At 60.0% G+C, this 449,982-nt stretch carries 429 protein-coding genes, 6 tRNA genes, 6 pseudogenes and 1 riboswitch; of the genes and pseudogenes, 166 read left to right on the forward strand and 275 right to left on the reverse strand.

Annotated features, from left to right (window positions below; genetic code table 11):
* The 6 genes from ACP7D9_RS02970 to ACP7D9_RS02995 all read right to left on the reverse strand — a co-directional run.
* The coding region (locus ACP7D9_RS02970) for a DUF6531 domain-containing protein (RefSeq protein ID WP_426155607.1) at positions 1–1,721 on the reverse strand (1,721 nt) is incomplete at its 3' end.
* A 239-nt stretch (positions 1,722–1,960) separates the two neighbouring features.
* Positions 1,961–2,368 (reverse strand): sel1 repeat family protein, encoded by a 408-nt coding sequence (locus ACP7D9_RS02975; RefSeq protein WP_101158732.1) that lies wholly within the window; start codon positions 2,366–2,368, stop codon positions 1,961–1,963.
* Entirely contained in the window at positions 2,369–2,740 is a 372-nt protein-coding gene (locus ACP7D9_RS02980; protein ID WP_007898892.1) for a hypothetical protein, read from the reverse strand. It abuts the gene before it with no gap.
* Positions 2,737–3,078 carry a helix-turn-helix domain-containing protein gene (locus tag ACP7D9_RS02985; RefSeq protein ID WP_101158731.1) on the reverse strand — a complete coding sequence of 114 codons (342 nt, stop codon included), beginning with the start codon at positions 3,076–3,078 and terminating at the stop codon, positions 2,737–2,739. The genes ACP7D9_RS02980 and ACP7D9_RS02985 overlap by 4 nt, the downstream gene beginning before the upstream one ends.
* Before the next feature lie 112 nt (positions 3,079–3,190).
* Positions 3,191–3,646 carry a YkvA family protein gene (locus tag ACP7D9_RS02990; protein WP_016773733.1) on the reverse strand — a complete coding sequence of 152 codons (456 nt, stop codon included), beginning with the start codon at positions 3,644–3,646 and terminating at the stop codon, positions 3,191–3,193.
* A gap of 292 nt (positions 3,647–3,938) precedes the next feature.
* Positions 3,939–4,655 (reverse strand): FKBP-type peptidyl-prolyl cis-trans isomerase, encoded by a 717-nt coding sequence (locus tag ACP7D9_RS02995; protein WP_426155610.1) that lies wholly within the window; start codon positions 4,653–4,655, stop codon positions 3,939–3,941.
* Between the two features lie 269 nt (positions 4,656–4,924).
* Here ACP7D9_RS02995 and ACP7D9_RS03000 point away from each other — a divergent pair, with 269 nt between their 5' ends.
* A complete protein-coding gene (locus ACP7D9_RS03000; RefSeq protein WP_426155612.1) occupies positions 4,925–6,736 on the forward strand; it encodes a di-heme-cytochrome C peroxidase in 1,812 nt (603 codons plus the stop codon).
* Positions 6,733–7,902, forward strand: a complete 1,170-nt coding sequence (locus ACP7D9_RS03005; protein ID WP_426155614.1) for a catalase family protein — start codon at positions 6,733–6,735, stop codon at positions 7,900–7,902. The genes ACP7D9_RS03000 and ACP7D9_RS03005 overlap by 4 nt, the downstream gene beginning before the upstream one ends.
* A gap of 89 nt (positions 7,903–7,991) precedes the next feature.
* On the opposite strand, the gene ACP7D9_RS03010 is transcribed toward ACP7D9_RS03005, so the two are convergent.
* The 4 genes from ACP7D9_RS03010 to ACP7D9_RS03025 all read right to left on the reverse strand — a co-directional run bounded on the left by ACP7D9_RS03010 (position 7,992) and on the right by ACP7D9_RS03025 (position 8,526).
* Positions 7,992–8,068: transfer RNA gene (locus ACP7D9_RS03010), tRNA-Asp, on the reverse strand.
* Positions 8,069–8,088: 20 nt separating this feature from the next.
* Positions 8,089–8,164 (reverse strand) — tRNA-Val (locus tag ACP7D9_RS03015).
* A gap of 190 nt (positions 8,165–8,354) precedes the next feature.
* Positions 8,355–8,431 (reverse strand) — tRNA-Asp (locus ACP7D9_RS03020).
* A gap of 19 nt (positions 8,432–8,450) precedes the next feature.
* Positions 8,451–8,526: transfer RNA gene (locus ACP7D9_RS03025), tRNA-Val, on the reverse strand.
* A 159-nt stretch (positions 8,527–8,685) separates the two neighbouring features.
* Between ACP7D9_RS03025 and rdgC the strand changes: the two genes are divergently transcribed.
* The 3 genes from rdgC (at position 8,686) to sugE (ending at position 11,156) form a co-directional block, all read left to right on the forward strand.
* The gene (gene rdgC, locus ACP7D9_RS03030) at positions 8,686–9,606 is read left to right on the forward strand and encodes a recombination-associated protein RdgC (RefSeq protein WP_024012190.1); all 921 of its coding nucleotides are present in this window, start codon (positions 8,686–8,688) and stop codon (positions 9,604–9,606) included.
* A 150-nt stretch (positions 9,607–9,756) separates the two neighbouring features.
* Positions 9,757–10,722: a bile acid:sodium symporter family protein gene (locus ACP7D9_RS03035; protein ID WP_041479525.1), complete on the forward strand. Its 966-nt coding sequence runs from the start codon at positions 9,757–9,759 to the stop codon at positions 10,720–10,722.
* A gap of 119 nt (positions 10,723–10,841) precedes the next feature.
* The gene (gene sugE, locus ACP7D9_RS03040; RefSeq protein WP_024012188.1) at positions 10,842–11,156 is read left to right on the forward strand and encodes a quaternary ammonium compound efflux SMR transporter SugE; all 315 of its coding nucleotides are present in this window, start codon (positions 10,842–10,844) and stop codon (positions 11,154–11,156) included.
* Between the two features lie 114 nt (positions 11,157–11,270).
* Here sugE and ACP7D9_RS03045 read toward each other — a convergent pair whose 3' ends face one another.
* The 4 genes from ACP7D9_RS03045 to ACP7D9_RS03060 form a co-directional block, all read right to left on the reverse strand.
* Complete coding sequence (locus ACP7D9_RS03045) at positions 11,271–13,142, reverse strand: MFS transporter (protein ID WP_101158726.1); 1,872 nt, start codon at positions 13,140–13,142, stop codon at positions 11,271–11,273.
* Between the two features lie 97 nt (positions 13,143–13,239).
* Complete coding sequence (locus ACP7D9_RS03050; RefSeq protein ID WP_426155617.1) at positions 13,240–14,391, reverse strand: TDT family transporter; 1,152 nt, start codon at positions 14,389–14,391, stop codon at positions 13,240–13,242.
* Between the two features lie 105 nt (positions 14,392–14,496).
* Positions 14,497–14,808 carry a cupin gene (locus ACP7D9_RS03055; RefSeq protein WP_313006003.1) on the reverse strand — a complete coding sequence of 104 codons (312 nt, stop codon included), beginning with the start codon at positions 14,806–14,808 and terminating at the stop codon, positions 14,497–14,499.
* A 49-nt stretch (positions 14,809–14,857) separates the two neighbouring features.
* Positions 14,858–16,045 carry an MFS transporter gene (locus ACP7D9_RS03060; RefSeq protein WP_426156170.1) on the reverse strand — a complete coding sequence of 396 codons (1,188 nt, stop codon included), beginning with the start codon at positions 16,043–16,045 and terminating at the stop codon, positions 14,858–14,860.
* A gap of 103 nt (positions 16,046–16,148) precedes the next feature.
* Here ACP7D9_RS03060 and ACP7D9_RS03065 point away from each other — a divergent pair, with 103 nt between their 5' ends.
* Both ACP7D9_RS03065 and ACP7D9_RS03070 read left to right on the forward strand, forming a co-directional pair.
* Positions 16,149–16,691, forward strand: a complete 543-nt coding sequence (locus ACP7D9_RS03065) for a TetR family transcriptional regulator (RefSeq protein ID WP_426155620.1) — start codon at positions 16,149–16,151, stop codon at positions 16,689–16,691.
* A 256-nt stretch (positions 16,692–16,947) separates the two neighbouring features.
* On the forward strand, positions 16,948–20,418 hold the full coding sequence (locus ACP7D9_RS03070) for a hybrid sensor histidine kinase/response regulator (RefSeq protein ID WP_426155622.1): 3,471 nt from the start codon (positions 16,948–16,950) through the stop codon (positions 20,416–20,418).
* 443 nt (positions 20,419–20,861) lie between these two features.
* On the opposite strand, the gene rmuC is transcribed toward ACP7D9_RS03070, so the two are convergent.
* Together rmuC and ACP7D9_RS03080 are read right to left on the reverse strand one after the other, a co-directional pair.
* The gene (rmuC, locus tag ACP7D9_RS03075) at positions 20,862–22,226 is read right to left on the reverse strand and encodes a DNA recombination protein RmuC (protein WP_426156173.1); all 1,365 of its coding nucleotides are present in this window, start codon (positions 22,224–22,226) and stop codon (positions 20,862–20,864) included.
* A gap of 175 nt (positions 22,227–22,401) precedes the next feature.
* A complete protein-coding gene (locus ACP7D9_RS03080; protein ID WP_101158721.1) occupies positions 22,402–22,725 on the reverse strand; it encodes a hypothetical protein in 324 nt (107 codons plus the stop codon).
* Between the two features lie 908 nt (positions 22,726–23,633).
* Here ACP7D9_RS03080 and ACP7D9_RS03085 point away from each other — a divergent pair.
* The 3 genes from ACP7D9_RS03085 to ACP7D9_RS03095 all read left to right on the forward strand — a co-directional run bounded on the left by ACP7D9_RS03085 (position 23,634) and on the right by ACP7D9_RS03095 (position 26,031).
* On the forward strand, positions 23,634–23,858 hold the full coding sequence (locus ACP7D9_RS03085; protein WP_016773719.1) for a hypothetical protein: 225 nt from the start codon (positions 23,634–23,636) through the stop codon (positions 23,856–23,858).
* 272 nt (positions 23,859–24,130) lie between these two features.
* On the forward strand, positions 24,131–24,613 hold the full coding sequence (locus tag ACP7D9_RS03090) for a hypothetical protein (RefSeq protein WP_024012180.1): 483 nt from the start codon (positions 24,131–24,133) through the stop codon (positions 24,611–24,613).
* 146 nt (positions 24,614–24,759) lie between these two features.
* A complete protein-coding gene (locus ACP7D9_RS03095) occupies positions 24,760–26,031 on the forward strand; it encodes an OmpP1/FadL family transporter (protein ID WP_101158720.1) in 1,272 nt (423 codons plus the stop codon).
* Between the two features lie 111 nt (positions 26,032–26,142).
* Here ACP7D9_RS03095 and ACP7D9_RS03100 read toward each other — a convergent pair whose 3' ends face one another.
* From ACP7D9_RS03100 to cobO, 14 genes are all read right to left on the reverse strand, one after another.
* Positions 26,143–26,703, reverse strand: coding sequence for a glutathione peroxidase (locus tag ACP7D9_RS03100; RefSeq protein WP_426155625.1), 561 nt, complete (start codon positions 26,701–26,703; stop codon positions 26,143–26,145).
* A 54-nt stretch (positions 26,704–26,757) separates the two neighbouring features.
* Positions 26,758–26,880, reverse strand: a complete 123-nt coding sequence (locus ACP7D9_RS03105; protein WP_256589799.1) for a hypothetical protein — start codon at positions 26,878–26,880, stop codon at positions 26,758–26,760.
* Complete coding sequence (locus ACP7D9_RS03110; RefSeq protein ID WP_426155627.1) at positions 26,877–28,085, reverse strand: MFS transporter; 1,209 nt, start codon at positions 28,083–28,085, stop codon at positions 26,877–26,879. The genes ACP7D9_RS03105 and ACP7D9_RS03110 overlap by 4 nt, the downstream gene beginning before the upstream one ends.
* Positions 28,086–28,137: 52 nt before the next feature.
* Positions 28,138–28,542 (reverse strand): MarR family winged helix-turn-helix transcriptional regulator, encoded by a 405-nt coding sequence (locus ACP7D9_RS03115; protein ID WP_101158717.1) that lies wholly within the window; start codon positions 28,540–28,542, stop codon positions 28,138–28,140.
* 108 nt (positions 28,543–28,650) lie between these two features.
* Positions 28,651–29,373, reverse strand: a complete 723-nt coding sequence (locus ACP7D9_RS03120; protein WP_426155630.1) for an adenosylcobinamide-GDP ribazoletransferase — start codon at positions 29,371–29,373, stop codon at positions 28,651–28,653.
* Position 29,374: 1 nt separating this feature from the next.
* The gene (gene cobC, locus ACP7D9_RS03125; protein WP_426155632.1) at positions 29,375–29,950 is read right to left on the reverse strand and encodes an alpha-ribazole phosphatase family protein; all 576 of its coding nucleotides are present in this window, start codon (positions 29,948–29,950) and stop codon (positions 29,375–29,377) included.
* Positions 29,947–31,002, reverse strand: coding sequence for a nicotinate-nucleotide--dimethylbenzimidazole phosphoribosyltransferase (gene cobT / locus ACP7D9_RS03130; RefSeq protein WP_426155634.1), 1,056 nt, complete (start codon positions 31,000–31,002; stop codon positions 29,947–29,949). The genes cobC and cobT overlap by 4 nt, the downstream gene beginning before the upstream one ends.
* Positions 30,999–31,520: a bifunctional adenosylcobinamide kinase/adenosylcobinamide-phosphate guanylyltransferase gene (gene cobU / locus ACP7D9_RS03135; RefSeq protein WP_101158713.1), complete on the reverse strand. Its 522-nt coding sequence runs from the start codon at positions 31,518–31,520 to the stop codon at positions 30,999–31,001. Before cobU ends, cobT begins: the two co-directional genes overlap by 4 nt.
* A gap of 120 nt (positions 31,521–31,640) precedes the next feature.
* Complete coding sequence (locus ACP7D9_RS03140; protein WP_426155636.1) at positions 31,641–33,092, reverse strand: cobyric acid synthase; 1,452 nt, start codon at positions 33,090–33,092, stop codon at positions 31,641–31,643.
* Complete coding sequence (cobD, locus tag ACP7D9_RS03145; protein ID WP_313005970.1) at positions 33,089–34,081, reverse strand: threonine-phosphate decarboxylase CobD; 993 nt, start codon at positions 34,079–34,081, stop codon at positions 33,089–33,091. The genes ACP7D9_RS03140 and cobD overlap by 4 nt, the downstream gene beginning before the upstream one ends.
* Positions 34,074–34,982: an adenosylcobinamide-phosphate synthase CbiB gene (gene cbiB, locus ACP7D9_RS03150; RefSeq protein ID WP_426155638.1), complete on the reverse strand. Its 909-nt coding sequence runs from the start codon at positions 34,980–34,982 to the stop codon at positions 34,074–34,076. The genes cobD and cbiB overlap by 8 nt, the downstream gene beginning before the upstream one ends.
* Positions 34,979–35,629, reverse strand: a complete 651-nt coding sequence (bluB, locus tag ACP7D9_RS03155) for a 5,6-dimethylbenzimidazole synthase (protein ID WP_101158709.1) — start codon at positions 35,627–35,629, stop codon at positions 34,979–34,981. The genes cbiB and bluB overlap by 4 nt, the downstream gene beginning before the upstream one ends.
* Entirely contained in the window at positions 35,626–37,026 is a 1,401-nt protein-coding gene (locus ACP7D9_RS03160) for a cobyrinate a,c-diamide synthase (protein WP_426155641.1), read from the reverse strand. Before ACP7D9_RS03160 ends, bluB begins: the two co-directional genes overlap by 4 nt.
* Entirely contained in the window at positions 37,023–37,634 is a 612-nt protein-coding gene (cobO, locus tag ACP7D9_RS03165; RefSeq protein WP_101158707.1) for a cob(I)yrinic acid a,c-diamide adenosyltransferase, read from the reverse strand. Before cobO ends, ACP7D9_RS03160 begins: the two co-directional genes overlap by 4 nt.
* 82 nt (positions 37,635–37,716) lie before the next feature.
* Positions 37,717–37,946: riboswitch (cobalamin riboswitch) on the reverse strand.
* 162 nt (positions 37,947–38,108) lie between these two features.
* Between cobO and ACP7D9_RS03170 the strand changes: the two genes are divergently transcribed.
* On the forward strand, positions 38,109–38,693 hold the full coding sequence (locus tag ACP7D9_RS03170) for a hypothetical protein (RefSeq protein ID WP_101158706.1): 585 nt from the start codon (positions 38,109–38,111) through the stop codon (positions 38,691–38,693).
* 66 nt (positions 38,694–38,759) lie between these two features.
* Positions 38,760–40,073, forward strand: coding sequence for a PQQ-dependent sugar dehydrogenase (locus tag ACP7D9_RS03175; protein ID WP_426155643.1), 1,314 nt, complete (start codon positions 38,760–38,762; stop codon positions 40,071–40,073).
* A gap of 130 nt (positions 40,074–40,203) precedes the next feature.
* Here the strand turns inward: ACP7D9_RS03175 and ACP7D9_RS03180 are convergent, their stop codons facing one another.
* The 5 genes from ACP7D9_RS03180 to ACP7D9_RS03200 all read right to left on the reverse strand — a co-directional run bounded on the left by ACP7D9_RS03180 (position 40,204) and on the right by ACP7D9_RS03200 (position 44,831).
* Positions 40,204–40,740, reverse strand: coding sequence for a C40 family peptidase (locus tag ACP7D9_RS03180; protein WP_101158749.1), 537 nt, complete (start codon positions 40,738–40,740; stop codon positions 40,204–40,206).
* Positions 40,741–40,955: 215 nt separating this feature from the next.
* On the reverse strand, positions 40,956–41,573 hold the full coding sequence (locus tag ACP7D9_RS03185; RefSeq protein ID WP_016773699.1) for a C40 family peptidase: 618 nt from the start codon (positions 41,571–41,573) through the stop codon (positions 40,956–40,958).
* Between the two features lie 180 nt (positions 41,574–41,753).
* Entirely contained in the window at positions 41,754–42,458 is a 705-nt protein-coding gene (hda, locus tag ACP7D9_RS03190) for a DnaA regulatory inactivator Hda (RefSeq protein WP_101158704.1), read from the reverse strand.
* A gap of 206 nt (positions 42,459–42,664) precedes the next feature.
* Positions 42,665–43,738, reverse strand: a complete 1,074-nt coding sequence (locus ACP7D9_RS03195; protein WP_101158703.1) for an AI-2E family transporter — start codon at positions 43,736–43,738, stop codon at positions 42,665–42,667.
* A gap of 34 nt (positions 43,739–43,772) precedes the next feature.
* Positions 43,773–44,831: a DUF2066 domain-containing protein gene (locus ACP7D9_RS03200; protein WP_101158702.1), complete on the reverse strand. Its 1,059-nt coding sequence runs from the start codon at positions 44,829–44,831 to the stop codon at positions 43,773–43,775.
* Positions 44,832–45,204: 373 nt separating this feature from the next.
* On the opposite strand from ACP7D9_RS03200, the gene purM reads away from it, so the two are divergent.
* From purM to ACP7D9_RS03215, 3 genes are read left to right on the forward strand one after another with little or no spacing between them, the layout of a single operon-like run.
* Positions 45,205–46,263 (forward strand): phosphoribosylformylglycinamidine cyclo-ligase, encoded by a 1,059-nt coding sequence (gene purM / locus ACP7D9_RS03205; protein ID WP_101158701.1) that lies wholly within the window; start codon positions 45,205–45,207, stop codon positions 46,261–46,263.
* On the forward strand, positions 46,263–46,913 hold the full coding sequence (gene purN, locus ACP7D9_RS03210) for a phosphoribosylglycinamide formyltransferase (protein ID WP_101158700.1): 651 nt from the start codon (positions 46,263–46,265) through the stop codon (positions 46,911–46,913). The genes purM and purN overlap by 1 nt, the downstream gene beginning before the upstream one ends.
* Before the next feature lie 8 nt (positions 46,914–46,921).
* Positions 46,922–47,635, forward strand: coding sequence for a DUF3108 domain-containing protein (locus tag ACP7D9_RS03215; RefSeq protein ID WP_101158699.1), 714 nt, complete (start codon positions 46,922–46,924; stop codon positions 47,633–47,635).
* A gap of 163 nt (positions 47,636–47,798) precedes the next feature.
* Here ACP7D9_RS03215 and ACP7D9_RS03220 read toward each other — a convergent pair whose 3' ends face one another.
* The 3 genes and pseudogenes from ACP7D9_RS03220 to ACP7D9_RS03230 form a co-directional block, all read right to left on the reverse strand.
* Positions 47,799–48,662 carry a methyl-accepting chemotaxis protein gene (locus tag ACP7D9_RS03220; protein ID WP_371918380.1) on the reverse strand — a complete coding sequence of 288 codons (864 nt, stop codon included), beginning with the start codon at positions 48,660–48,662 and terminating at the stop codon, positions 47,799–47,801.
* Positions 48,654–49,424 (reverse strand): annotated as a pseudogene (locus ACP7D9_RS03225) (MCP four helix bundle domain-containing protein); the annotation flags it as partial. The pseudogene ACP7D9_RS03225 and the gene ACP7D9_RS03220, both read right to left, overlap by 9 nt.
* Positions 49,425–49,562: 138 nt before the next feature.
* Positions 49,563–50,609: an amidohydrolase family protein gene (locus ACP7D9_RS03230; protein WP_426155648.1), complete on the reverse strand. Its 1,047-nt coding sequence runs from the start codon at positions 50,607–50,609 to the stop codon at positions 49,563–49,565.
* Between the two features lie 129 nt (positions 50,610–50,738).
* Between ACP7D9_RS03230 and ACP7D9_RS03235 the strand changes: the two genes are divergently transcribed.
* Positions 50,739–51,155 carry an OsmC family protein gene (locus tag ACP7D9_RS03235; protein WP_101158696.1) on the forward strand — a complete coding sequence of 139 codons (417 nt, stop codon included), beginning with the start codon at positions 50,739–50,741 and terminating at the stop codon, positions 51,153–51,155.
* 61 nt (positions 51,156–51,216) lie between these two features.
* The gene (locus ACP7D9_RS03240) at positions 51,217–52,080 is read left to right on the forward strand and encodes a pirin family protein (protein ID WP_101158695.1); all 864 of its coding nucleotides are present in this window, start codon (positions 51,217–51,219) and stop codon (positions 52,078–52,080) included.
* A 143-nt stretch (positions 52,081–52,223) separates the two neighbouring features.
* On the opposite strand, the gene ACP7D9_RS03245 is transcribed toward ACP7D9_RS03240, so the two are convergent.
* The 4 genes from ACP7D9_RS03245 to ACP7D9_RS03260 form a co-directional block, all read right to left on the reverse strand.
* The gene (locus ACP7D9_RS03245; protein WP_101158694.1) at positions 52,224–52,952 is read right to left on the reverse strand and encodes a dienelactone hydrolase family protein; all 729 of its coding nucleotides are present in this window, start codon (positions 52,950–52,952) and stop codon (positions 52,224–52,226) included.
* Positions 52,953–53,021: 69 nt separating this feature from the next.
* A complete protein-coding gene (htpG, locus tag ACP7D9_RS03250; RefSeq protein ID WP_426155651.1) occupies positions 53,022–54,926 on the reverse strand; it encodes a molecular chaperone HtpG in 1,905 nt (634 codons plus the stop codon).
* Positions 54,927–55,007: 81 nt separating this feature from the next.
* Positions 55,008–55,460 carry a PaaI family thioesterase gene (locus ACP7D9_RS03255; RefSeq protein WP_426155653.1) on the reverse strand — a complete coding sequence of 151 codons (453 nt, stop codon included), beginning with the start codon at positions 55,458–55,460 and terminating at the stop codon, positions 55,008–55,010.
* A complete protein-coding gene (locus ACP7D9_RS03260) occupies positions 55,457–55,933 on the reverse strand; it encodes a PaaI family thioesterase (protein ID WP_397479688.1) in 477 nt (158 codons plus the stop codon). Before ACP7D9_RS03260 ends, ACP7D9_RS03255 begins: the two co-directional genes overlap by 4 nt.
* 158 nt (positions 55,934–56,091) lie before the next feature.
* Here ACP7D9_RS03260 and ACP7D9_RS03265 point away from each other — a divergent pair, with 158 nt between their 5' ends.
* Positions 56,092–56,328 carry a hypothetical protein gene (locus ACP7D9_RS03265; RefSeq protein WP_007959016.1) on the forward strand — a complete coding sequence of 79 codons (237 nt, stop codon included), beginning with the start codon at positions 56,092–56,094 and terminating at the stop codon, positions 56,326–56,328.
* A gap of 63 nt (positions 56,329–56,391) precedes the next feature.
* Here the strand turns inward: ACP7D9_RS03265 and ACP7D9_RS03270 are convergent, their stop codons facing one another.
* The 12 genes from ACP7D9_RS03270 to sdhC form a co-directional block, all read right to left on the reverse strand.
* On the reverse strand, positions 56,392–56,793 hold the full coding sequence (locus ACP7D9_RS03270; protein ID WP_426155656.1) for an MAPEG family protein: 402 nt from the start codon (positions 56,791–56,793) through the stop codon (positions 56,392–56,394).
* On the reverse strand, positions 56,793–57,530 hold the full coding sequence (locus tag ACP7D9_RS03275) for a DUF599 domain-containing protein (RefSeq protein WP_253500477.1): 738 nt from the start codon (positions 57,528–57,530) through the stop codon (positions 56,793–56,795). The genes ACP7D9_RS03270 and ACP7D9_RS03275 overlap by 1 nt, the downstream gene beginning before the upstream one ends.
* 205 nt (positions 57,531–57,735) lie before the next feature.
* A complete protein-coding gene (gene brnQ, locus ACP7D9_RS03280; protein WP_101158690.1) occupies positions 57,736–59,049 on the reverse strand; it encodes a branched-chain amino acid transport system II carrier protein in 1,314 nt (437 codons plus the stop codon).
* A 361-nt stretch (positions 59,050–59,410) separates the two neighbouring features.
* Positions 59,411–60,295: a succinate--CoA ligase subunit alpha gene (gene sucD / locus ACP7D9_RS03285; protein ID WP_016773680.1), complete on the reverse strand. Its 885-nt coding sequence runs from the start codon at positions 60,293–60,295 to the stop codon at positions 59,411–59,413.
* Positions 60,295–61,461, reverse strand: a complete 1,167-nt coding sequence (gene sucC, locus ACP7D9_RS03290) for an ADP-forming succinate--CoA ligase subunit beta (RefSeq protein ID WP_016773679.1) — start codon at positions 61,459–61,461, stop codon at positions 60,295–60,297. Before sucC ends, sucD begins: the two co-directional genes overlap by 1 nt.
* A 182-nt stretch (positions 61,462–61,643) precedes the next feature.
* A complete protein-coding gene (gene lpdA / locus ACP7D9_RS03295; protein WP_101158689.1) occupies positions 61,644–63,080 on the reverse strand; it encodes a dihydrolipoyl dehydrogenase in 1,437 nt (478 codons plus the stop codon).
* A 99-nt stretch (positions 63,081–63,179) separates the two neighbouring features.
* Positions 63,180–64,406 (reverse strand): 2-oxoglutarate dehydrogenase complex dihydrolipoyllysine-residue succinyltransferase, encoded by a 1,227-nt coding sequence (odhB, locus tag ACP7D9_RS03300; protein ID WP_426155659.1) that lies wholly within the window; start codon positions 64,404–64,406, stop codon positions 63,180–63,182.
* Positions 64,407–64,450: 44 nt separating this feature from the next.
* Positions 64,451–67,282 carry a 2-oxoglutarate dehydrogenase E1 component gene (locus tag ACP7D9_RS03305; protein ID WP_101158687.1) on the reverse strand — a complete coding sequence of 944 codons (2,832 nt, stop codon included), beginning with the start codon at positions 67,280–67,282 and terminating at the stop codon, positions 64,451–64,453.
* Between the two features lie 251 nt (positions 67,283–67,533).
* A complete protein-coding gene (locus tag ACP7D9_RS03310) occupies positions 67,534–68,238 on the reverse strand; it encodes a succinate dehydrogenase iron-sulfur subunit (protein ID WP_016773675.1) in 705 nt (234 codons plus the stop codon).
* Positions 68,239–68,250: 12 nt separating this feature from the next.
* On the reverse strand, positions 68,251–70,023 hold the full coding sequence (gene sdhA / locus ACP7D9_RS03315) for a succinate dehydrogenase flavoprotein subunit (RefSeq protein WP_042607585.1): 1,773 nt from the start codon (positions 70,021–70,023) through the stop codon (positions 68,251–68,253).
* A gap of 3 nt (positions 70,024–70,026) precedes the next feature.
* A complete protein-coding gene (gene sdhD, locus ACP7D9_RS03320) occupies positions 70,027–70,395 on the reverse strand; it encodes a succinate dehydrogenase, hydrophobic membrane anchor protein (protein ID WP_008049683.1) in 369 nt (122 codons plus the stop codon).
* Positions 70,389–70,763 (reverse strand): succinate dehydrogenase, cytochrome b556 subunit, encoded by a 375-nt coding sequence (gene sdhC, locus ACP7D9_RS03325; RefSeq protein WP_016773673.1) that lies wholly within the window; start codon positions 70,761–70,763, stop codon positions 70,389–70,391. Before sdhC ends, sdhD begins: the two co-directional genes overlap by 7 nt.
* Before the next feature lie 363 nt (positions 70,764–71,126).
* Between sdhC and gltA the strand changes: the two genes are divergently transcribed.
* The gene (gltA, locus tag ACP7D9_RS03330) at positions 71,127–72,416 is read left to right on the forward strand and encodes a citrate synthase (RefSeq protein WP_101158686.1); all 1,290 of its coding nucleotides are present in this window, start codon (positions 71,127–71,129) and stop codon (positions 72,414–72,416) included.
* Positions 72,417–73,281: 865 nt separating this feature from the next.
* Here the strand turns inward: gltA and ACP7D9_RS03335 are convergent.
* The 3 genes from ACP7D9_RS03335 to ACP7D9_RS03345 form a co-directional block, all read right to left on the reverse strand.
* On the reverse strand, positions 73,282–74,940 hold the full coding sequence (locus ACP7D9_RS03335) for a cation acetate symporter (protein WP_397480187.1): 1,659 nt from the start codon (positions 74,938–74,940) through the stop codon (positions 73,282–73,284).
* Positions 74,937–75,248: a DUF485 domain-containing protein gene (locus ACP7D9_RS03340; protein WP_042607582.1), complete on the reverse strand. Its 312-nt coding sequence runs from the start codon at positions 75,246–75,248 to the stop codon at positions 74,937–74,939. The genes ACP7D9_RS03335 and ACP7D9_RS03340 overlap by 4 nt, the downstream gene beginning before the upstream one ends.
* A 240-nt stretch (positions 75,249–75,488) precedes the next feature.
* Complete coding sequence (locus ACP7D9_RS03345) at positions 75,489–76,340, reverse strand: glycine betaine ABC transporter substrate-binding protein (RefSeq protein ID WP_426155664.1); 852 nt, start codon at positions 76,338–76,340, stop codon at positions 75,489–75,491.
* A 297-nt stretch (positions 76,341–76,637) separates the two neighbouring features.
* Between ACP7D9_RS03345 and ACP7D9_RS03350 the strand changes: the two genes are divergently transcribed.
* On the forward strand, positions 76,638–78,233 hold the full coding sequence (locus tag ACP7D9_RS03350) for a beta (1-6) glucans synthase (protein ID WP_426155666.1): 1,596 nt from the start codon (positions 76,638–76,640) through the stop codon (positions 78,231–78,233).
* 93 nt (positions 78,234–78,326) lie between these two features.
* On the opposite strand, the gene ACP7D9_RS03355 is transcribed toward ACP7D9_RS03350, so the two are convergent.
* Entirely contained in the window at positions 78,327–78,695 is a 369-nt protein-coding gene (locus ACP7D9_RS03355; RefSeq protein ID WP_426155668.1) for a hypothetical protein, read from the reverse strand.
* A 224-nt stretch (positions 78,696–78,919) separates the two neighbouring features.
* Here ACP7D9_RS03355 and ACP7D9_RS03360 point away from each other — a divergent pair, with 224 nt between their 5' ends.
* Positions 78,920–80,218 carry a serine/threonine protein kinase gene (locus ACP7D9_RS03360; RefSeq protein WP_101158681.1) on the forward strand — a complete coding sequence of 433 codons (1,299 nt, stop codon included), beginning with the start codon at positions 78,920–78,922 and terminating at the stop codon, positions 80,216–80,218.
* Positions 80,211–80,999: an MlaA family lipoprotein gene (locus ACP7D9_RS03365; protein ID WP_101158680.1), complete on the forward strand. Its 789-nt coding sequence runs from the start codon at positions 80,211–80,213 to the stop codon at positions 80,997–80,999. The genes ACP7D9_RS03360 and ACP7D9_RS03365 overlap by 8 nt, the downstream gene beginning before the upstream one ends.
* 173 nt (positions 81,000–81,172) lie before the next feature.
* Here the strand turns inward: ACP7D9_RS03365 and ACP7D9_RS03370 are convergent, their stop codons facing one another.
* Positions 81,173–82,087 (reverse strand): DUF808 domain-containing protein, encoded by a 915-nt coding sequence (locus ACP7D9_RS03370; protein WP_426155671.1) that lies wholly within the window; start codon positions 82,085–82,087, stop codon positions 81,173–81,175.
* A 135-nt stretch (positions 82,088–82,222) separates the two neighbouring features.
* On the opposite strand from ACP7D9_RS03370, the gene ACP7D9_RS03375 reads away from it, so the two are divergent.
* Complete coding sequence (locus ACP7D9_RS03375) at positions 82,223–82,828, forward strand: TetR/AcrR family transcriptional regulator (RefSeq protein ID WP_101158678.1); 606 nt, start codon at positions 82,223–82,225, stop codon at positions 82,826–82,828.
* 163 nt (positions 82,829–82,991) lie between these two features.
* Here the strand turns inward: ACP7D9_RS03375 and ACP7D9_RS03380 are convergent, their stop codons facing one another.
* Positions 82,992–84,062 (reverse strand): alpha/beta hydrolase, encoded by a 1,071-nt coding sequence (locus ACP7D9_RS03380; protein ID WP_426155673.1) that lies wholly within the window; start codon positions 84,060–84,062, stop codon positions 82,992–82,994.
* Between the two features lie 98 nt (positions 84,063–84,160).
* Positions 84,161–84,601 carry a GlcG/HbpS family heme-binding protein gene (locus tag ACP7D9_RS03385; RefSeq protein ID WP_101158676.1) on the reverse strand — a complete coding sequence of 147 codons (441 nt, stop codon included), beginning with the start codon at positions 84,599–84,601 and terminating at the stop codon, positions 84,161–84,163.
* Between the two features lie 268 nt (positions 84,602–84,869).
* Here ACP7D9_RS03385 and gcl point away from each other — a divergent pair, with 268 nt between their 5' ends.
* The 9 genes from gcl (at position 84,870) to ACP7D9_RS03430 (ending at position 95,817) form a co-directional block, all read left to right on the forward strand.
* Entirely contained in the window at positions 84,870–86,645 is a 1,776-nt protein-coding gene (gene gcl / locus ACP7D9_RS03390; RefSeq protein ID WP_042607573.1) for a glyoxylate carboligase, read from the forward strand.
* Between the two features lie 139 nt (positions 86,646–86,784).
* Positions 86,785–87,567: a hydroxypyruvate isomerase gene (hyi, locus tag ACP7D9_RS03395; protein WP_122691603.1), complete on the forward strand. Its 783-nt coding sequence runs from the start codon at positions 86,785–86,787 to the stop codon at positions 87,565–87,567.
* 153 nt (positions 87,568–87,720) lie between these two features.
* Positions 87,721–88,614 (forward strand): 2-hydroxy-3-oxopropionate reductase, encoded by an 894-nt coding sequence (locus tag ACP7D9_RS03400; RefSeq protein WP_426155676.1) that lies wholly within the window; start codon positions 87,721–87,723, stop codon positions 88,612–88,614.
* 162 nt (positions 88,615–88,776) lie between these two features.
* Positions 88,777–90,051: a glycerate kinase type-2 family protein gene (locus ACP7D9_RS03405; protein WP_426155678.1), complete on the forward strand. Its 1,275-nt coding sequence runs from the start codon at positions 88,777–88,779 to the stop codon at positions 90,049–90,051.
* Entirely contained in the window at positions 90,048–91,463 is a 1,416-nt protein-coding gene (gene pyk, locus ACP7D9_RS03410; protein ID WP_426155680.1) for a pyruvate kinase, read from the forward strand. Before ACP7D9_RS03405 ends, pyk begins: the two co-directional genes overlap by 4 nt.
* A gap of 136 nt (positions 91,464–91,599) precedes the next feature.
* Complete coding sequence (locus tag ACP7D9_RS03415) at positions 91,600–92,514, forward strand: urea transporter (protein WP_426155682.1); 915 nt, start codon at positions 91,600–91,602, stop codon at positions 92,512–92,514.
* Positions 92,515–92,535: 21 nt separating this feature from the next.
* A complete protein-coding gene (locus tag ACP7D9_RS03420) occupies positions 92,536–93,360 on the forward strand; it encodes an ion transporter (protein ID WP_041479613.1) in 825 nt (274 codons plus the stop codon).
* Positions 93,361–93,464: 104 nt separating this feature from the next.
* On the forward strand, positions 93,465–94,463 hold the full coding sequence (locus ACP7D9_RS03425) for a sulfate ABC transporter substrate-binding protein (protein ID WP_095126517.1): 999 nt from the start codon (positions 93,465–93,467) through the stop codon (positions 94,461–94,463).
* Between the two features lie 166 nt (positions 94,464–94,629).
* Complete coding sequence (locus ACP7D9_RS03430) at positions 94,630–95,817, forward strand: MFS transporter (RefSeq protein WP_426155685.1); 1,188 nt, start codon at positions 94,630–94,632, stop codon at positions 95,815–95,817.
* 129 nt (positions 95,818–95,946) lie between these two features.
* Here ACP7D9_RS03430 and ACP7D9_RS03435 read toward each other — a convergent pair whose 3' ends face one another.
* The 12 genes from ACP7D9_RS03435 to ccmA all read right to left on the reverse strand — a co-directional run bounded on the left by ACP7D9_RS03435 (position 95,947) and on the right by ccmA (position 105,383).
* Positions 95,947–96,543, reverse strand: coding sequence for a hypothetical protein (locus ACP7D9_RS03435; RefSeq protein ID WP_426155687.1), 597 nt, complete (start codon positions 96,541–96,543; stop codon positions 95,947–95,949).
* Positions 96,540–97,826 (reverse strand): AAA family ATPase, encoded by a 1,287-nt coding sequence (locus ACP7D9_RS03440; protein WP_426155688.1) that lies wholly within the window; start codon positions 97,824–97,826, stop codon positions 96,540–96,542. Before ACP7D9_RS03440 ends, ACP7D9_RS03435 begins: the two co-directional genes overlap by 4 nt.
* 163 nt (positions 97,827–97,989) lie before the next feature.
* Positions 97,990–98,391 carry a hypothetical protein gene (locus tag ACP7D9_RS03445; protein ID WP_329515978.1) on the reverse strand — a complete coding sequence of 134 codons (402 nt, stop codon included), beginning with the start codon at positions 98,389–98,391 and terminating at the stop codon, positions 97,990–97,992.
* Between the two features lie 25 nt (positions 98,392–98,416).
* Positions 98,417–99,616, reverse strand: coding sequence for a c-type cytochrome biogenesis protein CcmI (gene ccmI, locus ACP7D9_RS03450; protein WP_426155691.1), 1,200 nt, complete (start codon positions 99,614–99,616; stop codon positions 98,417–98,419).
* Positions 99,613–100,083: a cytochrome c-type biogenesis protein gene (locus ACP7D9_RS03455; protein ID WP_101158663.1), complete on the reverse strand. Its 471-nt coding sequence runs from the start codon at positions 100,081–100,083 to the stop codon at positions 99,613–99,615. Before ACP7D9_RS03455 ends, ccmI begins: the two co-directional genes overlap by 4 nt.
* Positions 100,080–100,616, reverse strand: a complete 537-nt coding sequence (locus tag ACP7D9_RS03460) for a DsbE family thiol:disulfide interchange protein (protein WP_426155693.1) — start codon at positions 100,614–100,616, stop codon at positions 100,080–100,082. The genes ACP7D9_RS03455 and ACP7D9_RS03460 overlap by 4 nt, the downstream gene beginning before the upstream one ends.
* Positions 100,613–102,601, reverse strand: a complete 1,989-nt coding sequence (locus ACP7D9_RS03465; protein ID WP_426155695.1) for a heme lyase CcmF/NrfE family subunit — start codon at positions 102,599–102,601, stop codon at positions 100,613–100,615. Before ACP7D9_RS03465 ends, ACP7D9_RS03460 begins: the two co-directional genes overlap by 4 nt.
* A gap of 3 nt (positions 102,602–102,604) precedes the next feature.
* Entirely contained in the window at positions 102,605–103,060 is a 456-nt protein-coding gene (ccmE, locus tag ACP7D9_RS03470; RefSeq protein WP_016771044.1) for a cytochrome c maturation protein CcmE, read from the reverse strand.
* The gene (gene ccmD, locus ACP7D9_RS03475; protein ID WP_426155697.1) at positions 103,057–103,233 is read right to left on the reverse strand and encodes a heme exporter protein CcmD; all 177 of its coding nucleotides are present in this window, start codon (positions 103,231–103,233) and stop codon (positions 103,057–103,059) included. Before ccmD ends, ccmE begins: the two co-directional genes overlap by 4 nt.
* A complete protein-coding gene (locus ACP7D9_RS03480; protein ID WP_426155699.1) occupies positions 103,230–103,985 on the reverse strand; it encodes a heme ABC transporter permease in 756 nt (251 codons plus the stop codon). Before ACP7D9_RS03480 ends, ccmD begins: the two co-directional genes overlap by 4 nt.
* 97 nt (positions 103,986–104,082) lie before the next feature.
* The gene (gene ccmB / locus ACP7D9_RS03485; protein WP_039763615.1) at positions 104,083–104,751 is read right to left on the reverse strand and encodes a heme exporter protein CcmB; all 669 of its coding nucleotides are present in this window, start codon (positions 104,749–104,751) and stop codon (positions 104,083–104,085) included.
* The gene (gene ccmA, locus ACP7D9_RS03490; RefSeq protein WP_426155701.1) at positions 104,748–105,383 is read right to left on the reverse strand and encodes a cytochrome c biogenesis heme-transporting ATPase CcmA; all 636 of its coding nucleotides are present in this window, start codon (positions 105,381–105,383) and stop codon (positions 104,748–104,750) included. Before ccmA ends, ccmB begins: the two co-directional genes overlap by 4 nt.
* A 197-nt stretch (positions 105,384–105,580) precedes the next feature.
* Between ccmA and ACP7D9_RS03495 the strand changes: the two genes are divergently transcribed.
* Together ACP7D9_RS03495 and ACP7D9_RS03500 are read left to right on the forward strand one after the other, a co-directional pair.
* A complete protein-coding gene (locus ACP7D9_RS03495; RefSeq protein WP_312996840.1) occupies positions 105,581–107,155 on the forward strand; it encodes a flagellar hook-length control protein FliK in 1,575 nt (524 codons plus the stop codon).
* Positions 107,152–107,481 (forward strand): EscU/YscU/HrcU family type III secretion system export apparatus switch protein, encoded by a 330-nt coding sequence (locus tag ACP7D9_RS03500; RefSeq protein ID WP_101158659.1) that lies wholly within the window; start codon positions 107,152–107,154, stop codon positions 107,479–107,481. The genes ACP7D9_RS03495 and ACP7D9_RS03500 overlap by 4 nt, the downstream gene beginning before the upstream one ends.
* Positions 107,482–107,587: 106 nt before the next feature.
* Here ACP7D9_RS03500 and ACP7D9_RS03505 read toward each other — a convergent pair whose 3' ends face one another.
* From ACP7D9_RS03505 to flhA, 14 genes are all read right to left on the reverse strand, one after another.
* Positions 107,588–107,983, reverse strand: a complete 396-nt coding sequence (locus ACP7D9_RS03505; RefSeq protein ID WP_101158658.1) for a DUF2802 domain-containing protein — start codon at positions 107,981–107,983, stop codon at positions 107,588–107,590.
* Between the two features lies 1 nt (position 107,984).
* Positions 107,985–108,470 (reverse strand): chemotaxis protein CheW, encoded by a 486-nt coding sequence (locus tag ACP7D9_RS03510; RefSeq protein ID WP_016771050.1) that lies wholly within the window; start codon positions 108,468–108,470, stop codon positions 107,985–107,987.
* A gap of 90 nt (positions 108,471–108,560) precedes the next feature.
* Entirely contained in the window at positions 108,561–109,514 is a 954-nt protein-coding gene (locus ACP7D9_RS03515) for a CheW domain-containing protein (protein ID WP_426155704.1), read from the reverse strand.
* Between the two features lie 118 nt (positions 109,515–109,632).
* Complete coding sequence (locus tag ACP7D9_RS03520; RefSeq protein ID WP_312996822.1) at positions 109,633–110,421, reverse strand: ParA family protein; 789 nt, start codon at positions 110,419–110,421, stop codon at positions 109,633–109,635.
* A 43-nt stretch (positions 110,422–110,464) separates the two neighbouring features.
* Entirely contained in the window at positions 110,465–111,355 is an 891-nt protein-coding gene (gene motD / locus ACP7D9_RS03525; protein WP_101158655.1) for a flagellar motor protein MotD, read from the reverse strand.
* 15 nt (positions 111,356–111,370) lie between these two features.
* Complete coding sequence (locus ACP7D9_RS03530) at positions 111,371–112,111, reverse strand: flagellar motor protein (protein ID WP_039763601.1); 741 nt, start codon at positions 112,109–112,111, stop codon at positions 111,371–111,373.
* Complete coding sequence (locus ACP7D9_RS03535) at positions 112,111–113,247, reverse strand: protein-glutamate methylesterase/protein-glutamine glutaminase (RefSeq protein WP_426155707.1); 1,137 nt, start codon at positions 113,245–113,247, stop codon at positions 112,111–112,113. The genes ACP7D9_RS03530 and ACP7D9_RS03535 overlap by 1 nt, the downstream gene beginning before the upstream one ends.
* A gap of 49 nt (positions 113,248–113,296) precedes the next feature.
* Positions 113,297–115,567 carry a chemotaxis protein CheA gene (locus ACP7D9_RS03540; RefSeq protein WP_426155709.1) on the reverse strand — a complete coding sequence of 757 codons (2,271 nt, stop codon included), beginning with the start codon at positions 115,565–115,567 and terminating at the stop codon, positions 113,297–113,299.
* Positions 115,568–115,604: 37 nt separating this feature from the next.
* Positions 115,605–116,393, reverse strand: a complete 789-nt coding sequence (locus tag ACP7D9_RS03545; protein WP_016771058.1) for a protein phosphatase CheZ — start codon at positions 116,391–116,393, stop codon at positions 115,605–115,607.
* An 18-nt stretch (positions 116,394–116,411) separates the two neighbouring features.
* Positions 116,412–116,783 (reverse strand): chemotaxis response regulator CheY, encoded by a 372-nt coding sequence (locus ACP7D9_RS03550; protein WP_024012118.1) that lies wholly within the window; start codon positions 116,781–116,783, stop codon positions 116,412–116,414.
* A 167-nt stretch (positions 116,784–116,950) separates the two neighbouring features.
* Entirely contained in the window at positions 116,951–117,691 is a 741-nt protein-coding gene (gene fliA / locus ACP7D9_RS03555) for an RNA polymerase sigma factor FliA (protein WP_016771059.1), read from the reverse strand.
* Positions 117,688–118,518 carry a flagellar synthesis regulator FleN gene (fleN, locus tag ACP7D9_RS03560; RefSeq protein ID WP_016771060.1) on the reverse strand — a complete coding sequence of 277 codons (831 nt, stop codon included), beginning with the start codon at positions 118,516–118,518 and terminating at the stop codon, positions 117,688–117,690. The genes fliA and fleN overlap by 4 nt, the downstream gene beginning before the upstream one ends.
* A 116-nt stretch (positions 118,519–118,634) precedes the next feature.
* Positions 118,635–119,975 carry a flagellar biosynthesis protein FlhF gene (flhF, locus tag ACP7D9_RS03565; protein WP_101158652.1) on the reverse strand — a complete coding sequence of 447 codons (1,341 nt, stop codon included), beginning with the start codon at positions 119,973–119,975 and terminating at the stop codon, positions 118,635–118,637.
* An 11-nt stretch (positions 119,976–119,986) separates the two neighbouring features.
* Complete coding sequence (gene flhA, locus ACP7D9_RS03570) at positions 119,987–122,116, reverse strand: flagellar biosynthesis protein FlhA (protein WP_397504596.1); 2,130 nt, start codon at positions 122,114–122,116, stop codon at positions 119,987–119,989.
* A 494-nt stretch (positions 122,117–122,610) separates the two neighbouring features.
* On the opposite strand from flhA, the gene ACP7D9_RS03575 reads away from it, so the two are divergent.
* Complete coding sequence (locus ACP7D9_RS03575) at positions 122,611–122,970, forward strand: DUF6124 family protein (RefSeq protein ID WP_426155713.1); 360 nt, start codon at positions 122,611–122,613, stop codon at positions 122,968–122,970.
* A gap of 103 nt (positions 122,971–123,073) precedes the next feature.
* On the opposite strand, the gene flhB is transcribed toward ACP7D9_RS03575, so the two are convergent.
* The 39 genes from flhB to ACP7D9_RS03770 form a co-directional block, all read right to left on the reverse strand.
* Positions 123,074–124,213: a flagellar biosynthesis protein FlhB gene (flhB, locus tag ACP7D9_RS03580; RefSeq protein WP_426155715.1), complete on the reverse strand. Its 1,140-nt coding sequence runs from the start codon at positions 124,211–124,213 to the stop codon at positions 123,074–123,076.
* A gap of 3 nt (positions 124,214–124,216) precedes the next feature.
* Positions 124,217–125,002: a flagellar biosynthetic protein FliR gene (fliR, locus tag ACP7D9_RS03585; protein WP_101158648.1), complete on the reverse strand. Its 786-nt coding sequence runs from the start codon at positions 125,000–125,002 to the stop codon at positions 124,217–124,219.
* Between the two features lie 3 nt (positions 125,003–125,005).
* Positions 125,006–125,275: a flagellar biosynthesis protein FliQ gene (fliQ, locus tag ACP7D9_RS03590; protein ID WP_101158647.1), complete on the reverse strand. Its 270-nt coding sequence runs from the start codon at positions 125,273–125,275 to the stop codon at positions 125,006–125,008.
* Positions 125,272–126,030: a flagellar type III secretion system pore protein FliP gene (gene fliP, locus ACP7D9_RS03595; RefSeq protein ID WP_101158646.1), complete on the reverse strand. Its 759-nt coding sequence runs from the start codon at positions 126,028–126,030 to the stop codon at positions 125,272–125,274. Before fliP ends, fliQ begins: the two co-directional genes overlap by 4 nt.
* Positions 126,030–126,482: a flagellar biosynthetic protein FliO gene (gene fliO, locus ACP7D9_RS03600; RefSeq protein ID WP_101158645.1), complete on the reverse strand. Its 453-nt coding sequence runs from the start codon at positions 126,480–126,482 to the stop codon at positions 126,030–126,032. The genes fliP and fliO overlap by 1 nt, the downstream gene beginning before the upstream one ends.
* A complete protein-coding gene (gene fliN, locus ACP7D9_RS03605) occupies positions 126,483–126,941 on the reverse strand; it encodes a flagellar motor switch protein FliN (protein WP_016771070.1) in 459 nt (152 codons plus the stop codon). It lies immediately after the preceding gene.
* 55 nt (positions 126,942–126,996) lie between these two features.
* On the reverse strand, positions 126,997–127,965 hold the full coding sequence (gene fliM / locus ACP7D9_RS03610; RefSeq protein WP_003222890.1) for a flagellar motor switch protein FliM: 969 nt from the start codon (positions 127,963–127,965) through the stop codon (positions 126,997–126,999).
* Positions 127,966–127,974: 9 nt separating this feature from the next.
* The gene (gene fliL, locus ACP7D9_RS03615) at positions 127,975–128,478 is read right to left on the reverse strand and encodes a flagellar basal body-associated protein FliL (RefSeq protein WP_101158644.1); all 504 of its coding nucleotides are present in this window, start codon (positions 128,476–128,478) and stop codon (positions 127,975–127,977) included.
* Positions 128,479–128,691: 213 nt separating this feature from the next.
* Complete coding sequence (locus tag ACP7D9_RS03620; protein ID WP_426155719.1) at positions 128,692–130,056, reverse strand: flagellar hook-length control protein FliK; 1,365 nt, start codon at positions 130,054–130,056, stop codon at positions 128,692–128,694.
* A 105-nt stretch (positions 130,057–130,161) separates the two neighbouring features.
* The gene (locus tag ACP7D9_RS03625; RefSeq protein WP_101158642.1) at positions 130,162–130,509 is read right to left on the reverse strand and encodes an Hpt domain-containing protein; all 348 of its coding nucleotides are present in this window, start codon (positions 130,507–130,509) and stop codon (positions 130,162–130,164) included.
* Positions 130,510–130,539: 30 nt separating this feature from the next.
* Positions 130,540–132,243, reverse strand: coding sequence for an ATP-binding SpoIIE family protein phosphatase (locus tag ACP7D9_RS03630; RefSeq protein WP_426155721.1), 1,704 nt, complete (start codon positions 132,241–132,243; stop codon positions 130,540–130,542).
* 5 nt (positions 132,244–132,248) lie between these two features.
* Positions 132,249–132,554, reverse strand: coding sequence for an STAS domain-containing protein (locus tag ACP7D9_RS03635; RefSeq protein ID WP_101158640.1), 306 nt, complete (start codon positions 132,552–132,554; stop codon positions 132,249–132,251).
* Between the two features lie 189 nt (positions 132,555–132,743).
* Positions 132,744–133,193: a flagellar export protein FliJ gene (gene fliJ / locus ACP7D9_RS03640; protein WP_101158639.1), complete on the reverse strand. Its 450-nt coding sequence runs from the start codon at positions 133,191–133,193 to the stop codon at positions 132,744–132,746.
* Positions 133,194–133,199: 6 nt separating this feature from the next.
* A complete protein-coding gene (fliI, locus tag ACP7D9_RS03645; protein WP_016771077.1) occupies positions 133,200–134,558 on the reverse strand; it encodes a flagellar protein export ATPase FliI in 1,359 nt (452 codons plus the stop codon).
* A complete protein-coding gene (gene fliH / locus ACP7D9_RS03650; protein ID WP_397480030.1) occupies positions 134,548–135,354 on the reverse strand; it encodes a flagellar assembly protein FliH in 807 nt (268 codons plus the stop codon). Before fliH ends, fliI begins: the two co-directional genes overlap by 11 nt.
* Before the next feature lie 4 nt (positions 135,355–135,358).
* Complete coding sequence (gene fliG / locus ACP7D9_RS03655; RefSeq protein WP_016771079.1) at positions 135,359–136,378, reverse strand: flagellar motor switch protein FliG; 1,020 nt, start codon at positions 136,376–136,378, stop codon at positions 135,359–135,361.
* Entirely contained in the window at positions 136,371–138,158 is a 1,788-nt protein-coding gene (gene fliF, locus ACP7D9_RS03660; protein ID WP_426155725.1) for a flagellar basal-body MS-ring/collar protein FliF, read from the reverse strand. Before fliF ends, fliG begins: the two co-directional genes overlap by 8 nt.
* 14 nt (positions 138,159–138,172) lie before the next feature.
* Positions 138,173–138,502, reverse strand: coding sequence for a flagellar hook-basal body complex protein FliE (gene fliE, locus ACP7D9_RS03665; RefSeq protein WP_016771081.1), 330 nt, complete (start codon positions 138,500–138,502; stop codon positions 138,173–138,175).
* 128 nt (positions 138,503–138,630) lie between these two features.
* A complete protein-coding gene (locus ACP7D9_RS03670) occupies positions 138,631–140,013 on the reverse strand; it encodes a sigma-54-dependent transcriptional regulator (RefSeq protein ID WP_426155727.1) in 1,383 nt (460 codons plus the stop codon).
* A gap of 5 nt (positions 140,014–140,018) precedes the next feature.
* Positions 140,019–141,230, reverse strand: a complete 1,212-nt coding sequence (locus tag ACP7D9_RS03675; RefSeq protein WP_426155729.1) for a sensor histidine kinase — start codon at positions 141,228–141,230, stop codon at positions 140,019–140,021.
* Positions 141,231–141,340: 110 nt separating this feature from the next.
* Complete coding sequence (locus ACP7D9_RS03680) at positions 141,341–142,816, reverse strand: sigma-54 dependent transcriptional regulator (protein WP_426155731.1); 1,476 nt, start codon at positions 142,814–142,816, stop codon at positions 141,341–141,343.
* A 170-nt stretch (positions 142,817–142,986) separates the two neighbouring features.
* On the reverse strand, positions 142,987–143,283 hold the full coding sequence (locus tag ACP7D9_RS03685) for a flagellar protein FliT (RefSeq protein WP_101158634.1): 297 nt from the start codon (positions 143,281–143,283) through the stop codon (positions 142,987–142,989).
* Between the two features lie 9 nt (positions 143,284–143,292).
* Positions 143,293–143,688, reverse strand: coding sequence for a flagellar export chaperone FliS (gene fliS, locus ACP7D9_RS03690; RefSeq protein WP_101158633.1), 396 nt, complete (start codon positions 143,686–143,688; stop codon positions 143,293–143,295).
* A gap of 128 nt (positions 143,689–143,816) precedes the next feature.
* On the reverse strand, positions 143,817–145,223 hold the full coding sequence (fliD, locus tag ACP7D9_RS03695; protein WP_426155734.1) for a flagellar filament capping protein FliD: 1,407 nt from the start codon (positions 145,221–145,223) through the stop codon (positions 143,817–143,819).
* A gap of 73 nt (positions 145,224–145,296) precedes the next feature.
* Entirely contained in the window at positions 145,297–145,662 is a 366-nt protein-coding gene (locus ACP7D9_RS03700; protein WP_101158631.1) for a flagellar protein FlaG, read from the reverse strand.
* A 72-nt stretch (positions 145,663–145,734) separates the two neighbouring features.
* Positions 145,735–146,586, reverse strand: a complete 852-nt coding sequence (locus tag ACP7D9_RS03705) for a flagellin domain-containing protein (RefSeq protein WP_426155736.1) — start codon at positions 146,584–146,586, stop codon at positions 145,735–145,737.
* A gap of 349 nt (positions 146,587–146,935) precedes the next feature.
* Positions 146,936–147,868, reverse strand: coding sequence for a ketoacyl-ACP synthase III (locus tag ACP7D9_RS03710; protein WP_426156175.1), 933 nt, complete (start codon positions 147,866–147,868; stop codon positions 146,936–146,938).
* 352 nt (positions 147,869–148,220) lie between these two features.
* Positions 148,221–148,982 carry a class I SAM-dependent methyltransferase gene (locus ACP7D9_RS03715; RefSeq protein ID WP_426155738.1) on the reverse strand — a complete coding sequence of 254 codons (762 nt, stop codon included), beginning with the start codon at positions 148,980–148,982 and terminating at the stop codon, positions 148,221–148,223.
* Positions 148,983–149,030: 48 nt separating this feature from the next.
* Positions 149,031–150,413: a class I SAM-dependent methyltransferase gene (locus tag ACP7D9_RS03720; protein ID WP_157830881.1), complete on the reverse strand. Its 1,383-nt coding sequence runs from the start codon at positions 150,411–150,413 to the stop codon at positions 149,031–149,033.
* Between the two features lie 142 nt (positions 150,414–150,555).
* Positions 150,556–153,285 (reverse strand): glycosyltransferase, encoded by a 2,730-nt coding sequence (locus ACP7D9_RS03725; protein WP_426155740.1) that lies wholly within the window; start codon positions 153,283–153,285, stop codon positions 150,556–150,558.
* Between the two features lie 55 nt (positions 153,286–153,340).
* A complete protein-coding gene (locus tag ACP7D9_RS03730; protein WP_426155742.1) occupies positions 153,341–156,901 on the reverse strand; it encodes a glycosyltransferase in 3,561 nt (1,186 codons plus the stop codon).
* A 69-nt stretch (positions 156,902–156,970) separates the two neighbouring features.
* Positions 156,971–158,518 (reverse strand): flagellar hook-associated protein 3, encoded by a 1,548-nt coding sequence (locus tag ACP7D9_RS03735; RefSeq protein ID WP_101158624.1) that lies wholly within the window; start codon positions 158,516–158,518, stop codon positions 156,971–156,973.
* Between the two features lie 13 nt (positions 158,519–158,531).
* Positions 158,532–160,592, reverse strand: coding sequence for a flagellar hook-associated protein FlgK (flgK, locus tag ACP7D9_RS03740; protein WP_101158623.1), 2,061 nt, complete (start codon positions 160,590–160,592; stop codon positions 158,532–158,534).
* Positions 160,593–160,616: 24 nt separating this feature from the next.
* A complete protein-coding gene (gene flgJ / locus ACP7D9_RS03745; RefSeq protein ID WP_426155744.1) occupies positions 160,617–161,933 on the reverse strand; it encodes a flagellar assembly peptidoglycan hydrolase FlgJ in 1,317 nt (438 codons plus the stop codon).
* An 11-nt stretch (positions 161,934–161,944) separates the two neighbouring features.
* Complete coding sequence (locus ACP7D9_RS03750; protein ID WP_256589804.1) at positions 161,945–163,033, reverse strand: flagellar basal body P-ring protein FlgI; 1,089 nt, start codon at positions 163,031–163,033, stop codon at positions 161,945–161,947.
* A 27-nt stretch (positions 163,034–163,060) separates the two neighbouring features.
* Positions 163,061–163,756, reverse strand: a complete 696-nt coding sequence (gene flgH, locus ACP7D9_RS03755) for a flagellar basal body L-ring protein FlgH (RefSeq protein WP_042558188.1) — start codon at positions 163,754–163,756, stop codon at positions 163,061–163,063.
* Positions 163,757–163,807: 51 nt separating this feature from the next.
* Positions 163,808–164,593, reverse strand: a complete 786-nt coding sequence (gene flgG / locus ACP7D9_RS03760) for a flagellar basal-body rod protein FlgG (RefSeq protein ID WP_016771111.1) — start codon at positions 164,591–164,593, stop codon at positions 163,808–163,810.
* Between the two features lie 45 nt (positions 164,594–164,638).
* Positions 164,639–165,379, reverse strand: a complete 741-nt coding sequence (locus ACP7D9_RS03765; RefSeq protein WP_039761110.1) for a flagellar basal body rod protein FlgF — start codon at positions 165,377–165,379, stop codon at positions 164,639–164,641.
* Between the two features lie 272 nt (positions 165,380–165,651).
* Positions 165,652–167,214, reverse strand: a complete 1,563-nt coding sequence (locus tag ACP7D9_RS03770) for a sigma-54-dependent transcriptional regulator (RefSeq protein ID WP_426155747.1) — start codon at positions 167,212–167,214, stop codon at positions 165,652–165,654.
* A gap of 407 nt (positions 167,215–167,621) precedes the next feature.
* Between ACP7D9_RS03770 and phhA the strand changes: the two genes are divergently transcribed.
* From phhA to ACP7D9_RS03800, 6 genes are all read left to right on the forward strand, one after another.
* Positions 167,622–168,413 carry a phenylalanine 4-monooxygenase gene (gene phhA / locus ACP7D9_RS03775; RefSeq protein ID WP_016771114.1) on the forward strand — a complete coding sequence of 264 codons (792 nt, stop codon included), beginning with the start codon at positions 167,622–167,624 and terminating at the stop codon, positions 168,411–168,413.
* Positions 168,414–168,528: 115 nt separating this feature from the next.
* Positions 168,529–168,885 carry a 4a-hydroxytetrahydrobiopterin dehydratase gene (locus ACP7D9_RS03780; protein ID WP_101158619.1) on the forward strand — a complete coding sequence of 119 codons (357 nt, stop codon included), beginning with the start codon at positions 168,529–168,531 and terminating at the stop codon, positions 168,883–168,885.
* Complete coding sequence (locus tag ACP7D9_RS03785; RefSeq protein WP_426155750.1) at positions 168,885–170,078, forward strand: amino acid aminotransferase; 1,194 nt, start codon at positions 168,885–168,887, stop codon at positions 170,076–170,078. The genes ACP7D9_RS03780 and ACP7D9_RS03785 overlap by 1 nt, the downstream gene beginning before the upstream one ends.
* A gap of 205 nt (positions 170,079–170,283) precedes the next feature.
* On the forward strand, positions 170,284–170,415 hold the full coding sequence (locus ACP7D9_RS03790; protein WP_256589790.1) for a hypothetical protein: 132 nt from the start codon (positions 170,284–170,286) through the stop codon (positions 170,413–170,415).
* A 70-nt stretch (positions 170,416–170,485) separates the two neighbouring features.
* Entirely contained in the window at positions 170,486–170,668 is a 183-nt protein-coding gene (locus ACP7D9_RS03795) for a hypothetical protein (protein ID WP_101158746.1), read from the forward strand.
* A gap of 103 nt (positions 170,669–170,771) precedes the next feature.
* Positions 170,772–171,971 carry an MFS transporter gene (locus ACP7D9_RS03800; RefSeq protein ID WP_101158618.1) on the forward strand — a complete coding sequence of 400 codons (1,200 nt, stop codon included), beginning with the start codon at positions 170,772–170,774 and terminating at the stop codon, positions 171,969–171,971.
* On the opposite strand, the gene arfB is transcribed toward ACP7D9_RS03800, so the two are convergent.
* Complete coding sequence (arfB, locus tag ACP7D9_RS03805; protein WP_016771119.1) at positions 171,968–172,381, reverse strand: alternative ribosome rescue aminoacyl-tRNA hydrolase ArfB; 414 nt, start codon at positions 172,379–172,381, stop codon at positions 171,968–171,970. The two genes, ACP7D9_RS03800 and arfB, sit on opposite strands and share 4 nt — an antisense overlap.
* 203 nt (positions 172,382–172,584) lie before the next feature.
* Between arfB and ACP7D9_RS03810 the strand changes: the two genes are divergently transcribed.
* Both ACP7D9_RS03810 and ACP7D9_RS03815 read left to right on the forward strand, forming a co-directional pair.
* Positions 172,585–173,070 (forward strand): Hcp family type VI secretion system effector, encoded by a 486-nt coding sequence (locus tag ACP7D9_RS03810; protein ID WP_101158617.1) that lies wholly within the window; start codon positions 172,585–172,587, stop codon positions 173,068–173,070.
* Positions 173,067–173,801 carry a DUF4225 domain-containing protein gene (locus tag ACP7D9_RS03815; protein ID WP_426155753.1) on the forward strand — a complete coding sequence of 245 codons (735 nt, stop codon included), beginning with the start codon at positions 173,067–173,069 and terminating at the stop codon, positions 173,799–173,801. The genes ACP7D9_RS03810 and ACP7D9_RS03815 overlap by 4 nt, the downstream gene beginning before the upstream one ends.
* A gap of 519 nt (positions 173,802–174,320) precedes the next feature.
* Here ACP7D9_RS03815 and ACP7D9_RS03820 read toward each other — a convergent pair.
* The 7 genes from ACP7D9_RS03820 to ACP7D9_RS03850 all read right to left on the reverse strand — a co-directional run bounded on the left by ACP7D9_RS03820 (position 174,321) and on the right by ACP7D9_RS03850 (position 181,534).
* The gene (locus ACP7D9_RS03820; protein ID WP_101158615.1) at positions 174,321–175,742 is read right to left on the reverse strand and encodes an amino acid permease; all 1,422 of its coding nucleotides are present in this window, start codon (positions 175,740–175,742) and stop codon (positions 174,321–174,323) included.
* Positions 175,743–176,561: 819 nt separating this feature from the next.
* Positions 176,562–177,782 (reverse strand): 23S rRNA pseudouridine(2605) synthase RluB, encoded by a 1,221-nt coding sequence (gene rluB, locus ACP7D9_RS03825; RefSeq protein WP_312996657.1) that lies wholly within the window; start codon positions 177,780–177,782, stop codon positions 176,562–176,564.
* Positions 177,783–177,924: 142 nt separating this feature from the next.
* Entirely contained in the window at positions 177,925–178,116 is a 192-nt protein-coding gene (locus ACP7D9_RS03830; RefSeq protein ID WP_101158614.1) for a DUF1289 domain-containing protein, read from the reverse strand.
* A 124-nt stretch (positions 178,117–178,240) separates the two neighbouring features.
* Positions 178,241–179,194, reverse strand: coding sequence for an SMC-Scp complex subunit ScpB (gene scpB / locus ACP7D9_RS03835; RefSeq protein WP_426155756.1), 954 nt, complete (start codon positions 179,192–179,194; stop codon positions 178,241–178,243).
* A gap of 11 nt (positions 179,195–179,205) precedes the next feature.
* On the reverse strand, positions 179,206–179,904 hold the full coding sequence (locus ACP7D9_RS03840) for a segregation and condensation protein A (RefSeq protein WP_172828192.1): 699 nt from the start codon (positions 179,902–179,904) through the stop codon (positions 179,206–179,208).
* 123 nt (positions 179,905–180,027) lie between these two features.
* Complete coding sequence (locus ACP7D9_RS03845; protein ID WP_016771124.1) at positions 180,028–180,657, reverse strand: L-threonylcarbamoyladenylate synthase; 630 nt, start codon at positions 180,655–180,657, stop codon at positions 180,028–180,030.
* A gap of 13 nt (positions 180,658–180,670) precedes the next feature.
* Positions 180,671–181,534: a PHP domain-containing protein gene (locus ACP7D9_RS03850; RefSeq protein WP_312996649.1), complete on the reverse strand. Its 864-nt coding sequence runs from the start codon at positions 181,532–181,534 to the stop codon at positions 180,671–180,673.
* A gap of 87 nt (positions 181,535–181,621) precedes the next feature.
* Here ACP7D9_RS03850 and ACP7D9_RS03855 point away from each other — a divergent pair, with 87 nt between their 5' ends.
* The 4 genes from ACP7D9_RS03855 (at position 181,622) to ACP7D9_RS03870 (ending at position 183,723) form a co-directional block, all read left to right on the forward strand.
* The gene (locus tag ACP7D9_RS03855; protein ID WP_101158611.1) at positions 181,622–182,218 is read left to right on the forward strand and encodes a septation protein A; all 597 of its coding nucleotides are present in this window, start codon (positions 181,622–181,624) and stop codon (positions 182,216–182,218) included.
* A gap of 1 nt (position 182,219) precedes the next feature.
* On the forward strand, positions 182,220–182,519 hold the full coding sequence (locus tag ACP7D9_RS03860; protein WP_016771127.1) for a YciI family protein: 300 nt from the start codon (positions 182,220–182,222) through the stop codon (positions 182,517–182,519).
* Positions 182,520–182,627: 108 nt separating this feature from the next.
* Positions 182,628–183,038 carry a translation initiation factor 2 gene (locus ACP7D9_RS03865; protein ID WP_426155759.1) on the forward strand — a complete coding sequence of 137 codons (411 nt, stop codon included), beginning with the start codon at positions 182,628–182,630 and terminating at the stop codon, positions 183,036–183,038.
* A 7-nt stretch (positions 183,039–183,045) separates the two neighbouring features.
* Complete coding sequence (locus ACP7D9_RS03870; protein ID WP_101158609.1) at positions 183,046–183,723, forward strand: response regulator transcription factor; 678 nt, start codon at positions 183,046–183,048, stop codon at positions 183,721–183,723.
* Positions 183,724–183,829: 106 nt separating this feature from the next.
* Here ACP7D9_RS03870 and ACP7D9_RS03875 read toward each other — a convergent pair whose 3' ends face one another.
* A complete protein-coding gene (locus ACP7D9_RS03875; protein ID WP_426155761.1) occupies positions 183,830–184,303 on the reverse strand; it encodes a hypothetical protein in 474 nt (157 codons plus the stop codon).
* Positions 184,304–184,568: 265 nt separating this feature from the next.
* Here ACP7D9_RS03875 and ACP7D9_RS03880 point away from each other — a divergent pair, with 265 nt between their 5' ends.
* Both ACP7D9_RS03880 and ACP7D9_RS03885 read left to right on the forward strand, forming a co-directional pair.
* On the forward strand, positions 184,569–185,021 hold the full coding sequence (locus ACP7D9_RS03880) for a Spy/CpxP family protein refolding chaperone (RefSeq protein WP_101158607.1): 453 nt from the start codon (positions 184,569–184,571) through the stop codon (positions 185,019–185,021).
* Positions 185,022–185,197: 176 nt separating this feature from the next.
* Positions 185,198–186,538, forward strand: coding sequence for an ATP-binding protein (locus tag ACP7D9_RS03885; RefSeq protein WP_426155763.1), 1,341 nt, complete (start codon positions 185,198–185,200; stop codon positions 186,536–186,538).
* 111 nt (positions 186,539–186,649) lie between these two features.
* Here ACP7D9_RS03885 and ACP7D9_RS03890 read toward each other — a convergent pair whose 3' ends face one another.
* The gene (locus ACP7D9_RS03890) at positions 186,650–187,216 is read right to left on the reverse strand and encodes a nitroreductase family protein (protein ID WP_101158605.1); all 567 of its coding nucleotides are present in this window, start codon (positions 187,214–187,216) and stop codon (positions 186,650–186,652) included.
* A gap of 121 nt (positions 187,217–187,337) precedes the next feature.
* On the opposite strand from ACP7D9_RS03890, the gene ACP7D9_RS03895 reads away from it, so the two are divergent.
* Complete coding sequence (locus tag ACP7D9_RS03895; protein ID WP_101158604.1) at positions 187,338–188,792, forward strand: TrkH family potassium uptake protein; 1,455 nt, start codon at positions 187,338–187,340, stop codon at positions 188,790–188,792.
* Here ACP7D9_RS03895 and ACP7D9_RS03900 read toward each other — a convergent pair.
* On the reverse strand, positions 188,749–189,810 hold the full coding sequence (locus tag ACP7D9_RS03900; RefSeq protein WP_426155766.1) for an AraC family transcriptional regulator: 1,062 nt from the start codon (positions 189,808–189,810) through the stop codon (positions 188,749–188,751). The two genes, ACP7D9_RS03895 and ACP7D9_RS03900, sit on opposite strands and share 44 nt — an antisense overlap.
* Positions 189,811–189,975: 165 nt before the next feature.
* Between ACP7D9_RS03900 and ACP7D9_RS03905 the strand changes: the two genes are divergently transcribed.
* Positions 189,976–190,287 carry a DUF962 domain-containing protein gene (locus tag ACP7D9_RS03905; protein WP_101158602.1) on the forward strand — a complete coding sequence of 104 codons (312 nt, stop codon included), beginning with the start codon at positions 189,976–189,978 and terminating at the stop codon, positions 190,285–190,287.
* A gap of 14 nt (positions 190,288–190,301) precedes the next feature.
* Positions 190,302–190,892, forward strand: a complete 591-nt coding sequence (locus ACP7D9_RS03910) for an HD domain-containing protein (RefSeq protein WP_312996614.1) — start codon at positions 190,302–190,304, stop codon at positions 190,890–190,892.
* Positions 190,893–191,016: 124 nt separating this feature from the next.
* Here the strand turns inward: ACP7D9_RS03910 and ACP7D9_RS03915 are convergent, their stop codons facing one another.
* Complete coding sequence (locus ACP7D9_RS03915; RefSeq protein ID WP_426155767.1) at positions 191,017–191,832, reverse strand: UDP-2,3-diacylglucosamine diphosphatase; 816 nt, start codon at positions 191,830–191,832, stop codon at positions 191,017–191,019.
* A gap of 135 nt (positions 191,833–191,967) precedes the next feature.
* On the opposite strand from ACP7D9_RS03915, the gene ACP7D9_RS03920 reads away from it, so the two are divergent.
* On the forward strand, positions 191,968–192,732 hold the full coding sequence (locus ACP7D9_RS03920) for a helix-turn-helix domain-containing protein (protein WP_426155769.1): 765 nt from the start codon (positions 191,968–191,970) through the stop codon (positions 192,730–192,732).
* Between the two features lie 73 nt (positions 192,733–192,805).
* The gene (locus ACP7D9_RS03925) at positions 192,806–193,699 is read left to right on the forward strand and encodes a DMT family transporter (protein WP_426155771.1); all 894 of its coding nucleotides are present in this window, start codon (positions 192,806–192,808) and stop codon (positions 193,697–193,699) included.
* Here the strand turns inward: ACP7D9_RS03925 and ACP7D9_RS03930 are convergent.
* Positions 193,693–193,980 carry a SelT/SelW/SelH family protein gene (locus ACP7D9_RS03930; protein WP_312996602.1) on the reverse strand — a complete coding sequence of 96 codons (288 nt, stop codon included), beginning with the start codon at positions 193,978–193,980 and terminating at the stop codon, positions 193,693–193,695. The genes ACP7D9_RS03925 and ACP7D9_RS03930 overlap by 7 nt on opposite strands.
* Before the next feature lie 71 nt (positions 193,981–194,051).
* Between ACP7D9_RS03930 and ACP7D9_RS03935 the strand changes: the two genes are divergently transcribed.
* The gene (locus ACP7D9_RS03935; protein WP_426155773.1) at positions 194,052–196,241 is read left to right on the forward strand and encodes a patatin-like phospholipase family protein; all 2,190 of its coding nucleotides are present in this window, start codon (positions 194,052–194,054) and stop codon (positions 196,239–196,241) included.
* A 103-nt stretch (positions 196,242–196,344) separates the two neighbouring features.
* Here the strand turns inward: ACP7D9_RS03935 and ACP7D9_RS03940 are convergent, their stop codons facing one another.
* The 3 genes from ACP7D9_RS03940 to recQ form a co-directional block, all read right to left on the reverse strand.
* Entirely contained in the window at positions 196,345–198,147 is a 1,803-nt protein-coding gene (locus ACP7D9_RS03940; RefSeq protein ID WP_426155775.1) for a FimV/HubP family polar landmark protein, read from the reverse strand.
* A gap of 127 nt (positions 198,148–198,274) precedes the next feature.
* Positions 198,275–198,709 carry a MarR family transcriptional regulator gene (locus ACP7D9_RS03945; RefSeq protein WP_016771142.1) on the reverse strand — a complete coding sequence of 145 codons (435 nt, stop codon included), beginning with the start codon at positions 198,707–198,709 and terminating at the stop codon, positions 198,275–198,277.
* Between the two features lie 132 nt (positions 198,710–198,841).
* Complete coding sequence (gene recQ / locus ACP7D9_RS03950; RefSeq protein WP_101158595.1) at positions 198,842–200,971, reverse strand: DNA helicase RecQ; 2,130 nt, start codon at positions 200,969–200,971, stop codon at positions 198,842–198,844.
* A 405-nt stretch (positions 200,972–201,376) separates the two neighbouring features.
* On the opposite strand from recQ, the gene ACP7D9_RS03955 reads away from it, so the two are divergent.
* Both ACP7D9_RS03955 and ACP7D9_RS03960 read left to right on the forward strand, forming a co-directional pair.
* Positions 201,377–201,964, forward strand: coding sequence for a YecA family protein (locus ACP7D9_RS03955; protein ID WP_101158594.1), 588 nt, complete (start codon positions 201,377–201,379; stop codon positions 201,962–201,964).
* Between the two features lie 10 nt (positions 201,965–201,974).
* Entirely contained in the window at positions 201,975–202,370 is a 396-nt protein-coding gene (locus tag ACP7D9_RS03960; protein ID WP_101158593.1) for a YbaN family protein, read from the forward strand.
* 296 nt (positions 202,371–202,666) lie between these two features.
* On the opposite strand, the gene ACP7D9_RS03965 is transcribed toward ACP7D9_RS03960, so the two are convergent.
* On the reverse strand, positions 202,667–211,258 hold the full coding sequence (locus ACP7D9_RS03965; RefSeq protein WP_426155779.1) for a retention module-containing protein: 8,592 nt from the start codon (positions 211,256–211,258) through the stop codon (positions 202,667–202,669).
* A 530-nt stretch (positions 211,259–211,788) separates the two neighbouring features.
* Between ACP7D9_RS03965 and ACP7D9_RS03970 the strand changes: the two genes are divergently transcribed.
* The 3 genes from ACP7D9_RS03970 (at position 211,789) to ACP7D9_RS03980 (ending at position 216,840) form a co-directional block, all read left to right on the forward strand.
* Positions 211,789–213,147, forward strand: coding sequence for a TolC family outer membrane protein (locus ACP7D9_RS03970; protein WP_039761048.1), 1,359 nt, complete (start codon positions 211,789–211,791; stop codon positions 213,145–213,147).
* A 161-nt stretch (positions 213,148–213,308) separates the two neighbouring features.
* Positions 213,309–215,468, forward strand: coding sequence for a type I secretion system permease/ATPase (locus ACP7D9_RS03975; RefSeq protein ID WP_397478387.1), 2,160 nt, complete (start codon positions 213,309–213,311; stop codon positions 215,466–215,468).
* 10 nt (positions 215,469–215,478) lie between these two features.
* Positions 215,479–216,840, forward strand: coding sequence for an HlyD family type I secretion periplasmic adaptor subunit (locus ACP7D9_RS03980; protein WP_101158589.1), 1,362 nt, complete (start codon positions 215,479–215,481; stop codon positions 216,838–216,840).
* Positions 216,841–216,961: 121 nt separating this feature from the next.
* Here ACP7D9_RS03980 and ACP7D9_RS03985 read toward each other — a convergent pair whose 3' ends face one another.
* Both ACP7D9_RS03985 and ACP7D9_RS03990 read right to left on the reverse strand, forming a co-directional pair.
* Positions 216,962–217,558, reverse strand: a complete 597-nt coding sequence (locus ACP7D9_RS03985) for a tRNA-uridine aminocarboxypropyltransferase (protein ID WP_101158588.1) — start codon at positions 217,556–217,558, stop codon at positions 216,962–216,964.
* 6 nt (positions 217,559–217,564) lie between these two features.
* Entirely contained in the window at positions 217,565–218,458 is an 894-nt protein-coding gene (locus ACP7D9_RS03990) for a LysR family transcriptional regulator (RefSeq protein WP_007956593.1), read from the reverse strand.
* Positions 218,459–218,760: 302 nt separating this feature from the next.
* Here ACP7D9_RS03990 and speB point away from each other — a divergent pair, with 302 nt between their 5' ends.
* The 4 genes from speB to ACP7D9_RS04010 all read left to right on the forward strand — a co-directional run bounded on the left by speB (position 218,761) and on the right by ACP7D9_RS04010 (position 223,231).
* A complete protein-coding gene (speB, locus tag ACP7D9_RS03995; RefSeq protein WP_003222717.1) occupies positions 218,761–219,711 on the forward strand; it encodes an agmatinase in 951 nt (316 codons plus the stop codon).
* A gap of 10 nt (positions 219,712–219,721) precedes the next feature.
* Positions 219,722–220,144: a YybH family protein gene (locus tag ACP7D9_RS04000; RefSeq protein ID WP_101158586.1), complete on the forward strand. Its 423-nt coding sequence runs from the start codon at positions 219,722–219,724 to the stop codon at positions 220,142–220,144.
* A 51-nt stretch (positions 220,145–220,195) separates the two neighbouring features.
* Positions 220,196–221,698: a purine-cytosine permease family protein gene (locus ACP7D9_RS04005; protein ID WP_426155783.1), complete on the forward strand. Its 1,503-nt coding sequence runs from the start codon at positions 220,196–220,198 to the stop codon at positions 221,696–221,698.
* Positions 221,699–221,851: 153 nt separating this feature from the next.
* Positions 221,852–223,231, forward strand: coding sequence for a sodium:solute symporter (locus tag ACP7D9_RS04010; RefSeq protein ID WP_426155785.1), 1,380 nt, complete (start codon positions 221,852–221,854; stop codon positions 223,229–223,231).
* Between the two features lie 162 nt (positions 223,232–223,393).
* On the opposite strand, the gene ACP7D9_RS04015 is transcribed toward ACP7D9_RS04010, so the two are convergent.
* Positions 223,394–223,522 carry a PA1414 family protein gene (locus ACP7D9_RS04015; protein WP_003198971.1) on the reverse strand — a complete coding sequence of 43 codons (129 nt, stop codon included), beginning with the start codon at positions 223,520–223,522 and terminating at the stop codon, positions 223,394–223,396.
* A gap of 142 nt (positions 223,523–223,664) precedes the next feature.
* Positions 223,665–224,558: a putrescine utilization regulator PtrR gene (ptrR, locus tag ACP7D9_RS04020; protein WP_426155787.1), complete on the reverse strand. Its 894-nt coding sequence runs from the start codon at positions 224,556–224,558 to the stop codon at positions 223,665–223,667.
* 104 nt (positions 224,559–224,662) lie between these two features.
* Between ptrR and ACP7D9_RS04025 the strand changes: the two genes are divergently transcribed.
* Positions 224,663–225,844 (forward strand): MFS transporter, encoded by a 1,182-nt coding sequence (locus ACP7D9_RS04025; RefSeq protein ID WP_426155789.1) that lies wholly within the window; start codon positions 224,663–224,665, stop codon positions 225,842–225,844.
* On the opposite strand, the gene ACP7D9_RS04030 is transcribed toward ACP7D9_RS04025, so the two are convergent.
* From ACP7D9_RS04030 to ACP7D9_RS04040, 3 genes are all read right to left on the reverse strand, one after another.
* Positions 225,792–226,721 (reverse strand): DMT family transporter, encoded by a 930-nt coding sequence (locus ACP7D9_RS04030; protein ID WP_101158581.1) that lies wholly within the window; start codon positions 226,719–226,721, stop codon positions 225,792–225,794. The two genes, ACP7D9_RS04025 and ACP7D9_RS04030, sit on opposite strands and share 53 nt — an antisense overlap.
* Positions 226,722–227,003: 282 nt before the next feature.
* Positions 227,004–227,396: a DUF2177 family protein gene (locus ACP7D9_RS04035; protein ID WP_426155791.1), complete on the reverse strand. Its 393-nt coding sequence runs from the start codon at positions 227,394–227,396 to the stop codon at positions 227,004–227,006.
* 61 nt (positions 227,397–227,457) lie between these two features.
* Complete coding sequence (locus tag ACP7D9_RS04040; protein ID WP_016771157.1) at positions 227,458–228,294, reverse strand: CvfB family protein; 837 nt, start codon at positions 228,292–228,294, stop codon at positions 227,458–227,460.
* A gap of 340 nt (positions 228,295–228,634) precedes the next feature.
* Here ACP7D9_RS04040 and ACP7D9_RS04045 point away from each other — a divergent pair, with 340 nt between their 5' ends.
* The 3 genes from ACP7D9_RS04045 to ACP7D9_RS04055 all read left to right on the forward strand — a co-directional run bounded on the left by ACP7D9_RS04045 (position 228,635) and on the right by ACP7D9_RS04055 (position 230,689).
* Entirely contained in the window at positions 228,635–228,823 is a 189-nt protein-coding gene (locus tag ACP7D9_RS04045; RefSeq protein WP_016985943.1) for a hypothetical protein, read from the forward strand.
* Between the two features lie 202 nt (positions 228,824–229,025).
* Positions 229,026–229,742: a TorF family putative porin gene (locus ACP7D9_RS04050; RefSeq protein WP_101158579.1), complete on the forward strand. Its 717-nt coding sequence runs from the start codon at positions 229,026–229,028 to the stop codon at positions 229,740–229,742.
* Positions 229,743–229,819: 77 nt separating this feature from the next.
* Positions 229,820–230,689 (forward strand): DUF6279 family lipoprotein, encoded by an 870-nt coding sequence (locus tag ACP7D9_RS04055; RefSeq protein ID WP_426155794.1) that lies wholly within the window; start codon positions 229,820–229,822, stop codon positions 230,687–230,689.
* Between the two features lie 134 nt (positions 230,690–230,823).
* Here the strand turns inward: ACP7D9_RS04055 and ACP7D9_RS04060 are convergent, their stop codons facing one another.
* The gene (locus tag ACP7D9_RS04060; RefSeq protein WP_101158577.1) at positions 230,824–231,216 is read right to left on the reverse strand and encodes a transcriptional regulator; all 393 of its coding nucleotides are present in this window, start codon (positions 231,214–231,216) and stop codon (positions 230,824–230,826) included.
* Positions 231,217–231,389: 173 nt separating this feature from the next.
* Here ACP7D9_RS04060 and ACP7D9_RS04065 point away from each other — a divergent pair, with 173 nt between their 5' ends.
* A complete protein-coding gene (locus tag ACP7D9_RS04065; RefSeq protein WP_101158576.1) occupies positions 231,390–232,139 on the forward strand; it encodes a DUF899 domain-containing protein in 750 nt (249 codons plus the stop codon).
* Positions 232,140–232,215: 76 nt separating this feature from the next.
* Positions 232,216–232,491: a hypothetical protein gene (locus ACP7D9_RS04070; RefSeq protein ID WP_039761007.1), complete on the forward strand. Its 276-nt coding sequence runs from the start codon at positions 232,216–232,218 to the stop codon at positions 232,489–232,491.
* A 51-nt stretch (positions 232,492–232,542) separates the two neighbouring features.
* On the opposite strand, the gene ACP7D9_RS04075 is transcribed toward ACP7D9_RS04070, so the two are convergent.
* Positions 232,543–233,883 carry a DEAD/DEAH box helicase gene (locus ACP7D9_RS04075; protein ID WP_039761006.1) on the reverse strand — a complete coding sequence of 447 codons (1,341 nt, stop codon included), beginning with the start codon at positions 233,881–233,883 and terminating at the stop codon, positions 232,543–232,545.
* A 190-nt stretch (positions 233,884–234,073) separates the two neighbouring features.
* On the opposite strand from ACP7D9_RS04075, the gene ACP7D9_RS04080 reads away from it, so the two are divergent.
* Complete coding sequence (locus ACP7D9_RS04080) at positions 234,074–235,372, forward strand: mechanosensitive ion channel family protein (protein ID WP_426155797.1); 1,299 nt, start codon at positions 234,074–234,076, stop codon at positions 235,370–235,372.
* Between the two features lie 129 nt (positions 235,373–235,501).
* Here the strand turns inward: ACP7D9_RS04080 and ACP7D9_RS04085 are convergent, their stop codons facing one another.
* The 4 genes from ACP7D9_RS04085 to ACP7D9_RS04100 form a co-directional block, all read right to left on the reverse strand.
* Positions 235,502–236,368: a carboxylate/amino acid/amine transporter gene (locus ACP7D9_RS04085; protein WP_426155799.1), complete on the reverse strand. Its 867-nt coding sequence runs from the start codon at positions 236,366–236,368 to the stop codon at positions 235,502–235,504.
* A 118-nt stretch (positions 236,369–236,486) separates the two neighbouring features.
* The gene (locus ACP7D9_RS04090; RefSeq protein ID WP_426155801.1) at positions 236,487–236,909 is read right to left on the reverse strand and encodes a hypothetical protein; all 423 of its coding nucleotides are present in this window, start codon (positions 236,907–236,909) and stop codon (positions 236,487–236,489) included.
* A gap of 314 nt (positions 236,910–237,223) precedes the next feature.
* Entirely contained in the window at positions 237,224–237,823 is a 600-nt protein-coding gene (locus tag ACP7D9_RS04095; RefSeq protein ID WP_101158572.1) for an FMN-dependent NADH-azoreductase, read from the reverse strand.
* Positions 237,824–238,076: 253 nt separating this feature from the next.
* Entirely contained in the window at positions 238,077–238,391 is a 315-nt protein-coding gene (locus ACP7D9_RS04100; protein ID WP_101158571.1) for a 3-phosphoglycerate kinase, read from the reverse strand.
* Positions 238,392–238,440: 49 nt separating this feature from the next.
* Between ACP7D9_RS04100 and ACP7D9_RS04105 the strand changes: the two genes are divergently transcribed.
* The 4 genes from ACP7D9_RS04105 (at position 238,441) to ACP7D9_RS04120 (ending at position 242,670) form a co-directional block, all read left to right on the forward strand.
* The gene (locus ACP7D9_RS04105; protein ID WP_016771199.1) at positions 238,441–239,364 is read left to right on the forward strand and encodes a LysR family transcriptional regulator; all 924 of its coding nucleotides are present in this window, start codon (positions 238,441–238,443) and stop codon (positions 239,362–239,364) included.
* Between the two features lie 14 nt (positions 239,365–239,378).
* Positions 239,379–240,182, forward strand: a complete 804-nt coding sequence (locus ACP7D9_RS04110; protein WP_426155804.1) for an alpha/beta fold hydrolase — start codon at positions 239,379–239,381, stop codon at positions 240,180–240,182.
* A gap of 3 nt (positions 240,183–240,185) precedes the next feature.
* Positions 240,186–240,749 (forward strand): peptidylprolyl isomerase, encoded by a 564-nt coding sequence (locus ACP7D9_RS04115; RefSeq protein ID WP_123442891.1) that lies wholly within the window; start codon positions 240,186–240,188, stop codon positions 240,747–240,749.
* A gap of 88 nt (positions 240,750–240,837) precedes the next feature.
* A complete protein-coding gene (locus ACP7D9_RS04120; RefSeq protein WP_426155806.1) occupies positions 240,838–242,670 on the forward strand; it encodes an ABC transporter ATP-binding protein in 1,833 nt (610 codons plus the stop codon).
* Between the two features lie 84 nt (positions 242,671–242,754).
* Here ACP7D9_RS04120 and ACP7D9_RS04125 read toward each other — a convergent pair whose 3' ends face one another.
* Positions 242,755–243,879: a GNAT family N-acetyltransferase gene (locus tag ACP7D9_RS04125; protein WP_426155808.1), complete on the reverse strand. Its 1,125-nt coding sequence runs from the start codon at positions 243,877–243,879 to the stop codon at positions 242,755–242,757.
* A gap of 281 nt (positions 243,880–244,160) precedes the next feature.
* Here ACP7D9_RS04125 and ACP7D9_RS04130 point away from each other — a divergent pair, with 281 nt between their 5' ends.
* Positions 244,161–245,483, forward strand: coding sequence for a putative porin (locus tag ACP7D9_RS04130; protein ID WP_101158566.1), 1,323 nt, complete (start codon positions 244,161–244,163; stop codon positions 245,481–245,483).
* A gap of 176 nt (positions 245,484–245,659) precedes the next feature.
* On the opposite strand, the gene ACP7D9_RS04135 is transcribed toward ACP7D9_RS04130, so the two are convergent.
* The 5 genes from ACP7D9_RS04135 to aceK all read right to left on the reverse strand — a co-directional run bounded on the left by ACP7D9_RS04135 (position 245,660) and on the right by aceK (position 253,884).
* The gene (locus tag ACP7D9_RS04135; RefSeq protein ID WP_426155811.1) at positions 245,660–245,899 is read right to left on the reverse strand and encodes an anti-sigma factor family protein; all 240 of its coding nucleotides are present in this window, start codon (positions 245,897–245,899) and stop codon (positions 245,660–245,662) included.
* Positions 245,893–246,504 (reverse strand): RNA polymerase sigma factor, encoded by a 612-nt coding sequence (locus ACP7D9_RS04140; protein WP_101158564.1) that lies wholly within the window; start codon positions 246,502–246,504, stop codon positions 245,893–245,895. The genes ACP7D9_RS04135 and ACP7D9_RS04140 overlap by 7 nt, the downstream gene beginning before the upstream one ends.
* 135 nt (positions 246,505–246,639) lie before the next feature.
* Positions 246,640–247,761 (reverse strand): beta-ketoacyl-ACP synthase III, encoded by a 1,122-nt coding sequence (locus ACP7D9_RS04145; RefSeq protein WP_101158563.1) that lies wholly within the window; start codon positions 247,759–247,761, stop codon positions 246,640–246,642.
* Between the two features lie 321 nt (positions 247,762–248,082).
* Complete coding sequence (hrpA, locus tag ACP7D9_RS04150) at positions 248,083–251,994, reverse strand: ATP-dependent RNA helicase HrpA (protein WP_426155813.1); 3,912 nt, start codon at positions 251,992–251,994, stop codon at positions 248,083–248,085.
* A gap of 168 nt (positions 251,995–252,162) precedes the next feature.
* Positions 252,163–253,884, reverse strand: a complete 1,722-nt coding sequence (gene aceK, locus ACP7D9_RS04155; RefSeq protein ID WP_426155815.1) for a bifunctional isocitrate dehydrogenase kinase/phosphatase — start codon at positions 253,882–253,884, stop codon at positions 252,163–252,165.
* Between the two features lie 214 nt (positions 253,885–254,098).
* Between aceK and ACP7D9_RS04160 the strand changes: the two genes are divergently transcribed.
* Positions 254,099–255,007, forward strand: coding sequence for a DMT family transporter (locus ACP7D9_RS04160; protein ID WP_312996341.1), 909 nt, complete (start codon positions 254,099–254,101; stop codon positions 255,005–255,007).
* A gap of 118 nt (positions 255,008–255,125) precedes the next feature.
* Here ACP7D9_RS04160 and ACP7D9_RS04165 read toward each other — a convergent pair whose 3' ends face one another.
* The gene (locus tag ACP7D9_RS04165; RefSeq protein ID WP_426155818.1) at positions 255,126–255,989 is read right to left on the reverse strand and encodes a DMT family transporter; all 864 of its coding nucleotides are present in this window, start codon (positions 255,987–255,989) and stop codon (positions 255,126–255,128) included.
* 441 nt (positions 255,990–256,430) lie between these two features.
* Here ACP7D9_RS04165 and ACP7D9_RS04170 point away from each other — a divergent pair, with 441 nt between their 5' ends.
* Entirely contained in the window at positions 256,431–256,691 is a 261-nt protein-coding gene (locus tag ACP7D9_RS04170) for a hypothetical protein (RefSeq protein WP_426155820.1), read from the forward strand.
* A gap of 195 nt (positions 256,692–256,886) precedes the next feature.
* On the opposite strand, the gene ACP7D9_RS04175 is transcribed toward ACP7D9_RS04170, so the two are convergent.
* Positions 256,887–257,825, reverse strand: coding sequence for an aspartyl/asparaginyl beta-hydroxylase domain-containing protein (locus ACP7D9_RS04175; protein WP_312996332.1), 939 nt, complete (start codon positions 257,823–257,825; stop codon positions 256,887–256,889).
* A gap of 183 nt (positions 257,826–258,008) precedes the next feature.
* The gene (gene cysK / locus ACP7D9_RS04180; RefSeq protein WP_101158556.1) at positions 258,009–258,983 is read right to left on the reverse strand and encodes a cysteine synthase A; all 975 of its coding nucleotides are present in this window, start codon (positions 258,981–258,983) and stop codon (positions 258,009–258,011) included.
* Positions 258,984–259,137: 154 nt separating this feature from the next.
* Here cysK and ACP7D9_RS04185 point away from each other — a divergent pair, with 154 nt between their 5' ends.
* The 3 genes from ACP7D9_RS04185 to ACP7D9_RS04195 all read left to right on the forward strand — a co-directional run bounded on the left by ACP7D9_RS04185 (position 259,138) and on the right by ACP7D9_RS04195 (position 262,391).
* Entirely contained in the window at positions 259,138–260,214 is a 1,077-nt protein-coding gene (locus ACP7D9_RS04185; protein ID WP_101158555.1) for a DUF748 domain-containing protein, read from the forward strand.
* Positions 260,215–260,354: 140 nt separating this feature from the next.
* A complete protein-coding gene (locus ACP7D9_RS04190) occupies positions 260,355–261,200 on the forward strand; it encodes an AAA family ATPase (RefSeq protein ID WP_076566454.1) in 846 nt (281 codons plus the stop codon).
* Positions 261,201–261,212: 12 nt separating this feature from the next.
* Positions 261,213–262,391 (forward strand): vWA domain-containing protein, encoded by a 1,179-nt coding sequence (locus ACP7D9_RS04195; RefSeq protein WP_426155823.1) that lies wholly within the window; start codon positions 261,213–261,215, stop codon positions 262,389–262,391.
* 53 nt (positions 262,392–262,444) lie between these two features.
* Here the strand turns inward: ACP7D9_RS04195 and ACP7D9_RS04200 are convergent, their stop codons facing one another.
* The 5 genes from ACP7D9_RS04200 to ACP7D9_RS04220 all read right to left on the reverse strand — a co-directional run bounded on the left by ACP7D9_RS04200 (position 262,445) and on the right by ACP7D9_RS04220 (position 266,822).
* Positions 262,445–262,987 (reverse strand): hypothetical protein, encoded by a 543-nt coding sequence (locus tag ACP7D9_RS04200; protein WP_426155825.1) that lies wholly within the window; start codon positions 262,985–262,987, stop codon positions 262,445–262,447.
* Positions 262,988–263,105: 118 nt separating this feature from the next.
* Positions 263,106–264,023, reverse strand: a complete 918-nt coding sequence (locus tag ACP7D9_RS04205; RefSeq protein WP_101158553.1) for a biotin-dependent carboxyltransferase family protein — start codon at positions 264,021–264,023, stop codon at positions 263,106–263,108.
* Entirely contained in the window at positions 264,020–264,724 is a 705-nt protein-coding gene (locus ACP7D9_RS04210; RefSeq protein WP_426155827.1) for a 5-oxoprolinase subunit B family protein, read from the reverse strand. The genes ACP7D9_RS04205 and ACP7D9_RS04210 overlap by 4 nt, the downstream gene beginning before the upstream one ends.
* A complete protein-coding gene (locus ACP7D9_RS04215; RefSeq protein WP_312996312.1) occupies positions 264,721–265,473 on the reverse strand; it encodes a 5-oxoprolinase subunit PxpA in 753 nt (250 codons plus the stop codon). Before ACP7D9_RS04215 ends, ACP7D9_RS04210 begins: the two co-directional genes overlap by 4 nt.
* A 62-nt stretch (positions 265,474–265,535) precedes the next feature.
* Positions 265,536–266,822 (reverse strand): MFS transporter, encoded by a 1,287-nt coding sequence (locus tag ACP7D9_RS04220; RefSeq protein ID WP_312996309.1) that lies wholly within the window; start codon positions 266,820–266,822, stop codon positions 265,536–265,538.
* Between the two features lie 159 nt (positions 266,823–266,981).
* Here ACP7D9_RS04220 and ACP7D9_RS04225 point away from each other — a divergent pair, with 159 nt between their 5' ends.
* Positions 266,982–267,896, forward strand: coding sequence for a LysR family transcriptional regulator (locus tag ACP7D9_RS04225; RefSeq protein ID WP_426155830.1), 915 nt, complete (start codon positions 266,982–266,984; stop codon positions 267,894–267,896).
* Between the two features lie 82 nt (positions 267,897–267,978).
* Here ACP7D9_RS04225 and ACP7D9_RS04230 read toward each other — a convergent pair whose 3' ends face one another.
* From ACP7D9_RS04230 to ACP7D9_RS04240, 3 genes are read right to left on the reverse strand one after another with little or no spacing between them, the layout of a single operon-like run.
* The gene (locus tag ACP7D9_RS04230) at positions 267,979–268,521 is read right to left on the reverse strand and encodes a DUF2937 family protein (RefSeq protein WP_016771223.1); all 543 of its coding nucleotides are present in this window, start codon (positions 268,519–268,521) and stop codon (positions 267,979–267,981) included.
* Between the two features lie 12 nt (positions 268,522–268,533).
* A complete protein-coding gene (locus ACP7D9_RS04235) occupies positions 268,534–269,310 on the reverse strand; it encodes a class II glutamine amidotransferase (protein WP_101158548.1) in 777 nt (258 codons plus the stop codon).
* Positions 269,311–269,325: 15 nt separating this feature from the next.
* Positions 269,326–269,823: an MFS transporter gene (locus ACP7D9_RS04240; RefSeq protein ID WP_312996303.1), complete on the reverse strand. Its 498-nt coding sequence runs from the start codon at positions 269,821–269,823 to the stop codon at positions 269,326–269,328.
* Between the two features lie 234 nt (positions 269,824–270,057).
* Here ACP7D9_RS04240 and ACP7D9_RS04245 point away from each other — a divergent pair, with 234 nt between their 5' ends.
* Together ACP7D9_RS04245 and ACP7D9_RS04250 are read left to right on the forward strand one after the other, a co-directional pair.
* Positions 270,058–272,112 (forward strand): S9 family peptidase, encoded by a 2,055-nt coding sequence (locus tag ACP7D9_RS04245; RefSeq protein ID WP_426155833.1) that lies wholly within the window; start codon positions 270,058–270,060, stop codon positions 272,110–272,112.
* A 195-nt stretch (positions 272,113–272,307) separates the two neighbouring features.
* Positions 272,308–272,781, forward strand: coding sequence for a cyclic nucleotide-binding domain-containing protein (locus ACP7D9_RS04250; RefSeq protein ID WP_101158545.1), 474 nt, complete (start codon positions 272,308–272,310; stop codon positions 272,779–272,781).
* Here the strand turns inward: ACP7D9_RS04250 and ACP7D9_RS04255 are convergent.
* Positions 272,778–273,062 (reverse strand): hypothetical protein, encoded by a 285-nt coding sequence (locus ACP7D9_RS04255; protein WP_016771228.1) that lies wholly within the window; start codon positions 273,060–273,062, stop codon positions 272,778–272,780. The genes ACP7D9_RS04250 and ACP7D9_RS04255 overlap by 4 nt on opposite strands.
* A gap of 80 nt (positions 273,063–273,142) precedes the next feature.
* Here ACP7D9_RS04255 and ACP7D9_RS04260 point away from each other — a divergent pair, with 80 nt between their 5' ends.
* The 4 genes from ACP7D9_RS04260 (at position 273,143) to ACP7D9_RS04275 (ending at position 275,311) form a co-directional block, all read left to right on the forward strand.
* Positions 273,143–273,829 carry a spermidine synthase gene (locus ACP7D9_RS04260; protein ID WP_426155835.1) on the forward strand — a complete coding sequence of 229 codons (687 nt, stop codon included), beginning with the start codon at positions 273,143–273,145 and terminating at the stop codon, positions 273,827–273,829.
* A gap of 49 nt (positions 273,830–273,878) precedes the next feature.
* Entirely contained in the window at positions 273,879–274,250 is a 372-nt protein-coding gene (locus ACP7D9_RS04265) for a YajD family HNH nuclease (protein WP_003222612.1), read from the forward strand.
* A gap of 131 nt (positions 274,251–274,381) precedes the next feature.
* Positions 274,382–274,852: an RNA methyltransferase gene (locus ACP7D9_RS04270; protein WP_007911337.1), complete on the forward strand. Its 471-nt coding sequence runs from the start codon at positions 274,382–274,384 to the stop codon at positions 274,850–274,852.
* 81 nt (positions 274,853–274,933) lie between these two features.
* The gene (locus ACP7D9_RS04275) at positions 274,934–275,311 is read left to right on the forward strand and encodes a YgaP family membrane protein (protein WP_101158542.1); all 378 of its coding nucleotides are present in this window, start codon (positions 274,934–274,936) and stop codon (positions 275,309–275,311) included.
* A gap of 121 nt (positions 275,312–275,432) precedes the next feature.
* Here the strand turns inward: ACP7D9_RS04275 and ACP7D9_RS04280 are convergent, their stop codons facing one another.
* A complete protein-coding gene (locus ACP7D9_RS04280; RefSeq protein WP_101158541.1) occupies positions 275,433–275,882 on the reverse strand; it encodes a YcgN family cysteine cluster protein in 450 nt (149 codons plus the stop codon).
* A gap of 165 nt (positions 275,883–276,047) precedes the next feature.
* Here ACP7D9_RS04280 and ACP7D9_RS04285 point away from each other — a divergent pair, with 165 nt between their 5' ends.
* Positions 276,048–276,641 carry a nitroreductase family protein gene (locus tag ACP7D9_RS04285; protein WP_101158540.1) on the forward strand — a complete coding sequence of 198 codons (594 nt, stop codon included), beginning with the start codon at positions 276,048–276,050 and terminating at the stop codon, positions 276,639–276,641.
* A gap of 123 nt (positions 276,642–276,764) precedes the next feature.
* Here ACP7D9_RS04285 and ACP7D9_RS04290 read toward each other — a convergent pair whose 3' ends face one another.
* The 4 genes from ACP7D9_RS04290 to ACP7D9_RS04305 all read right to left on the reverse strand — a co-directional run bounded on the left by ACP7D9_RS04290 (position 276,765) and on the right by ACP7D9_RS04305 (position 281,039).
* The gene (locus ACP7D9_RS04290) at positions 276,765–277,697 is read right to left on the reverse strand and encodes a D-2-hydroxyacid dehydrogenase (RefSeq protein WP_397478405.1); all 933 of its coding nucleotides are present in this window, start codon (positions 277,695–277,697) and stop codon (positions 276,765–276,767) included.
* 105 nt (positions 277,698–277,802) lie between these two features.
* Entirely contained in the window at positions 277,803–278,096 is a 294-nt protein-coding gene (locus tag ACP7D9_RS04295; RefSeq protein ID WP_101158538.1) for a YcgL domain-containing protein, read from the reverse strand.
* The gene (rnd, locus tag ACP7D9_RS04300; RefSeq protein ID WP_426155839.1) at positions 278,093–279,226 is read right to left on the reverse strand and encodes a ribonuclease D; all 1,134 of its coding nucleotides are present in this window, start codon (positions 279,224–279,226) and stop codon (positions 278,093–278,095) included. Before rnd ends, ACP7D9_RS04295 begins: the two co-directional genes overlap by 4 nt.
* Positions 279,227–279,389: 163 nt before the next feature.
* The gene (locus tag ACP7D9_RS04305; protein ID WP_426155840.1) at positions 279,390–281,039 is read right to left on the reverse strand and encodes a phosphoethanolamine transferase; all 1,650 of its coding nucleotides are present in this window, start codon (positions 281,037–281,039) and stop codon (positions 279,390–279,392) included.
* Between the two features lie 319 nt (positions 281,040–281,358).
* On the opposite strand from ACP7D9_RS04305, the pseudogene ACP7D9_RS04310 reads away from it, so the two are divergent.
* Positions 281,359–282,015, forward strand: a pseudogene (locus ACP7D9_RS04310) (MFS transporter); the annotation flags it as partial.
* A 189-nt stretch (positions 282,016–282,204) separates the two neighbouring features.
* Complete coding sequence (locus ACP7D9_RS04315) at positions 282,205–283,140, forward strand: LysR family transcriptional regulator (protein WP_101158535.1); 936 nt, start codon at positions 282,205–282,207, stop codon at positions 283,138–283,140.
* 3 nt (positions 283,141–283,143) lie between these two features.
* Here the strand turns inward: ACP7D9_RS04315 and ACP7D9_RS04320 are convergent, their stop codons facing one another.
* Positions 283,144–283,509 carry a 5-carboxymethyl-2-hydroxymuconate Delta-isomerase gene (locus ACP7D9_RS04320; RefSeq protein ID WP_101158534.1) on the reverse strand — a complete coding sequence of 122 codons (366 nt, stop codon included), beginning with the start codon at positions 283,507–283,509 and terminating at the stop codon, positions 283,144–283,146.
* A gap of 167 nt (positions 283,510–283,676) precedes the next feature.
* Positions 283,677–284,606, reverse strand: coding sequence for a LysR substrate-binding domain-containing protein (locus ACP7D9_RS04325; RefSeq protein ID WP_426155843.1), 930 nt, complete (start codon positions 284,604–284,606; stop codon positions 283,677–283,679).
* Positions 284,607–284,808: 202 nt separating this feature from the next.
* Here ACP7D9_RS04325 and ACP7D9_RS04330 point away from each other — a divergent pair, with 202 nt between their 5' ends.
* The 3 genes from ACP7D9_RS04330 (at position 284,809) to ACP7D9_RS04340 (ending at position 285,939) form a co-directional block, all read left to right on the forward strand.
* Complete coding sequence (locus ACP7D9_RS04330; RefSeq protein WP_101158532.1) at positions 284,809–285,000, forward strand: YegP family protein; 192 nt, start codon at positions 284,809–284,811, stop codon at positions 284,998–285,000.
* A gap of 145 nt (positions 285,001–285,145) precedes the next feature.
* Positions 285,146–285,370 (forward strand): hypothetical protein, encoded by a 225-nt coding sequence (locus ACP7D9_RS04335; RefSeq protein WP_312996267.1) that lies wholly within the window; start codon positions 285,146–285,148, stop codon positions 285,368–285,370.
* Between the two features lie 50 nt (positions 285,371–285,420).
* Positions 285,421–285,939: a DUF4142 domain-containing protein gene (locus ACP7D9_RS04340; RefSeq protein ID WP_101158530.1), complete on the forward strand. Its 519-nt coding sequence runs from the start codon at positions 285,421–285,423 to the stop codon at positions 285,937–285,939.
* A 16-nt stretch (positions 285,940–285,955) separates the two neighbouring features.
* On the opposite strand, the gene ACP7D9_RS04345 is transcribed toward ACP7D9_RS04340, so the two are convergent.
* The 3 genes from ACP7D9_RS04345 to ACP7D9_RS04355 form a co-directional block, all read right to left on the reverse strand.
* Positions 285,956–286,933: an SDR family oxidoreductase gene (locus ACP7D9_RS04345; protein WP_426155846.1), complete on the reverse strand. Its 978-nt coding sequence runs from the start codon at positions 286,931–286,933 to the stop codon at positions 285,956–285,958.
* 20 nt (positions 286,934–286,953) lie between these two features.
* Entirely contained in the window at positions 286,954–287,184 is a 231-nt protein-coding gene (locus tag ACP7D9_RS04350; protein ID WP_101158528.1) for a hypothetical protein, read from the reverse strand.
* Positions 287,185–287,275: 91 nt separating this feature from the next.
* Positions 287,276–288,853 carry a histidine kinase famiy protein gene (locus ACP7D9_RS04355; protein WP_426155848.1) on the reverse strand — a complete coding sequence of 526 codons (1,578 nt, stop codon included), beginning with the start codon at positions 288,851–288,853 and terminating at the stop codon, positions 287,276–287,278.
* 219 nt (positions 288,854–289,072) lie between these two features.
* Here ACP7D9_RS04355 and ACP7D9_RS04360 point away from each other — a divergent pair, with 219 nt between their 5' ends.
* Entirely contained in the window at positions 289,073–290,062 is a 990-nt protein-coding gene (locus ACP7D9_RS04360; protein ID WP_426155850.1) for a ribonuclease Z, read from the forward strand.
* 48 nt (positions 290,063–290,110) lie between these two features.
* On the opposite strand, the gene ACP7D9_RS04365 is transcribed toward ACP7D9_RS04360, so the two are convergent.
* The 8 genes from ACP7D9_RS04365 to dapA all read right to left on the reverse strand — a co-directional run bounded on the left by ACP7D9_RS04365 (position 290,111) and on the right by dapA (position 296,994).
* Entirely contained in the window at positions 290,111–290,620 is a 510-nt protein-coding gene (locus tag ACP7D9_RS04365; RefSeq protein ID WP_101158525.1) for a ferritin-like domain-containing protein, read from the reverse strand.
* A gap of 77 nt (positions 290,621–290,697) precedes the next feature.
* Positions 290,698–291,582, reverse strand: a complete 885-nt coding sequence (locus ACP7D9_RS04370; protein WP_101158524.1) for a manganese catalase family protein — start codon at positions 291,580–291,582, stop codon at positions 290,698–290,700.
* A 240-nt stretch (positions 291,583–291,822) separates the two neighbouring features.
* Positions 291,823–293,178 (reverse strand): chromate efflux transporter, encoded by a 1,356-nt coding sequence (gene chrA, locus ACP7D9_RS04375; RefSeq protein ID WP_426155853.1) that lies wholly within the window; start codon positions 293,176–293,178, stop codon positions 291,823–291,825.
* A 120-nt stretch (positions 293,179–293,298) separates the two neighbouring features.
* Positions 293,299–293,388 (reverse strand) — tRNA-Ser (locus ACP7D9_RS04380).
* 84 nt (positions 293,389–293,472) lie between these two features.
* Positions 293,473–294,186, reverse strand: coding sequence for a phosphoribosylaminoimidazolesuccinocarboxamide synthase (gene purC / locus ACP7D9_RS04385; protein ID WP_426155855.1), 714 nt, complete (start codon positions 294,184–294,186; stop codon positions 293,473–293,475).
* A gap of 28 nt (positions 294,187–294,214) precedes the next feature.
* Positions 294,215–294,976 carry an MBL fold metallo-hydrolase gene (locus ACP7D9_RS04390; RefSeq protein ID WP_101158483.1) on the reverse strand — a complete coding sequence of 254 codons (762 nt, stop codon included), beginning with the start codon at positions 294,974–294,976 and terminating at the stop codon, positions 294,215–294,217.
* A gap of 6 nt (positions 294,977–294,982) precedes the next feature.
* On the reverse strand, positions 294,983–296,098 hold the full coding sequence (gene bamC, locus ACP7D9_RS04395; RefSeq protein ID WP_101158482.1) for an outer membrane protein assembly factor BamC: 1,116 nt from the start codon (positions 296,096–296,098) through the stop codon (positions 294,983–294,985).
* Positions 296,099–296,115: 17 nt separating this feature from the next.
* On the reverse strand, positions 296,116–296,994 hold the full coding sequence (dapA, locus tag ACP7D9_RS04400) for a 4-hydroxy-tetrahydrodipicolinate synthase (protein ID WP_101158481.1): 879 nt from the start codon (positions 296,992–296,994) through the stop codon (positions 296,116–296,118).
* A 328-nt stretch (positions 296,995–297,322) separates the two neighbouring features.
* Between dapA and ACP7D9_RS04405 the strand changes: the two genes are divergently transcribed.
* Together ACP7D9_RS04405 and ACP7D9_RS04410 are read left to right on the forward strand one after the other, a co-directional pair.
* Positions 297,323–297,883, forward strand: coding sequence for a glycine cleavage system protein R (locus ACP7D9_RS04405; RefSeq protein WP_101158479.1), 561 nt, complete (start codon positions 297,323–297,325; stop codon positions 297,881–297,883).
* A gap of 10 nt (positions 297,884–297,893) precedes the next feature.
* Positions 297,894–298,367, forward strand: coding sequence for a peroxiredoxin (locus ACP7D9_RS04410; protein ID WP_101158478.1), 474 nt, complete (start codon positions 297,894–297,896; stop codon positions 298,365–298,367).
* A 50-nt stretch (positions 298,368–298,417) separates the two neighbouring features.
* On the opposite strand, the gene ACP7D9_RS04415 is transcribed toward ACP7D9_RS04410, so the two are convergent.
* Complete coding sequence (locus ACP7D9_RS04415) at positions 298,418–299,488, reverse strand: AI-2E family transporter (protein WP_426155858.1); 1,071 nt, start codon at positions 299,486–299,488, stop codon at positions 298,418–298,420.
* Between the two features lie 31 nt (positions 299,489–299,519).
* Entirely contained in the window at positions 299,520–299,759 is a 240-nt protein-coding gene (locus tag ACP7D9_RS04420; RefSeq protein ID WP_016771269.1) for a sulfurtransferase TusA family protein, read from the reverse strand.
* Between the two features lie 98 nt (positions 299,760–299,857).
* Between ACP7D9_RS04420 and ACP7D9_RS04425 the strand changes: the two genes are divergently transcribed.
* Positions 299,858–301,291 carry a M48 family metalloprotease gene (locus ACP7D9_RS04425; RefSeq protein WP_024011999.1) on the forward strand — a complete coding sequence of 478 codons (1,434 nt, stop codon included), beginning with the start codon at positions 299,858–299,860 and terminating at the stop codon, positions 301,289–301,291.
* Positions 301,292–301,367: 76 nt separating this feature from the next.
* Here ACP7D9_RS04425 and ACP7D9_RS04430 read toward each other — a convergent pair whose 3' ends face one another.
* The 4 genes from ACP7D9_RS04430 to rpoE all read right to left on the reverse strand — a co-directional run bounded on the left by ACP7D9_RS04430 (position 301,368) and on the right by rpoE (position 305,183).
* A complete protein-coding gene (locus ACP7D9_RS04430) occupies positions 301,368–302,801 on the reverse strand; it encodes a DegQ family serine endoprotease (RefSeq protein ID WP_426155861.1) in 1,434 nt (477 codons plus the stop codon).
* A gap of 208 nt (positions 302,802–303,009) precedes the next feature.
* Positions 303,010–303,975 (reverse strand): MucB/RseB C-terminal domain-containing protein, encoded by a 966-nt coding sequence (locus ACP7D9_RS04435; RefSeq protein ID WP_426155863.1) that lies wholly within the window; start codon positions 303,973–303,975, stop codon positions 303,010–303,012.
* Positions 303,976–303,983: 8 nt separating this feature from the next.
* Complete coding sequence (locus ACP7D9_RS04440; RefSeq protein WP_008077804.1) at positions 303,984–304,571, reverse strand: sigma-E factor negative regulatory protein; 588 nt, start codon at positions 304,569–304,571, stop codon at positions 303,984–303,986.
* 30 nt (positions 304,572–304,601) lie between these two features.
* The gene (gene rpoE, locus ACP7D9_RS04445) at positions 304,602–305,183 is read right to left on the reverse strand and encodes an RNA polymerase sigma factor RpoE (protein WP_003172477.1); all 582 of its coding nucleotides are present in this window, start codon (positions 305,181–305,183) and stop codon (positions 304,602–304,604) included.
* 556 nt (positions 305,184–305,739) lie between these two features.
* Between rpoE and nadB the strand changes: the two genes are divergently transcribed.
* Complete coding sequence (nadB, locus tag ACP7D9_RS04450) at positions 305,740–307,347, forward strand: L-aspartate oxidase (protein ID WP_426155865.1); 1,608 nt, start codon at positions 305,740–305,742, stop codon at positions 307,345–307,347.
* Positions 307,348–307,951: 604 nt separating this feature from the next.
* Here nadB and ACP7D9_RS04455 read toward each other — a convergent pair.
* From ACP7D9_RS04455 to ACP7D9_RS04480, 6 genes and pseudogenes are all read right to left on the reverse strand, one after another.
* Positions 307,952–308,425, reverse strand: a complete 474-nt coding sequence (locus ACP7D9_RS04455; protein ID WP_142579915.1) for a Rha family transcriptional regulator — start codon at positions 308,423–308,425, stop codon at positions 307,952–307,954.
* A 250-nt stretch (positions 308,426–308,675) separates the two neighbouring features.
* Positions 308,676–309,677, reverse strand: a complete 1,002-nt coding sequence (locus tag ACP7D9_RS04460; RefSeq protein ID WP_142579914.1) for a hypothetical protein — start codon at positions 309,675–309,677, stop codon at positions 308,676–308,678.
* A gap of 56 nt (positions 309,678–309,733) precedes the next feature.
* On the reverse strand, positions 309,734–310,129 hold the full coding sequence (locus ACP7D9_RS04465; protein ID WP_142579913.1) for a hypothetical protein: 396 nt from the start codon (positions 310,127–310,129) through the stop codon (positions 309,734–309,736).
* A 752-nt stretch (positions 310,130–310,881) separates the two neighbouring features.
* A complete protein-coding gene (locus ACP7D9_RS04470) occupies positions 310,882–311,508 on the reverse strand; it encodes a hypothetical protein (RefSeq protein WP_426155868.1) in 627 nt (208 codons plus the stop codon).
* A 174-nt stretch (positions 311,509–311,682) separates the two neighbouring features.
* Positions 311,683–311,850: pseudogene (locus tag ACP7D9_RS04475) on the reverse strand (BRO family protein); the annotation flags it as partial.
* Between the two features lie 643 nt (positions 311,851–312,493).
* Positions 312,494–313,951, reverse strand: a complete 1,458-nt coding sequence (locus ACP7D9_RS04480) for a tyrosine-type recombinase/integrase (protein ID WP_426155870.1) — start codon at positions 313,949–313,951, stop codon at positions 312,494–312,496.
* A gap of 43 nt (positions 313,952–313,994) precedes the next feature.
* Between ACP7D9_RS04480 and ACP7D9_RS04485 the strand changes: the two are divergent.
* Positions 313,995–314,186 (forward strand): annotated as a pseudogene (locus ACP7D9_RS04485) (L-aspartate oxidase); the annotation flags it as partial.
* On the opposite strand, the gene ACP7D9_RS04490 reads toward ACP7D9_RS04485, so the two are convergent.
* Complete coding sequence (locus ACP7D9_RS04490) at positions 314,155–314,613, reverse strand: protein YgfX (RefSeq protein WP_426155872.1); 459 nt, start codon at positions 314,611–314,613, stop codon at positions 314,155–314,157. The pseudogene ACP7D9_RS04485 and the gene ACP7D9_RS04490 overlap by 32 nt on opposite strands.
* Positions 314,597–314,851, reverse strand: a complete 255-nt coding sequence (locus ACP7D9_RS04495) for a succinate dehydrogenase assembly factor 2 (RefSeq protein ID WP_101158472.1) — start codon at positions 314,849–314,851, stop codon at positions 314,597–314,599. The genes ACP7D9_RS04490 and ACP7D9_RS04495 overlap by 17 nt, the downstream gene beginning before the upstream one ends.
* 150 nt (positions 314,852–315,001) lie before the next feature.
* Between ACP7D9_RS04495 and ACP7D9_RS04500 the strand changes: the two genes are divergently transcribed.
* Positions 315,002–315,943, forward strand: a complete 942-nt coding sequence (locus tag ACP7D9_RS04500; RefSeq protein WP_426155875.1) for a YgfZ/GcvT domain-containing protein — start codon at positions 315,002–315,004, stop codon at positions 315,941–315,943.
* Positions 315,944–315,977: 34 nt separating this feature from the next.
* Positions 315,978–316,799 (forward strand): HDOD domain-containing protein, encoded by an 822-nt coding sequence (locus tag ACP7D9_RS04505; protein WP_101158470.1) that lies wholly within the window; start codon positions 315,978–315,980, stop codon positions 316,797–316,799.
* A gap of 9 nt (positions 316,800–316,808) precedes the next feature.
* Here ACP7D9_RS04505 and ACP7D9_RS04510 read toward each other — a convergent pair whose 3' ends face one another.
* Together ACP7D9_RS04510 and ACP7D9_RS04515 are read right to left on the reverse strand one after the other, a co-directional pair.
* Entirely contained in the window at positions 316,809–318,194 is a 1,386-nt protein-coding gene (locus ACP7D9_RS04510) for a sensor histidine kinase (RefSeq protein ID WP_101158469.1), read from the reverse strand.
* Complete coding sequence (locus ACP7D9_RS04515; RefSeq protein ID WP_034153139.1) at positions 318,187–318,858, reverse strand: response regulator; 672 nt, start codon at positions 318,856–318,858, stop codon at positions 318,187–318,189. The genes ACP7D9_RS04510 and ACP7D9_RS04515 overlap by 8 nt, the downstream gene beginning before the upstream one ends.
* 449 nt (positions 318,859–319,307) lie before the next feature.
* Between ACP7D9_RS04515 and ACP7D9_RS04520 the strand changes: the two genes are divergently transcribed.
* From ACP7D9_RS04520 to ACP7D9_RS04535, 4 genes are read left to right on the forward strand one after another with little or no spacing between them, the layout of a single operon-like run.
* Positions 319,308–320,285 carry a Bug family tripartite tricarboxylate transporter substrate binding protein gene (locus tag ACP7D9_RS04520; protein WP_101158467.1) on the forward strand — a complete coding sequence of 326 codons (978 nt, stop codon included), beginning with the start codon at positions 319,308–319,310 and terminating at the stop codon, positions 320,283–320,285.
* 55 nt (positions 320,286–320,340) lie between these two features.
* The gene (locus ACP7D9_RS04525) at positions 320,341–320,799 is read left to right on the forward strand and encodes a tripartite tricarboxylate transporter TctB family protein (protein WP_397478415.1); all 459 of its coding nucleotides are present in this window, start codon (positions 320,341–320,343) and stop codon (positions 320,797–320,799) included.
* Position 320,800: 1 nt separating this feature from the next.
* The gene (locus ACP7D9_RS04530) at positions 320,801–322,315 is read left to right on the forward strand and encodes a tripartite tricarboxylate transporter permease (RefSeq protein ID WP_426155879.1); all 1,515 of its coding nucleotides are present in this window, start codon (positions 320,801–320,803) and stop codon (positions 322,313–322,315) included.
* Positions 322,308–323,345 carry an AbrB family transcriptional regulator gene (locus ACP7D9_RS04535; RefSeq protein WP_426155881.1) on the forward strand — a complete coding sequence of 346 codons (1,038 nt, stop codon included), beginning with the start codon at positions 322,308–322,310 and terminating at the stop codon, positions 323,343–323,345. Before ACP7D9_RS04530 ends, ACP7D9_RS04535 begins: the two co-directional genes overlap by 8 nt.
* A gap of 124 nt (positions 323,346–323,469) precedes the next feature.
* Here ACP7D9_RS04535 and ung read toward each other — a convergent pair whose 3' ends face one another.
* Positions 323,470–324,165 carry a uracil-DNA glycosylase gene (gene ung, locus ACP7D9_RS04540; RefSeq protein ID WP_426155883.1) on the reverse strand — a complete coding sequence of 232 codons (696 nt, stop codon included), beginning with the start codon at positions 324,163–324,165 and terminating at the stop codon, positions 323,470–323,472.
* A gap of 132 nt (positions 324,166–324,297) precedes the next feature.
* On the opposite strand from ung, the gene ACP7D9_RS04545 reads away from it, so the two are divergent.
* Positions 324,298–325,410 (forward strand): enoyl-CoA hydratase/isomerase family protein, encoded by a 1,113-nt coding sequence (locus ACP7D9_RS04545; protein ID WP_101158462.1) that lies wholly within the window; start codon positions 324,298–324,300, stop codon positions 325,408–325,410.
* A 67-nt stretch (positions 325,411–325,477) separates the two neighbouring features.
* On the opposite strand, the gene ACP7D9_RS04550 is transcribed toward ACP7D9_RS04545, so the two are convergent.
* The 5 genes from ACP7D9_RS04550 to ACP7D9_RS04570 form a co-directional block, all read right to left on the reverse strand.
* Complete coding sequence (locus ACP7D9_RS04550; RefSeq protein WP_426155885.1) at positions 325,478–325,939, reverse strand: hypothetical protein; 462 nt, start codon at positions 325,937–325,939, stop codon at positions 325,478–325,480.
* A 1-nt stretch (position 325,940) separates the two neighbouring features.
* On the reverse strand, positions 325,941–326,975 hold the full coding sequence (locus ACP7D9_RS04555; RefSeq protein ID WP_426155887.1) for a hypothetical protein: 1,035 nt from the start codon (positions 326,973–326,975) through the stop codon (positions 325,941–325,943).
* Between the two features lie 2 nt (positions 326,976–326,977).
* Positions 326,978–327,832 carry a hypothetical protein gene (locus ACP7D9_RS04560; protein ID WP_426155889.1) on the reverse strand — a complete coding sequence of 285 codons (855 nt, stop codon included), beginning with the start codon at positions 327,830–327,832 and terminating at the stop codon, positions 326,978–326,980.
* 1 nt (position 327,833) lies between these two features.
* Positions 327,834–329,126 carry a glycosyltransferase family 4 protein gene (locus tag ACP7D9_RS04565; protein ID WP_426155891.1) on the reverse strand — a complete coding sequence of 431 codons (1,293 nt, stop codon included), beginning with the start codon at positions 329,124–329,126 and terminating at the stop codon, positions 327,834–327,836.
* A gap of 147 nt (positions 329,127–329,273) precedes the next feature.
* Entirely contained in the window at positions 329,274–329,678 is a 405-nt protein-coding gene (locus ACP7D9_RS04570; protein WP_101158459.1) for a hypothetical protein, read from the reverse strand.
* Positions 329,679–330,022: 344 nt separating this feature from the next.
* Here ACP7D9_RS04570 and ACP7D9_RS04575 point away from each other — a divergent pair, with 344 nt between their 5' ends.
* The 8 genes and pseudogenes from ACP7D9_RS04575 to ACP7D9_RS04610 all read left to right on the forward strand — a co-directional run.
* Complete coding sequence (locus ACP7D9_RS04575) at positions 330,023–331,510, forward strand: sensor domain-containing diguanylate cyclase (protein ID WP_426155893.1); 1,488 nt, start codon at positions 330,023–330,025, stop codon at positions 331,508–331,510.
* Positions 331,503–331,733, forward strand: a complete 231-nt coding sequence (locus ACP7D9_RS04580) for a cysteine-rich CWC family protein (RefSeq protein ID WP_101158457.1) — start codon at positions 331,503–331,505, stop codon at positions 331,731–331,733. The genes ACP7D9_RS04575 and ACP7D9_RS04580 overlap by 8 nt, the downstream gene beginning before the upstream one ends.
* Before the next feature lie 33 nt (positions 331,734–331,766).
* The gene (locus tag ACP7D9_RS04585) at positions 331,767–332,459 is read left to right on the forward strand and encodes a pseudouridine synthase (RefSeq protein ID WP_426155896.1); all 693 of its coding nucleotides are present in this window, start codon (positions 331,767–331,769) and stop codon (positions 332,457–332,459) included.
* A 316-nt stretch (positions 332,460–332,775) separates the two neighbouring features.
* Positions 332,776–333,660: an alpha/beta fold hydrolase gene (locus ACP7D9_RS04590; RefSeq protein ID WP_426155898.1), complete on the forward strand. Its 885-nt coding sequence runs from the start codon at positions 332,776–332,778 to the stop codon at positions 333,658–333,660.
* A 158-nt stretch (positions 333,661–333,818) separates the two neighbouring features.
* A tRNA-Gly gene (locus tag ACP7D9_RS04595) sits at positions 333,819–333,892 on the forward strand.
* Positions 333,893–334,318: 426 nt separating this feature from the next.
* Positions 334,319–334,497: pseudogene (locus ACP7D9_RS04600) on the forward strand (type II toxin-antitoxin system HicA family toxin).
* A gap of 35 nt (positions 334,498–334,532) precedes the next feature.
* Complete coding sequence (locus ACP7D9_RS04605; protein ID WP_101158454.1) at positions 334,533–334,940, forward strand: type II toxin-antitoxin system HicB family antitoxin; 408 nt, start codon at positions 334,533–334,535, stop codon at positions 334,938–334,940.
* A gap of 59 nt (positions 334,941–334,999) precedes the next feature.
* Positions 335,000–335,251 (forward strand): annotated as a pseudogene (locus ACP7D9_RS04610) (helix-turn-helix domain-containing protein); the annotation flags it as partial.
* A 65-nt stretch (positions 335,252–335,316) separates the two neighbouring features.
* Here the strand turns inward: ACP7D9_RS04610 and ACP7D9_RS04615 are convergent.
* Both ACP7D9_RS04615 and tam read right to left on the reverse strand, forming a co-directional pair.
* On the reverse strand, positions 335,317–335,676 hold the full coding sequence (locus ACP7D9_RS04615) for a DUF6124 family protein (RefSeq protein WP_426155900.1): 360 nt from the start codon (positions 335,674–335,676) through the stop codon (positions 335,317–335,319).
* 490 nt (positions 335,677–336,166) lie between these two features.
* A complete protein-coding gene (tam, locus tag ACP7D9_RS04620) occupies positions 336,167–336,937 on the reverse strand; it encodes a trans-aconitate 2-methyltransferase (protein WP_426155902.1) in 771 nt (256 codons plus the stop codon).
* Between the two features lie 161 nt (positions 336,938–337,098).
* On the opposite strand from tam, the gene ACP7D9_RS04625 reads away from it, so the two are divergent.
* Complete coding sequence (locus tag ACP7D9_RS04625) at positions 337,099–337,509, forward strand: low affinity iron permease family protein (protein ID WP_101158451.1); 411 nt, start codon at positions 337,099–337,101, stop codon at positions 337,507–337,509.
* A 64-nt stretch (positions 337,510–337,573) separates the two neighbouring features.
* Here ACP7D9_RS04625 and ACP7D9_RS04630 read toward each other — a convergent pair whose 3' ends face one another.
* The 10 genes from ACP7D9_RS04630 to yiaY all read right to left on the reverse strand — a co-directional run bounded on the left by ACP7D9_RS04630 (position 337,574) and on the right by yiaY (position 346,985).
* Positions 337,574–338,077 (reverse strand): DUF4142 domain-containing protein, encoded by a 504-nt coding sequence (locus ACP7D9_RS04630; protein WP_101158450.1) that lies wholly within the window; start codon positions 338,075–338,077, stop codon positions 337,574–337,576.
* A 156-nt stretch (positions 338,078–338,233) separates the two neighbouring features.
* Positions 338,234–338,872 carry a LysE family translocator gene (locus tag ACP7D9_RS04635; RefSeq protein WP_426155904.1) on the reverse strand — a complete coding sequence of 213 codons (639 nt, stop codon included), beginning with the start codon at positions 338,870–338,872 and terminating at the stop codon, positions 338,234–338,236.
* Positions 338,873–338,932: 60 nt separating this feature from the next.
* A complete protein-coding gene (fos, locus tag ACP7D9_RS04640; protein WP_426155906.1) occupies positions 338,933–339,349 on the reverse strand; it encodes a fosfomycin resistance glutathione transferase in 417 nt (138 codons plus the stop codon).
* Positions 339,350–339,353: 4 nt separating this feature from the next.
* On the reverse strand, positions 339,354–340,073 hold the full coding sequence (locus ACP7D9_RS04645; RefSeq protein ID WP_101158447.1) for a hypothetical protein: 720 nt from the start codon (positions 340,071–340,073) through the stop codon (positions 339,354–339,356).
* A 36-nt stretch (positions 340,074–340,109) separates the two neighbouring features.
* Complete coding sequence (locus ACP7D9_RS04650) at positions 340,110–340,844, reverse strand: hypothetical protein (RefSeq protein ID WP_426155908.1); 735 nt, start codon at positions 340,842–340,844, stop codon at positions 340,110–340,112.
* Between the two features lie 133 nt (positions 340,845–340,977).
* Positions 340,978–342,309 carry an MFS transporter gene (locus ACP7D9_RS04655; RefSeq protein WP_426155910.1) on the reverse strand — a complete coding sequence of 444 codons (1,332 nt, stop codon included), beginning with the start codon at positions 342,307–342,309 and terminating at the stop codon, positions 340,978–340,980.
* 181 nt (positions 342,310–342,490) lie between these two features.
* The gene (locus ACP7D9_RS04660; RefSeq protein WP_426155912.1) at positions 342,491–343,417 is read right to left on the reverse strand and encodes a hydroxymethylglutaryl-CoA lyase; all 927 of its coding nucleotides are present in this window, start codon (positions 343,415–343,417) and stop codon (positions 342,491–342,493) included.
* Complete coding sequence (locus tag ACP7D9_RS04665; RefSeq protein ID WP_426155914.1) at positions 343,414–344,607, reverse strand: CaiB/BaiF CoA transferase family protein; 1,194 nt, start codon at positions 344,605–344,607, stop codon at positions 343,414–343,416. Before ACP7D9_RS04665 ends, ACP7D9_RS04660 begins: the two co-directional genes overlap by 4 nt.
* A 249-nt stretch (positions 344,608–344,856) precedes the next feature.
* The gene (locus ACP7D9_RS04670) at positions 344,857–345,768 is read right to left on the reverse strand and encodes a LysR substrate-binding domain-containing protein (protein WP_426155916.1); all 912 of its coding nucleotides are present in this window, start codon (positions 345,766–345,768) and stop codon (positions 344,857–344,859) included.
* A 68-nt stretch (positions 345,769–345,836) separates the two neighbouring features.
* Positions 345,837–346,985: an L-threonine dehydrogenase gene (yiaY, locus tag ACP7D9_RS04675; RefSeq protein ID WP_101158441.1), complete on the reverse strand. Its 1,149-nt coding sequence runs from the start codon at positions 346,983–346,985 to the stop codon at positions 345,837–345,839.
* A 153-nt stretch (positions 346,986–347,138) separates the two neighbouring features.
* Here yiaY and ACP7D9_RS04680 point away from each other — a divergent pair, with 153 nt between their 5' ends.
* Entirely contained in the window at positions 347,139–348,158 is a 1,020-nt protein-coding gene (locus ACP7D9_RS04680) for a DUF4917 family protein (protein ID WP_101158440.1), read from the forward strand.
* A gap of 123 nt (positions 348,159–348,281) precedes the next feature.
* Here ACP7D9_RS04680 and ACP7D9_RS04685 read toward each other — a convergent pair whose 3' ends face one another.
* From ACP7D9_RS04685 to ACP7D9_RS04720, 8 genes are all read right to left on the reverse strand, one after another.
* Positions 348,282–348,803 (reverse strand): hypothetical protein, encoded by a 522-nt coding sequence (locus ACP7D9_RS04685; protein WP_101158439.1) that lies wholly within the window; start codon positions 348,801–348,803, stop codon positions 348,282–348,284.
* Positions 348,803–349,444: a hypothetical protein gene (locus tag ACP7D9_RS04690; RefSeq protein ID WP_101158736.1), complete on the reverse strand. Its 642-nt coding sequence runs from the start codon at positions 349,442–349,444 to the stop codon at positions 348,803–348,805. Before ACP7D9_RS04690 ends, ACP7D9_RS04685 begins: the two co-directional genes overlap by 1 nt.
* Before the next feature lie 156 nt (positions 349,445–349,600).
* Positions 349,601–349,945, reverse strand: a complete 345-nt coding sequence (locus ACP7D9_RS04695; protein WP_101158438.1) for a YegP family protein — start codon at positions 349,943–349,945, stop codon at positions 349,601–349,603.
* Positions 349,946–350,020: 75 nt separating this feature from the next.
* Positions 350,021–350,602 (reverse strand): DJ-1/PfpI family protein, encoded by a 582-nt coding sequence (locus ACP7D9_RS04700; protein WP_426155919.1) that lies wholly within the window; start codon positions 350,600–350,602, stop codon positions 350,021–350,023.
* 233 nt (positions 350,603–350,835) lie between these two features.
* Positions 350,836–352,062 (reverse strand): class I SAM-dependent methyltransferase, encoded by a 1,227-nt coding sequence (locus ACP7D9_RS04705; RefSeq protein ID WP_426155921.1) that lies wholly within the window; start codon positions 352,060–352,062, stop codon positions 350,836–350,838.
* A 101-nt stretch (positions 352,063–352,163) separates the two neighbouring features.
* The gene (locus ACP7D9_RS04710; RefSeq protein ID WP_426155923.1) at positions 352,164–352,781 is read right to left on the reverse strand and encodes a TPM domain-containing protein; all 618 of its coding nucleotides are present in this window, start codon (positions 352,779–352,781) and stop codon (positions 352,164–352,166) included.
* Positions 352,782–352,814: 33 nt separating this feature from the next.
* Positions 352,815–353,567 carry a TPM domain-containing protein gene (locus tag ACP7D9_RS04715; RefSeq protein WP_016771316.1) on the reverse strand — a complete coding sequence of 251 codons (753 nt, stop codon included), beginning with the start codon at positions 353,565–353,567 and terminating at the stop codon, positions 352,815–352,817.
* 13 nt (positions 353,568–353,580) lie between these two features.
* On the reverse strand, positions 353,581–354,189 hold the full coding sequence (locus tag ACP7D9_RS04720; protein ID WP_024011957.1) for a LemA family protein: 609 nt from the start codon (positions 354,187–354,189) through the stop codon (positions 353,581–353,583).
* A 257-nt stretch (positions 354,190–354,446) separates the two neighbouring features.
* On the opposite strand from ACP7D9_RS04720, the gene bglX reads away from it, so the two are divergent.
* A complete protein-coding gene (gene bglX, locus ACP7D9_RS04725; protein WP_426155925.1) occupies positions 354,447–356,738 on the forward strand; it encodes a beta-glucosidase BglX in 2,292 nt (763 codons plus the stop codon).
* A 98-nt stretch (positions 356,739–356,836) separates the two neighbouring features.
* Here the strand turns inward: bglX and ACP7D9_RS04730 are convergent, their stop codons facing one another.
* The 5 genes from ACP7D9_RS04730 to ACP7D9_RS04750 form a co-directional block, all read right to left on the reverse strand.
* Positions 356,837–357,994: a phospholipase D-like domain-containing protein gene (locus tag ACP7D9_RS04730; RefSeq protein WP_426155927.1), complete on the reverse strand. Its 1,158-nt coding sequence runs from the start codon at positions 357,992–357,994 to the stop codon at positions 356,837–356,839.
* A 1-nt stretch (position 357,995) separates the two neighbouring features.
* Positions 357,996–358,586: a YceI family protein gene (locus ACP7D9_RS04735; RefSeq protein ID WP_312996015.1), complete on the reverse strand. Its 591-nt coding sequence runs from the start codon at positions 358,584–358,586 to the stop codon at positions 357,996–357,998.
* A 239-nt stretch (positions 358,587–358,825) separates the two neighbouring features.
* Entirely contained in the window at positions 358,826–359,122 is a 297-nt protein-coding gene (locus tag ACP7D9_RS04740; protein WP_426155929.1) for an amidase, read from the reverse strand.
* Positions 359,119–360,198 (reverse strand): serine hydrolase domain-containing protein, encoded by a 1,080-nt coding sequence (locus ACP7D9_RS04745; protein WP_426155931.1) that lies wholly within the window; start codon positions 360,196–360,198, stop codon positions 359,119–359,121. Before ACP7D9_RS04745 ends, ACP7D9_RS04740 begins: the two co-directional genes overlap by 4 nt.
* 166 nt (positions 360,199–360,364) lie before the next feature.
* A complete protein-coding gene (locus ACP7D9_RS04750; RefSeq protein WP_426155933.1) occupies positions 360,365–361,243 on the reverse strand; it encodes an acyl-CoA dehydrogenase in 879 nt (292 codons plus the stop codon).
* A gap of 153 nt (positions 361,244–361,396) precedes the next feature.
* Between ACP7D9_RS04750 and olsB the strand changes: the two genes are divergently transcribed.
* Complete coding sequence (gene olsB / locus ACP7D9_RS04755; RefSeq protein ID WP_101158428.1) at positions 361,397–362,152, forward strand: L-ornithine N(alpha)-acyltransferase; 756 nt, start codon at positions 361,397–361,399, stop codon at positions 362,150–362,152.
* The gene (locus ACP7D9_RS04760) at positions 362,152–362,943 is read left to right on the forward strand and encodes a lysophospholipid acyltransferase family protein (protein WP_426155935.1); all 792 of its coding nucleotides are present in this window, start codon (positions 362,152–362,154) and stop codon (positions 362,941–362,943) included. Before olsB ends, ACP7D9_RS04760 begins: the two co-directional genes overlap by 1 nt.
* Positions 362,944–363,045: 102 nt before the next feature.
* Here the strand turns inward: ACP7D9_RS04760 and ACP7D9_RS04765 are convergent, their stop codons facing one another.
* Positions 363,046–363,630 carry an ACP phosphodiesterase gene (locus ACP7D9_RS04765; RefSeq protein ID WP_426155937.1) on the reverse strand — a complete coding sequence of 195 codons (585 nt, stop codon included), beginning with the start codon at positions 363,628–363,630 and terminating at the stop codon, positions 363,046–363,048.
* A gap of 168 nt (positions 363,631–363,798) precedes the next feature.
* On the opposite strand from ACP7D9_RS04765, the gene ACP7D9_RS04770 reads away from it, so the two are divergent.
* From ACP7D9_RS04770 to ACP7D9_RS04780, 3 genes are read left to right on the forward strand one after another with little or no spacing between them, the layout of a single operon-like run.
* Positions 363,799–364,101, forward strand: a complete 303-nt coding sequence (locus ACP7D9_RS04770) for an ArsR/SmtB family transcription factor (RefSeq protein ID WP_016771327.1) — start codon at positions 363,799–363,801, stop codon at positions 364,099–364,101.
* A 34-nt stretch (positions 364,102–364,135) separates the two neighbouring features.
* A complete protein-coding gene (locus ACP7D9_RS04775) occupies positions 364,136–365,302 on the forward strand; it encodes an MFS transporter (RefSeq protein WP_312995992.1) in 1,167 nt (388 codons plus the stop codon).
* A gap of 32 nt (positions 365,303–365,334) precedes the next feature.
* Positions 365,335–366,384 (forward strand): alkene reductase, encoded by a 1,050-nt coding sequence (locus ACP7D9_RS04780; RefSeq protein ID WP_101158423.1) that lies wholly within the window; start codon positions 365,335–365,337, stop codon positions 366,382–366,384.
* A 207-nt stretch (positions 366,385–366,591) separates the two neighbouring features.
* Here ACP7D9_RS04780 and emhR read toward each other — a convergent pair whose 3' ends face one another.
* On the reverse strand, positions 366,592–367,224 hold the full coding sequence (emhR, locus tag ACP7D9_RS04785; RefSeq protein WP_016771330.1) for an efflux system transcriptional repressor EmhR: 633 nt from the start codon (positions 367,222–367,224) through the stop codon (positions 366,592–366,594).
* Between the two features lie 266 nt (positions 367,225–367,490).
* On the opposite strand from emhR, the gene emhA reads away from it, so the two are divergent.
* The 4 genes from emhA (at position 367,491) to ACP7D9_RS04805 (ending at position 374,867) form a co-directional block, all read left to right on the forward strand.
* Positions 367,491–368,648 (forward strand): efflux RND transporter periplasmic adaptor subunit EmhA, encoded by a 1,158-nt coding sequence (emhA, locus tag ACP7D9_RS04790; protein WP_024011947.1) that lies wholly within the window; start codon positions 367,491–367,493, stop codon positions 368,646–368,648.
* A gap of 3 nt (positions 368,649–368,651) precedes the next feature.
* Positions 368,652–371,816 (forward strand): efflux RND transporter permease subunit EmhB, encoded by a 3,165-nt coding sequence (gene emhB / locus ACP7D9_RS04795; protein ID WP_426155941.1) that lies wholly within the window; start codon positions 368,652–368,654, stop codon positions 371,814–371,816.
* Entirely contained in the window at positions 371,813–373,273 is a 1,461-nt protein-coding gene (gene emhC, locus ACP7D9_RS04800; RefSeq protein WP_312995981.1) for an efflux RND transporter outer membrane subunit EmhC, read from the forward strand. The genes emhB and emhC overlap by 4 nt, the downstream gene beginning before the upstream one ends.
* A gap of 334 nt (positions 373,274–373,607) precedes the next feature.
* Positions 373,608–374,867 (forward strand): OprD family porin, encoded by a 1,260-nt coding sequence (locus ACP7D9_RS04805; RefSeq protein WP_426155943.1) that lies wholly within the window; start codon positions 373,608–373,610, stop codon positions 374,865–374,867.
* 157 nt (positions 374,868–375,024) lie between these two features.
* Here the strand turns inward: ACP7D9_RS04805 and pcaC are convergent, their stop codons facing one another.
* The 11 genes from pcaC to pcaR all read right to left on the reverse strand — a co-directional run bounded on the left by pcaC (position 375,025) and on the right by pcaR (position 385,956).
* Positions 375,025–375,417 (reverse strand): 4-carboxymuconolactone decarboxylase, encoded by a 393-nt coding sequence (gene pcaC / locus ACP7D9_RS04810; RefSeq protein WP_007917093.1) that lies wholly within the window; start codon positions 375,415–375,417, stop codon positions 375,025–375,027.
* Between the two features lie 13 nt (positions 375,418–375,430).
* Positions 375,431–376,219, reverse strand: a complete 789-nt coding sequence (gene pcaD / locus ACP7D9_RS04815; protein WP_426155945.1) for a 3-oxoadipate enol-lactonase — start codon at positions 376,217–376,219, stop codon at positions 375,431–375,433.
* Positions 376,220–376,230: 11 nt separating this feature from the next.
* A complete protein-coding gene (locus ACP7D9_RS04820; RefSeq protein WP_426155947.1) occupies positions 376,231–377,595 on the reverse strand; it encodes a 3-carboxy-cis,cis-muconate cycloisomerase in 1,365 nt (454 codons plus the stop codon).
* 45 nt (positions 377,596–377,640) lie between these two features.
* Positions 377,641–378,936: an MFS family transporter gene (locus ACP7D9_RS04825; protein ID WP_426155949.1), complete on the reverse strand. Its 1,296-nt coding sequence runs from the start codon at positions 378,934–378,936 to the stop codon at positions 377,641–377,643.
* A gap of 192 nt (positions 378,937–379,128) precedes the next feature.
* Positions 379,129–379,695 carry a protocatechuate 3,4-dioxygenase subunit alpha gene (pcaG, locus tag ACP7D9_RS04830; RefSeq protein ID WP_426155951.1) on the reverse strand — a complete coding sequence of 189 codons (567 nt, stop codon included), beginning with the start codon at positions 379,693–379,695 and terminating at the stop codon, positions 379,129–379,131.
* A gap of 1 nt (position 379,696) precedes the next feature.
* Positions 379,697–380,401, reverse strand: coding sequence for a protocatechuate 3,4-dioxygenase subunit beta (pcaH, locus tag ACP7D9_RS04835; protein WP_426155953.1), 705 nt, complete (start codon positions 380,399–380,401; stop codon positions 379,697–379,699).
* A gap of 36 nt (positions 380,402–380,437) precedes the next feature.
* A complete protein-coding gene (gene pcaF / locus ACP7D9_RS04840; RefSeq protein ID WP_426155955.1) occupies positions 380,438–381,643 on the reverse strand; it encodes a 3-oxoadipyl-CoA thiolase in 1,206 nt (401 codons plus the stop codon).
* Positions 381,640–382,419: a CoA-transferase subunit beta gene (locus tag ACP7D9_RS04845; protein ID WP_426155957.1), complete on the reverse strand. Its 780-nt coding sequence runs from the start codon at positions 382,417–382,419 to the stop codon at positions 381,640–381,642. Before ACP7D9_RS04845 ends, pcaF begins: the two co-directional genes overlap by 4 nt.
* Complete coding sequence (locus ACP7D9_RS04850; protein WP_024011937.1) at positions 382,419–383,276, reverse strand: CoA transferase subunit A; 858 nt, start codon at positions 383,274–383,276, stop codon at positions 382,419–382,421. The genes ACP7D9_RS04845 and ACP7D9_RS04850 overlap by 1 nt, the downstream gene beginning before the upstream one ends.
* A 197-nt stretch (positions 383,277–383,473) precedes the next feature.
* Positions 383,474–384,820, reverse strand: coding sequence for an MFS transporter (locus ACP7D9_RS04855; protein WP_101158411.1), 1,347 nt, complete (start codon positions 384,818–384,820; stop codon positions 383,474–383,476).
* A 293-nt stretch (positions 384,821–385,113) separates the two neighbouring features.
* On the reverse strand, positions 385,114–385,956 hold the full coding sequence (gene pcaR / locus ACP7D9_RS04860) for a pca regulon transcriptional regulator PcaR (RefSeq protein WP_016771343.1): 843 nt from the start codon (positions 385,954–385,956) through the stop codon (positions 385,114–385,116).
* Positions 385,957–386,588: 632 nt separating this feature from the next.
* Here pcaR and ACP7D9_RS04865 point away from each other — a divergent pair.
* Both ACP7D9_RS04865 and ACP7D9_RS04870 read left to right on the forward strand, forming a co-directional pair.
* Entirely contained in the window at positions 386,589–386,789 is a 201-nt protein-coding gene (locus ACP7D9_RS04865) for a hypothetical protein (protein WP_008080067.1), read from the forward strand.
* A gap of 370 nt (positions 386,790–387,159) precedes the next feature.
* Positions 387,160–388,635: an inorganic phosphate transporter gene (locus tag ACP7D9_RS04870; RefSeq protein WP_101158410.1), complete on the forward strand. Its 1,476-nt coding sequence runs from the start codon at positions 387,160–387,162 to the stop codon at positions 388,633–388,635.
* Between the two features lie 759 nt (positions 388,636–389,394).
* Here the strand turns inward: ACP7D9_RS04870 and ccoM are convergent.
* The 3 genes from ccoM to ACP7D9_RS04885 all read right to left on the reverse strand — a co-directional run bounded on the left by ccoM (position 389,395) and on the right by ACP7D9_RS04885 (position 390,250).
* Positions 389,395–389,508, reverse strand: coding sequence for a cytochrome c oxidase subunit CcoM (gene ccoM / locus ACP7D9_RS04875; RefSeq protein WP_016771346.1), 114 nt, complete (start codon positions 389,506–389,508; stop codon positions 389,395–389,397).
* Positions 389,509–389,652: 144 nt separating this feature from the next.
* A complete protein-coding gene (locus tag ACP7D9_RS04880) occupies positions 389,653–389,814 on the reverse strand; it encodes a hypothetical protein (RefSeq protein ID WP_178081175.1) in 162 nt (53 codons plus the stop codon).
* 94 nt (positions 389,815–389,908) lie between these two features.
* A complete protein-coding gene (locus ACP7D9_RS04885; RefSeq protein ID WP_024011931.1) occupies positions 389,909–390,250 on the reverse strand; it encodes a hypothetical protein in 342 nt (113 codons plus the stop codon).
* A gap of 252 nt (positions 390,251–390,502) precedes the next feature.
* Here ACP7D9_RS04885 and rapA point away from each other — a divergent pair, with 252 nt between their 5' ends.
* Positions 390,503–393,349, forward strand: a complete 2,847-nt coding sequence (gene rapA / locus ACP7D9_RS04890; protein WP_426155961.1) for an RNA polymerase-associated protein RapA — start codon at positions 390,503–390,505, stop codon at positions 393,347–393,349.
* 172 nt (positions 393,350–393,521) lie between these two features.
* Here rapA and ACP7D9_RS04895 read toward each other — a convergent pair whose 3' ends face one another.
* Entirely contained in the window at positions 393,522–394,871 is a 1,350-nt protein-coding gene (locus tag ACP7D9_RS04895) for a spinster family MFS transporter (protein WP_312995922.1), read from the reverse strand.
* Between the two features lie 300 nt (positions 394,872–395,171).
* Between ACP7D9_RS04895 and ACP7D9_RS04900 the strand changes: the two genes are divergently transcribed.
* A complete protein-coding gene (locus ACP7D9_RS04900) occupies positions 395,172–395,540 on the forward strand; it encodes a YkgJ family cysteine cluster protein (protein ID WP_397478443.1) in 369 nt (122 codons plus the stop codon).
* 150 nt (positions 395,541–395,690) lie between these two features.
* Positions 395,691–397,973: a putative bifunctional diguanylate cyclase/phosphodiesterase gene (locus tag ACP7D9_RS04905; RefSeq protein WP_397478444.1), complete on the forward strand. Its 2,283-nt coding sequence runs from the start codon at positions 395,691–395,693 to the stop codon at positions 397,971–397,973.
* Here the strand turns inward: ACP7D9_RS04905 and ACP7D9_RS04910 are convergent.
* Entirely contained in the window at positions 397,864–398,760 is an 897-nt protein-coding gene (locus ACP7D9_RS04910; protein WP_178081174.1) for an NAD(P)-dependent oxidoreductase, read from the reverse strand. The two genes, ACP7D9_RS04905 and ACP7D9_RS04910, sit on opposite strands and share 110 nt — an antisense overlap.
* 191 nt (positions 398,761–398,951) lie before the next feature.
* Between ACP7D9_RS04910 and ACP7D9_RS04915 the strand changes: the two genes are divergently transcribed.
* Positions 398,952–401,150, forward strand: a complete 2,199-nt coding sequence (locus ACP7D9_RS04915; protein ID WP_426155964.1) for a hypothetical protein — start codon at positions 398,952–398,954, stop codon at positions 401,148–401,150.
* A 282-nt stretch (positions 401,151–401,432) separates the two neighbouring features.
* Here the strand turns inward: ACP7D9_RS04915 and ACP7D9_RS04920 are convergent, their stop codons facing one another.
* Positions 401,433–401,738 (reverse strand): DUF2288 domain-containing protein, encoded by a 306-nt coding sequence (locus ACP7D9_RS04920; RefSeq protein ID WP_101158404.1) that lies wholly within the window; start codon positions 401,736–401,738, stop codon positions 401,433–401,435.
* Positions 401,739–402,090: 352 nt separating this feature from the next.
* Between ACP7D9_RS04920 and ACP7D9_RS04925 the strand changes: the two genes are divergently transcribed.
* The 9 genes from ACP7D9_RS04925 to ACP7D9_RS04965 all read left to right on the forward strand — a co-directional run bounded on the left by ACP7D9_RS04925 (position 402,091) and on the right by ACP7D9_RS04965 (position 409,834).
* Complete coding sequence (locus ACP7D9_RS04925) at positions 402,091–403,218, forward strand: branched-chain amino acid ABC transporter substrate-binding protein (protein WP_101158403.1); 1,128 nt, start codon at positions 402,091–402,093, stop codon at positions 403,216–403,218.
* 229 nt (positions 403,219–403,447) lie between these two features.
* Entirely contained in the window at positions 403,448–404,371 is a 924-nt protein-coding gene (gene livH / locus ACP7D9_RS04930) for a high-affinity branched-chain amino acid ABC transporter permease LivH (RefSeq protein WP_312995902.1), read from the forward strand.
* Positions 404,368–405,624: a high-affinity branched-chain amino acid ABC transporter permease LivM gene (locus ACP7D9_RS04935; protein ID WP_101158401.1), complete on the forward strand. Its 1,257-nt coding sequence runs from the start codon at positions 404,368–404,370 to the stop codon at positions 405,622–405,624. The genes livH and ACP7D9_RS04935 overlap by 4 nt, the downstream gene beginning before the upstream one ends.
* Positions 405,621–406,388, forward strand: a complete 768-nt coding sequence (gene livG / locus ACP7D9_RS04940; protein WP_101158400.1) for a high-affinity branched-chain amino acid ABC transporter ATP-binding protein LivG — start codon at positions 405,621–405,623, stop codon at positions 406,386–406,388. The genes ACP7D9_RS04935 and livG overlap by 4 nt, the downstream gene beginning before the upstream one ends.
* A complete protein-coding gene (locus ACP7D9_RS04945; RefSeq protein WP_003222380.1) occupies positions 406,389–407,090 on the forward strand; it encodes an ABC transporter ATP-binding protein in 702 nt (233 codons plus the stop codon). It begins immediately after the preceding gene.
* A 297-nt stretch (positions 407,091–407,387) separates the two neighbouring features.
* The gene (locus tag ACP7D9_RS04950) at positions 407,388–407,693 is read left to right on the forward strand and encodes a BufA1 family periplasmic bufferin-type metallophore (protein WP_101158398.1); all 306 of its coding nucleotides are present in this window, start codon (positions 407,388–407,390) and stop codon (positions 407,691–407,693) included.
* A 25-nt stretch (positions 407,694–407,718) separates the two neighbouring features.
* Positions 407,719–408,606 (forward strand): DUF692 domain-containing protein, encoded by an 888-nt coding sequence (locus ACP7D9_RS04955; protein ID WP_101158397.1) that lies wholly within the window; start codon positions 407,719–407,721, stop codon positions 408,604–408,606.
* Positions 408,603–409,361 (forward strand): putative DNA-binding domain-containing protein, encoded by a 759-nt coding sequence (locus ACP7D9_RS04960; RefSeq protein WP_426155969.1) that lies wholly within the window; start codon positions 408,603–408,605, stop codon positions 409,359–409,361. Before ACP7D9_RS04955 ends, ACP7D9_RS04960 begins: the two co-directional genes overlap by 4 nt.
* Complete coding sequence (locus ACP7D9_RS04965) at positions 409,358–409,834, forward strand: DoxX family protein (protein WP_426155971.1); 477 nt, start codon at positions 409,358–409,360, stop codon at positions 409,832–409,834. Before ACP7D9_RS04960 ends, ACP7D9_RS04965 begins: the two co-directional genes overlap by 4 nt.
* Before the next feature lie 98 nt (positions 409,835–409,932).
* Here ACP7D9_RS04965 and ACP7D9_RS04970 read toward each other — a convergent pair whose 3' ends face one another.
* Entirely contained in the window at positions 409,933–410,847 is a 915-nt protein-coding gene (locus ACP7D9_RS04970; protein ID WP_426155973.1) for a LysR family transcriptional regulator, read from the reverse strand.
* Positions 410,848–410,950: 103 nt separating this feature from the next.
* On the opposite strand from ACP7D9_RS04970, the gene ACP7D9_RS04975 reads away from it, so the two are divergent.
* Positions 410,951–411,550: a short chain dehydrogenase gene (locus ACP7D9_RS04975; RefSeq protein WP_101158734.1), complete on the forward strand. Its 600-nt coding sequence runs from the start codon at positions 410,951–410,953 to the stop codon at positions 411,548–411,550.
* A gap of 5 nt (positions 411,551–411,555) precedes the next feature.
* On the opposite strand, the gene ACP7D9_RS04980 is transcribed toward ACP7D9_RS04975, so the two are convergent.
* On the reverse strand, positions 411,556–411,903 hold the full coding sequence (locus ACP7D9_RS04980; protein ID WP_426155975.1) for a hypothetical protein: 348 nt from the start codon (positions 411,901–411,903) through the stop codon (positions 411,556–411,558).
* A gap of 137 nt (positions 411,904–412,040) precedes the next feature.
* On the opposite strand from ACP7D9_RS04980, the gene ACP7D9_RS04985 reads away from it, so the two are divergent.
* Complete coding sequence (locus ACP7D9_RS04985; RefSeq protein WP_426155977.1) at positions 412,041–412,694, forward strand: COG3650 family protein; 654 nt, start codon at positions 412,041–412,043, stop codon at positions 412,692–412,694.
* A 95-nt stretch (positions 412,695–412,789) separates the two neighbouring features.
* A complete protein-coding gene (locus ACP7D9_RS04990) occupies positions 412,790–414,403 on the forward strand; it encodes an NAD(P)/FAD-dependent oxidoreductase (RefSeq protein WP_426155979.1) in 1,614 nt (537 codons plus the stop codon).
* A 134-nt stretch (positions 414,404–414,537) separates the two neighbouring features.
* Here the strand turns inward: ACP7D9_RS04990 and ACP7D9_RS04995 are convergent, their stop codons facing one another.
* Positions 414,538–415,632 carry a PLP-dependent cysteine synthase family protein gene (locus tag ACP7D9_RS04995; protein WP_426155981.1) on the reverse strand — a complete coding sequence of 365 codons (1,095 nt, stop codon included), beginning with the start codon at positions 415,630–415,632 and terminating at the stop codon, positions 414,538–414,540.
* 249 nt (positions 415,633–415,881) lie between these two features.
* Between ACP7D9_RS04995 and nhaA the strand changes: the two genes are divergently transcribed.
* From nhaA to ACP7D9_RS05020, 5 genes are all read left to right on the forward strand, one after another.
* Positions 415,882–417,072 (forward strand): Na+/H+ antiporter NhaA, encoded by a 1,191-nt coding sequence (nhaA, locus tag ACP7D9_RS05000; RefSeq protein WP_426155983.1) that lies wholly within the window; start codon positions 415,882–415,884, stop codon positions 417,070–417,072.
* A gap of 163 nt (positions 417,073–417,235) precedes the next feature.
* On the forward strand, positions 417,236–418,450 hold the full coding sequence (locus ACP7D9_RS05005; protein ID WP_426155985.1) for an S-type pyocin domain-containing protein: 1,215 nt from the start codon (positions 417,236–417,238) through the stop codon (positions 418,448–418,450).
* A gap of 7 nt (positions 418,451–418,457) precedes the next feature.
* Positions 418,458–418,709, forward strand: coding sequence for a colicin E3-like toxin immunity protein (locus ACP7D9_RS05010; RefSeq protein ID WP_101158387.1), 252 nt, complete (start codon positions 418,458–418,460; stop codon positions 418,707–418,709).
* 23 nt (positions 418,710–418,732) lie between these two features.
* Positions 418,733–418,927 (forward strand): colicin E3-like toxin immunity protein, encoded by a 195-nt coding sequence (locus tag ACP7D9_RS05015; RefSeq protein WP_101158733.1) that lies wholly within the window; start codon positions 418,733–418,735, stop codon positions 418,925–418,927.
* 44 nt (positions 418,928–418,971) lie between these two features.
* Complete coding sequence (locus ACP7D9_RS05020) at positions 418,972–419,223, forward strand: pyocin S6 family toxin immunity protein (RefSeq protein ID WP_426155987.1); 252 nt, start codon at positions 418,972–418,974, stop codon at positions 419,221–419,223.
* A 73-nt stretch (positions 419,224–419,296) separates the two neighbouring features.
* On the opposite strand, the gene ACP7D9_RS05025 is transcribed toward ACP7D9_RS05020, so the two are convergent.
* From ACP7D9_RS05025 to dinG, 6 genes are all read right to left on the reverse strand, one after another.
* Positions 419,297–419,761, reverse strand: coding sequence for a glycine zipper 2TM domain-containing protein (locus tag ACP7D9_RS05025; protein WP_016771369.1), 465 nt, complete (start codon positions 419,759–419,761; stop codon positions 419,297–419,299).
* A gap of 180 nt (positions 419,762–419,941) precedes the next feature.
* Positions 419,942–420,589 (reverse strand): pyridoxamine 5'-phosphate oxidase, encoded by a 648-nt coding sequence (gene pdxH, locus ACP7D9_RS05030; protein WP_101158385.1) that lies wholly within the window; start codon positions 420,587–420,589, stop codon positions 419,942–419,944.
* Positions 420,590–420,613: 24 nt separating this feature from the next.
* Entirely contained in the window at positions 420,614–421,717 is a 1,104-nt protein-coding gene (locus ACP7D9_RS05035) for an OmpA family protein (protein ID WP_426155990.1), read from the reverse strand.
* Between the two features lie 113 nt (positions 421,718–421,830).
* Positions 421,831–422,976: a serine hydrolase domain-containing protein gene (locus ACP7D9_RS05040; RefSeq protein WP_101158383.1), complete on the reverse strand. Its 1,146-nt coding sequence runs from the start codon at positions 422,974–422,976 to the stop codon at positions 421,831–421,833.
* 187 nt (positions 422,977–423,163) lie between these two features.
* Entirely contained in the window at positions 423,164–425,632 is a 2,469-nt protein-coding gene (locus ACP7D9_RS05045) for a beta-galactosidase (RefSeq protein WP_426155993.1), read from the reverse strand.
* A 95-nt stretch (positions 425,633–425,727) separates the two neighbouring features.
* The gene (dinG, locus tag ACP7D9_RS05050) at positions 425,728–427,872 is read right to left on the reverse strand and encodes an ATP-dependent DNA helicase DinG (RefSeq protein ID WP_101158381.1); all 2,145 of its coding nucleotides are present in this window, start codon (positions 427,870–427,872) and stop codon (positions 425,728–425,730) included.
* A 97-nt stretch (positions 427,873–427,969) separates the two neighbouring features.
* Between dinG and ACP7D9_RS05055 the strand changes: the two genes are divergently transcribed.
* A complete protein-coding gene (locus ACP7D9_RS05055) occupies positions 427,970–428,428 on the forward strand; it encodes a CopD family protein (protein WP_076566254.1) in 459 nt (152 codons plus the stop codon).
* 42 nt (positions 428,429–428,470) lie between these two features.
* Here ACP7D9_RS05055 and ACP7D9_RS05060 read toward each other — a convergent pair whose 3' ends face one another.
* The 4 genes from ACP7D9_RS05060 to ACP7D9_RS05075 all read right to left on the reverse strand — a co-directional run bounded on the left by ACP7D9_RS05060 (position 428,471) and on the right by ACP7D9_RS05075 (position 431,172).
* Entirely contained in the window at positions 428,471–429,229 is a 759-nt protein-coding gene (locus tag ACP7D9_RS05060) for a collagen-like triple helix repeat-containing protein (protein ID WP_312995845.1), read from the reverse strand.
* Positions 429,222–429,503 carry a DUF1145 domain-containing protein gene (locus ACP7D9_RS05065; RefSeq protein ID WP_042608223.1) on the reverse strand — a complete coding sequence of 94 codons (282 nt, stop codon included), beginning with the start codon at positions 429,501–429,503 and terminating at the stop codon, positions 429,222–429,224. The genes ACP7D9_RS05060 and ACP7D9_RS05065 overlap by 8 nt, the downstream gene beginning before the upstream one ends.
* A gap of 160 nt (positions 429,504–429,663) precedes the next feature.
* Positions 429,664–430,386 (reverse strand): OmpA family protein, encoded by a 723-nt coding sequence (locus ACP7D9_RS05070; protein WP_101158378.1) that lies wholly within the window; start codon positions 430,384–430,386, stop codon positions 429,664–429,666.
* Positions 430,387–430,476: 90 nt separating this feature from the next.
* Positions 430,477–431,172 (reverse strand): OmpA family protein, encoded by a 696-nt coding sequence (locus ACP7D9_RS05075; RefSeq protein WP_312995840.1) that lies wholly within the window; start codon positions 431,170–431,172, stop codon positions 430,477–430,479.
* Between the two features lie 199 nt (positions 431,173–431,371).
* Between ACP7D9_RS05075 and ACP7D9_RS05080 the strand changes: the two genes are divergently transcribed.
* The 4 genes from ACP7D9_RS05080 to ACP7D9_RS05095 all read left to right on the forward strand — a co-directional run bounded on the left by ACP7D9_RS05080 (position 431,372) and on the right by ACP7D9_RS05095 (position 433,167).
* Positions 431,372–431,869: a DUF6231 family protein gene (locus ACP7D9_RS05080; RefSeq protein ID WP_101158376.1), complete on the forward strand. Its 498-nt coding sequence runs from the start codon at positions 431,372–431,374 to the stop codon at positions 431,867–431,869.
* A 4-nt stretch (positions 431,870–431,873) separates the two neighbouring features.
* Positions 431,874–432,350 carry a YchJ family protein gene (locus ACP7D9_RS05085; protein WP_426155996.1) on the forward strand — a complete coding sequence of 159 codons (477 nt, stop codon included), beginning with the start codon at positions 431,874–431,876 and terminating at the stop codon, positions 432,348–432,350.
* A 122-nt stretch (positions 432,351–432,472) separates the two neighbouring features.
* Positions 432,473–432,958 (forward strand): LEA type 2 family protein, encoded by a 486-nt coding sequence (locus tag ACP7D9_RS05090; RefSeq protein WP_101158374.1) that lies wholly within the window; start codon positions 432,473–432,475, stop codon positions 432,956–432,958.
* A gap of 5 nt (positions 432,959–432,963) precedes the next feature.
* Positions 432,964–433,167 carry an SEC-C metal-binding domain-containing protein gene (locus ACP7D9_RS05095; protein ID WP_003198420.1) on the forward strand — a complete coding sequence of 68 codons (204 nt, stop codon included), beginning with the start codon at positions 432,964–432,966 and terminating at the stop codon, positions 433,165–433,167.
* Between the two features lie 147 nt (positions 433,168–433,314).
* On the opposite strand, the gene ACP7D9_RS05100 is transcribed toward ACP7D9_RS05095, so the two are convergent.
* The gene (locus ACP7D9_RS05100; RefSeq protein WP_397478455.1) at positions 433,315–433,872 is read right to left on the reverse strand and encodes a cysteine hydrolase family protein; all 558 of its coding nucleotides are present in this window, start codon (positions 433,870–433,872) and stop codon (positions 433,315–433,317) included.
* A gap of 201 nt (positions 433,873–434,073) precedes the next feature.
* Between ACP7D9_RS05100 and ACP7D9_RS05105 the strand changes: the two genes are divergently transcribed.
* The 10 genes from ACP7D9_RS05105 (at position 434,074) to pdeM (ending at position 447,281) form a co-directional block, all read left to right on the forward strand.
* Complete coding sequence (locus ACP7D9_RS05105) at positions 434,074–436,524, forward strand: penicillin acylase family protein (protein WP_426155999.1); 2,451 nt, start codon at positions 434,074–434,076, stop codon at positions 436,522–436,524.
* Positions 436,525–436,712: 188 nt separating this feature from the next.
* A complete protein-coding gene (locus tag ACP7D9_RS05110) occupies positions 436,713–437,747 on the forward strand; it encodes a ligase-associated DNA damage response exonuclease (protein ID WP_426156001.1) in 1,035 nt (344 codons plus the stop codon).
* Entirely contained in the window at positions 437,744–439,432 is a 1,689-nt protein-coding gene (locus ACP7D9_RS05115) for an ATP-dependent DNA ligase (RefSeq protein ID WP_426156003.1), read from the forward strand. The genes ACP7D9_RS05110 and ACP7D9_RS05115 overlap by 4 nt, the downstream gene beginning before the upstream one ends.
* A 328-nt stretch (positions 439,433–439,760) precedes the next feature.
* A complete protein-coding gene (locus ACP7D9_RS05120) occupies positions 439,761–440,543 on the forward strand; it encodes a transporter substrate-binding domain-containing protein (RefSeq protein WP_042608231.1) in 783 nt (260 codons plus the stop codon).
* 56 nt (positions 440,544–440,599) lie between these two features.
* Positions 440,600–441,328: an ABC transporter permease gene (locus ACP7D9_RS05125; RefSeq protein WP_312995814.1), complete on the forward strand. Its 729-nt coding sequence runs from the start codon at positions 440,600–440,602 to the stop codon at positions 441,326–441,328.
* Entirely contained in the window at positions 441,325–442,035 is a 711-nt protein-coding gene (locus ACP7D9_RS05130) for an ABC transporter permease (protein ID WP_039762607.1), read from the forward strand. Before ACP7D9_RS05125 ends, ACP7D9_RS05130 begins: the two co-directional genes overlap by 4 nt.
* Positions 442,036–442,063: 28 nt before the next feature.
* A complete protein-coding gene (locus ACP7D9_RS05135) occupies positions 442,064–443,182 on the forward strand; it encodes a succinylglutamate desuccinylase/aspartoacylase family protein (RefSeq protein ID WP_101158368.1) in 1,119 nt (372 codons plus the stop codon).
* A gap of 12 nt (positions 443,183–443,194) precedes the next feature.
* The gene (locus ACP7D9_RS05140) at positions 443,195–443,959 is read left to right on the forward strand and encodes an ABC transporter ATP-binding protein (RefSeq protein ID WP_041478066.1); all 765 of its coding nucleotides are present in this window, start codon (positions 443,195–443,197) and stop codon (positions 443,957–443,959) included.
* Between the two features lie 182 nt (positions 443,960–444,141).
* Positions 444,142–446,631: a ligase-associated DNA damage response DEXH box helicase gene (locus ACP7D9_RS05145; protein WP_426156008.1), complete on the forward strand. Its 2,490-nt coding sequence runs from the start codon at positions 444,142–444,144 to the stop codon at positions 446,629–446,631.
* Positions 446,628–447,281, forward strand: a complete 654-nt coding sequence (gene pdeM / locus ACP7D9_RS05150) for a ligase-associated DNA damage response endonuclease PdeM (RefSeq protein ID WP_371918378.1) — start codon at positions 446,628–446,630, stop codon at positions 447,279–447,281. The genes ACP7D9_RS05145 and pdeM overlap by 4 nt, the downstream gene beginning before the upstream one ends.
* A gap of 44 nt (positions 447,282–447,325) precedes the next feature.
* Here pdeM and ACP7D9_RS05155 read toward each other — a convergent pair whose 3' ends face one another.
* Positions 447,326–447,535 (reverse strand): hypothetical protein, encoded by a 210-nt coding sequence (locus ACP7D9_RS05155; protein WP_016771389.1) that lies wholly within the window; start codon positions 447,533–447,535, stop codon positions 447,326–447,328.
* A gap of 108 nt (positions 447,536–447,643) precedes the next feature.
* Entirely contained in the window at positions 447,644–448,210 is a 567-nt protein-coding gene (gene dcd, locus ACP7D9_RS05160; RefSeq protein WP_007940589.1) for a dCTP deaminase, read from the reverse strand.
* Positions 448,211–448,565: 355 nt separating this feature from the next.
* On the opposite strand from dcd, the gene ACP7D9_RS05165 reads away from it, so the two are divergent.
* Positions 448,566–448,775 (forward strand): cold-shock protein, encoded by a 210-nt coding sequence (locus tag ACP7D9_RS05165; protein WP_002554837.1) that lies wholly within the window; start codon positions 448,566–448,568, stop codon positions 448,773–448,775.
* Between the two features lie 167 nt (positions 448,776–448,942).
* Here the strand turns inward: ACP7D9_RS05165 and ACP7D9_RS05170 are convergent, their stop codons facing one another.
* Positions 448,943–449,950 (reverse strand): DUF481 domain-containing protein, encoded by a 1,008-nt coding sequence (locus ACP7D9_RS05170; protein ID WP_101158365.1) that lies wholly within the window; start codon positions 449,948–449,950, stop codon positions 448,943–448,945.
* Between the last annotated feature and the right edge of the window lie 32 nt (positions 449,951–449,982).

Consider the following 449,982-nt stretch of genomic DNA (forward strand, 5'->3'; position numbering starts at 1 on the left):
CACTCGCCCCGGACGAAGACCTGGTAATCGACCGCCACCAGTTGCGCACGGTCATAACGCAACAGCAGCGCGCGCCCGGCGCCGTTGTCCAGACGCTGAATGCGGTCGGAGCGATCGCGCTGCAGTGTCAGACGATTGCCGTAGACGTCGCTGATCGCCGTCAGCCGGCCGGCGCGAAAGTGATAGAACCGCGCATTTTCCCCGGCCAGCGCGAGAATCAGTTCTTCCGGCTCATCGCCGAGAAAAATCGCCGCCCGCGACAGGCTGTTGTGGATCGCCGGACGCGCGACATTGGGCAGGGGAAAACGCGTGCGGCGGTTCTCGTGGTCGATCCAGATCACGCCATCGCCGTCGAAGGCGAGCCGATGCGCCAGCGTATGGCTCCAGCCGAAACCCAGGCCGATGTCGATTTCGACGGCACTGCTGCGATACAAGCGGGTGAACTCAAAGGGCAACACGCCGTCGAGCACCGCATCGGTGAGCGTCAGCAGTTCTTCGCCGGTGACCATCGACACCGGACAGCCGTTTTTGCAAGTTTTGGGTACGCAGTCGGCGGGGTCGCCGTTGGGGTTTTTTGACTGGTCGGGGACGTCGTCGTGGGGCTCATCTTTCTTCAACAAAGCGTTGCGCTTAGCGCTCCAACGCAATTGCATCCGGCCGTTTTTCACCCCGGCGGCGATGCCCCGCGCGGCAACGGCTTTGTAGTGGTCGACGTATTCAATAAATGTGCTGACGATGCCAAACAGCGCCTTGACCAGACGCTTGGCGACGTTAAACAACTGCGCTGCTCGGTCAGCCAGACGCAGCGTCAGATAAGCGATCCCCGCACCCGCTCCGACAAAGGTCAGCACCACGCTGATCAGCACATCGATGATCAATTGCACGATCATCATCGACGCCACTTCAGCGGACCTGCCGGCAATCTCGCTGGGCGGCAGCATGTCCAGCCACAGGCTCGCCGACCGTAGCAGCAAACACATCGCCGCCTCGTCACTGACCAGCAACTGCAGCTTTTCCATGAGATCCGGCGCGATCTGTGCCAGCTCCATCAGGTCAGCTGCGCCGCTGCCCAGACGCTGGGCAAATTTGCCAGGGTCCTGGAGAATTTCCGACAGCAGACCGAGGCTGTCCCATACCCCCTCGATGGCTGCCCAACTGCCGGCGAGCATGCCGTTGCTGGCCGCAGTGGCCACCGACTGTGACCACTGCGGCTTAAAGTCCTGCCATTCGCTACGCAGCCAGCCTTCCAGTTTGCCGGTCAAACCGTCGTAGGATTGGAACAGCTTCTCGACTTGATTGGGGGTGACAGCGCTGTGCACCAGAACGCGGTAGAACTTGCCCTCTTCGCCTCTGAATTCACCCCTGCCCTGCTGATCAAGGGTGACCGGGCTGGTCTTGCCGCTATCCACGTCGACCACATCGACGGAAATGTTGCCCAGCGGAATATCGTAGACAGACTCGAATTTGCTCTCGATCTGCATCAGCCCGCCCTGCTGGCACTGCACGACGCTGGAGGAAAATTCTTCGTCGCTGCTGCTGACCGCCGTACTGCGGTCGCCGAAGCGGATGATCCGCTCCATGCCCACCAGCGACGACAGGTCCGCCGCGTCGCTGACCTGGTCGGCTGCGCGACTGATCCAGTGATCGAGCTGTTTGCGGTAGAGATTGAGTGTTTGCGGAAAGCTGTCGAGCTCCTGCTCGATGCGAGCGATGGCTTCCATCAACACACGCGGGCAGACAAGATGAGCTGAAAAACGGGCTGAAACATGAGCGGTCCCTCGCGCAAGAAATGAGTCGCGGGAACTGTGCGGGGGATCAAATAAGAAAGAAGTCAGGCGAGTAGGCAAAGGATGTAGGAATAATCTGCAACCCAACATCCGCCGAAAAAAATACAGACAGAAACGCAAACGCGGCGTGAGGAAACCTCACGCCGCGTTTAATTTAAAAGCCATACATGCAATTAATGCGTTGAATCACCAGCCTTCAGCTGTTGCAGCTTCAGCTCGGCCAACGGGTGACCGGCCTTGGCAGCCATGCTCCACCAACGAGCGGCTTCAGCGGTATCCGGCGCTTTGCTCGGCGTACCGGCGAGGCTGATCACGCCGACTTGATAGGCCGCTTTACCGTCGCCGGCCAACGCGGCCAGACGCAGTAAACGCACGCCTTCTTCACGTGCGCCCAGCCCAACGCCACGAAAGGCCAGGATGTGTCCATAAAAGCTTTGCGCACCGACATCGCCGAGGTTGGCCATGCGCGCAAACTGGCCTTCGAGCCAGCGCCAACCACGCGGCTGGCGGACGAACCACGACCAATGAAACAACCTGCGGGCCAGCCAGTAGCCGGCCCGCGCCTTGAGGCGCAGAAACACTCAGGCCTCCGCCGATTCCGGGTACTCGTACTCGAAGACGCGCACCACTTCCGACGCATGCCAGGACGCCGCCGCGACGCCATCCGACGGCCCGGAAAAGCGCCCCAGGCGCTCGACACATTCAAAAAAACCGGTACGCGGCAAACGGCTGGCGCCCTGACTGATGACCAGCGAACTGCGCAACGGCTGCTCGGCTCTCGCATCCAGTGCGGCCAGATGCTCAAGCGCAGCCGTCAGCGTCTGCATCGCCGGCGTCGGCAGCTGCAAACGCTCAAGCAAGGCTCGATAGGTCAGAAGATGGCGCTGACGGCGCGCCTGGTCCAGTTCCCCCAGCAATCCATCCCAATGTTGACGGCTGATGCGTACGCTCACGATTCGTCCCTCCAACCTGGCACCGTCAGTTCCCAGGCCAGGCTGCGGCGAATCGCGGCGTCGGGCTGACGCTCACCACTTTCGATCATGGCCAGATAAGACGGGCTGATGCCTACCGTGCGGGCGAGCGCCTCGATGGCGATGCCCTTCCCTTCGCGCAAACTGCGTAATTGATCCAGACCCGGAAGAATCGGCTCCGGTGCGGCGGCGAGCGGCGCTGCAGGCTGCTGCGCCGGTGTTGCGTTGATCCCTGCTGCTTTCAGTAGAGCCTGATATTGAGCCCACGGCAGAACCGCGTATTCGGGTTCGCCATCGCGTGCAATTATCTGAATATCCATGACTACCCCGTAGGACAACAACACTTAGCGAGTCGGCACTTTTCCCTAGAAGTGTAATCCTAACAGCGGCCAAGGTCGCGGGGGGTATCTATCTACAGGCAGTCTTTATCGGTCAAGGCTTTTTCGGGCCCTGCAGTTGCAGCTGCTCGGGGGTATCGGGCAGGCGTTCGACCACCGCCAGCTTCTCCGGTTGCTGGCGCTTGCGCCACAGGCGGAAGGCGTTGAGCTCGTCGTCGAGGGTTTTCATCAGCCAGGCGAGGACCGCGATGTCATCGAGCATGCCGAACATCGGGATGAAGTCAGGAATCGCATCCACAGGGCTGAGGAAATACATCAGCCCGGCCACCACCGAGATCAGCGACTTGGCACTGATCGCCCGGTATTCGCCGCGCCAGTAGGCCAGGCACAGCGACTGCAGCAAGCGCAAATCATCTTTGAGTTTGCCGAGACGATTGCCTTGCGCGGCGCCTTTGCTGGCCACGGCAAACAGCAAAGTAGGCAGCCGTCCACGGGCCAGAAGGCGACCGGCCAAGGGCAGGAATCGAGCGAAATTCCACGGAGCTTTCATCTATTCTTCCCGTTGAAATGTTATCCACACAAATTGTGGATAACCTTGTGAACAGAGCTGCATTTCAGCGCTGAGAGCCCCGTTTCATAAGGGCTGCGCTCAGATCGGGCGTTTTTTACTCACATAAAAAAGCCCAATATTTCATTGACTTGGCGGCTCAGGGCGTCTAGCGCGGGCGGCCTCAAAGCTATGACTGTGTTGAACGGCGTCAGTTCGCTCTGTTTACCCTTGCCAACCTCCAGATGCAACAACGCCCCGCATAAGCGAGGCGTTGTTTTCGAGCCGCTGCGTGTTACTTGGCTGCGGCGTCTTCTTTGGCTGGATCCTTGATGGCCAGCAGCTCCAGGTCAAAAACCAGAACCGAATTGGCCGGGATCGCCGGGCTTGGCGACTGAGCGCCGTACGCCAAATCGCTAGGGATGTACAGTTTGTACTTCTCACCAACGTGCATCAGTTGCAGACCTTCAACCCAACCCGGAATCACGCCGCTGACGGGCAGATCGATCGGGCTGCCGCGCTCCACGGAGCTGTCGAATACGGTGCCGTTAGTCAGCTTGCCGGTGTAGTGAACAGTAACGACGTCGGTCGGCTTGGGCTGGGCGCCATCGGCCTTCTTCACTACTTCGTACTGCAGGCCGGACGCGGTAGTGGTTACTCCCGCCTTCTTGCCTTTTTCTTCGAGGAATTTCTTGCCAGCGGCTGCCGACTCTTCACTCATCTTGGCCATGCGCTCTTCAGCACGCTTTTGCAGCGAGGCGAAGGCTTCGACCAGCTCTTCATCTTTCAGCTTCTGTTCTTTCTTGCCAACGGCATCTTCGATGCCCTGGGCTACCGCTTTGGAGTCCAGATCATCCATGCCTTCCTGGGCAAGGCTTTTGCCCATGTTCAGGCCGATGCCGTAGGAAGCTTTTTGCGCCGGGGTTTTCAGCTCTACGCTGGTCTGCGAGTCACAACCCGCGAGTACCAGGCTAACCAGGGCTACCGCCGCCGCCAACCGATGCTGTTTCATGCTATTTCCTTGTTCATGCGCCGAATGGGCAATCGAGTAAAGCCGCGAGCTTATCAGGCCGCCACGACCAATGGCTACCGGCATGAGAGCAGGAATCTTCCGATAAGTTCAGGGATTAAAACGCATTTAGGCAACGGCTGGATGAAGCTTCTGTCATCCATGGACGACAAGCATCATTGGCGCTTGCCCCAGCGCCTGGCGTAATGGCCACTTGCCCAGCCAGCGCCGCTCAGGCATAACAGCGCAACAATTCGACAAGGATGTTTAACTTGCGCCTCTTATCCCGCGTTATCAGTCTGGTGATCGTGCTGGCGGTCATCGCCGTTGCGGTGATCGTCTATTACGTCGCCAATCCTAAGTTGCCCTTCTACACGCCGCCCCAACAGGTGCTTTACCTAAATCAGTGGAGCGAGCAGCAACGGCAGACCTACTATTTCACGCCGCAAGGTACGCAAGTCAAAGGCCTGCGTTACGAGTGGTTCCAGGCCTTGGAATTGCCTTTCTCCGAGCAGCGCTTCGCCTCACCTGAGTACCTCGCCCGTTTCGGCTTCCTGGTCGATCCGCTACAGCAAGCCAGCGCGAACAACCCCGGCAATCTCCCGGTAGGTTTTGCCCGCCACCAGAATCCAGGCAACGCCTCCGAGCACTTTCTGGATATCACCTGCGCCGCTTGCCACACCGGCGAATTGCGTTTTAAAGGTCAGGCCGTGCGCATCGATGGCGGCACCGCGCAACATGTATTGCCGTCCAGCGTTCCGACATTGCGCGGAGGCAGTTTCGGACAGGCCTTGGTCGCCAGTTTGGTATCGACTTATTACAACCCTTGGAAATTCGAGCGCTTCGCCCGTCGAGTTCTCGCCGACGAGTACGACGCGCGCCACGCACAACTGCGCAAAGACTTCAAAACCTCGCTGAACACTTTCGTCAAAGTCGCCTGGAACGACACCCATCGCGGCCTCTATCCGACCGAGGAAGGCCCGGGACGCACCGATGCGTTCGGCCGAATTGCCAACGCCACCTTCGGTGACGCGATTTCCCCTGCCAACTACCGCGTGGCCGATGCCCCGGTGGATTATCCGCAGCTATGGGACATGTGGACGTTCGAATGGGTGCAGTGGAATGGCTCGGCACAGCAGCCGATGGCGCGCAATATCGGCGAAGCGCTGGGCGTCGGTGCCACGCTGAATTTCTTCGACGGCAACGGTCAGCCGCTGCAAGGCGCCGAGCGCTACCCTTCCAGCGTGCGCGTGCGCGATCTGCACACCATTGAACAAATCTTGCAACAGCTCAAGCCACCAACATGGCCGGAAAATCTGCTCGGTGCGATCGACAAGCCGTTGGCCGCCAAGGGCCGCGCGCTGTTCGTCGAAAACTGCGCCGGCTGCCACGTCCCGCGCCAATCCTGGGAGGGTGAACGCTGGGTGCAGCACTTGCACATGCTGCCCGTGGACGTGATCGGCACCGATCCGAACGCGGCCAACAACATCGCCAGCCACCGTTTCGACCTGAGCGCGCTGCAATGGGATGTCAAAGAGCTGGAGAAGATGGACGTCAAGCTGCATCCCGAATCCGAAGTGCCGCTCGATTTGAGCCAACTGTCGGTGGCCAAGGGCTTGGCTTACGTCACTGCGTTCGTGGAAAACCGTGCCTATCGCCAAGCGCAGATCACGCCAGAAGAAAAACCGCGCATGGACGGGTTCGGCCTGCCGATCGGCGTACGCGAAAAAGTCGCTTACAAGGCTCGACCGCTGGCTGGTGTGTGGGCGACTGCGCCGTTTCTGCACAACGGCTCGGTGCCGAGCATCTATCAGTTGCTGTCACCGCAGGATGAACGCGCGACGACCTTCTATAAAGGCACGGTCGAATACGACCCCCGGCACCTCGGATATCGCACCGAACCTTTCACTAACGGTTTTCTGTTCGACACGCACATCAGCGGCAACCACAACAGCGGCCACGAATTTCGCGCCGGCGCACGCGGCAACGGAGTGATCGGCCGCCTCCTGCAACCCGAGGAGCGCTGGGCGCTGCTCGAATACCTGAAAGTATTGGGCGGACCACTGGAGGCGCAGTTGCCATGATCATGCCGACTTTCAGGAAGGAACTGCCGCCATTGACGCGCTTTTGGCTGTGGCTGGGGCGTTTGCTCGGCAAGACGCTGCTGACGCTGCTAATCATCGGCCTGCTCGGGTGGGCCGTCGCCGCCGCGTGGTTCGCCTGGCAGCATCGGGGGCCGGTGTCGGCGCAGGAACAGACGCCAGCAGGCGAAACGGCGATGACCCAGGACATCATTCAAACCGCAGTGCGTATCGTCGACCAGCACCGTGAACCCACGCGTTATCTGCGAGATGCCCACGCCAAGGCGCATGGCTGCGTGAAGGCGCAAGTGCAAGTGTTACCGGAACTGGCGCAGTCGCTGCGACAAGGTGTGTTCAGCGAGCCGGGCAAGACCTGGCAAGCGCTGATCCGGTTGTCCAACGGCAATGCCTATCCACAATTCGACAGCATTCGCGACGCGCGCGGGATGGCGATCAAGCTTCTTGACGTGCCGGGAACGCAATTGCTCCGTGACAGCGGTGACCGGCGTGAACAGGACTTCGTGATGTTCAGCCATCCGAACTTCTTTGTAAGTGATGTCGCCGAGTACCGTCAGAATGTGGCGGCGCAGGCTGACGGCAAGAAGGTCATGGCGTTTTTTCCCACCTGGGATCCGCGCACCTGGCAGGTACGCCATCTGTTTATCGCCTTGGCCACTCTGTCTCCACCGCCGGACAGCCCGACCGAGACCACGTACTTTTCGGTATCGCCTTACAAATTCGGTGAGGCCAATGCGAAGTTCCGCGTTGTGCCGGATACGGGTCGTTGCCCGGCTTACACCTTGCCAAAACAGAATCACGACCTGCCGAATTTCCTGCGCAGTGCACTGAATCAGCAGTTATCGACGGATCGGATGCCAGCGTGTTTCGTCTTGCAGATCCAGCGCCAGGATGCGAACAAGTACATGCCGATCGAAGACACCAGCATTGAGTGGAGCGAGCAGGATGCGCCGTTTTTAACGGTGGCGCGGATCACTTTGCCGGCTCAGGACTTCGACACGCCAGCGCTGAATCTGCAATGCGACAACCTGTCGTTCAATCCGTGGTTCGGCATCGAGGCGCATCGGCCAATTGGCGGGATCAATCGCTTGCGCAAAGCGGTGTACGAGGCGGTGAGCGATTATCGGCATGCCCGTAATGCGGCGCAGTAGCGCGGAGATTTTATAAATCGCAGACAGCAAAAAGCCCGCACAAGGCGGGCTTTGCGTGGTGTCTGGTGTTCAGTTCCAGATACCGAAGATGGCGCAGCGGACGGGACTCGAACCCGCGACCCCCGGCGTGACAGGCCGGTATTCTAACCGACTGAACTACCGCTGCGCGAAACGCTTGAAAACGAATGGTGGGTGATGACGGGATCGAACCGCCGACATTCTGCTTGTAAGGCAGACGCTCTCCCAGCTGAGCTAATCACCCTTCGCTTCGTTACGGGACGCATTATGCCACAAGTTTTCATAAGATGTTGATTTAATTGAATATTTTTCAAAAAAATCTGAAACCGATGAAACCATTACGTCCCGCGGGTACAACTTTGAGGCAGAAAAAAACCCGCTTCAGCGGGTTTTTCCGTGGCGACCTGGCGTTCAGTGGTCCAGGTTACCGAATATGGCGCAGCGGACGGGACTCGAACCCGCGACCCCCGGCGTGACAGGCCGGTATTCTAACCGACTGAACTACCGCTGCGCTAAACACTTGAAACGAATGGTGGGTGATGACGGGATCGAACCGCCGACATTCTGCTTGTAAGGCAGACGCTCTCCCAGCTGAGCTAATCACCCTTCGCTTCGGTGTGGCGCGCATTCTACGGAGCACCCCAACCTCTGGCAAGCACTTTTTTAAATAATTTTCCGAGGCCTTCCAAAGGCTTAGAGAAGGGTTGGCCTATGCCCCGGCGAAGACAATAATGCCCCCCTTTGTATATAGGAGTGACTCACCCCATGTGGTTCAAGAACCTGCTGATCTATCGCCTGACCCAAGACCTGCCTGTCGATGCCGAGGCGCTGGAGACTGCACTGGCCACCAAACTGGCGCGTCCATGTGCAAGCCAGGAGTTGACCACTTACGGTTTCGTCGCACCCTTCGGTAAGGGCGAAGATGCGCCGCTTGTACACGTCAGTGGCGATTTCCTGCTGATCTCTGCGCGCAAAGAAGAACGCATTCTGCCTGGCAGCGTAGTGCGTGACGCGGTCAAGGAAAAGGTCGAAGAGATCGAAGCCGAGCAGATGCGCAAGGTCTATAAGAAGGAACGCGATCAGATCAAGGATGAAATCATCCAGGCCTTCCTGCCGCGCGCGTTCATTCGTCGCTCGTCGACCTTTGCTGCCATCGCGCCGAAACAGGGCCTGATCCTGGTCAACTCGGCCAGCCCGAAGCGCGCCGAGGACTTGCTCTCGACCCTGCGCGAAGTGATCGGCACCCTGCCCGTGCGTCCATTGACTGTGAAAATGGCACCGACCGCCGTGATGACCGAGTGGGTCACCACGCAGAAAGCCGCCGACGATTTCTATGTACTGGACGAGTGCGAACTGCGCGACACCCACGAAGACGGCGGCATCGTCCGTTGCAAGCGTCAGGACCTGACCAGTGAGGAAATCCAGCTGCATCTGAGCACCGGCAAAGTCGTCACGCAGTTGTCGCTGGCCTGGCAGGACAAGTTGTCGTTCATGCTCGACGACAAGATGACCGTCAAGCGCCTGAAGTTCGAGGATCTGCTGCAAGATCAGGCCGAACAGGACGGTGGCGATGAAGCGTTGGGTCAGCTGGATGCCAGTTTCACCCTGATGATGCTGACCTTCGGCGACTTCCTGCCGGCACTGGTGGAAGCGCTGGGTGGGGAAGAGATGCCGCAGGGGATCTGATCCGTTTTCGTGTGAAAGCTTAAAAGATCGCAGCCTTCGGCAGCTCCTGCATGAGACGAGTTTTCCTGTAGGCGCTGCCGAAGGCTGCGATCTTTTTGTTGGCGACGTATGCTTAGCTTCCTAACGCTTTCACATAACAAGGATCAAGACATGCGCGCTCTGGCTGCACTCAGCCGCTTTGTCGGCAATACCTTCGCTTACTGGGTTCTGATATTTGCCGTCGTGGCTTTCCTGCAACCGGCATGGTTCATCGGCCTGAAAAGCGCGATCGTGCCGCTGCTGGGCCTGGTGATGTTCGGCATGGGGCTTACCCTCAAGCTCGACGACTTCGCTGCCGTCGCTCGCCATCCCTGGCGAGTGGCGCTGGGGGTGGTTGCGCATTTCGTGATCATGCCCGGTGTGGCGTGGTTGCTCTGCCAGGTATTCCATCTGCCGCCGGAGATCGCCGTCGGCGTGATTCTGGTCGGCTGTTGCCCAAGTGGCACTTCATCGAACGTAATGACCTGGTTGGCGCGCGGTGATCTGGCGCTTTCCGTGGCGATTGCCGCAGTTACTACCCTCCTCGCTCCGCTGCTGACCCCGGCGCTCATCTGGCTGCTGGCCTCGGCGTGGTTGCCGGTATCGTTCATGGAGCTGTTCTGGTCGATCCTGCAGGTGGTATTGCTGCCGATCGTTCTGGGCGTGGTCGCGCAGCGCCTGCTCGGCGACAAGGTGCGGCATGCGGTAGATGTATTGCCGTTGGTGTCAGTGGTCAGCATCGTGATCATCGTCACCGCCGTCGTGGCCGCGAGTCAGGCGAAAATCGCCGAGTCCGGCCTGCTGATCATGGCCGTGGTCATGCTGCACAACAGCTTCGGCTATCTGCTTGGCTACTTTACCGGGCGCCTGTTCGGCCTGCCGCTGGCTCAGCGCAAGTCGCTGGCACTGGAAGTCGGCATGCAGAATTCGGGACTGGGCGCCGCACTCGCCAGTGCACATTTCTCGCCGCTGGCGGCGGTGCCGAGCGCACTGTTCAGCGTCTGGCACAACATTTCCGGGGCGCTGCTGTCGACGTACTTCCGCCGCATGAGCGAAAAGGAAGACCGCGACAACCTCGCGCAACGGGCAGCAGACTGAGCTGGAAACTTGATCCCCGGGTTAATGCTCGTCAGTATATTGCGCAACGCGGGGACGACCCTGCGGCTCGATCGAGTCATTAATCTGGGGACGACCCCGTCAATCGATGGAGGTTATGCATGTCCTGGATCATTCTGTTTTGCGCCGGCCTGTTCGAAGTCGGCTGGGCCGTCGGCCTGAAATACACAGACGGCTTCACCCGCCCGCTCCCCACCGCCCTGACCGTTGCCGCCATGGCCATCAGCCTGGGTTTGCTGGGCCTGGCGATGAAGGAGTTGCCATTGGGCACGGCGTATGCGATCTGGACCGGTGTCGGTGCGGTCGGAACGGTGATCGCCGGGATCATTCTGTTTGGCGAGTCGATGGCATTGATTCGGCTGGTCAGTGTGGCGTTGATCGTTACAGGGTTGATCGGGCTCAAGGTCAGCGCTTAAGCCACTACCGTCTTCGCGAGCAGGCCCGCTCCCACATTCATCCGCGCTCCGTCACTGGAATACGGTCAACTGTGGGAGCGGGCCTGCTCGCGAAGAGGCCCTTGAAATCGCCGCTTATCTAACGCACCCGCGCAATTCCCCCACCAACCCCTGCAACTTCGCCGGCTCCGTCCCTTCGGTCACAGCCGGCCCGGCCACCAGCGTTACCCGCGACCACAAGCGGTGGAACAAGCCCTTGTTCGGATCGCGACTGAAGAAACTCCCCCACAGCCCCTGCAACGCCAGCGGAATCACCGGCACCGGCGTCTCCTCCAGAATCCGTGTCACGCCGCCGCGAAACTCATTGATCTCGCCATCGGCGGTCAATTTGCCTTCCGGGAAGATGCACACCAATTCGCCGTCCTTCAGATATTGGGCAATGCGCGTGAAGGCTTTTTCGTAGATCTGGATATCTTCCTGGCGTCCGGCGATAGGAATCGCGCCGGCCGTGCGGAAGATAAAGTTCAGCACCGGCAGGTTGTAGATCTTGTAGTACATGACAAAGCGAATCGGCCTACGCACCGCGCCGCCGATCAGCAAGGCGTCAACGAACGACACGTGGTTGCACACCAGCAGCGCAGCGCCCTCTTCCGGAATTGCTTCGAGGTTGCGATGCTCGACGCGGTACATGGAATGGCTGAGCAGCCAGATCATGAAGCGCATGCTGAATTCCGGAACGATTTTGAAGATGTAGGCATTGACGCCAATGTTCAGCAGCGAAACCACCAGGAACAATTGCGGGATCGACAGTTTGGCGACGCTCAACAAAACGATCGAAACGATCGCCGACACCACCATAAACAGCGCGTTGAGAATGTTATTGGCGGCAATCACCCGCGCCCGTTCGTTTTCAGCCGTGCGCGACTGGATCAGCGCGTACAGCGGCACAATATAAAAGCCGCCGAAAATGCCCAGGCCAAGAATGTCGATCAATACCGCCCAGGTGTGAACGAAGCCCAACACGGCGGTCCAGCTATGGCCGGTGACGCTGTCCGGGATCCCCCCGGAATGCCACCACAGCAACAGGCCAAACACGGTCAGGCCGAACGAGCCGAACGGCACCAGACCGATCTCGACTTTGCGCCCCGAGAGCTTCTCGCAGAGCATCGAACCCAAGGCGATGCCTACCGAGAACACCGTCAGAATCAGCGTGACCACGGTTTCGTCGCCGTGCATCCATTCCTTGGCGTAAGCCGGAATCTGCGTCAGATAAATCGCCCCGACGAACCAGAACCATGAGTTGCCGACAATCGAGCGCGACACCGCAGGCGTCTGGCCCAGACCGAGTTTCAGCGTCGCCCACGATTGGCTGAATATATTCCAGTTCAGGCGCATTTGCGGCGACGAGGCCGCCGCGCGCGGAATGCTGCGGCTGGCCAGATAACCCAGCACGGCAATGCCGACAATTGCTGCAGAGACTACCGGCGCGTAGTGCTCGGACGACATCATGACCCCGGCGCCGATGGTCCCGGCGAGAATCGCCAGAAACGTGCCCATTTCCACCAGTCCGTTACCGCCGACCAGTTCGTCATCGCGCAAAGCCTGCGGCAGGATTGAGTACTTCACCGGACCGAACAGCGCCGAATGGGTGCCCATGGCGAACAGCGCCACCAGCATCAGCGACAAATGATCGAAGAGAAATCCGACGGCTCCTACGGCCATGATGGCAATTTCTGCGAGTTTGATCAGACGGATCAGCGCGTCCTTGGCGAATTTTTCCCCGAACTGCCCGGCCAGCGCCGAGAACAGAAAGAACGGCAGGATAAACAGCAATGCGCAGAGGTTGACCCAGATCGAACGGTCGCCTTCGATGGTCAGCCGATAGAGAATCGCGAGGATCAACGACTGCTTGAACACGTTGTCATTAAACGCGCCGAGCGACTGGGTAATAAAGAAGGGCAAAAAGCGCCGGGTGCGCAACAGGTTGAACTGTGAGGGGTGACTCATCTTCCGTGTTTCCTGATGTTGAGTAGTGAGGCCTGGGGTGCTTGTTATTGGAGTTGCGCACCACGATCCAGGCCACACCTTACCTAAACTTTGCGGTTTATTTCTTCAAACCTGCAATACACGGCGAGACAAACAGCTCCCCCCGCCACGCACCTTGCACGGTGCGCTTGCCGACGATCATCCACATCGCCGCCAACAGAAACACCAGCGCCGTACCGAACACACTGAAAAATGTCAGGTTGAGGATACTTGCCAGTTTCAGCGTCGCCAGCGAATACACGCCCAATGGGAAGGTGAAGCCCCACCAGCCGAGGTTGAACGGAATGCCGTCGCGTAGATAACGTACGGTGATCAACAGTGCCATCAACATCCACCACAGACCAAAACCCCACAGCGTGATCCCAGCGACCAGACCCAGGCCCGAAGCGATTTCACCGACGCCGGGCAGGCCATTCGCGGCAAAAATCGCTGGTGCCTCACCGCCCAACAGCAACATGCCCAACGCGCCGGTGCCGATCGGACCCAGCGCCAGCCAGCTCGACGCCGCCATGTTTTCGTGGGGCAGCTTGTGCAACGCCATGCGCAACAACAGGATGGTCAGAATGCTGAACGCCACCGGCAGGGAAAAGGCCCAGAGCACGTAGCTGGTGGTCAGCACGATGAGTTGCGCATGGGCGTCATTCAGGTGAGGGGCGAGCAAAGCGCCGCTGGCCGCTGCCACTTCCGCCGCGACTACCGGCAGCAACCAGACTGCGGTCATCTGATCGATGCTGTGTTCCTGGCGGGTAAACATCATGTACGGAATCAGCACGCCACAGGCCAGCGACATCGCCACATCGATCCACCACAACACTTCTACGAGCTCAATGACACCGTCGCCCCAGCGCGGCAGCCCAAACAGCAGAAAGCCGTTGATGATCGTCGCCAGGCCCATGGGAATGGTGCCGAAGAACATCGACACGGTGGAATGGCCGAAAATCCGCCGCGCTTCCTCGAAAAACAAAATCCAGCGCGAGGCGTAGGCAGCAGTAAACAGTGTGAACAGAAGAATGTTGAACAGCCACAGCCCTTCGGCCACGGCGTGGAGTCCGGGAATGGCCAGCGGCAATTGCGCCAGCGCCAATGCCAGCACACCGGTGCCCATGGTTGCGGCAAACCAGTTCGGCGTGAACTGACGAATCACTTCACGCGGATGCTGAAGATGGCTGAAAGGTTTGTAGCCGGGGGTAACGCTATTGGGGCAGATCATCATGAACTCCTGTCCTCTGGAGAGGTTGAGTCCATGGTAGATCCGAATCGAATATCGATATAACGGGTAATATCTCTAACTGTTATCTGCTTTGTAGATAAGCACCTACACGCTGCCGACCGACTCGATCACTAAAATCCGCGCGACGCCTTGTGGATGGGCGACATGCTCGGTGCCGACCGACGCGTAAAAAATGTCCCCGACGTTCAGCAGCGCTTGTTTCACCTCGCCCTCCTCACGGAAATGCATCTGCACTTGGCCATCGAGCACCACGAACACTTCCTCGCCGTCGTTGACGTGCCACTTGTACGGTTGATCCGTCCAGTGCAAGCGCGTGGTGATGCCGTTCATGTTGGCAATGTTCAGTGCCCCCCAGGCACGCTCGGCGGTGAACGATCTGCTGCGGATAATCTTCATGAGTCGATCCGTGAAAGAAGTCGGCCAAGGCTAACCGAAACAGCGGCGTTTAAGGAGCGCGACACACGTTACACACCTGTGGACGCAGACTGAGCAGCAGCGCGGCCACGGCCAGCACGATCAGCACCGCCCCGTAACCGTCGGTGGTCGCCAGCAACCCGAAGCTGCGCGCAATGTGTCCGGCAAGCAACGCCGGCAGACAGAACGCCAGATAACTGAGCACGTAATAAGCCGACATCAACCCGGCCCGTTCATGCGGCAAAGCCAATGGCACCAAGCTGCGTACCGCACCGAGGAAGCCCGAACCGAAGCCACAACCGGCGATCAGCGTGCCGAAGAAAAACAGCGACAGACTGGCGCCATGCACGCCGAGCAGAATCAGAATCAGCCCGACCGGCAGCAAACCTGCACCCAAGCGCAACGCCTGATTGGCCGGACGCTTGCGCATCGTGAAGATCATCAGCGCCCCGGTCACGGTCAGCGTCGCGACGGTCGCGCCACCGATCAGATTGGATGTCGAGCCAGTGGCCGTGCGGACCAACGAAGGCGCCAGCGAGGCGTAAAAACCACCGAGCGCCCAGGTTGCAGTGTTCAATGGCAACACCCGCCACAAGGTTGAACGCGCTTGCACTGGCACATGCAAGGTCGGTCGCAACGACGCCCACGCCCCGCGCTGGCGCGAGACGCTTTCCGGTAAACACCAGACATACAGGCCCTGCAACACGAACAAGGCCAACAGCAACCAATAGGTCAATTGCAACGGTGCGGGCGCGTATTCTGCGAGCAAGCCACAGCCCAAACCGCCCAGAGCCATACCCAGTAAAGGCGCGACACTGTTGATAAGCGGCCCCTGCTGGCGGTCGGTATCGAGCAATGTTGCGCTCAGAACAGCCGTGGCCATGCCGGTCGCGAAACCTTGCAACACCCGCGCGCTGATCAACAACGCCACGCTATCGGCGTAGATGAACAGCAACATGGCCAATGCATTGAGCAATACGGCGGTGAAGATCACCGGTCTGCGGCCCAAGTGGTCGGAAAGCGAACCCACCGTCAGCAACGCCGCCAATAGACTCAAGGCATACACAGCGAAAATCAGCGTCAGCATCGCCGCCGAGAAGTGCAACTCAATCTGATACAGGTGATACAACGGCGTCGGCGCGGTGGAAGCGGCGAGAAAACTGAGTAAGGTGATCGCCAGAAACCACAGGCTGGAACGGTGGGAAGCGATGTTATTCAAGGCGCTGGTCATGGGCACACTCCGCAAAAGCTAATTTTTCGCTTTTGCGGAGTGTGCTACCGCCCAGCGCTTAAAGCAAATTCTTTGTGTTAAGGTCTGCCGCATGGCTATTAAAGAAGGTTTACGCCCCGGTGGTCGCAGTGCCCGGGTGCAAGAGTCGATTCATTCGGCGGTCAACGCTTTGCTGCAAGAGCAGGAACGCTCCACCGTGACCGTCCCGCAAATCGCCGCCCGCGCGGGGGTCACGCCGTCGACGATCTATCGGCGCTGGGGCGATCTGGCGGCATTACTCGCCGACGTCGCCCTCGCCCGCATGCGCCCCGACAGCGAACCGGCAGAGACGGGCAGCCTGCGCGGCGACATCCGCGCCTGGGCCGAGCAGTATCTCGACGAGATGAGTTCAGAGGTCGGGCGCAACATGATGCGCGACGTACAGGCGAGCGCGACGCCTGGCTATTGCGTGACGATCATCGGTGCGCAGTTGCAGACCATTGTCGATCGCTATCCGCACGAGAAAACGCCGAGTGTTGATCGCTTGATCAATCTGGTGGTGGCGCCGGTGGTGTTCCGGATTCTGTTTTCGGCGGCGGCGCTGGAAGTTGATGAGTTGCATCGTCTGGTCGATATTGCGCTGCGTCTGGACTGACGCAAGCTTTGATGCAGGAGCTGACGAGTGCAACGAGGCTGCGTTCCTTTGATCTTCACATCAACATCAAAAGATCGCAGCGTGCCGCAGCTCCTACACGATTGCGCGCCGGGCAGTGTCAACGCACAAACGCAACGATCCATGCCTGCGACACCCCGCCACGCCACGACCTTGGTCGACACTGACTAACCGCCTCTCGCATGCGAGACTGTCCGCCCGGGCAGGAGTGCCCGGCGTCTTTTGTCGGGAGTGCTGCATGTCGTTGTCCACCGGGCTGATCGCCGTCGTTGCCCTGGCCTACATGGCCATCATGTTCGCTATCGCCTTCTACGGCGACCGTCGCAGCACACCGTTGCCGCCGCGCGTGCGTGCCTGGGTATACAGCCTGTCACTGGCCGTTTACTGCACCAGTTGGACATTCTTCGGCGCGGTCGGTCAGGCGGCGGAACAACTGTGGTCATTCCTGCCGATCTACCTCGGGCCGATCCTGCTGCTGGTCGGCGCGCCGTGGGTCCTGCAGAAAATGGTGATGATCAGCAAACAGGAGAACATCACCTCCATCGCCGACTTCATCGCCGCGCGCTACGGCAAATCGCAATCGCTGGCGGTGGTCGTGGCGCTGATCTGCCTGGTTGGCGTGTTGCCTTATATTGCCTTGCAGCTCAAAGGCATCGTCCTCGGCGTGAACCTGTTGATCGGCGCCGGCGCCGATGCCATGGGCACTCGCGCTCAGGACACCGCGCTGATCGTGTCGCTGGTGCTGGCGTTGTTCACCATCGTTTTCGGCACGCGCAACCTCGACGCCACCGAACACCACCGAGGCATGGTGCTGGCGATCGCTTTCGAATCGCTGGTCAAGCTGTTCGCCTTTCTCGCCGTCGGCGCCTTCGTCACGTACGGCCTGTATGACGGTTTCGACGACCTGTTCAATCAGGCGATGCTCGCCCCGCGCCTTGAAGCCTATTGGAAAGAAACCATCAACTGGCCGTCGATGGTGGTGCAGACCGGCGTGGCGATGATGGCGATCATCTGCCTGCCTCGGCAATTTCACGTCACCGTGGTGGAGAACATTGATCCGCAGGATCTGCGCTTGGCGAAATGGGTGTTCCCGGCCTACCTGGCTCTGGCCGCACTGTTTGTCGTCCCGATCGCTCTCGCCGGTCAGATGATGCTGCCCAGCCACGTGCTACCCGACTCGTTCGTGATCAGCCTGCCGCTGGCCCAGGCCCATCCGGCGCTGGCGATGCTGGCGTTTATCGGTGGCGCATCGGCAGCGACCGGCATGGTGATTGTCGCCAGCGTTGCGCTGTCGACCATGGTTTCCAACGACATGCTGTTGCCGTGGCTGCTGCGTCGTAATAACGCCGAGCGCCCGTTCGAAGTGTTCCGCCAGTGGATGCTCTCGGTGCGCCGGGTGAGCATCGTGGTGATCCTGCTGCTGGCCTACGTCAGTTATCGCTTGCTTGGCTCGACCGCGAGCCTGGCGACCATTGGCCAGATTGCCTTCGCGGCGGTGACGCAACTGGCACCGGCGATGCTCGGCGCGTTGTACTGGAAACAGGCAAATCGCCGTGGCGTGTTCGCCGGTCTGGCCACTGGCACTTTCCTCTGGTTCTACACGCTGGTGTTGCCGATTGCCGCGCACAGTCTCGGTTGGTCGCTGACGAGTTTCCCGGGGTTGGCGTGGCTGCACAGCAATCCGCTGAACCTGCCGATCACACCGTTGACCCAAGGCGTGGTGTTGTCCCTGGCTGGTAATTTCACGTTATTTGCCTGGGTCTCGGTGCTGTCGCGCACGCGGGTTTCGGAACATTGGCAGGCCGGGCGCTTTATCGGCCAGGAAATCAGCGAGCGGCCTAATGCTCGTTCGATGCTGGCAGTGCAGATCGACGATCTGCTGCAACTGGCGGCACGTTTTGTCGGCGAAGAACGTGCGCGGCAAAGCTTCATTCGTTTCGCTTACCGCCAGGGCAAAGGCTTCAACCCCAACCAGAACGCCGACAGCGAATGGATTGCCCACACCGAACGCTTGCTCGCCGGTGTTCTTGGCGCTTCTTCGACGCGCGCCGTAGTAAAGGCCGCCATCGAAGGCCGGGAAATGCAGCTGGAGGACGTAGTCCGAATCGCTGACGAAGCCTCGGAAGTGCTGCAATTCAACCGCGCACTGCTGCAAGGCGCGATCGAAAACATCACGCAAGGCATCAGCGTGGTCGACCAATCGCTGAAACTGGTGGCGTGGAACCGGCGTTATCTGGAGCTGTTCAACTACCCCGACGGCCTGATCAGCGTCGGAAGGCCGATTGCCGACATCATTCGCTACAACGCCGAACGCGGTTTGTGCGGCCCCGGCGAAGCGGAAGTGCACGTTGCCCGGCGTCTGCACTGGATGCGTCAGGGCCGTGCGCACACTTCCGAACGGCTGTTCCCCAATGGTCGAGTGATCGAACTGATCGGCAACCCGATGCCCGGCGGCGGTTTCGTCATGAGTTTCACCGACATTACCGCGTTCCGCGAAGCCGAACAGGCGCTGACCGAGGCCAACGAAGGGCTGGAACAACGGGTCAGCGAGCGCACCCAGGAACTGTCGCAACTCAACGTCGCACTCACCGAAGCCAAGGGCAACGCCGAGGCGGCCAACCAGTCGAAAACCCGCTTCCTCGCCGCCGTCAGCCATGACTTGATGCAGCCGCTGAACGCCGCGCGTCTGTTCTCCGCCGCCCTCTCCCATCAAAACGAAGGCTTGAGCGCAGAGGCGCAGCAGTTGGTGCAACACCTCGACAGCTCACTGCGTTCGGCGGAAGACCTGATCAGCGATCTGCTGGACATCTCGCGCCTGGAAAACGGCAAGATCAACCCTGATCGCAAAGCGTTCGCCGTCAATGAGCTATTTGACACCCTCGGTGCCGAGTTCAAAGCGCTGGCGCAGGAGCAGAAACTGACGTTCCGCGTGCGGGGTAGCCAATTGCGCATCGACAGCGACATCAAGCTGCTGCGGCGGATTTTGCAGAACTTTCTCACCAACGCGTTCCGCTACGCCAAAGGCCCGGTGCTGCTGGGCGTGCGCCGGCGTGGCGACGAATTGTGTCTGGAAGTCTGGGATCGCGGCCCGGGTATTCCGGAAGACAAGCAGCAGGTGATTTTCGAAGAATTCAAACGCCTCGACAGCCACCAGACCCGCGCCGAGAAGGGCCTGGGCCTGGGGCTGGCGATCGCCGACGGCTTGTGCCGCGTGCTCGGGCATACCTTGCGCGTTCGCTCATGGCCGGGACGCGGCAGTGTGTTCAGCGTGACGGTGCCCATTGCCCGTACGCAAACGCCTCCGGCAAGTGCCACCGTGGAACTAAACGGAAAACTGCTCAGCGGCGCGCAGGTGCTGTGCATCGATAACGAAGACAGCATTCTGATCGGCATGAACAGCCTGTTGAGTCGCTGGGGCTGCCAGGTGTGGACGGCGCGCAACCGCGAAGAATGCGCGGCGATACTGGCTGAAGGCGTGCGGCCGCAACTGGCGCTGGTCGACTATCACCTCGACCACGGCGACACCGGCACAGATCTGATGGCGTGGTTGCGCACGCGCCTGGGCGAACCGGTGCCCGGCGTGGTCATCAGCGCAGATGGGCGCCCGGAGACCGTGGCCCAGGTGCACGCGGCGGGACTGGATTATCTGGCCAAACCGGTGAAGCCGGCGGCGTTGCGGGCACTGTTGAGTCGGTATTTGCCGCTGTAGAGGGTGCTCTTGCAGACGCCTTCGCGAGCAGGCTCGCTCCCACAGAAAAGCAAAAGCAAAAGATCGCAGCCTTCGGCAGCTCCTACACAATGAGCGCAAGCTCGAGTGCTTTTGATCTTGATTCACCGGCGACGTCGGAAGGCTGAGTAGAGGGATTGATCCGGGCGTGGGAGCGCAGCGACCGTCTGGCGCAGCCAGACACAGCGCAAGGAGGTGCAGCGAAGCAAACCGTAGCCGCTGCGCCCGGATCGATCTCGGAGCGAAGGAACCCGAGCCTGCGAGGGCCGAACGCAGGAGCTAGCGTTTTTTGCTTATTTTTTTTCTGGGCCGGCATTCCGGGCGCTTGTAAAAAAGTAACTCGCCGTCAGGCGAAACCGCCAGCGGCCACGACCGCAGCAACGGATATGCCCCCAATCAGCCAGAAAAAAACGAGCCTGTGAATTTTACTCAGGCAACTCAACCAACCCATCAACGTCCGTCATCGCCCGCTCCAGCAGATCCGCCGGCAAGCTCTTGCTCGCCCGCGCACCGAGCAACTTCAATTGCTCACTACGACTGACCAGATTGCCGCGCCCTTCTGTGAGCTTGTTACGCGCTGAGCTGTAAGCCTTGTCCAGTTGCTGCAGACGATTGCCCACTTCGTCCAGATCCTGAATAAACAACACGAACTTGTCGTACAGCCAGCCCGCGCGCTCGGCGATTTCCCGGGCGTTCTGGCTCTGCCGCTCCTGCTTCCACAGACTGTCGATCACCCGCAGCGTGGCCAGCAACGTGGTCGGGCTGACAATCACGATGTTGCGGTCAAAAGCTTCCTGAAACAGCGACGGTTCAGCCTGTAACGCCGCGGAAAATGCTGCCTCAATCGGTACGAACAGCAAAACGAAATCGAGGCTGTGCAAGCCTTCCAGACGTTTGTAATCCTTACCGGCCAGGCCTTTGACGTGATTGCGCAGCGACAGCACGTGCTGTTTGATTGCGATCTGCCCGAGGGTGTCGTCATCTGCCGCAACATATTGTTGATAAGCGGTGAGGCTGACCTTCGAATCGACCACCACCTGCTTGTCGCCGGGCAGGTAAATGATCACATCGGGCTGGAAGCGCTCGCCATCCGGGCCTTTGAGATTGACCTGTGTTTGGTACTCGCGACCCTTTTCCAGACCAGCGTGCTCAAGAACGCGCTCGAGGATAAGTTCGCCCCAATTGCCCTGGGTTTTCTGGCCTTTGAGCGCGCGGGTCAGATTGGTCGCTTCGTCGCTCAAACGCAGATTCAACGCCTGCAAACGCTCCAGCTCCTTGGCCAGCGAGAAACGCTCGCGGGCTTCAGCCTGATAGCTTTCTTCCACGCGTTTTTCAAAGGACTGGATGCGCTCTTTCAACGGATCGAGCAACTGTCCGAGCCGTTGTTGGCTGGTTTCGGCAAAGCGCTGCTCGCGTTCATCGAAGATCTTGCCGGCCAGTTCGGCGAACTGTGCACGCAACTCATCGCGCGAGCCTTGCAGGTCGTTCAGGCGTTGTTGATGGCTATCCTGTTGCTCACGCAGTTCGGCGCTGAGTGATGCAGCGTGAGCGTCAAGACGGCGCAACTCAGCGTCCTTGTTGGCGCGTTCGAGGTTCCACGCGTGGGAAGCATCGCGGGCGTCATCACGCTCGATCTGCAGCAATTCGACTTCGCGCCGCAGGGCGGCAAGGTCTGCCTGCTTGGCAGCGTTGGCCTGGCCGAGGTCGGCAATTTCATCGCGGCTCGCTTCAAGCTGCGCGGTGAGGCCGTCCTGGGCCAGTTGCGCCATGGCCAGGCGCTCTTCGAGCAAGGCCAGATCGGCCTGGCCGCTGCTGGCCCGGCGTTGCAGTTGCCAGGCCAGCGCCAGCAGCGGCAACCCTGCTGCCGCAAGACCAAGCAATGCGCTGGTCAAGTCCATAGCCATAGCGACTCCTGCCAATCGGATAAAGCCTGAAGGTTAACCAAGGTGTCAGGCCTTGGACAGCTCAGTCTTCGATCAGACCGAGTTCCTGCTGCGCGCGTCGGTCACCGGCGCGCGCCGCCTGACGCAACAACTCCTGACCGATACGGCGGTCACGGGCGTTACCGCATTCACGACAAATCAACTGGCCGAGGCGGCTTTGCGCGGCGACAACGCCTTCCCGGGCCGGTTGTTTAAGCAGGCGCCCGGCAAGATGCTTGGCGCTCGGGCTGTCGCTCAGGCGCGGCGCATCGAGCAGCCATTCAGCCACGCGCACGGAAAAACGCTTGGGGGCGGTAACGGAGGACGGGTTGGAGGTGACAGAGTCTGATACTGAGCGAAACTTCATAAAGCACTGCGGGACAGATCGGAAGGCGCGCCACTTTACTCTCTTTTTCTTACAGGTAAAGTCGAAAAAAACCCGGCACGCCCGTCCTAGAGCAAGCGCTAGGGACAATCCACAGAAGCTGTGGATAAGTCAGTGGACAACCGCCTTCCAATCCTCGCAAAGCCTTATGGAATGGGGCTCGCAGTCAAACTGACGATTTTTTCACCAACAAAAAAAGGCGATATTTTTCATTGACTTAAACTTTTCATACAGGCAGCGGCTGGAGTCAGGATCGATGTGACAGTTGCGTTACGCTCCGCGCACCCAATGTGCACAAGTACCTGCGAGCCGGTTATATGCATGCGCTTTTTCGGGTCGTTTTGCTCGCTTATCAATGGTCAAGAGCGCTTATCAAAATACGGGCGCCGACGGATGGTCAGACCCGACCACGCCCATTCGTCCTTTTTTTAAGCTGGAGTTTGCTTCGCCAGAAAGGATCCGTTACTATCCGCGGCGTTAGTACCAAGCTGAAAGTCAATTCCGGTCGAACATCTCCCACGGTCAACTTCCAACAGGAAGCCAGTGACGAAAAAAGCGAGAACGACCCCTCGATGGTTTCCAGGTAAATCTTGCGACAACGCTGCCTTTGAATGAAAGCAAAGGGCGTTGCGAAGACCACTTACTCTGACCGAACCAACCTGCAAATTGATCAGGATCTTCACCCCGGGCCCAGAACCTTTGCCCTCGCTGTGATGCCTGTCCTCCTAAGTACCTACCTGCCAGCCCAAGCGCGCTCATTTATCAGCGCTTCAAACTGGCTGCTTTGTTCCAGTCGGGTTCTTCGTTTGATCAATGGTGATCAACGTTACTGGAACGTTTTAACGTTGCACGGTTCTTATCCGTGTCATTTGTAGGAACACCTAATAACTATGTCTACTCAAATCCAGACTCAGGATGCCATTCGCACCCTAACCAACGCTTTTGCTCCAATGAACTGCCTGATCATGGCCGCTCGCAAAGGCTGCTTCAGCTTCACCGTGGTCAATGAACACGGCATTGCTCGTCACAGCGAGCGTTTGTACCCCGATCAATACTCCAGCGCCGAACCGCTGCAGGCCGTGATCGAGCGTACACGTCAGGCACTGGTTGCCTGAAAGCCGAACAGGCTGCAAAAGCAAAGCCCTGCTGCAAAGCGGGGCTTTTTATTGCCTGATATTTCACTGTTAGCGCTGCGCTTCTAAGCATGTTCCGATCTAACGCCAGGAAAGCAATGGCACAAATATTTTAAAAACAAACCTTTACACGCTGAATATGACACTACACTTCAACTCAAGCGGCGTGACCCGCTTGCGGCGAGCCTGAGTCGATCCACTGCTGCCAAAGCCCCCTTCAGGACTCGCCCCCAACAACAAGAACCGAGGGTGTTATGGGTATCGCTGCCAGCGAACTGTGCCGCTATGTGATCCGTCCCACATTGATCTATCTGGGACGCCACTGCGCAACCGCCGAATCCCTGCTGCTGGGTATCGCTGCCAGCCAATCCGCCCTAGGCTCTGCCCTGCATGACCGCCGTGGCCACGGCCTCTACCGAATCGCCGAGCATCGCCACCAGGCGCTTTGGGATGATTACCTGGCGCTCGATCCGGAGCGCGCCAGCCTGGTGCGCGGCCTCGCCAGCCAGCATGCGTTTCTCAGCGGCCCGCATCTGGAACTGACCGTCAACCTGCGTTACGCCACTGCCATCGCCTGGCTGCTGGTGGAAGAACAGAACCCCACCCTCCCCGCGCCGACCGACCTGCTCGGCATGGCGCGCATCTGGCGCCAGACCTTCCAGCCGCAAGGCCGTTTGCGCGACTTCACCTATGCCTGGCAAACCTGTGTTTCACCGCTGAATCAGGTCGCTTGCTGACCGGGCGGTTTCACAAGTTCTCGCATCAGGCCGGCATTTTGGTCGGATTGTCCTACAAAACCGCTCTAACTCAAGGCATTCAGGCTATAGCGCTGCGACGAAAATGTTGGTAATTTTCGCCCCGGTGATCACCAGGAGTTCTAATAATGAAAAAAGTCATGCTCAAAACCACCCTTAGCCTCGCCGTTACCCTTGCCTCCACACACATCTTCGCGGCAGGTTTTGCCCTCAACGAACAAAGCATCAGTGGGATGGGGACTGGTTTTGCCGGGCGATCTTCTTCTGCCGACGACGCAAGCACTGTTTATGGCAACCCGGCCGGCATGGCGCGCATCAAGCGCGAACAGGTCACCGGCGGCGTCGCCCTGGTCGACGCGCATACCGATATCAGCGATACCAGCTCCAGCCCTAATGGCGGCAGCAACAAGGGCGACATGGTGCCCCTCACCGCCGTACCGATGGGCTTTTATGTAAAACCGATCGATGATCACTGGGCATTCGGTCTCGGCGTGTATGTACCGTTCGGCCTGATCACGGATTATGAAAACGGCTTCGCCGGCCGTTACTTCGGCAGCAAATCCGAAGTGCAGGTCATCACCTTCCAGCCGACCGTCAGCTACGCCTTCAACGACAAGGTATCGATCGGTTTCGGCCCCACCATCAACCGCATCGACGGCTCGCTGGAATCCAACCTGTCGATTACCCAGGCACTGCCGGATGGCAAGGTCAAGATCAAGGGTGACGACACCGCGCTGGGCTATAACGTCGGCTTGCTGGTCCAGGCCACCGACACCACGCGTGTGGGCCTGACTTATCACTCCAAAGTCGACTACAAGCTCGAAGGCAACACCAAGGTCAATTACAACGCGCTGGCGCTCGTGGGCGTTGGCGCAAGTCAGAAGTACGACGCTTCGCTGAAGATCACCACGCCGGAATCCGTGGACCTGTCGGTCACTCAGGCGATCAACGATCGCTGGAATGTCTACGCCGGTACCACCTGGACCCGCTGGAGCCAGCTGGACAAGATCACCGTGAAGAACTCCGGTGTGCAGCCTCTGCTTGCCAGTCAGTTCGGTACGATCAATGAAGACCAGAACTGGCATGACTCGTGGGCCTACGCCGTGGGTACCTCGTATCAGCTGAACAAGGAATGGGTACTGCGTACCGGCCTGACCTTCGACCAGTCGCCAACCAATAACGAAGACCGCTCGCCGCGCATCCCGACTGGCGACCGCACCATCTTCAGTATCGGTGCCGGCTGGAGCCCGACCGACGACCTGACCATCGACGTCGCGTACTCGTACCTGAAAGAAGAGTCGGTCAACATTCGCAACGAAAACAACCGTGGCCAGACCTACGATGCCAAGTATGAAAACTCGGCTAACGGCTTCGGTGTCGGCGCGACTTACCGCTTCTGATGCACCTTGGCGAGGTTAACCCCTCGCCCCCGAAAAAGCCCCGCTCTCTTCGCAGAGGCGGGGCTTTTTCATGTCTGAAATCCGTACAACGTGCAGGATCATCACAAGGCGTCAGGGCTTCAGCGGTTTCGACGCGATTGCCTTCTCGATCGCGGCGATAAACTCGGGGTCATCCGGTTTGGTCAAACTGGAAAAACTCGCCACCACCTTGCCCTGCCGGTCGACCACGTACTTGTAGAAATTCCACTTCGGCGCATTGCTTTGCGCGGCCAGCACCTGGAACAGATGGGTGGCGTCGTCGCCGCGAACTTTCTGCGGCTCGGTCATGTTGAAGGTCACGCCGTAGTTGGCGTAGCAGACCTTGGCCGTTTCCGCGCTATCCTTGGACTCCTGCTTGAAGTCATTTGACGGCACGCCAAGCATTTCCAGCCCTTGCGCCTTGTAGCGTTTGTTCAGCGCTTCAAGTCCTTCGAACTGCGGGGCGAAACCGCAGAAGCTGGCGGTATTGACTACCACCAGTGGCTTGTCGGCGTACTGCTTGCACAGATCGATGGATTCCTTGGCGCGCAACTTCGGCAGCGAGCCTTGCAGCAGCTCCGGACATTCGCCAGCCTGAGCCAGACCAGTCAAGGCCATCAGCAACGCGGGAACAGCACACCAGCGCATCAACATGTCGAAATCCTTAGGCAGTCATCAAGGTTTCGACGTTACTCGCCACGCTGCCATCTAGCAAATGCTCATGCCCAACTGCATCAGCGCCAGACCGCCGCGCTGCCAGCCCCACCACACCAGCGCCAGCAGCGCCGCCGCCAGTGCGGCAATGGCGAACCGCGTGCCGATCCGGCTCATGCTGCGCTCGCCGCAGCTTGCAGCCGCGCCACCGGACGCTCGCGCACCGGCCAGTTCAGCGCTGCCGCCAGCAGGCTCAAGACAACCGCTACTTGCCAGATCAATTCATAACTCCCGGTCCGGTCGTACACAACCCCGCCCAGCCAGCCCCCCAGGAACGAGCCGAGCTGATGGAAAAGAAAGACGATGCCACCGAGCATGGACAAATTGCGCACGCCGAACAAGGTTGCCACCGTACCGTTGGTCAGCGGCACCGTCGAGAGCCACAGGAACCCCATGGCCATGCCGAACAGATACGCCGACGTGGTCGTCACCGGCAACCACAGGAACAGCACGATCACCACTGCGCGCAACAGATACAAGGCAGTCAGCAGGCGCGGTTTGGACATGCGCCCGCCGAGCCAGCCGGCGGTATAAGTACCGAAGATGTTGAACAACCCGATCAACGCCAGCACTGTGGTGCCAACGGTCGCTGGCAAATGCTGATCAACCAGATACGCCGGCAGATGCACGCCAATGAACACGACTTGAAAGCCGCAGACAAAAAAGCCGAACGCCAGCAGCCAGAAACCGGAGTGCGAGCAAGCTTCGCGCAGCGCTTCGGAAAGAGTCTGTTCATGGCCAAGCACCGGCAGCGGTTTGTCCTTGAGCATGCTCACCAGCGGCACGATCATCGCCACCAGCAGGCCCAACACCAACAGCGCCGCCGACCAGCCGAGCCAGCCGATCAACCCGAGAGTACCCGGCAACATGGCGAACTGGCCGAACGAACCGGCGGCGCTGGCGATACCCATGCCCATGCTGCGTTTGTCGGCCGGTACGGCGCGACCGACGACGCCGAGGATCACCGAGAACGAAGTGCCGGACAAACCGATGCCGATCAACAGGCCGGCGCTCAATGACAGGCTCAGCGGCGAATCGGCCAGACCCATGCAGACCAGGCCCAGCGCATACAGCACACCGCCAATCAGCACCACTTTCGCCGCACCGAAGCGGTCGGCCAGCGCGCCGGTAAACGGTTGCGCCAGGCCCCAGATCAGGTTTTGCAGGGCGATGGCAAAGGCAAATACTTCGCGCCCCCAGCCGAATTGCGCGCTCATTGGCGACAGGAACAGACCAAATCCATGGCGCACACCCAATGACAACGCCAGGATCAGCGCACTCCCCAGCAACACCCAACCGCACGTACGCCACATCGTTGTCATTATTGTTCTCCAGTCGCGGGTATATACCCGCTTGGGCTCGAGCAAACTGGCGTCAGGCCAGTTCGTCGAGCAGTTTGAGCAAGGTTTCGCGCTTCTCGACACCGAGACGGTCGATCAGCCGCTGTTGCGCCGCTTCCCACGCCGGCAATGCCGCCGCCAGGCGCTGCACACCGGTTTCGGTGAGACGCACGATGCGGTTGCGCATGTCCTCGCCTTCGGCCAGCGCCACCAGACCTTCGCCCTCGAGCACGCGCAAATTGCGCCCGAGCGTGCTGCGATCCAGGCCCATGGCCTCGGCGAGTTCGGAAATGCTCGGCTGCTCCAGGCGCTGCAGATTGCACAGCAGAGAATACTGGGCAACGTTGATCCCGAAGCCGTCGAGAGCGCCGTCGTAATGCCTGCTGACGCCACGCGCGGCGCGACGCAGATTGGTGCACAAACACTGAGAAGGAAGCATGATGCGTGTATATACCCGCGACTGTGTTAAATCAAGTTACAGATGACCACACCCATAACATTTGTGGTGCCTGCTCGCGAAGAGGCCAGCATCATCAGCGCAAATCTTTCAGACCAAAGCGAGGCCGACCAACACCCCCATCTCCAGCAATTCCAGCAATGCCCCCGCCGTGTCCCCGGTAGCCCCGCCCAACCGCCGCATCATCATCCGCCGCAGCCAGACAAACACACCCAGCGAAATCAGCACCGCGCCGAAGCCGGCGATCAGCGCGCATCCCAAGGCACTCAACCCCAGCATCCACCACCCCGCTTTACGCGGCAGATGATCGGCCAGCGCCTGCCCCAAACCACCCGCACGCACATACGGCGTAGTCAGAAACAACCCCAACAGCCCCGCTCGCCCAAGCACCGGCACGATGATGAGCGCCAAGGTATGCCCTTGTTCGATCAGCGCCAGCAGTGCGGCGAATTTCAACAACAACACCAGCACCAGCGTGACCACCGCAATCGGCCCGCTGCGTGGATCCTTCATGATCGTCAGCGTGCGCTCGCGATCACCGAAGCCGCCGAGCCAGGCATCGGCGCTATCCGCCAGGCCATCGAGATGCAATGCGCCGCTGAGCCATACCCACACAGTCAATAACAGTGCCGCATGCAGCAACAACGGAGCGCCGGATAACAACAGATGCATCGCATAGAGGACCAGCCCGAACAACAACCCCACCAGCGGATAAAACAGCAACGACCGCCCCAGCTGTTGCGGTTCGGGCATGCCCGGCAGGCGAATCGGCAGGCTGCTGAGAAACTGCAAGGCGATCCACAGCGGCAACATGTCAGTAACCTTCCTTGAGCATGCCGTCAGCCGCGACGGTCAGTGCGAACAGTGCGCCGTGGCCGACTTCTACATTGAGCAACTGCTCGCGCGGCAGCCCTCGCGCCTGCGTGAGCAACAAGCGCATCACGCCGCCGTGGCTGACCAGCAGAATCCGCTCACCGGAGTAGGCCGCGTGCAGACGCGACACCGCCGCCAGAACCCGCGCGGAAAACTCGCTGACCGGCTCACCCTGCGGTGGCGTAAATCCATAGGGATCAGCCCAGAACAGCCCCAGCGCTTCGGCATCCGTTTCCATCAACGCCGCCGCGCTCTGCCCTTCCCACGCGCCGAAATGCAGCTCTTGCAGATCCTTGTCCAGATGCACCGACAGGTTCAATTGCTCACCGAGTTCGGCGGCGAAGCGCGCGCAACGCTGCAATGGCGAGCTGACAATGCGATCCCACGGCCCGCCTTCAACCACCGCTGCACGCATCTGCGCCCAGCCGTTTTCGGTCAGCGCGTCGTCGAGGCTGCCGCGCAGGCCGCCGCCCAGTTCCGTTTCACCGTGGCGCAGCAGATCCAGGCGCAGGCTCATGCCGGGCGATCCGCTACGGCCGCTTCAGCGAACGTCGCCATCTGCCCGTGCAGGTCACAAGCCAGGCGCAACAACGGCACTGCCAACGCCGCGCCACTGCCCTCGCCCAAGCGCAGGCCGAGCTCCAGCAACGGTTCAGCGCTGAGCGTTTCCAGCACATGGCGATGGCCCGGCTCGGCGCCGCGATGGCCGAACAACAGCCACTGGCGACAGGCCGGATTCAGGCGCACCGCGACCAGCGCCGCGACCGTGCAGATGAAACCGTCGACCAGTACCGCAATGCCTTCCTGCGCGCAGGCCAGATAAGCGCCGACCAACGCGGCAATCTCGAAACCGCCGAGGTTGAACAGCGTCTGCAAGGCATCGCCACGCTGCGCACCATGCAACGCCAGCGCGCGTTCGATCACTTGCGCCTTGCGACTGACGCCAGCGGCATTCAGCCCAGTGCCCGGACCGGTGAGGTGCGCCACCGGGCAATCGAGCAACGCGCAGGCCAGCGCGCTGGCGGCGGTAGTGTTGCCGATGCCCATTTCGCCGCCGATGAACAACTGCGCACCGGCAGCCTTGGCGCGTAACACGCTGTCGCGGCCCGCCTGCAAGGCCAATTCGCCCTGGGCCGGATTCATCGCTGAGCCCTGAACGAAATTCGCCGTTCCCGGGCCAATGTTCATGTGCCGCACGCCGGGCAGATTCAGCGCTGGATTCACTGTGCCCAGATCGACCACTTCCAGTTGCGCGCCGAGTTGACGCGCCAGCACGCTGATCGCCGCGCCGCCGCTGACGAAATTGAGCAGCATCTGTCCGGTGACTTCCTGCGGATAAGCCGAAACCCCCTCCGACACCACGCCGTGATCGCCAGCGAAAATCGCGATCCAGATGTGCTCCAGCGTTGGCTTGGGCTGACCTTGCAAGCCGGCCAGTTGCACTGCCACCGATTCAAGGCGTCCCAGCGAACCGGCCGGTTTGGTCAATTGCTGCTGGCGCTCGGTCGCTTGCGCAACGATATCGGCATTCACGGATTTGCATGGGTTCAGCCACCAGGTCGGGCTCATAACGCAGGTCCTTTCAAAGTCAGGGGCAGGCCGGCGACGGTCAGCACAACTCGCTGACAGCGCTCGGCCAGAGCTTGGTGCAGCCAACCGGCTTCATCGACATAACGACGAGTCAGTTCGCCCAGCGGCACGACCCCCATTCCGGTCTCGTTGCTGACGAAAATGATCTCGCCTGGCAGCGCGGCCAGGCAGTCAATCAAGGCTTCACGCTCGGCGGCGAGACGTTCGGCGTCGTCGAGCATCAGCAGATTGGTCAGCCACAGCGTCAGGCAATCGACCAGCACGCAGCACTCGGCGCCAGCGGACTCGCGCAGCACGCGGGCCAGTTCCAGTGGCTCTTCAATCAATGCCCAGTCGGCCGGGCGGCGTGCGCGGTGATGGGCGACGCGTTGGTTCATTTCGCCGTCGAGCGGTTGGCTGGTGGCGATGTAGGTGACCGCCAGATGGCTGTCACTGGCGAGTTTTTCCGCCAGACGACTCTTGCCGGAGCGGGCGCCGCCGAGGATCAGTTGGAGCATGGGTTCATCCAAAAATGTGTGGTGAGGCAACCGGCCCCTTCGCGGGCAAGCCCGCTCCCACAGTTGATCGCATTTTCCTGTGGGAGCGAGCCTGCTCGCGAAAGGGCCAGCCCAGACAACTCAAATCCCGCAGAGCTGACGCAACAGCCCGGTATCCAGATGCTTCTCCACCAGATCCGCCAGCCGCTCGATATCGCGCTCGCGCAAGCCGTGGTAATCGACCTCCTGCACGTCGCTCAACCCGGCCCAGCGCAACAACGCCGCACTCGCCTCGGGGGATTCGAACAAACCATGCAGATAGGTGCCGAACACCTGGCCATCAGCACTCTGCGCGCCATCGCAACGTCCGTCGTCCAGTTGCACGGCCGCGTTTTCCAGCGCCAGTCCGGTGGTCACCCCGGCATGAATTTCATAACCGCTGACTGCGGCGTTTTCCAACACCAGCCGCCCGTGCACGTTGCGCAGTTGCTTCTCGGCTTCGAGTTGCGTTTCGAACGCCAGCAGACCCAGACCGGCGCTGGAGCCTGCAGCGCCTTCGAGGCCGAGCGGATCATGCACGTGCTCACCAAGCATCTGCAGACCGCCGCAAATCCCCAGCACCTTGCCGCCGTAACGCAGATGCCGATTGATTGCCGCGTCCCAGCCATTGGTGCGCAGATAAGCCAGATCACTGCGCACGCTTTTCGAGCCCGGCAGGATGATCAGATCGGCGGCAGGAATCGCCTGCCCCGGGCCGACGAATTGCAGATCGACCTGCGGATGCAGACGCAGCGGATCGAAGTCGGTGTGATTGCTGATGCGCGGCAGCACCGGCACCACCACTTTCAACACTCGCTCGGCCTTGTCGGTCTGGCGTTGGTCGATGCCGTCCTCGGCCTCAAGGTGCAGATCCATCACGTAGGGCAACACGCCCACCACCGGTTTGCCGGTGCGCTGTTCCAGCCAGTCGAGGCCCGGTTGCAGCAAAGCGATATCGCCGCGAAAACGGTTGATGATGAAGCCTTTGACCCGCGCCTGTTCGCTCGGTGAAAGCAGTTCCAGCGTGCCGACCAAATGGGCAAACACCCCACCGCGATTGATGTCAGCGATCAGTAGCACCGGGCAATCGACCGCCTCGGCAAAGCCCATGTTGGCAATGTCGCCGGCGCGCAGATTGATCTCCGCCGGCGAACCGGCGCCTTCGACTATCACCAGCGGATACGCCGCGCTGAGCCGCGCATGGGAAGCGAGCACCGCTTGCATCGCGATGGCCTTGTAATCGTGATAAGCGACGGCATTCATCGTCGTCACCGCGCGGCCATGAATGATCACTTGCGCGCCGGTGTCACTGTTGGGCTTTAGCAGCACCGGGTTCATGTCAGTGTGCGGTTCAAGGCCGGCCGCTTGCGCCTGCACCGCTTGAGCGCGACCGATCTCGCCGCCGTCAGCGGTCACTGCGCTGTTGAGCGCCATGTTCTGCGGTTTGAACGGCACCACCGCCACGCCTTGGCGAGTGGCCCAGCGGCACAACGCCGTGACCAGCGTGCTCTTGCCGGCATCGGACGTGGTGCCTTGCACCATCAGAGTGGTCATGAATTGTCCTTGGCGAACGCTTGCAACGCCTGTTCGAGGCGCAGCTCTTGCGTGGCATCGGCAGGCAGGCCGAAACGCACACTGCTGTTGTGAATGAAGAGGCGCAGGAGGATGCCGCGCCGGGCGAGGAACTCGTGCAGCGCTTCGGCGCGCTCGGTGATCAGCCACTGAAACAGCGCGCAGCCACCCTGCGGGGCGAAGCCGCAACGGGTCAGCAGCGCCGCCAGCCGTTCGCTCGCTTCATCGCTGCGAATCCGCTGACGGGTATGACCCTCGGTGTCTTGCAGGCACGCCGTACCGAGCACCCGCGTCGGCCCGCTCACGGCCCACGGCCCGACCTGTTCGGCGAGCAGTTTGAGCAACTTGCGCTCGGCCAGCACAAAGCCGAGGCGCACCCCGGCCAGACCGAAAAACTTGCCGAACGAACGCAACACCACCAACCCGACCTGATGCGCATAGGGCGCCAAACTCAGTTGCGGCGTGTTGTCCATGAACGCTTCGTCGACCACCAGCCAGCCACCGCGTTGCGCCAACCGCGCATGCCAGTCGAGCAGGCGCGCCGGGGTCAGGCTCAGGCCGGTCGGATTGTTCGGGTTGACCACCACCAGCACATCGAGGCTGTCGAGAAAGAACTCGACTTCCTGCTCGAGCACTTCCCGGACGATATAACCGCTGCGCCGCCAGGCTTCGGCGTGCTCAGCATAGCACGGCGACAATACGCCGACCTTGCCGGCCCGGCGCAGGCGCGGCAGCAGCTGGATGGCCATTTGCGAGCCGGCCACCGGCAACACCTGCGCCGCGCCGTAGTAGTCGCAGGCAGCCTGCTCCAGTCCGTCGTCGGTTTCCGGCAGGCGTGCCCAGGCGCGCAGCGGGATCTCGGGGATCGGGAACGGCCACGGCGCGAGGCCGCTGGACAGGTCGAGCCAGTCGGCTTCGGCAATCCCGTAATCGAGTGCAGCCTTGCGCAACCGGCCACCGTGCTCAAGCATAAAATTGCGCCCCCAGGCAAAGCATCAGCAGCCACAACCATACGCCGCGCTGGACCAATTGCCAGCCACGGTCGATGGAATCGGCATCGGCCGGCGCACCTTCGCCCAGTTGCGGGCGCTCGTGCAGTTCGCCGTGATAGATCGCCGGGCCTCCCAGCTCGACGCCCAGCGCGCCGGCACCCGCCGCCATCACTGGGCCGGCGTTGGGGCTGTCCCATTTTGGCGCCTGGGTACGCCAGCACCTCAGTGCGAGTCGGGTTTTGCCCAGTAGCGCGTAGGTCAACGCCACCAGACGCGCAGGAATGTAATTGAGCACGTCGTCGATTTTCGCTGCCGCCCAGCCGAAACGTTCGAAGCGTTCGTTGCGATAACCCCACATCGCATCGAGGGTATTGCTCAGTCGATAGAGCACCACGCCCGGTGCTCCGGCGACGACAAACCAGAACAGCGTGGCGAACACCGCATCGCTGCCGTTCTCCAGCACCGACTCCGTGGCGGCGCGGGCAACGGCGTTGCTGTCGAGTTCATCGGTCTGGCGGCTGACCAGGTATCCGACGCGCTTGCGCGCCTCGTCCAGATCATTGGCGCGCAACGCCGCTGCGACCGGCGCGACATGTTCGCCGAGGCTGCGCATGCCGAGGGCGCAGTACAGCGCGAGAATTTCGACAATCCAGCCCACGTAAGGCGCCCAGGAAAATGCCGTGGCGAGCAAGGTCAGGGGGAGCACCGCGAGTACCCACGCCGTCACGCCATGGCTGCGCCAGCCACGACCGCCGGCGTTGAAGCGTTGCTCGATGCGCCCGGCGAAATTGCCGAACGCCACCAGCGGATGCCAGCGTTTCGGTTCACCGAGCAGCGCATCCAGCGCTACCGCGGCGACACTCAGCAACGCCACACTCATTGACTCACTCCCCAATAATTTTCGTACAGCAACTCGTTCAGCGGCCGCGCCTGCGCCCAGCCTTCAAGCACCAGCATCGGCGCCGGATAGAATTCCTTGACCGGGCCCAGACACAACACCGCCAGCGGCTTGGCACCGGCCGGCAACTTGAGCAAATCCGCCAAGGCTTGCGGTTCGAACAGCGAGACCCAGCCCATGCCCAGGCCTTCGGCACGGGAGGCCAGCCATAGATTCTGAATCGCGCAGGACAACGAGGCCATGTCCATTTCCGGCAACGTGCGCCGGCCGAAGATGTGCTTTTCGCGGTCGTCCATCAGCGCCGCGACCAGTACTTCAGCGCAATCGTTGATGCCTTCGACCTTGAGTTGCATGAACTCATCGCTGCGCTCGCCGAGAGCTTCGGCGGTGCGCACGCGTTCTTCTTCGACCAGATCGCGGATCTGCCCGCGCAAGCTGCGGTCGCTGATGCGGATGAAGCGCCAGGGCTGCATCAGGCCGACGCTTGGAGCTTGATGAGCGGCTTCCAATAAACGTCGCAGCAGCTGCGGTTCAACGCTGCCACCGGTGAAGTGGCGCATGTCGCGGCGTTCGGCGATGGCCTTGTAGACCGCTGCGCGTTCAGCTTCGGAGAATGTGTTGTCGGTCATGGCCTCTTCGCGAGCAGGCTCGCTCCCACAGGGGATCTCATTTCTTCAGGAAGCTCACCATTCAATGTAGGAGCGAGCTGGCTCGCGAAGACGGCCTCACGGTCTGGCGCAAACAACGCAGCAATCGCGGTCGGATTCGACGGGAAATAGAAGTGCACATAAGAAGCCGTCATCCGCCCCTCACGATAAACCGCCTCAGCGCCACGCCCGCCATTGGGGCTCAAGCCCCGGGCAATCGGCGCCAGCTCAGTGGTGGTGAGCGAATGATGATAGGTATGCCCTCGCAAAGAACCTTCCGGCAACTCGACCGCCTGCAACGCCAGCGCCGCAAGACGCTTCTGCATCACCGCATCGCCCTTGAGCAAACCAACCAGTTCAGCACGGGTGCCTTCGACATCAGTCAACGAATCGAGCAGATAAAGCATTCCGCCACATTCGGCGAGCAACGGCTTGCCCGCCGCATGGTGCGCGCGGATCGCTGCAAGCATCGAGGTGTTTTGCGCCAGCGCGATGTGATGCAGCTCCGGATAACCGCCCGGCAGATAGAGGCTGTCTGCGTCGGGCAATTGCGTGTCGCGGATTGGCGAGAAGAAATGCAGCTCGGCGCCCATCGCCCGCAGCAGATCGAGGCTCGCGCCATAGGTAAAGGCAAACGCTTCATCACGAGCCACGGCGATGCGCACACCCCTTAATAGAGGCTCGGCGGCGATGACGTCAGGCGCAGCGAATTCCACGGCCGGTGGCAGCGCGACCTGGCAGCTGCTGGCCAGCGCATCGGCGGCCGCATCGAGGCGTACATCAAGGTCATTCAATTCGCTGGCCTGGACCAGGCCGAGGTGGCGGCTCGGCAACTCGATGCCAGTCTCGCGAGACAGCGCGCCGTACCAGCGCAGTCCTTCGGTGAGGCTGCCTTCAAGCAATTGCGCGTGGCGCAAGGTGCCGACGCGGTTGGCCAGCACGCCAGCGAACGGCAAGTCCGGCTGATACTTCGCCAGGCCCAGCGCCAAGGCGCCGAAGGTCTGCGCCATCGCAGTGCCGTCGATCACCCCGAGCACCGGCACACCGAAATGACGCGCCAGGTCAGCGCTGGACGGCGTGCCGTCGAACAAGCCCATCACGCCCTCGATCAGAATCAGGTCGGCCTCGGCCGCGGCTTCCCACAACAACCGGCGACTTTCCTGCTCGCCGACCATCCACATGTCCAATTGATATACCGGCGCACCGCTGGCGCGCTCGAGAATCATCGGGTCGAGAAAGTCCGGGCCGCATTTGAACACGCGGACCTTGCGTCCCTGATTGCGATGCAAACGAGCGAGCGCGGCGGTGACGGTGGTCTTGCCCTGACCGGAGGCCGGCGCGGCGATCAGCACCGCCGGGCAGTGACGTGGTTGCTTCAAAGTTCGACGCCTTTCTGCGCTTTGATGCCGGCCTGGAAGGCGTGTTTGAGCATACCCATCTCGGTGACCGTGTCGCCCATCTCGATCATTTCCGGCTTGGCGCCGCGACCGGTGACGACCACATGCTGCATCGGCGGACGTGCCTGCAGATCACTGAGCACCTGATCCAGATCGAGGTAGCCATGCTTGAGCGCGATGTTCAACTCATCGAGCACCACCAGACCGATCGCCGGGTCGCGCAACAATTCGCGGGAGACTTCCCAAGCCGCGGTCGCAGCGGCGATGTCGCGCTGACGATCCTGGGTTTCCCAGGTGAAGCCTTCGCCCATGACGTGGAAACGCACCTGCTCGGGGAAGCGGCGGAAGAACAATTCTTCGCCGGTGCTGTTGCGGCCCTTGATGAACTGCACCACACCGCATTGCATGCCGTGGCCCATGGCGCGGGCGAGCATGCCGAACGCCGAGCTGCTTTTGCCTTTGCCATTGCCGGTCAGCACCAGTACCAAGCCACATTCGTCGGGCGAATTGGCGATGCGTTCGTCGATCACGGCTTTCTTGCGCTGCATGCGCGCCAGATGGCGTTCGTCGCGCTCGGGGGAATCGTTCATTGGGGAGCTCTCCGTTGAGGCTGGATAACGGCGGGCAGGCACAAGAATAGACGGCAAGAAGCCTGGCATCGCCCACCGTGATGCCGCTGAGATGGATCAGGCCGGTCTCCGGGCTCATGAGCGGCGTTTCGCCGGGCTGCGCGCCTTCCCGCTTCTTTCGAGGCAGTGGCTCAAGGCGCAGTTTTCACTCATTTACCGTTGCGGGGGCAGCGCCGGGATCGTCGTGGCTTCGCTTGAAGACCATCCTCACCGGCTTCCCTGTTTCACTCTGTCGACGCGGGGCCACAGAGCACCTGAAACAAGCGGCGAAGGTTAGAGGGTTGGGGGTGGAGCGTCAATTGAAGAGGTGCTTTGCGAGCGAATAACCGCCGCTGATCAATTGTGCAGCGGCAATCTTGTGCCAGACTGTGACAAATGATATCAAAGAGCCATGCTTTTCTCAAAAAGCCCATCACAATAATAAGGATGACGACGATGCAAGGCATGATCATCAGCAACCCGCGCCTGGAATTTCTGCGCCCGGTGCTGGAACGCTGGTTTGACTGTATCGATCGCTACAACAGCGTGCGCGGCGACAACGACACGCCGTACTGGCACGACGAAAAAGCCAACCTCGGTTTGCTCTCGGCAGCAGCATGGCTGGCCGAAATGGTGACCCTGAGCGACACGGCCACGCGCAAACAGAACGAAGAAGGCGAGCGTAATGCACGCGCTGACCTGCTTATAGCCGGCGCCGAAGATCGCGCGTTCATTCAGGCCACGCAACGCTGGCCACGGGTCAACAACCTCAACCTGACCCAGGCCCTGCTCGACATCACCGTTGATGCCAAGCGCATCAGCTACGCCAGTGATCTCAAGCTCGGCTGCCTGTTCGTTGCCCCGCAAAAAGCCCAGCACAGCGCCAGCCCCGAAGAACTGCAGGACATGGTCGACGACCTGCAAAAAGAGCACACCTGCGCGGTGGCCTGGTATTTCCCCTATGCCTATCGCAAATTGCACAACGACGCAGGCAACTATCACCCCGGCATCGCCGTGTTGCTCAAAGAAGCCCGCGGTTGAGCAGTTGAACCATCGGGCCTGCGCCCTCCTCTATGATTAGGAATGCATTCATAGGGAAGATCAGCAATGCGCAAGGCCCAACTCGCTCTTATCATCGCCGTCGCTGGCGGGCTCGCCGCCTGCGGTGAAACCTCCAGCCTGCAAGTCTCCGACGGCACCGGCCCGTCACCGAAGCTGCCCGAACCGAACAAGACGCTGATCCCGACAGTGAACATCGCCCCCGCAGTGGGCTGGCCGGAGGGTGCAAAACCGACTGCTGTGGCCGGCACCCAGGTCGCCGCATTTGCCGAAGGCCTCGATCACCCGCGCTGGCTCTACGTGCTGCCCAACGGCGATGTGCTGGTGGCGGAAACCAACGCGCCGCCCAAGCCCGATGACAGCAAAGGCATTCGCGGCTGGGTGATGAAAAAAGTCATGGGCAAGGCCGGCGCTGGCGTGCCGAGCCCGAACCGCATCACCCTGTTGCGTGATGCCGACCACGATGGCGTCGCAGAAACCCGCACGGTGTTCCTGCAGAATCTCAATTCGCCATTTGGCATGACACTGGTCGGCAACGACTTGTACGTGGCCGACACCGATCGCCTGCTGCGCTTCAACTACGAGCCGGGCGCCACCGAGATCAAGACCCAACCGATCAAAGTCGTCGACCTGCCCGGCGGCACGTTGAATCACCACTGGACCAAGAACGTCATCGCCAGCAAGGACGGCAGCAAGCTCTACGTCACTGTCGGCTCGAACAGTAACGTCGGCGAAAACGGTCTGGATCAGGAAGAAGGCCGCGCAGCGATCTGGGAAGTCGATCGCGCCACCGGCAATCACCGGATCTTCGCCTCAGGCATCCGCAACCCCAACGGCCTCGCCTGGGAGCCGACCAGCGGCGCGCTGTGGACGGCAGTCAACGAGCGTGACGAAATCGGCAGCGACCTGGTGCCGGATTACATCACTTCAGTTAAGGACGGCGGTTTCTATGGCTGGCCGTTCAGCTATTACGGGCAACACGTCGACGTGCGGGTCAAACCGCAAAACCTCGACCTGGTGGCCAAGGCCATCGCTCCAGACTACGCCGTCGGCCCGCACACGGCTTCGCTGGGCCTGACCTTCGCCGAAGGCAACCGCTTGCCGGCGCAATTCAAGGAAGGCGCGTTCATTGGTCAGCACGGCTCCTGGAACCGCAAACCGCACAGTGGCTACAAGGTAATTTTCGTGCCGTTCAGTGGTGGCAAACCGACTGGTCAACCGGTGGATGTGCTGACCGGTTTCCTCGACAAGGACGAGAACGCGCTGGGCCGCCCGGTGGGCGTGGTGATCGATCAGCAAGGTGGCTTGCTGGTGGCAGATGATGTCGGGAACAAAGTGTGGCGAGTGACGGCCAGCAAATAACTGCGACCTTTACCTGATCCAAAAATGTGGGAGCGGGGTTGCTCGCGAAAGCGGCAGATCAGTCAATATTTTATTGAATGACACACTGCATTCGCGAGCAGCCCGCACACTTTGGTTTCTCAGGTTTGATTTACGGGTTATGCGCCAACTGCCCCGGCTGCAACACCCGCTTGGCGCTCAGATACGCCTTCTGCCAGTAAGCCTTCGACAGGCTGTCGAGTTTGACCGTACCGCCCGTTGCCGGTGCGTGCACGAAACGCCCCTCACCCACGTAAATCCCTGCATGACTGACTTGCGAGCCGCCGTTTGTGGCGAAGAAGATCAGGTCGCCGGTCTGCAAGCCTTCCTTGCCGACATTCGGCGCCTGCATGACGATCATTTCGCGGGTCGAACGTGGCAGGGAGATCCCTGCCGCATCGCGGTAGACGAAACCGATCAGGCCGCTGCAATCGAAGCCGGAATCCGGCGTATTGCCGCCCCAGCGATACGGCGTACCGACCAGGCCAAGGGCGCGGAACAACACGTCTTCAGCAACAGGGGAAAAATTTTGGGAGGGAGCGAACACGATCGGTGCGCGAACCACGGGGGCTGGCGGCGGCGTGCGACTGGCGCAGGCGCTGAGCAGCGCGGCGCAAAGGATCAAGGTGAGGCGGGCCGACATCGTCATAAGCAGAACATCCTGATCTGGCTGCGGCTTTTTCTGCCGAATGGACAGAAACAAAACCGCCTGCGTCATCACGCAGGCGGTTTGCCATCAATATAGATTCAGGATTCTAGCGGCTACGCGGCAAACTTCAAGTAAGACTTTAACTTCACCTTGTAAAGTTTAGGTCTACTCCGTTGCCGTGCCGTTTTGTCGCCGCGAACGCAGCGACATCGGGATTACTTGCGAGCGGTGACCACGGTCGGCGCCATGGCGAGTGCACGCTTGGCTTCGATGAAGGTCTTGCTCCAGTAACTATCACCCAGGCTGTCGATGCGAACACCGCCGCTGCGACGACTGCTGGAGTGAATGAACTGGTTGTCACCCAGATAGATCCCGGCGTGGCTTACACGACCGCGACGACCGTTGGTGGCGAAGAACAGCAGATCGCCCGGCTCAAGGTTACTGCGCGAAACCAGCGGCGCATCAACGTTTATCATTTCGCGGGTGGAGCGCGGCAGGTTCATGCCCGCCTCTTCGCGGAAGAGGTAACCGATGAAACCGCTGCAATCGAAACCGGCCTCAGAGGTACCGCCGAAACGGTAACGGGTGCCGATCAGGGACATGCCGCGCTCGAGGATGCTGTCAGCCAGGACAGGAAGCTGATAAGGCTTGCTGCCGTTGAACTGGTTGAGTTCTTTTTCGGTGTCCAGCTCTTCCTGGTAAATAACGGAAGACTGGGCAGTAGCAGAATTCTTGACCTGTTGCGGCGGCTCTTGAACCGGAGAATGAGCAGCACAACCGAATAACAGGGTAACGAGTGCGAGAGGCACGAGGGGTGCGAAGCGCTTTAGCATGGGCACGACCGTGGCTGGTAGTTGTAAAGAAGCCGAGACTATGCCCGCTATCGAACCCATTTGCAAATTCAATCGAACTTTATGTGACTTCCCGGTTTCGCGTTTACATCTAAGTGCGTCACCCGGATCACACTGCTCAAGTGGATTTTCTGACGCCTGAAAGCTGGCAAAAGCCCACCATTACCAGCCCAGCGTCTCTTTGAGGAAAGGAATGGTCAGTTTGCGTTGCGCCTGCAACGAAGCCTGATCGAGCTGTTCCAGCAAATCGAACAGCGCACTCATGCTGCGCGTACCGCGAGTGAGAATGAAGTGCCCGACCTCATCGGTCAGGTGCAGACCGCGACGCGAGGCGCGCAATTGCAGCGCACGCAATTTATCTTCATCGGAAAGCGGGCGCATCTGGAAGATCAGCGCCAGAGTCAGACGTGATTTCAGGTCAGCCAGTTTCACCGGCAATTCGCGCGGCGAAGTGGAGGCGGCGATCAGCAGGCGCCGGCCGCTGTCACGCAGACGATTGAACAGGTGAAACATCGCCTCTTCCCAATCCGCCTTGCCGGCAATCACCTGCAAGTCGTCGAGACAGACCAGTTCGTATTGTTCGAGGTTGTCGAGGATGTCGACGCCGCGGTCCATCAACTCGGCCAGCGGCAAATACACCGCCGGCTCGCCCATCTGCTCGAAGCGCAGGCACGCTGCCTGCAACAGATGCGTGCGCCCGACGCCGTGTTTGCCCCACAGGTAGATCAGGCTTTCTGTCCACCCGGCGTCGGCTTCGCACAGACGCTCGACATAGCCGAGTGCAGCGGCATTGGCGCCTGGGTAGTAGTTGATGAAGGTAGCGTCGTCACGCAGACGCACACCTAGGGGCAGCTGAATCGGTTTCATGCTGACTGAACAGTTCTCAAAGGAACCGTTAGTGGCCTCTGTGTAAAGTTGGCGAAGTTTATACCCGCGAGGCTGAGCGCACAATGCGACAGACTCCAAGCAAAATCAAAGGTTTGCGTTAACGCACTACTTTTGTGACAGTTTCTCTGGCGCCCTCGTTAGCACGATACGGGCCTGCCTGGCCAAGCGCCGGGCCGCCCGTACCATCACAGCTCGGGTTCGTCGACGCCGCTGTAGATCCCGGAATCCTTGTACAGATCATGCACATGGCGCACCAACACCATGATCACCGCCGCCACTGGCAACGCCAGCAGCACGCCGGTAAATCCGAACAGTTCACCGCCAGCCAGAATTGCGAAAATCACCGCCACCGGGTGCAGGCCGATACGGTCACCAACCAGCAACGGCGTCAGCACCATGCCTTCCAGCGCCTGTCCGACCATGAATACCGCGACAATCCCGACCATCGGATACAGATCGCCACCGAACTGGAACAACCCGGCGATCAGCGCCGCGCCAATTCCGATGACAAAACCCATGTACGGGACGATGGCCGCGAGACCGGCAATCAGGCCGATCAACAACCCCAGCTCCAGGCCGACGAGCATCAGACCGGCGGCGTAGATGACGCCCAGCGCAACCATCACCAGCAACTGGCCACGGACGAATGCGCCGAGTACTTCGTGACACTCACCCGCCAGCGACACCACGCGCTCTTCGCGATCGCGCGGCAGCAGGCTGCGGATCTTGCCCATCATCACATCCCAGTCACGCAGCAGATAAAAGCTCACCACCGGAATCAACACCAGGTTCGCCAGCCAGCCGATCAGCGCCAGACTCGATGCCGTTGCCTGGCTCAGCACCACGCCGACGATGTCGGTGGTCTGGCCCATGTGCTCGCTGATCGCAGCCTTGACCTTGTCGAACTTCCAGAAACCGTCCGACAGCCCCAGCTTCGCTTGCGCCCACGGCACTGCGGTGTGCTGCAACCAGTCGAGCATTTGCGGCGCCAGCTCGTACAGGCGCAGCAACTGCTTGGCGAGCATCGGTACCAGGACCAGCATCAGAGCGGTGACGATCAACGTGAACAAGGCAAACACGGCGATCACACCCCAGGTTCGCGACAGACCGAGCCGTTCCAGACGATCGACCAGCGGATCGAACAGATAAGCCAGCAACAACGCGACCAGAAACGGCGTGAGGATCGGGTGCAGCAACCATACAAATGCGCAAAGCAGGACCACCCCACCGAGCCAGAACCAACGCCGCGTATCGGCCATTTACCACTCCTGATGCTTCTATATAAAGAAAGACTTACCAGCGAAACCGCAACGACGGCGCCGCTGCTGCAGGGGTAGGCGCAGCAACCGCCGGCGCACCCTCCACTGTTGGCTGCGCAGGCGCCACTGGAGCCGGCGCTTCGGCCGGCAGTTCCTGCAACTTCGCCAGCGACAATTGCGCGCGCAACTGATCGGCACTGCCATTGACCCGATAGACGATGCGATCGCCCTGCACGCTTTGCAGACGCACGCCGAACGGTTCGAGTAACCGCAGCAGCGCCGCGTAATGTTCCAGATTCATGCCCTGCACTTCCAGGGTCTGCTGACCCGACACGCCGGGCTTGGCGACAAATCGCGGCGCCAGACGCTCGGCCACCGCCAGCATCACTGCATCGGCAACGGCGGCCTGATCGGCGCCCTGCACGCTGCCGGCCTCTTTCTGATCACCGAGCCACAAGCGCCACTTCGCCTGCCATTGCCCGCCTTCTTCGCGGGCATGCACCGCCAGCAGGGCGTCCGCGTTGTAGCGATCCGAAGCACTGCGCAGGGGCGCGGGGTCAGCGCTCTCCAGCGCCGGCGCGGTGGCCACCAGTTGCTCGCTGAGATCCGCCAGGGGCAAACGCAGCGGCAAACCGCGATGCTGCGCCGCCGTGCGCAATGTTGCGCCTGCGGCCTGGCCGTCGCCGACCAGACTCGCGCCTTCGGTCGAGTCGTTCAGCCACCAGCCGAGGATCGACGGTCGGCTGGCGCCCCACATCGGCAGTCCGGCCCGGCGCAAGGCCTGCTCGGTGGTCGCCGGATCAAAATCGACTTTCAACACTTCCGGTGGCCCGGCGTCAAAACCGAACTGGCTGATGATCTGCTGCGGATCCTTGCGAATCGGCGCCAGCCCCGGGTTCTGCGCGGCTTTCGGATCGCCGGTCAGGCGCAGCACCAAGGTGTCGAGCGCCGCCTGCGTGGCGCGATCACGCTCTTGCGGCGCCTGGCCGCTGACCGGTTGACGCACCTGATAGAGGCCTTTGAGGTTTTCGGCATGACTCGCCAGGCTGACCAGTGTCAGGCAGCCTACAAATAACAATTTACAAAAACGCATGGAAAATTCCCGTCGACAGGAGCGGCTGGAACACGCCGCGTGAACCGTTTGAGCAAGGCTGTGACCCTCACCTCTGGCAAAACATTCACGCGGTGGCGGTAAGTTTTTGCACAGTCCTAACGATAGACGGTTAATCGCCACACCTTATACAGGCAGTCATACCCTGCGATTGCAAAAAATTTCCATCGATATGGCTCTGCCCGTCGGTGCGAGGATGGCCGCTGCCCCTCAAGCCTGATAAAATCGCGCGCCTTCGCAGACCGGCAACAGCCGGGCCCCTCGAAACTCGCGTGAGGCGATCGCCCATCGAGTTCGACGTTCCCGCTGAACTCGGTCGTTACCCCCTGAATCCCCTCCCCTAAAGGCCTGGATCATGAGCAAGCAACCCTCCCTGAGCTACAAGGACGCCGGTGTAGACATCGACGCCGGTGAAGCATTGGTCGAACGCATCAAGAGCGTCGCCAAGCGCACTGCGCGCCCGGAAGTCATGGGCGGCCTGGGCGGTTTCGGCGCCCTCTGCGAAATCCCGGCCGGCTACAAGCAGCCAGTGCTGGTCTCCGGCACCGACGGCGTCGGCACCAAGCTGCGTCTGGCGCTGAACCTGAACAAGCACGACAGCATCGGCATCGACCTGGTCGCCATGTGCGTCAACGATCTGGTGGTGTGCGGCGCCGAGCCGCTGTTCTTCCTCGACTACTACGCCACCGGCAAACTGAACGTTGACACCGCCGCCCAGGTTGTTACCGGCATCGGCGCTGGCTGCGAACTGTCGGGTTGCTCGCTGGTCGGCGGCGAAACCGCTGAAATGCCAGGCATGTACGAAGGCGAAGACTACGACCTGGCCGGCTTCTGCGTCGGCGTCGTGGAAAAGTCGGAGATCATCGACGGCTCGAAAGTCGCCACCGGCGACGCGCTGATCGCCCTGCCATCGTCGGGCCCGCACTCCAATGGCTACTCGCTGATCCGCAAGATCATCGAAGTCTCCGGTGCCGACATCGAAAACACTCAGCTCGACGGCAAGCCGCTGGCCGACCTGCTGATGGCCCCGACCCGCATCTACGTCAAGCCACTGCTCAAGCTGATCAAGGACACTGGCGCGGTCAAGGCCATGGCCCACATCACCGGTGGCGGCCTGCTCGACAACATCCCGCGCGTACTGCCAAAAGGCGCACAGGCTGTTGTTGACGTGGCCAGCTGGACTCGCCCGGCCGTGTTCGACTGGCTGCAAGAGAAAGGCAACGTTGACGAAACCGAAATGCACCGCGTGCTCAACTGCGGCGTGGGCATGGTCATCTGTGTGGCTCAGGAGCACGTCGAAATCGCCCTGAACACCCTGCGTGACGCTGGCGAGCAGCCTTGGGTCATCGGTCAGATCGCCGTAGCCGCCGAAGGCGCTGCGCAGGTCGAGCTGAAGAACCTCAAGGCCCACTGATGCCAAAGCCCTGTGATGTCGTGGTGCTGTTGTCCGGCACCGGCAGTAACTTGCAGGCTCTGATCGACAGCACGCGGACCGGCGACAGCCCGGTCCGCATCGCTGCGGTGATTTCCAACCGCGCCGACGCCTACGGCCTGCAACGCGCCCGCGATGCGGGCATTGCTACCCGCTCGCTGGATCACCAGGCATTCGAGGGCCGCGAGGCCTTCGATGCCGCGCTGATCGAACTGATCGACCAATTCAACCCCAAGCTCGTGGTACTGGCCGGCTTCATGCGCATTCTCAGTGCTGATTTCGTTCGCCACTATCAGGGTCGCCTGCTCAACATCCATCCGTCACTGCTGCCCAAATACAAAGGGTTACACACTCATCAGCGTGCGTTGGAGGCCGGCGACACGGAACATGGCTGCTCCGTGCACTTCGTCACCGAGGAACTCGATGGCGGACCACTGGTCGTACAAGCAGTATTACCGGTAGAGTTGCACGACACGCCGCAGAGTCTGGCGCAACGAGTCCACGTTCAGGAACACCTGATTTATCCGATGGCGGTACGCTGGTTTGCCGAAGGCAGGCTGACACTCGGTGAACAGGGTGCTTTACTCGACGGCCAGCTGCTCGCCGCCAGCGGCCACTTGATTCGACACTAGGAGATATTATGCGTCGCGCCCTGCTCTTCGCTTGCGCTCTGCTCGCCCTGCCCTTCGCGCAGGCAGCGGACCTTCAACCGTTCTCCGCCAGCTACACCGCCGACTGGAAGCAGCTGCCCATGAGCGGCACCGCCGAACGCAGCCTGACCAAGGAAGCCAACGGTGTCTGGAAACTCAGCTTCAAGGCGTCGATGATGATCGCCAGCCTGACCGAAGAAAGCACCCTGAAGCTGGACAAGGACACCCTGCTGCCACAGTCCTACCACTTCGAACGCGGCGGTCTGGGCAAAGCGAAAAAGGCTGATCTGGACTTCGACTGGGCCAACAAACTGGTGACCGGTACTGACCGTGGCGATGCGGTGAAGATCCCGCTGAATCGCGGCATGGTCGATAAATCGACCTATCAACTGGCGCTGCAGCACGACGTCGCCGCCGGCAAGAAAAGCATGAGCTATCAGGTCGTCGACGACGGCGAAGTCGATACCTACGACTTCCGTGTGCTGGGCTCGGAAAAGGTCGACACCAAGGCCGGCCAGATCGACGCGATCAAGGTCGAACGCGTGCGCGACCCGACACAAAGCAAGCGCATCACCGTGCTCTGGTTCGCCAAGGATTGGGATTACCTGCTGGTGCGTCTGCAACAGGTCGAGACTGACGGCAAGGAGTACAACATCATGCTCCAGGACGGCACGGTCAACGGCAAGGCTGTCAAAGGCAGCTGATCCTGCTGCTGGACCGAAAGAGCCCCGCGAATGCGGGGCTTTTTATTTGCCCTGTAGGAGCTGACGAGTGAAACGGGGCTGCGATCTTTTGACCTTGATCTTGAATCAACATCAAAAGATCGCAGCGTGCCGCAGCTCCTACGGGGTCGCGCCGCCTGTTCACTCAGACAGAAAACCGCGCCACCATCCCATTCAGATCCACCGCCAGGCGCGACAGATCCTGACTCGCTGCACTGGTCTGATTAGCTCCCGCAGACGTCTGCATGGCCAGATCGCGGATGTTCATCAGATTGCGATCCACCTCGCGCGCCACCGCTGCCTGCTCTTCCGAGGCACTGGCGATGACCAGATTGCGCTCGTTGATCAAGGTAAACGCCGAAGCGATTTCCTCCAGCGCCGAACCTGCGCCCTTGGCCAGCTCCAGGGTCGAACGTGCCCGTGCGTTGCTTTGCTGCATCGAGTTGACTGCCGAATCGGTGCCCTGCTGAATCCCGCCGATCATCTGCTCGATTTCCTGAGTCGACTGCTGGGTGCGATGAGCCAGCGCCCGCACTTCATCAGCCACCACCGCAAAGCCACGCCCGGCATCGCCGGCGCGCGCCGCTTCGATCGCGGCATTGAGGGCGAGCAGATTGGTCTGTTCGGCGATCGAGCGAATCACGTCCAGCACTTTGCTGATGCCATGAACCTTTTGCGCCAGCGCCTCGACCTGCGCGGCATTATTGGTGACATCGCCGGCGAGAAACTCGATCGACGTCACCGTCTGCTGCACTTGCTCGCGCCCTTGTCGGGCGATGCGGTCGGACTCACGGGAGGCTTCGGAGGTCGCTACTGCGTTGTTCGCCACTTCTTCCACCGCCGCTGTCATCTGGTTGACCGCAGTGGCGGCCTGTTCGATTTCCTGACTCTGCTGGTGCAGACCCCGCGTAGCGTCTTCGGTGACGCTGCTGAGTTCTTCGGCTGCCGAGGCCAATTGCGTGGACGACTCAGAAATGCGGCGGATGGTATCGCGCAGATTGTGCTGCATGCTTTTCAGCGCCTGCAGCAGGCGCGCCGGCTCGTCTGCGCCAGCGATGTGAATGTCGCCAGTCAAATCGCCGCTGGCGACGACCTCGGCCACGCTGAGCGATTGCGATAATGGCACGACAATGCTGCGCGTCAGCAGCACTGCCAGCCCAACGGTAATCAGCGCGGCCATGGCGATCATCACCCCGACCCACACCCGCGACTGGCTGAAGACCGCCCGTGCAGCCTCGGTGGCCAGATTGGCATTGTGTTTATTCATCTCGACCAGATCGCGCAGAGTCACGGCAATCTCATCGGCCAGCGGGCTCATCTGATCATTGAGGATCGCCGAAGCCTCAGCGACCCGATTCTGCGCCGACAGCTGTAGGACTTGCGCCTGCAGCTCCAGATATTTGTGCTCGGCAACCTTGAAGCGATCGAACAGCGCGCGCTCCTCAGGCAACGCGATCAGAACGTCGTAGCGCTGCTGCGCCTCAGCCAAGCCGCTGCGCAGCTCGTTGAGCTTGGTGACGTTCTGCTCCAGAGCCTTGGCATCGCGGTTGAGCAACAGGCGCATGGTCAACGCGCGCAGACGCAGCATGTCCTGACTCATCTCCCCGACCGCCATCACACTCGGCAGCCAGTTGTTGTCGACTTCATCGGACTGCGCACGCATGTTCGACATTTGCAGCAAGGCGAACGCCCCAAGGGCAAACACCATCAAGGCCAGCAGGCCGAAACCGAGACCGGCGCGCGGGGCAATATTGAGACTACGGATATTCATCACTCTGGCTCCTTCCAAAAGCGCTGCATCAGCCTGCAGCGGGTTGCTTTAGAAGGTATCGGCATTGCCTGGAAATTACGTAAGACGAAAAGGCGATAGGCAGACGAGCGGCGAGTTCGAACCCGTGGCGTTGACGATTCAGCGCTGCTCAGAGGGTTTGGCTGTTTCGCGCGGCAATATCGCCAGGAAATTATCCCGCGCGACTTTGCGCGCTACCCCTTCCGGCAGCGCATCAAGGAAAGGCTTGTAGCTGTGCATTTCCTGACCGAGTTTGTTGAATCGTCCTACTACGTCAGAGCCAAGCATGAAGCGCTCGGGATATTTCTCCACCAGCGCCAGCCATTGCGCGCGCGGCTTGCCCTGCTCGTCCAGCAGATACGGCGTGAGCATGCTCCACGACAGATCAATAAACAGATTCGGATAGGCTTCAAGCATGCGCGTCAGAGTGGGTAACAAGAAAGGCAATTGCGTCTGATGCCGATGAATCTCGGCGCTGGTGCCGGCGTGCGCCCAGATGAACCGCGTGTGCGGATGATTGCGCAGCGGCTCTTCGACTTCCTGCAGATACAGCGGGTTTTTCTCACGCTTTGAAGTGATGTTGGAGTGCAGCATCACCGGCAGATCGTTTTCAGCGGCGAGGTGATAGATTTTGGTCATTGCCTCGTTGTTGGCTCTAGGTGTGTCGCCGGAGGTCAGCGCGGTCAGATCGTCGTGCCGGGTAAACACCTCGCCGATGCCTTGCCACAACCCTGGATACAGGTCGAGCATGCGCTGAATGTGCGCAGCGGAATTCTTGTCGTTGGGATTGAAGCCGGACAGGAATGGATGAAAGTACGGACGCTGCTCTGGCGCGAGTTTTTGCACCGCGTCGGCAATGATCACATCCGTGGCGCTGTACCAATAGGCATCGGCGTCATCGCCGGCGTAATAGCGCGGGCGCTTGGGTTCGTCTTCATGCCATTTCTTCGCCACGGGAATGCCGGAAATCATCACGTGTTCGATGGCATTTTCCTTCATGGCCGTAAGCAATTTCTGCATACCGGCGCTTTCCTGAAAGAAATCCACATAGTGCAGGTGCGCATCGCTGTAGGTGTATTCGCGGGCGCCTACACTGCCGGCGAATAGCAGCAGGCAGGCAAGACTCAAACGAGACAAGGACACAAGTAATCTCCGGCAGATGGGCATAGCCTAGACCGCGCCCGAACGATAAGGGTTCATCCCTGCCGAAAAGCGGAACGCCCACTGTCGGGAATGCTCTATAACTGCAAGGTCTGTTTTGATCGAACGCTTTTTCCTGCCGCCCGTGAGGTTTCCATGACTGTCACCGTCAATACCGTATCTGCCGAAGGTTTTCGTCATACCGTCCAGATCGATGACCACGAATTCTTTGCCGACGTACCGAAAACCGCCGGTGGTGAAGGCACCGCGCCAGAGCCACACGACTACTTCGACGCCGCCCTCGGCGCCTGCAAAGCGCTGACGCTGAAGATGTACGCAAAGAAAAAAGACATCCCGCTGACCGGCGTGGGCGTCGAAGTGAAGCGCGACAACAGCGAAGAGCACAAAGGCAAATACGCCCTGCATGTGACCCTGACGCTCAAAGGGGTACTCACTGACGCCCAGCGCGAGGAACTGTTGCGAGTCGCTGATCGCTGCCCGATTCACAAGCTGATGACCACCAGCGAAGTCAGCATTGAAACCCACGCCCCACAAGGCTTCGACAGCCAATAGCCCTCCCGATGCCAGCGGCGGGTTATGCTTCTGGCATCTCCCGCTCAGCCTGGAATGCACCATGGACACGCCACTCCTGATCATCCGCCCGCGCGCCGAAGACGTTGAAGGCCAGCCGATCCTGCGACCGCTGCCGTCAGCCAAATGCCGCAACGTCGGGCCTTTCGTGTTTTTCGACCACATGCTGGAAACGATTTATCCGACGGGCAAAGGCATGGACATCCGCCAGCATCCGCACATCGGTCTGTCGACGCTTACCTATCTGTTCGAAGGGCAATTGCAGCACAAGGACAGTCTGGGCTCCGACCAGGTTGTCAGCGCCGGCGATGTCAGCTGGATGACCGCCGGCAGCGCCATCGCCCACGTCGAGCGCACGCCTGCGCCACTGCTCGCCGAGACCTTCACCCTGCACGGCCTGCAGGTGTGGCTGGCCTCCCCCAAGAAACACGAGCAGGGCCCGGGCCATTACAGCCATCACCCGGCAGTGACGCTGCCGGTCAGCGATCACCTCGGTGTGCAGATTCGCATGATTGCCGGGTCAGGCTTTTGCCTGCAATCACCGGTTCCGGTGCTTTCTCCTACGCTGTATGCCGAACTGAAGATGCAGACTGCGACGACGCTGCTGATTCCGGCCGAACACGAAGAACGCGCGGTGTATGTGTTGAGCGGTGATGCGCAGTTGAATGGCGAGGCGATCGAGCCGCATGCACTGGTCGTGCTGCCCGCAGGCGAAGAAATGAGCCTGTTTGCTGAAAGCGATGTGCACGCCGTGGTGTTCGGCGGCGCGCCGCTGGATGGCCCGAGGCGAATCAACTGGAATTTTGTTGCCAGTGATCCGGCCGCGATAGATGAGGCCCGGCGCAAATGGGCGGCCGGGGATTGGCCGACGGTGCCGGGGGAAGTCGAGCGGATCGAACTACCTTGAATTCTGTGTCGCCTGTAAGTCAGCCTTCGCGAGCAAGCCCGCTCCCACAGTGATGGAGGGTGTTTTCAGAATCCCATTAACACCACACATCTCCTGTGGGAGCGGGCTTGCTCGCGAAGAGACCAGTTCAGACGCTGAAAAAATCAGCCCTTGAACACCTCATCCAGCAAATCATGCATCGACTTGAACGCGCGCTTGGCGGTCTTTTCGTCGTACATCATCTTGCCCGGCACGTTAGCGTGCGGATCGGTAAACGAGTGCACCGCGCCGCCGTAGCTGAGCAGTTGCCAGTCGACCTTCGCCGCGTTCATTTCATCTTCGAACGCCGGCAGTTGCTCCTTCGGTACCAACGGATCGGACGCGCCATGCAGCACCAGCACCGAGCCCTTGATGTTCTGCGCATCCGCCGGATTCGGCGAATCCAGCGTGCCGTGGAACGACACCGCCGCTTTTACCGGCGCGCCGGTGCGGGCCAGGTCCAGCGCACAGCAGCCACCGAAGCAGAAACCGAACACCGCCAGTTTCGACGTATCAACCGCCGCTTCGCCCTGGCTTTGCAATTGCTCGAAGGCCACTTGCAGACGCTTGCGCAACAGCGCGCGGTCGTCCTTGAGCGGCATCATCGCTGCCAGCGCCTGATCAGCATTCTGCGGACGCACGGTCTGGCCGTAGACATCCGCAATCAATACCACGTAGCCCTTGGCGGCAACCGCTTTGGCGATGTCCTCGGCACCGGCGCTGACGCCCATCCAGTTCGGCGCCATCAGCAAACCCGGACGCGCAGCCTTGTGCTCGGCGTCGAATGCCAGGCGACCTTCATAGGCCTGGCCGTCAATCTGATAGACCACGGAACGTACAGTGACTTGGCTCATTTCTGACTCCTGATTGCGTAAACACCAGAACGAAAAAACCCGCCGAAGCGGGTTTTTCCTACAACGTGATCAAACCGACAGTTCAACCAGCAGCTTGTTCAGACGGCGCACGTAAGCGGCCGGATCCTTCAAGCTGTCGCCCGCCGCGAGCGCGGCCTGATCGAAGAGGATGTGCGACAGGTCGCCAAAACGCTCCTCGCTCTGCTCGCCATCGAGTTTCTCGATCAGCGGGTGGCTTGGGTTGAATTCGAAGATCGGCTTCGAATCCGGGACTTTCTGCCCGCTGGCTTCGAGGATCTGGCGCATTTGCAAGCCCAGGTCCTGATCGCCGATGGCCAGAATGGCCGGCGAATCGGTCAGACGATGGGACACGCGGACTTCAGCCACGGAATCGCCCAGCGCGGTTTTCAGACGCTCGACCAGGCCTTCCTTGGACTTGGCGACTTCTTCTGCGGCTTTCTTGTCCTCTTCAGAGTCCAGATTGCCGAGATCAAGATCACCACGCGCCACGTCAACGAAGGTCTTGCCGTCAAATTCGCTGAGGTAGCTCATCAGCCACTCGTCGATGCGATCGGTCAGCAGCAGCACTTCGATGCCTTTCTTGCGGAAGACTTCCAGGTGCGGGCTGTTCTTGACCTGCGCATAGGTTTCGCCGGTGAGGTAGTAGATCTTGTCCTGACCTTCCTTGGCGCGGGCCAGGTAGTCGGCCAGACCGACGCTCTGCTCGCCGTCGTCACCTTGAGTCGATGCGAAACGCAGCAGACCGGCGATTTTCTCTTTGTTGGCGAAATCTTCTGCCGGGCCTTCTTTCATGACCTGACCGAAGTTTTTCCAGAAGCCCTTGTATTGCTCAGGCTCGTTCTTCGCCAGTTTTTCCAGCATGTCGAGCACGCGCTTGGTCAGCGCGGTCTTCATCGAATCGATGATCGGGTCTTTCTGCAGGATTTCACGCGACACGTTCAGCGACAGGTCGTTGGAGTCGACCACACCTTTGATGAAGCGCAGGTACAGCGGCAGGAACGACTCGGCCTGATCCATTACAAACACGCGTTGCACGTACAGCTTCAGGCCTTTCGGCGCTTCACGCTGGTACAGGTCGAACGGCGCGCGAGCCGGCACGTACAGCAGCGAGCTGTACTCGAGCTTGCCTTCAACCTTGTTGTGGCTCCACGACAGCGGATTTTCAAAGTCGTGAGCAATGTGTTTGTAGAACTCCTGATATTCCTCGTCTTTGACTTCAGTGCGCGGACGGGTCCACAGGGCGCTGGCGCGGTTGACGGTTTCCCATTCAGCGGCTGGAGCCTCTTCGCCTTCGGCCGGAGTGACTTCTTTCGGCAGTTCGATCGGCAAAGCGATGTGGTCGGAGTACTTCTTGATGATGTTGCGCAAACGCCAGCCATCAGCAAATTCGTCTTCACCGGACTTCAGGTGCAGGACGATGCGGGTGCCGCGCTCTGGCTTGTCGATCGTAGCGACTTCGAACTCGCCTTCGCCTTTGGACGACCAGTGCACGCCTTCGCTGGCGTCGGTGCCAGCGCGACGGCTGTAAACGTCAACCTTGTCGGCGACAATGAAGGCCGAGTAGAACCCCACACCGAACTGGCCGATCAGGTGCGAATCTTTCTTCTGATCACCGGACAGGTTTTTCATGAAATCGGCGGTGCCGGATTTAGCGATGGTCCCCAGGTGGGTGATCACATCGTCACGGTTCATACCGATACCGTTGTCTTCGAGGGTAACGGTCTTGGCGTCCTTGTCGAAGCTCACACGGATTTTCAGCTCAGCGCCACCTTCGAGCAACTCAGGCTTGGCCAGGGCTTCGAAGCGCAGCTTGTCGACAGCGTCAGAGGCGTTCGAGATCAATTCGCGAAGGAAAATTTCCTTATTCGAATACAGCGAATGGATCATGAGGTGCAGCAGCTGCTTTACCTCGGTCTGGAAGCCCAGGGTTTCCTTTTGAGTTTCCACACTCATGGTCATCAAACTCCAATCAGATGGCAGTGGCCGCGACCCGAGTGGTCGGCGGCGGGTTGTCATCTGAGTTTGGGGCGCTGTTCAGGATTTCAAGGGTTCGTCGATTTTGAAATGCGCACGGGCGGTGGCGATCGGTTCGCCCTCGGTACTCTGCCACGCCGTGACCGCGACGTTGGCCACGCGCCGGCCCTGACGACAGACCTGACACCTGGCCCAAGTGTCGCGAAATTGCCCGGCGCGCAGGTAATCGAGAGAAAAATCGATGATCTTCGGCACACCCGGCGTGCCGGTGAAGATCAGCAAATGCAGGGCCGCGGCCAGCTCCATGAAACCGGCAATCACTCCGCCGTGAATCGCCGGCAATAAAGAGTTACCAATGTTGTCCTTGTTCGCCGGCAGCTTGAACAGCAGCTCATCGCCGACTCGCGAGCACTCAATACCGATCAGCCCGGCATAAGGGATCAATGCCAGCAGCGGCGCGTAATCGCCCTGCGCATGGGCTTGTTGCAACTGCTCCCTGAGATCGTTGCTCATTGGCTGGCTCCCTTGATCGCGCCGGCGAAGCCCTTACTGCCCTTCAGACCAACGCCCATGCGCATGAAGGTGCCGACGACATGAGCGATTGGCTGCTCGGGATCGTCCTGGTAGGCAAAGCCTCGGGCGAAGATCACGTCGGTGGTGACGCGGTAGCACTGGGCAAAGCCGTACACGGCTTTGTGCGGTTCGGCGGCGTGCATGTAGTCGATGCGCAGATCGAGGGTCGGACAGACTTCGAACTCCGGCAGCACGCACAAGGTCGACATACCGCACGCGGTGTCCATCAGCGAAGTGATGGCGCCACCGTGGATGACTCCGGTTTCGGGATTGCCGACGATTTTTTCGCTGTAGGGCAGGATCACCGTCAGACCTGCGCTCGAGGCGCTGTGCACCTGCAGACCCAAGACCTGACAGTGACGCAATGCCGATAAAAAGCGCGTCGCGCGCTCAAAAACGGGGTTTACGGCCATGTGATAATTACTCGCGTTTGGGCCTTGTGCCAGTAGTGAGAAAAGCGGCAAAAGTTCCGTGATAAAACAAACTTATATATCTGAAACAAATGAGGAACTTAACCCGTAGCGCCGAGTTCTTAAGGCCAGTAGTTATTTTCCATAAGGAGATACACCCCATGCGTAAGACTTTAGCTATTGCCTTGATGTTGACCGCTTCCCTCGGTCTCGCTGCCTGCGATAAAAAATCCGAGGACAAAGCTCAAGATGCCAACCAACATGCTGAGCAAGCTCAGCAAGACATGAACAAAGCTCAGGATAAAGTGAACGACGCAGCAAAAGAAAACGCCGAAGCTGCCAAAGCTCAGGCTGAATCGAACGCCGCTGCTCAAGAAGAAGCCGCCAAAAAGCAATAAGCTTTCTGGTGTGAAAAGAAAACCCGCCAAGTGCGGGTTTTCTTTTGTCTGCGATTTACCGGTTTATAGCAACACGGTTCTAAAAGTCGGACTAATCATCAACAACAACGAACAGACAAAGCCAACTAGCCACATCAGGCTGCGCAACTTCGGCAGGTCGGCCAGATAGAACCACAGATACAAGATCCGCGAGATCACGAAGATGATCACCAGCGCATCGATCAGCCAGCCTGCGGTTTGCGTGGTGTGCGCCATCAGCACACCGACGGCGAACAAAATAAACGCTTCGATGGTGTTCTGATGGGCCGCCAGCGCCCTCGCACCGAACCCGGTCAACTGCGCCTGTTGCTGCCGCGGCAAATGATTGTCATACCCTCCCTGTTCCTTCATGGCCTTGGCCACCGGCATGCGCGCCACGTAGATCAATAAAGCACTGATAAACACACACCAGAACGGAATACTCATCAAACAGCCTCTTTGTTTGCCTCAGGGACGGGCGCCTCTGTAGGGGTATAGACCATGACATCGAGAACGTCGGAATGAAACTCACGGCGATACAACACCACCACAACTCCCGCGCTCATGATCATGAACAACCACGGGCTGACGAACCACGCCAGCATGCTCATGCCGAAGTAGTAAGAACGCAGGCCGAAGTTGAACTGGTTGGCCGCCATCGAAATCACCCGCGCCGCACGCGAAGCGAAGGCCTTGCGTTCCTGCTCGGTCACTTGACGCTCACCGATCATTGGCGCTGAACCGACCAGAATCGCCGCAAAGTTGTATTGGCGCATGCACCAGCTGAACGTGAAGAACGCATAGACGAACACCAGGGCCAGACACAGTAATTTGATCTCCGACATGCCCTGCGAAGCCTGCTGCACCATCGGAATATCTGCCAGCAACGATACCGCCCGCTCCGACGCCCCGAGTACGGTGAGAATACCGGCGAGGATGATCAGCGTGCTGGAAGCGAAGAACGAGGCGTTACGTTCCAGATTGCCGATCACGCTGGCGTCGGCGATCCGGTTGTCACGCAGCAACATGCGGCGCATCCAGTCTTCGCGGTACAGGTGCAACACGCTGGCAAGACACGCCGTATCGCGTGCCTTCCAGGTGGCGTAACGTGTGTAGCCGCCCCAGCAGATGACAAACCAGACGGCGGCGAGCAGGTGGATGAGATTGGCTTGGATGAACGACATGCAATTCCTTGTGATGAGGCGCGGTACATCGGAAAAACCTGTGGGAGTGATCAAGCTCGCTCCCAGATGCAGACCAGGCAACTCTTTCGACGTTAGCTCAGCAGAAAAGACACTGCCTCACGCGCATAAAAAATGCCCCGTATCGATTGATACGGGGCATTTCTGTTTAACCGTGCCGGACCCACTTGTGGCGGGTCAAACCACGTCAGGCAGTGGCTTCGCTGCGCTTGCCGAGCAGGCGGTCGCAAACCACGGCCACCACCAGAGTCATCACGCACGGCACCAGCCACGCCAGACCCTGCTCGCTCAGCGGCAGGTGGGTCAACTGAGCCGGCATCCGCTCGGCCAGACCGGCGCCCTTCAACGCGTCGATGGTGCCAAACACGAATGACACCAGCATCACCGGGCCTAGAATACGCCCGTGCTCATGCCAGAAATCCTTGCAGAAGCTCAGCGCGACCAGAACGATGCACGGCGGATAGATCGCCGTGAGCACCGGAATCGAAAAGGCGATGAGCTTGGTCAGGCCGAGGTTGGAGACCAGCAGCGAGAACGCTGCGAGGATGATCACCAGAGTCTTGTAGGACAGAGGCAGCACACGGCTGAAATATTCAGCGCAAGCACAGGTCAGGCCGACCGCCGTGACCAGACACGCCAACGAGATCAGCACCGCAAGGAAACCGCTGCCCAGCGAACCGAAGGTGTGCTGCACGTAAGCATGCAGCACCGCCGCGCCATTGGTGGCACCGACCGCGACTTCGTGGCTGCCGGAACCGAGGCGGAACAGGCTGACGTAGACCAGTGCCAGACCCACGCCGGCGATGAGCCCGGCGATGATCGCGTATCGGGTGATCAGTGCCGGCGACTCGACGCCACGGGAGCGAATCGCGTTGACGATGACAATACCGAATACCAGCGCGCCCAGGGTATCCATGGTCAGGTAGCCATTGATGAAGCCCTGGGAGAACGGTGCAGCGACGTATTCCGGTGTGCCGTGACCGATGTCACCCGCCGGCAAGGCGAACGCGGCGATACCCAGTACTGCCAGCGCAATGATTTTCAGCGGCGCGAGGAAGCGGCCCACCGTATCCAGCAAACGCCCAGGGTAGAGCGAAATGAAGAATACCAGCAGGAAGTACACCGAGCTGTAGAGGAACAGCGCCAGCGGACTCTCGCCGGTCAACGGCGCCAGACCCACTTCGAAGGAAACGGTCGCGGTACGCGGAGTGGCGAACAGCGGGCCGACAGCCAGATAGCACGCCGCCGCGAGGATGCCGCCAGCGATTTTGCCGATCGGGCTGCTCAACGCATCCATCGCGCCGCCAACTTTGGCCAGCGCCACTACAGTGACCACCGGCAAACCTACAGCGGTGATCAGAAAGCCCAGCGCAGCCATCCACACGTGGGGGCCGGCCTGCAAGCCGACGATCGGCGGGAAGATGATGTTACCGGCCCCGACAAACAGGGCAAACGTCATAAAACCAAGCGCCAGGATGTCCTGACCTTTCAAAACTTTCATTAAGGTAATACCACACTACTGAAATCGGAATTTAGAGGGGGATTGCCCTGTTGGATTAGGGAAATGCTGTCGATCCGTATGGGACTGACCCTTAAAGCGCGTAGCTGCCTTGTGGGCGGCGGACGCAAAAATGGCTGCTAGCCTAACGAATCTGGCTTGCAAACGCACTGTTGGAGGGCGAACTATCCGATACGCGACGTTTCAGTGTCGCGTTTACATAAGAAAAGTAGCCGCAAGCTACAAGTTTTCAGCTGCAAGCTTCCATCTTGCAGCTAGCAGCTTGAGGCTTGCCGCTGCTCTGAAACGACAAAGGCCACCCGAAGGTGGCCTTTGTTGATGGAGCTAAAAAGTCAGCCGAAGCTTACTTCTTCACTTCCCAGCCAGTCAGCTCGGCCAGGGCCTTGCCGATGTCTGCCAGCGAACGCACGGTTTTTACGCCTGCGTCTTGCAGCGCAGCGAATTTCTCGTCTGCAGTGCCTTTGCCGCCAGAGATGATTGCGCCAGCATGGCCCATGCGCTTGCCCGGAGGAGCAGTCACACCAGCGATGTAGGAAACAACCGGCTTGGTCACGTTAGCCTTGATGTAGGCAGCCGCTTCTTCTTCTGCCGAACCGCCTATCTCGCCGATCATCACGATCGCTTCGGTCTTCGGGTCTTCCTGGAACAGCTTCAGGATGTCGATGAAGTTCGAACCCGGGATCGGGTCACCGCCGATGCCGACGCAAGTCGACTGACCGAAACCGGCGTCAGTGGTCTGCTTCACAGCTTCGTAGGTCAGGGTGCCGGAACGCGAAACGATACCGACCTTGCCTGGCAAGTGAATGTGACCTGGCATGATGCCGATCTTGCATTCGCCTGGGGTGATCACGCCTGGGCAGTTAGGGCCGATCAGGACTACGCCCAGCTCGTCGCACTTAACTTTAGCGTCCAGCATGTCCAGGGTAGGAATGCCTTCGGTGATGCAAACGATCAGCTTGATGCCGCCGAATGCCGCTTCCAGGATCGAGTCCTTGCAGAACGGAGCCGGAACGTAGATCACGCTGGCGGTAGCGCCGGTGGCAGCTACTGCATCTTTAACGGTGTTGAACACTGGCAGACCCAGGTGCTCGGTGCCGCCTTTGCCCGGAGTTACGCCGCCAACCATCTTGGTGCCGTATTCGATGGCTTGCTGGGTGTGGAAACTACCTTGCGAACCGGTAATACCCTGGCAGATAACTTTGGTGTCTTTATTGATCAGGACGCTCATTATTTGCCCTCCGCAGCTTTGACAACTTGTTGAGCAGCGTCGGTCAGGCTGGTAGCAGCGATGATGTTCAAACCGCTTTCTGCCAGTACTTTAGCGCCCAGCTCAGCGTTGTTGCCTTCAAGGCGAACAACAACCGGGATTTTCACGCCGACTTCTTTCACGGCGCCGATGATGCCTTCGGCAATCATGTCGCAGCGAACGATGCCGCCGAAGATGTTGACCAGTACTGCCGCGACGTTCTGGTCGGACAGGATGATCTTGAACGCTTCAGTAACGCGTTCCTTGGTAGCGCCACCACCTACGTCGAGGAAGTTGGCTGGCTTGCCGCCATGCAGGTTGACGATGTCCATGGTACCCATGGCCAGACCGGCACCGTTGACCATGCAGCCGATATTCCCTTCCAGAGCTACGTAGTTCAGTTCGAACTTGGCAGCGTGCGCTTCGCGCGGATCGTCCTGCGACGGATCGTGGAAAGCCTTCAGCTTAGGCTGACGGTACATGGCGTTGGCGTCGATGTTGATCTTCGCGTCGAGGCAGTGCAGATCGCCGTCAGCCTTGATCACCAGCGGGTTCACTTCCAGCAGAGCCAGGTCGTGGTCTTTGAACAGCTTGGCCAGACCTACGAAGATCTTGGCGAACTGAGTGACCTGCTTGCCTTCCAGACCCAGCTGGAATGCCAGCTCGCGACCCTGGGATGGCTGAGCGCCAACCAGTGGATCGATAGTGGCTTTCAGAATTTTTTCTGGAGTGTCGTGAGCGATTTTCTCGATGTCCACGCCACCTTCGGTGGAAGCCATGAACACGATGCGACGGCTCGAACGGTCAACGACAGCGCCCAGGTACAGCTCTTTAGCGATATCAGTGCACGATTCAACCAGGATCTTGGTGACTGGCTGGCCGTTGGCGTCAGTCTGGTAAGTCACCAGACGCTTGCCCAGCCACTGCTGTGCGAAGGCTTTGGCGTCTTCTTTGCTGCGAACCAGCTTGACGCCGCCCGCTTTACCGCGACCACCGGCGTGAACCTGGGCTTTGACGACCCACTCGTTGCCGCCGATCTTGTCGCAAGCTTCTGCTGCTGCTTCCGGGGTGTCTACTGCGTAACCAGTGGAAACTGGCAGGCCGTATTCAGCGAACAGCTGCTTACCCTGATACTCGTGAAGATTCATGCTTTTTACCGTCTTCGTTAGGTACTGCGCATTCGGCGCTGCGCTCGTTTGAGTGCCGCGCCACCTGTGACTGCTGCTTGCGTAGCTGAGCTACGCAAGACTGCGTCCGGCGGACATTCCGCGGTGAGTCTTGCTCGCAAGGCTCACGACGGGCCGCTACCGCCGTGGTTTCTTATTATGTCTTAACGCTTCTTGCGGTTGGCAATGTGAATAGCGCCGCCATTCACTGCCAGAGCAGCTTCGTGCAAGGCTTCGGACAGGGTCGGATGGGAGAAAACCATCATGCCCAGGTCTTCAGCGCTGGTGCCGAATTCCATACCGATCGCGCCCTGCTGAACCAGTTCCGCAGCGCTCGGGCCAATCACGTGCACGCCCAATACGCGGTCGGTCTTGGCATCGGCGATGACCTTGACGAAACCACCGGTATCGTTGGCAGCCATGGCACGGCCGGAAGCGGCGAACGGGAAGGTGCCGACGTTGACTTCAACGCCTTCGGCCTTCAGCGCCTGCTCGGTTTTGCCAACCCACGCGATTTCCGGGTGAGTATAAATAACCGAAGGGATCAAATCATAGTTCATCTGAGCCTTGTGGCCCTTGATGCGCTCAACAACCATGATGCCTTCTTCCGAAGCCTTGTGGGCCAGCATCATGCCGCGAACCACGTCGCCAATGGCGAAGACGCCCGGTACGGCGGTGACGCAATGGTCATCAACCGCGATGAAACCGCGCTCGTCGATTTCCACGCCACAGTCGGCAGACAGCAGATCAGTGGTCACCGGACGGCGACCAACGGCTACGATCAGCTTGTCGAACGTGATGGTCTGTTCGCCGTTGGCATCGGTGTAGTTGACGACGACTTCTTCGCCGTTGACTTTCGAACCGGTAACGCGAGCGCCCAGCTTGATGTCCAGGCCCTGTTTGGTCAGGGTTTTCAGCGCTTCCTTGGAAACAGCGGTGTCCGCTGCCATCAGGAAAGTGTCCAGCGCTTCGAGAACAGTCACTTCGGCACCCAGACGCGACCATACCGAACCCAGCTCCAGGCCGATCACGCCAGCGCCGATCACGCCCAGACGTTTAGGTACGGACTGGAATTCCAGAGCACCCGTCGAATCGACAATGACGTTCTGGTCAACCGGGGCCGGTGGAATGTCGATCGGACGCGAACCTGGCGCGAGAATGACGTTTTCCGCTTCGATGACTTCAACCGAGCCGTCCGGCTTGGTGACTTCGACTTTCTTGCCGGCCAGCAGCTTGCCGTGGCCCTGGATCGAAGTAACGCCGTTGGCCTTGAACAGGGTGGCAACACCGCCGGTCAGGTTCTTGACGATGCCAGCCTTGCGGCCAACCATCGCAGCGACGTCCATTTTGACTTCGCCGGTCGAGATACCGTGAACGTTGAAGCTTTCCTTGGCTTCCTTGTATTTCCACGAGCTGTCGAGCAGCGCCTTGGACGGAATGCAACCCACGTTCAGGCAGGTACCGCCCAGGGCTTGCTTGCCCTCTGCGTCGGTGTACTTCTCGATGCAGGCAGTGGTCAGGCCCAACTGAGCAGCCTTGATGGCGGCTACATAGCCACCAGGGCCGGCACCGATCACTACTACGTCAAATTTCTGCGACATTCAAAAAATCCTCTTTTTTGCAGCAAGCGTGAAGCCGCAAGCCTCAAGCCAAACTGCGTTTACCTGCAGTTCGCAGCCTGAGACTTGCAGCTGCTTCTATCAAATATCCAGCAACAGACGAGCCGGATCTTCCAGCAGGTTCTTGATGGTCACCAGGAAGGTCACAGCTTCTTTGCCATCGATCAGACGGTGATCGTAGGACAGTGCCAGGTACATCATCGGACGGATCACGACCTGGCCGTTGATGGCCATCGGACGCTGGATGATGTTGTGCATGCCCAGAATCGCTGCCTGCGGCGGGTTGACGATCGGCGTCGACATCATCGAACCGAAGGTACCACCGTTGGTGATGGTGAAGGTACCACCGGTCATCTCGTCCATCGACAGTTTGCCGTCACGGGCCTTCTTGCCGAAGGTGGCGATGCCGCCTTCGATTTCAGCCAGGCTCATCAGCTCAGCGTTACGCAGAACCGGTACGACCAGGCCACGATCGCTGGAAACGGCAACGCCGATGTCCGCATAGCCGTGGTAAACGATGTCGCCGCCGTCGATCGACGCGTTGACAGCCGGGAAGCGCTTCAGCGCTTCGGTGGCCGCTTTGACGAAGAACGACATGAAGCCCAGGCGTACGCCGTTGTGGGACTTCTCGAACAGGTCCTTGTACTTCGAACGCAGGGCCATGACTTCGGTCATGTCGACTTCGTTGAACGTGGTCAGCATCGCCATGTTCGACTGGGCTTCAACCAGACGCTTGGCCACGGTGGCACGCACGCGGGTCATCGGTACGCGCTTCTCGATGCGGTCGCCAGCAGCGAATACAGGCGCAGCTGCCGAAGGAGCAGCAGCCTTGGCAGGCGCGGCAGCCGGAGCGGCTTTCTTCGCAGCAACAGCTGCTACCACGTCTTCCTTGGTCACACGACCGCCCTTGCCGGTACCGGCAACGGAGGCGATGTTGATGCCGTTTTCCTCAGCCAGCTTGCGTGCAGCCGGAGCGGCGATCGGGTCGTCTTCGCCATCGGCAGCAGCCGGAGCAGCAGTGGCAGCAGCGGCCGGAGCAGCAGCGGCAGCTGGAGCAGCGGCAGCAGCGCTGCCCTCTTCGATCGAGCCCAGGACCTGGTTCGACAGAACGGTAGCGCCTTCTTCGGCGATGATTGCGCCCAGCACGCCGTCGGCTTCGGCCAATACTTCCAGCACGACCTTGTCAGTCTCGATGTCGACGATCAGGTCGTCACGCTTGACGGCCTCGCCTGGTTTCTTGTGCCAAGTGGCAACGGTGCCATCGGCAACCGATTCCGGGAATGACGGGGCTTTGATTTCGATAGCCATTATCTGTGGGTCCTTAAAATTCGGTTTCAGTCAGCGCGAAGGCGTTAAACAGTGAAAGCGTCTTGCAGCAGTTTTTCCTGCTGCTCGGCGTGCATCGATGCATAACCACAAGCTGGCGCAGCCGAAGCCTCACGGCCCGCGTACTCAAGTACGAGAGTCTTGTCGAGGTTGGCAATGCTGCGACGCAAGTGATGCTGGCTGCAGTACCAGGCACCCTGGTTCATCGGCTCTTCCTGACACCAAACGGCATGCTTGACGTTGGTGTACGGAGCCAGGACTTCCTTCAAGTCGTCCTCAGGGAACGGATACAGCTGCTCGATACGCACGATGGCGATATCTTCGCGGCCTTCGGCACGGCGTTTTTCCAGCAGGTCGTAGTAGACCTTGCCGCTGCACAGAACCACGCGCTCGACCTTTTTCGGGTCCAGTGCGTCGATTTCCGGGATCACGGTCTGGAACGAACCTTCGGCCAGATCTTCCAGCGTCGAGATGGCCAGCTTGTGGCGCAGCAGCGACTTCGGCGTCAGCACGACCAGCGGCTTGCGCAGCGGACGGATTACCTGACGACGCAGCAAGTGGTAGATCTGTGCTGGCGTGGTCGGCATGCACACCTGAATGTTGTGCTCGGCGCACAGCTGCAGGTAACGCTCAAGACGTGCCGAGCTATGCTCAGGGCCCTGACCTTCGTAACCGTGTGGCAGCAACATGGTCAGACCGCAGAGACGGCCCCACTTGTGCTCACCGCTGGTGATGAACTGGTCGATAACGACCTGCGCACCGTTGGCGAAGTCGCCGAACTGGGCTTCCCAGATCACCAGCGCGTTTGGCGTGGTGGTCGAGTAACCGTATTCGAACGCCAGTACCGCTTCTTCCGAGAGGAACGAGTCGTACAGGTCGAAACGTGGCTGACCGTCGTACAGGTTCTGCAGCGGAATGTAGGTGCCCGCGTCTTTCTGGTTGTGCAGCACAGCGTGACGGTGCGAGAACGTACCGCGGCCGATGTCCTGACCAGTCATGCGAATCGGGTGACCTTCGAACGCCAGGGTCGCGTATGCCATGGTTTCGGCATAACCCCAGTTGATCGGCAGGCCGCCGGCTTGCATCTTCTGACGGTCTTCGTAGATCTTCGCGACCTGACGCTGGACCACGAAGCCTTCCGGAATTTCCAGCAGCTTGGCGGACAGTTCTTGCAGGGTCTTCAGATCGAAGCGCGTGTCATGACGCGCAGTCCAGGCGTGGCCCAGGTACGGACGCCAGTCGACGAACAGCTCTTTGTTCGGCTCTTTGACCAGCGATTTCACCACGTGCAGACCGTTGTCCAGCGCGTTGCGGTATTCGTCGACCTTGGCCTGAACTCGTTCAGCGTCGAGCACACCGGCCTGGGTCAGGCGATCAGCGTACAGCTCACGGGTGGTGCGCTGCTTGGTGATCTGCTGATACATCAGAGGCTGGGTGCCGCTTGGCTCGTCGGCCTCGTTGTGGCCGCGACGACGGTAGCAGACCAGATCGATCACCACGTCACGCTTGAACTGCATGCGGTAGTCAATGGCCAGTTGGGTCACGAACAGCACGGCTTCCGGATCATCACCATTCACATGGAGGATCGGCGCCTGTATCATCTTGGCAACGTCGGTGGCGTACTCGGTGGAGCGCGAGTCCAGCGGGTTGCTGATGGTGAAACCAACCTGGTTGTTGATCACGATGTGCACGGTACCGCCGGTCTTGAAACCGCGGGTCTGCGACATCTGGAAGGTTTCCATGACCACGCCCTGACCGGCAAATGCCGCGTCACCGTGGATGGAGATCGGCAGAACTTTCTCACCGGTCAGGTCGTTGCGACGGTCCTGACGGGCGCGCACCGAACCTTCGACCACCGGAGAAACGATTTCCAGGTGGGACGGGTTGAACGCCATGGCGAGGTGAACTTCACCGCCGGTGGTCATCACGTTGGACGAGAAGCCCTGGTGATATTTGACGTCACCGGAACCGAGCTCGACCTTCTTCTTGCCTTCGAACTCGTCGAACAGCTCGCGCGGATTCTTGCCGAAGGTGTTGACCAGCACGTTCAGACGGCCACGGTGGGCCATGCCGATGACGACTTCCTTGGTGCCGTACGAGCCGGAACGCTGGATCAGTTCGTCGAGCATCGGAATCAGGCTTTCGCCGCCTTCCAGACCGAAACGCTTGGTGCCCGGGTATTTGGTGCCCAGGTATTTTTCCAGGCCTTCACCGGCAGTCACGCGCTCAAGCAGGTGACTCTTGATGTCGGCGGAGTACGTCGGACGCCCACGCACGCTTTCCAGACGCTGCTGGAACCACTGGCGCTGCTCGGAATCGGTGATGTGCGTAAATTCAGCGCCGATGGTGCGGCAATATGTCTGCTGCAACGCTTCGTGAATTTCGCGTAGGCTCGCTTCCTCTTTGCCGATGAACAGGTCGCCGGCACGGAAGGTCGTATCAAGATCGGCATTGGTCAAGCCGTAATGATTGATCGACAGGTCTGCAGGTGCAGGACGCTGCCACAGTCCCAGCGGGTCAAGCTGGGCTGCCTGGTGGCCACGCATACGGTAGGCCTGGATCAATCGCAGCACTTCAACTTGCTTCTTCTCGTGCTCACTGCTCACGCTGCCGGCGGAAACCGGTTGTGCGCGGCGCTGGTTCTTTGCCAGCAGCACGAAATGATCGCGAATTGTCGAGTGCGAAACATCAGTGGCAGAGCTGCCGTCGGCTGGCAACTTCTGAAAGTAGGTGCGCCACTCTTCTGGCACAGCGTTAGGGTCGTGCAGGTAGAGCTCATAAAGCTCTTCCACATAGGCAGCGTTTCCACCTGAAAGGTAGGCGCTGTTCCACATGCGCTGCATCACGCTTTCTTGCATGCTTGGTCACCCTCGGTTAGGGGAACACCATCGGTGTCGACACCGAGCAAACTTGCAGAAGTCCGAATGCAGCGACTAAAACAAGCCACCTAGGATCACACTGATAGTCCGGGTACCAGCCCGGATGCCCCTGCTTGTCTCATTTCTTCAAAATAAGAGCGGCAGCTTGTGGCTACTGCTCTGGTTATAGCCATGACGCGGGTTGAAGCCCGCGCCACAGCCTCTACGGTGCAACGGTTACAGCAGCTGAATCACACGCCGCTCGAGAGCAGCATGTTACGGATGTGACCGATGGCCTTAGTCGGGTTCAGGCCTTTCGGACATACGTTGACGCAGTTCATGATGCCCCGGCAGCGGAAAACGCTGAACGGGTCGTCAAGTGAAGCCAGACGCTCGCTGGTCTTGGTGTCACGGCTGTCAGCCAGGAAGCGGTAGGCTTGCAGCAGCGCAGCAGGACCGAGGAATTTGTCCGGGTTCCACCAGAAGGACGGGCAAGAGGTCGAGCAGCAGGCGCACAGGATGCACTCGTACAGACCGTCGAGCTTTTCGCGCTCTTCTGGCGACTGCAGACGCTCGATGGCCGGAGCCGGCGTGTCGTTCTGCAGGTAAGGCTTCACCTTCTCGTATTGCTTGTAGAAGATGCTCATATCGACGACCAGGTCACGGATAACCGGCAGACCTGGCAGCGGGCGAACGATCAGCTTGTTGCCTTTTACAACGGCGGACAGCGGCGTGATGCACGCCAGACCGTTCTTGCCGTTGATGTTCATGCCGTCGGAGCCGCAGACGCCTTCACGGCAGGAGCGACGATAGGAGAAACCCTCGTCCTGCTCTTTGATCAGGGCCAGCACGTCCAGCACCATCAGGTCTTTACCACCGGTATCGACCTGGAAATCCTGCATGAACGGCGCAGCGTCCTGATCAGGGTTGTAGCGATAAACACTGACTTGCAACATGGCGGTCACCCCTTAATAAGTCCGGACTTTAGGTTCGAAAGTCGGAACAGTCTTCGGCGAGAAGTTGACGGCACGCTTGGTGACGCGCTTGTCACCCGGGAAGTACAGGGTGTGGCATAGCCAGTTTTCGTCGTCACGGTCTTCGAAGTCTTCACGGGCGTGCGCGCCGCGGGACTCTTTACGTACTTCGGCCGCGATGGCGGTAGCTTCAGCCACTTCCAGCAGGTTTTGCAGCTCCAGCGCTTCGATTCGTGCAGTGTTGAACGCCTGCGACTTGTCGTTGATTTTCACGTTGGCGATGCGGGCACGCAGGTCAGCAAGCTGAGCGATGCCTTTCTGCATGTATTCGCCGGTACGGAATACGCCAAAGTAGTTCTGCATGCAGCTTTGCAGCTCGCGACGCAGAGTGGCAACGTCTTCACCGTCGGTACGGTTGTTCAGTGCATTCAGGCGCGACAGTGCAGCTTCGATGTCGGACTCGGTAGCGTCGTCGTATTCGATGCCGTCGGTCAACGCCTTTTCCAGGTGCAGACCGGCAGCGCGACCGAATACCACCAGGTCGAGCAGCGAGTTGCCGCCCAGACGGTTGGCACCGTGGACCGATACGCAAGCCACTTCGCCTACCGCGAACAGGCCAGGGATGATCTGGTCCTGACCTTCGGCGTTCTGGGTGATCGCCTGGCCATGAATGTTGGTGGCAACGCCGCCCATCATGTAGTGGCAGGTCGGAACAACCGGAACCGGCGCAACCACCGGGTCAACGTGGGCGAAAGTCTTCGACAGTTCGCAGATGCCTGGCAGACGGCTGTGCAGCACTTCCTCGCCCAGGTGGTCGAGTTTGAGCATCACGTGGTCGCCATTCGGGCCGCAACCGTTGCCGGCGATGATTTCCTTAACCATCGAACGGGCAACCACGTCACGACCGGCAAGGTCTTTCGCGTTCGGAGCATAACGCTCCATGAAACGCTCGCCGTGCTTGTTGATCAGGTAACCACCTTCACCACGGCAACCTTCGGTAACCAGTACACCAGCGCCGGCGATGCCAGTCGGGTGGAACTGCCACATTTCGATGTCTTGCACCGGCACGCCGGCACGCAGAGCCATGCCAACACCGTCACCGGTGTTGATCAGGGCGTTGGTGGTGGAGGCGTAGATACGGCCTGCACCGCCAGTCGCCAGAACGGTGGCCTTGGCACGAATGTAGGAGGTTTCACCGGTTTCGATGCAGATCGCGATCACACCAACGAATTCGCCTTCCTGGTTTTTCACCAGATCAACAGCGTAGTACTCGTTGAGGAATGTGGTGCCGGCTTTCAGGTTGCCCTGATAAAGGGTGTGCAGCAGCGCATGACCGGTACGGTCGGAAGCGGCGCAAGTACGCGCAGCCTGACCGCCCTTGCCGTAGTCCTTGGACTGGCCACCGAACGGACGCTGATAGATGCGGCCTTGCTCGGTACGCGAGAACGGCAGACCCATGTGGTCCAGCTCGAACACGGCAGCCGGGCCTTCCTGACACATGTATTCGATAGCGTCCTGGTCACCGATGTAGTCGGAACCCTTGACGGTATCGTACATGTGCCAGCGCCAGTCATCGTTCGGGTCGGCGGAGGCGATAGCGCAAGTGATGCCGCCCTGTGCGGACACAGTGTGCGAACGGGTCGGGAAAACCTTGGTGATCACCGCAGTCTTGTGGCCGCCCTGGGCCAGCTGTAGCGCAGCGCGCATGCCGGCACCGCCACCACCGATAATGATGGCGTCGAAAGAAATCGTTGGAATGTTAGCCATGAATCAGATACCCCAGAGAATCTGCACACCCCAGACGAAGTAAGCGAACATCGCAACGCCGCATACTGCCTGGAAAAGGAAACGTATCGCCGTTGCGGACTTGCCGAACGCCATTGGCGTCAGGTAGTCGGTCGCGATGGTCCACATGCCGACCCAGGCGTGAGCGCCCAAAGCAACAAGGGCCAGCAGGCTGAAAATACGCATTCCGTTGTGGGCGAACAGTTCATGCCACTGGGCATACTCGAGGCCAGGGTTGGCGACGATGTATCCGATCAGGAAAATGAAGTAAGCCGCGAGAACGACCGCAGACACACGTTGCGCCATCCAGTCATAGAGGCCCGAACGCGACAGGTTAGTGACGTTAGTTACCATATCCAGACTCCTGCCAGAACGATTACCACCACGGAAACGGCGATAACGATTTTCGAGCCCAGTTTGCCGCCTTCCAGCGTCTCACCGATGCCCATGTCCATGATCAAGTGGCGCACACCGGCTACCAGGTGATACAGCAGAGCGGACAGGATGCCCCAAATCACTAGCTTGGCTAGCGGACTGGTCAGACACGCTTTCACCTGACCGAAGCCTTCCTCGGAGCTCAGCGACTTGTCCAATGCGTAAAGCATGATGGCAAGGCACACGAAGAGGATGACACCGGAGATACGGTGAAGAATGGACGTGTAAGCAGTGACTGGGAGTTTGATGGTCCTTAGGTCTAGGTTTACAGGTCGTTGGCTTTTCACGGCTTTTTTTTCACACTGAAGAGCCCCTAACAATCAGGGCAAAGTTGTTGGGGAGTGCACTGGTCAGGTAACCACCACCCAGGGATGCGACCCCCAATGAAAGCAAGCCCAAAAGCCCTTGGCGGTCGGTGGCCGAGTATAGACAGTTAGGCTACTAATGACAACGCGTTCACCTACCCCCAATAGCGGATTGCACAAGTTGAATAAAAGGCGTAAATGGCAGGCAATTTCGAGGAAAAAGTCGGCTTAAAGCCCTCTGGAGCAAGACTTTAGGCAAATTGACATTCGAATTTATCTCACTATAGTGGTGCGGGCCCTGCGTGGGGGGTCTGTCTGATGGTTCAAGCATAAATAGGAGGCCACATGGCTGACAAAAAAGCGCAGTTGATCATCGAGGGCGCAGCCCCCGTCGAGCTGCCCATTTTAACCGGCACCGTTGGTCCCGATGTAATTGATGTTCGGGGCCTGACGGCCACGGGCCGCTTCACTTTCGACCCGGGCTTCATGTCGACCGCTTCGTGCGAATCGAAAATCACCTATATCGACGGCGACAACGGCATTTTGTTGCACCGCGGCTACCCGATCGAACAGCTGGCTGAAAAGTCGGACTACCTGGAAACCTGCTACCTGTTGCTCAACGGCGAGTTGCCGACCGCAGAACAGAAGGCCCAGTTCGTCAGCACCGTGAAAAACCACACCATGGTTCACGAGCAGCTGAAAACCTTCTTCAACGGCTTCCGTCGCGACGCCCACCCGATGGCCGTCATGTGCGGTGTAGTCGGCGCCCTCTCGGCCTTCTACCACGACTCCCTGGACATCAATAACCCGCAGCATCGCGAAATCTCCGCGATCCGTCTGGTTGCGAAGATGCCGACCCTGGCAGCAATGGTTTACAAGTACTCCATGGGCCAACCCATGATGTACCCGCGCAACGACCTCACGTACGCGGAAAACTTCCTGCACATGATGTTCAACACCCCGTGCGAGATCAAACCGATCAGCCCGGTACTCGCCAAGGCCATGGACCGGATCTTCATCCTCCACGCCGACCACGAGCAGAATGCTTCGACCTCCACCGTGCGTCTGGCCGGCTCTTCGGGTGCCAACCCGTTCGCCTGTATCGCTGCGGGTATCGCCGCGCTGTGGGGCCCTGCTCACGGCGGTGCGAACGAAGCCGTGCTGACCATGCTCGACGAGATTGGCGATGTATCGAACATCGACAAGTTCATCGCCAAGGCCAAGGACAAGAACGATCCGTTCAAGTTGATGGGCTTCGGTCACCGCGTCTACAAGAACCGCGACCCTCGCGCGACTGTAATGAAGCAGACCTGCGACGAAGTACTGAAGGAGCTGGGCATCAACAACGATCCGCAACTCGAACTGGCCATGCGCCTGGAAGAGATCGCGCTGACCGACCCGTACTTCATCGAGCGCTCGCTGTACCCGAACGTCGACTTCTACTCGGGGATCATCCTCAAGGCGATCGGCATTCCGACCAGCATGTTCACGGTGATTTTCGCTCTGGCACGTACTGTGGGCTGGATTTCGCACTGGAAGGAAATGCTCTCGAGCCCGTACAAGATTGGCCGTCCACGCCAGCTGTACACGGGTTATGAGTCGCGTGACATTACTTCGCTGGAAGATCGCAAATAAGGTTTTTTCTTTTTGTGATGGTTTAGTGGTGTGTCAGGAACGGCCTCTTATATAGAGGCCGTTTTTGTTTCTGTTGTGTTCATTGGATTGGGGGCATATCCGTTGCTGCGGTAACGGCTTCTTATGGTTTCGCTCTTACAGCGAGTCCCTTTTTCAAACGCCGGAGTGCCGGCCCAGCAAAAAGGAACCAAAAGGCTTTGCCCCGGCGTACGGCCCGCTCGCTAAAGCTCGGGGTTCCTTCGTTACGGAACCGATCCCATAACGAAGCCTGCCGAAGGGGCAAAAGATCAAAAGCAAAAGCCAGATCAAAAGATCGCAGCCTTCGGCAGCTCCTACAGTCGGATCGCGTGCTACAAGACCAGGTCGGCTGTCAGGCCGCCTTCGCGAGCAGGCTCGCTCCCACAAAACGCAAAAAGCAAGGCAGCGCAGCTGCCCGCGGCGAAGCCGCCCCACTCAACAATGAGCGCAAGCTCGAGTGCTTTTGATCTTGATCCACCGGCGACGTCGGAAGGCTGAGTGGAGGGATTGATCCGGGCGTGGGAGCGCAGCGACCGTTCGACGAAGTCGAACACAGCGGAAGGAGGTGCAGCGAAGCAAACCGTAGCCGCTGCGCCTGGATCGATCCCGCAGCGAAGGAACCCGAGCCTGCGAGGGCCGAACGTAGGAGCAAGCCTTTTGGGTTACCTTTTTGGCGTCTGAAAAAGGTGACTCGCCGTAAGAGCGAAACCCTAAGCCGCCGTTACCGCAGCAACGGATATAAACCCAAAACCACCCGATAACCGCCCACAAAAAAACGCCCCAATCTCTCAACCAGGGCGTTTTCTTCAAGCTTGCAGCTTGAAGCTAGAAGCTTACATCTGATCTCTTAGTGCGAAACCGCCCCACTCGCCCCCAACCCGGTCTGCGAACGCACAAACTGCGGGAAGAACAGCGCCCGCTCATTGTCCGCTGCCGCCGACTTGTCGGTAATCGAGAAGAACCAGATCCCGATAAAGGCAATGATCATCGAGAACAGCGCTGGATACTCGTAAGGGAAGATCGCCTTCTCATGATGCAGAATCTGCACCCAGATGGTCGGGCCAAGGATCATCAGGCCCACGGCACTGATCAGACCCAGCCAGCCGCCAATCATTGCGCCGCGAGTGGTCAGCTTCTTCCAGTACATCGAAAGCAGCAGTACCGGGAAGTTGCAGCTCGCCGCGATCGAGAACGCCAGGCCAACCATGAACGCAATGTTCTGACTTTCGAACAGAATGCCCAGACCAATCGCCAGCACCGCCAGGGCGATGGTGGTGATCTTCGACACGCGAATCTCATCCTTCTCGTTGGCCTTGCCCTTCTTGATCACACTGGCATACAGGTCATGGGACACCGCCGAAGCACCGGCCAGGGTCAGGCCAGCCACCACCGCGAGAATGGTCGCGAACGCTACCGCCGAGATGAAGCCGAGGAAAATGCTGCCACCTACCGCGTTGGCCAGATGCACCGCCGCCATGTTGTTGCCGCCGAGCAACGCGCCCGCAGCATCTTTGAAGGCCGGGTTGGTGCTGACCAGCAGGATCGCGCCGAAGCCGATAATGAAAGTCAGGATGTAGAAGTAACCAATGAAACCGGTAGCGTACAGCACGCTTTTGCGCGCTTCTTTTGCGTCACTCACGGTGAAGAAGCGCATCAGAATGTGTGGCAGGCCAGCGGTACCGAACATCAGCGCCAGACCCAGCGAGAACGCCGAGATCGGATCCTTGACCAGACCACCCGGGCTCATGATCGCTTCGCCCTTGGCGTGCACCTTGATCGCTTCGGAGAACAGCGTGTTGAAGTCGAAGCCGACGTGCTTCATTACCATCAGCGCCATGAATGAGGCGCCGGAAAGAAGCAAGACTGCTTTGATAATCTGCACCCACGTGGTCGCGAGCATGCCGCCGAACAGCACGTACATGCACATCAGCACGCCGACCAGAATCACCGCAACGTGGTAATCGAGACCGAACAGCAGCTGGATCAGCTTGCCGGCACCGACCATTTGCGCGATCAGATAGAACGCCACCACCACCAGCGAGCCGCAGGCCGACAGGGTGCGAATCTGGGTTTGCCCGAGGCGGTAGGACGCCACGTCGGCAAAGGTGTATTTGCCCAGGTTGCGCAGGCGTTCGGCGATCAGGAACAGAATGATCGGCCAGCCCACCAGGAAGCCGATCGAGTAGATCAGGCCATCGTAGCCGGAGGTGAACACCAGCGCGGAAATGCCCAGAAAGGACGCCGCCGACATGTAGTCACCGGCAATTGCCAGGCCGTTCTGGAAACCGGTGATCTTGCCGCCTGCCGCATAATAATCGGCAGCCGAATTGTTTTTCTTCGACGCCCAGTAGGTGATGTACAGCGTCGCGCCGACGAAGGCCACGAACATCAGGATCGCCGGGATGTTCAGCGGCTGTTTGGCCACCTCCCCAGTCAACGCATCAGCCGCCCAGACACTTGGTGCGAAAGCCGCAACACTCAATACAGCAAGTAGACGCCGGATCATTGCTGAGCCTCCTTGAGAATCGCATTGTTCAGGTCGTCGAACTCGCCATTGGCGCGGCGCACGTAGATGCCGGTCAGGACGAAAGCCGAAAGGATCAGGCCAACACCGATCGGGATGCCCCAGGTGATCGAAGATTCAGGACTGAGTTTCGCACCGAGAACATGCGGCCCGTAGGCGATCAGCAGGATGAATGCGGAGTACAGCCCAAGCATGATTGCCGAGAGAATCCAGGCGAATCGTTCCCTTTTCTGAACCAGCTCCTTGAATCGGGGACTGTTTTGAATCGAGAGGTAAATGCTGTCGTTCATTGTTTTTATCCTCGCAGCACAGATTATTGTTGGAACGTAGCTAATGTATGCGGCTGCGAGAGAGGTTCCAGACGACCTTAGTAGTAGATGGCCATGATGTTTTTGCCATTTACCGGACACCCAAAAACAACTGTGGGAGCGAGCTTGCTCGCGAAGGCGCCGTATCAGTCAACACATCAGTCAACTGACAGACCGCTTTCGCGAGCAAGCCCGCTCCCACAGAGTTAGGCGGTGAAGCTGTTATTTGGTCCAGTCAGCCACGCGATCCGGGTGTTTGGCCACCCAATCCTTGGCCGCTGCATCAGGCTTGGCACCATCCTGAATCGCCAGCATGACTTCGCCGATTTCGTCTTTCGACGCCCACTGGAAGTTTTTCAGGAACTTGGCCACTTCCGGCGCCTTGGCTTCCAGGCCTTTGCTGCCGATGCTGTTCACCGTTTCAGCCTGGCCATACACGCCTTTCGGGTCGTCGAGGAAGCGCAGTTTCCATTTGGCGAACATCCAGTGCGGCACCCAACCGGTGACGGCGATGGATTCGTTTTTCTTCTCGGCGCGGGTCAGCTCGGCAATCATGCCGGCGCCGGAACTGGCCTTGAGGCTGTACTTGTCCAGGCCGTAATCCTTGATCGCCTGATCGGTCTTGAGCATCACGCCTGAACCGGCGTCGATGCCGACAATACGGTTTTTGAAGGTGTCGTCAGTCTTCAGGTCTTCGATCGATTTGGCTTTGACATACTCGGGTACGATCAGGCCGATCTTCGCGTCCTTGAAGTTCGGGCCGTAATCGACGACCTGATCCTTGTTTTTCGTCCAATAGTCACCGTGGGTCACGGGCAGCCAGGCCGAGAGCATGGCATCGAGTTTGCCGGTGGCCACGCCCTGCCACATGATCCCGGTGGCGACGGCCTGCAGCTTCACGTCATAACCGAGTTTCTGTTTGATCACTTCGGCCGCCACGTGAGTGGTCGCGACGCTGTCGGACCAGCCGTCAACGTAACCGATGTTCAGGGTCTGTTTTTCAGCGTTGGCGAAAGTGGCACTCATCGCAAGCGCCAGAGCGGCACCTGCGCCTAAAAGTCGTCGCATCTTCATCGTTTACTTCCCCGAAATGCTGCGCCCGACGGATGCCGGGCATCGTCAACGTATTGTTATGGTGCACAGCGCCCCCATCACGCCGGACCTCACACACCGAACATCAGCCGATTTTTCAAAAAGGGTACTGATAGTTTGATCATCAACCTCAAGCGGCCGGCGACCTGCTCTGTCAGCGACCTCAAGGCAGCGAGAAACGACATCAGAAAGCCATTAATCAAGCGAGATTAATTGACGCCAGACAATCCGCCCGAACTTTGCATGTATAACGCCTGCAGGCCACCTGCCTTTCTATAAATGCAGGTAACATGCGTCGCTTTGCAGCCACTCGGCCTGATCATGTCCGCGACGTACCGATTTCCTTTTGTGCCTTATCTGTTCGCCTGTCTGCTCGGGCTCCTGGCCCTTGGCGGTTTCTGGTATGGCCTCGGCCAACCGGTGATCCTGCCGGACGCCGCGACGCCGACGCACAAGCTGCAATGCGCCTCGTACACGCCGTTCGACAAGGATCAGTCGCCGTTCGACGTGCCGTTCAAGTTGCGCCCTGAGCGCATGGATGCCGACCTTGCGCTACTGGCAACGCGCTTTGAATGTATCCGCACCTATTCGATGACCGGCCTCGACGCCCTGCCCGATCTTGCGCGCAAACACGGTCTGAAGTTGATGATCGGCGCCTGGGTCAACAGCAACCCCGTGGATACCGAGCAGGAAGTCGAGCTGCTGATCAAATCCGCCAACGCCAACCCCGACGTGGTCACGGCAGTCATCGTCGGCAACGAGGCGCTGCTGCGCAAAGAGGTTACCGGCGCACAACTGGCCCGGCTGATCGACAAGGTCAAAAGCCAGGTCAAGCAACCGGTAACTTACGCCGATGTCTGGGAATTCTGGCTCAAGCACCCGGAAATTGCCCCGGCCGTGGATTTCCTCACTATCCATTTGCTGCCGTACTGGGAAGACGATCCCTCGAACATCGACGTCGCGCTGCGGCATGTGGCGGATGTGCGCCAGGTGTTCGGCAACAAATTCGCCCCCAAAGACGTGGTGATCGGCGAAACCGGCTGGCCGAGCGAAGGCCGTCAGCGCGAAACCGCCGTGCCGAGCCGGGTCAACGAGGCGAAATTCATTCGTGGGTTTGTGACGATGGCCGAGCAGGAAGGCTGGCGTTACAACCTCATCGAAGCCTTCGATCAGCCATGGAAGCGCGGCAGTGAAGGCGCCGTCGGCGGTTATTGGGGGCTGTTCGATGCCGATCGGCAGGACAAAGGCGTGCTTGCCGGGCCGGTGAGCAACGTGCCGTACTGGAAAGAATGGCTGGCGGTTGGCGCTGTGATTTTCCTCGGTACGTTGATTCTAGGTGGACGCGTTCGCACCGTGCGCTCGGCACTGCTGCTGCCATTGCTCGGTGCCGTCGCTGCTTGTTCAATTGGCGCCTGGGCTGATCTGGCGCGGCTGACCACGCGATTTGCTGGCGAATGGCTGTGGGTCGGCTTGCTGACCGGGCTGAATCTGTTGGTGCTCGCGCATGCCGCGCTGACGTTGAGTGCACGTATCGGTTGGCGCGCGCGAGCATTCGATTTTCTCGAGCGTCGCGCCGGCTGGCTGGTCGCGGCGGCCGGTTTTGCCGCTGCGGTGATGGTGCTGGAGATGGTGTTCGATCCGCGCTATCGCAGTTTCGCCAGCATGGCGTTCGTGCTGCCGGCGCTGGTGTACCTGTGCCGGCCGGTGAGCGTGCCGCGTCGGGAGATCGCCTTGCTGGCGTTTATCGTCGGTGCCGGGATTGCGCCGCAGTTGTATCAGGAAGGGTTGCTGAATCAGCAGGCCTGGGGTTGGGCGCTGGTCAGTGGCTTGGTGGTGGTGGCGTTGTGGCGCTGTCTGCGGGTTCGCAAGGGCTGACCAGAGCAAGATCAAAAGATCGCAGCCTTCGGCAGCGCCTACAGATGCAGGGTGTGCCATTGTAGGTGCTGCCGAAGGCTGCGATCTCTCAAATCACGCACCGCGTGAGGATCTGACCAGGCGCAACCCGGCAATTACCACCGCAAACACCGCCAAGGTGGTGTTGTACAACGCCAATGCCGGCATCCCGAACACCAGCGCCAGTACCGCCAGCCACCATCCTCCCCGCCCCGGCACGACAAAACCGATCAGCGCCATGCCCACCGCTGCCCAGCCCAGCACCTTGAAATGGATCATCAATCCGAGGTTCGAGCGCACCACGCACTCCCAACGGCTGGCCTCCTCGACGCAGATGCCCACCCACTGCCCGTCTTCCATAAAGCCATAGCGCGCGGCATAACTGGCGGCCAGCCACAGCGGCAACAAAACGAGCAGCACAATCACAGGCAAGCGGCGGGACATGAAGCACTCCAATCTACGGAAATCGGCCGCCAGCTTAATCTGCCGCCCTGCATACGCAAGCGCTAACAACACTTAACTGTTCATTCAGGCCGTGCAAAGTGTATCGTCCAGCTACTATTACTCCGAATTCCGCCTGTTTGGTGCCGCAGCATGGCACTTTGGCGCACGGCCGGAGGTCATAGCCTGCGAACTTCAATCGGCACCTTCCTCTAAGGGATCTAGTCATGCTCCGTTCCTTGCGCTTCGCCGCGCTGTTCAGCGGCCTTATCTTGAGTGCGTCCGCGCTGGCGGTGGATATCGACGCCGCCAGCTATGGCTACCCGCTGACCAACCCGTTCGAGGCGACGATCGCCACGACACCACCGGATCTGCGTCCGGAGCTGCCGCTGGACGACGACATCAATCAAACGGACCGCAGCCTCACCCTGCGCCCGGAGCGCGAGTTCCAGCTGCCGGACAATTTCTGGGCAGTCAAAAAACTCACCTATCGCATCGCCACGCAGGACAAACCGGCGCCGCTGATCTTTCTGATCGCCGGCACTGGCGCGCGCTTTGACAGCACGCTCAACGAATACCTGAAAAAGCTTTATTACAAGGCCGGCTACCACGTCGTGCAGCTGTCTTCGCCGACCAGCTTCGACTTCATCAGCGCCGCCTCGCGTTTCGCCACCCCGGGCGTGACCAAGGAAGACGCCGAAGACATGTACCGGGTGATGCAGGCGGTCCGCGCGCAAAACCCGAAACTGCCGGTGACCGAGTACTACCTGACCGGTTACAGCCTCGGCGCTCTCGATGCCGCGTTCGTCGCGCATCTGGACGAGACCCGCCGCAGCTTCAACTTCAAGAAAGTCCTGCTGCTCAACCCGCCGGTCAATCTCTATACCTCGGTGACCAACCTCGACAAGCTGGTGCAGACCGAGGTCAAGGGCATCAACAGCAGCACCACGTTCTACGAACTGGTGCTGACCAAGCTGACCCGCTACTTCCAGCAGAAAGGTTACATCGATCTCAACGATGCGCTGCTGTATGACTTCCAGCAGTCCAAGCAGCACCTGACCAACGAACAGATGGCCATGCTCATCGGCACGTCGTTCCGCTTCTCGGCGGCCGATATTGCCTACACCTCGGACCTGGTCAACCGTCGTGGCCTGATCACCCCGCCGAAATTCCCTATCACCGAAGGCACCAGCCTCACGCCGTTCCTCAAGCGTGCGCTGCAATGCGACTTCGACTGCTACATCACCGAACAGGTTATTCCGATGTGGCGTGCGCGAACCGACGGCGGCAGCCTGCTGCAACTGATCGATCAGGTCAGCCTGTATGCACTCAAGGATTATCTGCACGACAGCCCGAAAATCGCCGTGATGCACAACGCCGACGACGTCATCCTCGGCCCTGGCGATTTGGGCTTTTTGCGTAAAACCTTCGGTGATCGCCTGACCGTTTACCCACTGGGCGGCCACTGCGGCAACCTTAACTACCGCGTCAACAGCGACGCCATGCTGGAGTTCTTCCGTGGCTAAATATCTCCTGCTGATTGCAGCGCTCCTCTGTGCAGGCGTGGCCCAGGCCGACAACAGCAAAGCCGATGCACCGGTGGTGGTCGACAGCGACGGCTTCAAGGAGCCGCTGACCAAACTCAAATTCAACCCGGGCCTGGACCAGCGCGAGTTCGAGCGCTCGACGCTCAACGCGCTGAACGTTTATGACCCGCTGGAATCGTGGAACCGCCGGGTTTACCACTTCAATTACCGCTTCGACCAATGGGTGTTCCTGCCGGTGGTCGATGGCTATCGCTATATCACGCCAAGCTTTGTGCGCACCGGGGTGAGCAACTTCTTCAACAACATTGGCGACGTACCGAATCTGGTCAACAGCCTGCTGCAGTTCAAGGGTCAGCGCTCGATGGAAACCACTGCGCGCCTGTTGCTCAACACCACGATCGGCATCGCCGGCCTGTGGGACCCGGCCACCGCCATGGGCCTGCCACGCCAGAACGAAGACTTCGGTCAGACCCTGGGTTTCTACGGCGTACCGGGCGGCGCCTACTTCGTACTGCCGATCTTCGGCCCGTCGAACATCCGCGACACCGCGGGTCTGGCCGTGGACTACACCGCCGACACCGCGATCAACTTCCTCAATGTCGCGGAAGTCAGCTCCAACCATCCGGAAGTCTGGGCCTTGCGTGCAATCGACAAGCGCTACCAGACCAGTTTCCGTTACGGCCAGATGAACTCGCCGTTCGAGTACGAGAAAGTGCGGTACGTCTACACCGAGGCGCGCAAGCTGCAGATCGCCGAGTAATCTCGGCGGGTACAAAAAGGGCCATTCGATGCACGTCGAATGGCCCTTTTTTGTGGCTCAACACAAATCAGAATGTGGGAGCGGGCTTGCTCACGAATACGGTGGATCAGTCAATATCCATGTCGACTGGCGTTCCGCATTCGCGAGCAAGCCCGCTCCCACAGGTTTCATGTTCAGCTTCTGATTGCGCGCCAGAGCTTGCCCACGACAGTCACCACCGCCAACACCACCGCACCGGCAATGATCCCCGCAACACCGTTGAGCAGCATCGGCACGGCGAACCCGGCACTGCCCGCCGCTGCGCCGACGCCTTCGATCCAGTGATGCAGCACCGGCACGCCATGGGTAAGGATGCCGCCGCCAACCAGGAACATCGCCGCCGTACCGACCACCGACAGGGTTTTCATCATGTACGGCGCGGCGCTGAGAATGCCGCCGCCAATCTTTTTCGCCATCTGCCCGGGCTTCTGCGTCAGCCACAGACCCAGATCGTCGAGTTTGACAATGCCCGCCACCAAACCGTAAACGCCCACGGTCATGACGATGGCGATGCCGGACATGACCACCACCTGCTGGGTCAGCGAGGCGTCGGCCACGGTGCCGAGGGTGATGGCGATGATTTCCGCCGAGAGGATGAAGTCGGTGCGGATCGCGCCTTTGATCTTGTCCTTTTCATACGCCACCAGATCGGTGGCCGGATCGGCGACGGCTTCGGTCAACTGCGCATGCCCGGCTGCGTCTTCCTCTTTGCTGTGCAAGAACTTGTGCGCAAGCTTCTCGAAACCTTCGAAGCACAAATACGCACCGCCGACCATCAACAGCGGCGTTACCAGCCATGGCACGAAGGCGCTGATCGCCAGCGCCGACGGCACGAGGATCAGTTTGTTGACGAACGAGCCCTTGGCCACCGCCCAGACCACGGGAATTTCCCGCTCGGCGCGCACGCCCGAAACCTGCTGGGCATTGAGCGCAAGATCATCACCCAGCACCCCGGCAGTCTTCTTCGCGGCCATTTTCGTCATCAATGCAACGTCATCCAGAACGGTGGCGATGTCATCGATCAGCACCAGCAAACTGCTTCCTGCCATGAATCCTGTTTCCTTCTGTGTATGAATGTTGCCAAGCATAGCGCGACCGCCAGCCACAGGCTGCATTGTTGAGCGCCGCTCAAGGCCGGTGCTACCATGCGCCACCGCCAGAACAGGCAAGGAACCACCGGGTTTATGAGCACAATCCGCGAGCGAAACAAAGAACTGATCCTGCGCGCCGCCAGCGAAGAGTTTGCCGACAAGGGCTTTGCGGCGACCAAAACCAGCGACATCGCCGCCAAGGCGGGATTGCCCAAGCCCAACGTCTACTACTACTTCAAATCCAAGGAAAACCTCTATCGCGAGGTGCTGGAAAGCATCATCGAGCCGATTCTTCAGGCCTCGACCCCGTTCAACCCGGACGGCGTGCCGAGCGAGGTGCTGAGTGGCTACATCCGCTCGAAGATCCGCATCTCCCGCGACCTGCCCTACGCCTCCAAGGTGTTTGCCAGCGAGATCATGCACGGCGCCCCGCATCTGAGCGCCGACCTGGTCGAGCAGCTCAACAGCCAGGCCAAGCACAACATCGCCTGCATCCAGAGCTGGATCGACCGCGGCCAGATCGCCCCGATCGACCCCAACCACCTGATGTTCAGCATTTGGGCCGCCACCCAGACTTACGCCGACTTCGACTGGCAGATTTCTGCAGTGACCGGGAAAGACAAGCTCGATGAAGCCGATTATGAAGCGGCAGCGCAGACGATCATCCGGTTGGTGTTGAAGGGGTGTGAGCCGGACTGAACAGACTTACCGCTATCGCTGGCAAGCCAGCTCCCACAGGGCTTTGTATTGGTTACAACATCTCAATACGACAGAGAATCCTGCGGGAGCTGCCAGCGATGGCTTTCGATCAGGCGCCAATGATCAGAAGGATATCCTGCTCATTCGCAGTGACCCTTGGCGCTCAAGCCTCCTCCCCCATCAACCAGCGCAGTGCCTGTGGCAGCGAAGTGCTCCAGTCGGCGGGGAAGGTGTGTCCAGCCTCATGGACACGGGATTTGACCTCGTTGCCTTCGCTGAACAATTGACGGAAATCGGCGCTCATCTGCTGATTACGTGGCCCTTCCTCTTTGCCGTTGATGACAAATACACGCTTGCCGCGCGCTTTGCTTTCGGTGGGCGTCGGTTGCATGCCGCCGGGTGACAGCAGCAGCGCGCCGGCGTATTGGTCCGGGTGCTGCGCCAACAGAGCGCCGGCGTGTTGCGAGCCCTGCGAAAAGCCCATGAGGAACACGCGTTTACGGTCGATGCATTGCTGGGCTTCCAACGCTTTGAGCCCGTTCTGCACGGCTTGATGGGTGCCTTCGAAGCCGGGGCCGATCCAACGGAAGCTGTCGACCGCGTTGATCATTTCTGTGCCATTGATCCCCATAATCACTGCGCCGGTGTCGGCCAGCGGTTGGTAATCTTCATCGAGCTCGCCGTTGACGCCATAACCGTGGAGCCAGACCACCACCGGCCGACAGGCTTTGGGGACGGGGATGCTGGCCGACGGATCAAGCACGGAGATCGCGCCAACCTTGCCGACGGCCATTTTGCTGTAGCGCTCCTGAGCGTTGGCCAGGACGCTTTTATAGGTGCCAGATTCGCGCAGATCGGCGAAGTCTTCATCGCCGGCCATCAACGGGCCGAACCACAGGCCGCGGTCATCGGCTTCACGTAGAAAGCGTTCGGCCAATTTGTCATCGCCACGCCGAGCAAACAGCGCCGCGACCTGATAAGGCGCCTGCAATTGTTTGGGGTCTTCACGGGTGGCGGCCAGATACACCGCAATGGCCTGCAACGTATCGGATGATTCGAGCTTTTCGGCACGATCCATCAGTTCCTGGGCATCGTCTGCATTGATCAATGCAGAGACCACCGGGCTGAGCGCATTGAACGCGATTTCGTCGGCGTCAGGTGCTTGCGCCGCATGCAGGGCGGGAGTACAGAGGGTCATGGCCGTGGCCAGAGAGAGGGCAAATAGCGTCTTCACGCGAATCTTCCTTGATACATAAACGAGAGGGGCGGCAGTCTATAGACCCCGCCCCGCTTCGTCATCATTACCACATCAGTCGTGGTGAATTATCTCACTCAGGCCGCTACCCCCGCATCCGCGCGTAACTTCAGCGCCTCCACCGCACTGATCGCGACTTGCTCATCCACATCCGACAAATCCCCACTGATCCCGATCGCGCCCAGCACTTCACCCGCCTGATTGCGAATCAACACACCACCCGGCGCCGGCACAACGCTGCCCTGCCCCATGCTGTTCAACGAAGAAAAAAAGGCCGGGCGTTGCTGGGCGTCCTGGGCGAGCAGGCGTGAGCCTTTGCCCAATGCGATGGCGCCCCAGGCTTTGCCGATGGCGATGTCGGGGCGCAACAGGCTGGCGCCGTCTTCGCGTTGCAGGGCAATCAGGTGCCCGCCGGTGTCGAGCACCGCGATGGTCAGCGGTGCGGCGTTGATGCCGCGCCCTGCATTGATGGCTTCGCTGACCAGGTTGACTGCGACTTTCAAGGTTAAAGCGCTCATGGTGCCGTCCTCATTTTGTTATAGGGAAAGTCGTGGGACTGCGCGTCTGTGCCGCAGTCCGATGCCACAAATAGAACACAATGAGTTATTTTTTTGTATACAATAATTCTCGAAAGGCGCCACATGCGACGAAAAGCCACAGCACAACGGGCTTGCGACGAATGAAACAGGCGCTTGAGAAAATGGATTGACCTGCGCCGTCCGCCGTGAATACACTCTGCGCAAAGCCACTTGTATACAATTATAAAACGTAAAGAGGCACAAAACCATGAGCAAAATGAGAGCAATCGAAGCCGCCGTTCTGGTGATGCGCCGTGAAGGGGTCGATACCGCTTTTGGCATCCCGGGCGCAGCGATCAACCCGCTGTACTCCGCCTTGCAGAAGGTCGGTGGCATCGATCACGTCCTTGCTCGCCACGTTGAAGGCGCCTCGCACATGGCCGAGGGCTACACCCGCACCAAGGCCGGCAATATCGGCGTGTGCATCGGTACATCCGGCCCGGCCGGTACTGACATGGTCACCGGGCTCTACAGCGCCTCGGCCGACTCGATTCCAATCCTCTGCATTACCGGCCAGGCACCCCGGGCCCGTATGCACAAGGAAGACTTCCAGGCTGTCGACATCACCAGCATCGTCAAGCCAGTAACCAAGTGGGCGACCACGGTTCTGGAACCGGGCCAGGTGCCTTACGCGTTCCAGAAAGCTTTTTACGAAATGCGTTCCGGCCGTCCAGGCCCGGTGCTGATCGATCTGCCATTCGACGTGCAGATGGCCGAGATCGAATTCGACATCGACGCCTACCAGCCGCTGCCACTGGCCAAACCGACTGCGACCCGCGTGCAGGTCGAGAAGGCTCTGGCGCTGCTGGATCAGGCCGAGCGTCCGTTGCTGGTCGCCGGTGGCGGCATCATCAACGCCGATGCCAGCGATCTGCTGGTCGAGTTCGCCGAACTGACCGGCATCCCGGTCATCCCGACCCTGATGGGCTGGGGCACTATCCCGGACGATCACCCGCTGATGGTCGGCATGGTCGGTCTGCAGACGTCGCACCGTTACGGCAACGCGACGATGCTCAAATCCGACGTGGTGCTGGGCATCGGTAACCGTTGGGCCAACCGCCACACCGGTTCGGTTGACGTGTACACCGAAGGCCGCAAGTTCATTCACGTCGACATCGAAGGCACGCAGATCGGCCGTGTGTTCACGCCGGATCTGGGCATCGTTTCCGACGCTGCGGCAGCGCTGACCGTGTTCATCGAAGTGGCCCGTGAATGGCAAGCCGCTGGCAAGCTGAAAAACCGCAGCGCCTGGCTGCAGGATTGCCAGCAGCGCAAGGCCAGCCTGCATCGCAAGACGCACTTCGACAACGTGCCGGTCAAGCCGCAGCGCGTTTACGAAGAAATGAACCAGGTGTTCGGCAAGGACACCTGCTACGTCAGCACCATTGGTCTGTCGCAGATTGCCGGCGCGCAGTTCCTGCACGTGTACAAGCCGCGTCACTGGATCAACTGCGGCCAGGCCGGCCCGTTGGGCTGGACCATTCCGGCGGCGCTGGGCGTGGTGAAGGCCGATCCGAATCGCAAAGTCGTGGCCCTGTCGGGGGACTATGATTTCCAGTTCATGATCGAGGAACTGGCGGTCGGCGCTCAGTTCAAACTGCCGTACATCCACGTTGTGGTGAACAACTCGTACCTGGGCCTGATCCGTCAGGCCCAGCGCGGGTTCGAAATGGACTACTGCGTGCAGCTGTCCTTCGATAACCTCAACGCGCCGGAACTCAACGGTTACGGGGTTGACCACATCGCAGTCGCCGAAGGCCTCGGCTGTAAAGCGCTGCGTGTGTTCGAACCATCAGAAATCGCCCCTGCCCTGCGCAAGGCCGAGCAGATGATCGAAGAGTTCAAGGTGCCGGTGATCGTCGAGATCATTCTGGAGCGTGTGACCAACATCTCCATGGGTACCGAGATCAACGCGGTCAACGAGTTCGAAGACCTGGCTCTGGTCGGCAATGACGCGCCGACGGCGATTTCGTTGCTTGACTAACTGCTGACCGCTCTCCCTGTGGGAGCGGGCTTGCTCGCGAAGGCGATATCACCTCCGACATCAATGTCGACTGCCCCACCGCTTTCGCGAGCAAGCCCGCTCTCACAGGGGATCCTCACAAGATTTACGGGAGACCACCATGCCGCGTTTCGCAGCCAACCTGTCCATGCTGTTCACCGAACAGGATTTCCTTGCCCGTTTCGACGCCGCCGCCAAGGCCGGTTTCAGTGGCGTGGAATACCTGTTCCCGTACGACTTCAGCTCGGCTGAAATCAAGGCAAAACTTGAGGCCAACGGGCTGACCCAAGTGCTGTTCAACCTGCCGGCCGGTGACTGGGCCAAGGGCGAGCGCGGTATCGCCTGCCTGCCGGATCGGGTCGAAGAGTTCCGCGCCGGGGTTGATCTGGCGATCGCCTATGCACAAGTACTGGGCAACACCCAGGTCAACTGCCTGGCCGGTATCCGCCCGCAAGGCGTTGACGATGCCACCGTGGAAAAGACCTTCGTCGCCAACCTCAAATATGCCGCCGACAAGCTGCAAGCGGTGGGCATCAAACTGGTGATGGAAGCGATCAACACCCGCGACATTCCCGGTTTCTACCTGAACAACACGGCGCAGGCCCTGTCAATTCGCGAACAGGTCGGCAGCGCCAATCTGTTCCTGCAATACGACATCTATCACATGCAAATCATGGAAGGCGATCTGGCCCGCACCCTGCAATCGCACCTGGGCGAGATCAACCATGTGCAGCTCGCGGACAACCCCGGGCGCAACGAACCGGGCACTGGCGAGATCAACTACCGCTTCCTGTTCGAACACCTCGACCGCATCGGTTATCAGGGCTGGGTCGGCTGCGAATACAAGCCGCTGACCACCACCGAGGCGGGCCTCGGCTGGCTGAAAACTCATAACGCAATTTGATGCAGATCCCCTGTGGGAGCGGGCTTGCTCGCGAATGCGGTGGTTCAGTCAACACGGAGATTGAATGTTCCACCGCATTCGCGAGCAAGCCCGCTCCCACAAAAAGCAGTTCCCCAATTTGCTTGAGCACGACAAAAACAAGAGGATTTTCTCATGGCTAAAATCGGATTCATCGGCACCGGCATCATGGGCCACCCAATGGCGGCGAACCTGCAGAAAGCCGGTCACAGCCTGTTCCTGTCGCAGCACCACGACGCAGCTCCGGCCGATCTGGTCGCCGCTGGCGCCGTCGCGTTGGCCAACCCGCGCGAAGTCGCGCAGGAAGCTGAATTCATCATTGTCATGGTCCCGGACACCCCGCAGGTCGATGACGTGCTGTTCCGTGCCGACGGCGTCGCGGCCGGTGTCGGCAAAGGCAAAGTGGTCATCGACATGAGCTCGATTTCGCCGACCGCCACCAAGGCCTTCGCCGCGAAAATCAACGAAAAAGGCGCGCAATACCTCGACGCGCCAGTGTCCGGCGGCGAAGTCGGCGCCAAAGCCGCGACCCTGAGCATCATGGTCGGCGGCGACGCCGATGCCTTCGAACGCGCCCTGCCGCTGTTCCAGGCCATGGGCAAGAACATCACCCTGGTCGGCGGCAATGGCGACGGCCAGACCGCCAAAGTGGCGAACCAGATCATCGTCGCGCTGAACATTCAGGCTGTCGCTGAAGCCCTGCTGTTCGCTTCGAAAAACGGCGCCGATCCGGCCAAGGTGCGTGAAGCGCTGATGGGCGGTTTTGCTTCTTCGAAGATTCTTGAAGTGCACGGCGATCGCATGATCAAAGGCACCTTCGACCCGGGCTTCCGCATCAGCCTGCACCAGAAGGACCTGAACCTGGCCCTGCAAGGCGCCAAGGAGTTGAACATCAACCTGCCGAACACCGCCAACGCTCAGCAAGTGTTCAGCACCTGCGCGGCCATCGGTGGCAGCAACTGGGACCACTCGGCGCTGATCAAGGGCCTTGAGCACATGGCCAATTTCTCGATTCGCGACGAAAAATAAAGCCTGCCCCGTCGCTCGTTCCCACGCTCCGCGTGGGAATGCAGCCCGGGACGCTCCGCGTCCCTGCCGAAGCGGACGCAGAGCGTCCATTGAGGCATTCCCACGCAGAGCGTGGGAACGATCATCAGCATTAACCAAGAACAATAAGATTGGGAGCCCGCCATGTCGGTCGATCCGCAACAACTGCTGCGCGAGCTGTTTGCCACAGCCATCGACGCGGCGCATCCGAACCAAGTCCTTGAAGCCCATCTGCCCGCCGACCGCAGCGGTCGCGTCATCGTCATCGGTGCCGGCAAAGCCGCTGCCGCCATGGCGCAAGTGGTCGAGCGCTGCTGGGAAGGCGAAGTCACGGGCCTGGTCGTCACCCGCTACGGACACGGCGCCCCGTGCGAGAAAATCGAAGTGGTCGAAGCCGCGCATCCGGTGCCGGACGCCGCCGGTCTGGCTGTGGCCAAACGCGTGCTGGAACTGGTCAGCAACCTGACCGAAGACGACCGCGTGATCTTTCTGCTCTCCGGCGGCGGCTCTGCCCTGCTCGCCTTGCCGGCCGAAGGCATCACCCTGGCTGACAAGCAATCGATCAACAAGGCCCTGCTCAAATCCGGCGCGACCATCGGCGAGATGAACTGCGTGCGCAAGCACCTCTCGGCGATCAAGGGCGGCCGCCTCGGCAAGGCCTGCTGGCCGGCGACGGTTTACACCTACGCGATTTCCGATGTGCCCGGCGACCTCGCCACGGTCATCGCCTCCGGCCCGACCGTGGCCGACCCTAGCACCAGCGCCGAAGCCCTGGCGATCATCAAACGCTACGGCATCGACATTCCGGCCTCGGTGCGCAACTGGCTGCAAAGCCCCGAGTCGGAAACCGTCAAACCCGGCGACCCGAGTCTGGCTCGCAGCCACTTCCAGTTGATTGCCCGCCCGCAACAATCGCTGGATGCCGCGGCGGTGAAATGCCGTCAGGCCGGTTTCAGCACCTTGATTCTCGGCGATCTGGAAGGCGAATCCCGTGAAGTGGCGAAAGTCCACGCCGGCATCGCCCGGCAGATCATCAACCACGGCCAGCCATTGGCGGCGCCGTGCGTGATTCTCTCCGGCGGCGAAACCACCGTGACCGTGCGCGGCAATGGTCGTGGCGGGCGTAACGCCGAATTCCTCTTGAGCCTCACCGACAGCCTCAAGGGCCAGCCCGGCGTCTACGCGCTGGCCGGCGACACCGATGGCATCGACGGCTCGGAAGACAACGCCGGCGCAATCATGACCCCGGACAGCTACGCCCGCGCCGCCGCCCTGGGCTTAAGCGCCAGCGATGAGCTGGATAACAACAACGGCTACGGCTACTTCCAGGCGCTCGATGCGCTGATCGTCACCGAGCCGACCCGCACCAACGTCAACGACTTCCGCGCCATCCTGATCCTTGAGAACTGCAAATCATGACGCCTGATAAAAAGGTCAAAATCCTCGCCACCCTCGGCCCTGCGGTCGACGGCATCGACGACATCCGTGAACTGGTCGAGGCCGGGGTCAACATCTTCCGCCTGAACTTCAGCCACGGCGATCACGCCGACCACGCCAAGCGCTATCAGTGGATCCGCGAAGTCGAGCGCCAGCTCAACTATCCGCTGGGCATTCTCATGGACTTGCAGGGGCCGAAACTGCGCGTCGGCAAGTTCGCCGAAGGCAAGGTGCAACTGCATCGCGGTCAGGCGTTCCGCCTCGATCTCGACGCGACACCGGGCGACGAGCGTCGGGTGAACCTGCCGCATCCCGAGATCATCGCCGCACTGGAAGCCGGCATGGATTTGCTGCTCGACGACGGCAAGCTGCGTCTGCGCGTGGTTACCAAGTACGCCGATGCGATCGACACCACCGTGCTCAACGGCGGCGAACTGTCCGACCGCAAAGGTGTGAACGTGCCGCAAGCGGTGCTCGACCTCAGCCCGTTGACCGCCAAGGATCGTCGCGACCTGAGCTTCGGTCTGGAGCTGGGTGTGGACTGGGTCGCGCTGTCGTTCGTGCAGCGCCCTCAGGACATTGTTGAAGCCCGCGCATTGATCGGCGACAAAGCCTTTCTGATGGCGAAAATCGAGAAGCCTTCAGCGGTCGAGCAACTGCGTGAGATTGCTGGTTTGAGCGACGCAATCATGGTCGCTCGCGGCGATCTGGGTGTTGAAGTGCCGGCAGAAAGCGTGCCGCAGATTCAGAAAAACATCATCACCACTTGCCGCGAACTCGGCAAACCGGTGGTCGTGGCGACGCAGATGCTCGAGTCGATGCGCTTCTCCCCGGCCCCGACCCGCGCCGAAGTCACCGACGTCGCCAACGCCGTGGCCGAAGGCGCCAATGCGGTGATGCTGTCGGCGGAAACCGCCTCGGGAGAGTATCCGCTCGAAGCCGTGCAGATGATGAGCAAGATCATTCGTCAGGTGGAAAACGGCCCGGATTATCAGACTCAGCTCGACGTCAGCCGGCCGAAAGCCGAGGCGACGGTTTCCGATGCGATCAGTTGCGCGATCCGCCGGATCAGCAACGTGCTGCCGGTGGCGGTGCTGGTCAATTACAGCGAGTCGGGCGCTTCGACGCTGCGCGCATCGCGCGAGCGGCCGAAAGCGCCAATCCTCAATCTGACGCCGAACCTGCAAACGGCGCGGCGCTTGAGCGTGGCGTGGGGGATTCATTCGGTGGTCAATGATCGCCTGCGCCAGGTCGACGAGGTCTGCTCGACTGCGCTGGAAATCGCCCAGGCACAAGGCATGGCCGAGCGTGGCGACACGCTGCTGATCACTGCCGGCGTGCCGTTTGGCCAGCCGGGTTCGACCAACTCCCTGCGCATCGAGACGTTGATCTAGCCCCCCACCATGATCGTTCCCACGCTCTGCGTGGGAATGCGGCCCGGGATGCTCTGCGTCCCAAGAGCAGACGCAGAGCGTCCTTTGAGGCATTCCTTTGCGGCGCGTGGGAACGATCAGCACCGAATGAACTGCCATGCCTGCCAATCACTTCAACACCCACTGCCCCGACTGGGCCGAGGCTTTGCTCAACGGTTTCAGTCAGATTTTCTTCCAGCGCCATCCGCTGTGCGGCCTGCTGTGTCTGTTGGCGATTCTGCTGACAGCGCCGGTGCTGTTTGCCGGGGCGCTGCTTGGTGGCGTTGCCGGTCTGCTCACCGCGCAGCGGCGCAACTACGCCAAAGCCGATCGCCAGGCCGGGTTGTTCAGCTACAACGGCGTGCTGCTCGGCCTGCTGCTGAGCCTGTATTTCCCTTGGTCGCCGTTGCTGCCACCGCTGATTCTCGCGGCAGGCGGGTTGAGCGCGATGCTCACTCAGCAATGGCTCAAACACGTGTACCGCAGTCGCGCTATACCGGCGTATACCTCGCCGTTCGTGGCGATCAGTTGGGTGCTGCTGGTGTTCGCCGAACCCTCCGCGCCAATGGCATCGGTCGACCTGAACACGACAAATCTGCTGGCTGCTGAACTGCGCGGATTTGGGCAAGTGATGTTTCTCGACCATCCCTTGGCCGGGGCGTTGATCGCCAGCGGTTTGCTGCTCGCCGATCGCCGGGCGTTCTGCTGGGCGCTGCTGGCGTCGGCGATCGGCCTCGGCTCCAGTCTGCTGCATCACGAAACGTCCGCCGCACTGCTCGGGCTCGGTGGCTACAACGCCGTACTCGCCGCCCTCGCCTTCAGCGCGCAACGGCAAAATCCGTGGTTGCCGCTGCTCGCAATTGTCCTGGCCTTGCTGGTGACGCCGCTGTTTGCCGCCCTCGGGCTGGCGACGCTGACTGCGCCATTCATCCTTGCCTGCTGGTTGATCCGCGCCGGCATTCAGATGCTTGGCAAAGCGTCGCTTGCGCATGAGTCTTGCGCTCACGAGGAGAATCACCCTAGGCTGCGCTGATCTTCGATTCAGGCGTTATCCATGGACAGCAGCAACAATTGGCGTGAACGGCTTTACGTCATGATTTTCCAGAGCGACACCCCGGCCGGGCGTCGCTTCGACGGCATTCTGCTGTTGATCATCCTCGCCAGTCTGGTGATTGTGATGCTCGACAGTATCGACAGTATCCATCGCAACTACGCCGACGTGCTGGCCTACATCGAGTGGGGTTTCACGGCGATTTTTCTCGGCGAATACATCCTGCGTCTGTACTGCTCGCCCAAGCCGCTGCGCTATGCCTTCAGCTTTTACGGGCTGGTGGATCTGCTGGCGATCGTGCCCGGTATCCTCGCGCTTTATTACAGCGATGCTCAGTACCTGCTGATCATCCGCATCATTCGGATGCTGCGGATTTTCCGCGTGCTCAAGCTCAGTCCGTACCTCAAGCAGGCCAACTACCTGATGTCGGCGCTGCGTGGCAGCAAGCAGAAAATCGTCGTGTTTCTGGTCAGCGTGTGCACGCTGGTCACGGTGTTCGGCACGCTGATGTACGTGATCGAAGGTCCAGAGCACGGCTTTACCAGCATTCCGAAGGGCATCTACTGGGCGATCGTCACCTTGACCACTGTGGGCTTCGGCGACATCGTGCCAAAGACACCTCTGGGCCAGGTGATTTCCTCGCTGGTGATGATCACCGGTTACTCGATCATCGCCGTGCCCACGGGGATTTTTACCGCAGAACTGGCCAATGCCATGCGCGGCGAACAGCTGCAACATGACTGCCCGGGATGTCAGAAAAAGAGCCACGAGCAAAGCGCGGCGTTTTGTTCGCGTTGCGGCAGTCAACTGTTCAAGAAAGTGGAATAAGCACAGAGCTTTTTAATCTTTAAGCGACTATCGCGCGCCCGTTATAGTCGCTGGCAAATCGCCTCACCTTTGACTCAACACCCCCACAGAACAAGGAATGCGCAGTGAAAAAACTCTTTGGCGCCTCACTTCTCGCCGCTGGCCTGGCCTTGGCCAACATCGCTCAGGCAGCACCGACGCTGCTTAACGTTTCCTACGACGTGATGCGCGATTTCTACAAGGACTACAACACTGCGTTCCAGAAACACTGGCAGGCCGAGCACAACGAGAACATCACCGTGCAGATGTCTTTCGGTGGTTCGAGCAAGCAGGCGCGTTCGGTGATCGACGGCCTGCCGGCCGATGTCATCACCATGAACATGGCCACCGACATCAACGCCCTCGCCGACAACGGCAAACTGGTGCCGGAGAACTGGGTCACGCGCCTGCCGAACAACAGCGCGCCGTTTACCTCGGCGACGGTGTTTATCGTCCGCAAGGGCAACCCGAAAGCTCTGAAAGACTGGCCGGACCTGCTCAAGGATGGCGTGCAAGTGATCGTGCCCAACCCGAAAACTTCCGGCAACGGCCGCTACACCTATCTGTCGGCCTGGGGCTATGTGCTGAAAAACGGCGGCGACGAGAACAAAGCCAAGGACTTCGTTGGCAAACTGTTCAAGCAAGCGCCAGTGCTCGATACCGGTGGCCGCGCCGCCACCACCACGTTCATGACCAACCAGATCGGCGACGTGCTGGTGACCTTCGAAAACGAAGCGGAAATGATCGCTCGCGAATTTGGTCGTGATCAGTTTGAAGTGGTCTACCCAAGCGTCTCCGCCGAAGCCGAGCCGCCAGTGTCGGTAGTCGATAAAGTCGTCGACAAAAAAGGTTCGCGCGCGGCAGCTGATGAATATCTGAAGTACCTGTGGTCGCCGCAAGGTCAGGAGATTGCTGCGGCCAACTACCTGCGCCCGCGCGACCCGGCAGTGCTGGCGAAGTACACCGACCGTTTCCCTAAAGTGGATTTCCTTTCGGTGGAGAAGACGTTTGGTGACTGGCGCACCGTGCAGAAAACCCACTTCAACGATGGTGGGGTGTTCGATCAGATTTATAGCGGCCAGTAAAGTTTGACCTCAACAAAAAGGCGACCCACTCGGTCGCCTTTTTTGTCGAGCGCAGATACCGGTCATTACACAACGTAATAACCGTTATCATCCGAAACTGTCTTCTGCCAACCCGCGTTGTCCATTAGCCTTCACCGCTTTCCCTGTGCCCGACCCGAGTAATCCCATGACCACCACTCCTCACGCAATGACCCGAGGCATGGTTCTGCTGTTCGCATTCTGCTGCGGCGCCATCGTTGCCAATATCTATTACGCACAACCGATCATTGGCCTGATCGCGCCAGACATCGGCCTCTCCGACACCATGGCGAGTTTCATCGTCTCGCTGACCCAGATCGGTTATGCACTGGGCCTGTTCTTTCTGGTGCCGCTGGCCGATCTGCTGGAAAACCGGCGGTTGATGATCATCACTACCGTAGTGGCAATTGCCAGCCTGCTGGCGGCGGCGTTTACCGATCAGCCGAATGTGTTCTTGCTGATTTCGTTGCTGGTGGGGTTCAGCTCGGTGTCGGTGCAAGTCCTGATTCCGCTCGCTGCGCACCTGGCGCCGGAAGAATCCCGTGGCCGGGTGGTCGGAGGGATCATGGGCGGTTTGCTGCTGGGTATTCTGCTGGCGCGACCGGTGTCGAGCGTGGTCGCCGATCACCTCGGCTGGCGCGCCATGTTCATGATCGCTGCGGCCTTGATGGCGGCGATCAGCATAGTGCTGGCGCTGACCGTGCCCAAGCGCCAGTCCGATCACAGCGCCACGTATGGCCAACTGATCGGCTCGCTGTGGACTTTGCTGCGCCAGCAACCGGTGCTGCGTCAGCGGGCGTTTTATCAGGGCTGCATGTTCGCCACGTTCAGCCTGTTCTGGACCGCCGTGCCGCTGGAACTGGCGCGCAACCATGGCCTGTCGCAAAGCGAAATCGCGATCTTCGCCCTGGTCGGCGCCATCGGTGCCATCGCCGCGCCAATCAGCGGCCGCCTCGCCGATGCCGGCCACACCCGCATCGCCTCGCTGCTGGCCATGCTCTTCGCCAGCCTGAGCTTCCTTCCCGCCTTCATCCACCCCGCCTACAGCGTCATCGGCCTGGCTGTAACCGGCGTGGTGCTCGACTTCTGCGTACAAATGAACATGGTCCTCGGCCAACGCGCGGTGTACTCGCTGGACGCCAAAAGCCGTGGTCGACTGAACGCCTTGTACATGACCAGCATCTTCATCGGCGGCGCCTTCGGCTCGTCGGTGGCCAGCGCTGTGTATGAACATGGCGGCTGGTTGTGGATCGTGATTGTTGGGAGTGTGTTTCCGCTGTTGGCGTTGTTACGGTTTTTGAGTGCTTCGCAGGGACGCTCACTGGCGACGGTTTGAACCTCAAATCGAACGATTCAAAGATGTCCCAGCAGGCCAGCGGCACGGGGGAGCCGGAATGAAAGAGTGGACGCTAGCGGATAAGGATATGTGGGTGGCGTTTCTGACGGGGCGGACGTCGATCAAGAGTCAAAGAAGACCTTGTCGGTTGGCTTCTGCCCATATGAAGGGCGACATCATTTTTAGATAGTCTTGAGGCAAATTGTATTGAATGTACTCTTGAAAACGCCTGGCACGCATTTCACGACATGTGGCGTCATCGAGCCCAAGTCTTTCAATAGTCTGTTCAATCACCCGTGTCGGGGCCGCCGCCAGCCCTGGTTTAGGGTAAATATGGCCACTCGACAATTGAAGACGAAAAAGATCACTGGCCAGGTAACAAGGATCCAGTACCGTACTGTAATCGCGCTTTCTGCTATTGAGTGTTGAACAAGCGAGGCGATAGTTATCCCACTCGTAAATACCCTGGGCATTGGTAGATTTGGCGATGTAATGGTCGACGCTTAATCCACTCACACGCTCAAAGTAGATTCCCAGATAAGCGCATACACCGCCATAGGCGGCATGTAAATCATCGAGGCTTTCTCTCCAATAAGACGGCGGCTCTGTGCCAGAAGGAAGTCCGAGATGCAAAGCGAATCCGTTTTTCTTCAGATATGCCAGTCCACGGACCCGAACCCTGGCATCAAAAGTCGCTGGCTCAGGTTTCAACTGTACTGGAATCATTTCAACCAGCCCTGCTTCATACCGATGTATCGCCATCGAATCCAGAAAGGATCGGTATCTCCAAGAAGTGTCCGTAATTTCGAATCAAGGCAAATCGCCAACCGCTCATCAATGACTTCTTCCGACAAGATTCTGGAAGCTTCCTCCAGCGCTTTCTCAGCCTCAATAGATCGAGCGCTACCCAAATCAAACGCATCACTGGTCAGCCATCGAGATACTTCGCCCAGACGAACAAATTGACGTTGTTTGAACTGAACTTCGGTTTCTCCGGTTTCCAGATTTTTTGAGAGGTCAAGATCGAACCATGCATCTTGCGAATCATCGAAACGAGGTTCGACGGATGCCATGACCAGTGGAGAATGAGTCACCAGCAGAATCTGCACCTGCGCGTTCGGGGACAACGCCGTCACCACGTCAAGAAGTGCTCCGACGACCGACCGCTGCCACCGGGGGTGAAGATGGGACTCCACTTCATCAATCAGAAAAGTGAGACGAGGAGTTGTCTCCTGCCCGAGCAATGCGGAAGCCTTGACATGCTCCTGCCAACTCCAGACCAACAGATAGGCAATGGCAAGCACGCGCTTCATGCCCGAGGACGCATGCACAACAGGAACGTCCTGACCATAAGGCATTTTCAAAGTCGGAATATCCCGAGGATCATCCAGACTGATACGAGTCAGAGGTCCGAGGACAAGACTTTCGCCTTCCTCAGGAGACAATTTGGCAAGTGCTGCACACAAATGGTCATAGGACTCACCTTTCTCCTTGTACCAGCTAGCCCAATCCGCAATCAGTCCGTTGCATAGCAGACCGCGTTCACTGTCGACCAACCCATCCCAGATTTCCCTGGCGCTGAAAACATAACCTGGGACTCGGTCCTGCACATCGAGATTGCCTTTTTTTAGCCAATAGTTTCTTGCAGGATCCCAGGCAGCGAAACTTCCATCGGCCATTGCATAGAGCACCAGTCCCGGATTAATCGGGCGCCCGGCCTTGCCTGTCCATGCTTGATCCAATGGCGAGAAAGACGTCTTGTAGGAAACATCTCTTGTTTTCGCGGACACGGAAAATTCGATGCTGGCCTTGGCGGGATCAGTGGGGCGAACCATTCCCGCCCCCGTCAACGCACGGTTTAAATCACCAGGCCATTTTCGCGTCAAGGCCCACCATGCGATATCGAGTAGAAAGCTTTTACCTAGCCCATTGTCACCAGTGATCAAGTTCAACCGACTGGAGAACTTCACATCCAATTCAGGAAGAGGTCCAACGTGGCTCAGTTTCAAGCTCTTTAACACAATCCATTCCCCACTTTTCATCCTGCGGATTTAACGCACAGGATAATAGACTCACATCGCGCCACTGTTGCAGCGCTTCACTTAAAACTCAAGCGGGACCGTCAAAGATTCACGGCAAGTGACGCCGCGAGCGCAGATTGCTTTCCCGATGTCACTGAAACTTCTTGCCCAACCCCGGCGGGACGCCGTGGATGTTGGTGTCTTCCCACGGGCCGTTGGGGCTGACCGAGCGGCTCCAGCCGTTATTCCAGCGGTAGTAGGTGCGCTGGCGGTAGAAGGTGTTGGTCTGGTCGTCGAGGACGTAGACGCCGAGTTTCTGATCCCAGTGGCTGTTGCCGCCCGGTGGTGGGGCGAAACTGGCTGAGGTGCGCGGGACGGGTTTTGCCGGTTTCGCCGGGATGCTTTTGCCCGGTGTCGGCGAGGTCGACGGGGTCGGGCTCGGTTGCGACGGCGGGATCGGCGGCAGGCTGGTGGTCGGTTCCGGGCGTTGCACCGCACATGCACTCAAGCCCAGGGCCAGTGTGAGGACTGTGATTCGGGCGATGGTGTGCATGGCGGTGCTTTCCTTGTTTGCCCGATTATTTGTCCGGGCTGTCGATGGTCAGTGTTTGTGGCGCGGTGATGCTGCTGGCCAGTGGGCCGCTGCGACCGATCCACTCACCGGCAGTCGGTTGACCGGCTCGTGAGATGCGCGCAACCAGTTGGACTTCAGGGAAGTTCGACAGTTTCAACTGCGGCATCATTGCATCGGCATCACCCAGTTCGACGGTCACTGGCAGATCCGCCACGGTCAGGCGTTTAGCCGCCAGCGGCGCAGGTGGGCCTGAAGTGGCGCGGGCGAAGATGAACACGCTGTCGCCCGGTTGCACCTTGCCTTTGAGTTCGCTGGCCAGATCGACGCTGACTGTCAGCAACGCAGCTTTCGGCGCCGGAGCCTTGGCAACCTTGCCACCGCTGGCTGTCAGGCGTTCGGCGGCACGCTCGATGCCGCCTTGCAGCGCCGCGCGAGAGTTGTCATCCGGCGGCAGTTGCGCGAGCAGGCGATTCCAGTAATCGATCGCTTCTTGATAACGCTCGCCTTCGAACGCGGCGATGCCGAGAAGACCGAGGCTGGTGACTTCTTTCGGATCGGCCTTCAGCGCTTCGTCGGTCAGTTTCTGAATCTTTTCCGACCACTTTTTACCGTCAGCAAAATACTGCGCCTGCGCCCACTGGCCGAGCAGCTCCGGCTGGCGACCGGCGAGGTTGGCGGCGCGTTCGAACATCTTCGCCGCGTCTGCCGGGCGGTCCTGAGCCATGTAGGTACGGCCGAGGAAATACAGACCTTCAGCAGAATCCGGCTGAGCGGCAACCGCACGCTCCAGACGCTGGGTCATCTCCTCCATCGACTGCGGTGCCTGGGCAAACTCGCGGGTCAGTTCCACCTTGTCGGCGGCACCGAAATGCAGGTACAGACCAAGGCCCAGCAGCGGCACCAACACCGCGGCCAGCAACGGCAACGGTTTGCCCAGGCGCGAGACACGCGGCGCGGCGGCGCCTTCGGTATCGGCCAGCAATTCACGCGCAGCTTCCGCGCGACCGCTGTCCAGTTGCGCCGCGTCGAGCACGCCTTCGGCCTGCTGCGCCTGCAGCTCGGCAACCCGTTCCTGATACAGCGCGACGTTCAGCGCGGTACGGTCTTCTTCCCGCTGGGCACGACGTTCACGCAGCACCGGGATCAGCAGAAAACTCAGGGCGACCAGAAGCAACAGCCCTGCGGCGAGCCAGAAATCAATCATTCTTGGTTTTTATCCAACAGTTGGTCGAGGCGCTGACGTTCTTCGGCAGACAGCGATGTGGGCGTTTCGGCACGTTGCCCGCGACGCCTGCGCACGATCAGCGCGATCACCACAAAACCACCGAGCAACAGCCCGGCCGGGCCGAACCAGAGCAGCGCGGTCTTCGAATTGAGCGCCGGTTTGTAGCGGACGAAATCACCGTAGCGATCGACCATGAAGTCGATGATCTGCTGATTGTCCTTGCCCTCGCCGAGCATGCGAAAAATCTCTTTGCGCAGGTCGGCGGCGATCGGTGCGTTGGAGTCGGCGATGTCCTGGTTCTGGCATTTCGGGCAGCGCAGTTCCTTGGTCAGTTCGCGGAAACGCTCACGGTCGCCCTCTTTGGCAAATTCGTAGGTGTCGATGGCCGCGTGGGCGACACCAGCCAGGCTCAAGCCCAACACCACTGCTGCGAGAAAACGCTTCATGGCTTGGCCTCATCGACCAGCGCCTGATACTTGGCCGCGAGTTTTTCGCGCCAGACCTGCTCGTCGATCACCCCGACGAACTTGTCGCGAATGATGCCTTTGGCGTCGATGAAGAAGGTTTCCGGCGCGCCGTAGACACCGAGGTTGAGGCCCAGTGAGCCTTCGTCGTCACGGATATCCAGCGCATACGGATTGTGGAACTCGGCCAGCCATTTCAACGCGTCGGCGTTGGTGTCCTTGTAGTTGATGCCATAGATCACCACGCCGCGCTCGGCGAGTTTATTCAGCACCGGGTGCTCGACCCGGCAGGAGATGCACCAGGTGCCCCAGACATTGACCAGCGCCGGTTTGCCGAGAATGTCGGCCTTGGTCAAGGTCTTGTCGCCCTGCACGTTCGGCAGGGAAAACTCCGGAAACGGCTTGTCGATCATCGCCGACGGCAGCTCCGCCGGATCCAGATACAAGCCGCGATACAGAAACACCGCCACCAGCAGGAAAATCGCCAGCGGCAACAACATCAACCAACGCCTCATGCCGCCGCTCCTGTCATGCCCAGTGCTTCGCGCACTTTGCTTTTCACCTTGACCCGATAACGTCGATCCAGCGCCGCCAGCAAACCGCCAAACCCGGTGAGCAAGCCACCGAACCAGATCCAGCGCACGAACGGTTTGACGTGTACGCGCACGGCCCAGGCGCCGTTATCCAGTGGCTCGCCGAGGGCGACGTAGAGATCGCGGGTGAAACCGGCATCGATGCCGGCTTCGGTCATCACCGAGTTCTGCACGGTGTACAGACGTTTTTCCGGGTGCAGCACGCTGATTTCCTTGCCATCACGGATGACGCGGACGGTGCCTTTGTCCGAGGTAAAGTTTGGCCCTTCGAAATGCTTGGCACCTTCGAAGACGAACTGATAGCCCGCCAGATCCATCGACTCGCCCGGCGCCAGACGCAGGTCGCGCTCGGCACTGTTCTGGCTCGACAACACCACGCCCAGCGCGCACACGGCGATGCCGAGGTGGGCGATCTGCATGCCCCAATAGCTGCGGGTGAGCGTCGGCAAACCTTTGATCAAGCCCTTGTGGCGGGTCTTGTCGAACAGATCGCGCAGGCCTGCGAGCAACACCCACGCGGCGAGCAGGAATGTCGCAATCACCGCCCAGTTGAAATCGCCATACGCCACGCCGGCCACCACGGCCAGCGCGACGCTGCCGAGCAGCACGGGCGTGAGCATGCTTGCCAGCCATTTCACTGGCGTGTCCTTCCAGCGCACGATCACGCCGACTGCCATCACCAGCATCAACAACGCCATCAACGGAATGAACAGCGCATTGAAGTACGGCGGGCCGACCGACAGTTTGGCGCCACTGATGGCATCGAGAATCAGCGGATACAACGTCCCGAGCAAAATCATCGATGCAGCGACGACCAGCACCAGGTTGTTGCCCAGCAGCAAGGTTTCACGCGACCACAGATTGAAACCGACCTGACTTTTCACCACTGGCGCGCGCAGTGCGAACAGCGTCAGCGAACCGCCCACCACAAACAGCAGGAAGATCAGGATGAAGACGCCCCGCTCGGGATCCGAGGCAAACGCGTGCACCGAGGTCAGCACGCCCGAGCGTACAAGGAAAGTGCCGAGCAGGCTCAACGAGAATGCGGCAATCGCCAGCAACACCGTCCAGCTCTTGAACACGCCGCGTTTTTCGGTGACGGCCAGCGAGTGAATCAGCGCGGTGCCGACCAGCCATGGCATGAACGAGGCGTTTTCCACCGGGTCCCAGAACCACCAGCCGCCCCAGCCGAGTTCGTAATACGCCCACCACGAACCGAGGGTGATGCCGATGCCGAGGAAGGCCCAGGCGACGATGGTCCATGGCCGCGACCACCGCGCCCACGCTGCATCGAGACGTCCGCCGAGCAGTGCTGCGATGGCAAATGCGAATGCCACGGAAAAACCGACATAGCCCATGTACAGCATCGGCGGATGCACGATCAGGCCGATGTCTTGCAGCAACGGATTAAGGTCGCGACCGTCGGCGGGAATTTGCGGCAGGATCCGCGAGAACGGGTTCGACGTCAGAATCAGGAACAGCAGGAAACCGGTGCTGATCATGCCCATCACCGCCAGCACGCGGGCGAGCATGACTTGCGGCAACTGCCGGGAGAACACCGACACCGCGAAGGTCCAGCCACCAAGGATCAACGCCCACAGCAACAGCGAACCTTCGTGGGCGCCCCACACCGCGCTGAATTTGTAGTACCACGGCAGCGCGCTGTTGGAGTTCATCGCCACATAGCCGACGGAAAAATCGTCAGTCATGAACGCATAAGTCAGGCAGCCAAAGGCAAACAGCAGAAAGGCAAATTGCCCCCACGCCGCCGGTTGCGCCAGGCTCATCCACAAGCGGTCGCCGCGCCACGCGCCGAGCATCGGCACCACCGCTTGTACCAGGGCGAAACACAGTGCGAGGATCATGGCCAAATGGCCCAGCTCGGGAATAAACAGTGCGGCGGCCATCGATCAACCCTCCTTCACAGGCGTCGGCGCGGATTGACCGCTGTCTTTCAGCGCTTTGGTCACTTCCGGCGGCATGTACTTCTCGTCGTGCTTGGCCAGCACTTCATCGGCGACCACCACGCCATCAGCGTTGAGCTTGCCGAGGGCGACGATGCCCTGCCCTTCGCGGAACAGATCCGGGAGGATGCCGCGATAGGCGATGGTCACGGATTTGTTGAAATCGGTGACGACGAATTTGACGTCCAGCGAATCCTTTGACCGTTGCAGCGAACCGGCCTCGACCATGCCGCCGGCGCGGATGCGTGTGTCCTGCGGCGCTTCACCGTTGGCGATCTGCGTCGGCGTGTAAAACAGATTGATGTTTTCCTGCAACGCACTCAGGGCCAGGCCGACAGCAGCACCGACCCCGACCAGGATGGCCAGAATGATGATCAGACGTTTTTTGCGCAGCGCGTTCACTGGCCGTTCTCCCGGCGCAGACGACGCGCCTCTTGTTGCAGATAACGCTTGCGCGCCGCAATCGGCGCTACCACGTTGAGGGCCAGCACCGTCAGGCAGATGCCGTAGGCCGACCAGACATACAGGCCGTGATGGCCCATGGCGAGAAAATCGCCGAATGAAGCAAAACTCATCGCGCCGCCTCCAGACTCTGCTGCACTTCAGTCTTCACCCAACTGGCGCGGGCCTCGCGCTTGAGCACTTCAAGACGCATGCGCAGCAACAGCACGGCGCCGAAGAAGCAGTAGAAACCCAGCACCGTCAGCAACAGCGGCAGCCACATTTCCGCCGGCATCGCCGGTTTTTCCGTAAGGGTGAAGGTCGCGCCCTGATGAAGGGTGTTCCACCACTCCACCGAGTATTTGATGATCGGAATGTTGATCACGCCAACGATGGCCAGCACCGCGCAGGCCTTGGCGGCACTGTCACGATTGCTGATGGCGTTGCCCAGCGCGATCACGCCGAAATACAGAAACAGCAGAATCAACATCGAGGTCAGGCGCGCGTCCCACACCCACCACGAGCCCCAGGTCGGCTTGCCCCAGATGGCCCCGGTGACCAGCGCCACGGCGGTCATCCACGCACCGATCGGTGCAGCGCATTGCAGGGCGACGTCGGCCAGTTTCATTTTCCACACCAGCCCGACCACGCCGCACACCGCGAGCATCACGTAGATCGACTGGGCGAGCATCGCCGCTGGCACATGGATATAGATGATGCGAAAGCTGTTGCCTTGCTGGTAATCCGGCGGCGCGAACGCCAGCCCCCAGACCACGCCAACACCGATCAGCAGCAACGCTGCGATGCTCAACCACGGCAGAAACCTGCCGCTGATACCGTAGAACCACTTGGGTGAGCCGAGCTTGTGAAACCAGGTCCAGTTCATACTGTTTCCATCACGGTTGCCGCTCATCATCGCGAGCTGGCAGAGGGTCATGCCTTTCTTCTGTCAGAAGTGGTCAATTTTTGACCAGGCCTCATTATTATTCGCCGACGCTGATCTTCAGGCCAGCGGCTATTGCAAAGGGTGTCAGGGTGATCGCCAGCGCTGTCAGGCTGGCCATCCACAACAGGTAACCGGTCGCCGGCATGCCTTGCAATGCCGCTTGCAACGCGCCGCTGCCAAGGATCAACACCGGGATGTACAGTGGCAGAATCAGCAACGCCAGTAACAGACCGCCGCGCTTCAGACCGACCGTCAGCGCCGCGCCGACTGCACCGAGCAGGCTCAACACCGGCGTGCCCAACAGCAACGACAGCAGCAGTACCGGCAGACATGCGGCCGGCAAACCGAGCATCAACGCCAGCAGCGGCGACAGCAGCACCAGCGCCAGACCGGAGAACAGCCAGTGTGCCAGCACCTTGGCCAGGACCAGAAGCGGCAGCGGGTGCGACGAAAGGACCCACTGTTCCAGCGAGCCGTCTTCGAAGTCACTGCGAAACAATCCGTCCAGCGAAAGCAGGACCGACAACAATGCGGCCACCCAGACTAACCCCGGGGACAGGTTTTGCAAGACTTGAGTTTCCGGGCCGACGGCCAGCGGGAAAAGTGCGATGACGATGGCGAAGAAAATCAGCGGATTGGCCAGCTCCGCCGGGCGGCGGAACAGCAGTCGCGATTCGCGGGCAAGCAGCAGGCCGAAGACACTCATACCGCCCATTTCCCCAGATCGATGTCGCGATAACCGGCCGGCATGCGGCTCAGGGTGTGGTGCGTGGTCAGCACCACCAACCCACCGCGCTCGCAGTGGCCGGCCAGGTGTACTTCCAGTTGCGCGACGCCCTGCTTGTCCAGCGCGGTGAAAGGTTCGTCGAGAATCCACAGCGGCGGGCTGTCCAGATACAACCGCGCCAGCGCAACGCGGCGCTGTTGGCCGGCGGAAAGACTGTGGCAGGGAACGTCTTCGAAGCCGCGCAATCCTACTGCTGCCAGCGCCTGCCAGATCGCCTCGCGTTCAGCGGGATGATGCAGGGCGCAGAGCCAGGAGAGGTTTTCTTCGGGCGTGAGCAGATCCTTGATCCCGGCAGCGTGGCCGATCCACAACAGATTGCGTGCCAGTTCGTTGCGTTGCCCGGTCAGCGGCTGACCATTGAGCAGAACCTGACCGTCGGTGGGTTGCATCAAACCGGCCAGCAGACGTAAAAGACTGGTCTTGCCGCTGCCGTTGGGGCCGCTGATCTGCACCATGTCGCCACTGGCCAGGCGCAATTCGAGGTTTTCGAAAAGCAGCCGCAGGTCGCGTTCACACGCCAGGGCAACGGTTTGCAGGACAGGACTGGTCAAGGGATCACGGGCCTTATACGGTTCAAGTCGGCTCTAGAGTGGCCGTTAAAGAGATGCAGCATAGATGCTTTGATTGCTCGATCTGGCGAGCTGGATCAAACAAATGCCAGGTTTTTTGAACGAAGCGCACGACGCGCGGCATTATACATGCCGTGCCTTACTCCCAAGAGTGCAATTTCCTCAGGTTGTGTCCGCGTATGACAGGCGAAATGAACATCCTCCCGCTGCCGCCCACCGTGCCGGCGAGCGCTCGCCCGCAGATGGGTGAACTGCTCAAGTTGCTGACGCCGGTCGAGGGCTTGATCGGCGCGGGGCAAAGCGCCAAGGCCGAGGTGTTGTCGCTCAAGCAGGCCGATCAGACCTTCGAATTGCTGTTGAAAGTGACCCTCGACAGCGGTCGCCAGACCACCGTGCAGGCCAGCAGCAACCTGCCGTTGCCGCAGGGCACCAACCTGGCGATCACTCAGCCGTCGGCCGGCAATCTGGCGATCACCGTGCAGCAAGCGATTGCCAGCAGCGTCGCCACCCTCACCCGCATCGATACCGCGCAATTGCCCGCCGGCACCTTGCTGCAAGGCAAAGTCGTGACCTCGCAGGCATTGCCACAGACACCGGGACAAGCGGCAGTGTTTCGCTCGATGGTGACCCTGCTTAACACCGCGTTGAGCGGCAGCACCTTGACCGTCGACAGCCCGCAGCCACTGCGTATCGGCACCTTGTTGTCGGCGCAGGTGCAGGATGCGCAGACCCTCAGATTCGTGCCGCTGAGCAGCCGTCAGGAGCAACTGGCGGTCAGCCAGCAATTGCTCGGTCAGCAAAGTCGCCAGGGCTCGCTCGACGGGTTGCTGAAGCTGTTGCAGAACCTGCCGCCCTCCAGCGATCGGACTTCGGCTGATCTGCGCGCGGTGGTCGACAAGTTGCTCGCCAGCCTGCCCGACGTGCAGCAAATGAGTACCGCCAAAGGCGTGGCGCTGGCCTTGGCCAACAGCGGCGCGTTCCTCGAAGCGAAGTTGCTCGGTGGACAAAACCCGACCCTCGCCCCGGACATGAAGGCCGACCTGCTCAAGCTGATCGCGCAACTGACCCCGGGCCTGCCGAGCAACACCAATTTCAACGCGATCATCGCCGCCAACACCTTGGCGCAAGCGCTGCCGAGTTTCGTCCGGAACGCCCTCGGCACCCTTGGCCAGGTCAGCGCCAAACCGGTGCCGAGCAGCTTCCCGTTGCCCGAACGATTGCTGGCGAAGCTGGAAGGCGAAGGTGATCTCGAACAACTGCTGCGCCTCGCTGCTGCAGCAGTGTCGCGTCTGCAGAGCCATCAGCTGTCGAGCCTGGAACAGACCGGCGTCACCGACGATGGCCGCCTGCTGAGCACTTGGCAGCTGGAAATACCCATGCGCAACCTGCAGGACATCGTGCCGTTGCAGGTCAAGTTCCAGCGTGAAGAGGCGCCGGAGCGCGAACCGCAACCGCACGAACGTCGCGATGAGCGCGAAGCCAAACAGCAACTGTGGCGCGTCGATCTGGCCTTCGATCTGGAGCCGCTCGGGCCGCTGCAGATTCAAGCGCAACTGATCGCCGGCAGCCTCTCCAGTCAGCTCTGGGCCGAGCGGCCGCACACCGCCGACCTGATCGAAAACAATCTATTTGCCCTGCGCCAGCGCTTGCTCGATTCCGGGCTCAACGTCGGCGACCTCGACTGCCACCACGGCACCCCGCCGCAAGGCAACCAAACCCGCCTCGAACATCGCTGGGTCGACGAAACCGCATGAACGATTCCACTGCCCCACGCCAGGCCATTGCCCTCAAATACGACGGCAACCACGCCCCGACCCTCACCGCCAAGGGCGACGACGAACTGGCCGAAGAAATCCTGCGCATCGCCCGCGATTACGAAGTGCCGATCTACGAGAACGCCGAACTGGTGCGCCTGCTCGCGCGAATGGAACTGGGCGACAGCATCCCGGAAGAGCTCTATCGCACCATCGCCGAAATCATTGCGTTTGCGTGGAATCTGAAAGGCAAATTCCCTGAGGGACAAGACCCGGACGCGCCGATGGTCGAGAAGGACATCACCGCACGTGGGGATGATTATTGAACCCTTAAAGCAAAAGATCGCAGCGTTCGGCAGCTCCTACAGGGAAACGCGAATCCCGATGTAGGAGCTGCCGAAGGCTGCGATCTTTTGCTCTTGCTTGAAGCTCCTAGCTGCCCTTGTGCAACTTGCGCATCAATTGCGCCTCAGCCTGGGTCAACCCGCACGACTGAGTCAGCTCATCGACGCTGGCGCCCATGCCCACCAGTTTCGCCGCCTGGGCGAATGACAGGCTCGACGGGTCGCGCTGCTCCAGCGCAACGATCTTGTCCGGCAACGGACTCACCACCGCGCGCAACTCGTGCAGGGCTTCGCCCATGCGCACGTTGCCGTTCTGGTAATCGTCGACACGTTTGGCCAGGTCCTTGATGCGCTGATCACGCAGCGCATCGCCCTGGGCCTGCTGCGCAGCGATTACCCGCTGCGCCTTGATGTATGAGACGAACATCGCCAGCGTGCCGGCCCAGAACAGGAACAGAACAATTACCGCAACCTCGAGAATCAAATCAGATGCTCTCCAGTTCCGACCATTCTTCTTCGCTCATCATCTTGTCCAGCTCGACCAGAATCAGCAGCTCGTTGTTCTTGTTGCACACGCCTTGAATGAACTTGGCCGATTCTTCATTACCAACGTTCGGTGCAGTTTCGATTTCCGACTGACGCAGGTAAACCACTTCGGCGACGCTGTCGACCATGATGCCAACGACTTGCTTGTCGGCTTCGATGATGACGATACGGGTGTTGTCGCTGATCTCGCCGCTGTGCAGGCCGAAGCGCTGACGGGTGTCGATCACGGTGACCACGTTGCCGCGCAGGTTGATGATACCCAGCACGTAGCTCGGCGCACCCGGCACCGGCGCGATCTCGGTGTAGCGCAGCACTTCCTGTACGCGCATCACGTTGATGCCGTAGGTTTCGTTATCCAGTTTGAAGGTCACCCATTGCAGGATCGGATCTTCAGAACCTTTTGCATTCGACGCCTGACTACTCATACCCTGACCCCTCGAAAAAACCGCCCTGGGCGGTGTGTGTTCTGTGTGGTGGCATTGAACAATGCCATCGCCTGATAGTTATGTCGGCTGCTAAGTCGGTTTATGTAGCGGCTTGTTGCCGCTCATGTGCTTCGCCCCGCCGCTGGCGATCAACTCGGCCAGCGCGGATACATCAAGCAATGCACACATGTGCTCGATCACGGTGCCGGCAAGCCATGGCCGCTGACCCCGGTGACTTCTCCATTTGATTTCATTCGGGTCCAGGCGCAACGAGCGGCTGACCTGATGCACCGCCAGCCCCCACTCGTAACCTTGTACCGAAATCACGTATTGCAGGCCCTGACGGAAGTCATCGCGGTAGCGATCCGGCATGACCCAGCGGGCGGTGTCCAAAACTTTCAAATTGCCGGCCTGACTCGGCAGAATCCCGAGGAACCACTCCGGCTGACCAAACAGCGGCGTCAGCTCGTGCCCGGCCAGCGAATAAATCGAGCCCAGGCACACCAGCGGCACAGCGAGCGTCAGCCCGGCCACATCGAACAGCAAGCATTCGAAGGCTTCGGCGGCCCAGGCCGGACGCCCATCGGGTTCGATCGGTGGCGGCGGGTTGTTGGGTGGCAGATGCACCTCGACCAGCGGCGGGATAAGCACCTGCGGCTGCGCAACTGGCGGCTCGGGTTCTGGCTCCGGCTCGGGTTCCGGCACGGTCAATAATTGTGTTTGCAGCAGCGGCGCCAGCGTCGACAGCGGCGCGCGCGGTTCATCGATCAGCGCGGCCGGTGCTTTGGCCACTGACGCAGCAGCGGGCGCGGCAATCGGAGTGAAGGATTTCTGCGCGTCACGGGCCTGCTCTTCGAGCACGGCGGCCTGGAATTCGTCCATGGCTTCGGTGCTTTGCACCGCTTCAGGCTGCGCCTGCTCCGCGACTGGCGGCAGCGCTTCGACCGGCGCAGGCAAGTCCTCGGGCAGGTCGAGCAGCAGGTCTTCCAGATAGGACTGCAAGGCCTGTTGCGGACGTGACGTGAGTTTCACTGGGCGGTTCATGCGCGACTCCCTGAAGGAGCTGCCGAAGGCTGCGATCTTTTGATCTTTTCAGGAGCACTGACAGGCCAGATCAAAAGATCGCAGCCTTCGGCAACTCCTACACGAATAAGGATCATGCTCAAGCCACCTGCGGAACAAGTTGCTGCGCGAGCAGGTGCTTGAGCAGCGCTCGATAGGCCAGCACGCCACGGCTCTTGCCGTCGAACTGCGAAGGCGTGACGCCGGCTCGGCTGGCGTCGCGCAGACGGGTGTCGACCGGGATATAGCCGTGCCAGATATCGTCAGGGAATTTGTCGCGCAGCACACGCAAAGTGTGCATCGAGGCTTGCGTGCGGCGGTCGAACAGCGTCGGCACGATGCTGAATGGCAGTGGCTGTTTGCGCGAGCGGTTGATCATCGCCAGCGTGTTGACCATGCGCTCCAGACCTTTCACGGCCAGGTGCTCGGTCTGCACCGGGATCACCAGTTGCTGGCTCGCCGCGAGGGCGTTGACCATCAGCACGCCGAGCAACGGCGGGCTGTCGATGATGGCGTAATCGAAGTCCTGCCACAGCTGCGCCAGACTCTTGGCGATCACCAGGCCCAGACCACTTTGCCCCGGCGACTGGCGCTCGAGGGTGGCCAGTGCGGTGCTCGACGGCAACAGCGAAATGCGTTCGTCGCTGGTCGACAACAGCAATTGCCCCGGCAAGCCTTGCGGCACGCTGCCCTTGTGCAGAAACAGGTCGTAGTTGCTGTGTTCCAGACTGTCGGGATCGTAGCCGAAATAGCTGGTCATCGAGCCGTGCGGGTCAAGATCGACCACAACCACGCGCTTGCCCGCCTCGGCCAGCAACCCGGCTAGAGCGATGGAGGATGTGGTTTTACCGACACCACCCTTTTGATTGGCGACTGCCCAGACTCTCATTCAGTTCGTTCCTCCCGGCCAGATTGGCTGGCCGAGACATGCTTCAGCGTGTTAATGCGGGCGACGGAGAATTGACGGCACTCTCGCGTCCCGGCGTCTTGACCGGGGTCGGTGCAGTTTGTGTGCCAGCGCGCTTCAACGCCGCATCCGGTTGCGCATTGGCGGTACCGGTGCCGGTGAGGCTGCGGCGCACATCAAGATTGCGCGACACCACCAGCACCACGCGACGGTTCTTCGCCCGGCCTTCGACCGTGGCATTGTTGGCCACAGGCTGGAACTCGCCATAGCCCACCGACGCCAGTCGGCCAGGGTTTACGCCCTGCATGGCAAGCATGCGCACGATGCTCGCCGAACGCGCCGAGGACAGCTCCCAGTTGGTCGGGTACTGCGCGGTGCGGATCGGCTGATCATCAGTGAAGCCTTCGACGTGGATCGGGTTGTCGAACGGTTTCAGGATCGCCGCGACCTTGTCGATGATGTTGAACGCGATGTCGCTCGGCATCGCGTCGCCGCTGCCGAACAACAGGCTGGAATTGAGTTCGATCTCCACCCACAGTTCGTTGCCGCGCACGGTCATCTGATTGGAGCTGATCAAGTCACCGAACGCGGCGCTGATGTCATCGGCGATGCTTTTCAGCGGATCACTGGCGCCTGCGATACCGGCGTCGACCTGCTCGGCATCCTTGACCAGCGGCTTGGCCGGGGTCACGGTTTTCGGCCGCTCGTCGCCGATCTGGATCGGTTTGAGCGCGCGGTCGGAGTCTTTGAAGACGCCGACCAGCGCTTCGGAAATTTCTTTGTACTTGCCTTCGTTGATCGACGAGATCGAGTACATCACCACGAAGAACGCGAACAGCAATGTGATGAAGTCGGCGTACGACACGAGCCAGCGCTCGTGGTTAACGTGTTCTTCCTGGTGCCTGCGACGAGCCATGGTCCATTTCCCCCATCAATCCATGAAGCCCTGAAGCTTCAGCTCGATAGAGCGCGGGTTTTCACCTTCGGCGATCGACAGGATTCCTTCCAGCAACATTTCGCGATAACGCGACTGCCGCAACGCGATGGACTTGAGCTTGGCCGCGACCGGCAAGAGGATCAGGTTGGCACTGGCCACGCCGTAGATGGTCGCAACGAACGCCACAGCGATGCCGTTACCCAGTTGCGACGGATCGGCGAGGTTGCCCATCACGTGAATCAGGCCCATCACTGCACCGATGATGCCGATGGTTGGCGCGTACCCGCCCATGCTTTCAAAGACTTTGGCCGCTTCGATATCACGGGATTCCTGAGTGTAGAAATCCACTTCGAGAATGCTGCGAATCGCTTCCGGCTCGGCGCCGTCGACCAGCAGTTGCAGGCCCTTGCGCGAGTAGCTGTCGGGTTCGGCGTCGGCCACGCCTTCAAGACCGAGCAGGCCTTCCTTGCGTGCCGTCAGGCTCCAATTGACCACACGGTCGATGCCGCCGGCGAGGTCGACACGCGGCGGGAAGAAGATCCACGCCAGAATCTGCATGGCGCGCTTGAACGCGCTCATCGGCGATTGCAGCAGCGCAGCACCGACCGTGCCGCCCAGCACGATCAACGCCGCCGGGCCGTTGGCCAGTGCGCCGAGGTGGCCACCTTCAAGGTAGTTGCCGCCGATGATGGCGACGAACGCCATGATGAGTCCGATAAGGCTGAGAACATCCATCAGATACACGCCTCGACGATATGCTTGCCGATATCGTCCAGACCGTACACCGCGTCAGCCAGATCGGCTTTGACGATGGCCATCGGCATACCGTAGATCACGCAACTGGCCTCGTCCTGCGCCCACACCGAACTGCCGCCCTGCTTGAGCAGACGCGCACCTTCGCGACCGTCGGCGCCCATGCCGGTGAGAACCACTGCCAGCACTTTGTCGCCGTAGGATTTCGCCGCCGAGCCAAACGTGATGTCAACGCACGGCTTGTAATTCAGACGCTCGTCACCCGGCAAAATCTTCACCGCGCCACGGCCGTCGATCATCATCTGCTTGCCACCCGGCGCCAGCAGCGCCAGGCCTGGACGCAGGATGTCGCCATCCTCGGCTTCCTTGACGCTGATGCGGCAGAGCTTGTCGAGGCGCTCGGCAAACGCTTTGGTGAACGCCGCCGGCATGTGCTGAATGAGCACGATCGGCGCCGGGAAGTTCGCCGGCAATTGGGTCAGTACACGCTGCAGCGCAACCGGGCCGCCCGTCGAAGTACCGATGGCAACCAGTTTGTAGGCTTTGCGTTTCGGGGCTGACGACGAAGCGCTGGCAGCCGATGCGCGAGCAGGTGCTGGCGCAGGCGCCGGACGCGCCGGGACAGAGCTGCTCTGGCTACCGTAGCTCGACGCTGCCGGGGCAGGCGTCGGTGCTGGCGCGGCGGCAGGCGCCGGCGCGCTGTAGGCGCTGAAACGACGATTGCTGCGCGAGATGCTGTGGACTTTCTCGCACAGCAGTTGCTTGACCTTCTCGGGGTTGCGCGAGATGTCTTCGAAATTCTTCGGCAGGAAATCCACCGCGCCGGCGTCCAGCGCATCGAGGGTCACCCGCGCGCCTTCGTGCGTCAGCGAGGAGAACATCAACACCGGGGTCGGGCAGCGCTGCATGATGTGCCGCACTGCCGTGATGCCGTCCATCATTGGCATCTCGTAGTCCATGGTGATCACGTCAGGCTTGAGGGCCATGGCCTGATCGATCGCCTCTTTACCGTTGGTGGCCGTGCCGACCACCTGGATGCTCGGATCCGCCGAAAGAATTTCCGAGACGCGGCGGCGGAAAAAACCCGAATCGTCCACCACCAGGACTTTGACTGCCATAAACACTCCATTAGGTGCAGCGGCGCGTCATCGCGCCGCCGTCCCGGATTCAAATACGCTTTGTGGCGTAACGCTTGAGCATGCTTGGAACATCGAGAATCAGCGCAATGCGGCCGTCACCAGTGATGGTGGCGCCGGACATGCCCGGAGTGCCCTGGAGCATTTTGCCCAATGGCTTGATGACCACTTCTTCCTGGCCCACCAGTTGATCGACGACAAAGCCGATCCGCTGAGTGCCCACCGAAAGAATCACCACATGGCCTTCGCGCTGCTCTTCGTGAGCGGCGGAGCTGACCAGCCAGCGCTTGAGGTAGAACAATGGCAGCGCCTTGTCGCGCACGATCACCACTTCCTGACCGTCGACGACATTGGTGGTCGACAGGTCGAGGTGGAAGATTTCGTTGACGTTGACCAGCGGGAACGCGAACGCCTGATTGCCGAGCATGACCATCAGCGTCGGCATGATCGCCAGCGTCAACGGCACCTTGATGACAATCTTCGAGCCCTGGCCCTTGGTCGAGTAGATGTTGATCGAACCGTTGAGCTGGGAAATCTTGGTCTTCACCACGTCCATGCCGACACCACGGCCGGACACGTCGGAGATCTCGGTCTTGGTCGAGAAACCCGGAGCGAAAATCAGGTTATAGCACTCGGTATCGCTCAGGCGATCGGCCGCGTCCTTGTCCATCACACCGCGTTTTACCGCGATCGAACGCAGGACATTCGGGTCCATGCCTTTGCCGTCATCGGAGATCGACAGCAGGATATGGTCACCTTCCTGCTCGGCCGCCAGCACCACGCGACCGCCACGGGCCTTGCCCGACGCTTCGCGTTCTTCCGGCGATTCGATGCCGTGGTCGACGGCGTTGCGCACCAAGTGGACCAGCGGGTCGGCCAGGGCCTCGACAAGGTTTTTGTCGAGGTCGGTTTCTTCACCCACCAGTTCCAGGTTGATCTCTTTCTTGAGCTGCCGCGCGAGGTCGCGAACCAGACGCGGGAAGCGCCCGAAGACCTTCTTGATCGGCTGCATCCGCGTTTTCATCACGGCGGTCTGCAAGTCAGCGGTGACCACGTCGAGGTTCGACACGGCTTTGGACATGGCTTCGTCGCCGCTGTTGAGGCCCAGGCGCACCAGACGGTTACGCACCAGCACCAGCTCGCCGACCATGTTCATGATCTCGTCGAGCCGCGCGGTGTCGACACGTACCGTGGTTTCAGCTTCGCTGGCCGGTTTTTCTGCCGGGGCGGCAGCTGGCGCACGGGCCGGCGCCGGTGCAGCAGCGGCGGCCGGTTTCGGCGTCTCGGCTTTCGGCTCAGGCTTGGCCGCAGGTTTCGGCGCAGCAGCGGCCGCCGGAGCTTTTGCCGCTGGCGTGGCGACGCTCGACGCAGAGCCTGCAGTCGCAGCGCTGGCGTCAAACTTGCCTTTGCCGTGCAATTCGTCGAGCAGCGATTCGAATTCGTGATCGCTGATCAGGTCGCTACCGGCGGCAGCGGCTGCCGGTGCAGCAGGTGCTGCCGGTGCCGAAGCGATGGCCGACTCCAGCGCGTCAACGGCGAAGTTGCCCTTGCCGTGCAGCTGATCGAGCAAGGCTTCGAATTCGTCGTCGGTGATGTCCGAGCTGTCGCCTGCAGCAGGCGCGGCCGGCGCTGCTGGTGCCGCCGCAGCGACCGCATCCACCGCAAACTGGCCCTTGCCGTGCAGTTGATCGAGCAGCGATTCAAATTCGGCGTCGGTGATTTCATCGCTGGCCGCCGTGTCGGCAACCGGCGCGGGCGCCACAGCAGCAGCCGGGGCTTCGGCCTGGGCCTTCACGGCATTGAGCGAGTCCAGCAGTTGTTCGAATTCGTTATCGGTGATGTCGTCCGACGCGCTTTCGGCGACCGGCTCTTCGACCACTTCCACCGGTGCGGCCACGGCCTCGTCAGTCGATTGCGGCTCGGCCAGACGCGCCAGCGCGGCCAGCAGCTCCGGCGTGGCGGCAGTGATCGGTGCACGTTCGCGGACTTCGCTGAACATGCTGTTCACCGCGTCCAGCGCTTCGAGCACAACGTCCATCAGTTCTGCATCAACGCGACGCTCACCCTTGCGCAGGATGTCGAACACGTTTTCGGCGATGTGACAGCACTCCACCAGCTCATTGAGCTGAAGGAAGCCGGCGCCCCCTTTTACAGTGTGGAAACCGCGAAAAATTGCATTGAGCAGATCTGCATCATCCGGGCGGCTTTCCAGCTCGACCAGTTGTTCGGACAGTTGCTCAAGAATCTCGCCGGCCTCAACCAGGAAATCCTGAAGGATCTCTTCATCGGCGCCGAAGCTCATTAATGGGGTGCTCCTAACAGGTCTAAAAACCTAAACTTCAAAATCCAAGGCTGGATAGCAAATCGTCCACATCGTCCTGACCGGACACAACGTCTTCTCGTTTATCGGCATGAATCTGCGGACCTTCACCCTGCGAGAGATGTTTTTGTGGATCTTTTTCAGCAAGCATTGCGGCGCGGTCATGTTCGATGCCCGCAAAGCGGTCGACCTGACTGGCCATGAGCACGAGTTTGAGCAGATTGCTTTCGACTTCGGTGACCAGTTGGGTCACGCGCTTGATCACTTGACCTGTGAGGTCCTGATAATCCTGAGCCAGCAGGATGTCGTTGAGGTTGCTCGACACCGCACGGTTGTCCGTGCTGCTGCGTGACAGAAAACCGTCGACCCGGCGCGCCAGTTCGCGGAACTCTTCAGCCCCGACCTCGCGACGCATGAAGCGGCCCCAATCGGCGCTCAAGGTCTGCGCTTCATCAGCCAGACTGTTGACCACCGGCGTGGCGCTTTCCACCAGATCCATGGTGCGGTTGGCCGCGGCTTCCGTCAGCTTGACCACATAGCCCAGGCGTTCGGTGGCGTCGGTGATTTGCGACACCTCCTCGGCTTGCGGCATGTGCGGATCGATCTGGAAATTGACGATCGCACTGTGCAGTTCACGTGTCAGCTTGCCCACTTCCTGATACAGGCCGCGGTCACGGGTCTGATTGAGCTCATGGATCAGTTGCACCGCGTCGCCGAACTTGCCTTTTTCAAGGCTCTCGACCAGTTCGACCGCGTGTTTTTTCAGGGTCGATTCAAAATCGCCCTGGGATGATTCGTTATGCTCCATAGCTCCCCCGCGCATTCATCAGCCGATGCGTTCGAAAATCTTCTCGATTTTGTCTTTCAACGCTTGAGCCGTGAAAGGTTTGACCACGTAACCGTTCACGCCGGCCTGAGCGGCCTCGATGATCTGCTCGCGCTTGGCTTCAGCAGTCACCATCAACACCGGGAGGTGCTTGAGTTTTTCATCGGCGCGCACGTGACGCAGCAGGTCGATACCGGTCATGCCCGGCATGTTCCAGTCCGTTACCAGAAAGTCGATGCTGCCGCTGTTGAGCACCGGAATGGCAGTGGTGCCATCGTCGGCCTCGACGGTGTTGGTGAACCCAAGATCGCGCAGCAGGTTCTTGATGATCCGCCGCATCGTTGAGAAGTCATCAACGATGAGGATTTTCATGTCTTTGTTCAATTCGACCTCCAAGCAGTCTTAAACGCGCCCAGCACCTGGACACGCCACTTCAATCAATCGGCATAGCACTCGAAGTTTGTCTGGAGCACAACGGATCGAGACCGGCGCCGTTCATCACCGCACCAGCCTCGTTTCGCAGTGTCCCCACACTGCCTTCAGCGCGCTCGCCACTCCCCCAAACGCCCCCGCAAACGGGCCGCGCACTGGCTGTGTAACTGGCTGACCCGCGATTCACTGACGCCAAGGACTTCACCGATTTCCTTGAGGTTCAGCTCTTCGTCGTAGTACAGCGCCAACACCAGTCGCTCACGCTCCGGCAAATTGGCAATCGCGTCCGCCAGCGCCGCCTGGAAGCGTTCATCTTCCAGATCGCGTGACGGCTCCATATGAGCACTGGCGCCATCCTCGTGCAGCCCTTCGTGTTCGCCGTCCTGCAACAGGTCGTCGAAACTGAACAAGCGACTGCCCAGGGTGTCATTCAGAATCCCGTAGTAATCGTCGAGACTCAATTGGAGTTCGGCCGCAACCTCGTGATCTTTAGCGTCACGACCGGTTTTAGCTTCAATCGAGCGAATCGCGTCGCTGACCATCCTGGTATTACGGTGAACCGAGCGTGGCGCCCAGTCCCCTTTGCGCACTTCGTCGAGCATCGCGCCGCGGATTCGAATGCCCGCGTACGTTTCGAAACTGGCGCCTTTGCTGGCGTCGTATTTGGTCGAGACTTCGAGCAGACCGATCATCCCGGCCTGGATCAGGTCTTCGACCTGCACACTGGCCGGCAGGCGTGCCAGCAAGTGATAGGCAATGCGCTTGACCAGTGGCGCGTAACGCTCGATCAATTCGTATTGCGCGTCACGCGCCGACTTTTTGTAAAGATTCATGCCACTGGCGGTCATATCACAGGCCCTGCGGTTTGCTGCACGAGACGCTCGACGAAAAATTCCAGATGACCGCGCGGGTTCGCCGGCAGCGGCCAGGTGTCGACCTTCTGGGCGATAGCCTTGAAGGCCAGCGCGCACTTGGAACGGGGAAAGGCTTCGTAGACGGCGCGCTGCTTCTGCACCGCTTTGCGCACGCTTTCGTCGTATGGCACGGCGCCGACGTATTGTAGAGCGACGTCGAGAAAACGATCCGTGACCTTGGTCAACTTGGCGAACAGGTTGCGCCCTTCCTGCGGGCTCTGTGCCATGTTGGCCAGCACGCGGAAGCGGTTCATGCCGTAGTCGCGGTTGAGCAACTTGATCAGCGCGTAAGCGTCGGTGATCGAAGTTGGCTCGTCGCAGACCACCAGCAACACCTCCTGCGCTGCGCGCACGAAACTGACTACCGAGTCACCAATACCCGCAGCGGTGTCGATCACCAGCACGTCGAGATTGTCGCCGATGTCACTGAACGCCTGGATCAGGCCGGCGTGTTGCGCCGGGCTCAGGTGCACCATGCTCTGCGTGCCGGAGGCCGCCGGCACGATGCGAATCCCGCCCGGGCCCTGCAACAGCACGTCGCGCAGTTCGCAGCGGCCTTCGATCACGTCGGCCAGCGTGCGTTTGGGGGTCAGCCCCAGCAGAACGTCGACGTTCGCCAGACCGAGGTCGGCGTCCAGCAGCATGACCCGACGGCCAAGCTCTGCCAGCGCCAGCGACAAGTTCACTGACACGTTAGTCTTGCCGACGCCACCTTTGCCGCCGGTCACCGCGATCACCTGTACGGGATGCATGCTGCCCATGTTATTTCTTTACCTTGTCTTGCATAGACGGAGGCCACATTACTGGCTGCGCGTTCCCGATGGGAACAATGCGTGGCAGACCATCGATGTAGGTACAAAAACTGTTCATGAATACCTCAGCCAACCTGCTTGGTCGGGCTGTGATAGATATCAGCGAACATGTCAGCCATGGCTTCTTCGCTGGGTTCTTCCTGCATTTGCACGCTGACGGCGCGGCTGACCAGTTGATGACGGCGCGGCAGATGCAGATCATCCGGAATCCGTGGGCCATCGGTCAGGTACGCGACCGGCAATTCATGACTGATCGCCAGGCTCAACACTTCGCCGAGACTGGCCGTCTCATCCAGTTTAGTCAGGATGCAGCCGGCTAGCCCGCAACGCTTGTAACTATGATAAGCGGCGGTTAGAACCTGTTTCTGGCTGGTGGTTGCCAGGACCAGATAATTTTTCGAGCGGATGCCACGCCCGGCCAGGCTCTCAAGCTGCATGCGCAACGCCGGATCACTGGCCTGCAGCCCGGCAGTATCGATCAAAACCACGCGCTTGCGTAGCAGTGGATCCAATGCCTGTACCAGCGACTGACCCGGATCGACGTGCGTGACTGGCACGTTGAGGATGCGACCGAGGGTTTTCAGTTGTTCCTGCGCGCCGATGCGGAAGCTGTCCATGCTCACCAGCGCGACGTTCTGCGCGCCGTACTTGAGCACGTAACGCGCGGCAAGCTTGGCCAGCGTCGTGGTCTTGCCCATGCCGGCCGGGCCGACCATGGCAATCACACCGCCCTCTTCCAGCGGCTCGACTTCCGGCACGGCAATCATCCGCGCCAGGTGAGCGAGCAGCATGCGCCAGGCCTGACGCGGCTCTTCGATATCGGTGACCAGTGCCAACAGATCGCGCGACAGCGGGCCGGACAGGCCGATGCGCTGCAGACGGCGATAGAGATTGGCTTGGGCTGGGCGGCTGCCTTGCAACTGATTCCAGGCCAGTGTGCCGAGCTGCACTTCCATCAGCTCGCGCAGGCTGTTCAATTCAAAACGCATCGAGTCCAGCGCACGCGGATCGACACCGGCGGAGGCTTGTGCAGGGGCTGCGGCCGGACGCGCCGGCGCCGCGTGGGTCGGCTCGCTCAACGGCTCGGCAGCGGTCAGCGGCAGGCCTGCGGTCAATGGCAGCCCGGCGAACAACTGCTGATTGGTGTTGCCGTCGGCTTCGCCACGCAGGCTCAGCTCGGCCTGGGCAGTGACGATGCGCGACTGGGTCTTGCGCAGCTCGTCTTCGAGCTCCATGTTCGGAACCCGTGGCGCCAGCGCCGACAATTTGTAATCCAGTGCCGCCGTCAACTCGACGCCGCCGGCGATGCGGCGGTTGCCGATGATGGCGGCATCAGCGCCCAGCTCATCGCGAACCAGCTTCATGGCCTGACGCATATCGGCGGCGAAAAAACGCTTAACTTGCATAAACCACTACCTCAGCCGTTGGGCCCTACTGTCGCAACGATGGTCACTTGCTTGTTGTCCGGTACTTCCTGGTAGGCCAGCACATGCAGCCCTGGGACTGCGAGGCGACCAAAGCGCGAGAGCATCGCGCGAATCGGGCCTGCGACCAGCAGGATCACCGGTTGGCCTTGCATTTCCTGACGCTGGGCCGCTTCGATCAACGAACGTTGCAGCTTCTCGGCCATGCTCGGCTCCAGCAGAACGCCTTCTTCCGAGCCTTGTCCTGCCTTCTGCAGACTATTGAGCAATATCTGTTCCAACCTTGGTTCCAATGTGATTACAGGCAGCTCGGACTCAGTGCCTACAATGCTTTGGACGATGGCGCGCGATACGCCGACCCGCACAGCAGCGACCAGAGCGGCGGTATCTTGACTCTTGGCAGCGTTGTTCGCGATCGCTTCGGCGATGCTGCGAATGTCGCGCACCGGCACGTGTTCGGCGAGCAGCGCTTGCAGAACCTTGAGCAACTGCGACAGCGAAACCACGCCCGGCACCAGCTCTTCGGCCAGTTTCGGCGAGCTCTTGGCCAGCAATTGCATGAGTTGCTGCACTTCCTCGTGGCCGATCAGCTCACTGGAGTGCTTGTACAGAATCTGGTTCAAGTGCGTGGCGACCACGGTGCTGGCGTCAACCACGGTGTAGCCCAGCGATTGCGCCTGGGCACGCTGGCTGATTTCGATCCACACCGCCTCCAGGCCGAAAGCCGGATCTTTGGCGTTGATACCGTTGAGCGAGCCGTAGACCTGACCGGGGTTGATCGCCAGTTCGCGGTCCGGATAGATCTCGGCCTCTGCCAGAATCACGCCCATCAGCGTCAGGCGATAAGCGCTCGGCGCCAGATCGAGGTTGTCGCGGATGTGCACAGTCGGCATCAGGAAGCCCAGATCCTGCGAGAGCTTCTTGCGCACGCCCTTGATCCGCGCCAGCAATTGCCCGCCCTGATTGCGATCCACCAGCGGAATCAGGCGATAGCCGACTTCCAGGCCGATCATGTCAATCGGGGTCACGTCGTCCCAGCCCAGTTCTTTGGTTTCCATGGCGCGAGCCGGTGACGGCAGCAGTTCCTGCTGACGCTTGACCTCTTCCAGCGCCACGACCTTGGCGACGTTCTGCTTCTTCCAGAACAGGTACGCGCCGCCCGCAGCCAGCGCCGCCATGCTCAGGAAGGAGAAGTGCGGCATGCCCGGCACCAGGCCCATCACCGCCATCAAACCAGCGGCTACGGCCAGCGCTTTGGGCGAGGCAAACATCTGGCGGTTGATCTGCTTGCCCATGTCTTCCGAACCGGAAGCACGGGTCACCATGATCGCCGCCGCTGTCGATAACAACAGTGATGGCAATTGCGCCACCAAACCGTCACCGATGGTCAACAAGGCGTAAACCCTGCCAGCATCGCCGAAGCTCATGCCGTGCTGGAAGATACCCACGGCCATGCCGCCGATGAGGTTGATGAACAGAATCAGCAGGCCAGCGATGGCGTCACCACGGACGAACTTGCTGGCACCGTCCATCGAACCGTAGAACTCCGCCTCCTGGGCAACTTCCTGACGGCGCGACTTGGCCTGGTTCTGGTCGATCAGGCCGGCGTTGAGGTCGGCGTCGATGGCCATTTGTTTGCCGGGCATGGCATCGAGGGTGAAGCGCGCGCTCACCTCGGAAATCCGCCCGGCACCCTTGGTCACTACGACGAAGTTGATGATCATCAGAATCGCGAACACCACGATACCGACCACGTAGTTACCGCCGATCACCACCTCACCGAAGGCCTGGATCACCTTGCCGGCGGCTTCGTGGCCGTCCTGACCATTGAGCATTACCACCCGTGTGGAGGCCACGTTCAAGGCCAGGCGCAGGAGCGTCGCCACCAGCAGAATGGTCGGGAACACGGCAAAATCCAGCGGCCGCAGCGCATACACGCAGACCAGCAGGACGACGATGGACAGGGCAATGTTGAACGTAAAAAAGACGTCGAGCAGGAACGGCGGCACCGGCAACATCATCATGGCCAGCATGACCAGCAGCAACAACGGCACGCCCAGATTGCCTCGACTGAGGTCGGCAACGTTTGTGCGAGCAGTGTTGAGTAACTGAGAGCGATCCACCGGTTTTCCCCGTTCCTTTAAAGCAAACTTTTGACGCCCCGAGCGGGCGCAGGGCGGCTATTGCAAGAAGCTTTCCAACTTTTGCCCAAGCAGAAAAGATCGCAGCCTTCGGCAGCTCCTACATGGATTTACGTCTCCTGTAGGAGCTGCCGAAGGCTGCGCTCTTGTTTTAAACGACGAGTTTAAAAGACACCTGCAGACACGGTCTCAAGGCTACAAATCCTTGCGCCATTGCCTACAGCCAAGCCAGAATCCGCCGGCTTGTGCGCTTTGGGGTCGGGTTCTATTGTGGTCCAGTCGCTGACGAATCAGCGATCGGGTCTCGCAGCCCGTCGATCTCTGGACGCACAACATCCGCTACTTATGGCGGCTGTACGTGGGAGACCTTCGGGTCTGCCGGTTCTAGAGTCCCGGTCTGCGACCCGCGTATAGCTGCCACCCATATTCGTCTCGCAGCGAACGTTGGCGGCTCCAATGACTCCAGGAGCTTCACCATGATCAAACCAACACCCAACCCACCCGAATCCGCCCCCACCTCCCCCTACGAATCCCTGGATTCAAAAAAACTCCACCAAGCCGCCGACCGCGCCCTCGACCACTACCTCTGCTCACCCGGCTCCACCCCACCGCCGTTCAGCCCTCGCGCCATGTACGCCGTCACCGCCTACACCAAAAACGAAGACCTGCTGGCCAACGCCTGCGAAACCCTCGCCTCAGCGAAAACCATCGCCCAGGAATTTGCCGGACTGGTGAAACCATCCCAGCGCCGAACCCTGATGGGGATTGCGCAGCTGATCATGCTCGGGGAATTGGCGGTGAATCGGGTGCTGGATAATCTGGAGTTGCCGCACTAGGCCGGCCTAACGCTGATCGCTCCCGCGCTCTGCGTGGGAACGATCACAAAAAAACCGCCACCCCATTCAATCGGGACGGCGGTTTTTGCGTCACATGGGAAGGTCAGGAATCCCGACGCAAATCCGGTGGAATCGGCAAATCATCCTTCAACGGATCCGGACGCTTGCCCTTGCCTGCCTGGTGTTGGCGGATCTGGTAGACGTAAGCCAACACCTGGGCCACCGCCAGATACAGGCCGCCGGGGATTTCCTGCTCAAGCTCGGTGGAGTAGTAAATCGAGCGCGCCAGCGCCGGGGATTCCAGCAGCATGACGTTGTTGGCCACGGCGATCTCGCGGATTTTCAGGGCGATGAAGTCGCTACCCTTGGCCAGCAGCACCGGTGCGCCGCCCTTCTCCGAGTCGTACTTGAGCGCGACGGCGTAGTGGGTCGGGTTGGTGATGACCACGTCGGCTTCAGGAATCGCCGCCATCATGCGCCGCTGCGACATTTCACGCTGGGTCTGACGGATGCGCTGCTTGACCTCCGGTCGGCCTTCCTGATCCTTGTGTTCGTCGCGCACTTCCTGCTTGGTCATCAGCAGTTTCTTGTGCGCTTCCCACAGCTGCACCGGCACGTCGACGGCGGCGATGATGATCAGACCGCAGGCCAGCCACAGCGTGCTCCAGCCGACCAGCAGCACGCTGTGGATAATCGCCTGATCCAGCGGCTCATGAGCGATGCGCAACAAGTCATCGACGTCGGCCGACAGCACCAGCAGCGCCACGCCGAGAGTGATCAGGAACTTGGCCAGTGCCTTGAGCAGTTCGACCACGGCCTTGAACGAGAACATCCGTTTCAGGCCGGCCGCTGGATTCATCCGGCTGAACTTGGGCGCCAGCGAGCCGGCCGCGAACAGCCAGCCGCCCAGAGAGATCGGCCCGATGATCGCGGCAAGCAACAGGGTGATCATTACCGGCTGGATGGCCAGCAAGGCAATCAGCCCCGACTCCAGCAAAAACCGGCCCATGGCGCTCTGATCCATCACCACTTCGCGGGACAGGGTGAAATTCAGGCGCATCACGTCCAGCAGTTCCTGCGCGAGCATGCCACCGAAAATCAGCAGCGCAGCGGCACCGGCCATCATCACGGCGAGAGTATTGAGCTCTTTCGAACGGGCGATTTCACCCTTCTCACGGGAGTCCTTTTTGCGTTTCTCCGTGGGGTCTTCTGTTTTGTCCTGACCGCTCTCGCTTTCTGCCATGACTCAGCGCGCCCGTGCCAGTTCGCGTAGCAACTGCAAGGCCTCGCTGGCCAGCGGTTGATACTGGTTGAGAATGTCCGCCAGCCCCACCCAGATGATGAACAGGCCGAGCACCAGGGTCAGCGGAAAACCGATCGAGAAGATATTCAGTTGCGGTGCGGCGCGGGTCATCACACCGAAGGCGATGTTGACCACCAGCAATGCGGTGATCGCCGGCAAGACCAGCAGCAACGCCGCGCCGAGCACCCAGCCGAGCTTGCCGGCCAGCTCCCAGTAATGCTCAACCATCAGGCCGCCGCCGACCGGCAACGTGGTGAAGCTTTCGGTCAGGACTTCGAACACCACCAGGTGGCCATTCATGGAGAGGAACAGCAGGGTCACCAGCATGGTGAAGAACTGACCGATCACCGCCACCGAAACGCCGTTGGTAGGGTCGACCATCGAGGCGAAGCCCATGCCCATCTGCACCGCGACGATCTGCCCGGCGACAGCAAAGGCCTGGAAGAACAGTTGCAGGGAAAAGCCGAGCACCGCGCCGACCAGAATCTGCTCGCCAATCATCAGCAGGCCACTGAGGTCGAGGGGACTGACGGCAGGCATCGGCGGCAGCGCCGGGGTGATGACCACGGTGATCGCCACAGCGAAATACAGGCGCACGCGACGCGGGATCAGGGTGGTGCCGAAAATCGGCATGACCATCAGCATCGACGCTACGCGAAACAGCGGCAACATGAACGATGCCACCCAGGTACTGATCTGGGTGTCGGTCAGCTGAAGCAGCGATTGCATGGCTTAGCCGATGACCATCGGAATGTTCTTGTACAGCTGGATGATGTACTCCATGAACGTCTGCACGATCCACGGACCGCCGATGATCAGGGTTACCAGCATCACCAGAAGACGCGGCAGGAAGCTCAGCGTCTGTTCGTTGATCTGCGTGGCGGCCTGGAACATCGACACCAGCAGGCCGACCAGCAGGCTCGGCACCACCAGAATGGCGACCATCACGGTGGTCAGCCAAAGGGCTTCACGAAAGATATCGACCGCGACTTCCGGCGTCATGGCGAGACACCTCCAAAACTGCTCGCGAGGGTGCCGATGATCAGCGCCCAGCCATCGACCAGCACGAACAGCATGATCTTGAATGGCAGCGAAATGATCAGCGGCGAGAGCATCATCATACCCATGGCCATCAACACGCTCGCAACAACAAGGTCGATGATCAGGAACGGAATGAAGATCATGAAGCCGATCTGGAAGGCGGTTTTAAGTTCCGAGGTAACGAACGCCGGGACCAGAATGGTCAGCGGTGCTTGATCCGGTGTGGCTATGTCGGTGCGCTTGGACAGGCGCATGAACAACTCAAGATCGCTGGTCCGGGTCTGGGCGAGCATGAAGTCCTTGATCGGCACCTGCGCTTTTTCCACCGCTTGCTGCGCGGTCAGGGTTTCAGCCAGATACGGTTGCAGCGCGTCGTTGTTCACCCGGTCGAACACCGGCGCCATGATGAACAGCGTCAGGAACAGCGCCATGCCGGTCAGGATCTGGTTCGACGGCGTCTGTTGCAGGCCGAGGGCCTGACGCAGGATCGAGAAGACGATGATGATGCGCGTGAAACTGGTCATCAGGATGACCGCCGCCGGAATGAAACTCAGCGCGGTCATGATCAGCAGGATCTGCAGACTGACCGAATATTCCTGCGCGCCGTCGGCATTGGTGCCCAGCGTGATTGCCGGAATCGACAACGGATCGGCGGCGAACGCCAGCGGCGCGGCCAGCAACAGGACCAGCGTCAAGACGATGCGGAGCGCACCCATTACTTCGTATCCTTTTGGTCCTTGCCGAGAATTTTCAGCAGATGCTGGGCAAATTCCGGCGTCGCTTTTTCGCTGGCCGTGGGGACTTCGACCGGCTCTTTGAGCACATGCAGCGCAGTGATGGTGCCAGGGCTGAGGCCGAGGAGAATCTGCTCATTGCCGACCTGCACCAGCATCAACCGATCACGCGGGCCGAGCGCACGCGAACCGATCAACTCGATCACCTGCCCCTTGCCCGCCGGCCCCGCCTGCTGCACGCGGCGCAACAGCCAGGCGAGCAAGAAGATCAGGCCCAGCACCAACAGCAAGCCGAACACCAGTTGGGTCAACTGACCGGCCACGCCGCTGCTGACCATCGGCGCGGTGGCAGCAGGCGCAGCGGTGTTCGCGTTCGGCTCGGCGGCGAGGACGCTCAGCGGCAGTACCAGCAGAGCCCAGAGAAACCTTTTCACTCAGCGCAGCTTCTTGATGCGTTCGCTTGGGCTGATCACGTCGGTCAGGCGGATGCCGAACTTCTCGTTGACCACCACTACTTCGCCGTGGGCGATCAGGGTGCCGTTGACCAGCACGTCCAGCGGTTCGCCGGCCAGACGATCAAGCTCGATCACCGAACCCTGGTTGAGTTGCAGCAGGTTGCGAATGTTGATGTCGGTGCTGCCGACTTCCATGGAAATCGACACCGGAATATCGAGGATCACGTCCAGGTTCGGACCGTCGAGGGTCACTGGGTCGTTGTTCTTCGGCACGCTGCCAAACTCTTCCATTGGCAGACGGTTGGAGCTGGAAGTACCAGCGTCGGCAGCCAGCAGTGCATCGATGTCAGCCTGGCCGGCGTCACCGGTTTCTTCCAGGGCCGCAGCCCATTCATCGGCCAGTGCCTGATCGTCCTGCGCGTTCATATCGTCGTTCATCATGTGTCCTCGGCGGGCAACAATTCAGTTAAATGCGGGGGTGGAAAGCATCGCCTCAGCGACGCTCGATCGGCTCGATCACTTGCAACGCGAGGTTGCCTTTGTGCGAGCCCATCTTGACCTTGAAGGCCGGCACGCCGTTGGCGCGCATGATCATGTCTTCCGGCATCTCGACCGGGATCACATCGCCCGGTTGCATGTGCAGGATGTCGCGCAGCTTCAACTGGCGACGGGCCACGGTGGCACCGATCGGCACGTCGACATCGAGCACGTCCTGGCGCAGGGCGTTGACCCAGCGCTCGTCCTGATCGTCGAGGTCGGACTGGAAACCGGCGTCGAGCATCTCGCGCACCGGCTCGATCATCGAGTACGGCATGGTCACGTGCAGATCGCCGCCACCGCCATCGAGTTCGATGTGGAAGGTGGAGACCACGATCGCTTCGCTCGGGCCGACGATGTTGGCCATGGCCGGGTTCACTTCCGAGTTGATGTACTCGAAGTTGACTTCCATGATCGCCTGCCAGGCTTCCTTCAGATCGACGAAGGCCTGCTCGAGCACCATGCGCACCACGCGCAGTTCGGTCGGGGTGAATTCACGCCCTTCGATCTTCGCGTGACGGCCGTCGCCGCCGAAAAAGTTGTCCACCAGCTTGAACACCAGTTTGGCGTCGAGGATGAACAGCGCGGTGCCGCGCAACGGCTTGATCTTGACCAGGTTGAGGCTGGTCGGCACGTACAGCGAGTGCACGTATTCGCCAAACTTCATCACCTGCACGCCACCGACGGCAACGTCCGCCGAGCGACGCAACATGTTGAACATGCTGATGCGGGTGTAGCGGGCGAAACGCTCGTTGATCATTTCCAGCGTCGGCATGCGTCCACGGACGATGCGATCCTGGCTGGTCAGGTCGTAGCTTTTGACACTGCCGGGTTCGGCAGCATTATCGGTCTGTACCAGACCATCATCGACGCCATGCAGCAGCGCATCGATTTCATCCTGGGACAGCAGATCCTGCACGGCCATGTCGTGTTCCTACTGCAGTACGAAATTAGTGAAAAGCAACTGTTCGATGACCACTTTGCCCAGCTCTTTCTGTGCCACTTCCTGGACGCTGGCGGTGGCCTTCTGGCGCAACATCTCCTGGCCGACCGGGGTCGCCAGTGTGGCGAAATCCTGACCGGAGAAGAGCATCACCAGGTTGTTGCGGATGACCGGCATGTGCACTTTGAGCGCGTCCAGATCGGCTTGATTGCGCCCCAGCATGGTGATGCTCACCTGCATGTAGCGCTGACGGCCGTTCTGGTTGTAGTTGGCAACGAAGGCCGGCGCCATCGGCTCGAAAATCGCTGGCTGCTTGCCGACGGGCGCTGCGTCGGCGGCCTCGGCAGGCTTGCTCTGCGCGCCATGCATGAAGAACCAGGTCGCCCCGACGGATGCACCAATGGCCACCAGCAACGCCAGCACGATCACGATGATCAGCTTGAGTTTGCCTTTGGTTGCGGGGTCTTTTACTGCTGCAGCTTCGCTCTTCGCCATGCCAATAATCCGTCACTAATCGGGGGTTTCACAGTCGCACGGCAAGGCAAGAGCAAGTGTTATGCCAGAAGTGTCCGGAGGATATTGGATGGCACCGCAAAACAACTGTGGGAGCGGGCTTGCTCGCGAATGCGGTGTGACAGACAACCTCAATGTTGAATGTGACACCGCGTTCGCGAGCAAGCCCGCTCCCACACTGGGTTCTGCGTTACATCAGGCGTAATAGTCGACTGCGCTGGTGCCAATCACGCTTGTTGTTTGAGCGGCGACGTCGGCAATAGCAGCGGGTGCCAATTCTTCATCCGCCGCATCCAGACGCCCGCCCGCGGCGCTGGTGCGACCGCTCTGGCCCTGCTGCGCCTGCTCCTGCCCTTGCCCCTGCCAGCCACGGTTCTGGTCGGCGACGTTGACGTCGACCTGGCCCATGCCCTGCTGGTTGAACATGTCGCGCAGGCGATGCATCTGGCTGTCGAGCGCTTCACGCACGCTCGGGTGCGCGCTCATGAAGGTCACCTGGGTTTGCTGATCAGGGACCATGTTCACGCGGATATCCAGGCGCCCAAGCTCCGCCGGTTGCAACTGAATGTCGGCGGCTTTCAGGTTGGCGCTGGACAGGTACATGACGCGGTTGACCACTTCTTCGGTCCAGCCGCTCTGATGCATGGCGATCGGCTGATTCACCGGCAGCGCATTGGCGGTCTTTGGCGTGGCGGCTTGGGTCAGTGCTGCCAGTCGGTTGGCGAAGTCGTCGACGCGGGTGTCGCTGGTAGCCGATTTCAGATCCTTCAGGCCATCATCGATCAGCCCGCTAAAGGCCTTTTCGCCGCCCTGGCTGGTGCTGTCCTTGTCTGCCTGCACGTCCAGCATGCTGGCCATGCCGGCAGCGAAGTTCTGCGCCGCGGTGAGTTCGCCGTCGGCCTGAGCTTGCGCGGGAGCAGCCTTGGGCTGAGCCTGGCTGGCGGCGGAAATATGCCCGCCCTGCTCCATCGCCATGCGAACGGCTGGCAGCGAGTCAAGCGGGTCAGCCGAAGGATCGAAATCGCTGTCGGTTGCCGCCGGATCCTTGACCATGCCCGGCACCGCGGCCAAGGCAGGTGTTTCGGTTTGCGGCTGGGCTGGCGTTGCGACTACGGGGGCTGGCACAACAGGCGCTGCCACCAGTGGCTGGACGACTTGAGTCAGGGCTGGGTCCAGCGCCGGGTCTGCCGGCGCGGCATCGGCCACAGGGGTTTGTACTGTTTCAGTGGCGTCATCGTCTGCGGCATTCGCGTCTTCGCTCGCCGCCGGTTTTTCGGCAGGCAACGCTTTGCCGCTATCGGCAACCGCTGGCTCAGGCGCGGCAGACTGATCTTTGCCGACGTCCTTTTTGTTGCTGCCGTCTGCGACCTTGTCGCGTGCCGGTTTGACTGAATTGTCAGCACTCACGGCAGGCTTGGCCGGCGCCTGATCGGCGAACACTTTGGCGAAGCTGGAAGCCTTGTCCCCGGCATCTGCGGCCATTGCCGACGATTTGGCAGAGGCTGCTTGAGCCTTGGCCTGAGCGGCGGTCTGAAGAAGAATGTTGGGGGTCGCAGGCATGACACGGTCTCCGCTGCACTGGGATCGTAGGTACAGTTGAGCAAAATGACTGCAAGTGCCGGGCCAGTTTGGCCAGACACCTGCGAAAAGCGCCGGACGACGGATTCAGTGGGTGTGGACGTGGTGCTTTTCGTTTTCGTACACCGGGCGTACGTCGACGAATTCAGAATGGATGTCGGCAACCAGTTGCGCGAGCGCTTCCGGACTTTTGTCCTTGGCGTTCGACTCCAGATCCTGGCACAACGCTGCCAGCCGGATGGCGCCCATGTTGCTGGCGCTGCCCTTGAAGCTGTGGGCGACATCAGACAACGCTTTGGCGCTGGTGCTGTCCTGCAATTCGTGCAGGCGGCTTTCCGAATCTGCCAGAAAAGTCTCCAGCAATTCCGGATAGCCGTCCTCCATCACCTCGCGCAAGGTGTCGAGGACATCGCGATCTACATGTGGGTCAGTCACTTGCTCACTCCTTGATCAAGAATGGGCGGATTATGCCCCAATCTCCCAGAAAAACTCCACGCTGGCACTACGACCTTGGTCCGACCAACTGGCATTGCGCCCTAACTGCCGGACCAGACTGATGCCACGGCCCGACAAGCGGACGTTATCCACGGGCCGCTCCATGACCCGCGCGACATCGAAGCCCTCGCCACTGTCCTCGACCCGGATGACCAGGCGTCCACCCTCACTTTGCGGTTTCACCTGTAGATGCACGCGCACGAAGCCGTCCTGCAGCGCCTCCAGCCGCGCCGCGCGCATTTCATAATAACGGGCAAACCCAGTGGCATCGCGCTTGAGGCTGGAATCCAGCCCGAGTACGCCATGCTCCAGCGCGTTGGAATACAACTCGGCGAGCACGCTATAAAGCGCCCCGCTTTGCGCGCGCAGGCCGTGTACCTCAAGCAGCAACTGCAACAGGAACGGCATCGGATTGAATCGCCTGAGCGTGGCACCGCGAAACTCAAAACTGGCCGACCAGTCAAGCGGGCACGACTGGCCGCTGTCGGAGTACACCGGCGCCGCGCCGTGCGCCTGCGCCGACTCCAGCAGGCTGACCTCGACCATGCTCACGTCATCCCGGGCCTGTCCGCGAAAATCGCGCAACGCCTGCTCGATATCCTCGAACAGCCGATCCGGCTCGCGGTTCGCCGCAAAGACCTGCTGCAGGCGCTCGACGCCGAACAATTGGTCATTGGCATCGCAGGTATCGATGACCCCGTCGGACAGCAGAAACACCCGATCATCAACAGCCATCGGGTACACATCCGTACGGTCATCGAAGGCCTGCGCACCGAGAATCCCCAGCGGCAGATGTCGCGCCGGCAAAGGCACCCGCTCGCCGCTGGCCATGCGGTGCAAGTATCCGTCGGGCATGCCGCCGTTCCACACTTCTACCGAGCGGCTCTGGACACTCAAACAGAGCAACGTGGCGCAGCAGAACATGTCCACCGGCAGGATGCGCTTGAGCTTGGCGTTCATCTCGCGCAGGGTTTCCGCCAACCCGTAACCTTTGGCGGTCATGCCGTAGAACACTTCGGCCAGCGGCATGGCACCCACCGCCGCTGGCAAACCGTGGCCGGTGAAATCGCCGAGCATGACGTGCATGTCACCGGCCGGCGTGTACGCCGCGAGCAACAAGTCGCCGTTGAACAGTGCGTACGGCGATTGCAGGTAACGGATATTCGGCGCACTCAGGCAGCCCGAATGCGCAACCTTGTCGAACACCGCTTTGGCCACGCGTTGTTCGTTGAGCAGATAGTCGTGATGCCTGGCGATCAGGTCGCGCTGTTGCAGTACCGTCGCCTGCAGACGCCGCAAACGATCCATCGCCTTGATTTTGGCGGCGAGGATCACCTGGTTGTAAGGCTTCGCCAGAAAATCGTCGCCACCGGCCTCCAGACAACGGGCCAGCGCTTCGCTTTCGGTCAGCGAGGTGAGGAAGATGATCGGCACCAGCGCTTCACCTGCCAGCGCCTTGATCTGCCGCGCCGCCTCAAAGCCGTCCATCACCGGCATCAACGCATCCATCAGCACCAGATCGGGTTGCTGTTTTTTGAAGGTATCGACCGCTTCGGCACCGTTGGCCGCCGTCAGAACCTGATGGCCCTGACGACGGACGATGGTCGACAGCAGCAGCCGGTCGGCGGCGCTGTCTTCGGCAATAAGAACGGTGAGCGGCTCTTGCGCCTGCATGGGCGTCAACTGATGTCGAAGAGTTTGTCGAAGTTGGAAATCGCGAGGATTTTCTTCACATCGGAACTGCTGTTGACGACGCGGATATCCGACTCGTCGCCGCCGGCATGGTCACGCAGCAAGAGCAGCATGCCCAGCGCCGAGCTGTCGAGGTAAGTGGCCTCTTTGAGATCGACCACGATGGATTCGGGTTTGCGCGGGAGCCGCTCATACGACTCACGGAATTCTTGATGGCGGCCGAAATCGAACCGGCCTTTGACCGCGATGGTCAGCTTGTGACCATCCGGTGAAACTTCTGTAACGACTGACATTGACTGGCTTCCTTGTCATTGACGAACCTGTACAAGGTTTAGCAGCTGGATAGGGTTGGGGCAAGGCGCAACGGTGGAACAAGTGTGGGAGCGGGCTTGCTCGCGAATGCGGCGTGTCAGTCAATATCGCATCAACTGGTCGAATGCATTCGCGAGCAAGCCCGCTCCCACAGGGATTAGCGCTGAGGGTTAGAAGGCATCACGTCGCGGCAAGCGCTGCGACAACTCATCCAGCAGCTTCTGCTCGCGCTTGTCCTCAAGGCGCTGCGCCTCGTCGCGATAGCGCTGCACCAGTTTGCGCAAACCCTCGACGCGGGCAAACGCCTGTTGCCACTCCTCACGCGCCTTGTCGAGCTTGTTCTGGTGCCAGACCAGGCTTTGCCGTTGCTGGTCGACGGCGGTGTCGAGTTGCGCCAGAAAGCCCTGAAAGCCCAGCAGCCATTGCCCGGTGACGCCGGTGCTGCCGCGCACGATCCATTGCTGCGAGTAATCCAGACGAAAGGCATTGAGGTCGGCCAGTTTGCTTTCCGCGACTTTTACCTGACCCTGGAAATAACCAAGCCGTTGCACGGCGGCTTTCTCGGCCTGTTCGGCCATTTCCACCACCGGGGCAAGGCGCGCGGCGCGACTGACGGCCATGGCCGGTTACCCGCCCGCCGCAGGGGCGAACAGGGTTTCCAGATAGGCCTGGCTCTCACCCAGATTGATTTTGTCGTTGAGGCCCTGGCGCTGATACCTGACCAACTGCGGCTGCAGGGAAATCGCCAGGTCGGTCTCGCGATCGCCGCCGGCGACGTAGGCGCCGACGCTGATCAGATCGCGGCTCTGCTGATAGCGCGACCAAAGCTGCTTGAAATACTGCGCACGCTGCATGTGATCTGGCGAAACCACCGCCGGCATCACCCGGCTGATCGACGCTTCGATGTCGATCGCCGGATAGTGGCCTTCCTCGGCCAGGCGCCGCGACAGGACGATGTGGCCATCGAGTACACCGCGCGCCGAGTCGGCGATCGGGTCCTGCTGGTCATCGCCTTCGGACAGTACGGTGTAGAACGCCGTGATCGAACCACCGCCCTTCTCCGCGTTACCCGCGCGCTCAACCAGTTTCGGCAGTTTGGCGAACACCGAGGGCGGATAGCCCTTGGTTGCTGGCGGCTCGCCGATGGCCAAAGCGATTTCCCGCTGGGCCTGGGCGAAACGAGTCAGCGAATCCATCAGCAACAGAACGTTCTTGCCCTTGTCGCGGAAATACTCGGCGATGCGCGTGCAATACATCGCCGCGCGCATACGCATCAGCGGTGCATCGTCCGCCGGCGAGGCGACCACCACCGAGCGCTTGAGGCCCTCTTCACCGAGGATGTGCTCGATGAATTCTTTAACTTCGCGACCACGTTCACCGATCAGACCAACGACGATAATGTCGGCCTCGGTGAAGCGGGTCATCATGCCCAACAGCACCGATTTACCGACACCGGTACCGGCGAACAGACCCAGACGCTGGCCACGGCCGACCGTCAGCAAACCGTTGATGCAACGGATGCCGACATCCAGCGGCACGCTGATCGGATCACGGTTGAGCGGGTTGATTGTCGGGCCGTCCATCGGCACCCAGTCTTCGGCTTTCATCCCGCCCTTGCCGTCCAGCGCACGCCCCGCGCCGTCGAGAACACGGCCGAGCATGCTCATGCCCATCGGCAAACGACCGGTGTCGGCCAACGGCACCACGCGGGCGCCCGGGGCGATACCGGCGACACTGCCGACCGGCATCAGAAAGACTTTGCTGCCGGAAAAGCCCATGACTTCTGCTTCCACCTGAGACGGGTGATAGCTGTCGTCGTTGATCACCATGCAACGGGTGCCCATGGCGGCGCGCAGGCCTTCGGCTTCGAGTGTCAGGCCGACCATGCGCAGCAGCCGACCTTCAAGGATCGGCGCGCCGGCAATCTCGGTGGCCTCGGCGTAGGTGCTCAGGCGCTTGGCGAAGCTGGTGCGTTCAAGGCGCATCGCTGGCGTCCGCGCGCGGCTCGTCAGAGTCGACAACCGCTGGGGTGTCTTCGGGAATCTCCAGACTCAAGTCCGGCGCTGCCGGGTGCAGGGCCTGCTCATGCAGCTGGTCGAACAGCTTGGCCATGACCTGGGTCACCCGCGACTCCACACTGGCGTCGATGCGGCTGTGCTCGGTTTCAACCCGGCAGCCGCCCGGCAACAGCGACTCGTCTTCGACGATGCGCCAGGTTTCTTCGTGGCGCTCGCGCAGGGCTTTGACCTGGGCGAAATCCTGCGGATTGACGTACAGGCGCACGTTTTCCACACCCAGCGGCAACAGCTTGAGGGCGTCGCGCATGACGTGTTCGATCTGGCTCGAATCGATGGCCAGTTCGCGCTTGATCACCTGTTTGGCAATGTGTTGCACGAGGTCGACCAGCGACTTTTCAATCTGTGTGTCTTGCTCGGCGATCGGTTCGAAGAGGTTGGCCATCAACAGCTCAAGGCTGGCGACTTTCGCCGCCAGTGCTGTTTCAGCTTCCTGACGCACCTTCAGCGTGGTGCTGTGAAACCCTTCCTTTTCGCCAATGGCGAAGCCCTCGTTGTAAGCCTCCTGACGGATGCTTTCGAGTTCTTCCAGAGTCAGTGGCTGGACTTCTTCCAGCGGCACTTCTTCCATTTCCGGCGGCTCGGGCTCCGGTTCCGGCTCAGGCTCAGGCTTGGGCGGGTCGAAGCTGGGCAGCGCCCAGGATTCGAAACCACGAACATCGCGGGCGCGGATCAGATCCGTCACAGACTCGTCAGGCTTGTCCATGGGCTTAGATCATTTCCTCGCCGCCCTTGCCACCGAGCACGATCTCGCCGGCTTCGGCCATACGACGGGCAATGGTGAGGATTTCCTTCTGCGCGGTCTCGACGTCGCTGACGCGCACCGGGCCTTTCGCCTCGAGGTCGTCGCGCAACAGTTCGGCAGCACGCTTGGACATGTTCTTGAAGATCTTTTCCTTGACGCCTTCGTCCGAGCCCTTGAGCGCCAGTACCAGCACGTCGGACGACACTTCGCGCAACAGCGCCTGAATGCCACGGTCGTCAACATCGGCGAGGTTATTGAACACGAACATGAGGTCTTCGATCTGACCGGACAGGTCTTCGTCGACTTCGCGGATCGAGTCCATGAGCTGGCCTTCGATCGAGCTGTCGAGGAAGTTCATGATGTCGGCCGCACGCTTGATACCACCGAGTGTGGTGCGCGAGGCGTTCGAGTTGCCGGAGAACTGCTTCTCGAGAATCTGGTTGAGTTCTTTCAAGGCTGCCGGCTGCACGGTGTTCAACGACGAGACGCGCAGGATGATGTCCAGACGCACCTTGTGGTCGAAGTTGCCGAGCACTTCACCGGCCTGATCCGGGTCGAGGTACGCGACCACGATCGCCTGGATCTGCGGGTGTTCGTAACGGATGACGTCGGCGACCGCGCGCGGCTCCATCCATTTCAAGCTGTCGAGACCGCTGGTGTTGCCACCGAGCAGGATGCGATCGATCAGGCCGTTGGCCTTGTCTTCGCCCAGGGCCTGAGTAAGCATTTTGCGCACGTAGTCGTCGGAACCGACGCCGAGGCTGGTCTGATCGCCGACGATGTCGACGAACTCGCTCATCACCTGCTCGACCTGTTCGCGATGGACGTTGCCCATCTGCGCCATGGCCACGCCGACGCGCTGAACCTCTTTGGGGCCCATGTGGCGCAGCACTTGCGCAGCATCGGTCGAACCGAGGGACAGCAGCAGAATTGCGGCTTTGTCGACCTTGGTCAGTTTGACGGTGGCGGCTCGGTTATCACTCATCTGCGTTAATCCACTCTTTCACGACCTGAGCCACGCGACCCGGGTCTTCAGCTACCAGACTCTTGATTGCATTCAGTTGCGCGTCATAACCCTCGCTCGGGCTCGGCAACAGAATGCTCTGCGGACCACCGAGGCTCACGCGGTCGTTGGCCAGTTCGCCGTCCAGGCCGCCCATGCCACCGAGTTCCACGTCGCTGCCCAGACCGGCCAGCTCCTTGCCTTTGCCACCGCCGGTGATGTTGTTGAGCACCGGACGCAGCACACCAAACACCAGCACGAGGATGAACAGCACACCCAGCACTTGTTTGACGATGTCCCAGAACCATGGCTGGGAGTAGAACGGAATATCGGCAATCACTTCGCCGCGCTCGGCGGAGAACGGCATGTTGATCACGCTGACGCTGTCGCCACGGCTGGCGTCGAAACCGACGGCGTCCTGCACCAGTCGCGTGAAGCGCGCCAATTCGTCGGCGCTCCACGGCGCGCGGCTGGTTTCACCGTTGGCCGGGTTGATCTTGACCTGATCATCGACCACCACCGACACCGAAAGGCGATTGAGACGGCCCTGCTGCTGCTTGGTGTGGCTGATCGAACGGTCGAGCTCAAAGTTCTTGGTGGATTGTTGACGCTTGTCGGCCGGGTACGGCGCGAGCATTGGCTGGCCGGTGGCAGGGTCCATGATCTGCTGACCGTTGGCGTCAACCAGTGGCTGACCCGGCTGGATCATGCCGGCCGCTGCAGCGGTGCCGCCGGTGGTCTGCGGCGCCGAGGCCGGCGACGGTGGCTGGTTGCTCAGGGCACCCGGCACACCTTGCGGGCCATTGCTGGCGGTGCGCTGTTCATTGACCGATTGTTCGCTGCGCAACGCCGGCTGATCGGGGTTGAACTGCTCGGCGGTCGATTCGACGGCGCTGAAATCGACGTCGGCCGAAACTTCAGCCTTGTAGCGATCGTTGCCCAGTACCGGTTGCAGAATGTTGTGCACGCGCTGGGTGAGCATGCTTTCCATGCGGCGGCTGTAATCGAACTGCTTGCCGGCCATGGTCATCTCGGAGTTCTCCGCCTGATCGGAAAGCAGGTTGCCCTTCTGATCGACGACGGTGATCTGCGATTTGCTCAATTCCGGAACGGAGGTCGCCACCAGATTGATGATCGCGACCACCTGCCCCGGCTCCAGCGAACGCCCGCTGTACAGCTCGACCAGTACCGAAGCGCTTGGCTTGCGCTCGTCACGGACGAACACCGAACTCTTCGGAATCGCCAGGTGCACGCGAGCACCCTTGACGTTGTTCAGGCTGGAGATGGTCCGCGCGAGTTCGCCTTCGAGGCCGCGACGATAACGGGTCGCTTCCATGAACTGGCTGGTGCCCAGACCCTGTTCCTTGTCGAGGATTTCGAAACCGATATTGCCATCGCTGGGAGTGACACCAGCGGCAGCGAGTTTCATCCGCGCACGGGACAGGTCGTCGGCCTTGACCAGCAAGGCGCCGGAATTGGGTTCTACGTTGTAAGGAATGTCAGCGGCGGCCAGGGTTTCCATGACCTGCTTGGCGTCCATGCCGGCAAGGCTGCCGTACAGTGGACGGTAATCCGGCTGCTGCGACCACAGCACCACGGCAAAGCCAATCGCCACGCTTGCAGCCAGACCGACCAACAGGCCGACCTGACGCAGCACGGTCATCTGGGAAAGATTATCCAGAAAGGACAGGCCGAACAGCGGCGGTTTGCCGTCGATCGGGGTGGCCTTGGCCGGAACGTTATCAGCGACTGCATCTGCCATGACTTAATTCGCCCTTAAACCGGCATCTGCATGATGTCTTGGTAAGCCTGGACCAGCTTGTTGCGCACCTGGGTCAGAGCCTGGAACGACACGCTGGCTTTCTGCGACGCGATCATCACGTCGGTCAGGTCGACACCGCTCTTGCCGATCTCGAAAGCATTGGCCAGTTGAGTCGACGCCTGTTGGGTATCGCTGACTTTATTGATCGCCTGACCGAGCATGTCGGAAAAGCTGCTGCCGGCAATTTCAGGGACAGCGGCAGTCGATTTACGCGCAGACATGGCATCCACTTTCATGGCCTGCATGTCCATCATCAACCGATTAAATTCAATACCTTGGCTCATGGTCTACTCTCTTGGGCGGCCCGCAATTTTTTGACACTTCACTCGGCGGGTACACAGGTATTAGCAACAAGGGTGCCAGCTAATGGGCACCCCTTTGAGAAAAGCAGTTTGATTGTTCTCGCGATCAGTCAGGTAGCGAACAGATAGCCTTCGACGTCCATCCCGGCATCGCGCATCTGCGCCAGCTTGTAGCGCAAAGTGCGCGGGCTGATGCCAAGCTTTTCGGCGGCTTCCTTGCGCCGGCCACGCTCGGCGCGCAGGGTGTCGATGATCATCTGAAACTCCCGGCGGCGCAGGTCCTCGCCCAGTGCGCCAGAGGAATCCGCCTCGATTTCCACGTCGCGGATTATTGGCGCCGCGACGGGCAATGGTGCAAAAGTCACTGCACCGGTCAGGCAGAAATCCTGCGGCTGGATCAAGCCGCCCTGCTGCAGGATCAGCGCGCGCTGAATGGCGTTGTCCAGCTCTCGCACATTACCCGGCCACGGATACGCGGTCAGGCACGCTTGCGCTTGCGGCGACAGCTGCGCCGCGGTGTGCTTCATTTTATTGACGTGTTTGGCCAACAATTTTTCTGCCAGCGGCAGGATATCGGCAGTGCGCTCGCGAAGTGGACGCCAAGCCAGAGGAAAAACCGACAAGCGGTAAAACAGATCCTCACGGAAGCGCCCCGCTGCAACCTCGCCAGCCAGATCGCGGTTGGTCGTGGCGACCACGCGGATATCCAGGCTGATCGGCTTGCGCGCACCCACGCGCTCGACCTCACGCTCCTGCAGTACGCGTAACAGTTTGGCCTGCAAGCCCATCGGCATTTCGGAAATTTCATCAAGCAGAATGGTGCCACCGTCCGCCTGTTCGAACTTGCCGGCCTGCGAGGCGATGGCGCCAGTGAAAGAGCCCTTCTCATGACCGAACAGTGTCGCTTCGAGCATGTTGTCCGGGATCGCCGCGCAATTGATTGCAATGAATGGCTGACTGGCTCGCGGCGATTGCTGGTGAATGTAGCGCGCCAGCACTTCTTTTCCGGTGCCGGACTCGCCAGAGATCAACACAGTGGAGTCACTGCGCGCCACCCGTGCCGCCAGCTCAAGCAACTGCGCACTGGCCGGTTCAACGGCGACAGGGCCGTCCCCTTCGCCTGAGTCGATGCTGCCCAGCGCATGCCGCGCAACCAGATCAAGCAGCGCTTTGGGTTCGAACGGCTTGACCAGATAATCCGCGGCGCCCTGGCGCATCGCATCGACCGCACGCTCGACCGCGCCATGGGCGGTCATCAGCAGCACCGGCAATTGCGGTTGACGCGCGCGCAGCAAGGCGAGCAATTGATGCCCGTCCATGCCCGGCATGTTGACGTCGCTGACCACCAGGCTGAAGGCATGCTGCGCGACCGCCGTCAGCGCCTCTTCGGCGCTGCCGACGGCGTGATAGTCGTGGCCGGCGAGCAGCAGCGTATCGGCCAGCGCTTCGCGCAACGAACGATCATCCTCGACCAGCAACACCTTGATGCCCATGACGATTATTCAACTCCCTGTGCAGCGGAAAACAGTGGCAGGCTGACCTGCGCGCAAGTGCCGCGCCCGACTCGCGAACGCAGGGTCAATTCTCCCTGGTGCGCACGGGCCACCGCTTTGACCACGGTCAGGCCAAGGCCGGTGCCGGTGACTTTGGTAGTAAAAAAAGGCTCGCCGAGGCGCGCCAAAACTGTCGGCTCAATGCCGCTGCCGCTGTCGCTCACGCACAGACGCAGGGTGTTGCCTCTGGTGTAGCAATGCACTTTCAGGCGCGCTTCGCCGGCGCTGGCCTGAATGGCGTTTTCAAGCAGATTCAGCAACGCGCCAACCAGCGTGTCGCGGTTGCACAGCAGCTCGCCGGCATGACTGTCGCACTGCCAGCGAATCGGCAGGTCCTGAACATGGGTCAGCGCCGCTGCCTGCAGCGATTGCATCAAGGCATTGGGCGTTACGCGATCGGTCAGCGGCAGCTCGCCACGGGCGAACACCAGCATGTCGCGCACTTGATGTTCCAGTTCGTGCAGGCGCTCCTTGAGCCGCCCGGCAAAACGCTGCTGGGTTTCCAGCGGCAATTGCTGCTCTGTCAAATGACTGGCGTAGAGCAAAGCGGCGGACAGCGGCGTGCGAATCTGATGCGCCAAGGACGCGACCATGCGCCCCAGCGAAGACAAACGTTCATGGCGCGCCAGTTGATCTTGCAGATGACGGGTTTGCGTCAAGTCGTTGAGCAGCACCAATTGCCCCGGCTCGGCGTCCAGCGAGCGGGTGGAAATCGACAGGCGTCGACCGTTTTTCAGGGAAATTTCGTGACCGTCGTCTTCACGCGGGGCGAAGCAGCGTGCGATGACATGGCGCCAGAGCTCGCCTTCGAGTGGCGAGCCGAGCAAGTCGATGGCGGCCGGATTGGCTTCGCGCACCAGACCGTGGCCATCAATGACGATGACGCCGCCAGGCAGCAAGTCGAGGAGGTTTTGCAGGCGATTGGCCAAGCGTTCTTTTTCCGCCAGCTCCTGCATGCGCTGGGCGCTGACGACGGCCAGCTCACCCTTGAGCTCGGTGACCCGCGCTTCGAGCAGGCTGTAGGAGTCGGTCAACTGGCTCGACATCTGGTTGAACAGCTGGAAGGCCTGCTCAAGACCCTGACGACTTGCCTGCTCTACGGACGAGGGATGCCCCACGATATTGGAGGCAGAAGAGATCTGGGCGGCTTGGGGCATTGGGCTCTCTCGCTTGGCTGACCGTCAGTGAAACGGAACGTTGCGAGGGCTATAGCAATACCCGTGCCTAAAAAAAACAGCTTATAAATGAAGCGGTTGGAAAACAGGCGTCAATCATCCGCCTGTTCATCGCCTCCGGCCCGGCTCATTCCGTACTTGCGCATCTTCTCGACAAGCGTGGTGCGACGAATGCGCAGACGCTCAGCGGCACGGGCAACAATGCCATTGGCATCGTCCAGCGCCTGCTGGATCAGGCCCTGCTCAAGACCGCCGAGATAATCCTTGAGATCCAGACCTTCCGGCGGCAACAGCGCATTGGCGCTGAAGTCAGGCGTATGGCCGTTGATGGCCACGCGCTCTTCGAGATCGCTGCGCAGGCTGTCAACCATCTGCTCATCTTCGTCGTCGACGTAGCGGAATTTCTTTGGCAACTCGACCACGCCGATCACCCCGTACGGGTGCATGATCGCCATGCGCTCGACGAGGTTGGCCAGCTCGCGGACGTTGCCCGGCCAGCCGTGGCGGCACAGCGACATGATCGCAGCGGAGTTGAAACGGATCGAACCGCGCTTCTCGTGCTCCATGCGCGAGATCAGTTCGTTCATCAACAGCGGGATATCTTCGACGCGCTCACGCAGTGGCGCCATCTCGATCGGGTACACGTTCAGGCGATAGTAGAGGTCTTCGCGAAACGAACCGATCTCGATCATGCTTTCGAGATTTTTGTGGGTCGCGGCAATGATACGCACGTCGACACTTTGGGTCTTGTTGCTGCCCACGCGCTCGAAGGTACGCTCCTGCAGCACGCGCAGCAGCTTGACCTGCATTGGCAGCGGCATGTCGCCGATTTCATCAAGGAACAGCGTGCCGCCGTTAGCCAGTTCGAAACGCCCGGCACGGCTGGTGATCGCGCCGGTGAAGGCGCCCTTCTCGTGGCCGAACAGTTCGCTTTCCAGCAACTCTGCCGGGATCGCCCCGCAGTTGACCGGCACGAACGGCGCGTCGCGGCGCTTGGAGTGGTAATGCAGGTTGCGCGCGACCACTTCCTTGCCGGTGCCGGACTCGCCGAGGATCAACACGCTGGCATCGGTGTCGGCCACTTGCTGCATCATCTGACGGACGTGCTGAATGGCACGACTGGTGCCGACGAGGCTGCGGAAAAGGTTGGGTTCGCGATGACGGCCGCGTTCGCGGGCCTGGTCGTACATTTCGCGATAGACCTGGGCGCGGTGCAGCGAATCGAGCAATTTGCTGTAGCTGGGCGGCATCTCCAGGGTCGACAGAACCCGGCGACGCTGGTCTTCAGGCAGGTCAACGGAAGAATTATCGCCCATTAACAAAACCGGAAGGAACTCATCCCAGGTTGCGAGTGTCTTTAGCAAGCCCAAAAGCGCGCCAGGAGCATTAACCGTCCCGATCAGTACGCAAATGACTTCACGACTAGACGACAAAGAGCCGACAGCCTGCTGCCAGTCATGGCTGCCGCAGGGTAAATTTTCTTCGCCAAGAAAATTCAGAATCACCGCCAGGTCGCGGCGGCGGACGCTATCGTCATCGATCAGCAGAATTTTGGTTTCACGCCACATGCAATAGCAACTTCCCTAGTCAACTCAATGCCCGAAAAATAAGGCAAGCGAGACGCTTGCAGGACACCATGTGCCTGTAGACGCCCTAAACCTGATAATAGCCACTAGTTAAGTCAAAAAACCGTGCACAGTCAAATTTATGGCGCAGTGGTTTTACTAATCGGCCCGCTTTACGTGAACAAATGGTAGATGTTTGCGGCATTTTTCGCTTGGCGAATCTTTGCCATCTCATCGACTATTGTTTGACGCTCTTCACACGCCACATCAATCAGCTGGCGGTACACGTCGAGCAGATCTTGCAGACTGCTGCGCACACTCTGCTCATTGTCCAACGTTTGCGCAAGCACATCCTCGACGCAAACGCGGCAGCTCAGATCAAGTTCGGTGATGGTTCCCCAATCACGACTCTCCAGCGCCCCGAGCAGTGCGTAACGGGTTTGTTCGATACGTTCGAGCACAGCACTCATGGTGTTCTCCTAGGCGTCGGGAACCTGATCACCAATTGCATCCCACCCCTCTTTCAAGGTAATCAGCAGGCGCGCTACCTCATTGAGGATCTCGGGGTCATTTTTAATGTTGGCTTCGACAAGGCGTTTGCTCATGTAGGCGTAGAGTGAATCGATGTCCGCCAGGGCTTCGGCCTGATTTTCCAGATCGAGCCCTTCACGCAGGCCGCCAACGATACCGATGGCCTTGCCGATCAGGATACCTTTCTGGGCGGCATCATTACGCGCAATGGCGCCCTTGGCCTGCGCGATACGATCCAGGCCACCCTGCATCAGCATCTGTACCAGGCGGTGCGGGCTCGCCTCGGAGGTTTGAGCCACGCCGTTGACTTTCTGGTATTGCCGAAGGGCCAACATAGGATTCATGTTCTACCTCATTACAACGAAAATGTTCATATTGCCTTTATCGTCTGCGCAGCAAAAAACTTTAGCGCACAAACGCGAAAGCCCGGAGCGCCTGTGATGGCTAGCCGGGCTTACAACCTGTCACGCGGTCAGGAATTCTTCTGCTGCGCCTCGATGGAGTTGAACATCGAAACGATGTTCTTGCGTTGCGCCTCAAGCTTGCCGACCAGGGTGTCCATGGCCACGTAGCGCTTGGTCAGCGTCTCGGTCAGCGCGTCGATACGACGACCCAGCGCCAGTTGCTGGTTAGTAAGGTCGGTTTGCAGCTTGTCCAGACCGTTCTTGCGCGTATCGAGAATACCGCCGGTTTGCAGATAGGGTTCGATCGCCTTGTTCATGCGCTCGAAGACACCATTGGTGCCGCTGAAAAGCTGCTGCACATCGGCGCCCAGCTTTTTCTCTTTCATAGCAGTGTCATATTTGACACCGTTGAATTCAAGCGTACCGTCCTTCTGTGTATTGATGCCCAACTGGCTAAGGCTAGTGAGTCGGTCACCGTTGCTCTCCGTGGCAAGCTGCTTGCGCAGATCCGAAAGCAGTGCTCGCGTAGTCGGGTCGTTGGTCAGCGACCCCAGCACCAGATTGCCTTCTTCGTCCTTCGAGGTAGCCGTCAGGTTGTTGGCGGTCTTGACCAGTGTGTTGTACGCATCAACATAGGCCTGAATCGATGTTTTCAAACCCTCGGTGTTTTCACCCACGGTGACCTTGATCGCCTTGCCCGGGTCAGTTCCGGTCTCCTGAAGCAGATCAAGACTGATACCACTGATCGCGCCAGTGACGGTGTTGGTCTTGCTTGAGACCTTGATACCGTCCACATAGATCAGCGCATCCTCGGCCTTCTCGCCGACATAGCCAGCACCGTCACCGACCATTTCCTGTCCAGCAGGGATTTCTAGATCGGCAATGCCTCCAACCGATATATCGGTTTCTTTACCGGTCATCGTGGAACTGAATACCAGGCGCGAACCGTCCGCACCGCTTACGATGTTGGCGCTGATGCCTTTCTCGGCGAGCGATGTATTGATGGAATCACGCACCGATTGCAAGGTCGCACCGGCGCCAATCTTGACAGTGTGGGTCACGCCGTCCTGCGTAATCAGCAAGTCACCCTCAGCGATCGGGGTACTGGACCCCGCTTCGAAGTTCTTGGTGGCGACTTTCGACGAAGTGGCGAGATTTTCGACACGAACCATGTAGCTACCCGGCACCGCCGTGTTATCCGACGTGGCTTTGACCGTAGTGTCACTGCTGGACGTTGCCGTGTATGCGCTAAACGAAGGGGCTGCGGTGTCGTTGAGTTTTTTCATCGCCGCCTGATACACGGACAGCGCACTCTTGAGCGACGCCACACCTGAAAGCATGGCGGTGTTATTGGCGGTCTGGCGTTTGATCTGGTTGGACTTGGGATCGGTCTCGGCCGCAACCAGTGTTTTCACAATGGCGTTGATATCAACGCCGGAACCCAGACCCGTGCCTGGTAAAATCGTACTCGCCATTGCTATTCCCTCTTGAGTGCATGCCGCCCCTAGTCGGTAAAAGACTAGCGAACTTGCCGCTCGCCCGCCACCGTCAGACCTTGGCGTCGAACAACAGGCTGTTTACATCGCTCAGACTGTGAGCAATTCTCAACGCCTCTTCCGAAGGAAGTTGGCGGATCAGCTCTCCAGTCTCACTGGCGATGACTTTAACTACAATTCTGCCGGACTCTTCGTCCGTGGAAAATTCGAGGTTACGACGCGAGGTAGCGAGAAATGTCTCGATATCCTTGAGCGCCCTTTTGACTTTCTCAGCTTCGGTAAGACCGGTGTCGGCCTCGTCCTGTGCTGGCTTGATGGGCTCAACAGCCCGAGAGGGCTTGACCACAGGTGATTCGGCGGCCTGCTCGACCGGCTTCGTGGCCTGGTAAGACAGGTTCAGCTTGACGCTCATATCCATACCAACCACCTCTCAATGTAAAAAGCGGAGGAGCACCACAAGTGCGCTCCCCCGCCGACAATCATCAGGCGATTACTGAAGCAGTTTCAGTACGGCCGATGGCAGTTGGTTGGCCTGGGCCAGAACCGAAGTCGACGCTTGTTGCAGAGTCTGCTGCTTGGTCAGCTGGGCAGTTTCAGCGGCGAAGTCGGTGTCTTGTACACGACCACGTGCAGCTTCGGCGTTTTCGTTGATGTTCTGCAGGTTGGCGATGGTGCTGGTCAGACGGTTCTGAACGGCGCCGAGGTCAGCACGGGTGGTGTTGATGTTTTTCAGCGCTTCGTCGATGGCGGTCATCGCGCCACTGAAGTTTGCTTCGATAGCGGAAGCAGCACCAGTGATAGCCTTGCCGCTCAGTGCGCTCAGTGCGCCGGTAGTGTCCATCGCGTCAGTCAGCGTGATGCTGATCTGGTTGTCGGAACCGGTGTTGGAGCCCACCTGGAAAACCATCGCGGTGGTAGTGCTACCGTCGAGCAGGTTCTTGTTGTTCAGCTGGGTGCTGGCAGCGATACGATCCAGCTCTTTGGTCATCGACTGGAATTCTTTGTCCAGTGCATCACGGTCATCGGTAGTGTTGGAGTCGTTTCGTGCCTGGAGAGCCAGTTCACGCATACGCTGCAGGATGTTGGTCTGCTCTTGCATCGCGCCTTCAGCGGTCTGCGCGATGGAGATTGCATCGTTGGCGTTTTTGATTGCCATGGTCTGACCGCGGATTTGCGAAGTCATACGGTTGGCGATCTGCAGGCCAGCAGCATCGTCTTTGGCGCTGTTGATTTTCAGGCCGGACGACAGACGGGACATCGAAGTGCTGAGAGCGTCGGAAGCACGGTTCAGGTTTTTCTGAACGCCCAGGGAGGTGGTGTTGGTGTTAACAGTCAAAGCCATGACGAATTCCTCGTTGGTTGGGTACTACGGCTTCCGGCCTTGGCAATTCGCCGGGTGTGGCACAGAGAACCTTCGTAATAGTTATCGTCGTCATGGCACGTTGCTTTAGCTGATTTTTTAAAAATAATTGGTGGCATCCCGCCAGCCCAGCAAACGCGGGGATTTGACGCCAGAAATCAGCACGTCATCAAACATGACTCAAGGTGTTTCAGCAGATTTACACCCCAGCGAACAGAATCCTGCGCATGGCAGCTCTCGTCGCTCGAACGGAGCGCAAGATATGGATGGTGAAAATCCACACACAAAAACGCCGCCAGGGTAAGGCGGCGTTCTTTAATGCAACCGGCAGTCAGTCAACGCGTTCAATGATCGCCGAGCCCCACGACAGGCCGACACCAAAGCCGCTCAGGGCGACGCGCTTATGCTGTGAACCCATCACGTGCTTTTCAAGCAGCAGCGGAATACTGGACGATACGGTATTGCCTGTCTCGGTCATATCCTTGACAAAACGCTTGGGGTCACCGCCCTCGAAACGCTGGGATACCGCATCAACAATCGCCGCGCTTCCCTGGTGCAAGCAGTAAAGGTCGATGTCCGTGGCTTGCAATTGGCTTGCATCAAGCAATTGCTGCAAGTGAGCCGGCACTTTGACCAAAGCGAAATTGTAGACCTGACGACCATTCATGAAGAACTTGCCATCGGTGGTACGCAAAAATTCCGCGCCTGCGCCATCGGTGCCGAAAAGCGAATTGCCCAACTGCCAGTGCGCACCTTCGCCCATCCAGGTCACCGTTGCGGCATCACCGAACAGCATGGTGGTGTTGCGATCTTCAGGGTCGACAATCTTGGAATAAGGGTCGGCAGTGATCAGCAGACCGTTTTTCAGCCCGGCAGCCTCCATGAAACCCTTCATGGCATACAAGCCGTACACGTAGCCGGAGCATCCCAAAGAGATGTCGAAGGCGGCGATATGGGTCGGCAGACCGAGCTTGTGCTGAACGATCGCGGCAGTGTGCGGTAAGCCTTCAGCATCGCCGTTCTGAGTGACAACGATCACAACGTCGATTGAGGCCGGGTCCAACTCAGGGTTACCGGAGAACAGGGCATTGACGGCCTCGACACACAAGTCGGAGGTTTCCTGTCCGGCGCTTTTGCGGGGCAAGAACGTCGAACCGATCTTGCCGAAGATGAATTCCTGATCCTTACCGAATTTCGCGCCTTGCGCGTAATTGTCCAGCCCTTCAGCCGGCACGTAACTGGCGATACTTTTAATGCCAATCATATGGCTTCCCAATTCAGAAAAAGCAAAATGCCCACCAGGCACCACGAATGCGCGCCAGGCAACAAACGCCTGACAACACCGTTCGCCGGCTTAGCTGTCCCGGTTGCGGGAATGATAACAGTGAAGATGCCCGCCGTGACTTCCGAGTCACGCGCTTTTATCGAATCGGTTGCCGACAGGGCCAAAAACGGCACGAGGCGCATCCGAAGCCTGGGGCGACCTGCTCACTGATTGGGGTGGGTTTTGCAAAGGCAGTTTCATCCGCCATGACTGAAAACCGCCACGAATGGCGGCTGGTGAAAACTTCTGGCTGGAGGTTTTCCTGTTTCCCGGGCCGAAGACCTTCAGGCCTTCAAGCAAGATCGGCCAGGGCTGCAGGGCCCTGGCCTTTGGTGAATTCGTGAAGCTTTTCCAGGACATCATTGACGATGGCCTCACGACCTTCCATCGCGCTCAGTCGTTGAACAGCTTCGTTCAATCGCCGAATGTCTTCGGGAAACTCAAAATAGCTGAAAATCTGCTCACTTCCGGAAACCTTGCCATTCTCAAACTTTGAGATCGCTTTGATCATTCGGTTCGGATGCTGGCGTATGCAGGCTTCGTCTTTGACGAAAACGGCGAGGAAGTCGCTCCATACATCCTCATGCTGAGGGGTGATGAAGGACTCCAGCAACGCGGGGTTCATACCTTGACGCTTGGCCCAGGTGACCAAGGCACTCCCTGCGTCAGGGTAGAAACGCCAGCAGTCGACCGGATAACGGTGAAAGGCGCCGTTAGAGGGCACGTTGATGAACATAAGGCCATCCGCCTTTAGAACCCTCAAGCACTCCGTGAACGACAGCCAGAACATTTCTGAGTGCTCAAGGCAGGAGGAGCTGACGATCACATCGACAGACTCACTCTCGAACGGAAGGCTGTACGGGTCGGTCAAGACGACGTCGACCCCTTTTCCGACGACGAAGTCAACCCCAATGTAGTGCACGCTGGACGGCGCGACTTCCCGAAGTGACCCGTTCACGTTTTGTGCGCCAATCTCGACGACCACGCAAGTTGAGTCTTCACCCAGATAGGTATCGAAAAACAATTGTCCATTTTGCATTGCGGTGGGGTGCATATTTTCAAATTTCCAATCGGAATGAAGATAAGGTGTCGACGCAGAACATCAACCTGCTACAGCCCTGAACACGTACTGCAACGGTAACGCATCCTGGACAGCCATCTCCGGATCCCTCCCCGCCGCCGCAGCCATCGCATGGATCACTGGCAGAAATCTCTCGCGCTGAGGCTCTTCAAAAACGCGTGGCACGCCCGCTTCGACAGTCAAACCGGCCTGGTTGAACATTTCGAGCATGGTGGTCAGCGTAAACCAACGAATATGTGTTCTGTCGAACAGACCGGAGTCTTCATAGCGGAAATCACCCACACTGAGCCGCGCCTGAACACTCCAGTGCTGAGCATTTGGAATGCACGCGACGACACAGCTGCCGGGGGCACTCGCCTCACGGATTCTCTGCAAGAGCTGCCATGGGTCGTAAAGATGTTCAAGCACATCCCCGAAGACCCAGCAGTCAGCGGCCAGATCGCCGGCAAGCAAATCATCGCTGGCCGTTTCGATATTCATGTCAAGCACACGATCACAGTGCTCGCGTGCCAGTTGCGCATAGCCTGCATCGATCTCGATCCCGGTGTAATGAACATCGGGGTTCAGTTTTCTGTATTCGCGCGCCAGCGCACCCGAGCTGCAGCCGATCTCCACGACACGCTTGGCATTGGCAGGCATCAGCTTGAGTAAATCCGGGTTATGGAACTGATGGACCGGCGTTTGTTTCTGCACAGTAGCCTCCTGAGGCTTTCGGGTGTCTGTAACGGCATACTTTTCCTGATAACGGCGAAAGCTCTCGCGCCACGCAGGCGTACCGAACGCACCTGCGCTTTCATGGACAACGCTCAACGGCCACGTGCCCATGCTCATACCGTTCAATTCAGCCGAACGACAAAAATCCATGTCATAGAAATGAAACTCGAATTGCTCGTCAAAGCGCACTCCGGCCTGTTCCAGGCGCTCGCTGTCCGCCGCAAGCAGCAGCCCGTCGAGCAGTTTGCAAGGTTGTGGCACAGGCCCGAAATTGGAGACGACACAGGGGAAACTATTGCCGTGCCCGACCATACCACTCAGGAAGCACGCCTGATCCCAAGTGAACCGGTCATCAATGAAGGCCCACGCGGGTTGCCCCTCAACACGCCGTGTGTTGCCTGCAAGCCCGACAATATCGAACGCTGCAACGCCTTCGCGTATCCGCTCGCTCCACAAGAAGTCACACAGGTGCACATCGTCATGAACGAACACCAGAATGGCAGGATTGTCCCGGGCTTCATCAATGACGCGGTTGTAAATAGTCGAAAGCCCCTGCGTATTCTCGGCAAAAAGCCTGATTTCAACGGGATTGGCCGACTGGTGGATCAACAAGGAGCGGCCAAGAGCAGTCTCGGTGGAGAACTCCTGCTCAGACACGCGCGTTCCACATACGATTCGAATAGGTTTCATGCGGGCACTTCGTTATTGAATTTGGACAAGGACACACGACGTCGCGGTATCTCGCGCCTTGGCTACCCCCGTGAGTCACAACGTGAAGCCGCCCCCCTGACCAGGGAGCAGCCGCACTTAACCGGTAATCACGCCAAGGCGCTTACAACATCGCCATCCAGGCCAACTCGCCAACGGTGTCAGGCGTCTTGTCAGATGCCGCCCCGGTGAAAGCCTGTGGCCAACGCTCGGCCAGCGCCTGCGCCACACCGGCGTCAGGTGCCGAGAAGTCTGCAACGCTGATCTGAGCCTGCGGCGTCCATACCACCGTAAGGCCCGCGTCCTTTGCCAGCAGGCACAACTCGATATCCGCACCTGGCAGCGCCTGCATACCGCCGCACTGCTCGAACAGTGACTTGTGCATCATCAGGCAATCCCCGGAAACAGCCATGCAACCACGCACTGACAATGGCCATTGATCAGCGGTGCCCAGCCAAGGCGAGTCAATTTGTGGGCCGCTCAATAAACCATAACCGGCATGCGCCAAGGTTGAATCAGCGCCATACAGCGCGCCCCCGACAACGCCGACTTCAGGGCGTTGTGCCTCGTTGAGCAAGCCTTCAAGCCAGGCAGGGCTGATGACCTCTGCGGTGGCCGACAGCATTACCAGATATTCGCCCTTGGCCTGGCTCGCCGCCAAATTGAGCAAGTCGTTACGCGAAGCACCGGACTCTGCGTTCAACACCCGCACACGGTTGCCCACTCCACGGTGCTCGCCCACTTCGTCAGCGCCACTTTCACCCGAGCACGCCACGATCACTTCATAACGTGGATAGCGCGTACGTTGCAGCACGCTGGCCAGGCACGCCTGCAACGGCGCTGCACCCTCCTCGCTGGCCAGCAGGATGCTGACCAATGGCGTGGCGGCATGACGAAAATCGATCTGCAACACGCAAGTGCCGTCGTCACTGACATGACCACGATAGCCCAGTAGCCTGAGGTGACGTTCCAGCACTACCTGGGCTTGGGTCATCAATGCCTGCGATGACTCTTCGCCGAGCACCAGGTAGTCATCCAGATGAGCAAGGCAGGCCACGCCCTGCGATTCCACCAGACGCAGCAGCAGGTCAAGCTCGACGGCCTGAGGCTGGGCATCGCCGAAGCCTCCCAGGTCGAGCACGGCCTGACGTCGTATCAGCCAGTGGCGAGACATCAGGGCAGGTTGACCGCGCAGCAGATCGAGATCGGCACCTGGTCGCACGACGCTCTTCAAGCGCCCGTGGCTATCGCGTTGCACTTCGTTGGCGCAGATCGCCTGGCAGGTTGCTGCATGACTCAGCTCCAGCGACAAGTGCAGCAATCCGCCAGCGAGCAACTGCTCACCGGCCTTCAGCAGCAGCATCCATTCACTCTGCAATTGGCGCACGGCCTGATTCAGGTGGGCGACCCAGTTGCCCTCCGTAACCTGAATGAAGTGCAGGGTGTCACGCGCAGTGGTGATCACCGGCGGCTTACCGGCCTTGAGCACCAGCAGCTTGAAATTGCGTACGCCACTGGCAAGCAGACTGTCGAAGGTGGCTTGCAAGGCGTCGTCATCGTCGGCGAGATCGAGCACAACGAATGCAATTTGCTCACCGGGCGAGCGCGCCAGATGCGCAGACACACGTTCACGCGCGAGCTCATCCGGCGTCGCTGCCGCCAGCGTCGCCAGCACTTGGCCCGAAGGGGTAGCGGCCAGGCTCTGCTGCGCATCATAAGACGGGATCTGCGCCAGCCGCTGGAGCCAGGCATTGAGCTCACTGGCAATAGCTTCGTCGTCTTCGCTGGTCAAGGACGAGACCAGCCGTTGGCAAACCTCGCGATTGAACCGGCCCAACTCCAGCGCCTGCCAGTAACGATGCTGGAGACTTCCGCGGGTATCGTTGGGGTGAGTCAGCAAGAGTTCGCGTTGGCGAACCCAACTACCCTCCAAGGCCTGGAACTGCTGCCCGCCCGCCGGCCAGGCATGACAGAGAAACTCCAGCGAGGTCAGGTATTGGAACACTGACCCGCTGTAGTACGGAAGTTCGACGAACTGACGCGGCTCGAATACCCGCTCCGGATCCTCTTTGACACTCGTCCAGGACGAAGTGAACAGCAGCGGCTGCTCCAGCGCGGCAAAGGTGTTGCGGACAAAACGGTTGAGCAGTGCAAAACCTGCCTCCCCCGTGCACAGGCCAAACCCGGCCGCATCCCACTCAAGCAGTGCGCGAACGGCCTGGGTGAAGCGCTCTTCCTGAGCGGCAACGGGCAGCGTGCAAGGCGCGTACTCACAAATCACATCGGTCTGCTCAATGGATTCGATCCCGCCCTGCGCCAGCAGTGCATAGGACAGTGCTACGCGCCAGCCGGAGAAATCCAGGTAACCCGGCACTTGCGCCAGTGCGCTCTGCAAGGCCTCGACTCGCAGTACCGCTCGCCAGGCAGGCTGGGCCGCCTCGGCGTACTGGCGCAAACGAGCAGTGGCGCTGACTTCGGACATGGGTGCGCGGACAGAGCCGACTTTGTGATAAGCCGCTTGCCCATTGCCTAGCGCATAAGCCAGTGCGTAACCCTGAGCCCCTATGGCGTGCGAGGCTGCCTGCAAACGAACAGCGGCAGCGTCCAGAGCTGCGGGCAAGATGAAGTCGCAGTCCAGCGCGAGGACCACCAATGGTGTCGTCACGTTATCCAGCGCGTGGGCCAGCCGCTGGCTGCACAACGTCCCGCTGCCGGCATGCAACGACTCCAATGACAGAAAGGAGACTTCGTTCTGATCGTAGAAGTGCTGTGTCCGTGCTCGATAGCCCGCCTGTTCATGCCCGAGCAGAACGACCGTAACATCACTGCGCGACCCGGTTGCGATTGCGTTCATAGCGTACCTGTTTCAAATAATGGGTTCAGCGCCCGGCTTGGCCGGGCGTCAGGGTTCAGTCCGCCAGCCAGGCATTCGCCCAGTGCTGCAGATGACGCGGTGTAAGCAAATAGTCTCGTAACACCACTTCACGCAGGGCATCGCCTTGACGGTAGCTGGCCTGGGGATCCGACAAGTGCATGCGAATCGCCTCCAACCACTGCTCAGTCGAGTTTTCGCGCACCCGCGTGCATGGCAAGTACCCCGCATAGGCCTTGGTGTCGGTGCAAATCACAGGAAAGCCGCAGACGCCATACTCCAGCAGGCGCAGGTTGCTCTTGCAGTCGTTGAACAGATTCTGCTCAAGCGGAGCCAGGGCCAGGTCGAGATTGAGGCTGGCCAGCTTCTGCGGGTACTGAGCCAGCGGTACGCCTCTGTGGAACTCTTTTACGTAGGGACGAAGAATGTCGGGGCACATGCCGAAGAAGACCCAGTCGACTTCATCGGCCAGGCATTTGACGACATCCAGCATCAACTCAAGGTCACCACGGTGACTGGTTCCCCCCGCCCATCCGACCCTCGGCTTGATACTCGTCTGGCGCTCGCTGGTCAGCCCGGCCCACAGCGAGGCTGCAAGCATGTTGGGTACCACACGAATATCCTGATGCATGTGTGACAGCGCATCGGCCAATGGCTCGGTAGAAACGACGAGCCGATCACACAGACCTATGGCCTGACTGAGTTTTTGCGCGGTGTCAGCCGGCCAGTTTCGGACATGGTCGTTCTTTTTCGGCGGATCGATGATGTAGTCATCGATCTCGAAGATTCGGCGGGCGTTGGAGAATTGCTTGAGCCGTGCGATCTCCTTGCTGCTTTCGTTCGCATAGCGAAGCTGGATGATAATGACATCCGGCTTTTCCCGTTCTGCCTCGACAGGTTTCGGCATGCTGTAGCTCAGACGCCCCTGAATCCAGCCGGCGCGTTCCAGCTCACTGAATGGCTGAATGACGCGGTAGTGACCGACACCGGACGCATTGAACGGCAAAGCCAGCACTGAAGGCATCGCGCGGTCGATGAAAGGATCCCAGCCAGTGCGCAGACCGGGTTCAAGGTTGAAGCTTCCCTGGGTCAGGCTCAGGTTTCGATTGTAATTGGGGTCACAAGCGACCTTGGGCAGCCACCGCTGATAGAAGGCTTGCTGGTCGGCCTCCTGATCGATGGCCGAGGCAGCGCTTGCCATACCCAATCGCGCCACTTTGGAAAAAGGCGTCCAAACGACCAGGTAGCCAAGCTCGTGTGCCCGCAGACACAAGTCCGCATCGAGCCAACTCTGTCGCAACGAATCAGTGTCCAACCCTTGCAGCTCACGGAACAGCGTCCGGCGAACCATCAGGCAATTCAGACTCAGGGCGCTCCAGTTCTGCACCACATTCAAACGATCGAGATAACTGCTATCGACACAACCCACAAACGGGTTACCTGCCAGCCCCCGCAGGCCCAATACCAAAGCACCCGCAGCGACCGTGCCATCACGGCCGAACAGCTTGGGCCCGACGACGCCCACTTCAGGACGCTGGGCTTGTAGCATGAGTTCATCAAGCCACTGCGCATCGAACAGTGCACACTCCGCATCCAGCAATAAAAGGTAATCACCCCGCGCCTGCTCGCTGGCTTGATTCAAGCTCTCTGCTCGAGATCGCGATTGCACGCCAACGACCCGCAACTGATCGCCGCCCAGCCCTTCCATCGCCTTTAACCAGTCTTGCACCTCGGCTGATTCATCACCGTTGGCGATCAGCAGTACTTCATACGCGCCATAACGGGTGTGCTCGAACAAAGATTCGACACAACGGCGCAAGGTCAGCAAGTCTGCACAGACCGGAATCAGGATCGACACACTGGCCGACTGCGGGTGCTGATAGCGCACCCGGGTTGTTACGCTATTGGGCGTACTGTCGACCTGGGCCAAGACGCCCAGACGTTGCAGATGCGCGCGCACTACCGGTGCGGCCTGGGCCTGAATGGCGGGATCACGCATCCAGTCGGCGTAACTGTACTGACTCTGCACGAGCACTTCAGGGATATGCTCAACCACCTGCAAACCGTGGGTTTCAACCAGACGCCAGAGCACATCGTGTGACGCCAGTTCCGCGTACTGTTCGTCAAACCCGCCGATCGACGATAACGCCTCACACTTGAACGCCAACTGCCGCCCCACGTAAGGCAAGCTGCGCATCAGATCGAGATTGAAATCGGGCTTGAAAATCGGCATCGAGGGCCCTCGCCCATCGTGCGTCCCTTCATCGCTGTACAGGCATAGCATGTCCGTTCGCAAGGCCATGCGTTCGGCCATTATGACCAGCGCATGAGGGTGTAGACGATCACCTGCCTGCAGCAGAAGTATCCAGTCCGCCTGAGCGTCATTGGCCAGCAAGGTATTGATCTGGCCAAATCCGTCACCCCGCAGAACCTCATATTCCACCCCGGCAACGGCCGGTGACGTTGAACCGGCAGGCCCCAGCAACAGAATACGGCTGGCAGCGTAAGACTGCGCCGTCAGACTGTCCAACGTCGCGCGCAGCGCAAGCTCGTCATCTTCATGACAGAACACCACAGGCATGATGCGCGGCTGACAGGGCCACTGTTCGATGCGCTTGGGCAGCAGACGCTGCTGTCCCTCAGACAAACTGCGACACTCCAGCCATTCGGCATACAACGCAGCGAAATCAAGGCTGCTCGTACCCACCTGCTGGTTGAAAGTCGCGATCTGTTTGGTCAGGAAGTTTCGGAGATCCAGTTCTTCCCACACCGGGTCAGCACCGTGATACGAAACCAGCGGCAGATAGCGCACGTAGCCTTCGGCAGGAGCCTTCTCACTGGTGCGCGCAGCCAGCATCTGCAGCAGCCACTCACTCTCGCAGGCAAACACTTCAGTCATTGCCACCTGATGGCTGAGCCGGCCCGGATGCATGCGCTCAAAGCTCAAGAGTTGATCCAGGCTGGCGAGATGTCCGCGACGCAGCAAACAAATATAAAGGGCCATGTCCAGGCGTGCGACAAAACCCTTTCCATCCTGCACCAGCGAGCCAAGGTATTCCTCGACTTGAGCGCGACGGAACAGGGCATGGCTGATGCCACCGAACAGGTTGACCGTATTATCGGCGACACACGCCAGCAGGTCGGTACCGTGGAGCACGGCGCTTGTGGGCGAGATCAGGCAGTTGAGCAAACGAGAAGGAAGCAAGATGTCGTCAGCATCGCAAAGCAATCGCTGACCGATCACTATGCTCAGTTCCTCGTTTTCTTGCAGCACGTTGGCCTGGCGACTGATGCAATGGTGGACCAGGGAGTCATCGTCGCAGAGGAACTTGATCATTTCGCCCGATGCGTGATTCAAGCAGGCCAGCAGGTTGCGGGCAAAACCCAAACGCTGGTGATTACGCACATAACGCAGGCTCGCTGACGATGTCTTGGCTAACTCTTCGCAGATTGCCTCGATTTCCGGACCGGAGCTGTCATCGCATATGACGATTTCCAGATGCGGATAATCCTGATTGATCGCACTGAGGAGCGCGCCACGAAAAAATTCAGGATTGAAGGCAGGAATAGCAATGCTGACAAGGAGCCGATCGTTCATTTGGGTAACCTGGAAAGAACGCCAGGTGACGATGGCCGTCACCTGGGTGCGTGCAGCGTGGAGGGTCTATCAGAGCCGGTTGAACAGGCCGAGCGAAGCGATTTTGCTGAATGCCAATTGAGAGGCTTGCAGCATGTTTTGCTGCAGGGTCAGCCGCGTCATGACTTCTGCAGGGTCAGAGTCACGAATGGTCGATTGCGTCTGTGAATTTGCCAGCACCAGCGCTTCGTTGGATTCGATTTGATTGTCCAGCGCCGCACCGCGACCGCCGATCGAGCTGATACTGACAGAGACCTGATCGAGACCGCTGGCGAGGTTGGCCATGCCGGCGGTCATCGCCGCTTGCTGCTTTTGGGTAGCGACAGCATCACCACTGCTCGGCGTGTTGAGTGCGGTTTTCAACTGGCTCACGGTGTCCAGAATGTTCTGGGTTTCGTGGGTATTGACCGCAATATTGAACTGATCACCGTTCTGCAAAGGGTTGGCTACGGTGTCGTTCAAAGTGAACTCCACCCCGGATGCGGTAGCGGTATTGCCTACCATCGTGCCGCTGGAGACCGGTTGACTGTCGGCAGTAACCGGCGCCGCGTACAGATCGAACGTCGTGGCGCTGGTGAACTTCAGCACCGCCGAGCCACTCGGGAAGCTGGCGTTGTAAGCGGCCTGATCGGTGATACGGGTGCCAGTCGCCTGCACCGCACTTGGGTTACCGGGGCCACGGGATACGTTGAAGGTGTCCGGCTTGCCTTCAAGCGTGAACGTGCGGCCCGTCAGCGGGGCGGCAGGGTCATTGATGTTCAGGGCCAGATCGACGCCGCGAAAACTGATGCTCTGCCCCTTGGCGTTGCTGATCACGCCGCCCTGAGAGGCCTCATTGGTGACGTCGTTGCCCAGGCCGTCAGTGATCTTCAACTGCGTACCGCTGACAAACTCCACGGTATACGGCTCCCCGCCGCGAAATTTGCCGTTGTACGTCACGTTCGAACTGACCTGACCGTCGGACAAGGTCACGAGACCGTCATTGATCGAGCCAGTGACCTGGGTGCGACTGGTATTGATCGCCTGCTGGAACACTTCCCAACCGGTACTGTTGGTGGCCATCGACATGCTGTCGCCAACGGGCAGATTCAAGGTTACCTGGTCGCCGTTGTAGCTGTAGGTCCCATCAGAGTTGCGAGTGAACGGGACGGTGTCGCCCTTGGAGCCGGCAAAAATGTATTTGCCGTTTTCGTCCTGGCTGTTCATCAAGCTCAGCAGCTGGTCTTCGATCTTTCCCAGTTCCGAGGCATTGGCCTGACGGTCGGCATCGGTAAAACCGGCGTTATTGGCACCAATGGCCAGTTCCTTGGCCCGTTGCAGGACGTTGGTGATGCTGGTCATCACGGACTCGGCCTGACCCAGGGTGGCCTTGATGGTGTTGGAGTTGATCTTGTACTGGGCAAGCATCGAGGCCTGCTGGCCCAACTGCAGCAAACGCGAAGCGCCAACCGGATCATCGGCCGCGGTGTTTACGCGAACGAGGCTGCTCGCCTCTTCGCTGCTCTTGACCACATTGGCGAAGTTTTTCTGATAGTTGGCTGCCGAGGAGGCGTAAAACTGGCCGGTGGAAATGCGCATGGGCTACGACTCCTTAAAGACTGCTGATCAGTGTGGCGAAAGTTTCTTGCGCAGCCTTGATGATCTGCGATGACGCGGTGTAGTACTGCTGAAACTTGACCAGGTTGCCGGTCTCTTCGTCCAGATCGACACCCGAGAGCGAATCCCGGGCGCCTTTGGCATTGGCCAGAATGGCATCGGTGGCAGCGCTGTCGAGTTTGCCCTGCGCCGCTTTGGCGCCGACTCCTTCAACCAGCTTGCCGTAGGCGTCCGTCAGGGAAATACCTTTGCTCGCCGAGCCGGTATCCACGGTTTGCCTGGTCTGCAAACCGGCCAGGATGCTGCCGTTGCGGTTGTCCAGCGTGCCCGGCTCACTGAGGCTGATGTTGATCGCCGTACCCTTGCCAGGCGCGCCGGCCACGGTCATGTCGAAACTGGCGGTGTATTGCGTAGCCGGCGCCGGCGGAATCGGTGCGCCGGTCGAATCCTTGAGCGCGATGGTCAGGTTCAGCGTGTTGCTCTGACCCGGCTTGATGGTGCCGCTGCTCAGCACGCCACCCTTGGCGTCCAGCAATTGATATCCCTGGCTGGTGCCATCGGCCGACGGATCGCCAAACACTACCTTGACCGGTGTCGAATACTTCAAGCCGTTCTGCATTGCAGTGGCCGTCGTTGCGTCGTAGATGTCGAATTTGGTCGTCAGGGTCGGCTGACCGCTGGCCGGGATGGTCAACGTGCCGCTGGCACCCGAAGCAATGGCTGCACCCAGCGGCGCCGCAATGGCCAGACGTTTGGAGTCAGTCATTTCGGTCTTGATATTGGTCGCTGCATTGCGCGTCGGGGTGATTTTGAACGTGTCACCCGCCGCTGCCGTGCCGTTGGTGAGTTTCAACGAAAAACCGTCGATCACCGGTGGCGGGTTGGTGGTGGTGCTGAATGCGCCAATGGCGGTGCCTTCCGGCAGACGCTGTACGGTGTAGTCCGTGGCGCTGGTGAAGGTCACTCTGTAATCGTTGATGGTCAGCTTGCCGCTGTCTTTGATCGTGACTTCGAAATTACCCGAACCCACGCTGTTGCCATCGGTGGCAATGCTGCGCTGGGCGATGTTGGCGGCGCTGTTGATGCTGTTGAACAGGCTGCCGCCAAAGTCACCGTTCTTGTCGATGCCCTGCGCCTGGATCGTGTTCATCTGATCGGCAACGACAAGCGCTACGCGACCCAGCTCGTTCATCGCCGGATCGAGCACGGTGCTGCGATAGCGCAGCAGGCCGCCGATCTCGCCGCCGGTGATGTTCGCCGTCATGTCAATGACACTGGAGCCGTAGTTCAACACAACACCCAAGCGGGAAGGATCGGTTTTGCTAGGGGTCATTTCCAGTTTGCTGGAGGTTCCACCTATTACCAGCGGCTGACCGTTGCCCAGGTAAAGATCCATGTTGCCGTCACGCTCGACCACCTGCGCGCCCGTGAAAGTGGACAGCTGGCGGATGGTCTCGTTACGCGCATCGAGCAGCTCGTTCGGCTGGCCGCCGCTGCTGGAAATCTGGGAAATCTTCTGGTTCAACTGAGCGACGGTAGCCGCCAGCTTGTTGACCTGATCGGCCATGCTCGTCAGGTTGCCGTTAATGTCAGAGTTCTGTGCGTTCAACTGGCTGGAAACCGAGTTGAAACGAGCACTCAGGGCTTGCGCATCGCTGAGCAGCAATTGCCGGGAAGCATCATCGCCCGGCTTGGCATTGACGTTCTGCACCGAGGCGAAAAACTTGGTCAGCGCGCCATTGAGGCCGGTACCGCTGTCGGACAGCAGCTTGTCGAGCGGTGTGACCTGGGCCTGGTAGGCGGCCGCGTCGCTGTTGAGCGAAGTGCTGGTCTGCAACTGCGCATCGATATAGCTGTTGTAGACCCGACGCACATCCGCCAGGGTGGTGCCGCTACCGATCCAGACGTTGCCGTACTGGTTTGAGCCCTTGGTGTTTTGCACGGTTTGCTGACGGGAATAGCCGGCGGTATCGACGTTGGCAATGTTGTTACCGGTTACCACCAAAGAAGATTGGCTAGCGGATAAACCCGACATCCCGATATTGAGCAAACTCATGGTTCAGACCTTATTACCTGTGCCTTATAAAGGCGTGGTGGAGACACCCGCCGCAGCGTAGTTTTCAAAACTGTTCATCTGCTTGGCAATTTGCGAAATCTTCGTCGCGTAGTTCGGGTCGGTGGCGTAACCGGCCTTCTGCAACTCGCGTACAAACTGTTCTGGGTTATCGGCTGACTTCAGCACTTCTTGATAGCGATTGTTGCTCTGCAGCAACGTCACCAGATCGTGGAAGCTGTCCTTGTACGAGGCGTAGGAACGGAACTCGGCCGTCTCCTTGACCATCGCGCCATTGCGGAACTCGCTGGTGATCGCCCGGGCCGAATCGCCCTTCCAGTTGCTGCTCGCCTTGATGCCGAACAGGTTGTGGCTGCTGCTGCCATCCTGGGCGCGCATGACCGATTTACCCCAGCCGGTTTCCAGTGCCGCTTGCGCCACCAGATAACGCGGGTCGACGCCGATGCGGTCGGCGGCTTCCTTGGCCATCGGCAGCATGGTGTTGACGAATTCGTCAGCGGAACTGAAGGCCTTCTTCGCCGGCGCCAGCGGAATCTGCGCCATGGCGCGGCCGTAGACCTGCATCTGCCCGCCAGCGGCTTTCTGCTCTTCGGCACGGGCCAGCCAGTCGCCGTTGTACAACGCGCCGGAGCCGCTGACAGCAGCGGTCGGGGCCCGTTGCGGCAAGGCGCTGGTCGCAGCTGCCGACGTGTTGGCAGTGGCAGCACTCGGTGCCGACGGCACCAGACCGGCGAGCAAGCGATCAGCCAGTTTTGGCGGCAGAGCCAGGCGACGCTGATTGATCAATTGCATGTCGTTGCGGTGAGAAATATCGGTGTTCGGCGCATTCACCGAACGCGACGCCCACAACGGCCGCTCGCCGTTCACGCGAGACAGCGGACCGTGGGTGGCAACGGTGCCGGCGGCAATCGGCGTCGGCACGGCGGCGGCCTTGGCCAGCGCTTCCTGCTGCTTGGCGGCGGACGCGGCGGCAGCCTCGCCCGGAGCCATCGGTTTGTTCTTCGACATCTGCCGGATCAGCACGTCGGCCAGGCCGATACCACCGCCCTCCCGGGACATGGAAACCGCCAGTTGCTGGTCGTACATTTCCTGATATTGCTTGGCCGCCGGCGTGTTCAGCGGGTTGTCCTGGCCGAGCGCTTCGGTGGCCGAACGCATCGACTTGAGCATCTCGCCAAGGAACAGCGATTCGAATTCCTGCGCAACCTTGCGCATGTTTTCGTCGCTGTTCTTGTCGCCGACCTTGAGCTGGTTCAGACGATTGAGGTCGGAGTACGAACCCGAATCGCTGCTGCTGACCAGACCACTTTTGCGCATATCCATGGTGGCCGGCCTCAGATCACGATCAGGTCGGCTTGCAACGCGCCGGCCTGCTTCAGAGCTTCGAGAATCGCCATCAGGTCACCCGGCGCTGCGCCGACCTGGTTCACCGCACGGACGATCTCGTCGAGGGTGGTGCCCGGGCCGAACTTGAACATCGGTTTGGCTTCCTGCTCGGCATTCACCCGCGAGCGCGGCACGACGGCGGTCTGGCCGTTGGACAGCGGACCCGGCTGGCTGACGATCGGGTCTTCGGTGATGGTCACGGTCAGGCTGCCGTGGGTCACGGCGGCCGGCGACACTTTCACGTTCTGGCCGATGACGATGGTGCCGGTGCGCGAGTTGATGATGACTTTCGCCACCGCCTGACCCGGATCGACTTCGAGGTTTTCCAGGATCGACAGGTAATCAACGCGCTGGCTCGGATCCAGCGGCGCAGTGACACGGATCGAGCCGCCGTCGATGGCTTGCGCAACGCCAGGGCCGAGCATGTCGTTGATCTTGTCGACGATGCGCTTGGCGGTGGTGAAGTCGGAGCGGTTGAGGTTCAGCGTGAGGCTGTTGCCCTGGTTGAAACCGCTCGGCACCGAGCGCTCCACCGATGCACCGCCAGGGATACGACCGGCCGACGGAACGTTGACGGTGATCTTCGAGCCGTCACGGCCTTCGGCATCGAAACCGCCGACCACCAGGTTGCCCTGAGCGATCGCATAGACGTTGCCGTCGATACCCTTGAGCGGCGTCAGCAGCAAGGTGCCGCCACGCAGGCTCTTGGAGTTACCGATCGAGGACACGGTGATATCGACCTGCTGACCCGGTTTGGCGAACGCCGGCAGATCGGCACTCACCGACACCGCCGCGACGTTTTTCAATTGCACGTTGCCCGATCCCGGCGGCACCTTGATGCCGAACTGCGAGAGCATGTTGTTGAAGGTCTGCAAGGTGAACGGCGTCTGCGTCGTCTGGTCACCGGTGCCGTTAAGCCCGACCACCAGGCCGTAACCGATCAACTGGTTGGAACGCACGCCGGAAATGCTGGCGATGTCTTTCAGCCGCTCGGCGTGTGCGGTGAACGCCGCAGACATCAATAACGCGGCCACCATAAGGCTTTTCAGATTCAACGTAGCCACCTAGAAAGGGAACAGCGGGCTGAGGAAGAAACGGTCGAACCAGCCTGGCTGACTCGTATCGGCAAACGCGCCGGTACCCGAGTAGGTGATGCGCGCATCGGCGACACGGGTCGACGACACGGTGTTGTCGGTCGCGATGTCATCGGCGCGGACCATGCCGGCGATGCGCACCAGTTCGTCACCGGTGTTGAGCGTCAGCCACTTCTCGCCACGCACCGCAATAATGCCGTTGGGCAGCACGTCGGCCACGGTCACGGTGATCGAACCGGTCAGGCTGTTGCTCTGCCCGGACTTGGCGTCACCCTTGGTCGAACGGTCGGCGCTGTAGCCGGCGTTCAGGCTCAGGTCGCCGCCACCGATCGGGTTGTTGGTGGTCAGGCTGGAGCCGAACAACGAGGTCAGACCGATGCTGTTGTCGCTGTTCTTGTCCATCTGGGAGTTGGCATTCTTGCTCGCCTGGGTGCGCTCGTTGAGGGTGATGGTGATGATGTCACCGACCCGGAACGCCTTGCGGTCGCTGTACAGGTTCTGCTCGAAACCGGCCTGATAGATCGATCCGTTGTTGGCGGCAGCCGGCAACGGTGTGCGCGGCAACACCGGGGCGTAATACGGGTCATTGGGCTTGGGCGTCGGAGCGACGCAGCCCGCGAGCGAGACGACCCCACTCAATGCCAGAACAGATACAAAGCGATTCATGACCCTACCTCACGGTGTTGCTGGCGACCTCAGGCCGCCCCAAAGACTGGATTACAGATTCTGCGTTACGAACGAGAGCATCTGGTCGGCGGTGGAGATCACCTTGGAGTTCATCTCGTAGGCGCGCTGAGTGGTGATCATGTTGACCATCTCTTCAACGGTGCTGACGTTGGACGTTTCCAGGGTGTTCTGCAGCGTGGTACCAAAACCGTTCAGGCCCGGAGTGCCGATCTGCGGCGCGCCGGAAGCAGCGGTTTCCAGGAACAGGTTGTTGCCCACGGCTTGCAGGCCGGCCGGGTTGATGAAGTCGGCGGTCTGCAGGTTGCCGATCACTTGCGAGGCCGGGTTGCCGGCGATGGTGATCGACACGGTGCCGTCACGGCCAACGGTGAAGGTCTGCGCGTCGTTCGGGATGATGATCGCCGGTTCCAGAGCGAAACCGCTGGCGTTGACGATCTGGCCATTGGAGTCGAGGTGGAAAGTACCGTCACGGGTGTAGGACGTGGTGCCGTCCGGCTGCAGGATCTGGAAGAAACCGCGACCGTCGATGGCCATGTCCAGCGGCTGCTCGGTGGTTTGCAGGCTGCCGGCGGTGAAGTTTTTCTGCGTGCCGACAATGCGCACACCGGTACCCACTTGCAGACCCGACGGCAGTTCGCTGTCCTGGGTCGATTGGGCGCCTGGCTGACGCTTGATCTGATACAGCAGGTCCTGGAACTCGGCACGGTCGCGTTTGAAACCCGTGGTCGAGACGTTCGCCAGGTTGTTGGAAATGGTGGTCAGGTTAGTGTCCTGGGCGGACAGACCGGTTTTGGCAACCCATAGAGCCGGAAGCATTCGATTCTCCTCGTGCGCCTGTTTTACGGCGCGACGTTCTGATAATTAGCTGATCTGCAAGACCCGAGCCATGGCCTGGTCATCGTCTTTGGCGGTGTTCATCATCTTGACGTGCAACTCGAACTGCTTGGCCAGGGCCAGCACCGAGGTCATCTCTTCCACGGCGTTGACGTTGCTCGACTCGAGGAAACCCGAGACCAGTTTGACGTTGGCGTCGGCTTGCGCCGGCTGGCCGTCCTTGGTGTAAATCGAACCGTCGAGGCCTTTGTTCATGTTCTTGATGTCCGGGTTGACCAGTTTGATCCGGTCGACTTCGGCCATGACACGCGGGCCTTCGCCCATCGCGCGAATGCTGATGGTGCCGTCTTCGCCGACTTCGACCTGCTGCTCGGGCGGCACGGCGATCGGGCCGCCGTTACCGATGACGGGCATGCCGTTGCCGGCACGCAGTACGCCGAGGGCGTCGATGTTCAGGCTGCCGGTGCGCACGTAGCTCTCGCCACCGTTGGGGTTTTGCACGGCGATGAAACCGTTGCCTGATACTGCGACGTCGAGTTCACGCCCGGTCTGCACCAGCGAGCCCGGCGTGAAGTCGGTGGCAGGACGTTCGCTCATGGCAAACGCGCGCGCCGGAAAGCTGTCACCAAACACCGGCATCGAACGCGCCTGCTCAAGGTCGCGCTGGAAGCCGTTGGTGGAAATGTTCGCCAGGTTGTTGGCATGCGCCCGCTGCGCCAGTGCGTTCTGGCTGGCGCCGGTCATTGCCACATAAAGGTACTTGTCCACACTGTTTCCTCTGCATGCCGGACGTTTGCCGCCCACCGCTGTACTGCTCAGCCATAAGCAATTTGCAGACCAACTTTTTATTGGCAGGCGAAGGCCCGGTAAACAAAGGGCTTTAGCGAATTACGAAGGGAATTTGAAATGTGCAGAAGACGAAAAACCGGCGGTGTCATGCCGCTTCGCGGCAAGAGATCAAAAGATCGCAGCGTTCCGCAGCTCCTACAGGAAACCGCGTTCCAAATGTAGGAGCTGCCGAAGGCTGCGATCTTTTGATCTTAAGCTCCGCTGTCTTTACCCACCTCATACTCACGCAACTTGTTGGCAATGGTCGTGTGCGAAACACCCAGCCGCTTGCCCAGTTGCCGACTGCTCGGATGCTCGGAATACAACCTTTCCAGCACCGCTTTCTCGAAGCGCCCGACGATCTCGTCGAGATTTCCGTCCAGGGAAAAATCGCCAAGCGGCTGACGCACGCCGTAATCCGGCAGGCGGATATGTTCAGCCTTGACCTTCCCACCGTCGCACAAGGAAACCGCCTGGAACAGCACGTTCTCCAGTTGCCGCACATTGCCCGGCCAGTGGTAATGGCTGAGACGATCCATCGCCGCCGGGGCCAGTTTCGGCAGCGGACAGCCGATCTGCCGACTGGCCTGATCGAGGAAATGTTCGACCAGCGGCGTCAAACCGTCGAGGCATTCGCGCAGCGGCGGAATGTGCAGCGACAGCACGTTCAAGCGGTGATAAAGATCCTGACGAAACTCGCCCCGCGCGCATAGTTCGGACAAGTCCACCTGGGTGGCGCAGATCACCCGCACGTCGAGATAGACCTCTTCATCACTGCCGACGCGACGGAAGCAACCGTCCTGAAGAAAGCGCAGCAGCTTGACCTGCAAGCGCGGGCTCATCTCGCCGACGCCGTCGAGAAACAACGTACCGCCAGCGGTCAACTCCAGCAGACCGAGCTTGCCTTCGGCCCGCGCACCTTCGAACGCGCCGGGGCCGTAGCCGAACAATTCGGTCTCGGCCATCGACTCCGGCAGCCCCGCGCAGTTGAGCGCCATCAGCGGTGACTGGCCACGCGGACTGGCGAGGTGGCAGGCGCGCGCGAGCAGTTCCTTGCCGGTGCCGGTTTCGCCTTCTATTAATAGCGGCGCATCCAGCGGCGCCATGCGTCGTGCCTCGCGGACCACGGCGGCCATGATTTTTGAGCTTTGGAAGATGCTGTCGAAGCCGCGCAACTCTTGCTTGCGCACATTATAGATACGCTCGCCGACGCGGTCGGCGCGGTGCAGCGTCAACACTGCGCCGGCCATGGCTTCGCTGTCGTCGTGCTCCGATTGCAGCGGCGCGATGTCGGCGAGAAAGATGTCGCCCTTGACCTTGACGCGCATGCCGTTGATTCGAGACTTGTTGGCGCGCACCAGTTCCGGCAAATCGAAATCCTCGGCGTACCGCGACAGCGCAATCCCCGGCACCTCGTCGACGCGCACTCCAAGCAACTGCGCCGCCGCACGGTTGGCCGCGACGATCGAGCCGCCCATGTCGATCGACAGCACCGGAAACTCCAGTGCACCGAGCAACGCGTTCAACTCCATGTGCCGACGCTCGCTAGGCATGAGGCCGACGCGCTTGACACCGAAGACCCCACCAATTGCCTCGAACTTGGGGCGCAACGCCTGGAACTGGATGTTGATCAGGTTCGGGCAATGCAGATAGATCGCATTGCCGTGCTCACCGCCAACCTCGCCGCGCGCAACGTTGATGCCGTACGCGACCAGCAGATTGAGAATGTCGCGCAGGATGCCGATGCGGTTCTGGCAATGGACTTTGATGCGCATAGAAAAAGGCCCGATAGAAAATGAAGTGCCATGCACGCACCGCTGTGGGAGCGGGCTTGCTCGCGAAGAGTCCCTGTCAGTCGACATTTATGCAACTGACCCACCGCATTCGCGAGCAAGCCCGCTCCCCAAGGGATAATGCCGGGCCGAATGGTGTGCGCTGCCGAGGCTTTTCTGCCAAGGCACGCAGATAATTGTCAAGATTATGTGACAGCTCCCGCGCTTTTCAAACCCGCTAATCGCCGCAAATGCGCATTACCCGACAAAGCGTAACGATAACTTTACGAAAGTCGCCGAATTTTCCTACGTGCACGCGCTTAAACATGCTGCACGCCCCGCCACTCTCCGGTATTCCTTTTCCCATCGCTGGATATAACAAAAACCAAATCCCTTAGCAGGAGAGCAGCATGAAGCAGACGCAATACGTGGCTCGCGAGCCCGATGCGCAAGGTTTTATCGACTACCCCGCCGAAGAACATGCGGTGTGGAACACGCTGATCACTCGCCAGTTGAAGGTGATTGAAGGTCGCGCGTGCCAGGAATACCTGGACGGTATCGAAAAACTCGGTCTGCCCCACGACCGTATCCCGCAACTGGCCGAGATCAACAAAGTCCTCGGCGAGACCACGGGCTGGCAGGTCGCCCGGGTGCCGGCGCTGATTCCCTTCCAGACCTTTTTCGAATTGCTCGCCAGCAAGCAATTTCCTGTCGCGACGTTCATCCGTACCCGCGAAGAACTCGACTATCTGCAAGAGCCAGACATTTTTCACGAGATCTTCGGCCACTGCCCGTTGTTGACCAACCCGTACTTCGCTGAATTCACCCACACCTACGGCAAGCTTGGCCTGCAAGCGACCAAGGAAGAACGCGTGTACCTGGCGCGGCTGTACTGGATGACCATCGAATTCGGCCTGGTCGACACCCCGCAAGGCAAGCGCATCTACGGCGGCGGGATTCTGTCCTCGCCGAAAGAAACCGTTTACTGCCTGTCGGACGAGCCCGAGCATCAGCTCTTCGATCCGCTGGAAGCCATGCGCACGCCGTATCGCATCGACATTCTGCAACCGCTTTACTTTGTCCTGCCCAACCTCAAGCGCCTGTTCGATGTGGCCCATGAAGACATCATGGCCATGGTCCGCCAGGGCATGCAGTTGGGCTTGCACGCGCCGAAATTTCCGCCGAAACCCAAAGCCGCCTGAACCGCGACTTTTGCTGACAATTGCGTCTGTGCGTCGCCGCCACTTTGCTTTAGCGTGACGGCATTGACGGCCTATGCGCTTTAATAAAAAACACACTCGTATTCAGGAATACACCATGTCGACTTTGAACCAAGCCCACTGCGAAGCCTGCCGCGCCGATGCGCCACAAGTCAGCGACGAAGAGCTGCCGATCCTGATCAAGCAAATCCCTGACTGGAACATCGAAGTACGCGATGGCGTCATGCAGCTCGAGAAAATTTTCCTGTTCAAGAACTTCAAACATGCCCTGGCCTTCACCAATGCCGTGGGTGAGATCTCCGAGGCCGAAGGTCATCACCCGGGCCTGCTGACCGAGTGGGGCAAAGTCACCGTGACCTGGTGGAGCCACTCGATCAAAGGCTTGCACCGCAACGACTTCATCATGGCGGCGCGCACTGACGAAGTGGCCAAGACCGCAGAAGGACGCAAGTAATGCACTTCGACGCCATCGGCCGGGTCCCCGGCGACCCCATCCTCGGGTTGATGGAGGCCTATGCGCAGGATGCCAATCCGCGCAAGTTCGACCTCGGCGTTGGCGTCTACAAGGACGCTCAGGGCCTGACGCCGATCCCCGAAGCGGTGAAAATCGCCGAAGCGCGGCTGGTCGAAAGCCAGGACACCAAGACTTACATCGGCGGCCACGGCAATCCGCTGTTCGCCAAGGTCATCAATGAGCTGGTGCTCGGTGCCGACTCACCACTGATCGCCGAACAACGCGCCGGCGCCACGCAGACGCCGGGCGGCACCGGTGCCTTGCGCCTGGCGGCTGATTTCATCGCCCAGTGCCTGCCAGGCAAAGGCGTATGGCTGAGCAACCCGACCTGGCCGATCCACGAAACCATTTTCGCCGCCGCCAAGGTCAAGGTCAGCCACTACCCGTACGTGGGCAGTGATAACCGCCTCGACGTCGAAGCGATGCTCGCCGTGCTCAGGGAAGTGCCGAAGGGCGACGTGGTGCTGCTGCATGCGTGCTGCCACAACCCGACCGGTTTTGACCTGAGCCATGACGACTGGAAGCGCGTGCTTGACGTCGTACGCAGCCGCGATCTGTTACCGCTGATCGACTTCGCTTATCAGGGGTTTGGTGATGGGCTGGAACAGGATGCATGGTCGACTCGCCTCTACGCAGCCGAAGTGCCGGAGCTGCTGATCACCAGTTCCTGCTCGAAGAATTTCGGGCTGTACCGCGACCGCACCGGCGCGCTGATCGTCTGCACGAAAAGCGCTGAAAAACTCATCGACATCCGCAGCCAACTGGCCAACATCGCCCGCAACCTGTGGTCGACGCCGCCGGATCACGGCGCGGCGGTGGTCGCGACCATCCTCGCCGATCCAGAGCTGAAGGCGCGCTGGGCCGATGAAGTGGAAGCCATGCGCTTGCGGATCGCGCAGCTGCGCAGCGGTCTGGTCGAGGCGCTGGAACCGCATGGTCTACGCGAGCGTTTTGCGCACATTGGCGTGCAACGCGGGATGTTCTCCTACACCGGCCTGTTGCCGGAGCAGGTGAAGAATCTGCGCGAGCGGCACAGCGTGTACATGGTCAGCTCCGGCCGGGCCAACGTCGCCGGCATCGACGCCACCCGCCTCGCATCGCTGGCTGACGCCATCGCTGACGTCTGCAAGTAGTCAGACACTGCAATAACCTGTGAATGATCGTTCCCACGCTCTGCGTGGGAACGATCAATAACACCGCGCTCTCTCGCCCTGCGGCCATCTGTCGCATTATTTTCAATTAAAAGTCTGATTGTCATTTTTCCTGCTGTATCCTGCGCAGGCTTTGTAAAAGCGCGGAGCACCTGATCTATCAACAGACTTAGCGAGGAGCGCAACCATGCACGAGATTCCCAATCTCCCCTTCCCAAGCCTGCACGTACCTGAGCAGACGACCCCGCAACACGCCGGCGCCGATAAGCCCGAGCCGCAAGAAGCCGCTGACAGCCGCAAAGCCGACAGCGAAGCGTAAGACCCGCCGTACAGACCGTGTGGAAAGCGCTAACATGCGCTTTCCACACTGCCTGAAACCCGAGCCCGCCATGACCGACGAATTTTCTGAAAGCCAAGCTGCCGTGCTGATCGGCGCCACCGAGAAAATGATCGACATCTGGAATCGCCTCTCGCCCGAGAAACAGGCTGCCCTGCTCGAACGTTTCGGCAGCGAAGAAAACGCCCTCGCCGCCCTGGTCACCACGCAACTGGTCGCTCCGGCGAAATCCTGAAAGCGCCGCCCGGCAAATAGTTTTACTTTTCCCCGCCCCTGAACGGTTCACGCCGGTATCATGAGCAGCCTATCTAATCTGCTGCTCCCGTGGATCGTTACCCATGTCGTCCTCTATACCCGAACCCCAGCGCCCACTGGCGGTTACGCTGCAAGTCGTTTCCATCGTCCTTTTCACCTTTATCGGTTACCTGAACATCGGCATACCCTTGGCGGTGTTGCCCGGTTACGTGCACAGCGACCTCGGATTTGGCGCGGTGATCGCCGGGCTGGTGATCAGCGTGCAATACCTCGCCACCCTGCTCAGCCGCCCGTATGCCGGCAAGATCATTGACAACCAGGGCAGCAAACGCGCGGTGATGATTGGCCTCGCTGGTTGTGGCTTGAGCGGTGTGTTCATGCTGATTTCGGCGTGGACGCCGAACCTGCCGCTGCTGAGCCTGATCAGCCTGTTGATCGGCCGTCTGGTATTGGGCAGCGCGGAAAGCCTGGTCGGCTCCGGCTCGATTGGCTGGGGCATCGGTCGTGTGGGTGCGGCGAATACCGCCAAGGTGATTTCCTGGAACGGCATCGCCAGTTACGGTGCCCTGGCGATCGGCGCGCCGTTCGGCGTCTGGCTGGTGAGCCGACTGGGCTTGTGGAGCATGGGCGTGAGCATCATCCTCCTCGCCCTGCTAGGCCTCGCGCTGGCATGGCCGAAAACCGCCGCGCCGATCGTCGCCGGCGAACGCCTGCCGTTCATGCATGTGCTCGGCAAAGTCTTCCCGCATGGCTGCGGGCTGGCGCTGGGCTCGATCGGTTTTGGCACCATCGCGACTTTCATCACCCTGTATTACGCGACCCGGCATTGGGATAACGCCGTGCTGTGCCTGAGCCTGTTCGGTGCCAGTTTCATTGGCGCGCGGCTGCTGTTCGGCAACCTGATCAACCGCCTCGGCGGTTTCCGCGTGGCGATTGCCTGCCTGACGGTCGAAACGTTGGGGTTGCTGCTGTTGTGGATCGCACCGGATGCGCACTGGGCATTGGCCGGCGCGGCACTGAGCGGCTTTGGTTTTTCGCTGGTATTCCCGGCATTGGGCGTGGAGGCGGTGAATCTGGTGCCAGCCTCGAGCCGGGGCGCAGCGGTCGGTGCTTACTCGCTGTTCATCGATTTGTCGCTGGGCATCACCGGTCCATTGGCCGGGGCAATTGCCGCCGGGTTCGGTTTCGCTTCGATCTTTCTGTTCGCCGCCTTCGCCGCGTTGAGCGGGCTCGGTTTAAGCATTTATCTGTACAAGCACACGACAAAATACCGCGAGGTTTAAAAATCCACCTTGCCGCGCCCAGCCTTGATGCTGCCGCGCTTGGTTTTCGACTCCAGCCGACGCTTTTTCGAACCGAGGGTCGGTTTGGTCGGGCGGCGTTTCTTTTCGACTTTGGTGGCGCTGAGAATCAGCTCGACCAGCCGCTCCAGCGCATCGGCGCGGTTGGCTTCCTGGGTTCGGTATTGCTGAGCCTTGATGATCAGCACGCCGTCGCTGGTGATGCGACTGTCACGCAGTGCCAGCAGGCGTTCCTTGTAGAACTCAGGCAGGGATGAGTTGGGAATGTCGAAGCGCAGGTGCATGGCGCTGGAAACCTTGTTGACGTTCTGCCCACCCGCGCCTTGCGCACGGATGGCCGTCAACTCGATCTCGGCATCCGGCAGATGCACGTTGTTGGAAATCACCAGCATGGAAAAGCATCCGTAATCAGAGGGTACAGGATACCGCGAAACCGATACCAAGCCTGAGCGGGAACCATAGTAGACCTGATTGACGAAGGCCTGAGCGCACGATAGCGCCGTCCGGCAGGCACAAACCTGCTTTTCAGAAGCGCCCTACAGAACTCCTCAAATCCCTGTTATAGAATTTCAGGTCGACTAAAGGAGTGTCAAAAATGGCCAACCACGGATATATGTCCATCACAGGTAAAACTCAGGGGTTAATTTCAGCGGGCTGCTCAAGTGCAGACTCTGTTGGCAATAAATATCAGGCAGGACATACAGACGAAGTTATGGTGCTGTCTTACAGCCACAACATGGCCAATATAGGAAACATTGACAAGCCGACACACAGCCCTCTCATCATAACTAAAAACATCGACAAATCTTCACCACTTCTCGCTCAAGCACTGTCAACCAGAGAAAAAATAGACTGTACGATTAACTTTTATCGCGTGTCCTCGTTTGGCATACAGGAAAAATTTTATTCCATCTCGATTACTGGCGGTGTTATTGCCGATCTGACGCTTGAGATGCCTCACTCGATCTTGCAAAACGATGCAGAGCCGCAGGAACACCTGGCTATTCGCTACAGGGAGATCACTTGGGTGCACCACTCAGCTGGAACCAGCGGCCACAGCACCTGGGGAAACGAGACATGAAACCGATAAGTGAATGCAAACCCGGTAGTTGCGATTATTGGCTTGTCAGCGAAGCTGCAAGAAGACTTGGAAGCCAAGCCTGCACACTGGGTGCCAGGTACATCAAGGACGGCACGCTACGTTTGCAATTTGGCCGAGAGGTTTCTTACTACGCCAAAAGCATTGTTGATGCGGTTGCGCAAGGTGAAAAAAGTCCCGAGCAGGCTCTGAATGATCTCAAGAACGAACAGAGCAGCCTTTTAAGCCAGTCAATGGAGATTGCTCAAAAAGGTGTTGGAGTAATCGCTGGAGCATTTCAGTTCGCAGCAGGGGCTGGAATTTGCTACGGTTCAGCCGGAACGTTGTGCTTACTGGCAGGCGCGCCCATGATGGCCCATGGCGGAAACAACATGTATGAAAACGGAAAAAACCTATGGGAAGACCGTAAAGACACAGAGGGGCCCATTAGAAAGGGGTACCAAGAAGTCGCAAAAATGATGGGCAGTGGGCAGCTTGAAGGAAATATGGCATACGGAGCCGTTGACTTGGGACTTTCCGTATATGGAATCCGAAGAATGGTATTAAAACCCGATGCATGGCGCCTATTTAAATATGTTAAAACGGATTACATCCGATCATATAAAATAGCTGGTAAAAAGACACTTACCCTCGAGGGAATCAGTGACAGCCTCACGGGAAGATCCATGTATAGAGAGTACAAAGAAAAACAAGAAAACAAAATCAACCTATGAATAATTTATTTATTTCAGCTTCATACTTTACGCTTTCGATGCTATTTTTTTTAGCTTCTTATTTCCTATCCAGGTACTTTTCTGGAAAAAAATTTAGATGGAAATGGTTTTATATTTTACTTATCTCAGCTTTCTTTTTTGGCTCCTTCCATATGAGCACAGTCAAATATGGATACGACATCCTTTTTCCTACATTAAAACCAATACTTAAGGGCAATCAGATGGTAGGCTGGATCTCGTTTGTAAGCATCTTTCTTCATACATGCTGCATTCCGACCCAAGATGAACCAAGACGCTGGTTTTCACGAAAATAATATACAACTACACAATCTCGTCGATCATATTGCGAAATAGTCGCCACCAGTGACAATCCATACCAAGAGCCCAAGCCCCGCCAGAAACACAGTCCCTCTCATCGAACCAGCCGCAGCGCTCCCACAGAATCTGATTTCACTTGAGAGCCACACTTCCAAACAACAAACCCGGCACTTGGCCGGGTTTGTTGTCTCTGCATCTTGTTTACTTCGCGGCCGAACCCGCCGCGTTCAACGCGGGCTGAGCATTGCGCTTGTTCTTGATCACGTAGCAGACCCACATGAATACGACCCACACCGGAATCGCGTACACCGAGATCTGAATCCCCGGAATCAGCAGCATCACGCCGAGGATGAACACCACAAACGCCAGGCAGACGAAGTTGCCGTACGGGTACCACAGCGCCTTGAACAGTGGCGTTTGTCTGGTCTGGTTCATGTGCTGGCGGAACTTGAAGTGCGAGAAGCTGATCATCGCCCAGTTGATCACCAGTGTCGCAACCACCAGCGACATCAGCAGTTCCAGCGCATGTTGCGGGATCAGGTAGTTGAGCAGCACCGCGACCAGGGTCACCGCTGCCGACGCGAGGATCGAACGCACCGGCACGCCGCGCTTGTCGATCTTCGCCAGGCCTTTCGGTGCATCGCCCTGCTCGGCCATGCCCAGCAACATGCGGCTGTTGCAGTAGGTGCCGCTGTTGTAAACCGACAACGCGGCGGTCAGCACGACGAAGTTGAGGATGTGTGCGGCGGTGTTGCTGCCGAGCATCGAGAACACTTGCACGAACGGGCTGCCGCTGTAGGAATCGCCCGACGCGTTAAGGGTTTCCAGCAGGCTGTCCCACGGAGTCAGGGACAGCAGGATCACCAGCGCACCGATGTAGAAAATCAGGATACGGTAGATCACCTGGTTGATCGCTTTCGGGATCACGGTTTTCGGCTTGTCGGCTTCCGCTGCGGTGAAACCGAGCATTTCCAGACCGCCGAAGGAGAACATGATGATCGCCATGGCCATGACCAGACCGCTCACCCCGTTGGGGAAGAAACCGCCGTGCGACCACAGGTTGCTCACCGAAGCCTGCGGGCCGCCATGGCCGCTGACCAGCAGGTAGCTGCCCAAGGCAATCATGCCGACGATGGCCACGACCTTGATGATCGCGAACCAGAATTCAGCTTCACCGAAAACTTTGACGTTGGCCAGGTTGATCGCGTTGATCAGTACGAAGAAGGCCGCAGCGGAGACCCAGGTCGGGATGTCCGGCGCCCAGTAATGGATGTACTTGCCGACCGCTGTCAGCTCGGACATGCCCACCAGAATGTACAGAATCCAGCAGTTCCAGCCGGAAAGGAAACCGGCGAAACCGCCCCAATACTTGTGCGCGAAGTGGCTGAAGGAGCCGGCCACCGGCTCTTCAACGATCATTTCACCCAACTGGCGCATGATCATGAAGGCGATGAAGCCGCAGATGGCATAGCCGAGGATCATCGACGGGCCGGCGGATTTCAGCACCCCGGCAGAACCGAGGAACAATCCGGTACCGATCGCACCACCGAGGGCGATCAGTTGAATATGGCGATTTTTCAGGCCGCGCTTAAGCTCGCCTGATTGCGAGGGTTGTCCACTCATGAAAAAGGTCTCACGCAAGGTTTGATGATGTTCAGTAGACGTTGCTGCAAGGTTGCGATTTCAGGCAGCCCCGATCAAACCCCAGCGCAGGCACCAGGAGTTCAGCTCATTTACAACGGTCATGCGTCACCTGTTTGTTTTTATCTGTGACGAAATCGAACCCGGCACGCTTGTGGCGCGGCGGAGTGAGCAAGGCGGATAGCCTCGGGATTTTTGCGATTACGCAGAGGGTCACAGTTAAAACGCGGCGCATTGTACACCGCTAACCCCCTGCTGCCAGACCCGCCTGATCAGCGTGTCGGTTGCCGGGATTGCGCGTGTCCGCCTCGACAGTCTCGAGCGGCTGCAAAATGTGAGTCAGGCCTTTGCAGGCCATCGACGGGGACGAGGAGAAAACCGTCCCACGGGGAGAAGTGGAAATCAGTCGCGGCGTTCATTGCGCCTCCTTCTTGTTATGGGCCTGCACGACAGGCATACCGCGCATCACACCTTGCCTGATCCTCGGAAACAAGCGCGCCAGAGCCTTGCCTGGCGACCGGTATGGCTGGTTTCGGAAGCTTTTCCTTACAGCCAGGTGGCATGGAAGAAATCACCCAGTCAGCTGCGCCATTTCGTCAGTTTTTTTTTACAACCTGTAACGTAAACTTTCCGAATCAGTAATTTCTGAAGGACGTCTGCCTATCGGCGGGAGCGGGCTTGCTCGGGAAGAGGACGGCCACAGAGAAAAAAAACCACTTTCACCAGACGAAAAAAAACGCCAATCCCAAGATTGGCGTTTCTGCTTCAGCTTGCAGCTAGAACTTGCAGCTCAAGGCTGCCTCATTCAGGCTTCTTGCGACCAAACCCTGGGCGCTGACCGGAGCCGGCCGGGGCGCCGCGGCGTTTGCCCGAGGGCTTGTCGCCGTCGACCAGTTTGATGCCCGGACGCTTCGGCGCCGGTTTGGCCGGACGCTTGTTGTTGGTGTCGGCTGGACGATCCGCTACCGGCGTACCGCGACCGGCAGGAGCGCCGCGTTCGCCACGCTCGGTACGTCCATTGGCCGGACGCGGGGCGCGCTCGCCGTCACGGGCAACCGGCTTGCGACCTGGACGCTCGCCTTCGATCTGCGGCTCACGGCCCGGGCGTGGCCCGGTCGGTGCACCAGCGGCAGGACGCAGGGTGCGCACGCGCTCGGTCTTGGCCATCGGCCGCGACGATTTACGCTGCATGCGTTCCAGTTTGTCCTTGCTCTTGGCGTTCAGCTGCGGCATTGCCACTGGCGTCAGGCCGACTTCGGCGCTGAGCACGTCGACTTCGTACTGGCTCATTTCGCGCCAGCGGCCCATCGGCAGGTCGGAGTTGAGGAACACCGGACCGAAACGCACGCGCTTCAAACGGCTGACCACCAGGCCCTGCGATTCCCACAGACGACGAACCTCACGGTTACGCCCTTCCATGACCACGCAGTGGTACCAGTGGTTGAAGCCTTCGCCACCCGGCGCCTGCTGAATGTCGGTGAAACGCGCCGGGCCGTCTTCCAGCACCACGCCGGCCTTCAGGCGTTCGATCATTTCGTCATCGACTTCACCGCGTACCCGCACGGCGTACTCGCGGTCCATCTCGTAGGATGGGTGCATCAGGCGGTTGGCCAATTCACCGTCGGTGGTGAACATCAGCAGACCGGTGGTGTTGATGTCGAGACGGCCGATGTTGATCCAGCGGCCTTCTTTCGGACGCGGCAGCTTGTCGAACACGGTGGGACGGCCTTCCGGGTCGTCACGGGTGCAGATTTCGCCGTCGGGCTTGTTGTACATGATCACGCGGCGCACCGATTCGGCAGCCTCTTCGCGCTTGATCACCTTGCCATCGATGGTGATGGCGTCGTGCATGTCGACACGCAGGCCGAGGGTGGCGTCTTTACCATTGACCTTGATGCGGCCCTGGCTGATCCAGGCTTCGACGTCACGGCGCGAGCCGACGCCGATACGGGCGAGGACTTTCTGCAGCTTTTCGCCTGCTGGGCCGATTTCCTGGTCGTCTTTCTGATTGATGTCACTCATCTGGGCACCTCCCGGTGTGGTCTGTTCAGGCGGCGCCTGAAGCAATGGAATCTGGTATTCGGCCGAAGGGATCGGCGAAGGGTCGCGAATCATACGCGGATGTGCGCCGTCGCGCATCAGAGACTAGCTGATCGATTGCCGGTTATTTCTTTTTCCGCCGACCGGCACCGCCGAGTTTGATCAGGCGCAACGCGGCTTGCGCCAGCACGGTGCGCTTGTCGTCCTTGTCGAGTTTCTTCCAGGCCTTGATCTCGCGTTTGCTGCGGCCACAGCCGAGGCAGATGTCGTCGGAGAATTTGCAGAGGCTGATGCAGGGGTCTTTCGTTGAACTCATCATCCTCTCCAGCTTTTACGTGGAAATGTGGGAGCGGGCTTGCTCGCGAATGCGGTGTATCCGACGTGACTGCATGCCCTGACACAACGCATTCGCGAGCAAGCCCGCTCCCACAGGGTCTGGGTCAGTCGTCGAACTCACGCCGTTCGGCTTCGATCGCTTCGGCCAATGCGCGAGCCTCGGCTTCTTCTTCGCTGAGTTCCGGCTGTTCGAGGGCGGCAACGGCGGCCAAGAGTTTCTCGCGGGCTTCGGCGACACCGAGAATGTCTTCTTCCGGTTCGGCATCAGGCGCGGCTTCATGTTCAACTTCAACAGTCGGCTCGATAATCTCAGGCTCAGAGACCGGCGCTGCGCCATCCACCGCATCACGCAGCAAGTCGTCGAAGTCGGTTTTGATGCCCTCTTCCATGCTGTCCAGCTCCAGCAGCAACGAATGGAAACTGGTTTCTTCCTTCTCCTCCTCCGGCTCGGCACTGGCATCGGCCAGTTCCTGCAGACTCTGCGGCACCGGCGCATCGTCGAAGTCGAGCACCGGTTCGGCTTCCATTTCGCGCAGTTCGGCCAGCGGCGGCAGGTCTTCGAGATTTTTCAGGTTGAAGTGATCGAGAAACGCCTTGGTCGTGGCGAACATAGCCGGTTTGCCCGGCACGTCGCGGTAACCCACCACGCGAATCCACTCACGTTCGAGCAAAGTCTTGACGATGTTGCTGTTGACCGCGACGCCACGCACGTCTTCGATTTCGCCACGGGTGATCGGCTGGCGATAGGCGATCAATGCGATGGTTTCCAGCAACGCGCGGGAATAGCGCTGCGGGCGCTCTTCCCAGAGACGGCCGACCCACGGTGAAAACTTCTCGCGGATCTGCAAGCGATAGCCCGACGAGACTTCCTTGAGCTCGAAGGCACGGCCCTCGCAGGACTTGCCGAGCAGCGTCAGGGCTTTCTTGAAGACCGCCGGCTCCGGCCGCTCGCCTTCTTCGAACAGTTCAAACAGGCGCTCAAGTGATTGCGGCTTTCCCGAGGCCAACAGAAAGGCTTCAAGCAGGGGCGCCAGCTCGCGGGGTTCAGTCAGGTTCATACAGGGACTCGTTATTCGGCTCGGGCTCGCACGTGGATCGCGGCGAACGGCTCATTCTGCACCAGCTCGACCAAGGATTCCTTGACCAGTTCAAGGATCGCCATAAAGGTCACCACTACACCCAGGCGCCCCTCTTCGGCGGTGAACAGCTCGACAAACGGCACGAAACCGCCGCCCTTGAGCCGTTCCAGCACATCGCTCATGCGCTCGCGGGTGGACAGCGCTTCGCGGCTGACCTGGTGACTTTCGAACATGTCGCCACGGCGCAACACTTCGGCCATGCACATCAGAATCTCTTCCAGCGCCACGTCGGGCAACAGCTTGCGCGCCCGCGCCTCCGGGGCATCGAGCTTGGGCACGATCACATCGCGACCGACCCGACTCAGGCCGTCGATGCCTTCAGCAGCAGCCTTGAAACGCTCGTATTCCTGCAAGCGACGGATCAGTTCGGCGCGCGGGTCGTCTTCCTCGTCTTCGACGGTTTCGGCGCGCGGCAGGAGCATGCGCGATTTGATCTCGGCGAGCATCGCCGCCATCACCAGATATTCAGCGGCCAGTTCCAGACGCACCGACTGCATCAACTCGACGTAGCCCATGTACTGGCGGGTGATTTCTGCCACCGGAATGTCGAGGATATTGATGTTCTGTTTGCGGATCAGGTACAGCAGCAGGTCGAGCGGGCCTTCGAAGGCTTCAAGGAAGACTTCCAGCGCATCCGGCGGGATGTACAGGTCCAGCGGCATCTCCATGACCGCCTGGCCATAGACCATGGCAAACGGCAGTTCCTGCTGGGCGCCGGCCTGGGGATCGACCACGGTTTCCACTGCCGACATTCAGGCCTCGACCATGAACGGCGTCGGATCGCCGCAACCGACGCGGACCACTTCCGGGTCGTCGCCGGTCAGGTCAATCACCGTCGAGGCCTTGATACCGCCAAAACCGCCATCGATGATCAGATCGACCTGGTGCTCAAGCAACTGGCGCATTTCATACGGATCGCTCAGTGGATCTTCGTCGCCGGGCATGATCAGCGTCACGCTCATCAGCGGCTCGCCGAGTTCGGCCAGCAGCGCCAGGGCGATCGGATGGCTCGGCACGCGCAGGCCGATGGTGCGTTTCTTCGGATGCAGCAACAGGCGCGGCACTTCGCGGGTGGCGTTGAGGATAAAGGTGTAAGGACCCGGCAGGTGCGCCTTGAGGATACGGAAGGTGCCAGTGTCGATCTTGGCGTAATTGCCCAGCTGCGACAGGTCGCTGCAGATCAGCGCGAAGTTGTGCTTTTCATCGAGCTGACGCAGACGGCGCACGCGCTCGATGGCGGTTTTGTCGCCGATCTGGCAACCGATGGCGTAGGACGAGTCCGTGGGATAAATCACCACCCCACCCTTGCGGATGATCTCGACTGCCTGTTTGATCAGGCGCGCTTGCGGGTTTTCCGGATGTATCTGGAAAAATTGACTCACGTTCTCTACCTGTTCAGACGGCGGCAATATCTGTGTCATGTTTGAACCGACACCACAGGGGTGGAAGGTCCTCGGGAACCGGCCGGTACTGGCCGATCTCGGACCAGCCGCCAGGGCCATGGAAGTCACTGCCGGCGCTGACCAGCAGACCGAACTCACGGGCAAGGATCGCCAGGCTGCCCACCTGTTCTGCGGGCTGATGGCCATTGACCACCTCGATAGCATGCCCGCCTGCTTGAATATAGTCGGCAATCAGCTTACGGCGCTTGCTACGGGTGAAATCGTAGTGCCAGGGATGCGCCAGGCTGACCCAGGCACCGGCGGCGCGCAGGGTGCCGACGGTGTCTTCCAGGGTCGGCCAGTGCAGCTTGACGTCGCCGAGCTTGCCGGCGCCGAGCCATTTGCGAAACGCCTCGGCGCGATCCTTTACATAACCTTCACGCACCATCCAGTCAGCGAAATGCGGCCGGGCCGGCGCGTTGCCGCTGTCGCCCAGTTCCTGCTGGAGCTGCCGGGCGCCGTCGAGGGCACCGGGCATGCCCTTGAGGGCGAGCTTGCGGCTTATTTCTTCCGACCGCAGCCAGCGGCCATCGTGCAATTTAGCGATCGCTTCGACCAACGGCGCGGCGTTGACGTCGAAACCGTAGCCCAATACATGAATGGTCGCACCGCCCCAGGTGCAGGACAATTCGACGCCGTTGACCAGTTGCATGCCCAACTCGGTGGCGGCAGAACGCGCTTCGGCGAGCCCCTCAAGAGTGTCGTGGTCGGTCAACGCCAGGACCCGCACGCCGTTTTCGAATGCACGCGCAACCAGAACCGCAGGCGCCAGGGCGCCGTCGGAGGCCGTGCTGTGGCAGTGCAAATCAACATTCACGGGGAGTTGTAACCTCAAATCAGCTGGCGCTATCGCGCGCCCATATGTTTGTTATTATGCCGCCACATCCAGCTTCTGGCTCTCACTGTGAAACAATTCATCGATTTCATCCCGCTTCTGCTGTTCTTCATCGTTTACAAACTTGATCCGCGGGTCGTCGACATTGCCGGCCAGCAAGTGACCGTAGGCGGTATTTACAGCGCCACGGCGATGCTGATCATCAGCTCGCTGGTGGTGTACGGCGCGCTGTTCATCAAGCAGCGCAAGCTGGAAAAGAGCCAATGGCTGACGCTGATCGCCTGTCTGGTATTCGGTAGCCTGACGCTGGCATTCCACAGCGAAACCTTCCTGAAATGGAAGGCGCCGGTGGTCAACTGGCTGTTCGCCGCGGCCTTCATCGGCAGCCACTTCATCGGTGACCGCCTGCTGATCAAACGCATCATGGGCCATGCGCTGACCCTGCCGGACCCGGTCTGGACCCGCCTGAACATCGCCTGGATCGGCTTCTTCCTGTTCTGCGGCGCCGCCAACCTGTTCGTCGCCTTCACCTTCCAGAGCATCTGGGTCGACTTCAAGGTGTTCGGCAGCCTGGGCATGACCGTACTGTTCCTGGTTGCACAGGGCATCTACTTGTCGCGCCATTTGCATGACACCGATACCACAACGCCAAAAACCGAGGACTGACATGCTCTACGCCATCATCGCCACCGACGTTGCCAACTCGCTCGAAGCTCGCTTGTCCGCGCGCCCGGCGCACCTGGAACGCCTGCAAGCGCTCAAGGGCGAAGGCCGCATCGTGCTGGCCGGTCCGCACCCGGCCGTCGACAGCAATGATCCGGGCGCAGCGGGTTTCACCGGCAGCCTGATCGTCGCCGAATTCGATTCCCTGAGCGCCGCTCAAGCCTGGGCCGACGCCGATCCGTACATCGCAGCCGGCGTCTATGCCAATGTGATCGTCAAGCCGTTCAAGCAAGTCCTGCCTTAAGCCCTGCCACGCGATGAACCTTCTCGGTTCATCGCGCTCTCAATCGCTCATTATTCTCGTTTGCCTGCCGACAACCTGCCCAATATCCATTTGGAAACAGGTGTCGCGATGCGCAAGGGTCCGTTGTGTCTGATGTTGCTCACGTTGTCGATCATGGCGCCCGCCCATGGTGAGGAAACCAGCGAAGGCAGCAGCTCCACGCCATTGTCGCTGAGCGCCGGCAGCCAGATCACCGAACTGCAACAGCGGCTCAAGGCCAGTGAACAGCAGCGTGAAGAACTGAACAAACAACTGCAAAATGCCGACAACGCGCGTGAAAGCACCCAGCTCGCCCGGTTGCGCCAGGAGAACCAGCGCCTGAAGCTGCAACTCAAGGAAGCCCAGGCCAGCCCGTTGCCGCGTTTGCTGACCGATCAACAGCAGTGGTTCGTCACCGGCGCCGGGGTAGCGCTATTGGCGCTGCTCTGCGGTATCTTTGCCAGTGGTGCAAGCCGAAAACGTCGGCAATGGCTAAATTGAGTGAGTCATGAGCGAGCTGTTATTGATTGATGATGACCAGGAGTTGTGCGAACTCCTGAGTAGCTGGTTGAGCCAGGAAGGCTTCCAGGTGCGCGCCTGCCACGACGGCCAGAGCGCGCGCAAGGCGTTAGCCGAAGCCGCGCCGGCGGCGGTGGTGCTGGACGTGATGCTGCCCGACGGCAGCGGTCTGGAATTGCTCAAGCAACTGCGCAACGACCACGCCGACTTGCCGGTGCTGATGCTTTCGGCGCGCGGCGAACCGCTGGACCGTATCCTGGGCCTCGAACTGGGCGCCGACGATTACCTGGCCAAGCCTTGCGATCCGCGCGAACTGACTGCACGCCTGCGTGCGGTGTTGCGTCGCAGCCATCCCGCCGCCGTGTCGACGCAGCTGGAACTGGGCGATCTGAGTTTCAGCCCGGTGCGCGGCGTAGTCAGCATCGACGAAAAAGAACTGACCCTGACTGTCTCCGAAAGCCGCCTGCTCGAAGCCCTGCTCAAGCAACCCGGCGAGCCGCTGGACAAACAGGAACTGGCGCAACTGGCCCTCGGCCGCAAGCTGACCCTGTACGACCGCAGCCTCGACATGCACGTCAGCAATCTGCGCAAAAAAATCGGCCCCCACCCGGACGGACGCCCGCGCATCGTTGCCCTGCGTAGCCGTGGTTACTACTACAGCCTCTGAATCTCTTCCCTGCCCTGATCATTCCCACGCTCTGTGTGGGAATGCAGCCAGGTACGCTCCGCGTCCCATCGTCTGAAGATCACAGCCTTCGGTGGCTCTTTAACGATCATTCGGGCATCGAACGAATAATGTCGGCCAAATCATTCCTGGTTATTTCCCTTGCACTGATGGCGGCAGCAACGTCTTTTTTGGACAGTGGGAAACGCTTGAAGATTTCCCTCAAAGTGTCCGCATCAACATCTGCCAGCCAGAGCGGGTCAATGAAAGGACCGCCATATTCAGGTTTCATGGCTACTTCGTCGTAAGCAACCGGACCTTTATGGTTGAAATACACCACATAACGATCATGCCCTTCAGGAAAGCTTTTATCGCGATATAGCGTCGTACCCTGCGGCAGCACGTAGTAATTCTCGCCGCCATTTGGGCCCTCGATCAGCAATGGCTCTTTCGTTTTGATCATCTTCATATCGTGTCCTTTCGAACCATGATCAAAAATCAGCAAAGCCAAAAAAACCGCATTGATCGATAAAGCTGCCATCAGCCATGGGCCGAGTTGCCTGATAAACGTTTTCCTTGTCATAGGGGATCTCGGTATTGGCTTTGTTTAGGCACGCAGCCTTTGTTCTTTCGCTGAGCGGCAATACCGTCCAAATGAGCGATCACCGCCTCGGCGCTTGCATTATCCAAGAGATTGCAGCCTCCGGCACCTCCTGCACAGGATATGTGTAAGGCCGGGAGCGAAGCGTCTTTACCCAAGCTTTACGCTGCGCTGACCGCCGCTGACCTTGATCTGCGTAATCTGCACTCATCCGGAACGTACCGGGAACGAGACAAGGAGATACACCATGCGCAAGACTCTTATCGCTCTGATGTTCGCTACCGCTCTGCCAACCGTAGCCATGGCCATGCCGCAGGATGGCGGCCCGATGGGTGGCCCGCTCGACGGTCCGCGCCACGGTGGTCAGATGCACGGCGGCATGCACGGCAAAGGCCCGTACAGCCAGCTTGATCTGACCCGCGAACAGCGCGAGCAGATCCGCAAGATCATGGGCGAGCAAATGCACGAGCGTAAGCAGGTGGTCGACAAATACCTGGAAAAACTCTCGCCGGCCGATCAGAAAGCCATGAAGGACGAGATCGCGGCCAACCACAAGAAAGCCGAGTCCGATGTCCGCGCGCTGCTCAAACCCGAGCAACAGAAGCAGTTCGACGAGATCCAGAAGAAGCGCGCCGAACGCCGCGCCGAATGGGCCGAGTTCAAGGCCTGGAAAGCGCAGCAGGCGCAAAAGGCGCAATAATGGCTTGACCCTGGGCCCGACGACTCACCTCGTCGGGCCTGTTCCATTCAAATCGAATGTGGGAGCGAGCCTGCTCGCGAAGGCGGTGTATCAGCCAGCGATGGACTGACTGACACTACGCCTTCGCGAGCAGGCTTGCTCCCACATTTGAACAGTGTGATTTTCGAGGAGTTTCTGTGCGTTCACTGTTCTGGCGGATTCTTGCGAGCTTCTGGCTGGCCATCGCTCTGGTAGCCGGCCTGTCAATTCTGCTCGGGCACATGCTCAATCAGGACGCGTGGATCCTCAGCCGTCATCCCGGCCTCAATACGCTGGCCAATGAATGGACGCAAACCTACGAAGCCCAGGGCGAAGAGGCCGCGCAGGACATTCTCGAACAACGTAAACGCCAGTATCACATCGACGTTCAGGTGCTCAATGAAACCGGCGACCCGGTGGTGCGCGGCACTTTCCCGCGTCGCGCCGCAGCGTTTGAAGCGCGACAGCACAACGACGACCGCCGCTTGCCGTGGCGGCGCCTGACTGACGAGATCACCAGTGAAAAGACCGGCGACACCTATCTGTTCATCTATCGCATCCCGCACCCGGAACTCGACGCCTGGCACCGCGAAAGCCTGCTCTGGCCGCTGAGTGCGCTGGGCATTGCGCTGGTAGTGCTGACCTTGTTCAGTCTGCTGGTGACTTTCTCGATCACCCGCCCGCTCAGCCGTTTGCGCGGAGCGGTGCATGATCTGGGGCAGACCACTTATCAGCAGAACAGCCTGGCGAAACTGGCCAACCGCCGTGACGAATTCGGCGTGCTCGCTACGGATTTCAACCGCATGGGCGCGCGCCTGCAAAGCCTGATCGGCAGTCAGCGGCAGCTGCTGCGCGATGTTTCCCATGAACTGCGCTCACCACTGGCGCGCCTGCGCATCGCGCTGGCTTTGGCCGAGCGCGCCAACCCGCAAGAACGGGAAAAACTGTGGCCACGCCTGACCCGCGAATGCGACCGGCTGGAGGCCTTGATCAGTGAAATTCTGGTGCTGGCGCGAGTCGATGCCGACAACGCCAGCGCTGAAGAAGTGGACCTGAATGCGTTGCTCGCCACACTGCAAAAGGATGCGCAACTCAGCTCGCCCGAGCAGACCGTACGCCTGCAAGCCGAGCCGCAGCTGAATCTCAAAGGCTGGCCGACGATGATCGAACGCGCCGTGGATAATCTGCTGCGCAATGCCCAGCGCTTCAATCCGCCGGAGCAACCGATCGAACTGCAGGCTGCGCGGCAGGGAGAGCGGATTATTATCAGCGTGCGCGACCATGGGCCGGGGGTGCAGGCGGAGCATCTAAGCCAGTTGGGCGAACCTTTTTACCGGGCGCCGGGGCAGACGGCAGCGGGGCATGGCTTGGGGCTGGCGATTGCCAAACGGGCGGCAGAACGGCATGGCGGCAGTCTGGTGTTGGCCAATCATGCGCAAGGTGGGTTTGTGGCGAGTCTGGAATTGCCGCTCTTACCCGGTGTGACGGTACAACCATGATGCAAATGTAGGAGCGGGCTTGCTCGCGAAAGCGTCGTACTGGTCAAACAAGATGTTGACCATGCCAGCGCTTTCGCGAGCAAGCCCGCTCCCACACGTGATTCTGTGAGGTCAGGCTTTACCGGGCCAGACGCTGACGAACTCGTTCAGATCAACCTTCTCCGCCACTCGCGGCTCTTTCTGCGGCGTGCCGAGATAGAGAAACGCGATCACCTCTTCGCCTTCCGCCAGCCCCAAGCCTTCGGCCACATGCCTGGAATACGCCAGATCCCCGGTGCGCCACACCGCGCCAATCCCCTGCGCGTACGCCGCGAGCAAAATCCCGTGTGCCGCGCAGCCCGCCGTGAGCAACTGTTCAGCCTTCGGATATTTCACGTGTTCCTGCAACCTGGCGATCACCACAACCACCAGCGGAGCGCGCAGTGGGCCGTTGCGGGCCTTGTCGATCATCGCTTCGGTGACTTCGCCGCCCTGCAGGCGAGCCGCCTCGGCGAGCAGCTCGCCCATTTGCTCACGCGCCGCGCCTTCGACGGTCAAAAAGCGGTACGGCTGCAGATGCCCATGATCCGGAGCACGCAAGGCCGCGCCAAACAGCGCCTCACGCTGCTCGGCAGTGGGGGCCGGTTCGACCAGGCGGGGAACGGAAACACGGTTGAGCAACGCGTCGAGAGCCTGCATCGGCCACCTCCTTTGAAAAATGTGCGGCTATTCTAGCTTTAACTGCGCAGCGCCTGCCGGTTTACATGCCCTGCCCCACGGGTAGAATGGCGCCCTTCCCCCATCAGCCCGAGCGGATTTCATGGCGTTGCCGACCTTACGGATCATTGGTTTCATCATCGGCATCTTTTTGATCACCCTGGCGGTGGCCATGGTCGTGCCGATGGCCACGCTGGTGATCTTCGAGCGCACCAGCGATCTTCCTTCGTTCCTTTGGGCGAGCATGATCACCTTCGTTGCAGGCCTGGCGCTGGTGATCCCTGGACGTCCCGAACACATTCATTTACGCCCGCGTGACATGTATCTGCTGACGGTGAGCAGTTGGCTGGTGGTGTGCATTTTCGCCGCGCTGCCGTTTCTGCTGACCCAGCACATCAGCTACACCGACTCGTTTTTCGAAAGCATGTCGGGCATCACCGCCACTGGCTCTACCGTACTCAACGGCCTGGACAACATGTCGCCGGGCATCCTGATGTGGCGCTCGATGCTGCACTGGATCGGCGGCATCGGCTTCATCGGCATGGCGGTGGCGATTCTGCCGCTGCTGCGTATCGGTGGCATGCGGCTGTTCCAGACCGAATCCTCGGACCGCTCGGAAAAGGTCATGCCGCGCTCGCATATGGTGGCGCGGCTGATCGTGGCGGCTTACGTCGGCATCACCATCCTTGGCAGCCTGGCGTTCTGGTGGGCGGGAATGAGCCTGTTCGATGCAATCAACCACGCAATGTCGGCGATTTCCACCGGCGGTTTTTCGACTTCCGACCAGTCGCTGGCGAAATGGTCGCAGCCGGCGGTGCACTGGGTGGCGGTCGTGGTGATGATTCTCGGCAGCCTGCCGTTCACCCTGTACGTGGCGACGTTGCGCGGCAATCGCAAAGCTCTGATCCGCGATCAGCAAGTGCAGGGGTTGCTGGCGATGTTACTGGTGACCTGGCTGGTGCTGGGCACCTGGTATTGGTGGACCACCAAGCTGCACTGGCTCGAAGCACTGCGGCACGTGGCGCTGAACGTGACGTCGATAGTCACCACCACCGGTTTTGCCCTCGGCGATTACAGCCTGTGGGGCAACTTCTCGCTGATGCTGTTTTTCTATCTGGGCTTTGTCGGCGGTTGCTCCGGCTCGACGTCGGGCGGGATCAAGATCTTTCGTTTCCAGGTCGCCTATATTCTGCTCAAGGCCAACCTCAATCAGTTGATCCACCCGCGCGCGGTGATCAAGCAGAAGTACAACGGCCATCGTCTCGACGAAGAGATCGTGCGCTCGATTCTGACCTTTTCGTTCTTCTTCGCCATCACCATCTGTGTGATCGCCCTGCTGCTGTCATTGTTGGGCGTGGATTGGATGACCGCGCTGACCGGCGCCGCCAGCACGGTCTCCGGCGTCGGCCCGGGCCTGGGTGAAACCATCGGCCCGGCCGGCAACTTCGCCACCCTGCCGGATGCCGCCAAGTGGATCCTGTCGTTCGGCATGCTGCTCGGCCGGTTGGAGATCATTACGGTGTTTGTGCTGTGTATTCCGGCGTTCTGGCGTCATTGACCGCGTCCGGCACCTGTAAAAGGCGCGTGCGGTATTCGCCGGGCGTGGCGTCGAACCAGCGGCGGAAGGCGCGAAAGAAGTTGCTCGGGTCGGCGAATCCCAACAGGTAAGCGATTTCCAGCAAGGTCATGCTCGGTTGCGCCAGATATTGCTCGGCCAGTTCACGCCGGGTGTCATCGAGCAACTGCTGGAAACTGGTGCCCTCCTCCTGCAACCGGCGCTGCAATGTGCGCTGCGACAGGTGCAGGGTCTGCGCGACAGTGTCGCGCTTGGGCTCGCCCTGAGGCAGCAAACGACACAGCACCTGACGTGCCCGGTGCGTCACGCGAGTTTCGGAAAACCGCGCCAGATATTCGCCGGCGAAGCGGTCATGCAGCAACGCCATGGCTTCGTTGGCGGTGGGCAATGGTGCTTCCATATCGGCACGTTCGAAGATCAACGCATCGTAAGGGGCATTGAATACCAGCGGGGCGTGGAAGGCTTCTTTATAGGGTTGCAGATAGGTTGGCTGATCGCCCTGGATCAGCACTTTGACCGGATGCAGTGGGCGCCCGGTCAACCAGCCGCACAGCGCCAAAGCGCAGGCCAGTGACGCCTCGGCGCTCTGCCGGGTGGGCGGCAAGTGATCGCCGTGCACGGTGAGAATCAGCGCGTAACCTTCGTCGAGCAGGCGAAAACTCAAGTCGGCGCTTTCGGCAATGATGCGTTGATAGCGCACCAGGCGCTGGAAGCCTTCAGCCAGCGTATTGCTCGACATCAGTGCGTAGCCGGCGACATGGAACGAGGCCGGTCGCACCACTTTGCCCATGTTCAGGCCGATCGCCGGGTTGCCGGAGACCTCTACCGCGCGTTGCCAGAGCCGGGTCATGGAGTCTTGCGGGAAGCGCGCATCCGGATCTTCGAGGGCGCTGAAATCCAGCCCCAGTTGCTTGAACAGAACCCGGCAATCCAGGCCGTCCATCTCCAGTGCTTTGACAATCCCCATCGCCCAGCTTGCAGAAGTCGTTCGTTCGCTCATGGTTGTTATTCTTTTACATGACGGGCTGCAGGTAACCGCCCTATTTGCGAAGGATACTAAAGTGGCGCCGATTGTCACTGGCCCACACCCCTGATCACTCTAGACTCAAATAAGCTGCCCGCCGAACAACTTGACGCCAGAACAATCACCACAGAGAGCGCGGTCGTGGAAAATTTCAAGCAGTTCAACAGCTTCGCCGAGTTCTATCCGTATTACCTCGCCGAACACAACAACAGCACCTGCCGCCGTCTGCATTTCATCGGCACTTCCCTGGTCATCTTCATTCTCGCCCTGAGCATCGCCAAGGGCGCCTGGCTGCTGTTGCTGGCTTTGCCTCTGGCCGGTTACAGCTTCGCCTGGATCGGTCATTTCTTTTTCGAGAAGAACCGCCCTGCGACCTTTCAGCATCCGCTGTACAGCCTGCTCGGCGATTTCGTCATGTACCGCGACATGATTCTCGGTCGCGTGGCGTTCTGAATGAGGATCTGCCCATGAATGTCCAGGCTCGTTTCACCCACATGAAGGACGGCACCGAGGAAGACTGGGCGATCATCGCCGCTGACTTCAGTGCCTATGCCAGACAGCTGCCGTCGCGAATTGTCACGCACCTGAAACTGCTTGAAGGCGATTTCGGCGGTTTCCCGGTCGATCGCCTGACCCACTCGCTGCAAACCGCGACACGGGCCTTTCGCGACGACCGTGACGAGGAATACGTCGTCTGCGCGCTGCTGCATGACATTGGTGACACCCTGGGCTCGTACAATCACCCGGACATTGCTGCAGCGATTCTCAAGCCGTTCGTAAGTGCGGAAAATCTGTGGATGGTGGAGAAGCACGGCATCTTTCAGGGCTATTACTTCTTTCATCACTTGGGCATGGATCGGCATTTGCGCGAGCAATTCAAGGAACATCCGCAGTTTCAGGCGACTGCCGAGTTCTGCGCCAAATACGATGCGGCGGCGTTTGATCCAGCGTATGACACGTTACCGCTGAGTTTCTTCGAGCCGATGATGGAAAGGCTGTTTGCGCAGCCGAAGAGCTCGATTTACAAGGCTGCGATGCAAGAACACAGCCCAGCCTGAAAACACACACACTTCTTAAAGTGGGAGCGGGCTTGCTCGCGAACGCGATGTGCCAGTGAGAGATTTTCTGGCTGACACCGCGCATTCGCGAGCAAGCCCGCTCCCACATTTGGATCTGCGTGGTTCAGGCGATCTCGGCAACGTTGGCCGCTTTCAACTCCGCCTCCCGCGCCTGCGCATCCGCCAGCCGATACAACTCGATCGTGCCGTCCCAATGCTCGATCAACGCCGTGCACGACTCGACCCAATCGCCGCAATTGAGATAGTCCACCTCGCCGACCTTGCGAATCTCGGCATGGTGAATATGCCCGCAGACCACGCCGTGCAATTCGCGCTTCACACATTCGTGGGCAATGGCTTCTTCGAAGTCGCTGATGAAACTGACGGCGGTCTTCACCTTGTGTTTCAGATAGGCCGACAGCGACCAGTAACCGTAGCCATAACGGGCGCGCCAGTGATTGAGCCAGCGGTTGAGCGTCAGGGTGAATTCGTAGGCCGAGTCGCCGAGAAACGCCAGCCAACGGTGATAGCGAGTGATCACATCGAACTGATCGCCGTGAATCACCAGCAAATGCCGGCCATCGGCGGTGACATGCACCGCTTCGTCGACCAACTGGATATTGCCCAGAATCAGATTGGAATAGCGCCGCAGGAATTCGTCATGGTTGCCGGTGACGTAGATTACCTCGGTGCCGCGCTTGCTCATGGTCAGCAATCGGCGGATGACGTTGGTGTGGGCTTGCGGCCAGTACATGCCGCTGCGCAGTTTCCAGCCGTCGATGATGTCACCGACCAGATAGACCTTGTCGGCGTGGTAGCCCTTGAGAAACTGCGACAAATGCTCGGCCTGACAATCCCGCGTGCCAAGGTGCACATCGGAGATCCACAGGGTTCGCACCCGTTGTTTGCGACTGGGGCGGGCGAGCTCGGCGCTGGTCATGGGCAACCCTCTGCGATGTTTTCGCCAGCTTGCGCGCGCCCGGTTAATCGACCATGACAGGCGCGCGTCAGTCGTGTGACAGTGCAGCCTGTGCGCACCGGTGTAGACTGGCGACCACTTCGGAGACAACCTGCCATGCGACCGATCCTTACCCTGCGACAGTACAATCACGACCTGATCGCCCACAGCCACAACCACCCGCAATTGGTGTTCGGGCTCTCCGGTGCGCTGGATTTCGAGGTCGAGGGGCGCGGCAGTCAGGTCCGTCAACGCAGTTTCGTAGTCATCCCGTCCGGTGCCCACCATGCGTGCGGCAGTCCCGAGGGCAGCCAGTGTCTGGTGCTGGATATCCCGGACGACCAGTGGCTGACGAACGCTCTGGGCGATCACGCCGACGCCAGTCGCCGACTGTTCGATCAGGCGGGGCGGTTATCGCTGAATGCGCAGCAGAGCCAATTAATCAGTTGGTTGGCCAACAGCCCGGTCAGCGACCCGGTGATCGCACAGCAAGGCGCGGTGCTGCTGCTGGCCAGCCTCAACCACGCGCGGCCTGCCGAAGTCGCTGCTCGCCGTCTGCCCTATGTCGTGCTGGACGCGCACATCGAGCGAAACGCTGCGTATCCGCTGCAAGTCGCCGACCTGGCGCGGGTCGCCGGGTTGTCGAGTGCGCGACTGCACGCACGCTTCATGGCTGAGTGCGGGCAGACGCCGATGGACTATATCCGCAGTCGGCGCCTGCTTCTGGCCGTGCAACTGTTGCGCGACACGTCGCTGCCGATCGGTGAAATCGCCAGCCGTGTCGGTTATTCATCGCAAAGCGCTTTTTCTGCGGCGATGCTGCGTGAGTTCGGCGCCTCGCCGCGCCAGTTGCGGCGCGACTCCTGCGACAAAAATCGCTAGCCTCGCGACAGACTCCTGGCCATCCCCCGGTTCAATATGCAGTTGAGATTGTGTTTGAGATAAAAGGATTGCAATGACTCCGCGTACCGCCCTCGGCGCCCTGCATATCGGCGCTTTGATGTTCGGCCTGACCGGTGTGTTCGGCAAACTCGCTGCCGCGTCGCCGGCGGTCATTGTGTTCGGGCGCGCCGCTTTCGCCGTGCTTGCCCTGGCCTTCTTCGCTCGATTCGCCAGCCAGAGCGGTTGGCAAAAACTGCAAGCAGTCGACTGGCGACGCCTGGCGCTGAGCGGGGTGTTGCTGGCCGGACATTGGGTGAGTTTTTTCGTATCGGTGAAGATCGCCGGAGTGGCCATCGCCACGTTGGGCTTTGCCAGCTTCCCGGCGTTTACGGTGATACTCGAAGGGCTGATTTTCCGCGAACGCATCCGTGCCAATGAAATCGTCCTGGTCGTGTTGGTAACCATCGGTCTGGTGCTGGTAACTCCGGCGTTCGATCTGGGCAGCGGCGCGACAGTCGGCTTGCTTTGGGCAGTGTTGTCCGGCCTGCTGTTTTCCCTGCTGTCGCTGACCAACCGCGCCAGTTCCGGACGCATCCCGGCGGTGCAGGCGGCGTTGTGCCAGAACGTTGTCGTGGCGTTGTGTCTGTTGCCGGTTGCAGCGCCGCAGTTGAGTGCGGTGCGCGCGCTGGACTGGTTGTGGATCGCCCTGCTCGGGGTGTTTTGCACAGGCGTGGCGCACAGCCTGTTCGTCGCCAGTCTGGCAGTGATCAAGGCGCGCACGGCGGCGGTGGTATTCGCCATGGAGCCGGTTTACGGCATCACCCTCGCCTGGCTGCTGTTCAGTGAAACCCCGACCCTGCGCATGCTCATCGGTGGCGCGCTGATCATCGTGGCGATCGTGGTGTCGGCGCGGATGTCAGGCGCCAGCGACAAAAAAACCGTCGCCGCCGAGGCCGCCTCTCACTGAGCGCGGTCGTTGTGACCGAGGTCGCGGTCAGGATCGATCTGATCACGTACCCGCTGCTTCAAAACCTTGGCTTCGGGGAAGCCACCGTCGGCCTTGCGTTCCCAGATCTGCACGCCGCCACAGGTAATGTGAAACACCCCGCCGCTGCCCGGCACCAGTGATACTTTGCCCAGCTCGTCAGCGAAGGTGCTGAGCAGTTCCTGGGCCAGCCACGCCGCGCGCAGCAGCCACTGGCATTGGGTGCAATAGGTGATGACAACTTCGGCTTTGGCGACGGTCATGATCGCTGAAACTCCTGAGACAGAGGGCGCCGCTATAATAGCCGGCTTTACCGCTTGCCCAGAGACTCACAATGCGCCGTTTGCTGTTCTGCCTGCTGCTTGGTTTCCTTCCCCTGCTGCTTCATGCCAGTGAAGCGCCACGACCGAAAGTCGGTCTGGTGTTGTCCGGCGGTGCCGCGCGCGGGCTGGCGCACATCGGCGTGCTCAAAGCACTGGAAGAACAAGGCATCACGATCGACGCGATTGCCGGGACCAGCATGGGCGCGGTGGTCGGCGGCCTGTACGCCTCGGGCTACAAGGTCGATGAACTGGAGAAACTCGCGCTGAGCATCGACTGGCAAGCAGCGCTGTCCGACGCACCGCCGCGCGAAGATGTGCCGTTCCGGCGCAAGCAGGACGATCGCGACTTTCTGGTGAAGCAGAAACTCAGCTTTCGCGACGACGGCAGCCTCGGCCTGCCGTTGGGGGTTATCCAGGGTCAGAACCTCGCGCTGTTGCTGGAAAGCCTGCTGGCCCACACCAGCGACACCCGCGACTTCGACAAACTGCCGATCCCCTTTCGCGCCGTGACCACCGACATCGCCAATGGCGAAAAAGTGGTGTTTCGCAAAGGCCACCTGCCCCAGGTGATTCGCGCGAGCATGTCGATCCCCGCTGTGTTCGCCCCGGTCGAGCTCGACGGCCGCCTGCTGGTCGACGGCGGCATGACCGACAACATCCCGCTGGACGTCGCACGGGAAATGGGTGTCGACATCGCCATCGTCGTCGACATCGGCACGCCGCTGCGCAACCGCAAGCAGTTGACCACGGTGGTGGATGTGCTCAATCAGTCGATTACCCTGATGACCCGGCGCAACTCCGAAGAGCAACTGGCAGCTCTGCATGCCGATGACGTATTGATCCAACCCGCGCTGGCCGCGTTCGGCGTGACCGATTTCGGCAAGGCTCAGGAGATGATCGATGCCGGTTACCGCGCCACCCGAATCCTCGATGCGCGGCTGGCACAACTGAAGCCAACTGAAACCCAGGACGCCGAACTCAACGCCGCCCGCCAACCGGGACAGCGCACGCCGATCATCACGGCCATCCGCGTCGAAAACGACTCGAAAGTCGACGATGCCGTGATTCGCTATTACATCCGCCAGCCGATCGGCGCGCCGCTGGATCTGGGCCGCCTGCATTCGGACATGGGCACGTTGTACGGCCTCGATTACTTCGATCAGGTGCGTTACCGCGTGGTGCACAAAGGCCAGGATCACACCCTGGTCATCAGTGCCAGCGGCAAGCGCAGCGGCACCGATTACTTGCGGGTTGGCCTCAACCTGTCGGACGACATGCGCGGCGACAGTGCTTTCAATCTCGGCGCCAGCTATCGCGTCAACGGCATCAACCGACTCGGTGCGGAATGGCTGACCCGGGCGCAAATCGGCGACAAGCAGGAGCTGTACAGCGAGTTCTATCAGCCGCTGGATGTCGGCTCGCGCTATTTCGTCGCGCCGTATGCGTCGTTCGAGGCGCAGAACGTCGACTCGGTGCTGGATAACGATCCGATCGCCCAGTATCGCGTCGAGCGCTACGGTTTTGGCCTCAACCTTGGCCGGCAGATCGGCAACAACGGCGAAGTGCGGCTTGGCGTCGGCCAGGCCTGGGGCGAGGCTGACGTGCGCATCGGCGATCAGGATTTGCCGAGCGAGAGCTTCAACGAAGGCTTCTACACCGTGAAGTATTCGTACGATTCGCTGGACAACGTCTACTTTCCACATACGGGCAAAGAGGTGAGCCTGACCTTCACCCAGTTCGAACCGGGACTGAGCTCGGACACCCGCTATCGCCAGTGGGAGTTGAATTTCGACAAGGCCATGAGCCACGGCCCGGATACGCTGATACTCGGCGGGCGCTACGGCCGCACGCTGGACGATGCCAATGTGGTGACTTCAAGCTTCCTGCTTGGCGGCGCGCGGCAGTTGTCGGGGTTCCGTGAGGACGCGTTGTCCGGGCAGAACGTCAGCTTGATGCGCGCCGTGTACTACCGCCGCCTGACGCCGCGCTCGTATCTGCCGCTGGATTTCCCGCTGTACGCCGGCGCCTCGCTGGAACGCGGTCGGGCGTGGAATAACGACAACGCATTTGACAGCGGCTACATCAACGCCGCGAGCGTGTTTATCGGCTTCGACACGCCGCTGGGACCGTTGAATTTCACTTATGGATTGAATGATGCCGATGAGCAGGCGGTTTATCTGAATCTGGGGCAGACGTTCTGACGTCCTGGCGAACAGGCTCGCTGCCACAAGGACAGCTCATTTCATGGTGGGAGCGAGCCTGCTCGCGAAAGCGGTCCTGGAGAAACCTGTAATCCGTCGGCAGTCAACGAATCCCCGCCAACAACGTCCTCGCTGTTTGCCGCAACGGCTCATCCCCTTCCTTGAGCAATTCGTTGAGCAGCGCGATCGCACTGTCGATGTCGCCGTCGTCGATGCAGGTTTGGGCCTGTTCGAGCTTGCCAGCAGCCTCGGTCTCGCTGGACTCGGGTAATTGCAGATCCAGAGGCTTCAGTGCCGGCGACGGCTCGGGATCGCCGAACGCATTGAGGAAGTCATCGTCGAGCGGCTGGGCGTCGGGTTCGGGGATCCATTCAAGTTCGGCTTCTTCCCCAGATCCAGCTTGTGGAAGTTCGAAGTCGACCGGCAGCACGGACAGGCTTGTGCCCAACTCCGGATCATCAATCGGTGGTGCGGCGGAATCGGTGCGGCTGTCGTTGAGATCCCAGTTTGAATCCATCGACAGCTCACTCAGATTCAATTCGAAATCATCCTCGGGGGCGCCGAGCGTCGATGCGAGGGGCACCGAAACGGTCGCCGCTGTGGCCAACGGCAATTCGGCTGCGATCGGCGATGCTGCGAATGCCGCCGGTGCGGCGCCTGCCAGTTTTGGATGGCGAGCACGCGCCTCAACCAGTGTGCGGTCATCAACGCCGAGTGCCCGCAGGTGTTCCTCCTGCTGTTCATAGGCGGCGCTGTCACCTTGGCGCCCAAGAACTTCCAGCAACTGCAAACCAAGATCGGTGCGCTCAGGCTCCTTGTACAAGGCATCGCGCAGCAGCCCGGCCGCTTCGTTGAGCCGGCCATAGGCCAGATAAATGCCCACGGCTTCCAGCACATCGCCGGCACCGGGTTCGTCGCGATGATCAGTGGCCGCGTGCGAACCGACAGATTGTTGAAGTTCTGGCTCATCGACGTCATCTTCGGCGCTCACCGGCAATAGCGGCAGCGGCGTGCCATCGGCTGTCGAACGTTGCTGACGGCGGCGTAGAAACAATGCCGCCAGCGCACCCAGCAGCACGATCAGCCCGCCGAGCAGTGGCCAGTTCAAACCGTCGTCTGTCGCCTCGACGGGGGCCGAAACGGCCGCCGGAACAGCTGCGACCGCGGCCGGTGGCGGAGCTCTCTGCACTTCGGCCAGACGGGTTTGCAAATCTTCGATCTGCTTCTTGCCGTCGGCTATTTGCAATTGCTGCTCTTGCAGTCTGAGGTTCTGTTCGTCGAGGGTCTTTTGCAGCTGCTGGGTCAGCAACACGCTGGCAGCCAGTTGCTCGGCCTGCGCATCGTTGGCAGGTGCCGCTGGCGTTGGCGGTACGGGCGCGGCAGTGCGTTTGCCTTGGGCAGCCTGGGGCGGTGCGGTAACCGGTTCGACGGTTGGGAATTCGGAGGATTGCGGGCGCGGATCCGGCTCGTCGGTGGCGGGCACGATGCCCGGCGAACCCGGCGGGTCGATCAGCACCGTGTACTCGCGCAGCAGGCGGCCGTTGGGCTGATCGAGCTGCACGAGGAAGTTGAGGAAGGGTTCGTTGACCGGCTTGTTCGAGGTCACCCGGATCATCTGGCGATTGCCATGCAGGATCGGGGTGAACTTGAGGTCGTTGAGAAAGAACACCCGCTCGACGCCGGCCCGGCCGAATTCATCTGCCGAGGCCAGGCTGGCCGAGAGATCGTTTTGCGTCAACGTGCCGACATCGACCAGCGCGATGTCGGCCTTGAACGGTTGATTCAGGGCCGAATGAACAGTGATTTCGCCCAACCCCAACACCATCGACCAGGTCGAATAGCTGAATAGACCGGCAGCGAGCAGCCATTTGGCGCCCCCGCACAGCACTTGCCGACTTGCGAGCATGAGCATCCCTTAAATAAGCAAAACCGGTTTCTATGCGTTCGCACATCCGGTACGAACACGATATTGCCCAGTAGTTCTTATAGTCGGCTCAGAGCGATCTCTCAAAAAATCGGCGTTGGGATGTGCCTCAGGATTTTTCCAGATTGGCCAGAATGTGCCCGTGCACGCGCATGCACACCTTCAAATCCGCCTCGTCGACGCCTTCGAATAATTCGTGGCGCAGTTGCGTGGCAATCGTTTCGATTTGTTCGATCAGAGGTAGAGCGGGTGCGCAGAGCACGATTTTTTTCGCCCGACGGTCTTCCATCACTGACTGGCGTTGCACCAGTCCCTGGTTTTCCAGACTATCGAGCAAGCGCGCCAGAGTCGGGCCTTCGACGCCGACACTTTGCGCCAGTTCGCGTTGGGTCGGCGCCTCTTCAAAGCGCGCCAGATGCAACAGTACCAGCCAGCGCGCCTGCGACAGGCCCAGCCCGGCGAGACGACGATCCAGTTCGGCACGCCAGCCACGGGACATCTGGGCCAGTTGCATACCAAAGCGATGTTGATCGGTTAACGGCATAAAACACTCACGGTTAGACTGAAAATACGGAAAATCTAATTATTAGTCAGCTAAGCATGGGCGGCAGTTATAGGCAAGGGTGGCTCTGTACTGAATCGTTACAACTGAACGGGGCTTGGCGCAAACGTCGCTTCACATCTCGAATTCAGACTGCAACGCCGCCCGCACACAATAAAGCACGCCTTCCGGCACGCGCCCGGCGAACAACTCGGCCACTTCGGCGACGGACGGCAACTCACCCTCGCCATCGAGAAACGCGTCCTGTACTTCGCCCATCAGTTCCTCAGGCAAGTCCAACGCCTGCTCAAGCGACAATTGCTGCTTGCCGATGGCTTCAGCGAGCATCGCGTAGACGTTCTTTTCCGAACACTGCAGTTGCCCGGCGATCTGCAGCGGCGTCATGCCCGCGCGCGCGAGGGTGATCAGTTCGTGACGGACGTCGGCCACCACTTTCGGCGCTTCGGCCTCGCCGCCGAGCACTTCGAGGAAAGCTTCGCCGTAGCGTTCCAGCTTGCGCGCGCCGACGCCGCTGACCGTGGCCATTTCCGCCAGCGAGGTTGGCTGGCTGCGGAGCATTTCCAACAGGGTCGAGTCGGGGAAGATGACGTATGGCGGCACGCCGTGTTCTTCGGCGAGCTTGCGCCGCAACGCGCGCAAGGCTTCCCACTGTTCGCGTTCCTCGCCGCGCACCAGTTGGCTGGCCTGGCTCTTGCTGCCGGTTTTGGCGGTGACTTGTGGTTTCAGGTCGCGGCGCAGTTCCAGTTTCACTTCGCCTTTGAGCAGCGGCCGGCAACTGTCATTCAAGCGCAGACCGCCATAACCCTCGTGATCGACATCGGCCAACCCACGCGCCACCAACTGGCGGAACAGCGAGCGCCACTCGCTCTCGCTCAACGCCTTGCCCACGCCAAACACCGACAGGTGCTGGTGGCCAAAGCTGCGTACCTTTTCGTTGTCCTTGCCCAGTAGCACATCGACCAGATGGCCGACACCGTAACGCTGGCCGGTGCGGAAAATCGCCGACAAGGCCTGGCGCGCCGGCTCGGTGGCATCCCAAGTCTGCACGCCGTCGACACAGTTGTCGCAATGCCCGCACGGCTCGGGCATGTCTTCGTCGAAATAGGCCAGCAATGCCTGCCGGCGGCAGCGGGTTTCTTCGCACAGCGAGAGCATGGCGTCGAGTTTGTGCTGCTCCAGACGCTTGTGCCGTTCGTCGCCTTCGGAGTTCTGCAGCATCTGTTTGAGCATCACCACGTCTTGCAGACCGTAGGCCATCCACGCGTCCGCCGGCAGACCGTCACGGCCGCCGCGTCCGGTTTCCTGGTAATACGCCTCGAGGGATTTCGGCAGATCGAGGTGCGCGACAAAGCGCACGTTGGGCTTGTCGATGCCCATGCCGAACGCCACCGTGGCGACCATGATCAGGCCTTCCTCGTTAAGGAAGCGCTTCTGATGGTAGGCGCGCAGATCATTCGGCAGACCGGCGTGATACGGCAGCGCAGGGAAGCCCTGCTCGCTGAGGAATGCCGCAACTTCTTCGACCTTCTTGCGCGACAGGCAATAAACAATGCCGGCGTCGCTGCGCCGCTCGGCGAGGAACGCCAGCAATTGCTTGCGCGGCTGCTCTTTCGGGACGATGCGGTAGAAAATATTCGGGCGGTCGAAGCTCGACAGGAAGCGCTCGGCATTCTGCAGGTGCAGGCGATCGACGATTTCTTCGCGGGTGCGCTTGTCGGCGGTCGCAGTCAGGGCAATGCGCGGAACGTTGGGGAACAGTTCCGCCAATTGGCCCAGTTGCAGGTATTCGCGGCGGAAGTCGTGGCCCCATTGCGACACGCAATGCGCTTCGTCGATGGCGAACAAAGCGATTTCCAGGCTTTGCAGGAACGCCAGCATGCGCGGCTGGACCAGACGCTCGGGGGCCAGATAGAGCATTTTCACTTCGCCGCGCTTGATCCGCACAGCGAGATCACGCTGCTGCTCAGCGCTCAGCGTGGAGTTCAACGCGGCAGCGGCCACGCCCAGTTCTTCAAGGGTGGCGACCTGATCGTCCATCAGAGCGATCAACGGCGAAACCACCACCGCCAGACCGTCGCGCAGCAGCGCCGGCACCTGAAAGCACAAGGACTTGCCGCCACCGGTAGGCATCAGCACCAGCGCATCACCGCCGCTGGCCACGCGCTCAATGATCGCACCCTGACGGCCACGGAAACTGTCGTAGCCGAAGATGTCCTTGAGGACGCGTTGAGCCTGTTCGAGCATAAAAACTCCAAAAATCTACCGATACATCCCTGCTCAGGCTGGTTCAGAGCAGCCTCGGCTGCTTAAACAAAACGTAAGAACACGTTGCATGACCAGCGCAGCGCCAGCAGGGATCGCAAAACGCGGCAGTATACCCGAGGCCTTTGCCGCAGAGGGTGCCGCTGAGAAGACACTGATAAACCTGCCACGCACAAAACCCGGTGAGAGCGGGCTTGCTCGCGCAAGCGGCGGGTCAGTCGATGCAAAAGTGCCTGACACACCGTCTTCGCGAGCAAGCCCGCTCCCACAGGGTTATTCACCCTTTCCAGTAAGTCCGGTAATTGGGCAAATCTGCCAAGCGGCTGGCTAGAGCGCGCAAGAAGGCCTAGAATTCCCGCATTGTTTATTCCCCAAGGTAGCCCCGTAATGTCCTTCGCTGAGCAACTGACCCGCCTGCAAGTCTTCCTCGACGCCGACGAGCTGCACGACGAGGCGCTGGATTACGTCGCCGCCCACGGTTACCTGACCGCGCTGTCGATCTGCTCCGAAGACGTCCCGGAGCGCGAGTGGATCGACGCGCTGTTCGCCGAAGAGCCGCATTACGCCGACGAAGCCCAGCGTGCCGAAATCGAAGCCACACTGATCGGCCTCAAAGCGCATATCGCTCGTCAACTGGCCTCGGATGAAGAATTCGAACTGCCTTGCGAACTGGATCTGGGCGAAGAGCCGGACGATTCCGAACTGCGCGGTTGGTGCATCGGTTTCATGGAAGGTGTGTTCCTGCGCGAAGCCGCCTGGTTCGAAACCGCCGAAGAAGAAGTCAGCGAAATGCTCCTGCCGATCATGGTCGGTTCCGGTCTGTTCGACGAGCAGCCTGAGTTCGAGGATATCGCCAAGGACGCCAATCTGATGGACGACATGATCGTACAGATCCCGGAAGCCCTGACCGCGCTGTACCTGCTGTGCCAGGCGCCCGACGAAAAACCGGCGATCCTCAAGCCACGCCACCACTAAGATCCGGCCTATGGACAATCCCATAGGCAACCGCCCCCTGATGTTGCGCTACGTCCTGCTGGCCATCGGCTGGCTCAGCGTGGCATTGGGGGTGATCGGCATCTTCCTGCCGGTCCTGCCCACCACTCCTTTCCTTCTGCTTGCTGCAGCTTGCTTTGCGCGCAGCTCTCCGCGCTTCTATCGCTGGCTGGTCGAGCATCCACGACTGGGGCCATGGATTCGCGACTACCTCGAAGGCAACGGCATTCCGCTCAAAGGCAAGGTCTACGCGATCGGGCTGATGTGGGTGAGCATTCTGTTCTCGTGTTATCTGGTGCCGTTGATGTGGGCGCGAGGGTTCATGCTGACCAGTGCGGTGTTGGTAACGGTTTATATTTTGCGGCAGAAGACATTGCGTAAATCCTGATAAATCGCAGTTGCTCATGCTTGGCGAACTGGCGGTGAATCGGGTGCTGGATAATCTGGAGTTGCCGCAATCGGGATGACAGTCAGCTGAGTCCTGCGGTGTCAATTCCGGCCTCTTCGCGGGCAAGCCCGCTCCCACAGGTTCTGTGGTGTGACAAAAGATTTGTGGCCGCCGCTCATCTCCGTGGGAGCGGGCTTGCCCGCGAAGGCTGACTGACAGGCAATACATGCCTACACACAGAAAAAACCCGCCGTCCCTCCAACCGGGGCGGCGGGTTTGCTGTTTCAGACCTCAGATCAGACGGTATCGACTTTCAACGAATGATCATTGAGCATGCCGCTGATGATCGTCGCCGTGTCGTGGCCGCTGGCAATCATGCCGCCTGCGCCCGGGGTCACGCCGTAGTGGCTGGCAAGGTTGACGCCAGCGAGATCGATGGTCTGGTTCGGCGTGGCGCCGGCCATGGCGCTGACGTCGATGCTGGTCATCACCGAGGCGCCGCTGCCACTGACAGTGAAGTGCAAATAGTCATCCAGCGACGCGGTGCTGGCGTTTTCGCCTTGCAGCAGTTGCGACAGGTCGAGCTTGTCGGTGCCGGGGGTGAAATCGGTGATCAGGTCGTGGCCGCTGTTGCCCTTGAGCCACTGGAAGGTGTCCGCCCCTGCTCCGCCGGTCAGAGTGTTGTTGCCCATGCCACCGATCAGCAAGTCATCGCCGGCGCCACCGTTGAGGAAGTCGTTGCCGAGCCCCCCGTTGATCACGTTGTTGTTGGCGTCGCCGGTGAGGCTGTCGTTGAAGTTCGAGCCGAGCAGGTTTTCGATGCCGGTCAGGGTGTCGGTGCCGGCGCCGAGGGTGTTTTGCGCACCGAGCAGGTCGAGGTTGACGGTGACCGCGGCTGTGGCATGGGCGTAGCTGGCCGTGTCGCTGCCGGTGCCGCCGTCGAGCAGATCATTGCCGGCGCCGCTGTAAAGCAAATCGTTGCCGGCGCCGCCGTGCATTTCGTTATTGCCGGAGCCAGCGCTGAGCACGTCATTGCCGTCGCCGGCATTGACCACGTTATTGCCGCTGCCCGCCACCAGCACATCGTCGCTGGCGGTGCCGGTCAGGGTGTGGCCGTCCTGATAGCTGATGCTGAGACTGGCCGTATCGCTGCCGCCGTGGTTGTCGTTGGCGGTGTAGGTGCCATGGTAGTCCGGCGTGATGTCGTGGGCCCCGGCGTAGTCAAGGGTCATTGTCAGTTGGTAGTTCTCTGCGGCGTTGGGGTTGCCGCCGCCGTTACCAATATTGGTGATGTGGATCTGGTAGATGCCGTCCGCCGAGGCGGTGAGCGTTTGCCCGTCCGCCAGCGCGGCGTAGGCGCCACCGTTGAGCGAGTACTCCATGCTGATCTTGCCGGCACCCAGATTGTGATCCAGATTGAGGGTTTCGCCCTGACGCAGATTGACGGTGATGCGATCTTCATCATTGGCATTGCTGTTGCTCACCATGCCGAGATAACCGCTGACTACCAGCACGGCGGTCATCGTCGCGGCATTGGCGCTGAAGGCGCTGCGCACGTTGGACAGGTTCTGGTTGGCCGCATTATTGGGTTGCCCGGTGAAACCGATCAGACCGGTGCCGGTGAAGTCCGCTGCTTTCGATACCCAACCCGTATTGAAGCTGGTTGGCGTGGCGTTGAGTGCATCGCCGTTCGGATCGGTGTCATTGGCCAGCAGCAGCTCGCCCGGCACCACGATGTTGCCGGACAGCACATTGGTGATGACGTGATCGTCGATCGCCACCGGCGGCGCGTTGGGGATCACTTTCACCGTCAGCGTGGAGCTGGCCAGATCGCCGTCGTTGTCACTGACGGTGAAACCGATGTTTTCGGTGATCACCACCGCCGTGGTTTTCTGCGAGGTGTAGCTGTATTCGCCGGTGTCGAGGTTGACCACCAAGGTGCCGCTATTGTTGGTGGCGATGCTGACCGTGTTGTTCGCCGTGTTGAAGGTGCCGTGGTTGGCGCCGCCGCTCGCGGTCAACGAACCCTGGCCGCTGAGGGCCTTCGGATCGTAGGTGTAGGTGGTGCCGTCGACGACGATGGACTTGATGAAACCGCCATCGGCACCGAACGAACCGCCCTCGCCCAGCAGCGAACCGGTGACCGGCGCGCCCTGCACGGTGCCGGACAATACCGAGTTGAGCTGATTGAGATCGGTGACCACCACCGCATTGGTGTCGGTGTGATTGATGCCGTCGTAGGCCAGCGGATCGAGGTTGGCGTTGCTCACGCCACTGCCCAGTCCAATGGCGTAGTTTTTGATGTTGTTGGCGTCGAGGAAGTTTTTCAGCGCGGCTTCGTCAGCCGTGCCGATGTCACCCTCGTTGGGCTTGCCGTCGGAGAAGAAGTAGCCGACGTTCTGCGCCCCGGTGAGTTTGCCGGAGGTGTTGAACGCGGTCTGCATCACCGCCACGGCGGCGTCGTAGTTGGTGCCGCCGCCGGCATTCAGACCCGCGAGCAGCGTCTTGGCGGTGGCCACATCCACCCACACGGTGGTGCGGTCGGCAGCATTGCTGCTGAACGTCACCAACTGCACTTTCACATCGCCCAGATCATCGTACTTGTCGAGCAAGGCACCAATCGCCTGCTTGGCCAGCGCCAGCCGCGACAGGCCCTGCACGCCAGAGGCATCGGCCATGCTGCCGGAAATGTCGAGGACGATGAGGATGTTGGAATCGATCTCCACCGCCGTCACCGAGCGATCCGAAGCAACGGCTTTCGGTACATCGTCAACGATGTTGATCACAAGGGTGCTGGTGGTGCTGTTGCCCAGTGCATCGGTGGCTTGGTAGGTGAACGTTTCGCTGAGGGTATTGGCCCCGTCGTTGGCGTTCGGCGCGGTTTTCGGCGCGGAGGTCAGCGTGTAGGTGTAGGTGCCGTCGGCGTTGAGCTGCAGTTGTCCGTAGCTGCCGGTGGCGTTGCCGACCAACGTATAAGTGATCGCGCCGCTGCCGCCACTGAGGGAACCCACCAGCGTGCCGCTGGCGGTTTCGCCGGTGTTGCCCGGTTCGCTGCCGGTGACCGTGCCGGGAGCCAGATCGGCGCCATCCTTGCTCAGGTCGAGGGCTTTTTCGTAAACCGTGACGTCGGTGTCGCCGACGGCGACCAGGCAGCTGTTGTGCACATCAATGGTGAGGGTGGTGGTGCTGTCGTCGCCATCGGAATCGCGCACGGTGTAGGTGAATACGTCAACCGCGCCCGGGGCGTTCACCGCGTTGGGATTGCTGTGATAAACGGCGTTGCCGTTGGCATCGAGGGTGAGGTAGCCGTAGCTGCCGTTGATTTGTGAGTTCAAACCGCCAATGGCAGAAGTAGACGTATCGGCGCCGGCACGCACGCCGATCACGGCACCGGAAACTGCCGGGCCGTCAGCCCCGCCTATATCGTTTTCGAGCACGTTTCCACTGACGGTTCCGCCCTCCTCCACCGAAGTGGCATCTGCGTGCGCTGTCGGCAGGTCATCAACGATGTTGACGTTGATCTGACCGCTGGCCGTGCTGCCGTCGGTGTCTGTGGCGACCACCGCGAAATTCTCGCTGAGGCTGTTGGCACCGTTGGCGTCTGGATGGGCTTCGTTGTCGACCAGGGTGTAGCTGTAGCTGACCACGCCGGTGGCCGGGTCGTAACCGGTGATGGTGAACGTACTGCCCAGCGGCGAGACCACCGACTGTGGCAAACCGGCGGCGACGCCATTGCTGACCACGGCAATGCCGCCGACCGTCAATGTTTGCAGGCCATCAAGCGCGGTGACGGTGAAGCTGCCGCTCTGGGTCAGCGCCGAGGTGTTGGGGCTGCTGCCGTCGCTGAGGTTCCTCTCGTAGACGGTGAGTTCGCCGCCCTTCACGTTGAGGCCGTCGAGACACACCGGGTCGTCGTTGTTGTGAATGTTCAGCACAAGGTGGGCGGTGCTGGTGTCGCCGTCGGAGTCGGTGATCGTGTAGGCGAAGGTTTCAGTGCCGTTGCCGCCGCCGTGAAGGTTGTTGAAGTCGGCGTCGTTAACGTCCAGCGTGTAGGTGTAAGTGCCGTTGGCGTTAAGTACCAGCGTGCCGTAAGTGCCAGTGAAAGTACCGGCGGTCACCGGGCCGCTGGCGACGCGATCGGCGCCTTGCACGTCGTTGTCGAGGACATTGCCAGTCAGGGTCAATTGCGCTTCGGTCGCGTTGTCGGCATTGCTGTCGTTCAGCGCTTTCGGCACGTCATCGACGATGCTCACGACAATACTGCTGGTGACGACATTGCCCAGCGAATCGGTGGCCTGATAGGTGAAGGTTTCGCTCAGGCTGTTGGCGCCGTCGTCGGCGTGCGGCGTGGTGGTCGCCGGCGAGGTCAGGGTGTAGGTGTAAGTGCCATTGGCGTTGAGCACGATCTGCCCGTAATTGCCGGTGGCGCTGCCGACCAGCGCATAACTGATCGCGCCGACCGCGCCGGTAACCGAGCCGACCAGGGTGCCGGATGCGGTTTCGCCGGTGCTGCCCGGATCGCTGCCGACCACGCTGCCCGCCGCCAGATCCTGGCCATCCTGGTTCAGGTCGAGGGCTTTTTCATACACGGTCACGTCACTATCGCTGACCGCTTTCAGGCAGCTGTTATAGACGTCGATGGTGATGGTCGTGGTGCTTTCATCACCGTCGAAATCGCGCACCGTGTAAGTGAACACATCCACCGCGCCCGGGCCGTTCACCGCGTTGGGATTGCTGTGATAAACGGCGTTGCCGTTGGCATCAAGCGTGAGGTAGCCGTAGGTGCCGTTGATCTGCGAATTGAGCCCGCCGATGGCCGAGGTCGAAGTGTCGGCACCGGCGCGCACGCCAACCACCGCGCCAGTAACCGCCGGGCCATCAGCGCCGCCGACATCGTTGTTGAGTACATTGCCGCTGACAGTGCCGCCCTCCGCCACCGAAGCCGCATCTGCATGCGCAGTCGGCAAATCATCAACGATGTTGACGTTGATCTGACCGCTGGCGGTGCTGCCATCGGTGTCGGTCGCGACGACGTCGAAGTTCTCGGTGAGGCTGTTGGCGCCGTTGGCGGTTGGATGGGCTTCGTTGTCGGCCAGGGTGTAGCTGTAGCTGACCACGCCGGTCGCCGGATCATAACCGCTGATGGTCAGGGTGCTGCCCATCGGGGTGACGATTGATTGCGGGAAGCCTGCGGCCACGCCATTGGTGATGACGGCGATGCCGCCGACCGAGAGGGTCTGCAGACCATCGAGAGCACTGACGGTGAAAGTGCCGTTCTGGGTCAGCGCCGGGGTGTTGGGGCTGGTGCCGTCGCTGAGGTTTTTTTCGTAGACCGTCAGTTCGCCACCGTTGACGTCAAGGCCATTGAGCAGCACCGGATCATCGTTGTTGTGAATCTGCAGAACCAGATTGGCAGTGCTGGTATCGCCGTCGGCATCGGTGATCGTGTAGGCGAAGGTCTCGGTGCCGTTACCGCCGCCGGTCAAGGCTTTGAAGTCGGCGTCACTGGTGTTGAGCGTGTAGGTGTAGGTGCCGTCAGCGTTCAGAACCAAGGTACCGAACGTGCCGGTGAAAGTGCCGGGCGTAACCGGTCCGGTGGGTACGCGGTCGGCGCCTTGTATGTCATTGGTGAGGACGTTGCCGGTCAGGGTCAGTTGGGTTTCTGACGCCGTGCCGTTGCTGTCATCGTTGGCGTTCGGCAGGTCATCGACGATGTTGACGTCGAGGGTGCCGGTGGCCGTTGTGCCGTTGTCGTCGACGGCGGTAACCGCGAACTGCTCAGGCAGACTGTTCGCGGCGTTGGCGTTCGGATGCGTTTCGTTATCGGCCAAGGTGTAGCTGTAGCTGACCACGCCGGTGGCAGCGTTGAAACCAGTAATCGTCAGCGTGCTGCCCAGTGGCGTGGTGATCGATTGCGGGAAGCCTGCGGCAACGCCATTGGGGACCACGGCGATGCCGCCGACTGTCAGCGTGGTCACGCCGTCCAGTGCGGTGATGGTGAACGTGCCGTTTTGCGTCAGTGCGCCAGCGTCAGGGGCGCTGCCGTCGCTGAGGTTTTTTTCGTAGATAGTCAACTCGCCACCGGCGACGTTCAGTCCGTCGATGGTGACTGGATCGTCGTTGTTGTGGATCTGCAAAACGAGATTGGCAGTGCTGGTATCGCCGTCGGCATCAGTGATCGTGTAAGCGAAGGTTTCGGTACCGTTGCCGCCGCCGGTCAAGGCTTTGAAATCGGCATCGCTAGTGTTCAGCGTGTAGGTGTAGGTGCCGTCGGCGTTCAGAACCAAGGTACCGAACGTGCCGGTGAAAGTGCCGGGCGTAACCGGGCCTGTTGCTACGCGGTCGGCGCCTTGTATGTCATTGGCGAGGACATTGCCGGTGAGGGTCAGTTGATTTTCCGAGGCGGTGCCGTTGCTGTCATCGTTGGCTTTCGGCAGGTCGTCGACGATGCTCACATCCAGCGTGCCGGTGGCGGTTGTGCCGTTGTCATCGACTACCGTGACCGCGAACTGCTCAGACAAATTATTCGCGCCGTTGGCGTTCGGATGCGCTTCGTTATCAGCCAAGGTGTAGCTGTAACTGACCACACCGGTTGCAGCGTTGAAACCAGTAATGGTCAGCGTGCTGCCCAGTGGCGTGGTGATCGATTGCGGGAAGCCCGCGGCAACGCCATTGGTGACCACGGCGATGCCGCCGACTGTCAGCGTGGTCACGCCGTCCAGCGCGGTGATGGTGAACGTGCCGTTTTGCGTCAGTGCGCCAGCGTCAGGGGCGCTGCCGTCGCTGAGGTTTTTTTCGTAGATCGTCAACTCGCCACCGGCGACGTTCAGTCCGTCGATGGTGACTGGATCGTCGTTGTTGTGAATTTGCAGAACGAGATTGGCGGTGCTGGTATCGCCGTCGGCATCGGTGATCGTGTAGGCAAAAGTTTCGGTGCCGTTACCGCCGCCGGTCAAGGCTTTGAAATCGGCATCGCTGGTATTTAGCGTGTAGGTGTAGGTGCCGTCGGCGTTCAGAACCAAGGTACCGAACGTGCCGGTGAAAGTGCCGGGCGTAACCGGGCCTGTTGCTACGCGGTCGGCGCCTTGTATGTCATTGGTGAGGACGTTGCCGGTCAGGGTCAGTTGGGTTTCTGACGCCGTGCCGTTGCTGTCATCGTTGGCGTTCGGCAGGTCGTCGACGATGTTGACGTCGAGGGTGCCGGTGGCCGTTGTGCCGTTGTCGTCGACGACGGTAACCGCGAACTGCTCAGGCAGACTGTTCGCGCCATTGGCGTTCGGATGCGCTTCGTTATCAGCCAAGGTGTAGCTGTAGCTGACCACGCCGGTTGCAGCGTTGAAACCAGTAATGGTCAGCGTGCTGCCCAGTGGCGTGGTGATCGATTGCGGGAAGCCTGCGGCAACGCCATTGGTGACCACGGCGATGCCGCCGACTGTCAGCGTGGTCACGCCGTCCAGTGCGGTGATGGTGAACGTGCCGTTTTGCGTCAGTGCGCCAGCGTCAGGGGCGCTGCCGTCGCTGAGGTTTTTTTCGTAGATAGTCAACTCGCCACCGGCGACGTTCAGTCCGTCGATGGTGACTGGATCGTCGTTGTTGTGGATCTGCAAAACGAGATTGGCAGTGCTGGTATCGCCGTCGGCATCAGTGATCGTGTAAGCGAAGGTTTCGGTACCGTTGCCGCCGCCGGTCAAGGCTTTGAAATCGGCATCGCTAGTGTTCAGCGTGTAGGTGTAGGTGCCGTCGGCGTTCAGAACCAAGGTGCCGTAAGTACCAGTGAATGTACCGGGCGTGACTGGACCGGTGGGTACGCGGTCAGCGCCTTGGATGTCATTGGTGAGGACATTGCCGGTCAGGGTCAGCACGGTTTCCGAGGCAATGCCATTGGCGTCATCAAACGCTTTGGGCACGTCGTCGGTGATATTCACGTCCAGCGTGCCAGTGGCGCTGTCGCCATTGCTGTCGGTGGCGATCACGGTGAACTGTTCGCTGAGGTTGTTCACGCCGTCGCCGGCCGCGTGGGTCTCGTTGCCGGTGAGGGTGTAGCTGTAGCTGACCGTGCCAGTGGCCGCGTTGTAACCGGTGATGGTCAGGGTGTTGCCCAGTTGCGTGGTGATCGACTGGGGAAAGCCGATCGGCACGCCGCCAACGATCACGTTGATGCCGCCGATGCTCAGGCTGTTCAAGCCATCCGCTGCCGAGACGGTGAAGCTGCCACTTTGCGTCAGCGCGCCCGGATTGGCCGCTGTACCGTCAGGCAGATTGGCTTCATTGAGGTTCAGCTCGCCGCCCGCCGCATCGAGACCGTTGAGGATGACCGGGTTGTTCACCGGCGTCGGTGGCACCACGACCGGCGCCGGCGTGTCGTCGCCATTGTCGTTGTCCGCATCGCGGCGATACTCGGGAAATTCGGGAATGCCGTTGAAGCCGGCGGTGGGGAAGCCGATGCTCGGATCGACTCGGCCGCCGACTTCGGTCAGCAGCACGAAGCTGTGCCCGCCGCCCAGTTCACCGGTATTGCCGGTGGGCGCGTTGGGGCCGGCAGCGGTGGCTTCGGCAGTTTTGCTGGGGTCTTCACCGGCGGCGATTGCTTTCTGGATTTGCTCGACATCGGTCAGTTGCGCCTGGCTCGGGGTCTGCGCTTCAGCGACGTTCACCGGCACCGCCTGGTCGGCCAGCAACTGCCCGGTCATGGTGATGCTGCTGCCCCGGCCGAGGGTCAATTGCTCGCCGTTTTGCAGTTTCACCGCCACCGCACCTTCCGCGCCGGTGATCAGTTGATCGCCGGCGTACAGGCGATCGCCCTCGAACAGCGGACGCTTGATGCCGTCGCCCGCCTGGGCGAACACCTGACCAATGACTTTTGTGACCGTACCGATGAGCGCTGCCATGTGAAATCCTCCGCTGCCGACCACCGTCGGCACAGGTTCGCGAAGCAGCCCATGGCTCAATCGGGTTGCCGGGGGCGACGCTCGCACCCTCGGCAGTTCGTTTCGCAGGTCGGATCAAGAGAATTACCAGCGCTATCAAGCACTTGCCAACCCTGTTCGATTCATCGACCCACTAGCGCTACGTAACGGCGGTGAATCACCAGAGTGACAAAAATCTGTCGCTCATTTGCCGTGACGCGTCCCTCCCCTTCAGCAGTACTTCGCAGTGTCTCGCAAAGTGAATGGAACTTTCCTCAAGCCTTGTGGAGCTCCCTAAAGCGCATAAAACAAAGGCTTTCGAGCTGAACAATGTGCTGCTTTTGAAAAACCGCATAAGTTTTTTTTGGAATAAGGCTTATGAAAATTTTTTCTTGGCTACGCTCTAGGATGTTCTTAGCTCTGTTGTTACAAGAGTGAAACGCTTACACCCTAAAATTACGTCAAATATTTGGCGACGGTAACACAACATTGAGATCCAGGGAGATGCACCCATGCGCGTTTTGACCCCCCTCTGCAGCGCGGTTTTGCTGGCCATGGCTTGCACTTCCCAAGCCCAGGCGATGAACCTCACCGAGGCGATCCAAAGCACCATCGCCACTCACCCGGAACTGGCGTCGCGGGTGGACGCGCGCCTGTCAGCGGACGAACAAGTGAAAGTGGCCAAGGGCGGGTTCTATCCCTCGGTCGATTTGAACGCTGCCTACGGTCGCGGCTACAGCGACAACACCAACACTCGCGCTTTCGGTAATCACAACACCGAGATTCTCAACTACACCCAGTCCGAGCTGCGCCTGCGGCAGATGATCTTCGACGGCTTCAACACCGCCAACGAGGTCGAGCGCACCAAGGGCGTGTCCAACTCGCGCGCCTACTACGCGCAAGGCACCGCGCAGGATCTGGCCCTGCGCACCATTGAGGTCTACCTTGAAGTGCTCAAGCGTCGTGAACTGGTGACGCTGGCCAAGAACAACCTGCAGGCGCACTTGCGCGTCAACGATCAGATCGGCCTGCGCACCGAGCGCGGCATCGGCAGCACCGCCGACTCCGACCAATCGGTCGCCCGTCGTGCACTGGCGCAGAACAACCTCGACACCGCCGAAGTTGATCTGGCAGACGCCGAATCGAATTTCTACAGCGTGGTCGGACGCATGCCCGACGAGCTGGAAACCCCGGCCTCGACCCGTGGCGAACTGCCGCCGGACCTGCGTGAAGCGCAGCAGAGCATGGTCGACAACAACCCGTACCTGAAATCGGCCCAGGCTGACGTGCAGTCCGCCGAGAGCCAGTACGAAGTGGCCAAGTCGCCGTTCTACCCACGCTTTGACGCGGAAGCGGCGGTCGGCGCCAACAACAACGTGCAGGGCGACGAAGGCCACGACAACGAATGGCGTGTCGGCGTGGTGATGAACTACAACCTGTTCCGTGGCGGCAGCGACAAGGCTCGTCTGGCGGCGAATGCCCACGACATCAACCAGGCGATGGACATCCGCAACAACGCCTTGCGCCAGCTCAACGAGAATATTCGCCTGGCCTGGAACGCCATGGAAAACGCCAAGAAGCAAACGCCGACCGCCCGCGAATACGCCGAAACCACCAAACGCGTGCGCGCCGCTTATCAGGACCAGTTCGGCCTCGGCCAGCGCACCCTGCTCGACCTGCTCGACAGCGAAAACGAGCTGTACAACGCCAACCGTCGCTACACCGAAATCCGCTACACCGAGGAATACTCGATGTACCGCGTGCTGGCGAACATGGGCCAACTGCTGAGCAAACAACGCGTGGTGTTGCCGGCTGATGCGATTGCCACCACCGAAGTGAAAAACCAGGCGCGCCTGCCTGAGCTGAAGTAACCCACATGGGCGCCGTGGACACTTGATCGTTCCCACGCTCTGCGTGGGAATGCCTCAAGGGACGCGCAGCGTCCAGTGACGCGCAGCGTCGCGGGCTGCATTCCCACGCGGGAGCGTGGGAACGATCCGATAACCGAGCCCGTTCAACAGAGGCAATCACTATGACCAGCATGGAACCCGGCGTTACCGGGGTCGATCCGCGCCTGAGCTTCGACGACCCGTTACTCGACGGCCTGCTGATCCTCTGCAAGCTGCACGGCGCCACGGTCAGTCGTGCCAGCCTGAGTGCCGGGCTGCCCCTGAACAAGCAACGCCTGAGCCTCGATCTGCTGCCCCGCGCAGCAGCGCGGGCCGGTTTGCAGGCGCGGTTGTTGCGCCGTGACTTGAAAGACATTTCGCCGCTGAACCTGCCGATCCTGTTGCTGCTCAACGACGGCCGCACCGCCGTGCTGCGCCGTTTTGGCGAGGACGGCAAAGCCCTGCTGCTGCCCAGCGAAGCCGACGGCGGCGAGCAATGGGTCAGCCGCGAAGAGCTCAGCGAACACTACAGCGGCCAGGCCTTGTTCGCCCGCCCGCGCCATGAACTCGAAGACCTGCGCGCGCCGCTGGTGCCACGGGTAAACGCGTGGTTTCGCGACACTCTCAAACTGTCGAAATGGCTGTACAGCGATGCGATCCTCGCCAGTTTCCTGATCAACCTGCTGGGCCTGATGGTGCCGCTGTTCGTCATGCAGACCTACGATCGCGTGGTGCCCAATCAGGCGACCTCGACGCTGTGGGTGCTGTCGATCGGCCTGTTGATCGGCACCGGTTTTGAACTGGTGCTGCGCGTGGTGCGTGCGCACCTGCTCGACACCGCCGGCAAGAAAACCGATGTGATCCTCTCGGCAACGTTGTTCGAGCGCATCACCGGCATGTCGATGAAAGCGCGGCCGGCGACCATCGGCGGCTTTGCCCAGAGCATTCACGACTTCCAGGGGCTGCGTGAGTTTCTCACCGCCGTGACCCTGACCAGTCTGATCGACTTGCCCTTCGTGGTGTTGATGCTGGTAGTGATCGGCCTGCTCGGCGGCTGGCTGGTGGTGATTCCTCTGTTGGCGTTTCCGATCACCATCATCTTCGCCATGGCGATTCAGGTGCGCCTGCGTGACACCGTGCAAAAAAGCCTGAGCCTCGGCGCCGAGCGTCAGGCGGTGCTGATCGAAACCCTCGGCGGTCTGGAAACCCTCAAGGCCTGCGGCGCCGAAAGCGAGCGCCAGCACAAATGGGAAAGCACCCACGGCGCCCTCACCCGCCTCGACAGCCACGCGCGCAACCTGTCGGCGCTAGCCACCAACGGCACGCTGTTCATCCAGCAGTTTTCCGGGATGGCGACGATCGTCGCCGGGGTCTACAGCATCATCGCCGGCAACCTCAGCGTCGGCGCGCTGGTCGCCACTTACATGCTTGGCAGCCGCGTACTCGCCCCGCTCGGCCAGATCGCCGGGCTGATCACCCGCTATCAGCAAGCGCAACTGACCATGAAAAGCACCGACGCGCTGATGGCCCTGCCACAGGAACGCGACGGCAAACAACGGCCGCTGGAACGCACGCAGTTGCAAGGTGCGCTGGACGTCAGCGGCGTGACGTTTCACTACAACGGCCAGAATGCGCCGGCGCTGTGCGAAGTCAGCTTCAGCCTGAAACCCGGCGAGCGGGTCGGCATCATCGGTCGCAGCGGCTCGGGCAAAAGCACATTGGCGCGGCTGGTCATGGGTTTCTACGAAGCGGAACAAGGCCAGTTACTGCTCGACGGCCTCGACCTGCGCCAACTGGACGTGGCTGACCTGCGCCAGCAGATCGGTTATGTCGCCCACGACTTGCCGCTGCTGGCCGGCAGCCTGCGTGACAACCTGACCCTGGGCGCGCGTTACATCAGCGACTCACGCATGCTTGAGGTTGCCGAACTGACCGGCGTCACCGAACTGGCGCGGCAACATCCGCAAGGCTTCGACCGACCGGTGGGCGAGCGCGGGCAATTGCTTTCCGGCGGCCAGCGCCAAGCCGTGTTGCTGGCGCGTGCGTTACTGCTCGATCCGCCGATCATGCTGCTCGACGAACCCACCAGCGCCATGGACAACAGCAGCGAAGACGCGCTGCGGCAGAAACTGCATGGCTGGGTGCAAGGCAAAACCCTGCTGCTGGTCACCCACCGCACCTCGATGCTGAGCCTGGTGGACCGGTTGCTGGTGCTGGACAACGGCCGGGTCGTCGCGGACGGCCCGAAAGAAGCAGTCATCGATGCACTGCGCAAGGGCCGTGTCGGCTCGGCGGCGGTCTAGGAGTTACGCCATGCCTGCTTCCTCCGATAGCAACAAGCGCGGTTACTTCGACAGTTTCGGCAAAAGCGCCGAAGCCGAGTTCATGCCGGAAACCGCCGGCGCAGCGTTGCAGGATTCGCCGCGCAAATCGCGAATTACCGTGTGGCTGGCGGCAGCGCTGCTGATCGCAGCACTGGTATGGGCCAAATTCGCCGTGCTCGAAGAAGTGACCATGGGCGAAGGCAAGGCGATTCCGTCGAGCAAGGTTCAGGTGATCCAGAACCTCGAGGGCGGCATCGTCACCGAGATTTTCGTTCGCGAAGGTCAGATGGTCGGCAAGGGCGACACCCTGCTGCGTCTGGATGACACGCGCTTTCGCTCGAACAAGGGCGAGAGTGAGGCCGACCGGTATGCGCTGACCGCGCAAGTCGAACGGCTGTCAGCGGAGGCCGAGGGGCGGCCCTTCAAGCTCTCCGCTGAAGTCATCGCCAAGGCGCCGCAAGTCGCCGAAGACGAGCGCTCGCTGTACGAGCAACGGCAACGCCGCTTGGCCAGCGAACAGCGCACCCTCAGTGAACAGCTGCGGCAGAAAACCCAGGAGCTGGCGGAATTTCGTTCCAAGCAAGGCCAATTCAGTTCCAGCCTGGCGCTGCTGCAGCAAGAGATGAACATGTCGGAACCGCTGGTGAAAACCGGCGCGGTTTCACCAGTGGAAATCCTCCGGCTCAGACGCAGCGCGGTGGAAATCCGTGGTTCGCTGAACGCCACCACGCTGGCCATTCCCCGCGCCGAATCAGCCATCGCCGAAATCCGCAGCAAGATCGACGAGTCGGAACAGACCTTTCGCTCTGAGGCCGCCAAGGAGCTCAACGAGAAACGCACCGACCTGTCGAAAATCACCGCCTCGAGCATCGCCATCGATGACCGCGTCAGCCGCACCACGGTGACTTCGCCGGTACGCGGGGTGATCAAGCAGATGAAGGTCAACACCATCGGCGGCGTGGTCCAGCCGGGCAGCGACATGGTCGAAATCGTGCCGCTGGAAGACAACCTGCTGATCGAAGCCAGGGTCCGCCCGCAAGACGTGGCATTCCTGCATCCGGGCCAGAAAGCCATGGTCAAGTTCAGCGCCTACGACTACACGATTTATGGCGGGCTGAGCGCCAAACTCGAGCTGATCGGCGCCGATACGATTACCGATGACAAGGGCAACAGCTTCTATCTGATTCAGGTGCGCACCGACAAGAATCACTTGGGGGGCGATGTGAAACCGCTGCTGATCATCCCGGGAATGGTGGCGACAGTGGACATTATTACTGGCGAGAAAAGCGTACTGGATTACCTGCTCAAACCGGTGCTGAAAGCGCGGACCGAGGCGATGCGCGAGCGCTAGGCATCATCCGGACGCTGGGGTGATGGATCTGGCGCTTTCGCGAGCAAGCCCGCTCCCACAAGGGGAATGCATATCCATGTGGGAGCGGGCTTGCTCGCGAAGAGGCCAGCACAGACAACGCCTATCTATCGCCATGATTGCGCTGAAAAGTCTCCTCCCCCATCGCCGCGATCTGCCCGTCGATCAGCGCTTCAAAAGGTTTGAGCAACGGCGCAAACGTCGACGGCGCTTCAAGGGTTTCCAGCGCCTGCACGATCGCCTCGATAGTCGACAACGCCCCTGGCCCCGGTGCCTTGCGCAAGCGATAGCGCGACACCCCGCCTTCAGCCAAAGTCACCCGTGGCAACGCGGCCAACAGAGGATTGAGATGCAACATCTTGCGTGCCTTGCGCCAGGTGCCGTCGGGCACCACCAGCAACACCGGTTCATCGGATTCATCGTAAGCCTGCAACGGCTGCGCATCCTCTGCCGGGAACAGCAAGCGCGCCCGATAACCCGGCCGGTTCAACAGCGTCGGCAAATCGTCGAACACCTCACCAACAATCAGCTCGGCATTGCTCAGCCCCAACACCGCCAGTCGCGCCGTATTGAGCGCGTGACTGACCTCGCTCGGATGCTGCAGCAGCAATACTCGGGTGCGGCTGTCGAGGTGCGGAATCAGCGCGCACAGGCAATGGGTCTGGGGGCGCAGGCAGCGCGGGCATTGGGCTCGGGACATGATGGGTTACGCCTGATTCAATTGCGCTTTGAGCAAATCGCGAAAGGTCTGGATCAGCGGCTCGCGACTGCGGCCCCTGCGCATGATCATCGAAAACGGCGCCTGATAACCGAAGGTCGCCGGCAGCAAAACACGCAGATCACCCTTGTCGGCCCAGGCCTGCGCGTAGTGTTCCGGCAGATAACCGATGTACGCGCCGGAGAGCACCAGAATCAGCTGAGCTTCCATGCTTTCCACGGTCGCGGCGCTGTGTTTGAAACCGTGCCGGGCCAGTTCCGCCTGGCTCCAGTAGCCGCGCCCGACCATGCGTTGCTGAGTGATGACCTGCTCGGGGATGCGCCGCTCGTTGAACAATGGATGGCGGCTGCTGCAATACAGCCAGTGCTGCTCGCGGTACAGCGGCATATAGACCAGACCGCTCATGCGCGTGGAAAACGCACCGATGGCCAGATCGAGGCGATTGTCCTGCACGCCGAGTTGCAATTCATAAGGGCTCATCACTGACAGGTGCAAATGCACCGCCGGGTGCTCTTGACTGTAAGCGCCGATGGCTTCGGCAAATGGCAGGGCCTTGTCGCTGACCGTGGAATCGATCACCCCCAGATTGAGCGTGCCGCGCAGTTCGCCCTTGAGCGCGGCGGCGTATTGCTCGAAGCCTTCGAGCTCGGCGAGCAGGCGCAGGGTTTCCTGATGGAACAGCTCGCCCTTGCTGGTCAGGCTGAACCCGCCACGCCCGCGATGGCACAGCACCAGACCCAACGCGGCTTCGAGCTGGCTCATGTAAGTGCTGATCGCCGAGGTCGACAGGTTGAGTTCCTGCTGCGCATTGGCAAAACCCTGATGGCGCACGACGCTGACGAAGATGCGCAGGAGTTTCAGGTCGGGTAAAGCGTTGGCCATGCGGCTCTCCAAACGTCGGACTTCTCCCCTGTAGGAGCTGCCGAAGGCGGCGATCTTTTGATCTTTGTTTATAGGGTCAAAATCAAAAGATCGCAGCCTTCGGCAGCTCCTACAGGGATATTTCAGTACGTAAGAGTCTATCCCCGGCCTCGGCATTAGTTTAGAAAAATCTGAACTAAGTTTTTGCCCGTAGCGATTCTTCCCCGCCACTACATTTCGCATCATCGGCCCCACAGCGGCGTCCGAACCTGTGCTGCACGGCGCGCCGGCATAAATAAAACAAAGACGATGAGGCCCTACCCGTGGACAAGATTCTTCACCAACCACTGGGCGGCAACGAAATGCCGCGCTTCGGCGGCATCGCCACCATGCTCCGACTTCCCCATGTACCTACCGCTGCCGGTCTGGACGCTGCCTTCGTTGGCGTGCCGCTGGACATCGGCACTTCGCTGCGCCCCGGCACTCGCTTCGGGCCGCGCGACATCCGCACCGAATCGGTGATGATCCGTCCGTACAACATGGCCACCGGCGCCGCGCCGTTCGACTCGCTGTCGGTGGCCGATATCGGTGACGTGGCGATCAACACCTTCAACCTGCTCGACGCCGTGCGCATTATCGAAGAAGCCTACGACAACATCCTCGAGCACAACGTCATTCCGATGACCCTGGGCGGCGACCACACCATCACCCTGCCGATCCTGCGTGCGATTCATAAGAAGCACGGCAAGGTTGGTCTGGTGCACATCGATGCGCACGCTGACGTCAACGACCACATGTTCGGTGAGAAAATCGCCCACGGCACCACGTTCCGTCGCGCCGTCGAAGAAGGTCTGCTCGATTGCGACCGCGTGGTACAGATCGGTTTGCGTGCGCAGGGTTACACCGCTGACGACTTCAACTGGAGTCGCGACCAAGGCTTTCGCGTGGTCCAGGCCGAAGAGTGCTGGCACAAGTCGCTGGCGCCGCTGATGGCCGAAGTGCGCGAAAAAGTCGGTGGCGGTCCGGTGTATCTGAGTTTCGACATCGACGGCATCGACCCGGCCTGGGCGCCCGGCACCGGCACCCCGGAAATCGGCGGCCTGACCACCATTCAGGCGATCGAAATCGTCCGCGGCTGTCAGGGCCTCGACCTGATCGGCTGCGATCTGGTAGAAGTCTCGCCCGCTTACGACACCACCGGCAATACCTCGCTGCTGGCCGCCAACCTGCTGTACGAAATGCTCTGCGTACTGCCTGGCGTGGTTCACCGCTGAGGGGCCGGTCATGCACGCACGTGATCAGGTTTTGCACGCGGCCGCCGAGTTGGTTGCCGCGTTTGCGCGTAACGATCGCGAAGCTTACTTCGGTGCATTCAGCGCCGATGCCAGCTTCGTTTTCTACACCCTCGAACAGCCACTGCTGTCGCGCGATGCCTATCAGGCGTTGTGGGATCGCTGGCGCGCCGAGGATGGTTTCGAGGTGCTGTCGTGCACCTCGAGCAACGCCTTTGTCAGCCTGCAGGGTGACGTGGCGATTTTCATCCATGACGTGGCCACCGAGCTGCGCATGCAAGGGGAGCAACACTTCAGCCAGGAGCGCGAGACGATTGTTTTCCGCAAACAAGCGTCAAGCCTAGAACAACAAGGCCTATGGCTGGCCTGTCACGAACATTTGTCCGCAATGCCGGAAGGGCTGCCACCCCCTTAGCCAATGGTGACGCTCACGCACGATGAGCGCGCCTGATGATCGGAGCAGATCATGAATAACAACAACAACGAAAAAAGCCTTAGCAGCATCGAAACAAACGGGGTCGAACAGATCCCGGATCATGAGCGCGACGCCCGACCCAGCGACCTGTTTCGCTTGATCTTCGGCGGCGCCAATACGTTTGCCACCGCTGTGCTCGGCAGTTTCCCGGTGCTGTTCGGCCTGTCGTTTCAGGCCGGTGTCTGGGCGATTGTGCTGGGTGTGGTGGTCGGTGCGCTGATCCTCGCGCCGATGGGCCTGTTCGGCCCGCTCAACGGCACCAACAACGCCGTGTCTTCCGGTGCGCACTTCGGCGTGCACGGGCGTATTGTCGGGTCGTTCCTGTCGTTGCTGACGGCAATCGCGTTCTTCTCGCTGTCAGTGTGGAGCTCGGGTGATGCGCTGGTCGGCGGTGCCAAACGCCTCGTTGATCTGCCGGAAACCGACCTGACCCTGGGCCTGGCCTACGGTCTGTTCGCGCTGCTGGTGCTGACCGTGTGCATCTACGGTTTCCGCATCATGCTGTGGGTCAACCGCATCGCCGTTTGGGCCGCGAGCCTGTTGTTCCTGCTGGGTATCTTCGCCTTCGCCCCTGCCTTCGACAGCCAGTACGCCGGCAGCGTGGCGCTGGGTCAGGCCGGGTTCTGGGCAGCGTTCATCGGCGCAGCGCTGGTGGCGATGAGCAACCCGATTTCCTTCGGCGCGTTCCTCGGCGACTGGTCCCGCTACATCCCGCGTGAGACACCCAAAGGCCGGATCATGCTGGCGGTGATCGCCGCGCAACTGGCAACGTTGATCCCGTTTCTGTTCGGCCTCGCTACCGCGACCATCGTCGCGATCAAGGCACCGGACTACATCGCCGCAAACAACTATGTCGGCGGCTTGCTGGCCGTATCGCCGAGCTGGTTCTTCCTGCCGGTGTGCCTGATTGCGGTGATCGGCGGCATGTCCACCGGCACCACGTCGCTGTATGGCACCGGGCTGGACATGTCCAGCGTGTTCCCGCGCGTGTTGTCGCGGGTCAAGGCGACGTTGCTGATCGGCGTGCTGTCGATTGCCTTCATCTTCATCGGCCGTTTTGCTGCGAACCTGGTGCAGAGCGTGTCGACCTTCGCCGTGCTGATCATCACCTGCACCACGCCGTGGATGGTGATCATGATCATCGGCCTGCTGGTGCGGCGCGGCTTCTATTGCCCGGATGATCTGCAAGTGTTCACCCGCGGCGAACAGGGCGGACGCTACTGGTTCAACCACGGCTGGAACTGGCGCGGTCTCGGCGCATGGATTCCGAGTGCGCTGGTGGGCCTGTGCTTCGTCAACCTGCCGGGGCAGTTCGTCGGCCCGCTGGGCGAACTGGCCGGCGGCATCGACGTCAGTTTGCCGGTGACCTTGAGCCTGGCGTCGGTGGTGTATCTGACGCTGTTGCGCCTGTTTCCCGAACCTGCAGAAGTGTTCGGGCCGAAGGATGTGCGCAGCGAAGCCGCCATAAAACCCGAACTGCGTCAGGCCGCCTGATGCAGTTCGAACCCGTGGGAGCGGGCTTGCCCGCGAAGACGGCAGCACATCCACCATTGATGTGACTGACCCACCGCTTTCGCGAGCAAGCCCTCTCCCACCGGGATCTGAACTCAGCCTCACCATAAAAAAGACAATTGGAGACACGCCATCATGGCTTTGGATTTATTCGTCGTACTCATCTATGCCGCTGCGATGCTGATACTCGGCTACTACGGCATGCGCAAGGCCAAGACCCATGAAGACTATCTGGTTGCCGGGCGGAATCTTGGGCCTTCGCTGTACATGGGCACCATGGCGGCGACCGTCCTCGGTGGCGCGTCCACCGTCGGCACCGTGCGGCTGGGTTACGTGCATGGCATCTCCGGGTTCTGGCTGTGCGCGGCACTGGGTTGCGGGATCGTCGCGCTGAACCTGTTCCTCGCCAAACCGCTACTGAAGCTGAAGGTATTCACCGTCACCCAGGTGCTGGAGAAGCGCTACAACCCGATGGCCCGCACCGCCAGCGCAACCATCATGCTCGCTTACGCGTTGATGATCGGCGTGACCTCGATCCTGGCGATCGGCACCGTGCTGCAAGTGTTGTTCGGCCTGCCGTTCTGGATTTCGGTGTTGCTGGGCGGCGGTATCGTGGTGATCTATTCGACGATTGGCGGCATGTGGTCGCTGACCCTGACCGACATCGTCCAGTTCGGCATCCAGACCGTCGGCCTGATGTTCCTGCTGTTGCCGATTTGCCTGTACCGCGTCGGTGGCTGGGATCAACTGGTCGCGCAATTGCCGGCGGCCAGCTTCAACTTCACCAGCATCGGCTGGGACACAATCATCACCTACTTCATGATCTACTTCTTCGGCATCCTCATCGGCCAGGACATCTGGCAGCGCGTGTTCACTGCCAAAAGCGAGAAGGTCGCCAAGTATGCCGGCACCTCGGCCGGGATCTACTGCATCATCTACGGTCTGGTTTGCGCGCTGATCGGCATGGCTGCGCATGTACTGATTCCGGATCTGGACAACGTCAACAACGCCTTCGCCGCCATCGTCAAAGTCTCGCTGCCGGACGGCATCCGTGGCCTGGTGATCGCTGCTGCATTGGCGGCGATGATGTCCACCGCCAGCGCCGGACTGCTCGCCGCCTCCACCACGCTGACCGAAGACCTGCTGCCGAAACTGCGTGGCGGCAAACAGTCGAACGTCGCCGTCAGCCGTCTGTTCACCCTGCTTACCGGGGTGGCGGTGCTGGGCATCGCTCTGGTGGTCAATGACGTGATCAGTGCACTGACGCTGGCTTACAACCTGTTGGTCGGCGGCATGCTGGTTCCGCTGATGGGCGCGATCTTCTGGAAACGCGCGACCACCGCTGGTGCTATCAGTGCGATGACGCTGGGCTTCATCACTGCGCTGGTGTTCATGGTCAAGGACGGCATGGACGCGAATACGCCGATCTATTACAGCCTCGGTGTCAGCCTGGTGAGCTTCGTGCTGGTCAGTCTGTTCTCGCCGCGCCCGGCGGCTGTGGCGCCTGCGATCTGAACTTGGTGTAACGACTTGTTGCTTTCTTCAGCGGGTGTGGCGTCGGTAGCCACACCCGTTTTTTTTTGCCTGATAAAAAACAAAAGATCGCAGCCTTCGGCAGCTCCTACACTTTGTAGAAACTGCCGACGGCTGCGATCTTGAAATCTCTGATCGCAGGTATTAACGGCGACGTGGCTGGCGGCGGCGCTGCTCGTCATCGGTGCGGATCGGCACAGGTTGCATTGGCGGTTCGATCAAGCCGAGCGCAACACCCAAATCGTGCAGCCAGTTCTGAATTTTCTCTTTCATCGTCATGCCCCCTTCAGGGTGGTGCTGAGCGGCCGGAATTCTGAGGTCGCTTCGCACTGATAATAGTCCGAAGTCCTACGCAATGCTCGGCCAAATCCGCAATGATCTGTTACTGAATTGAACAGAATCTGTGGCCATTGGTTCATGCTGTTTCACGCACTTCATTCAAAGCCACGGGATAGACCGCTTGCTGCACGTCGATCCAGGCATTCAGGTTGGCCCCGGCCATGCCCTTGCGCCACATGAGCCACGTTGTCGCACCCGCGAACGGCTCGGCCAGCGGGTGCACCGCAACGCTCTCGCGACCTGGCAGGCTGACGAGCATCGACTCGGCCATCAACGCCACACCGCTGCCGGCAATCACGCAGGCGAGCATGCCCTGATACGACTCGATCTCCATCGGCCGCCCCATCGCTGCGTGGTAATGAGAAAACCACGCTTCCAGGCGCATGCGATATGAACAGCCCTGACGAAAGGTGAACACCGAACGCCCTTCCACGTCCCGCGCGCTGCGTACCGGCGGATGATCGATTTCCGTGATCAACACCAAGCGCTCCTCGCACAACGGCACGCCATCGAGCCCGGCCAGTTCCAGCGGGCCGTCGACCAATGCGGCGTCGAGGCGGCCGGTGAGCAACCCTTCGAGCAATTCCCCGGTTGGCGCCGATTGGACCTGCAAATTCACCATCGGGTATTGCTTGTGATACCGCGCCAGCAACGCCGGCAGATGGATCGCCGCCGTGCTGTACATGGTGCCCAGCACGAAATCGCCGGCCGGTTCCCCGCCCATCACCGCCGCGCTGGCTTGATCGCGCAGCGCAAAGAGTTTGCCGGTGTAGTCGAGCAACACCTTGCCCGCCGGCGACAACTGCAAGCGCTGCCGTTCGCGGACGAATAGCTCTACGCCTAACTGCTCTTCGAGCTGTTTCAGGCGGGTCGACAGATTCGAGGGCACGCGATGCAGGCGCTCGGCGGCGCGGGTAATCGAGCCTTCCTCGGCGACTGCCTGAAAAATCCGCAGTTGGCTGAACTCCATCTGCTTTCTCCTCAACAGAACAAGTTGCTCACTATTATTCAATTTTAAAGAAAGTCAATCGATCCTAGCCTGACGGTCATTGTTCCTTTGCAGGAAGCCCGACCATGTCGCCACTGACACGTTTATCCGCCTGTTTTGTTGCCCTGATGATGGCCATGGGCATCGGCCGTTTCGCCTTGACGCCACAGATGCCGCACCTGCTCAGTGAAGGGCAGATCGACCTCACCGCCGCCGGTCTGATTGCGGCGGCCAACTACCTCGGCTATCTGCTTGGTGCGCTGGATGCGATGTTCGCGCAGCGTCCGCAACAAGTGCAGCGACGCCTGCATGGCGGGTTGTGGCTGTGCGTGGTGCTGACTTTGGCGTCGTTCTGGGCGAACGGTTTCTGGTCGCACCTGCTGCTGCGCTTTGGTACCGGTGTGGCGAGCGCCTGGGTGCTGGTGATGATCACTTCGCTCAGCCAGCCGCTGGCGGCGGCAGCGGGTCGTCCGCGCTGGGGGGCTCTGGTTTTTGCCGGACCGGGTATGGGGATTTTTCTGACAGGGTTGCTGGCGCTGGTCTCACATCGTTTGCAGCAGACATCGGCAACCCTGTGGCTGATTTATGCGGCCGCCGCGTTGCTGATGATGCTAAGCGTCTGGCGGTTGTTGCCGCAGCCCACGGCGGTCACGAAGACGGCGATCGCTCCCGCAACATCAGCCAGCCGAGGCATCGGCCGGCTGGCGCTGGTGTATGCGCTGTACGGCGTCGGTTACATCATTCCGGCGACCTTTCTGGCGCAGATGGCTAATGCGCAATTTCATGGCCAGTGGCAGGCCGATCTGTTCTGGCCCTGCTTTGGCCTCGGCGCGGCGATCGGAGTGTGGTTGGTGAGCTTGCGCCGACATGATCCCGAGACCACGCGGCACTGGCTGATGGCGACGTTGTGGCTGCAAGCGGCCGGCGTGTTCGCCTGTCTGCTGGGCAGCGGCCTCGGCCTGGCGCTGGGTGTGATGCTTTGCGGCACGCCGTTTCTGGCCTGCATGCAACTGGTCATGCAGCGCTCGCGGGAACTGGCGCCCCACGCCATTCAGCGTAATGCCGGCATGCTCACCGCGTGCTTCGCCGTCGGCCAGCTCTGCGGTCCGTTGCTGGCGGCGCTGAGCAGCCATTTCAGCGGCGGTCTGCAGCCGGCGCTGCTGATCGCCGGCGCAGGCCTGCTGGCGGCCGGCGCGCTGGCGATCCAGGCCAAGGCTACTGACCCAGCGCCTTGCGCAAACGCCGACGCAACCACTGCTCGGCGCTGACGAAAGTGATGCCGAGCAGCACCAGCACAGCGCCGATGATGAAATTCACACTCAGTTCTTCGCCGAGCAGCAGCACGCCGAAGGTCACGCCGAACAACGGCGTCATGAACGAGAACACCGCAAGGTTCGCCGCCAGATAACGGCGCAGCAGCCAGAACCACACCAGGTAACTGAAGAACGACACCACCAGGCCCTGAAACAGCACGCTGGCCACCGCCACCGTGGTCAGACTGACATGGGTGATCTGGCCACTGAACAACGCGATCAACAGCAGGCCGATGAAACCGACCATCAATTGGTAAAACAGGGTCAGCGTTACCGGTGCTTCCGACAATCGCGAGGCACGCACCACGACAGTCGTCGCGCCCCAACAGGCGCCCGCCAGCACGCCGAAGGCATCGCCCAGCAGCATGCGCCGATCAAGGTTGTCCCACGACACCCCACCGGCGAAGGCAATCGCGATGCCGATGAAGGCCAGCAGAATCCCCAGCCATTGCAACGGTCGCAGGCGCTCACTGGCCAGCAGAAAATGCACGCCCAGCGCTGTGAAAATCGGCGCGGTATAGAGAAATACCGACATGTGCGCGGCGGTGGTCAGTTGCAGACCTTCGGCGATGAACAGGAACTCCAGACCAAACAGCGCACCGGCCAGCAAGCCGCCGCGCCAAGTGCTGCCGACCTGATCCCAGCCGCCCTTCCAGCAGATCAGCAAACCGACCAGCAACGCCGAGATTCCTGAACGCCCCGCCGCTTGCATCACCGGCGCGATGTCCGTCGCCGCCCATTTGATCAGGACTTGCTGCACACCCCAGATCAGGCACAGGCCGATCATCACTTGCAGGGCAAACCCGTCGGCATTACGCCGCTCGGCACTCACCGCAACACCTCGAACACACACAACATGGCAGGCCATCCAATGGTCAGAAAACAATGTCGGAGATTATCAATCAGACGCGCGGAAAAAGCCGTCTGGAAAAGACTTTCAATTTGCCTGCAGCGGCAAAATTGAATGGCTGCCGGCTGCGCCGTCATTCGCGGGCAAGCCCGCTCCCACGGGGGATTTGTGGTGGAAGTGGAATTTGTGAACGACGGGAATTCATTGTGGGAGCGGGCTTGCTCGCGAAGAGGCCAGCATTGCCGACACAACTGCCGGACCAGCTCACGCAAACCGCTTCGCCACCAAATAACCCACCGTGCAAGCAACTGCAGTCGCCACCGTTCCCCACGCCCAATCCATCAAACTCACCTGCACCGACCACTCGCGCAGGGTCGCCCAATTGGTCAGGTCATAGGTGCCATAGGCCACCAGCCCCAACAGCGCACCCAGCTTCGCCGCCCGCTGCCAGCTCAGCGCCGGCAACACCACAAACGCCACGCAGCCGATAACGTACAGGCAATAAAAAACCGCTGCGGGCAACAGCAGCGGTTTTTCCAGCATCAGCGAACCGAGCAGTTCGCGATAGGTCGGCGCCATCAGCAGCCCGAGCCAGAGACCATCGAGCAGCAGAAACGTCAGCAGTGTAGCGACGTAAGCGATCAGCGCCTTTTTCATTTGCCCTTCCCTCTAAATGCAGGAGCTGCCGAACGCTGCTCCTGCATGGGCCTGCGGGGAGTCAGGTTAGTTCAATGCGATCGGCGTGAATGACGATCTTGCCTTCCTTGTACAGCGAGCCGATGGCTTTCTTGAAATTGCCCTTGCTGACGCCGAACAGGCTGCTGATCAACGCCGGATCACTCTTGTCACTGACTGCCAGGGTGCCATCGTTTTCACGCAACTTGCCAAGGATCTTTGAACTCAGGCTGCTGGCCGCTTCCTGGCCAACCGGTTGCAGGCTCAGGCTGATCTTGCCATCGGCGCGCACTTCCTTGATGAAACCTTTCTCGCGCATGCCCGAACGCATGAACTTGAAGATCTCGTTCTTGTGAATCAGGCCCCAATGCTTGTTGTTGATGATCGCCTTGAAGCCCATGTCGGTGGCCTCGGCCACCAGCAGATCGACTTCCTGGCCCGGGCTGTAAGTAGCCGGGGTCTTGTCCAGGTAACGATCGAGGCGTGCGGTGGCGGTGATGCGGCGCGTGTGTTTGTCGAGGTAGACATGCACCACGCAATATTCGCCAGCGGTCATCTGGCGCTTTTCTTCCGAGTACGGCAGCAACAGATCCTTTGGCAAGCCCCAGTCGAGGAATACGCCGATGCTGTTGACTTCAACCACTTTCAGACTGGCAAATTCGCCGACCTGAACTTTCGGTTTTTCCGTGGTGGCGAGAAGTTTGTCTTCGCTGTCCAGGTAGATGAATACGTTGAGCCAGTCTTCATCTTCGCTGGGAATATCTTTGGGGATATAACGGTTGGGCAAAAGAATTTCGCCATCGGCACCGCCATCCAGATATAAACCGAAGTTAGTGTGTTTAACCACTTGCAAACTGTTGTAACGCCCGACTAAAGCCATTTCCGAAACCCTCAATACGTGGGCGGCATTCTACCCGTTTTTCCCGATAACGGCGGGCGACAGATCTTCGCACCGGGCCGATCGGCGTCAATGTGTTGATTTTCCTCGGTCAGTGCTCGGTGAGGCGCCGCTCGTCAGTTCGGCCAAGCGGCTTGGGAGTGCGCCCAAGTTTCTCGTCGAGAGCAAATGTTCTCATTTAAAACAGCAGCTTAGGGGCATAGTCAAAATATCGAACCGCCAATAATGCAGCGCTGCGGTTGGTTATTCCGGGGGATATTTACCAAGCTATTGTCAAGTTAATCCTGTACGATGCCTGGCCGAGTTACTTTTCTACAGGTTAATGGCCGCCATGCGTGTAAAAGCATCCACCAGCAAAGCAAAGCCAGCTCCAGCCGTTGAAACCAGCGAATCGATCAACGATCAGATCGCAGCGTTCCTGAAGTCCGGCGGCGAAATCCAGCAAATTGCCAAAGGCGTCAGTGGCCAGACGTTCGGCCCGTCCAAGCAGATCAGCCTGGGCAAAAAGTAATACCGGTTTCACCCCGTCCAAAGGCGCTTTGAGCTTCGAAGCGCCTGGACTGGCATTACACCCCCCCTCCTTCGTTCCAAACAAAATCCCTGAAAATCGACGAACGGCCATCAATGCCGCGCATTCGCCGGTATCCTGCACGCGTCTAGATCAAGCGTTTCAGCAGGCCTTCGCCCTGCGCTCGCGGTTCATGGAGTGACGCATGCGCCCATTTCCCTGTTTATTGTTCGTCAGCCTGCTGTCAGGCACGGCCGCGCACGCGCAGGTTTTCCAGGGTGAGCTGGGCGACTTCGATCTCAAGCTCGGCACCACGCCCAGCCGCAGCATGGCCCAAGGCCTGGTCAAACCGGCGGCGGTAGGTTCGTTCCACGGCGGCCTCGATCTGAGCCACGACAGCGGCGTGTATTTCGGCCAGTACGCGCCGAGCATGGGCATCACGCCGGGCAAGAACCTCGAGATCGATTCCTACGTCGGCTTCAAGCAGCCTTTCGATCAGGTGCTCGGCTATGAAGTCGGGATGATCCATTACAGCTATCCCCGCCTCGACACGCTCGACAGCCAGGAGCTGTTTGGTGGCCTGACCCTGCTCGGCAGTCGCTTTGGCATCGCCCTGAGCAACGACCCGGATAAACAGAACAACACCTTGTTTGCCGACCTTAGTGGCAATCAGCCGTTCGGCATTGGCGTGAGCATGAAATACACCACGCACCAATTGAATACACCGGCGGCGGTGGACGGTGGTTACATCAGCAGTTTCACTGACTGGTCGGTGAAACTGTCGCGCCCCTTCATGGGTGTCGATCTTGATCTGATCTACAGCGACTCCAGCCTCAGCGGCAGTGATTGCTCGGCCTATTCCGGGCACAACAGCGAGTGCGACGGCCTCGTTACCCTCAAGGCCGTGCGCACGTTCTATTGATCGGCTGAACTGCCGCCCGCATCCTGCATCACATAAGAATCAGATTTCCGACGCCAGGCTCTCGCAAGGATTTGCCTATGTCTCGCTGGTTCAAACAGATTGCCACCCTGCTGATCTTCACCCTCGCCCTCGGCGCCTGCAGCCGCGTAGGCCTGGCCTACCGCAATCTCGATGTGATTATCCCGTGGTCGCTAAGCGACTACGTGGACATGAACGGCGAGCAGAAAGACTGGTTCAACGACCGGCTCAAGGAGCACCTGAGCTGGCACTGCACCACGCAGTTACCCGGTTACCTGGACTGGCTCGACCGTTTACAGGCCATGGTCGAAAGCAATCAGGTCACCGACGCCGCCCTCCAGGAGCGCACCGCCGAAGCCAAACAGGCCATCGCCGACACCGCCCGGGAAATTACCCCATCGGCCATCGAGTTGCTCCAGGGGCTGGACGATAAACAGGTCGCGGAAATGAATGACGCCTTCGCCAAGGACTTGCGCAAACGCCAGCAGGAATACGTGAAACCGCCGCTGGCCCAGCAGCTCAAGGAACGTGGCGAACGCATGGAAAAACGCCTGAACGACTGGCTGGGTCCGCTCAGCGACTCACAGAAGCAGCGCGTCGTGGCCTGGACCAACGCCTTGGGCGACCAGAACACCCAATGGATCGCCAACCGTGCGCACTGGCAACAACAGTTCAGTGCGGCCGTTGCGCAACGTAAAAGTACCGAATTCCCACAACGCATCGAGACACTTCTGGTCAACCGCGAGCAGTTATGGACAGCGGATTACCGCAAGGCCTACGCCAATACTGAGGCTCAAGCGCGCGCGCTGTTTGTCGACCTGATGGCCGAGAGCACGCCGCAACAGCGTGAGCGCTTGCTGAAGAAGATCGAAGGGGTACGCAAAGACTTCAATGACCTGAAGTGTCTCAAAGCCGCACAAAAATCCTGAGATCACTCGGCTCACGTGTGGGAACGGGCTTGCTCGCGAATGCGGTGTGTCAGGCAGTTCAGATATCACTGACAGACTGTATTCGCGAGCAAGCCCGCTCCCACAGCTTTGCTTTCAGCTGGCCTTCAACAAAATCAGGCGATTTGGGCTTTTGACGCCACTTCATCAAACGTCAGCTCATCCAGCGCATCCTCCTGCTCATCCAGCACCTGGCGCGGATGGTCATTGCCCGGAATGCTGCTGTCGATCAGGCTCAACAGGCTGGAACCGCGCGGCGTGAGAATGAAATTGTTGCCGGTGCTGCCCTCATGATCCGGACGCGGCTCGATGAATCCGCGTTCAAGCAGGAGCTTCTCGTAATCACAGGCGAGGGTTTTCAAGTGATCGAGATTGTCGATCGGCTCGCCAGCGCTGGCTTTCTCGGCTGCATGGTCTTCGGCATAAGCGCGCGGGGCAAAGCTGTGACCAGCGCTGTTCTGCACTTCGTGCAGCAAACGTTCAATCAAATCCCAGTTATAAGTCGTCATCCTGATCCAACCTCCGGTGCGGGTGATGTGTGCCGCGTTCAAGGTTGTGACCGAAGCGCTGCGCAGCCGTTCAGCCGCATATTCATGCGCCGACCGACCGGCGGTGTGTCGATTCCCCTGGCTGTTGAACGACTAGTCTGAAACAGCCGGTTCAACCCGCAGGAGACATGGTCATGAACGTTACGCACCATCCGGTGGTATCACGCCAAGAATGGCTCGCCGCCCGTCAGCAGCATCTGGCCCACGAAAAAGCCTTCACCCGGGAACGCGATCGCCTCAGCGCCGAGCGCCGTGCTCTGCCTTGGGTGAAAGTAGACAAGGACTATCACTTCCAGGGCCCGAACGGTGAGCTGAAGCTTATTGATCTATTCGGCACGAACAGCCAGTTGATCATCTACCACTTCATGTTCGCCAAGGGCTGGGAGGAAGGCTGCCCGGGCTGCTCTTTCCTCAGCGACCACATCGACGGCGCCGACCAGCACCTGGCCCACCACGACGTTGCCGTAGTCGCAGTTTCCCACGCGCCGTTCTGCGAGTTTCAGCCGTTCAAAAAACGCATGGGCTGGAAGTTCGACTGGGTGTCGTCAGAAGGTTGCGATTTCAATTACGACTTCGGCGTCTGCGCCCGGGCTGCAGACGTCGCTGAGGGCAAGGCTACGTACAACTACGAAAAGACCGACAGCGCCGAGGAAGAAATGCCGGGGCTGAGCGTGTTTTATCGCAACGATCAAGGCGAGATTTTCCACACCTATTCAACTTACGCGCGCGGCCTGGACATGCTGGTTGGCGCTTACCACTACCTTGATCTGACACCCAAGGGCCGCAACGAGGACGAGATCATGGAATGGGTGCGGCATCACGATCGGTATGACGGTGCGCCGAAGCAGGGCTGCTGCCATGCCGATCGAGCGCAACAACGTTGATGTCATGGTTTCTGAACTTTTGCCAGGCTTCAGCCCTCAACCGCTTGTCTGCCTTAACCGGAACTGAGGCCTGCCCATGAAAACCCTGATCAAGCTGTCTCTCGCCGCCACCCTTGCCTGCGCCCTGCCCGTCTGGGCCTGCACGCCGGAAGAGGCGACGATCAAACGCGAACAACTGGCCAAGGAAGTCTCGAAGCTCACCGAGCAGAATCCTGAAAAAGCCAAAGAGATCAACGCCGAGTTGCAGAAGATGGATCTGGGCACGGCGAGCGCCGATCTGCCGGACAAGTGCCAGTTGATCGATCAGCGTTTGAAGGAACTGGGTTCGGCAGAGAAGAAGGCCGACAGTTGAGGCGAAAAAAAACCGGATGATGTCCGGTTTTTTTATCCGCGCAGCTAGAGCTTACTCAGCCGCAGGCTCGGCCGGTTTGCGGCGCTTGAGCGGGGCCATACCGTCGCTGCTCACCAGAGAATCCGGCTTCGGACGGTTGACGCTCTTGCGCTTGGTCGGTGTCTTGGCGGCAGTTTTCTTCTTGTCGCCTTTGGCGTCGGTCTTTTTCTTCTTCACGCCGACGGCTTTGCCCGAGGCCTTGACCTTTTTCGGCCCGCCGTAGGTGCCTTTGACTTCCTTGATGGTGCGGCGCTCGAAGCTCTGCTTCAGGTAGCGCTCGATGCTCGACATCAGGTTCCAGTCGCCATGGCAGATCAGCGAGATCGCCAGACCGTCGTTGCCGGCGCGGCCGGTACGACCGATGCGATGTACGTACTCGTCGCCGCTGCGTGGCATGTCGAAGTTGATTACCAGATCCAGACCATCAACGTCCAGACCACGGGCCGCGACGTCGGTCGCGACGAGGATCTTCACCCCGCCCTGCTTCAAACGATCGATCGCCAGTTTGCGATCCTTCTGGTCTTTCTCGCCGTGCAGCACGAATGCCTTGTATTCCTGCGCCACCAGGCGGCCGTAAATGCGGTCGGCCATGGCGCGGGTGTTGGTGAAGACGATGGCCTTCTGGTAGGTCTCGTTGGCCAGCAGCCAGTTCACAATCTGCTCTTTATGCTGATTGTGGTCGGCGGTAATGATTTGCTGACGGGTGGTCGAGTTCAGCTGGCTGACCGCGTTGAGCTGCAAATGCTCCGGGTTGTTCAGGACCTTGGCGATCATCTCGCGCAGACCCGAACCGCCGGTGGTGGCGGAGAACAGCATGGTCTGCTGACGATTCGGGCATTCATCGACCAGACGCTGCACGTCTTCGGCGAAACCCATGTCGAGCATGCGGTCGGCTTCGTCGAGCACCAGCACTTCGACTTCCTTGAGGTCAAGGTTACCGGCGTTGAGTTGCTCGATCATCCGGCCCGGGGTGCCGATGAGGATGTCCGGCACTTTGCGCAGCATTGCCGCCTGGACCTTGAAGTCTTCGCCGCCGGTGATCAGGCCGGACTTGATGAAGGTGAACTGCGCGAAGCGTTCAACTTCCTTCAAGGTCTGCTGGGCCAGTTCGCGGGTCGGCAGCAGGATCAGCGTCTTGATGCTGACGCGAATCTTCGCCGGGCCGATCAGGCGATTGAGAATCGGCAGAACGAAAGCGGCGGTTTTGCCGCTACCGGTTTGCGCCGTCACCCGCAGATCACGCCCCTGGAGCGCCAGCGGAATGGCCGCGGCTTGCACAGGCGTTGGCTCGACAAATTTCAGCTCGGCCACGGCTTTGAGCAGGCGTTCGTGCAGGGCGAATTGGGAAAACACGGGTGCTACCTCGAAGATATGCAAAAAAACAGCTGCATAGGTTACCGGTTTCGAGCGCTCAGGCCGAGTTTCTTTGTGCAAACGGCGACAATCAGTGATTTTTTGTTGCCCGATTTGTCACTCGCTGCAATACACAGCGTCTTAAATGCTCTAATCGGCCCTCGCGTCTTACAGAAGAAACGTTTCGCTCATGGATATCAAACAGCTCTGGCTCAAAGCTCAGGATCTCTGGGGCACACTCGAAGAACACCCGCTGCTGCAATCGGGGCTGGCATTGCTGGTGTTGCTGGTGATCGCGCTGGTGCTCGGACGAGTGGCGCGCTACCTGATCCTGCACGCCAGCCGCATGCTCGGCCGCCAACCCGCGTTGCACTGGATCAACGACTTGCGCCACAACAAGGTGTTTCAACGGCTGGCGCAGATGACGCCGTCGCTGGTCATCCAGTTCGGCCTGCACCTGGTGCCGGAGCTGAGCAAAACCGCGATGAATTTTCTCGGCAATGTCGCGCTGGCCTTCACCATTCTGTTCATGCTGTTGGCGGTCAGCGCCCTGCTCAATGCCTTGCTCGACATCTACGCGCGTACCGAACATGCCCGCACGCGCTCGATCAAAGGCTACGTGCAGTTGGCGAAAATGGTCTTGTACGTGTTTGGCGCGATCATCATCGTCGCCACGCTGATCGACCGCTCGCCGCTGTTGCTGCTCTCGGGTCTGGGTGCGATGTCGGCGGTGATCCTGTTGGTCTACAAGGACACGCTGCTGTCGTTCGTCGCCAGCGTACAGCTGACCAGCAACGACATGCTGCGGGTCGGCGACTGGATCGAAATGCCGCAAGTCGGCGCCGATGGCGACGTGGTCGACATCACTCTGCACACGGTCAAAGTGCAGAACTTCGATAAAACCATCGTCTCGATTCCGACCTGGCGGCTGATGTCCGAGTCGTTCAAGAACTGGCGCGGCATGCAGCAATCCGGCGGTCGGCGGATCAAGCGCAGCCTGTTCATCGATGCCAGCGGCGTGCGTTTCATCCGTGACGACGAGGAGGAAAAGCTTTCACAAGTGCACCTGCTGACCGACTACATGGGCCGCAAGAAAGCCGAACTCAAAGCCTGGAACGAGGCGCAAGGCAATGTCGCGGCCATGTCGGCCAACCGCCGGCGCATGACCAATATCGGCACCTTTCGCGCTTACGCATTGGCGTATCTGAAGAGCCATCCGGAGATTCAGCCGAACATGACCTGCATGGTCCGCCAGATGCAGACCACCGCGCAGGGCATTCCGCTGGAAATCTACTGCTTCACCCGCACCACGGTGTGGGCCGATTACGAGCGGATTCAGGGGGATATTTTCGACTATCTGCTGGCGGTGCTGCCGGAGTTTGGCTTGAGCCTCTATCAGCAGCCGAGTGGCGGGGATTTGCGCGCCGGGCTGCTGCCAGCGGTATTGGGCTCGGCGAGTCTTGCTGAGCCGGAAAAACATGTCATGTAACCCTCCACAAAACCAAAAATGCGGGAGCGGGCTTGCTCGGGAAAGCGGTGGGTCAATCAACAAGGATGTTGCCTGACCTGACGCCTTCGCGAGCAAGCCCGCTCCCACAGGGGATTTATCAGCCAGACGTTATGCGGTGGCCGTGGATTTGCGGATGCCCAATCGGCTGATCCACACGGCAGCCAGAATCACACTCCCTCCAAGGAACAATCGCCCCAGTTCCTCATGCTGATTCCAGATCAACAGATTCAACAACAACCCCACCGGCACATGCAGGTTGTTCATCACCGCCAACGTGCCGCCGTTGACCATGCACGCGCCCTTGTTCCACCAGTACAAACCCAACGCCGTCGACACCAGCCCGAGGAACAGCAACACCGCCCATTGCAGCGGCGCTTCCGGAAGAAAGTTCGACTTGCCGAACAGCAGAAACGCCGGCAGCACCACCGCCAGTGCGCCGAGATAGAAATAGCCGAAGCGCCGGTAATGCGGCAGATCACTCGGATGTTTTGCCACCAGATGCTTGTACAACACCTGCCCGGCAGCGTAGGTGAAGTTGGCCAGTTGCAGCAGCAGGAAGCCTATGAAGAAGTCGGGACTGATGCTGTCGAACCGAATCACCGCCGCACCGCCGACTGCGACCAGCGCAGCAATCAGTGCCCACGGATTGAAGCGGCGGTTCAGTGCGTCTTCGATCAGCGTCACGTGCAGCGGCGTGAGAATGGTGAACAGCAAAACCTCCGGCACCGTCAGCACGCGGAAGCTCAGGTACAGGCAGACGTAAGTCACACCAAACTGCAGCGCGCCGATCAGCAACATGCCACGCATGAACGCTGGCTCCACCGAGCGCCAGCGCGTCAACGGAATAAACACCAGCCCGGCCAGCACTACGCGCACCAGCACCGCGAAGTAACTGTCGACATGTCCGGCCAGGTATTCGCCGATAAGACTGAAGGAAAACGCCTGGATCAGCGTGACAAAAAGTAGATAGCCCATGCTCGCCTCGAAAATCGAATGGCGGCGACGATAGCGGGTTTTATGGTTGATCGCGAACCCTGCGCCAAGACTGCCTGCATGGGAACGCTGCCGAGCGTCCCCACAGGGTCTCGGAATGTCAGCTTTTCACGCAGTTTTCCATGCCGTGACCGCCGCCTTCGTACTCAGGCCCATAATAATATTTGCTGAATGCGGGTTTGCCGTCGGGATCCGCTGTCATCCTGGCAATACCCACCCCGTAATCTTTCAGGACTGGGTCAGTGTGAGCAAAGTAAATCGCCAGAGAATCTGCATGGGCAGCGGCAAAACCGTTGTATATCGATTTGTCCGCCAGGGTCAGCCTGAAGCGATAAGCGCCGTAAGGCCCCGTGCTTTGCTTGGCATCGAGTTGCATGTCGACGGTGCCTTTGAACTCGCCAATGTGGCTGTCCATGCCCGTGCAGTTATAAACCCCGCTGTAGTCGGTGCCGGTAAACGGCGGCTGACTCGCCCAGGCGGGCGCCGAAATGAATGCAACCGCAGCAACTACTTTCTTGAGCATCATGATCTTCCTGTGTGTTGTATAGGTCTGTCGGTGCAAAGCTCGTCAGGCGGTGCTCGTGATCGCCGACTCCCCAGGTGGCGCAAAAGCCTAGGGACGCCACTTCCGACAGACAACCTGAAAATCATGTAGGAATTTTCTGTTCTGCTCTTCAGGAAAAAGACAGGCAAAAAAAAGCCCGATCTCGCTAAAGCGTTCAATCGGGCTACAGCACTCAGGAGCAAAAGTGCAAAGGGAGGTTCGATGCGCGTGGGACCTTGAAGGGGTTGCGCCAGGTCACTTAAACAATCGGCGATTATCTGGCGATTAACATATCAGGCGACTTGGGACAGCTTGGCGTTGGCCTGATTCAGGCCCTTCTCCTGGAAGTCGCCACCCAGATTCATGCCTTCGGCGTGAATGAACGTCACGTCATTGATGCCGATGAAACCCATCACCTGCCGCAGGTACGGCTCCTGATGATCCGCCGGACCACCGGCATACACACCACCACGCGCAGTCAGCACAAAGGCACGTTTGCCGCCGAGCAGGCCTTGCGGACCGGTCTCGGTGTACTTGAAGGTCACGCCGGCACGCAGTACATGGTCAAGCCAGGCCTTGAGCGTGCTCGGAATAGCAAAGTTGTACATCGGTGCCGCCATTACCAGCACATCGGCGGCGAGCAGTTCATCAGTCAATTGGTTGGAGCGATCCAGCGACGCTTGCTCGCTGTCGTTGCGCTGCTCGGCGGGTTTCATCCAGCCACCCAGCAGGTTGGCGTCCAGATGCGGCACAGGGTTCACGGCGAGGTCACGCACGGTGATCTGATCGGCAGGGTGCGCGGCTTTCCACTGAGCGATGAACGTCTGGGTCAGTTGACGGGAAACCGAGTCTTGCTGGCGGGCACTGCTTTCGATGATCAGAACGCGGGACATGCTGTGTAGCCTCCATCCGAATATGTTGTAGGTCGATGGAGTGAAGGTTAACCAGAGCCCATTCGATGAAAAAGCGCAAATATCCGCTGTAATCCATCGATTAATTCGTTTATAAGCTAAACCTATGTTCCCGTGTGGGCGCGGGCTTGCTCGCGAAGGCGACGTTTCAGCCACATCATCTTTGAATGACACACCGCCTTTGCGAGCAAGCCCGCTCCCACAATAAATCCGGTGTCGTTCAATGGATCCGGTGTTATTTCGGGGTGCAAGTCAGTTTGATCCGCAGTTTGATGATCTCGCGGGTGAACTTGGCCGTGGCGTTTTTATGTTTGCCCGCCGGGACATCGATGCTGCGTGTGCGTGGCGCTTCCGGCCCATTGCTGAACACCGCACGGCAGGTCGCATCGACATCACCGTAGTTGGCCACCCGGATCGAGCCGATGTCGTTGTCGGTATCGAACGTCTCGTAATCGATCTTCATGCCATTGAGATCCTTTTGCACATCGATCGGATAGGCAAACGCGGTCAACGGCAGCAGCGCCAGCAGCACACAACAGAATTTTTTCATTCGGCAGTCTCCATGAGGGACGGCCAGCTTAGGACAAGAGGAGCTATTGATGAAAGCGCCCCGCGTGACCCTTGATCAATGGCGAACGTTGCAGGCCGTGGTCGACCACGGCGGTTTCGCCCAGGCCGCCGAGGCCCTGCACCGTTCGCAATCGTCGGTGAGCTACACCGTGGCGCGCATGCAGGATCAGCTCGGCGTGCCGTTGCTGCGCATCGACGGCCGTAAAGCCGTACTCACCGAGGCCGGCGGCGTGTTGCTGCGCCGTTCCCGGCAACTGGTGAAACAGGCCAGTCAACTGGAAGACCTTGCCCATCACATGGAGCAAGGCTGGGAAGCCGAAGTGCGGCTGGTGGTGGATGCGGCCTATCCGAGCGCGCGGATCGTCCGCGCTCTGACCGCGTTCATGCCGCAGAGTCGCGGCTGCCGCGTGCGTCTGCGCGAGGAGGTGTTGTCGGGCGTCGAGGAAGTGCTGCTTGAAGGCGTGGCGGATCTGGCTATCACCGGCCTGAGCATTCCGGGCTACCTCGGTGCGGAGTTGAGTGATGTCGAGTTCGTCGCCGTCGCCCACCCTGATCACCCGCTGCACCGGCTCAATCGCGAACTGAGCTTTCAGGATCTGGAAACCCAGATGCAAGTGGTGATCCGCGACTCCGGCCGCCAGCAGCCGCGTGATGTCGGCTGGCTCGGCGCCGAACAGCGCTGGACCGTCGGCAGTCTCGCCACCGCCGCGACCTTCGTCAGCAGCGGCCTGGGTTTTGCCTGGCTACCGCGACACATGATCGACCGGGAACTGAAGGATGGCTCGCTCAAGCTGCTACCGTTGGATCGGGGCGGCAGTCGCAACTCCAGCTTTTATCTGTATTCGAACAAGGACAAACCGCTGGGGCCGGCCACACAAATCCTCATTGAGCTGTTGCGCACCTTCGACACCTTGCCGCTGGACGCACCGTTCGCCGCCCCCGAACAAGCCTGACACGGAGCTCACCGATGGCGTATTTCGAGCACGAAGGTTGCAACCTGCACTACGAGGAATATGGCCACGGCGCGCCGTTGCTGCTGGTTCACGGGCTCGGTTCGAGCACACTGGACTGGGAAATGCAGATCCCCGCGCTGGCCGCGCACTACCGGGTCATCGTCCCGGACATTCGCGGCCACGGGCGCTCGGACAAACCCCGCGAGCGCTACAGCATTGCCGCATTCAGCGCCGATTTGTCGGCCTTGATCGAACACTTGCGTCTCGGTCCGGTGCACTACGTCGGGCTGTCGATGGGCGCGATGATCGGCTTTCAGCTGGCCGTTGATCAGCCGCAAGCGCTCAAGAGCCTGACCATCGTCAACAGCGCACCTGAGGTCAAATTGCGCAGCCGCGACGATTACTGGCAGTGGTTAAAACGCTGGAGCCTGATGCGCCTGCTCAGCCTGGAAACCATCGGCAAAGCCCTCGGCAGCAAACTTTTCCCCAAACCGGAACAGGCCGACCTGCGAGGAAAAATGGCCGAGCGCTGGGCAAAAAACGACAAACGTGCTTATCTCGCCAGCTTCGATGCGATCGTGGGCTGGGGCGTTCAGGAACGACTTTCCCGGGTGTCCTGTCCAACGCTCGTCATCAGCGCCGACCGTGATTACACACCGGTGGCGTTAAAAGAAACCTATGTAAAACTGTTACCGGATGCGCGGCTGGTGGTCATTGCCGACTCGCGTCATGCCACCCCGCTCGATCAACCCGAACGTTTCAATCACACGCTGCTGGATTTTCTCGCCACAGCCGACCTTCACTCTCAGGATCACTGACCCATGCTGAAAAAACTCGCCCTCGCCGCTGGCTCCGTACTGTTTGCCGCCAACCTGATGGCTGCCACCCCGGCCAAGGCGCCCCATGTGCTGCTGGACACCACCAACGGCCAGATCGAAATCGAACTGGACCCGGTCAAGGCACCGATCAGCACCAAGAACTTTCTTGAATACGTCGACAGCGGCTTCTACAACAACACCATTTTCCACCGTGTGATCCCGGGCTTCATGGCTCAGGGCGGCGGATTCACCCAGCAGATGCAACAAAAAGAAACCAAGGCGCCGATCAAGAACGAAGCCAGCAATGGCCTGCACAACGTTCGCGGCACCCTGTCGATGGCGCGCACCTCCAACCCTGATTCGGCGACCAGCCAGTTCTTCATCAACGTGGCCGACAACGCCTTCCTCGATCCGGGTCGCGACGCCGGTTACGCGGTGTTCGCCAAAGTGGTCAAGGGCATGGATGTCGTAGACGTCATCGTCAATTCGCAGACCACCACCAAACAAGGCATGCAGAACGTGCCTGTCGACCCTGTGATCATCAAGTCGGCCAAGCGCATCGACTGAGTTTCGCCGGGCATATCGAGCGGCGCCGGGCTGAGCCTGCGCCGCTCGCACTGATAAAAGGAGAGCCCGGATTCCGGGCGGTTATCTGATGCTCTATCGCCGTTTCGAACAACTGATCGATATCTTCCGCGACGCCCCGACGGCGTCTCCTCCAGACCGCGTCTGGCCCTTCTACGTTTATTACCTGAAACAGGTCTGGCCGAGTTTCGCCGCCCTGCTCGTCATCGGCTTGTTTGCCTCCCTGATCGAAGTGGCGCTGTTCAGTTACCTGAGCCGCATCATTGACCTTGCACAAGGCACGCCCAACCCGAATTTCTTCAGCGACCACGCCCTCGAATTGACGTGGATGCTGGTGGTCGCCCTGGTGCTGCGACCGATCTTTTTCGCTTTGCACGACTTGCTGGTACACCAGACTCTGAGCCCGGGCATGACCAGCATGATCCGCTGGCAGAACCACAGTTACGTGCTCAAGCAGAGCCTGAATTTCTTCCAGAACGACTTCGCCGGACGCATCGCCCAGCGCATCATGCAGACCGGCAACTCGCTGCGTGACTCTGCCGTGCAGGCGGTGGACGCCCTGTGGCACGTGGTGATCTATGCGATCAGTTCGCTGGTGTTGTTTGCCGAGGCCGACTGGCGCCTGATGATCCCGCTGCTGACGTGGATCGTCGCCTACATCGGCGCGCTGTATTACTTCGTACCCCGCGTCAAAGAACGCTCGGTGGAAGCCTCCGATGCGCGCTCGAAACTGATGGGGCGCATCGTCGACGGCTACACCAACATCGCCACGCTGAAACTGTTCGCCCACACCAACTTCGAACAGCACTACGCCAGGGAAGCCATCGAAGAACAGACCGTCAAAGCGCAAATGGCCGGTCGCGTGGTGACCAGCATGGACGTGGCAATCACCACCATGAACGGCTTGCTGATCGTCGGCACCACGGCGCTGGCGTTGTGGCTGTGGACGCAGTCGCTGATCACCGTCGGCGCGATTGCCCTGGCCACCGGCCTGGTGATTCGCATCGTCAACATGTCCGGCTGGATCATGTGGGTGGTCACCGGGATCTTCGAAAACATTGGCATGGTTCAGGACGGTCTGCGCACCATCTCGCAACCGGTCAGCGTCACCGACCGCGAACAGGCCAAACCACTGGCCGTGACCTCGGGCGAAGTCCGTTTCGAGCACGTGGATTTTCACTACGGCAAGAAGAAAGGCATTATCGGCGACCTCAACCTGACCATCAAACCGGGCGAGAAAATCGGCTTGATCGGCCCGTCCGGCGCCGGCAAATCGACCCTGGTCAACCTTCTGCTGCGCCTGTACGACGTCGAGGGCGGGCGCATCCTGATCGATGGCCAGAACATCGCCGAAGTCGGCCAGGAAAGCTTGCGCGAACGGATCGGCATGATCACCCAGGACACCTCCCTGCTGCACCGTTCAATTCGCGACAATTTGCTCTACGGCAAACCCGACGCCACCGACGCCGAGCTGTGGGAGGCGGTGCACAAGGCGCGCGCCGATGAGTTTATTCCGCTGCTGTCCGACGCTGAAGGCCGCAGCGGTTTCGATGCGCATGTTGGTGAGCGCGGGGTGAAACTGTCGGGTGGCCAGCGCCAGCGCATCGCGATCGCGAGAGTGCTGCTCAAGGACGCACCGATCCTGATCATGGACGAAGCGACCTCGGCCCTGGATTCGGAAGTCGAAGCGGCGATTCAGGAAAGCCTCGAAACGCTGATGCAGGGCAAAACCGTGATCGCCATTGCCCACCGCCTCTCGACCATCGCACGCATGGACCGCCTCGTGGTGCTGGAGAACGGCCGGATCGCAGAGAGCGGCACCCACGCTGAACTGCTCGCCCATCGTGGCCTGTATGCGCGATTGTGGGCGCACCAGACCGGAGGCTTTGTCGGCATCGATTGAAGCCTTCAAGATCGAAAGATCGCAGCCTTCGGCAGCTCCTACACCGGTTCCTGTAGGAGCTGCCGAAGGCTGCGATCTTTCGCTTTATGTTTGGCGATAAGGCAACGCCGTTCTCGCCTCTTCGGCATACGCCAGAACCCCGGCGCGCTCTTGCTGAAGGAAATCCTTCACCGCCGCTTTCAAACCCGGGTGGCGCAGGTAGTGCCAGGAATGGGTGATCACCGGTTCAAAGCCGCGAATCAACTTGTGCTCGCCCTGCGCCCCGGCGTCGAAACGCTGGATACCGTGGGCAATCGCGTAATCCATGCCTTGATAGAAACACGTCTCGAAATGCAGCCGATCGAACTCGGCCAGGCATCCCCAGTAGCGCCCGTAGAAACTGTCACCACCGACCAGACTGAACGCCATCGCCACCGGCCGTGAGCCCTGTTTGGCCAAGACCACCCGAATCGCCTCGGGCATGCGTTCGGCCAACAGGCTGAAGAATTCACGCGTCAGGTACGGCGCCTGACGCCGCACCGCGTAAGTATTGGCATAGCAGGCGTAAACGAAATCCCACTGTGCCTCATCCAGTTCACGCCCTTGCAGCCATTCAAAGTCAAAGCCCTGCCCCGCCACCTGCTCGCGCTCCTTGCGCATCTGCTTGCGCTTGCGTGAACTGAGGGCGTCGAGGAAATCCTGAAAATCGCGGTACGCACGGTTCTGCCAGTGATATTGACAGCCGATGCGCTGCAGCCAGCCCGGCTGCTCGGCCATCGCTGCATCGGTGAAGGGATCGGTGAAATTGATGTGCGCGCTGGTCAGTTCTTCGATCTGCAGATACCCGGGCAAGCTCTTGAGCAGTTCGAAACCGTCCTCGACCTGCGCCGCCAGCAAGCGCGGACCGCTGACCGGGCTGAAGGGCACGGCAGTCAGGAGTTTGGGGTAGTAATCGATGCCGGCACGGGCGCAGGCGTCGGCCCAGCCGTGATCGAAGACGTACTCGCCGTAGGAATGCCACTTGCGATAACTGGGCAGCGCGGCAACCAGTCGATCACCTTCGATATGCAGCAAATGCTCGGGTTGCCAGCCCGAGTGCGGGCCGACACTGGCGCTGTCTTCCAGCGCGCTGAGAAAGGCGTGACGCAGGAACGGCTGGTTGTCCGGCACCAGCGCATCCCAAGTGGCCGGGGCGATTTCCGACAGGTTTTGCAGACGTTGCAACGGCATTCACTGGCACTCCACAGCTTGGCGACAAAGCCCGGCGAGTATCGCTGATCGCGACCCCGTTGCACACGCTCAATCGGCCGACAGTGCTCTAACTCAATAGTTCACGCCTGATACGCATCGTCATCATCTTGCCATCACCGTGCCACCGCTCTGTCATAAACCATCGCGATACTGGCGCCTGTTTTTAGAGCGTCGGGTTCTAACCCGGCCACAGTTTTCCGACCTTCGTGTCGGTTGTGCCCAGGATGGTTCAGCCATCCCCTTCATCTTCGGAGATTGCTATGCGTCTTGCTTCCACGAAAACTGCAGCGGCCCTGTGCGGCGGCTTGTTGCTGGCCATGAGCGTTCCGGCCAGTGCTGCAGTCGACGCCAAACTGCTCGACATGCTCAAGGCCAACGGGTCGATTTCCCAGGCGCAGTACATCGAGCTGCAAACAGAACTGGCCAAGGATCAGAAGGCTCAGCAGATCGCCCAACAGGCGCAGCAGGAAACCAACGAACAAGTGGCGGCGGTCGCCAAGAAGAGCAACGAACAGAGCCTGTTCGACCAGAAACTGGCCTGGGCGGCCAAGACCCAGTTCAAGGGCGATGTGCGCATCCGTCAGGAAACCATCAAGATCGACGGCGAGCCGAACAACGGCGGCCGCGACAAGGATCGCCAGCGCATCCGTGCCCGTCTGGGCGCCTACACCGAAATCAACCCGCAAGTCGACACCGGCATCCGTATTGCCACCGGCGGCGGCGACGATGCCCGTTCGACCAACCAGGACCAGGACAACTACTTCGACAAGAAGCAGATCTGGCTCGACCTCGGCTATATCGATTACCACCCCGACCAGATCAAGAACCTGCACATCATCGGCGGCAAGATGCTGCAACCGTGGGTCAGCATGGGCGACGTGATCTGGGACAGCGATATCAACCCGGAAGGTCTGGCCGTCACCTACAAGTATCCATTGGGCGGCAGCGCCGAGCTGTTTGGTAGCCTGGGTAACTACAACCTCAAGGACAACGTTGACGGCGACGGCGTGCAATTCCGCCACGACCTGCGCCTGACCGCTGGCCAACTGGGCAGCCGCTTCAACATCACTGACAACCTGAAAATGACCGTAGGCGGCAGCGTTTACGCTTATCAGAACGACGAAGACAGCCGTTGCACCGGCACCTCGACGCCGTGCGCCCTGGCCGTCAACGGCAACTCGGCCAACAATGAATTCCGTCTGTATGAAGGGTTCAGCCAGGTCGACATTGGCGGCCTGCCGATGCCACTGTCGTTCTACGGTCAGTACGTGAAGAACAATGATGCCGTGACCGATCAGGACACCGCATGGTTGCTCGGGGCCAAGTCGAAAGTGTTCGGTTTCAACCTCGATTACAACTATCGCGATGTACAGCGCAACGCCGTGGTCGGCGCCTTCACCGACTCCGACTTTGCCAACGGCACCACCGGTTCGCGCGGGCACAAGTTCAAGGTCGGTTACGACATCGACAAGAACTTCGCCGTCGGCGCTACGTACTTCCTGACCAAGGCCGACTTCGCCAGCCGCAGCCAGCGCGATGCAGATGCCAACACCCTGCAGCTGGATGCTGAAGCGAAGTTCTAAAAAGTGATAGCCCGGTGCGGGCGGGACGATCCCCATCATCCGTTCGTTTCGTTCGCACTGGGTTATTTCTGCAGGATGCAAAAAACCCCTGTAGGCGCTGCCGAAGGCTGCGATCTTTTGATCTTGATCCTGAAAACAAGATCAAAAGATCGCAGCCTCGTTTCACTCGACAGCTCCTACAGGGGGTTGTCTTTTCGTCGTTGCTCAGCCAGGCGTTCAGCCAAAGCATCGACGTTCTCGTCCGCTTGTTCCGGCAGCGCCTTCAGGGTTGCCTGCATCAAGCGCATCTGCCGCATGAAACGCCGGCAATTGGGGCAGAACATCAGGTGATGACGCACCATCAGTTTTTCCCGAAAGCTCAATTGGCCGTCTAGATAATCGCTGGATCGTGCCACTTGCTCCTTGCAGGTCAACATTCCCCTGTCTCCTCAAAATGTTCCACGGTTGCAAAGACCTTCAAGCGTGCCCGGTGCAGCAGCACGCGGACATTGGAGAGCGAGATCTCCAGAAGATTACAGATCTCTTCCAGCTCCAGGCCTTGGCGTTCGCGCAACAGCAAGACACTGCTCTGCAAGTCGGAAAGACTCAGCAATGTATGCTCGAGGCATTCGCGCAGTTCGTTTTCAGTCAGGAGCGCTTCGGGGGTGTCCTGGTGCCAGGCGAACGGCGCGACCAGCCAGTGACCGTCGCGCGAAGAAAACCGCTCGTCGTCGATAGAGCCGTGAGGAGATGGCAGGTCATCAAGCAGTACTTCCCGGCGATTGAGCTTGTAGCGACTTTTGGCCGAATTGGCGGTGATGGTCAGCAGCCAGGTCTTGAGGCTGGAGCGGCCCTCGAAACTGGCCAGATGGCGCACTACCGACAGCCAGGCATCCTGCACCACTTCTTCGACATGCCGCTGGCCGACAATCGCATAAGCCACTGCGCGCATGGCGCTCTGATACTGGACGACCAATTCCTTGAAAGCCTTTTGCTCACCCGCCAGCAAGCGTTCGAGCAGTTGGGTGTCGTCAGCCGCCATCCATCAATCCTCTTGTGCGGATTTCGAAAATGAACGCGGCAGGTATTTACCTGCCGCGATTTCCGAAAAATTACAGCGTTTCAGCCGCTTCGAATCCAGGAAAGATCGACGCGATTAAGAGGAAATTAACGTGTTTCAACGTTTACGCAGCAACACGCTGCCAATTGAGTAGCCGGCGCCGAACGAGCTGAGCACCGCCAGCGAACCGGAGGCCAGGTCATCCTGATATTTGTGGAAGGCAATCACCGAACCGGCCGAGCTGGTGTTGGCGTAGCTGTCGAGAATCACCGGCGCTTCTTCTTCGCTGGCTTCGCGGCCGAGCAGCTTGCGCACGATCAGGTGGTTCATGCTCAGGTTGGCCTGGTGCAGCCAGAAACGCTTCACGTCGCCGACGTTGAGCTGGTTCTCTTCCAGGTGCTCGCCAATCAGCTCGGCGACCATCGGGCAGACATCCTTGAACACCTTGCGGCCTTCCTGCACGAACAGCTTGTCGCGGGCACCGATGCCCTCTTCCGCCGCTCGGTTGAGGAAGCCGAAGTTGTTGCGGATGTTGTTGGAGAACTTGGTCAGCAATTTGGTGCTGACCACATCGAACTGGTACTTGGACGTCGCCAGATCCGCCCGCTCGATGATCACCGCAGTGGCGGCATCGCCGAAGATGAAATGGCTGTCGCGATCACGGAAGTTCAGGTGCCCGGTGCAGACCTCCGGGTTGACCATCAGGATCGCCCGCGCCTGACCCAACTGCACGCTGTTGGCGGCGGCCTGGATGCCAAACGTCGCCGAAGAGCAAGCCACGTTCATGTCGAAGCCGAAACCTTCAATGCCCAGAGCTTCCTGGACTTCGATGGCGATGGCCGGGTAGGCGCGTTGCAGGTTGGAGCAGGCCACGATCACGCCATCGATGTCGGCGGCGGTTTTGCCGGCCCGTTGCAAGGCTTGTTCAGCCGCGCCGACGGCCATCTGGCAGAGCACCGACCACTCGTCGTTGGAACGCTCCGGCAGGCGCGGGGCCATGCGTTGCGGATCGAGGATGCCGTCCTTGTCCATGACAAAACGGCTTTTGATGCCCGAGGCTTTTTCTATGAATGCCGCGCTGGATTCGGTCAGGGCCTGGACTTCACCGCTGGCAATGGCCTCGGCGTTGTCGGCGTTGAACTGGGCGACATAGGTATTGAAAGACTGCACCAGCTCTTCGTTGGAAATGCTGTTGGCCGGTGTGTACAGGCCGGTGCCGCTGATGACGACGTTATGCATGGTCGTTTCTCTAATCTGTTCAGGCAGAAAGTGCTGGAACCGTCGTACCAACACGCAAAGGGTCTATTCCCATCCGGGGGACGCAAACCTGGCATCGTTTTATTGCGCGGCGCGACACGGCCAAAGGCTCTGGGTCGCGAAACCGGCGTTTATGGTGGCGAAGTTTGCCATAAACCCAGCGTTTTGGCGCCATTCTCCTGCTCATCGCGATCCCTGTAGGAGCTGCCGAAGGCTGCGATCTTTTGATCTTGATCTTTAAAAAGCAAAATCAAAAGATCGCAGCCTTCGGCAGCTCCTACAGGATCGTTGCAAGGCGCGAAGTCAGGGTTCGACCTGGCTCCACTGTTTGCTCAGGCGTTTGTCGGAGATCGGCACTTTCGTCCCCAACTGCTGGGCGAACAGCGACACGCGGTATTCCTCCAGCCACCAGCGGTACAACTCCAGTTGCGGATCGCGCTTGCCTTCCTGCGCATGCTTGGCCGCGCGGGCCTGGTATTGCGCCCATAGTCCCGCGAGTTCGCCGCTCCAGACCCGATCCTTCTGCACTTGCGCACCGAGTTTCTCGAAACGCTGCTCGACCGCTTTCAGGTAACGCGGCAACTCCTTGAGCCATTGCATCGGCGTCTCTCGGACGAAGCCCGGATAGACCAGATTGCCGATCTGCTGCTTGATGTCGTTGAGCGCAACCGCCTGGGCGAGATCGATCTTGCCCTTGAAGCGTTTTTGCAGGCCGTGCCAGATCTTGAGGATTTCCAGGGTCAGACGCGCGACACGCTCGGCGTGTTCGGTCCAGTTGCCGCGTTTGCGCTCGGCCAATCCCGCCAACCCGGCGCCGTCACGGGGCAACGGCTCTTCGCCTTCGAGAATGCAACTGTCGAGGCTCGCCAGCAGAATGTCTTCGACCAGCGCATCGACGCGGCCCAGTTCGCGATACAGCAGGCCCAGTTCAGTCTGCCCCGGCAACTTGCCACGCAGGAATTTAGCCGGCTCGGCCAGTTGCTGCATGAGCAGGCGCTGCAAGGCGCGACGGTGCTGAAACTCGGCTTCGGCCGGGGTCGAGAAGCGCCCTTCCTTGACCGTGCCGCCCTCTTCCACCAGCGCCGGGTACACCGTCATCGACAACCCGGCGATCTTTTGCTGGGTCTTTTCTGCCACCGGCGCGAAGACTTTTGCCTCGACCGGTTGCTGACTTTTCGCGCTCTGTGGCACCGCCAGCGCGGCTTGGCTGGCTTCGGCGAAGCGTGCGGTCAGCTCAGCCAGATCGCGACCTTCGCCGAGAAACTTGCCTTGGCCGTCGACGATTTCCAGATTCATGCGCAGGTGGCTTTCGACCTGCTGCGCGGCTTCCGCCCACGCCTCATCACTGACCCGCGCGCCGGTCATGCGCAGCAACTCGCGACCGAGTGCTTGCGGTAGCGAACCTTCGGCGAAAGTCATGCGCTGCAACGCGGCTTTGATGAAGTCCGGCACCGGCACGAAATTCTTGCGCAGGGCTTTTGGCAGGTTGCGCACGAGGGCAATGCACTTGGCCTCGATCAAGCCTGGCACCAGCCATTCCAGACGTTCCGGCGGCAGCATCGGCAGCAGCGGCGCCGGCACGCGCAGGGTTACGCCATCGCGCGGGTGATTGGGTTCGAAATGGTAAGTCAGCGCCAGCTCCAGATCGCCGATGTGCAGCGTGTCCGGGTAATCACGGGCGGTGACTTCACTGGCCTCGCGGGCCAGCACGTCTTCTTCGCGCATGATCAGCAGCTGCGGGTCTTTCTGGCTGTTGACCTTGTACCAACTGTCGAACGTCGCGGTCTGATGGATCTCCGCCGGCAGACGTGCATCGTAGAACGCGTAGAGCGTTTCTTCGTCGGCGAGAATATCGCGCCGGCGAGCCTTGGCTTCCAGTTCGTCGAGCTGCTCGAGCAGTTGTTTGTTGGCTGTGAGGCACTTGGCCCGCGACTGAATCTCGCCGCGTACCAGACCTTCGCGGATAAACAGCTCACGCGAGACCACCGGATCGACCGGGCCGTAATGCACCGGGCGGCGACCGACGACGATCAGCCCGAACAGGGTGATCTGCTCGAAGGCCACGACCTGGCCGCGCTTCTTTTCCCAATGCGGTTCGAAGTGGTTTTTCTTGATCAGATGCCCGGCCAGCGGCTCGATCCAGTCGGCGTCGATCTTGGCGACCATGCGTGCGTAAAGCTTGGTGGTTTCCACCAGTTCGGCGGTCATCAACCACTGCGGGCGCTTCTTGCCGATGCCCGACGACGGATGAATCCAGAAGCGCCGCTGCCGCGCGCCGAGGTAATCGCCGTCTTCGGTTTTCTGGCCGATCTGGCTGAGCAGACCGACCAGCACCGCTTTGTGCAGCTTCGGATAATCCGCCGGCTCTTTATTCAGGCTCAACTGCATGTCGCGGCAGATCAGGCTCAACTGGCGATGCGAATCACGCCACTCGCGCAAACGCAGGTAATTGAGGAAATTTTTCCGGCACCAATTGCGCAGCGGGTTGGCGGTCAGCGCCTGGCGCTGCTCTTCAAAACCACGCCACAGATTGACCAGTCCGGCGAAATCGGAATCCGGATCCTTCCATTGCGCGTGGGCCTGATCCGCCGCTTGCTGACGCTCCGGCGGACGCTCGCGCGGGTCCTGAATCGACATGGCGCTGGCGACAATCAGCACTTCCTGCAGACTGCCAAGTTTGGCTGCTTCCAAGAGCATGCGGCCCATGCGCGGGTCGACCGGCAAGCGCGCCAACTGGCGACCAAGCGGCGTCAGCTGACTGTTGCGATCGACCGCCGACAATTCTTGCAGCAGGTTGAAACCGTCACTGATCGCCTTGCCGTCCGGGGGTTCGATGAACGGGAACGCGGTAATTTCGCCGAGGCGCAGATGAAGCATCTGCAGGATTACGGCGGCGAGGTTGGTGCGCAGGATTTCCGGGTCGGTAAATTCCGGACGCCCGAGAAAATCCTCTTCGCTGTACAGACGCACGCAGATGCCCGGCTCGACCCGCCCGCAACGACCTTTACGTTGATTGGCGCTGGCCTGGGAAATCGCTTCGATCGGCAAGCGCTGGACCTTGGCCCGATAGCTGTAGCGACTGATGCGCGCGGTGCCGCTGTCGATCACGTAGCGAATGCCCGGCACGGTCAGGGAGGTCTCGGCAACGTTGGTCGCCAGCACCACGCGGCGGCCCGGGTGCGACTGGAAAATCCGCTGCTGCTCGGCCGGCGACAGACGCGCGTACAGCGGCAGGATTTCGGTGTGCTTGAGCTGGGCTTTGCGCAACATGTCGGCGGCGTCGCGAATCTCGCGCTCACCGGGCAGGAACACCAGCACGTCGCCGGGGCTGCGGCGTTCGCTGCGCTCGTGCGTGGCAATTTCGTCAAGGGTGGCCAGGATCGCCTGGTCGACGGTGAGGTCGTCCTCGACCCGGTTGCCTTCTTCGTCCTGCTCCAGCGTCAGTGGCCGGTACCAGGTTTCCACCGGGAAAGTGCGGCCCGATACTTCGACGATCGGCGCGTCATCGAAATGCCTGGAGAAGCGCTCAAGATCGATGGTCGCCGAGGTGATGATGACCTTCAGGTCCGGGCGCCGGGGCAGCAGGGTTTTCAGATAGCCGAGGAGGAAATCGATGTTGAGACTGCGTTCGTGGGCTTCGTCGACGATGATCGTGTCGTAGCGTTCGAGGTAGCGGTCGTTCTGGGTTTCCGCGAGCAGGATGCCGTCGGTCATCAGCTTGATCAGGGTGTTGGCATCGCTCTGATCTTCGAAGCGCACCTGATAGCCGACCAGCGACCCGAGCGGTGTGCCGAGCTCTTCAGCAACGCGACTGGCGACGCTGCGCGCGGCGATCCGGCGCGGCTGGGTATGGCCGATCAGGCCGTGCTGGCCACGGCCGATTTCCAGACAGATCTTCGGCAACTGGGTGGTTTTGCCCGAGCCGGTTTCGCCCGCAATGATCAGCACCTGATGTTGCTCCAGGGCCTTTTTGATCTCGTCGCGCTTGGCCGCGATCGGCAAACTGTCGTCGTAACGAATCACCGGCAGGCTCGCGCGGCGCGCCAACACTTGGTCACAGGACGCCTGCATCCGCGCCACCCACTGTGCCAGTTTGGCCTCGTCAGGTTTCTTGCGCAGCTCAAGCAACTGCCGCCGCAGCCGGTGACGGTCGGCGAGCATGGCGTGATCGAGGTTTTTCAGCAGTTTGTCGATGGAGGGCGATTCGTCGGTCATCGGGTAGGCAATTCGGTCGTCTATTTGTGCAGGGGGCGATTGTCGCAGATTTGCCTGCAGTTGACCTGCTTCCCCTGTAGGAGCTGCCGAAGGCTGCGATCTCTTGATTTTGCTTTTGAAGATCAAGATCAAAAGATCGCAGCCTTCGGCAGCTCCTACAATGGGTTGTTACTCGTTATCGCGGCCCTTGCGCCGGTATGGAAAGACGTCGATGACCTTCCCGGCCCGAATCGCTTCCTGCAAACCCTTCCAGTAATCGGCGTCATACAACTCGCCATGCAGCTGATCAAACAATTTGCGCTGCCCCGCATCGGCGAACAGAAACGGCGGAAACTCTTCGGGAAACACATCCAGCGGCCCGATCGAGTACCACGGCTCGGACGCCATTTCATCTTCCGGCGTGCGCGGCGCGGGGATGTGGCGGAAGTTGGCTTCGGTCAGGAAGCAGATCTCGTCGTAATCGTAAAACACCACCCGCCCGTGACGGGTGACGCCGAAATTTTTCAGCAGCATATCGCCGGGAAAGATATTCGCCGCTGCCAGCTGCTTGATCGCCAGACCATAATCCTCCAGCGCTTCGCGCACCTGCGCGTCGTTGGCGTTTTCCAGATACAGGTTGAGGGGGGTCATCCGGCGCTCGGTCCAGCAGTGACGGATCAGCACGGTTTCGCCTTCGACCGAGACCGTGGACGGCGCCACCTCAAGCAATTCCTCCAGACACGCCGGATCGAACTTGCTCAGTGGAAAACGGAAATCGGCAAACTCCTGGGTATCGGCCATGCGCCCGACCCGGTCGACGCTCTTCACCAGGCGATATTTTTCGATCACCGTGGCGCGGTCGACGTTTTTCGAGGGTGAGAAACGGTCCTTGATGATTTTGAACACCGTGTTGAAACCCGGCAGGGTAAACACGCTCATGACCATGCCGCGCACGCCCGGCGCCATGATGAACTGATCGTCGGTGTTGGCCAGATGATTGATCAGGGCACGGTAAAATTCGGATTTGCCGTGTTTGTAAAAACCGATCGAGGTGTACAGCTCGGCGATGTGCTTGCCCGGCAGAATCCGCCGCAGGAAGCCAATAAATTCGGCCGGCACCGGCACGTCGACCATGAAATACGAACGGGTGAAAGAGAAGATGATCGACACATCGGCTTCGTCGGTAATCAACGCATCGATCTGAATGCCCCGACCTTCGCGGTGCAACAGCGGAATCACCAGCGGCCATTGCTCATCACGGGTGTAGATGCGCCCGACCAGATACGCGCCCTTGTTGCGGTAGAGCACCGAGGAAAACAGCTCGACGCTCAGTTCCGGGTCCTTGCAGACCCAGTCCGGCAGGTTTTCGCGCAATTGCGCTTCGAGCCGCAACAAGTCGGCAGGCAAATCGGCGTAATTCTCGCTGAAGCGGTAGTCGGCAAACATGCTCGCGAGCATGGCCGACAACTGGCCCTGCGGCTTGTAGGTGCGGGTCTGCGCGGCGCGTGCACGGCGCAGGCTCGGGCGCGTGGTGTGGATGAACATGCAGCCGTCACTGATCAGGTCATGGCTGAACAGCCCGCAGAAAATCGAGTTGTACCAGGTTTCGGACAGCTCATCGTCGAAGCGCAGGTCAATCACACTGATGTAGGCGCTTTTCACCAGGGGCCAGCAACTGACGTTCATCAGGGTTTCTTCGTCGAAATACTCGCGCAGGCGAGCGACGGTTTCGCCGACCTTTTCTTCATACAGACTGATCCGCGCCGCTGACGCGGCCTGCGCCTCCTGCCAGCGCGCCTGTTCGAAGCGCTCCCGCGCGCCATCGGTGATACGGCGGAAATGCTCGCGGTAGTCGTCGAAGCCGGCGAGGATCATCCGGGCGATCTCGGTGGCTGGCCATTGCTGCGACATAGGTGAAACCTCGGCGGGAATTCGGTTCGTCTGAGCTTAGTCACTGAACCACTCGCAGGAAAAGCGCAATTTCTGCCAAAACCGATACAGGGCTGACCGTTGACGCGCTTTCTCGTGCCGACACCCCGGCAGGCAGAATTAAATGCCTGATTAGCGGTTGCCATGATCCGGACGCTCGGCAACACTCTCGTCCCGATCAAGGAAGGAGCCCGCCGTGAGCCCTGTCGATATTTTCCGTATGTTGTCGCTGGCCGCTATCTGGGGCGCGAGTTTTCTGTTCATGCGCATCATTGCCCCAGTGATCGGCACGATCCCGACCGGTTTTTTTCGCGTGTCCATCGCGGCGGCCGGACTGCTGGTGATCCTTGGGCTGATGCGCATCAGCTGGGATTTCAAGGGCAAGCTGAAAACCGTGATGTTGCTGGGCGTGATCAACTCGGGGATTCCGGCGACGCTGTATTCGGTGGCCGCACAAGTGCTGCCGGCTGGGTATTCAGCGATTTTCAACGCCACCACGCCGCTGATGGGCGTGCTGATTGGCGGGTTGTTCTTCAGCGAAAAGCTCACAGTCGCGAAGCTCGGCGGCGTATTTCTCGGCCTGTTCGGCGTCGGCGTGCTCACGCGCGCCGGTCCCGTAGCATTCGACCTGCAATTGCTGATGGGCGCGGTCGCCTGCCTGCTGGCGACGACGTGTTATGGCTTCGCCGGATTTCTCGCACGGCGTTGGCTGGATCAGGCCGGTGGGCTGGACAGCCGTTTATCGGCACTGGGCAGCATGCTCGGGGCCACCTTGTTTTTGCTGCCGCTGTTCGCCTTCAGCGTGATCACTGCGCCGCCGGCCAGTTGGGGCGGCTGGCAGGTCTGGCTGTCGCTGCTCGGTCTGGGTCTGGGCTGCACGGCGTTTGCCTACATCATTTATTTCCGCCTGCTCAGCTCGATCGGTCCGGTGAAATCGATGACCGTCACCTTCATGATTCCGCCGTTCGGCGTGTTATGGGGCGCGCTGTTGCTGGATGAGCCGTTGTCGATGGCGCACATTTATGGCGGGGTGCTGATTGCGGCAGCGTTGTGGCTGGTGTTGAAGCCGGCGGTGGTGAAGCCTGCCGAGATGGTAAATCGGTAATCCGCTTTGTTGGCAAAATCGCCATCGCGGCAGGCTCATGCCTACAGGGGAACGCATTCCGGTTGTAGGCATGAGCCTGCTCGCGATGGCGACGCAAGAGTCACCGCTTGTCTTTCTGTTATCCGGTCTTACGGAACACAAACACCAATCCAACAATGATCAGCAGCATTCCCAACACACTCAACGCCGCGAGCCGATTACCAAAAATCAGGTAATCCATCACCGCCGTCACCGCTGGCACCAGATAGAACAGGCTGGTGACATTCACCAGATTGCCCCGCGCGATCAGCCGATACAGCAACAGTGTCGCCAGCACCGAGACCACCAGGCCCATCCATAACACCGGGACAATGAAACCTGCGCTGTGCTCGAAGTGAAACGGCTGGAACGGTACGAACATCGCACACAGCAACAGGCCGGCCAGGTACTGCACCGGCAGCGTGCCGAGCGGGTTGTCGGTGATGCGTTTTTGCATGATCGAACCGAGCGTCATGCTCGCCAGCGCCAGCAAACCGAACAGCATGCCGGCCCAGGACATCCCGGCCAGACCGATGCCCTGATAAACCACCATGATCAGCCCGGCCAGCCCCAGCGCCAGACCGAATATCCGGCTCGCCGAGCGCTGGCGCTCCATCAAGACCACGGTGAGTATCGGCTGAACGCCCATGATCGTCGCCATCACGCCCGGTGTGACTTTGCAGTCCAGCGCCAACAGATAAAAAATCTGATAGGCGCCCAACAGCACCACACCGGTGGCGATCGCGAACAGCATCGGTTTGCCACCCTTGGGCAGCTTCAATTTCAGCAGCGGCGCCAGCAACACCAGCCCACACAGGGCGATGGCGAAGCGAATCAGCAAAAAGGCAAAGGGCGAAGCATGGGCCAGGCCCCATTTGGAGAAAATCGCCCCACTGCTCCACAGCAGAACGAACAGGCTCGTGGACGTCGCCGCGAGCGCGGATTGTTTCGAAAGGACAAACATGAATACCACCTGTAGTCAGGCAAGAAGCCAACTCAGCCGAAGCTGAAATCCAGTAGGTTTTTCTGGCGGACGCAGGGTCAGCAGAAACTGCCGTTCAGCCCCGGACGCCAACGCCCGGCGGCGATACGACTGCGCACACCGGCGTGCTACTGACAGGTGGAGGGTAATGACTGATCTGCACCGGCTGCTGATTCCCGCACGGCACGACGCCAGCGTTGACCGCTGAATCGACTACCGCGTTGATGAGGGATGCAGGCATTGATGCGGATCTCGTTGGGAGGAACGTGAATCGCCTGATTCACGAGCGCCGACTATAACCAGCGCGTGACACAGATTGCAATGACTTGGGCAAAGGGCCGCCAGCGATAGCGCGGTGCCGGGTGATTAGGGTAATTGGCGGTGGCAACGGATTGTCAGGAGACAGGGAATGCAAGAGATCATATGCCAAGGGAACGGACGTATTTGCGGTATCAGGTTTATCGGTCGGAGGCGAGGAAGCGGGCCGCAGTTACATTTGCGAAACTACACAGCGAACTCGAGGCGCGCGCAATTGTTGACGTTGATTATTCCAGGGTTCGCTTCAAAGCTATTGATGCGTCCGCCATGAAAGCTTATGAGCAATGGCTCGATCCGTATTTCTGCCGGGAGGAAATTGGCCGATGGAAAGCCAAAGAACCAATGAGCTTCGATTTGGCAATCTGATTTGATCGTGAACTGTGCGGACTTTGTTTCGCCAATCCGAATCAAAGCCGATTCGGCAGCCAGCAAATCGAAATTCAGGAGCCTCTTTCAGGAGCTATACCTCTATACCGTCCAAGCGGCGTATTAGCCGGATCGTCATTTTCCTTCCGCTAATAAAAAACCGCTCTCAAAGAGCGGTTATTGTCTGATCGAGTCTCACCCAAATAACCAATACCCCAGCAACGTCAGCACAACCACTGCCAGCACCGGGCGCATGACGCGGTAGGCCTTGGGATGGCGACGTTTCCACTGTTTGACCGCGCCGCTGAAACGGTCACTGAAGCTCTTGCTCCAGGCGTAAGCCTGGTTGATCCCACCGACGCGTTCATCATCAAGGTTCTGCGGCGCGGTGGCGCGGCCAAGCCAGCCGCTGATGAAGCGGTTGATGCGGGTCATCAGGCGGTTGCTCAGCGGACGCTCGATGTCGCAGAACAAAATCACGCGAGTCTGATCGGTTTCATTCTTGACCCAGTGCACGTAGGTCTCGTCGAACATCACGTCATCGCCGTCGCGCCAGGCGTAGACCTGACCATCGACAAAAATCCGGCAATCGTCGGAATTGGGCGTCGACAGGCCGAGGTGATAACGCAGCGACCCGGCGAACGGGTCGCGGTGCGGATTGAGATGACTACCGCCCGGCAACAGCGCAAACATTGCGCCCTTGACGTTGGGAATGGCACTGACCAGCGCTACGGTTTTCGGGCAAAGGGCTTCAGCCGATGGCAGCGGTTTGTCGTACCACTTGAGATAGAAACGCTTCCAGCCTTTCTTGAAAAACGAGCCGAAACCGGCATCGTTATTCTTCTCGGCGGCGCGAATGTAGCCTTCGTCAAACAGGTGCATCGCTTCGTCGCGAATGGTTTCCCAGTTGTCGCGCAGTACATCCAGTTCCGGAAACTTGCTGCGATCCAGATAGGGTCTGGACGGCACGCCGGAAAACAAATACATCAAGGCGTTATACGGAGCGAACAGCGCCGAGTGGTTGACGAACTGACGCAATACCGGCAAACGCGCCTTGCCGCGCAAATGCACATAGAGCGTGCTGCCCAGAAAGAGCAACAGCACAAACGCCTTGGCGGCAAACGAAACGGTCATCAACAACTCCTTGAATAAAGACAACGCTGCGCAATGCCCTTTACCCGGCATGGCAGCCGGCCATGATAAACACTACCGGCCTGCGGAAAAACCGCCCGACACAAGATTCAGTGTTAAGCATTACGCAACAAAGCCTTTATTAACATGCTGCACCTGAACCCTGGCTGACCTGAATCAACCGGGTTACTGCTGGTTCTCCTGCTCGGTGAACAGGTCACTGAACAACATGCTCGACAGATAACGCTCACCCGAATCCGGCAGCACCACGACGATGGTTTTGCCCTGCATTTCCGGCGTCTCCGCCAGCCGCACAGCCACTGCCATCGCGGCACCGCAGGAAATACCGCACAAAATCCCTTCTTCCTGCATCAGGCGCAAAGCCATGGCTTTGGATTCTTCGTCGGTTACCTGCTCAACGCGATCGACCATCGACAGATCAAGGTTGTTTGGCACAAAACCGGCGCCGATGCCCTGAATCTTGTGCGGGCTAGGCTTGATCTCGGCACCGGCCAACGCTTGCGTAATCACCGGCGAAGACGCCGGCTCCACGGCCACCGACAGAATCGGTTTACCGGCGGTGTTCTTGATATACCGCGAAACACCGGTAATGGTTCCGCCCGTTCCGACGCCAGCCACCAGTACATCGACGGCGCCGTCGGTGTCGTTCCAGATTTCCGGGCCGGTGGTCTTTTCGTGAATCGCCGGATTGGCGGGGTTATCGAATTGCGCCGGCATGAAATATTTGTCGGCATCGCTGGCGACGATTTCCGCAGCTTTCTCGATGGCGCCCTTCATGCCCTTGGCCGGCTCGGTCAACACCAGCTCCGCACCCAGGGCTTTCAGGACCTTGCGCCGCTCGATGCTCATCGACGCCGGCATGGTCAGCATCAATTTGTAGCCACGCGCAGCGGCGACGAAGGCCAGACCGATGCCGGTATTACCGGAGGTGGGCTCGACGATGGTCATGCCCGGCTTGAGTTTACCGCTGCTTTCGGCGTCCCAGATCATGTTGGCGCCGATTCGGCATTTGACCGAGTAGCCGGGATTGCGCCCCTCGATCTTGGCCAGGATGGTGACCCCGCGCGGCGCAATGCGGTTGATCTGGACCAGCGGCGTATTGCCGATGGAATGGGCGTTGTCAGCGTAAATACGGCTCATGGCTGGGTCCTTATGCAGCGTTGAATTCAGCCTTTCAAGGTAAGCCTGTTGCCGATCACAGTCCAGTCGGGTCGAACGTCTGCAAACGCGCGCAGTCAATCGGATTGAACCCATGCAACCCTCATCAGGGAACACTGTTCAAGGAAACACTCTCATGAAGCGTCGTTACAGCTGGCCGCTCTGGACCCTGGCGGGTGTCGTGGTGCTGCTGGTCGCCCTGCATTTCGCCCTGCCCTATCTGGTGCGCGACTACCTCAATGACAAGCTCGCCGACATGGGCGATTACCGTGGACAGATTACCGACGTCGACCTTGCGCTGTGGCGCGGCGCGTACAAAATCAACGGCCTGAAAATCGTCAAGGTCGACGGCAAGGTACCGGTGCCGTTCGTCGATGCACCGTTGATCGATCTGTCAGTGAGCTGGCATTCGCTGTGGTACGACCATGCCGTGGTCGCGCAGGTGCAATTTCTCAATCCTGAAATCAACTTTGTCGATGGCGGCGCCAACAAACAGAACTCCCAGACTGGTCAAGGCACCGATTGGCGGGAGCAACTGGGCAAACTGCTGCCGATCACCCTCGATGAAGTGCAGATCAACGATGGCCGCATTACCTTCCGCAACTTCAACTCCAAGCCGCCGGTAAACATGAATGCAAGCAAGGTCAATGCGAGCATCTACAACCTGACCAACGTCGTCGACAAGGAAGGCAAACGCGACGCCCTTTTTGAAGGCAAGGCTTTGCTGTTGGGTCATGCCCCTGTCGAAGTGACTGCTACGTTCGATCCGCTGAGCGATTTCGAAGATTTCGAATTTCGCCTGCGTGCCCGCGACATCGAGCTCAAACGCATGAACGACTTCGCGTCGGCTTATGGCAAATTCGACTTCAACGCCGGTCACGGCGATGTGGTCATCGAAGCGAAGGCAGAGAAGGCCCGGCTCACCGGTTACATCAAGCCCCTGCTGCGCGATGTCGATGTTTTCAACTGGCAGCAAGACGTCGAGAACAAAAACAAAGGCCTGTTCCGCTCGATCTGGGAAGCGCTGGTCGGCGGCACCGAGACCGTGCTGAAGAACCAGAACAAAAACCAGTTCGCCACCCGCGTCGAACTCAGCGGCAATGTTCACCAACAGGATGTCAACGCGTTCGAAGCTTTTTTGCAGATTTTGCGTAATGGATTCATCCAGGCCTTCAATGCCCGGTATGAACGGCCGAAGCCGGATGAGGGCTGAGTCACCATGTGACGCTCCATTCAGAGACTGAATAAGCCGTCTGCGTTCACAGTCGACCGGCGTGCGCGTTATAGTCGGCCATCCGATTATTTCGCCCCTTCCTGCCCGTAAGGTCAGCGTTACCGTTCGAGGATTTGCAGATGAAGTTCGAAGGCACCCAGGCCTATGTCGCCACCGATGACCTGAAGCTGGCGGTCAACGCCGCCATCACCCTGGAGCGGCCGCTGCTGGTCAAGGGCGAACCGGGCACCGGCAAGACCATGCTCGCCGAGCAACTGGCCGAGTCGTTCGGCGCCAAGCTGATCACCTGGCACATCAAGTCGACCACCAAGGCCCATCAGGGTCTGTATGAATACGATGCGGTCAGCCGCCTGCGTGATTCGCAACTGGGCAATGAAAAAGTCCACGACGTGCGCAATTACCTGAAGAAAGGCAAGCTCTGGGAAGCCTTCGAGTCCGAGGAGCGAGTGATTCTGCTGATCGATGAAATCGACAAGGCCGACATCGAGTTCCCGAATGACTTGCTGCAAGAACTCGACAAGATGGAGTTCTACGTTTACGAGATCGACGAAACCATCAAGGCGAAGAAACGCCCGATCATCATCATTACTTCCAATAACGAGAAAGAGCTGCCGGACGCGTTCCTGCGCCGCTGCTTCTTCCACTACATCGCCTTCCCTGATCGCAGCACCTTGCAAAAGATCGTCGATGTCCACTACCCGGACATCAAGAAAGACCTGGTCAGCGAAGCGCTCGACGTATTCTTCGACGTGCGCAAGGTACCGGGCCTGAAGAAAAAGCCTTCGACGTCGGAACTGGTTGACTGGCTGAAGCTGCTGATGGCCGACAATATCGGCGAAGCGGTGCTGCGCGAGCGCGATCCGACCAAAGCCATCCCGCCGCTGGCAGGCGCCCTGGTAAAGAACGAACAGGACGTGCAGCTACTTGAGCGCCTGGCGTTCATGAGCCGGCGCGGCACCCGCTAAGAGGCTGCTGCCATGTTGCTCAACCTGTTCAACGAAATGCGCGCAGCCAAGGTGCCGGTGTCGGTGCGCGAGCTGCTCGACTTGATCAACGCGCTGAAACAGCGCGTGACCTTCGCCGACATGGACGAGTTCTATTACTTGTCGCGGGCGATTCTGGTCAAGGATGAACGCCATTTCGACAAGTTCGACCGGGCCTTCGGCGCGTACTTCAATGGCCTGGAGAAACTAGACGACCACTTGCAGGCGCTGATTCCCGAGGATTGGCTGCGCAAGGAATTCGAGCGCGCGCTGACCGACGAAGAGCGCGCGCAGATCCAGTCCCTTGGCGGGCTGGACAAGCTCATCGAAGAGTTCAAAAAGCGTCTGGAGGAACAGAAAGAACGTCACGCCGGCGGCAATAAATGGATCGGCACCGGTGGTACCAGCCCGTTTGGCTCGGGCGGTTTCAACCCCGAAGGCATTCGCGTCGGCGATGCTGGCAAACGCCAGGGCAAAGCGGTGAAAGTCTGGGATCAGCGCGAGTACAAGAACCTCGACGATTCGGTGGAACTGGGCACGCGCAACATCAAGGTCGCCCTGCGTCGTTTGCGCAAGTTCGCTCGCCAGGGTGCGGCGGAAGAACTCGACATTGACGGCACGATCGACCACACCGCCAAAGATGCCGGCCTGCTCAATATCCAGATGCGTCCGGAACGGCGCAACACCGTCAAGCTGTTGCTGCTGTTCGACATCGGCGGTTCGATGGACGCGCACGTGAAGATTTGCGAGGAATTGTTCTCGGCCTGCAAGACCGAGTTCAAGCATCTGGAGTACTTCTACTTCCACAACTTCATTTATGAATCAGTGTGGAAGAACAACATGCGCCGCACTTCCGAGCGCACCTCGACGCAGGATCTGCTGCACAAGTACGGTGCCGACTACAAAGTGATCTTCATCGGCGACGCCGCCATGGCGCCTTATGAAATCACCCAGGCCGGTGGCAGTGTCGAGCACTGGAACGAAGAGCCGGGCTATGTCTGGATGCAGCGTTTCATGGAGAAGTACAAGAAACTCATCTGGATCAACCCCTATCCGAAAGATACCTGGGGCTATACGTCCTCGACGAATATTGTCCGCGATCTGATTGAGGATCAGATGTATCCGCTGACGTTGCGCGGGCTGGAAGAAGGCATGAGGTTTTTATCCAAATAAACACCGGATCGTCCCCCGTTCTGCGTGGGGACGATGCAGAAAACCGGCAGCCGTTACCAGCCTAGTTTGATGTAGGACTTGCAAAGCCTGTCCATGAACTCGCGGTCATCTGTTTCGCAAATGACCGGAGGTTGCACACCTCGCCGTTTTGCCACCAGCGCCATTTCTATCCTCTTCTGGGCCTGCAGCTTTCGCCGTTTTTTTCGTTCCAGATCGGTTTCAGCTGTAAGTAACTCTTCGTGTTTGAGTTCGCCATCTGCAGCAAAAAAGCGAAACAGGACATCCGTAGCAGCGTCCGCTGCGGCGTGGCCCCCGGCAATCAGCAGCATGGATTTGCCGTTCTGATTTCCATGGTGATGCCGGTCAAACATGCGTGTCATATCCAGTCTCGCCCTGGATATGAATTGTTCGAACATGGGCGCGAATCCTTCGAAGCCGAGCTTGTCGATGCTCAACTTCTGCAGATTGCCAAAACGATCCACCTCGACTTTATAAATCGCATCACTTTCGCCGGACTCATAGAACTCGACGATATGACGTTCGACCTTGGCCGCGCCTTCAACGCTAACCTGAACACTGACTTTCATATAACGCATCTGAAACTTCCTTGTGAGAGATGAGGTTCGATGATTTCACACATCGCCGAAAACCAATGTAGGGCAATGTCCTCGGGCTCAACGAATCGTCTCGGTTTTCAGTCCGAAGTTTGGACGATCACAAGTAGGACTTCAGATAGTTGTTATGAGCTTGCCATGCACGGTCCTGCATGACCGGAGCGAAGCGAATCCTGTCTCCCGGCAACTGTTGCGCCAGGCGCGCCATTGCCAACGGCGTCAGCGCCCCCAACCTTGGATAACCACCAATGGTCTGACGATCATTGAGCAGCACGATCGGCTGCCCGTCCGGCGGTACCTGCACCGCACCCAGCGGAATGCCTTCGGAAATCATGGGTTGCCCCTGATAGTGCAAGGCATTGCCCAACAAGCGAATGCCCATGCGGTCGGCACGACTGTCCAGCGTCCAGGCGGTGTTGAATGCATCAAACAGACTCTGGCCACTGAACTGGCCGATCTGTGCGCCAAGCACCAGATCCAGCGGTGCCTTCGATTGCAGATCCGGCCGCAGCGGCAACGGCACTTCACGCAGTAATCGCGATTCACCGCTATAACTCAGCGCCCCGCCCCTGGCCAGCGGTAATCCCATGCCATCAGGTCCACCCAGTTCTTCGCGGACCACCGTGGCGCTACTGCCCAGCACCTGGCGTGCATCAAAACCGCCGGGGGCTGCCAGATAAGCCCGGGCACCGAGCAAGGGTTGCGTAAATTGCAGTTTCTGTCCTTTGTGCAACTTGAAACTGCGCCATGGCGCCAGCGGCAGTCCCTCAAGCTGCGCGCCGAGATCCGCTCCGGCCAATGCCAGCAGGCAATCCTCCTCAGCCACCACGGCAAACCCGCCGAGGGTGATCTCAACCACCGTCGCATTCAGCGCATTGCCAAGCAGCCAATTGGCCCAGCTCATCGAACACCAGTCCGCCGCGCCGCCCTGTGTTACGCCGAGATGGCGTACACCAAAACGTCCGGCGTCCTGCAGCAGGCACAGCGCCGTACTCGCGGTAATCGTCAATCGGCTCATGCCAGCGCCTCCAACGGTGTGTCGTCGCCGCCCAGACGAACGAATTCAGCGTGATCCACGGCTTCGAAGCGCACTGTGTCGCCGGGCTGCATCAGGCTGTAACCGTCGCGATGCCGATCGAACAGTTTTGCCGGGGTGCGACCGATCAGGTTCCAGCCACCGGGTGAGACGACCGGATAAGCTGCGGTCTGCCGCTCGGCGATACCGACGCTGCCGGCGGCGACTTTCTTGCGTGGCGTGCTCAGGCGTGGCGTGGCGAGAATCTCTTCGACCAGGCCCATAAAAGCAAAACCGGGCGCAAAACCAAGGGCGAACACCTGATATTCACGTGCGCAGTGGCGACGAACCACCTCCGCCACCGGCAGCCCGCTGCGTTCAGCCAACAGGCTCAACTCCGGGCCGACGCTGAGGTCGTACCAAACCGGCAAGACGTGACAGTGCCCAGCACTGCGCGTACTCGGCGCCAGATCGACCAGCGCGTCGGCGATCCTTTGGCGCGCTTGAGCCGGACTCGAAAGCGTCAGATCGAAATGCACCATGAGCGTGGTATAGGACGGCACCAGATCGATCAACTGTGCGCCAAACGCCGTGCGCAATCGCTCGCTGGCGGCGAGCATCCACGGCATGTTGGCTTCGGCGATTTCATCGAACAGACGCAGCATCAGGCAATCGAGGGCTACCACTTCAATCCTTGGAGTCATGACGCACTCGACTGCTGCAAGGCTTGGCGAATGCGCTGCACGGCGGCTACCGAACTGGCGTTGTCGCCGTGGACGCACAGGGTGTTGGCGCGCAGGATCAAGGCGCTGCCATCGCTGGCAATGAGTTCGCCGCCACGGGCGATGGTCAACGCTTGCTCAATGATTGTCTGCGGATCGTGATGCACGGCGCCCGGCAACTGCCGCGAAACCAGCCGGCCGGCGCTGTCGTAGGCGCGATCGGCAAAAGCCTCGAACCACAGGGTCACGCCATATTCATCGCCGATTTGCTGCGCCGCCGCGTTGTCCCGGGTTGCCATCAACATCAGCGGCAGGTCGCGATCATAGGCGGCCACGGCCTGCACCACCGCACGCAGTTGCACCGGGTTGGCCATCATGTCGTTGTACATCGCGCCGTGAGGTTTGACGTAACTCACGCGCCCGCCCTGCACCTTGCAGATGCCGTCGAGGGCGCCGATCTGGTAATGCAGGATGTCTTGCAGCTCTTGCGCAGAACAGGCCATGGAGCGTCGGCCGAATCCGACCAGATCCTGATAGGCCGGGTGCGCGCCAATCTGCACGCCTTGTTCGAGGGCCAGCGCCACGGTTTTGCGCATGATGCTCGGGTCGCCGGCATGGAAACCGCAGGCGATGTTGGCGCAATCGATGAAGGGCATGACCTCGGCATCCAGACCCATGGTCCAGCTGCCGAAGCTCTCGCCAATGTCGCAATTCAATAGCAGGCGGCTCACGGTGAACACTCCTGTAGCTGCTGGTCTTTTTATCTGTAGGACAGTGCCGCGCAGGGTATCAGTTACTGCGCGTCGAGTTGCTTGCCCCGGGTTTCCGGCAGGCTCAGCGCCGCCAGAATCACCACGCCGTAGGACACCGCCGCGAAGGCACCGATGCCCATGCTCAGCGGGACTTTCTGGCTGAGCAGGCCGATCAGCAGCGGGAACAACGCCGCCAGCGCGCGGCCGATGTTGTAGCAGAAACCCTGACCCGAGCCGCGAATCCGCGTGGGAAACAACTCAGTGAGAAACGCGCCCATGCCGCTGAAAATCCCCGAGGCGAAGAAGCCCAGCGGAAAGCCCAGCCACAGCATCACGCCATTGCTGACCGGCATCTGCGTGTAGAGCAGAACGATGGTGAACGAGCCGACCGCGAACAAAATGAAATTCTTTTTGCGCCCCAGCAGGTCGGTCAGATAAGCACTGATCACATAACCGACGTAGGAACCGACGATCACCATCGCCAGATAACCGCCAGTGCCGAGCACGCTCAAACCGCGTTCGTTCTTGAGAAAAGTCGGCAGCCAGGAGGTGATTGCGTAGTAACCGCCCAGCGCACCGGTCGTCAGCAAGGACGCGCGAAAGGTGGTGAAGAGCATGCCGGGGGCAAAGATCTCGTAGAACTTCGCCGGATTCTCTGGCGTTTGCGCGGCTTTGGCTTCGCGATAGATTTCCGGATCTTTCACCAAGCGGCGGACAAAAATCACGAATATTGCCGGCACGATGCCGAGGATGAACAGCGCCCGCCAGGCATCCTCCGGTGGCAACAGCGAAAACAGCACAGCATAGAGAATCGCCGTCAGGCCCCAGCCCAACGCCCAACCGGACTGCACCATGCCCACCGCTTTGCCGCGGTCTTTGGCGCGGATCACCTCGCCGATCAACACTGCGCCAGCGGTCCATTCACCGCCGAAACCAAAGCCCATCAAGGTACGGGCGATCAGCAGTTGCTCGTAGTTTTGCGCGAAACCGCACAGGAAGGTGAAGAAGGCGAACCACAGCACCGTCAGTTGCAGGGTGCGCACGCGGCCGATGCGGTCGGAGAGAATCCCGGCGACCCAGCCGCCAATCGCCGAGGCGATCAAGGTGCTGGTGTGGATCAGCCCCGCTTCGCCCGTGGTGATGCCCCACATCGCAATCAATGTCGGCACGACGAAGCTGAGCATCTGCGTGTCCATGCCGTCCAGACCGTAGCCGATCTTGCAGCTCCAGAACGTGCGGCGCTCCTGCTGGTTGATGTTGCGATACCAGTCGAACGGCCCGGGACGCGCCGCTGGCTTGGATAAAGGAAGGGTGTCGGGAGCACTCATGGCAAATCTCCGCAGGGCTTTTATTGGTCTTGTTCGAAGCTCCGACGACGCCTATCGTGGGAACCGGATGCGCCGATTTTTCGCCGCCCAGCCCTGTGCCGTCCAACGAATAAAAACCCGCCTTAGGCATAAGAAAAATTTGTCAGCCGAGCCTTGCCCATGAACCTGAAGTTTCTCGAGACCTTTGTCTGGGTCGCGCGCCTGAAGAGTTTTCGCCTGACCGCCGACAAGCTGTTCACCACCCAGGCATCGATTTCCAGCCGCATCGCAGTGCTTGAAGGTGAGCTCAAGGTGAAGCTGTTCCTGCGCGATTCACGCGGTGTCAGCCTGACCCCGGAAGGCCTGAAAGTGCTCGACTATGCCGAGCAGATGCTCGACACCATGGCGGCGCTGAAACAGTCGATCGAGACCCGTTCGAGCAAGGTCGGGCGGGTGCGCATCGGTGTCATGGACACGGTCATCCATACCTGGCTGAGCCCGTTGGTGGCGCAGATGACAGACGCGTACCCACGGGTGGAAATCGAATTGGTGGCAGACACTGCGCTGAACCTCTGTGATCAGCTGCAAAAAGGCTTTCTCGACATCATTCTGCAGACCGATCTGATCCGCCATGAAAGCGTGCGCAGCCTGGAACTGGCGAGCCATCCGCTGGGCTGGATCGTCGCGAGCAATTCGATCTACAACCGCGACTACACCGACCTCGCCGAACTGGCGCAGGAGCGGATCATCACCTATTCGAAAAACTCACGACCGCATCAGGATATCGTCGCGCTGATGCAGGCCAGCGGCGTGCTGGCGCCCCGCTTGAATTGCGTGAATTCGGTGTCGGCGATCACCCGATTATTGCGTGACGGCTTTGGCATCGGCGCCCTGCCGCCGGTACTGGTAGCCGAGGAGCTGGCGCGCGGCGACTTGACCTTGCTCGACATCGGGCAGCGACCGGCGAATCTGCCGGTGGTGGTGTCGTGGCGGGTCGGGGTTGAGTGGGTCGAGGAGGTAGTGACGTTGTGTCAGCAGGTGCTGGCGGGGTATGCAGATAAAGTGGGCGACAGTTACATTGTCTTGAACGCCTGAAAAGCAGAAGATCGCAGCCTTCGGCAGCTCCGACAGGGGTGGTGCAGGAGCTGCCGAAGGCTGCGATCTTTTGATCTTCGGTTTACAAACCGCGCACGTCGCGATCTTCGATCGGTCGGCTCTGGCGCAGGCGGCGACCGCCAAGCACAACCCAGTCGATCAGGCGAAACAGGCATTCGATGCCGAAAGACAGCAGCAACGCGCCGCTCATGCCCCAGATCATTGCCTCTGGCGTCAGCAGAATCTGATAGCTGTAGCCGTTCCAGGTTTCCTTGCGAATATCCGGATCAGCCGCCAGCACCACTTGCAGGAAACGCACATACCACGGCCCTTGCATCGCCTGGAATTGCTTGTCCAGCGCAACCTGACGGGTGAGCAAGGTGTTCAGGCTGTCAGCATCGCTGCGGAAAATCGGGTCTTCGCTGGCACGATAATGCGCGACCAGCGCCTGCATATCGCCCTTGAAAAACTGGTCGGCCGTGCCTTGAAAACCACGCAGACCGGTCTGCGCTTCGATCAGGTGCGCTTCGACACGCTGGGCGTAATCGTTGATGAACCCCGGCACCTGAACACCGATCAACAGGCCCGCCGCAAACAACACCAGCCGTAGATAACTGAGCAACATGGATGCAAATCCTTATTCGGTCTTGCCCTGGCTTACGCATTCGCCGCGTCGCCACAGGCTCCATTGGCCCGGCTCGTAGCGGGACCAGGTTTCATTTTCGGTCAACGGCTCGGTGGCAATCACGGTGACCACATCGTTGGGCGTGGTTTCGGCCTGGAAGTCGACAATCACGTCGACATCCTTGAGTCGCGCCGGGCCGAACGGTGCGCGCCGAGTGATCTGGGCCAGTTTGGTCGAGCAGTAACAGAACAGCCAGTCGCCGTCGCTGAGCAGGCAATTGAACACACCCTTCGTGCGATATTCGGCGCAGGCGGCGACCAGATCCGGCAGCAGCACTTCGATATCGACCGGTTCCGGAAAGGCTGCGCGGACACGGTTGAGCAAATCGCAGAACGCCGCTTCGCTGTCGGTATCGCCGACCGGGCGGTAGAAACTCTTGATTGGGGTGAATTCGGCGAGTTGGCCGTTGTGCGCAAAGCACCAGTTGCGTCCCCACAGTTCGCGGACGAACGGGTGCGTGTTGGACAGGCAGACCTTGCCGACGTTGGCCTGGCGGATATGGCCGATGACCACTTCGCTTTTGATAGGATAACGCTGCACCAGATTGGCCACTTCCGACTCGCTGCTTGCCGCCGGGTCCTGGAACAGGCGCAAGCCGCGGCCTTCGTAAAAAGCGATGCCCCAGCCGTCGCGGTGCGGGCCGGTACGACCGCCGCGCTGCATCAGGCCGGTGAAGCTGAACACGATGTCGGTCGGCACGTTGGCACTCATGCCCAGTAATTCACACATGTGCGGACTCTCGGATTACAGACGCGGCTCGACCCGCATGCGCTGCGGATTGTTCGGCACTGGCGGGCGGCCGTAGCGGTCGTCACCGGCGCCGCCGAACGGTTGATCGTCGTCGCGTTCCTCAGCGCGGGCCGCGGTTTTGGCGGCCTCGGCCCGTTCGCGCCGCGCGGTCGCGGCACGCTCGATCGGCAGGCGGATCAACACGAAGACCAGATAAACACCGAACGCGATCATGCCGTACATGAACAGGTCGGAAACCGCGCGCCAGGCGTTGTTGCCAACCTTGAACAGCATGTCCAGTGCGGTAATGGCGATGGCCGGCGCAACTTTGGCTTTCACCGGATCGACGATGGTCGGGCTGAACAGCAACACCGCCATCAGCACACGCAGCGGCTCGCGCAGCCAGCGCCACATCCAGGTGGTCAGGCGCATCCATACCAGCAGGCAGCCTACGGCGGCAAAGGCGTAAACGCCCCAGGCGATCAGATAGTCGTTCTCGGTCATGGTGTCCATGGCAAGGCAGGCAAAGAGGCGCTTATAGTAACGACTTTTCGCCCATGCGGCTTGTCCCAATACCAGACGGCCAGCAGCCGACCCTGTGGAAGCGAGCTTGCTCGCGAAAGCTGTAGGTCATTGCAACAAAGTCATCTGCCACGACGCCTTCGCGAGCAAGCTCGCTCCCACAGGCGTCTGCGGCGGTTTCAAATTGCGCGAAACCTTTATTCGAATATTGTCCGAGAGCCTTCCATGCCCCAATCCGCCCATGTCATGACTGCCCCGATAGCCCACCGGGCGCCCGGCGCCGACCCGTATGCCTGGCTGCAGGAGCGCGATACCGACGCGGTGCTCGACTACCTCAAGGCAGAAAACACTCATCAAGAGGCGCAAACCGCCGACCAGGCCGAGCTGCGTGAAAACCTGTTCAACGAGATCAAGGGCCGGATCCTCGAAACCGACCTGTCCCTGCCCTCGCCTTGGGGCCCTTACCTGTATTACACGCGCACCACTGCCGGCGACGAATACGCCCGGCACTACCGCTGCCCGCGTCCGGCCGACGACAGCCTGACCCTCGATGAAAGCCGCGAGCAACTGCTGCTCGACCCGAACACGCTGGCCAATGGCGGCTTCTTCTCGCTGGGCGCCTTCAGCATCAGCCCCGACCACCAGCGTCTGGCCTACAGCGTCGACACCTCGGGCGACGAGGTCTACACATTGTTCGTCAAGGAGCTTTCCAACGATCGGGTCAGCGAACTGGAATTCGGGGACTGTGACGGCAGCATGACTTGGGCCAACGACAGCCTGACCCTGTTCTTCGGCGTGCTCGACGACACCCACCGCCCGCATAAACTGTTCCGCTATCGCCTCGATGGCACTGCCGCTGAAGAAGTCTTCCACGAGCCGGACGGGCGCTTCTTCCTGCATTGCTACCGCGCCAGCTCCGAACAGCAATTGCTGCTGTCGCTGGGCAGCAAGACCACCAGCGAAGTCTGGGCGCTGGACGCCAATCAGCCGCATCTGCCGTTCACCTGCCTGGCGCCACGGGTCGAAGATCACGAATACGACGTCGACCACGGCCTGCTCGATGGCGTCTGGACCTGGTTCATCCGCACCAACCGCGACGGCATCAATTTCGCCCTGTATCAGGCCCCGGACACCGGCGTGCCGCCGAGCGAGGCCGACTGGCAGAACCTGATCGCGCACAACGAAGACGTGATGCTCGACGGTGTCAGCCTCAATACCGAGGCGATGACCCTGAGCCTGCGCGAAGGCGGCTTGCCGATCATCGAGGTTCACCCCCAGGGCCAGGCGTCGTACCGCGTGCAATTGCCCGATGCGGCCTACAGCCTCCATGTGCAAAACAGCCTGGAGTTCGAGAGCGACCGCATTCGTCTGCGCTACGAAGCATTGAATCGCCCGGCCCAGGTGCGCCAGTTGATTCTCGCCACGGGCGAGCAAACGGTGCTCAAGGAAACCCCGGTGCTCGGCCCGTTCGATGCCGACGCCTACGTCAGCCAGCGCCTGTGGGCCACCGCCCCGGACGGCACGCAGGTGCCGATCAGTCTGGTGATGAAGCGCGAGATGGTCGGCAAACCAGTGCCGCTGTATCTGTACGGTTACGGCGCCTACGGTTCCAGCCTTGATCCGTGGTTTTCCCATGCACGCCTGAGCCTGCTCGATCGCGGCATGGCATTCGCCATCGCCCACGTACGCGGCGGCGGTGAACTGGGCGAGGCCTGGTATCGCGCCGGCAAGCAGGAATACAAACACAACACCTTCAGCGACTTCATCGCCTGCGCCGAGTTTCTGATCCTCAACGGCATCACCACGGCGCAGAAACTGGCGATCAGCGGCGGCAGCGCTGGCGGGCTACTGATCGGCGCAGTGCTCAACCAGCGCCCGGATCTGTTCGGCGTCGCGATCGCCGAGGTACCGTTCGTCGACGTGCTCAACACCATGCTCGACCCCGAACTGCCGCTGACCGTCACCGAATACGACGAATGGGGCAACCCGCAAGAACCGGACGTCTATGATCGGATCAAGGCTTACGCGCCCTACGAAAACGTCACCGCGCAGGCTTATCCGCCGCTGTTGGTGATCGCCGGTTACAACGACAGCCGTGTGCAGTATTGGGAAGCGGCCAAGTGGGTGGCGAAATTGCGCGCGAGCAAGACTGACGACAATATGCTGCTGCTCAAGACCGAACTGGGCGCCGGACACGGTGGCATGAGCGGGCGCTATCAGGGATTACGTGACGTAGCGCTCGAATATGCATTTGTGTTCAAGGTTTTGGGCATTGCCTGAGGAACTCTGTGGGTGGCCTGGGTCTTAACAGCAGACCCAAAGCCTTCACCGATTCCCTGTGTAGGAGCTGCCGAAGGCTGCGATCTTTTGATCCTGGTTTTGAAGGACAAGATCAAAAGATCGCAGCCTTCGGCAGCTCCTACACAGGGACCGCGTGCCCCCTGGAAACAGTGATAACAAAAAGACCGCACCGACATGTCAGAACCGACCTTCCTGAACAACGAAATCCGCGACTGGCTGATGGACTGTGGCCTGTTCGATCAATTGCAACTGGCCGATTTCGCGGCCGCTTCCGGCTACTTCAGCATCAGCACCGTGGCTGAAGGCGAGGCGATTTTCCGCGAGGGCGATGCGGGCAGTTTCATGTGCATCATCCACACCGGTCAGGTCGCCGTGCAGAAAACCGGCGCCGACGGCCAGGTGATCACCATGGCCACCCTGCGCAGCGGCCGTGCCTTCGGTGAAATGGCTGTGCTCGATGGCGAGCGTCGTTCGGCCACCTGTATCGCGGCGAGCCATTGTCAGTTGCTCAATCTGGGCAAGGACTCGCTGGAAAAAATGCTCAACGACGCACCGAAAATCGCCGCGAAGATCATCCGCGCCCTCGCCGTCTCGCTGTCCAAACGTCTGCGCATGGCCGACGGCCAACTCGCCGCGCAACAGGTTTAACCACCGGGGGATTTGACCTTGTTGCCGTTCGGCTCGATGCCCGGCACCGGTTGATCCTTGCTCGGCGGGCTGGGCATTTCGATCGGCACCAGCGGCGGGCTGCCGCTGCCGGCGCCCGACTTGGGCAAGGTGATTGGAGTGATCTGCGGATACGGCGTCGGCGTCGCGGTGCCGGGCGAGCCAGGTTGCGGCGTCGGGCTGACCGGAACGCTCTGCTGGGCCTGAACTGCAGTAATCGCGAGCGCGGCCAGGGTAATGACCGTTAGAATGGTGCGCTTCATCAAGGGCTCCGTTTGGCCTTTAGTCTGTGCTCAGGCTACTCCCAACGCGTCTGCTTGCCTTCCCCCCTGTAGAGATTTCCATGAAACGTTTCGTTCTGCTCGACACCACCCCGATCCCTGAAAACGGCGGTGCCCTGTGCCTGTTCGAGTATGGCGAGGACTTCGTCATCAAGATTCAGGGCGGCGATGGCGGGCAGTTGATGAACACGCGCATGCACGGTTCCGAAGACGCACTGGCCGAGATTCCCTGCCGCAAGGTCGCCGGCCGGCCGAATTCGCGGGTGTTGATCGGCGGCCTGGGCATGGGCTTCACCCTCGCTTCGGCACTCAAGCATTTGGGCAAGTCGGCCGAAGTGGTGGTCGCTGAGCTGGTGCCCGGCGTGGTCGAGTGGAACCGCGGCGCCCTCGGGGAGAAGTCCGGGCGGCCGTTGCTAGATCCGCGCACGGTGATCCGCATGGAAGACGTGGCCAATGTGCTGCAAAGCGAGCCGAACGGTTTCGACTCGATCATGCTCGACGTCGACAACGGCCCCGAAGGCCTGACCCAGAAGGCCAACAGCTGGCTGTATTGCGCCGCAGGCCTGAATGCCTGCGCCAAGGCGCTGCGTCCCAAAGGCGTACTGGCCGTGTGGTCGGCCAGCGCCGACCGGCAGTTTTCCGACAAATTGAAGAAGGCCGGCTTCAAGGCCGAAGAAGTCCAGGTCTTCGCCCACGGCAACAAGGGCACCCGCCACACGATCTGGATTGCCGAGAAGCTCAAGGGCTGAGCTAAACTCTGCGCATAACCGTCATCAGTCTTTCTGCAAAGGTGAACCCATGAGTTCGTCCACCCCCACCAACACGTCGAAGCTGGACCGCATCCTCGCCGACAACCAGCGCGACAAGGAAATGGGCTACCGCGACAAAGCCCTGAAAATGTACCCGCACGTCTGCGGCCGCTGTGCCCGTGAGTTTTCCGGCAAGCGCCTGAGCGAACTGACCGTGCACCACCGCGACCACAACCACGACAACAACCCGCAGGACGGCTCGAACTGGGAACTGTTGTGCCTGTACTGCCACGACAACGAGCACTCGCGCTACACCGACCAGCAGTATTTCGGCGACGGCTCGCTGAGCACACCGAAGATCGCCAAGGCCACGCACAATCCGTTTGCGGCCCTCGCTGGCCTGATGAAAAAAGAAGATTAAAAGCAAAAGATCGCAGCCTTAAGCAGCTCCTGCACGGTGTACGCCATTGCACTGTAGGAGCGGCCGAAGGCTGCGATCTTTTGATCTTATCCCCGTATAATCGTCGTCTTTTTCCCGAAGGCACCCCGCTCGTGGCAGACAAACGGTACAGCTGCATTGGTTTGTATAACCCCAAATCACCGGAGAACGTCGGTTCGGTGATGCGCGCCGCAGGCTGCTACGGCGTAGCGTCGGTGTTCTACACCGGCAAGCGTTATGAACGCGCCGCCGACTTCGTCACCGACACCAAACGCGTGCACTACGACATTCCATTGATCGGCATCGACGACCTGAAAAAAATCCTCCCGCTCAACTGCGTGCCAGTGGCGGTGGAACTGGTCGAAGGCGCCCGGCCGCTGCCGGAATACACCCACCCCGACCGCGCGCTATACATATTCGGCCCGGAAGACGGCTCGCTGGACAAAGAGATTCGCGACTGGTGCGAAGACGTCGTGTACATCCCCACCACCGGCTGCATGAATCTCGCTGCAACGGTCAATGTCGTGCTCTACGACCGCATGGCCAAAGGCCTGAATACTCGCTCCGGGCCGAAATTCCGCTGAAGCGTTGCACATTCGATGGAACAAGCTGACCGCCACGGCAGTCAGCTTATCTATCAATCGCACCCTGCCTGGAGATAGATCATGAGCGAGCTCAAACGCGTAGAACGCATCGAATCCACCCCGTTCCAGTCCCCTGCGCACAAGAACGTGCACGGCTGGGAGCGCGTCGGCTCGTTGACCGGCGGCGTGCTGATGGTCGGCAAGGGCCTGCGCCGTGGCGGCGTGTTCGGCCTGATTCAAGTGGCGCTCGGCGGTATGGCCGTGGCCCGCGGCATCACCGGCCATTGCTCGGCAAAAAGCCTGTTGGAAAAAGGCCGTCAGGATATGAACAACGTGCGGGCAAAGATCGAACGCGCCGGGGAAGAACTGAGCAAGCTCAAGACCAACGCCGAAGTGGCTACCGAAACGGCAACCGTTACCGGCAATGATTCGCTGGTCTCGCCGAAGGCCGGCGTCTGAGGTTTTAAAGCAGAAGATCGCAGCCTGCGGCAGCTCCTGCACGGAATCACGTTTTCCGTTGTAGGAGCTGCCGAAGGCTTCGATCTTTTGATCTTTACGGGTTCAAGAACCCACCACTTCATCAGCCCGCGCGAAAAATCAGATGATCTTCCCAGTCATCCTCCGGCACGCTGCCTTCGGCGAGCATTCGCCCGGACTGGGAAATCCGCTCATGGTGCACCGCGTCGCGGTCGCCACACACCAGGTGATGCCATAACGGCAGATCCTTGCCTTCGCTGACCAGACGATAACCGCAGGTTGGCGGCAGCCATTTGAATTCTTGCGCCTGACCCGGCGTTAGCTGAATGCAGTCGGGAACGAACTTGATCCGGTTCGGATAATCGCTGCACTGACAGGTTTTCAGATCCAGCAGTTTGCAGGCGATGCGCGTGTAATAGACGCTGTTGTCTTCTTCATCCTCGAGTTTTTGCAGGCAGCACAGACCGCAGCCATCGCACAGCGATTCCCATTCCTCGTGATCGAGTTGATCGAGGGTTTTGCGTTTCCAGAACGGTTCGACAATGGCGGCCATGGCTCAAGCATCAACATCAAGGTGGTGAAAAGGCCGCCAGTCTAGTGCCAGCGGGCGCGGGGGCCAAGCGTTGGCGACTGTCGGTAAATCCACTTGTCAGCCCCAGCGCCGGCCAGTAGGGTTTTGCAGCGAACTTCTACCCAATCCGTTGCAAGGAATCCGTGCATGAGTGCCAACCCTCGCGTTGCCGATTACGCCATTCACCCGCAGTTCACCGAGCGCTGGTCGCCGCGCGCCTTCAGCGGCGAAGCGATCCCTGAAGAAACCCTGCTGAGCTTCTTCGAAGCCGCGCGCTGGGCGCCGTCGGCGTACAACTCGCAACCGTGGCGCTTCCTGTATGCACGTCGCGACACGCCGAACTGGGAACGTTATCTGGGCCTGCTCAACGAATTCAACCGCAGCTGGGCGCAGCACGCTTCGGCGCTGGTGATCGTGATCTCAAAAACCACCTTCGTCGCACCGGGCGCCAGCGAGGAAACACCGGCGCTGTGGAGCACCTTCGACACCGGTTCGGCGTGGGGCCATCTGGCACTGCAAGCAAGCCTCAGCGGCTGGCACACACATGGCATGGCCGGGTTCGATCAGGAATTGACCCGCAAGGAACTCAATATCCCCGAGGGCTACGCCCTGCATGCGGCGGTGGCAGTGGGCAAACTGGGGGACAAGGCAACCCTCGCCGAATACCTGCAAGCCCGCGAAACACCGAGCCCGCGCCGCCCGCTGAGCGAGCTGGTGGCTGAGGGCGATTTCACCTTATAAGCCACCATGCAAAGCACATGTGGGAGCGGGCTTGCTCGCGAAGGCGCCGGTTCAGGCAACATTGATGTCGACTGAACCGGCGCCTTCGCGAGCAAGCCCGCTCCCACAGTGGATGGATGCGAATCAATATCCGCGGGTGAAATCCACTTCCCCACGCAACGCCTCACCCGCCTCATACGCCTTCAGGTTCTGTACAAACAAATCCACCATCAGCGCTGGCGAGGTCGGCGCCGAGCTGTGCCCGGTCAGCAGCAAGCCCCAGGCTGTCCAGAACGGATGGCGTTGCGGCAATGGTTCCTGACGGCAGACGTCGATCACCGCGCCGGCCAGATGCCCTTCCTTCAAAGCTTCAACCAGATCGGCATCGACCACTGCCACACCGCGTCCAGCGTTGATGAACAGTCCGGTCGGTTTGAATTGCTTGAACAACGCCGCGTCGTAGATATCGTGGGTGTGTTCGGTGTTCGGCAGCAGATTGACCACATAATCCACCTCGCCCACCAGTCGCGGCAGATCCGCCAGCGAGCCGACTTCGACAAACGGCGCCTGTTCGCGGGCGCTGCTGGCGATGCCGTACAGCTCGACGCCGAACGGCCGCAGAAATTGCGCGACACTCTGGCCAATGTCGCCGGTGCCGACGATCAGCACCTTGCGCCCGACCAGACTCTGGCCGCTGCGGTTGTCCCACTTGCGCTCGACCTGGCTGACCAGCCGCGCCAGCACTTCGCGCTCATGGCCGAGGATGTAGGTCAAAACGTACTCGGCCATGACCTGACCGAAAATCCCCACGGCGCGGGTCAGGCGATAATCGCGGCGCAGGCCGTCGGCGAGCAACGGCGTGATGCCGGCCCAGGTCGATTGCAGCCATTGCGGTTGATGGCCCTGGCGCAACAGAGTCGCCAGCAGATCCGGCTGGCCCAGCCACACCGGGCAATCGGCGGCCTGACGCGCCAGTTCGGCGGAGTCGCCGCTGGTCAGGACTTCAAGCTCGGGCGCTGCCTGACGCAGCAGGCGGGCGTATATCGCGTGGTCGTGTTCGGCAATCAGAACGCGCATCTTCAAACCTTTCGCAAACCGTGCAGACGGCCACCGGGTTGGGGCCGGCCATCGCGGTAAAAACAGTTCAAGGGTTAACCGAGGCCCAGGACAGGGCCTCGCGGGTCATACCGGGTCGTTGCGTCGCAGCAACTCTTCGGGCAAGTGCTCGATGTACTCGTCCTCGGCCGGTGGCATCTGCAGGTGATAGCCCTGCTTGTCGAGGTTTTCCAGAACCACGGTGATGTCTTCGCTGGCCAGTTTGCGCTCGGGCGACAGCACCAGATCGAAGGAATGCTTCGCTTTGCCGAAAGCCGTCATCAGCGCTTGCGGCACGCGCTCGAGCGCATCGCTCTTGAGCACGTAGAGATACATGCCGCTGCGCTTGGAGCTTTGGTAGATGGAGCAAATACGTTTCAAGGCTGTTCTCCGGCGGTGGCCAGGCTGTCGAGCAGCTTCTGGCCGAGCAATTCGCGGCGCCAGCCACGCAACGAATCGGGCAATTGGTAAGGCCCCTCGGGGAAGCCGCTCTTGACCAGGGCTTCGAGGGTTTTCTTGCGCAGCATCAGCTCCGGGGCGATGCCGAGGCGTTCGGCCTCGGCCTGACCCAACGCACGCAGTTGTTTGATCAACGCAGCGGCTTCGATCGGCAACGGCTCCGGCACTGCCGGCGGCCATTGATCAGGGCTCACACTGCCAGAGCGCTTGATCAGATCAAGCAGAAACTGACCGTCCTGACGCACGGTACGCGGGTGCATGTCTTCAATCTTGCCCAGCGCCGCGAGGTTATCCGGCTGCGTGCGGGCCAAGGGCCACAGCGAGTGTTCACGGACGATGCGGTTGCGCGGCAAGTCGCGGGCGCGGGCTTCTTTTTCGCGCCAGGCGCACAGCTCACGCAGCACGGCCAGTTGCGCACGGGACAGCTTCCACGCCAGTTTCGCTTCGCGATAGACCTCGTACGGATCAGTTTCGCGGCGCAGATTGGCGACCAGTTCGGCGCCATCCTCCAGCACCCAGGCGAACTTGTCGGCGGACAGCTTGGGGCGTAACTCGACGAACACCTCGGCCAGATGCACGGCGTCTTCGGCGGCATAGCTGATCTGGGTTTCGGACAGCGGACGCTGCAACCAGTCGGAGCGGGTTTCGCCCTTGGGCAAGTCGATGCCGAGCACTTCCTGCACCAGACGCGAGTAGCCCATCGAGAAACCGAGGTTCAGGTAAGCGGCGGCCAGCTGCGTGTCGAACAACGGCGCCGGCAGGCTGCCAGTCAGGCGCAACAGCACTTCGAGGTCTTCGCTGCAGGCGTGCAGGACTTTCAGCACCGCCGGGTTTTCCAGCAACGCGGCCAGCGGCTGCCAGGCGTTGATGGTCAGCGGATCGATCAGGTAGGCGCGTTTGCCGTCGCCGATCTGCAACAGGCCGGCAATCGGGTAGAAGGTGTCGACCCGCATGAATTCGGTGTCGAGGGCAACGAACGGCAGCTGCTGCCACTCGGCGCAAAACTGCGCGAGGCTTTCGTTGTCGCGAATCCAGTGAATATCGATAGCCACACGGCTCTCCCTTGAAGAATGGCGCGCAGTATATATCGCCGCCGGCGATTTACGCGCCTTTGCAGGGCAAGAGCTGTAAGGAAATGTCTTGCCTGTCAGCAAGAATAGTCTGACGGCAGAAACAGAAAGGCCCGTCACATCGAGGCGACAGGCCGGAAACGCTTCACTCCTTGGCCAACACGCCGTCGATCACCGCGCCGCGACAGCCGGCAAACATGTCCAAGGCAGGTTGATAGACGCTGCTGCGTACCTCGAGCAGACCCAGCATTGAGTGAAACAGGTTGTCCTGACTCAGCGGTTTGTCTCGGCTCATTTGTAAACAGTGCGTGTCGACCGAGTAAGCCTTCTGATAGTTGTCTGAGAACCATGCCAGCATCGCTACATGCTTCTGCTGCTCGGGCGCCAGCATGTAAGGTGTGCCGTGCAGAAACAGGTTGTACTCGCCCAGCGATTCACCATGATCCGACAGGTAGAGCATGGCGGTATCGACTTTGTCCTGATTGCTGCGCAGCACATCGATCAGGCTCGCCAGCACGTGGTCGGTGTACACCAGCGTGTTGTCGTAACCGTTGACGATACTTTCGCGGCTGCAATTGTTCAGCGCATTACTTTCACAAACCGGGGTGAAGTGTTCGTACTCCTTGGGATAACGCTTGAAGTAATCCGGGCCGTGGCTGCCCATCTGGTGCAAGACCAGCACGGTGTCTTTATCCAGATGATCGATAAAGTTCTGCAAACCTTGCAGGAGGATTTCATCGCGGCATTCGCTGTTGGCGCACAGCGCCGGGTCCTGCAACTTGCTGACATCCTGCACCGTCACGCGATCGCAAGTGCCCTTGCAACCAGACTGATTATCGCGCCAGATCACATCGATGCCGGCGCGCTTGAGAACGTCGAGCAAACCCTCCTCATTCTTCGCCTTGCTGGCGTTGTAATTCTTGCGGCCCATGTTGGAAAACATGCACGGCACCGAGACCGCTGTTTCCGTGCCGCAGGAATGCACATCGGTGAAGGCGATCAGCCCCGCCTCCTTGTTCAGCTGCGGCGTGGTATCACGGTCATAACCGAGAATGCCGAAGTTCTGCGCCCGCGCACTTTCCCCCACCACCAGCACGGTGAGCGATTTGCGCGGCTGAAACTGCAAGTCAGGATTGCGCTGGGCATCTTCGCCGATCTTGATGAACGGCTGCTGCGCCGAGACGACTTGCTCCTGCAGATACCCGATGGAGGCACCGATGTAATTGCTCGGTACCAGCATCAGGCGAATTTCATGGTGATTGCGAAACAGTGACGACAAGCCTTGATAGTTAGCCAATGCCACAACACCGATCACCGCTGCCGAGGCGGCACTGACAATAACCTTGCTGAACAACTCACGGTGCCAGCGCCGATAAATGACCGGCACTTTCCACAGCCACAAACACGGCAAAACGCCGAGCAAGACAATATAAGCAAACAACTTCAACGACAGCAGATCACGAACTTCCGTCACATTGGTTTCGGCAAAGTTGCGAAACATGCCGGCATCGATCATTACGCCATATTGGCTCATGAAATAAGCCACACCGGCACTGACAAAAAACAACAGGGTCAATACTGGCTTAAGCAACGGCCGGAAAGCGAATAACGTCAGGACAATGTTGAATGCGGCCAGGATCATTACACCGAACGCCACGCGCATGGCGATGCCTTTGCCATCGGCGGCGGTGATCTCGAACAGATGCTGCCAAAGCACCAGATTGAAACCGAGCAACAAAAAGGCGCTGGCGAACAACGTCACCCATTCCGGGCGCACGGCTTTTAACTTCAACATGATGAGTGACTGTTCCTGAAAGAAGAGCCTCGTCAATTGTGAAAAATTCATTCACCGAGGCATGACAAACTTTAGGCAGGCCCGGATCAATTTTTCGTGAAAAAGATGCTAATGATTAGTTGGACTCAATTAACAACGTGAAACTTTGCGAGCATTTGAGAATGGTTCAGGTTTTATTCAGCTTCCCGGCTTTTTACCGCTCCCTTGTAGGCGTGAGCGGCGTGTTATCGAGTTTTCAGGTCTGGCCCGGGACTTTTTGATTTGCCCATGCGAGCGACGCCACGCCTAATCATCAGCCTCTGCACTTGAAGGCTTGCTGATGAACCACCCCCGCCCCCCCGTCTGGCTGATGCTCGCAATCGTCCTGGTCGCGCTCAATCTGCGTCCATCCATGGCGGCAGTCGGTCCGCTGCTCTCGGCAATCCGTGGCGATATCCCGTTGAGCTTCAGCCTCGCTTCTCTGCTGACGATGCTGCCAGTGACGGCCATGGGGCTGGCAATGTTTTTCGGTCTGCACATCAGCCAGCGTCTGGGTGAACAACGGACGGTGCTTGTGTCGTTGCTGATCATCGGGCTGGCGACTTTATCGCGGCTGTTCATCGATTCGGCGGCCGAGCTGATCGTCAGCGCGATACTCGCCGGCGTTGGCATAGCCCTGATTCAGGCATTGATGCCGGCGCTGATCAAGTCGCGTTTTGCTGACAACGTGGCGCTGTGTATGGGGGTCTACGTAACGTCGATCATGGGCGGCGCTGCGCTTGCAGCATCGTTGGCGCCGCTGGTAATGATGCAAAGCGGCAGCTGGCGCGCGGGGCTGGCCGTTTGGGCCGGGCTTGCGTTGCTCGCCTTGCTGGTCTGGTGTCTACAGCCCACGCAAGCCATATCAAGGATGACCAGGCGTGAGTCCTTCATCACGCGCCGTCGCGCCTGGTTGCTGGCGATTTTCTTTGGTCTCGGCACAGCGTCCTATACCTGCTGGCCCAGGCTAGAGGCCTCTGGCCACCTTTTAGGCACCGGTACGGTAACGTCGTGTTAGTAAAAGTTTCTGTCCCACATGTATCCGTGAAATGTCCTACAAGGGTTTCTTCTGGAACCATCGTTCCGTTAGGATCGTACGCACACGTTTGCGCGACTTCTGCGCAAGGGGCACAGCGAGACGGAACTCATGCTGAACAGTAATTTGCTTCGCAAGCTCGACATGCAGGACCTGATGGTATTTGTCGCCGTGTACGAGCAGAGCAGCGTCACCGATGTCTCGGAAACCCTGTTCGTCAGCCAGTCCACCGTCAGTTATTGCCTGAAAAAACTGCGCACCAGTTTCGAAGACGAACTGTTCATCAACACTCGCACCGGCATGCGCCCGACTTACAAGGCCTGCAGCATGTACGGGCATGTGCAGAAGATCATCGAAAGCATCAACCTCTGCCACGCCGGCGCCCCGGCCTTCGACCCGAGCCGGCAGGCGGTGACCTTCAACATCTGCGCCCCGGAATATTTCGAGCAATTGATTCTGCCGCGGCTGTTGAAGCGTTTCGACTTCGACGACTTGCCGGTGATGGTCAACATGCACAAGTTTGAAACTGACGTGCCCGCCGAAGAGTTGCGCGACGGCAGCCTCGACCTGGTGATCAGTTTCGGCCCGCACTTTCATCGCCAGCATGCAGATCTGAAATCACGCATGTTGCTTGAAGATGACCTGGTCTGTGTCTTCGACAAACGCGCCACGCCGCTGGAGCCGCGCCTGAGCCTGCAAGCGTTCACCGAGCGTCGACATGTGTTTCCTACGCCATGGACCTCGAGCAGCAACATGGTCGATGGCTGGCTCGCGCGTCAGGCGCAGAAACGCCAGATTGTCGCGCGCTCCAACAGCTACAGTGCCGCGTTGAAGATGATCACCGGTACAGACTTCATCCTCACCCTGCCCCGGCGTATCCAGCGTTTGCTGACCAACGATGCGGTGTTCAATCACTGCGAGGCGCCCAATGGTTTGCCGGGCTTCACCCTCGACATGCAGTGGAGCCAGAACGCCGATCAGGACAGCGCCAACGTCTGGCTGCGCGAGCAGGTGATACAGGTGTGCAGCGAGCTGGAAAGCGTCTGAGCCTCAGATGCCGATCGCGGCTTTGCTGTAGGACTCGCGATCGATGTCCAGCAGTTCGACGCACAGCTGCACTTCGAGGCCGGCCGGCCATTCGCAGAGTTCCTGCAACACCGCCAGCAGACTTTGCGAGAGCTGCTTCTTGATCTCTGCCGAACGCCCGCTGAGCAAGGCCAGCTTCACATGGACGAAGGCGCGCTCGCCCAGCGCCGTGCCGACCTTGAAGTTTTCCACCTTGATCGCTCGGCTCTTGATATCAAACTCCGCGCCGAACTGACCGGAACCGACCAGGGTGTTGTTCAGCCGGATCAGGGCGATGTCGGCGTTCAACTGCGTCAGGTTGGCGGTGTATTCCATGTGCAGGTGTGGCATTGCGGGTCTCCAGTCGATGGGTGCGGGGGCGTACGTATACCACAGTCGGCTCAACGCATTACCTGTAGGAGCTGTCGAGTGAAACGAGGCTGCGAGCTTTTGATTTTGTCTTTTTCACAATCAAGATCAAAAGATCGTCCTATCGCGGCCCGAGCCTTCGGCAGCTCCTACAAGGGATCGTGGTGCTCAGTTGGCCGTTCACTCATGAATGCCTCCAGCCGCGCGCGCAGCCAGCGTTCGGCCGGGTCGCTGTCAACGTGGCTGAGCCAGACCATCGACAGGTCCAGGGTCGGCGTCTTGAACGGGAATGGTTCCTGGAACAGCATCCCTGACGCCGCCATGGCCGCTGCGGTGTAATCCGGCAGGCTGGCAATCAGATCGGTGCCCGCCAGCAGCGCCGGCAATGCGCTGTACTGCGGCACCGACAACACCACCTGCCGCGTGCGCCCCAGTTCCGCCAGCCATTCATCAGCGTAGCCACTGACATTGGCCGTGTGCGAGACCAGCACATGCGGCCGAGCGCAATATTCGTCGAGGGTCAGCGGCGTATCAGAGGCGTCGGCGCGCAGGATGCTTGGCTGGATGTGCCGCAGCAGTTTACGTTTCGCGTTGGCCGGCAGGCCACGGGTCTGGCTGATGCCGACGGTGATATCGCCGGCGGCCAACAGATCAGGAATGCGCCAGTAATCGACATGCTGCACGACGAACACCACACTCGGCGCCTCTTGGCGCAACGCGCGCAAGAGCGGCGGCAGCAGGCCGAATTCGACGTCATCGGACAGACCGATGCGGAAGGTCATGCTGCTGGTGGCGGGATCAAAATCACGGGTCAAGCTCAGCGCCGCCGACAGTGAATCCAGGGCAGGTTTGAGATGGCGGTAAATGTCTTCGGCACGGGCCGTCGGTTCCATGCGATGGCCGACGCGGATGAACAGCGGGTCATTAAGCATCGTGCGCAGACGGTTGAGCGCCGAGCTGATGGTCGGCTGGCCGAGGAACAGCTTCTCTGCCGCGCGGGTCACGTTGCGTTCGAGCATCAGGGTCTCGAACACCACCATCAGGTTGATGTCGGCCTTGCGTAGTTCATTGCGGTTCATCCATTGCCCCTGCTCCCGGAATAGCGGCAGTGTAGAAAGGCCTCAGGCATTGCGTCCATAAACCTTTACGCGGCGGTGCTCGCAGAAACATCCGCGAACGATTGGAAACAAATCCCCAATAGCCAAAAAAGCCCGCTGCGCTAGGCTTGCGTCGATGCGTCACACAGGCTGGCGCACTTATCTATCGCAGGGAGCGAACCGCATGTATTTCGAAATCTACCGACAAATCCGAGGCACCCCGAGCACTGGCAAAGGCCAATGGCGCTGGCGTCTGCGCGCGGGCAACCACGAGACGGTGGCCAGTGGCGAATCGTATGTGAACAAGGCCGATTGCCTGCATGTGATCAGCCTGATCAAAGCCGTCCAGGGCGAGACGCCCGTCAAGGAGATTTGAGCGACCCAGGGCTGGTGCCCTTTTCCACTGGAGAGGGGCGCCGTTTGTCGCGATTCGAAGCGTTTATTTGAATGCTCGTCAGCGCCGTTCATCAAAAGCTGCATGCACTGCAAGTTCTGCTGCCACGCATTGAAGGATTAGAGCCATGTCCCATGAGCATCACTACCTCATCAGCTTCATCGTCGACAATCAGCCGCAAAGCCGCTCGCTGATCCATGATGGCGATACGCTTGAACCTGGCCTGGCTGAAACCCTGCTCAAGACCGCTTTTCCGGAACTCAAAGACGTTTCATTGAGTGACGTCCAGGTACAAAAACGCACGAGGCACGACGAAGGGCACAACACGCCTGGCCACTACCAGCAGCCGTGAGCGGATCGGGGACTGCCACCGTCCATCGAATCTGCCGAGGGTCACAAGCCATGAAATCACTTGCCGCGATTTGTCTCGCATTGGCATTGGGCATCCAGTCGGGTCACGCTGACACGATTGACGCCTTTGTCGAAGAGGCGGCACAGCAGAGCCTGTTCCAGAACAGCAGCTCGCGTGTAGCACTGGAAAAAAGCGCGCTGCCCGAGGTCAGGGAATTTGCCAAACAGATGATCGCCGACCACGAGCGGTTCGATAAACAGATCAGGCAACTGGGGCAAAGCCAGAACATGGCGGTTCCCGCAGAGCCTTCGGTCGCTTCCAAAGCCAAGCAGCTGCGGCTTGAGTCGCGGGACGAGTCTTTCGACCGCATTTACATCGACAGCCAGGCCGAAACCCTTGAGCAAAGGCTGATGCTGTTCAAGAAAGAAGCCATGTCTTCACAAAATCCGCAGCTCAAAGCGTTCGCCGAGGCCGCGTTGCGGGGCATCGAGAAGCAGGCAAAAACTGCACGCGACTTGCAGGAAAAACTCAAGCCCTCCGCCGGCGCGCTGAAATCCGTCACCCCTTGAGCGAACCGGGAACCCATCAGAGTTGTAAAAGAATCACCCCCACCAGCAAGGCGATGATTGCCAATAACGCCATGACTTGCGTCGAAGTCAGCGCCATCGCCGCGTCCTTCGAGCGGCCGACGAAGCGGCCCCGAATCTGATGCAAACCGGACTGCGCTTCGAACAGGTTGTCCGGATGCTCATTGTCTTGCGGCTCATTGGTCTGCTGACCGGACCACGCACTTCGCGCCATCAGACGGTCGAGCAAACCCGGCATGACCGACTGGCCAATAATCGCTTTGATCGTCGATCCACCGAGCCACAGCTCGCGGGGCGGATGCTTTACCACACTGAAAATTGCCCGCGCTGCCACGTCAGGATCATAAATGGGTGGCACCGGTTGCGGGCGCTTGGGCAATTTGTTGCGCGCCCAATCGAACTGCGGCGTGTTGATCGCCGGCAGTTGCACCATGCACACGCGGATACGGCTGCGCTCATGCAGCAACTCACAGCGCAACGAGTCAGTAAAACCGCGCACGGCGAATTTTGCTGCGCAATAGGCGGCCTGCAGTGGGATGGCACGATAGGACAGTGCCGAGCCGACCTGGATGACCAGCCCCTGGTTACGAGGACGCATCAACGACAGCGCCGCCAAGGTACCGTGGACGGTACCGAGGTAGGTCACCTGAGTGACGCGCTCGATCTCGGCGGCGGACAATTGCTCAATTGGCGAGAGCACCGTGACCATTGCCGCGTTGACCCACACCGCCAGGGGGCCGAGGGTGGCTTCCAGTTGCTGGGCGGCCTCCTGCACAGCGAGCGCATCGGCGACATCGACGCTGACGATTTCAACCTGAACACCATACGCGCGCAGCTCCTCTTGCGTAGCGGCCAGCCCCGCTGGATCCCTCGCGAGCAGCCCGATGCGGTAGCCGCCAGCGGCAAATCGATGAGCCACCGCGCGCCCAACGCCAGCACTGGCGCCGCTTATCACCACCAAGGGTTGCTCCTGCATGGATCGTCCTCCCTGGCGATTCAGTCAATTGGCCCGATGTTGATCATCAGGTCATCGCCCAGCCCCTGCACCTTGGCCAGCACATCGACCGGCGTCTCGCTGGAAAAGTGCACGACGTACCCCATGCCGCTGCCGTCCTCTTCAATCGCGCTGACCCACAGCTCGACCTCGTCAGCATCCAGCCCCAGCGCCTGGCCGAACTGGCGGTTGCGGTGATCGGCATCGGTTTCGTCCATCGGATAGTCGCTCATTGCAAATATCTCCCTGGGGGTTGGCCCCTTCTCTGGCTGCTTATAGCGGTCTTAAGGATGGACGTCTGCGGTGGTGAAACCGTTCGTTTTTTCAGCCGAGCATCGAGCGCAGCTTGCGCAGCACATCCACGGGCGCGTAGGGCTTGGCGATCAATTCGAATTCATTGGCCGCCAGCTCACTGGCCGTCGACTCGTCGGCGCAGTACCCGGTCGTCAGCAGTATTTTCATGGTCGGATAGCGCCGGCTGATTTCCCGCGCCAGGGCCAGCCCGTTCATCTCGCCGGGCATGACCAGATCGGTGAACATCAAGTCGTACTTGTTGCTCTGCAGCCCTGCCAACGCCTCACTCGCATTTGCAGCGATGTCGGTGCGGTAACCGTGTTCGGACAGAACCAGACGCGCCAGCTCAGCGACTTCCGGACGGTCTTCGACGATCAGGATGCGCTCCGTGCCCTTGAGCTGTTCGGCATCGGGCGACGACTCGGACTTCACCAGCAGACTGTCGTCGGCCGCAAAGAACAGGCGCACCGTGGTGCCGAGGCCTGGCGTCGATTCGATCTTGATGACGCCACCGGATTGCTTGACGAAGCCGTAGACCATCGACAGCCCGAGGCCGGCGCCGCTGCCCTCCTCTTTGGTGGTGTAGAACGGCTCCATGACCTTGTCGAGATCGTCGGCGGCAATACCCACGCCGTTATCGGCGATCGCGATGCACACGTAACGCCCCTGAACCAGTCCGGCCTGGTGCGGATCCGCCGCGTCCGGTACATCGACGTTGCGGGTCTGCACCGTAATCATCGGCTGCTGTTGCTGACTCAGCGCATCGCGGGCATTGGATAGCAGATGATTCAGCGCCATCTCGGCCTGCGCCGGGTCGAGGCGGCAATTGCACAAGTCTGCAGCCAGTTCGAATCGCGGCTCAAGATCAGCGGATTCATGCGAAGGCAGTGTTGACCGCTCGAGCAAGGCATTGAGATTGATCACCCGACCTTCGAGCCGCTGCCGTCGTGAAAAAGCCAGCAGATGCTGGGTGAGCAGACGTGCTTTTTCCGCCGCCGCGCGCGCATGACCGGCGCCTACCACAATGCGTTGCGGATCAATGCTCGGCCGCTTGGCGGTGTGCTGGATCAGTTCGATGTAGCCGATCATCACTTGCAGCAGGTTGTTGAAATCGTGGGCAATGCCACCGGTCAACTGCCCCAGCGCTTCCATGTTTTCGCTGTAACGCAAACCGTCCTCGGCATCACGGCGGCGGCTGACGTCCATTTGCGAGGCGAAGAAATACACCAGTTGCCCGCGCTCGTTGAATAACGGCGCGATAAACAACTCGTTCCAGAACGACGAGCCGTCCTTGCGATAGTTGAGCACCTCCACACAGGTTTCGTGCTGGTGCTTGAGCGCTTGCTTGACCTGCTGTAACACGGCGCGATCGGTCTGTTCGCCCTGCAGAAACCTGCAGTTGCGCCCGAGCACTTCTTCCAGCTCGTAGCCGCTGAGTTCAAGAAAGGCATTGTTGGCAAAAATGATGGGATCGTCGGGCTGCGCAGGGTCGGTGACGATCATGGCCATACGGCTGACCTGCACCGCCGCGAAGAACAAATCTTTGCGCTCTTGCGAAAGAACCGCTGCGTCGGCGCGGTCGACGATCGGCCTGGATTTTCTTGGCAAGTTGACCTCCGCTAAGCTCATTGCATTTCGCTGTGACCATCATCAGCGAGCGGAGTGCCGAGGCCGCACACCAAACAGTGAGGATGTCCGATGAAGTGCCGGGAACATCGATGGATCCGAACCACATCGCCGATTGTCGAAAGCACACCGAGCACTGCACGCGGCTAGCGCCGTCTGCCAGTCTGCATGTCGAAATCCGGTCCGCCAGGGAGAACCACCGTGGATTTGTTGTTTCTGGGCACGTCTGCCGGCGTGCCGACCCGCCAGCGCAATGTCAGCGCCACGGCACTGATCGCGTCCGCCGGCAAAGGTTGGTACCTGATCGATTGCGGCGAAGGCACCCAGCATCAGGTGCTACGCACGCCGCTGTCGCTGAGCGAGTTGCGGGCGATTTTCATCACCCATGTGCACGCTGATCATTGCCTGGGCCTGCCGGGTCTCCTGGCGAGCACCGGCATGTCCGGGCGCACGCGGCCGCTGGATATCATCCTGCCGGCAGCGCTGCATCCGTGGCTGAAAATGAGTCTGGAGGTGACGCAATCGCACCTGCCATTCGAGATCAACCTGCACGCGGTGGAAACGCTCACGCAGTGGCGCAACGTCAACGTCCAGGTGCAGACCATCGAGCTGTCACATCGCGTGCCGTGTCACGGTTATGTGTTCACCGAATCCGACCCGGAACCGCGTCTGGACGTTCAGCGTCTGGATGCCGAGGGAATCGAACGCGGCCCGCTCTGGGGTCACTTGGCCCATGGTCAGGACGTGGTGATTGACGGTCGGACGCTGCACGCTCGCGACTATCTGCTGAGCGCACGCCCTGATCGGCGCATCATCGTCTGTGGCGATAACGATCGCCCTGCACTGCTGGCAGAAGTGGCGCAATCGGCAGACGTGCTGGTGCATGAAGCCACATTCGTGCAGGCAGCGATCGACCGCGCGCGTGCCAGTTACGGCCACAGTAGCGCCGCCGCTGTCGCCGGTTTCGCCGAATCCGCCGGGGTGCGCAATCTGGTGCTGACGCATTTCAGCGCGCGCTATCAGGCCAACCCGGCGGTGAGCCCGTCGATCGAAGATGTGCGTAGCGAAGCGGCGGCGCTGTACAACGGCCAACTGGTTCTGGCGCGGGATCTGCAGCGCTATCACCTCGACCGCTTTGGGCATTTGCAGCCTGTGGCAATCGAGCGCAAACCTCTGGAAGTCGCGCCTTAGCTATAAACCGCGTCCGCCCGGTGAGCAGGCGGACGCCGGTGGGCAGGGTTACTTCTTGGCTTCCTTGTCCGGATCCGCCGAGCGTTCGAGAAACGCTTCGGTAAGCTGCGGCAAGTGCTTGAGCAACCACTCGGCCATGGCCACTTCCTGCGGCAGGATCTGTTCGCAGGCCTTCTGTGTCTGCGTGTCCCCCGCTGCTTTCGCCGCTGCGATCAGGACGGTGTAGCTGGCGACTTCCATGTTCTCGAACACATAGCCAGCCATGGCGCCCTTGATCACCTCGTCGCTCATCAACGATCCACCGACGGCCTGACCGAACGCCATCAACTTGCCGCCCAGGTCCTTGATCGTCGATGAATCGCCACCCAGACGTTGCAGGCATTCGTCGATGAGTTTCTGTTGGCCGAGGGTTTCTTCGATGTGCTGATCGATGCGCGCCTTGAGCTGCGGGTAGTGTTCCAGGCGCTTGGATTGCGCCTTGAGCATCTGTTCGGCCTGTTGCTCCATGGCATGGGCGTCACGCAGCCAGTCGAGCAGGTTTTCCTGTGGAGTAGCCATTGTCGAGTCCTCTTCTTGATGATTTCACAGTGATCAACCGGGCCGCGCCATCGCATGTCAGGCGCGCCCCACGTGCCTTACAAGCCAGGCTTGGCCTGCGCGCCGGAGCCCAGGTCCGCACCGGTAACCGGTTCGCTGTTGGGGTCGGACATGGTGCGCATTTTCATTTTTTCCAGCAGGGCTTCGTCGGCGCTGTCCAGTTGCACGGTGGCCAGGCCATCGCCGCCGTCGACCGCCGGCGCTGGGCTTTCGACGAACTCCCAGTCGTCGCCCTGGTTCCACGGGCCGCGCATGCTTTCGGTGCCTTGCGACATGTTGAAATAGACGTTGGTGAACTCAGGCATGCCAGGCAGCTTGCCTTGCGGGAAGTTGGGCTGGATCGAGTGCAGGGCCTTTTCGAAGGACAACTGGTGCGCGATCTCGCGGGTCATCAGAAAGCCCAGAGCCTCTTTTACGCCAGGGTCATCGGTCACGTTCATCAAACGCTCATAGACGATTTTCGCCCGTGCCTCAGCGGCGATGTTGGAGCGCATGTCGGCGGTAGGCTCGCCGATGGTGTCGATGTACGCCGCCGTCCATGGCACGCCGGCCGAGTTGGTCAGCGGCGAACCGGCACCATAGAGCAGGCTGGTGATGTGCGAGTCATTGCCGTTGCCATTGAGCGAGCGATACAGCTCGCCTTCCTGTTCGACGCCTTCAGCCATCCGGCCTTTGGCGCCCTTGTTGAGCATGACGATGATCGAGCCAATGATCTCCAGGTGACTGAGTTCTTCAGTGGCGATGTCCATCAGCAGATCCTTGCGTCCCGGATCGTCCTCGGCCAGGGCTTGAGTGAAATAGCGCGAAGCCGCCGCCAGTTCACCTTGTGCGCCGCCAAACTGCTCGAGCAACAGATTGGCCAGCCCGGGATTGGGCTCGGCGACACGAACGGTGTATTGAAGTCGCTTGTTATGTAGAAACATGACAAATCTCCTCAGTCGGATAAGCGTGGCAAGTCGTGGGTTAAAAGCCTGCCTACCCTTTTTGTGAAGCACTGCTCGCGAGGAAATTTCAAAAAATTTTCAATCAGAGGACAAATGGTTTGAACCGCGTGAGCAAGCGAAACGGCAGTCTGCCGCTTGCGCTTGTTCAGTCAGGGTGGCTCGAGACGGTGTGGTTGCAGGGCGGATGATGACGACACGAACGCCCTTGGCAGAGAATTTTTAACGCAGTAGATGCACCGCCAGCCCAACCAGCGCACACCCCAGCAGAACCGGAATAACCCCGAGTTTGAAGCGAAACAGCGCAACACCCGCCGCAATGGCAATCAAAGCCGAGGGCCAATCCAGGCTGGCGCTGAAACCCTGTGGCCAGAGCACGTGATAGCCGAAGAAACACGCCAGATTGAGAATCACCCCAACTACCGCAGCGGTAATGGCGGTCAGCGGTGCGGTGAATTTCAGTTCATCGTGTGTCGACTCCACCAGCGGGCCGCCGACGAGGATGAACAGGATCGAGGGCAGAAAGGTGAACCAGGTCACCAGCGCGGCGGCGACCGCTCCGGCGAGAAATACCTGATCGGCGCCAAACACCTGCGATACATAAGCGCCGACAAAACCGACAAACGCCACCACCATGATCAACGGCCCGGGCGTGGTTTCGCCGAGCGCCAGCCCGTCGATCATCTGCGTCGGGGTCAGCCAGCCGTAGTGGCCGACTGCGCCTTGATAGACATAGGGCAACACCGCATAAGCCCCGCCAAAGGTGAGCAGCGCTGCCTTGGTGAAAAACCAGCTCATCTGCGTCAGCGTGCCCTGCCAGCCGAATAGCGCGGTCAATACGCCCATGGGCAATGCCCACAGCGCGGCGCCAATCACGGCGAGCATGGCCAGTTTTGTCCAGCTGAAGCGGGCATGTACTGGTGTTGGCGTGTCGTCATCGATCAATGCCGGGGCAAAAGACTTTTTCGCCGCGCTATGGCCACCGACCCTGAACTTCTCGGGCGCCAGGCGACCACCAAAATAACCGATCACTGCCGCGCCCAGCACGATCAGCGGAAACGGCACATTGAACGCAAAGATGGCGGTAAACGACGCCGCCGCTATCGCCCACAGCCAGTTGTTCTTCAGCGCCCGCGAGCCAATGCGATGCGCCGCCTGCACGACAATGGCGGTCACCGCAGGCTTGATCCCGTAAAACAACCCGGCCACCACCGGCATTTCACCGAAGGCGATATACAGCCACGACAGGAAAATAAGGATGAACAGCGAAGGCAACACGAACAACGCACCGGCCACCACCCCGCCCCAGCTTCGGTGCATCAGCCAGCCGATGTAAGTGGCCAATTGCTGCGCCTCAGGCCCCGGCAGCAACATGCAATAGTTCAGCGCGTGCAGAAAACGCCGCTCGGAAATCCAGCGCCGCCGCTCGACCAACTCCTGGTGCATGATCGAAATCTGCCCGGCCGGCCCGCCAAAACTGATAAAGCCCAGCTTCAGCCAGAACCAGAACGCCTCGCGCAAACTGACGGCCTGCGGCTTCACGTCGTCATCACCCACCAATGGCTGAACTTCACTCATCGAGCTGTTCCTTTCATGCAGTCGGCAGGTTGTACCGGAAAAGCGCAACGAACAAAACGCCAGAAACGAAAAAGCCCCCGTAATCAGCAATGATTACGGGGGCTTCGTCTTATTCAATAATGGCGGAGAGATAGGGATTCGAACCCTAGGTACCGGTGAAGGTACAACGGATTTCGAATCCGTCCCATTCGGCCACTCTGGCATCTCTCCAACGGCGCGCATCATAACAACACTTTCGTTGGTTGCGAACCCCCCAAACGAAATTTTTTCCGTGCTATCAGATGCTTGCGTCGATTAAAGCGGTACACCCAGACGAGCGGCGACTTCTTCGTAGGCTTCGATGACATCACCGAGGCCCTGGCGGAAGCGGTCCTTGTCCATCTTTTTCTTGGTGTCCTTGTCCCACAGGCGGCAGCCGTCCGGGCTGAACTCATCGCCGAGGACGATGGAGCCGTCGCTGAACACGCCGAACTCAAGCTTGAAGTCGACCAGCAGCAGGCCAGCGTCGTCGAACAGCTTGCTCAGGACTTCGTTGACCTTGAGCGACAGTTCCTTCATGCGCGCCAGTTGCTCGGCGGTGCCCCAACCGAATGCCACGACGTGGGATTCGTTGATGAACGGGTCGCCCTTGGCGTCGTCCTTGAGGAACAGTTCGAAGGTGTACGGATTGAGCTTCATGCCCTCCTCGACGCCCAGACGCTTGACCAGGCTGCCGGCAGCGTAGTTACGCACGACGCATTCGACCGGGATCATGTCGAGCTTCTTCACCAGGCATTCATTGTCGCCCAGCAGTGTGTCGAACTGGGTCGGCACGCCGGCCGCTTCGAGCTTCTGCATGATGAAGGCGTTGAACTTGTTGTTCACCATACCTTTGCGATCGAGCTGTTCGATGCGCTTGCCGTCGAACGCCGAGGTATCGTTGCGAAACAGCAGGATCAAGCGGTCAGCGTCGTCGGTCTTGTAAACCGATTTGGCTTTGCCGCGGTAGAGTTCTTCACGTTTTTCCATGATGGGCTCCGCTTGCTAAGTAGGTGGGCTAGGCGATGTGGCGCCAGTCGAGCCCTGAATCTTGATCGGCCAGTTGCAGCCAGTCCGGGTCGCACCCGAGGGTGTCGACAAAACATTGCCGGGCCAGCTGCGGCAGGTTGTTCTTGCTGCTCAGATGGGCCAGGACCAGGTGTTGCAAGCCCTGCCAGCCCAACTCGGCCACCAGGAATGCCGCCTGATGGTTGTTCAGATGTCCGCGCTCGCCGCCCACCCGCTGCTTGAGAAAGTACGGGTAGTGACCACGGGCCAGCATATCGCGGCAATGGTTGGACTCGATCATCAATGCATCGAGATCCCGATAGCCATCCAGCACCCGCTCACAGAACGATCCCAGGTCGGTCAGCAGGCCGAAACGCCGCTGTTCCTGATCACTGAAAACGTACTGGGTCGGCTCCTGCGCGTCATGGGCCACGGCAATGACCCCGACGTTCAGTGCGCCGATCTGCAGTTGCTCGCCGCCGGCCAGAAAGCCTGTCGGTTCAAGCGGTTTGCGCATCCCGCGCAGCGTGCCGCGGCTGAGGTAGACCGGCAGATTGTAGCGCCGAGACAGCAAACCCACGCCATGCACGTGGTCGGCATGTTCGTGGGTCACGAGTATCGCGCTCAGTTGCGCCGGGTGCACACCCAGGCGCAACAGGCGTCTTTCGGTTTCCCGCAGGGAAAATCCACAATCCACCAGCACGTACGTATCAGCACTGGCGATCAGCGTGCCGTTCCCTTGGCTACCGCTGCCGAGAACGGCAAAACGCATATCGGATCAGCCCAGGTTGTCCTGAATCACGCTCAACACTTTACGCGCGACATCGGCCGGCGCGACGGTGTTGATGTTCTTTTCAACGGTGACCTGGATGTTCTCGCCCACCTTGCTCAGGCGAACCTGATAACGCTCGGCACGGGCTTCGACTTCTTCCTTGCTCGGCGCGCTGCCGAACAGGCTGCTGAAGAAGCCAGGCTTGTCGTCTTTGTTCTCGGCCTTTTCGGCCAGGTTGATGTAGTACAGGCCCAGGCTGCGGTTGATGTCTTCAACGCGCCATTCGCCCTGTTCCAGCGCACGGCCAACGCTCGACCAGGCGCGGTCCAGATCGGTACCGACGTTCAACACCGGGTTGCCGCTGCCGTCTTCGCTGAGGCTGACGCGGCTCGGCGCATCGAAATCACGCGAAGCCAGCATCGACACCGAACCGCCCTTCTCGGAGGTGCGGCTCATGCTCGCGAGCATGTCGTCGACCAGCGCAGCGTCCAGGCCAGTGTTGACCGAACGGTTGGTGAAGGCCACGTCTGCAGTGCTGCCAGCAGGGCGCTCGGCGCTGACCACGTAGATTTCACTGGTGTTGCGCTGCACGCCCGGCTCGATGCGCACACGCACGCGGGTTTCGCTGTCGCTGGCGATACCGGCCGCACTCAGGCGCTTGGCCATCGACGCGGACAGCTCGTCGGAGTGCTGCCAGGTGGTGGTGAATTCACCGGTCTGCGGACGCTGTTCATCCAGACGGAAACCGTTGTCCTGGAAGAACTGCAGCGCCACTGGCCAGACTTCGGCCGGCGGGTGCTGGGCCACGACCCAACGCGAATCACCGCTTTTCTGCAGCGAGTAGTCAGTGGCATCGGCCACAGTCGACAGCGGCTGAGGACGCGGGACAACGTATTCGCCCGTCGCGGTGTCATCGGCGACGTTGCGCGGGATCGGCAACAGCGGATCGAGACGCTTGGCAGTGCTCACATCCGGTGGCAATTGCATCGGTGCAGTCTGTTGCGCTTGCAGGTAATCGCTTCCACGGTCGCGGAAATAACCTTCCGGCCCCCAGACCCATCCGCAGCCACTGGTGCTGGAGATAATCAAGGCAAGTGCGGAAAGTCCGGCCATTCGCTTCATGCGTTGTACTTCCTCAATTAAACCAGGACGCTGCACTGGCGCAGGGCCGAGCGCAGCGTTTCATGACAAGGGGTGCTCAGCCAGGTCAGTGGCAGGCGGATGCCTTCGTGCATCAGGCCCATTTCGACCAAAGCCCATTTCACCGGAATCGGGTTGGCTTCGATGAACAGGTCCTTGTGCAGCGGCATCAGTTTTTCGTTGATGGCGCGTGCGGTGTCGGCGTCGCCTTTGAGCGCGGCCTCGCACAGGTCAGCCATTTCGCGCGGGGCGACGTTGGCGGTGACGGAAATATTGCCTTTGCCGCCCAGCAGGATCAGCTCGACAGCGGTCGGATCATCGCCGGACAGCACGATGAAATCCTTGCTCACGCCATCGATGATCGCTTTGGCGCGGTTGAGGTCGCCGGTGGCTTCTTTGATGCCGATAATGTTCGGCACGCTGGACAGGCGAATCACGGTCTCGGCCTGCATGTCGCAGGAGGTGCGGCCGGGAACGTTGTAGAGGATCTGCGGAATGTCGACCGCTTCAGCGATGTGCTTGAAGTGCTGGTACAGACCTTCCTGAGTCGGCTTGTTGTAGTAAGGGACTACAAGCAGACAGGCATCGGCGCCGGCGGCTTTGGCGTTGCGGGTCAGCTCGACGGCTTCGCGGGTCGAGTTGGCGCCGGTGCCGGCGATGACCGGAATGCGCCCGGCAACCTGTTTGACCACGGCTTTGATGACGGCGATGTGCTCTTCTACGTCAAGGGTGGCCGACTCGCCGGTAGTACCGACGGCGACGATGGCATGGGTGCCGTTCTTGAGGTGGAAGTCCACGAGTTTGCTGAGGCTGTCCCAGTCAAGACGCCCTTGTGCATCCATGGGAGTGACCAGTGCCACCATACTGCCCGCAATCATGAAACCGCTCCTGCCGGAAAAAGAGAGCGGTAATGGTACTGGCGCCAAGATGCTTGCACAAGCGAAGTACTGCGCCGCTGCCATTCCCCTTGGCGCCGCTTTTCGCTACCCTTCAGACTTTGATCGGTACAGATCAGCTTGTACGCCGGGTTCCAGCCTCCCTTTTCGGCCTCCCAGGCCCCGTTCCTGCGTCGCATCGACGCGCTCCCGAACCGTGGAGCGAGCCGCGAGCGCCGGCCGGGTCTCATTATACGGACCGCCAGAACAGGCAATCCCGGCCGCCAACGCCCGTCAACCTACCGACCGCTCATCGCTTTAGGAATGCTGCATGTCCACCCCCACAGTTCGCGAACAATTCCTTGTCATCAGTGCCCTCGGCGCCAACCCCATGGAGCTGACCAACGTCCTGTGCCGCGCCAGCCATGAAAACCGCTGCGCTGTCCTCACCTCTCGCCTGACCCGCCACGGCGAGTGCAGCGCTCTGGTGCTGGAGGTTTCCGGTAGCTGGGACGCCCTCGCGCGCCTCGAAGGCAGCCTGCCATTGCTGGCCAAGCGTCACGCGTTCACCGTCAACGTGGTGCGCAGCGCCGCTCTGGAAAATCGTCCGCAAGCGCTGCCTTACGTGGCTTACGTCAGCTCGGCGTATCGCCCGGACATCATCAATGAGCTGTGCCAGTTCTTCATGGACCACAACGTGGAACTGGAAAACCTCACCTGTGACACCTATCAGGCACCGCAGACCGGCGGCACCATGCTCAACGCCACGTTCACCGTGACCCTGCCGGCCGGCACCCAGATCAGCTGGCTGCGCGATCAGTTCCTCGACTTTGCCGACGCGATGAACCTCGATGCACTGATCGAGCCTTGGCGCCCACAAAACCCAATGTAAGGAAGTTTTCATGGCCGTTGTCATCGACCAACCGGTTGCGGATTTCACCGCGCCTGCGACCAGCGGGCAGACCGTCAGCCTGTCCGAACTCAAGGGCAGGCAAGTGGTGATCTATTTTTACCCGAAGGACAGCACTCCGGGCTGCACCACCCAAGGCCAGGGCTTTCGTGATCAATATGCGGCTTTCAAGGCTGCCAACACCGAAGTTTTTGGCATTTCCCGCGACAGTCTGAAGTCGCACGAGAACTTCAAAGGCAAACAGGAATTTCCGTTTGAGCTGATCAGCGACAAGGACGAGGCGGTTTGCCAATTGTTCGATGTGATCAAGCTGAAGAAGCTTTATGGCAAGGAATACCTGGGCGTTGATCGCAGCACTTTCCTGATTGATAAGGACGGCGTCCTGCGTCAGGAATGGCGTGGTGTGAAAGTGCCGGGGCATGTTGATGCGGTTTTGGCGGCGGCTGAGGCCCTGAACAAAGCCTAAGATCAAAAGATCGTCCGAAGGCTCGGGCCGCAATCGGACGATCTTTGCTTTTAAAGCAACGGGGCCACCACCGGCTCCTTGCGCGGCCACGCATCCAGCACAGCCTTGAACAGCGTGGCCAGCGGGATCGCAAAGAACACGCCCCAGAATCCCCATAGCCCGCCAAACAACAACACCGCGCAGATGATTGCCACCGGATGCAGGTTGACCGCTTCCGAAAACAACAGCGGCACCAGCACGTTGCCGTCCAGCGTCTGAATGATTCCGTACACTGCCATCAAATAAATGAACTGATCGCTCCAGCCCCACTGGAACAGCGCAATCAGCAGCACCGGTACGGTCACCACTACCGCACCGACATACGGCACCACCACCGACAAGCCGACCAGCAAAGCCAACAGCGCCGCATAGTTCAGGCCCAATGCGATGAAGGCGATGTAGGTCACGCCACCACAAATCACGATCTCGATGCCTTTACCACGGATGTAATTGGCGATCTGCCGGTTCATTTCCTGGGCGACGCGGGTAATCAGCGCGCGCTCGCGAGGCAGGTAGCCGCGCACCCACTCGCCGATCATCGCCCGATCCTTGAGGAAGAAGAACACCAGAATCGGCACCAGTACCAGGTAGATCATGATGTTCACCAGCAGCGGCAAACTCGAGAGCGAGAAGGTCAGCGCCCACTGGCCGAACTTGCCGATCTCGCCCCGCGCCGCTTCGATCGCTTGCAGTACTTGCTCGTCGGACACCAGATGCGGATAGCGTTCGGGCAATAGAAGCAGCAGCGACTGCCACTTGGCGAGCATGCCCGGCAGCTCGTTGAACAGCGTGATCAACTGGTGCCACAGCAGAGGCAGCACCACGACAATAAACAGCATCAGCGCGCCCATGAACAGCGCAAAAACCAGCCCGACGGCCACCCCGCCGGGCACACGCAGCCGCTCGAGCGTCACCACCAGGCCCTGCATCAGATACGCCAGCACCATCCCGGCCAAAACCGGCGCAAGCATGCCGCCGAGGGTAAGCACGGCGGTAAAGGAGAGAAACAGCAGCACTGCCAGCACCACGGCTTCTTCATCGGAGAAGTAGCGCTGAATCCAGTCGCGTAACACTTTGAACATCAATAATCCCTACGATTTTTAGCGCGGCTTTTCAGGCTTTTTTCAACCAGTAACGGTAGACCCCGGCCTCGTCTTCTTCGCGCAACAGCGCATGACCGGCGAGTTTGGCAAAGGTACGGAAGTCGCGTTGCGAGCCGGCATCGGTAGCGATCACCTTGAGCACAGCGCCGCTTTGCAGTTTGTTGAGTTCCATTTTTGCCTTGAGCAACGGCAACGGACAGTTCAGGCCACTGGCGTCCAGTTCCACGTCATGAGCTACAGCGTCAGTCATTGCGTCACTCCGGTTCGGGTTGTCGAGCTGCCTAGAATATCTGGTCGCGGCTTCGGTGTCCGGCTACAGTAAGGTCTTTGTCCTCCAAGGCTTTGTGCATGACTTTTCTGCGCCCTACCCTGCTGACGCTCGCTTGCCTGCTCGCCTCACCAGGCTTTGCCGACGATCTGCCGTCACTCGGCGACGCCAGTTCTGCCATCGTCTCGCCGCAACAGGAATACCAGCTCGGCCGCGCCTGGCTCGCCATGCTGCGCAGTCAGGTTTCCCAGCTCAACGATCCGCAGCTCAAGGATTACGTCGAGTCCAGCGTTTATAAACTGGTTGAAACCAGCCAGGTGTCCGACCGACGCCTGGAGTTCATTCTGATCAACAGCCCGCAACTCAACGCCTTCGCTGCACCGGGCGGCGTGGTCGGCGTCAACGGCGGGCTGTTCCTCAACGCGCAGACCGAAGGTGAATACGCTTCGGTGCTCGCTCACGAATTGGCGCACTTGTCGCAACGCCACTTTGCTCGCGGAGTGGAAGCCTCGCAACGCATGCAGGTGCCGATGATGGCCGCGTTGCTGGCCGGTATCGTGATTGCCGCCGCGGGTGGCGGTGATGCCGGTATCGCTACCATCGCCGGCACCCAGGCTGCGGCGTTGCAGGAACAACGGCGCTTCTCGCGGCAGAACGAACAGGAAGCCGACCGTATCGGCATCCTCAACCTGGAAAAGGCAGGTTACGACCCGCGCTCGATGCCGACCATGTTCGAACGCCTGATGCGCCAGTACCGCTTCGATGCCAAGCCACCGGAATTCCTCCTGACTCACCCGGTTACCGAGTCGCGTATCGCCGACACCCGCAACCGCGCCGAGCAGGCGAAACCGGGTGGCATCGAAGACAGCATGCGCTATCAACTGATTCGCGCGCGGGTGCAGTTGATCTACGAAGAAACACCAGGGCTGGGCGCCAAGCGTTTCCGCGCCCTGCTGGATGAAAATCCGAAAAACGATGTCGCGCGTTACGGCCTGGCCATTGCGCAGATCAAGGGCGGCCAGCTCAACGAAGCCCGCGAGAACCTCAAGCAGTTGTTGGCCAAGTCACCCAACGAGATCATCTACAACCTCGCTCAGGTCGATCTGGACATCACCAACAATCGCCTGCCCGACGCGCAATCGCGGGTCGACCGCATGCTCACACAGTTTCCGGGCAACTATCCGCTGAATCAGGTGCGCGTCGATCTGTTGCTGAAACAGAACCGCGCCGCCGATGCCGAGAAGGCGCTGGACAGCTTGCTCAAGTCTCGCCCGGATGATCCGGACGTCTGGTATCAGGTTGCCGAAACTCGTGGCCTGTCGGGCAATATCATCGGCCTGCATCAGGCGCGGGCCGAGTACTTTGCGCTGGTCGGCGACTACCGTCAGGCCATCCAGCAACTGGACTTCGCCAAGCGCAAGGCTGGCAATAACTTCCCGCTCTCCTCGCGCATCGATGCCCGCCAGCGCGAGCTGATGGAGCAGGAACGCATGGTCAAGGACATGATGGGCTGAGTGTTTCCGGCAGACAAACTTCAGACACAAAAAAACCGCCTCTTTCGAGGCGGTTTCTTTTTACCTTGTTGCTCGCTTATTCAGCCAGCTTGAAGGTAATGAAGCTGGCACGGCCCTGACGCAGCACGCGCATCGACACCGAACGGTTCTTCGGCAGCGCCTTGGCGATGTCGGTGAACTCCTTCGCCGAGCCGATGGCCTGGTTGTTCAGGTGTGTAATCACGTCACCCGGCTGCAGACCGATCAGGGCTGCAGGACCGTCCTGCACTTCCTTGATCACCACACCACCTTTGAGGTCGTAGGCTTTCTTCTGCTCGGCGGTCAGTTCGCCGACCGCAACACCGAGGCGGTTACTGCTGCTTTCAGCACCGGATTTCGGCAGTGCACCCAGCTCTTTGTCCTCGTCCGGGATCGCGCCGACGGTCAACTCGACATTCTTGCGCTTGCCCTCACGAATCACTTCCAGATTGGCTTTGGCGCCAGCCTTCAGCGCGCCCACCAGATGTGGCAGGTCAGCGGACATGACAATCGGCTGGCCATTCATGCTTAGAATCACGTCACCGACTTGCAGGCCACCCTTGGCCGCCGGGCCGTCATCCTGGATTTGCGCAACGAGGGCGCCGGCTGGCTTGTCCAGACCGAACGACTCGGCCAGGTCCTTGTTCACTTCCTGAATGACCACGCCCAGCCAGCCACGGCTGACTTTGCCACCGCTCTTGAGCTGGTTGGAAACATCCATGGCCACGTCGATCGGAATGGCGAACGACACACCCATAAAGCCGCCGGAGCGGGTGTAGATCTGCGAGTTGATGCCAACCACTTCACCGTTCAGGTTGAACAGCGGGCCACCGGAGTTGCCCGGGTTGATCGGCACGTCGGTCTGAATGAACGGCACATAGTTTTCGTTCGGCAGGCTGCGACCGACGGCGCTGACGATGCCTTGAGTCACGGTGTGGTCGAAGCCGAATGGCGAACCGATTGCCACCACCCACTGGCCAGCCTTCAGGTCCTGGGATTTGCCGAGCTTGAGCACCGGGAGATCCTTGCCTTCGATTTTCAGCAACGCCACGTCGGAGCGTGGATCGGTGCCGACCAGCTTGGCTTTCATCTCGCTGCGATCGGCCAGACGGACGAGGATTTCGTCGGCATCGGCGATCACATGGTTGTTGGTCAGGATGTAGCCATCCGGCGAAATGATGAAACCCGAGCCTAGCGACTGCGCTTCACGCTGGCGGCCATCCCCGCGCGGGGAACGCTGCTGAGGCGGCATGCCGCGCTCGAAGAACTCGCGGAGCATCGGCGGCAGGCCTTCAAGATCCGGCATCTGCTGATTCACGCGACGGTCCGGCAGTTTCTGCGTGGTACTGATGTTCACCACCGCTGGCGATGCTTGTTCGACCAACTGGGTGAAATCAGGCAGATCGGCCGCTTGCGCAGCAGGGACCGCCTGACCGAGCAACAGCACGGTGGCGAAGATGGAAAGGTAAGACTTCAAACTAGGTATCGACATACAGCTCCCGTTACGACGAGCAGGGTTAAGCGATATGGAGCAAAGGAACACCGGAAACCACAGACCGGCATTTTTGTTCCGGGAACAACAAACAAGGCCAGAGCCGTGAGGCTCTGACCTATAAAAAATTTTCAGGGGTTTTGCAAATGAAAATGCTCAGCAAACATTTCGACGTCTCGAAGACGAAGTGGAAATGACTGAAATCAGCTCACTGCTTGCTGGTTGCAGCGCCATCGTTGTTACGCATCGACAGAGCGATTCGTTCAGCGGTGCCAATCGGAATTTCGCCAACCACCGTGACCATCATTTCACCTTGCGGTGTGGTCAGGCGACGGGATACCGCAACGGTCGGGCCCAACTGAGTGCGGGTGTCGGTGACGGTCGCACCATTCAAGGGTTCAAGGAACACCGAGAAACGCGCCAGACCATCGTCATACATCAGGCTGCTCACCTGAGTCTTGGTTTGCGCATCCTTGTGCGAACTGCTGCTGGTCAGCTCGAAGCCTGGCGGCAGCCAGTCCGAACGCCAGTTCTGCATAGCCTTCGCCGCAGAAGCTTTGTCGCTGGCGATGTTGATCGGCTTGCAATCGGCGTCCGCCAGCAAATCCTTGTCCGACGGGATTTCATCAGTATCGAGGCTGGTGAACTGGAAACGCTCGAGCAACTGCCCTTTATCGTTCAATAGCAACGACTTGAGCGGCAGCCCGGTTTTTTTGTCCAGGTGCAGTTCGAAACCGTAACGGTGCTGATCGCGAGGCGTAAGCGACACAATCACTGCATCGCGGCCAGCCACGCGCGACTTGCCAATGACAGCAAGGTCATACCAATTCTTCAGCTTTTTGGGATCAAGGGCACGGGCGGCAGCATTGGGTGAGTCATCCAATCCAGCAATCAGGGTGCCGCTGACGCATTGAGTACGTCCATCAATGCGCACGACTTCCTGAGCCGAGCCGTCGAGCTGCAATAACCGCTCGCGGATCTGGCCATTCTGGACGCGATGCCAGATGTTGTGCGTGGAAAAACTGCCGTTGCGCTCGTAAACGAAAGTACCGTGGAAGCTTTGCTGCTGCTCGGCCTGGCCCAGACGGGTCAACCAGTCCTGGGCCTCGTCAGCGTGGGCTGGAACTATGAACCAGCCACTGAGCAGAAGCGAAAGTAGAGGGATGGCGCGCATGATCCTCCTTAACGGTTTTCCAGGCTTGCGGCACGTGCGTATGGCAGCGCGCTTTCAGTTCCCTTGAGGGCAGCCTGCTGAGCATGCTGACGCAGGTAGCCTGGCAGACGCTGGTCATGCCAGCCTGGCTGACCCTGCAGAACGCCGTTAGCCATAGGACCAGTCGCTTCCGAGCTTTCGCTGTAACCAGCCAGAACTGCCGGACCTTTGACCTGTGGAGTGGCCAGAGTTGGCTGATTCGACTGCTGGGCCAGTTCAACACCAGCGATCTCGTCCTGATTGTACAGGCGAACACCGGCCAGAACGGCAACGGTTACCGAAGCGGCAACAGCGAGGCGACCCAGGTTACGCCATGGGCTGCGGGACACTTTGGCCGGAGCCGTTTCGTCTTCCAGCGCAGCAGATACTGCCGCAGCGATATCCAGACGCGGAAGCAGCAGATCCTTGTGCATGGCTGCCCGAGCGATCTGGTAACGAGCCCAGGTCTCACGGGTATCAACATCATCCAGTGCGCTGAGCACTCGACGCAATTCCAGTTCGTCCGCTTCGTTATCCATCACTGCGGACAGCGATTCCTGCAGGGCTTCACGACTCATGGCGTTCCTCTCTTGGCTGTCGCCGCTGTCTCAGTTTTCCTGCAACAACGGTTGCAGGGCTTTATCGATGGCCTCCCGAGCGCGGAAAATCCGGGAGCGCACGGTACCCACCGGACATTGCATGACGCTCGCAATGTCCTCGTAACTCAGACCATCGAATTCACGTAAAGTTAAAGCCGTACGCAAATCCTCTGGTAGTTGCTGGATGGTTCGATGGACAGTGCCTTCGATCTCATCCCGCAGCAATGCACGTTCTGGCGATTCAAGATCCTTGAGGCCGTGATCGCCATCATAGAACTCTGCATCCTCCGAACTTACATCGCTATCCGGCGGCCGACGGCCCCGGGAAACCAGGTAGTTCTTCGCCGTGTTAATGGCGATACGGTACAGCCACGTATAAAACGCACTGTCACCGCGGAAATTTCCAAGTGCCCGATACGCCTTGATAAAGGCTTCCTGAGCAACGTCCTGGGCTTCATGGGTGTCGTGCACAAATCGCACGATCAACCCGAGAATTTTGTGCTGATATTTCAGCACCAGCAGATCGAAAGCTCGCTTGTCGCCACGCTGAACGCGTTCGACCAGCTGCTGATCCTCTTCCTGGGTTAGCATGAACACTCCTCGATAAGCCCGGAGGAGACTTGCATTACTAAACGACCAGACTTGCAAACATAGACTCGGGCTTTTCGCAAAAGTTCTCCCCCTCCAAGCAAGTTTCCTGCGAGCTCTGATTTGGCACGCACGAAAAACGCAGCGCGGGATAAACCGGCTGCGCGAATAATCTTGTTATCGGTTTCGCCGGCAGGAACCCAAACGCAGATTCCGCACTGAAGCCGACACTGTCCCTGGTTTCTGGCACCGTCTATTGATCTTGGGCCTTTGGCAAAAGTTCCAATTATTTATAGCCGTACCCACTCGACATTGCGCAACCCTGGCCGCAAAAGTCTGTTTCAGCGCCGATACAGGTGTCTTTTTCCGAATTCGGCAAAAAAACTTCCGACGAAGCACAGCACTTTTTACCGCGCAGTAGTCTCACAATGCCATCTGAGCCCGGCTATTGTGCCGTCCAACCCCTCTATATACTAGTGGGCTGTGTGGCTGTCTTGACTCGCCGATCCAGCTGTCTTGCGCCAACCCCAATCCGGGTCGCTTTGAGCGGAATCCTGAAATGAGCCAACAGTTCCAACACGATGTTCTGGTGATTGGCAGCGGTGCTGCCGGTTTGAGTCTTGCGTTGACCTTGCCCGGTCATCTGCGCATTGCCGTATTGAGCAAAGGCGATCTCGCCAACGGTTCGACCTTCTGGGCTCAGGGCGGCGTCGCTGCGGTGCTCGACGATACCGACACTGTCGAATCCCACGTCGATGACACCCTCAACGCGGGCGGCGGATTGTGCCACGAAGACGCGGTACGCTTCACCGTCGAGCACAGCCGCGAAGCCATTCAGTGGCTGATCGACCAGGGCGTGCCGTTCACCCGTGACGAACAGTCCGGTACCGAAGACGGCGGCTTCGAATTTCACCTGACCCGCGAAGGCGGCCACAGCCATCGACGGATCATCCATGCTGCCGACGCCACCGGCGCAGCGATCTTCAGAACCTTGCTGGCCCAGGCCAAAGAACACGCGAACATCGAACTGCTGGAGCAGCGCGTCGCCGTCGATCTGATTACCGAACGCCGCTTGGGCATGGAAGGCGATCGTTGCCTGGGCGCCTACGTGCTGAACCGCGCCACTGGCGAAGTCGACACTTACGGCGCACGTTTCGTGATTCTGGCTTCGGGCGGCGCGGCCAAGGTCTACCTTTATACCAGCAACCCCGACGGCGCCTGCGGTGACGGCATCGCCATGGCCTGGCGCTCCGGCTGCCGGGTGGCCAATCTGGAATTCAACCAGTTCCACCCGACCTGCCTGTATCACCCGCAAGCCAAAAGCTTCCTGATCACCGAGGCCCTGCGCGGTGAAGGCGCGCACTTGAAGCTGCCCAATGGCGAGCGCTTCATGCATCGCTTCGACAAACGCGCCGAGCTGGCGCCTCGTGACATCGTCGCGCGGGCGATTGACCATGAAATGAAGCGTCTGGGTGTGGACTGCGTGTATCTCGACATCAGCCACAAGCCCGAATCGTTCGTCAAAAATCACTTCCCGACTGTTTATGAACGCTGCCTGGGCTTCGGCATCGATATCACCAAACAGCCAATCCCGGTGGTCCCCGCCGCGCACTACACCTGTGGCGGCGTGATGGTCGATCAGCACGGCCGCACCGATGTACCGGGGCTCTACGCCATCGGCGAAACAAGTTTTACCGGCCTGCACGGCGCCAACCGCATGGCCAGCAATTCGCTGCTGGAATGCTTCGTTTATGCCCGTTCGGCAGCGGCAGATATTCTTGCGCAACTCGACAATGTCGCCGCGCCAAGCGCCCTGCCCGTCTGGGACGCCAGTCAGGTCACCGATTCGGATGAAGACGTGATCATTGCGCACAACTGGGATGAATTGCGCCGATTCATGTGGGACTACGTCGGCATCGTGCGCACCAACAAACGCCTGCAACGGGCGCAGCATCGGGTGCGCTTGCTGCTGGACGAAATTGATGAGTTCTACAGCAACTACCGAGTAAGCAGAGACCTGATTGAACTGAGGAACCTTGCTCAAGTAGCAGAGCTGATGATTAGGTCAGCCATGGAACGCAAGGAATCTCGGGGTCTGCACTACACGCTGGACTATCCAGAGATGCTGCCAGAGGCGAAGGATACGATCCTTACACCCGACAAATGAGGCACGTTAGGAGCGCTCAGCGTACACCGTTCGGCTGGGTTTTGTAACAGCTTGGCGCACATTTGTCCCAGCCTCTGGGGTCTTTATGGTGCGCCCGCGAGGGTCCTTAACGCGCTCACGGGCACCCATGCGAGGGCCTACGGGGGAGCCAGCGCGGGAAGTCTTGTAATGGTGACCTTTCAGATTTTTCTGTCAGATTCTCAAAGGGCCTTAGGGTGGTCTATGCGGCCACAACCAGAACCCCAGTTGCACGACCAGACAGACCCAGTAGAGGGCCTGTAGGTGGTCCATGGGGTTCTCCTTGAGGGATTAGAATGACTTGTGAAAGCGAACGTCTGTGAGTTCGTGTTGCAGGGCTACCTCAAGGAGGCGCTCATATGAATGCGGCCAGCTCCCTTGGGATTGGTCGTCAGAGGCGCCTGATTGAAGCAAGGCATAGCATAGCGCCGCATGTGGAGTCAGAGACTCGACAGGCACTTTGGTTACTACCCGTTTACCCTTGTAGGTGTAACGCAGCGTGACACTCATGGAGGCGTCTCGTCAGGACAAGTTAGTCATTCAGCATAGCCCGTCACGCTTCGTTTGAGGAAGTGTCATTCAACTCTCAGCGGGCCTTGAGACGCCTTGCAGCGGTCCTGATGTCCCTCATTGCGACTCGATAGTTGTCCTTCTCTCGGTCGAGCAGGTGAACCACAGCAGCCTGTATCGACACACGTTCAAACCTTGAGCCTTCCAGTTCAAGCCAGCGCTTGACGATCATGTTGGACAGCTTGAAGGAATACCGGGAGAGCAGCGTAAAGGTCAGCTCTTTGTCGAGAATGGTCAGCGGTAATAACTTGCTTTGACTGGAATGGTAGCTGGCCTCGACCCATTGAGGTGCCCCCAGATTTGGGGTCTCCCTTTCCAGCTCGTTGAGCATCTTTCGGATGTCTCTGAGTACATGGTCATGGCGCTTACCGGTGATCTCAGCGATCTCCAAGGACGACATACCGGGTAAGCCGTTGAGAGTCGTTGAGGATACCGCTCCGGCCTTGGAGATGTTCTCGAAGATGGTTGCTGTATTGGTGGTCATGGTCATAGTCTGTTTTCCTTATGTTTGCTCTCTGAGTTCGCTCCCACGGGCAGCCGAAAGACCCCAGACAAGGGTTCTGCCGGTGGCACAGAGAGCAAACAGAAAGACTTTCGATTAGATGGATGCCCAGCGACGGGCAGATAGGTCGGCTACTCAAGGCGAGGGTGTGCTGCCTTAGTGAGGGTATTACCGGATACCAGCGCCCCTCCCGGTCCCTCTTGAGGTCCGGCCTTACGGGGCGCTTGTAGATCAGAGGTCAGGTCAGCTTGATGTTGGTAATCATCGGGAAGGCCACAGCTTCGGTCTGGAGACCATCAGCGGTCAGCTTCACGCGGACCTTGCCGTTAGCCACGATGTCTACGGTGGTCATGATCTCAAGGTCCCAGCACTGATGGGCACCATTACGGGTCGCTTGGATCTTCCAGATGTCTCCGTTACCACCTTCGCGATAACTCAGCGAGGTGAACATCTTAGGCAGCAAGAACAGCCCGTAGTCAGTGCCGCTATAAGGTTGCACAGAGGCACCGATCAGAGACTCGATGTCTTCAACACCTGCACGCTGAGCAGCACGCTCAAGAACCGCGAGCAACGACACCGGCAGCAGAACCACAAAGTCCGACAGGGAGCTACCTACGGTCTGGTTGATGTTCATCGTCAAGATGTCGATCAGATCCTCAGCGACCTCCACAGGCTTACCGGTTGGCTTAGTCTCGGAGACGCTTTCGGTGCTCGGAGCTGTAGCCAGAATGCCAGCGATCTTGCCAGCGGCCTCATGCTCAATGTCTCGTAACAGCTTCTCACCGGTCTGGTGCAAGGAGCCCTCAGTGAAGCCCGCCATTAGGTTGTGGTCGAGGATGGTGAAGCGCTTGCTGATTACCAGAGCTTTATCGGTGGGCTCGGTGAAGATCACAGACCCGGCCAGGACTTCGCCCTTCGAGATGGTTTCGTTATCCCAGTTCTTACGAGGGTCGAAAGTGACGGAGCGATCAGCCATCGTGATGATTTGCTGACCGGTAGCCTCGGAGCCAGCCGGGCGGAATTCACAAGGCGTATGTTCGATTGCCGCTTGGCGCCACTCGTCACCGTTGAGGTAATCGTCGAGGGCCTCTGTAAGGGCTTCAACATAGGCGGACACATCGGTGGCCGCTTGGGTCTCCACACGGACATCAGCCGTATTGAAGCGGATCGAGCCGTTTTGACTATCGGTGAGAGCAGTGCTGTAAGTCGATGGTTTGACGTATTGATTAGGCTGTTTCATTGAAATTGGTCTCCTGAAGAATAAGTAGGGAAGTGACTGGTGCAGGTCTGGAGCTATCAGCCGTTATTACGGGAGCGTGCTGCCAAAACCTTTTGAGCTTGTTCACGGATGGCAGCAGCACGGGCATCTCTTTCAGCTTTCGCTTGGGCCAGTTCGCGTGGCGTCCACTCGCGTAAACGTTCAGCACGCTCGTCAGCTTCCCGCTGAAGTTGCTCACGGGTCGCTTTCTGCTCCCGCTTGGTCATGAAGTAGACCTGAGCGTCCTCTTGGATGGCCTTGAGGGACAAACCGGCTTCCTCGAAGGCTTTGATAACGCCGAACTTGGTGCCATTGTTCCGGCCACACTGGGCCATCAACAAGGGCAACATGACGCTTTCGACGTACTCACGATTGAGGGTCTGCCCCGACACAGTTACTTCGTTCTTCAGGACTTTGGTGATGGTGATATTCATGGGTTTGGATCTCCTATGAGGTGACCCTTTGATCGACCTTGGCGCCATAGACGCGCACGACAAGACGGCAAGGAGGGAGCCGCATGGGCATCTTCCAAGGTCGATCAAAAGGTTCTTGGTTTGGGTTATGTGGCTAATGCTGGATCAGGACATGGCAAGCCTGAAGACATCTGAAGGGACAACCGTGGCGACGGCTGGGAGCTGCTGCTATCGAAGAGAATTATTTTTGAGGATATTTCTACCGGGTAGCCATAGTGAGGGTTTTTAAACGTCACTGGACAGACTGCTCATTACCTGAGTGAGATTCGCTCTGTTCCAACCATGGGAATCTTCAAGGGCGTCGTTGCGACAGCTTGGAGGCAGACCCCTCGATCTATTAGGAGGGACACCCGGTCAGCCGTCTTCAGGGAACACTTCAAGCGAACCTCAGTGAGCATTGCTTCTTCGTCGATAGAGACCAGACCATGAGCGTAGGTTCTCCAAGGTGCCTTTCCATTGTTCAGGACACCACGAAGCGCTATCAGGTGAGACCGAGTTGATTTGGGGAAGAGGTCAGAAAGGATCTCAGCGTCCGCTTCGGTGAGCTTGGAGATGGCTGGATAAGACAAGATGGACATGATTGATGAGCCTCCTTCGCGTTGTTCTTTAAGATTCCTTGAAGGGAGGGGTGATTTAATCACTACCCCTCTCTCCTTGAGGCGGGTCGATGAGCTGAAACTTGGTCATTGAGATGTTCTTACTAACATACGACGTTAAGTCGTAGATGCCCGGTATAGAGCCTCTACAGCCATCTCAGTCTCCAGCTCAGCCTTAATCTTCGGGTGTCTCTCCACATACGAAGCGATCCCATGGGCGGCATGTCGAGCAGCCTTGGCGATGCGCTGGGCGGTGCGTAGGGTGTACTCGCTGGTCCGGCAGGATTCCGCTGAGATCTCCGAGAGGAACAACGCGGCAACCACGGAGCGAGACTTAACATTCACCTTGCCGCTGGTGGTGTTGGTCCCCGCGCTTGTGTAGATCGACCCGGTGATAATGTCGTCTGCCCAGTTCGGAAGATGCGGCGTTGCAAGGAAAGGCATGAAGGCAGCCGCTGGGTTTGTGAATACGGTCTTCGGTCGACCGCGCTTGATAGGCTCAGCCTCGACAACTGGGACAACAGGCTCAGACTTCTTAACGGCAGCTTGGAGTGTGGCGTAGTCGGCACTCAGATCTTCACTTCGGCGCTGGGCAGCCCATGCTTCAAACTCGGCTCTTGGGTCCTTGCGTCGAACAATCTCCTTACGAGCGACGATTGCGCCTGTGCCTGGATCGACGTGGAGGATGTGCCCAGTCTCCTGATCGACGTGGCGGTGTGGCAGGTTGGCGGTGAAGCTGGTCATGGTGTCGTTCTCCTGTGTAGTGGGTAGCCACAGTGAGGGGTTTTGCGACAACGAACTTCGGACCAGCAAATACGGGCCTTCAGGGCATCTTTAGGATTTCTACGAACACGCTCCTACGCTCAAGCAGCAAGGCCAGTACCCAGCGAGTCGATTAGATTTCACGTAGGAGCGCAATCAGATACGCGTTACCGCCGGGTTACTCGACTGCTCAGCGTCATACTTGCCGGTCTTACGGATGGTCGGGAGGACTTCCTCAGTGACCCACTTGCGGAATGGCTCAGAGGCCGGTGCGTGGCCCCGTAGGAGCATTTGATAGACATGGGCCTCAGGCAGCATGGTGGTGTTAGCTGGTAAGGATCGTCCACACGGTACTCAGGTACTTTGATGGCACAATTCACCATCAAACCTCCGAGGCTTAACTTGGGTTCCTCCTTGGCATCCTTTGTCTGCCTGTAGGCCATTACAGCTCCTGAGGGATCTTTCAGACCAGCAGCCTTGGCGATCTGCACGCCGAAGAACACCAGCTCATGCTCAGGGTGGCCCACGAGGACATCCAGTTCGATGCCCATGAAATTACGCTGGACAGTAAAAACTCCGAACGATAACGTGTAGTGGCGAACTATCATCACATGGAGCTGTAACGCTAATGGCACTTTATACGGACGATTCAGTTTTAAATAACGTAGTTGGCTCTCATTCCCGCTGGACAGATATCCACTCTCCGGGCGATCGGGTTCCAACCTCAGGCATCTACCGTTGCATCAATTGCAAACGGGAGGTCACCTGTAATGAGGGGGACGATTTCCCACCACAAAATCATTCGCAGCATGCTCCCGGAACTCCGATTCGATGGAAACTCAACGTACGGACGAACACCACGGGCGATTTAGTCTCCAAGTAAATTCCAGCATCCTAAATGCTTCTCGGCGCATTAGGATGCTGTAATCATTTTCTTCGCTGATAGTCCCTGACACGCCCTTTGAGACTAAAGCAAGGCTACCTTCAGCGCCTCTGCCGTCCTCGTGACCTCTACCCCACTACCTGCCCCGTATAGGTCATAGCTGATCGACCCTGACGTATGCCCCAAGATCGACTCAGCGGTGCCCACAGGAATCTCAGCGGCCTTCAAGGCACCAGCCAAAGAGTGTCTTAGCGAATGGAAAGTCTGGGTGCGGTCGGCCTTCAGGCCCAAGACATCTCGAAGCGCCCCGTTAAGAACCCCCGAGAATTGCCCTGCGCCCAGCTTGAACAACTGAGAGTCGGCCTTCTCGACAAACCCAAGGAACGCTTGAAGGTCGAATCCGTAGGCCCCATCGGTCAGCGGTACGACACGGAGCGCATTCTTGGTCTTGGCTGTCTTGCCATCGTTCCTATTGATGTCGATGACCCAAATGCCATTGCCGTCAGTGCCTGGGATCTTCTTAACGTCAGCCTTGGTGAGCTGCCTCAGTTCCTCAATACGAGTCCCAGTGATGACCCCAAGAGACAATGCCCAGCGCTGCCACGAGTTCTCCGGGAGCGTCTTGGTATGGGCCATGAGTGTCTTTACTTGATCCTGAGAGAACGCCTCACGGGAGCTATCGGCACCTTTGGTAGGCTTCAGACCCTTATCGAAGCTCTTATCGATATAGCCGTTATGTACTGCCCAATCCATGACCGTGGTAAGACGGGTCAGTATCTTCTTCACGGTGGACGCTGAGCGATCCTCAAGGAGCTTTTCCTTCAGAGCCACCATGTCAGCCCGTGTGTGGACCTTCAAGTCAAGCTCACCCAGAACAGCAGCTATAGAGCCACAAGAAGACTTTATGTCCCGCATGGTGCTTGTCTCTACGTGTTCCTTGCGTTCCTCCATGTAAAGCTCAGAGATGGCCTTGAAGGTCAGCGGCTTGGAGGCTTCAGTTGATAATACAGATAGAGACGGACGGAGGGCCACAGACGTGCCACAAGACTCTTCTTTAAGTTCTCTAACGCTCTCGACCAGTTTCCCCGGCCTCCCATTCAGGCGCTCTTGTGATGCCTCAATGATCTCCAATGCCTTGCCCACTGCTCGTTGCTGATTGAGGCTCAAGGACATCTTGGCGCTGGCCTCTCGAAGCGCTTGATGATGCTCATCGTGGATCATCTCATAGGCAACCAATGAGCTATCACCATGCGCCATCGTCAAGGATGACTCAGCGATGTCTACCAGACGCTCACGAAGTTCGTCCCAAGTCGCCTCAGGGTTGTCGAAGTGATACGCCTTGAGGGTCTTGAGGATGTCCTTCGAGATGGTCATAGCGGTGGCCTTGTCGGTAGTTCTGAGCGAAAGCGTGAAGAAGCCTGTATCAGTGCCTTGAGGGCGAAGGCGAAGGTAATAGCGACCAGACCGGCGATAGTGGTACGGCTTGGCAAGCGCAGTTTGTAACAGGTTTGTCCCATTTTGGGAGCGGTGGTTGACGGTCATCGGCTGAAACCCCTGTATCCATTGGGTTTAGCCTCAAAGGGTCGAGTTCTACAGCAACTATAAAGTCAGCCGTGACCTGATCGAACTGCGCAACCTGGCGCAAGTCGCCGAGCTGATGATCAGTTCAGCCATGGAGCGCAAGGAAAGTCGTGGCCTGCATTACACCCTCGACTACCCGGACCTGCTGCCCGAAGCGCTCGACACTATTCTGGTGCCGCCCACCTACGCCTGCTGAACTTGAGCCGCACTCGCAGGCGTCGGTGCAGATCCGCCGTCTGCGAATCACGTGGCACGCAGATCGACCTGACCCGCCATTCTCCGCGCCGGCGAAAGCGCAACACCACGATCAATGGCAGCGCCAGACTGTCAGGGCGTAATTGCACCGCTTGCCAGCCATCAGCCTGATTCCAGACCTGCCAGCCATCGCCGTCGCACCGTAAACCGCAAAATGCTTTCGGATGACTCAGCAGAATCTGCCTTGGCATCACCCAAAAACCGTGCAGCGCACAAGCGCAAGCGCAAGCGCCGAGCAGACTGGCCCAGAGCGGAATCGACAGCAGAAACAACGAACCCATGGCGAACGCCTGGGCCAACAGATATGCCGCCAGCAACTGCCGTGAGGCATGCCAGCGGCACTCGAACGTATTACTTGGGCTGGACACGATCCAGAATCATCCGGACCATGCGCTGCAACTCGGGGTCTTGCGACTCGCTGCGCTCCATGAACCAGCCGAACATGTCCTGATCCTCACAGGTCAGCAAACGCACGTACAGATCGCGATCCACTTGATTCAACGTCGCATAGACCTCCTGCACGAACGGCACCAGCAACACGTCAAGTTCAAGCATGCCGCGACGGCTGTGCCAAAAGAGGCGATTCAGTTCAACTTGTTCGACCATGGAGCCCTCCTCGAATTTGCCGGGCAGTATACAGCCCCGACGCGGGCCGCACAGTCGGCTTTGGTCGGGCACCCTTGATCCTTTATCAACTACCCATTTCAACCCTGCCCCCTTATGATGTGCCCCAGTCTATTTACCCTGCGATGACCCATGGCCGATTCTGCTTTTTTCTGCACCCTGTCTCATGAAGGCGTACTCGCGGTTCGCGGTGCGGACGCCGGAAAATTCCTGCAAGGCCAGTTGACCTGCAATATCAATTACCTGAGCGACACCCGCGCCAGCCTTGGCGCCCGCTGCACACAGAAAGGCCGCATGCAGTCGAGCTTCCGCATTGTGCTGGAAGGTGACGGCGTGGTGATGGCGATGGCCAGCGAACTGCTCGAGCCACAGCTGGCCGACCTGAAAAAGTACGCGGTGTTCTCCAAATCGAAACTGACCGATGAAAGCGCCGCCTGGGTGCGCTTCGGCCTGGAGCATGGCGATGCAGCCCTGACCAGCCTTGATCTGGCACTGCCCGCCGAAACCGACAGTGTTGTGCGCAATGACGGCCTGATCGCCATTCGCGTCTCGCCCGGTCGAGCTGAACTCTGGGTACCTGCCGCGCAGGCGCAAAACATCCAGAGCCAACTCTCCTCCACGCTGCCTGAGGCCGAACTGAACCAATGGCTGCTGGGCCAGATCCGCGCCGGTCTCGGTCAGGTCATGCCTTCCACTCGCGAACTGTTCATTCCGCAGATGCTCAATCTGCAGGCGGTCGGCGGCGTGAGCTTCAAGAAAGGCTGCTACACCGGCCAGGAAATCGTTGCGCGCATGCAATACCTGGGCAAGCTCAAGCGGCGCCTGTACCGCTTGCGCCTCGACGCGGCCGAGTTGCCGCAGCCCGGCACTCAATTGTTTGCCCCAAGCCACAACAGCTCGATCGGCGAAGTGGTGCTGGCGGCCAATGCCGAGGGAAACATTGAACTCCTGGCCGTGTTGCAGGCCGAAGCTGCCGAAGCCGGTGATTTGCATCTGGGCGCCCTTGAAGGCCCCGCGTTGCACGTGCTCGACCTGCCTTACGAACTGGATCGCGACCGCGAAATCCAGCGCTGATCGCAGCATTGTTGCAACACCCTAGAGAGTCCAAATGAGCGAACTGGCGGAAAAAGTCCAACAGGATTTGGTTGCGGCCATCGATAACGATGACCTGGTTCTGCCAACATTGCCGGAAGTGGCCCTGCAGATTCGCAAGGCCGCCGAGGATCCTGAAATCAGCGTCAGCGATCTGAGCAAAGTCATCGGCCGCGATACCGCACTGTCTGCGCGTCTGATCAAAGTGGTCAACAGTCCGCTGCTGCGCGCCGCGCAGGAAGTCACCGACCTGCACACCGCCATCACCCGTCTGGGCATCAACTACAGCAGCAATCTGGCGATCGGTCTGGTCATGGAGCAGATCTTCAACGCCCGCTCCGAAGTGGTCGAACAGAAGATGCGCGAAGTCTGGCGCAGCAGTCTGGAAATCGCCGGCGTCAGCTACGCGCTGTGTCGTCGTTATACCCAGCTCAAGCCGGACCAGGCGGCTCTCGGCGGTTTGGTGCATCAGATTGGTGTGTTGCCGATTCTGACTTATGCCGAAGACCACAATGAATTGCTCTCGGATGCGGTCAGCCTGACCCATGTGATCGAACAGATTCATCCATTGCTGGGCGAGAAACTGCTGCGGGTCTGGGAGTTTCCCGAACGCCTGGTGCAATTGCCGTTGCTGTATCAAGACTTCAGCCGCGACTCAACGCGCATCGATTACGTCGATGTCGTGCAAGTGGCCAATCTATATTGCCGCAAGGGCACCGACCATCCGTTTGCGCGGATTGACCCGTTTAGCGTGCCGGCGTTCAGGAAGCTCGGGATTGACCCCGAGAACAAGCAGTTCTGCGCGGATCTGGAAGAATCGCGGTCGATGTTCTACTGACCAAAAGTATTACCCGGCAATAAAACTGACCCGCACCTTCAGCCCCGCCTGCGCGCCATCATGCAATGTGATCTGCGCCAGATGCGCCCGGCAGATCTCGCCGACAATCGCTAGCCCCAGGCCCGAACCGGCGACCTGTTGATTACGCCGATAAAATCGCTCGAATACCCGATCGCGCTCCTCCAGCGGAATGCCCGGCCCGTCATCCTCAACCTCAAGCACCGCGGGCGCTGTGACCCGCAGAATTACGTTGCCTCCTGACGGCGTGTGCGCCAACGCGTTGTCGACCAGATTGCTCAGCAGTTCGTTGAGCAGCGTCGGCTCACCGCGCAGCCAAACCGGCTCGTCCGCCTCCAGCGCTAGCGCTACCCCGCGCTTGTGCGCCAAGGGTGCCATGGCCATGCCCAGTTCTCGGGCCAACTGGCTCAGATCGAGTAACTGCGCGCCGCCCTCGGCAATCGCCCGCGCACCGTTTTCGACGCGGGCCAGCGACAGCAACTGATTGGCCAGATGGGTGAGGCGATCGGTACTTTGCGCGGACGATTCGAGGGTCGTACGCCAAGTCTCTGGTTCATTCGAACGCAGGCCCAATTCCAGCCGCGCCTTCAATGCCGCCAACGGCGTGCGCAACTCGTGGGCGGCATCGGCGATGAACTGCGCCTGCCGCTCGAACTGGCCGCGCAGCCTTTCGGTGAAGTGGTTGAGCGCGCGCACCAACGGCCCCAATTCATGCTGCACTTCCACCAACGGCAGTGGTCGCAAGTCGTCAGGCTGGCGTTCCTCAACAGCGGTTCTTAACCGCTCCAGCGGGCGCAACGCCGCACTCACTGCGAACCACACCAGCAGCAACGCGCCCACGGCCAGCATGCCCAGGCGCAGCAAGGTATCAGCCGCCAGACTGCGCGCCATGCTGACCCGTGCTTCGTCGGTTTCGGCCACGCGGATTTCCGCCATGCCGTTCATGTTTGGCTCACTCACGGCTTTGAGCAGGCTGACCACGCGCACGTTCTGGCCGTTGTACTTCGCGTTATAGAAACGTGCCAGCGCCGGATAGCTGTCGGTGCGCGGCGTGCCGGGCGGTGGCCCGGGCAGATTTTCGTAGCCGGAAATCAGCTTCTGGTGAATATCGTTGACCTGGTAATAGATGCGCCCGGCACTGTCGTAGGCGAAAGTATCAAGCGCCACGTAAGGCACGTCGGCGCTGAGGCTGCCATCGCGCTGCGACAGCCCGGCGGCGATGGTTCGCGCCGACGCCAGCAGCGTGCGGTCATACGCGGTGTCGGCGGCTTCGCGACCGTTCCAGTAAGCGCTCAAACCACTGGCAAGCATCAACACGACCAGCAACCATCCGAGGTTCCACAGCAACCGCCAGCGCAGGCTGCTGGGCTTATGCATCGCGGCTTTCCAACAGATAGCCGAGGCCACGGAAGGTGACGATTGCCACGGGCTGGCCGTCGAGCTTCTTGCGCAAGCGGTGCACGTAGATTTCGATGGCGTCGGGACTGGCTTCCTCGTCGAGGCCGAACACCTGCGCGGCGAGTTGCTCTTTGCTCATCACCCGGCCCGGCCGCGCGATCAACGCTTCGAGGACGGCTTGCTCGCGCGAGGTCAGCGTCAGCAGTTCTTCGCCAAGGGTGAAGCGCCGCGTATCGAGGTCGTAAGCGAGCACGCCGCAGCGCTGCTGACGCTCGCCGCCCAGGACACTGCGGCGCAGCAGCGCTTTGACACGCGCCTCCAACTCGGTGAGTTCAAACGGCTTGGCCAGGTAATCGTCAGCGCCGAGATTGAGGCCATGTACGCGATCCTTCACGTCGCTGCGCGCGGTCAGCATCAACACTGGCAGGTTCTTGCCGCGAGCGCGCAGCCGCGCCAGCACTTCAAAACCATCCATGCGCGGCAGGCCTACGTCGAGGATCGCCACGGCATATTCCTCACTGCCCAACGCCAGGTCGGCGGCCACGCCATCGTGCAACACATCCACGGTCAGACCGGTGCTCTTGAGCGCCTGGGCCACGCTTTCGGCCAGTTGCAGATGGTCTTCGACGAGCAGGACACGCATGGATTGTTACCTCGTTCAGGGTTGGCCGACGCCGCGCTTTGCCGCGGAGTTTACAGCCGCAACCGCTGCTGTGAAGCCCGAAAACCGTGAAAGACAGCTGAAAGGTTACTGAAAGGTTAGCCGGTTAGAGTCGGCCTACGGACAGTTTCGACTGTCACCGCTGCAGCCACACAGCGCAACGCAAAACGCCACGAAGCGTTTTCGACCAATAAGAACAATAATCGGAGTACACCCGCATGTCGTCCATGCACACCCCGGCTTTCTCACAAGCCGACACTCCCCGTTGCAACCCCGCCCTTGCCGGTTATTCCGTGGCGGGCAACGCCGTTTCCCCTTCCGATATTCCAGCCAATGCGTCCGCGCGACGAACACCTGCGCCTGCTGCTGAGCAAAGCGTCGCCCTTTGGTAATTCTGCACGTCCATAACAACAACTCCCAAGGAGACTCAGATGAACTTATCACTGCGTAAAGTTGCTCTCGCCGCTGGCGTGATGCTGTTCGCCGGCCAACTCATGGCCGAACCGAAACGCCCGGAATGCATCGCCCCCGCCTCCCCCGGCGGTGGTTTCGACCTGACGTGCAAACTGGTGCAGAGCGCACTGGTCAACGAAAAACTGCTGAGCAAACCGATGCGCGTAACCTACATGCCCGGCGGTGTCGGCGCAGTGGCGTACAACGCAGTGGTAGCGCAACGTCCAGCGGACGCCGGCACGCTGGTGGCGTGGTCGAGCGGTTCGCTGCTCAACCTGGCCCAGGGCAAGTTCGGCCGCTTCGATGAAACCAACGTGCGCTGGCTCGCAGCGGTCGGCACCAGCTATGGCGCCATCGCGGTAAAAAGCGATTCGCCCTACAAGACCCTGGATGATCTCGTTCAGGCGCTGAAGAAAGATCCAGGCTCTGTGGTCATCGGTTCCGGCGGCACCGTCGGCAGCCAGGACTGGATGCAAACTGCGCTGATCGCCAAGGCCGCCGGGATCAACCCGCGCGAACTGCGTTACGTGGCGCTGGAGGGCGGCGGTGAAATCGCCACTGCCCTGCTCGGCGGCCACATTCAGGTCGGCAGTACCGACATCTCCGACTCCATGCCGCACATCCAGAGCGGTGACATGCGTCTGCTCGCAGTGTTCTCCGACAAGCGCCTCGACGAGCCGGAAATGAAAGACATCCCGACCGCCCGCGAGCAAGGCTACGACATCGTCTGGCCGGTGGTCCGCGGCTTCTACCTGGGGCCAAAAGTCAGCGACGAAGATTACGCCTGGTGGAAAGAGTCGTTCGACAAACTGCTGGCGTCGCCGGAGTTCGCCAAGCTGCGCGATCAACGTGAACTGTTCCCGTTCGCCATGACCGGCCCGGAGCTGGACGCCTACGTGAAGAAGCAGGTTGCCGACTACAAAGTGCTGGCCAAAGAGTTCGGCCTGATCCAGTGATCGTCTCTGTCTAGTGGCGGCGTCTCCTTCGCGGGGACGTCGCACAGGAGCTCCCATGCTTATTCAACGCATTTTCGCCTCGGTGTTGCTGCTGGTGTGTGCCGGCCTGGCACTGATGGCGTGGCCGTACCAAGCGGCTTTTTCCTACGAACCCGTCGGCCCGCGTGCCTTTCCGCTGCTGATGCTCGCCCTGATGGGCCTGGCGCTGCTGTACATGGTGTTCCGCCCGGCGCCGATCAGGCACAACCCGGATGAGCCGCCGCTGGACCGTGAAAGCCTGACCAAGATCGGTCTGTGCGTGGTGTTGTTGCTGGTGTTCGCCGGCACCTTCGAACCCTTGGGATTCATCGTGGCGAGCATTCTTACCGGCGTACCGATGGCCCGTCTCTACGGCGGTCGCTGGCTGCCCAGCGTGGTGATCATCAGCCTGATGGCGATCGGTCTTTATCTGCTGTTCGACCGATTGATGGACGTTCCGCTGCCCCTCGGCCTGCTCAGCGTTCTGGAGAACTGATATGGATACTCTTGGCTATTTGGGTCAGGGGTTCGGCGTCGCGCTGAGCCCGTACAACCTGGTGACCGCACTGTGCGGCACGCTGATCGGCACCGTCGTCGGCCTGTTGCCGGGCCTGGGCCCGATCAACGGTGTGGCGTTGCTGATTCCGATCGCATTCGCCCTCGGCCTGCCGCCGGAGTCGGCGCTGATTCTGCTTGCGGCGGTTTATCTGGGCTGCGAATACGGCGGACGGATCAGCTCGATCCTGCTGAATATTCCCGGCGAAGCCTCGACTGTAATGACCACCCTCGACGGTTACCCGATGGCCCGCAAAGGCATGGCCGGTGTCGCGTTGTCGTTGTCGGCGTGGAGTTCGTTCATCGGCGCCTTCATCGCCACCTGCGGCATGGTGCTGTTCGCGCCGCTGCTGGCGAAATGGGCGATCGCCTTCGGACCGGCGGAATATTTCGTGTTGATGGTGTTCGCAATTGTCTGTCTCGGCGGCATGGCCGGTGATCGACCGCTGAAGACGTTTATCGCGGCGCTGATCGGTCTGTTTCTTTCCACCGTCGGCATCGATGCCAACAGCGGTGTGTACCGTTTCACGGGCGATAACATCCACCTGACCGACGGCATTCAGTTCGTCGTGCTGGTGCTGGGTCTGTTCTCGATCAGCGAAATCCTGCTGCTGCTGGAAAAAACCCACCACGGCCAGGAAGCGGTGAAAGCCACCGGCCGCATGATGTTCAACTTCAAGGAAGCGGCGTCGGTGTTCGTGGTCAACGTCCGCTGCGGCGTGCTCGGTTTCATCATGGGCGTGTTGCCGGGTGCGGGCGCAACCCTCGCCAGTGCCGTGGCCTACATGACCGAGAAACGTATCGCCGGCACCAGCGGCAAGTTCGGTGAAGGCGACCCGCGTGGTCTGGCCGCGCCGGAAACCGCGATCGGCGGCGCGGCGTGCGGTGCACTGGTGCCGATGCTGACCCTCGGCGTTCCGGGCTCGGGCACCACTGCGGTGATGATTGGCGCGTTGTCGCTGTACAACATCACTCCGGGCCCGCTGCTGTTTCAACAGCAACCGGACATCGTCTGGGGCCTGATCGCGTCGTTGTTCATCGCCAACGTGATGCTGGTGATCCTCAACATCCCGATGATTCGCGTGTTCACCCGCATCCTTGCCGTGCCGAACTGGGCACTGGTGCCGATCATCGCGATCATCACCGGGATCGGCGTTTATGCGGTGCACGCGACCACCTTCGATCTGTTCCTGATGATCGGTATCGGCATCTTCGGTTACATCCTGCGCAAACTGGATTTCCCGCTGTCGCCGCTGCTGCTCGGTTTCATCCTCGGCGGTCTGATGGAGCAGAACCTGCGCCGCGCCCTGTCGATCTCCAACGGTGCGCTGGAAATCCTCTGGTCGAGCCCGATCACCTTCGGTTGCTGGATCCTGACCGCGATCATGTTGTTGATGCCGATCATCCGCATCTGGCGTAAACGTTCGGCTGCGCGTCGCGCCATCGCCGATGTCTGATCGCTCGTCCCTGAAAGCCTGGTGGGGCACCCCGCTGGTCGGTCTGCTCGGCGGTTTCATCGCCAGCCAGATCGGCTGGCCGCTACCGTGGATGGTCGGCTCGTTGCTGGCGATCATTCTGGTGCGCTGCCTGACGCCGTGGCAATTGGCGGAAATCCCCGGCGGGCGCAAGTGCGGCCAGTGGATCGTCGGCATCGGTATCGGCCTGCACTTCACCCCGCAGGTGATGGAACAGGTGCTCAGTCATTTCGGTTTGATCTTCTTCGGTGCGCTGGTCACCAGCCTGTCGGCGGTGGTTGGCGTGTGGTTGATGCGGCGCACCGGCGAAGATCGCGCCACGGCGTTTTTCTCGAGCATGCCCGGTGGTTCCGGGGAGATGGTCAACCTCGGCGCGCGCAATGGCGCCCTGCTCAGCCATGTTGCGGCCGGGCAGAGCCTGCGGGTGTTGGTAGTGGTGTTATGCGTGCCGGCGGCGTTCAAGTATCTGCTCGGTGACGGCACGCCGATTTCTCACGCCGGCAGCGTCGATTGGCGCTGGCTGGCGATTCTTTTTCCGGCGGGCGCCCTGCTCGCCTGGCTCTGGCAACGTCTGCGCCAACCCAATCCCTGGCTGTTCGGGCCGTTGCTGGTGAGTGCGGCGGTCAGTATCGGTTGGGATCTGCACATCGGCCTGCCCAATGGCGGCAGCCAGATCGGCCAGTGGCTGATCGGCAGCGGCCTGGGTTGTCACTTCAACCGACAGTTCTTCCGTCGCGCGCCTTCCTTCATGGGGCGGACGTTGATCGGCACGGCGTTGACCATGTTGATCGCGTCGCTGGCGGCGTTGGGCTTGAGTGCGCTGACCCATCTGGATCTGCGTTCGCTGACCCTGGGGATGATGCCCGGCGGGATTGCCGAGATGAGCCTGACGGCGGAGACCTTGCAATTGTCGGTGCCGCTGGTGACGGCGATGCAGGTGATGCGGCTGTTGTTTGTGCTGTTTCTGGCGGAGCCGTTGTTCAAGTACTGGAATCGTATTCCAGAGTCCTGACTAACTGATCGTTAACTGATCGTTCCCACGCTCTGCGTGGGAACGCAGCCCGGGACGCTCTGCGTCCCAAAAGCGGACGCGGAGCGACCATTGAGGCATTCCCACGCGGAGCGTGGGAACGATCTCAGGCGAGAGGTGGCAAGCGCCAGTCGATCGGCGTTTCGCCATTCTGTTCGAGAAACTTGTTGGTCCGGCTGAAATGCCCACAGCCCAAAAATCCGCGATAGGCCGACAACGGCGACGGATGCACCGAAGTCAGCACCAGGTGCTTGGTGGCGTCGATCAGCTTCTGCTTGCTCTGCGCATGGGCGCCCCAAAGCATGAACACCAGATGCGGCTGCCGCTCGCTGACCACTTCAATGATGCGATCGGTGAAGTGCTGCCAGCCTTTGTCCTTGTGCGCGTTGGCGTTGGCGCGCTCGACGGTCATGGTCGTGTTGAGCAGCAATACGCCCTGTTCGGCCCAGCTCTGCAGGTAGCCATGGTTGGGAATGTCGATATTGAGGTCGCGTTTCAACTCTTTATAGATGTTGACCAGCGACGGCGGCGCCGGCACGCCCGGTTGCACCGAGAAGCACAGACCGTGGGCCTGACCCGGGCCGTGATACGGGTCCTGGCCGAGGATTACCACTTTCACCTTGTCCAGTGGCGTGGAGTTCAGAGCATTGAAAATCATCGGTCCCGGCGGATAGATCTCCTTGCCGGCCGCCCGCTCCTGCTGCAGAAAGTTGCGCAACTCTGCCATGTACGGCTGGTCGAACTCAGCACGCAGTGCCTCCTTCCAGCTCGGTTCGAGTTTGATACGGTCGTCAGCAGTCATGGTCATTTCCGGCAAAAACAATGGGGCGAACCCTAGGAAAGCCGACCACGCTTGTCAATTGATCTGACGCAGATCCGGCACTTTCCCCCACAGCGATCATACTGATCGTTCAAATTCCCGATCGAGGTCACGATGAATCTGCACTTCGAAGAACTCACCGGCACCGACGGTGCACGCATCGGCATCGCCAGCCTGGATGCCGAAAAATCGCTGAACGCGCTGTCCCTGCCGATGATCAACGCCCTCAGCGACAAATTGAACGCCTGGGCCACTGACCCGCAAATCGTCTGCGTGCTACTGCGCGGTAACGGCAGTAAAGCCTTCTGCGCCGGTGGCGAAGTGCGCAGCCTGGTCGAAGCCTGCCGCGCTCACCCCGGCGAAGTGCCGCCGCTGGCCGCGCAATTTTTCGGCGCGGAATATCGCCTGGATTATCGTCTGCACACCTATCCGAAACCGCTGATCTGCTGGGGCCACGGTTATGTGCTCGGTGGTGGCATGGGCCTGTTGCAGGGCGCCAGCACGCGGATCGTCACGCCGAGCAGCCGTCTGGCCATGCCGGAAATCACCATTGGCCTGTATCCCGACGTCGGCGCCAGTTGGTTTCTCGCACGGTTGCCGGGCAAGCTCGGCTTGTTTCTCGGCCTGACCGGCGCGCACATCAACGGCCGTGATGCGCTGGATCTGGATCTGGCCGACCGCTTCCTGCTCGACGAACAGCAACCGCAATTGATCGAAGGCCTGTTGCAATTGAACTGGCAGGAACAGACCGCCATGCAGCTCAACAGCCTGCTCAAGGCTCTGCAGCAGGAAGCACTTGCGCAGATGCCCGAAGCACAGTGGCTGCCACGTCGGCAGCAGATCGACGAATTGCTCGATGTCAGCGACGTCGCCTGTGCGTGGAAAGCCATAAGTCTGCACCGTGACAGCAGTGATCCGTTGCTCGCCCGCGCGGCGAAAACCATGACCGAGGGCTCACCGTTGACCGCCCATCTGGTCTGGGAACAGATCATCCGCGCGCGGCACATGTCGCTGGCCGAAGTATTCCAGATGGAATACACCCTGAGCCTCAATTGCTGCCGCCATCCCGAATTCAGCGAAGGCGTGCGCGCGCGTTTGATCGACAAGGATCAGAAGCCGCACTGGCACTGGCCGGATATCAATAACGTGCCGGAGGCGGTGGTCGAGGCGCATTTTCATAAAGTCTGGGAAGGGCGGCATCCGTTGGCGGATCTGACTCAGTATTGAGCTGACTCGTAGCCCGCGATGGCAACTGGTTTGCGTCGCGGGCTGGCTGAATCGGTCGTCCAGCAACTCAGACGTTCAGTTCGTAGAACTCGATGATTTCCGTCATCGCCCGCTGCGCTTCATCGTCGCCTTTTTGCAAAATTTTCTCGACATCCCTCAATGGCGGAAGAGGATGCAGTCGTTCAGCAATCTGCGTCGCGCTGTAGTCTTGAATCGCTGTTCCTTCGCTGACTCTTATGAAGCCGATAGCACTATCACCTGCGGCAAAGTGACTGGAAACCCGGATTTTCGGCGCCATTCCGTAATCCACCACTATCACCAGATCATCGCGCTCACGATGAAACTTCAAGTTGTCGATCGTCAGCCTGCGTTCGGAAAAATCGATCCCGTCCAGGCCGCCTCCGTTGTTGATGATCACGTCCCTGCCGAGGCCATCGTATCGGTAGAGATCATTTCCAGCGCCGCCGGCCAGCGTGTCATTGCCCGGCCCACCCAGCAGCAGATCATCACCGGGGCTGCCCGTGAGCACGTCATTGCATGCCTCGGATCTCTCCCGCGCCGCTTATGGTGTCGTTGCCGCGACCGCCCACGAGTGGCAGCGCTCGTCCGTCTCGCAGGGAGGTTGAACGGCTGGGATTGTTGACGATGACACCCGTATGAAAAGTCTCGGGCGCAGGGCCGAGCTGACTCGATTCCAGGAGCTGCTTCAAACTTGCGACCGACCCATCGGCGAACTTGACGAGCTCAATACCGGCCCCCTCAAGTTCACCGTAGTGGGGCAAGGCGATGCGGACTTTTTGCGTCCCACCCCATTGGATATCGAGCGTCGGATGGAGCATTTTCGCTCGCGGCGGATGACGGTAAGCCCCGCGATCCGGGTTGGGTTCCAGCTCGACATGGGTCGTCTCTATCAGCGCAGCACCCCAGCTCAATTGCAGTGCATCGCGTTGCGCTTCTGCTGGAAGGACAACCGTGTCCTGATCAATCAAACCGTACTCATCTTTCCACCCCGCTACGCCGACTTCTGCTCGGTGGAAAACAGGGTTGAGCACGTCCGCAATCGTGGTTGTCGCCCCGGCATGCGCTTGCACGACGTAGGTGTCGGCGCCGTCTTCGCCGTAGAGCCAGTCATCACCCGAGCCGCTGAGCAGATAGTCGGCGCCCTCGGAGCTCAGGGTGTTGATGAAATTGACGGCAACCTGGTTGGATGAAAGCTGCATCAGGTCTTCACTGAAAATTGTATTCAGTCTGAGTTCACCCTGGCGGGAGGTGTAACCACGAATCAGGGCAGAGTAGGCACCGTTTCCACCGTTGGCATCAATGGCCACGGCAAGCCAGAGTCTGGCGCTTTTCAGCACTTCTCCAGCCTCTTTATCGGCAGCTGCAACGTCAGAAACTTTTTCACGAATAATGTCGAATAGCTTTTGGTACAGGGGGGCGCAGCTTGCCCCTGCTAATTTCAGTGCAATATACTTGAGATCTTCAATATCAAACGTCATTCCCTTGCAACTATTTGCCGCACTTAAAATTGCCGACTTTTCTAAATCACTAAAAATATGACTCATCGTTACTTCCTTGTAATAACAGAGCGTGAAAGATAACCACTGAGAAACTTTAGCATCTCAGGTGCTTCGCGTAATGACGATAGACCGAGGCCTACGCTACCGTGCCCGCCGGCAAAATCGAAGTTATCCAGATTGATCGTGCAAAAGAAATTCAGTTTTCCGAAATCAAGATTTTCCAATTCAGCTCTGCTGAACCTTGCCAGTTTCTCGTCAGTCATTTTTTCCTCCGAAGCCGGACGAATCAAGCCGTCACAGTTGATCAACCGCGGGGTTCCATCTCGCCGCGGCCAACCCGTGATGACAAACTTTCGTACGGATGACACATTCTTAAAATGCGGTGGCGGAGCATTAAGCCAAATCTCCAGCCCCGGATAATTCTTTAGCTTAACAATCAACTCATCCGGCCAGTTGACGTGCCGATAGCCCCGCTCATGGGGCTCTGTAGTTTCTTTTCTGGTAAAAAGCCCGGCATTCAATTTATAGAGCCGCCAACTTTTGGGGATCGACTCTGCGCGCTGATCCTGGTAGCGGTGCAGCCCCGTCCCGGTCCACCAGAAAAGCCCCTTCAGAGCAATCGCCAGACACGCTTTCTTGTTCACCATTTCCGGCATGCCAACGTAAAACTCAGGAACCAGCGTCTTATCTACATAGGCGCCGCCTAATATCGGCACTTGCTGCATGCTCGCCAGTTTGTTCTGACAAGCTTTCTCGTCTGCCTGGTGAATAGCCGCCGACTCGGCAGATTGTTCTTTGCGAATATAAAATCCCGCTACGCAATAACAGACGTAAAAAAATAGACCGTACTTCAACAATCTTTTAAACCAGACGACCGCTTGTTTACGCGACTTCCTGGACATTTCAAACCGCCCCATCAAATTGGGGAACGACTTGTTTATTGCTATGCCCGGACATCGCACTTTCAAAAACATCGAAGTATTGGCTTACACCCGACTTCACATCAAAGCGACTCGCCGTCAACTTCGCAGCGCTGGCAAGACATTCGTAACCATCAACCGACCTCAAAACCTCGCTTACACGTTTGGCGATCGTTTGATGATCGAAGAAATCCACTAACAGCCCATTAACTTCATCAACGATTACCTCTTTTACAGGTGCTGTATCCGACGCAACGATCACACAGCCAGACGCCATCGCCTCCAGTAACGACCAGGACAAGACAAACGGATACGTCAAATAAACATGGACTTTGGAACATGCGAGAACCGCGAGGTAAGTCTGGTAAGGAAGTTTCCCTGTGAAATGCACTCTAGAGTGATCGAAACTGACCTCCGCCTCCATCCTGCTGCGCCAATCCGGGTACCCGACCGGCCTACTCCCGTAACTGACGCCATCTCCGCCAATCACTATAATCTGCGCATTGGGGCACGCAGCCTGAATCTGCGGGATCGCTCTGATGAAACTGTGAAAGCCACGATAAGGCTCGAGATTCCTCGCCACGTAGGTGACGATCGGATGACCGGCTCGCAGCTCGATTCCATTGGGCAGCACGACTGCGGCAGTTTTCGCTAGGTCAGAACCTTGAACGATACCTTCGTGAATAACCCTGATGGCTGACCGATACGCTGCCGGGAACAGACTGCGCTGCCACCGCGTAGGCGCAATGGCAATGTCACATTGTTCAATATTCAAAAGATGCAGCGAATTGAGCACTCGCAGCCTTGACGACTCTCTTGTGGCTCGCCGGAATTCAGGGTCGAACCCGCAATCGGCGCCCTGCGCTCGATAGTAGTATTCGCAGTAGTGAATGAGTGGCGTATCGGGATAGACGTCCTTGGCGAATAGCGTCTCTCCCCATCCGGGATGGGCAAGAATGACATCTGGCTGATAACCCGAACGTTTCAGCCTGGTCAACATCTCAAAAACCTTTTGCCCGTCAATCACCGCCTGTTCGTAGCGGATCAGATAGGGGTGAACATTGCCGGGCGCTCGGCTGGTCGCTCGATATCGATGGATTTTCACCCCGGCGAGTCCCGGTGCCGTGTCCCGACCTATCGCCACAACCTCGTCACGCCGGTCCAGCGCGGCCAGCACCACATGGCGGAACTGACCCGGAAAATTTTGATGAATAACCAGAAGCTTCATAGCGGTAACGTCCTTTTTCGCCGCTATTGAGCTGAGGATTTCTCGCATCGTTCGGCATCCACAAACGCTAACAAATGCCATAAATTGAAACTGTAGGAAGCGTCTGTGAATTGCCTAGGAGATGGCTAACGGAACGACTTTTCGACGAGCAAAAAAAAGCGGCGCTCAATGCGCCGCTTGTTCATTTGCGGATATTTACCAGCGGTTGCCACGGCCGTTGCGGTCGCCGCGACCGCTGTGGCGCTCGTAGTTGCCGCGACCCCGGTGGTCGTTGTCCCAACCGCCACGACGGTGGCCATCCCAGCGTCCGCGATCGTTACCGTGCCAGCGACGGCTCTCGTAATGACGCGGGGCCGGTTGATAGTGCCGCGGCGCCTGGTAGTAACGCGGTTGCTGGTAGTACCGCGGCGCTGGCTGGTAATAGCGCGGCTGGGTGTAATAGGTGCCGCCGCTGCGGTAATAGGAACCGCCACCGCTGTAATAGGCCGGTGCGGGTGATGTGTAGACTTCTGACCTGTAGTAGTTGTCTGCGTAGGAATAAGGAACGCATCCGCCAAGGGAAAACAGCATCACGGCAAGCAGTACGATTCGACGATACATGGCGGCCTCCTGGACCGCGGGTTGGCCACACCAGCGACGCTGGCAGGCGACAGTCATTGATTCTGTGACTGTCGAAAAATCAGACAGCGTTTTCGGAATCTGGTGCGTTCCCGCAACAAGTTGAAACAAGTGATTATGAAATCTTGTTTACCTGTCAAACGCACAATTTTGCCATCACCCTAATTAACTGCCTCACCCTTCGGCAGAGCGCTGGGGTGCGGGCAGCGATTTCCCTGACAAATCTCTGAGTCGTATCCCTCGCCATTTCAGGCACAAATCCCGCAGTGTTTTCCCGACCATCCCACTAGAATGCATCCCATCGGGCCATTGCCAACGGATCTGCCATGCCGCTTCGTTCTCCCCTGTACTCGCAACGTTCACTGGTGCTTACCCTCGTCGCCCTGCTCGGCGCCGGGTTTCTCGCCACGTCGCTGTTGAGCTATTTCGCCTCCCGCGAGTCGATCCGCGACAACATAGTCAACACCGAACTACCGCTGACCTCCGACACGGTCTATTCGGAAATCCAGAAAGATCTGGTGCGGCCGATTCTCATATCTTCGATGATGTCCCGCGACACGTTCATGCGCGATTGGGTGGTCAACGGCGAGCAGAATCCCGAGCAGATGACTCGTTACCTCGACGAAGTCATGACCCATTACGGCGCCTACACGGCGTTTTTCGTCTCTAATGCCACTCTCACCTACTACCACGCCAAAGGCGTCCTCAAACAGGTCAAAGTCGATGAACCGCGCGACACCTGGTACTTCCGCGTGCGCGACATGCAGGATCCCTACGAGATCAACGTCGACCCGGATCTGGCCAACAAGGACAACCTGACGTTCTTCATCAACTACAAGGTCTACGACTACCACAACCGCTTTATCGGCGCTGCCGGAGTGGGCCTGACCGTGGACGCGGTGATCAAGCTGATCGACAAGTATCAACAGCGCTATCAACGCAGCGTGTACTTCGTTGACACCTTCGGCCGCCTGGTGTTGACCGGTGCCGAAGGTGGCCCGGAGGGCGCGCACATCGGCCAGAGTCTTGGCGAACTGGAAAGCATGAAAAGTCTGGTCAGCCAGTTGCCCAAGCCGCACAGCGGCAGTTACGAATATTCAACCCACGGACAGGGGCATTTTCTCAACGTACGGTTTATCCCCGAGTTGAACTGGTACCTGTTCGTCGATAAACGTGAAAACGGCGCGCTGAGTGAAATCCGTCAGTCGCTGTATCTCAATCTGCTGATCTGCCTGTTGGTGACGTTGATCGTACTGGCCTTGCTCAATCGAGTGATCAAGCGCTTTCAGGCGAAGATTCAGGCGCACGCCACCCTCGACAGCCTCACCGAACTGCCGAATCGACGCGGCTTCGACATCCTCGCCGCGCAAGCGCTGCACGAGGCCCAACGGGAAACCAAGCCGCTGACCGCGTTGCTGCTCGACCTCGACCACTTCAAGGCGTTGAACGACACCTATGGGCACATGGCCGGCGATCAGGTGTTGATCGGGTTCGCCCGCGATCTGCAGAGTTGCCTGCGCCATGCCGATATCGTCTGCCGCTGGGGCGGTGAGGAATTCATCGTTCTGTTGAAAGACACCGACGGCGAGACCGGGCAGAGAATTGCCGAGAAAATCCGCCAGCACGTCGAGCAACACGAATATGCCTACGATGGCCACAGCCTGCATCTGACGGTGAGTATCGGCGCCACTACCTTGCAGCGCGATGACACCTTGCACACTCTGCTGTCGCGGGCTGATCATGCGATGTACCGCGCCAAGCAATCCGGGCGCAACCGCACCTGCATGGAAATGCCGCACTCGACCTATGCCTGATCTCAACATCAAATCCGACCACTGCCCGGCCTGCGGCGCCCGCAACGATTGCAGCCTCGCCGACCCGCGCACCGCCGACCGCGAATGCTGGTGCTATGGCGTGACCATCGAGCCGGCGGTGCTCGAAGCGCTGCCGGCCGAGCTACGCAATCAAGCCTGCCTGTGCCCGCGCTGCGCACAGGTTGAAGCGCAACTGCAAGCAGGCCGGCGGCCGATCCCGTAAGATGCGCGGCCCTTTGTCCGTTGAATCCTGACCATGCGCGTCGACCGCTTCCTCAGCAATCTGCCCCGCTACAACCGTCAGCAGGTTCGCCTGTTGCTGGTGGAAAAACGCGTTCGGATTGACGGAAAAGTCGTCAGCGACCCGCACAGTGACGTGCTGGAATTCAGCCGGGTCGAAGTCGACGATGAGGTGCTGCAGAGCGGCAAACCGCCGCGCTATTTCATGCTGCACAAACCGCCGGGCTGCGTCAGCGCCACCCGTGATCCGCAGCATGCAACCGTGCTCGACCTGCTCGATGAACCGGACAAGGCTGACCTGCACATCGCCGGGCGCCTGGACTTCAACACCACCGGGCTGATGCTGATCACCAACGATGGCGCCTGGTCGCGCCGCCTGACGCAGCCGCAGACCAGACTGGCGAAGGTCTATTACGTCGAAACCGAACAGCACATCGACGCCGGCTATGCGTTGAAATTTGCCGAGGGCATCTATTTCGCTTTCGAGGACCTGACTACGCAACCGGCGCAGCTGGAGCTGCTCGGCCCACGCTCGGCACGGCTGAGCATCGTTGAAGGCCGCTACCATCAGGTCAAGCGCATGTTTGGTTTCTTCAACAATAAAGTCCTGCATCTGCACCGTGAATCCATCGGCGAACTGACGCTGGATCACGCGCTAAAACCGGGCGAGTACCGCGCTTTGCGCACCGAAGAGATTCATTTGTTCTAAGCCGGCGACCGCTCAGCCGAAGTTGTCGAACAATTCACCGACGGCACTTGCATGATCCTGAGTCCCCTGCTTGAATCAGGTCGTCGGCCGAAATGTGACCGACGAGTCACCACATACTTCCAAGAAACTTTTTGTCGGTCGTCTGCCCTCAAGGGCTGCGCCTCAGCCGGCAATCTGCCCGCCAATAACAACACCCGTCGACCTGCCGTAATGGATCGACATGGGCCAGCAAATTCCAGGCGTATGCCTACCTGTCACAAAGCTCGTGCAATCTCGATTGCGCGCATACCCGCTTGCTTGCCAGGAGTCTTATGACATGAGGCCAGAAATCGCTGTGCTGGATATACAGGGTCAGTATCGGGTTTACACGGAGTTCTATCGCGCAGACGCCGCAGAAAAGACCATCATTCTGGTCAACGGCTCGATGGCCACGACTGCGTCGTTTGCACAGACCGTGAAAAACCTGCACCCGCAGTTCAACGTGGTCTGCTACGACCAGCCCTACGCGGGTCGGTCAAAAGCTCACAACCGGCATGAGAAACATCTGACGAAGGAAGTCGAAGGGCAGATTCTGCTGGAGCTGATCGACCACTTTGCATCCGAGCATGTGCTGTCGTTCTCCTGGGGCGGCGCCGCCACTCTGGTTGCCCTCGCCCAGCAACCCCGGCGCATAGAAAAAGCCGTGATCAGCTCGTTCTCGCCGGTGATCAATGCGCACATGCTCGACTACCTCGAGCGCGGCGTCGACTACCTCGGCAGCCGCGACGGCGATCGGGTCGGGCATCTGGTCAACAACACCATCGGCAAACACCTGCCGTCACTGTTCAAACGCTTCAACTATCGCCACGTCAGCAGCCTGGCCGAGCATGAATACGGGCAGATGCACTTTCACATCAACGATGTGCTGCACAGCGATCGGCAGTGCTATGTGAACGCGGCGAAAAAGATCAACGTGCCGGTGCTGTTTCTCAACGGCGAATGGGACGAATACACCGCCGCCGAGGATGCGCGCCTGTTCGGCAACCACGTCGCCCACAGCAGCTTCACCACCCTGCAAGCCACCGGACACTTCCTCGACATGGAACACAAGGCTGCGTGCCGCGACAGCCAGAACGCCCTGCTCGGCTTTCTTAAACCAGCGCCGCAAGCCACCCGGATGCGCTACTCGTTTGTGCAGGATCAACATGCATTGGCCATTTGAAACAGCGTCATCGCGGGCAAGACTGCAAGTGTGAAGTGCCTGTTTACAACGGCGCAGCCCCTGCTCGCGATTGACCGTTTTCTGCGTGAAAAAGCCATCGCAGACAAAAGAAAACTTCAAATCCGTGGCCGAGTCTGGTACAAAGTCAGCCGCTCTGAGCGGGTATAGTTTAGTGGTAGAACGAAAGCTTCCCAAGCTTTAGATGAGGGTTCGATTCCCTCTACCCGCTCCACCGAATATTGATCTCGCGTTGTGTTGTCTGACGGGGGATGCAGGAATTGAAAAACCGGCCTTGATGGCCGGTTTTTTTGTGTCTGGAAGTTGGTGAAAGACAATTTCCAAGGAAAAGCCTTCACCTCCAAAAAGAACCCCAGCGACTCTGAACATCATCCAGAGAAGGATCGATCCCAACGTCGCCCTCCTTACGGCCTAGCTCGCTCTATCAGTCGCAATGACTGGCTGAGCGATTTTTCTTTCATTTTGCCGCGTAAATGTCACAGCAAAACACTGCAACACAACCATCGTTCCTCCAAACACGCGCGGCCTAGACTGGGTTGACCACCTCGCCGGACGCCACAATGGCTGAGCGGTAGCAAGTCTATTGATCTGTAGAATTCAGTAGGTATAGTAACCACCAAGCACACCACAGGGAGGTGTTGTGAATAGCCGTTTTTTAATCGGACAACTCGTCGCGGACGGTTGGTTTCTGGTACGTATCCGGGGCAGTCATCATCACTTCAAACATCCAACCAAACCAGAATTGGTAACAGTGCCGCATCCAAAAAAGGATCTGCTCAAAAAACGGCCATCAGTATTTTGCAACAGGCCATGCTCTGAATCCGTTCTCAGCGTTGCATTGGAGGATCACGAACATGCTTTACCCGATTGCGATTTCAATAGGCGACGAGGAACACGCTTGGGGAGTTGAAGTGCCGGACATTCCTGGCTGCTTTTCTGCCGGCGACGACCTTGATGACGCCGTCGCCATGGCGCGCGAGGCGATCGAAGGTCATTTCGAAATTCTGGCAGACGAGGGTGCGCCGATTCCATCGGCCAGCAAATTGAGCCTGCATGTCGCCAATCCGCAGTACGCCGGATGTGCGTGGGCGGTAGTGGATATCGACGTGGTCAAATACCTGGGCAAAGCACAGAAGCTCAACATCACGCTGCCGGGGCACTTGCTCAATCGCATTGATGAGTACGTGTTGCATCATCCTGAGGAGAAAAGCCGATCGGGGTTTCTGGCTTCGGCGGCGTTGAAGGTCTTGCAGCAAGGTTAAAGAATTCTTACTGCTCAACCGGCTCTCAGTAGCCGGTTTTTTCATGTCTGACGTTTGAGGAAATTCTCGCTCTGCTGATTGAAAAGTATGAGGAGCAGCATTTTCCGATGCATCCCTCTGATCCCATTGAAGCCATCAAATTTCGTATGGATCAGCAAGGCTTGACGCCGCGGGATCTCGAGCCCTTTATTGGCCCCAGTGGCCGTGTTTCGGAAATATTGAACCGCAAGCGCAAGCTGAGTCTGGCAATGATCAAACGTCTGCACGATGGCTTGCGCATTCCTTATGAACGCCTGCTCGCCAGTGTCTGAAGAAATATATCGCATGCAAAACCGGTCGCAACGACCGGTTTTTTTTACCCGGAAATCAGCGCCGACTAACCCACCGGTACCACTTTATCCAGCACCCGATTCACCGCCAGTTCACCCAGCATGACGACCTGGGCGATGCCGAGCAGGGTCTTGCGCTGGCTGCCGTCGAGCAAGGCGGCAAAGTCGCCCAGCATGACGCTGGCCGAGCCAAGGGATTCGCTGGCGTTGACCAGTAGCGACTCGGTGTCGGTGCTCGGGTTGACCTGGAACATGCTGCTGGTCTGGTATGGCGGTGAGCTGGTTTGCGGCGGAATGAGGTAGTGGTCGAGGGCGCGTTCGGCGGCTTCGTGGAGTTTTTTCGAATTGAGGGATTGGTACGGAGAGGCCGGATCGGTTTCCGGCGGATTTGGCGTTACTTTGAACATTGGAAGGGACCTTCGGTAGGGCCGCAACTCTCATCGCTACTAAACGAAAGGGTGGCAGCTGTGCGCAAGTTAGTAGACCGGACCCCATTCCAAACCCGGCGCACCCGAAGGCGCCATGCGCACAGCCACCATTAAGTGCAGGCGATCGCCTGACTTAGTGGTACTCATGCAGCCATTTTGAAATGAGGTTGTTGGGCTACTAAACCCGATCACTGCAAATCAGTGACGCGAACCAAGTTACCGACCGCCCCCCAGGCGCACAAGCCGGCGGATTCTGGCGTACCGGTAGGCAGCGGCGCAAGGATTTGTAGGCATCGGGACGTAACGCGATTCAACTTTAAACGGCCACGGCGTAACCCGTTTAAAAGCCCCGGATACAGAAAGAACTTTCCGGCGAATTCAGCGTGAACGAGTTGTTTCAGCCAGCTACGCCGACCTGAAACAACGCGTCGAACGCAAGACTCAAAGCGAGCTCGCTTGGGAAAATGTTTCAGCGAGTCGCAACGATAAACAGCCGTGGAAACGGCAACAGCACCGAGCCATCAGCCAATGCGGGATAAGCCTTTGCAACTTCCGCCAGATACCGCTGCAGATACTGCGCCTGCTCCTCCTCGGTCAACGGGCTCAGAAATGGAATCAAACCACTGCCTTTGAACCACTCGACCACCCCCGCCGCTCCGCCCGGCAATTGATGATGATACGTCGTGCGCCACACATCCACTCGCGCGCAGTACGGGCGCAGCATCGCGAAAAATTCACTGGCATTGGCCATATCGGTACGCTGCCCGGCAGCGCCTGCAAGCTTGCTCGCCCACGGCCCATTGGCGGCGACTTCGCGCATCAAACGGTGAGACGGTTCATTGAGGTTGTCTGGCATCTGGATCGCCAGGCTGCCACCGTCTGAAAGTCTGCTCGCCAGGGCTGGCAGCAACGAAGCGTGATCAGGCACCCATTGCAAAACCGCGTTGGCGAAAATCACATCGAACGGGCCGGCGTTTGCCCACTTGTCGATCTCGGCGACCTCGAACTGCACGTCAGGCAAGCGCTTGCGCGCCGCGGCGATCATGTCTGCCGAACTGTCGAGGCCGCTCACAGTAGCCTCGGGGAAACGCTGCACCAGCAACTCGGTGGAATTACCCGGCCCACACCCAATGTCCACCACCGCCCGCGCCTGCGCCGTGGGTATCGCCGCCAGCAGGTCACGAGCCGGGCGGGTGCGTTCATCTTCGAAAGCGACGTATTGCTTGGCAGACCAGCTCATGGCGTTCTCCTGTCGAGGGTGTCTTGGCAATTGACGACACGATACAGCGATCTGCGCGGCACGCCTTTGCGACCAAAGTCCTGCGTCGAAAGTTTGTAAACAGAATTTTCAGCGCAACGCCGATGTCTGAATTTCAAGCTCTCAAAACAAGGACTTCCATCATGAAATTCGCAAAGATTGCCCAGAAACTTGCCCTGTGGGCCGGTAGCCCGAAGACGTTCATGGGGGCATTGATTCTGATCGGGTTGTGGGGGTTGAGCGGGCCGATTTTTGGTTACAACGACACTTGGCAACTGATCATCAATACCTCAACGACGATCATCACGTTCCTGATGGTGTTCCTGATTCAGAACACGCAGAACCGCGATACCGACATTTTGCATTTGAAACTCGATGAGCTGCTGCGGGTGAACAAGGAAGCGCAGAACGCGATGCTTGGCCTGGAGGCGCTGGATTTGAAGCAGCTTGAAGCGCTGCGCCAGCATTACCGCGCACTTGGCGAAAGTCAGGTATTTGATCTGGAGGGCTTGGGCGACAAGAGCAAGCCAAAGCAGGATTTGAATGAGTGCTGAAATGACTTCGGCCGCTCCTGCATCAGTTCATGCCGGGCGGCCGAATTCGAACCACTGCTGAATGTTAGCGACTGGCCTGCAACGCGCGGGCCTTTTCCAGATGGCTTTGCAGCTTCGGCAAAGTCTCATCGGCGAACGCTTTGATTTCCGGCACGTCGGTGGTCTGTGCCTGTTGCTCGATCTGGGTAATGGCCTCTTCCGTGGCTTTGACCTGGCTTGCCGCGTAGGCCTGATCGAACGTCGCGCCGTCCTTCACTTGCGGCATCAGCTCTTTGGCCTTGTCGGCGATTTCTTCGCGGGGGGCAACCGGCAGGTCGAGTTTCTTGGCGATTTTCGCCAGATGCTGGTTGGCCGTGGTGCGATCGTTGATGACGACGATGGTGTAATCCTTGACCTCTTTCGATTCGGTCTTGCCGTGGGCCAGACGGCTGGCTTCGATGTCGGCCATGCCCTTGGCGGAGGCATCGTTGATGAATTCGGCAGGCGACTGGGCGAACGCAGTGCTGGCGCACAGGCCCAGCAGGGTTGCAAAACTGACGTTACGTAAACGGGTGGCCATCCGGCTCATGGTCGCGCCCTCCTTCGTTGAAAATTCAAGCGGGCCGCGATTCGCCCGCTGCTTAAATGCTCGCGGCGGACAAACGTCCGCCTCTGTTAGGAATGCTTTAACGGTCAAAGGTTTAGAAAATACGACCGAGGCGCGACGAACGGTGCTTCTTCGGCATCAGCCCTTGTTCGGCATCAACCCGGGCAGCGCGTGCATCAACGCGTTGATGGCAAAACCGATAAACATGATGCCGCACAGACGGGTGATCAGCAGTTCGTGACGCTGATAAACGATGCGCACTCGCTGGGCGCCGACCACGCCGATGAGAATCGCGTACGCCAGCGCCCCGCCGACAAAACTCAGGGCGATCAGCGCCGGCAGCATCGCCCAGTTGAGCAGTTCGGCGCGGCTCGACAGCAGCGCGGTGAAGGTCGCCACCGCCACCGGGTAGGCCTTGGGATTGGTCAGACCGAAGACGATACCGTGCCAGAACGGCTGGCGCGCCGCGCCTTGCGCCTCGTCGACATTGCGCCGCTGGGCACGCACCGCACGCCAGCCGAGCCAGAACAGATACACCGCGCTGAGCACGCCAAGCACATCGAATGCGGTGCTGCCGATTTCCCGGGCGCCGACAATGGCCACCAATGCGGTGCTGCACCAGATCACATCGCCGAGCAAATGCCCGCAAAGAAACCCCGCGCCGGCCCGCCGGCCATGGGCCGCGCCAATGCCGAACACTGCCAGCACACCCGGCCCGGGCGTGATCCCGTAAATGAAACCCGAAGCCAGAACGGCCAACAGCAATGATGGAGTCATGAAAAACCTGCAAGCGCCAGAACACGTGGCGGCCAGTCTATATCAGCCGACTGCGCCCGATCACTGCGCGTCGTTAAAACGCATGCCGGGGTACGGTTTCTGCCGACACGCAGCCAGCCGCGACTGCAAATCGCCGACATGGACTTCCAGTTTGTGGCCGTCGGGGTCGAGAAAGTAGAACGACGCACCCTCGCTACGGTTGTCTCGCCACTGCGGCACCTGAGCCGATTTCAACGTTTCAACCAGTGAAGGGAAGTTTGCCGCGCTCACGCTGAAAGCGTAATGGGTATAGTCCGCGCCCGGCTCCCCGCTGCGCTGAGGATCTTCTGACAAGCACAACCACAGTCCGGGCAGTGACAAATAGGCGCCGTTATCCCACGTCGCTTCGATATCCAATTGCAGCACATCGCGATAGAACGCCAGACTGCGCTGCAGATCGCGGACGGCCAGGGTCAGGTGGTTAAGACCGGTAAGCATCGAATCAGTAACCTCTGAGTTCTTCGGGAACGACATATTGCTGGCCGTCGTAGATCAGCGTGACCTGGGTGTTCTTCAGGTTGGTGGTTTTCGAAGCGCATTGTTTGCCTGACGTGAAAGACTCCATCAACGAACCGCTGGAACTGACGATCAGATCCGCAAACCCGTTGTGGCTGGATGAGCCGATTTCGACAGTCCTGCGAATGCGTGTGTCTCGCGTATCGCACTCCCCGGTGCCCTCACCGAAATCCTTGCGCACCACCAGGCCTTCCAGCACTGGGCGTAAGCGATTGCCTTCGCGAACATACAAGGCCAGGTCGGTTTTCGAGTACGGATTGGCTCTGGAACCGTGGCTCATGAACGTCGATCGCAGCCCGAACGCACGGACGTCCGCCGCCAAGCGGTAACGCGCCGTATCGATCCTCAGATCATCGAAGCTGATCGCATCGGAGTTGTAAGCGCCGGGTTTGGCATAACTGGCGAATGTGTTGCCCGTCGTGGCGTTGATTACTGACAGTGCCAGATCGAACACGCCGTCCTGAGCACCCGCAGAATCGGGAACGAAAGTGGCCTTCGCTGCAATTGATTGAGTGTTGAACGCAGGCCAGACTTTGCAGCGCGAGAGCGTATGGCCGTCGAATTTTTTTACTTCGCAAGCGGCATGGACCTGAGCCGTAAGCGCGAACAAGCCGAGGGCGATATAGATTCGACGATGCAGATTCATGATTCTTCCTTGAAATATTCGTATCAGTGACGCCAGTCACATGCCTTTGAAACCTTGCGGTAAAACGTAGGTTTTCCCGTCGTAACGCAACGTGGTCAGCACTGGCTTTTCGTGGGTGGTCTTCGATTCGCAGGTGTCAGGCGGTCCCTCACCGACCAGGCCCATGGTGACTGAGCGGACGATGATATCGGCGTAACCATTGGATCGGGTTTTGGCCATCTCAAGCGTACGCACAGTCTCCGAGCGTTCTCCCGCGCAATTGCCATCCCATTCACCGCTGAAGGTGTAGACCAGCAAGCGATCCAGCACCGGGCGCAGTTTGTCGCCCTCTTTCACATAGAGCGACAGCCAAATTTCATCCAGAGGATTGACGCGTGACGAGCCTTTGAAATGGGCACGCACGCCGAATGCGCGGAGGTCGGGCGTAAGTTTATAGCGGCCAGTATCCAGTTCCAGACTTTCCAGCCCGATGGCATCGGAGAGAAACGCCGACGGCTGATGATAGGTCGCCAGCGGTTTGGGGCTGCCAGCCGTGCTGACGGCCAGATCCAGGTCGTATGAACCCACCCGGCCGTCCTTGCCATAGACGGGATCGGGCACGAACGTCGAGAGCGCGGTAATCGTCAGCGACGGATAAGCCGGCCATTCCTTGCACAAAGAAAAGTCCGCTTCGCCACTGACCGCAGGCGGCGTGCAATCAGCCCACGCCTGCCCAGCCATGAACCACCCGCAAAGCGCTGCAGCGCTGAGCCATATGGACTTCATTGTCACTTCCCGCTCCTTGAAGATATTTCCAGGCGCGCACTATCCCTTTCTGCATCGAAGGATTCAACAGATCAGGCCAGCGAATCTTCTCATGTGTGTGAAGCCTGCACGCGAAGGCGTCATCGACGGCGTCGCAAATTCAATACTTGTCGAGCGTGCGCAGCTTCTGCGGCAAACCCCACAGCAGCAAAGCGGCGGCAATCAGCGCGGCGACGCCAATCACATACAGCGCCGGGGTGGTACTGCCGGTGAGGTCCTTGATGCGCCCGACCATGACCGGGCTGACGATCCCGCCAAATTGCCCCAGGGTATTGATCACCGCGATCCCGCCCGCCGCGCCGGCACCGGCGCCCGCCAGCAGCTTCGGTGGCAGGGTCCAGAAGCTCGGAATCGAAGCGATGATGCCTGCGCCGAGCAGCCCGAGCGCGACGATCAGGAACGTCGTGTGGCTGGCGAAGATTCCTGCGCTGAAGAAGCCGATCGCGCCGACGATCACCAGCCCGGCGACAAACTTGCGCCGTTCACCGGTGGCGTCTGACAAGCGCCCGATCAGCACCATGCTGATTGCCCCGCAAATGTACGGAATGGCGGTCAGCAGACCGATCATCACCGGGCTTTCGGTGCCGGCGCTGCGGATCAATTGCGGTGCCCAGAAATTCAGACCGTAGGACGCGACCTGGATCAGGAAATAGATCAAACCCAACGTCAGGAAACCGGGAATTTTCAGCGCCGCGAGCAATGAGCCGCCGCTCTTGTGTGGCTCGTGATGGGCGATGCGGCTCGAAAGCAATTTCTTCTCGTCAGCCGTGAGCCAGTGCGCATCCTCGATGCGGTCTTTGAGCGTCGTGAGCACCAGAAAACCGAGAGCGATACACGGCACGCCACCGAGCAGGAACAACCAGTGCCAGCCACGCATCTGCAACACACCGTCGAGGTGTTGCAACACCAGGCCGGAGAACGGCGCGCCGACCAGCCCGGCGAATGCAGAGGCGAGAAACAGCATCGAGGTGATGCGGCCACGGAAATGCTGAGGAAACCACAGGGTCAGGTAATACAGCACGCCCGGGGCAAACCCGGCTTCCATCGCGCCGATCACGAAGCGCAGCGCATAGAACTGCCATTCGCTGTTGACGAAGACCATCGCCGCCGTCGCCACACCCCACGACATCATGATCCGCGCAATCCAGCGCCGGGCCCCGACCTTGTACAGCATCATGTTGCTCGGCACTTCGAACAGCACGTAACCGACCACGAACAGCCCGGCGCCCAAACCATACGCGGTGTCGCTCAGGCTCAGGTCGGTCTGCAACTGGAATTTGGCGAAGCTGATGTTGATGCGATCGAAGAAGGCGAACAGGTAGCAGACCATGATCAGCGGCATCAGGCGCCAGGCGACTTTGCTGACCAGGGCTTTTTCGGCGTCGTGATCGACAGACGGACTTACGCCCGCCTCCATTACGTTGAGGCTCATGGATTTTTCTCCAGGCGGACTGCCAATGGCGTCCGATTGTTTTTGTTGTCTGGTGGTACTGCTCAATGCTTTTGAACTGTGGGAGCGGGCTTGCTCGCGAACGCGTCAGGTCAGTCGATATCCGTGTTGAATGACATACCGTATTCGCGAGCAAGCCCGTTCCCACAAGGATTTCTTATCTTCAGGTGGGGATCGGGTGCAGGTCGCAATTGCGCCCGGCCTTGGCCAGTTGGCCGGGGACTTCGTGGCCTAACAGTGCCGGCAAGCCGCGCGAGAGTTTCAGCAGCAGCGTCAAATCGATGCCGGTAGGAATACCGACCTCATCGCACAGGTTCACCAGATCCTCAGTGCAGATGTTGCCCGACGCACCCGGCGCAAACGGGCAGCCACCGAGGCCACCCAACGCTGCATCGAAGCGCCGCGCACCGGCCTCGTATGCGGCCAGCACATTGCACAGACCCAGGCCTCGGGTGTTGTGGAAGTGCAGGGTCAGGTCAGCCGGCGAAACCCGCTGCAAAACGCGCCGCACCAAGCGATCGACCTGACGCGGATTGGCCATGCCGGTGGTGTCGGCGAGGCTGATGCCCTGAATGCCTAGCTCCTGATAGGCGTCGACAATTTGCAGCACGCGATCCTCGTCAATCTTGCCGTCGAACGGGCAACCGAACGTGGTGGCGATGCTGCCGTTGAGGCGCACACCCGAGCCGCTGGCAAACGCGACGATGTCAGCGAAGGCGGCCAGCGACTCCTCGCAACGCATGCGCATGTTGGCCAGGTTGTGCGTCTGGCTGGCAGACATCACCAGGTTCAACTCATCGGCATTCGCCGCCAGAGCCCGTTGCGCACCTTTGAGGTTGGGAATCAACGCCACGTAAATCACCCCTGGCTGGCGCTCAATACCGTTGAACACCTGCTCGCCGTCACGCAGGGCCGGGATGGCTTTGGGTGAGACGAACGAGCCGGCTTCGATACGGCTGAATCCGGCCTGTGACAATTGATTGATCAGAGCGATCTTGTCAGCGGTTTCCACCCACGTCGGCTCGATCTGCAAGCCATCGCGCGGCGAGACTTCCTGGACGATCAGAGTTTGCGAATAGTCAGTGATCATTGCACCACCCCTTGGCTTTTCAGGCGTTCGATGTCGAGTTCAGCCAGGCCCAGTTCGGCGAGAATAGCGTCAGTGTGCTGGCCCAGTTTCGGCCCGGACCAGTTCACCCCGCCGGGGGTCTCCGAGAGTTTGGGGACGATGCCGGGCATCTTCACCGTTGCGCCGCCGGGCAACTCGGCATCGAGCAGCATGTCCCGCGCCTGATAGTGCGGATCGGCGACGATGTCAGCCACCGAGTAGATGCGCCCGGCCGGCACTTCAGCGGCTTCGAGGGCGGCCAGTACTTTGTCGATCGGCAGGCTGCTGGTCCAGTGCGTGATGGCCGCATCGAGCAATCGGCTCTGCGCCGCGCGGCCGTCGTTGTGGGCGAACTCTTCTGCGTCGGCCAGATCAGCGCGGCCGATGACGTGCATCAGGCGCTTGTAGATCGGGTCGCTGTTGCCGGCAATCACCACATAAGCGCCGTCGGCGGTGAGGTAAGTATTGGAGGGCGCAATGCCCGGCAAGGCGCCGCCGCTGCGTTCGCGGACATGGCCAAGCATGTCGTATTCCGGCACCAGACTTTCCATGACGTTGAACACGCTTTCGGCCAGCGAAACGTCGACAATCTGCCCGCCGCCCTGCCCGGTCTTGACCCGCAACAGCGACATCAGCGCACCGATCACCGCGTGCAACGAGGCCAGCGAATCGCCGAGGCTGACGCCCACCCGCGCCGGTGGCAAATCGGGATTGCCGGTGGTGTAGCGAATGCCGCCCATGGCCTCGCCAATTGCGCCGAAACCGGGACGGTCGCGGTACGGGCCGGTCTGGCCGTAGCCGGAGATACGCACCAGGGTCAGGTCAGGATTCAAGGCATGCAGCACGTCCCAGCCCAGACCGAGTTTTTCCAGCGCACCGGGGCGCAAGTTCTCGATGATCACGTCGGCGTCGCCGGCCAGTTGCTTGACCAGTTCGATGCCTTCAGCGGATTTGAGATTGAGTGCCAGGGATTTCTTGTTGCGCGATTGCAGGTACCACCACAGCGATGTGCCTTCGTGCAGCTTGCGCCACTTGCGCAGCGGGTCGCCCTGACCCATGGCTTCGATCTTGATCACCTCGGCGCCGAACTCGGCAAGCATGCGCGCGGCAAACGGCGCGGCGATCAGGGTGCCGATCTCGATCACTTTGATCGCACTCAAAGGGGCAGTCATCGCGGGGTACCTCTTGTTCTTGGAATATGCGGCCAAGGCTAGAGGAACGATCATTGGCGAATCCAGCCGTCTCTCGGCAATGAGCATTCGCGAATTGCGAACGCATCAGAGTGCTGTGGTGAATTCGAAGCCGCTTTCGCGGGCAAGCCCGCTCCCACAGCGTTCCAAGTCAGCCGCACAATTTGCATCCACGCTGGCAACTGTGGGAGCGGGCTTGCTCGCGAAGAGGCCGGCTCATTCAGTAGAGATTCAGGCGCCCTGCGCTCGCAAATGCTCGAACAACATTCGGCTCACCGGCGACAGCCGCGCTTCATCACGCACCACCACAATCAACGTGCGATCCGACCAGGCATCGCTCAGCGGCACGGCCCGCAACCCCAGCGACTGACCAAATAACGCGTAGGCACGCTGCGGCAGAATGCCAATGCCCATGTTCGCCTGGACCATCCGGCAGACCGCGTCAAACCCCGGCACGTGAATGCGCACGCGCAGGACTTTGCCGGCCTGCCGCGCCGCCGCATGGGTGCGCATATTGATCGAAATGGCCGCGTGCAATCCGACGTAGTCGCTGTCCAGGGTTTCATCGAAGGCCACTGATTTGCGCGTAGCCAGCGGATGCTCCGGCAACATCACCACCACCAGTTTGTCCTGGCGGTACAACACGCTGTGCAGGCCTTGGGTGTCGCTGTCGTCAGAGCAGATGCCGAGGTCCGCGACGCCATCGAGCACGCCCTGAATCACCCCGGCGCTGGGCCGTTCTTCAAGGTCGGTCTTGACCTGCGGATGCTGCGCCGAGAAGTCGCGCAAGTCTTCGGGCAGAAACTGAATGATCGCCGAAAGATTGGCCAGCATGCGCACGTAACCCCGCACACCGTGGCTGTGCTCGCCCAGCTCCAGGCCCATCTTCTCGAGGTTGAAAAGCATCTGTCGTGCGTGGTGCAGCAGGGTTTCACCGGCCGGGGTGAGTGTCATGCCTTTGGCCTGACGCACGAACAGAGCGATGCCCAACGCCTCCTCCAATTCCATCAGCCGCTTGCTGGCCGCCGACACCGCGATGGCTTCGCGCGCAGCTGCACGGGTCAGCGTGCCCTCTTCGTGCACGGCGACGAACAGTTGCAGAGTGATCAGGTCGAGGCGGCGAATCAGGCTTTTTTGCAGCATGGAGGACTCGGCGGAAGTGGCGCGAACGAGCGGCGAGGATAACGCCGATCGTTCGCGCTGTGCCGGTCTTAAAACGCGTTACGAAAAATCTCTTCGATCTGGCGCTGATCGGCCGCCCTTGGATTGGTCAACCCACAGGCATCTTTCAAGGCATTGGCGGCGAGCACCGGTATATCGCTGAGTTTCGCGCCCAGCTCACGCAGTCCACCGGGGATCTCGACATCTTTAGCCAGGCTGCGAATGGCGTTGATCGCCGCTTGCGCGCCCTCTTCGGCACCGAGACCACGAATGTCCGCACCCATGGCGTGGGCAACGTCCCTGAGTCGATCAGCACACACTTGCGCATTGAAACTCTGCACATGCGGCAGCAACACGGCGTTGCAGACGCCGTGGGGCAAGTCGTAGTAACCGCCCAGTTGATGCGCCATCGCATGTACAAAACCCAGCGAGGCGTTATTGAACGCCATACCGGCGAGGAACTGCGCGTAAGCCATGTTCTCCCGCGCCGCCAGGTCGTTGCCGTCGCGCACGGCCAGACGCAAGTTGCTGCTGATCAGGCTCATGGCCTTCAAGGCACAGGCATCGGTGATCGGATTAGCGGCGGTCGAGACGTAGGCTTCGATGGCGTGGGTCAGTGCATCCATGCCGGTGGCGGCGGTCAGGCCTTTGGGCATCGCAACCATCAACTGCGGATCGTTGACCGACAACAGCGGAGTGACGTTGCGGTCGACGATGGCCATTTTCACGTGGCGCGATTCGTCGGTGATGATGCAGAACCGGGTCATTTCGCTGGCGGTGCCGGCGGTGGTGTTGATGGCGATCAGCGGCAATTGCGGCTGGCTGGAGCGGTCGACGCCTTCGTAATCGCCGATCTGCCCGCCGTTGGTCGCGCAGAGCGCAATGCCCTTGGCGCAATCGTGCGGCGAGCCGCCGCCCAGTGACACCACGAAATCGCAGTTGCTCTCTTTCAACAGCCCCAGACCCGCCTCGACGTTGGCCGTGCTCGGGTTGGGTTTGGCGCCGTCGAAGATCACCGAATCAATGTCCTGCATTGCCAGTTTCTCGGCGATCATCGCCGCCACGCCCGCCTTGGCCAGTCCGCTGTCGGTGACGATCAGCGCCTTGCGAAAGCCATAATTGCGAATCGCGAGCATGGCTTCGTCGAGGCAGCCGCTGCCCATGATGTTGACGGCGGGAATGAAGAAGGTGCTGCTCATCGTGTGTCTCCTGACTGGAGCCGGATCGACTGCCTCGATTCGGCGGATACACACAGGATCGACCGATCGGTCACGAGCAATGTTGATCTGGCTCAATGTCCGCTCGTGATAAAGTCGCCGTCCATCTGCCCTTCGTTTGAGACCGCCCACGCAATGACCGATTTTCTCAATGTCGACGCCACCCTCGAAGACTGGAATGCCCTGCGCGCTGCGACTGCTTTCAGCGGTTTGCTGGTGGGCAATGGCGCCAGCCGTGCGGTGTGGGATGACTTCGGCTACGACTCGCTGTTCGAAAATGCCCGTACAGTCGAAGAGAAACCGCTGAGCCCCTCGGAACTGGCAGTGTTCGATGCGCTGCAAACGCGCAGCTTCGAGCAAGTGCTGGGTGCCCTGAAAACCACCAGCCGGGTCAACAAGGCTCTGGCGGTCAGTTCGGCGGCGCCGCGTAATCGCTATTACGCGATCAAGGAAGCGCTGATCAACACCGTGCATGCGGTGCACATCCCGTGGCGGCTGGTGCAGCCCTCGACACTGGCGGTGCTGAATGCGGAACTGGCGCGCTATCGCAGCGTGTTCACGACCAACTACGACCTGCTCAATTACTGGGCGCTGCAACACCCGGGCGAGGCCATTGATGACCTGTTCAACGGCCCGGACGCGAGTTTCGACTTGAGCCAAAGCGCCACGGACAAACCGCGTCTGCTGTACCTGCACGGTGGTCTGCATCTGGTGCGAAATCAGGATGGCACCGCACGCAAACTGACCTCGACCGAGGGCACCCTGCTTGGCAGTTTCGCGATCAATAACACGATCAAGACGCTGGATGACGTGCCACTGTTCGTCACCGAGGGACCCAGCGCCGACAAGCTCAAAACCATCCGCAGTTCGGATTACCTGTCGTTCTGCTACGAGCAGTTATTGGCGCATGGCGACAGCCTGTGCATTTTCGGCCATGCCCTGGGCGAACAGGATGCGCACCTGGTACGGGCACTGCGCCTGGCCAGACCCGCGACCGTGGCGATCTCGATTTACCCGCGCAGTGCCGCGTTCATCCAGCATCAGAAGCGTCACTACGCCAGGGTGTTTGAAGGCACTGGCGTTGAGTTGCGGTTCTTCGATGCCAAGAGCCATGCACTGGGCAATCCGCAGTTGTCGGTACCGGTTGAGGTTTGATATTGGCCGGGCTGACGCCCTCGCGACGAGGCTCGCTCGCACCTTTTGAAATGCGTTCAACCTGTGGGAGCGAGCCTGCTCGCGAAAATTGTCAGCCGCGAATGCCTGAAGGTGACCGTTCTGCTAAAGGCTGGCAGCGCGCTGCATCGCCTCGCGGTTGAACGGCTGGTCTTTCAAAACCTTGGCGATGAACTCGTCACTGATCAGGCGTACATGTTCGAACTGGCCGCCGGACGGGTTGACCAATCCGCGCCAGGCGCTGGAATGGTTCTGCACGGTATAGATGCCCAGCACTTTCTTGCCATGGCTGAGGCTGAACACCACGGTGCTGTCCCAACTGACCGGCACCGGCACGAGAAACAGGGTAAATGCGCTGAGGAACATCTGTGGCTGGATGCCGCCGACGTTACTGTTGGCAACCACCAGCACGTTATAGCCGTCGTCGCTGCGGCCGACCCTGACCTCCTCGAAGGTGCCGCGATGGCGCAACTCATCGCGCAGCATCCAGCTCGGCAAGCCAATCACATTGACGTTGATCGCCGGCAGGCGCTCGCTGTAATCGACTTCAGGGGTTTTCAGGCTGTGGGTGGTCTGGCAGCCGCTCAGCAGCAAGAGCAATCCCAGAAACATGACGTTGATGCGCATTAGAGTTTTCCTGACAGCATGGCTTTGTAGATGGAGGCGCTGGCGCCGTTTTCTTCGCGGATGAATGGCGTGGCGGTGTACAGGTTCGGCATGTCCAGACGTTGCAGACCTGGCACTTGCGGGTACCTGGCTCGGACCAGCGCGGCGTCGCGCTCGAGGTGATCGCTGTGCAGGAACAGGCACGGCATGCTGCGCCCGATCAGGCAACCGGCGCGGAAATCGCCGAGGTAGTAGGCCTTGCCCGCCTCGAGTTCCATGCCGATGGTGAAGTCTTCACGGCTCCATGACAGCGACCGGCCCTGATCGAAGCGCACGTTGTAGATTTCGTACCGACCGGGTTTGAGCGGCATGACGAACAGCGTGCCGATGCCGCGCCCTGTCTCCCGCAGATCGCGCGCCGTGCGGGCATAGAATTCGTTGTGCAAACGCGCGGTGGCGAAATCGTCGCTGCCGCGCTTGCGGATCATGATCATTTGTTCCTGTGCGCCGTACCTGGCCTGGGGCCAGATACCCACTACGCCCACGACATACGCCACGCCAGATCCGGCGCTGGGACTTAGCGCGTCGTCAATGTGGGTTGGGGACATGCTGTAGCAGCCGCTCAGGCTGAGCAGCACGGTCAGGGCAGCCAAAAAACGCATCTTCAAAGGTAAGCTCTCTCACGGCCAGCAATCTGAAACGCATGAAAGAGTGTCGATTTGCGCCCTTCCATGGCTTGGCGCGAAGGATACGCAAAATGATGGCACATTGCCAGAATTCGGACGCCAATCCTTTGGCGAGCGAACTCAGGCCTGGTTTCAGAGCACCGGCAGCGTCTTGTCCTTGATGGTCTTGGTCGAACCGTTGACCTTCACGCTGGCAATGCCCTTGTCACAGGCGCCATCGGAAGAATACGACTCGCTGCTGCCGATGATCTGGTGATTGGCTGCCTTCAGGTTGAAATACGGGTGACCATCCTTCGTCGATTTTTTTTCGTAACGCTCAGCCAGCGGGCTGTTGGTCTGAACCGATGCGATACCACCGTCGGCACCAGCGCGGGTGCTATACAGCTCACTGGTCAGAATCGTTTCGGCGTTCGCCGCTTTCAACACGAACCTGAACTGGCCGTTGCTGCTTTTGCTCACTTCGTACCATCCGGACATGCCTGTTTCTCCTGGGCGATTGAGAGATCTCGCGCTTCAGAGTAAAGACCAGCCTCCGCGGTCTGTCGCCTGCGACTACAGGGTGATTTTGGTGCCGAGCAGACCGAGGAAGCCGGCCAACCAGCTTGGATGCGCGGGCCATGCCGGAGCGGTGGCGAAATTTCCCTGAACGTGACCCTCGGTCACCGGAATATCGATGAACGTGCCGCCGGCCAAGCGCACTTCCGAGGCGCAGGCCGGATACGCGCTGCACTCGCGCCCTTCGAGCACACCCGCCGCCGCGAGCAACTGCGCGCCATGGCACACCGCGGCGATGGGCTTGCCGGCGTTGTCGAAGGCGCGCACCAGTTCGAGGACTTTTTCGTTCAAACGCAGGTATTCCGGGGCACGACCACCGGGAATCAGCAGGGCGTCGTAATCGGCTTCGCTGGCCTTGGCGAAGTCGAAATTGAGCGCGAACAAGTGGCCAGGCTTTTCGCTGTAGGTCTGATCGCCTTCGAAATCATGAATCGCAGTGCGCACAGTGCTGCCGGCAGACTTGTCCGGGCACACCGCATGGACCGTGTGGCCAACCATTTGCAGGGCCTGGAACGGCACCATCACTTCGTAGTCTTCGACGTAATCACCGACCAGCATCAAAATCTTTTTCGCGGCCATGGGGAAACTCCTCGGGAACAGGTCTGGGAGTTATTCAAGGTAGACCCAAACTGCACAGAGGGTTAACAAACGACCGCGTTAACCTTCTTCGCGAGCAGGCTCGCTCCCACAGAGCAGTGCATTTCAAAGGTGGGAGGGCGCTTGCTCCCGAAGGCGGCATCACATCCGGCATCTTCGTGGGCCGACATGCCGCATTCGGGAGCAAGCCCCCTCCCACAAGATTCGGCAGTGGATCAGAGCAAATAGCCGTCGGCGCGCAGCAAGGTTTCCAGGCAGTGTTCGCTGATGTGGTAGAACGCTTTCAGCTCGGCGATCTTCGCCAACAGCTGCGTCGCATCGATCGGCTCGGCGCGTTTCACCGCGAGAATCATCTTGTTCTTGTTGGTGTGTTCCAGCGAGATGAATTCGAAGACCTTGGTCTCGTAACCACAGGCCTCGAGGAACAACGCACGCAAGCTGTCAGTGACCATTTCCGCCTGTTGGCCGAGGTGCAGACCGTATTGCAGCATTGGCTTGAGCAACGCCGGGCTCTGGATCTGCAGGCGGATCTGTTTGTGGCAGCACGGCGAGCACATGATGATCGATGCGCCCGAGCGGATGCCGGTGTGGATCGCATAATCGGTAGCGATGTCGCAAGCATGCAGGGCGATCATCACGTCCAGCTCGCTGGGCGCCACCGTGCGCACATCACCGCACTTGAACACCAGCCCCGGGTGTTCGAGCTTCGCCGCCGCGGCATTGCACAGGTTGACCATTTCTTCGCGCAGCTCGACGCCAGTGACTTCGCCCTCGGCCTTCAAAGTGTTGCGCAGGTAGTCGTGAATGGCGAACGTCAGGTAGCCCTTGCCCGAACCGAAATCGGCGACCCGCACCGGTTTGTCCAGCGCCAGCGGCGACGAGGTCAGGGCATGGCTGAACACTTCGATGAACTTGTTGATCTGCTTCCACTTGCGTGACATCGCCGGGATCAGTTCATGTTGTGCGTTCGTCACGCCGAGGTCCTTGAGGAACGGTCGGCTCAATTCGAGGAAGCGGTTTTTCTCGCGGTTGTGCTCGGCGGACGGTGCTTCGCGCAATTGCTGGGGTTTACTCTTGAACAGCGAACTCTTGCCCTTTTTGCTGTATTCCAGCTGCGCTTCGTCGGTCAGCGCCAGCAAGTGCGCATTTTTGAACGAGGTTGGCAACAGCCCGGCGATCAGCGCCACGCCTTCGCTCAGTGGCAGGTTCTTGGTGATGTCGCGGGTCTTGTAGCGATAAACGAAAGACAGACACGGCTGCGCCTTGACCGTTACTGGTTTGACGATGATCCGCTGCAGATCCGCCTCGTCACCGACATACTTGGCCAGCACCAGTTTGATGAAGCCGTTGCCGGTGAGGCTGGTTTGCAGCAGCTCGATGAACTGGGCGTGGTGGTCGGGCGCCGGTTTGGCGGACGGCGCGGAAGAAGCGGAAACAGACATGGACAAACGGCCTCGGACGGGCGGAATCGGGAATGGCGGGTATTTTAGGGGGGATGGGGGTTGGGAACACCCTCTTATTTACCCAACGGTTCACAAGCCCCTCACCCCAGCACCACCAACTGATTCGGCAATTCATTCCTCACCTGCGTCACCGGCACATGCACTTTCAACAACTCGCCACACGCCTCCACGCACGTGACAAACCCTTCCAGCGTGCGGCCCTGCCTGACCTGTTCGGTAAACGCCGCGACAATCGCGTCCCAGTTACTGTTCTCCAGCCGTTTGGAAATCCCTTCATCCACCAGAATCTCCACATAGCGCTCAGCTTCGCAGACAAAGATCAGCATGCCGGTGCTTCCCACGGTGTGGTGCAGGTTCTGTTCGAGAAACTGCCGCCGCGCCAGGTTGGAGGCGCGCCAGTGACGGACGCGGCGCGGCACCAGATGCGTGGTGATTTTCGGCAAGCGGAACAGCAGGCACAGGACGATGAACATGCCCCATTGCACCAGCAGGAGGCTGCGCAGGGTCAGCCAGCCCGTGAGGTAGTGGACGATGCCCGGCAACACCAGCGCCAGCAGGCTGGCCCAGAGCAGCGGGATGTACGCGTAATCGTCGGCGCGGGCAGCGAGCACCGTGACCAGTTCGGCGTCGGTGTCGCGTTCGACCCGGGCGATGGCCTCGGCGACTTTGCGTTGTTCGTGTTCAGTCAGTAATGCCATGTCGAAAAGTGCCTGCTCATTGTTCTTTTGATCTCACCAGCCGCCGGACGAACCGCCGCCGCCGAAACTGCCCCCGCCACCGCTGAAGCCACCGCCTCCGCCGCCACCGAATCCGCCGCCACCGCCGAAGCCGCCCCCTCCTCCGGAGCCGCCCCGGCCGGCAGGCAGGATACCGAGCATCTGGCAGACAAACACCGTCAGGATGAACAACATCACCAGAAACATGAACAGCGCCGGGTGCCGCGAGATGAAGTCATCGGCCGGGTCGCCGCTTGATTCGTACACGGTGGACGGCTCGTCCAATGGATTGCCACCGAGCACCACCAGCATCGCCGCAACGCCATCGCTGATGCCCTTGCTGAAATTGCCCGCCTTGAACGCCGGCGTAATGACCTGATGAATGATCACCGACGACTGCGCATCGGTCAGGCGATCCTCCAGGCCATAGCCGACTTCGATGCGCAGTTTGCGCTCGTCACGAGCGACGATCAGCAAGGCGCCGTTGTTCTTGTCCTTCTGGCCGATGCCCCAGTGCCGGCCGAGCTGAACGCCGAAATCCTCAATGGTGGTGCCCTGCAGATCGGGCAGCGTGACCACCACCAATTGCTCGCCGGTGGCTTGCTCGTGCGCCTGCAATTGCTGGCTCAGTTGCGCGCGAATCGATGGCTCGAGCATCTGCGCCTGATCGACCACGCGCCCGCTCAGCGGCGGAAACGTCAGTTCGGCCCGGGCGCTGACGGCAAACAGCCACAGCATCAGCACCAGCCCCAGTTTCAACACACGCATGGGCGACCTCGAGTCAGAATTTCACTTCCGGGGCCTTTTCCGCGCCGGGCGTGGTGGCTTCGAAGGTTTCGCGCATCGGCAGATCGCTGTACATCACGCTGTGCCACAGGCGACCGGGGAAGGTGCGGATCTCGGTGTTGTACTTCTGCACCGCCAGGATGAAATCGCGACGCGCCACGGCAATGCGGTTTTCCGTGCCTTCGAGTTGCGATTGCAACGCCAGGAAGTTCTGGTTGGCCTTCAGATCCGGATACCGCTCGGAGACCACCATCAAACGGCTCAACGCGCCGGTCAGCTGATCCTGCGCCTGCTGGAACTGTTTGAGCTTCTCGGGATTGTCGAGGGTGCTGGCATCGACCTGAATCGACGTCGCCTTGGCCCGCGCCTCAATCACAGCGGTCAGGGTTTCCTGTTCGTGGGCAGCGTAGCCCTTGACCGTTTCCACCAGATTGGGGATCAGGTCGGCGCGGCGCTGATACTGGTTCTGCACCTGGCCCCACGCGGCTTTCGCCTGTTCGTCGAGGGTCGGGATATTGTTGATGCCGCACGCAGTCAATAGCGTGGCGAACACCAGCAACGTGGCGATCTGTAGCCGTGAACGGGAAGTCGAGCTGATATTCATTGCAGTGATGCTCCATGACACATTTGATTTAAAAACCGAGCGCTGGGCATTCCCGGCCAGCGGTTGGGGCATAATCGGCGCCGCCACTGGCATGCGACGGGTTAATCGGCTAAAAAGTGCCCTTCGCGTTCACATTGCCGCGGTCGGCTGGGGTTTCCCGGCTCAGGTTTTGAGCTGGCACCCGAACAACAATAGTCGCTCCCTACATTTTGGCTGGCCGGTGTTGCATCACCGTTTGGGCCCTTGAGAAAAAATTCATGAAGAAGCTGTGTTTGCTGGGTCTGTTCGTCAGCCTGGCCAGTCATCAGGTACTGGCCGCCACGACCCCGGTACCTTTGGAGAACAAGGACGCTTTCATCAGTAACCTGATGAAACAAATGACCCTCGACGAAAAGATCGGCCAGTTGCGCCTGATCAGCATCGGCCCCGAAATGCCGCGCGAGCTGATCCGCAAGGAAATCGCCGGCGGCAACATCGGCGGCACGTTCAATTCGATCACCCGCGCGGAAAACCGTCCGATGCAGGACGCTGCCATGCGCAGCCGCCTGAAGATTCCGATGTTTTTCGCCTACGACGTCATCCACGGTCACCGTACGATTTTCCCGATTCCGCTGGCCCTCGCGTCGAGCTGGGACATGGATGCCATCGGCCAGTCCGGTCGCGTTGCGGCGAAAGAAGCCGCTGCCGACAGCCTCGACATCACCTTCGCGCCGATGGTGGATATCTCCCGCGATCCGCGCTGGGGCCGCAGCTCCGAAGGTTTCGGTGAAGACACTTACCTGACTTCGCGCATTGCGGGGGTCATGGTCCGCGCTTATCAGGGAGCAACCCCGAGCGCCGCCGACAGCATCATGGCCAGCGTCAAGCATTTCGCCCTGTACGGCGCGGTCGAGGGCGGTCGCGACTACAACACCGTCGACATGAGCCCGGTGAAGATGTACCAGAATTACCTGCCGCCGTACCGCGCCGCGATCGATGCCGGCGCCGGTGGCGTGATGGTGGCGTTGAACTCGATCAATGGTATTCCGGCCACGGCCAATACCTGGCTGATGAACGACCTGCTGCGCAAGGACTGGGGCTTCAAGGGCCTGGCGGTCAGCGATCACGGTGCGATCTTCGAACTGATCAAGCACGGCGTTGCTCGCGACGGTCGCGAAGCGGCGAAGCTGGCGATCAAGGCCGGCATCGACATGAGCATGAACGACACCCTTTACGGCAAGGAGCTGCCGGGGTTGCTCAAGTCCGGCGAGATCGAACAGAAAGACATCGACAATGCCGTGCGCGAAGTGCTCGCCGCCAAGTACGACATGGGCCTGTTCAAGGACCCGTACCTGCGCATCGGCAAGGCTGAGGATGATCCGGCCGACACCTACGCCGAAAGCCGCCTGCACCGCGCCGAGGCCCGCGAAGTGGCGCGTCGCAGTCTGGTGCTGCTGAAGAACCACAACGAAACCCTGCCGCTGAACAAAGACGCCAAAGTCGCGCTGATCGGTCCATTGGCGAAAGCCCCGATCGACATGATGGGCAGTTGGGCCGCCGCCGGGCGTCCGGCGCAATCGGTCACTTTGTTCGATGGCATGAGTGCGGTGATCGGCGACAAGGCCAATCTGATCTACGCCCGTGGCGCCAACATCACGGGCGACAAGAAGGTCCTCGATTACCTGAACTTCCTCAACTTCGATGCGCCGGAAGTGGTCGATGACCCGCGCCCGGCCAGCGTGCTGATCGACGAAGCGGTGAAAGCGGCGAAGGGTGCTGACGTGATCGTCGCGGCTGTCGGCGAGTCCCGTGGCATGTCTCATGAATCCTCCAGCCGCACTGACCTGAACATCCCGCAAACCCAGCGCGAATTGATCCGTGCGCTGAAAGCCACTGGCAAACCGCTGGTACTGGTGTTGATGAACGGCCGCCCGCTGACGATTCTCGAAGAGAACCAGTCGGCCGATGCGATCCTGGAAACCTGGTTCAGCGGCACCGAGGGCGGCAACGCCATCGCCGACGTGCTGTTCGGCGACTACAACCCGTCGGGCAAACTGCCGGTGACCTTCCCGCGTTCCGTGGGCCAGATCCCGACCTACTACAACCACCTGAGCATTGGCCGGCCGTTCACGCCGGGCAAACCTGGCAACTACACCTCGCAGTATTTCGATGACACCACCGGCCCGCTGTTTCCGTTCGGTTATGGCCTGAGCTACACCACCTTCGCCCTGAGCGATATGGCGCTGTCATCGACCACGCTGAACGCCACCGGCAAACTCGACGCCAGTGTCATGGTCAAGAACACCGGCAAGCGTGACGGCGAAACCGTGGTGCAGTTGTACATCCAGGACGTCACCGGTTCGATGATCCGCCCGGTGAAAGAACTGAAGAACTTCCAGAAGATCATGCTCAAGGCTGGCGAACAGAAAGTCGTGCACTTCACCATCACCGAGGAAGACCTGAAGTTCTACAACGCCCAGCTCAAATACGCAGCCGAGCCTGGCAAGTTCAACGTACAGATCGGCCTGGACTCCCAGGACGTGACGCAGCAGAGTTTTGAACTGCTGTAACCCTTAAAAGCAAAAGATCGCAGCCTTCGGCAGCTCCTACAGGGTGTACACCATCCCATCGTAGGAGCTGCCGAAGGCTGCGATCTTTTGATCTTGCTCTACCCGCGACGGTCGAGAATATTCACCACCAACCGATCCACCCAGCCCCACACACGCTGCTTGACCCGCCGCCATAACGGCCGGCGCTGCCATTGCTCCAGACTCACCAGCTGACTCAAGCCGAAGTCCTTCACAAAGCTCGCCTCCACCGCTGCCGTCAACGCCGGATCCAGCGCCTCCAGATTCGCCTCCAGATTGAAACGCAGATTCCAGTGATCGAAGTTGCACGAACCGATGCTCACCCAGTCGTCGACCAAAACCATTTTCAGGTGCAGGAAGCACGGCTGGTATTCGAAGATCTGCACGCCGGCCTTGAGCAGGCGCGGGTAATAGCGATGGCCGGCGTAGCGCACTGAGGGGTGATCGGTGCGCGGCCCGGTCAGCAGCAGCCGCACATCGACGCCGCGTGCGGCGGCTTTGCGCAGGGAACGGCGGATTTGCCAGGTTGGCAGAAAGTACGGCGTGGCCATCCAGATGCGTTGCTGGCCGCTGTTCAGGGCGCGAAACAGCGACTGCAAAATGTCACGGTGCTGACGCGCATCGGCATAAGCCACACGGCCCATGCCCTCGCCCTTGTCCGGCACGCGCGGCAAACGCGGCAAGCCGAAATGCGCGGCCGGGCGCCAGGCGCGACGGTAACGGTTGGCGATCCACTGCCGATCAAACAGCAATTGCCAGTCGATCACCAACGGGCCGCTGATCTCGACCATCACCTCGTGCCACTCGCTGACATCAAAGCCCGGCGTCCAGAATTCATCGGTTACGCCGGTGCCGCCGACCACTGCCAGGCATTGGTCGACCAGCAGCAACTTGCGGTGATCACGATAGAAATTGCCGACCCAGCGCCGCCAACTGAGGCGATTGTAGAAACGCAGCTCGACCCCGGCCTGGGTGAGGCGCTGACGCAGTGTCATCGTAAAAGCGAGACTGCCGTAATCATCGAACAGGCAACGCACGCGCACCCCGCGCTCCGCCGCTGCAACCAGTGCCTGCACGATGGCTTCGGCGCAGGCACCGGCCTCGACCAGATACAACTCCAGTTCGATCTGCTCTCTGGCGCCGGCGATGTGCTCGAGCATGCGCGGAAAGAACTGCGGGCCGTCGATCAACAGTTCGAAACGGTTGCCGTCACGCCAGGGGAACACCGCGCCGCGCATGTCAGCGCGCCGTGAAGATCAGCACCGCACCCACCGGCACCGACAGACTGATGGCCGACAGGTCGGCGAGTTTGCGCAGGCTTTCCAGCCCCGGCGCCAGATCGAAATCCTCGGCGTTGATCACCAGCGGCTCCAGCGTGACCACCTGAAAGCGCCGATCATCGAGACGAGTAGCGAGCAACTCGGCCGGGTATTCGTGCTGCTTGCCGTGCAGATTTACTGTCAGCGGCAGGCGCAATTCCAGCTGCGCGCCGGAAGCCAGATCGTTGATCGGGCGCAGGTCGATCTGCGTGGTGATGGTCGCTGCAGGGAATTGCTCGATCTGGAACAGCTCCTTGCGCATGCGCTCATCGCGCAGCGGGATGCCGCTGTTGATCGATTCGAGCTCGACTTCGACCTCGGCGCGACCGTTGGGGTCGACCTTGCCGTGCAGCACCAGAAAGCGCTGCACTTCCGACACGCTGGCATTTTTGGTGCTGACGAACGACAGCCGCGACGACTCGCCGTCCAGATACCAATTGGCCTGGGCCGGCAGTGCAGCGGCGGTCAACAGCAGGCTGGCGAAAACTGTAGAGAGGGAGCGGTTGAACATTGAACACTCGTGGGCGCGATTAACCTGCACGAACCTTAACCGCCCATGGGTTTATTGCAACATCAAGATCAAAAGATCGCAGCCTTCGGCAGCGCCTACAGGGGAACGCATTAAAACTGTGGGAGCGGGCTTGCTCGCGAAAGCGGTGTATCAGGCAACAACTGTTCTGACTGACATGACGCCTTCGCACGCAAGCCCGCTCCCACAGGAGAATTCAATTTGCAGGGAAATGGTTGCAGTCAGGGATTCAAGCGGCAGCCCTGGCGTTCGCTCAGCCACTTTGCGCTATTGCTGCGGCCCATGCCGCTGACGGTGATGGTTTTGCTCGAGGCGTCATCGTTAAAGCCACTGATGGGCAGCCATTGTTTGACATAGCCACGGCAATACTCGGCGTCATTGTTCATCACATAACGACACGAGCAATATTCCTTGGCGGTGTAGGCGCTGATGATGTCCGGGAAAGCCCAGAGATTCTCGCGCTCATACCAACCCCAACCGAGCAGCACGACCAGTAGCAAGATCAGAAAGCGCTTCATCGTCGCACCGCCTGCAACACGCGTTTGAGCAATTCGTTGTGCTTATAGCTGCCGTCGCGATCATCGCCGTAGCGCACGATTATCAGTTTCTCGCTGGGCATTACATACAGCGCCTGGCCCCAGTGGCCGAGTGCGGCGAAGGTATCGGGGGGAGCGTCGGGCCACGGCAATGTTGCGCCATCGGCCGGGCGATTGAGCCACCAATGACCGCCGGGCACGGCTTCGTCCTGCTGCGCCTGGTAGCCGGCAAAGGGTTTCAGGTTGAACGCGAGCCAGTCCTCGGGCAGCAACTGCCGACCGTTCCAACGCCCGCCGCGCGCCATCAGCAGACCGACCCGCGCCAGATCCCGCGCGGTGAGATAGGCATAGGACGAGGCGACAAATGTGCCGTTGGCATCGGTCTCCCACACGGCGTGGCGAATGCCTAACGGCTCGAACAAGGCTGTCCACGGATAATCGGCATAACGCTCTGCGCCGACCATGCTTTTCAACGCGGCGGCGAGCAGGTTGCTGTCGCCGCTGGAATAACGGAATGCCTGACCCGGTGCGGCGTAGCCGTCGTGATCCGCAGTGAATACGGACATGTCGCGATGGCCCCGCGTGTAGAGCATCGCCACCACCGAAGATTTCAGCGGCGCGTATTCGTAGTCTTCCTGCCAATCGAGACCGGAGGCCCAGTTCAGCAGATGGCCGAGGGTGATCGCCGGGTGTTTTTCCAGCGCCGGGTAGAACTTCAGCGCGGGGTCGTCGAGCTTGAAACGGCCTTCGCCGTAGGCCACACCCAGCACCGTGGCCATCAGGCTTTTGCTGATCGACCAGGTCAGGTGCGGAGTCTGTTCAGTGGTTGGAACGGCGTAGCGTTCGTAGACGATCTGGCCGTCGCGGATGATCAGCAAGGCGTCGGTGCGGATGCCTTCGCGAGTGGCATCGTTGCGCGGCGCGAAGGCGTAGGTTTCGAGCGCTTCAACAGCCGGACCGGCGATTGGCGCGCCGATTGGCCATTGCTCACCGGGCCACTGTTCGGCGTGAGCGGTGAGACTGATCAGCAGCAGGAACAGGGACAGGCCTTTGAACATGGTGGAGGCTCTGGGATGGGTCTGCTGAGATTAGGTGCGGTTGATGACAGACGTGTGGTGCTGTTCAAGTCGCTTTCGCGAGCAAGCCCGCTCCCACAGTTGATTGAGTTCATCCTGTTGCAATGCGATCAAACTGTGGGAGCGGGCCTGCTCGCGAAGAGGCGCGTCAGATTACCGCAAAAGCCTTGGCCAACCGCTTGGCCCGGGCCCCCGCTGCCAACTGCATCACGCCTCTGTCCCGCTGCCACATCTGCGCCCACTCCGCCGGGCCGTTGCCCAGCGCCTCATCAACCTCCCCCGCCAGCGCTTCGAACTGCGCAAACAACCCACCCAACAGCACATGCCCGGCCGGATTGTTCGGCGCTTGCCGGCTGGCCTCGGCGCAACCGCCCAACAGCGCCAGCAAACGCAGTTGCAGGTTCTGCGGCCAGCCACTGTCTTGGCCGACGCCATACAGCCACGCGGTCATCGCACTCAAGACATAGACATCTTCAAGGGTGCGGAACGGTTTGACGTACGCGTCCCAGCCATCGCCGGCGAGCAATTCGCACAGGGCGCCGTCGAGGTGCAAGCGACCGTGGCTGATGTCCGGCATCAATGGCAACGCCGGCAGTTTTTCCACCTTCACGCCCGGCTCGCCGGGATACACCACGGCCAGACTCAGGCGCGGCGTTTCGCCGGGTTCTTCACAGCGTGCCGCCACCAGCAGCCAGTCGGCGGCATCGCCTGCGGTGACGAAATCCTTGCGCCCGCTCAGGCGTAAACTGCTCAGTCGCGTCTGCATGTCGGCCGGCCGCAGGCTGCGCTGTTCGGTCGCGCACAACGCGCCGAGGCTCGGCGGCGCGCTCGGCCACAACATGCGCAGCGCCGCCTGATAACCGAGCAGGAACGCCAGCCCCGGCGTGGCCATCCGCCGTCCTCCAGCCACCGCCAACTCGAACGGCGTGACGTTGCCCAGCGCCTGCAACAACGTCGCAAAGCCCTCGGCCAAATCGACGACGGCGGGCAAGCGTTCACGGCGGTGCAGCAGATCTGACCAGGGCATGGGCGCCTCCTCGTGGGCTGTCATATAAGCATCACCGAACGTTCATGGCGATGACACCGGGGCTACATAGCCTGACTTTGCACAACACGGCTGCATAAAGAAAGTCGATCGGCTGCAACCCACGACGGGTTAAAGGCCCGTACGGAGATTCACATGACGCAAATCGCCCGCATCAGCGACACCGGCAATGAACGCCGCCTGCAAGCCGAACGCCTGATCGGCGCACAAGCCTTGCAGCAAGCCCAGGCCCTGCGCTTCGCCGTCTTCAGCGGCGAGTTCAACGCCAAACTCAAAGGCGCGGAACTGGGTCTGGACATGGATGATTATGATGTTCACTGCAGCCACATTGGCGTGCGTGACCTGAACACCGGGCGTCTGGTGGCGACCACGCGTCTGCTCGATCACACCGCCGCCAGCAGCCTCGGCAAGTTCTACAGCGAAGAAGAATTCAGCCTGCACGGCCTGGCGCATCTGCAAGGCCCGATCCTGGAAATCGGCCGCACCTGCGTCGATCCGGCCTATCGCAACGGCGGGACCATCGCCGTGCTCTGGGGCGAATTGGCCGAAGTGCTCAATCAGGGCGGCTACAGCTACCTGATGGGCTGCGCGAGCATTCCGATGCAGGACGGCGGCATTCAGGCCCACGCGATCATGCAACGTTTGCGCGAACGGTATCTGTGCACTGAACACTTGCGCGCCGAGCCGAAAAATCCGCTGCCGACGCTGGATATTCCGTCCAACGTCATCGCCGAAATGCCGCCGCTGCTCAAGGCCTACATGCGCCTCGGTGCGAAGATCTGCGGCGAGCCGTGCTGGGACGAAGACTTCCAGGTCGCCGATGTGTTCATCCTGCTCAAGCGCGACGAACTCTGCCCGCGCTACGCCAAGCACTTCAAGGCGGCGGTCTGATGAGCCGGTGGCGGGTGTACGCGCGAATCGCGCGAGTGCTGCTCGTGGTGACGCTGGGGCTGACCATGGCCAGCGTCTTCGGCGTCTTCGAACGCATCGGTCTGGCGCATTCGATGGAACGGCGCCAGCGCTGGTCGCGCTTTTTCATGGCGCGCCTGAGCAACGCCCTGCCCTTTCGCGTGAGGGTGCACGGTGAGCTGCCGAAACAGCCGATGCTGTGGGTCAGCAATCACGTGTCATGGACGGACATCCCACTGCTGGGCATGCTCACCCCGCTGTCCTTCCTGTCCAAAGCCGAAGTGCGCACCTGGCCGGTGGCCGGCTGGCTCGCGGCCAAGGCTGGCAGCCTGTTCATCCGCCGTGGTTCGGGCGACAGCCAGCTGATCCGCAAGCAGATGACTCGCCATTTGCAAACCGAACACGCGCTGCTGATGTTCCCCGAAGGCACCACCACCGATGGCCGTTCGCTGCGCACTTTTCATGGTCGCCTGCTGTCAGCGGCGATCGATTCCGAAGTGATGCTGCAACCGGTGGCGATCCGTTATCTGCGCAACGGCGAAATCGACACGCTGGCGCCGTTCATTGGTGACGATGACCTGCTTTCGCACTTGATGCGCCTGTTCAGCCATGACTGCGGCGATGTCGAGGTGCATCTGCTCAAGCCGATCGCCTGTCAGGGCCGCGAGCGCGCGGCGCTGGCGTTCGAAGCGCAGCAGGCGGTGCAGAAGGTGTTGTTTGGATCGATTCCGCAAAGCCGACAGGCGCCGATGCGCCCGGCAATCGCTGCCTGAAACACAATCCCTTGTGGGAGCGGGCCTGCTCGCGAAGGCGGCGTTTGAGCCAATGAACAGGTTGCCTGACAACCCGTTTTCGCGAGCAAGCCCGCTCCCACATCAGCTTTGTGTTGTTGGCGGGGCTTGGGCAAAGTCCTGCAGTTGCGGGTAAAACAGGCTGAAGTCTTCACTCAACGGTTCATACAAGCGCCGCAACTCCTGCATCGCTCCGGCCAATTCCTCAGGCTTGGTCAGGCGTCGCGAGATCCCGCGCAACACCTGCTCCAGCACTTCAAATTCGCGATACGAGCCGAGCCAGTCATTGGCAACCATGTGCGGGGCGATCTTCGCCAGCCGTTCCGGCAATTGCCGTTCGCGGGACAGCACCTGGTAGACGTCTGCGGTGAACTGCTCCAGCGGTCGGTCGGCATACAGCATCCAGTCCCGCGCCAGGCAATGATCGAAAAACACATCGAGGACGATTCCGGCATAGCGCCGCCGCGTCTCGGTAAAACGCCCCAAAGCAATGTCGACCAGTGGATGGCGATCTGTGAATACGTCGATGCGCCGATGCAGGGCGATCGCCGCCTCCACCTCCGGGTCGAACTGGCCTTGCAGCCGACCCTTGACGAAGTCGCCATACAGGCTGCCGAGTAACTGACCGGGGCGCCGGCCGCCGAGATGCAAATGCGCGAGATAGTTCATGGGCGCAGCTTAGCACCGCGTCCGGTCCTCCGACACGCTCATATCGTTATAACCCGATATAGCGATTTATGCGTTCCTCAGACCGATTTCATATTGGTATATCGCGATCCAACGATTTAAAGTTCGCTCCATCGCGATATATCGCCACTGCCACCACGAGCCCACGCCATGAACCTCGACCTCGACGAAATAATAAAAGCCCTGGCGCACCCAGTACGGCGAGACATCCTCAACTGGCTGAAAGACCCGAAAGGCGAATTCCCCGAGCAGTTGCACAACCATGAATACGGCATCTGTGCCGGGCAGATCGATCAGCGTTGCGGCCTGTCGCAATCGACCGTGTCGGCACACCTTGCGACCCTGCAACGAGCCGGGCTGATCAGCAGCCAGAAGGCTGGGCAGTGGCATTTTTTCAAACGTAACGAGGACGTCATCCAGGCGTTTCTCAGCACCCTCAGTAAAGAGCTCTGACCCTTAACGTCAGCCAGCCGACAAGGAAACCTGCATGCCCCTTTCGCTCCTCATTCTCGCCTTGAGCGCCTTCGCCATCGGCACCACCGAGTTCGTCATCATGGGCCTGCTGCCCGACGTGGCGGCGGACCTCGGTGTGTCGATTCCCGGCGCCGGCTGGCTGGTCACCGGGTACGCGCTGGGCGTGGCCATCGGTGCACCGTTCATGGCACTGGCCACCGCGAAGCTGCCGCGCAAGGCCGCGCTGGTGGCATTGATGGGCATCTTTATTGTCGGCAACCTGCTCTGCGCCGTCGCCAGCGATTACAACGTGCTGATGTTTGCCCGGGTGGTCACGGCGCTGTGTCACGGCGCGTTCTTCGGCATCGGTTCGGTGGTGGCGGCCAATCTGGTCGCGCCAAACAAACGTGCCTCGGCGGTGGCGTTGATGTTCACCGGTCTGACCCTGGCCAACGTGCTCGGCGTACCGCTGGGCACTGCATTGGGTCAGGAGGCCGGCTGGCGTTCGACCTTCTGGGCGGTGACCGTTATTGGTGTGATCGCGCTGATCGGCCTGATCCGTTTTCTGCCGGCCAGGCGCGACGAAGAAAAACTCGACATGCGCGCCGAACTCGCCGCACTCAAAGGCGCCGGCATCTGGCTGTCGCTGAGCATGACCGCGCTGTTCGCCGCGTCGGTGTTCACCCTGTTCACCTACGTCGCCCCGCTGCTTGGCGAAGTCACCGGCGTGTCGCCGCGTGGCGTGACCTGGACACTGATGCTCATCGGCCTCGGTCTGACGGTCGGCAACATCATCGGCGGCAAACTCGCCGACAAGGGCATGGCCGCCACGCTGATCGGTGTGTTCATCAGCATGGCCGTGGTTTCCACCGTGCTGAGCTGGACCAGCGTCGCGCTGATTCCAACCGAGATCACCCTGTTCCTCTGGGCCACTGCGTGTTTCGCCGCTGTGCCGGCGCTGCAGGTCAACGTGGTGACCTTCGGCAAGGCTGCACCAAACCTGGTTTCCACCCTGAACATCGGCGCCTTCAACGTTGGCAACGCCCTCGGCGCCTGGGTCGGCGGCAGCGTCATTGCCCACGGCTACGGCCTGACCAGCGTGCCCCTGGCCGCTGCGGCGCTGGCCGTACTTGCCCTGCTGGTGACCCTGATTACTTTCCGCCAGAACGGCAATGCCGAGCTGGCGCCTGCTTCCAACTGATCAACTTCCTTAATTAAAGAGAGGCTTTAGACATGGCGACTATTTTCGACCCGATCAAACTCGGCGACATCGAGCTGAACAACCGCATCATCATGGCCCCGCTGACTCGCTGCCGCGCCGACGAAGGCCGTGTGCCTAACGCACTGATGGCCGAATACTACGTACAACGCGCCTCGGCCGGCCTGATCCTCAGCGAAGCCACTTCGGTAACGCCGATGGGCGTCGGCTACCCGGACACCCCGGGCATCTGGTCCAACGACCAGGTGCGTGGCTGGGCCAACGTGACCAAAGCCATTCATGGCGCCGGCGGCAAGATCTTCCTGCAACTGTGGCACGTTGGCCGCATTTCCCACCCTTCGTACCTGAACGGTGAAGCACCGGTGGCGCCAAGCGCCATTCAGCCAAAGGGCCACGTCAGCCTCGTTCGCCCACTGGCCGACTACCCAACCCCGCGTGCACTGGAAACCGCTGAAATCGCCGACATCGTCGATGCCTACCGCACCGGCGCCGAGAACGCCAAAGCCGCTGGTTTCGACGGCGTGGAAATCCACGGCGCCAACGGTTACCTGCTCGACCAGTTCCTGCAAAGCAGCACCAACCAGCGCACCGACCAGTACGGCGGCTCGCTGGAAAACCGTGCACGCCTGCTGCTGGAAGTGACCGACGCCGCGATCGAAGTCTGGGGCGCTGGCCGCGTCGGTGTGCACCTGGCACCACGTGCCGATTCCCACGACATGGGCGATGACAACCTCGCCGAAACCTTCACCTACGTCGCCCGTGAACTGGGCAAGCGTGGCATCGCGTTCATCTGCTCGCGCGAAAAAGAAGGCGCCGACAGCCTCGGCCCGCAATTGAAAGAAGCGTTCGGTGGCCCGTACATTGCCAACGAGAAGTTCACCAAGGAAAGCGCCAACGAGTGGCTGGCCAGCGGTAAGGCAGACGCGGTCGCGTTCGGCGTGCCGTTCATTGCCAACCCGGATCTGCCGGCACGTTTGCAGGCCGATGCGCCGTTGAACGCGCCGCATCCGGAGACTTTCTACGGTAAAGGTCCAGTCGGTTATATCGACTATCCGACCTTGTAATCACGTAGCGCAGAAATGAAAAAGCCCCTGACTTGTGAGAGTCAGGGGCTTTTTGCTATTGGTGCGGAATAAGCGCCAGCGAACAGCGTTTCACAACAGCGACACAATTTCCCTACAAAATGCGGGACTCGCTACGTTTAAACTCCCGCCGCGATGATCAGCCATGGCGGCTGATTGACATCTCCCCAGGCTGTTGCGCATTTTAATTCATTTGCGCAGGCTCGGGCTCAGGCGCAGCATGTCCAGCCCGGTGTCGACCCAGCGTTCAGCCTCGGCGTGCAGTTCGAAGCTGTCCGGAGCCAGCAGCCAGCCGTAAAGCAAGCCGTCGATATAAGCATGAATGCTGATGGCCGCACGGGCGGTATCGAGGTCTTCCGGCAATTGGCCGCGATTGACCGCATTACGCAGGGTCAGGCCGATGCGCAGGTTGCAATCGAGACTGGCCGTCCGGCGCTGCTGGCGCAGATCGCACATTTCATCGGTGAACTCGCACTTATGAAACAGAATTTCGTTGATGCGCCGGGTTTTCGGGTCCAGTGCAACTTGATGAAACAAATGAATCAGCAATTGCCGCATGCAGCCCAGCGGATCCGGTTCGTCCTCGCTTTCGCTGGCCTTGGCCAGTTCATCCAGCGGTTCGTGCAGGCTGTCGAGCATCGCCTGGACCAGATCGGCTTTGTTGCTGAAATGCCAGTAGATGGCGCCACGCGTTACGCCAGCGAGGGTCGCAATGTCCGCCAGGGTGGTGCGGGCGACCCCCCTTTCATAGAAGGCTTTCTCGGCCGCTTCCAGAATCTGGCTGCGGGTTTCCTGAGCTTCCTCTTTGGTACGACGGACCATGGCAGTAAAACCTCAAACAGGATGTTTCAGGGATGGCTGAATATCCGCTGAATAAAGAGGGGGCGATCTCTCGTGAATCGACTCCCCGGCCTACAATTTCAAACCTTGCGACGACTTTTGTATCAGGGTGGGTACGCGGCGCAGGTGTTTACAAACAACCATGAACGTAAGTATATTACTTAGCAAGCTACTTATCCACCCGGTGCCCGATTTTTACTCTTTCACACTTCTTGTGCGCTTCTTGCGCGCCTGACCCGAGGATCTTCATGCAATTCAAGCCAGCTGTTACCGCTCTGGTCACTGCCGTCGCCCTGGCATCGCTGCTCAGCGGATGTAAAAAGGAAGAAGCGGCCCCGGCCGCTCCGCCTCCTCAGGTCGGCGTCGTCACCCTCCAACCACAAGCCTTTACCCTGACCTCGGAACTGCCGGGCCGCACCAGTGCGTTCCGCATCGCTGAAGTCCGCCCGCAGGTCAACGGCATCATTCTCAAGCGTCTGTTCAAGGAAGGCGCCGACGTCAAAGCCGGCCAGCAGCTGTATCAGATCGATCCGTCGGTCTATGAAGCTACGCTGAAAAGCGCCGAAGCCGAGCTGCGATCGACCAAGTCGATCTCAGACCGCTACAAGCAACTGGTCGATGAACAAGCTGTAAGCCGCCAGGAATACGACACCGCTCTGGCCAACCGCCTGCAATCGGAAGCATCGCTTCAGACTGCGCAGATCAACGTGCGTTACACCAAGGTCTACGCGCCGATTTCTGGCCGTATCGGCCGTTCTTCGGTGACCGAAGGCGCACTGGTCAGCAATGGCCAGGCCGATGCGATGGCAGTGATTCAGCAGCTCGATCCGATCTACGTCGACGTCACCCAGTCGTCGGTTGAATTGCTGGAACTGCGCCGCGAACTGGAAAGCGGCCGTCTGCAGAAGGCTGGCGACAACGCCGCTGCGGTCAAGCTGACCCTGGAAGACGGCAGCCAGTACAAGCTCGACGGCAAGCTGGAATTCTCCGAAGTCTCGGTTGACCAGACCACCGGCTCGGTGACCCTGCGCGCGGTGTTCCCGAACCCGGATCACACCCTGCTGCCGGGCATGTTCGTCCACGCTCAGCTGCAAGCCGGCGTCAACAGCGCAGCGATCCTCGCACCGCAGCAAGGCGTGACCCGCGACCTCAAGGGCACCCCGACCGCACTGGTCGTCGGCGCCGACAACAAAGTCGAACTGCGTCAGCTCAAGGCCAGCCGCACCGTCGGCAGCCAGTGGCTGATCGAAGACGGCCTCAAAGCCGGCGATCGTCTGATCACCGAAGGGCTGCAGTACGTCAAACCGGGCGTCGAGGTCAAAGCGACCGAGGCGACTAACGTCGGCACCAAGAACCCGGCCCCCGCACAGGCAGCTGACAAAGCCGCCGGCGGCAAAGGGGAGTAACCCATGTCAAAATTCTTCATCGACCGTCCGATTTTCGCTTGGGTAATTGCCCTGGTGATCATGCTGGTCGGGGCACTTTCGATCCTGAAATTGCCGATCAACCAATACCCGAGCATTGCGCCACCGGCCATTGCGATCCAGGTGACCTACCCGGGCGCTTCCGCACAAACCGTGCAGGACACCGTGGTGCAGGTCATCGAGCAACAGCTCAACGGTATCGACAACCTGCGTTATGTGTCGTCGGAAAGTAACTCCGACGGCAGCATGACCATTACCGCGACCTTCGAGCAAGGCACCAACTCCGACACCGCGCAGGTTCAGGTCCAGAACAAGCTGAACCTGGCCACCCCGCTGCTGCCGCAGGAAGTGCAGCAACAGGGTATCCGCGTGACCAAGGCAGTGAAGAACTTCCTGCTGGTGATCGGCGTGGTGTCGCGTGACGGCAGCATGACCAAGGACGACCTGTCCAACTACATCGTGTCGAACATGCAGGACCCGATCTCGCGAACCGCCGGTGTCGGTGACTTCCAGGTCTTCGGTGCGCAGTACGCGATGCGCATCTGGCTCGACCCGGCCAAGTTGAACAACTTCAACCTGACCCCGGTTGACGTGAAAAACGCCATTGCCGCGCAGAACGTTCAGGTTTCCTCCGGTCAGCTCGGTGGCTTGCCTGCCGTGCAGGGCCAGCAGCTGAACGCGACGATCATCGGCAAGACCCGTCTGCAGACCGCCGAGCAGTTCAAGGAAATCCTGCTCAAGGTCAACAAAGACGGTTCGCAGGTTCGCCTCAAAGACGTGGCTGAAGTCGGCCTCGGCGGTGAGAACTACGCGATCAGCGCCCAGTTCAACGGCAGCCCGGCTTCCGGTCTGGCGGTGAAACTGGCCAACGGTGCCAACGCCCTCGATACGGCCAAAGCGCTGCGCACCACCATCGACAGCCTCAAGCCGTTCTTCCCGCAAGGCATGGAAGTGGTGTTCCCGTACGACACTACCCCGGTAGTGACCGAGTCGATCAAAGGCGTGGTGCACACCCTGGTCGAAGCGATCGCGCTGGTGTTCCTGGTGATGTTCCTGTTCCTGCAGAACTTCCGCGCCACTGTCATCACCACGATGACCGTGCCGGTGGTATTGCTCGGTACGTTCGGCATCCTCGCCGCCGCCGGTTTCAGCATCAACACCCTGACGATGTTCGGCATGGTGCTGGCCATCGGTCTGTTGGTGGACGATGCCATCGTCGTGGTGGAAAACGTCGAGCGGGTGATGAGCGAAGAAGGCTTGTCACCTAAGGAAGCGACGAAGAAATCCATGGGCCAGATTCAGGGCGCACTGGTCGGTATCGCCCTCGTGCTCTCGGCGGTACTGCTGCCGATGGCGTTCTTCAGTGGCTCCACCGGTGTGATCTACAAGCAGTTCTCGATCACGATCGTTTCGGCCATGGCCCTGTCGGTACTGGTTGCCCTGATCTTCACCCCGGCGTTGTGCGCCACCATGCTCAAGCCGATTCCGAAAGGCGAGCACGGTACGCCGAAGAAGGGTTTCTTCGGCTGGTTCAACCGTAACTTCGACCGTGGCGTGCAGAGCTACGAGCGTGGCGTCGGCAACATGCTGACCCGCAAGGCGCCGTATCTGCTGGCGTACCTGCTGATCGTCGTAGGCATGATCTGGCTATTCACTCGCATCCCGACCGCGTTCCTGCCCGAAGAAGACCAGGGCGTACTGTTCGCTCAGGTGCAGACCCCGGCCGGTTCCAGTGCCGAGCGCACGCAGGTGGTCGTGGATGAAATGCGTGAGTACCTGTTGCGTCCGAACAAGGACGGCGGTGAAGCGGACGCGGTGGCTTCGGTGTTCACCGTGACCGGCTTCAACTTCGCCGGCCGTGGTCAAAGCTCGGGTATGGCGTTCATCATGCTCAAGCCATGGGGCGAACGTAACGCCGATAACAGCGTGTTCAATCTCGCTGCGCGTGCCCAGCAGCACTTCTTCAGCTTCCGCGACGCGATGGTGTTTGCCTTCGCCCCGCCAGCGGTTCTGGAATTGGGTAACGCGACCGGTTTCGACGTGTTCCTGCAGGACCGCGCCGGCATCGGCCACGAAAAACTGATGGAAGCGCGCAACCAGTTCCTCGGCATGGCGGCGCAAAGCAAGGTGCTGACCCAGGTGCGTCCGAACGGCCTGAACGATGAGCCGCAGTTCCAGCTGGAGATCGATGACGAGAAGGCCAGTGCCCTCGGCATCACCATCAGCGACATCAACAACACCCTGTCGATCGCGTTGGGCAGTAGCTACGTCAACGACTTCATCGACCGTGGTCGGGTGAAGAAGGTGTATGTGCAGGGCCAGCCGGACTCGCGCATGAGTCCCGAAGACCTGAAGAAGTGGTACGTGCGCAACGCCGAAGGCACCATGGTTCCGTTCTCGGCGTTCGCCAAGGGCGAGTGGGTCTACGGTTCGCCGAAGCTGGCGCGCTACAACGGTGTGGAAGCGGTCGAGGTCCTCGGGGCTCCGGCGCCGGGCTACTCCACCGGTGAAGCGATGGCTGAAGTCGAAGCGATTGCCAAGAAGCTGCCGTCCGGTGTCGGTATCTCCTGGACCGGTCTGTCCTATGAGGAACGTCTGTCCGGCTCGCAAGCGCCAGCGCTCTACGCCTTGTCGCTGCTGATGGTGTTCCTGTGTCTGGCGGCGCTGTATGAAAGCTGGTCGATTCCGATCGCGGTCATGCTCGTGGTGCCACTGGGGATCATCGGTGCCTTGATGGCGACCAGCCTGCGCGGTCTGTCCAACGACGTGTACTTCCAGGTGGGCTTGTTGACGACCATCGGTCTGGCGGCTAAAAACGCCATTCTGATCGTCGAATTCGCCAAGGAACTGCACGAACAGGGACGCAGTCTGCGTGACGCGGCAATCGAAGCCTGCCGTATGCGTCTGCGCCCGATCATCATGACCTCGCTGGCCTTCGTCCTCGGTGTAGTACCGCTGGCGATCTCCACGGGCGCCGGTTCGGGCAGTCAACATGCGATCGGTACCGGCGTGATTGGCGGTATGCTCACGGCCACGATCCTGGCGATCTTCTGGGTCCCATTGTTCTTCGTTACTGTGTCGTCCATCGGCAAGCGCAAAAATGCCGACGCGGATGAGACTACTGAAACTCCTAAAGAGGCTGGCCAATGAGCAAGTCGCTACTCTCCCTCGCAGTCGCCGCCTTCGTGCTGAGCGGTTGCTCGCTGATACCTGATTATCAGCAGCCTGAGGCTCCGGTCGCAGGCCAGTACCCGCAGGGGCCGGCGTACTCGCCGGCCCAGGCTCCGGCGCAAGCCGCTGCCGAACAGGGCTGGAAGCAGTTTTTCCATGACCCTGCCCTGCAACAGCTGATCCAGGTCGCCCTGGAAAACAACCGCGACCTGCGTGTCGCGGCGCTGAACATCGACGCTTACGCGGCGCAGTACCGCATCCAGCGCGCCGACCTGTTCCCGGCGGTGTCGGCCAATGCCGCCGGCAGCCGTCAGCGTCTGCCGGCCCGTGCCTCGCAGACCGGCGAGTCGATGATCAGCAGTTCGTATTCCGCCACCGTCGGCGTCAGCGCCTACGAACTCGACCTGTTCGGCCGGGTTCGCAGCCTGAGCGAGCAAGCGTTGCAACAATACTTCGCCACCGAAGAAGCACGCCGCAGCACGCAGATCAGTCTGGTAGCCAACGTTGCCAATGCTTATCTGACCTGGCAAGCGGACAAGGAACTGCTCAAGCTGACTCAGGACACCCTCGGTGCCTTTGAAGAAAGCTACAAGCTGACCAGCCGCAGCAACGAAGTCGGTGTGGCTTCGGCGCTGGATCTGGCGCAGTCGCGCACCTCGGTTGAAAACGCCCGGGCACAACTGGCGCGTTACACCCGCCAGGTCGCGCAGGACGAAAACAGCCTGACCCTGCTGCTCGGCACCGGTATTCCGGCCAACCTGCAATCGGCCAGGCCGCTGTCCGATGACCTGCTCAGCGACGTGCCGGCCGGTCTGCCTTCGGATCTGCTGCAACGTCGTCCGGACATTCTGCAGGCCGAGTACAACCTGAAGGCGGCCAACGCCAACATCGGCGCGGCGCGTGCAGCATTCTTCCCGAGCATCAGCCTGACCGCCAACGCGGGCAGCCTGAGCCCGGACCTGTCCGGTTTGTTCAAGGGTGGTTCGGGGACGTGGCTGTTCCAGCCGCAGATCAACCTGCCGATCTTCAACGCCGGCAGTCTGCGCGCCAGCCTCGACTACGCCAAGATCCAGAAAGACATTGGCGTGGCGAACTACGAGAAGTCCATTCAAACGGCCTTCCAGGAAGTCGCCGACGGCCTCGCCGCTCGCCAGACCTACACCGAGCAGTTGCAAGCGCAGCGTGACTTCGTGCAGGCCAACCAGGATTACTACCGCCTGGCCGAACGTCGCTACCGCATCGGCGTCGACAGCAACCTGACCTTCCTCGATGCCCAGCGTCAGCTGTTCAGTGCGCAACAAGCGCTGATCACCGACCGACTCGCGCAGCTGACCAGTGCGGTCAACCTGTACAAGGCCTTGGGCGGCGGCTGGAATGCGCAGACCGCGCAGAACGAACCGCTGAAAGAAGAAGCGCCGAAGATGAAGCTGTTCTGATCATCGGCTAAATACAAAGAGCCCACCTTTTTGGTGGGCTTTTTGTTTTTGAAGATCAAAAGATCGTCCGACGGCTCGGGCCGCGATCGGACGATCTTTTGATCTTGTTCGGTAATCGCCCAAAACCCGCTTTCCCCGATTGAATCCCGCTCTCTGCGCCCCGCACCATTCGTCCCACAAAATCAATAACATCAGGTTCGACACCATGCTCCCGCGCCCTGCCCTGTCCGGCTGATCACCGCCGCTTATTCCGAAATCTGCAATCCAATGCCCGCCGCGAAGAGCGCCGGAACCGTAACTCGTTCGACCCAAAAAAATAACAAGAGAAACTGCAATGACCTACCCAACTGCGCCGTACGCATTCCCCGGCCTGATCGCCCTGGCACTCGCTTGCGCGGCTCTGCCCGTTGCGGCCGAAGAATCCGGTTTCGTCGAAGGCGCCAAGGTCAACCTCAACCTGCGCAACTTCTACATCAACCGCAACTTCACCAACCCGACCAAAGCCCAGGGCAAGGCTGAAGAGTGGACGCAGAGTTTCATTCTGGATGCGAAATCCGGCTTCACCCAAGGCACCGTCGGCTTCGGCATGGACGTGCTCGGGTTGTATTCGGTCAAGCTCGATGGCGGTAAAGGCACGGGCGGCACGCAGTTGTTGCCGCTGGACCATGACGGTCGCCCGGCGGACAACTTCGGCCGCACCAACGTTGCGTTCAAAGCGAAGTTTTCCCAGACCGAAGTCAAGGTCGGTGAATGGATGCCGGTGCTGCCAATCCTGCGTTCAGACGACGGCCGATCCCTGCCGCAGACCTTCCGTGGCGGCCAGATCACCTCGAAGGAAATCGCCGGCCTGACCCTGTATGGCGGCCAGTTCCGCGCCAACAGCCCGCGCGACGACAGCAGCATGAGCGACATGTCGATGACCGGCAAAGCGGTGTTCACTTCTGATCGTTTCAACTTCCAGGGCGGCGAATACCTGTTCAACGACAAGCGCACACAGATCGGCTTATGGAACGCGCAGCTCAAGGACATCTACAGCCAGCAGTACCTCAACGTGCTGCACAGCCAGCCGCTCGGCGCCTGGACGCTCGGCGCCAACCTCGGCTTTTTCTACGGCAAGGAAGATGGCAGCGCCCGCGCCGGCGACCTCGACAACAAAACCTGGTACGGCATGTTTTCGGCCAAATACGGCGGCAACACGTTCTATGTCGGCCTGCAGAAACTCACCGGCGACAGCGCCTGGATGCGGGTCAACGGCACCAGCGGCGGGACGCTGGCCAACGACAGCTATAACGCCAGTTATGACAATGCTCAGGAACGCTCCTGGCAGCTGCGTCACGACTACAACTTCGCCGCTATGGGCATCCCTGGCCTGACCCTGATGAACCGCTACATCAGCGGCGACAATGTGCACACCGGGTCAATCACCAACGGCAAGGAATGGGGTCGTGAATCGGAACTGGGTTACACGGTGCAGAGCGGCACGCTGAAGGATTTGAACGTCAGATGGCGCAACTCGACCATGCGCCGGGATTTCAGCAATAACGAGTTTGATGAGAACCGGTTGATCGTCAGCTACCCGATCAGCCTGCTGTAAACACCGAATCCCCTGTAGGAGCTGCCGAAGGCTGCGATCTTTTGATCTTGTTTTTAACAATCAAGATCAAAAGATCGCAGCCTTCGGCAGCTCCTACACGGGTATGCATTCTAATGTGGGAGCTGGCTTGCCAGCGATGACGTCAGCTCAGGCAACATCACTCGCGGGATTCAACCCCGAGTTCATCCCAAACCGATTCGGCCAGATGAAACGTCGCATTCGCCGCCGGGATTCCGCAGTAGATCGCGCTCTGCATGATCACTTCCTTGATCTCGCCACGGCTCACGCCATTGTTGGCCGCCGCGCGCAGGTGCAGTTTCAGCTCGCCCTCGCGGTTCATGCCGATGAGCATGGCGATGGTGATCAGGCTGCGGGTGTGCCGGGGCAAGCCCGGGCGGGTCCAGATGTCGCCCCAGGCGTGGCGGGTGATCATCTCCTGAAATTCCGAATTGAACTCGGTCAGCGTGGTCAGGCTGCGATCGACGTGGGCATCGCCCAACACCGCGCGGCGGACCTGCATGCCTTCGTCGTAACGTTGTTTCTCGTCCACGTAAATCCCCTTATCAAGCGTTCAGAAACGCCAGAACACGATCACTGAAATCAGCACCAGCCTGCACGTTGGACAGGTGCGCCGCATAGAACTCGGCGTACTCCGCGCCGCGCACATGGTCGCTGATGAAATGCCCGCCGGACGGCGGCGTCACCGCATCTTCGCTGCCGGCGATCACCAGCAACGGCACGTTGATCGAAGCCAGCTGCTCGCGGAAATCGGCATCGCGCACGGCCGCGCAGTTGGCCGCATATCCTTGTGGATGGGTCGCGGCGAGCATGTCGGTAATCTTCTTCGCCGCCTCGGGATGCGCCGCCGAAAAGTCAGGCGTGAACCAGCGCGCAATCGACGCATCGCGAAGTGCGACCATCGCCGCCGCGCCATCGCGCAGTACGGTTTCGATGCGTGGATTCCACACGGACGGATCGCCGATTTTCGCCGCCGTGTTGCACACGATCAGTTTGTGCAAACGATGCCCGGCATTGATCCCCAGCCACTGACCGATCAGCCCGCCCATCGACAGCCCGCAGAAATGCGCACGCTCGATATGCAGCGCATCGAGCAGACCGAGCACGTCGCGACCGAGTTGTTCGATGCTGTAAGGCCCTTCGGTGACCAGCGATTGCCCATGGCCGCGCGTGTCAAAACGCAGCACGCGAAAATGCTCGGTGAACGCTGGCATCTGCGCGTCCCACATGTGCAGGTCGGTGCCCAGCGAGTTGGACAGCACCAGCACCGGCGCATTAGCCGGGCCGTCAATTTCATAGTGCAGTTCGCCATCGGCGAGTTGAACGAAAGCCACAGCCCTCTCCTTCAGACAGTCAAAGCGTTGTGTTCGGCCACCGCGCGCTCGACCCAGACGTGGGCCTGGCCGAGATAATGCGCGGGGTTCAGAAGATCATCGAGTTCAGCGTCACTCAGCTCGGCGGTGACTTGCGGCTCGTCACCGAGCACGGCGCGCAAATGCCGTTGTTCGGCCACCGCGCGCTTGCAGCATTGTTCGAGCAGATGATGCGCCGTGTCGCGGCCGACCCGTTGCGCAAGCACGATGCTCACCGCTTCGGCCAGCACCAGCCCTTGGGTCAATTCAAGGTTGCGGCCCATGCGCTCGGCATCCACTTCCAGGCCTTCAGCGAGCAAACGTGCCTGTTGCAGCGAACCGGACACCAGGCAGCAGATCTCCGGCAGGGTTTCCCATTCGGCGTGCCACAAACCGAGGCTGCGTTCATGTTCCTGGGGCATGGCGCTGAACAGCGTCGAGACCAGCCCCGGCACCCGCGTCGCCGCACCGATCAACACCGCCGCGCCGACCGGGTTGCGCTTGTGCGGCATGGTCGACGAACCGCCTTTGCCCGGTGCCGCAGGCTCGAATACTTCCGCTGCTTCGGTCTGCATCAACAAGCTGATATCGCGGCCGAATTTGCCGAGGCTGCCGGCGATCAATCCCAGCACCGCGCCGAACTCGACGATGCGATCGCGCTGGGTGTGCCACGGTTGGTCCGGCAGGCGCAGTTGCAGCTCTTCGGCCAAGGCTTCGGCGATTGGCAGAGCGTGTTGCCCCAGCGCCGCCAGCGTGCCTGACGCACCGCCAAACTGCAGGACCAGCAAGCGCGGTTTCAATTCTTGCAGCCGTTGACGACTGCGCGTCACCGCGCCGAGCCAACCGGCGATTTTCATGCCGAGGGTCACCGGCGTCGCGTGCTGCAGCCAGGTGCGCCCGGCGAGCGGTGTCGTGGCAAACCGTTGGGCCTGAACGGCAAGCGAATCGGCCAGTTGCGCCAGTTCGTTTTCGATCAGCAGCAGCGCCTGGCGCAGTTGCAGCACCAGCCCGGAATCCATCACATCCTGACTGGTCGCACCCAAATGCACGTAGCGCTCGGCTTCGGCATCTGTCGCGGCAATCTGCTTGCCCAACGCCTTGACCAGCGGAATCGCCGAATTGCCGGCCGTGGCAATCGCCTCGCCGAGTGCGGCGAAGTCATACAGCCGCGCGTCGCACGCCGCCATAATCGGTGCCACGGCTGACGCCGGAACCAGCCCTACCCGCGCCTCGGCCCGGGCCAGCGCCGCTTCGAAATCGAGCATCGCCTGCACCCGGCCCTGATCGCAGAACACCTCGCGCATATCGCGGGCCGTGAAGTAGGCATCGAACAATTGATTGCCCGGTCGCTGAGTCATAAACAGTCCTTGCCGGCGCGGGCCTTGCAGCCCGCGCACATGGGTTTACAGATCGTGGTGCAGATACTTCGCCTGCTTGGGCAAACGCAGGCTGAACAGGAAAGCCACCGCCATCATCGCCGTGACGTACCAGTAGAAGGCGTTTTCCATGCCGCCGGCCTTCAGGCTCAGGGCAACGAATTCCGCTGAGCCACCGAAGATCGCGTTGGCCACCGCGTAGGCCAGACCGACACCGAGAGCGCGCACTTCCGGCGGGAACATCTCGGCTTTCACCAGACCGCTGATCGAGGTGTAAAAACTCACGATCGCCAGCGCCAGGGTGATCAGCACGAAGGCGAGGAACGGGCTGCTGATGCTTTTCAGGCTGAGCAGAATCGGCACGGTGAACAACGTACCGAGGGCACCGAACCAGAGCATCGAGTTACGTCGGCCGATCTTGTCGGCGAGCATGCCGAACAACGGCTGCATGCACATATACAGGAACAGCGCGCCGGTCATGATGTAGCTGGCGGTCTTGGCGTGCATGCCCGCGGTGTTCACCAGGTATTTCTGCATGTAGGTGGTGAAGGTGTAGAAAATCAGCGAGCCGCCGGCGGTGTAGCCGAGCACGGTGATGAACGCCGCTTTGTGATCGCGCAACAGTGCAGTGATGCTACCGGCGTCTTTGTGCGCGCGGGTTTCCTTATTGGTGGTTTCCTTCAGCGAACGACGCAGGAACAGCGAAATCAGCGCCGCCACCGCACCGACCACAAACGGAATCCGCCAGCCGTAGACACGCAAGTCTTCTTCAGTGAGGAACTGTTGCAGCACCACCACCAGCGACACCGCCAGCAATTGCCCGCCAATCAGCGTCACGTACTGGAACGAGGCGAAGAAACCGCGCTGGCCCTTGAGCGCGACTTCGCTCATGTAGGTCGCTGTTGTGCCGTATTCGCCGCCCACCGACAGACCTTGCAGCAAACGCGCGAACAGCAACAGCACTGGCGCCCAGACGCCGATGTCCTTGTAAGTCGGCAAGCAGGCGATCAGCAACGAGCCGAAGCACATCATCAGAATCGAGATGAGCATCGAGTTCTTGCGCCCGTGCTTGTCGGCAACCCGGCCAAAAATCCAGCCACCAATCGGCCGCATCAGGAACCCGGCGGCAAATACGCCAGCGGTGTTGACCAGTTGCACGGTGGGGTTGTCGGACGGGAAGAACGCCGGGGCGAAATAGATCGCGCAGAAGGCGTAGACGTAGAAGTCGAACCATTCGACGAGGTTGCCGGACGAAGCGCCGACGATGGCGAAGATGCGCTTGCTGCGCTCTTCACCGGTGTAATGGGAGGTGGGCGTTGTCATTGTTTTTTCACTCGATAGGGACAGTCACAGTCTAGACACACTTTGCAACAGTCCCGTTCCACATTGGCTCTGCAACACATCTCAGAGAGTGGGAGCGGCTTGCTCGCGAAGGCGGCGTGCCAGTCGACGATGTACCACCTGACACACCGCCTTCGCGAGCAAGCCCGCTCCCACAAGAGATGAGTGGTGTTTTCAGTAATCGAAGAACACCGTCTCGGCATCGGTGCCCTGCAGAATCACGTTCCACTGGTACACACCCGACGCATCCGCTTTGGCCAGCAACGTCTGGCGACGCTCCGCCGGCACACACTCCAGCAACGGATCATCGACGTTCGCCGGTTCACCTTCGAAATAAATCCGCGTCAGCAAGTGCTTGACCAACCCTCGGGCAAACACCAGCACCACCAGATGCGGCGCCTGGGTCGAGCCTTTCAGGCCGGGCACGGTGCCGGGCTTGATCGTGGTAAAACGGAAGCGCCCTTCGGCATCAACTGGCACTCGGCCAAAACCTTCAAAATTCGGATCGAGCGGTTTGTCCTGATGATCTTCCGGGTGGTCGTATTTGCCGGCGGCGTTGGCCTGCCAGACTTCGAGCATGGCGTCGTTGACGACATCGCCATTGCCGTCCAGCACTTGCCCGGTGATCGCTACGCGCTCGCCGAGGGTCTGTTCGACGGCGAGGTTTTCGCGGTTCAGCCAGGTCAGGCCAATGTGGTAATACGGCCCGACGGTGTGGGACGTGGTCGCATTGAGCGTCATCTTATTTCTCCATCGGCGTGGCTTCACGCCCGCGCAGCACGATGTCCCAACGGTAAGCGAGGGCGTAGGACGGAATGGTTTTTTTCAGATCGAAAGCAGCGATCAGGCGTTCCTTGGCCGAGGTGTCCGGCACGCAGTTGTAGATCGGGTCGTACGCCAGCAGCGGGTCACCGGGGAAGTACATCTGCGTGACCAGACGCGTAAGAATGCTCGGCCCGAACAGGGAAAAGTGGATGTGCGCCGGACGCCAGGCGTTGTGGTGGTTGCCCCATGGATAGGCGCCGGGCTTGATGGTCTGGAACTGGTACCAGCCATCGGCATCGGTAACGGTGCGGCCGGTGCCGGTGAAGTTCGGGTCCAGCGGTGCGTCGTGCAGGTCGCGGGCATGGTTATAGCGGCCGGCGGCGTTGGCCTGCCAGATCTCCACCAGAATCCCCGGTACCGGCAGACCGTCCTCGTCGAGCACGCGGCCGTGAATGATGATGCGCTCGCCCAACGGCTCGCCTTCATGCTGGGCGGTCAGATCGTGGTCATTTTCCACCAGGCGCTCGGCGCCAATGGTCGGCCCGGTGATTTCCGACAGCGAGTGCGGCAGGTGCACCAACGGCTTGGATGGCGAGCGCAGGTTGGTGGATTGGTAGGTCGGGTGCAGGTAGTCAGGCTGAGTGCCTGCCTGTGGGCGACGGTAACCAGGCTTGTCAGTCATTTCGCTTTCCTCAGTTCTTATAGATGCCGCAACGCGTCAGACGCGTTCGATGGCCAGGGCCAGACCTTGGCCCACACCGACGCACATGGTCGCCAGACCCTTCTTGCCACCGGTCTTTTCCAGATGATGCAGCGCGGTCAACACCAGCCGCGCACCGCTCATGCCCAACGGGTGGCCGAGGGCAATTGCGCCGCCGTTCGGGTTGACCTGCGCCGCGTCATCCGCCAGGCCCAGTCCACGCAACACCGCCAGACCCTGGCTGGCAAACGCTTCGTTGAGTTCGATCACGTCGAAATCGCTGACCGCCACGCCGAGGCGCTCGGTGAGTTTGCGCACCGCCGGCACCGGGCCGATGCCCATCACCCGTGGCGCGACGCCAGCGCTGGCCATGCCGAGCACTTTTGCGCGGGCGGTCAGGCCGTGTTTTTTCACCGCTTCGGCAGACGCCAGAATCAGTGCAGCAGCCCCATCGTTGACCCCGGAGGCATTGCCGGCGGTGACGGTTTTGTCCGCGCCATTGACCGGTTTCAGTTTGGCCAGCGCTTCAATCGTGGTGTCGGCGCGCGGATGTTCGTCCTGGCTGACCACGGTTTCGCCTTTCTTGTGGGCAATCCGTACTTCGACAATTTCTTCGGCGAAGTAACCGGCGGCCTGAGCGGCGGCGGTACGTTGCTGACTGCGCAGGGCGAATGCATCCTGATCTTCGCGCGAGACTTTATGGTCGTCGGCGACGTTGTCAGCGGTTTGCGGCATCGCGTCGACGCCATATTGCGCTTTCATCAACGGGTTGATGAAACGCCAGCCGATGGTCGTGTCTTCCAGTTTCATGTTGCGCGAAAACGCCGCGTCGGCCTTGCCCATCACGAACGGCGCGCGAGACATCGACTCGACACCGCCGGCAATCGCCAGCTCCATCTCGCCGCTGGCAATCGCCCGGAATGCAGTGCCGATCGCGTCCATGCCCGAAGCACAGAGACGATTGAGGGTCACACCCGGCACGCTGTCCGGCAGACCGGCGAGCAACAGTGCCATGCGCGCGACGTTGCGGTTGTCCTCGCCGGCCTGGTTGGCGCAGCCGAGGAACACCTCATCGACGGCGCTCCAGTCCACCGAAGGATTGCGCTCCATCAGGGCCTTGATCGGCACGGCGGCGAGGTCGTCGGCGCGCACGGCGGACAAGCCACCGCCGAAACGGCCGATGGGGGTGCGAATCGCGTCGCAGATATACACGTCACGCATCATGCTTCTCCCGGTGCCTGACCGTGGGCGGCGGCGGTGCGCGCTTCCAGATCACGCAGCGCCGTCAGCTCGACGTCGGTCGGCTCAGCGGTGGTTTCAACGGAGTCGGCAAAACGGATCGCCCAACCGGTGGCGGCGACCACTTGCTCGCGGGTCACGCCCGGATGCAGCGCAGTGACCACGAATTCATGCGTGCCCTCCTCCGGTTCCATGATGCACAGGTCGGTGATGATCCCCACCGGCCCGGCGCCCGGCAGACCCAGACGTTTACGCGAATCGCCACCCTCACCGTGACCAACCGAAGTGATGAAATCGAGCTTGTCGACAAACGAACGCGCCGACTGTTTAAGGATGATCAGTACGCTTTTCGCCGAACCGGCAATCTCCGGCGCGCCACCGGCACCCGGCAGGCGCACTTTCGGCGAGTGGTAGTCGCCGACCACGGTGGTGTTGATGTTGCCGAAACGGTCAACCTGCGCGGCGCCGAGAAAGCCTACATCGATGCGCCCGCCCTGTAGCCAGTAGCGAAAAATCTCACCGGTCGGGACCACGGTGTCGGCGGTCTCGGCCAGCTCGCCGTCACCGATGGACAGCGGCAACACACTCGGTTTGGCGCCGATCGGGCCCGATTCGTAGATCAGCACCACGTCCGGCGATGAAGTCAGGCGCGCAAGGTTGGCAGCTTTCGACGGCAGGCCGATGCCGACGAAGCACACCGAGCCGTTCTTCAGACGACGGGCCGCCGCGACGGTCATCATTTCATTGGTGGTGTAAGTCATTACTTGGCCTCCGAAGCAGCGGCCAATTTGGCCTGGAATTCGCTGAAATCAGCGCAGCCATGGATGTATTCATTGATCCACGCGGTAAACGTCTCACGGTCGCGAGCGATCGGGTCCCACGCCTGATAGAAACGATTGTCCCGCTCGGTGTAACCGTGGGCGTAGGACGGATGCGCGCCGCCCGGCACGTGGCAGACCGCGCTCAAGGCCCAGGTCGGCAGTACGCAAGCGTTCATCGGTGCGTTGAGGTCGTCGACGATTTCTTCCACGGTGACGATGCAACGCTTGGCGGCCAGCGCGGCTTCTTTCTGCACACCGAGAATGCCCCAGAGCAACACGTTGCCTTTGCGGTCGGCTTTCTGCGCGTGAATCACGGTGACGTCCGGGCGCACCGATGGCACTGCCGCCAGCACTTCGCCGGTGAACGGGCAGGTCACGGTTTTGATCAGCGGATTGACCTTCGGCAGGTCGGAGCCGGCGTAGGCACGCAGCACTGCAAATGGCAGGCCGGACGCGCCAGCGACGTAAGCGTTGGCAAGGTCGGCGTGGCTGTGCTCTTCGATTTCCAGCGCGTGCGGCCACTGTTTTTCGACCGCGTCACGCAGACGGTGCAGCGAGCCCACACCCGGGTTACCGCCCCAAGAGAAAATCAGTTTGCGCGCGCAACCGGCGCCGATCAGTTGGTCGTAGATCAGGTCAGGCGTCATCCGCACCAGCGTCAGATCTTTCTTGCCCTGACGAATGATTTCATGACCCGCTGCCGTAGGGATCAAGTGAGTGAAGCCTTCGAGGGCGACGGTATCGCCGTCGTTGACGAATTGCTTCACCGCGTCGTGCAGCGAAAGGATCTCAGCCATGGAGCGGGCTCCTGTTGTTTTGTAAGAAATCGCCAGTGATAAAAAGGCGCGAGGTTCAGCGCCGGAGTCACTGAAGGGTAAGCCTGGGAAAATCGCCAAACAATCCGATAATCGACTGAGTGTTCGTTTATCGAACGAATTGTTGCTTCCCTAATGATCATTCCCACGCGGAGCGTGGGAACGATCGTGGGTCTGCCTCAGGTCGCATCCGCATGACTGACCATGCCCTTGATCAACACTGCTGCGGTCGCCAGAGCGGCAGGGATCACCAGTGCGGTCAGCACCTGCTCGAAATTCCAGCCGAGGCCCAGCAAGGTCGCGCCCATCCACGCGCCAAGAATCGCGCCGAAGCGGCCGATGCCGAGCATCCACGACACCCCGGTCGCGCGGCCCTGAGTCGGGTAGAAGCGGGCCGCCAGCGACGGCATCGCCGATTGCGCACCGTTCACGCACATGCCTGCCACCAGCACCAGTGTCGCCAGCAGGGTGATATTGCCCAGGCTCTGCCCTACCGCGTAGGCAAACACCCCGGCCAGCAGGTAGAAGATGCCGATGACCTTGTGCGGATTGAAGCGGTCCATCGCCCAGCCCACCGCGACTGCGCTCAGCACCCCGCCAAACTGGAACAGCGCTCCGATGAATGCGGCCTGTTCCATGCTCGCGCCACTGTCACGCATCAGCGTCGGCAGCCAACTGGTCAGCAGATACACGATCACCAGACCCATGAAGTAGGTCAGCCACAACAACAGCGTGCCGGTGCTGTAGGTGCCGGAGAAGATCACCGCAAAGACATTGCGTGCCTTGACGGTTTTCTGTTCCGGCACGCTGAAGCTCGCAGCCTGAGCGACGGTGACGGGGTCGATGGGTGCGAGAGTTTTACGCACTTTGTCGGTGCCACGGTTGCGCACCACCAGATAGCGCGCCGATTCCGGCAGCCAGAACAGCAGCACCACCGCGAGAATCAACGGCAGGATGCCGCCGATCATCAGCAGCGCATGCCAGCCGAACGCCGGGATCAGTTTTGCCGAGATGAAACCGCCGCCGGCCATGCCGAGGTTGAAGCCGCAGAACATGCTGGTCACCAGCAGCGATTTCTTGCGCTCGGGGGTGTATTCCGAGAGCAGCGTCGTGGCGTTGGGCATGCCTGCGCCGAGACCCAGGCCTGTGAGGAAGCGCAACACCAGCAGTTGTTCGACGTTGGTGCTATACGCCGAGGCCAGGCTGAAACCGCCGAACAGAATTACCGCACCGACGAGTACGACTTTTCGCCCAAAGCGGTCAGCCAAAGGGCCGGAGCCGAGTGCACCGAAGACCATGCCGATCAGCGCAGCACTCATCACCGGGCCGAGGCTGGCGCGGTCGATGCCCCAGTCTTGCGACAGCGCCGGGGCAATGAAGCCCATGGCGGCGGTGTCGAGGCCGTCGAGAAATACGATCAGGAAACACAGGATCACCACCCGCCACTGATAGCGCGAGATCGGTTGGGCGTTGATGAAGGTCTGCACGTCGAGGCAGTTACCCACAGCGGACTGAGGCTGGTTCATTATTTTTATTCCACGCAAAAACGCAGTCGAACGGCGGCCGGCCAAAGCAAGGCACGGTCACAACAATAGAAGGTTGTAATCAGGCGTTGCGCAGAACCCGGCAACAACGGGTGAAATCAGGACAGCTGAGGATCGGGCGCATGGTGAGTTGCCTCTTGTCATTATTATCGAGGTCGACAGTCCGGCGGGCTCATTCACATCAGCCCCGGATGACGCTGCCGCGACATTAATGATCCGGGGGTTTTAGCGTCAATTCGATAAACGCAACACTGTGCGTTTATCGAACAGGTTCATCAGGCGAACAACTGCGCACTGAGGTCACGACTGGCGCTGAGCAGGCCCGGCAGAAAGCGCTGCTCCAGCTCGGCGCGACTGACCCGCCCGGCGTGGGTGCTGACATTCAGCGCCGCGACCACTTGCCCGGAGGCGTCGTACACCGGCACGGCGATCGAGCGCAGGCCCTGTTCCAGTTCCTGATCGACAATGCACCAGCCCTGCTGCCGCACCTGCTGCAGACATTCGAGCAACGCGTCGGGGGTATGAATGGTGCGGCTGGTCTTGGCCACCAGTTCGGCGTGGTCGAGGTATTCGCCCAGGGATGTGTCGTCCAGCGCCGCCAACAGAATGCGCCCCATCGACGTGCAATACGCCGGTAGCCGCCCGCCGACCGAAAGGTCAACCGAGATTAATCGCTGGGTGGTCGCCGAACGAGCGATATAAAGAATGTCATCGCCCTCCAGCGTCGCCATGTTGCAGGCTTCGTGCAGTTGCTCGCTCATGCGGTCGAGATAGGGCTGGGCGGAAACCGCCAGCGGCGTCGAGGACAGATAGGCATGGCCGAGGGTCAGCACTTTGGGCAGCAACGAATAGGTGCGTCCGTCGGTGGTGGCGTAGCCGAGCTTGATCAGCGTGTGCAGGCAACGGCGCACGGCGGCGCGGGGGATTTCCGTGCGGTGGCTGATCTGCGCGATGGTGAGGTGGCGTTTGCGTTCCTGAAACGCCTGCACCACCGCCAGACCACGGGCCAGCGAGGTCATGAAATCCGGATCACCCGTCAGCGCCTGAATGCGCTTGGCCGGCGAGGCGACGATGGGCGGCGCCACCGATGTGAAAGAGTTGCGCATTTGATCGTTCATTTCTTGTCCTTGTCCGGCACGCATCGATGCCTAGTCAAACGGCTCGCCGCGCGATGCACAAGCACCGGGGCGCCAACATTGGGCGATTATCGAACCGGCGACCGATAATCGCAATCGAGCACAGTACCCTCCTCCTCTCGAGTTGGCTCGACTTCAGCGATTGCGCTCGCAACTTAGTTGTTCTAGTTACTGGCGCCAAAAACAGAACGCCTGTTCTATAACGCTGTCGTTACACTTAACTACCGGGAAAAGTTGCCAGCCACAAAACCATCACACATTCAGAACCCTTTTTAACTTGGCAAAGATAGTCATTCCCGAATCGACCGCTATAATGCACCCTGTTCGCGGCGCTTTAATCAAAGGCCCGCGATCTGCTGACACGAGGCCCTTCGTCTCAGCTCCGGCCAGCGTCCGGCGCCCATTACACATGCAACGCCAGCGCTCGCTGAAACAGGAAACTGATGCTGCGTCAGTTTTTATCCGGTGCCGTAGCCGCCTGTAACACGGAAGTCTTGATCGCCTCTGCAATGTCTCCGCGCCCTATCGGGCTGTGGATGACTGGCGGGCTCGCTCAATTGACTCGTTGCAGTGTGTTTCACCGGATATTCAATTCAACTCATACAGGTAGCACCGTGACAAAAGACGAACTGCGCGCGGAACTAGAGCGCCAGGAACAACGTTACAAGGAAGTTTACGGCGGGGAAGTCACCACCTACGCCGCTCAGCCGGAACCGGAACGCAAGGCATGGCGCAAGCGCCCTACCGTCCAGGATCAGGTGTTCAAGCAGGAAATCGAAAAGATCGAAAAGGAACTCAAAGCCGAAGAGCCATGAGCCACGGCGGTTGAGCAATCGAAAGTCGGCGTCCGCCTGAGCCACAGCGCGGTGGAAGACGACACCTCGCGCGCCCGCTAACCGCGGGCAGCGGCTGCATCGCTGTTCTGCGGCTTATGAACGAGCGTCCCACAGGTTTCAGAGATATTTCAGACAAGCGTTTGTGCCTTTGAGATATCAGAAAAATTGGCTTAAAGATCTTCTTTATCCAATAAAATCAAAGACTTGAAAAACCCTGCGTGCTGCTTGGTTTTCACGCCCTGCAACAAATTAAATCGAAGAAGGGTGTGACCAGTGAGCAGACGGGGCATCGATTTCCTGTCTTTTCTGGCATAATCGCGCCCCCTTACGACCGGGTCAGAAAACCTTCATGATCGATTTATTCAGCGGACTGGATGCTTGGGTGCTTGTGAGCCTCTTGCTCGCCCTGACGTTTGTCCTCGCCTTCGAGTTCATCAATGGATTTCATGACACCGCTAACGCGGTAGCCACTGTTATCTACACCAAAGCCATGCCGCCGCACTTGGCGGTGTTCTTTTCCGGTGTGTTCAATTTCCTCGGCGTGCTGCTGGGCGGCGTGGGCGTGGCGTATGCCATCGTCCACTTGCTGCCGGTTGAACTGCTGATCAATGTGAACACCGGCCATGGCCTGGCGATGGTGTTCTCGTTGCTCGCCGCGGCAATCGCCTGGAATTTGGGCACCTGGTACTTCGGTATCCCGGCTTCCAGCTCGCACACCCTGATCGGCTCGATCCTCGGTGTCGGCCTGGCCAACGCACTGATCAACGACATCCCGTTGAGAGATGGCGTGAACTGGCAGAAAGCGATCGATATCGGCGCCTCGCTGGTGTTCTCGCCGATGGCCGGTTTCCTCATCGCCGCGCTGGTGCTGATCGGCCTGAAATGGTGGCGCCCGCTGTCGAAGATGCACAAGACGCCGGAACAGCGCCGCAAGATCGACGATAAAAAGCACCCTCCGTTCTGGAACCGCCTGGTTCTGGTGATCTCGGCGATGGCCGTGAGCTTCGTGCACGGCTCCAACGATGGCCAGAAAGGCATCGGCCTGATCATGCTGGTGCTGATCGGTATCGTGCCGGCGCAGTTCGTACTCGATCTGAACAGCACCACCTACCAGATCGAACGCACCCGCGACGCCACCTTGCACCTGAGCCAGTTCTACCAGCGCAACGCCGATTCGCTGGGTGAGTTCCTGGCGCTGGGCAAAAGCGTGGAAGGCGACCTGCCGGAGAAATTCCGCTGCAACCCGCAGCAGACCGAACCGACCATCAGCGCCCTGCTGCACACGCTTAAAGGTGTGGCGGACTATCATTCGCTGTCGTCGGACAGCCGCATCGAAGTGCGTCGCTACCTGCTCTGCCTGGACGACACAGCGAAGAAGGTCGGCAAGCTGCCTGGTCTGGAAGCCCGTGAAAAGGCCGACCTGGACAAGCTGCGCAAAGACCTGACCACCACCACCGAATACGCCCCGTTCTGGGTGATTCTGGCGGTCGCCCTGGCACTGGGCCTGGGCACCATGGTTGGCTGGAAACGCGTGGTGCTGACCATTGGCGAGAAGATCGGCAAGCAGGGCATGACCTATTCGCAGGGCATGTCGGCGCAGATCACCACCGCGAGTCTGATCGGCATGGCCAACATTTTCAGCCTGCCGGTGTCGACCACTCACGTGTTGTCTTCGGGTGTGGCCGGAACCATGGTTGCCAACAAAAGCGGCCTGCAGGGTGGCACGGTCAAGACCATCTTGCTGGCTTGGGTGTTGACCTTGCCAGCGACTGTGGCGCTGTCGGCCGGGTTGTTCTGGTTGGCTTCGAAGGCTTTGGGTAGTTGATCGTTAGCTGTTGATTGGAAAAGGCGTGATTCGTGAGGATCACGCCTTTTTTGTTATTGGGGAATGGGAGCATATCCATTGCTACCGTAACGGCTGCTTATGCTTTCGCTTTTACAGCGTTTCACTCTTCAAGACGTCGACCGATCCCGTAACGAAGCCTGCCGAAGGGGCAAAAAGATCAAAAGCCAACGCAAAAGCCAGATCAAAAGATCGCAGCCTTCGGCAGCTCCTACAGATGGATCGGGTACAACCTCAAGAAACAGGTCGGCTGTCAGGCCGCATTCGCGAGCAGGCTCGCTCCCACGGAAAAGCCAGATCAAAAGATCGCAGCCTTCGGCAGCTCCTACACAATGAGCGCAAGCTCGAGTGCTCTTGATCTTGATCCACCGGCGACGTCGGAAGGCTGAGTGGAGGGATTGATCCGGGCGTGGGAGCGCAGCGACCGTCTGGCGCAGCCAGACACAGCGGAAGGAGGTGCAGCGAAGCAAACCGTAGCCGCTGCGCCCGGATCGATCCCGGAGCGAAGGGACCCGAGCTTGCGAGGGCCGAACGTAGGAGCAAGCGTTTTGGGTTACCTTTTTGGCGTTTGAAAAAGGTGACCCGCCGTAAGGGCGGAACCCTAAGCCGCCGTTACCGCAGCAACGGATATTCACCCAAAACCCCAAGAGCCTGGTCGGCCCACAGGCCGCCACGGCCAAAAAAAAAGGGCAACCGAAGTCGCCCCAAAATGCCTTGCGTGCCCATCAAATCCAGAAGAACTCACTTGCGCCGCTTATGCGCATCCTTCCAGATAAAAAATCCAAACCCTGCAAAAAACAGCACCATGAGCCCCACCGTGAGAACCCCGGCAAACACCACGTTATCGAAAAACATGACTGGCCTCCTGGCCCTGCTTTGCTGCGATGGATTCAAATTAACAAACACACAGGCGCACCTATTGACCGGGATCAATATTCGCAAAGAAGGGAATCAAAGGAGGGGAAATAACTGACCTGCATCAACGGATGCAGGGGGAGATCAACGCTTTTTCGGCTTGTTCTTCGACTTTTTCCTGGTTTTTCCCAACGGCATGGCTTGCTCGAAGGCGTTGCGCACTTCGTTCAAGCGTTTCTCGTTGAGGTCATGCACGCGCTTGGCGCGTTCGGTGCTGAGGTCGATCAGTTTGTCGTCTTGGCTCATGGCGTCCGGCACATCGCAAAAGAGATCACAGCTGCCGTCACCGGCAGGATTGCGCCAATCATGCCGCGTGGCGCAGGCGCTGACCAGTCACCACTCAAATCTCGATGTCGACCCACAGCCCCTGACGCGGCTGATCGTCTATCAGCGGCACTACCGGCACGGTGTTGTCGGCATTGAGCTCAGTGCCTGGCACGGCCAGATGCTCTTCGGGATCTTCATCCGCCTCGCGACGCCGACGATCACGTTCCTGCTGGCGACGTTGTTCTTCGCGCGCCAGCAGCCGATCCTCTTCGGGATCGCGCTTTTGCAGATCGATCGTGCTTTCGTTGGAGCTCTCCTGCACCGGCACCACCGGCGGGATGTCCGGCCGCTGGCGGATCGGATCCTGCTGGGAAGTGATCGGCACAGCGCTCAAGGGGAGCATCGGTGGCAACATATAAAGGTCTCCTGTCTGCAGGCTATCGGCTGGGGTGAAGGCGCCTTGAGCCGCCTGTCGCAATTGTGTGATGCACCTCGCACCCGCAGGAGCTGCCGCAGGCTGCGATCTTTCATGGGACAACGCAAAACCCAAGTGTTCCCACAGATCAAAAGATCGCAGCCTTCGGCAGCTCCTACCCCAGTATTTCTTTGGCCTGAAGCCCGCATTCCGTTAAGATAGCCCGCTTTTTCAAGGTGGGAGTCAGGCAGCATGGCGCAGCAGTATCAACCGGGGCAACGCTGGATCAGTGACAGCGAAGCAGAGCTTGGTTTAGGCACCGTTCTGGCACAGGACGGCCGCTTGTTGACCGTGCTTTACCCGGCCACTGGCGAAACCCGCCAGTACGCGCTACGGAATGCGCCCCTGACCCGCGTGCGATTCTCGCCCGGCGACTCCATCACCCATTTTGAAGGCTGGAAGATGACCGTGCAGCAGGTCGACGACGTCGACGGGCTGATGGTCTATCACGGCCTCAACGGGCAGAACGAGGTCGTCACGCTGCCGGAAACCCAGCTGTCGAACTTCATTCAGTTCCGCCTGGCCAGCGACCGCCTGTTCGCCGGCCAGATCGATCCGCTGCCGTGGTTCTCCCTGCGCTACAACACCCTGGAACACACCAGCCGCCAGTTGCAGTCCTCGCTCTGGGGCCTGGGCGGTGTTCGTGCACAACCGATCGCGCACCAGTTGCACATCGCCCGTGAAGTCGCCGACCGTATCGCCCCCCGCGTACTGCTGGCAGACGAAGTGGGTCTGGGTAAAACCATCGAGGCCGGGCTGGTCATCCATCGCCAACTGTTGTCCGGCCGCGCCAACCGCGTGCTGATTCTGGTTCCGGAAAACCTCCAGCATCAGTGGCTGGTGGAGATGCGCCGCCGTTTCAACCTGCAGGTCGCGCTGTTCGACGAAGAACGCTTCATCGAAAGCGATGCCACCAACCCGTTCGAAGACACGCAACTGGCGCTGGTCGCGCTGGAATGGCTGGTCGACGACGAAAAGGCGCAGGATGCACTGTTCGCAGCCGGTTGGGATCTGCTGGTGGTCGACGAAGCCCACCACCTGGTCTGGCACGAAGAAAAAGCCAGCCCGGAATACTCGCTGGTCGAGCAACTGGCTGAGGTCATCCCCGGCGTGCTGCTGCTCACCGCCACCCCGGAACAACTCGGTCAGGACAGCCACTTCGCCCGTCTGCGCCTGCTCGACCCGAACCGTTTCCACGACCTGGCCGCTTTCCGCGCCGAGAGCGACAACTATCGCCCGGTGGCCGAAGCCGTGCAGGAACTGCTCGACGAGGGCCGTCTCTCGGCCGAGGCGCACAAGACCATTCACGGTTTCCTCGGCAACGAAGGCGAAGCCCTGCTGACGGCAGTCAACGATGGCGATACCGAAGCCAGCGCCCGCCTCGTCCGTGAGCTGCTTGATCGCCACGGCACCGGCCGCGTGTTGTTCCGTAATACGCGCGCCGCCGTGCAGGGTTTCCCGGAGCGCAAACTGCACCCGTACCCGCTGCCGTGCCCGGACGAATACCTCGAGCTGCCGCTGGGCGAACACGCCGAGCTGTACCCGGAAGTCAGCTTCCAGGCGCAGCCGGAGGCCAGCGAAGAAGAGCGCTGGTGGAAATTCGATCCGCGTGTCGAGTGGCTGATCGATCAGCTGAAAATGCTCAAGCGCACCAAAGTGCTGGTGATCTGCGCCCACGCCGAAACCGCGATGGACCTGGAGGACGCCCTGCGCGTGCGCTCCGGCATCCCGGCCACGGTGTTCCACGAAGGCATGAACATCCTCGAGCGTGACCGCGCCGCCGCCTACTTCGCCGATGAAGAGTTTGGCGCGCAGGTGCTGATCTGCTCGGAAATCGGCAGTGAAGGTCGCAACTTCCAGTTCGCTCACCATCTGGTGCTGTTCGATCTGCCATCGCACCCGGACCTGCTCGAGCAGCGCATCGGTCGTCTCGACCGGATCGGCCAGAAGCACATCATCGAATTGCACGTGCCGTACCTGGAAACCAGCCCGCAAGAGCGCCTGTTCCAGTGGTACCACGAAGCGCTGAACGCATTCCTCAACACCTGCCCGACCGGCAACGCTTTGCAGCATCAGTTCGGCCCGCGCCTGCTGCCGCTGCTCGAGGAAGCCGACGACGGCGAGTGGCAAGCGCTGATCGACGAAGCACGCGCCGAGCGTGAACGTCTGGAAGCCGAGTTGCACACCGGTCGCGACCGTCTGCTGGAATTGAATTCCGGCGGCGCTGGCGAAGGTGAAGCGCTGGTCGAGGCGATTCTCGAGCAGGACGACCAGTTCGCCCTGCCGATCTACATGGAAACCCTGTTCGACGCGTTCGGCATCGACAGCGAAGACCATTCGGAAAACGCCCTGATCCTCAAGCCGAGCGAGAAGATGCTCGACGCCAGTTTCCCGCTGGGCGACGACGAAGGCGTGACCATCACCTACGACCGTAACCAGGCGCTGTCGCGCGAAGACATGCAGTTCATCACCTGGGAACACCCGATGGTGCAGGGTGGCATGGACCTGGTGCTGTCCGGTTCGATGGGTAACACCGCCGTCGCGCTGATCAAGAACAAGGCGCTGAAGCCGGGCACCGTGTTGCTCGAATTGCTCTACGTCAGCGAAGTGGTCGCACCGCGTTCGCTGCAACTGGGCCGATACCTACCACCGGCGGCGCTGCGCTGCCTGCTCGATGCCAATGGCAATGACCTGTCGCCACGGGTGTCGTTCGAAACCCTCAACGATCAGCTGGAAAGCGTGCCGCGCGCCAGCGCCAACAAGTTCATCCAGGCCCAGCGCGATCAGCTGACACCACGGATCAACGCCGGCGAAGACAAGATCGCCCCGCGTCACGCCGAGCGTGTGGCCGAAGCGCGCCGCCGCCTGGCCGCCGACACCGACGAAGAACTGGCGCGCCTGACCGCGTTGCAAGCAGTCAACCCGACCGTGCGCGACAGCGAACTGGACGCGTTGCGCACTCAACGTGAGCAGGGTCTGGCGATGCTGGACAAGGCAGCGTTGCGTCTGGAAGCGATTCGGGTGCTGGTAGCGGGCTAATCGCCCCGCTCCACCGCTGAAAACCAAGAGGCCCGCAGTGCTGCGGGCCGATCGTTCCCACGCTCTGCGTGGGAATACAGCCCGGGACGCTCCGCGTCCCTACCGAAGCTGGAACGCCGAGCGTCCCTTGAGGCATTCCCACGCGGAGCGTGGGAACGATCATCTTTTGTTCTTAAGCAGTCGCCGCTGTAACCTCAGGCTCAACCACCGCCACCAACCCCTCCTTCATCCGCTGCGCGTCCCGCACAAAACACCGCGAAGCCAGAAACAGAAACACCATGGTCAGAAACAGCGCCACCGGAATCAGGTACATCGCGTCGTGCAGGCCGACAGCCTTGAACGCTTCGGTCATTTGCTCCGCCCCCGCCGACAGCATCGCCGTGTGCGCGAAGTGATCCGAAAGCCCCCCCACCACCACTGGCCCCAATCCGCCACCGAGCAGATACAGACCGGCAAAGAACAACGCCATCGCGGTCGCCCGCAGGCGTGGTTCGACGACGTCCTGAATCGCCGTGTACACGCAGGTATAGAAGTTGTACGCGAACAGCCAGCCGACGCTGAACACCGCGACGAACACACCGATCTCGATGCGCCCGGCATGCAGCGCCCACGCCGTGCACAGGGTCGAAATGATCAGACTGAACGCGGCAAACAACAACCGCCCGCTGGCGAAACGCTGGTGAATCTTGTCAGCGATCCAGCCGCCGAGGGTCAGCCCGACCAGCCCGGTCACGCCGACGATCACGCCGGTGGCCACCGCCGCTTCCTGCAATGGCATAAGGAAATAGCGCTGCAGCATCGGCACCAGAAACGAGTTGCAGGCATAGGTCGCGAAGTTGAAGCACAGCCCGGCCATTACCAGCCAGAGGAAGGTCGGCACGGCGAGGACGCGGCGGATCGGTTTGTCGACCTTCTCTTGCGAGACCTGCACCGCTTCTGCCGCGCCGCGTTTTGGCTCTTTGATGAAAAACATGAAAATCGCCAGGATCAATCCCGGCACAGCGGCGATGAAGAACGGCGCGCGCCAACTGTCGAAGGCCTTGACCATCGCGCCGATGGTGAAGAACGCCAGCAGCAGCCCCAGCGGCAGGCCGAGCATGAAGATGCCCATTGCGCGCGCCCGACGGTGCGCGGGAAACAGGTCGCCGATCAGCGAGTTGGCCGCTGGTGCGTAACTGGCTTCGCCGATGCCGATGCCCATGCGCACGATGAGGAAACTCCAGAAACTGCCGACCATACCGTTGACTGCAGTCAGCGCACTCCAGGTCGCCAGGCCCCAGCCCATCAGTTTGCTGCGTGACCCGGTGTCGGCCATGCGCCCGAGTGGCAGGCCGGCAATGGCGTAAACGATGGTGAACGCAGTGCCGATGATGCCCAGCTGAAAGTCGCTGAGGTGCCATTCCATGCGGATCGGTTCGATGATGATCGCCGGGATGGTGCGGTCGAAGAAATTGAACAGGTTGGCGAGGAACAGCAGGAACAGAATGCGCCAGGCATTCGCCGCTTGGGTCGAGTTCTGCATGGGTCCGTCTCTTTCTTGTTATGGGGCTTCACTGCCAGCGCGTCGAGCCCGGAACCTGCAATCTAGTCAGCCGCGCGGGGGCTGTCTGTCATCATTCGCCAGCCTGATATCGGCCCATCGCACTGTAACGAAACGTAAGCCTTTGATAAGTCAGGATTCCCCCGGCATACGGGGCTTTCGCTGCGAAATACGGCGACAAAAAAATAGTTTCGCGCCCCCCTTCCCAACGCCATGGCAAAGCCTAGAATGGCCGCCGGATCCGTCCGGATCTTCCGATCAATCCCTTTGATACCCCCGCCCATGTCCGAAGCCAGTCCGTGTCTGAATTGCGGTGCCTGCTGTTCCCATTTTCGCGTGTCTTTTTTCTGGGGTGAGTGCTCATCCGCTGGCGGGACGGTGCCCGATGAACTGGTCGCGCAGATCACTCCGAGCCGGGTAGCCATGATCGGTACCGACCGCAAGCCGACGCGCTGCACGTCTCTGGCGGGTGAGGTCGGCAGCGCGGTGGCCTGCACGATCTATGACCAACGTTCGAGCACCTGCCGCGAGTTCGAGGCGTCGTGGGAGAACGGCGAGCACAACCCCGACTGCGACAAGGCCCGCGCCGCGCATGGCCTGCCACCCTTGCCGCCACACTGGAACGAACTGCCGCTGGAGCGTATCGCCTGAGCCTTAGCGCAAAACGCGATGAGGCTAATGGCAAAATCATTACCACCAATGTGCCACTACGCCTTGCAGCCTGAAAACCGCCTCTATACTCCCTTCATTCGCCTGCATTGATTAACGCACGGGCCAGATGAATCCGAGACGGGGCATGCTATGGAGTGGCTTGGTTTGCAGTTTGTTGCCGAGCTGCCGGCGAGTGGGCAGATTCTCCTCGACTGCAGCCACAACCCTTTGTTGGTAATGGTGGCCTATCTGGTCGCTTGCGCGGCGAGCTTCGCCACCCTGGACATGGCCGAGCGCGTCGTGCATGCCGAAGATCCGGGGTCGCGGCGAATCTGGCGCTGGATCGGCGCGACCTGTCTGGCCGGCGGCATCTGGGCCATGCACTTCATTGGCATGCTGGCTTTCCAGACACCGATCGACATTCAGTACGACCTCGGCGTCACCCTTTTTTCCTTGCTGATCGCCCTGCTCGCTTCCTGGCTGGCCATGCACACCCTGAGCGAGGTGCAGCCCAGCGCGTTGCGTTGCCTGAAAACTGCGCTTGTCATTGGCCTGGGTATCGCCGGCATGCATTACGTCGGCATGGCGGCCATGAAATCGAGCGCCACCGCCTACTATCAGCCAGGGCTGTTCGCGCTCTCGGTTTTCATTGCCATCGGCGCCAGTTTCGCCGCGCTGTGGGTGGCCCGTTATCTCAGCGAAGGCAGCGGCGTGGCGCATCAATTGCTCAAATACAGCGCTGCGCTGATTCTCGGCGCCGGCATCATCAGCATGCACTTCACCGGCATGGCTGCGCTGGATCTGGTGCTTCCCGAGGGTGCCCTGGCAGCGAGCGGCGGCGAAGCCGGGCATTTGCAACTGGGCTTGACCGTGGCGCTGATCATCCTGCTCATTCTCGGCAGTGCGATCAGCGCCGCCCTCGCCGACAAGAAACTGCAGAACAAGGACAACGATCTGCGCCGGGTCAATGCCCTGCTCAGTCAGCTCGATCAGGCGCGCATGTCTTTGCAGCAAGCGGCCAATTACGACGCGCTGACCAACCTGATCAATCGCCGAGGCTTCAACCAGATGTTCGCCGAGAAGCTCAGCCAGAAAACCAGCGAGGGCGGCATGCTCGCGGTGATGTTTCTCGACATCGACCACTTCAAGCGCATCAATGACAGCCTCGGACATGACGCCGGTGACGCGCTGCTCAAAGTCATCGCCCAGCACATCAAAAGCTCGGTGCGCAGCCACGAAGACGTGGTCGCACGATTTGGCGGGGACGAATTCTGCATCCTCATCAGCCTGCGCGACCGCGAAGAGGCGCGCGGCATGGCGCAGCGCATCATGCACAAGATGAAAGAGCCGATCGAACTGGCTGGCCGACGCATGGTGATGACCACCAGCATCGGCATCAGTCTGTTTCCCGAAGACGGTAGCACCTGCGAAGAGCTGCTCAAGCACGCCGACCTGGCCCTGTACCAATCCAAGGGCGCCGGGCGCAACGGCTTGCATTTCTTCAATTCCAGCCTGAAAACCCGCGCCAGTTTCGAGCTGCAACTGGAAGAAGAACTGCGCAGTGCGCTACGGGAAGACAACGCGTTGATGCTGTACTACCAACCGATTTTCGAACTGAAAACCGGACGCGTGACCAAGCTCGAAGCGCTGATTCGCTGGCAGCATCCGGTTCACGGCTTGCTGACTCCTGACCGCTTTATCGGTATTGCCGAGAACAACGGCTTGATCGCCGAGCTGGACAACTGGGTGCTGCGCCGCGCCTGCAAGGATCTCGGCGAGCTGTCGCGCCACGGTTGTGCCGAAGTGAAAATCGCCTGGAACTGCTCGCCGCTGAACCTGGCTCGCGAAGAACTGGCCGAGGAGATCGAGCACGCGTTGCGCACCGCCGGTGTCGCGCCGGAACGCCTGGAACTGGAGGTCACCGAAAACGCTTTGATGGGCAATATCGCCAACACCCTGGTGCTGCTGCGGCAGATCCGCGCCCTCGGCGTGTCGTTGTCGATCGACGATTTCGGCACTGGCTATTCGTCGCTGGCCTACCTCAAGCGTCTGCCGCTGAACACCCTGAAGATTGATCGTTCGTTCATCCTCGACATCCCCACCGCCACGGCGGACATGGAAATCGTCCAGGCGATCATCGTCATGGCTCACACCCTGCATTTGCAGGTGGTCACCGAGGGCGTCGAGAGCCTGGAGCAGTATGAGTTTCTCGAGCGTTCGGGCTGCGATTTCATTCAGGGTTATCTGCTCAGCCGCCCGGTGCCACTGGACGAATTACGCGCGGTGCTGGATGAAATCAATCAGCGCAAACCCGTCCTCGGCGTCAATCCGTTGAGTCTGGCGCGCGATACATTTGCACCAGTGTCGCTGGATCCTGCGCTAAAAAGCCTTGCGCCCCATGCAGGCGCATCAATTGTGCGGCCAATCCGCTGATCGGCGTCGCCGAACCCTGTTCGCGGGAAAATTTCACCGCCGTGTCGAGATCCTTGAGCAGCGTGCGCACATGCCACTTGATCGGTTCGAAACGGCTCTCGGCCATTTGTGGGGCGAGGATCTGCAACGGTCTGGAATCGGCAAAACCACCGGCCAGCGCCTCAGCGATCAGACGAGCATCGACCCCCGCCTGCTCGGCCAACGCCACCACTTCGGCGATCACCAACGCATTGCAGGCGACGATCATCTGGTTGCAGGCCTTGGTCACTTGCCCTGCGCCGATGCCGCCCATGTGCGTGACGCGCTGCCCCAGATTGAGCAGCACCGGGCGCACGCGCTCAAGATCCGCCGCCGCACCGCCGACCATGATTGCCAGACTGCCGGCTTCAGCTCCGACCACGCCGCCGGACACCGGGGAGTCGAGCCAGGCCATACCGGTTTTATCGGCCAGCGCTGCGGCCATCTCACGAGTGGCGGTCGGTTCAAGACTGGAGAAATCCACCAGTAACTGGCCGTTTTTCCCACCTTCGGCGACGCCGTCAGCGCCAAACACCACTTCACGCACCACAGCGGTATCGGCCAGGCACAGCATGACAATGTCGGCATGTGCGCAGAGTTCGGCGGGGCTCGCCACTGGCCGGGCGCCCGCCGCAACCAGCGGCGCGCACTTGTCCGGGTTGCGGTTCCACACCGTCAACGGGTAACCCGCAGCCAGCAAACGCTGGCACATGGGCAGGCCCATCAAGCCGATTCCGGCAAACCCCAACGAAGGTAGCGTTGACATCATTTTGCCTCTTTTCGATTAAAGATCACCGAATCATGGCCGATTCATCAACGATCAGGAAAGGATTCCGCCCGGCGATCACACAGCCAGCACCACGACGCCCGGGCCGTATTCGCGCACACAAGACGCGAGATCTTATTCCGTGAGGTTCGCCGGCACTGCTCGGCGGGCCAACCCAGTCCAAATGGCGCACCATGACCTCCAAAAACAATCCCGCCAGTGCTACAGCCGATCTGACCCTCAGCCCCGCCGCGAACAGCGCGTCATTAGCACGAGCTGCGCAGCCTTCGCGCCCGCTGTCGACCCAGCAATACCTGTATTTCACCGAAACCAACACCGACCGTATCCTCGATAACCTCGACGGCCTGCGCGATTCGGTGTTCCCGCGCCCGGCGCATCAGGAAGGCGACAACGAGCAGCACAGCGACCAGGAATTCCCTTCGGTGTGCCTGATCGGCCTCGGTCGCTGCGGCTCCAATATCGCCCTCGACGTGGCGGAGCTGGTGTACAACGCGCGCAAGTTCTACCTCAACGAATTCAACAACGAAGACCGCCCGGCCGATCGACGTCTGGCCGACAAGGGCTACAGCCCGGCGCAGTGGATCAAGAACAACCTGCGCATCGGCACCGGCAAATCGACCAAACCGGTGTTTCTGGTCGAACCGCTGGTGATGCTCGGCGACCTCGACAAAGACATCGCCGGGCGCATCCGTTTTTCGCGCAAGGGCGAAAAAAGCGGCTTCCTGCGCGACTACAGCAAGATGAAGATCATGGACCTGTCCGAAGTCCACGCCGGTGGCGCCGGTAACGCGCCGATCCTCGGCCAGTACCTGGCGAAGATCATCCTCAACAAGGACACCCAGCGCTTTTCCAGCCCCGACTGGAAAATGATCCACTCGTACCTGATCGACAGCTGCGGGATCAAGGCCAACCAGTCGCGCCTGTACTTTTCGATTTTCAGTGCCGGCGGCGGTACCGGTTCGGGCATGGCCTCGGAGTTCGGTCTGGCCCAGCAGCACTCGTACATGAACAAGACGTTCGACACCAAGCCGATGGATGAGCATGACGGCAAAAGCGGTCATTCGTTTGTGTTCGAACCGATCTTCACCAGCGGCATCTGCGTGCTGCCGAACATTTCCGACCACCGCAGCGAAATGTCCGAGGCGCTGCACATCAACGCCGGGCGCCTGCTGTGCAAATACCTGTCGGAAGAATGGGATTTCTCCTACAACTTCGCCAACGAAGACAGCAGCGAAGCCAGCGTGATGGGGCGTATCCGCCCGTGGAACGCGATGATGCTGATTTCCAACGACATCATGCGTTACGCCGAAGAAAGCGATGACGGCAACATCCAGAACATTGACGTCAATGCCATGGAGAAGCACGCCAACCAGTACATATCGCAGCAGATCTTCAACATTCTGACAGCGCAGGCAGTCACCACTGACTACGACCAGAACTACTTCCGCCGCGCCGGCATCGACATTGGCGAAACCATCCGCCTGGATGCCAACGACCTGTTCATGAGCTTGGCCGGACCCGTGGCGATTGCCTACGCCGAATCGGTGGTGCCGGAAACCCCGCCGCCGAGCAGCGACAAGTTCAAGGTCTTTGATAAAGAGCCGCAGCGCCTGAACATCGACGATCTGTTTTTCCGTTCGATCGACCTGCCGCACTTCAACAAGGTCACCCAGGCCATCGAAGGCATCAGCCTGCTGCCGATCGAATCCAAGCGTTATCGCGCTTCGCTTGAGCAGTACAAGAATTCCGGCTACGACGCCGCCGCCCTGCACGACCTGCATTTCTTCAAGAATTGCTCGTCGGTGGTGTCGATCGTCTCGCTGCCCAAAGACTACAAACTGTCGTACATGGACCTGAACCGGTTGAAGACCCACCTCAACAGCCTGTTCCCCAACACCACGCTCAAGCGCTACGCGCTGGTGATCGGCGCTTCGGCCAACCTGTCGCTGACCACCCTGATCGCCAAAAGCCCGTGCCTGTCGGACGACTTCCTCACGCTGATCGTGGCGTTCATCAAGCGCTGCTTTGCGAAGAATCCGTACCGTTTCGACGAGACACTGGACAACTCGATCCTCGACTTCATCATTCAGGAAGACTTCGACGAAGCGCGGATCGACGACCTGCTCAACGAATTCGAAAACCCGGCGAAGATCCTCGACACCAACTGGTACGCGATCAAACCGATGTATGAGAAGAAGTACCGCGAGCTGATCAACGACAAGGACAAGTTCGTCTCGATCAATGACATTCGCCTGTCGCGCGATTGCGTGAAGAAGTCGATCAAGTACTTGCGCGAGATCTACCGTCACCGGATTGGCAAGACCAAGGTGATTTCGCTCAATAACCATACCGGAAAGACTTACTCGGTCTGATCCAGCACCGAGTCGCCCCATTCGCGAGCAGGCTCGCTTCCACGTTTGGAATGCGTTCCCCTGTGGGAGCGAGCCTGCTCGCGAAGGGGCCTTTGCACCGATACATATTTCACTGACTCAACACCCAGAAACAATTAAGCGACCCTCGGGCCGCTCAATAAACTGTTCCCGTTACGTTTACGTCACCGTGATGCGTGGTGTTTCTCTACGGCAACGTGCCATCACGCTACTCCGCTACACACTTGCGGCGTGGCGCTGCAGGCACCAAAACGGTGCAACCGCTCAAACCTTCGCCCTTTCCTGGATCAGAATCCAGGGAGAAACCACCACCGCCCACAACTGCGGGTCACGTTCGAAAATATCCAGCGCCCGCGTTTCAGACAGCTTGGCGACCTTGTCCTCAGCCAGCCAGGCTGCGACTTTCTCGCCTTCGTCCGATGCCACGGCCTCGGCAGCAGCGATCAAATCGAGGTCAGGGTCGACCCACAATAGGGCACCCTTGGCGAAGAACGGCTCCAGCTCTTTCCAGGTAATAGATGCCGTTTCACCAAGCAGCTTGGCATAGAGGGTGCTAGGTTCTTGATTCATGGGGAGCTGTCCGGAAAAGAAATCGACGCGAATAATAACGTTGGTGGTCCGTCAGAAAAACCCGGTTGCAAAACGCTGCACTGAACGACAAGAGCAGGAAAGCCAATGGATGCTGCCTTTTGGGGTATACGCCCCCGATTGACCCGCCGCAATTCTGTCTCTTTCATTCAAAAACGCGACACCCCCAAGTTTGGCCCCGTGGCGCCCGCTTCCCAGTTGATCAAGCGGCGCTCTACACTGTACCGGTACAGTTGCCGGGGCATTTTCCGGAGGGTATCGCAAAGATATCTGACCCGGTTCTGCTGCTACGGCGCCAGAACTCTAAAAAATACAACAGTAAGAGTGGAGCACTATGACTAAGGCTACTAAGCAGATTTCCAAACTGTTTGCCGCTATGGTTCTGGCCGGGGTTGCCAGCCATTCGTTCGCAGCTGACACCATCAAAATCGGTATTGCCGGCCCTAAAACCGGTCCAGTAGCCCAGTACGGCGACATGCAGTTCAGTGGCGCAAAAATGGCCATCGAGCAGATCAACGCCAAGGGCGGTGTCGATGGCAAGCAACTGCAAGCCGTTGAATACGACGATGCCTGCGATCCGAAACAAGCGGTAGCGGTAGCGAACAAGGTCGTCAACGACGGCGTCAAGTTCGTGGTCGGTCACCTGTGCTCCAGTTCCACCCAGCCAGCTTCGGACATCTACGAAGACGAAGGCGTGATCATGATCACCCCGGCCGCCACCAGCCCGGACATCACCGCCCGTGGCTACAAAATGATCTTCCGCACCATCGGTCTCGACAGCGCCCAGGGCCCTGCCGCCGGCAACTACATCGCCGATCACGTGAAACCGAAAGTGGTTGGCGTGCTGCACGACAAACAGCAGTACGGCGAAGGCATCGCCACCGCCGTCAAATCGACCCTCGAGAAGAAAGGCACCAAGGTTGCCGTCTTCGAAGGCGTCAACGCCGGTGACAAAGACTTCTCCGCAATCATCGCCAAGCTCAAGCAAGCCGGTGTCGACTTCGTTTACTACGGCGGCTACCACCCGGAGCTGGGCCTGATCCTGCGTCAGGCTCAGGAAAAAGGTCTGAAGGCCCGCTTCATGGGTCCGGAAGGCGTGGGTAACGACTCGATCACCCAGATCGCCAAGGACGCATCCGAAGGCCTGCTGGTGACCCTGCCCAAATCCTTCGATCAGGATCCGGCCAACGTTGCCCTGGCTGATGCATTCAAGGCCAAGAAAGAAGATCCGAGCGGTCCGTTCGTGTTCCCGTCCTACTCGGCGGTGACCGTGATTGCCGAAGGCATCAAGGCGGCCAAGTCCGAAGACGCGACCAAAGTGGCTGAAGCCATCCACGCCGGTTCGTTCAAGACGCCGACCGGTGACCTGAGCTTCGACGACAAGGGCGACCTGAAGGACTTCAAATTTGTCGTGTACGAGTGGCACAACGGCAAACCTAAAACCGAAGTTTCGCCTCAGTAAGGCCTTGCCCGACTGACTGCCAATAAAGCCCACGGCGTGCCGTGGGCTTTGTTTTGCGAATGTATGGGCCGCGCTGGCGTGATCCGCCAGTCTGCCCACCTGAAAATCTCAAAACCGTCATCAGCGGTTCGCTGGCAAAACCCGGATTCGAAGTGGATAGAGATCCACGGGGCCGGGCGGGAAAATGACTCCACCAGTGAAATGCGTACAGGTTTTTAGGAGCGCTGTAATGCCTGACCTCTATCACTTCTTCCAACAGCTGGTTAACGGCCTCAACGTTGGCAGCATGTATGCCCTGATCGCCATCGGCTACACGATGGTTTACGGCATCATTGGAATGATCAACTTCGCCCACGGCGAGGTCTACATGATCGGTTCCTACGTGGCCTTCATCGCCATCGCCGGGTTGACCATGATGGGACTCGACAGTGTCCCGCTGTTGATGACCGCAGCGTTTATCGCCAGCATCGTCGTCACCAGTTCCTACGGTTACAGCATCGAACGGATTGCCTACCGCCCCCTGCGCGGCAGTAACCGTCTGATCCCGCTGATTTCCGCCATCGGTATGTCGATCTTCCTGCAGAACACCGTTCTGCTGGCGCAAGACTCCAAGGACAAAGCTATCCCCAACCTGATCCCGGGCAACTTCGTCTTCGGTCCGGGTGGCGCACAAGAAGTGCTGATTTCCTACATGCAGATCGTGGTGTTCGTAGTGACCGTGATCGCCATGCTCGGCCTGACCCTGTTCATCTCCCGTTCTCGTCTGGGCCGCGCCTGCCGCGCCTGCGCCGAAGACATCAAGATGGCCAACCTGCTCGGCATCAACACCAACAACATCATCGCCCTGACCTTTGTCATCGGTGCTGCGCTGGCCGCGGTGGCGGCTGTGCTGCTGAGCATGCAATACGGCGTGATCAACCCGAACGCCGGCTTCCTCGTCGGCCTCAAGGCCTTCACCGCTGCGGTATTGGGCGGCATCGGCAGCATCCCGGGGGCGATGCTCGGCGGTTTGGTGCTCGGTGTAGCGGAAGCGTTCGGTGCCGATATCTTCGGCGACCAGTACAAGGACGTCGTCGCGTTCGGCCTGCTGGTTCTGGTGCTCTTGTTCCGTCCGACCGGCATTCTGGGCCGTCCGGAGGTTGAGAAAGTATGACTAGGAATCTTAAACAGGCGCTGTTCAGCGCTTTGCTGGTGTGGGCCGTGGCCTACCCGGTACTCGGTCTGAAACTGACCATCGTCGGCATCAACCTGGAAGTGCACAACACCAGCCCTGCAGTACTCGCGACCATCGCGATCTGCTCGGTGCTGATGTTTTTGCGCGTGCTGTTCAACCAGCAGATCAGCAAGGCCTGGCGCTCCTCCCCGGGCATGCCGCTGATCCCGGCCAAGGCCAGCAACTTCCTCACCCTGCCAACCACCCAGCGCTATTTCATCATTGCGCTGATTCTGCTCGCCCTGGTCTGGCCGTTCTTCGGCTCCCGTGGCGCGGTGGATATCGCCACGCTGATCCTGATCTACGTGATGCTCGGCCTGGGCCTGAACATCGTCGTCGGTCTGGCCGGCCTGCTTGACCTCGGTTACGTCGGTTTCTACGCCGTCGGCGCCTACAGCTACGCGCTGCTGTCGCACTACTACGGCCTGAGCTTCTGGATCTGCCTGCCGATTGCCGGGCTGATGGCGGCGACGTTCGGCTTCCTGCTGGGCTTCCCGGTGTTGCGTTTGCGCGGCGACTATCTGGCGATCGTGACCCTCGGCTTCGGCGAGATCATCCGTCTGTTCCTGCGTAACCTGACCGATATCACCGGCGGCCCGAACGGTATCAGCAACATCGAAAAACCGACGTTCTTCGGCCTGACCTTCGAGCGTAAAGCGGCGGAAGGCCTGCAGACGTTCCATGAGTATTTCGGCCTGCAATACAACTCGATAAACAAGGTGATCTTTCTTTACCTCGTTGCCCTGTTGCTGGCACTGGCCGCGCTGTTCGTGATCAACCGTTTGCTGCGCATGCCGATCGGCCGTGCGTGGGAAGCGCTGCGTGAAGACGAAATCGCCTGCCGTGCGCTGGGTCTGAACCCGACCGTGATCAAGCTTTCCGCGTTCACCCTCGGTGCTGCGTTTGCCGGTTTCGCCGGCAGCTTCTTCGCCGCGCGTCAGGGTCTGGTGACGCCGGAGTCGTTCACCTTCATCGAGTCGGCGATCATCCTCGCCATCGTCGTGCTGGGTGGCATGGGCTCGCAACTGGGTGTGATTCTGGCGGCGATCGTAATGATCCTGTTACCGGAAATGATGCGTGAGTTCAGCGAATACCGCATGTTGATGTTCGGTGCGCTGATGGTGCTGATGATGATCTGGCGTCCACAAGGTCTGCTGCCGATGCAACGCCCACACATGGAGTTGCGCAAATGAGCCGCGAGATCCTTAAAGTCGACAATCTGAGCATGCGCTTCGGCGGCTTGCTAGCGGTCAACGGCGTGGCGCTGACCGTCAAGGAAAAACAGGTGGTTGCGCTGATCGGCCCGAACGGTGCCGGCAAGACCACCGTGTTCAACTGCCTGACCGGTTTCTATCAGCCTACCGGCGGCAGCATCCTGCTCGACGGCGAGCCGATTCAAGGCCTGCCGGGCCACAAGATCGCCCTCAAAGGCGTGGTGCGCACTTTCCAGAACGTGCGTTTGTTCAAGGACATGACTGCGGTCGAGAACCTGTTGATCGCCCAGCACCGTCACTTGAACACCAACTTCCTGTCCGGCCTGTTCAAGACCCCGGCGTTCCGCAAAAGCGAGCGCGAGGCGATGGAATTTGCCGAGTACTGGCTGGAAAAGGTCAACCTCAAAGAGTTCGCCAACCGCACCGCCGGCACCCTCGCCTACGGCCAGCAACGACGTCTGGAAATCGCCCGCTGCATGATGACCCGCCCGCGGATTCTCATGCTCGACGAACCGGCCGCCGGCCTGAACCCGAAAGAGACCGAAGACCTCAAGGCGCTGATCGGCGTGCTGCGTGAAGAGCACAACGTCACCGTGCTGCTGATCGAACACGACATGAAACTGGTCATGAGCATTTCCGACCACATTGTCGTGATCAACCAGGGCACGCCTCTGGCTGATGGTACGCCGGAACAGATCCGCGACAATCCTGAAGTGATCAAAGCCTACCTGGGGGAAGCGTAAATGCTGCAGTTTGAAAACGTTTCCACCTTCTACGGCAAGATCCAGGCCCTGCACAGCGTCAACGTCGAAGTCCGTCAAGGCGAGATCGTCACGCTGATCGGCGCCAACGGTGCCGGCAAGTCCACACTGCTGATGACGCTCTGCGGTTCGCCGCAAGCACACAGCGGCAGTATCCGCTACATGGGTGAGGAACTGGTCGGCCAGGACTCGTCGCAGATCATGCGCAAGAGCATCGCCGTAGTGCCGGAAGGTCGTCGGGTGTTTGCCCGTCTGACCGTGGAGGAAAACCTGTCGATGGGCGGATTTTTCACCGACAAGGGCGACTATCAGGAACAGATGGACAAGGTTCTCGGACTTTTCCCACGCCTGAAAGAACGCTTCAACCAGCGCGGCGGCACCATGTCCGGCGGCGAACAGCAAATGCTCGCCATCGGCCGCGCGCTGATGAGCAAGCCCAAGCTGTTGCTGCTCGACGAGCCGTCGCTGGGTCTGGCGCCGATCATCATCCAGCAGATCTTCGACATCATCGAACAGCTGCGCAAGGACGGGGTGACGGTGTTCCTGGTCGAGCAGAACGCCAACCAGGCACTGAAAATCGCCGACCGCGCGTACGTTCTGGAGAACGGCCGCGTGGTCATGCAAGGCACCGGTGAAGCGCTGCTGACCGACCCGAAAGTACGCGAGGCGTACCTCGGCGGTTGAGTGTTCTCGCTGAACAACAAAACGGCCTTCGGGCCGTTTTTTTGTGCCCACGAAACCGCGGATCTACTCCCCCCTGCGGGAGCGGGCTTGCTCGCGTAAGCAGTGTGTCAGTTAACCAAAATGTCGACTGATTCACCGCTTTAGCGAGCAAGCCAGCTCCCACAAGGGATAGCCGTGTCAGGAAAATCTCTGGAAAAGTTTTGCGGCGCGCTGTAACGCATCGCGGTGAGCGTTCTCTAGAGGCACAAGCAAGCGCAAATCGCTTGCAGAAACCCTGATAAAACCTGGAGAAACATCATGACTGCGACTACCCGTACCCTGTCCGCCACCGCTCTGGTTCTGGCTCTCGGTTCCGCACTGAGCATTGCCAGTGTCTCCACCGCCCAGGCCGCCGATGCCAATATGGAAAAATGCTTCGGCGTGGCCATGAAGGGCAAAAACGATTGCGCCGCAGGCGCCGGTACTACCTGCGCCGGCACGGCGAAAATGGATGATCAGGCCAACGCCTGGAAACTCGTTCCGAAAGGCACCTGCGCCACCACCGAAAGCAAAACCTCGCCGACCGGTTTCGGTCAGCTCGAAGCCTTCAAAGCCAAGTCCTGATCAGCGACCTGCCTGAGTGACGCCCATGTTCAGTCATCACGAACCGTCCCTGCCGCGCACTCAGGCAGCTCGCACCGAGCTCCCTGCCCGCGCCGGGCTGGGGCTCAAGACCGGGCACTTCCGCGAAGTGCTCGGCTCCATTCCGGACCTCGGTTTCTTTGAAGTCCACGCCGAAAACTACATGGTGGCCGGCGGCCCGTTTCATCATTTTCTCGGTCTGATCCGCGAGCAGTACCCGCTGTCATTGCATGGCGTGGGACTGTCGATCGGTGGCGAAGGCCCGCTGGACAGCCAGCACCTCAAACGCCTCGCCGAGCTGATCGAACGCTATCAACCACAAGCCTTTTCCGAACATCTGGCCTGGTCGAGCCACGGTCCGGTGTTTCTCAATGATCTATTGCCACTGGCCTATGACACGCCGACGTTGAACCGCGTTTGCGCGCACATCGATCAAGTACAGAACACTTTGAAACGAACGATGCTGCTGGAAAACCCGGCGACCTATCTGGCGTTTCAGCATTCGACGATCGACGAGGCCGAGTTCATTGCCGAAGTGATCCGCCGCAGCGGCTGCGGCTTGTTGCTCGACGTCAACAATGTCTACGTGTCGTGCATCAATCATCAGCGCGATCCGATGGCTTACCTTGATGCGTTACCGCTGCACGCAGTCGGCGAGATTCATCTGGCCGGCTTCGCTGAAGATTGCGACAACCTCGGCGATCGGTTGCTGATCGACGATCACGGCGCGCCGATTGATCAGGCCGTCTGGGAACTGTACCGACAAGTACTGCAGCGTATCGGCCCGGTGGCGACGCTGATAGAACGTGATAATCACGTGCCGGCCTTCGAGGTTTTGCTCGCCGAAGCGCAGCAAGCCGAGACGCTGTTGCGCCGAGCGGAGCGTGCGGCATGAGCACGCAAGCGGACTTCGCCGCCGCGCTGCTTGACGTACAACTGCCTCATCCCAAGGGCCTGTGCAGTCGCAACGGCGTCGACCCGTCACGGCGTTTCGCGGTCTATCGAAACAACGTGCAGGGCTCGTTGATCAATGCCCTGGCCGACAGTTATCCGGTGGTGCTGCAATTGGTCGGTGAGGAATTCTTCCGCGCCATGGCGGCGATTTTCATCCGCGCTCAACCGCCACAAAGTCCGTTGATGAGCCGCTATGGCGAGGACTTCGCCGACTTCATCGCGCAATTCGACCCTATTGCCGGCGTGCCTTATGTCGCTGATGTCGCGCGACTCGAACACTTGCGCACGCTCGCCTACCACGCCGCCGATGCGCAGCCGATCCGGCCTGAGCAAGTCAGCGCGGCGCTGGCCGATCCGCAGTCGCTGAGCGCGCTGTGTCTCCCATTGCATCCCTCGCTGCACCTGCTCGACTCGGCCTATGCCGTCGTAGCGATCTGGGCGGCGCATCAGCACGAGCAAAGCCTGGCAGGCATTGGCCTTAATCAAGGCCAGCACGCCTTGGTGCTGCGCAACGGTCTCGAGGTTGAGCTTTTTGCTCTTGAACCGGGTGCGAGCGTATTTATTCGCCACTTGAGCGCGGGGCAAACGCTGCTCGCGGCGGCAGGAAACAGCCCGCCGTTCGACCTCGCCCAAACCCTCGCCTTGCTGATTGCGCACAACGCGATCACTCAGCTGAATTACAAGGAGTTGCCATGAACACCTTCATCCTGCGTGTCATCGCGCTGTTCGAAAAAATCCCGCACAGCCTGATTGCCTTCATCGCGCGTTTTTCCATCGCCGCCGTGTTCTGGAAGTCCGGACAAACCAAGGTTGAAGGGCTGGCTGTCGATTTGATTGACGGCACCTTTGAACTGGGCTGGCCGCGTTTGGCGGACTCGACGATTCCGTTGTTTCAGAGCGAGTACAACCTGCCGCTGCTGTCGCCAGAATTCGCCGCACATATGGCAGCGTTTGCCGAGCACGCGTTTCCGGTGTTGATTCTTTTTGGCCTGGCGACACGGTTTTCGGCGCTGGCACTGCTGGGCATGACCCTGACCATTCAACTGTTTGTCTACCCGGATGCCTACCCGACCCATGGCACCTGGGCGGCGGTGTTGCTGTACCTGATGGCGTCCGGGCCTGGCAGGTTGTCGATCGATCACCTGTTTGCCCGCCGTTTCCAAGGCTGACCTGAAACTGTAGGAGCTGCCGAAGGCTGCGATCTTTTGATTTTTAAAAGCAAGATCAAAAGATCGCAGGCTTCGGCAGCTCCTACACAGGTTCGATATCAGCGCTGCAGCCGATCCAGCGCTTCGCCACTGCGCTTGAACCATCCCATCAAATGATCCGCCAACACCTGCGTGCGCTTGGGCAATCCGCCCTGATACGGGTGCACCAGATACATCGGCATCCGTCGGGTCTGGTAATCGCGCAGCAGCCAGCGCAAGCGGCCGTCAGCCAATTCGGTTTGCAGAAGATACGAAGGCAAACGTGCGATGCCGGCGCCGGACAGCGCGGCTTTTTTCAGCAGGCTGTAATGGTTGCTGGCGAACGGGCCTGACACCCGCACCCGCAATAATTCATGCTGCTGATGATACAGCCACTCTTCCCGCCCGGTGTAATGGCTATTGAGCAAACAACGATGCTCAGCCAAGGCATGCGGCGTCGCCGGCTCGCCGAATCGCTCGAGGTAGGCCGGGCTGGCGCAGGTCATTTCGTGCCACGCCAACAGCGGCCTGGCCACGAGCCGATCGTCATTGGCCACCTCGGCGCGAATCGCCAGATCGAAACCGTCGCGGGACAGATCGCGATAGCTGTTGTTCAGCTCCAGCTCGATCTGCACATCGGGGTATTGCCCGGAAAACTCCAGCAACAATCCATCGAAGAAGGTCTCGCCGAGCGATACCGGAACGGTCATGCGCACCGGCCCGGCCATATCGTCCTTCAACCGCGCCAAAGCCTGCCGTGCGCGTGCGACCTGAGCCACCAGCGCCTGCGCCTGCGGCAGCAGCGCCGCCCCTGCCGCCGTCAGGCTCAAGCGCCGGGTGGTGCGTTGCAGCAACGCCACACTAAATTGCGCTTCGAGCTGGCTGATGCGCTTGGACAATTGGCCCTTGCTGCAGCCCAACTGCTGCGCGGCCAAAGTAAAACTGCCGGCCTCGATCAGCACGGCAAACGCGGCAAGGTCATCCATTTCGCTCATGGATTGTTTCCATTTGAAAACCAAAGGTTGCCTATTAGTGCGCTTATCCGCAGAAAAAACCACTCTAGACTGCAACCTCATTCATACACATGGGTACAGCTCGATGAAGATTCTGTTGATAGGCGCCGGCGGCACCATCGGTTCGGCGGTAGACAAGGAGTTGTCGCAACGCCACGAAGTCGTGCGTATCGGCCGTAACAGCGGTGACTTGCAGGTGGATATCAGCGACAGCACATCGATTCGCAAACTGTTCGAGCAGACCGGCAAGTTCGATGCGCTGATCTGCGCGGCGGGCAACGTGACGTTTGCAGCGCTGGGCGAGATGACCGAAGACAGCTTCGCCCTCGGTTTGAAAGACAAACTGATGGGCCAGGTCAACCTGCTGCTGATCGGCCGCGAGTACGCCAATGACGGCGCCTCGTTCACCTTCACCACCGGTGTGCTCAGCCACGACCCGATTCGTAGCGGCGCCTCGGCAGCGCTGGTCAACGGCGCCCTCGACAGCTTCGTCCGCGCTGCTGCCATCGAGCTTCCACGTGGCTTGCGAGTGAACTCGGTGAGCCCGACCGTGCTCACCGAAGCCCTGGGCAAATACGCGCCCTACTTCCGTGGTTTCAAACCGGTTCCTGCAGCAGAAGTGGCATTGGCCTACGCGAAAAGTGTCGAAGGCCTGCAGACTGGTCAGACTTTACACGTGGGCTGAATCACTTAATCGATCAAGGTAGGTAAGAGCCGTTTGGCGACGGACCGCGACATGGTGATCCTGAGCTCCCCGCCCAGCTCGGATCGCACTGTGCCTGTGGAAATGTGCTGGCCGTTGATCGAAATATTCAATGGCTGGCCCAGCGCCTCCAGACTGATTGCCCTCGCCCGTTCAGTGGCGGCGGGTGCCAGAGCAACGGATAAATGGACAAGATCCGGATTGGCCCCTTGATCATCCTTGAGCAACACTTCCATCTTTGTGAAATCAACCGCCGAAGAGAATTTCAGATCGGCAGCCTGGACGCTGGCAGCGCTTGCGGATGCCAACAGCAACAGCGCAATTTTCCATCGCATTGAACACTCCATGATCTATCAAAAAAAGTGCGTGAGACTATGCGGCGCCGCAGAGCCGGACTCAATAGTGGCCACTCAAGCCTTGTGATCGACAGCCACCCTCAGTAACGTGACGACACTTGTCTGGAGAGCCAAAGATGCGTGTTGCCCGTTCGATCGTCCTCGTTACCCTGCTGCCGTTGTTTGCCGCCTGCCAGTTGTTTGATGGCCAGCGCCAGAGTGTGTCCCACGCAGGGCAGACGCGCATGCAGGGGCAACTGACCGCCGCCGACGGCAAACTGGTGTTCCAGCCGTGTCAGGATCAGCGGCAGCTGGTGGTCAACGACATCGGCGGTACCAGCGTCCTGCAAGAAGCCGCCACTCTGGCCGACGAGCAAGGCAAACTGTTTGCCGATGTGCGTGGCAAGGTCTCCGGCGATCGCCTCGACCTGGGCCAGTTGTATCGCGTCGAACGCTCGGGCACAGCCTGTGATGACCCCAACTTCAAACTGTTGATCCTGCGCGCCGCCGGCCATGGCCCCCAATGGAACGTCAAGGTCAGTGGCAAAGGGATGGTCATCGAACGCGAAGGCCAGCCCCCGCTCGCCGTGCCGTATGTGGAAGAGCAACTGGGCGACGGTCGCTTCAATCTCAGCAGCGAAGCCAACAACCAGCGCATCGAATTGTGGGTCGCGCCACAGCGCTGCGTCGACAGCAGCACCGGCAGCGTGCAGCACATGAGCGCCGAGTTGCGTATCGACGGTCAGGTGCAGCGCGGCTGCGGCTATTTCGGCGGCGCGCGCAACGACTGATCGTTTTTCCCCCACGGATCCGCTCGCGGCGGCTTATAATCGCCGCCTTCAAACGCCCTGGCGCAGTTGTGCGCCCCGCGAATCCGGATCCCGCCATGTTACGAATCACCGAACTCAAGCTGCCAATCGACCATCCCGAAGAAGACCTGCGCGCGGCCATCGTGCAACGCTTGGGCATCGCCAGCGATGATCTGCTCGATTTCACCTTGTTCAAGCGCAGCTATGACGCGCGCAAAAAGTCTTCCGAACTGTGCTTCATCTACACCATCGACCTCAACGTACGCGACGAGGCCAAGGTACTGGGCAAGTTCGCCGACGACCGTAACGTCAACGTGGCGCCGGATGTCAGCTACAAATTCGTCGGCCAGGCACCGAACGATCTTGGCCAACGGCCGATCGTCGTCGGTTTCGGCCCGTGCGGCATCTTTGCCGGCCTCCTGCTGGCGCAAATGGGCTTTAAACCGATCATTCTCGAACGCGGCACCGAAGTCCGTCAGCGCACCAAGGACACCTGGGGCCTGTGGCGCAAAAGCGTGCTCAATCCCGAGTCCAACGTGCAGTTCGGCGAGGGCGGCGCGGGCACGTTCTCCGACGGCAAACTCTACAGCCAGATCAAAGATCCGAAATTCCTTGGGCGCAAAGTCCTGCACGAATTCGTCAAGGCCGGTGCGCCGGAAGAAATTCTCTATGTCAGCAAACCGCACATCGGTACGTTCCGTCTGACCGGCATGGTTGAAAACATGCGCGAGCAAATTCGCGAACTGGGCGGTGAAGTGCGCTTCCAGGAGCGCGTTTGCGACGTGCTGATAGAAGACGGCCAACTGGTCGGCGTGCAACTGGCGAGCGGCGAAACCTTGCATTCGAAGCATGTGGTTCTGGCCCTGGGCCATAGCGCCCGCGACACCTTCCGCATGTTGCATAGCCGTGGCGTGTTCATGGAAGCCAAACCGTTTTCGGTGGGTTTCCGTATCGAACACCCGCAATCGCTGATCGACCGTGCGCGCTTGGGCAAATACGCCGGGCACCCGAAACTCGGCGCTGCCGATTACAAACTGGTGCACCACGCCAAGAACGGCCGTTCGGTCTACAGCTTCTGCATGTGCCCGGGCGGCACCGTCGTCGCAGCGACCTCCGAGCCCAATCGTGTGGTCACCAACGGCATGAGCCAATACTCGCGTAACGAGCGCAATGCCAACTCCGGTATCGTCGTCGGCATCACCCCGGAAGTCGATTATCCGGGCGGCCCGCTTGCCGGTATCGAATTGCAGGAACGCCTGGAATCCCACGCGTTCATCCTCGGCGGCAGCGACTACAAGGCCCCGGCGCAACTGGTTGGCGACTTCATCAATGGCAAGCCTTCGACCGAACTGGGCGAAGTCGAACCGTCGTACAAGCCAGGCGTGGCGCTGGGTGATCTGGCACTGGCGCTGCCGGACTTTGCCATTGAGGCGATCCGTGAAGCCTTGCCAGCCTTCGAGAAGCAGATTCGCGGTTATTCGCTGCACGATGCAGTGCTGACCGGAATCGAGACCCGCACTTCATCACCGCTGCGCATCACCCGCAACGAGTCGCTGCAGAGCATGAATGTCAAGGGCTTGTTCCCGGCGGGTGAAGGCGCCGGTTATGCCGGCGGGATTCTCTCGGCGGGCGTCGACGGGATACGCATTGCCGAGGCTGTGGCCCGGGATATCCTCGGCCTCACTGACTAATCAGCATTAGCTGACACAACACAACCCCTCTGGGAGCGGGCTTGCTCGCGAACGCGTCGTATCAGTCGATTCATTTATCGCCTGACACACCGCCTTCGCGAGCAAGCCCGCTCCCACATTTGATTTTCGGGGTGTCAGATATTGGCGCGCAGCACTGACGCCGGCAGCACCTCCCCACGCTCGGCACTCGCCGCCACCGCTGCTATCAACTCACCCAGTTCATACCCCTGCGCTTTCAACCAGTCCTGATCGTAATAGGTGTCGGCATAACGCTCGCCGCCATCGCACAGGATAGCCACGATCGACCCCGACTGCCCCGCCGCTTTCATCTGCTGCGCCGCCATCAACGCACCGATCAGATTGGTCCCGCTCGACCCGCCGACATGCCGCCCCAAACGCTGCGCCAGATAATGCATGGCCGCCAGCGACAAGGCGTCCGGCACCTTGACCATCGCGTCGATGACGTTGGGCAGAAAGGACGCCTCTACCCGCGGCCGACCAATGCCTTCGATGCGCGAGCCGCAGTCGAGCCGCAGGCTGGCATCACCGCTCTGATAGAAATCGAAGAACACCGAGCGCTCGGCATCGGCACACAACACGCGCGTGCAGTGCTGGCGATAGCGTACGTAACGACCGAGGGTGGCAGTGGTGCCGCCGGTGCCGGGACTGGAAATCAGCCAAGTCGGCTCTGGGTGTTTTTCGTAGCGCATCTGCTGGAAGATCGACTCGGCGATGTTGTTGTTCGCCCGCCAGTCGGTAGCGCGTTCGGCGTACGTGAACTGATCGATGAAGTGACCGCCGTGCTCGCGGGCCAGGCGCTCGGATTCGGCGTAGATCTGCGTCGGATCCTGCACCAGATGACTCTGCCCGCCGTAGAAGGCAATCTGGGCAATCTTTTCTCTCGAGGTGGACGCCGGCATCACCGCGATGAATGGCAGACCGAGCATGCGGGCGAAATACGCTTCGGAAATCGCCGTCGAGCCGCTGGACGCTTCGATCACCGGCGCGCCGGGTTTCAGCCAGCCGTTACACAGCGCGTAAAGGAACAGCGAACGAGCCAGACGATGCTTGAGGCTACCAGTGGGATGGCTGGACTCGTCCTTGAAATACAACTCGATGCCGGGAAAACCAGGCAGCGGCAAGGGGATCAGGTGGGTGTCGGCGCTGCGCTGGAAGTCCGCCTCGATGATGCGGATGGCTTCGCGGGCCCACTGTCGGGTGTCGCTCATGGTCTCGGTTCTCACTGAATCAGACAGGAGATCGAACTCCTGAAAAAGGTCTATGGCAAGCTTAGGAATAATCGGCTAGCGGGCAAAGATACAGCTGAGTATCAATCTGTACGGCAACTGCTAGGCTCAACGTGGCCGGGGCCAGACACCTTGTAACGACATATAACAAAAAAGAATATAACTTTTGTTTTAACAACTAACCGTACGGGTTAGGGTAGACCACCTTTTTTGATCTGATGGAGAGCGACCTTGCCTCTGCGTAGCACTTTCACGCGTTTCTTTCAGTTGGAAGCTGCCAGCGGTCTGCTATTGATCGCGGCAGCCATCCTCGCGCTGATCATCAACAACTCGCCGCTGTCGTGGCTTTACACCGGCCTGCTCGACACCCCCGTGGTGGCGCAGATCGGTGCGCTGAAAATCGCCAAACCCCTGCTGCTATGGATCAACGACGGCCTGATGGCGATGTTCTTCCTGCTCATCGGTCTGGAAGTCAAACGCGAAGTGCTCGACGGCCAGTTGTCCAAGCCCTCGCAGATCGTCCTGCCCGGCGCAGCGGCGATCGGCGGCATGCTGGTCCCGGCGCTGATCTACTGGTTTCTCAACCGCGACAACCCCGCCGCCCTGAGTGGCTGGGCCATCCCGACCGCCACCGACATCGCTTTCGCCCTCGGCGTACTGGCGCTGCTCGGCAAGCGCGTGCCGGTGTCGCTGAAACTGTTCCTGATGACCCTGGCGATCATCGATGACCTCGGTGCGATCGTGATCATCGCGATCTTCTATTCCGGCGAACTCTCGACCCTGTCCCTGGGCCTGGCGGCTGCGTGCATTGCCGCGCTGGTGGCGATGAACCGGCTCGGCGTGGTCAAGCTCGGGCCGTACATGATCATCGGCTTGATCCTCTGGGTCTGCGTGCTCAAGAGCGGGGTCCACGCGACATTGGCTGGCGTGACTCTGGCTTTCTGCATCCCACTGCGCACGAAAAATGCCGAGCCGTCGCCGCTGCTGACCCTCGAACACGCGCTGCACCCCTGGGTCGCCTACGGCATCCTGCCGCTGTTCGCCTTCGCCAACGCCGGTCTGTCGCTGAGCGGCGTCACCATCGAAAGCTTCACCCACGACGTACCGATGGGCATCGCCATCGGCCTGCTGCTGGGCAAGACCATCGGCGTGTTCGGGCTGACGTGGCTGGCGGTCAAGATCGGCATCGCCGCCCTGCCCCAAGGCGCCAACTGGGGCCAGATTCTCGGCGTGGCGATCCTCTGCGGCATCGGCTTCACCATGAGCCTGTTCGTCGGCTCGCTGGCCTTCGAACCGGGCGTGAGTGATTACGCCGGCATGGATCGCATGGGCATCCTCACCGGCTCGATTCTCGCGGCAGTGATTGGTTATGCGGTGACGGCGGCGGCGAGTCGTAAGCAGGCTGCGTTACCGTCCGTGTAATAAATATGGCGAGAGGAGCCCTCTCGCCATCAGCTTTCTTGCAACGCAGCGAACAATCCCTACGTCTTTAGCGACGCGTCCTACAGCCACATTTTCCCCGCTTCGATAACGTCGTGCAGCCCCTTTTCAACGGGGCTGTCGATGGTGAACGAAGGGACGATCAGTGGCGCGGAACAAGGACATCCCCCAGGTAAAGAACCCACCGGCGGGCGACGGGCATCACGTAACCTGGCGGGATATGACGGCCGCTGAACTGGCCGAGCGCGAAGCCGGGCAAGACGCTTACGACGCGATGCTGGCGCGGCAGGAGGCGTTCGAACGCAGCCGTGAAGTGGCGGCGAAAAAACCTCAAGCCGTGCGTGCCGGCAGTGTATTCGCCAAGTCCTGCAAATTGCCGGATGCGATTATCGATTACAGCAATCCTTCCGGCATGGTGCCGACCGACAGCCTGAGGGATTACGGCGAGCTGATACTGCTCGGTGCTCGCGAAGCCGACCCAAGCGGCGGCATTCCTCTCAAGAAAATCAGCGCCAACGCCATCCCGGTCGGGTTCGGCAGTCTGGCCTTGGCAGGCTCGGCTTTCGAAGCGCTGCCGGCGCTCCTCTCCAGTGCGACCGCTGCGCCTTTGGTCGGGCTGGTTGCGCTTTTAATGCCATCAAGCCTGGGCGACAGCGCGCTCTATACCGATGAGCAACTAAGCACACTCAAACAAGCCCGAACCCGCGTGCGCCTGCGCGTCGAGCAACAGGCCGATGGGGCCCTCAAGGGTTACGGCTTCTACACCGGCAAGAACCGCGATTGGGAAATGGTCGATGTCGTGCAATTCACTGCACGCGGCGACCGGTTCGTTGCGGATTTGGGTGAAGGCGTCGAACTGCTCTGGACCCCGGCGGTGGATGGCTCGGACATTCTAGGCATTCCGGCGCTGGAGGCTGCCCCGCAAGCACCGCATATCTGGGTGTATCCACCGACGAAAGCGGCCGACGGGATACTGGTGAATCCGGTTTATCCGCCGGAGTACAAAGATTTCATTCTGGTGTTTCCCGCAGATTCGGGTGTAAAACCGATTTACACCGTTGTCAGCTCTGCGAAAGGCACCGCTGAAGCGGGACATACCTATCACCCCGCTCCCGAGACGTCGGATATCACAGCCTTTCCCGATTTAAGAAGAGCAAAAAAGAAAACGCCGTTCAACGGAGGGCTCCGCGATCGCTGGATCAATGCAAAAGGCCGAATAATCTATGAGTGGGACTATTTACATGGCGAGCTTGAAGCCTACCGCGCAAGCGATGGTAGCCATTTAGGCTCTTACGACCATAGAACTGGTGAACAGATAGATCCACCAAAAAAGAACCGTAGTATCAAAAAATATTTATGAGGATTGCATGGGACTCAAAGTCAGACTCGAATGGTATGACCAACAAACCGAACTGGGGGAAGGGGAGGAACTGTCGAAAGATTTCGGTGAGGACGTTTCATTAATGGAAGCATTAGGCCTACCGTCGAAAACCTTCAATAACGGCGGATTCGATGTGAACGCCGATTGGGTCGAGACTCTCCAGCCCCACTTCCAGCATTCAATCCAATTTTCGTCTTACGACTATCAGGTATCGTTTGTTTACCGTGATCAATGGTAGATGGGACTGAAAATAAGATTGGAATGGTACGACACAGCAACGTTGGAGTATCAAGGGGAGAGTCGCCAAACGATCTGGGTGATGATGAGTCAGTGTTAAACGCCTTGGGGATCCCCGCCGAGGACGACATCAATAATGGCAGCTTGAACGTCGTTCAAAACTGGCTGTCCACAATTCAGCCGTTTCAACATCAACTCGATTCGAAAGTCCACTACTAGCAAATTTCGTTTGACTACGGCTGACAGCCCGAAGGTTTAGCTCCATGCGCTTTCTTTCGATTACCGGATTCTTCCCTGACGAAGTCCAAGATGACTCCTTGCAATTCGAGCTGGATATCACAGGCAGCGAGATGAATGAAAAAGTGGCCCAGCTCATTGAATCCAAACCCTTGGATGAGGTGGATCCCGGCGAGCTGTTGTTGACTCAGGATCAGGTTACCGCATTGGAAAACCTGCTCAACGTCAGTTTTCCAAAGGGCCTCGAATACTTCATGGGCACCTGCGCGACATACTGAATGAACAATTCACAAGCAAAGAAAAACCCCGACCAGTCACCTGATCGGGGTTTTCTTTTACCCAGCTCCCCGCTTAGTGCGAGACGCGGCTGGTTCCGCCAACGGTGGAGATCCGTACCCGCTCGCCAACGCGGAATACTTCATTCTCCTGAACCTGCTGCACATAGGCGCGCATGCTTCCGTCGTCTTCGCGGACGGTGATTTCCACGCCCTGGGTGCGGGTCAGGCCTTCTTCGGTGGCCGAGCCGAGCAGGCCGCCGGCCACTGCGCCGATGACTGCAGCGACGATGCTGCCCTTGCCGCCGCCGATAGCGCTGCCGCCGACGCCGCCGACCACTGCGCCTGCTGCGCCGCCAATCGGGGTTTTGGTGCCTTCGATTTTGACCGGTCGCAGGGATTCGATGGTGCCCATGCGAATCGTCTGCACACGACGCGCTTCGTCACGGGAGTAGGAGTCGCCGGTGAGGCTCGATTGGCAGCCGGTCAGCAACATCGCCATCGTGGAAAAGGAAGCAACCAGCAGAACAGACTTACGCATAGCATCAACTCCAAAAGAACAGGTGTTCATTAAACTCCGTGGCCTGGCGCCTGTCACGACACCATCCGGATAAAATTGGCTTCCATTCAGGCTGGATACAGATGCCTGCGAGCGTCCACTTAAAGTAGCGTGAAATCACTGAATCTGCGCCATCGCCCTTCATCCCGCTCGGTAGACTGCTCAGGGTGCCAGTCGTTCAAGAATCCACTCGGCACCCTGGAGGCGGTAATTAAGGCGATCATGCAGACGGCTGGAACGGCCCTGCCAGAACTCGATGCGCTCGGGCAACAAACGGTAACCGCCCCAATGTTCAGGGCAATGCGGCTGGGTGTCGCTGAAGCGTTGCTCGGTGGCTTTGAGCAGATCTTCCAGTTCACCACGACCGTTGATGACCCGGCTCTGCGGTGAGGCCCAGGCGCCGAGACGGCTGCCCAAGGGTCGTACCTGATAATACGCATCGGACTCTTGCGGCGTGACCTTGACCGCCCGTCCTTCGATGCGCACCTGGCGCTCCAGGGTTGGCCAGAAAAAGGTCATGGCGGCAAACGGGTTGGCCGCCAGATGCTGGCCCTTGGCGCTGTCGTAATTGGTGAAAAAAGTGAAGCCCTGCTCGTCGAGGCCCTTGAGCAGCAGAATGCGGCAATGCGGACGACCGTCGGCATCGACCGTGGCCAGGGTCATGGCGTTGGCTTCCACCGGCGCCTGCTCGGTTTTCACCGCATCGGCAAACCATTGGTGAAACAGCGCAAACGGCTCGGCCGGGGCTTGCGCCTCGGTCAGACCGTCACGGGTGTAATCGCGACGCATATCGGCCAGAGCCTGGGTCATGGCGGATTCCTTTTCGTTAGCGGATCACTTTTTAGCGGGGTCGGCTGCGGCGACTTTCTTGTCGGTCGCGGCGGCTTTGGCGGGTGCAGCCTTTTTCACTGGAGCCTTGGCCGGAGCCTTTTTCGCAGGAGCCTTGGCGGCAGCTTTCTTGGCCGGCGCTTTTTTCGCCGCCGGGGCAGCAGCTTTCTTCGCGGCAGGCGCTGGAGTAGCTGGTTTGGCCACTGGCTTGACGTCTTGCGCGGCGACCATGGTGACTGGCTTCGGCGCCGGCATGTTGTATTTGCTCAGCAGCGCGACCATGGTGTTTTGCGGGGTGACCAGCAGTTCGACACGACGGTTCAGGGCGCGACCCTCAACGCTGTCATTGGCAGCACGCGGCGCTTCGGAACCCATGCCACGCAGCATCAGGCGATCACGCTGCAAGCCGCTGAGGCGGAAAATCGCTGCAACCGACTGCGCACGTTCCTGACTCAACTTGATGTTGGCCGGTGCTGCACCGCTGGTGTCGCTGTGACCGAGCACCAGCACGGCGGTTTTCGGGTCGGCTTCGAGAATTTTCGCCACGCGGGTGAACGGGCCGAGGGTGACCGGCAGCAGCATGGCCGGACGGTCCGGGTTGAACGAGCCTTCCACCGGCGCTGTTACGACCAGTACGTTATCGCGACGCTCGAGTTGCAGCTTGCTGTCCTTCACCGCTTCGCGCAGACGCGGTTCGTAGTCGTCGAGCCAGGCTTGAGTGACCTTCGGATCCGGCATCGGCACTGCTTTGGCGGTTGGCTGATCCTTGCCGCCGAACGGCCACCACCATTTGCCATTGGACTGCGCCTGGGCTTTGGCCACCTCGACCGGTTTGGCTTCAGGTTTGACCTCGGCCTTCAGATCGGCCTTGACCGCTTCATCGCTGGAACCGAACGGCCAGTACCACGGGTTGCTGCTTTCGGCCTTGGCCACTGGCGCGGTCGCCGCCGGTTTCAACGGGGCCGGGGCCGGAGCCGGATCTTTGGCCGCGACTTTGTCAGAAGAACCGAACGGCCACCAACTGCCGCCGTCCGCATCGTTTTTCGGGGTCTGTGCGCAACCGGTGATCGCAACACACAGGGCCAGGGCGAGGGTCTTTTTAGATGACATTGAAAATCCACAAAATGAAGTAATGAAAAATCAGAGCACTTTCGCCCGGATAAACAGCCGTTTTGAAACGAAAATCCCTATGAGGTTCCGACCCTGGAACCGCAGTTGAAGCTTTACAGACAAGTGGCAAGCACCCGCGCCAGCTTTTGCGCGCGCGGATCCATCAAAACGTAAGGCCCCAGGGTATTTGTCACGAAACCGAAAGCCACATCGTGCTCAGGATCAGCAAAACCGATCGAGCCGCCCGCTCCCGGATGGCCGAACGCGCGTGGGCCGAGGCCGTAGGTGGCGTTGGGCACGTCCGGTTGATCGAGCATGCAGCCGAGGCCGAAGCGGGTGCGCGTGAGCAAAGTCTTGTCGTCGCCGAGGCTGTGCTCGCGGGTCAGCTCTTCGAGCATCTCGCTCTCGAGCAGGCTGCCATCGAGCAGACCGGCATAGAAACCGGCAAGGCTACGCGCGTTGCCGTGGCCGTTGGCTGCCGGTTGCTGCATGCGCCGCCACTCCGGTTTGTTGGTGCTGGTCAGCACGGACGGCGGATTGGTGAAGGCGCGGGTGGTCATGGCCGTTGGTTCGCGCATGGTCACTTGCAGCAAGCGCTGGGCCGCGGCGTCGCCGGGGTTACCTTTGCCGCGGGCGATGTGCGCCACGCGATGAAATTCTTCGTCGGCGAGGCCTACATGGAAATCCAGACCCAAAGGTTTGGCAACCCGAGCGACGATCGATTCGCCCGGTCCACGCCCGTCAGCACGGCGCAGCAATTCCCCGACCAGCCAACCGTAGGTGATCGCGGCGTACCCGTGACCGGTGCCCGGCGTCCACCACGGCGCTTCGGCCGCGAGGGCGTCGACCATGGTTTTCCAGTCGTAAAGGGCTTCAGGGGCGAGCAGTTCGCGCAGCGCTGGCAGGCCGGCCTGATGGCAGAGCAATTGGCGCAGGGTTACAGATTCTTTGCCGGCGGCAGCGAACTCCGGCCAGTAGCGGGCAACCGGGGCATCGAGTTGCAACTTGCCTTCGGCTACCAGTTGCAGCGCGGTGACAGCAGTGAAGGTCTTGGTGCAGGAGAACAGGTTGGCAATGGTGTCGCTGTGCCAGGCTTCGGCGCCATCCTTGTCGGCGGTACCGGACCAGAGGTCGAGGACGGTTTCTCCACCGACCTTGATGCACAGGGCTGCGCCGCGTTCCTGGGGATCGTCGAACAGTGCGGCGAAAGCCTCGCGCACCGCTTCGAATTGAAGCTCGTAATGTCCCTGAATCTGCACCCGCAACTCCCCGCGAAAACGCTCTACAAAGTGGCCCGCATTGTTCCAGCCCTTGAGGGATTTGGGAACAGGCGCGGGCCAGACGGTTAAAAGCCAAATTAAAGACCGTAGCCTTCGGCAGCTCCTGCATGGGATGACGTCCCCTGCAGGCGCTGCCGAAGGCTGCGATCTTTGTGGGCGTCACGCCTTAATGACCATTCCCCGAATGCCCACCCGCCTGCCCGGGCCCTGCTGCGTTGCCAGCCTCAGCCTTGCGCCCGCCTTCAGTCTCGGAGCGCGGCGTTTTCTGCGCCTCCTTGCCCAACTGCTCAAGCGTCTGCAGATTGCTTTTGCGCACCGCCTCGACAAAGCCCTGATACGGCAGATCGGTAACTGCGACCAGCCCGAAATGGCCGTTCTCGCCGTCGAGCAACCGCCCGGTCACCGGTTGGTCGAGATACTGGAACCAGTGCACGCCGACAATCGACGGCTCGCTCAGCGCCTGTTTGAGGAAGTTGGCATAGGCAGGGCCGCGATCTTCTTCTCTGGCCAATTGCGTCACGCCGCCCCAGAACGGGCCTCGGTCTGCCGAGCCGAAGTTGAACTCCGTGATCAACACCGGTTTGTCCAGCGCCGCCAGCGTGGCGAAGTCATAACCATCCTGCGGCTCGAGCGTGTACATATTGAAACTCAAGACATCGCAATACTGCGCGCAGGACGCCACGGCCTCAGGTGTGCTGATGGCGAAGCGACCGCCAAGCAACATCTGGTTCGGCGCGTGCCACTTCAGCGAATCGGAAATGGTCTTGAAGTAGGTGTCGGCGAAAACCTTCTGGAAGTATTTGAAATCCGCCTCGATTTCCGGATGCTCAGGACTCGGCAATGGCGGCACGAAGCCCGGGTCTTCCATCAATTCCCACGCCGGCAACTCGATGCCCCAGGCCTTGGACAGACCGGCCTGATTGCGGTACTTGTCACGCAATTGCTTGAGAAAGGCGCGTTTGGCCGGCACGTCGGTGGTCATTTTCAATGTGCCGTAGGCGAGCGCGTAGCGAGCCTTCGGATCGTCGCCAGGGCCGGCCCAGGCCAGCTCGTTATCGGCGTAATAACCGATCAGCCACGGATCGTCGCGATGATCGCGAGCGGCAATGGCCACGGCGCGCTCGGTGGCCATCGCGAAACGTGGATCGAACGGATCGGGCATGCCGCCCCACCAATCGCTACCGGTGCTGATGCTGGCATAATCGCCGACGATCGACAGCGGCAAGGTGTACGGCACGCGCTCAGCGTCCGCCAGCGACGGCGCGCTCCAGTTGCCGACGGTGTTGAAACCCCAGGCCTGCAACCGATCGAGGGTATGCCGGGTCCAACGCTCTTCATCAATCGTGGCTGTGCACGGCGCGGTTTGCGCGCTGGACGTTTGCACCGCATCGGTCTGCGCCGCTTCGGCAATACCCGATTTTGGCTCGGCAGGCACCGCTGCGGTTTCAGCGGCCTGCACCGAGCTGGCCTCAGTCGCGCCCGCCTTCGCCGCTTCGGCGATCCCGGCCTTGTTGTCGCTGTCCGGTTTGCACGGTTCGCCGTACAGGCGTTGCAGATTGGCGCCGTAGAAGTCGTACCAGCGGCCATTGCCGTAGCCACGGCCCTGATCGGCGCCGTTGCCGCCACGGTTGTCGCCTTCGCCAAAATGCGCGGCCAGCGGGTCGCCGTTATTCGGCAATGATTCGAACATGTATTCGCGACCCGCCACGTAGGTCCGGTTGACCTGCGGGCTCACCGTATTGACACCCAGCGAGTAGAACGGATGGCCTTCAGGAGTCACCAGATACCAGCGGCCATCGCGTTTTTCTGTGCGGAAGAAACCGCTGGCCTTGAACGCCGGGCCTTCATTCCAGCCGCCGAATTTGTCCAGCGGGGACTTTTCGCGCTCGGCCAGCCAGTTGCTCAGTTGTTGCTGCTCTTTGCTGGCGGCGCTTTTCAGTTGCTCGTCGCTGCTGACTTTTTCCGGCCATTTGCTGCGGCTCGACTGCCCGTACGCGTCGACCAGATTGCCATACACCGCCTGTGTCACCGATTCGCCGTCCTGCACGCCAAAACGCTCGAGCAGCAGGTTCTGCGCGACTTTCGGCTGATCCATCGACAGGCTCACCGAAACCACCTGGCTGCGATCGATTTCGCCGGTGCTGCTGGCCAGCAGGATGCGTTGGCCATCGACGGTCATCGGCATCGGCGGGCCGGCTTTCATGCCTTGGCTCAACGGAGTCGAAGCCACCAGCGGCACCAGCAACGTTTGCGCAGGACCGGCCGGCAGATCGACACGACTGACCAGGGTACGACCATCGTTGCTTTGGATCTGCACATAAACCGTCACCGCCCAGTTCATCGCACTCTGCAAACGCAGGGTCATCATGCCGGACTGCGACCAGTCCCAAGCCCCGGTCTGCGGGGTCAGACGCAAGGTCGGCCGTGCGACCGGGTTGAACGTGACCCGGCGCAACACTTCGCCTTCGGGCGTCTGCTCAGCATTGGCCTGCGGCAGGTCGGCGTTTTCCGTGGCGATTTTGACCACGTCGGCCGGGCGCACGAAGTTGAACAGCGTCTGCTGACCGGCGGGCGCCGCCAGCGAAGGCGCGGCAAAGATCAAGGCGAAAACAGCGGGCAACGAACGGCGGATCATAAGAACGGAGTTCTCCCTAACGACCAATCAAGGCCAGTGGAAAAGCGGTGGCAGAGAGATAGACAACGCGGCGGGCCAATCGGCCCACCCGTGTCTCAGGATATTTCACGACGGAAAGGCGGCAACGCATTGAGGATCGCCTTGCCGTAGCGCTGGGTGACCAGACGCCGGTCGAGCAAGGTGATGGTGCCGCGGTCTTCTTCGGTGCGCAGCAGACGGCCGCAGGCCTGAACCAGTTTCAGCGAGGCATCGGGCACGGAGATTTCCATGAACGGATTGCCACCGCGCGCCTCGATCCACTCCGACAACGCGGCTTCGACCGGATCGTCAGGCACCGAGAACGGAATCTTGGCGATCACCACGTGCTCGCAATAAGCCCCTGGCAAGTCGACGCCCTCAGCAAAACTGGCCAGCCCGAACAGCACGCTGGAATCACCGCCGTCGACCCGCGCCTTGTGCTTGTTCAGGGTTTCCTGTTTCGACAGGTTGCCCTGAATGAACACTTGCTTGCGCCAGTCACGGTCGAGACCGTCGAACACGTCCTGCATCTGCTTGCGCGAGGAGAACAGCACCAGCGTGCCGCGGGAACCTTCGACCAGATCGGGCAGTTCGCGAATGATTGCCGCCGTGTGGGCAGCGGCATCGCGCGGGTCGGCCTTCAGATCCGGCACGCGCAACACGCCGGCGTCGGCATGATGGAACGGGCTCGGCACCACCGCTGTGACAGCCTTTTTCGGCAGTCCGGCGCGCATGCGGAAGCGGTCGAAAGTGCCCAGCGCCGTCAACGTCGCGGACGTCACCAGGCAGCCGTAAGCGACGTTCCACAAACTGCGACGCAAAGTTTCCGCCGCCAGAATCGGACTGGCGTTGACCTCGATATCGAACAGCGAGCCGCTTTCGGCCAACGTCAGCCAGCGCGCCATGGGCGGGCTGTCTTCCGGGTCTTCGGCGGTGAACGCGGTCCATAATTCCCAGTTGCCGGAAGCACGGGACAACAGGCTGCCGAACAGCGGATACCATTCTTCGGCCTGATTGCTGGCAATGCCGATGTTGACCTCGCCGTCCATGCCTTCCTTGAGCAGGTCGGTCAAACGTTGGAACAGATCGTTGAGGCGGGAAAAGCCTTTTTTAAGCTCGATGCCCATCTCGCGCATGTGCTCGGGAATCACTCCGCCGACGAAGCGATGACGCGGGCGCTCACGGCCTTCGACATCTTCGCCGGGTTTGAAATCGGCGATCTGCTCGCACGCGGTGAACATGAACTGCTGCTGGGTCTTGATCTCCCGCGCCAGCTCCGGCACCTGCTCGATCAGCTTGCCCAGATCGCCCGGCAGCGGATGCTGGGCCAGCAGTTTGGTGAGGTTCTTGGCGGTGGTTTCCAGCCAGTCGGCGGTGGAGCGCAGGCGCGTGTAATGAGCGAAATGGCCGATGGCCTTGTCCGGCAGGTGGTGACCTTCGTCGAACACGTAAATGGTGTCTCGCGGGTCCGGCAGCACGGCGCCGCCGCCCAAGGCCAGGTCAGCCAGGACCATGTCGTGGTTGGTGACGATCACGTCGACCTTGCCCATGCCTTCGCGGGCCTTGTAGAAGGCGCACTGGCCGAAGTTCGGGCAATGACGGTTGGTGCACTGGCTGTGATCGGTGGTCAGGCGCGCCCAATCGGCGTCTTCCAGCGCGTTCGGCCAACTGTCGCGATCGCCGTCCCACTTATTGCCGGCGAGTTTCTCGATCATGCTGGTGAACAGCTTCTGACTGGCCTCGTCGACTTCGATCTTGAAGCCTTCTTCCTCGAACAGCTGCGCGGTGGCGGTTTGCGCGTGGCCTTCCTGCAACAGCATGTCGAGCTTGGACAGGCACATGTAGCGGCCACGGCCCTTGGCCAGGGCGAAACTGAAATTGAGCCCGCTGTTGCGCATCAGATCGGGCAGATCCTTGTAGACAATCTGCTCTTGCAGGGCGACGGTCGCGGTGGCAATCACCAGACGCTTGCCGGCCAGTTTCGCCGTGGGGATCGCCGCCAGGCTGTAGGCCACCGTCTTGCCGGTACCGGTGCCGGCTTCCACCGCGACAATCGCGGGGTCGCCACTGCGCCGGCCTTCGTCATCGGTGTCGATATCCCCGAGGACCTTGGCGATTTCGGCGATCATCAGGCGCTGGCCGTAACGCGGCTTGAGGCTCTTGGCCTCTAGAAAACGCGAATAGGCGCCCTGGATCGTGGTTTTGAGTTCAGTGCTGATCATTGAGTGTCGGGCGCAAAACGCTGGATAAATTTTCAGTGGTTTGATTCGGCGGCTATCATACCCCGCTAATCGATCCTGCGCAGAACGGAGTGACCCAATGACACCTTTTAGCCTCGTTTACCCTCTGCATGTCCTCGCCGCATTGGTGTGGGTCGGCGGTATGTTTTTCGCCTGGATGGTCTTGCGCCCTGCGGCTGTGAAGGCCCTGGACGGCCCCGCTCGCCTGACCCTGTGGGTGGAAGTGTTTCAAGGTTTTTTCCGTTGGGTCTGGGTCGCGGTGATCCTGTTGCCGATCAGCGGCGTGGGCATGTTGCATCTGCAGCAGGTCGGATTTGAAACCGCGCCGAAGTACGTGCAGGTGATGATCGGTTTGTATGTGGTGATGACGGCGCTGTTCATCCGGATTCAGGGGTTGATGCTGCCGGAGTTGCGCAAAGCGGTTGAGGCGAAGGATTGGCCGGCGGGTGCGGCGGTGCTGGGGCGGATTCGCCGGGTGGTGGGGCTCAATCTGCTGGTCGGGTTGGTGCTGGTGGCGGTGGCTGCGGCTCGGCCGTGACCGTTCCCAAGCTCTGCGTGGGAACGATCAGCGGGTTGGCCGTTAAAGGCGCTGCACAGTCACAGCCCCCGCCGCCCCTACCGGCCCAGGCTGACCATCGGCGCCAGCCTTGCCGTTCTTGCCGCCATCAGCGCGGTACACCAGGCAGCCCTTGGATTTACCGCCCTTCCCGGCCTTGCCGCCGACACCCGCCGGGCCGCCGGCGCCGCCAGCCACGTTGACCTTGATCAGCTCGACCGGGAAATCCCGTGGCACGGCCAGGCGCACCAGTGCACCCGGCGCGCCTGGCTGGCCATCGCTGCCATCACTGCCATCGGCGCCGTGACCGGCCGAGCCATAGGTGCAGCCCGGATCTTCACCGTTGCCGCCGTCGAGGCCGACAAAACCTGGCGCACCCCTACCACCACGGGCATCGACCGTCAGTTGCGGCGCGCTCAGGGCCTGAAATTGCAGATTCAGATTGCGCCCGGCCCGGGCAGCTTTTTCGTAAGTGCCGGGGGCGCCACGTGCGGTGATCTGGCTGCCGTCGCTCAATTCAGCACGTTTCACTTTCATCTCCAGCGCCTGCTCAGCCGGAACGATGGCGATGCGTGCTTCATGGCCCAGTCGCAATTCATCAATGTTCAATTCGGTCACGTTGGACGGGATCAGCAGAGTGCCGTAATCGGCGACTTCCAGCTTCTCCAGTTGCAGCGTGCTGGTGGTGTTGGGCAAACGCATCAGCGAATTGCTTTGCACGTTGACCACCTGGGCGCAGGCCAGTGGACTGATGAGTGCAGCGAGCAGGCAGAGTTTACGCATGGGAAGAAGCCTCCGGAGCGGCCGGGGCCGGGATGGTTTGCAGATGGAAAACGCCGAACAACAGGATGCGGCCACGATCACGCCAAGGGTGCGGACGACCCTTGAGGCTGCGGTTGCACAGCAGCACTTCAAGCACATGAATCAGCAACAACAGAGCGCCGGCCAGATTGACCAGCAGATGCAGCGGATGAACAAACGGCACCAGTTGATTGGCCAGTACCACGCAGCAGAACAGCAGGGTCAGCAAACGCCCCAGCCCCCAGAACACCTTCATACGCTCCCCCGTGTTGCGAATTATTCTTTGCACGCACAGTACCGGCTTCTGCGGGGGATAAGCCAGAGGGAAAAATGAAATTTGTGCAAACGCTGATGAAATGGCTGCCGGGGCGACGATCTCGACCCGGCAGCTCTAGCCTGCGTACTACAGACGCTTTCTATCGATTGATGTGCAGCTCGACGCGGCGATTTTCCGCGCGGCCTTCATCGGTGGCGTTATCGGCGACTGGCTCACTTTCGCCTCGGCCCTCGCTGGTAAGCTTGTTCGGCGCCAGGCCCTGACTCAGCAAGTACGCTGCAACGCTGCTCGCGCGCCGCTCCGACAGCGCCTGGTTATAGGCGTCGGAGCCTTTGCTGTCGGTATGCCCGATGACTTTGATGCTGACCACATCGGCATTGCGCAGCTTGTCCATCAAGGTGTCGAGCTGGGCTTTTGCCGCCGGGGTCAGATCGGACTTGTCGAAATCGAACAGCACGTTGCCGGCATCGCTCAGGGTGATTACTTCAGTTTGCGGCGCCGGTTCGACCGGTTTGACTGCGGCCGGATATTGCGGCAGCGGACAGCCACGATGATCGACTTCGGTATTTTCCGGCGTGTCCGGGCACCGGTCACGGCGGTCAAAAACGCCGTCGCTGTCTTCGTCGCCATCCTGGGCGTAACAGATCAGCCCCCCGGCGACGATGCCCAATGCCGCGCCACCACCGGCCCAGCCGGCGCTTTCAATGGCGCCAAGACCGCCGCCGACCAGGCCGCCAAGCAGGCTGCAGATCGGCCACGTACGTTGATTGAGGGGGGCGGTGCCATCGCTGTGAGTGGCACAACCGGTGAGCAAGCTGCCTAGCAGCAGCACCGGCAAGACGGACCTTGAGAAAACACGCATTTGTGAACGCTCCTGTGTACCGGCCCATACCGGTTACACAGGAGTAAAGACCCGCATCCGCGACTGCACAAGCCGTGGATGCGAGAGGGGCTAGCGGACTATTTTGATTTCGGTGCGACGGTTCTGCGCACGACCATCGGCCGACTTGTTGTCAGCGACAGGCTGGCTTTCACCAAGGCCCGACACCGAAACGAAGCTGGCGCGCGGTACGCCCTGCTGGATCAGGTATTCCACCACCGAATGCGCACGCCGATCCGAGAGTTTCTTGTTGTAGGCATCGCTGCCGACACTGTCGGTGTGACCGGTTACGGTCAGTTGCGCGGTAGAGGACTCCTGTTTCAGGCGATCGGCGACCTTGTCCAGCACTTGCTTGTCAGGGCCGGTCAGCGTGGCTTTGTCGAACTCGAAGTGCACATCACGAATGACGATGGTTTCTTCTTTGACCACAACCGCTTCTTCGATCACTGGCGCAGGCGTCGGTGGCGGGCAGCCGTCCGCATCGACCTGTACGCCTTTAGGCGTGCCCGGGCACTTGTCGCGACTGTCCGGCACGCCATCGCCGTCTTCATCGCCATCACCGTGCACCCAGCAATAGGCCGCTGCCGTACCGCCAACAATCAGCGCACCATAACCGGCCCATGAAGCGCTTTCCGTCGCGCCGAGACCGGCACCGACCACGCCACCGACCGCCGCACAGGTCGGCCAGTCGGTCTTCTGCAAACCTGCACAACCAGTCAACACACTGGTTAGCAGAACCAAGGGTAATGCTGTCCGAACTATGCTCATCTAGTGTTCTCCTGAGGGATCGGCTTGAAACCGATTCAGGGAGTAAAGACCGGAGTTTTAATCTCCGCCAGCAATAGGCCACCGCTGTTTGCGACCGTGTTCACAGGGGTTTGCCACTTTTAGTGAAAACCGACGCAACCGGGCGCTTTGCCGCCGCAGTCTGGCAGGCTAGTCTTGGCGGTCTGACTGAGGAGCTTCGATGAACGTCGCCATTTCTTCGCGCACGCCGCAACAGGCGTTGGCCGCTTTGCTGGATCGCTACGCCCCGGCCCGACTGCTGCTGATTGGCGCCAGCGAATTTCCGGCTCTGGATGCCTTCAAACAGGCGCACCCTGACACGCTGGTGGCCCATGCCGCGCCCGGCGCCTTGCCCGCCGAGCTGGCCGCGCAACGTTTTGATCTGGCGCTGGTGGTCGATTGCCTGGAACATTTGCCCAAGCGCGAGGGCCTGAACCTGTTGGGCGGCATCCGCAATCTCAACGCCAGCCGCATCGCGGTGCTGGCGGATCTGGCGGCCAGCGGCTGGCATCAAACCGATTTCTATTCGCTGGCCCTGCAGGCCAGCGAGCGTTTCCAGCGCGACGAGCAGGTGCTGACCCTGTTCACTTACGATCTGCTTGACTACAAACAAGTCCCCGACTGGCTCAATTCGCGTTTTTGGGCCAATCCGGAAAACTTCGGGAAATATTGGTGGTAATGCAATGAGTACAGCCATTTGCCCTTGCGGCAGCGGCAATCTGCTGGATGCCTGCTGCGGCCCTTATCACGACGGCCACCCGGCACCGTGCGCCGAAGCCTTGATGCGCTCGCGCTACAGCGCTTATGTGCTGGGCCTGGTCGACTATCTGGTGGCGACCACCCTGCCCGTCCAGCAAACAGGTTTGAACCGACAATCGATCAGTGACTGGAGCGCGCAGAGCACCTGGCTCGGCCTTGAGGTCGAAAGTTCGGAAGTATTCGGCGGCCAGCCGGAGCACGCCTTCGTCACCTTCACTGCGCGTTGGCACGACAGCCAGGGCGAGCACAGCCACCGCGAGCGCTCCTCGTTCGTGCAGAACGCCGGACGCTGGTATTTCATCGACCCGACGGTACAGATGAAATTGGGCCGCAATGACGGTTGCCCATGCGGCAGCGGGCAGAAGTTCAAGAAGTGTTGTGCGGGTTATTTCGGCGCTTGAAAGCCAAGATCAAAAGATCCCAGCCTTCGCCAGCCTTGACGCAGGATCTGCGCCCATTCTGTAGGAGCTGCCGAAGGCTGCGATCTTTTTAGGTCTAGACTGGCACCAAAGGGAGTAACACCATGCTTGGTCGCCGGCGCACATTACATTTTCTACTGTTGATGCTGATCGTAAACCTCGGCGGCTGTGCCTCGTGGTTCAGCGGTGACAGCGTCGAGCCCACCGTGCATCTGGTGAAAGTCGAGGTGGTGCGGGCCAAGTTGCTCGAGCAGAAATTCATCCTGCATTTTCGCGTCGACAATCCCAACGACAGTGACCTGACTGTGCGTGGCCTCGAATATCGGATTCACCTGGCCGACATGCTGCTCACTGAAGGCGAGCATGAGCACTGGTTTACCGTCGGGCCCAAGCGCAGCGCTTACTTCAAAGTCCCGATCCGCACCAACCTTTGGCCGAAGGTCAAACACGTGGTGAAACTGCTGAAAAATCCGAACCAGCAGATTCCCTATCGATTGCAGGGGGAAATGGAAACCGGTTTATTCATCGCCCACTACGTGCACCTTGAGCGCAATGGCGTGATAATCCCCGCCGATCTAACTCCGGAGTGACCTCGATGACCCAGCAACCCCATGTCCATGGCCCTGACTGCAACCACGATCATGACCACCATCACGATCACGACCATGGCCATGTCCACGGCCCGAACTGCGGCCACGCCCACCAGGAACCGGTGCGCAACGCCCTGAAAGACGTCGGCCGCAACGACCCTTGCCCATGCGGCAACGGCAAGAAATTCAAGAAGTGCCACGGCGCTTGATGCCACGGGCGCAGATCTTCTTCGCCTGACACACCGCTTTCGCGAGCAAGCCCGCTCCCACAGTCAATTGCATTCCTTCTGACGAAATGCGGTCGAGTGCAGGAGCGAGCCTGCTCGCGAAGGCGGCGGCGCCTCCACTAAAAAACTTCAGCCCGCCGCCAGAATCTGCGAAGAGCCGACCACCGTCGCATACTCCCCATCAAGATTGCCCAGCGACATCCCGTGCACCTCTTCAGCACTACGCGGTGTGCCGAAGTAATCAGCCTTGTCGAAAGTAAAGCACGCATCCTCTGCCACCCACGTGTCGAACCCCAAATTGCCTGCGCTGCGCGCCGTTGACTCAACCGAGTTATTGGTCGCGACACCGACAATGATCAATTGGCCAACCCCCGCCTCGTGCAACCGCAGTTGCAGCCCGGTTGCGCAGAACGCGTCCGGCACCTGTTTCTGGATCAGCCATTCACCGTCCTGCGCAACGAAGCGCGGCTGAAACTCCACCCCGGACTGCTCGGGCCAGAACACCGAATCAGGTGAGCGCGACAAATGCTGGACGTGAATTACCGGGCGTCTGGTCCGCCGCCACAGCGCCAATAATTCGAGCATTCTCTCCTCGGCCTGAGGATTATTCCGTCGCCCCAGACGCGGATGCAGAATGCCTTTCTGCTGGTCGATGATGATCAGCGCAGCGTTGCTCTGAAGCTCCATGACGATCTTACTCCTGGCAGGTCTCTGGACTTTTTTCGTAGTTCAACATCAGCGCTTTCTCACAGGCAACTGCCAAGCCTCTGACCGATCAGCCGACAACTGCATAAATAACCGCTCGCCCCGCTTGCGCGGCCCTCGCGCCGTCACTAACGTAGCGGCTTTATTGCGCCCCCAGCCTTATACCCCCGCAGGAGCTTCGCCATGGCCTCGCCAGCCCTTACACATTTTCTTCCCCGGTTCGGCGTTGCCGCAGCAGTGGCCGGTGTCCTCGGCCTGTCCGGTTGCCAGACCTGGAATGCCCAGGACAGCCTGCCACCAACCTCCGGCGTGCAACCGCTCAAGGGCCTGGCGCAGAACGTGTCGGTGAGGCGCAATGCGATGGGCATGCCGCTGATCGAAAGCAACAGCTTCCATGACGCACTGTTCAGTCTCGGTTACGTCCATGCCAGCGACCGCATCAATCAGATGGTCACCCTGCGCCTGTTGGCTCAGGGCCGGCTGGCGGAAATGTCCGGCGCCTCGATGCTCGATGCCGACCGCTACATGCGCGCGGTCAATCTGAAGAAGAGCGCCGGCGAGCTGTACAAGGCCTCGTCGCCACGACTCAAACGCTTCTTCGAAGTGTATGCGCGGGGCGTCAATGCGTATCTGTTCCGCTACGCCGACAAGTTGCCGGGCGACCTCGCCGCCAGCGGTTACAAACCGGAATACTGGAAACCGGAAGATTCGGCGCTGATTTTTGCCCTGCTCAACTTCAGCCAGTCGGCCAACCTGCCGGAGGAAATCCAGTCACTGGTGCTCGCGCAAACCGTGACCACCGACAAACTCGCCTGGCTGACTCCGTCGGCGCCTGATGAAAACCTGCCCGTGGCTGAAGCCGACAAGCTGCAGGGCCTCAAACTCAATGGGCAGATTCCGGGCCTGACGGAACTGAGCAGCGCCAGCCAGCAACTGTCGGCGCTGAACCTGCTCGGCACGCCGACTGCGAACAACTGGGCGATCGCCCCGCAACGCAGCCGCAGCGGCAAGAGCCTGTTGGCCAGCGACGCGCACGGGCCACTGGCCGCGCCGTCGTTGTGGAGTTTCGTGCAGATCCGCGCGCCGAAATATCAGGCCGCCGGCGTCACGGTTGCCGGTCTGCCGATGGTGCTCGGCGGCTTCAACGGCAAAGTGGCGTGGAGCATGACCAGCGTGCTTGGCGATAACCAGGACTTGTTCCTTGAGAAAATTCGCCGTCAGGGCAGCAGCCTCGCTTATGAAGTCAACGGCAAATGGCAGCCGCTGGGTGTGCGCAACGAAACCTACTTTGTCAAAGGCCAGCGACCGATTCGCGAAGCCGTATACGAAACCCGCCACGGCGCGCTGCTCAACAGTGCCCAGGCAGCGGCGCAGGGCAGCGGTTTCGGCCTCGCTTTGCAGACACCGAGTTTCACTGACGACAAATCGCTGGACGCCTTCTTCGACCTGACCCGCGCGCAGAACGTCGAGCGCGCATCGGACGCCAGTCGCGAAATCCGCGCCATTACCCTGAATCTGGTGTTTGCCGATGCGAGCAATATCGGCTGGCAGGTCACCGGGCGCTTCCCCAACCGTCGCGAAGGTGAAGGCCTGCTGCCCTCGCCGGGCTGGGACGGTCGCTACGACTGGGACGGTTACGCCGACCCGATGTTGCACCCCTACGATCAGGACCCGGCGCAAGGCTGGCTCGGCACCGCCAACCAACGGGTCATCCCCGACGGCTACGGCATGCAGTTGTCGAAATCCTGGGCGGCACCGGAGCGTGGCGAACGCTTGGCGGAAATGGCTGGCAGCGGCAAGCACGACAGCCGCAGCGTGATCGCCATGCAGTACGACCAGACCACCACCTTCGCCGCGAAATTGAAAAAAGTCTTCGAAGCACCGGGCATGAAGCAGCCGCTGAAACAGGCGATCGACGCCCTGCCGGAAGCCGAGCGGAGCAAGGCTCGCGAAGCGTTCATGCGTTTGATGGCCTTCGACGGCAAGCTCAGCCCGACCTCGGCGGATGCGGCGATTTATGAACTGTTTCTGCAGGAAAGCATGAAGCAGATTTTCCTCGACGAACTGGGGCCAGAGTCGAGCCCGGCGTGGAAAGCCTTTGTCGCCAATGGCGATCTGTCCTACGCAGCGCAGGCTGACCATCTCCTGGGACGCGAGGACAGTCCGTTTTGGGATGACCTGCGCACGCCGCAGAAGGAAGATAAATCGGTGATTCTTGCCCGCAGCCTCGCTGCGGCGATTACGGCTGGCGACAGTCAGTTGGGCGGCGATCATCGCGCCTGGCAGTGGGGCAAATTGCACAGCTATGCGTGGAAGAACAGCAACGGTCAGACTGTGCGCGGGCCGCTGGCGGCCGGTGGCGACCACACCACGCTGAACAGCTCGGCGTTTGCCTGGGGCCAGGACTTCGTCACCGCGCGCGCGCCGTCGATGCGCTTTATCGTCGACTTCGGCCAGAGCGAACCGCTGATGGCGCAGAACGGTACGGGGCAGTCGGGCAATCCACTGAGTCCCAACTACCTGAACGGGATCGATGCGTGGCTCAAGGGTCAGTACATCGGCCTGCCGATGCAGCCGCAGAACTTTGAGCGGGTGTATGGCAAGACACGGTTGACCCTGACTCCCGGCAAGTAACAGCTGCAACCTGTGGGAGCGGGCTTGCTCGCGAAAGCGTCCTGTCAGTCGATACCGGTATCGTCTGAAACACCGCTTTCGCGAGCATGCCCGCCCCCACATGGCCTTTGCGTAGCACTTCAAAACCGATCGAACTTCCAGACTCACGCCCGCCTCATAGTTAACAAGCCCCCCATTCCGGTCACGACATGGATCTTGTTATCGCCCGACCTGAAGGTCTCTACTGCCCCGCCGGGGATTTCTATATCGATCCGTGGCGGCCGGTCGAGCGTTCGGTGATCACCCATGCCCATGGCGATCACGCGCGCACCGGTAATCAGCACTATCTGTCGAGCAGCGCCAGCGCCGGGATTCTGCGCGCGCGTCTGGGTCAGGACATCCAGTTGCAAACCCTCGACTACGGCCAGCGCCTGACCCACCACGGCGTCACCCTGAGCTTTCACCCCGCCGGGCATGTCCTCGGCTCGGCGCAGGTGCGCCTGGAATATGGCGGCGAAGTCTGGGTCGCATCCGGCGATTACAAGGTCGAGCCGGACGGCACCTGCACTCCATTCGAACCAGTGCGCTGCCACACCTTCATCACCGAATCGACCTTCGGCCTGCCGATCTATCGCTGGCAGCCGCAGGCGCAGATCTTCGCCGAGATCAATCAATGGTGGGCGGCCAATATCGCCGCCGGCAAGGCCAGCGTGCTGTTCTGCTACTCCTTCGGCAAGGCTCAGCGGATTCTTCACGGCATCGACGAAACCCTCGGGCCGATCCTCAGTCACGGCGCGGTCGAACCATTGAACCGCGTCTACCGCGATGCCGGCGTGTACCTGCCGCCGACGATCTATGCGGGCGACGTGAAAAAAAGCGACCCGATCATGCGCCAGGCGCTGATCATTGCTCCGCCCTCGGCGGGCGGCAGTACCTGGATGCGCCGTTTCGGCGATTTCAGCGATGCCTTCGCCAGTGGCTGGATGCGCCTTCGCGGCACCCGGCGGCGGCGCGGCGTTGATCGAGGCTTTGTGCTCTCCGATCACGCCGACTGGCCCGGCCTGCTCTGGGCGATCAACCAGACTGGCGCGGAACGAGTGATGGTCACCCATGGCTCGATCGGCGTGCTCGTGCGTCATCTGCGCGAACAGGGCCTTGATGCGCAAGGTTTCAGCACCGAATACGGCGATGACGAAGACGACAACACCGCCACCGAACCCACCGTTGCCGAGACCCACGTATGAAGGCATTCGCCGAGTTATATACCGAACTCGACGCCACCACGTCGAGCAACGCCAAGCTGGCGGCGATGCAGGCGTACTTCGCGCAGGCCGCGCCGGAAGATGCCGCATGGGCCGTGTATTTCCTCTCCGGTGGTCGGCCTCGGCAACTAGTACCGGTGCGCATACTCCGAGAGCTCGCGGTGGAAGTTTCGGGCCTGGAGCCGTGGCTGTTCGAAGAAAGCTACCAGGCGGTCGGCGATCTGGCCGAGACCATTTCTCTGGTGCTGCCGGAAAATTCGCACAGCTCCCAGGCCGGTCTCGCCGAATGGATCGATGACAAGCTGCTGCCGTTGCGCGGTGAAACACCGGAGTATCTGGCACGGCAACTGCCGATGTTGTGGGCGCAGCTGGATCGGCCGAGCCTGATGCTGTGCATCAAGTTGATCACCGGCAGTTTCCGTGTCGGCGTATCGAAATTGCTGGTCACCCGCGCACTCGCCTCGATGGCTGGGCTCGACAGCAAACGCGTGGCTCAACGTCTGGTCGGTTACACCGATCTGTCGAACCGGCCAACTGCGGCCAGTTACCTGAAACTCATCGCCCCGGAGTCGGCTGACGAGCACGCCCAGCGCGGCGGCCAGCCCTACCCGTTTTTTCTCGCCCATGCCTTGTCGCAACCCGTCGAGGAATTCGAAACACTGCTCGGACCGGCCAGCGACTGGCAGGTGGAATGGAAGTGGGATGGCATCCGCGCGCAGGTGGTCAAGCGTGACGGCAAGCTGTGGGTATGGTCGCGCGGCGAAGAGCTGGTAACCGAGCGCTTTCCCGAACTCGATGTGTTGGTTCACGGCTTGCCCGATGGCACGGTGATCGACGGCGAAATCGTCGTATGGAAAAGCTCCCATCCGAGCAGCGAAGATGCCTTCGATCCGCAATCGGATGAGCCGCCCGCCGTGCAACCGTTCGCCCTGCTGCAACAACGCATCGGCCGCAAAACCCTCGACAAGAAGATTCTCGAAGAGGTGCCAGTGGTGGTACTCGCTTACGATTTGCTGGAATGGCAGGGCGAGGACTGGCGCAATCAACCGCAGGTCAAGCGCCGTGCGCAACTCGAACAGGTGATCGCGCGTTGCAACAGCCCGGTGCTGCTGCCCTCGCCTGTCCTGACCGGCGACGACTGGCTAGACCTCGGTCGCCAGCGCGAGGCGTCACGCAAGCTCGGTGTCGAGGGCATGATGCTCAAGGCCCGGGATTCGTTGTATGGCGTGGGCCGTACCAAGGACATGGGCGTGTGGTGGAAGTGGAAAGTCGATCCGTTCAGCGTCGACGCGGTACTGATTTACGCCCAGCGCGGGCACGGTCGGCGCGCCAGTCTTTACAGCGATTACACCTTCGCCGTGTGGGACGGCCCGCCCGAATCCAGTCAGCGCTCGCTGGTGCCGTTCGCCAAGGCGTATTCGGGGCTGACCGATGAGGAGATGCGCCAGGTCGACAGCATCGTGCGCAAGACCACGGTGGAGAAATTCGGCCCGGTCAGCAGCGTCAAACCGAGCCTGGTGTTCGAACTGGGCTTCGAAGGCATCGCCCTGTCGCGCCGGCACAAGAGCGGCATCGCGGTGCGCTTTCCGCGAATGCTGCGCTGGCGCAAGGACAAGACCGTCGAAGAAGCCGACAGCCTCGCTACCCTCCAGGATCTGCTGGCCTAGCCCCTTTTTCATTGATCGTTCCCACGCTCTGCGTGGGAATGCAGCCCGGGACGCTCTGCTTCCCCTCCAGACCCGAACGCGGAGCGTCCGTTGATGCATTCCCACGCAGGAGCGTGGGAGCGATCAGTCATCCTGGCGTCAAAACAGTGCATAAATTTTCAGTCAACCTTCCCGCCGCACCAAAAACTTTCCTGCCCTGTGCTACAACCTTTTAAAACACCTGTTCGGCACTCTGGTTCGGAAATTGCTAGTTTCTATAGGTCGTAAGCGTTGCAGTAACAATAATTCTGCGCCACAAGCGCTCATATTGGTTCTTAGGGATTGAATAATGAAAAAAGCATTGCTGACCCTTTCTGCACTGGCGTTGTGCATGGCCGCCGGCTCCGCGCTGGCCAAGGAATACAAAGAGCTGCGCTTTGGCGTTGACCCTTCGTACGCACCGTTCGAGTCGAAAGCGGCCGATGGCAGCCTGGTCGGTTTCGACATCGACCTGGGCAACGCGATCTGCGCCGAACTGAAGGTCAAGTGCAAGTGGGTCGAAAGCGACTTTGACGGCATGATTCCGGGCCTTAAGGCCAACAAGTTCGACGGTGTGATCTCGTCGATGACCGTGACTCCGGCCCGCGAGAAGGTCATCGACTTCTCCAGCGAACTGTTTTCCGGCCCGACCGCTTACGTGTTCAAGAAAGGCTCGGGCATCACCGCTGACGTTGCGTCGCTGAAGGGCAAAACCGTTGGCTATGAGCAAGGCACCATTCAGGAAGCCTACGCCAAAGCCGTGCTGGACAAGGCCGGCGTGAAAACCCAGGCCTATCAGAACCAGGATCAAGTGTATTCCGACCTGACCTCCGGCCGTCTCGACGCTGGTATCCAGGACATGCTGCAAGCCGAACTGGGCTTTCTGAAGTCGCCAAAAGGTGCCGATTATGAAATCAGCCAGCCGGTCGACAGCGAATTGCTGCCAGCCAAAACGGCTGTCGGTATCAAGAAAGGTAACACTGAGCTGAAAGCACTTTTGGATAAAGGTATCAAAGCGTTACACGACGACGGCAAATACGCCGAGATTCAAAAGAAACACTTTGGCGACCTGAACCTCTACAGCGGTAAATAATGCCCCGGCGCCCATCCTCGATGGGCGCCTTTTCCATCCGCTCAGGTTGCTGATTTATGTTTGAAACCCTTCTGCAAAATCTGGGGCTGGCCTCGTTCAGTCTGCAGGGCTTCGGCCCGTTGCTGCTGCAAGGCACCTGGATGACCATCAAATTATCGGCGATGTCGCTGCTGGTGGCCGTGTTGCTCGGCCTGCTCGGCGCCAGTGCCAAACTGTCGAAAGTCAAACTGGTGCGCCTGCCCGCGCAGCTCTACACCACGCTGATTCGCGGCGTGCCGGATCTGGTGCTGATGCTGTTGATCTTCTACAGCCTGCAAACCTGGCTGACGTCGCTGACCGACTACATGGAATGGGAATACATCGAAATCAACCCGTTCAGTGCCGGCGTGCTGACGCTGGGCTTCATTTATGGCGCGTATTTCACCGAGACCTTCCGTGGCGCAATCCTTGCGGTGCCGCGCGGTCAGGTCGAAGCTGCCACCGCGTATGGCCTCAAACGCGGCCAGCGTTTTCGCTTTGTGGTGTTCCCGCAAATGATGCGCTTTGCCCTCCCCGGCATCGGCAACAACTGGATGGTCATGCTCAAGGCCACCGCGCTGGTGTCGATCATTGGCCTGGCTGATCTGGTCAAGGCTGCCCAGGACGCCGGTAAAAGCACCTATCAGCTGTTTTACTTCCTGGTTCTCGCCGCCTTGATCTATCTGCTGATCACCAGCGCTTCGAACTTCATCCTGCGCTGGCTCGAACGCCGCTACGCCGCCGGTGCCCGGGAGGCGATACGATGATCGAACTCCTGCAGGAATACTGGAAAGCCTTCCTTTATACCGACGGCCAGAACATCACCGGGCTGGCGATGACGATGTGGTTGCTGACCGCCTCGATCTGCATCGGCTTCATCGTCTCGATTCCGTTGTCGATCGCTCGCGTTTCGCCGCACTTCTACATTCGCTGGCCGGTGCAGTTCTACACCTACCTGTTCCGCGGCACGCCGTTGTATATCCAGTTGCTGATCTGCTACACCGGCATCTACAGCCTCGCGGCCGTGCGCGAGCAGCCGATCCTCGACAGCTTCTTTCGCGATGCGATGAACTGCACGATCCTCGCCTTCGCCCTGAACACCTGCGCGTACACCACGGAGATTTTTGCCGGGGCGATTCGCAGCATGAACCACGGCGAAGTCGAAGCGGCAAAGGCCTACGGCCTGACCGGCTGGAAGTTGTACGCCTACGTGATCATGCCGTCGGCACTGCGCCGTTCGTTGCCTTACTACAGCAACGAAGTGATCCTGATGCTGCACTCGACCACGGTAGCGTTCACTGCGACCATTCCCGATATTCTGAAAGTCGCGCGGGACGCCAACTCGGCGACCTTTCTGACGTTCCAGTCGTTCGGCATCGCCGCGCTGATCTACCTGACCATTACGTTTGCGCTGGTTGGCCTGTTCCGCCTCGCCGAACGCCGCTGGCTGGCCTTCCTCGGGCCGACTCACTAGCAACGGCTTCAGAAATAAAGAGAAGAAAATGCGCCACCAGATCCATGACTTGCTGGCCCCGCTGCCGGGGACCGCACGGCAGATTCACAGTTTCCACTTCGGCCCACAGCAGGCCAAGGGCAAGGTGTACATTCAGGCCTCGCTGCATGCCGACGAACTGCCGGGCATGCTGGTCGCCTGGCATCTCAAACAGCGCCTGGCGGAGCTTGAAGCCGCCGGCCGCCTGCGCAGCGAAATCGTCCTCGTGCCGGTGGCCAACCCGGTCGGCCTCGAGCAAGTGCTGATGGATGTGCCGCTGGGCCGTTACGACCTCGAGAGTGGACAGAATTTCAATCGCTGGTTCGTCGACCTCAGCGAAGAAATCGGCAACGCGATCGAAGGCCAACTGAACGACGATGCACAGCACAACCTTGAACTGATCCGTGCCAGCCTGCGCAACGCCCTCGCCCGTCAGACGCCGACCACGCAACTGCAATCCCAGCGTCTGACCCTGCAACGCCTGGCCTGCGACGCCGACATGGTGCTGGACTTGCATTGCGACTTCGAATCGGTGGTGCACCTGTACACCACGCCGGAAGCCTGGCCGCAGGTCGAGCCGCTGGCGCGCTATATCGAAGCGCAGGCCAGCCTGCTTGCCACCGACTCTGGCGGGCAATCCTTCGACGAATGCTTCACCCTGCTCTGGTGGCAATTGCGCGAGCGCTTCGGTGAGCACTTCGAGATTCCGCTGGGCAGCTTCTCGGTAACCGTCGAATTGCGCGGCCAGGGCGACGTCAATCATCCGCTGGCCAGCCGCGATTGTCAGGCCCTGATCGATTACCTGATCCAGTTCGATGCCATCGTCGGCGAGACCAAGCCGCAACCGCCACTGCCTTACCCGGCCACGCCGCTGGCCGGTGTCGAACCGGTGACCACGCCGGTCGGCGGCCTGCTGGTGTACTGCGCCACGCCCGGCCAATATCTGCAAGCCGGCCAGCAGATCGCGGAAATCATCGACCCGGTCCACGACAAGGTCACCCCCATTCATTGCACCGCCGCCGGCCTGCTGTATGCGCGCTCGCTGCGGCGCATGGCCACTGCCGGCATGGTCATCGCCCACGTCGCGGGCGCCGAAGCCTATCGCAGCGGCTACCTACTTTCGCCTTGAGGATGCTCGTCCATGTACAAACTGACCGTTGAAGGCCTGCACAAAAGCTATGGCGATCATCAGGTGCTCAAAGGCGTTTCGCTCAAGGCTAAAACCGGCGATGTGATCAGCCTGATCGGCGCCAGTGGCTCGGGCAAAAGCACCTTTTTACGCTGCATCAATTTTCTCGAACAACCCAATGACGGCGCCATGAGCCTTGATGGCCAGGCGATCCGCATGGTCACCGACCGCCACGGCATGCACGTTGCTGACGCGGATGAACTGCAACGCTTGCGTACGCGGCTGGCGATGGTGTTCCAGCATTTCAACCTGTGGAGCCACATGACCGTGCTGGAAAACATCACCATGGCCCCGCGCCGGGTGCTCGGTTGCAGCAAACAGGAAGCCGAGGATCGCGCCCGACGCTATCTGGACAAGGTCGGCTTGCCGGCGCGGGTCGCCGATCAATACCCGGCGTTTCTGTCCGGCGGCCAGCAACAGCGCGTGGCGATCGCCCGGGCGCTGGCAATGGAGCCTGAGGTGATGCTGTTCGACGAACCGACCTCGGCGCTCGATCCGGAGCTGGTCGGTGAGGTGTTGAAAGTGATTCAAGGATTGGCCGAGGAAGGCCGGACCATGATCATGGTCACCCACGAAATGAGTTTCGCGCGCAAGGTGTCCAATCAGGTGCTGTTTCTGCATCAGGGTCTGGTGGAGGAAGAAGGCGCGCCGGAAGACGTGCTGGGCAACCCGAAAAGCGAACGGCTGAAGCAATTTCTCAGCGGCAACCTTAAATAACGCCGTACACAATTCCCCCGAAGGAGCTGCCGGAGGCTGCGATCTTTTGGCTCTGCTTCAAAGATCAAAAAATCGCAGCCTCGTTTCACTCGTCAGCGCCTACAAGGGAATCGCGTTGTTTTAAACCTTTGGTCTGTTGCTGTGGTCTCTGAAACAACCCCTCCAGAGCGCACGCAGCCGGCATGGCGAAATCCCCCGACTTTGCAAAAAGCTGGTTCAGTGCCCGCGCGTGGAAGCCGTTCGCCTTTCAGAAACAGGTGTGGGCGGCGGTTAAAAACGGCGAATCCGGATTACTCCACGCCAGCACCGGCGCCGGCAAAACCTATGCGGTGTGGTTTGCCGCACTCAATCGCTTCGCCCGCCTGCAACCGCCCGTGGCCACGCCGCGCAAACGCAAACCGACGGCCGAACCGCTGACCGTGCTGTGGATCACGCCGATGCGCGCCCTCGCCGCCGACACTGCGCGCGCATTGCAAACCCCGGTAGATGATTTACAGATTCCCTGGACCATCGGTCTGCGCACCGGCGACACCAGTAGCAGCGAACGCGCCCGTCAGGGCCGGCGTCTGCCGACGACGCTGATTACCACCCCGGAAAGCCTGACTCTGCTGCTCGCACGCGCCGATGCGCGCACGGCATTGTCGACCCTGCGCATGATCATCGTCGATGAATGGCACGAGTTGCTCGGCAACAAACGCGGCGTGCAACTGCAACTGGCGCTCGCCCGCCTGCGTCATTGGCAGCCAAAACTGATCGTTTGGGGCGTTTCCGCCACCCTCGGTAATCAATCCCACGCCGAGCAGGTTCTGATCCCACAGGGTGGCGGCGCCAGTGTTCAGGGCAAAAGCGAAAAAAGCCTGCACGTAGACACGCTGCTCCCACCGGCCATCGAGCGTTTTCCGTGGGCCGGGCACATCGGTTTGAAAATGCTCCCGCAAGTGGTCGCCGAACTTGATGCCTGCGCCAGCAGCCTGGTGTTCACCAATACCCGCGCGCAATCGGAGATCTGGTATCAGGCGCTACTGCAGGCGCGTCCGGACTGGGCCGGGTTGATTGCCTTGCATCACAGTTCACTGTCCCGTGATACCCGCGACTGGGTGGAACAGGCCTTGAAGAATGGCCAATTGAAAGCGGTGGTCTGCACCTCGAGCCTGGATTTGGGCGTGGACTTTCTTCCGGTCGAGCGCGTGCTGCAGATCGGCTCGGCAAAAGGCGTCGCGCGTTTGATGCAACGTGCCGGGCGCTCCGGCCACGCACCGGGGCGCACCTCGCGAGTGACGCTGGTGCCCACCCACAGTCTTGAACTGATCGAAGCGGTCGCCGCACGCGATGCCGTCGAACAGCGGCGCATCGAGCCGCGCCTGTCACCGCACAAGCCGCTGGATGTGCTGGTTCAGCATTTGGTCAGCATGGCCCTCGGCGGTGGCTTTACCCCTGAGGACTTGTACGAAGAAGTGCGTGGCGCCTGGGCTTATCGCGACCTGACGCCGGCAGACTGGGCCTGGGCGCTAGCATTCGTACGTCATGGCGGGATGTCTCTTACAGCGTATCCGGATTACCGCCGGGTCGAGCCGGACGAACACGGCGTCTGGCGGGTGCCGGATGCACGTCTGGCGCGGCGCCATCGCATGAGCATCGGCACCATCGTCAGCGATGCCAGCATCAACCTGAAATTCTGGAGCAAGGGTGGCGGTGGCAAGCAGTTGGGGAGCGTCGAGGAAGGCTTTATCGCGCGACTCAAACCCGGTGATGGTTTCCTTTTCGCCGGCCGCCTGCTGGAGCTGGTGCGGGTGGAAAACATGACCGCCTACGTCAAACGCAGCACCGCAAAAAAAGCCGCGGTGCCACGCTGGAATGGCGGACGCATGCCGTTATCCAACGAATTGGCCGAAGCGGTGGTCGCGCGCTTCAGCGCCGCTGCTCAAGGTCAATTCAACGAGCCGGAAATGCAAGCGCTGCGGCCGTTGCTGGAAACGCAGATGCGCTGGTCCGGCTTGCCCACCACGGAAAATCTGTTGGCTGAAGTACTGAAATCTCGCGAAGGCTGGCACCTGTTCCTATATCCATTTGCCGGGCGGCAGGTGCATCTGGGGCTGGCGAGCCTGCTGGCGTGGCGCGTCAGTCAGCGCCAGCCGGTGACCTTTTCGATCGCAGTCAACGATTACGGCCTGGAACTGCTCAGCGCCACACCGGTGGATTGGGCCATGCATCTCGACGCGCACCTGTTCAACGCCGATGACCTGTTGCTGGACGTGCTGGCCAGCCTCAACGCCGGTGAACTCGCGTTGCGTCGCTTCCGCGAAATCGCGCGGATCGCCGGGCTGGTGTTTGCCGGTTATCCCGGCGCGCCGAAAAGTACCCGCCAAGTGCAGGCGTCGAGCGGCCTGTTTTTCCAGGTGTTCAAGCAATATGACGCTGACAACCTGCTGCTGGCCCAGGCTGGGGAAGAAGTTCTACGTGAAGAACTGGATATTCACCGTCTGGAACAGACATTGGAGCGCATAACTCAGATGAAACTGGACGTGCATCAGGTTAAACGTCCTACACCGCTGGGCTTTCCGCTGCTGGTGGAGCGGATGCGCGAGAGCATGAGTTCGGAAAAACTGGCTGACAGGATCAGAAGAATGGTCGGTGACCTGGAAAAAACCGCTGATAACGGCAAATCGTCGTGAGTGCGTACCCGATACGTCTGGCCGGCGAAGAGTTGTGGTTGCTGCCGGAGAAAGCCCTGTATTGGCCCGCGCAGGAAGCACTGCTGATCGCCGACGTGCATTTCGGCAAAGCAGCGGCTTATCGCAGCCTTGGCCAACCGGTGCCGCATGGCACGACGGCGAGCAACATCGAGGTGATCGACGCGTTGCTGGCACGGCTGCCGTGTCGCCAATTGATTTTTCTCGGTGATTTTCTGCATGGGCCTGGCTCTCATGTCCCGACGACACTGAACGCTCTGGCAGAGTGGCGAGCACGCCACGCTCATCTGCCGATGACGCTGATTCGCGGCAACCATGACAAACGCGCGGGCGACCCGCCGGCGTCGTTGAATATCCGCGTGGTGCCCGAACCGCTGTTGCTCGGGCCATTCGCGCTGCAGCACGAGCCCGATGCGCATCCCGACCGACACGTGCTGGCCGGCCATGTGCACCCGGTCTATCGACTGCATGGAAAAGGCCGGCAAAGCTTGCGCCTGGCGTGTTTCAGGTTGGGTGAGCGCATCAGCCTGATGCCGGCGTTTGGAGCGTTTACCGGTGGTTATCAGGTCGAGCGCGACGACAACTGCAAAGTCTTTGTGATCGGCGACAACGAAATATGGCCCGTCAGCTAAATCGTAAAACGATCAGACCAATGGGCCATATTCGTGACAGTGGATCAGGCGACAGGCGCCGGAGGCGGTTCATCCGGAAGTGTCGGTTCGCCGGGTTCGGTCGGTTGTTCGTTGGGAGTATCAGGATCGGGCTGGCCGGGTACGCCGCCGGACAGGCTCAACGACGGATTCGCCAATAGCGACCAGGCCAGAACGCCTATCTGATTGGGCTCAAGCCTTGCCAGTTCAGCGCTGATTCGCGGATCGATCTTCATAGGGCACTCCTCAGTGAAGGCCCGTCTTTGTGTGTAACAAAAACGGGCAGTACACCCCATAGAGTGTCTGCCCGCCAAAGAATTCCCGACATCCGTCGGATGGTGACCTCAGGTGCGCGGCAACGTCACGCCACGCTGGCCCTGGTACTTGCCGCCACGATCCTTGTAGGAAACTTCACATTCTTCGTCGGATTCGAGGAAGAGCATCTGCGCCACGCCTTCGTTGGCGTAGATTTTCGCCGGCAGGTTGGTGGTGTTGGAGAACTCCAGCGTCACGTGGCCTTCCCACTCGGGTTCCAGCGGCGTGACGTTGACGATGATGCCGCAGCGCGCGTAGGTGCTTTTACCCAGGCAGATGGTCAGCACATTGCGTGGAATGCGAAAGTACTCGACGGTGCTGGCCAGGGCGAAGGAGTTCGGCGGGATGATGCAGACGTCGCTGTGGATGTCGACGAAGCTGCCAGCGTCGAAGTTCTTCGGATCGACGATGGCCGAGTTGATGTTGGTGAACACCTTGAAGTGGTTGGTGCAGCGCACGTCGTAGCCGTAGCTCGACACGCCGTAGGAAATCACCCGGCTGTCGTCGCTGCCGCGCATCTGGCGCTCGACGAACGGTTCGATCATGCCGTGTTCCTGCGCCATGCGGCGAATCCACTTGTCCGATTTGATGCTCATGGCGGGGTTGTCCTGAATAGCGAGGTGGAAAAATTCTGTCCGGCATCTTACCGGGCGCGTCGCCTCGTTCAAAGTGCGCAACGCAATTCTCGGCGAACGCCCCGTATTTACGCGATGTGGCGACGAACCGTCGCACCGCCGATCCCTAAAACAGAGAAACCTTTGCAAGAAGCATTGGCACGTTCCGGAAAAAGGGTTAAGGTGGCGCCACTGTGCTGCTTGTGTCACTGAGAATCTCTACACGATATGTTGAATTTCGATCCAACCATCTACAAGAATTTTTCCTGCTCTTTGCACTCAGTCTCGGCCAGGGTTCTTCCTGAGTCGCAGTTATCTTTGTTCAAGGAGTTACACCATGTCTAATCGCCAAACCGGTACCGTTAAGTGGTTCAACGATGAAAAAGGCTTCGGCTTCATCACCCCACAATCCGGTGACGACCTGTTCGTTCACTTCAAAGCTATCCAATCCGACGGCTTCAAAAGCCTGAAAGAAGGCCAACAGGTTTCTTTCATCGCTACCCGCGGTCAGAAAGGCATGCAAGCTGAAGAAGTACAAGTTATCTAACTTGTAGCTTCTTTAGAAAAGAGCCCCGCCCTTAAAAGCGGGGCTTTTTTGTGGGCGTCTGTTTTTCCACGGCGCAAAAAAAATCGCAGCCTTCGGCAGCTCCTACAGAGGGTTGATGCACACCCTGCAGAAGCTGCCGAAAGGCTGCGTTCTTTGGCTTAAAGCCTTTACCAAGCCACGCCAAACCCTGCGGTATAGCGCGTCTTGTTCAGATCCGCATCATTGGTGCCGCTGATGATGTCACGCTCGGCCTTGAGGTTGAGCGAGGCCCAGTCGGTGACCTTGTAGCGCAGGCCCAGCTCGGCATCCAGCGCATAATCGGCAACACCCGACAGCGGTTTGCCGACTTCACCGTTGGTGAAGAACTCGACTTTCTTGCCGATCAGATAGCGGTTGTAATCCCACTTCATCGCGACGGAATAGAAGTTGTCCTTGCTGCCATCGCGATACTCGTAATCGGTGCGATTGAGCAGCGAGCCCAGCGAGAAAGCGCCCAATTCATCGTCCCAGAACTGGTAGCCAGGACCGGTACCGACCACCCGCTGGCGCGCCAGCTCTTCGATGTGATCCCGCTTGTAGTTCAGGCGACCCTGCCAGAACCATTGATCGGTAATGAACCGGTCGAGGGAGTATTCGGCGCGCCAGTTGTTGGTGGTGGTTTGCGCATCCTGCACTTCGCGGTTGTACTCACCTTCTGCGGTATGGCGCCAGCGACCGTGACGCGCCGAGGTCTTGAACGCGACGTCGTAGTCATCGGTGTCTTTCTCGGCGCGCTGATAATCCAGAGCCAGGTCGACGTTGCCCTTCCATACCAGGTCGGTGACGATCGGCTTGGGCTTGAGGATCTGCTGAATGCTCGCCAGCTCGACAGTCTTCGGCGCCTCGCCATTGGCCAGGGTGACCTTGCCGTCGTCGGCCGCTGTGAGCGATTTCGACACTTCGCCGGCGTAGGCGTCCTGCTTCACCAGCAGGTGCTGGTCACTGTCCAGGGTCTTGACCTCTTTCCAGTCAATCGCCACCGCACCGGCGTATTTGGTCTGGATCAACAGCTTGCCGCCATCGAATACCGTGATAGTGCCGCTCAGCTTGTCGCCGTTTTTCAACCAGACGGTGTCGGCAAGCAGGGGCGTGGACGCGCTGAAAACAGCGAGGCACAACAAGGTTCTGGAGAACATAAGCAGATCGGGGGCTCAGAGTTGGCGAAAAG

It is taken from the genome of Pseudomonas sp. TSRC2-2 (genome assembly GCF_049897785.1).
Lineage (GTDB): Bacteria > Pseudomonadota > Gammaproteobacteria > Pseudomonadales > Pseudomonadaceae > Aquipseudomonas.

What these genes read in the sequence shown, in the direction of transcription:
- ACP7D9_RS02985 (WP_101158731.1), bottom strand. Translation starts at nt 3,078, where the DNA reads ATGGATATTCAGATAATTGCACGCGATGGCGAACCCGAATACGCGGTT.
- ACP7D9_RS02990 (WP_016773733.1), bottom strand. Translation starts at nt 3,646, where the DNA reads ATGAAAGCTCCGTGGAATTTCGCTCGATTCCTGCCCTTGGCCGGTCGC.
- ACP7D9_RS02995 (WP_426155610.1), bottom strand. Translation starts at nt 4,655, where the DNA reads ATGAAACAGCATCGGTTGGCGGCGGCGGTAGCCCTGGTTAGCCTGGTA.
- ACP7D9_RS03005 (WP_426155614.1), top strand. Translation starts at nt 6,733, where the DNA reads ATGATCATGCCGACTTTCAGGAAGGAACTGCCGCCATTGACGCGCTTT.
- rdgC (WP_024012190.1), top strand. Translation starts at nt 8,686, where the DNA reads ATGTGGTTCAAGAACCTGCTGATCTATCGCCTGACCCAAGACCTGCCT.
- ACP7D9_RS03035 (WP_041479525.1), top strand. Translation starts at nt 9,757, where the DNA reads ATGCGCGCTCTGGCTGCACTCAGCCGCTTTGTCGGCAATACCTTCGCT.
- sugE (WP_024012188.1), top strand. Translation starts at nt 10,842, where the DNA reads ATGTCCTGGATCATTCTGTTTTGCGCCGGCCTGTTCGAAGTCGGCTGG.
- ACP7D9_RS03045 (WP_101158726.1), bottom strand. Translation starts at nt 13,142, where the DNA reads ATGAGTCACCCCTCACAGTTCAACCTGTTGCGCACCCGGCGCTTTTTG.
- ACP7D9_RS03050 (WP_426155617.1), bottom strand. Translation starts at nt 14,391, where the DNA reads ATGATCTGCCCCAATAGCGTTACCCCCGGCTACAAACCTTTCAGCCAT.
- ACP7D9_RS03055 (WP_313006003.1), bottom strand. Translation starts at nt 14,808, where the DNA reads ATGAAGATTATCCGCAGCAGATCGTTCACCGCCGAGCGTGCCTGGGGG.
- ACP7D9_RS03065 (WP_426155620.1), top strand. Translation starts at nt 16,149, where the DNA reads ATGGCTATTAAAGAAGGTTTACGCCCCGGTGGTCGCAGTGCCCGGGTG.
- ACP7D9_RS03070 (WP_426155622.1), top strand. Translation starts at nt 16,948, where the DNA reads ATGTCGTTGTCCACCGGGCTGATCGCCGTCGTTGCCCTGGCCTACATG.
- ACP7D9_RS03080 (WP_101158721.1), bottom strand. Translation starts at nt 22,725, where the DNA reads ATGAAGTTTCGCTCAGTATCAGACTCTGTCACCTCCAACCCGTCCTCC.
- ACP7D9_RS03085 (WP_016773719.1), top strand. Translation starts at nt 23,634, where the DNA reads ATGTCTACTCAAATCCAGACTCAGGATGCCATTCGCACCCTAACCAAC.
- ACP7D9_RS03090 (WP_024012180.1), top strand. Translation starts at nt 24,131, where the DNA reads ATGGGTATCGCTGCCAGCGAACTGTGCCGCTATGTGATCCGTCCCACA.
- ACP7D9_RS03095 (WP_101158720.1), top strand. Translation starts at nt 24,760, where the DNA reads ATGAAAAAAGTCATGCTCAAAACCACCCTTAGCCTCGCCGTTACCCTT.
- ACP7D9_RS03100 (WP_426155625.1), bottom strand. Translation starts at nt 26,703, where the DNA reads ATGTTGATGCGCTGGTGTGCTGTTCCCGCGTTGCTGATGGCCTTGACT.
- ACP7D9_RS03105 (WP_256589799.1), bottom strand. Translation starts at nt 26,880, where the DNA reads ATGAGCCGGATCGGCACGCGGTTCGCCATTGCCGCACTGGCGGCGGCG.
- ACP7D9_RS03110 (WP_426155627.1), bottom strand. Translation starts at nt 28,085, where the DNA reads ATGACAACGATGTGGCGTACGTGCGGTTGGGTGTTGCTGGGGAGTGCG.
- ACP7D9_RS03115 (WP_101158717.1), bottom strand. Translation starts at nt 28,542, where the DNA reads ATGCTTCCTTCTCAGTGTTTGTGCACCAATCTGCGTCGCGCCGCGCGT.
- ACP7D9_RS03120 (WP_426155630.1), bottom strand. Translation starts at nt 29,373, where the DNA reads ATGTTGCCGCTGTGGATCGCCTTGCAGTTTCTCAGCAGCCTGCCGATT.
- cobC (WP_426155632.1), bottom strand. Translation starts at nt 29,950, where the DNA reads ATGAGCCTGCGCCTGGATCTGCTGCGCCACGGTGAAACGGAACTGGGC.
- cobT (WP_426155634.1), bottom strand. Translation starts at nt 31,002, where the DNA reads ATGAGCCCGACCTGGTGGCTGAACCCATGCAAATCCGTGAATGCCGAT.
- cobU (WP_101158713.1), bottom strand. Translation starts at nt 31,520, where the DNA reads ATGCTCCAACTGATCCTCGGCGGCGCCCGCTCCGGCAAGAGTCGTCTG.
- ACP7D9_RS03140 (WP_426155636.1), bottom strand. Translation starts at nt 33,092, where the DNA reads ATGACCACTCTGATGGTGCAAGGCACCACGTCCGATGCCGGCAAGAGC.
- cobD (WP_313005970.1), bottom strand. Translation starts at nt 34,081, where the DNA reads ATGCTTGAGCACGGTGGCCGGTTGCGCAAGGCTGCACTCGATTACGGG.
- cbiB (WP_426155638.1), bottom strand. Translation starts at nt 34,982, where the DNA reads ATGAGTGTGGCGTTGCTGAGTGTCGCCGCGGTAGCGCTGGATGCGCTG.
- bluB (WP_101158709.1), bottom strand. Translation starts at nt 35,629, where the DNA reads ATGACCGACAACACATTCTCCGAAGCTGAACGCGCAGCGGTCTACAAG.
- cobO (WP_101158707.1), bottom strand. Translation starts at nt 37,634, where the DNA reads ATGAACGATTCCCCCGAGCGCGACGAACGCCATCTGGCGCGCATGCAG.
- ACP7D9_RS03170 (WP_101158706.1), top strand. Translation starts at nt 38,109, where the DNA reads ATGCAAGGCATGATCATCAGCAACCCGCGCCTGGAATTTCTGCGCCCG.
- ACP7D9_RS03175 (WP_426155643.1), top strand. Translation starts at nt 38,760, where the DNA reads ATGCGCAAGGCCCAACTCGCTCTTATCATCGCCGTCGCTGGCGGGCTC.
- ACP7D9_RS03180 (WP_101158749.1), bottom strand. Translation starts at nt 40,740, where the DNA reads ATGACGATGTCGGCCCGCCTCACCTTGATCCTTTGCGCCGCGCTGCTC.
- ACP7D9_RS03185 (WP_016773699.1), bottom strand. Translation starts at nt 41,573, where the DNA reads ATGCTAAAGCGCTTCGCACCCCTCGTGCCTCTCGCACTCGTTACCCTG.
- hda (WP_101158704.1), bottom strand. Translation starts at nt 42,458, where the DNA reads ATGAAACCGATTCAGCTGCCCCTAGGTGTGCGTCTGCGTGACGACGCT.
- ACP7D9_RS03195 (WP_101158703.1), bottom strand. Translation starts at nt 43,738, where the DNA reads ATGGCCGATACGCGGCGTTGGTTCTGGCTCGGTGGGGTGGTCCTGCTT.
- ACP7D9_RS03200 (WP_101158702.1), bottom strand. Translation starts at nt 44,831, where the DNA reads ATGCGTTTTTGTAAATTGTTATTTGTAGGCTGCCTGACACTGGTCAGC.
- purM (WP_101158701.1), top strand. Translation starts at nt 45,205, where the DNA reads ATGAGCAAGCAACCCTCCCTGAGCTACAAGGACGCCGGTGTAGACATC.
- purN (WP_101158700.1), top strand. Translation starts at nt 46,263, where the DNA reads ATGCCAAAGCCCTGTGATGTCGTGGTGCTGTTGTCCGGCACCGGCAGT.
- ACP7D9_RS03215 (WP_101158699.1), top strand. Translation starts at nt 46,922, where the DNA reads ATGCGTCGCGCCCTGCTCTTCGCTTGCGCTCTGCTCGCCCTGCCCTTC.
- ACP7D9_RS03220 (WP_371918380.1), bottom strand. Translation starts at nt 48,662, where the DNA reads ATGCAGCACAATCTGCGCGATACCATCCGCCGCATTTCTGAGTCGTCC.
- ACP7D9_RS03230 (WP_426155648.1), bottom strand. Translation starts at nt 50,609, where the DNA reads ATGCCCATCTGCCGGAGATTACTTGTGTCCTTGTCTCGTTTGAGTCTT.
- ACP7D9_RS03235 (WP_101158696.1), top strand. Translation starts at nt 50,739, where the DNA reads ATGACTGTCACCGTCAATACCGTATCTGCCGAAGGTTTTCGTCATACC.
- ACP7D9_RS03240 (WP_101158695.1), top strand. Translation starts at nt 51,217, where the DNA reads ATGGACACGCCACTCCTGATCATCCGCCCGCGCGCCGAAGACGTTGAA.
- ACP7D9_RS03245 (WP_101158694.1), bottom strand. Translation starts at nt 52,952, where the DNA reads ATGAGCCAAGTCACTGTACGTTCCGTGGTCTATCAGATTGACGGCCAG.
- htpG (WP_426155651.1), bottom strand. Translation starts at nt 54,926, where the DNA reads ATGAGTGTGGAAACTCAAAAGGAAACCCTGGGCTTCCAGACCGAGGTA.
- ACP7D9_RS03255 (WP_426155653.1), bottom strand. Translation starts at nt 55,460, where the DNA reads ATGAGCAACGATCTCAGGGAGCAGTTGCAACAAGCCCATGCGCAGGGC.
- ACP7D9_RS03260 (WP_397479688.1), bottom strand. Translation starts at nt 55,933, where the DNA reads ATGGCCGTAAACCCCGTTTTTGAGCGCGCGACGCGCTTTTTATCGGCA.
- ACP7D9_RS03265 (WP_007959016.1), top strand. Translation starts at nt 56,092, where the DNA reads ATGCGTAAGACTTTAGCTATTGCCTTGATGTTGACCGCTTCCCTCGGT.
- ACP7D9_RS03270 (WP_426155656.1), bottom strand. Translation starts at nt 56,793, where the DNA reads ATGAGTATTCCGTTCTGGTGTGTGTTTATCAGTGCTTTATTGATCTAC.
- ACP7D9_RS03275 (WP_253500477.1), bottom strand. Translation starts at nt 57,530, where the DNA reads ATGTCGTTCATCCAAGCCAATCTCATCCACCTGCTCGCCGCCGTCTGG.
- brnQ (WP_101158690.1), bottom strand. Translation starts at nt 59,049, where the DNA reads ATGAAAGTTTTGAAAGGTCAGGACATCCTGGCGCTTGGTTTTATGACG.
- sucD (WP_016773680.1), bottom strand. Translation starts at nt 60,295, where the DNA reads ATGAGCGTCCTGATCAATAAAGACACCAAAGTTATCTGCCAGGGTATT.
- sucC (WP_016773679.1), bottom strand. Translation starts at nt 61,461, where the DNA reads ATGAATCTTCACGAGTATCAGGGTAAGCAGCTGTTCGCTGAATACGGC.
- lpdA (WP_101158689.1), bottom strand. Translation starts at nt 63,080, where the DNA reads ATGTCGCAGAAATTTGACGTAGTAGTGATCGGTGCCGGCCCTGGTGGC.
- odhB (WP_426155659.1), bottom strand. Translation starts at nt 64,406, where the DNA reads ATGGCTATCGAAATCAAAGCCCCGTCATTCCCGGAATCGGTTGCCGAT.
- ACP7D9_RS03305 (WP_101158687.1), bottom strand. Translation starts at nt 67,282, where the DNA reads ATGCAAGAAAGCGTGATGCAGCGCATGTGGAACAGCGCCTACCTTTCA.
- ACP7D9_RS03310 (WP_016773675.1), bottom strand. Translation starts at nt 68,238, where the DNA reads ATGTTGCAAGTCAGTGTTTATCGCTACAACCCTGATCAGGACGCTGCG.
- sdhA (WP_042607585.1), bottom strand. Translation starts at nt 70,023, where the DNA reads ATGGCTAACATTCCAACGATTTCTTTCGACGCCATCATTATCGGTGGT.
- sdhD (WP_008049683.1), bottom strand. Translation starts at nt 70,395, where the DNA reads ATGGTAACTAACGTCACTAACCTGTCGCGTTCGGGCCTCTATGACTGG.
- gltA (WP_101158686.1), top strand. Translation starts at nt 71,127, where the DNA reads ATGGCTGACAAAAAAGCGCAGTTGATCATCGAGGGCGCAGCCCCCGTC.
- ACP7D9_RS03335 (WP_397480187.1), bottom strand. Translation starts at nt 74,940, where the DNA reads ATGATCCGGCGTCTACTTGCTGTATTGAGTGTTGCGGCTTTCGCACCA.
- ACP7D9_RS03340 (WP_042607582.1), bottom strand. Translation starts at nt 75,248, where the DNA reads ATGAACGACAGCATTTACCTCTCGATTCAAAACAGTCCCCGATTCAAG.
- ACP7D9_RS03345 (WP_426155664.1), bottom strand. Translation starts at nt 76,340, where the DNA reads ATGAAGATGCGACGACTTTTAGGCGCAGGTGCCGCTCTGGCGCTTGCG.
- ACP7D9_RS03350 (WP_426155666.1), top strand. Translation starts at nt 76,638, where the DNA reads ATGCAGGTAACATGCGTCGCTTTGCAGCCACTCGGCCTGATCATGTCC.
- ACP7D9_RS03355 (WP_426155668.1), bottom strand. Translation starts at nt 78,695, where the DNA reads ATGTCCCGCCGCTTGCCTGTGATTGTGCTGCTCGTTTTGTTGCCGCTG.
- ACP7D9_RS03360 (WP_101158681.1), top strand. Translation starts at nt 78,920, where the DNA reads ATGCTCCGTTCCTTGCGCTTCGCCGCGCTGTTCAGCGGCCTTATCTTG.
- ACP7D9_RS03370 (WP_426155671.1), bottom strand. Translation starts at nt 82,087, where the DNA reads ATGGCAGGAAGCAGTTTGCTGGTGCTGATCGATGACATCGCCACCGTT.
- ACP7D9_RS03375 (WP_101158678.1), top strand. Translation starts at nt 82,223, where the DNA reads ATGAGCACAATCCGCGAGCGAAACAAAGAACTGATCCTGCGCGCCGCC.
- ACP7D9_RS03385 (WP_101158676.1), bottom strand. Translation starts at nt 84,601, where the DNA reads ATGAGCGCTTTAACCTTGAAAGTCGCAGTCAACCTGGTCAGCGAAGCC.
- gcl (WP_042607573.1), top strand. Translation starts at nt 84,870, where the DNA reads ATGAGCAAAATGAGAGCAATCGAAGCCGCCGTTCTGGTGATGCGCCGT.
- hyi (WP_122691603.1), top strand. Translation starts at nt 86,785, where the DNA reads ATGCCGCGTTTCGCAGCCAACCTGTCCATGCTGTTCACCGAACAGGAT.
- ACP7D9_RS03400 (WP_426155676.1), top strand. Translation starts at nt 87,721, where the DNA reads ATGGCTAAAATCGGATTCATCGGCACCGGCATCATGGGCCACCCAATG.
- ACP7D9_RS03405 (WP_426155678.1), top strand. Translation starts at nt 88,777, where the DNA reads ATGTCGGTCGATCCGCAACAACTGCTGCGCGAGCTGTTTGCCACAGCC.
- pyk (WP_426155680.1), top strand. Translation starts at nt 90,048, where the DNA reads ATGACGCCTGATAAAAAGGTCAAAATCCTCGCCACCCTCGGCCCTGCG.
- ACP7D9_RS03415 (WP_426155682.1), top strand. Translation starts at nt 91,600, where the DNA reads ATGCCTGCCAATCACTTCAACACCCACTGCCCCGACTGGGCCGAGGCT.
- ACP7D9_RS03420 (WP_041479613.1), top strand. Translation starts at nt 92,536, where the DNA reads ATGGACAGCAGCAACAATTGGCGTGAACGGCTTTACGTCATGATTTTC.
- ACP7D9_RS03430 (WP_426155685.1), top strand. Translation starts at nt 94,630, where the DNA reads ATGACCACCACTCCTCACGCAATGACCCGAGGCATGGTTCTGCTGTTC.
- ACP7D9_RS03435 (WP_426155687.1), bottom strand. Translation starts at nt 96,543, where the DNA reads ATGATTCCAGTACAGTTGAAACCTGAGCCAGCGACTTTTGATGCCAGG.
- ACP7D9_RS03445 (WP_329515978.1), bottom strand. Translation starts at nt 98,391, where the DNA reads ATGCACACCATCGCCCGAATCACAGTCCTCACACTGGCCCTGGGCTTG.
- ccmI (WP_426155691.1), bottom strand. Translation starts at nt 99,616, where the DNA reads ATGATTGATTTCTGGCTCGCCGCAGGGCTGTTGCTTCTGGTCGCCCTG.
- ACP7D9_RS03455 (WP_101158663.1), bottom strand. Translation starts at nt 100,083, where the DNA reads ATGAAGCGTTTTCTCGCAGCAGTGGTGTTGGGCTTGAGCCTGGCTGGT.
- ACP7D9_RS03460 (WP_426155693.1), bottom strand. Translation starts at nt 100,616, where the DNA reads ATGAGGCGTTGGTTGATGTTGTTGCCGCTGGCGATTTTCCTGCTGGTG.
- ACP7D9_RS03465 (WP_426155695.1), bottom strand. Translation starts at nt 102,601, where the DNA reads ATGGCCGCCGCACTGTTTATTCCCGAGCTGGGCCATTTGGCCATGATC.
- ccmD (WP_426155697.1), bottom strand. Translation starts at nt 103,233, where the DNA reads ATGAGTTTTGCTTCATTCGGCGATTTTCTCGCCATGGGCCATCACGGC.
- ACP7D9_RS03480 (WP_426155699.1), bottom strand. Translation starts at nt 103,985, where the DNA reads ATGAACTGGACCTGGTTTCACAAGCTCGGCTCACCCAAGTGGTTCTAC.
- ccmB (WP_039763615.1), bottom strand. Translation starts at nt 104,751, where the DNA reads ATGAGTGTCTTCGGCCTGCTGCTTGCCCGCGAATCGCGACTGCTGTTC.
- ACP7D9_RS03495 (WP_312996840.1), top strand. Translation starts at nt 105,581, where the DNA reads ATGACAGGCGAAATGAACATCCTCCCGCTGCCGCCCACCGTGCCGGCG.
- ACP7D9_RS03500 (WP_101158659.1), top strand. Translation starts at nt 107,152, where the DNA reads ATGAACGATTCCACTGCCCCACGCCAGGCCATTGCCCTCAAATACGAC.
- ACP7D9_RS03510 (WP_016771050.1), bottom strand. Translation starts at nt 108,470, where the DNA reads ATGAGTAGTCAGGCGTCGAATGCAAAAGGTTCTGAAGATCCGATCCTG.
- ACP7D9_RS03515 (WP_426155704.1), bottom strand. Translation starts at nt 109,514, where the DNA reads ATGAACCGCCCAGTGAAACTCACGTCACGTCCGCAACAGGCCTTGCAG.
- ACP7D9_RS03520 (WP_312996822.1), bottom strand. Translation starts at nt 110,421, where the DNA reads ATGAGAGTCTGGGCAGTCGCCAATCAAAAGGGTGGTGTCGGTAAAACC.
- motD (WP_101158655.1), bottom strand. Translation starts at nt 111,355, where the DNA reads ATGGCTCGTCGCAGGCACCAGGAAGAACACGTTAACCACGAGCGCTGG.
- ACP7D9_RS03530 (WP_039763601.1), bottom strand. Translation starts at nt 112,111, where the DNA reads ATGGATGTTCTCAGCCTTATCGGACTCATCATGGCGTTCGTCGCCATC.
- ACP7D9_RS03535 (WP_426155707.1), bottom strand. Translation starts at nt 113,247, where the DNA reads ATGGCAGTCAAAGTCCTGGTGGTGGACGATTCGGGTTTTTTCCGCCGC.
- ACP7D9_RS03540 (WP_426155709.1), bottom strand. Translation starts at nt 115,567, where the DNA reads ATGAGCTTCGGCGCCGATGAAGAGATCCTTCAGGATTTCCTGGTTGAG.
- ACP7D9_RS03545 (WP_016771058.1), bottom strand. Translation starts at nt 116,393, where the DNA reads ATGGAGCATAACGAATCATCCCAGGGCGATTTTGAATCGACCCTGAAA.
- ACP7D9_RS03550 (WP_024012118.1), bottom strand. Translation starts at nt 116,783, where the DNA reads ATGAAAATCCTCATCGTTGATGACTTCTCAACGATGCGGCGGATCATC.
- fliA (WP_016771059.1), bottom strand. Translation starts at nt 117,691, where the DNA reads ATGACCGCCAGTGGCATGAATCTTTACAAAAAGTCGGCGCGTGACGCG.
- fleN (WP_016771060.1), bottom strand. Translation starts at nt 118,518, where the DNA reads ATGGGCAGCATGCATCCCGTACAGGTGATCGCGGTGACCGGCGGCAAA.
- flhF (WP_101158652.1), bottom strand. Translation starts at nt 119,975, where the DNA reads ATGCAAGTTAAGCGTTTTTTCGCCGCCGATATGCGTCAGGCCATGAAG.
- ACP7D9_RS03575 (WP_426155713.1), top strand. Translation starts at nt 122,611, where the DNA reads ATGATCAAACCAACACCCAACCCACCCGAATCCGCCCCCACCTCCCCC.
- flhB (WP_426155715.1), bottom strand. Translation starts at nt 124,213, where the DNA reads ATGGCAGAAAGCGAGAGCGGTCAGGACAAAACAGAAGACCCCACGGAG.
- fliR (WP_101158648.1), bottom strand. Translation starts at nt 125,002, where the DNA reads ATGCAATCGCTGCTTCAGCTGACCGACACCCAGATCAGTACCTGGGTG.
- fliQ (WP_101158647.1), bottom strand. Translation starts at nt 125,275, where the DNA reads ATGACGCCGGAAGTCGCGGTCGATATCTTTCGTGAAGCCCTTTGGCTG.
- fliP (WP_101158646.1), bottom strand. Translation starts at nt 126,030, where the DNA reads ATGGGTGCGCTCCGCATCGTCTTGACGCTGGTCCTGTTGCTGGCCGCG.
- fliN (WP_016771070.1), bottom strand. Translation starts at nt 126,941, where the DNA reads ATGAACGACGATATGAACGCGCAGGACGATCAGGCACTGGCCGATGAA.
- fliM (WP_003222890.1), bottom strand. Translation starts at nt 127,965, where the DNA reads ATGGCCGTGCAGGATCTGCTGTCCCAGGATGAAATCGATGCGCTGCTG.
- fliL (WP_101158644.1), bottom strand. Translation starts at nt 128,478, where the DNA reads ATGGCGAAGAGCGAAGCTGCAGCAGTAAAAGACCCCGCAACCAAAGGC.
- ACP7D9_RS03620 (WP_426155719.1), bottom strand. Translation starts at nt 130,056, where the DNA reads ATGCCTGCGACCCCCAACATTCTTCTTCAGACCGCCGCTCAGGCCAAG.
- ACP7D9_RS03630 (WP_426155721.1), bottom strand. Translation starts at nt 132,243, where the DNA reads ATGCAGGCGCAAGAGCCGCTCACCGTTCTTATTGCCGAAGACAGCGCC.
- ACP7D9_RS03635 (WP_101158640.1), bottom strand. Translation starts at nt 132,554, where the DNA reads ATGTCAGTCGTTACAGAAGTTTCACCGGATGGTCACAAGCTGACCATC.
- fliJ (WP_101158639.1), bottom strand. Translation starts at nt 133,193, where the DNA reads ATGGCCGTCAGTCGCGCCGCGCGCCTTGCCCCGGTGGTGGAAATGGCC.
- fliI (WP_016771077.1), bottom strand. Translation starts at nt 134,558, where the DNA reads ATGCGCCTTGAACGCACCAGCTTCGCCAAGCGCCTGAGCACCTACGCC.
- fliH (WP_397480030.1), bottom strand. Translation starts at nt 135,354, where the DNA reads ATGGACAAGCCTGACGAGTCTGTGACGGATCTGATCCGCGCCCGCGAT.
- fliG (WP_016771079.1), bottom strand. Translation starts at nt 136,378, where the DNA reads ATGAGTGATAACCGAGCCGCCACCGTCAAACTGACCAAGGTCGACAAA.
- fliF (WP_426155725.1), bottom strand. Translation starts at nt 138,158, where the DNA reads ATGGCAGATGCAGTCGCTGATAACGTTCCGGCCAAGGCCACCCCGATC.
- fliE (WP_016771081.1), bottom strand. Translation starts at nt 138,502, where the DNA reads ATGAGCCAAGGTATTGAATTTAATCGGTTGATGATGGACATGCAGGCC.
- ACP7D9_RS03670 (WP_426155727.1), bottom strand. Translation starts at nt 140,013, where the DNA reads ATGGGCATCAAGGTGTTGCTGGTCGAGGATGATCGTTCGTTGCGCGAA.
- ACP7D9_RS03675 (WP_426155729.1), bottom strand. Translation starts at nt 141,230, where the DNA reads ATGCCCCAAGCCGCCCAGATCTCTTCTGCCTCCAATATCGTGGGGCAT.
- ACP7D9_RS03680 (WP_426155731.1), bottom strand. Translation starts at nt 142,816, where the DNA reads ATGTGGCGTGAAACCAAAATTCTGCTGATCGATGACGATAGCGTCCGC.
- ACP7D9_RS03685 (WP_101158634.1), bottom strand. Translation starts at nt 143,283, where the DNA reads ATGAGTGCTGTGCTCGAACGTATCGAACAAACCCGTTACGCACTGCTC.
- fliS (WP_101158633.1), bottom strand. Translation starts at nt 143,688, where the DNA reads ATGAATCCTATGTTGGCCCTTCGGCAATACCAGAAAGTCAACGGCGTG.
- fliD (WP_426155734.1), bottom strand. Translation starts at nt 145,223, where the DNA reads ATGGCGAGTACGATTTTACCAGGCACGGGTCTGGGTTCCGGCGTTGAT.
- ACP7D9_RS03700 (WP_101158631.1), bottom strand. Translation starts at nt 145,662, where the DNA reads ATGGATATGAGCGTCAAGCTGAACCTGTCTTACCAGGCCACGAAGCCG.
- ACP7D9_RS03705 (WP_426155736.1), bottom strand. Translation starts at nt 146,586, where the DNA reads ATGGCTTTGACTGTTAACACCAACACCACCTCCCTGGGCGTTCAGAAA.
- ACP7D9_RS03710 (WP_426156175.1), bottom strand. Translation starts at nt 147,868, where the DNA reads ATGATTGGCATTAAAAGTATCGCCAGTTACGTGCCGGCTGAAGGGCTG.
- ACP7D9_RS03715 (WP_426155738.1), bottom strand. Translation starts at nt 148,982, where the DNA reads ATGCACCCCACCGCAATGCAAAATGGACAATTGTTTTTCGATACCTAT.
- ACP7D9_RS03720 (WP_157830881.1), bottom strand. Translation starts at nt 150,413, where the DNA reads ATGAAACCTATTCGAATCGTATGTGGAACGCGCGTGTCTGAGCAGGAG.
- ACP7D9_RS03725 (WP_426155740.1), bottom strand. Translation starts at nt 153,285, where the DNA reads ATGAACGCAATCGCAACCGGGTCGCGCAGTGATGTTACGGTCGTTCTG.
- ACP7D9_RS03730 (WP_426155742.1), bottom strand. Translation starts at nt 156,901, where the DNA reads ATGAACGATCGGCTCCTTGTCAGCATTGCTATTCCTGCCTTCAATCCT.
- ACP7D9_RS03735 (WP_101158624.1), bottom strand. Translation starts at nt 158,518, where the DNA reads ATGCGCATTTCCACCGGCCAGTTTTACGCCTCCTCGGCAGCCAACTAT.
- flgK (WP_101158623.1), bottom strand. Translation starts at nt 160,592, where the DNA reads ATGAGTTTGCTCAATATCGGGATGTCGGGTTTATCCGCTAGCCAATCT.
- flgJ (WP_426155744.1), bottom strand. Translation starts at nt 161,933, where the DNA reads ATGGATATGCGCAAAAGTGGTCTGGTCAGCAGCAGCGATTCGGGTTCG.
- ACP7D9_RS03750 (WP_256589804.1), bottom strand. Translation starts at nt 163,033, where the DNA reads ATGGTGGCCGCGTTATTGATGTCTGCGGCGTTCACCGCACACGCCGAG.
- flgH (WP_042558188.1), bottom strand. Translation starts at nt 163,756, where the DNA reads ATGAATCGCTTTGTATCTGTTCTGGCATTGAGTGGGGTCGTCTCGCTC.
- flgG (WP_016771111.1), bottom strand. Translation starts at nt 164,593, where the DNA reads ATGCTTCCGGCTCTATGGGTTGCCAAAACCGGTCTGTCCGCCCAGGAC.
- ACP7D9_RS03770 (WP_426155747.1), bottom strand. Translation starts at nt 167,214, where the DNA reads ATGCGCATCAAAGTCCATTGCCAGAACCGCATCGGCATCCTGCGCGAC.
- phhA (WP_016771114.1), top strand. Translation starts at nt 167,622, where the DNA reads ATGAAGCAGACGCAATACGTGGCTCGCGAGCCCGATGCGCAAGGTTTT.
- ACP7D9_RS03780 (WP_101158619.1), top strand. Translation starts at nt 168,529, where the DNA reads ATGTCGACTTTGAACCAAGCCCACTGCGAAGCCTGCCGCGCCGATGCG.
- ACP7D9_RS03785 (WP_426155750.1), top strand. Translation starts at nt 168,885, where the DNA reads ATGCACTTCGACGCCATCGGCCGGGTCCCCGGCGACCCCATCCTCGGG.
- ACP7D9_RS03790 (WP_256589790.1), top strand. Translation starts at nt 170,284, where the DNA reads ATGCACGAGATTCCCAATCTCCCCTTCCCAAGCCTGCACGTACCTGAG.
- ACP7D9_RS03795 (WP_101158746.1), top strand. Translation starts at nt 170,486, where the DNA reads ATGACCGACGAATTTTCTGAAAGCCAAGCTGCCGTGCTGATCGGCGCC.
- ACP7D9_RS03800 (WP_101158618.1), top strand. Translation starts at nt 170,772, where the DNA reads ATGTCGTCCTCTATACCCGAACCCCAGCGCCCACTGGCGGTTACGCTG.
- arfB (WP_016771119.1), bottom strand. Translation starts at nt 172,381, where the DNA reads ATGCTGGTGATTTCCAACAACGTGCATCTGCCGGATGCCGAGATCGAG.
- ACP7D9_RS03810 (WP_101158617.1), top strand. Translation starts at nt 172,585, where the DNA reads ATGGCCAACCACGGATATATGTCCATCACAGGTAAAACTCAGGGGTTA.
- ACP7D9_RS03815 (WP_426155753.1), top strand. Translation starts at nt 173,067, where the DNA reads ATGAAACCGATAAGTGAATGCAAACCCGGTAGTTGCGATTATTGGCTT.
- ACP7D9_RS03820 (WP_101158615.1), bottom strand. Translation starts at nt 175,742, where the DNA reads ATGAGTGGACAACCCTCGCAATCAGGCGAGCTTAAGCGCGGCCTGAAA.
- rluB (WP_312996657.1), bottom strand. Translation starts at nt 177,782, where the DNA reads ATGAGTGACATCAATCAGAAAGACGACCAGGAAATCGGCCCAGCAGGC.
- ACP7D9_RS03830 (WP_101158614.1), bottom strand. Translation starts at nt 178,116, where the DNA reads ATGAGTTCAACGAAAGACCCCTGCATCAGCCTCTGCAAATTCTCCGAC.
- scpB (WP_426155756.1), bottom strand. Translation starts at nt 179,194, where the DNA reads ATGAACCTGACTGAACCCCGCGAGCTGGCGCCCCTGCTTGAAGCCTTT.
- ACP7D9_RS03860 (WP_016771127.1), top strand. Translation starts at nt 182,220, where the DNA reads ATGCTCTACGCCATCATCGCCACCGACGTTGCCAACTCGCTCGAAGCT.
- ACP7D9_RS03865 (WP_426155759.1), top strand. Translation starts at nt 182,628, where the DNA reads ATGCGCAAGGGTCCGTTGTGTCTGATGTTGCTCACGTTGTCGATCATG.
- ACP7D9_RS03870 (WP_101158609.1), top strand. Translation starts at nt 183,046, where the DNA reads ATGAGCGAGCTGTTATTGATTGATGATGACCAGGAGTTGTGCGAACTC.
- ACP7D9_RS03875 (WP_426155761.1), bottom strand. Translation starts at nt 184,303, where the DNA reads ATGACAAGGAAAACGTTTATCAGGCAACTCGGCCCATGGCTGATGGCA.
- ACP7D9_RS03880 (WP_101158607.1), top strand. Translation starts at nt 184,569, where the DNA reads ATGCGCAAGACTCTTATCGCTCTGATGTTCGCTACCGCTCTGCCAACC.
- ACP7D9_RS03890 (WP_101158605.1), bottom strand. Translation starts at nt 187,216, where the DNA reads ATGCAGGCTCTCGACGCGTTGCTCAACCGTGTTTCCGTTCCCCGCCTG.
- ACP7D9_RS03895 (WP_101158604.1), top strand. Translation starts at nt 187,338, where the DNA reads ATGGCGTTGCCGACCTTACGGATCATTGGTTTCATCATCGGCATCTTT.
- ACP7D9_RS03900 (WP_426155766.1), bottom strand. Translation starts at nt 189,810, where the DNA reads ATGAGCGAACGAACGACTTCTGCAAGCTGGGCGATGGGGATTGTCAAA.
- ACP7D9_RS03910 (WP_312996614.1), top strand. Translation starts at nt 190,302, where the DNA reads ATGAATGTCCAGGCTCGTTTCACCCACATGAAGGACGGCACCGAGGAA.
- ACP7D9_RS03915 (WP_426155767.1), bottom strand. Translation starts at nt 191,832, where the DNA reads ATGACCAGCGCCGAGCTCGCCCGCCCCAGTCGCAAACAACGGGTGCGA.
- ACP7D9_RS03920 (WP_426155769.1), top strand. Translation starts at nt 191,968, where the DNA reads ATGCGACCGATCCTTACCCTGCGACAGTACAATCACGACCTGATCGCC.
- ACP7D9_RS03925 (WP_426155771.1), top strand. Translation starts at nt 192,806, where the DNA reads ATGACTCCGCGTACCGCCCTCGGCGCCCTGCATATCGGCGCTTTGATG.
- ACP7D9_RS03930 (WP_312996602.1), bottom strand. Translation starts at nt 193,980, where the DNA reads ATGACCGTCGCCAAAGCCGAAGTTGTCATCACCTATTGCACCCAATGC.
- ACP7D9_RS03935 (WP_426155773.1), top strand. Translation starts at nt 194,052, where the DNA reads ATGCGCCGTTTGCTGTTCTGCCTGCTGCTTGGTTTCCTTCCCCTGCTG.
- ACP7D9_RS03940 (WP_426155775.1), bottom strand. Translation starts at nt 198,147, where the DNA reads ATGCTCGCAAGTCGGCAAGTGCTGTGCGGGGGCGCCAAATGGCTGCTC.
- ACP7D9_RS03945 (WP_016771142.1), bottom strand. Translation starts at nt 198,709, where the DNA reads ATGCCGTTAACCGATCAACATCGCTTTGGTATGCAACTGGCCCAGATG.
- recQ (WP_101158595.1), bottom strand. Translation starts at nt 200,971, where the DNA reads ATGCTCGAACAGGCTCAACGCGTCCTCAAGGACATCTTCGGCTACGAC.
- ACP7D9_RS03955 (WP_101158594.1), top strand. Translation starts at nt 201,377, where the DNA reads ATGTCCTTCGCTGAGCAACTGACCCGCCTGCAAGTCTTCCTCGACGCC.
- ACP7D9_RS03960 (WP_101158593.1), top strand. Translation starts at nt 201,975, where the DNA reads ATGGACAATCCCATAGGCAACCGCCCCCTGATGTTGCGCTACGTCCTG.
- ACP7D9_RS03965 (WP_426155779.1), bottom strand. Translation starts at nt 211,258, where the DNA reads ATGGCAGCGCTCATCGGTACGGTCACAAAAGTCATTGGTCAGGTGTTC.
- ACP7D9_RS03970 (WP_039761048.1), top strand. Translation starts at nt 211,789, where the DNA reads ATGCGCGTTTTGACCCCCCTCTGCAGCGCGGTTTTGCTGGCCATGGCT.
- ACP7D9_RS03975 (WP_397478387.1), top strand. Translation starts at nt 213,309, where the DNA reads ATGACCAGCATGGAACCCGGCGTTACCGGGGTCGATCCGCGCCTGAGC.
- ACP7D9_RS03980 (WP_101158589.1), top strand. Translation starts at nt 215,479, where the DNA reads ATGCCTGCTTCCTCCGATAGCAACAAGCGCGGTTACTTCGACAGTTTC.
- ACP7D9_RS03985 (WP_101158588.1), bottom strand. Translation starts at nt 217,558, where the DNA reads ATGTCCCGAGCCCAATGCCCGCGCTGCCTGCGCCCCCAGACCCATTGC.
- ACP7D9_RS03990 (WP_007956593.1), bottom strand. Translation starts at nt 218,458, where the DNA reads ATGGCCAACGCTTTACCCGACCTGAAACTCCTGCGCATCTTCGTCAGC.
- ACP7D9_RS04000 (WP_101158586.1), top strand. Translation starts at nt 219,722, where the DNA reads ATGCACGCACGTGATCAGGTTTTGCACGCGGCCGCCGAGTTGGTTGCC.
- ACP7D9_RS04005 (WP_426155783.1), top strand. Translation starts at nt 220,196, where the DNA reads ATGAATAACAACAACAACGAAAAAAGCCTTAGCAGCATCGAAACAAAC.
- ACP7D9_RS04010 (WP_426155785.1), top strand. Translation starts at nt 221,852, where the DNA reads ATGGCTTTGGATTTATTCGTCGTACTCATCTATGCCGCTGCGATGCTG.
- ACP7D9_RS04015 (WP_003198971.1), bottom strand. Translation starts at nt 223,522, where the DNA reads ATGAAAGAGAAAATTCAGAACTGGCTGCACGATTTGGGTGTTGCGCTC.
- ptrR (WP_426155787.1), bottom strand. Translation starts at nt 224,558, where the DNA reads ATGGAGTTCAGCCAACTGCGGATTTTTCAGGCAGTCGCCGAGGAAGGC.
- ACP7D9_RS04025 (WP_426155789.1), top strand. Translation starts at nt 224,663, where the DNA reads ATGTCGCCACTGACACGTTTATCCGCCTGTTTTGTTGCCCTGATGATG.
- ACP7D9_RS04035 (WP_426155791.1), bottom strand. Translation starts at nt 227,396, where the DNA reads ATGAAAAAGGCGCTGATCGCTTACGTCGCTACACTGCTGACGTTTCTG.
- ACP7D9_RS04040 (WP_016771157.1), bottom strand. Translation starts at nt 228,294, where the DNA reads ATGGCTTTAGTCGGGCGTTACAACAGTTTGCAAGTGGTTAAACACACT.
- ACP7D9_RS04045 (WP_016985943.1), top strand. Translation starts at nt 228,635, where the DNA reads ATGGCCGCCATGCGTGTAAAAGCATCCACCAGCAAAGCAAAGCCAGCT.
- ACP7D9_RS04050 (WP_101158579.1), top strand. Translation starts at nt 229,026, where the DNA reads ATGCGCCCATTTCCCTGTTTATTGTTCGTCAGCCTGCTGTCAGGCACG.
- ACP7D9_RS04055 (WP_426155794.1), top strand. Translation starts at nt 229,820, where the DNA reads ATGTCTCGCTGGTTCAAACAGATTGCCACCCTGCTGATCTTCACCCTC.
- ACP7D9_RS04060 (WP_101158577.1), bottom strand. Translation starts at nt 231,216, where the DNA reads ATGACGACTTATAACTGGGATTTGATTGAACGTTTGCTGCACGAAGTG.
- ACP7D9_RS04065 (WP_101158576.1), top strand. Translation starts at nt 231,390, where the DNA reads ATGAACGTTACGCACCATCCGGTGGTATCACGCCAAGAATGGCTCGCC.
- ACP7D9_RS04070 (WP_039761007.1), top strand. Translation starts at nt 232,216, where the DNA reads ATGAAAACCCTGATCAAGCTGTCTCTCGCCGCCACCCTTGCCTGCGCC.
- ACP7D9_RS04080 (WP_426155797.1), top strand. Translation starts at nt 234,074, where the DNA reads ATGGATATCAAACAGCTCTGGCTCAAAGCTCAGGATCTCTGGGGCACA.
- ACP7D9_RS04085 (WP_426155799.1), bottom strand. Translation starts at nt 236,368, where the DNA reads ATGGGCTATCTACTTTTTGTCACGCTGATCCAGGCGTTTTCCTTCAGT.
- ACP7D9_RS04090 (WP_426155801.1), bottom strand. Translation starts at nt 236,909, where the DNA reads ATGCTCAAGAAAGTAGTTGCTGCGGTTGCATTCATTTCGGCGCCCGCC.
- ACP7D9_RS04095 (WP_101158572.1), bottom strand. Translation starts at nt 237,823, where the DNA reads ATGTCCCGCGTTCTGATCATCGAAAGCAGTGCCCGCCAGCAAGACTCG.
- ACP7D9_RS04100 (WP_101158571.1), bottom strand. Translation starts at nt 238,391, where the DNA reads ATGAAAAAATTCTGTTGTGTGCTGCTGGCGCTGCTGCCGTTGACCGCG.
- ACP7D9_RS04105 (WP_016771199.1), top strand. Translation starts at nt 238,441, where the DNA reads ATGAAAGCGCCCCGCGTGACCCTTGATCAATGGCGAACGTTGCAGGCC.
- ACP7D9_RS04110 (WP_426155804.1), top strand. Translation starts at nt 239,379, where the DNA reads ATGGCGTATTTCGAGCACGAAGGTTGCAACCTGCACTACGAGGAATAT.
- ACP7D9_RS04115 (WP_123442891.1), top strand. Translation starts at nt 240,186, where the DNA reads ATGCTGAAAAAACTCGCCCTCGCCGCTGGCTCCGTACTGTTTGCCGCC.
- ACP7D9_RS04120 (WP_426155806.1), top strand. Translation starts at nt 240,838, where the DNA reads ATGCTCTATCGCCGTTTCGAACAACTGATCGATATCTTCCGCGACGCC.
- ACP7D9_RS04125 (WP_426155808.1), bottom strand. Translation starts at nt 243,879, where the DNA reads ATGCCGTTGCAACGTCTGCAAAACCTGTCGGAAATCGCCCCGGCCACT.
- ACP7D9_RS04130 (WP_101158566.1), top strand. Translation starts at nt 244,161, where the DNA reads ATGCGTCTTGCTTCCACGAAAACTGCAGCGGCCCTGTGCGGCGGCTTG.
- ACP7D9_RS04135 (WP_426155811.1), bottom strand. Translation starts at nt 245,899, where the DNA reads ATGTTGACCTGCAAGGAGCAAGTGGCACGATCCAGCGATTATCTAGAC.
- ACP7D9_RS04140 (WP_101158564.1), bottom strand. Translation starts at nt 246,504, where the DNA reads ATGGCGGCTGACGACACCCAACTGCTCGAACGCTTGCTGGCGGGTGAG.
- ACP7D9_RS04145 (WP_101158563.1), bottom strand. Translation starts at nt 247,761, where the DNA reads ATGCATAACGTCGTCATCAGCGGCACCGGCCTGTACACACCGGCCAAC.
- hrpA (WP_426155813.1), bottom strand. Translation starts at nt 251,994, where the DNA reads ATGACCGACGAATCGCCCTCCATCGACAAACTGCTGAAAAACCTCGAT.
- aceK (WP_426155815.1), bottom strand. Translation starts at nt 253,884, where the DNA reads ATGTCGCAGCAATGGCCAGCCACCGAGATCGCCCGGATGATCCTCGCC.
- ACP7D9_RS04165 (WP_426155818.1), bottom strand. Translation starts at nt 255,989, where the DNA reads ATGTTTGTCCTTTCGAAACAATCCGCGCTCGCGGCGACGTCCACGAGC.
- ACP7D9_RS04170 (WP_426155820.1), top strand. Translation starts at nt 256,431, where the DNA reads ATGCCAAGGGAACGGACGTATTTGCGGTATCAGGTTTATCGGTCGGAG.
- ACP7D9_RS04175 (WP_312996332.1), bottom strand. Translation starts at nt 257,825, where the DNA reads ATGACCGTTTCGTTTGCCGCCAAGGCGTTTGTGCTGTTGCTCTTTCTG.
- cysK (WP_101158556.1), bottom strand. Translation starts at nt 258,983, where the DNA reads ATGAGCCGTATTTACGCTGACAACGCCCATTCCATCGGCAATACGCCG.
- ACP7D9_RS04185 (WP_101158555.1), top strand. Translation starts at nt 259,138, where the DNA reads ATGAAGCGTCGTTACAGCTGGCCGCTCTGGACCCTGGCGGGTGTCGTG.
- ACP7D9_RS04190 (WP_076566454.1), top strand. Translation starts at nt 260,355, where the DNA reads ATGAAGTTCGAAGGCACCCAGGCCTATGTCGCCACCGATGACCTGAAG.
- ACP7D9_RS04195 (WP_426155823.1), top strand. Translation starts at nt 261,213, where the DNA reads ATGTTGCTCAACCTGTTCAACGAAATGCGCGCAGCCAAGGTGCCGGTG.
- ACP7D9_RS04200 (WP_426155825.1), bottom strand. Translation starts at nt 262,987, where the DNA reads ATGCGTTATATGAAAGTCAGTGTTCAGGTTAGCGTTGAAGGCGCGGCC.
- ACP7D9_RS04205 (WP_101158553.1), bottom strand. Translation starts at nt 264,023, where the DNA reads ATGAGCCGATTGACGATTACCGCGAGTACGGCGCTGTGCCTGCTGCAG.
- ACP7D9_RS04210 (WP_426155827.1), bottom strand. Translation starts at nt 264,724, where the DNA reads ATGACTCCAAGGATTGAAGTGGTAGCCCTCGATTGCCTGATGCTGCGT.
- ACP7D9_RS04220 (WP_312996309.1), bottom strand. Translation starts at nt 266,822, where the DNA reads ATGAGTGCTCCCGACACCCTTCCTTTATCCAAGCCAGCGGCGCGTCCC.
- ACP7D9_RS04225 (WP_426155830.1), top strand. Translation starts at nt 266,982, where the DNA reads ATGAACCTGAAGTTTCTCGAGACCTTTGTCTGGGTCGCGCGCCTGAAG.
- ACP7D9_RS04230 (WP_016771223.1), bottom strand. Translation starts at nt 268,521, where the DNA reads ATGTTGCTCAGTTATCTACGGCTGGTGTTGTTTGCGGCGGGCCTGTTG.
- ACP7D9_RS04235 (WP_101158548.1), bottom strand. Translation starts at nt 269,310, where the DNA reads ATGTGTGAATTACTGGGCATGAGTGCCAACGTGCCGACCGACATCGTG.
- ACP7D9_RS04240 (WP_312996303.1), bottom strand. Translation starts at nt 269,823, where the DNA reads ATGGACACCATGACCGAGAACGACTATCTGATCGCCTGGGGCGTTTAC.
- ACP7D9_RS04245 (WP_426155833.1), top strand. Translation starts at nt 270,058, where the DNA reads ATGCCCCAATCCGCCCATGTCATGACTGCCCCGATAGCCCACCGGGCG.
- ACP7D9_RS04250 (WP_101158545.1), top strand. Translation starts at nt 272,308, where the DNA reads ATGTCAGAACCGACCTTCCTGAACAACGAAATCCGCGACTGGCTGATG.
- ACP7D9_RS04255 (WP_016771228.1), bottom strand. Translation starts at nt 273,062, where the DNA reads ATGAAGCGCACCATTCTAACGGTCATTACCCTGGCCGCGCTCGCGATT.
- ACP7D9_RS04260 (WP_426155835.1), top strand. Translation starts at nt 273,143, where the DNA reads ATGAAACGTTTCGTTCTGCTCGACACCACCCCGATCCCTGAAAACGGC.
- ACP7D9_RS04265 (WP_003222612.1), top strand. Translation starts at nt 273,879, where the DNA reads ATGAGTTCGTCCACCCCCACCAACACGTCGAAGCTGGACCGCATCCTC.
- ACP7D9_RS04275 (WP_101158542.1), top strand. Translation starts at nt 274,934, where the DNA reads ATGAGCGAGCTCAAACGCGTAGAACGCATCGAATCCACCCCGTTCCAG.
- ACP7D9_RS04280 (WP_101158541.1), bottom strand. Translation starts at nt 275,882, where the DNA reads ATGGCCGCCATTGTCGAACCGTTCTGGAAACGCAAAACCCTCGATCAA.
- ACP7D9_RS04285 (WP_101158540.1), top strand. Translation starts at nt 276,048, where the DNA reads ATGAGTGCCAACCCTCGCGTTGCCGATTACGCCATTCACCCGCAGTTC.
- ACP7D9_RS04290 (WP_397478405.1), bottom strand. Translation starts at nt 277,697, where the DNA reads ATGCGCGTTCTGATTGCCGAACACGACCACGCGATATACGCCCGCCTG.
- ACP7D9_RS04305 (WP_426155840.1), bottom strand. Translation starts at nt 281,039, where the DNA reads ATGTTGAAGTTAAAAGCCGTGCGCCCGGAATGGGTGACGTTGTTCGCC.
- ACP7D9_RS04315 (WP_101158535.1), top strand. Translation starts at nt 282,205, where the DNA reads ATGCTGAACAGTAATTTGCTTCGCAAGCTCGACATGCAGGACCTGATG.
- ACP7D9_RS04320 (WP_101158534.1), bottom strand. Translation starts at nt 283,509, where the DNA reads ATGCCACACCTGCACATGGAATACACCGCCAACCTGACGCAGTTGAAC.
- ACP7D9_RS04325 (WP_426155843.1), bottom strand. Translation starts at nt 284,606, where the DNA reads ATGAACCGCAATGAACTACGCAAGGCCGACATCAACCTGATGGTGGTG.
- ACP7D9_RS04330 (WP_101158532.1), top strand. Translation starts at nt 284,809, where the DNA reads ATGTATTTCGAAATCTACCGACAAATCCGAGGCACCCCGAGCACTGGC.
- ACP7D9_RS04335 (WP_312996267.1), top strand. Translation starts at nt 285,146, where the DNA reads ATGTCCCATGAGCATCACTACCTCATCAGCTTCATCGTCGACAATCAG.
- ACP7D9_RS04340 (WP_101158530.1), top strand. Translation starts at nt 285,421, where the DNA reads ATGAAATCACTTGCCGCGATTTGTCTCGCATTGGCATTGGGCATCCAG.
- ACP7D9_RS04345 (WP_426155846.1), bottom strand. Translation starts at nt 286,933, where the DNA reads ATGCAGGAGCAACCCTTGGTGGTGATAAGCGGCGCCAGTGCTGGCGTT.
- ACP7D9_RS04350 (WP_101158528.1), bottom strand. Translation starts at nt 287,184, where the DNA reads ATGAGCGACTATCCGATGGACGAAACCGATGCCGATCACCGCAACCGC.
- ACP7D9_RS04365 (WP_101158525.1), bottom strand. Translation starts at nt 290,620, where the DNA reads ATGGCTACTCCACAGGAAAACCTGCTCGACTGGCTGCGTGACGCCCAT.
- ACP7D9_RS04370 (WP_101158524.1), bottom strand. Translation starts at nt 291,582, where the DNA reads ATGTTTCTACATAACAAGCGACTTCAATACACCGTTCGTGTCGCCGAG.
- chrA (WP_426155853.1), bottom strand. Translation starts at nt 293,178, where the DNA reads ATGAGTGAAGTTCAGCCATTGGTGGGTGATGACGACGTGAAGCCGCAG.
- purC (WP_426155855.1), bottom strand. Translation starts at nt 294,186, where the DNA reads ATGGAAAAACGTGAAGAACTCTACCGCGGCAAAGCCAAATCGGTTTAC.
- ACP7D9_RS04390 (WP_101158483.1), bottom strand. Translation starts at nt 294,976, where the DNA reads ATGCGTTTTGCCGTTCTCGGCAGCGGTAGCCAAGGGAACGGCACGCTG.
- bamC (WP_101158482.1), bottom strand. Translation starts at nt 296,098, where the DNA reads ATGAAGCGAATGGCCGGACTTTCCGCACTTGCCTTGATTATCTCCAGC.
- dapA (WP_101158481.1), bottom strand. Translation starts at nt 296,994, where the DNA reads ATGATTGCGGGCAGTATGGTGGCACTGGTCACTCCCATGGATGCACAA.
- ACP7D9_RS04405 (WP_101158479.1), top strand. Translation starts at nt 297,323, where the DNA reads ATGTCCACCCCCACAGTTCGCGAACAATTCCTTGTCATCAGTGCCCTC.
- ACP7D9_RS04410 (WP_101158478.1), top strand. Translation starts at nt 297,894, where the DNA reads ATGGCCGTTGTCATCGACCAACCGGTTGCGGATTTCACCGCGCCTGCG.
- ACP7D9_RS04415 (WP_426155858.1), bottom strand. Translation starts at nt 299,488, where the DNA reads ATGTTCAAAGTGTTACGCGACTGGATTCAGCGCTACTTCTCCGATGAA.
- ACP7D9_RS04420 (WP_016771269.1), bottom strand. Translation starts at nt 299,759, where the DNA reads ATGACTGACGCTGTAGCTCATGACGTGGAACTGGACGCCAGTGGCCTG.
- ACP7D9_RS04425 (WP_024011999.1), top strand. Translation starts at nt 299,858, where the DNA reads ATGACTTTTCTGCGCCCTACCCTGCTGACGCTCGCTTGCCTGCTCGCC.
- ACP7D9_RS04430 (WP_426155861.1), bottom strand. Translation starts at nt 302,801, where the DNA reads ATGTCGATACCTAGTTTGAAGTCTTACCTTTCCATCTTCGCCACCGTG.
- ACP7D9_RS04435 (WP_426155863.1), bottom strand. Translation starts at nt 303,975, where the DNA reads ATGCGCGCCATCCCTCTACTTTCGCTTCTGCTCAGTGGCTGGTTCATA.
- ACP7D9_RS04440 (WP_008077804.1), bottom strand. Translation starts at nt 304,571, where the DNA reads ATGAGTCGTGAAGCCCTGCAGGAATCGCTGTCCGCAGTGATGGATAAC.
- rpoE (WP_003172477.1), bottom strand. Translation starts at nt 305,183, where the DNA reads ATGCTAACCCAGGAAGAGGATCAGCAGCTGGTCGAACGCGTTCAGCGT.
- nadB (WP_426155865.1), top strand. Translation starts at nt 305,740, where the DNA reads ATGAGCCAACAGTTCCAACACGATGTTCTGGTGATTGGCAGCGGTGCT.
- ACP7D9_RS04455 (WP_142579915.1), bottom strand. Translation starts at nt 308,425, where the DNA reads ATGACCATGACCACCAATACAGCAACCATCTTCGAGAACATCTCCAAG.
- ACP7D9_RS04460 (WP_142579914.1), bottom strand. Translation starts at nt 309,677, where the DNA reads ATGAAACAGCCTAATCAATACGTCAAACCATCGACTTACAGCACTGCT.
- ACP7D9_RS04465 (WP_142579913.1), bottom strand. Translation starts at nt 310,129, where the DNA reads ATGAATATCACCATCACCAAAGTCCTGAAGAACGAAGTAACTGTGTCG.
- ACP7D9_RS04470 (WP_426155868.1), bottom strand. Translation starts at nt 311,508, where the DNA reads ATGACCAGCTTCACCGCCAACCTGCCACACCGCCACGTCGATCAGGAG.
- ACP7D9_RS04480 (WP_426155870.1), bottom strand. Translation starts at nt 313,951, where the DNA reads ATGACCGTCAACCACCGCTCCCAAAATGGGACAAACCTGTTACAAACT.
- ACP7D9_RS04495 (WP_101158472.1), bottom strand. Translation starts at nt 314,851, where the DNA reads ATGGTCGAACAAGTTGAACTGAATCGCCTCTTTTGGCACAGCCGTCGC.
- ACP7D9_RS04500 (WP_426155875.1), top strand. Translation starts at nt 315,002, where the DNA reads ATGGCCGATTCTGCTTTTTTCTGCACCCTGTCTCATGAAGGCGTACTC.
- ACP7D9_RS04505 (WP_101158470.1), top strand. Translation starts at nt 315,978, where the DNA reads ATGAGCGAACTGGCGGAAAAAGTCCAACAGGATTTGGTTGCGGCCATC.
- ACP7D9_RS04510 (WP_101158469.1), bottom strand. Translation starts at nt 318,194, where the DNA reads ATGCATAAGCCCAGCAGCCTGCGCTGGCGGTTGCTGTGGAACCTCGGA.
- ACP7D9_RS04515 (WP_034153139.1), bottom strand. Translation starts at nt 318,858, where the DNA reads ATGCGTGTCCTGCTCGTCGAAGACCATCTGCAACTGGCCGAAAGCGTG.
- ACP7D9_RS04520 (WP_101158467.1), top strand. Translation starts at nt 319,308, where the DNA reads ATGAACTTATCACTGCGTAAAGTTGCTCTCGCCGCTGGCGTGATGCTG.
- ACP7D9_RS04525 (WP_397478415.1), top strand. Translation starts at nt 320,341, where the DNA reads ATGCTTATTCAACGCATTTTCGCCTCGGTGTTGCTGCTGGTGTGTGCC.
- ACP7D9_RS04530 (WP_426155879.1), top strand. Translation starts at nt 320,801, where the DNA reads ATGGATACTCTTGGCTATTTGGGTCAGGGGTTCGGCGTCGCGCTGAGC.
- ACP7D9_RS04535 (WP_426155881.1), top strand. Translation starts at nt 322,308, where the DNA reads ATGTCTGATCGCTCGTCCCTGAAAGCCTGGTGGGGCACCCCGCTGGTC.
- ung (WP_426155883.1), bottom strand. Translation starts at nt 324,165, where the DNA reads ATGACTGCTGACGACCGTATCAAACTCGAACCGAGCTGGAAGGAGGCA.
- ACP7D9_RS04545 (WP_101158462.1), top strand. Translation starts at nt 324,298, where the DNA reads ATGAATCTGCACTTCGAAGAACTCACCGGCACCGACGGTGCACGCATC.
- ACP7D9_RS04555 (WP_426155887.1), bottom strand. Translation starts at nt 326,975, where the DNA reads ATGAGTCATATTTTTAGTGATTTAGAAAAGTCGGCAATTTTAAGTGCG.
- ACP7D9_RS04560 (WP_426155889.1), bottom strand. Translation starts at nt 327,832, where the DNA reads ATGTCCAGGAAGTCGCGTAAACAAGCGGTCGTCTGGTTTAAAAGATTG.
- ACP7D9_RS04565 (WP_426155891.1), bottom strand. Translation starts at nt 329,126, where the DNA reads ATGCGAGAAATCCTCAGCTCAATAGCGGCGAAAAAGGACGTTACCGCT.
- ACP7D9_RS04570 (WP_101158459.1), bottom strand. Translation starts at nt 329,678, where the DNA reads ATGTATCGTCGAATCGTACTGCTTGCCGTGATGCTGTTTTCCCTTGGC.
- ACP7D9_RS04575 (WP_426155893.1), top strand. Translation starts at nt 330,023, where the DNA reads ATGCCGCTTCGTTCTCCCCTGTACTCGCAACGTTCACTGGTGCTTACC.
- ACP7D9_RS04580 (WP_101158457.1), top strand. Translation starts at nt 331,503, where the DNA reads ATGCCTGATCTCAACATCAAATCCGACCACTGCCCGGCCTGCGGCGCC.
- ACP7D9_RS04585 (WP_426155896.1), top strand. Translation starts at nt 331,767, where the DNA reads ATGCGCGTCGACCGCTTCCTCAGCAATCTGCCCCGCTACAACCGTCAG.
- ACP7D9_RS04590 (WP_426155898.1), top strand. Translation starts at nt 332,776, where the DNA reads ATGAGGCCAGAAATCGCTGTGCTGGATATACAGGGTCAGTATCGGGTT.
- ACP7D9_RS04605 (WP_101158454.1), top strand. Translation starts at nt 334,533, where the DNA reads ATGCTTTACCCGATTGCGATTTCAATAGGCGACGAGGAACACGCTTGG.
- ACP7D9_RS04615 (WP_426155900.1), bottom strand. Translation starts at nt 335,676, where the DNA reads ATGTTCAAAGTAACGCCAAATCCGCCGGAAACCGATCCGGCCTCTCCG.
- tam (WP_426155902.1), bottom strand. Translation starts at nt 336,937, where the DNA reads ATGAGCTGGTCTGCCAAGCAATACGTCGCTTTCGAAGATGAACGCACC.
- ACP7D9_RS04625 (WP_101158451.1), top strand. Translation starts at nt 337,099, where the DNA reads ATGAAATTCGCAAAGATTGCCCAGAAACTTGCCCTGTGGGCCGGTAGC.
- ACP7D9_RS04630 (WP_101158450.1), bottom strand. Translation starts at nt 338,077, where the DNA reads ATGAGCCGGATGGCCACCCGTTTACGTAACGTCAGTTTTGCAACCCTG.
- ACP7D9_RS04635 (WP_426155904.1), bottom strand. Translation starts at nt 338,872, where the DNA reads ATGACTCCATCATTGCTGTTGGCCGTTCTGGCTTCGGGTTTCATTTAC.
- fos (WP_426155906.1), bottom strand. Translation starts at nt 339,349, where the DNA reads ATGCTTACCGGTCTTAACCACCTGACCCTGGCCGTCCGCGATCTGCAG.
- ACP7D9_RS04645 (WP_101158447.1), bottom strand. Translation starts at nt 340,073, where the DNA reads ATGAATCTGCATCGTCGAATCTATATCGCCCTCGGCTTGTTCGCGCTT.
- ACP7D9_RS04655 (WP_426155910.1), bottom strand. Translation starts at nt 342,309, where the DNA reads ATGAGCCTCAACGTAATGGAGGCGGGCGTAAGTCCGTCTGTCGATCAC.
- ACP7D9_RS04660 (WP_426155912.1), bottom strand. Translation starts at nt 343,417, where the DNA reads ATGATCACTGACTATTCGCAAACTCTGATCGTCCAGGAAGTCTCGCCG.
- ACP7D9_RS04665 (WP_426155914.1), bottom strand. Translation starts at nt 344,607, where the DNA reads ATGACTGCCCCTTTGAGTGCGATCAAAGTGATCGAGATCGGCACCCTG.
- ACP7D9_RS04670 (WP_426155916.1), bottom strand. Translation starts at nt 345,768, where the DNA reads ATGCTGCAAAAAAGCCTGATTCGCCGCCTCGACCTGATCACTCTGCAA.
- yiaY (WP_101158441.1), bottom strand. Translation starts at nt 346,985, where the DNA reads ATGAGCAGCACCTTCTTCATTCCCGCCGTCAACATCATGGGCAGCGGC.
- ACP7D9_RS04680 (WP_101158440.1), top strand. Translation starts at nt 347,139, where the DNA reads ATGACCGATTTTCTCAATGTCGACGCCACCCTCGAAGACTGGAATGCC.
- ACP7D9_RS04685 (WP_101158439.1), bottom strand. Translation starts at nt 348,803, where the DNA reads ATGCGCATCAACGTCATGTTTCTGGGATTGCTCTTGCTGCTGAGCGGC.
- ACP7D9_RS04690 (WP_101158736.1), bottom strand. Translation starts at nt 349,444, where the DNA reads ATGCGTTTTTTGGCTGCCCTGACCGTGCTGCTCAGCCTGAGCGGCTGC.
- ACP7D9_RS04695 (WP_101158438.1), bottom strand. Translation starts at nt 349,945, where the DNA reads ATGTCCGGATGGTACGAAGTGAGCAAAAGCAGCAACGGCCAGTTCAGG.
- ACP7D9_RS04700 (WP_426155919.1), bottom strand. Translation starts at nt 350,602, where the DNA reads ATGGCCGCGAAAAAGATTTTGATGCTGGTCGGTGATTACGTCGAAGAC.
- ACP7D9_RS04705 (WP_426155921.1), bottom strand. Translation starts at nt 352,062, where the DNA reads ATGTCTGTTTCCGCTTCTTCCGCGCCGTCCGCCAAACCGGCGCCCGAC.
- ACP7D9_RS04710 (WP_426155923.1), bottom strand. Translation starts at nt 352,781, where the DNA reads ATGGCATTACTGACTGAACACGAACAACGCAAAGTCGCCGAGGCCATC.
- ACP7D9_RS04715 (WP_016771316.1), bottom strand. Translation starts at nt 353,567, where the DNA reads ATGCGTGTGTTGAAACTGGGGCTGGTGCTGATGCTGTGGCTGTTTGCC.
- ACP7D9_RS04720 (WP_024011957.1), bottom strand. Translation starts at nt 354,189, where the DNA reads ATGAATATCAGCTCGACTTCCCGTTCACGGCTACAGATCGCCACGTTG.
- bglX (WP_426155925.1), top strand. Translation starts at nt 354,447, where the DNA reads ATGAAGAAGCTGTGTTTGCTGGGTCTGTTCGTCAGCCTGGCCAGTCAT.
- ACP7D9_RS04730 (WP_426155927.1), bottom strand. Translation starts at nt 357,994, where the DNA reads ATGCGCGGCGCGGTGTTCCCCTGGCGTGACGGCAACCGTTTCGAACTG.
- ACP7D9_RS04735 (WP_312996015.1), bottom strand. Translation starts at nt 358,586, where the DNA reads ATGTTCAACCGCTCCCTCTCTACAGTTTTCGCCAGCCTGCTGTTGACC.
- ACP7D9_RS04740 (WP_426155929.1), bottom strand. Translation starts at nt 359,122, where the DNA reads ATGAAGCGCTTTCTGATCTTGCTACTGGTCGTGCTGCTCGGTTGGGGT.
- ACP7D9_RS04745 (WP_426155931.1), bottom strand. Translation starts at nt 360,198, where the DNA reads ATGTTCAAAGGCCTGTCCCTGTTCCTGCTGCTGATCAGTCTCACCGCT.
- ACP7D9_RS04750 (WP_426155933.1), bottom strand. Translation starts at nt 361,243, where the DNA reads ATGCCCTGGTCAGATCTGCTGCACCGCCGTGAACGCTTGCCCGCCGTC.
- olsB (WP_101158428.1), top strand. Translation starts at nt 361,397, where the DNA reads ATGACGCAAATCGCCCGCATCAGCGACACCGGCAATGAACGCCGCCTG.
- ACP7D9_RS04760 (WP_426155935.1), top strand. Translation starts at nt 362,152, where the DNA reads ATGAGCCGGTGGCGGGTGTACGCGCGAATCGCGCGAGTGCTGCTCGTG.
- ACP7D9_RS04765 (WP_426155937.1), bottom strand. Translation starts at nt 363,630, where the DNA reads ATGAACTATCTCGCGCATTTGCATCTCGGCGGCCGGCGCCCCGGTCAG.
- ACP7D9_RS04770 (WP_016771327.1), top strand. Translation starts at nt 363,799, where the DNA reads ATGAACCTCGACCTCGACGAAATAATAAAAGCCCTGGCGCACCCAGTA.
- ACP7D9_RS04775 (WP_312995992.1), top strand. Translation starts at nt 364,136, where the DNA reads ATGCCCCTTTCGCTCCTCATTCTCGCCTTGAGCGCCTTCGCCATCGGC.
- ACP7D9_RS04780 (WP_101158423.1), top strand. Translation starts at nt 365,335, where the DNA reads ATGGCGACTATTTTCGACCCGATCAAACTCGGCGACATCGAGCTGAAC.
- emhR (WP_016771330.1), bottom strand. Translation starts at nt 367,224, where the DNA reads ATGGTCCGTCGTACCAAAGAGGAAGCTCAGGAAACCCGCAGCCAGATT.
- emhA (WP_024011947.1), top strand. Translation starts at nt 367,491, where the DNA reads ATGCAATTCAAGCCAGCTGTTACCGCTCTGGTCACTGCCGTCGCCCTG.
- emhB (WP_426155941.1), top strand. Translation starts at nt 368,652, where the DNA reads ATGTCAAAATTCTTCATCGACCGTCCGATTTTCGCTTGGGTAATTGCC.
- emhC (WP_312995981.1), top strand. Translation starts at nt 371,813, where the DNA reads ATGAGCAAGTCGCTACTCTCCCTCGCAGTCGCCGCCTTCGTGCTGAGC.
- ACP7D9_RS04805 (WP_426155943.1), top strand. Translation starts at nt 373,608, where the DNA reads ATGACCTACCCAACTGCGCCGTACGCATTCCCCGGCCTGATCGCCCTG.
- ACP7D9_RS04820 (WP_426155947.1), bottom strand. Translation starts at nt 377,595, where the DNA reads ATGACTCAGCGACCGGGCAATCAATTGTTCGATGCCTACTTCACGGCC.
- ACP7D9_RS04825 (WP_426155949.1), bottom strand. Translation starts at nt 378,936, where the DNA reads ATGACAACGCCCACCTCCCATTACACCGGTGAAGAGCGCAGCAAGCGC.
- pcaG (WP_426155951.1), bottom strand. Translation starts at nt 379,695, where the DNA reads ATGACGCTCAATGCGACCACGTCCCACACCGTCGGGCCGTATTACCAC.
- pcaH (WP_426155953.1), bottom strand. Translation starts at nt 380,401, where the DNA reads ATGACTGACAAGCCTGGTTACCGTCGCCCACAGGCAGGCACTCAGCCT.
- pcaF (WP_426155955.1), bottom strand. Translation starts at nt 381,643, where the DNA reads ATGATGCGTGACGTGTATATCTGCGACGCGATTCGCACCCCCATCGGC.
- ACP7D9_RS04845 (WP_426155957.1), bottom strand. Translation starts at nt 382,419, where the DNA reads ATGACTTACACCACCAATGAAATGATGACCGTCGCGGCGGCCCGTCGT.
- ACP7D9_RS04850 (WP_024011937.1), bottom strand. Translation starts at nt 383,276, where the DNA reads ATGGCTGAGATCCTTTCGCTGCACGACGCGGTGAAGCAATTCGTCAAC.
- ACP7D9_RS04855 (WP_101158411.1), bottom strand. Translation starts at nt 384,820, where the DNA reads ATGAACCAGCCTCAGTCCGCTGTGGGTAACTGCCTCGACGTGCAGACC.
- pcaR (WP_016771343.1), bottom strand. Translation starts at nt 385,956, where the DNA reads ATGAACGATCAAATGCGCAACTCTTTCACATCGGTGGCGCCGCCCATC.
- ACP7D9_RS04870 (WP_101158410.1), top strand. Translation starts at nt 387,160, where the DNA reads ATGATCGATTTATTCAGCGGACTGGATGCTTGGGTGCTTGTGAGCCTC.
- ccoM (WP_016771346.1), bottom strand. Translation starts at nt 389,508, where the DNA reads ATGTTTTTCGATAACGTGGTGTTTGCCGGGGTTCTCACGGTGGGGCTC.
- ACP7D9_RS04880 (WP_178081175.1), bottom strand. Translation starts at nt 389,814, where the DNA reads ATGAGCCAAGACGACAAACTGATCGACCTCAGCACCGAACGCGCCAAG.
- ACP7D9_RS04885 (WP_024011931.1), bottom strand. Translation starts at nt 390,250, where the DNA reads ATGTTGCCACCGATGCTCCCCTTGAGCGCTGTGCCGATCACTTCCCAG.
- rapA (WP_426155961.1), top strand. Translation starts at nt 390,503, where the DNA reads ATGGCGCAGCAGTATCAACCGGGGCAACGCTGGATCAGTGACAGCGAA.
- ACP7D9_RS04895 (WP_312995922.1), bottom strand. Translation starts at nt 394,871, where the DNA reads ATGCAGAACTCGACCCAAGCGGCGAATGCCTGGCGCATTCTGTTCCTG.
- ACP7D9_RS04900 (WP_397478443.1), top strand. Translation starts at nt 395,172, where the DNA reads ATGTCCGAAGCCAGTCCGTGTCTGAATTGCGGTGCCTGCTGTTCCCAT.
- ACP7D9_RS04905 (WP_397478444.1), top strand. Translation starts at nt 395,691, where the DNA reads ATGGAGTGGCTTGGTTTGCAGTTTGTTGCCGAGCTGCCGGCGAGTGGG.
- ACP7D9_RS04910 (WP_178081174.1), bottom strand. Translation starts at nt 398,760, where the DNA reads ATGATGTCAACGCTACCTTCGTTGGGGTTTGCCGGAATCGGCTTGATG.
- ACP7D9_RS04915 (WP_426155964.1), top strand. Translation starts at nt 398,952, where the DNA reads ATGACCTCCAAAAACAATCCCGCCAGTGCTACAGCCGATCTGACCCTC.
- ACP7D9_RS04920 (WP_101158404.1), bottom strand. Translation starts at nt 401,738, where the DNA reads ATGAATCAAGAACCTAGCACCCTCTATGCCAAGCTGCTTGGTGAAACG.
- ACP7D9_RS04925 (WP_101158403.1), top strand. Translation starts at nt 402,091, where the DNA reads ATGACTAAGGCTACTAAGCAGATTTCCAAACTGTTTGCCGCTATGGTT.
- livH (WP_312995902.1), top strand. Translation starts at nt 403,448, where the DNA reads ATGCCTGACCTCTATCACTTCTTCCAACAGCTGGTTAACGGCCTCAAC.
- ACP7D9_RS04935 (WP_101158401.1), top strand. Translation starts at nt 404,368, where the DNA reads ATGACTAGGAATCTTAAACAGGCGCTGTTCAGCGCTTTGCTGGTGTGG.
- livG (WP_101158400.1), top strand. Translation starts at nt 405,621, where the DNA reads ATGAGCCGCGAGATCCTTAAAGTCGACAATCTGAGCATGCGCTTCGGC.
- ACP7D9_RS04945 (WP_003222380.1), top strand. Translation starts at nt 406,389, where the DNA reads ATGCTGCAGTTTGAAAACGTTTCCACCTTCTACGGCAAGATCCAGGCC.
- ACP7D9_RS04950 (WP_101158398.1), top strand. Translation starts at nt 407,388, where the DNA reads ATGACTGCGACTACCCGTACCCTGTCCGCCACCGCTCTGGTTCTGGCT.
- ACP7D9_RS04955 (WP_101158397.1), top strand. Translation starts at nt 407,719, where the DNA reads ATGTTCAGTCATCACGAACCGTCCCTGCCGCGCACTCAGGCAGCTCGC.
- ACP7D9_RS04960 (WP_426155969.1), top strand. Translation starts at nt 408,603, where the DNA reads ATGAGCACGCAAGCGGACTTCGCCGCCGCGCTGCTTGACGTACAACTG.
- ACP7D9_RS04965 (WP_426155971.1), top strand. Translation starts at nt 409,358, where the DNA reads ATGAACACCTTCATCCTGCGTGTCATCGCGCTGTTCGAAAAAATCCCG.
- ACP7D9_RS04970 (WP_426155973.1), bottom strand. Translation starts at nt 410,847, where the DNA reads ATGAGCGAAATGGATGACCTTGCCGCGTTTGCCGTGCTGATCGAGGCC.
- ACP7D9_RS04975 (WP_101158734.1), top strand. Translation starts at nt 410,951, where the DNA reads ATGAAGATTCTGTTGATAGGCGCCGGCGGCACCATCGGTTCGGCGGTA.
- ACP7D9_RS04980 (WP_426155975.1), bottom strand. Translation starts at nt 411,903, where the DNA reads ATGCGATGGAAAATTGCGCTGTTGCTGTTGGCATCCGCAAGCGCTGCC.
- ACP7D9_RS04985 (WP_426155977.1), top strand. Translation starts at nt 412,041, where the DNA reads ATGCGTGTTGCCCGTTCGATCGTCCTCGTTACCCTGCTGCCGTTGTTT.
- ACP7D9_RS04990 (WP_426155979.1), top strand. Translation starts at nt 412,790, where the DNA reads ATGTTACGAATCACCGAACTCAAGCTGCCAATCGACCATCCCGAAGAA.
- ACP7D9_RS04995 (WP_426155981.1), bottom strand. Translation starts at nt 415,632, where the DNA reads ATGAGCGACACCCGACAGTGGGCCCGCGAAGCCATCCGCATCATCGAG.
- ACP7D9_RS05010 (WP_101158387.1), top strand. Translation starts at nt 418,458, where the DNA reads ATGGGACTCAAAGTCAGACTCGAATGGTATGACCAACAAACCGAACTG.
- ACP7D9_RS05015 (WP_101158733.1), top strand. Translation starts at nt 418,733, where the DNA reads ATGGTACGACACAGCAACGTTGGAGTATCAAGGGGAGAGTCGCCAAAC.
- ACP7D9_RS05020 (WP_426155987.1), top strand. Translation starts at nt 418,972, where the DNA reads ATGCGCTTTCTTTCGATTACCGGATTCTTCCCTGACGAAGTCCAAGAT.
- ACP7D9_RS05025 (WP_016771369.1), bottom strand. Translation starts at nt 419,761, where the DNA reads ATGCGTAAGTCTGTTCTGCTGGTTGCTTCCTTTTCCACGATGGCGATG.
- pdxH (WP_101158385.1), bottom strand. Translation starts at nt 420,589, where the DNA reads ATGACCCAGGCTCTGGCCGATATGCGTCGCGATTACACCCGTGACGGT.
- ACP7D9_RS05035 (WP_426155990.1), bottom strand. Translation starts at nt 421,717, where the DNA reads ATGTCATCTAAAAAGACCCTCGCCCTGGCCCTGTGTGTTGCGATCACC.
- ACP7D9_RS05045 (WP_426155993.1), bottom strand. Translation starts at nt 425,632, where the DNA reads ATGATCCGCCGTTCGTTGCCCGCTGTTTTCGCCTTGATCTTTGCCGCG.
- dinG (WP_101158381.1), bottom strand. Translation starts at nt 427,872, where the DNA reads ATGATCAGCACTGAACTCAAAACCACGATCCAGGGCGCCTATTCGCGT.
- ACP7D9_RS05055 (WP_076566254.1), top strand. Translation starts at nt 427,970, where the DNA reads ATGACACCTTTTAGCCTCGTTTACCCTCTGCATGTCCTCGCCGCATTG.
- ACP7D9_RS05060 (WP_312995845.1), bottom strand. Translation starts at nt 429,229, where the DNA reads ATGCGTAAACTCTGCCTGCTCGCTGCACTCATCAGTCCACTGGCCTGC.
- ACP7D9_RS05065 (WP_042608223.1), bottom strand. Translation starts at nt 429,503, where the DNA reads ATGAAGGTGTTCTGGGGGCTGGGGCGTTTGCTGACCCTGCTGTTCTGC.
- ACP7D9_RS05070 (WP_101158378.1), bottom strand. Translation starts at nt 430,386, where the DNA reads ATGCGTGTTTTCTCAAGGTCCGTCTTGCCGGTGCTGCTGCTAGGCAGC.
- ACP7D9_RS05075 (WP_312995840.1), bottom strand. Translation starts at nt 431,172, where the DNA reads ATGAGCATAGTTCGGACAGCATTACCCTTGGTTCTGCTAACCAGTGTG.
- ACP7D9_RS05080 (WP_101158376.1), top strand. Translation starts at nt 431,372, where the DNA reads ATGAACGTCGCCATTTCTTCGCGCACGCCGCAACAGGCGTTGGCCGCT.
- ACP7D9_RS05085 (WP_426155996.1), top strand. Translation starts at nt 431,874, where the DNA reads ATGAGTACAGCCATTTGCCCTTGCGGCAGCGGCAATCTGCTGGATGCC.
- ACP7D9_RS05090 (WP_101158374.1), top strand. Translation starts at nt 432,473, where the DNA reads ATGCTTGGTCGCCGGCGCACATTACATTTTCTACTGTTGATGCTGATC.
- ACP7D9_RS05095 (WP_003198420.1), top strand. Translation starts at nt 432,964, where the DNA reads ATGACCCAGCAACCCCATGTCCATGGCCCTGACTGCAACCACGATCAT.
- ACP7D9_RS05100 (WP_397478455.1), bottom strand. Translation starts at nt 433,872, where the DNA reads ATGGAGCTTCAGAGCAACGCTGCGCTGATCATCATCGACCAGCAGAAA.
- ACP7D9_RS05105 (WP_426155999.1), top strand. Translation starts at nt 434,074, where the DNA reads ATGGCCTCGCCAGCCCTTACACATTTTCTTCCCCGGTTCGGCGTTGCC.
- ACP7D9_RS05110 (WP_426156001.1), top strand. Translation starts at nt 436,713, where the DNA reads ATGGATCTTGTTATCGCCCGACCTGAAGGTCTCTACTGCCCCGCCGGG.
- ACP7D9_RS05115 (WP_426156003.1), top strand. Translation starts at nt 437,744, where the DNA reads ATGAAGGCATTCGCCGAGTTATATACCGAACTCGACGCCACCACGTCG.
- ACP7D9_RS05120 (WP_042608231.1), top strand. Translation starts at nt 439,761, where the DNA reads ATGAAAAAAGCATTGCTGACCCTTTCTGCACTGGCGTTGTGCATGGCC.
- ACP7D9_RS05125 (WP_312995814.1), top strand. Translation starts at nt 440,600, where the DNA reads ATGTTTGAAACCCTTCTGCAAAATCTGGGGCTGGCCTCGTTCAGTCTG.
- ACP7D9_RS05130 (WP_039762607.1), top strand. Translation starts at nt 441,325, where the DNA reads ATGATCGAACTCCTGCAGGAATACTGGAAAGCCTTCCTTTATACCGAC.
- ACP7D9_RS05135 (WP_101158368.1), top strand. Translation starts at nt 442,064, where the DNA reads ATGCGCCACCAGATCCATGACTTGCTGGCCCCGCTGCCGGGGACCGCA.
- ACP7D9_RS05140 (WP_041478066.1), top strand. Translation starts at nt 443,195, where the DNA reads ATGTACAAACTGACCGTTGAAGGCCTGCACAAAAGCTATGGCGATCAT.
- ACP7D9_RS05145 (WP_426156008.1), top strand. Translation starts at nt 444,142, where the DNA reads ATGGCGAAATCCCCCGACTTTGCAAAAAGCTGGTTCAGTGCCCGCGCG.
- ACP7D9_RS05155 (WP_016771389.1), bottom strand. Translation starts at nt 447,535, where the DNA reads ATGAAGATCGATCCGCGAATCAGCGCTGAACTGGCAAGGCTTGAGCCC.
- dcd (WP_007940589.1), bottom strand. Translation starts at nt 448,210, where the DNA reads ATGAGCATCAAATCGGACAAGTGGATTCGCCGCATGGCGCAGGAACAC.
- ACP7D9_RS05165 (WP_002554837.1), top strand. Translation starts at nt 448,566, where the DNA reads ATGTCTAATCGCCAAACCGGTACCGTTAAGTGGTTCAACGATGAAAAA.
- ACP7D9_RS05170 (WP_101158365.1), bottom strand. Translation starts at nt 449,950, where the DNA reads ATGTTCTCCAGAACCTTGTTGTGCCTCGCTGTTTTCAGCGCGTCCACG.